We start from the raw sequence: 461,373 nt of genomic DNA on the forward strand, positions 1-461,373 counted from the left end.
ACTTAACGCCACTATGGTATCGAACTGTTTGATGCCGCCTAAAGCGCCAGAGATAGGCTTACTGAAGATCCAGCAACATACGGTTGCCAAAAAGATGATAAGAGTGAGTTTACCTTGGAAATTTAATTTCTGATTATCGCTTGGGATCTCACAGACCACATTGAGATTAGGTTTCAAATAAAGATACAGCGCGATAAGCATACTCGGTAACATTAAAGCGACGGTGATCAAACCGAACTCTAACCAGTCGGCAAAGCTTAAACTCACTTGAGCCGCGGCGATAGCATTCGGTGGGCTGCCCACTAAGGTACCTATGCCACCAATATTGGCAGAGTAAGCGATACCTAGCAGCATAAAGAGGTAGGTGTTGCGATGCTCTTTAATGTCTAGCTGCTGCAAGATCCCCAGAGCCAATGGCAGCATCATCGCCGCAGTGGCGGTATTACTGATCCACATCGATAGCAGGGCGGTGATGCCGAATAACATCATACAAGCAAGGCTCAGTTTACCCTTGGAAGCCGTAAGTACTTTTTGAGCGATACGGCGATCGATACCTTGATGGTTCAGGGCTGCAGCGAGGACGAAGCCACCAAAAAACAGGTAAATAATCGGATTCGCAAAATTGCTCATTGCCGTTTTGGTTTCAAACACGCCAAACACGACCCCAAGAATAGGGATAATGATTGCCGTCACACTAATATGGATAGCCTCCGTCAGCCACAATATTGCAGCAAAAACGAGAATGGCGAGTCCAATATTAATGCTCTGTTCAAAAGGCAGAAATTGATACATCAAAATAAATAAACAGATATCGGCAAACAATATAAGCATTTTTTTATATTGTGTTGGCTTTTCAGGGATCAGCGGCTGTGCCTGCGTGGTTTCGTGAGACATTGAAGAGTCCATATACTTGTTGTTAGTACTTGTTGTTAGGCGCACAACACTATCTCAGCGCAGGATCGGCACAAAGCTTTTTATTTGTAGTTAAATTACTTTGTGTTCGAGCTCTGCGTGTGATGTAGCGCAATAAAATGGTGGCTTATGTTACCCGAATCACGTTTTAAAGTAAGGGGTAGATCACAATTTTTTTCATAGTGCATCGGTTGAATCAGATTTAATCTCGTTATGAAATAAACTGAAAGTTGTTTGTGTGACCTTGGTCACCTTGGAGGTGGGGTTTTGGTTGGTGGGGGTCACGTATTTGCGCAAGGTTTGAGTTTGTTCTATGTTTTTAAGGTGGCCAAGGAGAAAGGAATGCTGGCCATCCCCTAATGGATAATCAAGGAGTAAGTTATGAAAGCAATATTATTGGGCAGTTTGATTGCTACGACATTAGCACTGTTTCCCGCTTATGCTGCTGAAAAGGTTGAGCCAGTTCCGGTGAATACAACCGTTGAGGCACAAGCCGTTAATATCAATACAGCGACAGCAGAGCAGTTAAGCCAGCTAAAAGGGATTGGTGCAAACAAGGCGATGGCGATTATTGAATACCGCAATACACATGGTAAATTTACCGATATTAATCAATTATCTGAAGTTAAAGGTATCGGTCCTAAACTGTTAGAACAAAACCGAGCCAATATTAAATTGTAAGTCATTGAAGCTTGTTCTTATAAAAAATACCCACGCTCGTGGGTATTTGTTTATAGATTCACCACTCAATCATAAAGAATGGCTCAAAGACCGATATTCCCTTGATCGCATCCCCTGCATGATAGATAATGCCCCCGTCTTGAAGATAACACGCTTCAAGAATCTATGGTGACCCTAGGGTCCCCCCGCAATGATAACTTGTGAACTCGGCCAGGCCCGGAAGGGAGCAACCGCAGCAGGCGACTCATGTGCCGGGGTGTGGCTCTAGGGAAACCTCCAAACTAAAGTCTAATCAAAGGCTTATCTCAGAAAGACCGCAAGTGGTACACTCGATGAGAAATCGGTTAGCAAAAAACTCCCCCCTATTTGTTTCTAAATTTTCCTATCTTGTTTTACATTCACCGTTTTAACTTTGTTTAGTTGCGTGCGGTTATCAATTGTGAAATACCCATCAGTGTGACTTTTTATGTCTGGGCTATGCTTGGGGTATGTCTGGAAAGTCGCGTGTGTGTGAATACCAAGGCGTCCTCATTAATTGAACGCCTAGGTTCGAGTTACAGGCTTTCTTGTTGGGGAAGCTTGGTTTTTAAAAAGGCGCGCGATTTTTCTAAGGCAGATTGGATCTCCGTTTTCATCTGCTTGAGTTCGTCATAATCTTCAAAAAAGTAAGTATCGACGAGGTGCCGAATGTAGCGCACGGGCAGCTGATTGAGTGTCACGCAGCATAAATCGGCCAGATAGTCTTCAGGGAGTTCATCCATCAATCCTTCATCCGACAGCATCTCAAGTAACAGTACTTCATAATAATTTCGAATTTCTAGTTGCATGCATCTATCTCCACGATGAGGGGCTTGGCTTATATCGTTTGTCTAGTTTGCAATCATATTGGCTTAGCCGCAATCACTATTTAATGTCGCGTAATGGTTCAGTGCGTAAGCGCAAGCTAGGGGAATGCTGACAATCTATAGCAGGTAAATGAGACTAAAAAATTAGATGGTATATGGTTCAAGGTAAAACGGGAGAGTCTATATGGGGGGAGAGGGTCACGCTAACCTTAGGTTAGCGTGACGTTGCTTGTGGGTTTTATCAAATGATCACAACTGTTTGATGGCCCAGCTCATGAATTCTTTGCGCGTTGTTTCATCGGCGTGTAACCACCAGTATTGCAGCATTTGCTGAGCATGTTCAGCTTCGCTCTTATTGGTGGGCGCTGCTGTCGCGGGTAATGTCGCAGCCTCGATGGCGCTAACAGGCTTTGCTGGTACGGAACTAGCTGCCATCGTACCGCCCGTTGCAACGGCTGCAGCGACTTCAACATCTTGACCGCTGTCATCACCTAAGAGTCGACCTACAAATGAAGTTTCTGCAATATCGGTTTGTGCTACTTGATAACTGACTTTACCACCATCTGCACGCGTGATGATGACCTCGGGTGATTTAGCAAACTCTTTCGGACGTTTAATCACTTTGCCTTCGGCGGGTTGTAACTGGTAGTCATAATCGCCATCGACATTAAGAGTAATAATAAAGGGGGATGATTTAATAAAGCTTTCGCTGTCACTGAAATCATCTTGCACCATATCGTGATAACGGATAGCAATCTTGTGCGTGCCGTTATCTAGGCTTAAATCGGCCTTATGGTTAAACAAGCTGCTTTCTACTTTTTGACCATTAAGGGCTAAGTATTCAAATGCCATGGGAATGGTGAGATTGGCAGCCATTGCCGATGAGGCACCAAGCAAAGCGATTAAAGCGGTGATTGGCATTACTGATTTCATTGTTGCTCCTTAACGATTATGACTTTTATATGGGCGTTCAAACGCCTGAATGCGGTCTTCAATATAGCTAATAGCTTGTCGGCACTTACCTAAGCGACGGTGAACTAAAAGTATCTCATTTTGCAGTGCAATTTTGTCAGCACTATGACAGTTTTCAAGTTTTGATTGTAAATCTGCAATCTTTTGCTCAAATGTTTGAACCCAGTTCAGATGTTTGTTTAATTCATCATATAGCTGGTGGCTATTATGCATTACGCCAGAAGCGATCCAACTAAAACCACTATCGGCGTGCGACTGCTGGCGACGTTGTTTGGCATTCGCAATACGTGATGATTTTTGTTGCTCAGCCGATTTCACATCTAATGTGGTGGTGTTCAGCGCGCGTCGCAGTGCGGTAAATCTATCTTGGATCCCTTCACAGCTTAACGCTATGGTCGATGTCGAGATATTCCCCTTTAGTAGTTTTTCGAGCTGCGCTATTTTATTGCTAATTTGGCTGATACACGGGGCAAGCTGGGCACCGGATTGGTTAAATAAGCCATGATTAAAACGTTCGGTATCATGCAGTAGCTTACGTTGCCCTTTTGCCAGCTGGCTATCATGTTGCAGCACTTCTTGTTCTAATTGCTTAAGTTGGACTCGTAAACGATAAATTAGTTCTGAGGTGTTCATGCCCATGCGCTCCACGCCAAATTGATGGCAATCAAAATAACCACGGTGATAAATAGCGGACGGATAAATGGTACGCCAAATTTGATTGCGGTGCGAGCGCCAACAAACGAACCTAACATCATGCATAAGCCCATAGATAAGCCGATAACAATATTGACTTGTCCCAAGGCTAAAAAGACCGTTAAAGAGGTTAGGTTACTGATAAAAGTCATGGCTCGTGCTAATCCACAACTGTTAAGTACTGGTAATTGGTATTGCGAAATACTGCTGATGGTCCAAAACGCGCCGACAGCGGGGCCAGCAAAACCATCATAAAAGCCCAATGGCAACCCTTGGCGCCATTGCTTAAAGGCCGAGGGTGCGCGAGTTGGTGGTAAGTGGCTGTTGCCCCCCATCACACTGGGTTTTACTAGGGTATAAATGGCAATGATGATGATAATGAGCGGCAGTAATTTTTCGAGCCATTGATTATCAATGAGATAGACTACGAAGGTGCCGATAACGGCGCCAATGAAGGTGGCTATTGCGGCATGGTACCAAAAGCGTGGCTCAAAAAAATGTTTGCGGTAATAGGTGAATGCCGCCATGGATGAACCAAAGCTGGCGGCCAATTTATTGGTTCCCAGCGCCGCGTGTGGCGGTATGCCTATGGTTAATAATGCAGGTATTGATAGCAAGCCTCCGCCGCCTGCGACAGCGTCAATAAAGCCGGCAATAAAACCTGTGGCGGCTAAAATAATCCAAACGCTGGGGTCTAAAAGTAACTCCAATGTGGTTCCTACTCTATGACTTGGCGAAACGGAGGTAAGGCATCAAGCAGCGACTTTCCATAACGTTTCGTGACTAAGCGACGATCTAAGATAGTGATACGGCCATAATCTTCTTCCTTACGCAGTAATCTACCACAACTTTGGATCAATTTACGTGATGCGTCAGGTATGGTCAGTTGTAAAAACGGATTACCGCCCTTTATCTTGATATATTCTGCATGGGCTTGCTCCACAGGGGAGGTCGGCACTGCAAAGGGTAATTTGGTGATAATCAAATTGGTGAGATAATCTCCTGGCAGATCGAGCCCTTCAGAGAAGCTGCCCGTGCCGAAAATAATACTTACCTCGCCAGCATCACAGCGCTGTTTATGTTGTGTCAGCAGTTGTTGACGCGAGTCTTCCCCCTGGATCAATAATGGGCTGTCAATCTTGGGGCGGACAATATCGGCCACTTTCTCCATCTGCCAGTATGAGGCAAACAGCACTAAGGTGGCGGTTTCACCTTCGATAAGGGTCAATATCTGCTCGGCAAGCTCATCGGTATAACGGTCGTCCGTCGGTTCGGTGCGCATTTTTGGCAGGTATAAGGTCGCATTTTGCTCAAAATCAAATGGGCTATCCATGGCCAGATAACGACTACCATCGTTTATCGACAGGCCCACCTGATGGGTAAAATGATTAAAATTATTCAATGCGCGTAAAGTGGCGCTACACAGCACCACACCAGCGGCTTTTTCCCATAATAAGGATTCGAGCATAAAGCCCACTTCAATCGGTGAGACGTTACACAAGTAGTCGTGTTGTTTACCCGGAAGTTGCTCTATCCATCTGGCCATCGGTGCCCCTTTAGGGCTGTCGGTCTTGGCCATCATCTTCCACAATTTTTGCAGATTTTCTAAACGCTGCAGCATAAAGCCAGTTTCGCTCAGCAGTTGCTCGGCTTGATGCTTGGGCAGCTCACCATCTTTTATGGCTTCGTTAAGCAAGGTCAACATCTTATTGAACTGCTTGAGGGCGTTATTAGCGGCACTGGCTAAGTTTTCTGCTTGGATAACTAAAGCTTGCGGCAGCTTGCCATGTTCAAAACGGATGCGGTTTTCAGGGTTATCAAATGCAGCGCCTTGGCCGTCGCAATACTGCGCTACGGCGTTGAGCAACCCGGTTAATTCGTTAATGTGGTCTAACATCGCCTGAGCAGGGGCAATAATATGATTACTCTTAAGCTGATTTTGCAGTTTAGCTGTGGTTTTGCCGATCTTTTCTAACCAATCCACCGCGCCTCTAAGGGTCGCCTGCGCGCTGGAAAAGTCTCTGGCGACAACGGGGAGGTGATGGGCCTCGTCAATCACATAGTAGAGATCTTCAGGATCGGGCAAGATCACCCCGCCGCCTAGTTCCAAGTCGGCAAAAAGCAGACTGTGGTTAGCGATTAACACATCCCAGTTATCAATATCTTCACGGGCCTTATGAAATGGGCAGTGACGATGACTGGCTAGTTGCCGATGACAGCTGTGTTTGTCGCAGGCGATTTGGCTCCAAAGATGATCGGGCAATTGTTGCGTTAGGGTATCGCGCTCGCCATTCCAACGACCTTCATGGAAATCTTTTAACAAACTTTGTAATAGGGCTATCTGGCTGTTATCGGGTTTAGTTTGCCACATGGCCATCTGGGTGCCGTCATCACTGCCAATGAGCATTTCAAGTTTGGCTAAGCAGATATAGCGTTGACGCCCCTTAACCAGACCAAAGGTAAAGTCGAGTCCAGATTGCCGTAAAAAGAAGGGTAAATCTTTATTGAGTAACTGCTCTTGCAGCGCCACCGTGGCGGTGGCGATACAGACTTTTTTCTTGCTGGCTAAGGCTAATGGAATGGTGCCTAGAATATAAGCCAACGACTTACCAATACCCGTGCCAGCTTCGACGACAATGATGCGCCTATGTTTGTCATATTCACCTGCTAATGTTTTTGAGATCTCTGCCACAATGTAGTTTTGCTCGCGCCGAGAGCGAAAGTTGGGCAAGGCGGCCGCAATGTCTTTATAGATGGTGCGGATCTGAGTTTTAACAGTGGCAGATAACATGAAGGCACATAGCAGAGAAATACAGCTGTACATAATAACAGTAAAACAGCACAAGCGGAATATGAATAAGTTCTGAAACAGTCGATACAAGCATAAGCGACTAGCGATGTTAACAATATGGATTTGACCAGTTGTCAGCTGTGCGCTTGGCAACATAAATGAGCTGATGAGTGAGCAAGCTCATATTGTGTCGTTCACCTCATTTATTTGGATAACGAAATTAATACTATAGTTGTTGGTCCTGTATCGTTTGAATAATGAAATTGATACCATAGTTGCTGATCCTGTATCGATTACAACTGCGTTTCCATTCAAAACGCTAGCAACTGTGATCGGCAGCGAACTCTTTTACGTACAGGGCCTGCCAGTCATAGTGCACTGCGCCGCACACAAACCAACCACAGCTCGGAAATAAGTCACCATAATATGGTAAATAAACATACTAACGCAGAACGTGAAATCGAATTTGAACTCGATGCTAATCTCATTTCAACCACAGATCCCTCCAGTATAGTCACCTATGCTAATGCCGGTTTTTGTGATATTGCCGGTTATCAAGCCGATGAATTAATTGGTAAACCACATAATATTGTGCGCCATGCCGATATGCCTAAGCCCGCCTTTAAGCAGTTATGGCAAACGGTGCAATCTGGCCGCAGTTGGATGGGACTGGTGAAGAACGCCCGTAAAGGAGGCGGATTTTATTGGGTATCAGCCTTTATCACCCCCATCACCGATGCTAAGGGCAAAATTATTGAATATCAGTCTGTGCGCACTAAGCCTAACCGAGAATGGGTTAAGCGTGCAGAGGCGCTCTATAGCGAAATGAGCCAAAAAGAGACGCCATCTAAGCTATCAAGGCCACGCTTTAGTTATCGTTGGGCGCGTTATCTTGCTGCGTTAACAGCGCTTGCCAGCACCCTAGCTATGATGAGCGGCGCATCGGTACACTTAGGTGGTACGGTATCGATATTGGCGATGGCCGGGCTGTTACTCAATGAGTTTTTTCATCAACGACGTTTAGGGCAGGTGGCAACACTTGCGACGCAAGCATATGATAACCCGTTGATGGAGCTCGTCTATACCGGGCGTTATGATGAATATTCCATGATAGAGCTCGCGCTGCAAAAGCGTAAAGCCGAGGTGCGTGCGATTGTTGCCAGAGCCAGCGAAACCGCAGAGGGGATCCACGTTAGTGCTGAGCACGAGTTAGTTAATCAGCAAGAGATTAAGCATAACTTGAATAAGCAAGGTGCCGATACCGACTCTGTAGCGACAGCGGTAACCGAAATGTCCAGCTCAATTCGCGATGTGGCTGATAATGCGATGGCGGCATCACAATTAGTGGAGCAAGTGAATCAGCTTGCTGATGACGGACTCAATAATGTGCAAACCACGATAGACTCGGTGGCAGAACTGCACTCAGAATTAGCGCGTGCAAACGGCATAATTAACGATCTATCGGTGAGTAGCCAAGAGATTGAAAAGATCCTCGAAGTCATCGGCACCATAGCCGATCAGACCAATCTGCTGGCACTCAATGCGGCGATTGAAGCGGCTCGAGCAGGAGAGAGTGGCCGTGGATTTGCGGTGGTAGCCGATGAGGTTAGAGCGTTAGCTTCAAAAACCCAAGCTTCCACCGAAGAAATTCGCTCCATGATTGCTCACCTGCAAGATACCGCTGGCCAAGCCGTGATAGCGACGCAACAAGGCAGCCATTTATCGGATGTGTGTCGAGACAATGCTGTTCGTACCGGCGATGTGCTGAAACATGCCAATAGTATGTTGAGTGAGGTGGCCAGCGCGAGTCATCAAATCGCTGCCGCGGTGCATCAGCAGGCGAGTGTGACTGAAGATATTAATAGCAACATCATCTCCATTCAGCAGTTGTCATTGGCCAATATTGAGCGCAGCGATCACTCGGTAAATCGTGGCTCTGAGTTGGTGAGTCAGCTCAGCGATCTACAACGTTTGATGCAGCAATTTCAAAAGCGATAACGCGATTGATTAATTACAATCGCTTATCTTCATTATCGCCACTTCTCTTTATCAGAGTCTCTTAAATTGCAGGCCTGGTGGATTGAGGCCCGTGAGCTGAAGTTTACATGAGTGCCACCATACGCCGCTGATACAGCGGCGTTTTTATCTCTATAGCGACTGGCAATAAAACCGTATCTATCGGTTATCGCCATGGTTCTGCTTCAAGCGCTTAATGCAGTACGGCTAATGTCACCTAGCTAATTCCACGAGATTAATTCTATTTGGCTAATGTTCCATCACGAGGGGATTGCTGGCTTGGCATCGACTAAATAGCATCAGTCAAAGGCATAAAAAAACGCCGTCATGTTGATCAGACGGCGTTGGTTGGGATCAATCCAGCGGCGTGCTTACACCTTATAAATCTTAGCGGGTATGGCTTGGCGAACGGCGGCGCCAACCACCCAGTCGAGCATCACGCCCTGGCCTTCACGAGTCGGGTCGATAAGGCCGATATCGTTAATATTGACTCCATCTCTGGATTTCATTTTAACGGGTTGCTGTTTATCACCAATCCAATGAGCCCGCTCACCTAGCTCGGTATGGCCAAACCCATGCTCAAAACCTAAAGTCCCGGGCATTATCCCCTCAACGACCATTGCTAAGGCTTGGGTTTTAGCGCTTGGGGTTTCAATCACAAACAGATCGCCTGTGCTTATTGCCGCATTTTCAGCATCAATGGGGTGAATATATACAGGGTTAACCCCTTTAATCGAGGCAAGGCGCGGTGACAAATTAGACACCGAGCTATGGATGTTTGACTTGAAGTTGGTCAAGCTAAACGGCCACTGTGTTTTAGGGTATTGCTGCTCAAATGGTGTGCCGTCAGCCAAGCGCTGCGGTGACCAAGTAGGACAACCTAGGTAGCGCTCGCCGGTCATGGTGTTGATTGACGTACCGACGGTTTCATTCCAAATGGCCAGTGGCTTAGCCCAGCGATGCTTCATTCTATCTTGCTGGTAAGCTTGGCTGGCGTCTTCAAAACGACCGCCACGGGCAAAGATGTAACCTACCTTTCGCATCTCTTCACCTGTTAGAGTGCGGGTCATCGCCGGCATGAGTCGCTCAAGCCCTGACCAGGCAATGTCTTCGGCTTCGACGCTCGGGACGCCGCCTTTGGCATAGGCAAGGTTTGCCGCTGCGCGCAGGTAAAAATCTTCAGCGCTATGAATGGGATGCCAGTTACCTTGGCTGTCCTGTATGGCATTGTCGCCAAAACCGCCTAGCTCCATACGCTTAGCTACATCTATGATGAAGTTTTCAAAGTTAATCGCTCGACCATCGGCCGTTTTTTCTGTGCGCGGTTCAACGATGGGCCAGCGTGCGGTGACCGCTTTGGTCGGCACGCCGTGCCAAGGGGTAGACATGCCCCAGCTTTCATAGGTCACAGTGTCGGGCACAATATAATCAGACAGTGCGGTAGTCTCATTGATAAAGGCATCGATAGAGATAATCAGGCCTAATTGCTGTGGATCTTTCAGCTTATCGCCCAGCAGGGTATTTAGCCCGGGGACCCCATAAAGTGGGTTAGCCATGTGGTTAATCCAGGCTTTGGCTTTATAAGGGTAACCGTCGATAGCCGCCGATAAGTGCTCGGTGAGCAGCGGGGCTGAGATCGGGTACCAAGGTGCGCGAGTAGGATAAGGTGATTCTCCTGCGGCGACGCGGCGTTTATATTCGCTGGTTTTTTGGTAGGGGAATTTACTGCGAGATAAGAAAACTCCTTTAGGCTTAGTCTTGCCGTTAAATTGGGTGAAATCGTAACGTGGGCCTGCGGCCGATGTGGGGTAGCCGCCAGCTTTAGCCATGGCACCACCTTTCATATTGATATTACCAATCAGCGCGTTAAGCATTAAAATAGTAAAAGAGTTATAAAAGCCATTGGTGTGCATATTGCCGCCATGGGTATCGACTACCGCTTTGGTACCGTGGCTGGTGAACTCACGTGCTAAGGCTTCGATTTGCGCTACAGCGATGCCACACTGTTGGCTATAAAACGCTAAATCATGCTTAAAGGCTTCCTCTTTCAAGCGTTGCAATGAGGATTTCACTCGTATGTTTTTGCCAAGGCTAATGACTTGCCTATCGACAAACAGTTGCGCGGCATCGTCTTGGGTGTTGACGTTGAGTTGCTCTGAGGCCGCATTAACCACCACAAAAGGATCGCTGTCAGATAACGGCTCGCCGCTGTAGCTCAGGCCGATATCGGAGGCGCGCAGGAAGCGACCATTATCGGCATGACTCTCGTCACTTATCACCAAGTGTGTCGCATTACACCAATGGGCAGTATTGGCTTTTGCCATAGCTGCGGCGCTAGGCTGGGCCAAAAAGGGTTGGTTGTAAGCGTGATTAGCGATGATCCACTGGATCATGCCGAGCACTAAAGCGGAGTCTGTTCCGGGGTTGATGGGCAGCCAATGGTTGTTATCACCGGCGGCTAAGCTCGATGAACCTGCCGGTAAACTCGGGGCGATGATGGTGTATTTGAGCCGACCGCTAGTGCGTCCTTCGGCCAATTGCCTTGCTTGGCGTTTAAACGGGTTGCCCGCTTGCGCTGGTGACATACCAATAAATAGCACGTATTCGGCGTGGTCTAAATCGGGTTTTAGATGAGCGAATTTATTCAAATCATTCATCATAGCCCCTGAGCCTGCCCGAAACGCGTAACCACAATAGGAACCATGGTGACCAAAGTTACGCGTGCCGTAACTGTTGAAGGCAAAGCGTTTTAAAATATCATCACGGCCTTCGTTACCCGCATTGGTGACCAATAGCTGATTGGCTTTGGGGCCATATTCGGGGTTTTGTGGATCCAGCGGGGTGTGAATGTCGCGTATTTCACGCAGCCCAGTTACTTGGCCTTCACCAAACAGATCGCCACCTTCGACCACTTCGCTGAGCAGCTGCTCATAGCTAATGGGTTGCCACTTGCCTTCGCCGCGTTTACCCACACGTTTAAGCGGTTGGGTGATACGATAAGGGCTGTTGCGTATCTCTAACATGCCATTGCCGCGGGCGCAGGCGGTGGAGCGTCCCGCGAGCCCAGCTTCGCCCATCAATGAGCGATAAGCCTCTTTAACTGGCGTAGCGTAAGGGATCTGCTCATGGTGTGATAGTGGGTGGTATGGATTGCCAGCGATGCGCAAAATATCATCGGTATTATTATCGATACGTACCCGCAGGCCACATAACGACCAACAGCCAAAACACATAGATGGCGCGACTCTTTGATCTGGATTAGGCAGTAGCTTGCCATTCGCATTGAGGTGATACTCTGGCGCTAACGAGTTGCCATGGTGAATATGTTGGGTCTTTTTACCCGCGCTGCCCTCTAAGGTTCCTTTGACCGCATGATGAATGGTGTCACTGTAACCGGCAGAGAATGCACCTAATCCACCAACAGCAAAACCTGATTTTAGTAGCAGACGACGTTTATTATCCATTTTAAAATCCTTAAATATGTTGGTTATTGCTGCAGAGCTTGAGATTGGTGAACCGCAGTGGCTTTAGCGTTGATAAGCTCTGAGCCGATAAGTGCCAGCGCCAGCCATAGGCCGAATATGCCAATGATCCCAAGCCAGCCAGCGCTCCCAGCGGGCAACTGATAGGCAAAATCTCCCACATCAAAGCGAGCAATGGTTTGTACTTCCAAAATGGTTACCCAACGTATTACCCACGCACACAGTAGGCTGCTAACTACCATAGCAATAACCCCAAATGTGCGCGTGGCAAAGACGTTGAATAATAGCGCTAGACCAATACAGACAGATAAGGTGGCGGCCATTAGCGTAAGGTTGATGACCCAAACTGGGTTGGCGAACAATGAAAAGCTGGGGTTGTTTGAGGCCCAAATCGGCACTAACACTAAGGCCAAGGTCGCGCCGATAATGCTGGTACGTTGGATGATATTGCGATCGGCGCCGCTTAACGCCGGTTTTGTCGCGTTAGGCAGCAGTGTCCATGTCAGCAGGGTAAAGCCGATGGCGCCAACAAATGCGCTGGTAAACCACAGTAGTGCTGAGGCGGGTTGATGCCATAAAGGACGACTGGCGATGACTGAAATTTCGGCGCCAGTATAGATAGCAATGCTCAGCCCAGACAGCGCGGTTAGGCTGGCGGCTACAAGTAACTGTGTGTGAGTTGTTTGCCATTGCCCCAAGGTTAACAGCGCTAACTTGCGCAGCAAGGGAGACTGGCTAAACTGCCATGCGGCAATATCGCGGCGCAGATAAAGCCAGGCGGTCAGCACGCTTAACCCAGAAAATAGTGGTAAGAAAAATGAGCCTAACGACATCCAAGACCATGGCGTGACATGAAAATAGAAATGCCAAGCACGGCCCGGTTGATGTAAATCGCCGGTGAGGGCCAGCGGGCCAACAATGGCGCCAATGGCCATGGTGAGCGCGAGTGCTACACGAAAATGGTGGGTGGTTTGACGGCTAAAAACCAAGGCGACGAGCAACAAGATGGCCGCGGCGTAAGAGGCGCCAATATAGAAAAAGTATTGCACTGCCCAGGGGAGCCAGGCCACTTCTTGTGCAGGAATCAAGATTTCGGTGATGTTCATGACTATTCTCCCACAGGTTCGTAGAGGGCGGCTTGACCGTCGACATGGCTGACGAAGCGCTCATCCATCCCGATGTAAAACACGTGCGGATGGGTATTATGTTCAGGTTTTAATACCTTGATATCGTCTTTGTTTGCGGTCAGTAATTGACTGATAACACTATTGGGGTCGTTGATGTCGCCAATCACGCGAGCACCGCCCACACAAGTTTCGACACAGGCAGGAAGTAAACCTTGTTCTAATCGATGGGCGCAGAAGGTGCACTTATCGGCGGTTAGGGTGTCGTGATTGATAAAACGGGCATCATAGGGGCAGGCCTGCACACAATAGGCGCAGGCGACGCAGCGCTCGTTGTCGACCATGACGATGCCATCTTCACGTTGAAAGGTGGCTTGCACTGGGCAGACTTTAACGCAAGGTGGGTTATCGCAATGGTTACATAAACGCGGTAACATAAACGCCTTCACTTGCTGGGGCTGTTCTTTACCGTCTAGCTTGACTTGGTATTGTTTGACCGTGGTTCTGAATTGGCCTATTGGCGCCTGATTTTCTATGCTGCAACCGACGGTGCACGCTTGGCAGCCGACGCATTGACGCAGATCGATAGCCATGGCATAGCGTTTGCCTATGTGACCTTTACGATCGGCCTGTTGGTTGTTGCGGATAACTGTGCTAGCAACCGCAGTATTGATCCCTGCAACGGGAATGAGCGCCGCACCGGCAGTAATACCCGCCATGCGATTGAGAAAATGTCGTTTATCAGTATCCATATAACGCCTACTTGGGTGGGTGATAAAATATACAATGGCATTGTTCGTTATTCACATCAGTGGCGATATTGTGGATTTCCACATACCCAGATCAATATTGATCTAGAACAAGTTATGTGACCGCTATAGGGTGATATATCTCTAATAATTAAGAAGATATAATACTTAAACAGGAGAGGATGACCTTGAGGCGATGCTTAATATCCCCATGTAAAAGAGCGCTATTTAATTGCACATTGTGGCTCGTCATGAGTGGGGTTATATGCGCTGGTCTTCATTTTTCGCTGGCGGCAATGCCGAGTGATAGGATAACGAGCCAAGTCGTAGTGCAGCGCAACATTGACATCGCTGAGGCTAGTCAGCCGGCTGCGGGGCAAGTGATCGATGTTGCGGTATTAGCCACTCGTGGTAAGGCGGCGGCGCGTAATCGCTGGCAGCCAACCATGGCTTGGTTAGAGTCGCATATTGCTGACACGCGTTTTATGTTGCATCCGCTAACGTTGGATGAAATGGCTCAAGCCGTTGAGCAGCTCAAGGTCGATTTTGTGGTCACTAACCCCGGGCAAGCGGTGCAACTTGGGCGGCAATTTGATCTCTCTTGGCTGGCAACCATGACCAGCCCCACCGATGAGAGTCAAACCAACAGCATTGGCTCGGCGCTGGTGGTGCGCGGTGACTCACCCTATTACAGTTTTGAGCAGCTTTATGGCAAGCCCGTCTCTGCCGTGGCCAGTAACGCCTTTGGTGGCTATTTAAGTTTGCGCCATCATTTAATTAGCCAGGGCTTTAATGCCAATGCGTTTTTTTCTCGTGTACGCTTTTTAGGCTTCCCCATCGATGCCAGTTTGTATCAGTTACGCGATAAGCATATTGAGGCCGCCGTGGTCCCAGCCTGTTTATTAGAAAGCATGGTGACAGATGGATTACTCGAGGCTAACTATCGGGTGATCCAGTCTCGCTCGCCGGCCCACTTTCCATGCCAAGTGACCAGTGAGCTTTATCCTAATTGGTCATTTGCCAAGACCCAGCGCGCTTCAAACGAATTAGCAAAACAGATGTCCCAAGCCCTATTGGCAATGCCCGCTGACAGCAAGGCGGCCATTGCCGCCAGAGCGTCAGGCTGGACATCGCCGGTGAGCCTGTTAACTATCGATAAGTTGTATCAAGAACTGAACATGCATCCCTTGCATCTGCCTTGGTGGCAAGAGGCGTTTATCTGGCTAGAGGATAATCAGCAGTGGGGCTGGTTGCTGTTGGTGACTTTAGTGCTGCTTAATGGCTACCACTTTTGGTTAGAGTACTGTTTTAACCGTAATAAAAAGCAGTTAGAGCAGGCGCTACACCGGCTTAAACACAATGGCGAGCTGCTCGAGCATGCCCAGCGAATAGCCATCGTGGGTGAGCTGGGCACCAGTGTCGCCCATGAAATTAATCAACCTTTGGCGGCGATAAGAAATTACACCGAAGCGGGGTTATTGCGTATCGCTAAGCAGCGTCCGCTTGAGGATCTGGTGCCTGTACTTGAAAAAATTCAACATCAGGTGGAGCGGGTCGACAGCATAGTGCGGCGGCTGCGAACCATGATAAAAAAGCATGCGGCAGAAAAGGCTTATACCGATATTAATCAACTGATTAGTGATACTATGGAGCTGCTTGATTTTCGGCTGACTAAGCTTGAGATCCCATACCGCTTGTCACTGCAGGCGTCATTGCCATTGTGTTATGTCGACCCGATAGGCTTGCAGCAAGTGTTAGTTAACCTCGTCACTAATGCCATTGATGCTTGCGTGAGTGCGCAGCACATTGATGTGACTTGGCAGCCAGAAATCGTTATTGAGAGCCATTATCAGGCTAACGTTTTAACTTTAACGGTTAGCGATAACGGCATTGGTATCTCACCAGAACACGCCGATGTGACCCAGGCTTTTGTGAGCACCAAAACACAAGGGTTAGGGTTAGGACTAGCAATTTGCCGTGATGTGATAGAAGATCATGCTGGGCAAATGAGTTTGAGCCCTATTGCGCCTCACGGCTGTAAAGTCACCATTGTTATCCCTGTGAGTGGTAAACCCCATGAATGATCGCCTGACTAACTTACCCGTGTATATTGTCGATGATGACCTGTCTGTCAGGGAGTCTTTGGCGTTTTTACTCGATGAGTATGAATTTAATGTTGCAGTGTTTACCGATGGTCAGCAATTTCTTGACAGTGTAACGGTGACGCAGCCAGGCTGCGTGATATTAGACAGTCGTATGCCTGTGCTGCGCGGTCAGCAAGTGCATCAATATTTACGCGATAATCAAAGTCCGCTGGCGGTGATCTATTTAACTGGTCATGGCGATGTGCCAATGGCCGTTGATGCGCTGCAAGCTGGGGCGGTCAACTTCTTTCAAAAACCTGTCAATGCCGATCAGCTGGTGGCAGCGATTAACCAAGCCTTGGAAACCTCAATGCAACAGCTGGATAAATTGGCCAGTATCGATGCATATCGCTCATTAACCGAGCGTGAGAAAGATATTTTGGGGTTAATTGTTGCCGGCAAACGCAATCAAAAAATTGCCGATGAGCTGTGTATTGCGATGCGAACCGTTGAAGTGCACCGCGCCAGTTTATTGAAAAAATTTGCCGCCAAAACCGTGGCAGAACTCGCCTATATTTATGGTGTGCTGCATTCGTGACAGCAGCATCGATTTACCGCTTTAATTTTGGCGCATTTAAACAATGACAGGCCACCTTACGTGACATCTCAATCTGTAACACCCAGCGCTGCCACACTTCAGCCTACCAGCTTAACCTCTGCTGCGATGCAATCGATTAAAGGCCGAATATTGACCCGCCATCATGTGGGCAACGCCCTGCATTATTACCTCAAAACCCTCGATGGCCCCATACGTGTGGTGATTAACGACAGTGAGCGAGTCTGCTTTTGTCGCACCCAAGATGTCGCTCAGCTGTTATCGCCTTTAGCGCACCTGTCTGTACGAACCGAAGCGCTGACACTAAAGACCTTTGACCATCAAGCGGTAACGGCGCTTTACTGTGGTAACAGCCAAAGCTTTCGCCAGTTAGTGAGAGAGGCGACCGACTTAGGAATAGTGCTGCACGAAGCTGATATTCGCCCTGAGCAACGCTATCTCATTGAGCGTTTTATCGCCCTAGATGTGGAGTTTATTGCTGAGTTGGTGCCAAATGAGAGTATCAAGACGGTTATCGGGCATCGAGCTCGCCGTACCGATATTGATGTCACACTTTCAATCGTGTCTTTGGACTTTGAATGCTCAATGAGTGGCGAGCTGTATAGCGTTGGCTTATATGGCAAGGATAATGATGGCGAGGCGATTGAGTTAGTTATTATGGTGGGCGATGGTGAGGGCGTTAATCCTCCATTGGATGCTAGCTACGTAACCAATATTGAATGGGTAGATAATGAAGCGGCGCTGATTATCGCGCTGATTAACTGGTTTGCTCGCTTTGATCCCGACATTATCATTGGATGGGCCGTGGTCACATTCGATTTAGCCTTACTGTATCGCAGGGCCGCTCATCATCAAATTCCGCTTAATCTGGGGCGACATCATCAGTTATTAACGTGGAAGGTGGAAGGTAAGTTTCGTCCTGAAACCTTGGTGCTTCCCGGGCGAGTGGTGCTCGATGGTATCGATTGGCTCAAGGCCGCATTTTATCAGTTTGAGAGTTATGCTTTAGACAATGTATCTCGTCAGCTGCTTGATGAAGGCAAAGCGATTGATAATGTGGCCAATCGGGGCGAGGAGATCACCGCCTTATTTGAAGAAGATAAGCTGGCGTTGGCCCATTACAACATCACAGATAGCCGCCTGGTGTGGGACATCTTTCAAAAAACATCGCTGACAGAGTTTGCCCTTGAGCGTTCAAGACTAACAGGTTTGGAGTTTGGTCGAGTAGGGGCCTCTGTCGCGGCGTTTAATCATCTCTATTTACCGCATCTGCATCGCGCCGGCTATGTAGCGCCAAGTGAGCCAGCCAGTGATGGCATAGAGAGCCCAGGCGGTTATGTGATGGATTCTATCCCCGGGCTTTATCAGCATATTTTAGTACTCGATTTTAAGAGCTTATATCCTTCTATCATCCGCACCTTTTTAATTGATCCTAAAGGGCTAATCGAAGGGCAGGCGATGAGCGATACCGATACCGTTGCAGGCTTTTTAGGCGCGCGTTTTAGCCGTAATGCGCCTATTTTACCTGACTTAGTGGCGGAGCTAGCCACTAAGCGTGAGCAGGCTAAGCTAGAGGCCAATGCCCCCTTGTCACAGGCGATAAAAATCATCATGAACTCCTTATACGGGGTATTGGGATCGCGGGGATGTGTGTTTCATGATGCAAAGTTGGCCAGCTCTATTACCCTGCGTGGGCATGAGATCATGAAACAAACCCGTCGGTGGCTCGAAGAGATGGGGTTAACGGTGATCTACGGTGACACCGACTCTACTTTTGTGCATGTAACCGATGTGAGTTCAATTGACCATATCGATGACTTTGCGCGCTCTCTGGTGACAAAAATCAATATAAAATGGCAGCAATTGCTAAAGCGTGACTATAATTTAGCCTGTTATCTCGAATTGGAGTATGAACGACACTTTGAGCAATTTTTTATGCCGACATTACGTGGTTCATCAGAAGGCTCAAAAAAACGTTATGTGGGGGCTTATACCCAGCAAAACGGTGAGCTAAAGCTGGTTTTTAAGGGCATGGAGCAGGTAAGGAGTGATTGGAGTCCATTAGCGCGGCAGATACAAGCTGAACTTTATCATCGGTTGTTTACTAAGCAAGATGTGGTCGAATACTTAAAAACTATGGTTATGGCACTGCAGAATGGCGAGTTAGACGAACTGTTAGTGTTTTCTAAGCGATTACGCCGCAACATAGAAGACTATACGGCAAAATCAGCGCCGCATGTTAAAGCGGCCACTTTGTGGTGTGAACGAAGTGGTGAATCTCGTTTTGGTAAGCGAGGGTGTAAGGTGGAGTATTTGATGACAACAAATGGGGCAGAACCAAGGCAATGTTACCAGGGTAATATTGATTACCAGTATTATCTGGATAAGCAAATCGCGCCTATTTCTGATCCCATCCTTACCATTGTTGATTCTAGTTTCACTGAGTTAACCTCAAAACAGTTAACGTTAATTTAGTTGGGTTGATTTTAATGGGGTTGACGCCTAGTGTTAATAGGGTGTTTTGGGCTTTGGTGGCTATGGTTTCATTTGCTGTTTGGGTGCAATAAAACTGCAATTTATGTGATATTCAGCTTTGAGCGACTAGCGATCTTTTGGTAGTCTAAATTTGAAAGTGGAGTGAAATAAAGCAACGGAATGTAGCATTAAAGTTAACATTAAAAGTTAGCACAGAAAAGTTAACAGCAAACTGAACATAATTAAAGGTTAAGCCAACACATGAAAAAGAGTTTAATAGCAACAGCATTAGCGGCTGTCATTTTTGTACCAGCAGCATCAGCTATCGAAATCTATAAAGACGATAAAAATGCTGTCGAAATTGGTGGTTATATTGACGCCCGAGTTATTAACACTCAAGGTGAAACAGAGGTTGTTAATGGCGCGTCACGTATTAACTTCGGTTTTACTCGTGATATGAGTGATGGCTGGAAAGCGTTCACTAAATTGGAATGGGGCGTAAATCCAGTTGGTAATAGCGATATTGTCTATAACAACCGTTTTGAATCTGTTCAGGATGAGTTTTTCTATAACCGTCTAGGTTATGTCGGCATCGCTCACGACACCTACGGTACCTTAACCATTGGTAAGCAATGGGGTGCTTGGTACGATGTGGTCTATAGCACAAACTATGGCTTTGTTTGGGATGGAAATACCGCAGGTGTATACACCTATAACAAAGATGATGGTGCTGTAAACGGTGTAGGCCGTGGTGATAAAACGGTTCAATACCGTAACGCATTTGGTGATGTCAGCTTTGCTGTACAAGCCCAGTTAAAAAATAGCAGTTTCTATACCTGTGATTCAGATAATATCTCTGAAGAAGCGTGTGAAGCACTTTGGGCAAGTGGTGACAGAGCGGCTCAGCAAGTGGAGTTTAACTACACTTATGGCGGTGCAATCACGTATGCAGCAACGGATAAATTAACTCTGACTGCCGGTGTAAACCGTGGTGAGTTTGACGTCCGTTTTGGTAATGGTGAACAAACGACGGCAGTTGATCTTATCTATGGTGCCGGTGTGACTTGGGGCAACTTCGATGATGCTGGTTTCTATGCGGCAGCCAACGTCAATAAGCAAGAAAACCATGATACCGACAATATCGGTCGCTTAATCAAAGATGCGTGGGGTGTAGAAAGTTTATTTTCTTACACCTTCGACAATGGTCTGCGTCCATTTGTATCGTACAACATCTTAGATGCTGGCGATGACTATGTTATCCAACCTAACTTCAATGCCGATCCTAACGATGTATTTAAGCGTCAGTTTGTGGTTGTTGGTTTGCATTATGTGTGGGATAACAATACTGTGCTTTATATCGAAGGTCGTAAAGATTACAGTGATTTCACCAGTGCAGATAAAGAGCAAGAAGCAAGAATGTCACTATCTGAAGATGATGGTATCGCGATCGGTATTCGCTACACACTATAAGTTGACGGTTTAACCTCGTCATCTAGATATAAAAAGCGCTTCATTATGAAGCGCTTTTTATTTGACTGCTCACTGCGTTTTTACATGACTTTTTTTGGTAGTTGTCTGGTTACTCGCTCAAAAATAGTCGTTTTGATAATGAGCAATCGCTTACCGTTTTGCTATCACTCGCATTAACGCTCTGTGCTCGATTTTTGGATCTTTTATTTTATCCGGCTATTTTACCCACTTCTTTTGTCAGTATTCCTTGCTCTAGCATTAAGGCGTTCTGAAGTAATGTTTTAGTTATTAATTCCCCAGCCCAAACTGTAACTTATTGTTTACACTTAGTCGCAAGTGATTAAGAGAAGCTTTGGTTGAAGGAGGGGGCGGAGCAATGAATAATGTAGCGTTACATAGCTTCTTCTAAACGTAAAAATATCCGCTTTATAACACACTCATGCTGACGATCGAGTGATATATTTTTTATATTTTTCAATCTGATTAAAAACAACAATGGCGTGGTTGGTCTGTACAGATATTTAATGATAATAGTCTACATGGCTTAGCTTTAAGTATGACAAAAATTACAAACCATATAATTAGTAAGGTTTTTATTCCATTTGCTTTTTGAGTCTTTTGTAACATTCAAGTTAGAGTGTTGCTTTAGTTTAATTATCTAATTTAGTGTTTACGTGTTACTGGAGAAAGATGAGTTGATAATGCCAATTTATACCCTTGATAAATTTAGTATTATTTTGTGGGCTGCACAGGAATAACAAAGATTTACGGGTTATGATAAGAAACAGGGTTATAAAATATTTCAGTTTAAATGTGCATAAATTCAGCTTTCAGCCTTTGGTTTGTAAAAATTGAGTTTAAATTGTTGCGCAAGTGTTTCTCTTGTGGTTTCATCTTACCTAGAAATTTAACCAGTAATGTAGTTTTGGGTTATTGGATTAGATATTCGTAATAAAAAAATGAAGTCCAGGGAGAAACAACATGTATAAAAATAGCCTATTGGCTAACTCTGTGCGTTTTGCACTAGTTAGTGGCGCTGCATTAACAGCTTTTACCGCACCGGTAGTTTTTGCTGCAGATGAGACTGCTGACGTAGAACGTATCGAAGTTACCGGCTCTCGCCTTAAGCGTAATGATCTCGAAACTCCGACTCCGATCACTGTCCTGTCACGTAACGATATTCTTCAAACAGGTGCTATTAATGTTGCTGATGTTCTAAATCAATCACCAGTTGCATTTGCGGGCTCAGATCAATCAAATAGCTCTTTCTCGACAACAAGTGTTGGTTTAAATACGACAGCATTAAGAAATTTAGGCGAAGAACGAACACTCGTTTTACTTAACGGTCGACGGTTTGTATCAGGCGTATCACCCTCTAGTGGTTATGCTGTTGATTTGAACTCCATTCCAACGTCGATGGTTGAGCGTATCGAAATTTTAAAGAGTGCAGCTTCTGCTACTTATGGTTCAGATGCCGTTGCAGGTGTTGTTAACATTATTACTCGTAAAGATTTTGAAGGCGTTGACATTAATGCGCAAGCTGGAGTTTCCGGTGAGGGCGACCGAAATACAAGTACTTTCAGTTTAACGACTGGTGGTAATTGGGATGGTGGCAATGCTTGGTTGTCACTTGGTTACGATGAAGATGACGGTTTAAAATCATCAGATCGTGACTTCTCAAATCAGGATCTTGCATGGATAACTGATGATGAAGGTAATGAGGTAATTGGTCCCGTTGAATCTTCATATCCTCCACAAGGCCGCATTCAGTTTAAAGATCAAGATGGGAAAACCATTCGATTGAATGCTGATGGCACTCCTTTTAGTGGAACATTTAATCGTGCTGCTTATCGTCAGCTTGTTACTCCCTTGGAGCGTAAATATGCGGCTGCAGGGTTGACCCATGAACTTAATGACAGTATCTCTCTTTTTAGTGAATTAAACTGGAACTCGAGTAAAACAATTGGTTCTACTATCGAACCAACTCCGTTAGATGTTGTAAATGACATTTGGCTTAAAGATCGTAATGGTGTAGGCGGTATGGATGTGAATAATCCATTAATCCCTGAAGCATTGCGTTCACAGTTGATCGCTGCAGGTGTTACTAACTTAAATCAAACCACATTTGTTCGCAGAATGGTTGAACTAGGTGCTCGCTCAACAGATGTTGAACGTAATACTATTCGAGTTGCAACAGGTTTTGATTGGGCTATAAATGATTCATGGGCTAATAATACCTATTTAAGCTGGGGTAAAACGGATCAGCTACAGGAAAATGGCGGTCAGGTAAACGTAGATAGAGCCAATATGGCATTAAACGTTATCGAAGATAGTGATGGAAACCTTGTATGTGCAGATCCTTATGCTGTGTTGCAAGGGTGTGTTCCACTTAATATGTTTGGTGAAGGCACAATTACTCCTGAAGCTGCAGATTTCGTGTTTGTTCCAGCGAAAGCGGCTGGTCAGGCTGAGCAGTTTGTTCTTTCAACAACCTTCACTGGTGAATTACCACTCGAACTTCCTGGTGGCTTAATGGGATTAGCTGTTGGTGCTGAATACCGTGAAGAAACTGGCAGTTACAGCCCTGGCGACATGGCACAGATCGGTGCATCTAGCACCAATAAGTCTGAACCAACGTATGGTAAGTTAATCACTAAAGATATCTATGCAGAGGCTGCTTTTCCAATTCTAGATACTTTAGAGCTTAACCTTGCTGGACGTTATGGTGAACATAATATCACTGGTGGCGATTTTACATGGAATGCGGGTGTTAAGTTTACACCGATTGAGTCGTTGAGCCTGCGCGCTTCTGCTGCAACAGCAGTACGTACTCCAAATATTGCCGACCTGTATTCTGGTCGCGGTGAAACATTTGCTGCGGTCTCTGACCCTTGTGCTGGTGTCACTGCGACAACGGCTGGTAATGTGGCTGAAAACTGTCGTTCAATCCAAGCGATTAGCGACCGAATTGCTGCTGATGGTGCTTTTGAACCAACACAAACAGAAATTCAAGGTACAGGCGGCACTATCGGTGGTAGTCCTAATGTAGAGCCTGAAACTGCAGAAACATACAGTGTCGGTGCTATTTGGCAGGTAATTGATAGCTTATCTATTACGTTAGATTATTATAACGTTGCTATTGATGATGCGATTTCTACTACTAGTCGCTCTACTGTGATGCGCCGTTGTTTTGATGTCGCACCAGGTCAGTTTGATCCTAATTGTGCTGGCAACGCTGTACGTAATGAAGATGGTGCTTTAACAGCAGTTAATTCAGGTACTGGCAATGAAAACCAAATTGATACATCTGGTTTAGATACAGAAGTTAACTTTGCTATGGATTTAGGCCCAGGTACATTCCGTACACAATTAGTTTGGAACTACACTTTTGAATACGTAATTACTGGTATTGAAAGCGGTGAGGCAACTGACTATGTGGGTGAAGTTTTAACTCCAGAACACAGAGCTAACTTGAACTTATCTTACGGTTTAGATGATTTAGATTTGTCATGGCGCATGCGTTACTGGGATAAAGTTGTCGATTCAGTCGATGGCAATAACGTAAACTTCTATACTGGTGAAGCTCTTAGTGTAGGTAATGAAATTGATGCTGTAGTTTATCACGACATCAATGCCCGTTATAACTTCAACAATGGTGTGGAAGCATTTGTTGGTATTCGAAATCTATTTGATAAGAAGCCTCCGATGCTACCGCAAGGCACTAACAATGGCGGTACTGGTATCAATACTGCGTCAGAAGCTTATGATGTCACTGGTCGTAACTTCTATGCTGGTGTGAGTGTGAAGTTTTAATATTTCACTTACGTAAATAATAGATAAAAAAGGGCAATGGAAACATTGCCCTTTTTATTACAATTTAACTGTAAGCCATGAATCATTCATGGTTGATGTCCTCAGACTTAGATAGTTTATAGTCAAAGACTCTTATTTTACTAAAAGTCTGTTTTGCGATACTCCTCTTCTTATTCAAACCGATTTTGGGTCATGGGGTATTATGAAAAATACGTCAAAATGAATCATGGCAGTTAACTAGCTGTAATGTCTGTGCAACAAATGGGCACTCAAAATCTTTTTTGCTCTCCATTTGTTACCTTTTTGTTTCGTGTTGAGCGTTGTGTCGCGCTTTAGTTAAAGTTGCTTATTTTCAATGGTTTATGTTTGAGGTTTTTATGTCTACTAGCCTGTAAATGTAATACCTACCAAAAGGAGTTAGTTGAAAAAGCTCATCTTATGTAAATTTAGCCCTGTAATCGCCTTTTCACACAGTTCTACCGCTTTCGAAATGTTGACATCGGTCAACATTTTGTGAAATGATGCCAGCGGGTCTGCACTCTGTATAGTGTAGAGAGGGAAGATAATAACTAACAATCACAAGAGAAATACACACTTATAGCAACGTCATTCTAGCAAGATAAGCAGAAACCCATGTTGCTACTAGGTTAAACTTTTTATTTTCACTTCAAATTGGTTGGGAACTATGTCCAAGGTAAGCAATAGAACTAAAATCGCTACAGCGCTCGTAGGCGCGCTGGCCTTAGCAGGCAGTAACTTAGTGGTTGCCGATCCACTTTCTGATGTACAGAAAGCGGATGCGAGAATTCATTCTGATGCAGCAGCATCTCAAAAGAAAGTTGATAAATTCTACGATCAGGCACAAGACATGGCATTTGAATATGGCCAAGTCGCTGATACGCGTGAATCAACAAAATCATATAATGATTACGTTGCTGGTTTGGTCGCAGACCAAGAAGCGACGATGAAACTTATTCAAGAAGACATCAATGGTGTTGATAAGTTACGTCAAGGTGTTGTGCCATTAATGTTTAAAATGGTTGATGCGCTGGAGCAGTTTGTTGCTTTAGATTTGCCTTTCAATCAAGAAGTTCGTCAGGCTCGTATCGAGCGTTTACGTGAGACGCTTAATACTGCAAACGTGACGCTTGCAGAAAAATATCGCCTTATTCTTGATGCATACAATATCGAACGCGAATACGGTTCAAAGTTGAATGTTGAAACGGGTAAGTTGCAGCTTGATAGCAAAGAGATTCTAGTTGATTTCATCAACTTTGGTCGTGTTGGCTATTACGCACAAAGCCTAGACCAAAAGTCTGCGTGGATGTTCAATCCAGAGACAAAAGCATGGGATAAGCTAGAAGATAGCTATCTGCGTAACATAACTAAAGCTATTCGCCAGGCACGTGGCCAAGGCGCTCCAGATATGTTCGCGTTACCAATCCCAGCTGCGGAGGCTGCACAATAATGAAAAAGTTAATCTCTACAGCAATCGTTGCTGCAACGCTATCTTTAACAGCGGGAATGGTCAGTGCAGCTGATGCACCTAAGACGATTGATCAACTGCTTAAGCAAGTTCAAAGTGATCGCGCTAATGCCGCTCAAGTTAACAAAAAGCGTGAAGCTGAGTTTCAAGCTGAACGTGGCGATAAAGCAGCACTACTTAAACGTGAAAAAGCCGCGTTAGCTGCTGAAGAACAACGTGGTAAAGATCTAGCACAAGCCTTTGCTGATAACGAGCGTAAAATTGCTCAGTTAGAAGAAGACCGCAAAATTGCTCAAGGTGACTTGGGTGAAATGTTCGGTGTCGTTAAAGGTGAGGCCGGTGATTTTGCGGGCAAACTAATATCTTCAAACGTTAGCGCTCAGTTTCCTGGTCGTGCAGCGTTTATCTCTGAATTAGGTGCTCGTAAAGAACTACCAAAAATTGAAGAGTTAGAGAAGTTCTGGGAAGCGCAGCTGTTCGAAATGGCTGAGTCAGGTAAAGTCGTTTCATTCAATGCTGATGTCACTGGTATAGACGGTAATGTAAGCAACACTAATGTGATCCGCGTCGGTGCCTATAACCTATTAGCCGATGGCCAATATGTTGTCTATAACCCTGATCTGCGTCTTATCCAGCAGTTATCTCAACAGCCTGGTGGTGAGCAAGTTGCAAGCGTTAAAAAATTCGAAGGTCAAACGTCAGGTGTGCACAAATTGTTTGTTGACCCTGCGCGCGGTGTACTACTCAATGTATTTACACAGAAAGCCACATTAGAAGAACGCATTGAAGCGGGCGGCACGATCGGTTACATCATTATCGCACTATTGGTACTTGGTGCGCTAATTTCTATCGAACGTTTAGTTACTCTTTATATTGTTGGTGCGAAAGTTAATGCACAGCGCAAAGATATTGAAAATCCAGGTAACAACCCACTTGGTCGAGTGTTAAAGGCTTACCATGACAATAAAGATGTCGATGTTGAGACCTTAGAGCTGAAACTTGACGAAGCGATCCTCAAAGAGACGCCAGCGCTTGAAACTCGCATCTCTATCATTAAGGTTCTTGCGGCTATCGCGCCTATGATGGGTCTACTTGGTACTGTGACCGGTATGATTGCGACGTTCCAGAGCATCCAGTTATTCGGTACTGGCGATCCTAAGCTTATGGCGGGTGGTATCTCTATGGCACTAATGACTACAGTACAAGGTCTAGTTGCGGCATTACCACTAATGCTGATGCACGCGATTGTTATTGCACGCAGCAAGTCTGTTGTTCAAGTGCTTGAAGAGCAAAGTGCAGGTATCGTTGCCGAGCACGCTGAGAAGAGGAACGCGTAATGATGCTATACCTGATGGACATCTGGGATTCCGTCAGGGGCTTCATGGCCTCCGGAGGCGACGTCCTCTGGTTGGTTGCGGCAGTGCTATTTCTAATGTGGGTGTTAATGCTTGAGCGTTTTTGGTATCTCAATTTGATTGCGCCAAAAGAGCATAGCAATATTATCACCGCATGGAATAACAGAGAGGACTCTACCTCTTGGCATGCACACCGTATCCGTGAAGCTTGGGTATCCCAAGCGAAACAAGATATGAATGCTCGTATGCTGATTATCAAAACCTTAGTAGCTATCTGTCCGATGATAGGTCTGCTAGGTACCGTAACCGGTATGATACAGGTATTCGATGTGATGGCAGTTCATGGGACGAGTAACGCTCGTATGATGGCAGCTGGTATTTCAATGGCAACCATGCCGACAATGGCGGGAATGGTCGCTGCATTATCGGGAGTATTTTTCAGTACTCGCCTTGATGCAAAAATGAAGATCAGTATGGAAAAGCTAAAAGACAGCCTGCCACACCACTAGAGAGAGATTGAACATGGCACGTAAAAAGCATTCAAGTATAGAAGAAGAAGCACAGATTGATATGACACCGATGCTCGACATCGTGTTTATCATGTTGATCTTCTTTATCGTAACAACATCGTTTATTAAGCCATCAGGTCTTGACTATAACAAGCCTGAAGCTTCTCAAGCGACTACTCAGAAGTCTGCAAACATCTTTATTGGTGTGAGCAAGACAGGCGTGATTAAGATGGAAAACCGTCAGGTCGACATCGAACGTGTAACAGCCAACGTAGAGCGTATGTTAGCTGAATCACCAGAAGCGGCTGTATTGATTGAAGCAGATAAAGAAGCTGAGCATGGCCTGGTTATTAAGGTGATGGACAACGTGAAGAAAGCCGGTATCGACAAAATTTCGGTATCAGCGGGGAAAGATTAATATGCTGAGAGCAATAGTATCATTATTAATTGGTGGTGCTGTTACTTTTGCCCTGTTTGTATTCATGGCCTTCTTGGTCGGTGGCGGCGCTAAACGCGCCGACACCGCAACTGAATCTCCAGTAATTGAGATCAGTATGGATAAACAGGATACAAAAGTGCAGGATAAGCCTAGGGTAAAACCTAAGCCACCTACGCCGCCTGAGCAACCACCTTTGCCCGACACTCCGCCACCAGATAGCTCATCTGATATTGACACTAATATGTCATTTAACATGAGCGGTGTAGTGGCAGGTTCAGCAAGTACGGGCTTTAAGCTAGGCAACATGATGACTCGTGATGGTGATGCCACGCCAATTGTACGTATTGAGCCACAATACCCAATTGCAGCAGCTCGTGATGGTAAAGAAGGTTGGGTACAACTTAGCTTTACGATTAACGAACTCGGTGGTGTTGACGATATCGAAGTGATTGATGCAGACCCAAAACGTATTTTCGACAGAGAAGCTAAACGCGCACTCAGGAAGTGGAAATACAAGCCAAAGATTGTTGACGGTAAAGCACTTAAACAGCCTGGCATGACGGTTCAATTAGACTTTAAACTCGATGGAGGCAAATAGAGATGCAAAAAGTAAATACGCTTGCAGCTGCCCTATTGTTTGCTATCGGTGGTAGTTTGGCTGTTTTGCCTGTGGCACATGCCGCAGAAAAATGTCCAATTGAAAAGCGCAAGTCTAAGGCTGTTGGTCAAAACTCTGCTAAAAAAGTGCAGAAGTCTTTTGAAGCTTATCAAGAAGGCAACATTGACGAAGCGATTGCGGTATTGCTGGAAGCCAACCCGCGTGATGATTTTGATAAGGCCTATATTGCCCGTATGCTGGGTAATTTTTACGCCGAAAAGAATCAGATGGGCACTGCGATTAAGTACCTTAAAACGGCCGTAGATGCTGACATTCTTGGTGGAACCGATCATGGTGCAACACTGCGTTTATATGCAGATTTGTTAATCCAAGAGAAGAAGTTCAAAGAGTCGATTCCACAGTATTATAAGTGGATGGAGTTTACCTGTAAGGAAGATGCACAAGTGTATCGCCGTATCGGTATTGCTTACTCTGAACTTAAAGAGTGGGATAAAGTACTTCAAGTCGTTGATAAAGGTCTTTCTATCAGTGATAAGCCAGATAAAGGCTTATATCAGATGAAGCTGACTGCTTACTTCAATAAGAAAGATTATAAAAATGCCGTTAAAGTGCTCGAGACCATGGTGCCATTGTTCCAACAAGATGGTCGTCTCTGGGTACAATTAGCGCAGTTTTATTTGATAACCGAAGACTACAGCAAGTCGTTGGCCACCTATGATCTGGCTTACAAGAATGGATTTTTAGAAACCGCAGGTAATATCACCCGTTTAGCGCAGCTTTTAGCGCAAAATGGGTCACCTTACAACGCGGCTAAAATCTATGAAAAGCATTTAAAAAGCGGTCTGATTGAGCAGGATGAAAAAACGCTCTCAATCTTGGCAGGCTTTTATCATAATGCCAAAGAACTTGATAAGGCAGCGACCTATTATGGTAAAGCCGCTGCCATCAATAATGATGGTAAGTTATACCTAAAACAGGCACGTTTATTGACATTGCAAGAAGAGTACAAGCAAGCGATTCCCGTACTCAAAAACGCGCTAGCAGCGGGTGATGTGAGTGAAGGTGAGGTTGAATTTGAGTTGGCATTAGCTTATCTCGGTACTAAGCAGTATAAAGCGGCATATAATGCGTGCTTAAAAGCGGCCAAAGACGAGAAAACTCAACGTACAGCTAACAGCTATCTTGCTTACATCAAAGAAAAGGCACGTATTTATAACGTTGCGCTTTAACTTTTCTAAGTCTAAAAAGCCCCTTCATGGGGCTTTTTTTATGGGGCAAATAAATTGTCGGCTGCTTGAGGTGGCTACCTCAGTGTTTATTTAATAAATCATTCCAGTAATTAAGGTTAGTTGCTGGTTTCATCAATATGCGGGCATAGATACAATAGGGCTAATGTTAACGCTGTAAAACTGGGCGACACTATCGTCGATGAACGATTTTCATAAGGTTAGCCTGGTCAAAGTAACTGTCTCGAGTTACCAAAATCAGAGGGGCTAATGAGTCGTGTGCTGCCAACCTCTTAGATTAATCTACTGAAAAATAACTAACTAGCAATTGCACAAAATATGAAGGAAAGCATAAAAATGAAGAAAACCATTCTCGCAATGGCTATCGCTGCGAGCACCATCCTTGTAGGTTGCTCAGAGGCACAGCAAGGCACGCAGGCCACTGTTGCAGCTAAGCAAACCACTATCAGTGGCAGCACGCAAACTGCCGAACAAGCGTATTTGGCTCTGGCTGATAACTATTTTAACGACAGCCTAAAGCTTGAGCCGATTTATGCGACTTTTGTGGGAGTTAATGATTATAACGACCAATTTGGCGGCGCATTGACTGAAACCTATTTAAAACAGCGCCATGAGTTAAACACTCGCTACTTAAAGCAGGTCAAAGTCATTGACCGAGATGCATTGTCGCCAGCGTTGCAACTGAGCTATGACATGTTTTCTTACGACAGAAATGTCGCACTTGTTTCTGAAACCTTTCCTGAGCATTTCATGCCCATGAATCAGTTTTACAGCACAGTGATCAGCATGGTGCAATTAGGCAGCGGTGAAAGTGCTCAACCGTTTAATACTGTGCAAGATTATACTAATTGGTTATCGCGTTTAGCTGGGTTCGTTGAGTGGACTAAATTGGCACAAACTCGTATGGATGAAGGCATTGCTAGTAAAGTGGTGTTGCCTCGAGTCTTAGTGGAGCGCATTATTCCGCAACTGCAAGCGCAGTTGGTCAGCCAGCCGCAGCAAAGCCTATTTTACGCGCCAATTGCGCAATTGCCGGCTTCATTTACAGCACAAGAAAAAGCACAGCTGACGCAGCAATATACCCACTTTATTGATGAGCAGTTACTACCTGCACTGAGCCAGCTCACAGACTACTTTCAGCACACTTATCTGCCGATGGCCCGCGGCAGTGACGGTTGGTGGGCGCTCCCTAATGGAAAAGTCTGGTATCAACACTTAGCCAACTCACATACCACCACTACCATGTCGGTTGATGAAATTCATCAGGTTGGTCTATCTGAAGTGGCCCGTATCTTGTCTGAAATGGATAAAGTACGTCAGCAAGTGGGTTTTGAAGGCGATTTAAACGCTTTTTTTGCGTCACTGTCATCTGAGCCACAATATTTTTTCACTGATCGTCAGGGGCTTATCGATGGTTATATGGTGTTGAAAGATAAAATCAATCTTGAGCTACCTAACTACTTCAATGTGATGCCAAAAGCAGATTACATTGTTAAACCAGTAGAGCGTTTCCGTGAGCAGTCTGCTGCTGGCGCCTCCTATGATGCTCCTGCCGTTGATGGCTCGCGTCCTGGGGTATTTTATATCAACACCTTTAATTTAAAAGCCCAGCCGAAGTGGGGCATGACCACTCTCTCGCTACATGAGGCTGCTCCTGGACATCACTTTCAAATTGCTATTAAACAGGAGCTTAGTGACATTCCTCAATTCCAGCGCTTTGGCGGCTACACCGCATTTGAAGAGGGCTGGGCACTCTATGCGGAGTACTTAGGCATCGAGATGGGCATGTTTAATGATCCTTACCAATATTTTGGTAAGTTATCAGACGAGATGCTACGCGCTATGCGTTTAGTGGTCGATACTGGCCTGCACGCCAAAGGGTGGAGCCGCGAGCAAGCGATTGAGTATATGAAAGATAATTCGCCAATGGCGGAGTCAGATATTATTGCTGAGGTCGAGCGCTACATGGCCATTCCAGGTCAGGCATTATCTTACAAAGTGGGCCAGTTGAAAATTTTGGCCTTGCGCGCAGAGGCTGAACAAGCCTTAGGTGATAAGTTTGATTTAAAAGCGTTTCATGATCAAATTTTGACCTCTGGTTCACTGCCAATGGCTGTGATGGAGCAAAAAATCCACCACTGGATCGCCGCGACCAAGGCATAATCCTCTCGGCTGAACATCATCGTTCATTAAGCCCAGCAAATGTTTTATACTTGCTGGGTTTTATTTTACTTACTTTTGACACATTTTTTAGGAGCGATACATGGTACAAGCAACTGCACGTCATTTATTAGTCAGCAGCGAAGAACAATGCGAGCAATTAAAGCAGCAAATTCTGGACGGCGCTGATTTTGCTGATGTCGCCAAAGCCCATTCATCTTGCCCATCTGGCGCTCAAGGTGGTGATTTAGGTTCGTTCGGCCCAGGCATGATGGTGCGTGAATTTGACGAAGTGGTATTTAGTGCGCCATTAAATGAAGTTCAAGGTCCAGTTAAAACCCAGTTTGGTTATCACTTACTTGAAGTGACCAGCCGCGGCTAAACTGAGGCAACACGATGCTTGAGCTATATACCGGCAGGTTAAAGATTAGGTCGTTGCAACGTGAGGATTGGCAAGTTTACTTGTCAATCCACCAAGATCCTAGTGTGAATCAATTTGTTCGCCGACCGGATAGTGTTGAGGTTATCGCCGATAAATTTGCATCGCGGCTAACACCTTGGGTATTTGAGTCGGGTGATTGGTTAACCTTGACTATTGAAGAGTTAACCACGGGGCAAATCGTGGGATTTACCGGTCTTTACGCCAGTAATGTCACGCTTGCCCACGCCGAAGTCGGTTATATGCTCAGCCCAGTGAGTCATGGTAAAGGTTATGCAACCGAAAGCCTCAATGCCGTGATTGACTGGGGTTGTTTACAGTATCAAATTCACAAGTTTGTCGGCGTCTGTGTTAAGGACAATCGTGCTTCTGCTCGGGTGTTAGAGAAATGTGCTTTTCAACTTGAAGGCATTTTGCGCCATAACTACAAGCTTGACGATCTTTGGGTGGATGACTGTTATTACGGTTTATTGGCTTCAGAGCGCCCACTGTAGCGTGTCATCATGCACAAGTGTTATAATCGCGCCGATTTTTTTCAAAAAGGTATACAGTGTGACCACAGTATCACAAACCCTAGCATTATTGCCAGGCGAAGAGTTTATAGAGCTCTATAAAGTATTAAAAGTACAGTCGATGACCGGCGGTGGTGGCGAAGCTAAATTCGTCATAAGCGAAGGCATGGTGACTGTCGATGGCGAAGTGGAAACTCGCAAGCGCAAGAAGGTTTCACCCGGGCAAGTGGTGAGCTTTAATGGCGAAAGCGTAATGATTGTCGCAGGCGAATAACGTCCTTAAGTAAGTGGAGTTAATAATGCAATTTCCAGATGATGATAATGGCAAAATGCTGGCCGCAATGGCGGAATCCGGTATCGATTTGAGCAAGGCGCTTGATGTTGATTTTTTCCTTGTGTTTGAAGATCAGCGTGATGCTGAGTCAGCCGCAGAAGAGTTAGCTCAATCTGAACTCGAGGGCGAAATGGAATTACACCTCAACGATGAACTCGGTAAGTGGGAGCTTATCGTGTGCATGAATATGGTGCCTGAGTACGATGCGATTGTTAGCCAAGAGCTCGAACTCAATACCTTTGCCGCCGAGTTCGGTGGTGCCACTGATGGCTGGGGCGTCATGCAGCATCAGGAAGGCGATGATGAATTTGCTGATGATGAACACCAATGCAGTGATGACTGTCAACATTAATGCTACCGACGATTAAAGCCACTGTATACAGTGGCTTTTTTATTGCCTATTTTACTGAGACAGGTTGTTTTTAGCTGGGTCTTACTAGCACTGATTTTAGGCTGGGTTACATAAAACAATGCTAAAAAAGATAAAACTTCTTTGCCTTGTCAATGCAAACCAAGTTTAATAGCCGCAATTCTACTCTATTGATTTATAAAGCAGTCACTATGTCTTTCGAATTAACTTATGAGCTCATCGCTATTCTATTTGCCGTCGCTATTGTGGCTGGCTTTATCGATGCAATCGCCGGTGGCGGCGGACTATTGACTATTCCAGCGCTGATGTGGGCCGGGCTGCCTCCAACTGCGGCGTTAGCGACCAATAAGTTGCAGGCGTGTGGTGGTAGTTTTTTTGCCAGCCTGTATTTTATCCGTAAAGGCATGGTTAATTTAACGCAAATGAAGCTGTCTATTAGTTGTGCGTTTATCGGTTCGGCGTTGGGCACTGTTGCCGTGCAGTTAATCGATGCCTCAGTATTGCAGTTGGTATTGCCATTTTTAATGTTAACCATTGGCGGCTATTTCCTCTTTTCGAAGAAGATAAGCGAAGAGGACAAACAACAATTGCTCACCCCCACGGTGTTTGGCTTTACTGCGGCCCTAGGTGTCGGCTTTTACGATGGTTTTTTTGGGCCGGGGACTGGTAGCTTCTTTGCACTTGCCTTTGTGTCATTAGCAGGATTTGGGCTGGCAAAAGCGACTGCCCACGCTAAGGTACTTAACTTCTCAACCAATATCGCCTCGCTGATTTTCTTTGCGCTCGGCGGCAAAGTAGTATGGTTACTCGGTGCATGTATGCTTGTTGGTCAAGCTCTGGGGGCCACGCTTGGTTCGCGGATGGTGATGAGTAAAGGCAGTAAAATTATTAAGCCGTTAGTGGTGACCATGTCGATCGCGATGAGCGTAAAATTATTGTCGGATCAGTACGATCTCACTGCATGGTTTTAGAATTTATTTGTATCGCAGTACATGACTGATTAATACATTAATCATTGCATCAGATAGATAAGATAAAAGTAGGCACTGTATGGCATCAAAACCCGATCGAGTAACGGCGATGTTGCAGCTTATCGAACAAGTTAAGCAGGAGCTTCCTTTAACTGAGCCGGCTCATTTTATCTGCGGCCCAGAAGGGAGTTGTATCGGTTGCCCTAAAAAATTACTCGAGTTGGTTGATAGTGAATTATCTTATTGGGAAACCGCCATTGCCAATGGTGATATGCCGCAGCTTGGTGACATCTCCCGTTTCGGTAAACTGTGTAAAAACGTCCGGCGCGGGTTAAAACGCAGCGGAGTGTTATAGCGTAAAAATCTCATTATCGATGAGATTGATTTAGTCCCCAATTGACGCCTTAGGGTGGCGCTTACAGAGATAAACTTGATGTAAGGTCGTTGCCATCTGTCGCTGCATTTCTTACTATAACAAGCATTAGATACGTTCGTATCCTCCTCATTTTTAAACGAGAACTGATGAAATTTATCCACACCTCGGACTGGCATATCGGTCGTCAGCTACATAATCAAAGTTTGCTCGACGATCAGCGCCATGTGTTAGCGCAAATCATCGAATTAGCCAAGGCGCACCAAGTCGATGCCATCGTGGTGGCGGGTGATATTTACGATCGCTCCGTGCCGCCCGCCAACGCTGTGGCGCTGCTCGATGATGTGCTTAATCAGGTGGTCAATGAACTGGGCATTCCGGCCATTTTAATTGCCGGCAACCATGATGGGCATGAGCGGTTAGCCTTTGCTTCGCGGCAGATGCTGAGCAGTGGTTTACATATTATTGGGCCGCTAAGTGACACAGTACGGCCGATTAAACTTACCAGTGCAAGTGGTGATGCACTCTTTTATCCGCTGCCCTATGTTGAGCCAGCAACGGTGCGCCATGTGCTCGATTGTGATGTGTCTAGCCATGAAGAGGCGATGGCAACATTGCTTGAGCAGGTCACAGAGCATGATAGTCAAGGATTGCCAAAGGTAGTGATTAGCCACTGCTTCTTAGATGGCGGCAGTGAGTCAGATTCAGAGCGCCCCTTGAGTATTGGCGGCGCCGATAAAATTGCCCCACAGCTGTTTAAGGATTTTAGCTATACCGCACTGGGGCATCTGCATGGCCCACAATACAAGGGCCAACCTTATATCCGTTATTCGGGCTCCATTTTGAAGTATTCCTTCAGCGAACAGCATCAACATAAATCGGTCACCTTGGTAGAACTCGATGAGGTAGGCGAGGTCAATATTGAGCTGTTGCCACTCACACCGCTTCGTGATGTACGTATTATCGAAGGTGAACTGGCGCAGTTATTAGCCGATGGTGTTAACGATCCCCAGCGAGACGATTATTTGATGGTGCGTTTATCCGATAAAAGCGCCATTTTAGATGCGATGGGCAAACTACGGGCGGTGTATCCCAATGTGCTGCATCTTGAGCGCACAGGGCTAATGGCCCAAACCGATCAGCTTGCCATTCGCAGTGACCATATCAAAAAGGGTGAGTTAGCCATGTTTACCGATTTCTTTAGTCAAGTGGCCGGCGAGCCGATGTCCGAAGAGCAGCAGCAATTAATGGCCGAGCTTCTCGACAGCTTGCATAAAGCGGAGGCTAGCCAATGAGACCGTTAAGTTTGACCATGGCAGCGTTTGGCCCTTTTGCTACTGAGCAAGTGATTGATTTTAAATTGCTGGGTAAAAACCCCTTATTTTTAATCAATGGCCCTACCGGCGCGGGCAAAACCACCATCTTAGATGCCATCTGTTTTGCGCTTTATGGTAAAACCACCGGTGATGAGCGCGAAGGATCACAGATGCGCTGTGATATGGCCGATGACGAGCGCCTCACAGAGGTGAGCTTTACCTTTGAACTCGGTGAGCGGCAATACCATATTCGCCGTGTACCAGAGCAACCTAGAGCCAAAAAAAGTGGCGATGGGTATACGGTACAAAAACCTGAAGCTCAGCTTACGTGTATCGAACGCGATGGCACTGAGGTGCTGTTGGTGGCTGCTAAAGTGTCGGAAGCAACAGCGCAGATAGAGCAATTAACCGGACTCGATGTGGATCAATTTCGTCAAGTGATGGTATTGCCACAAGGTAAGTTTCGCGAGCTGCTGATGGCCGATTCTAAGGCGCGCGAAAAAATCTTCAGCCAACTGTTTCAAACTCATATTTATCGCAAGATTGAAGACAAACTCAAGCAGCAAGCCTTAGGCATTAAAAAAGAGGTCGAGGCGATGCGCAATCGCCGCGACGGTGTTTTGCAAGGCGCTGACCTTGAAAGCGATGCGGCGCTCAATGATGAGCTTAAGGCGTTGGCTCCCGAGCTTGCCAGCGCGACTGAAAAAAAGGCTAAGATAGATAAACAAGTTCAACTGGTGAGTCAGCAACTGGAGCAGGCTAAGCAGTTAACTGCTGAGTTTTCCTCGCTAGAGCAGCTTAACTTATTAGCTAGGCAACTCGATGAGCAAAAAACGCAGATCGACCAGCAGCAACAGCAGTTACTCGCCGCGCGTAATGCCAAGCAGCTGCAACCTGTTTATCAGGCGGTTGAGGCTCGCAAGCTTGAGTTAACCCAGGCTACTGAGCAGCAATTGAAGTCGCAGGCGCATCAGCAGCAAAGTGAAGCTATGCTCAATCAAAGTCTTGCTGCGATAGAGACGCTCCCCGCACTAGAAACTCAGCAGCAACAGACATTAACCACTGCCGAGCAGCGTCGTACCTTATTACCGCAACTTAAACAGCTTGAGCAACTGAAGGCCCATGTGAGTGACAGCCAGCAGCAGATGACTTATGCCGAGCAGCAAGGTAAGCAGACAAAAGCAAAACTGGCGCAGTTAAATGATGAAAAGCTGGCAGCCCAGGCCCAAGTGCCAGAGCTAAAAGCCCATAGCCAGCAGTTGCTCACGTTGCAGCAACAGATAAGCGATACCAAACATCATTTGCAGTTTTATGCTCAGTGGCTGCGCGGCAGCGCTGAGATGGAGCAAATCAATGCTCGCTTAGTTAGTGCAAAAGAGCATGGGGTGCAACTACAAGCGCACCACAAACAGTGCGAAATCCACAATCAAGGGTTGATGTTACGTTGGCATCAGGGCCAAGCGGCCATCTTAGCGGCACAGCTATCTGCTGGCGAGGCGTGTCCCGTTTGCGGCAGTCTTGAGCATCCACAGCCCGCACAAAGTGAGCAGGTCGTGCCTACAGATGAGGAGCGCGAAGCGGCGCAAGCTAATGAGCAGAGCGCATTAACTGAGTTGACCAATGCTCGCTCAGACTATCGTCAGCTAATAGAAAAATTAAAGGATGTTGAGCAAAGAAATCGTGAGTTAGCTGAGCAGCTACCCGGTATCGACAGTCTTACGCAAGCTGGCCTTGAAACCACGCTGGGGCAGCTTGAACAACAATTTGCAGAGGCGACGAAAGCGCAGCAACAACTGGTTGATATTGACAGCCGCCTGACGGCCTTGCAGCAGCAAGAGCTGCTGCTTAATCAGCAGCTTGAGCAAGAGCGCGAACAATATCGTCAACTGGAAAAACAGTTTAATGAAAGCGCTGGTCAGCTTAAGCAGTTACAGGCCTCGATACCGCAAGAACTCGTTGACTTACCGGCACTCGAGCAAGAGATCGATAAGCTGGAGCAAACTGCAGCGCAGTTGAAGCTGCAGATTTCATCTTTGCGTGAGCAACATGCTAAAGCTGAGCGGCAATCCGCCAGCGCTGCGGCGCAACTGCAATCGGCGAATGAGACATTGGCAAGAGCGAATGAGCAGCATCTGCTTGCAGTAAGTGAGTTTGAGCGACAGTTACAAACCTCTAAGTTTGACTCCTTAGCCGCCTTTCAAGCTGCCATGTTAACGGACGAGAACATGGCTGTTTTAGAGCAGCAGATCAAGCAATATGAGCAGCGCTGTATCACCAACAAAGCCAATATCGCGCAATTAGAGACCAAACTAGCAGGCTACACACTACCTGATATTGCAGCAATCACAGACAGCAAGACACAGCTTGAGACGCAGCAGCAAAGTGTGCTTAATCAGTGGCAACAACTGAGCGGCCGTATGCGGCAACTAGAACAAACTGCGGAGCAGCTCAACAGCCTAGACACGCAATCGAAAACGCTTGAAGCCCAGTATGCCGTGGTCGGGACACTGTCTGATGTGGCCAATGGCAACACAGGTAATAAGATAAGCTTGCAGCGTTTTGTGCTCAGTGTGCTACTCGATGATGTATTACTTGAAGCCAGCCATCGACTGCAAATGATGAGTAAAGGGCGTTACCGTTTGCTGCGCAAGGAAGACAAGACTAAAGGTAACAAAGCCTCGGGACTCGAACTTGAGGTAGAAGATGCCTATACCGCAAAAGTACGCTCGGTGGCGACCTTAAGTGGCGGAGAAAGCTTTATGGCGGCACTATCGATGGCACTGGGATTATCGGATGTGGTGCAAGCCTATGCGGGCGGCATTAAACTCGATACCCTGTTTATTGATGAAGGTTTTGGCAGTTTGGACCAAGATTCACTCGAACTTGCCATAAGAACATTAATGGATCTGCAATCGGCAGGGCGTATGGTGGGGGTGATCTCCCATGTAAGCGAGATGAAAGAGCAGATTGGCAGCCGCCTCGATATCATTAAAACGGCGACGGGTAGCACAATTAAGGTTATTTTACCTTAATCTTAATTTGTGATTGATGAAGATAAACGTGCTGTAATAGCACGTTTTTTATATGAAAAATGCCACATTTATTGGTTTGAGTCGATAATATGGCGTTTTATTCGCTTAATTTGTGCTCTAGATCTATTTGTATCTGGCGAAAATTTTGATATAACTTGCCCTCGGCTTTCCCGTTCAGGGATAAATGCTGTCAATTGATAACAACCATAATAAAAGTAGAGGCATAGGTTGCGAACAAGTAAATTTTCTTTGGTCAATATGTCTCTATCCCGTTTGGCGGCGCTGCCGTCACCCCATAAGAAACTGTTAATGATCACGGGTGGGTTAGTCGGCATCGCACTGTTATGGCCGAGTCAGCAGCAGATGTTACCCCAGCGTATCCCTGTCGCGCTTGATATTGAGTCACTCGTGATGCCAGTAGAGCAGGCGATTAGCGATCCGGTCGATGCTCGTCCTGATTACGTCAAAACCATCGTCAGCGGCGATACCTTAAGCGGCTTGTTTTTAGATGCCAATGTCGATCAACAAACCATGTATAAGGTACTCGAAGCCGATCTCAATATTCTGGCTTTAGATACATTAAAACCGGGTAATATTATTCGTTTTTGGCTTGATGACAGTGGTCAATTAACGCAACTAGAACTGTATTTTAATGCCGCTCGTCAGGTGGTTTTTAGCCGTTATGAGGAAGGCGGCTTTAATGTTGAAGAGATCAATATCGATGGCATTTGGCAAAATCGCTCACTGGCTGGTGATATTCAAGGTTCATTTTACCTGTCGGCGCAGCGTGTGGGGCTTAATGCTGCTGACATTCAGCGTATCGAATCATTACTCAAAGAAAAACTCAATTTTGCCCGTGATTTGCGCGCCGGTGATACCTTTTCTGTATTAATGAGCGAGCAGTATATTGACGGCGAAGTCACGGGAAATCGTGACATTTTAGGGGTAAACATTCAGCGTGGTCGCAGCAGTATTAATGCTTATCAAAATAGTGATGGTAACTTTTATGATGAACAAGGCCGCAGCTTAGCCAGAGCATTTCAACGTATACCGCTAGAAAAAAATTATCGTATCAGCTCTCGATTTAACCGTCACCGCCACCATCCAGTTACGGGGCGCACTGCACCGCATAATGGTACCGATTTTGCCACACCAGTGGGCACTAAAATCGTGGCACCCGGTGATGGTATCGTGTCGTTGGTGACAGATCATCGCTATGCAGGTAAGTATGTGGTGATTGAGCATGGCAATAAATATCGCACCCGTTATCTGCATTTGTCCAAAGCATTAGTGCATAAAGGTCAGCGAGTTTCCCGGGGCCAGGTAATTGCGTTATCGGGTAAAACTGGACGGATAACCGGTCCACATCTGCATTATGAGTTTCACGTTAATGGTCGCCCAGTCGATCCGATGAAAGCGGATATCCCCATGGCGAGTAAATTGTCCAATAAACAGATGAATGAGTTTGCGCAGTTAGTGAAGGTGCGCAAAATGATCATGGGACAAAGCTAGTGTTCCCAAGCGCGTTAGTTGTTTAACCCAACACATCTCGTTATAAAAAAAGCCGCTAATATAGCGGCTTTTTTATGTCGTTACGTTGGACTCTAATTCGAGCATGGTGAGCCACAAACGTAAATCAAACTCTAGCTGGTGGTAATCATTTTCCATATGGCAGCAGAGTTGATAAAACGCTTTGTTATGATCTTTCTCCTTTAAGTGCGCCAATTCATGTACCACCACCATGCGTAGCAAGGGTTCGGGGACATAACGTAACTTAGAGGAGATGCGGATCTCATTTTTGGTCTTGGTTTTGCCGCCATGATTTTTAGCGATATAACTGTGTAAACCCAAGGCCTGCTTCTTTAAGGTGATCTTGTCATCGTAGAGCACCTTATTGAGTGGTTGCGACTTTTTGAGATAACGGTTTTTAAGCGCGATAGTGTAATCGTACAGGGCTTTGTCGCTGCGGATATCGTGAATGTCGGGATAACGCTGTTGCAGGACGTTCTTGAGTCGATTTTGTGCAATAAGTGCCTCGACTTGAGTAATTATCTCGGGGCGGTAACCTTGTAGGTAATGAAGATGGGTCATGTGATCTTAGTCGAACTCATATCGGCCGGGCTAGGGTGCCCGGCGTGCTTTGATGAATAAAGCTTGCGCTATGGCGGCAATTATTCAGGTTTGGCAAAGATACGTTGGTTATGATAGGCGTAAGCCACTTCAAAGGCATTCTTTTGGAAACGCTTAAGGTCGAGCCCATCAAAATCCACCATAGGCGGGTTGCGCTTGAGTTGCTCTTTGATGGTAACAGGTGAGATCAAGTGTACAGGTAGGCCGCACAACTGGATTGCCGCTTCCATCTTAAAACTGGTGGCACTGCCAGCAAGCTTACCTTTTTGCTCACGCTCGATTAAAACTACTTCATCGACTTTGTAGTCTTCCATCAATTTACAAAAGGCAAAATGAAACTCTTTAATCGATTCTGTTTTAGCCGAATTTGATACCGTTAATGAACGAGAACGGCATTCTGGCACGTTAAAGGTTTCACCTTCATAACTTAATAAACTGATGATGGCTTCGCCACCTTTTAACTCAACGCCACAAACTCTCATGATAAACCTAATAATAAAACTGTAATGGGGGTTATTGTAACCTTAATTGGCATAATGAGCAGCAGTTGCTAAAACAAATTACGCCATAAAAATCATCTTTTGCTGTAAATCCTAGCCGTTATGCAAGGGATCCCAAAGCGTTGAGCGGCTGGTTGGCCGCTCATTTTACAAAGTGCGGTTATTCTTCAGGGGTGTCTTGCAAGGTAGACTTTGGTTTGCGCAGCATAGGCGCATCGCCAATATCGACACCTGTGATAAAGCGTTTATCGCGGTTATCTTTAGTCTTAGTGGTCGATTTAGCCTTAGCGGGCCTAGTCTTGTTTTGCGCCGCTTTTTTAGCGGTGGCGGGCTTACCTTTAGATTTAGCTTTGAGGCCGCTAAACTTGGGTTTTAATCCTGCTATTTCGCTTAGCTCAAATGTGCGGCGTAAAAATAGCTGCACTTGTTTGAAGTTATCCCAATCTTTTGGACCCACGAGTGATATAGCATCACCTTTAGCACCTGCACGGGCAGTACGGCCAATGCGGTGAATGTACTCTTCGGCTAACTTGGGCATATCGAAGTTAATCACCAAAGAGACGTTGAGTAAGTCTAAGCCGCGTGAAGCCACATCTGTGGTGACCAAGATCTGTTGTTGACCTCGGCTAAATTGATCCATTATCTGATTACGGGCTGACTGCTTTAGCTCGCCGCTCAGTGAGGCGGTGGTATAGCCTTCATCGGCGAGTTTTGTGGCTAGACGGTCGGTATCACTGCGGGTGGCAGTAAAGATGATCACCTGCTTATGTTGTTCTTGCTTCAGTAGCGTCAGTAACAGCTTTTCTTTGTGGCCTAAGTTATCGCACAGATAGACTTTTTGGGTAATATCTTGGTTTTCAACGTTTGAAGCCCCAATCGACACATGCACGGGCTCTTTTAGCAGCTCAGCCGCTATCTCGTTAATTTCACCATGATCTAGCGTCGCAGAGAACATCAAGGTTTGACGACGTTTATGATCGGCCGCTTGGTTAATGGCGCGCAGCTGTTCGGCAAAGCCTAAGTCCAGCATTCGGTCGGCTTCGTCAAGGATAAGTAATTCGAGCCCGTTGAGGTGCAGATGACGCTGTTTAAGATGGTCGGCCAGGCGACCAGGCGTCGCCACTACAATATGTGGGTCTCTGGCGAGGGCTTTCGCTTGGTCATTAAAATTTTCGCCACCAAGAATTTTAAGCGCCTTGTATTGCGTATTGGCGACCAGCAGTCGTAACTGGCTGTATACCTGCGTTGCCAGCTCTCGGGTGGGCAATAAAATGAGTACGCGAGGATCGCGTTTACTCAATGCTTTGGTCGAGATAATACGCTGCATAGCGGGCAGTAAAAACGCCAAGGTCTTACCCGAGCCGGTTTTAGACGATGCCATTAGATCCTTTCCCGATAGGCCTACAGGTATCGATTGCTCTTGGATCTCGGTCGGCTTGTCGATGCCCATATGTTCTAGGCTGGTTAGTAGGCGTTTATCGAGTGAAAAATCTGAAAATTGCAAAGGTGTGCTCCAAAATATCAATAAGAGCGCATTATACATCGACTTGGGGCTTTCAGCCATTAGGATTAGTGCTTGTGGAGGACGGATATCGTAATCAAGGCAAATAAGCCATTTTCGCGCGTCATGCTTTAGCCTATGATGGCAGATAAGGGTTATGCCTTTAATTGATACGAGGCAGTGATGAGTAAGGGAGATAATAGATGGCGACTATCGGTATCGCGTTAGGCAGCGGCGCAGCTAAGGGCTGGGCCCATATTGGGGTGCTCAATGAATTAGCTAAAATGGGAATAAAGCCAGACAAAGTGGCAGGGTGCTCTATTGGTTCTGTGGTCGGTGCTGCCTATGCCCAAGATAACCTCAGTGAACTGCAGCAATGGGTGAGTGGCTTTTCTAGTTGGGATGTCCTTGGCTTAATGGATTTAAGCTGGCGTAAAGGAGGCTTAATTGGTGGTGAAAAGGTGTTTGATGTGATGCAACAGCACATTGGCGTGCTCGACATTGAACAGATGAAGCGTCCCTTTGCCGCCGTGGCAACCGACTTATATAGTGGTCAGGAGATCTGGTTTCAACGAGGGGATTTGCGTCATGCGGTGCGCGCCTCTTGCTCTATGCCTGGCATCTTGCCTCCGGCGCGCATTGGCGATCGTTGGCTGGTTGACGGCGCCGTCGTTAACCCTGTGCCAATATCGGTGAGCCGAGCCATGGGGGTCGATTTAGTGATTGCGGTCGATCTTTATGGTCATCGCAAGACACGCCTAGAACAACTGCCTGTGTCGCTGTCGTCTAGCGCGCAAGCGTCGGTGCCGACCGCAGAGGAAATCAAGGCTCAAGGGCAAGATGTTGGCTTTATGGATCTGCTGGCGCGAGGCCGAGAGTATGTGTCAGGGTTAACCGATAAGTTTTCTCTGGGCAATCGTAATCAGCCGGGGATGTTGGCTGTGATGTCACAATCGATGGATATTTTAGAGCAGCGCCATAAGCGAGTACGTTTAATGGGCGATCCTCCAGATCTATTGATCACCCCTAATGTGGCTGATATTGGCACTATGGAATTTCATCGTGCCAACGAAGCCATAGAAGCGGGTGAACAAGCGGTAAAGCAGGTAGCGCATATTATCACCACTGTGCTCGAAGAGTTTCCACGCAAGTCATTCATGTAATAAGGCTATCAGCTTACGATTTACCTATGCTATGGGGTTAAATGATTGAGCTTGGCTATAGCCGGTGGCTGGGACTATATGGATTCGATGATGTTAATGATGTAATACCTACGCTATTTATCATCGAATCTATTGAATGTTTTTAAAAGCGGCCTAGTTTTTGCTTTGACAAAGTATTCGTTTAGCAGTCGTCGACATTTTGACAATGAATCCAATCAGTCAGCTACCAACAACCTCTAATTCTCAACAGGTTACCGATGCCTATAGTGGTGCGCTTAATCATCAAACCCAAGGCGCGAATGCACCGGCTGACACGGTAAGCTTAGGCGAACGAACTCGCCCAGCGCAGGCAAACGGTGCGGCCATCCCCCAAGAAGAAGTGTCATTATCGCCTCGGGCGCAGCGAGCTCAAAAAATTGAGGCGATGGCGGATGACTTTTTTAGCGCGGGCGAATTTAGTATTAATGATATTCCTAAGCTTATTCAGCGGTTACATCAAGATGGTATCTTGTCAGATAGCCAGTTAAACCGCTTAAGCTCTGCAGGATTTGAGATCCCAGAGCCCAATGAGGCGTCGCAATCACTGCTGGACTTTATTGACAGTAAGCAAGAGGGATTAACGCAATCGGAGCCAGATAAGGCGCTGCATAAAATGCTCGATGATGCTAAAACCGTGCTTAATAACATGGACAGTATTGATGGCGCATTATACAGCCAAACCGCCGCTCGGGTATCGGCACAGTTAACTGTGTTGATCAACGCCGACACTAATATGCCCGCAATGGAAAAAGAGCAGTGGCAAGGATTGAAATCGACCATGCAATTAGCTGCATCGATGGGAAATTCACAACAATCGAGTGGCCAATTAAGCAGTTATTTAGCATTATCTAAGCGGCTTACGTAACTTAGCTACACTTATCCACAGTTTGTCCCGACTTTTTACATTATCTAGCCTTGTTTCGATGCTTGGTCAAGGCCACTTTTTAAGATAAGTGGCCTAGTTTGCAGTAATCTTTTGTCGCAAAATACCATCGGTAAAATCATGATCTGGATCAAGGTACTTCAAGTGACTTTGTAGCTTAATGCGCTACATATTGTGTCTTAATGTTTTGTTGGCACTATATATGGTGTCATTTTGAACGTTACTTGAGGAGATATTAAACAATGCCAGTAGTTATTAAGCGGGATGGTTACCGCACGCCTTTTGACGAAACAAGGATCAGAGATGCGGTAATTGCCGCTGCAAACTCAGCAGGTATTGATGATGTTGCCTATGCTACTCAAGTCGCGAGTCAAGTGAGCCGTGCCATGGCTGATGTGGCCGAAGTGGATATCCACGATCTGCAAGATGCGGTTGAAAATCAACTGATGGAAGGTCCCTATAAGGCTTTAGCGCGCGTGTATATCGAATATCGTCACGATAGAGATGTCCATCGAGAGCAGAGCAGTCGACTCAATCGCGATATTCGTGGTTTGGTTGAACAAAGCAATGCAGCCTTGCTTAACGAAAACGCCAATAAAGACTCAAAAGTGATCCCGACCCAGCGCGATCTGCTTGCTGGTATTGTGGCCAAGCATTATGCGACTCGCCATATTTTACCCAAAGATGTCGTGTCGGCCCATGAAGCGGGTGAGATCCATTATCACGATTTGGATTACGCGCCTTTTTTCCCGATGTTTAACTGCATGCTAATTGATTTAGCCGGCATGTTGACTCATGGTTTTAAGATGGGCAATGCCGAAATTGAAACCCCAAAATCGATCTCAACGGCCACAGCAGTTACGGCGCAAATTATTGCTCAGGTAGCAAGCCATATTTATGGTGGCACCACCATTAATCGTATCGATGAAGTGTTAGCGCCATTTGTGGCTAAAAGCTATGACAAACATTATCAAGTGGCCTTAAAGTGGGGCATTACAGATGCCAAAGCCTTTGCCACCGCGCAGACCGAAAAAGAGTGTCACGATGCGTTTCAGTCGTTGGAGTATGAGGTCAACACCTTACATACTGCTAATGGGCAAACACCGTTTGTGACCTTTGGTTTTGGTTTAGGCACCTCGTGGGAGTCGCGGTTAATCCAGGCCTCAATGATGAAAGTGCGAATGGCTGGGCTGGGTAAAAACCGCAAAACGGCAGTGTTCCCTAAACTGGTGTTTGCTATTCGAGATGGTATAAACCATAAGAGTGGCGATTGTAACTACGATATCAAACAGTTAGCGTTAAAATGCGCCACCATGCGCATGTATCCAGATATTTTAAATTATGAGCAAGTGGAAAAAGTCACCGGCTCATTTAAGACGCCAATGGGTTGTCGCAGCTTTTTAGGTACCTACGAAGAAGACGGCGAACTGGTGCATGATGGGCGTAATAACTTGGGCGTGGTAAGCTTAAACTTGCCGCGAGTCGCCTTAGAAGCCAATGGTGATGAAGCGCGTTTCTTTGCCATTTTAGATCAACGTTTAGCCATTGCCAGACGCGCATTAGATACACGTATCGAGCGTCTAGAAGGAGTGAAAGCGCGCGTTGCCCCGATTTTGTACATGGAAGGGGCGTGTGGTGTACGTTTGCGCGCCGATGATGATATTAGCCAGATTTTCAAAAATGGCCGCGCATCAATTTCGTTAGGTTATATAGGGCTACATGAAACCGTTAATGCGCTTTACGGCAATCAAATCCACCTGTTTGACAGTGAGCAGCTGCGCGCCAAAGCAATTGCCATTATTGAACACCTTAAAGCGGCAACAGTGCGCTGGCGTGACGAGTCCGGTTATGCCTTTAGTTTATACAGCACACCGAGTGAAAACCTTTGTAGCCGTTTTTGTAAACTTGACACTAAGGCTTTTGGGGTGATTGATGGCGTGACCGACAGAGGTTACTACACTAACAGTTTCCACTTAGATGTGGAAAAAAAGGTCAATCCTTACGATAAGCTGGATTTTGAGATGCCTTATCCAGCACTGACCAACGGTGGATTTATCTGCTACGGCGAATATCCCAATATGCAGCATAATATTGAAGCGCTCGAAAACGTGTGGGATTACAGTTATAGCCGCGTGCCTTATTACGGCACAAATACGCCGATTGACGAGTGTTATGACTGTGGTTTTACAGGTGAATTTAGCTGTACCAGTAAGGGCTTTACCTGTCCTAAATGCGGTAATCATGAGCCCAGTCGAGTCTCAGTGACGCGTCGAGTGTGCGGTTATTTAGGCAGCCCAGATGCGCGGCCATTTAACTATGGTAAGCAAGAAGAGGTTAAGCGCCGGGTAAAACACCTGTAGGCGTTAAGTGGTAACGGTTGGCGCGCTGATGCACGCCTAAGTGTTAATAAGCTTGAGGCTTAGATGAATTACCAGCAATACTTTCCAGTCGATGTGGTCAATGGCCCTGGTACGCGAGCGACCCTGTTTGTGTCTGGTTGCGAGCATCAATGCCGCGGCTGTTATAATCAGTCGACTTGGAGTCCGACAGCGGGTCATCTATTCGATGCCGCCATGGTTGAGCAGATCATCACGGATCTGCAAGATACACGTATCGTGCGCCGGGGTTTATCGTTATCAGGCGGCGATCCGCTTTACCCTCAAAATGTTGCCCAGATACTTGCGCTAGTAAAGCGTGTTAAGCATGAGTGTCCAGATAAAGATATTTGGCTGTGGAGCGGTTATCGGTTAGATGAATTATCGACAGCCCAGCGCCAGGTGCTGGATTATGTTGATGTGCTGGTGGATGGCAAATTTGAGCAATCGCTTGCCGATCCAAGCTTAAGATTTCGTGGCAGTAGCAATCAGGTGATCCACCATTTCCAGCAATAGTGATATAATGTCGGCCAAACAGATAGGCGCAGTCAGCAATCTTGCTTGATTGGCCGAGTATTATAGATTTATTTTAAGGCAAGTTAATGAATTTAAAGCAAGAGTTACAGCAACTTAATGACCGACTCGACAAATGTCGTCGTAAATTAGATGCGGCAGAAAAACGCGGTGATCAAGCGGTGATTTTGCAGTTTAAGCAAGAGATCAATGCTGTAACGAAACAGATTGCCCATGTTAAAAACCAACAGACTCGCTTGTTGAACAAAAAAGGCACCGATGTAAAGTCACTGCCTTTTAGTCGTGCACTGACTAAAGCTGAGCAAGCCGATATGGGTAAATTAAAAAAATCAGTCAAAGGATTAGTCGTTGTACATCCAATGACAGCATTAGGGCGTGAAATGGGCTTAACCCAAGTCACAGGCTTCGCCCCGAAAGCGTTTTAATCCTCAATTGCCGATATTTGATTAGCGTACGTGAGCGATATCATATTGCTTATCGTTCGCTCGGCGTATGCTTAGCGCTCTTTAATACGCTGCGGGTGAAGTAATAACCGATTCAATTACTCGGCTATTTCACTGTAAGGCAAAAACACATAAAATGCTCAGTCTGATAGTAAGGCCGCATCCTAGCCTTAGTTATTTTCTACCTCTTTTTTTGACTCGGACAGAGCGAGTAGTAAAGGTTATTTCATGTCAATTAAGTATGTCGCCACTTCAAAGTTACCTACGCCTTGGGGCGTATTCGCCATGCATGGTTTTGAAGACACAGACACTGGCAAAGAACATGTCGCACTCACTTTTGGTCAACTAGATGCCAATACCCCCATACTTGGGCGTATTCATTCAGAATGTTTAACTGGCGATGCGCTGTTTAGTTTGCGTTGCGATTGCGGTTTTCAACTACAAACGGCGATGCAAAATATTGCCGAGGCAGGACAAGGGTTTATTTTATACCTTCGCCAAGAAGGGCGAGGTATAGGCTTACTCAATAAAATCCGTGCCTATGAACTACAAGATCAAGGCGCTAACACGGTCGAAGCAAATGAGCGACTCGGTTTTGAAGCCGACATGCGCAAATATGACATGATCAAGCCGATGATGGAGAAAATTGGCGTACATCAAGTTAAATTGATGACCAATAACCCTCGTAAAGTTAAAGCAATGAAAGAGCTCGGTATTGATGTGGTTGAACGTGTTCCGCTGCAAGTAGGCAAAAATCGCTACAATGAAGCATATTTAAAAACCAAGTCAACAGAGCTGGGACATATGATGTCTGAGTATCATTTTACTGAAGAAGCAAACGTCGTTAAGCCCCCTAAGGCTGAGTAACGTTCGCGCTTTTTTTAGTGTATCAACGCTATCAAGACACTGCGGCGATTGCGGCAGTGTCCTTGTTTGCCGCGCTTAGCTTCTTTACTCTCTGCCTGCAAAACCTGCAACCTCAAAATGATAGTTGCGGTGTTGTGCTTTCATCGCACTTTTAGCTTTGGCGCCTATCTATGCGAATCGCAAACAGGCTATTTGAGCGGGTCATCTTATGCAATAAGCTGATGATGACGGCGGTAAAGCCCGTTAATATGCCAGCTTAACGCTTTCCCCAAATCTGTGCGTTAGTACTGTCGGTATCAGCACCTTTAGCTGTACTCTTGTTGCTGCTCGCAGGGCTTGCCACTCGAGTAGATGTGCGTACCTCACTGTCCGCTTTCGGCTTAGGTAGCGGTAGCTTATTCATTTTGAGGTAAAGGTATTCCACTTTTTCTCTGGCCCAAGGCGTTTTACGTAAAAACTTAAGGCTAGATTTAATACTAGGATCATGATTAAAACAACGAATGTCGATACGTGTGCCCAGTTCTTCCCACCCATAATGGTCAACTAAATCGGTGAGAATTGTTTCGAGTTTAATGCCGTGCAGAGGATTATTTGCTTGTGTCATATTGTGCGATTGTCCATGTAAATTAGGCTGATTATATCAGTTTATATGGAGGTGGGTTGATAAAAAACCACTCGCTCCAGCTTCCCGCTTTGGCGTTATTGGGTTTTATCGGTATTAGGTTGCCTTATTGCATGTTCGCATTGACGCATGGTTGGTGTTTTGTGCTGATAACCTATCAGTTCAGCTTAAAGGATGTGCTGTTAATGGATATGTAGCCAAGGGGAGGCGCCAAGTTATTCATAAAAAAGGCACCCATAGGTGCCTTTATCATTGATTTAAACAGGCCCTGCAGCTTATTTGGTTTGCTGCTGGCTTAGAGTCTGATAGCCACCACCATTATAAGTGTGGGTATAACCTTGCTCAATTAAACTCATTTGGGCAATATCACTGCGACGTCCACTACGGCAATACAGCACCACATCGGTCGCTTTATCTATATTACGTTTAGCAAATTCAGCGGCAATATTTTCAAATGGGATGTTAATCGCATTGGCTAAATGCCCCTGGGCAAACTCTTCAGGGGTGCGCACATCGACTATCATGGCGCCGTTATCTATCATCTTCCATGCGGTTTCAATGTCTTGTTCAGCCGCGATGCTAGGTGATGATAAGCCGATAGCGGTCACAAAAAGTAGCGCAATCAGTGCGCCGAATCGGCTAAGTAATGTAGTGGCTTGTCCCACGTAAACTCCTTGGTATTAACTGTGTGGTTTAGCGCGTTCAAGCTCGGCTTCACTCTTTACACCCAGTTTTTTCATTATCATGGCTGCAGGGCAAAACCCAGTAAAAGCGCTTTGTAATAGATTAGCGCCAACAAAGGCGGTAAGCCAGATAAAATTATGATGTACTAATGCAGTCAACGCGAGAGACAGTAACACCATAAAGCCAGCAAAAGCGAAAATACTACGTTCGATAGACATAATTAACTCCTTAATTAACCGGCAGTATTTGCCGTTTTTTGTGGTATGCGGTGGCGCATCACTGTGTAATAGAGCACAGGGATCACAACCAAGGTAAGCAAGGTTGAGACTAAGATACCGAAGATCAAACTGATGGCTAATCCATTAAAAATGGGATCATCCAGAATGAATAAGGCACCAATCATGGCCGCAAGGCCTGTCAACATAATGGGCTTTGCTCGGACGGCACCAGAGTGAATAACCGCCTGTTCAAAGGGTACGCCCGACTCTGTCTCCTGGTTAATAAAGTCGACCAGTAATATTGAGTTACGCACAATAATCCCGGCAAGGGCGATCATGCCGATCATTGAGGTGGCGGTAAATTGAGCTCCGAGCAGGGCATGACCCGGCATCACTCCTATGATGGTAAGCGGAATGGGAGCCATAATGATCAGCGGAACCGAGTAGGAGCGAAATTGACCCACTACTAGGAGGTAAATCGCAATCATGCCCACTGCATAGGCGATCCCCATGTCACGGAATGTTTCGTAAGTAATTTTCCACTCGCCATCCCACAATACAGCAATGGTGTCTAAGCCTGAGGGTTGGTTGACATAATGCTGATCAAAGCCCAAGCCTGTCTCGCTATCTATGTCGGCGGCCATCTCAAACATACCGTATAGCGGGCTGTCTAGCGGCCCAGCCATATCGGCAACCACCATGATCATGGGGATCATGTTTTTATGAATAATGGGCGCATCTATGCTGCCTTTATTAATGCGCACCAATTCAGACACCGGCACTGAGTCACCGCTTTGAGTGGTGAGTCTGAGGTTTAGTACCTGCTCAAGATCCATCTTGGCAGCCTCCTCAAGCTGCAATTTAATTGGCACAGGTGTGGTTTGATTGGGTTTATGTAAGTAGCTCACCTGCTTGCCGCCAATGGAGGTGGTCACCAGATCAACGATATTGCTGTAAGGCACGCCTAATAAACTGGTCTTAGCGCGATCGATGGACACCTGCCATTTTTGTTGCATCGCAGGCAGATAGATATCGATATCGACCACATCTGGAGTTTGATGAAATAACGCTTGCAGCTGCAGGGCGGCGGTTTCTCTGAGCGCTTCGTTTGGCCCATACACCTCGGCCAGAATGGGTGACCATACCGGTGGGCCAGGAGGGACTTCAACCACCTTCACATTGGCATTATAGTGCGCCGCAGTAGCTTGCAGTGATTCGCGCACCGCTACGGCGATGCTGTGACTGTCACGATCGCGCTCAGATTTATCGACTAAATTGACCTGAATATCGCCAAGCTCCTGTGTTTGGCGTAAAAAGTAATGGCGCACTAAGCCGTTAAAGTTCATCGGTGCATTGGTGCCTGCATATAGCTGGTAATTCTCGACCTCGGCCACTTGGTTAAGCTGCTGTCCTAAGGCTTTAAGTACGCGCTGAGTTTGTTCCACCGGCGTGCCTTCGGGCATATCAAGCATCACTTGAAATTCTGATTTATTATCAAAAGGCAGCATTTTGAGTACCACCAGTTGAGTCACAGGCAAAGAGATAGCAATGGCAATGAGCACCACAATCCCAGCAGCCAGACCCAGACGAGCTTTACCCGCTTGTTTACCGTGCACAAAGGGTGAGATGAGCGCCGTAAAGATCGCCACCATACGATTGCTGCTGGAGGTGTCGCTGCTCTCCTGATGTTTGTGAGATTTATTTAACAGTTTAGTGGCCAGCCACGGGGTAACAATAAAGGCGATCGCCAGTGAGATTAACATCCCCATACTGGCATTAATGGGGATTGGGCTCATGTAAGGACCCATGAGTCCAGACACAAAAGCCATCGGCATTAGGGCGGCAATGACGGTGAAGGTGGCCAATATCGTAGGGCCACCGACCTCATCCACGGCAATCGGAATTAATTGGGTAAATTCCCGTTGTCCCAGCGCCATATGGCGGTGGATGTTTTCTACCACGACTATGGCATCATCAACTAAAATCCCTATTGAAAAAATAAGTGCAAACAATGAGATTCGGTTTAAGGTGAAACCCCATGCCCAAGAGGCAAAGAGGGTGATGGCCAAGGTAATAATAATGGCAATACCGACCACGATGGCTTCGCGTAACCCCATGGCAAGAAATACCAATACCACCACAGCCGAGGTGGCAAACACCAATTTCAAGATTAAGGTGTTGGCTTTATCTCCGGCGGTCTTACCGTAGTTACGCGATACCGTCACCTCTACGTCGGCAGGAATTAACACGTTGTTGACCGCATCAACGCGAGCCAAGATCTCATTGGCAATATCAACCGCGTTCTCACCAGGTTGTTTGCCAATGGCGATAGTGACCGCAGGGTAGGTGCCTTGTTTGTCGCTGTGCCACGCGTTTTGGGTCGGGATATCGCTGCTAAGGCTAATATCGGCTATGTCGGCGAGATACACAGGTGCACTGCGGCCGGACTCATCTTGATAGACAGCGACAACCAGTTGCTCAACTTCTTGTTGGGATTGTAAAAACTGCCCGGTTTGAATCTTAATTTCTTGGTTATCTTGAATAAGTGATACCGGCATGGATACATGGTTATTGCTGGCAAGGCTATTGCTGATCGCGTCATAGGTTAAGCCGTAAAAGCTCATTTTTGCCGGATCGATACGTACATTAAGGCTCACATTATGGCTACCAACAGTGTAAATTTCGCGGGTACCCGGAATGCGTTTTAGCTCAGTTTCGAGCCCCTTAGCCACTTGAGTTAATTGTTCGGCAGAGGTTAAGGTCGACTTTGACCAGAGGGTCAGGCTGACAATGGGCACATCATCGATACCACGTGGCTTGATCTGGGGCTCGCCGACCCCGGCTTGAGTGGCCACTTTATCCATATTGGAGTAGACCTGATTGTACAGCTTTACAATCGCCTCGTTGCGGGGAATTCCCACTTCAAAAATGGCGATCAGTAAGGCGCCATCAGGTTGTGAAAACGAATACAGGGTATCTATCCCTTTTATCTGCGACAGTACCTGCTCCATTGGTAGGGTGACTAATTGTTCGACTTCACTCGGAGTTGCTCCAGGAAAAGGAATATAGACATCGGCAAAGGTAACATCTATCTGTGGCTCTTCCTCTTTAGGGGTGACGAGTACCGCGAATAGCCCCAGTAAAATGCCGAGCAATGCCAATAGCGGTGTGATGGCGCTGAGTTGAAATAGTGCGGCGACTCGCCCGGAAAAACCCAGTGAATAGGGCTTGTTTTGTTGCTTGTCGCTATCTTGATTATGTGACGGCTTCATCTTATTTACGATTCCTATTAAACGGCCAAGTCCATTACAGCGCTCATATTATTGGGCTAGGTTAAGTCGGACTTGATAAGCGTCAGTCGCGATGACATCGCCTGCGGTTAAGCCTGCAAGCACTTCAAATTGATCATCTCGTTGCGCGCCTAGGCGCACTTGGGTGAGTTGGAATGTCCCTTGTTGCTCAAGGTAGACTGCACTCATCTCATTTTGATAAATAATGGCCGATTGAGGAATGGTAATAGTGCTGCGCTGGCCTGCAATAAACTTGGCTTTAACCCACATGCCCGGCATTAAGTTACTCATGCCTTCAGGTAAATCAATGCGCGTTTTATAGCTATGACTCAAAGGATCGGCAAAGGAGAATATGGTTAACTGTTGTGATACCACTTTTTGGCCGTCGCTAAGCTGCAGTTCAACGCTAGATTGGTTACGTAGGGCGTCGATATAACGCAGTGGTACATGAGTCACAGCGCGCATGTGCTCGGTTGAAAACCCACTGAGTAAAGCTTGACCTGGGGCGACCGTTTCACCCTCTTCAACATAACGCTGAGTCAACACGCCAGCAAAAGGGGCGCTGACCACGGTATATTGCAATGACTCATTGGCTTGCACGATCCGCGCTTTGGCGGCGCTAACGGCTTGCGCGGCCGAGCGGGCGGTGGCAATGGCTTGATCCATCTGCCCCTGTGAAATCGCACCTTGTGGAAACAGCTCTTCAAAGCGGCGACGTTGTTTTTGCGCTTCTTCATTTTGTGCGCGGGCTCGGGCGTATTCGGCTTCTGCAGCGGCGAGCTCTGCACCTTGAGACTTACTGGTGATCTCGAGTAATGGCGCGCCTTGGGGCACAATATCATTCACATCATAATAAAGCTTAATGATCCTGCCTGAGGTTTGCGCCGATACGGTGGCAGATTTTACCGCTTCAAGCTGCGCATCTAAGGTGACCCAGTGGGGTTGCTCTTTTGCGGTGACGGTTAGCGTCGGCAAGGTATTAGCGGAGGCTGTAACATTAAGCAGTAATGGCAGCAATGTGATTGATAATAGATGTTGAATACGCATGAGACTAACGACCTCCAAAAACTTCATAAGAAAATTCTAATGAACTTTTCAAGCTTGTGCAATCTTTTATTAGAAAAATACGATGAAGTGATGCGATAGGTTTACGCTTCGACTTCATCTAATACATCTAACAACTTCATATAAGGTATTTAATGACTTATGGTATTTCAATTTGCGCTTGCACCAGTTAGATAAGTGGTACTGTTTAAGACTCTGTCTGCGCGATTAATCATTAAGGTAATAGGTCAATGTCGAGACAACTCTTATTTTTTTGATGCTGGGCGTATTACTGTCGCGATCGGAAATTGTGAACTGCCCTTGAGAAGCCTGTTTGATTTTGCCCAGTTTTGAGGCCGAATCGATGGCAAATTTTTCTGCTGTCTGGCGCGCATTCTCAGTGGCAGACTGCACCATTTGCGGTTTAATGTCGTTTAACTGAGTAAAAATAAATTCGGTTCGACTATCATAATCTTGGCTCGATATCGCAATACCTTCTTTGGCTAATTCCAATAGATTGCTTTGTATGCGCAGTAATAACTCAACGCGCTGAGTGTAAAGGGAGACAGTCACTTGTGCGGCGTAGCGATAACGCACATTAGGATCGACATAGCCTTGCGCTTGTCTGTCTTGGATAGAAGGCTGTGATATTGAAACTTCATCACGGCTAAAGCCCTGTTTTATCAAGAAAGCAACCACCTTATCGGTTTTGCTTTGCACATTGAGGTAGAGATTATTTAAGTCGTTATCCACCTCTGTGAAGCGGATGGGCCAAATGGCGGTATCCGCATTCACTTCCAATTCAGCCAGGCCTTTTACGGTGACGGTGCGCTCCATGGCGCGCATAGTGATGAGGCTATTGCCCACTTGGCTGCCCAGCAGATAGAGACCAATGCAGATAAACGCGCCGAGCAGGATCGTGGGGAGTGATTTTTGCATAAAAAAGCGTCCTAATTGCTTGTTGTGCTTTATAAAGCATATGCTTGTTAAGGCTTTTTATCTAGCCTATTTTTTGATCAAAATTGAGTTCGTTGCAGTTCTTGATGAGGAGGAGATATTTGACACAGTTTGTTGGTTGCGAGTAAGTATCAGCGGGGCCGTATTTTGCTCTAACGCCTTATTCCTTTTGATTAGCATGATTTTTACGCCAGAGCAGATAATACCAATCTAAGTAAAAATATGATCTAATTGTATTTATCATATTCTCTTCATTTGTTGTTATGGATAACTTTAAGAATACCGACTTTAATTCACTAGCTCGTAAGCAAACATCTATTCAAATGAAGATGCGGCTACTTGCACTTGCTCATTTTCAAGATGGAAAGTCCCGAACACAAATTGCACGTTTTTTGAAAGTGAGTAGAACGAGTGTTAATAAGTGGGTACATGTCTTTTTAGAGGAAGGCTTAGCTGGGTTGCAAGAGAAGCCACGTACAGGTAGGCCACCATTTCTTAGCAAGAAACAACAAGCCCAACTCGCTGACTATATAGAAAAAAGAGCAAATAGCGATCAAGGTGGTAGATTGACGGGGGCACATATTCATAGCTACATTTTATCTGAGTTTGGTAAAAGCTATCATCCTGACTCAATCTATTATTTGTTGAATCATATGGGGTTTTCGTGGATAACCTCACGCTCTAAGCACCCAAAACAATCAATTGAAGCCCAGGAGGAGTTTAAAAAAATTCCAAATTAAAACGATCCTTAAGATCCCCGGGCACCTTTCTTTAGATCGCATTGATATTTGGTTTCAAGATGAAGCAAGATTTGGCCAACAAAATACGACAACGAAGATTTGGGCCAGAACGGGTACCAGACCACGGGTTGTACGGCAGCAGCAATTCGAATATGCATACCTATTTGGTTCTGTATGTCCTAATAGGGGCATAGGTCAGGCAATAGTCGTTCCATGGACGAGCAAGGAAGCGATGCACCTCCACTTAAAACAGATCTCGGACGTCACTGATATAGATCGACATGCTGTCGTGATAATGGATGGAGCCGGTTGGCATACCGAAGGTATCGCAGATGAATTCAAAAATGTCAGCATCATCAAATTACCGCCTTATTCACCAGAGCTAAATTCAATCGAACAAGTATGGAGCTGGATGCGCCAGCATTGTCTCGCCAATAGAGTTTTTAGAAATTATGAAGACATTGTCGATAGCGTTTGTGATGCCTGGAATACCTTTACCGATAGTTCAGAACGAGTGACACAAATGTGTTCTAGGGACTGGGCAAATATGACCAGTTAGTTTTCCAGTTTGGTATAAAACGAGATTTTTATAACATAAAAAACCGCACAATTGTGCGGTTTTTAGGTTACCTATCAGTGATAGGTAATTACAATTTATGCTAATTACACCTTAAAACGTGTAGTTGTACTGCATTGAATAATAGGTTGCATTTGAGCGCGTCGTGGCATTGACCATACCAGTGTTTGGCCCAATAGGTAACTTGTCCGTGACTGAGCTGTTTTCAATTAAGTGGACATCTTCACCGCGCACCACGGCGATACCAAAATCGATGCTGGTGTTGGTCGATAAGGCGTAGGTCGCGCCTGCGGTATACCATTTGCGATCAGAATCTGGGATAGAGATTGAACTCAGCTCACCCACAACGCCCTCATCAGCCATAAAGCCGGCACGCAGAGTCCAAGTGTTGTTTAGACTATAAGTACCACCGACACTGAACAACCATGAGTCATCCCATGCGTAGGTCTTTAAGCTGCTTGAGCCAACAGATACTGGCCCTAACGTCCCATCTGTCACGGTTAGCTCGTGGAAATCACCCCAAGTGGTTAATTGCGCAGTATAGTGCAGCGCAAATTTATCGGTCAACTGATGAAAACCTGCCACTTGGAAAATATCGGGTAGGGGAATATTGATCTCATCAAAGGCCACAAATGCGTTGGCTTGTGGGTTGTAAATATTGATATCACCCGAGGCTTTAAAATCTGGGCTAAAGCGGTAGCTCATGCCAAAACGGTGATCGGCATTGATTTCATATACAGCGCCGATAATACCACCAAACGCCACACCATCGGCATCGACATCAACCAACTGCTGATCGATGGCACCCGTAGGAGTCGGCAGCTTACCACCACGAGTGAGCGTGCCTTTACCGTAGATCATATCAAGGCCTGCACCGACACTAAAATGGTCGTTGAAGCGATATGATGCACTTAGGTTGAAGTTAAGCGTGGTGACTTCAGTCTTGCCCAATAGATCGAGCGGCGCGGGTAGCTTACCACCCACGAGTTGGGTCGATAAGTCTGAGGTATCGGTACCTGTACCGAAGTTACTGAACAGCGCCACCCCGTAGGCGAATTTATCGTTTACCGGGCTAACGTAGTAAAAGTTAGGGATGATTTTGGCATCTGCTGCATCATCGACACCGCCGTAATGGATTTCGCCTAACTGAGAGTCGATATAAACATCGCTCACTGTCACTTCAACATCGGCGTAGTTCAATCCCATTGATAGTTGTTTTTTGTCAAACAGCGCCATTGCGGCTGGGTTACGCGCTAATACCGATGCATTATCGGCAATAACGGCATCACCGGCAAAGGCTCGGCCCACACCGGTTGCTGATTGTGCATTAAGTAAAAAACCAGCTGCTATAGCTTGCGAGCTCGCGAGCGTAACGGCAACGGCTAATATTGTCTTGTTAAAAGGCTTCATAAATCAATTCTCATTATTATCGGTCTCGTCTTAGTGAGTTGGCTTAGCAATCTCTCGAGATCCTTTTGTTAGTCGGGTGCATAGTAGGGGGGGCGCGATGCGCCAACAACTCCGACCAGATGAGGGTTGGATGTTATTTTTATGTGAAATTAATGGCTTAGGCGATAGTAAAAGTGGCGTAGTGACTGAATGTCGCTCGTGACATTAGATATAGCCTGTGTTGTGGGGTTCAGCTTGTTTAACTGTCAAGTTAATAGGTTGTTAATTTGGTTGTTTGTGTCAAAAGTGACAAGTATAAAAAAAGCGTACACGTGTACGCTTTTTAGTTTGGAACAGTCATTTGCCTGAAAGCTTGATATCGATAAACCGGTTTATCGTTAGCTCCGTTTACCGCCCCAGTCTAATGTGACAATGTAATCTGCAGTAGCATAGGATCAAAGCTTGGCGCTAAATTGCTCAAACTGCTGCGTGATGGCTTTAGCTGGTTTAAACAGCAGACTAAATACTATGCCCGCAAGAGTGGCGAACAAAAATCCAGGTAAAATCTCGTATAACTCAAATATGCCACCACTGGCTTGTTTCCATAGCACTACCGTTAGCGCACCGACTAAAATGGTGGCAACGGCACCATTACGGCTATAGTGCTTCCAAAATAGTGCGAGCAATACCACAGGGCCAAATGCGGCGCCAAATCCGGCCCAAGCGTAACTGACGAGGCCTAATACACTGCTTTCTGGGTTAAGTGCGATAACGCCGGAGACTAGTGCAATAGCCAGCACACCCACACGGCCAACGAGCATCAACTCTTTACTGCTCGCCTCTGGACGTAGCCATTTTTTATAGAAATCTTCTGTGACCACACTGGAACACACCAGTAGCTGCGAGTCGATAGTACTCATAATGGCCGACAGAATAGCGGCGATGAGCAATCCACCTATCCAAGGGTTAAAAGCGGCGTGCGCTAAATGAATGAAGACTGTTTCTGGGTTTGCTAGTGGTTCATCGGCAAAATAGAGCGAGCCAGCAAGTCCTGTAGCGAGGGCACCAATTAAGGCAACCACCATCCAACTCATGGCGATGCGGCGTGACACGACAATATCATCGGCAGTGCCGATAGCCATAAAGCGTGACAAAATATGTGGCTGGCCAAAATAACCCAGCCCCCAAGCCAGTAACGACACTAGGCCAATCACAGTAGTATCTTGATTAATCATCGACAACATGGCGGGATCAAGCTGATGTAAACCATTTTGCGTTTCGGGTTGATTGAAAATGGCCACAGGGACAAACAGTAAGGCGATAAGCATTAAACAGCCTTGGAAGAAGTCAGTCCAGCTTACGGCAAAGAAGCCCCCGACAAAGGTGTAAGCCACAATAATGGTTGAACCTATGATTAGGGCTAAGGTGTAATCTAACCCAAAGACTTTCTCAAACAGTATGGCGCCACCGACCATGCCCGATGAGGCATAAAAGGTGAAAAACACCAAAATAGTGACCGCGGAGACCAGTCTTAACATGCCATGTTTATCGTCGAAGCGCTTTTCAAAAAAGTCAGGCAGGGTTAGCGCGTTATCGGTAAATTGGGTATAGATACGCAGGCGCTTGGCAACAAACAGCCAGTTGAGCCACGCACCGAAGACTAAGCCGATGCCGATCCAGGCTTCTCCTAAACCACCAAGATAGACGGCGCCAGGTAAGCCTAATAGTAACCAACCTGACATGTCAGATGCGCCAACACTCAATGCCGTTACCGCGGGGCCCATAGATCGACCCCCTAAGATATAGTCGTCAACCGAATCGGTTGCTTTATAGGCCCATAGGCCTATGCCCATCATTAAGGCAAGATAGCCAAAAAAAGTGATTAATATGGGTAATTCAATAGTCATGCTTGTGCCACTTTATAGTTATGTTTTTTTAAGAGGTCGCTATGCTAGCAGATGTTGGCTCTGTAGCTCAATAAAGGGGGTGAATGTGATTAAGATCTAACCTATGGCAAGTAAAACTTGCCATAGGTTGTAATGATTTTAGATGAATGTTTGCTGAATTTCGCTTTTAATGTTGTCTATATCGGCGTGATGTTCTGCAACTAGCAACATGTAGGCATTGTCTGCCGTGAAGCCTTCACCCTGATAACGGTTGTTGGCAAAAGCTTGTTCTAGGATCATGCGCTCTTCAATGGGTACGATAAATAAGGTGACCTTGCCTTGCTTACCTTGCATGACTAAATGCAAACTTCTAACCCCTTGGAAGTCGCAGTAGGTACTGAAAAACACGCGTCCTGGCTGCTCAGTAAAACGAGCATTGGCAAAATTACCCAATGACGCTAACTGACTATTGATGGTGTTATAGCTGATATCCAGACTGCTTTGCATCGCTACGGTCTCATGAGCAACATGGGCTAGGGCATGTTCACCCAAATCGACCGGTCCCAGCCTAAACAGGCTAAAACTGATGCCTGCGACAAAAGCCACCGATGCCACCATCGCTAAAGTGAAGCCCATTTTGCGTCGTTGCACTTGGTGTCGATGCAACTGTTGATTCAATAGCAGTTTTGCTTCTAAACCGCTAGGGACGTCAATATTCAGCGCCGCTTCAATTTGATGGTCTAAGCGCTTTAAGTCATTGACAAACTGAGCGCGCTGACTCGATTCTCCCATAGCAGCAACAAAGTCGGCGTCACGACGCTGCGGATTTTCATAGGCCTCGCGGCGGAATTTTAGCTCATCCATTGGAGTGCCCCCTTGTTTGCGTATCATCGAGCATTTCTTTTAATTGATTGCGTGCCCTGAAGAGGCGCGTCATAACAGTATTGCGGTTAAGTTCTAATATGTTAGCAATTTCATCGCCAGTAAAACCACCGATAACCTGCAGCACCAGTGGTTCTCGGTATTCGACTTCAAGGCGAGCTATTTGCCGTCTGAGCAGATGTTGCTCCATATTGTCTTCAGTTGATAACGACACATTGTCGGCCAATTCAGATTGTTCAACATCAGAGTAGTCAAACTGTTTGCGTTCAAACCTTCGGGCATTTTCTCTGCGTAAAATAGTGATTAACCAAGCTTTAGCGGCTTTATCATCCTTAAGGGATTCGAGCGAACGCCAAGCCCTTAAAAAGGTCTCTTGGGTGATATCTTCTGCGATATGTTTGTCGCCGCAAAGCCAGTAGGCGTAGCGGTAGAGATCGCCATGGAGCGCCCTGACAAGGCTATCGTATCGTCGTTGTTTACTTAGCATGTCATTATTGACCGAGAGACTCGGTACTTTCTTTCGTTTAAAGCTAAACATTTTTACTCGCTATGTAGGCGTATGTGGTGCTTGTGTGATTAATTTTGTGGTGAACCAACTGCAATAAGGGTATTCCTGTTGTTGCGACTAACGCAAATAGCTTAGCTTGGATTTAACGATGATAAAGCACTGGAAGATGGTGTTTGCATCGTGTTTGTAACTTGTTTAATAGCATCAAGTAGGGCCGAAGTGTCGATCGCTTGTGGTACTTGGCTATAAGCTTGGCGTTGAATATTATCGATATTGTGTTTAAGAGCGGGGCTGAGCGCCGCTATCTCACTTAAGGACATAGGCTTGCCTTGTTGTAAGCTAAAGTAGTGTTGCAGCGCCAAGATGATGGTGCCCGCTTGACCCGTTTGACAGGCTTGGCGCAGTGCCGTTAACCCCGTGCTTTGCTGGGACCTCGATGACGCTGGCGAGGCGACTTTTGCTACCGATTTACCACGCTCTTTAGCCCACAGCAGCAGAGTCAGTAGCCACAGTAGTGCCAACAATGCGCTCAGATAAGGCCAAAAGCCAGCGCTGGGTTGCACTGTGGTGGCGCTTGGGTTGAGCGCTACCGGGTTGGCACTGGCGGCTATCACGTTGACCGTACGCGCCGGTAGGGTGGCAAACTCTTGGGTCTGCGTGATGTAATTAAACCAAGGCACGCGGATCTCGGGTAAGGTGTAGCTGCCCGCTTGAGTCGGTACTATCGCCGCCGTTTGTGTTAGCTGTGACACCACCTGTTTGTCGCGCACAAAGGTTTCTCGTTTGGGCTTTTCAGGATACATTTTAAAGCCATCGGGTAGCCCAATGGTTAATGCTGGCAGGCTGGTTTGCTCGGTATTAGAGGCCAGCAGGGTAATATTGCGGGTGATGGGCGTGCCGACCTCTATGGTATCGAGATCAGGCCAATCTTCTTTAAGTACCACCAGATCGCTCACCAACCATTGGCCGTGGTATTGGCTGGGAATCGGTAAAATCGTGATTTCACTCGGCGCCGCTTGCGCTTGCATGGGGCGGCTTTCATTAAATGAGAACATACCACCACGCCGCGAGGCTTCAATTAATACATCACCAGAAAAAGTAGCGCCCGATAAGTGTAAGGTGCCGGGTTTATCGGCCACAATGCTATAGCTGCGCTCGATGACACGATAGCGCCGCCCATCGACAATTTCGCTGCTATCACTGTCTTCGCCTAACTGCTTGAGTTGCGCCCCCTCCACATTGGGAGCGCTCAATACGCCGCGTTGCAGCTCAACGGCTAGATAGAGCTTTACCTTGTAGGTGACCAACTGACCGACATAAGCCTGCTCGGTGGAGAGCGAGCTGCGGATAAATAGGTTTTTCATCTGCGTAGGTTGACTGCCAGGCGCCGTGACCGTCAGCGTGATGGGCGAGGAGCTGACATTATCAATGGTGAGCGCGGGAATAATCAGCTGCCCTGTGCGTTTGGGGGCTAATAACACTTGCCAGCGCGTCTCTTTACGTGCATCGAAATTGACTATTTGGGTGCTGCGACTCACGCTGGTGCGTCCCACGATAAAGTCTTTTAATAGCGCCGAGGTGTCTAAGCTACCGTTGCTGATATCGTCGTCGGCCTTAATCGTCAGTACTAGGTATTCGCCCTCTATGGCAGGATTTCTGTCAACCGAGGTCTCAAGTTGAGTTAAGGCAAAAGCTGGCTGGATAAGAGTCAGAGCCAATAAGGCAAAAGTTAAAAAATATCGATTTACCACTGTTCACTTTCCTTTGATGTAATGCCCTGACGGCGGCGTTTTTCATACTCTAATAGCATCTTATTACGCAGCAGAACCTGCGGATCGTCTATGACGCCGCTTAGTGCGCGTTGCATGTCGGCTGGCAGCTCCTCGGGCGGAGCTGGCTGACTGACAGCTTGGGCCTGCGGATTATCATGAGGGGCTTTATCCGAGTCTTCATTTAGATCTGCTGCTGCATTGGAACTGTCGTTTTCGTTAGCGCTGGTATCGCTGCGCGCTTGTGCTTGTTCAGGCTGAGTCTGCTCATTATTCTCATCAGACTTGGGAGCTTGAGCGCTCATTGGTGCTTCGTTATTTGGCTCATCATCACCAGTGGCGGGAACATTATCCGGCTGTGATGACGGCTCGCTGGGCTGTTGATCAGGTTGCGGTTCACTTTGTTCACTTGCGCTCTGTTTATCGCCTGACTTGTCATCGCTTTGCTGCTGATTGCTGTCAGATCCTTCTTGCTGTTGCGTGTCTTGATTTTGTTCGCTCTGACTTTGCTGCTCACTATCAGCTTGTTGCTGCTCACTATCAGCTTGTTGCTGCGCCAGCAGTTGTTGGGCTAAGGCTAAATTATGCTGCGCATCGCTAAAGTCGTTATCTTGAGCTAGCGCCTGTTGATAGCGCTTAATAGCAGTCGCATAATCTTGCAGCTGCATTAAGCTATTGCCTTGGTTATAAAAGCCTGTTGCAGTTGTGTCTTGCTCAAACAGCTTAAGGGCTTGTTGGTAATCGCCTTCGCGATACCGAGCGGCCGCTTGCCAATTAGGATCGGAAAACAAGCTTGCCGCTTGCTGATAATTTTGGTTTTCATAGGCTTGCATTGCACGTTGGTTGTCTGTCTGCCAAGGGTGTAGCCAACTGTTGGCGTAGGCGGGCGTCGGTTGGCTGAACAACATGATGCAGCTAAGTGCTGCAATGGCGTGGCGAAAGCTTAATAGTGCTGGCAATAACAATAATAAAGCGATATATGGGCCAGCATCGAGCCACAGCTCACCTTCTAAATCGCTGGCTTTAGTTGCTGTGCTCTGGGCTAACCATAGGTTTAGCGCGCTGAGATCGCTGCCATCGGCGTGATAAGTAAATACCTTGCCGCCATTGGCGCTGGCTAATTCACTTAAATGTTGATAATCGGTTTTGGCTACCACTACTTGGTCGCTGCGATCGCGCATTAATTGTCCGTCAGGTAAACGAATTGCGGCGCCTTGTGGGCTGCCAAAGGCAAGCACTGAGAGCCGATATTGGCTGCCTTGTAAATGCGCTTTGGCTTGATTAATTTGCTCTACAGCTACCCCATCGGTGAGTAATATGATATCGCCGCGCAGATGTCCCCCTTGTTTAAGCAAAGTGGTTGCTTGGGTTAAAGCCGCAGGCAAATTAGAGCCCGGGACTGGCATGATCTCTGGCGATAGGGTGGGTAATAGATTCAACAGGGTCGCCCTGTCTCGGGTCAGTGGGCTAATGGTAAAGGCATCACCAGCATAGGCAATTAAGCCCGTTTCACCTTCGCTGAGACTGCTAATAAGATCGTTGGCTTTAAATTTAGCTTGAGTTAAGCGGTTAGGCACCAAGTCGGTGGCGTACATCGACAGTGACATATCCATCACTATCACGCGTCCTTGGTTGGTTTCAAATACCGGTAGGGTTTGCTTGGTAAAAGCAGGACCTGACAACGCGAGTACCGCGATACACCAGCTAAAACCAATCACATGTAGATGGCGTTTACCTGACTGTGTTTGGCTTGATACCAGTACCTTGGCCAAATGAGGCGCGATGTAGCGATTCCAGCTCGATATCTGGTATTGGCTACGACGGGTAAACCACAATAATAGTGCCAAGGGGAATAGGGCCAATAGCCATTCGGGGCGTAAAAAATGGATCATAAGGCTCCCCGTGATCTTAACCATGGCAGCGACTGAAATAACGGCAACTGCCACAATATCAGCAGAACACTGATAAGTAAGGCTGCGCTTAACGGATAATAAAACAACTCTGATTGAGGACGATAGGTGAGTTGATCGCTGTTGGTCGGCTCTAACTTATCGATCATTTGATAAATTTGTTCCAGTTCGGTGGCATTGCGGGCGCGAAAGTAACGTCCGTTTGTGGCGCTGGCCAGCGCCGTCAATTGCGCTTCATCAAGATCCATCGACGGGTTAACGCGCTCGTTACCAAATAGGGTACGCCGCTCCATTATCTCGGTTCCGACCCCAATGGTATAGATGGTCACGCCGCGTTTGGCGGCAATGGCAGCAGCTTGATCTGGACTAATATTGCCCGAGTTATTCGAGCCGTCGGTGAGGAGGATCAGCACCCGGTTACTTTGTTGCTGTTGGTCGAAGCGTTTAACCGCCAGGGCGATGGCTTCGCCAATGGCTGTTTGTTTTCCCACCAGGCCGATTTGGGCTTCGGCTAAAAACTGGGCTATAGAGCGGCGATCTTGTGTCAGCGGCGCTTGCAAATATGCGTGGTCGGCAAACAAAATGAGGCCCAATTTGTCACCTTTACGGCGCTGGATAAAATCACTCATAACCGCTTGCACTAAGGTAAAACGATCCACCGTTTTACCCTCGATGACCATATCTTCAATCTGCATACTGCCTGATAAATCAATGGCTAACATCAAGTCGCGCCCTTTGCTGGGCAGCTCGATAGCATCGCCAATCCACAATGGCCGCGCGGCGCTTAGCACCAACAGTGACCAAATAAGCCAATAGGGTAAGCGCCGACGCTGTGGCCGCTGCTGGCTAACCTGCGCACCGGCATCGGCAACACCGGGTAGGTGTAAATGGCCACCCGTTTGATGCTGTTGGGCGCCTGAGCCTTTAAACATCAAGGGTAATGGCAGTAACAGTAATAGCCAAGGCCAGGCTAATGTGAACATGCTGCCTCCTTAGTCGATGCGCGATGCTTGAGTGGCAGTGCCTGCTTAAGCCAGCCTATGGCAGCTAGGCGCAGTTGCTCAGCTTGAGTGGGAGTGAGTGCCTTGGACTGGTAGCGTTTAGCTAATAACAGCGGCAAGTTATCGTCTATGTGAGTGACCTGCTGCTGTAGCCACTGTAACCAGGCTTCACCTTCAAGTGATGCCACCTGTTCACGGGGCAGGTAGCTCATGGCGCTGCGTTTGAGTATGGTGTTAACTTCAATAGCAAATTGTGGGTGATTGAGCGCCAGATGGGCTAATTGCTTTAATGCTTCACGTTTCGCGGCGCGATGTCGATATTGCTTGATGAACCACCATAGGCAGACAGCCAAAATAGTAAGGCATGCGGCCAGTACCAGCCAATAACCGTAAGCGGGTGGCCAGGCATGGATAGGCTCGGGCAGTTGAATGTCTTTCATGGCAGCAAGGGCTGGATTGTTGGCCGTTTGCATCTATCTTAAGGCTCCAATCTGTTGATTCAATGGTTGTGCTGCGCTGATTGTACGTAAACGCGCGTTAAGTTGGCGCATCATATCGATAAAACCTTGTTGCTGGGCGTGTTGGCGGGTTAGCCAACCGTTATAACTGTCTCGGTTGAGCACTAATTCTTGCGCGCCGTCTTTGACTGGCAGCTGAAACTGAGCAGGTAAAGGCAGCTCTCCTTGTCTGAGGGGATCGGTGATCAGTAAGGCGCCTATATCGCAGTGGCGAGATAACTCAGTTAATGGCTGCAGGCACTGCGGCGTGAAATGGCTGCCATCACTGATGATCCAAATCAGTGAGCCGGGCTTGGCTATGCGGCGTAAACGCAGGCAGGCGCGGTAGATATGCTCAGGTTCGCTGACGTGAGCTCCCATACCGTCAAGCTGCGCTTGATGAACCGTTTGCATCGCCGAGATCAATGGCAGCATGGCACTTTGACGACTACGGGGTTTGAGCTCGATATCTTGTTGCTCACAGGCTATGAGCGCACCGAGTCGATCGCCATGGCCCACGGCGCGCCAGCCTAAAGTCGCAGCCACATGAGCGGCTTGCACTGCTTGTAGCATTAGGCTTGAGCCAAAATAGAGGCTATGGCTTAAATCCAGTAGCAGCAGCACTGGCCGCTCGCGTTCTTCAACAAACAATTTAGTATGGGCTTTGCCTGTGCGAGCGGTCACGCGCCAATCTATGGTGCGCACATCGTCACCACTTTGGTAGTGCCGTACTTCGGCAAACTCCATGCCTCGGCCTCTGATGTTGCTCGCGCGGTGGCCTGCGAGAGCCGCGCGAGCTTTGCTTGGCGTTTCAGGCAGAGCGCGGGCAATATTCTGGCATGCAAGTAGCTCTTTTTGATTGAGTGATACGCCATCGGCAAATAGCGGTAATTCACTGACTGACATTAAGGCACCGCGACTTGGCTAAGAATGTGGTTGATCACCTGATCGCTGCTGACGCCCTCGGCCTGAGCCTGATAACTGAGTAGCAATCGATGGCGTAATACGTTGGGCACCACGGCTTGTATATCTTCAGGAGAGACAAAGTCGCGCTCCATTAACCAGGCGCGGGCACGCGCACAGCGCTCGATAGCAATAGTGGCGCGTGGGCTCACGCCGTATTCTAGCCAGCTGGCGAGAGTGTCGCTGTATTGCTGCGGCTGCCTAGTTGCCATCACGATATTGACTATGTATTGCTCTAACGGCTCAGCAAGGTAGAGGCCAAGTGCGGCTTCACGGGCGGCAAAAATATCTGCTTGCGCAATTGGGCTGACACTAGGCGCATCGTGAGTTAGGGCTTCACTACGTGATAACCGCATGATTTTAAATTCAGTTTCGGCGCTCGGGTAATCTAAGTTAAGGTGCATTAGAAACCGGTCGAGTTGCGCTTCGGGCAGAGGATAAGTGCCTTCATTTTCGAGCGGATTTTGCGTGGCCATCACTAAAAATAATTTAGGTAAAGGATAACTGTGTTTGCCAACGGTCACTTGGCCTTCTGCCATGGCTTCGAGAAGTGCCGATTGAACTTTGGCGGGCGCGCGGTTGATCTCATCGGCCAAAATCAGGTTATGAAAGATGGGACCTGCTTCAAATTCAAAGGTGCCCGTTTGTGCGCGGTAGATATCGGTGCCGGTCAGATCGGCTGGTAAAAGATCGGGGGTAAATTGAATGCGATGGAAATCGCCTTCAACGCCATCACTGAGCGCTTTCACCGCGCGGGTTTTGGCTAAACCTGGTGGTCCTTCGACTAACAGGTGTCCATCGGCAATTAATGCGATCAGTAAATTTTCGGTAAGAACAGGCTGACCTAGAATGACATTGTCTAGGTATTCGCGTAATGCATGAAATCGACTTAAAGGCATGATGCTACTCAGTTATATTAATTTGTGTGAGCTATAGACAGCGCATATGGTAAAAAATTCAGACCGGTTTTGGCTAGTCTAAATGCGGGTCAAATTGAGCTTGTTGTGTCTATTGCAATGACATAGGCGTGAAATAAGTTAGCATGCTTAAGGGGTGAGTGACACTAATGACTAAGGGTAAACTTTTTATTAAACATTGTTAATACAGAAAATTTTTTAATTTCACTGTCTAGAAACCAAACAAGTGTTTAAAACTTTGGAATAAGAAGTTAGAATCAGATCACACTTTGATGGTCTGACCTGTTTGATTGCTTGGGTTAAAGAGCTGAATCTGTGGGTAAGGAAACAATAATAATTGCGCCATGAGAATCTATTCGAATAGGCGTGACACGAGGGCAAAAAATGAGTCATCTACAGCAAGTTAGGAATGCAAAAGGCGATCGTATTGCGATTGTGATGGGGCTTAGAACCCCGTTTGCTAAGCAAGCGAGCGCGTTTCATGGCGTATCGGCGTTGGATATGGGCAAGATGGTGGTTAACGAACTGCTTGCCCGTTCAGAGCTGGATCCCAAGGAGATTGAGCAACTGGTTTATGGGCAAGTGGTGCAGATGCCGGCAGCGCCCAATATAGCGCGTGAAATTGTGCTTGGCACAGGCATGAACGTAGCGACCGATGCTTACAGCGTGACGCGAGCATGTGCGACCAGTTTCCAGTCGACCGTTAATGTGGCTGAATCTATCATGACGGGCAATATCGACATCGGCATTGCTGGTGGCGCCGACTCCTCTTCAGTATTACCCATAGGTGTGTCAAAAAAACTGGCCCATGCGCTAGTGGATTTGAATAAAGCCCGTACTTTTAGCCAAAAGCTGACTATCTTCAGACGCCTTGGTTTAAAAGATTTATTACCCGTCCCGCCTGCGGTCGCCGAATACTCAACCGGCTTGTCAATGGGGCAAACGGCAGAGCAGATGGCTAAAACCTATAATATTAGCCGCGCCGATCAAGATGCGCTGGCCCATCGCTCGCACACCTTGGCGACAGAAACATGGGATTCAGGTAACTTACGCGATGAAGTGATGACAGCCCATGTGCCGCCTTATAAGTCCTTTATCGATCGGGATAATAATATTCGTCAAAATTCATCTCTAGAGTCTTATGCCAAACTGCGCCCCGCGTTTGATCGTAAACATGGCACAGTCACCGCTGCTAATAGTACGCCATTAACCGACGGCGCTTCGGCGGTGTTGTTGATGAGCGAAAGTCGTGCTAAAGCCTTAGGTTATCAACCTATTGGCTATATCAAGAGCTACGCTTTTACCGCCATTGATGTGTGGCAAGATATGCTGATGGGCCCATCATACGCTACGCCGTTAGCCCTTAAGCGAGCGGGAATGGAGCTGGAAGATTTAACCCTTATCGAGATGCACGAAGCATTTGCGGCGCAAACCCTGGCTAATATGCAGATGTTCGCGTCGAAGAAATTTGCCGCAGAAAAGCTCGGCCGCGATCGCGCCATCGGTGAAATTGATATGAGTAAATTTAATGTGCTGGGTGGTTCACTCGCTTATGGTCATCCTTTTGCGGCCACAGGTACACGTTTGATAACCCAAGTGTGTCGTGAATTGAAACGACGTGGTGGGGGCACGGGTCTTGCCACGGCCTGCGCCGCGGGTGGTCTTGGTGCAGCAATGATTGTAGAAGTGGAGTGATCTCATGGAAAAGAGTTTTAGTTTAAATCGCCTTGAAAATGGCATTGCCGTTCTGACAATGGATGTACCTGGCGAAACAATGAATACCCTGCGCGCCGAATTTGGCCCAGAGATCTGTGAAATGTTGGCCGAGATAAAAGCGGACTCACAGATCCGTGGCATAGTGTTGGTGTCGGGCAAAAAAGATTCATTTGTGGCTGGTGCTGATATTTCTATGCTGGCTGCGTGTCAAACCGCCGAAGATGCAAGACAGCTGTCTAAACAGGGTCATGAGGTGTTTCAGGCTCTTGAGTCGCTAAACATTCCTGTGGTTGCCGCCATTCACGGTGCCTGCCTAGGTGGCGGATTAGAGTTGGCATTAGCCTGTCATCAGCGAGTGTGCAGTGACAGTAATAAAACCATGATGGGACTGCCTGAAGTACAGTTAGGCTTATTACCCGGCGGCGGCGGTACCCAGCGATTACCGCGTTTGGTGGGGATCACCACTGCACTGGATATGATGTTGACGGGTAAGCAAGTTCGCCCTAAACAAGCCTTGAAAATGGGCTTAGTGAACGATGTGGTACCTGAATCGATTTTGTTGCAAACGGCCATAGAGATGGCGTTAGCAGGCAAAAAAATAGCGCCTAAACGTAAAGTGTCGCTGGTCAATCGTCTGCTAGAAGGCACGCCTGTTGGGCGCAATATTGTGTTCGATCAAGCGTTAAAGCAAGTAAACAAAAAGACTCAAGGCAACTATCCTGCGCCAGCTAAAATTATCGATTGCGTACGTCAAGGCATGACCAAAAGTATGGTCGTAGGTCTTGATGTCGAAGCGAGTCATTTTGGTGACTTAGTGGTGTCGGCCGAGTCGGCAGCGTTAAGAAGTATTTTTTTTGCCACCACAGAGATGAAAAAAGAGTCGGGTGCAGGTGATGTGCAACCTAAACCCGTTCATAAAGCGGTGATTTTGGGCGGCGGCTTAATGGGCGGTGGTATTGCGTCTGTGACCACCACTAAAGCTAAAATTCCGGTGCGGGTCAAAGATATCAATGAAACCGGATTAAGCAACGCATTATCCTATGCCTACAAGCTACTGGATAAAGGGGTTAAGCGTCGTCATATGACGCCGGCCGTGCGTGATAATTTAATGGCGCTGATGACTACGACCACTGAGTATACAGGCGTTAAAGATGCAGATATCGTTGTTGAAGCGGTATTTGAAGATTTAGCCTTAAAACATCAGATGGTTAAAGATATTGAGCGTGAATGTGGCGAAGAGACCATTTTTGCCTCAAATACCTCGTCATTGCCCATCTCACAAATTGCAGAGGCGGCAGAGCGCCCTGAAAATGTGATTGGTTTACATTATTTCTCGCCAGTCGAAAAGATGCCTCTTGTCGAGGTGATTGCCCATGAAAAAACCTCGGCGCAAACGATTGCGACGACAGTGGCGTTTGCGCGTAAGCAAGGCAAGACACCGATTGTTGTGCAAGATGGCGCTGGTTTTTATGTCAACCGTATTTTAGCCTTGTACATGAATGAAGCGGCCAACTTATTGCTGGAAGGGCAAAGCGTTGACCATCTAGATAAAGCCTTAGTCAAGTTTGGTTTTCCGGTTGGGCCAATGACATTGCTTGATGAAGTCGGTATTGATGTTGGGGCTAAGATTTCGCCTATTTTGGAGAAAGAACTTGGTGAGCGTTTTAAAGCCCCCGCAGCCTTTGATAAGTTGCTTGGTGACGATCGTAAGGGTCGTAAAAATGGCAAAGGCTTCTATCAATACGGGTCTAAATCGAAAAAGAAACAGGTTGATGAGACGGTATATACTTTGTTGGGGTTAACCCCATCTGCGAGTACCGATGCCTCTGAATTGGCACAGCGCTGTGTCGTGCAGATGCTTAATGAAGCGGTGCGCTGCTTAGAAGAGGGGATTATTGCCTCTGCACGTGATGGTGATATCGGTGCGATATTTGGGATAGGTTTCCCGCCGTTTTTAGGTGGCCCTTTCCGCTATATCGATACATTAGGGGCAGACAAATTAGTAGAGCAATTAAACCGTTATGCCAATGTCCATGGTGAACGATTTAAGCCGTGCGCGACACTATTGGAAATGGCGGCTTCAGGTGCACAATTTCATCAATAAGTGAGCTTGTTGAAAAATTGACAGTAACCATATAAACCCTAATGTAAAACGACTGGGTTTTAGTTAACAACGCGGCAACATTATGCCGCGTTTTTTTTTGGCTTAAGGAAAATCATTGCCTGTTTTTTGTTCGTTTGTTACCTTGGTTTCGTTATCATGGCTGCTTGCAAAACTATTGGCACAAACGTGCCAGTGTGTGATGACACAGGTGATTAGCGGTAACGGGTCAATAAGTTAACAGTTGAGGTTTTAAGTGATTGTATTGGTAAGTATTCTCACATTAAGCAGTGTGGTAATGGGAAATATGGCGTTTCGCGCAGGGCTTGGGGTTAAACGCTGGGCCTTATTGGGTTTGCTTATTGGTCCCGTTGGCTACCCCTTGTTAGCAACTCATAAGCGTTTAGCTATCAAACGTGCTCAAGGTAGAGGTGCTGCAATTATTCGCCTGTAATGTTTAGGGCTTTAGTCAGTAGGGAACTATCCAATAGCGAACATCACGAAAAAAGGAGCATATATGCTCCTTTTTTCGTGATTGTGCTTGGTAACCTGTTGCTTGAAGATAATAATTAATTCCACCATCCCTTAGCTGGGATCACTTCTAAACGATTCAGGCCTGCTGGCAGTTTTACTTTTTTACGTTCTGGTTTGTCATTAAGTCCAAGAGCTTTCTTTATTAATTTTAACATAACGATTCTCCTTTAAACTTAAGCCGTTGCTGAGTTGGTGTACTTTATATTAGGAATCCCGGCAACTTGGGTCTCGGCATACTTGATGTTCGGAATCCCGGCAACTTGGGTCTCGGTATACTTGATGTTCGGAATCCCGGCAACTTGGGTCTCGGCATACTTGATGTTCGGAATCCCGGCAACTTGGGTCTCGGTATACTTGATGTTCGGAATCCCGGCAACTTGGGTCTCGGTATACTTGATGTTTGGAATCGCGGCAACTTGGGTCTCGGTATACTTGATGTTCGGAATCCCGGCAACTTGGGTCTCGGTATACTTGATGTTCGGAATCCCGGCAACTTGGGTCTCGGCATACTTGATGTTCGGAATCCCGGCAACTTGGGTCTCGGTATACTTGATGTTCGGAATCCCGGCAACTTGGTTCTCGGTATACTTGATGTTCGGAATCCCAGCAACTTGGGTCTCGGTATACTTGATGTTCGGAATCCCAGCAACTTGGGTCTCGGTATACTTGATGTTCGGAATCCCGGCAACTTGGGTCTCGGTATACTTGATGTTTGGAATCCCAGCGATTTGAGCTTTAGTGTCTCTGCTTTTATGAGAATCTGCTAACTTGTGAGTTTCTATATCGATAACATTAGTTGAATAAGTAGTTAATGATAAAGCGATGGCAGTAACAATTGAGGTAATCATAGTGTTAGTTCTCTCAGAGTAATAATTTTATTATTGCCAACAAATAGTTGACGTCTGAAAGAAGTATTGCAGGTGTTATGCCATGTTTTTAATTTATTGCCAATCAATGCACCTTTGGTTGTTTTTTTGTTTATTTTATGCGCTGTAATTTAGGGCTAAGGTACAGCTTTAGCGATAACTGAAGCTATAAATGCTCCTATGCTTTTTTAATGTTATCGATTGACTGGGCTTGCAAGTTCTCTCGCTTTAAAAGTTCACTAAAGTCATGTTCAGTAACCGCCTTGCTGAATATAAACCCTTGAATTTCCTCACACTTAAGCGCTTTTAAAATACTTAGTTGTGATGCGTCCTCAACTCCTTCGCCAACGACTGATAAGCCCATGTTGTGGGCGATGGTAATGATTGAGTCTACCATCTTTAAGTCTCTATCCGATTTATCGATATCATCGACAAATGCTTTATCGATTTTTAATGTATTTATAGGGAAGCGTTTGAGGTAAGACAGTGATGAATAGCCGGTACCAAAGTCATCTAACGCTAGGCTCACCCCCATTTTGGACAGTTGCATCATGACCTTGATGGCTTTTTCCGGATGTTTAATGACAGTGCCTTCGGTAATTTCAAGTTCTAGATTACTTGCCGGCAGTTGAGTGAGTCGTAAAATTGACTCTATGCGCTGCTGTAAATCAGGAAGTGCAAATTGTAGTGACGATAAATTGACGGCAACACGTCCATTAAACAGACCTTGGTTGCGCCAGTTCTGCGCTGCGAAGCAAGCTTTTCGCATAACCACTTCACCAATTTCGACGATAAGGCCATTCTCTTCAGCTAATGGTATAAATTCATTAGGAGGAATTAACCCCAGAGTTGGATGGTTTAGACGAACGAGTGCTTCCATTCCCGCCATTTTACCCGATTTGAGATCGACTTTAGGTTGATAGTAAACTTCAAACAGATCCTCTTTTAGCCCTTGTCTGATCAGGTTTTCAACTTCCAACTGGCGAATAGCATTGCGGTTGAGTGATTCAGAATAAAATTGGTAACGATTACCGCCAGCAGATTTAGCATGATACATGGCGATATCGGCTTTTCGGAGCAGCGCTTGTTCATTTTGATCATCTTCAGGGTAGAGTACTATACCAATACTCACCCCAACGACGACTCTGTCCCTAGCAAGCTCAAAAGGATTTAAAAACGCATCGACTACTTTATTTGCAATAACTGCACTCGACCCAATATCAGGATTATTATCGACGAGGATAGCGAATTCATCTCCCCCTAATCGGTAGATACTAGTATGGCGTGGCACATTGGCTTCAATTCTTTGTGCTACTTGAATTAGGAGTTCATCGCCTACTTGATGTCCTAATGAATCATTGATTTTTTTGAAATTATCCAGATCGAGGATCATTAACGTATGATGTGTATCTTTTTTGACTAGATTTCCCAAAGTCACCATTAAACTAGATCGATTAGGAAGATTGGTTAATAAATCATTGTTGGTAAGTTTTCTTAGTTCTTCTTCTTGTTGTTTACGACGTGAAATATCTGAAAATACACCGACATAATGGGAGAGTACCCCTTGCTCATCGTAAATAGCATCGACAGTGAGCTCCATTAAGAAGCTACTACCATCTCCTTTTGGTGATTCTACTTCATTACTCCAGCTGCCTTGTTGTTGCAATATAGAGCGGATCTGTTGAGAGTAACTTTCTGGATATAGATCGAATTTAAATGTTGAACCGATAAAATCATTACGGCTTGTTTCACATAAGTCACAACAGGCCTCGTTTACCTCAACAAACTTAAATTCATTGTCTAAAATGAACATCCCTTCAGAGATATTTTCGATAGCACGTTCAAATAACCTTAATTGCTCTTCAGCCTGTTTGAAGTTACTGATATTTTTGATGGTGCCTGTCATCCGCAGGGCTTTATCATCTTCATCTCGCTCAACTATCTTTGCTCTATCTAAAATCCACACCCATTGTTCATCTTTACCTTTGACACGGTATGCCGCTTCAAAATGATCGGTTTCACCGTAAAAGTGTTTGTTTAATGCTGTATTCACTCGCTCCTGATCCATGGGGTGGATATTGCTTTCTTGGCCTTGTTCACCCGAACGCTGGCCATCGCGAGGGAACTCTAATGAACCCCAAATATTAGAGCGATAAATTTGTCCTGTTTCAATATCCCAGTCCCACATCTCATCACCACTTCCCCAGAGTGATAATTTTAAGCGCTCTTCTGATTTAGCGATTTGGCGTTGTATTTCGCGTTTTTTCAGTATCACCTTGGCGATAATACTACTAATGATTAAAAATATAGAAAAATAAATTAATTTAGCTTGAAGTGATAACCACCAAGGAGGGGTTATTTCTATTTCTAAACTTCTTACTTTTCCATTATCATTTGTTAAAGGGTTAATTGAATGTACATTAAAAACATAATTACCAGGCGATAGATTAGTATAAGTTGCTGTATTATTTCCTTGTGACTCTACCCAGGTATCAGACAGTCCAGACATTTGGTATGCATAGTTAATGTTTTCAGCGTTACTCCCTGGTGAATTAAATTTCAACGTAAATGGGTAGTCTGAGTATTTTATTTTTATTTTTTCAGTTAACTCCATCGGCTTATTTAATATGCTTCCATCAGTTGCTTGTGGAATGTTGAATATTAATAGTTCTTTAATTTTAGTTAGTGGTGCGAGTGTGTTTTTTAATGTTATTTCTAGATCATTTTTAGATATTTTGCTAATTCCGGAAACACCACCAATAAACAATTCTTCCCCTATGATTAGCGCGGATTGAGAATTATATTCATCTTGACTACCAAACTTATCGGTAAGTATGTACTTTTCTTTTTTGTTTCTATCTAATACTACAACTTCATTAATTGATGCCGCAAATATAAAATTATCAATAACTGATATTGAGAATATTGGCTTTTCATTTGAGAATATATTGCTAAGGGTTTGGCTTTTAAAATTAAATGACTTGATTGAATCATTTGTACCAAATAAAAGTTCGTTTTTATACTTTCCTAGGCTTACCACGAAACTACTGTTGTATATATTTCTTACATTACTTCCATCAATAGCAAATAAACCACTTTGTGTGGCAACATAAAAGAGGTTCTCTATTTCTATAATATCAAAGATAGGTTTTTCAATGTCGACGTAGATCTCTGTTATTTTATTCGATTTTAAATTAATTTTTAATAAACTTCCGTCAATTGTCCCTGCAAGTAAATTGTTTTTTACACCGTCAATTTTTAGAGAGAAAACATTCCGATTATTTATTTTTTTTATTTCATTTGTCTCTATGTCTACAGAAAGTAAACCTGTACTTGTACCTATATACAGTATTTCTTCATATATTAGCGTTGATTTTGGCCCTGCAACTTTAGTGTCAATATCAAAAACTTTTTTAAAACTACGGTTAAAAACACTTATGCTTGTATCGTCTGTACTAACGACTATATAGTTGTTTTTTTTATTGCTGGAGATTGACCATATGTTACTTTTTGATGTGTTAATATCTATTTTGGATATTGTGTTTGATAATTTTGGGATAATCATTAATCCGGAGTTTTTGATAGGGATGTAAAGTGTTTTATTCCCCTTAAATATTCCATTGCTTGTTTTTTCTGTCGTTTCCCCTAACTTCTCAAACACACCATCTACTAATTCAAATACCTTATTTTTGTTAATAGCTAGAGTTGTTCCGTTGGTGTTCTTTACAGAATCAAAAATATTTTCATTATACTTCTCTATTTCTAATGAATTATCTAAAGTGTAAGTGCCGTTTTTTTTGTAAATATATAGTTTAGAATTTATGGTTTCAATATCGTTTGTGTTTTTTGCTATTAATTTATTGTTTGAAGCTTTTAAAATATCACCATCATAGTTTCTTATGTAATAGTCACCATTAACCTTTATTGATTTTTTTACGCCATTATAAACCCCAGAGAATTCCTCTATTAAATTTAGTTTTTTGTCAATAATATAAAGGTTGTTTTCTGTACCAATTGTATAGTGTTCTCCTGATTTATTAAGAGACCAAATAGGTTTTTCGTCAATCTTCATTAATGAATCGATCTTTGAAAAACTATCTGTTTCTTTAATATACTTTACGATTCCCTTATCAGTTCCAATAAAAAGATCATTATTTATAATGATAGAACTTCGAATGAATGAGCTAGTCAGGCCAGTATTTTTGCTTGCAAAATAGTGTGTAAAGTTAATGCCATCGAAACGATTTAATCCATTTAATGTACCAATCCAAATATAACCGTCTTGATCTTCTACTACAGAAGTCACTGTAGTTTGAGATAAACCTTGTTTAACGCTATAAGTTTTACTTTTGAGTAAAATAGTGGGATTGATCGTCTCGCTGGCGATGGATAAACCAGAAAAAGAGAGGGTTAAAAAAAGAATTAGTATCAAATTTTTCAAAGAATTAGGCATAATTATTAGTTTGATTATTAGCCAGTAGTGCTTAGGCAGCATGTAGTTAACCTACTTTTCCAGAAAGTGAACGGTTTGTCAAAAGAACACTGAGTTTTTTGTATATTAATCATTGTTGTTTTTATTTGACTTTGACAGTCCTGTGTCATTGGATGGGCTCAATACGCGTCTGATGCACTCTTTTATTGTGTAAAGTCAGAGGTGGATGAATGGATTATTAGTGGGAGCATTGATGTTTCAACACATCTGGTCGACTGTAATAACTAGTTTTATCATAGACTTGCTTACGCCTTTTGTTAGAAGTGGAGATTCGGAAGTAAGTTGCGTGTATCTTATCGATTTGATCAGAAGGTTGGCAGCCTAAGATAACGATTAACCTCGATGTGTTGGCTAGTTTTAATAACTAAATTTGGGTGCTTGCTGTTTAAATGAGCGCAGGTCCGTGATCATATTGTCGGAGTTGAGTGGTTCCTGATTTCGATGTTGCTCGCCCGTGGTAAACAGTACAAGGCGATCACAATGTTTGGTGCGCATTGTTTGCATCATAAATTTGATTAAGTCAGCACGAGTCAGTTGTTTTAATTGCTCGACGACGAGCTCCCGTTGATTAAATTGATAATCTTTATTACCGATACTGGACCAGTAACGTTGGCCACGGGTTTTTAAGTTGGGATCGTGTTCCATTATTTGACTAATTAAGCCTTGTTTGGTGAGTTCCCACTGGGTATTTGTTATCTGCATCACCGCATAATTAAAATCAGCGATAAACTCATCAATGGCTTCCAGCAGTTGCAGCGGCCCTGTTGTTGGTGATTGAATATAGAAAATCATGCCAGGGTAGCGATTTAGTGGTAAGTAGCCGGTACCGACCATGTAACCCAATTGACGTTTAGTACGCAGTTCATGAAAGAAGGTTGATGACATCGTGTGGTTTAGCAAGCTAAATAGTGCCATGTTTAACGTCGATGCTTGTGTCGATTGATAGTAAACGATGATACTACTATCTTGATGAGCGACAGGGACCTCTCTGATGAGGGTACCGACATTTTCAAGGTTAATCAGTTCGCGCTCAGACTCGCCGCTAGGGGATGAGACGAGTGACAAAATATGGTCGAGTCGTTTACCTAGGGCTTTAGCTTCTTTCGTTAACCAATCACCATAGACTAATCCTTCTAAATGCATTTTCTCGTAGAAGCGACTGATATGCTCATGCAGATCACCTAAGGTGAGTTTTTCTAACTCTTCAGCCATGCGAAGTGGTTCATAGCTGCGTCGTTGGAGTGTAACCGTTAAGCTGGTAAATAATTGCGAGATAGGTTTGGCACGGCTTTGATTGTACCAGCTGCGTAATACTTGCTTCTTAATTTGCTTGAAGCGTTCTTGGGTAAAATTGCGCTCTCTGGCTTTGCTGATTAATAAGGCTAGCAGCGCCTCTTGTTTGCCGGTAAATCCGGTTAGATGCAGTGTTATACCGCCTTGGTGGGGGTAAATATGATAGCTTAGCCCCGCCACTTCGGCAGGGTAAGTGTATTCTGTTAAATAATCCAACAGCATTTCAACATATAAGCGTGTCAGCGCAGCATGACGGGGAGTGGCGGTCGCTTGTTGTGAGTCTAGTGATAGGTAGATATGTCCTTTGGGGACATTAAATTCATCGTCTTTTCGATGCCAAATTCGATAGCCATTTTCTTGGCAGACAATCACAGGCACACTGTGTGCGCTTTTTTCATCTCTGGCGACTGAGTCGGCAATAATAAAAGGATTGACTTCAGGAAGGCTAAGCTCCTGCCTGATCGTGGGGTTGTACCATGGCGTTAAACGGGCTTTATCAATGGGTTTGATTTGATAGGGGGAGTGATACCACGCCGCTTGCCTGTCTGTGTCTAGTTCTGGCGAGATAAGCTGAATGCGCAGGTTATCGGGTGTCATTAATGCCAGTAAGGCTTGGGTTTCTGCGATATTGAGGCCATCCATGCGGTAATCACCATAAACGATATCTTCCACATCATAATGGTGCATGTTAATACTGAGATGACTCGCTAAGTCGAGTGCTTTTATCTGTTCTTGGTACTTAAACGCCAGGGTTAAGAGATTAGCCCGTTCTTGGTAGCGCCACGAGGTTAAGCCACTATGTTTGATGAGGGTTAAGTATTCAAATGTCGCTTGAATGACATCATCGAGTTGCGCCAGCCCCTTATCGGTTAACTGAATACTGATGTTGTAATCTTTAAAGTTATAGCCACTAACACCGCCGCCGGCCGAGAGGTTTGCTGCCAAATCCTGACTTTTTAAATAACTGAGTAAACTGCCTTTACCCTCGTAACCCAATAAATGGCTGATAAACGTAAGGGGTTTGCTTTTATAAAAGCAGTCAATGGCGGGCAGCGCAAAAGTAATCGCGACTCGGCGCTGCTCCTTAAGTGGCACTATGTTTATCTGTTGGCCTAATTGTGATGCTTGATAGAGCGGTGTTTCAGGATAGTGTTTATGCAAATCATGATTAACAATGGATGAAAAGTAACACTTAGCTAATTGGGCTAATGTATCAATAGGTAAGGGCGCGACTAAGCAAAGGGTCATTAAATTTGCGCTGTAGTGCTGCTGATAAAATGCCACTAATTCGTCACGTAATGTTTGTTGGCTGCCTGATAAGGTTTGTAAATTACCCACGGAAAATTTACTAAATGGATGAGCTGGATTTACCGTTTCTTTTTGCACTTGATACACACGGCGAATATCGTCTTTCAGTTTTAGGCTAAATTCAGATTCAATAGCGTGTCGCTCACGGTCAACCAAGTCGAGATTAAAGCAAGGCGCGATAAAAAACTGGCTAAAGCGGTCGAGTGACTCTTCAAAAGCGTCGGCATCGATTGAATAAAAGAAGTTGGTTTGCTCGGTTCCTGTCCATGCATTGTTACTGCCACCATGCTGGTTAATAAAAGCATGATACTCGCCCGAATCTGGGTATTTTTCGGTGCCAAGAAAGAGCATGTGTTCTAAAAAGTGTGCCATACCCGGACGTGCACTAGGATCATCAAAGTGGCCCACATTCACCGCCATAGAGGCGGCACCTTGGTTGGTTTGCCAATCTTCAACTAAAAGTACCCTTAATCGATTGCTAAGTTGCACATAGCGATACTGGCGATGATCGTTGGGGCTTTGAGTGATACAAGTTGACGTTGGCAATTGAGCGGCTCCAACCTTATATGGCAACACGCTAAAAAGAGGTTGCTCGCAAAAGGGTAAATAAAACAGTAAGCCTACATAGTGGTCTCGAAAAACAACTTTGGCAAATACCTTATTGCCTATTCGACTAATTATTAACAGACTTTAGGTGTGTTACGGTTGACTTTAACGCTACAATTGCCGAGAAGAATAAAAAATATATTGTAGCGAGAAGTAGTATGCAGCTTTTTTTGATGCGTCATGGGGACGCTGGGTACAATGCACATTCCGATCGGGAACGGGTATTGACCGATGCTGGGCGCCACCAAACCGAATTAATGAGTAATTGGTTAGCCCGGCGTGTCACAGATGTTGATTTAGTCTTGGTTAGCCCCTATTTGCGCGCTCAGCAAACTTGGCAAGAAGTGAGTAAGCACTTTCCTGAACCAAGGCATTGGCAAGTACTCGATGATTTAACCCCATCAGCCGATCCACTGCGCGCGGTCGAGACTGTTTTGGCTTATGGTGAGTTGTATAAGGCCGATAATGTGCTAGTGATTGCTCACATGCCTTTGCTTGGTTATATGGTCAGTGAGTTAGTGCCCGGTATCGAGCCACCGTTATTTGCAACCTCAGGGATCACCTTAATAGACAAGCACGGTGAAAGGGCATCGCTCTCCTGGCAAAACACGCCTCACACTGTGAGTTAGTGACGTTAAAAATGGCGAGTTAGGATTTATCAGAGATATGTATTAAAAAGGACGCTTGAAGCGTCCTTTTTGCTGAGCTAATCCTATTCATGACGCTCGCCAACATCGACTAACACCAGTAGTGCGGCATCGCCGCCCCACTCTTTAGGGGCTTTATGGAATGCCTTTACATGTGGATGCTGTGCCAGCCACATGGGGATATTTTGTTTTAATACGCCTGTGCCATGTCCATGCATAACGCAGCAGCATGGGCAATGTTGTTTTATGCAAGCTTGCAGCAGGGCAGCGAGTTCTAATTTGGCCTCAGATTGGCGCATGCCATGGAGGTCTAATAACAGTTCGGGTTGATAGTCACCGCGGCGTAGTCGCTTGACTTCAAAGCTGTCGACATCATCGCGCGCCCACCGCATTGCACCTTCGGTAGGCAGGTATGGTTGGTAAGTATCTGAAAAATAGCTGTCGGCATGCAGTTCTGTGGTTTTGGCTTCCACTTCCCGCTTGGTTTTTTGTGGCGTCGAAAAATGACGCTTATCTTGTTTAAGCGGCGTTATGCCTTGGGTCAGGGCCGAAAATAGCGCCTGACCTTCATCTTTTTCTTTATTCATGGGGCTATTTTATTGAATCCGATGCCATATGAATAGAGTTCAGTTACAATGAGGTCGAACTATCTAGCTGGAGTATGTTTTGGATAAGATTTTTGTTGATGAAGCGGTAACCGAATTACGCACCATAGGTGACATGTTACGTTGGGCTGTGAGCCGTTTTAATGATGCTAACATCTATTATGGTCACGGAACCGACAACGCATGGGATGAAGCCATTGCATTAGTGTTTCATGCACTACACCTTCCTGAAGAGATAGGCCAACAGGTCATCCATTCTAATTTGACCAGCAGCGAAAAACATAAAATTGTTGAGCTGATCATACGTCGCGTACGTGAACGTTTACCTGTTCCTTACCTGACCAATAAAGCTCATTTCGCAGGGCTTGAGTTTTATGTCGATGAGCGGGTATTAGTCCCGCGCTCGCCAATTGCCGAAATGATAGCTAACCGCTTTAGCCCTTGGCTTTATAACAAACCAGTTAACCGTATTCTTGACCTATGTACCGGCAGTGCTTGTATTGCCATCGCCTGTGCTTATGAGTTTGAAGACGCCGAGGTCGATGCACTTGATATCAGCGCCGACGCACTAGAAGTGGCACAGATTAACATTGAAACCTTAGGTGTGATGGACAGGGTGTTTCCGATCGAGTCGGATCTCTTTAGTGCTATCCCTAAAGGGCCGCAATACGATCTGATTGTTTCTAATCCGCCTTATGTCGATGCTGAAGATATTGGTGATATGCCAGATGAATACCATCACGAACCAGAGCTAGGGTTAGCGTCGGGGCGCGATGGCCTAGATTTAACCAAGCGCATTCTAGCCAATGCTCTAGACTACCTCACCGAAGATGGCCTGTTAGTGGTTGAAGTAGGTAATTCTATGGTGCACCTTATCGAGCAATTCCCCGAAGTCCCGTTTACCTGGGTGAACTTTGAAAATGGCGGTGATGGGGTATTTGTTTTGACTCATGATCAGCTAGTTGAAAATGAATCACTGTTCGCCATCTACAAAGATAGTGAATAATAGCCATTTGTGGGTTTAGGGATAAGTCAGCCTATTGGGTAATTAACCATTAGGCTAGGCTTGAAAACGTCTAATAACATTGAGGTGAATAAAGCAGATGTCGGGAAACAGTATTGGTCAAAATTTTGTAGTGACTACATTTGGTGAAAGCCATGGTAAGGCATTGGGGTGTATTATTGACGGATGCCCTCCGGGATTGACGCTCAATGAAGCCGATATGCAACACGATCTTGACCGTCGCCGCCCCGGAACATCTCGCTATACCACTGCACGACGTGAAGCCGACGAAGTGCAAATTCTCTCAGGGGTGTTTGAAGGGAAAACCACAGGCACTTCGATTGGTTTAGTGATTCAAAATACCGATCAACGCAGTCAAGATTACTCCAACATTAAAGATCAGTTTCGTCCAGGACATGCTGATTATACCTATCAGCAAAAATATGGCCTGCGGGATTACCGCGGTGGGGGACGTTCATCGGCACGTGAAACGGCCATGCGTGTTGCTGCTGGCGCCGTTGCTAAAAAGTATTTAAAGCAAGTGCATGGTATCGACATTCACGGTTATCTCAGCGCGTTAGGACCGATTGTGGCTGACAAAGTCGATTTAGCTCAGGTCGAGCAAAATGCGTTTTTCTTTCCTGATGCCGATAAGTTAGTCGCCCTTGATGATTACATGCGTGATTTGAAAAAGAGCGGTGATTCGATTGGCGCTAAAGTTTCAGTCGTCGCAACCAATGTTCCCGTTGGTCTGGGTGAACCGGTATTTGATCGACTCGATGCCGACATTGCACATGCATTAATGGGGATCAACGCGGTAAAAGGCGTCGAGATTGGCGATGGTTTTGAGGTGGTTAATCAAAAAGGCTCCGAGCATCGTGACTTAATGTCACCTCAAGGTTTTGCATCTAATCATGCCGGTGGCATCTTGGGAGGGATCTCTTCGGGTCAGCCGATAGTGGCCCATATAGCCATGAAACCCACATCCAGCATCAGTGTGCCGGGCGAGAGCATGACGGTACAAGGTGAAGAGTCTGAGGTGGTGACCAAAGGGCGACACGACCCGTGTGTCGGGATCCGCGCCGTGCCCATTGCCGAAGCGATGTTGGCCATTGTACTTATGGATCACCTGTTACGTCACCGTGCACAAAATGCCGATGTACACAGCGAAACCCCGGTTATTGGGATGAGATAATCTCAATCAGTGACGTAAAAGAGGGCACATAGTATGTGCCTTCTTTTGTTGTACATCAGATAATTAATGAGTTGATTGAGCCTAACACATGCAACAAGCAGATACTTTTCACTCCTTGCGCTGGATCAGCGCTTGTTATTTTTTCTTCTTCGCTATTCTCGGGGTATTAGTCCCTTATCTTGGCGTGTTTTTTGAACATCGCGGCTTTGAGGCGCAAGAAATTGGCTTCTTATTGGCGATTTTAATGGCCACCCGTATTATCGCCCCCAATGTATGGGCCATGGTCGCCGATAAAACCGGCATGCGTGGTCAACTGGTTAAGCTTGGGGCGGGCTGCTCCGCGGTGGCGTTTTTAAGCTTTTTCTATCACGGTGGTTTTGTCTACCTTGCTATTAGTCTCAGTATTTACACCTTCTTCTGGAATGCTATTTTGGCGCAGTTAGAAGTGATCACGCTAGAAACCTTGGGCGAAAACACCAGTAAATACGGTAAAATCCGCAGTTTTGGCAGTGTTGGTTATCTGGTGTTCGTGGTCAGTGTGGGTTTTGGTATCAGCTATTTTGGCACCGAAATTCTTCCTTTTGTCGGGCTGGGCTTGTTTTTATGTCTGCTGGGTTGTTCATTGTCACTGCCTAACACTCGAGTAATGGTGGACAAACTGACCTCGGTTGAACCCCTTAAAATCGATAAGGGAATTTTTTGGTTTTTGGTGTCGGCACTGTTACTGCAAATGAGCGCCGGGCCTTTTTATGGCTTTTTTGTGCTGTATCTCAAGCAGGTCGGTTATAGCGAATCCACCGCTGGCGTGTATGTTGCGCTGGGAGTGCTGGCTGAAATTGTGATGTTTATGTTTGCGCCGCGACTCATGGGGCGTTACGGGGTGAAGACATTATTGGTGGTCAGTGTTGGCTTTAGTGCTGTGCGTTGGTTATTGATGGCTTTTTGTGTTGGCAATATGTTCTGGCTTGGCGTGAGCCAACTTTTGCATGCCTTTACCTTTGGCTTAGTGCACGCGGCGTCGATTCAGTTTGTGCACCAAAAATTTGATATTCGTCACCGCAGTAAGGGCCAAGCTCTGTATGCCAGCCTTAGCTTTGGCGTGGGCGGCGCATTGGGCACCTGGTTATGTGGCTTTATTTGGGGTGATGGTTCGCAAGCGTGGCTTAGTTGGGCGGTTGCCGCCGCGTGCGCTGGCTTATCTATGTTAGCGGTATTATGTATTCCTAATCTTAATTCGAGTAACCCGAAGACTGCGAACGCCTAAGGCGAAAGCCAATCAAATTAGTGCAAAGTATAAAACAGGGAGAACCGTTTGATGAGTAACACATTTCGCTTGGGGGTTATCATTAACCCTCTGGCTGGACTTGGGGGCAGTGTTGCCTTAAAGGGCAGTGATGGCGTGGCGGCTGAGGCGATGGCTCGCGGCGCTGAGCCTAAAGCGCATTTGCGTCTGGCTCAAGCATTAGAGGTGATTTTACCTTATCGAGATAAAGTGGAGCTGATCACCGCCTCTGGTGGTATGGGCGAAGAGGTCGCGCTGCAATTGGGCTTTAACCATCAAGTGGCATATCACAGCGCAGTAGAGACAGAGGCGCGAGATACCCAAGATGCGGTCAGAGCCATACAAGCCTCTGGGGTCGATCTGCTGCTGTTTGCGGGTGGCGATGGTACCGCTCGGGATATCTTTGCCGTGGTTGATGAGACCTTGCCAGTGCTCGGCGTACCTGCAGGGGTCAAAATACACTCGGGCGTTTATGGTATTACTCCCCACGCTTCTGGCATGGTGATCAAGTTGCTATTAGACGGCGAGTTGGTCAGCTTAATGACGGGTGATGTGATGGATATTGACGAAGTGGCTTTTCGGCAGGGGACGGTAAAGGCGCGCCGCTTTGGTGAAATGTTAGTCCCAGCGGAGCCACGCTATATCCAAGCCGTAAAAATGGGCGGTAAAGAGGTCGATGAGCTAGTGCTTAGCGATATTGCTGCACACGTAATAGAGCAGATGGAAGATGAGCTTTTTATCATGGGTTCTGGCAGTACTGTGGCTGCGGTTATGCAAGAGCTGGGCTTAGCGAATACGCTGCTTGGGGTCGATCTGATCGCGCACCGTCAGTTGGTTGGTAGCGATTTAACCGCCAGCGAGCTGCTTGAATTGACCCAAGATAGGCAATGTAAATTGGTGATCACCCTCATCGGCGGACAAGGCCATATTTTAGGCCGCGGTAACCAACAGCTGTCGAGTCGGCTTATCCGCGCCGTTGGTAAAGAGAATATTATTATCTTAGCCACAAAAACTAAACTAAAAGCACTTGAAGGACGCCCCTTAATTGTGGATAGTGGCGACCCAGAACTCGACGCCGAATTGTGCGGCTATTTTAAAGTCGTCACGGGATACCGCGATTATGTCATGTATCAGGTGGACAACCCTGATCTTGTCCCAAGATAAGTTAAGCGGCAATACACTGTTAATTGATTGGAGAAACCATGTTAGAGCAGTACGAACAAGCATTAGATCAATGGATTGCAACAAAAGTAGCGCAGGGCGATGACGATCAACTGTTTGCCAGTGGTTATTTGCAAGGCCATTTTGCCGTGGTGTTGTCGCAGTTAGAAGTTCAAGCAGAGCAAGACCATCAAGCACTAGATGACAAGATGCAGGTTTGTTTGGAAACCGCTAAAACGGAGCTCGCGCCAGCTGACTTTTTATTAGTGCAAGGTGCTTGGGATGAATTAAGCGCAAAAATTGCCAGCTTGGAAGCACAGTGATCATGCCATGCGATTCGTTTGTGACGATAGGGTTAGTTAATCCCAAAAGCCCCACTAATGTGGGTGGCGTTATGCGCGCCGCAGGCTGTTACCGCGCCGATGCCGTCACTTATACGGGTAAACGTTATGCACTCGCAGCCAAGCATCGTGGTGAGCAATACAATACCGATACCAAAGGTGCGGGATTAACGATCCCCTTAACGGGTGTCGAATGTCTACTGGAGGGGCTTGATGTCGATACGCAAGTGATCTGCGTTGATTTAGTCGAAGGGGCTATTCCGCTGCCTGAATTTAAGCACCCTAATAAAGCCATTTATCTGTTTGGCCCCGAAGATGGCACGATTGATCAGTATCTGATTGATCGCGCCGATGCGGTGGTTTATATGCCCACTGTGGGGTGCATGAACTTAGCATCGTCAGTCAATGTGCTGTTATACGACAGGTTAGCTAAAGGTGAGCCCACTGGCAGCGATGAGTTGATCCGTCAAAGTCGCGATACCAATAATCGCGTCAAAGTGAAACCCAACGCCACGTTATAAGCTAAGCTCATACTCAATCTTTGCCCTATGACGAACGTTAAACGTTAGTCATAGGGCAGCGTTCAGGTGATTTAACTTTTAGCACACGCTTAATCGTTCACCTTAATTGTTAACTTAGGCCCTATCTGTTTTATTGTAGCCATGTTGCATAGCAAGCTTATTTAGCCTTACGTAATCAATTACCATTAATATCCGTCCCACATATCTTTCAATAATATCCGCAGCTTCAGCAATCATCGTTCTTGCTTACTTACATATTTGCTTGCTTATAGCTTATATAAGTAACCTGATGTCACATCAGTGCTTTGCCTTTAATCAATTTTCTCATCCACATCCGGTTGGGATTCAACAAGCCTAGAATGGGTGTCGTGGTTGGGATCAATTCGCCGCACATTTGCGCTGCCAGCAACTCTGCCGCTAACGGGCCCGAGGTCAGACCGCGCGAGCCCAGTCCTCCTAATATAAAGAGTCCATCGTGGATCGGTGCCTGGGTATGTTGCCAATACTGCGCGCTCGATTTAGTGTGTTGCTGGGTTTGGTAGGCGTCGATGATGGCATCATAATCTGGCGCGCAGCCCATCATAGGGGCGTGATCTCGGGTCACCATACGCACTCCTACGCGGGCGCTATGGCCGCTAATATCGACATCTTTAGTCCAGTCAGTTTGGTAGCTGGTGCGTATTTTATCTAAGTTATCCAGCTGTTCGGTCACACTGTAATCAAGGTTATCGGGATCTTTAATATAGCTAGCCCCAGTGCAATGCAGTTCGTCATGGGCTGGCGTTAGGTAGCCGTGAGAGCACAGTACCGTAGTGAGCTTTTTAAGCGCAAAACGTGATGGAATATGGCTAACTTGTCCCCTAAAGCCGCTGATCGGAAGTTGTGCGGTTTGCGAAAAATCGGTTAAGTGGCGACCATTGGCCAGAACTAGGTTGGCAAATGGCCCAAACGCTTGTTGCTTATTACCCACTTGTGCATTGATGTACCACTGATTATCACGCCGTTCAATGGCGGTCACTTGGGTATTAAAGTGGCATGTCACATCACTCAGTGTTGTGGCTTTTTCTATGGCTGTGGTGGTTAGTTGCTGTGGGTTAACCCAGCCCCCCAAGGGGTAATAGATAGCGTCTATGCCTATCTCTATCCCTGCGATAGTGCTGGCTTGGGCGCCAGTAAGAGGCTTAGCTATGGTATCAGCCCAGGCTCTGGCGGTGATGATTTTATGCAAGCGCTTGGCACTGCGATCATCATGGCCTGTTTGCAAGACACCGCAAAAATCATGATTAATCTTGTATCCTTGCTTAACGAGGGCATTAATCCGCTGGCGACTAAACAGGTATCCTTGCAGAAAAAACTGGCTCAATGGCCCATCTTCTGGTGTCAGTAGCGGATAGATTGCCCCTTGTTTATTGCCTGAGGCCTGTTGGCCTGGGGCGTTATCCATGCAAAATAGCGTCAGTGCCTGGCCGCGCTCGGCAAGTGATAAGGCCAAGCAGCCACTGGCCACGCCGCCGCCGATAATGGCGGTATTACCGTCTGTGGCACTTTTTAGCGGATTATAGGCAAAGGTTTGTTGCTGCTGGTAACGTAATGCGGCGCGCTCTTTTTTAGCAATATCGAGACTGACCGGATCGGGATGGTTAAGCAGAGTCATTTCACTGAGCGGTTCTAACGGCCACTGTAATAAACGAAAGCCGCAAAGCTGGGTGACGTTACTCAGCTGTTGCTGCACCGAGGCACTGAGTGATTCATTGGGGGAAGCCGCCAGTATTACGCTTGCGTCATCATCGGATAATCTCGCGAGCTGCCATGCTAGCGGGTGATCTAATTGAGAAGCTTGAGCTTTGCTGAACATCCACGCACCAAAGGTTTGCTCAGCAGTAGCGAGTTGTTTTAATGCTTGTACGGTTTGGTCTATGTGCACATCTATCGATAAGGCACCATTGAAGCCAATAACCCGATGACAGCCAGCCACTGCCGACATGCTGATGTCATCAAGCTGCTGTACAATAGTATCAAATGGTTGGCATTGCTGTGCAAGGGAGCTTAAATCACTCGCCTGTGCAACAAAGTAGTGCAGTCTTAATGGGCTTTGTTGAGGTGAATGGCCGATATGGCTGAGCAACTGTTTGATGACAGATTCAAGGCCAGGACCTATGATACCCAACATCATAGGTCGGTGTGCTGCAGGATAAAGGTGTGCCAAAATAGAATCAATGACACTTTTGTTTACACAAATTGGGGTTTTATTTTCAGGTTCGTTAGCCAATGATTTTACTCTGACGATGATATTAGGCATTATTTTACCTGCCTTTATGGAAAGCTGACCACTTAATTGCGTTAAAAGCGCTACTATTGGCCCAGCAAAATTGGTACTAAACGTACGGAATGGACAGTAAATAATGAAAAGAGTCGTGATCACCGGACTTGGCATAGTTTCAAGTATTGGTAATAACAAGCAAGAAGTCACCGAGTCACTTAAAGCAGGTCGTAGTGGGATCACCCACTCAGATCAGTTTGAAGAAATGAAGCTTCGTAGCCATGTTTGGGGCGACATTAAGTTAGACCCTAAAGAACATATCGATCGTAAAGCATTACGTTTTATGGGCGATGCCGCAGCTTATGCGTACATTGCCATGGAGCAAGCGATTAATGATGCAGGGCTAACAGAAGAGCAATACTCACATCATCGAGTTGGTATTATCGCAGGTACGGGCGGCGCATCATCGGCCAACCAGGTACAAGCTGCCGATACCCTGCGTGAAAAAGGCGTTAAGCGCGTTGGTCCTTACATTGTGCCACGTATTATGTCGAGCACGGCTAGCGCTTGTCTTGCTACTCCATTCAAAATTAAAGGCATGAACTATTCGATTAGTTCTGCCTGTGCTACCAGTGCGCACTGTATTGGTCATGCGGTTGAGCTTATTCAGATGGGCAAACAAGATATGGTGTTTGCTGGTGGTGCAGAAGAGGTTGATTGGACTTTGACCATGGGCTTTGACGCCATGGGCGCTCTATCGACTAAGTATAACGATTGCCCAGAAAAAGCCTCTCGCACTTATGATGCTGACCGTGATGGTTTTGTTATCTCTGGCGGTGGCGGAATCGTGGTCGTTGAAGAACTTGAGCATGCACTAGCGCGCGGTGCAAAAATTTATGCCGAAGTGGTGGGTTACGGCGCATCATCAGATGGTTATGACATGGTTGCGCCATCAGGCGAAGGTGCAGTGCGTTGTATGCAAATGGCGCTTGCCGATGTCGATACCCCTATCGATTATATCAATACCCATGGTACGTCGACACCAGTAGGTGACATGCGTGAACTAGAAGCATTAGCCGAAACCTTTGGTGATAAGCTTCCACCGATAGCTTCTACTAAGTCACTGACGGGGCATGCTCTGGGTGCAGCAGGTGTTCATGAAGCGATCTATAGTCTTATCATGATGGAAAGCGGCTTTATTGCGCCGAGCATCAATATCGATAACGTCGATGAAAAAGCTAAAGGCATGCCGATTGTGACTGAATATCGTGAGGCGGAGCTTAATACTATTATGAGTAATAGCTTTGGCTTCGGTGGCACTAATGCCACTTTAGTGATGCGCAAATATGAATAGATAATTTTTATAGTTGATGCATAGAAAAGGGAAGCGCAAGCTTCCCTTTTTTTATAATTCAATCAGGCTATTGGGCGTTAAATTGCTGGCCTGTAATGTCACTAGAGTCATCACCCATTAGGTATAAGTAGGTTGGCATGAGCTCTTCTGGGGTTTTCAAGGTTTGTGGGTTTTCTGCTGGGTAGGCGTTGGCCCGCATACCTGTGCGAGTCGCCCCAGGGTTGATGCTATTGGCGCGCAGGGAAGTCCCTTGGTATTCATGGGCAATGGATTGCATCATGCCTTCAGTGGCGAATTTTGAAATAGCATATTCGCCCCAAAATGCGCGGCCCTGACGGCCAACACTGCTTGAGGTAAAAATGAGCGATGCCGATGGTGCTTTCTTCATCACGGGTAATAATGCCTTGGTCATCATGATCTCGGCAACCACGTTGACTTGCAATACATCTCTTACCGAATCGAGTGAGATATGCTCAAATGGCCCTAACACACCTAATAAGCTGGCATTGTGCAGTAAACCATCTAGGTGGCCAAATTGCTGTTCTATGGTTTCGGCCATATCGATATAGTTTTGCTCAGTAGCGCCTTTTAAATCTAATGGCACAATAGCAGGTGTTGGGTAACCGGCTTGTTCAATTTGATCATATACGGCTTCAAGCTTTTTGACCGTTTTGCCTAATAAGATCACCGTGGCGCCATGCTCAGCGTATGCCAGTGCAGCGGCGCGTCCAATGCCATCACCTGCACCAGTAACCAATATGGTTTTATCTTTAAGTAAATCTTTTGCTGCCTGATATTCCAACATGAGTTAATTTTTCCTATTAGCGGAATTACCCGCCATTTCTATGATTTATTACAGTCAAAAACAGTTGTTTAAAACAAACGATTAAGTTGCGACCTTTTCTAGCACCCCCTTGTTGTGACAAAAATGTAGCTAACTCAATAATTTTACGTTAACTTGAGCTGAGATAGGGGCTGAAAAAGTCCTACGGGTCACGCAAGGAAGACTATTGTGACCAATTTTTGGGGAAAACAAAATTATTACAACAAGATTTGGGGAAAAAAGATGAAAAGACTCTTTTTGGGTGTCGCAATAGCATCCGCGTTAGGAATGACAGGTTGTAGCGAGGATAGTGTTGAGCAATTAGCGGATAAGACCGAACCGTTGACTCCTCAATCAACAATAGTATTTGATCCGGCCAATGGGGCAGTGCCGTTACCTAACGATCTGCTCTTTAGTGGTACGCTCGATGGTACCATCACTATTCCTAAAAGTTCAGATCCCGATGCGCCAAGTGAGGCGAAAGGTGATTACACTGATCCCACAATAGCGCTAGGGGCATTGGATGGTTGGTCTACCACCTCGCCAATTTCGATTAATGTTGCTCTGGCGACTAACAGTGAAGGCGAAGCGCTGACATTAGATGCCGCCTCTGTTGCTCAGCCTGGCGCTGTGCGATTGTTTGAAGCGACGGTCGGCGGGCCACTTTCAACCGATCCCGAATGCCAAGCGGCAGCTTCAGCATCGGCCTGTAAAGTGGGCGATGAGCTGCAATTTGGTATTGATTTTGTCACAACCACATCGGGTAGCACCATTGCCGTTATTCCGCTTAAACCACTTAAAGCCAATCAATCTTATATTTATGCTACCACCAATCTGGTACACGATTCAGAGGGCCGTGCGCTTGCGCCATCTTCGACTTACGGCTTGTTAAAGCTTGATATTGAAACCAAGCCGTTAGAGACACCTGAGCAGTTAATGCTACAAGGTTTAGTTAATAGTTATGAAAAAGGCATTGCCGCTGCCCACGGTGTTGACTCTTCAAGCATCAGTTATTCTGCTTTGTTTACCACTCAAGCGATCAGTGATGTCTATGAGACCACTAAGTTATTGATGTTACAAGAAGGTTCTCCATTTGCTCCTTCGATGACAGTCCCCATGCCACATCCGTTAGGCCTTACCGTGGCAGAGGCTGCTGGTTTGACGGAAGCCGATGGTCCTGCTTATGTCGTATCGAACCTTGCCGATGTGTATGTCGCACAGCTGACGTTGCCAACTTATGGGCAGTGTAATTCTGTAAGGTGTGCTGGTAGTATCGATGATGAATGGAGCGCTGGCAGGAATGGCTATTGGAAAGCATTAGGCGATAGCCCTGTCTCGGTACTGCTAGCGCTTCAATCTGGCACAATGAGTCAGCAAAACTTTGGCGCACAAGCGGTGGCACACGGTATCGATCCGAGTCAAGGATTGGCTAACCCAGCGTTGCTGGCAGGTAAAACGTGGCTGCTCGATGATGGCACTGCCGCCGATAAAGCCAAGCATTTGACTAAATTTAATCCGATCCCAGCACCAACGGGGAGTGAAACTGTACCTGTACTTATCTCTATGCCAAATGCAGAGAGATTAGCCGCTTTTTATACCGCACAAGGTTTACCCTTTACTGCTCCTACTGCTGGTTGGCCGACAACAATTGCCATGCATGGCTTAGGCGGGGGTAAAGAGATGTCACTTGCCTATGCCGGAAGCTATGCCGCCATGGGCGTTGCGACTATTGCTATCGATATGCCGCTGCACGGTGCGCGTTCATTTGATGCTGATGGCGATGGTACCTATGAAGTATCGGCGACAGACCCGTCATATGGTGCCGTTGTCGGGACGCCAGATGCATTTACAAATGCAAGTCCACTAGTCTTTATCAACATCGGCAGTACCTTGTCGGTCAGAGATAATTTCAGACAAGCGACTGTCGATCATTTAGGTCTTCGTGCGGCATTGACCGGATTAGCGGGCGGCCTAGCCGCTGCGCAGATGCCACAGAAGTTCGACATTACTAAAATTAGCGCGCAAGGCTTGAGTCTTGGGGCGATAGTCGGTACTGACTTTGCCACCTATGCCAGCACAGGTTTAACGCACCCAGAAAATGGTGCCGATTTAAGCTATGTACATAAGCTCAATGCGGTATCGCTCGTTGCGCCAGCGGGTGGTGTTGCTGGTACCTTTATCGGTTCAGCGACTTTTGGTCCAGTACTGTTTAACAATGTTACTGCCACTGAAACGTTCCAAACTTTAGTGGATGAAGCCAATAAGAGCACCAACTATGAACCAGGTTCGCCTGAATATGCAGCGCTTGTTCAGGCGGTATACGCACAGTTCCTGCCGACGTTTGCGTTTGCTGTACAAACAGCGGTGGATGGCATGGATCCAATTAACCACGCCGCAGCGTTAAAGGCGACAGGTTTGCCGGTTCATTTAATTGAAATTGCAGGTGATGGTAGCAACTTACCGGATCAAGTATTACCCAATAGCGTTGAGAACTTCCCTGTTTCAGGTACAGAGCCGTTAATCGCAAGTCTCGGTCTTGAGTGTGTCGATACGACCACTGCTGGCTCGGGTGCGGTGCGCTTTAGTAAGGGTCATCATAGCTCTATCATCAGCCCAAGTGAGATCCCTGGTGTCACAGATGGTAAAGCGGGCGCTGCAACGGCAGAGATGCAGCAGCAAGTTGCCACTTTCGCCTTAACGGCCGGTAAGCAGCAGGCGTCTATCTTAATTCAAGATGCGTCGGTGATTCAACCGTGCCCAGTTGCCGCTCAGTAGCGATTTGAATAATTAGATAAAAAGCCCAGCATATGCTGGGTTTTTTTTATCACTGCATTTGTTATTCAAAGTAGTACTGATAGAATAACGGCCACATTTTTAGGGTAGTAATAGAGCCTCAAACGGAGTTTATTTTGGATTTTTTGTACGAGTATGGATTATTCCTTGCCAAGGCAGTCACTATCGTTATCGCCATTATCGCGGTAGTGGTGGTGATATTGGCGTCTGCGATTAAACAGAAAGCAGATAAAGGCGAATTAAAACTGACTAATTTGTCTGAAGAGTTACAGTCATTAAAGCACGATTTAAAAGAAGAGCTGCTGTCAAAGAAGCAGTTTAAGGCTTACGAAAAGCAATGTAAGGCGCAAGATAAAGCAAAAGAAAAGGCGGAAAAAAACCATGCTGATACACAGGTAGATCCTAGGGTATTTGTCATTGACTTTAAAGGCAGTCTTGACGCCAGTGAAGTGGCATCACTGCGTGAAGAGATCAGCGCTATTTTAACCATTGCCGAAGCTGGCGATGAGGTGGTAGTGAATGTGGAAAGCGGCGGTGGTATGGTCCACGGTTACGGTTTGGCATCCAGTCAGCTAGATCGATTGCGCAGTGCAAATATCCCGCTCACTATCTGTGTGGATAAAGTCGCTGCCAGTGGTGGTTACATGATGGCGTGCGTTGCCGATAAGATTTACGCAGCACCGTTTGCTATCGTAGGCTCTATTGGTGTGGTTGCTCAAATTCCTAATTTTAATCGCTTACTGAAAAAGCATGATATCGATTATGAGCAACATACAGCGGGTGACTTTAAACGAACCTTGACTCTTTTTGGGGAAAACACCGATGAGGGACGTGAAAAGTTTCAGCAAGAACTAGAAGAAACCCATGTATTATTTAAAGGGTTTATCGCGAAATACCGCCCTAAACTTGATCTTGATAAAGTGGCGACGGGTGAGCATTGGTATGGTCAGCAAGCCATAGCATTAGGATTAATCGATGCGTTATCTACTAGCGATGATGTGATTATGAATCTGGCTAAAGATAAAACCGTAATTAAAGTGCGCTATCGATTGAAGAAAAAGTTGGCAGATAAAATTGCCCATGGTGCATCGCTCTGTGTAAATGCCATTTTTAATCGTATGGCTGAAAAAAATCAACCAATGAGTTGATCACTTCTCGGCATATTTTAAGACCCGCTTAAGGCGGGTTTTTTATTGGTTCTCTGTCTTGATCGCAATAGCGTTAATGTTTAATTGTTAAGTTTTGGTTAATGGTGGTGTTCATTGCTGGTTTATTCTTATATAAATAATAAACACTAATTTAGTGCTCAGTTGATAAAGAGCCGGTAATGAATAAAAGTACGCTAACTCTATGAACTTTCCCCGACGCTTTGAAGCAACACTCATGGTTGGCGATCAACCTTACCCCGCATATGAACTTCGTAATTTACTGATGTTTGTCGCACAATATTATGGTGAAAGGCACCAGATGCGGTTATGCCAAGAGATTGGTATTGGTTTAAGTGAAGTGTCACAAATGCAATTTGTGTCGGTATGGCAGGTGGATTACGCCATGGCTTATTTAAGTCAGTTAGATGCCAATCTCGAGTTAGGAGCGAAATTAGGGGCAAGTTGTCGCTTACAGGATCTGGGCTATATCTTGCATCATTTATCGACGTGTGCGACCTTAGGTGATTGTTTAAATTTTGTGATTTCGTCTCCGCAGTTGGTGGGCAGTGTCTCTGATACCTTACTGGGTAATGGTAAGCAAGTATTGTCATTACGCTGGTTAAATACCGCTAAAATTGCTAGAGGACACTTTAGATTACAGTTTTTAAATAGTGTTTGTTCGATGCTCGCCATCGCACGGCAACTGACTTTACAGCCGATAGTGCTGGAGCAACTGTGTTTAGTCGATAAACAAGTTACTCATTCGAGCTGCGATTTTTTACCACACTATACTCAGGCCAATGTGCGATATAACAGCCCGTTTTATGAATGGTCTATTAATCGACAGCAACTCGCGCTGCCCATATGCTTTGATTTTCATGCTATCTCTTTTGAACGTAATTACGTGGCGACACCTTCTTTTATCGAGTCAATATTATGTGAGTTAAAGCGTGGCTTTCCGGATACCCCCAAACTGCAACAAATGGCCACAATACACAATGTTTCGGCACGAACCCTTAGGCGACGGTTAGCATTGGCGGGCACCAGTTATCAGAAATTGATTGACCAAGTACGTTGCCAAACCGCAATTGCGTTAATCGTGCAGGGAGATTGCAGTACGCAGGAAATAGCTGAATTGATGGGATTTGGAGAAGTCAGTCATTTTCGACAAAGCTTTAAGCATTGGTTGGGTTACCCTCCAGGGTATTTTAAGCGTCAGCTTTAGTTATCATTAGAACTGAATTGACCGAGTGTATTGCTGTAGTGAAGTAAGGCTGCCACAAGGCAGCCTTACGGTTTTAGCGTGTTACAGTGAGCAACTTGCACGAGGTAAACGATTAATCCACTGTGCAATCAAAGCACTACCTTCGGCATGAGATAGACTGCGGCCAATCTCTGGCATGCGATCGCCTGGTGTGGTGCTATGCATCCTAAAATGGAGGATTGAGGTTTCAGCGCTGCCCGGTACGATATCGTAGCTTAGCGTGCCGCCTCCATAAGCCACTGGTGATTTACAGGTACCGTGTGCATATCCACTGTCTTCGTCGTAAGCTCGCCAAAACTCAAGCTTTAGTCCGGTATTAGAGGCATTGCCTTCTGGGCGGTGACAATGAGCGCAGTTAATATCTAGGTAGCCCTTAGCTTTATGCATTAATTCGGCATCAGAGAGGCTGGTTAAATCCAACTCATCTCCGTCGTTAAATGATGGTACCTTAGCTATGCTATTTATCTCAGGTACACCTTGTAAAATGCCCGCTGACTGCCATTTTAACAACTGATTCATATTGCCATCACTATAAACATAATCTTTATTGAGGTGACGAGCTTTAGGACCTATAGGGACAAACACTGCCTGACTGGTATCATCGGCTTTAAATTGATGACATTGCTTACATTGATTCATGCTCGGCACCACATAGTCAAAGCTTAAGTTTTCGCCTTTGTGAATGAGCTGTTTGGCTTGAATGGCACCCGCTTTAGCTAAAATCGCATCATTTTGCTCGGCGTTATACACATATGGTAAGGCTGACCAACCTGACGCGCGTCTAATCAGTAAGCGGGTCTCAACTAAGCTCTCATTATCGACCCCACGTTGAGCGGTATCAGCTGGTAGGGCAAAGGTTTTGGCTATCACGGTTCCCACGGGGAAATCCATGCTTTCGTTGGCAGAATAGCTAGCAAATAACCCCTCTGGGACGAAAACAAAACGGTACTTACTGGAATAGTCAGTAAATAGCTCGGTATTAAGATCATATGGCAGGCCCTCAGAGTTTGCTCCTGTTGTTGGATCACTCGGATCGGCAAATAAGTTGTAGTCAGATAAATTAGGGCAGTTAGAGGCTAACAGCGCGCTCCAATTGACTCCGCTATCGTTCGACTGACATAAGCTTAAATCGCCATCGCCGATTAAGTCCGCTTCACCTTCACCTATGGAGCCCCCGCCGCCGATTAAGACTCCGCCATCACAACCTGCGACGCTATCGTCAACGCCGCAACCGAAGATTTGATCACCAAAAGTGACCGTGTGGACCGGAAGGCTCACTTGAGCACAGTTCATTAATGCCGCTTGTTTACTTTCGTATAAGACATCCACAATATTGATATCGGTATTACTGTTAGCGTACAGACGGCCGAAAGAGACATCCCCATTGTTACTCGCGCAGACATTATCGCTACCATCGTCAGCAAAGGGCATCTCTTTTAGGCCTAAATAAGCGGCGCTGCCATTATTGGCTAAGAGTTCACCAAGGCCATCATAAAGTACTCCTGGAAAGGCACCATGAGTGAACAAATAAGCTTTGATGATGTCATTAATCAAGTAACCGTTGGGTTTTCTCCCGTACTCGCTGATAAAGTTATCATGCAGATAAATATTGCGTGGGGTCGCGCGCCAACCATCTTCGATAGACTGACCCGGCTGACCATAATTACCAACAAAAGTGGCCATATCAGGCTCGGCAATGAAGAAACTGGATATGGTGACCCCCAGCGTGTCATGATCCGTTATTTGATTGTTGAAAATTTCAACATCACTCGTGGATAAAATGATTATCCCTGTCCCTGGGGGAACAATGTGAACACCTGCCGGATTAGCTGAGGCGTTGGCGAAATTGGGGGTGTTGTTATCGTATATTTTGTTATTAAATATTCTGACACTTGAGCCATATCTATGGTTATTAATGGGTAAATCAAATACCAGAATGCCGCCGGTATTGCCCATGGCCTCATTATCGTAAACGTCGGCGTATTTAGAGTTTTCGATTTCAATCCCCGCAACATTTTCTTTGGCAATATTACGTCGCACAACGATATATTGAGATTGACCAACATAAATACCAGCGTCAGCACTGCCTCGCACATAGGTATCTTCAATCAGAATATTTTCACATTCAACAGGGTATAGGCCATAAGCGCCATTATTTTCGTCTAGCGCACCTTCCCAGATAGTGGCGAGGCGCCGTAGTATGATGCCATTGGTATTTTTGAGTTTAATACCATTATTTTTGGCTTCGTTAACCGATAGATCTTGGATGATAATGTTGACAGCATTTTGCACAAAAATACCGTCACCACTTATTGATTCTGAAAAGTTAAGTACGGTTTCCTCCATACCGTAACCCATAATCGTAATGTTTTTAGCATAAGCCCCATCGCCATCAACATCACCATCAAATAGCAAAGTTGACTCAATATTAAAGGTGCCTTTTGGCAGTACAATCACATCATTACTTTGTGCATTAATCAGTGCTTCTTGAATTCGGGTTGTTAGGTTATCACCTGCAGCAATCATTATTGCACCATCCGGAAAGCCTGCACTAGGATCATCGGGAATGGTGGCAGTCGGTGGCGCAGTGACTGTAGGGGTATCATCATCTTGAGAGCAGGCTGCAAGTGACATTGCGACAGCACCTGCAATGAGAGTGGTGATTAACCACTTAGGGCGGTTGTTGAACATGGTTTCTCCTCATTATTTTTCTTATAGCTGTCCTAGCTTGCCCTGACATCGTAGATATTCAATATGAGATCTGGCCAACATTTTATTAACATTTGGTGTGGTAGGCAATTTGCCCCGCAAAGAAGTGGTAACTATTATTCAGTCATCGCATTTTTACATAATTAAAATAGATGGTTAGCGGTATTTATAATCCAGCGGATCGGCTCTATTTACGGCGAGGCGAATATCAGGAGGGGGATGTGCAATTTATCTCTTTAGAGGTAGGGAGGTTTAGTCTCCCTACGATTAACCATAGCGTCAACACACGCCATAGGGTTGATCCTAAAGCGACGCGGGCTGCGTATCTAACAGCCAAGGCTGCACAAAGTCGGCAATCTGCGGTTGAGCAGCTTGGTTAGGATGGATACCATCGGCCTGCATGAGGTGAGGGTGTATGGCAATATCTGTCATAAAAAAGGGCATTAAAGTCACTTGATGCTCCTTGGCTAAGTCTTGATAAACTTGAGTAAATATTTTGGCGTAACGCGGTCCATAGTTAGGTGGTACCATGACCTCACTTAATAGCACTTTAGCGCCTGCTTGTTTACTCAGGCTGATCATTTCGGCAAGATTAGTCTTTAGCTGCTTGGGTGAAAAACCGCGCAGACCGTCGTTACCACCGAGTTCGATAAGCACCAGTTTGGGCTTAACTGATTTCAGCAGCCCTGGTAACCGACGAAGGCCGCCTGCGGAGGTTTCTCCGCTGACAGAGCCATTGACTATGGTTTTATCGGGCATTTTTTGTTGCAACAGATGCACCCAACCTTGATCTTGCTCCATACCATAACTGGCACTTAGGCTATCACCTAGTATCAAGATTGGGCTAGCATGGACAGGGGTCATATTGAGCATTAGGCCGAGGCCGAGCAGTCGCAACACAACATTTAAGCGAAGGATGAATAGGGATTTTATGTCAGACAATAGCGCTATCACGGTAAATAATCTCATTAAGTCAGTGGCTACCCAAGAGGGAGAGCTTACTATCCTCAACGGCATCAAGATGGATGTCAAGTTAGGCGAGAGTGTGGCGATCCTCGGCCCCTCGGGATCGGGTAAATCGACCTTGCTTGGGTTACTGGCGGCATTGGACTCACCGACGTCTGGCGAGATATATCTCGATGGTGTCGCATTGCACGGTCTTGATGAAGAAGGTAAAGCGAGGTTGAGGAAGGAAAAGGTTAGCTTTATTTTTCAATCGTTTATGCTAGTAGATACCCTCAATGCATTAGAAAATGTGATGTTGCCGGCAGAGTTATCAGGGGTTGAGCGTGCCCGTGAAAAGGCCGAAGCTATGCTCGAGCGCGTTGGTTTAAGTCATCGTTTAACCCATTTTCCTAACCAGTTATCGGGGGGAGAGCAACAACGTGTCGCGATTGCGCGGGCGTTTATCTGCGAGCCTAAGGTGCTGTTTGCCGATGAGCCTACGGGTAATCTCGATGGTGCCAACAGCGACAAGGTCGCTGATATGTTATTTGAACTTAACCGTGATAGTGACACGACCTTGGTTTTAGTCACCCATGATCTGCAGCTGGCTAACCGCTGTGAGCGTCAATTTATTATGCAGGCAGGAGTGTTAACTGAGCCAGATGAAACGCTGCAAACCGCTTCCCATGAGTCAGATAAGTTGGCATCGATGGAGGCAAGTTAATGGAGATGCGCATTGCATGGAAGTTATTTAAGCGTGAGCTGTTTCAGGGCCAACTTCTGCTGATCATCTTAGCCATTACCCTAGCAGTATTATCAGTCACAGGGCTAGCACGGGTAAGCGAGCGATTACAAATTGCCATCAATGGGCAGGCGTCTAAATTTATTGCCGCCGACCGTATTATCAATTCGCCAACGCCCATCGACAGCGAGATTTTAGCTATAGCAGATACCCTAGGGCTCGCGCACGCTCAGAGCATGCAGTTTAATTCCATGGTGTTTGCTAACGATAATTTTCAGCTGGTTACCGTCCGTGCGGTAGATTCAAATTACCCGTTAAAAGGTCAAATCGAGTTAATTGATGGCGTGACCAATACCTTACCGCAAGCAGACACCTTATGGTATGAGACGCGTCTGGGTGGCATATTAAGTTACCCCAGCTCACTTGAGATTGGTAATGCCGAATTTCACCTGGGCGCCGAGATAGCGCGTCTACCCGATGCGGGTTTTAATCCTTTTGCTTCGTCACCTGTGGTATTGATGCGTCTCGAGGACGTGGGGAAAACGGGGGTGATTCAACCAGGCAGCCGAGTCAGTTATATTCATCAGTTTGCGGGCGATGCCGATAAGCTAACCTCATTTGAAGAGGCCGTTAAACCGCTGCTTAACAACAGCCAACGCTGGGTCGATGTGCAATCGGGGGATTCTCCCATTGCCAGTGCGGTTAAACGGGCGGAGCGTTTTTTACTCTTGGCCAGTTTACTGGGTATCGCACTTGCCTGCGCCGCTATTGGTATTGCGGCTCAGCGCTATTGTCAGCGCCATTTTGACGTCGTCGCTATGCTTAAAACCTTCGGCGCATCGAGCCAGCAAATTCGCGTGTTATTTGGCGTGCATCTCTTACTTGTCACCAGTTTAGGCATTATTTTAGGGCTACTTGGTGGGCTCGCGCTTGATGCAATGTTAACCGCTTATTTACCTCAAGCGATTGCCGACTATGACGCACCCTTGGCTCGGCCGCTTTTATTGGGCGTAGCAACCGGGCTTATTTCGGCGTTTATGTTTTCGGCTTATCCGCTGATGCGCTTGTTATCGATTCCGCCATTAAGGGTGCTGCAGCGGCAGCTTGAAGGCGTGCAGTTTGGCATGTGGTTACACCTAGTTTTGAGTGTCGGTGCCATGGCCTTGTTAGGTTATTTGTATTCGCAAAGCCTTGCGCTGACCATGACAGTTGTTGCTGGTGTATTGTTGTTAGGAATACTGCTGAGTCTCTTTGGTTTTGTGCTTATCAGGGCTGGTCACAGCGTAGGCATGAAAACTACCAATCCTATGCAATTGGCATTAGCAGGTCTGCGCCGTCGAGCAAAACAGAATGCGGTACAACTGGTGGGCTTTAGTAGTGCGTTAGTACTCTTGTTGACTATCATTGCGTTGCGTCAAGACCTGCTCAATGAGTGGCAACAGCAGCTGCCAGAGGGGTCACCTAATTACTTTTTAGTCAATATTGCTCCTGATGAGCAGCAAGCCCTTAATGAGTACTTTAGTCAAAATGCGATAAAGGCTACCGATATTTATCCGGTGATCCGTGGACGTTTGGTGCAGATCAATGGCGAAGACTTGATTTCATCGGCTCAAGCCGATGCGGGCGATCAAGGCCGGGTGGGAATATCCAGAGAGCTCAACCTGACCTGGCGTGATAATTTACCTCCTAATAACGATCTGTTATCGGGCACATTTAACCAAGACAGTGATGAGGTATCAATTGAGTCTGGCGTCGCAGAACGCTTGGGCGTTGATTTAGGTGATGCATTAACTTTTGAAATAGATAATCAAAGGTTCACGGTGAACATTGCCAGTATACGTGCGGTGCACTGGGAAACCTTACAGCCCAACTTTTTTATGATTTTCACCCAAGAGGCGTTAGCGCCTTTTGCGTATACCTCCATGGCTAGCTTTTATCTTGAAGACAGTCAAAAGCATCTGGTACTTGAGTTGATTAAACGCTTTCCAACCGTGTCGATTATTGATGTGGGCGCCATGGTTAAGCAGTTGCGTGAGATCATCGACCAAGTGTCGTTATCGCTCACCTTAGTGCTGGTTCTGGTATTGCTCGCCAGTAGTTTAGTGATGGTGGCGCAAACGGAAGCGGGCATGGCAACGCGCCAACGCGAACTTGCCGTGTTAAGGACGTTTGGCGCATCGGGCTGGTTATTGCGCATGGCGACCGCACTAGAATTTGCCTTATTGGGGCTGATAGCCGGGGTGATGGCTGTGGTTGTGGCCGAATTCACCTTGTATCTGTTAAAGACCCAAGTGTTTGAGCTTGTTGTGTATATGCATTGGGATTGGTGGATATTAGCGCCACTGTCTGGCGCCGTAATTGTGGCTTTGTTAGGCACCTGGCGTTGCCGTCAATTACTGCAAAAGTCGTGTGGTGAGTTACTCAAAGCTTGAGCATAAAAATAGAGGCCGGTGATTCCGTCAGGGATCGCTGGCCTCTTGTGTCAGCGCGGTAGCTTAGACACTGTCATCTATACCGTTAATCATGTTGTATTAATGCGGTTAGTGCCTCGGGTAGTTGTGGGTATGTAAACTGATAACCCGCTGCTAATGCACGATTAGGGTAGACATATTGCCCCTCGAGTAGCAATTGTGAAAGCTCACCTAAAGCAATATTCAGCGCCATAGCAGGCATAGGTAAAAAAGTGGGTCGATGCAGCACTTTGCCTAATGCTTTAGTAAAGTCTTTATTACTCACCGGATTGGGCGCCGTGCCGTTAAAAATGCCACTACACTTATCATTGCGGAGTAAGAAAAGGATGAGTTCCACTAAATCCGCTTGATGTATCCAGCTCATCCCTTGCTTGCCTGAGCCGATAATGCCTCCACCGCCCATTTTAAAGGGCAGTAACATCTTTTTCAGCGCGCCGCCGTCAAGGCCTAGCACTAAACCAATGCGTACAATACAAACCCGTGTGCAGTCAGCGGCTTCCAGTGCTAATTCCTCCCAGTGTGAACAGACTCGATGGGCAAAATCAGTAGAATGGCTAGCTTCATGCTGCTGAGTTAACTCAAAACTCTCATCAATTAAGGTGTGATCATCATGATTACCGTAGATCCCAATCGCCGAACCACTAATAAACACCGACGGCGGATGTTGACTGGCGTTAAACAGTTGGCTGAGCCGTGCGGTGATATCCCAACGGCTGTGACAAATTTTCTGTTTTTGCTCTAAGGTCCAACGCTTGTCGGCAATTGGCTCGCCCGCAAGGTTAATCACTGCATCGAATCCGTCTAGCGAGGATAACGCACTGAGGTTGCCAAGGAGCCGATGTTGATGGCCCAGCTCGAGATGTGCTTTACCCGCGGAGCGGGTCAATATGGTGATGTCATTATCGGCGCTTAATGCCTTAACGAGTTGCCGCCCGATAAAGCCCGTGCCTCCCGTGATGAGTATTTTCATGGTTGCTCCACTTTTTTGTGCGTTATCAAAAATATACACTAACTATTATCGTTAGGATCATATTATTGCTAATAATTTAATCGGCGCTAATATCTAGGCAATGACGCAAGGTTGTTAAGAACAAGGTATTGGTGCCCGTTTGAGCTGCACTGTCGGGATAACCTGAGTGTTTGGGTTAGAGTGTATGAGTGACTATGATATTTAATGGCTAATTAAGTCATTATGTTGTTTGCTAAAGCGGTGATCCACAGTTTCTGCTAAGGTGTTGGTTGCAATCAAAGTAATGATTTATTTAATCATAGTGCGATAATTTAATTCACTATGGTGAAACCAAGGTTGAATGATTTGGTTTGAAGTAAGTGGTGTTAGTCGATAAATGAAGATAGCGTTAGGTGACCATTTGCAGTGTGGTGGTATCTTAATACAATTCACACTTTATCATTTTATAGTTTATTTATAAGGATATTATGTAGATGGCTCGATTTGAAAACCAAGGCGTCGCATTTAAAGGTTTTGCCATTATGGCCTTTATAGTGGTGATTTTAGCTGGTATGAAGGCGGCTAGCCCGATAGTGGTACCATTTGTATTATCGGCTTTTATTGCGGCTATCTGTAATCCTGCAATTAATGGGATGACCCGACTTAAGATCCCTAGGGCGATTGCGATTTTCTTTATGATGGTATTTATCGTACTGATGGGACTTTGGATGGCTTCACTAGTAGGCAGTTCTATCAACGAGTTTTCACGTCAGTTACCGCAATATCGTGACCAGTTAGTCGAACAATTCGCCTGGATTTTGACGAAATTACAAACGTTAAATATTGAGTTATCACGTGAGCAGATCTTGGCTTATTTTGATCCAGGTGCCGCTCTGTCAATGACCAGCAATATGTTGTCTAGTGTGGGCGGGGTGATGGCTAATCTGTTTTTGATCATCCTAACCGTCGTCTTTATGTGGTCTGAAGCGGAAAGTTTACCTAAAAAATTACACTTCGCCTTGGATGATCCTGACATGCGCTTAAAGCAGATCGATAAATTTCTGCATTCAGTCAATCAATATATGGTGATTAAAACCCTAGTTAGCCTAGGGACAGGTATCATAGTTGGCATAGGCTTGACTGTGATTGGCGTGGATTACGCATTACTGTGGGCGGTGGTGGCGTTTCTGTTTAACTATATTCCCAATATTGGCTCGATTATCGCGGCTATTCCTGCTGTATTGCTAGCGTTTATTCAGGTTGGACCTGCCGCCGCTGGCGGAACAGCATTGCTCTATTTAGCAACCAATATGGTGATGGGCAATGTAGTGGAACCTAAATATATGGGTCGAGGGTTAGGCTTATCGACCTTGGTTGTTTTTTTATCATTAATTTTTTGGGGATGGCTATTAGGTTCGGTTGGCATGTTGTTATCTGTGCCGCTGACGATGATTGTCAAGATTGCCCTAGAGTCGAGTGAGAGTGGTGGCTGGTTAGCTGTATTATTGGCCGATAAGGTCGATGAGGTGGCTGATATCGCTGATATCGCTACCGATGAATCAGTGGCTGACAATGATAGTCAGGCTTAATTAATAGGTTATAAAATTTAATGCAATTATTTGTACAAGCATTGCAACACGCTACTTTTGGTGATGATGCAGAGCGCCTTTTTCATGGCCGTGGTGGTATGTTTACTGGGTGTGAGCACCTATGTTTAGATTGGTTTCCTCCGGTATTACTTTTAACCAGTTTTAAGGCCATCGATGATGAGGAAATTAAGGTATTAACAACGGCAATCTCTCAGCGCTGGCACCAACTTAAAGGGCAAGAGGCCCTTAACTTGGTATTTCAACACCGTTGTGGCGGTCAGACAGAAACCCAACTGCTTCAAGGTGAAGTCCCTGAACCCCATTATGTTACTGAGAATGAGGCACAGTTTCAGGTGCACCTGTTAAGAGGGCAGAATCACGGTTTATTTCTCGATATGCGAGCGGGTAGGGCCTGGGTGAAGCAACACGCTAAGCAGCGGAAAGTACTTAATCTATTCGCTTATACCTGTGGCTTTTCAGTGATGGCACTGCAAGGTGGTGCCGATGAAGTGGTTAATATCGACATGAGTAAGGGCGCGTTGAGTATTGGTAAGCAAAACCATCTGCGTAACGGTTTTGCTCATGGCGCCCGCTTTTTAGGCCATGACATTTTTAAATCATGGGGCAAACTAACTAAATTTGGGCCTTATGATCTGATTATTGCCGATCCGCCGAGTAATCAGCGTGGCAGTTTTGTTGCAACAAAAGACTACGCCAGATTATTAAGGCGTCTTCCCAGCCTCTTATCTGAAGAGGGAGATATTTTGCTGTGTCTAAATGCACCTGAACTGGATATCGATTTTTTGATGCAACAGGTGGCAGAACAGAGTCCTAGCTTAGCGTTTATTGAGCAGTTGGCTAACCCTGAAGTGTATTGCGATAAAGATCCCAATAAAGCCCTTAAAGTGCTGCGTTATCAGCATAAGAAGGATAGCGCCCTAACATAATTATTGAATAGGAGATTTTACTTATTCAAGACTATGGCGTAGCGTCATAGTCTTGCTCTCAATATCACTTATGCTTTTGACTAAAAATATAGTTATTATGTGGGCTAAAAACGTATGTCAATCTGAAAGTCTTTCAGGTTTTGTCGATATCCTCTGTGTGAAGTGGTTTTTTAACCTTTAAGTGGAAACGCTTTTGAAAGTTTTCTGTAAGTCGGCGTTTTTTGATGTTAGTATGCACGCCATAGTTTGCTGAGAGGCAGATTAATACCCAAGGCAAAATGCGTTCATAAAGCATGCCTGTATCCTACAATACTATCTGGAGTCGTTATGGAAGCACATGATTACGAAAGCGCATATTACCAAGTTCAAGATGAAGTGATGGAATCACTGCCTGTTGAAATGGATGAAGAAACGTTTTTGGATAAGGGATTATGTTAATTGCTAACGCCATAACTGAGTCAGCGTTATCCTATCCACAATGTGCATAAGGCCGATTTCAGATAAAAATAGCAATCATCAGGTTGCTATTTTTTTTGCTTTTTATCAATAACCTAATTTAAATTACCTTTCTCAGGTAATATCTCAACTATTACCCAGCGGTTATCTATTTTATGTAATCTAATAGTACGGTCATCTATCCATTGCTGCCCGTCTTTTTGGCCGAAGAGCTTCACTATGACCGTAATGTCTTTGGTGAATTTACGAAAAAAATCGATATCAATCTCTTCTATTTCTAGCGTGACATTTGTCATTGATAGATTGAGTACATGGCGTTGTACCGCTGAGGCGATATAGTAATGCTGCAGGACTTGCTGCATTGGCTCATCGACATATTGCAGCGCTTGTTCTACATTCCTATCGACATAGATGGCGTTGAAAAATCCCAATGACACCTGCTCCGGGGTTTGTATTCCCTTCATCGGATCGCTACCCTGACCACAACCAGCAAGTAAAACCATCACCAAAAAAAGTAAGTTTCTCATAAAGTTTATATAGGTAAGTTTGTTAAATAGTATCGCGACTCTGCATTGACTTGGCAAGGGGTAGAGCTACTCGCCGTTGCCTGTGTGTAGGTTAGATCTACGAACAGATTTGGATGTCGATAAATTAACCAGTCGTTTTCTCTACAAGGGAGCAAAGCTACCAAGGTTAAGTGTCATCATCAAGGTGTACAGTCGATAAGAATGCACGTTAACCTGCCGCGGTACCAATTTTAAGGTCTGTCGCCACAAATTGCTTGACTATGGCGCAGCAGTCAGGCATATCTTAATGAATAACTTATTGCGGTTATCCACAGAATCTGTGGACAACTATGTTGAAGACTAGATGCATAACTTTTAAGTCGTTGAACTTAATTGATAATAACTATTGGTTAAATTTTGACGCATTGTGATTTTGATTGAGTTATTTGTCCTTTTCTAATATTTTTTTATTTCCAATAATAAAAAAGCCTGTCGATTGACAGGCTTTTTTGTGGGTAACGACTTACCTTGGGATCATGGCTTAACTTTGTGAAGCTTGAATCGCGGTCAGTGCGATGGTGTAGACGATATCATCGACTAATGCACCACGTGAAAGGTCGTTAACCGGCTTGCGCATACCTTGCAGCATAGGACCGATACTAATCAAGTCAGCACTTCGCTGTACGGCTTTGTAAGTGGTGTTACCGGTATTTAGGTCTGGGAACACAAATACAGTCGCTTGACCAGCTACAGGGCTGTTTGGTGCTTTAGAGCGGGCCACATTAGGCATAACTGCTGCGTCATATTGCAGTGGTCCGTCGATGATCAGATCGGGACGCTTCTCTTTGGCGATACGTGTGGCTTCACGCACTTTGTCTACATCAGATCCTGTGCCCGAGCTACCCGTTGAGTAGCTGATCATTGCCACGCGAGGCTCAATACCGAATGCTGCTGCGCTTTCCGCTGACTGAATGGCGATATCGGCCAGTTGCTCTGCATTTGGATCTGGATTAATCGCACAGTCACCGTACACCAGCACTTGATCTGGCATCAACATAAAGAAGATAGAAGAGACTAAGCTTGAACCCGGCGCGGTTTTAATTAACTGCAGCGGTGGGCGAATAGTGTTTGCTGTGGTGTTAACGGCACCCGAAACGATACCGTCAACTTCACCTTGGGCTAACATCATAGTCCCAAGAACCATGTTGTCTTCAAGCTGTTCACGCGCGACGACTTCAGTCAGCCCCTTGTGACGACGAAGATCGAGCATAGGCTCAACATAACGCTCGCGCACGGATTCTGGCTCAACAATTTCAACGCCATCGCCCAGTGTAACGCCTTGTTGGTTGGCGATACGCAAGATCTCTTCGCGATTACCTAGTAGTACACAACGAGCGATACCGCGCTGTGCACAAATGGCAGCCGCTTCGATGGTTCTAGGTTCGTCGCCCTCGGGTAATACCACGGTTTTAGCCGCAGCACGCGCCATTTCAGTCAGCTTGTAACGGAAAGCCGGTGGTGAGAGTCTGTGTTCGCGAGGTGAGTTTTCGGTCACACTCTCTACCCAGTTTTGGTCGATATGGCTAGCCACATACTCTTGTACCTGTTCGATACGCACGGCGTCATCGACAGGCACTTCATGATCAAAACGTTGAATATTAAGTGATGTTTGCCATGTGTTAGTGTCGATAAGGAACACAGGCAAACCCGTTTCAAAGGCTTGCTCACACAATGCCATAATCTCAGGCTCTGGCTCATAGCTACCCGTGAGCAGCAGTGCGCCAACCTTGACCCCGTTCATTGCTGCTAGGCAAGCCGATACAATCACATCTGAGCGATCGCCCGAGGTGACTAACAATGAGTCGGTTTTAATGTGGGTGACCATGTTAGGAATACTGCGCGCGCAGAAGGTGACTTTGCGCAAGCGGCGGGTATGCATTTCGCCAGCGTTAATGATGCGCGCGCGTAAGTGCTTAGCCAGATCCGATGCCCGTGGCGCGACCAGATCTAAGTTGTAAGGTACGCTGCCTAGAATACGCAGTTTACTCTTACCTGGCAGTTGGAACATGCTTGCTGGATTGGGGCGCTGCACATCTTGATGGTCAAATACTTCAGACAGATCAGGGCGAGCACGACCTTCATCATCAACAGGTGCGCCGATCTTGTTGATAATCGCGCCGATAATGCGTTTGTTTTTAATGCCGCCCCAAGCGTTGAATGCAATTTCAAGGCGGTTCATCAGTGCCGTTGGGGTTTCATTTCCCGGCGCTGCGACGAAAATAATATCCGCATCAAGTGCTTTGGCAATCTGATAGTTGATGTCGTCAGAGAACGGATGGTTTCGGGTTTGCACTAAACCTTCGACAATCAATGTTTCACTGGCATCGGCACATTCAGTAGCACGCGCAATGATCTGTTCCATTAACACATCGGTTTGATCGTTGCGGATCAGGTTTTCAGCGTGAGCCATATCGAACGGCTCAAGCGGGTTTACTGTAGGCGACTTACTTAAAATAGTGGTCGAACGTTCAGGGCCTGTATCGGTTGGACGCTGCTGAGCGATAGGCTTAAAAAAACGCACCTTGACGCCGTGGCGCTCTAACGCACGAACCATACCGAGACTGATAGACGTTAAGCCTACACCAGTGCCGTTAGGTATGAGCATGATATTACGAGACATAAATACCTCTAGTTACCCTGCAAGTTAACACTTGCAGGTCAATTTACGCTTAGGCGAGACGGGTTAATCCCGACTCACTATTATTTATTGAGCAGTGATACCGCGTCTTCGGCGATAACCCACTCTTCATTGGTTGGAATAACCATGGCGATTGGGCTATTGTCAGTGGTTATCCGACCTTGGTTGCCAAAACGTGCTGCGGTGTTACGTTCTTTATCCACTTCGAAATTGAAGATAGAAAGTAAGTTAAGCACTTTTTCACGGATAAGATCGGAGTTTTCACCAATACCGCCGGTAAAGACCAATGCGTCTAGGCGGCCGAGTGGCACAGTATAAGAGGCGATATACTTGGCTAAACGATAGCAGAAAATTTCCAATGCCAGTGTCGCGCCTTTATGGCCATTTTGATAACCTTCTTCGATGCCACGGCAGTCATTGGTCAGTTCAGAAATGCCCAGTAGGCCACTTTGCTTGTTCATCAAGTTGTTGACTTCATCTGCAGTGTAGCCAAGTTGATGAATTAGGTGATATACGATAGAAGGGTCCATATCACCACAACGTGTGCCCATCACTAAGCCTTCAAGCGGTGTTAAGCCCATTGAGGTATCAACACTCTTACCGCCTTTAATCGCTGTAACAGATGCACCGTTGCCTAAGTGGGCGCAGATAACATTGGTGTCGCTCAGTTCTGTACCTAAGGCTTTCGCCGCTTCACGGCTAACGAATAGGTGACTGGTACCATGTGCGCCATAACGACGGATACCGTGCTCACGGTATAGTTTATATGGCAGTGCATAGATGTATGCATGTTCAGGCATGGTTTGGTGGAAAGCAGTATCAAATACAGCAACTTGTGGTAGCTCAGGGAAAGATGCTTGTGCAGCGCGAATACCGATCAGGTGAGCAGGGTTGTGCAGCGGTGCAAATACTGCGCTGTCCTCAACCCCCTTAAGCACGGTTTCATCAATAATGACTGACTGAGTGTATTTCTCGCCGCCATGAACGATACGGTGACCAATCGCTTGGATCTTTTCTGCAATTTGCGGATGTTCACCCAATATTTTGGTTACGATGAACTCAACTGCTTCACGGTGAGCGGTAAAAGCGCCTAATTTGGCTTCAGATTTAGCGCCGTTAACCTTCCACTTAATACGTGAGTCTTCAAGACCAAAGCACTCTGCTAAGCCAGAGATCTGGTCATCACCTGTGAGGGCATCAATAATAGCAAACTTCAATGAAGAACTGCCGCAGTTAAGTACCAATACCAGTTTATTTGACATGTTTAAAACCTTTTGCAAAGTAGATGAATCGGGTGCGTTCACCAAAATGTAATGGCTGCATTAATATGTAGTGCAAACCACGTGTTTTGCCCATTAATGGGGCTGATAAACTACCTTAAGCCAGTCGTGAGTACTTGGGACTCTTAAACCGATTGTGCTATGGTAAAGGCAGTGTCTCAAAGTTTAGGTGTCATCATTGACAGTAAAAGTGTTTAAGACCTTAGGGGACGGTCGTCGTTATATGAAAACGTGGCCCATGGTCAAACAACTTAGTTTTTATTTCCCAGAGTATCGCGTTGTCAGGGCGACTCAACTGGCGTTACGCTTGATGCCGTTGTTAGCCATTATTGCTGCTGGCAGTCAACTTTATCTCTATGGTTGGGCTTTTTTACCGCAAGCCATTACCATTGCGTTGTTTTTTATCAGTTTACCTATCCAAGGTTTATTTTGGCTCGGCTGGCGAGCCACGCATCCGTTACCGTTAAGCTTGCTCGATTGGTGTAATAATTTATCAATCAAACTGCAAAGCATGGGTGTTGCTTGTGCCCCTTTAGGGGCAAAAGCATGTTATCTCGATATGGCGGTGATTTTAAAAATGGCCTTTGAACGTCTCGATAACAGTTACTGGGAAAATCTATAGTGATTAATAAACTGCATTGATCCCAGCATCTAAAAAAATCTGTTTTATCTGTTCCATTGTGTCGCGACTCGGGGGCGAAATATGGCTCAGTTGATACTCTTCACCTAAGGCTTCCCATTTGTGTTTACCGAGTTCGTGATAGGGCAATAACTCAACCTTTTCAACGTTACTCATGGGTTTAATAAACTCAGCGAGGCTTTTAGCTGAGTCAATATCATCAGTAAATCCACCGACAACCACATAGCGTATCCATGTTTTTTGTTGGCGTTTTTGAAGGTACTGCGCAAATTGCAGGGTGCGATGATTACTGACTTGGGTTAATTCGATGTGCTTGGCATCATCAATATGTTTGATATCCAGTAGCACTAAATCTGTGTTATCGAGCAGCTCGTCAATAACAGGGGTGTATTTACGGACAAAGCCGTTTGTGTCCAAACAGGTGTGGATACCTTGGGTTTTACAGGCATGGAAGAGGGCGGCAACAAACTCGGCTTGCAGTATGGCTTCACCACCGCTGGCGGTTACCCCACCACCGCTCGATTCGAGAAACGGGCGATAGCTAATGATCTGTTCCATTAGCTCATCGACCTCGACTTCACGACCACCATGCAGATCCCACGTATCACGGTTATGGCAGTATTGGCAGCGCATTAAACAGCCCTGCATAAAGGCAATAAACCTTATGCCTGGACCATCAACTGTACCAAAGGATTCGAGCGAATGAATCCGGCCTTTTACTGTCATTACGACTCCTAAGTAAAGTAGGCTGTGCTAAATTAGCCGCACAGCCTATCTTAAATTCACCAAAAATCCACCGTTAATACTAGGGATTGCCTAGTTTTACATCCCTTTAGTGAAAGTACGTGTAATAACGTCCTGTTGCTGCTCTGGCGTTAGGGCATTAAAGCGCACAGCGTAACCAGAAACACGGATAGTTAGCTGTGGGTACTTATCAGGATTAACGATGGCATCTTCCAGCATTTCGCGGTTCATTACGTTCACGTTGAGGTGCTGACCACCTTCACGAGAATCGTTATGGGCAAAATAGCCATCCATCAGCGCAGCTAGGTTAGTGCGGCGACCATCATCATCTTTACCTAGTGCATTTGGCACGATAGAGAAGGTATAAGAGATACCGTCTTGAGCGTGAGCAAAGGGCAGTTTAGCCACCGAGGTTAATGAAGCGACAGCGCCTTTCTCGTCACGGCCATGCATTGGGTTTGCACCTGGTGCAAACGGCGCACCTGCTTGACGGCCATCGGGTGTCGTGCCTGTTTTCTTACCATAAACCACGTTTGAGGTGATGGTGAGAATTGACTGTGTTGGAATCGCATCGCGGTACATTTTCATGTCACGGATTTTCGCCATGAAGCGCTCAACCAGTTCAGTAGCTAAGTCATCAACGCGTGCATCATTGTTACCAAATTTAGGGTAATCGCCTTCAATGTCGAAATCGATTGCAATGCCGTGCTCGTCACGAATAGGCTTCACTTTGGCAAATTTGATAGCTGACAATGAATCGGCTGCGATAGAAAGGCCCGCGATACCACACGCCATAGTGCGACGAACATCTCTGTCATGTAGTGCCATTAGGGCCGCTTCATAAGAGTACTTATCGTGCATAAAGTGAATGGCATTAAGCGCTGATACATATTGCTTAGCCAACCAATCCATCATGACATCTAAACGTCCCATCACGTCATCAAACTCAAGCACTTCGTCAGTAATAGGCTCAAACTTAGGACCGATTTGGGTCTTGAGTTTTTCATCCATACCGCCGTTGATAGCGTAAAGCATGGTTTTAGCTAGGTTGGCACGTGCGCCGAAGAACTGCATGTGTTTACCCACAACCATAGGGCTAACACAACAAGCAATAGCGTAATCATCAGACTGGAAGTCTGGACGCATCAGATCATCGTTTTCATACTGAATAGAGCTAGTATCGATCGACACCTTAGCACAGTACTTTTTAAAGGTCAGAGGCAGTTTTTCTGACCAAAGCACAGTGATATTTGGCTCTGGGCTTGGGCCCATGTTGTATAACGTATGTAAGAAACGGAAGCTTGATTTGGTCACCAAAGTGCGGCCGTCTAGTCCCATACCAGCGATAGACTCGGTCGCCCAGATTGGATCGCCAGAGAATAGCTCATCGTATTCTGGGGTGCGTAAGAAGCGAACCATACGCAGTTTCATCACGAAATGGTCAACCATTTCTTGCGCTTGTTCTTCGGTGATCAGGCCATTTTTAAGGTCTCGCTCGATATAAATATCAAGGAAGGTCGAAGTACGACCCAGTGACATAGCAGCACCGTTTTGGCTTTTCACTGCCGCAAGGTAACCAAAGTATGTCCATTGAATCGCTTCTTTGGCGTTGGTTGCAGGGCGTGAAATATCAAAACCATAGCTAGCTGCCATCTGCTTCATCTGGCCAAGGGCTTTATGCTGCTCTGCAATCTCTTCGCGCAGTTGCATTGTGGCAGTCAAGTCTTCACCGGCTTCAAATTTTTCTTGTAGCGAGCTAAATTGGGCAAACTTGTCTTGCATCAGATAGTCGATACCGTAGAGCGCGATACGACGGTAGTCACCGATAATACGACCACGGCCATAGGCATCGGGTAATCCGGTAAGGATCCCAGACTTACGACAGCGCATGATCTCTGGGGTGTAGATGTCGAATACACCTTGGTTATGAGTTTTACGTAGCTCTGAATAGATATATTTGATGTTTGGATCTAATTCACGACCGTAGGCAGCGCAAGAGCTTTCTACCATACGGATACCGCCGTTTGGCAACATAGCGCGCTTAAGAGGCGCTTCAGTCTGTAGGCCAACGATGGTTTCTAATTCTTTAGTGATATAACCCGCTTCGTGAGAGGTGATAGTTGATACCTTATCGGTATCAAAATCAACAGGGGCATGGGTGCGGTTTTCTAGCTTAATGCCTTCCATGACCTTGTCCCATAATTTTAGGGTCGCCTCGGTTGGGCCAGCTAGGAATGACTCATCGCCTTCATATGGGGTGTAGTTCGCTTGAATAAAGTCACGTACATTTACTGCAGACTTCCAATCACCAGGAGTAAAACCTTCCCACGCTTTGGTGAACAGCTCAGTTTTTTCGGTCATCGTACTAATACCTTTTGTATTGAGATAAAGGTTATTGGGTAGCGGGTTAACTTTGATTACAAAGATTGCGATACACCAATAGCTAAGTCTTAACAGCTCCCCTCAATGTGTAGCCCTGATGATGGGAACTGATTATCGATTCGTGTTAACGAGTCGATTAAATTCTATACTTTAGATGGCCGATAAGATGACGCGATACAGTTTTATCGGCGATCATTAAATTGGTAAGACCAATTTACCTGATAGATATTAGCATATCCACCTACTAGCTGCATTAGATTCGCTAGAGATAAAGGCAAAACTGTTACCGACCTATCATTTTTACCTGCATTGTCTAATTGCATCTCATCTCAAAGTCGGTTATTTAGACTTAAATTAGCGTCACCATTAGCCAATAACAATCCCGCTAGCGTATGAGATTGCGGTTTTGACTGTGATAATGACGACCAGAAATGAGAGAGCGTTAAACCATCATAAGTATAGAAGAGAAGTCACAAAGAGGGCGTTATCACCCACTTTGTGACGCAGTCTTAAAGTAGGGCTGGGATCCCTTGGATCATGCCTACTGCCAGCATTGCCGCAAGGCAGATAACAAACGCCAGTCCTGGGATAATTAATCGGTCGGCAACGCTTAATGTTTTAGCGCGCTCTTTGTCACCAATCAGGCCATTGTTGTCTAAGAACATGGTCAATGCCCATGCAAGCACGGGGTTGGCCACAAACGATGCAAAAATACAGATCCCGGCCGCTTGGCTACTTTGGGTGTCTTTTACCATCTGCATACCCGCTTCGAGTAGTGGTAAAAATACGCCCACAAGTAACGCAATTGACATCACCGGGCGCCATACCGTTACATCCATTGGATAGCCCAGAACTGCCACTATGATACAAAGTGTGCCCAGTAAAATGGCTCCAGCAGGAATAGGGCGTTTAGCAATGGCTGCGGGGATCATGTAAGTGCCCCATGATGAGGTGATGTTACCGCCGCCCACAGCTGTCCCCACAATTTGACGTAAAGAGCAGGTGGTCATGGTGTCATCAACATCCATGAGTACCTTTTCAGTACCTTTAGGGTAATTAAGTTCTTGGAAAATACGGTGACCTAAGAAGTCTGGCGACCACATGGCAACAGCGAGAATCGCAAAGGGCAGTGAGGCGATAAAATGCGCCGCATTCGGCAAGCCTAGTTGCCAACCGTATTCGGTTGAACCCCACCAGTAAGCCGGGTTCAAGTTAGGGATGCCAGGTTCAGTGACAAACTGCAGATCTAGCCCTGCTCCCAGCCCGAATGCTAAAGCAATCGCGGCAATTGAGCACAGTGGAATAGCCAGCCATCGTTTACCTACTTTAGCGAGATAGGCATATAAGATCACATTCACCAGCAAAATAAAGAAGGCCACATAGCCTAAGCTGTAATCGAGCGCATGCTTGGATTGTAAACCGCCGGCCCAATCGAACAATGAGCTAATTTGACTCTTGGCGCCCATAAATCCGAGGAACACCAATAAGCCACCGGCCACCCCACTGGAGGTGAGGTTAACCAACCGTGATCCGCCCTTAAAGTAACTGAGGATAAGACCAAAGATCCCAAGCAAAATAGCCAGCGCAAGGGGATGAGCTCCTGCTAAGGCAATAGCGCCAATTAGTGGGATCATCGGACCATGGTTACCGCCAAGGTTGGCGCGAGGATTGATAAAACCGGAACTGATAATACAGAAGAGTAACGCGGGGATGAGCATTTCTACTCGAACAACTTGAATGGCAAACTCGGCACCTAAATTAACGTGTTCCCATTTTTCGGTCAGGCCAGCGGCCCAAGCTGCCATTACCGCAGAGTACATAACGGTAATGCCGATAGTACCAGCGATGGCGGGAACAAGGTCTTCCCATTCAAAGCGAAAATCTCGACCTGGTAAGTTAAGTCCCCAACGCCTTGGTTTCATGATTTGTAATTCATGATCTAAGTATTCTTCACGAGTATTAAACTCAGACGCGGGACGATGAAGCGCTTTGTAAGACTGCTCTGAGGCTTCCATTTCTTCGTGTTTGACGGTTTCTGACATAATTTCTCATTCTCCGAAAAGAACATAGTGATTCATCAAAATTGATGATGGCTGCAACTGAATCCCTAATAAGTTAGTCAAGTGGTGCAGGCATTTATGCCGTCTGTGATACTCGATTAACTTGGCCGCTACTGTAAATGAAATGAAAACGCTCCATTTTAGAGTGAGCAGATGCGTCCCTTACTTGCCTAAAATTGGTCTGACCAATTTACCTTAAAAATCTTAACACAGCCAAATAAGGCTGACATTAAGTATCAATAAAGTTGAAACTAAAGATTAGATGAATTGGGAGCAACTTAACAACTTACACCACGAAGTAGCCGATTTTTTCTAATTAGGCACGCATATTGCGCTGCTGCTTGGCTCTCATTAACCAAGAGTTTTGTGAAGCGCCTCGCTGGTTTTGAGTTTGCTTGACCTGCCTCTCTTTGCGGCGTGATTTGATGTGCTTGTATGGCGCAAAGATTGGTTTAGTGAGGGTCGGGTCACGCTTTATGCGGTTAGGACGAGCCAGCAATAGACAGAATTAAGCTTTGGTTATCTGTCTTTGAGCACTTCATCTTTCATTGGCGTCTTCTGCCTATTACCTCTGTTGTTTTTATGTAACTAATCTAATTAATACAGTAGGTTAACCACTATTTTGCGGCTTGTGTACCACTGAGTTATTTGTAGGGGATTTACATCATTTATATTGATACTAACGTTCATTATTATCAGATTTTCTTCTGCTTAATTTAAGGCTAGCTTATCCATATCTAATGAACCTCTTACTTAATTTATGATGGAGTACAGAATGTTATTAAGTAAATGCGCCAGATATCAGCCTCGATATTTTGGTATGAAGGAGGGGCAGTGATGTCACCTTCTTCGATGAATAGCCAACAAGAGCAGCCCCACTTGGCTCAACACTCCAGCGCAGAGGCACCCAGTGGCTCGATGAGTATGTATTTAGATGCCGAGCATTATGGGTTGTCAAAAGTCAATAAATCTCACGGCCAGTCCATCGGCTTAGCAGCCTTCGCTGGAGCTTTTATTGCATTAGCCTTTGTGTTTTATATCACGGTGACAACCGGGGCTAGCGGTTCGTGGGGCCTAGTTAGGCTTGCGGGCGGGTTAGCCTTCAGCTTGGGCTTAATGTTGGTGGTGATCTGTGGCGGTGAGCTGTTTACCAGTACCGTACTCAGCACCGTGGCGTGGGCACAAAAACTGGTAAGCACCAAAGCGCTACTTATCTGTTGGCTGCGAGTTTATGTTGGCAATGTATTGGGCGCCCTCTTGATGCTAGGGCTGGTATTTGCTGGTGGCATGCATCAACTCGATGGCGGCTTATGGGGCGTGAACGCACTCAATATTGCGCAGCACAAATTGCATTATGGTTGGGGGCAAGCCTTTGTGCTGGGGGTGTTGTGTAACATGTTGGTTTGCCTTGGTGTATGGATGACCTTCGCCAGCAAAGATGCACTGACTAAAGCCATTTTATTAATGTTGCCGGTGGCCATGTTTGTCAGCAGTGGCTTTGAACACAGCATCGCCAATCTGTTTATGGTGCCCCTTGGAATTGCTATTGCCCATTTTGCCGATGCGAGCTTTTTTGCTAGCGCCGGGATCAGTGCGACGCAGTATAGCGATTTAACCATTGCCCACTTTATCTTACATAACCTGATCCCCGTGACGCTTGGCAACATAGTCGGCGGCGGATTATTGGTGGGTTTAGGCTACTGGCTGATTGAGAAACAGCTTCAAGTTGCCACTGTACTGCATATTGCACCGCCACCACTGGCCGAGTGTATTACCCCTTTAGCCGCTCAAAAATCAGTTACGCAAGCGCCATCTTCCTTGACTGAATCAGTTCACCAATCGGCGAGCCATGATGCTTATATTCAAACAAATCCGTTATCAGTAGCTTCTTCTGGAGAGTTATCAATGCCTAAATCAATTCAAAAACTTAATATTAGCGATATTATGAACACCACGCCTTTTACCTTAACACCTGAGTTATCAGTCTATGAAGGCCTTAAGCGCTTATGTGATGCCAATGAACGGGGCGCACCGGTTATTGATGAGCAGCAAAGGTTACTGGGGTTTATTTCACAGCAAGATTTATTGCGTAGCCTATGGTCAGAAGAATATGTGCGCGGCATTCCCTATAAAGTGGCTGACTTGATGCAAACCCAAGTGCTAACCGTAGCCCCTAATGATGCCGTCGCTGATGTGATTGAACTTATGGTAGTCGACAGAAATAAATTATTCCCAGTCAGCCAAATGGGGGTACTCACCGGTAGTACGTTTGCCAGTTATGAGGAGCGTTTAAGGCATGCATACGCCAATAAACCCAGTTGTTTTCCTGTGGTGGAAGCGGGTCAACTGCTCGGCGTGATTAGTCGTGAAGCGCTGGCAGCGAAAGTATGTGCAGTCTATGCGTGAGCAATGAGCTGTCAATTAGGGTATCGCTAGTCAATCATCATTAATCGCTAAGCAATGGGGCTGAACGCCCCATTTGCTTATATCTGGGTATTATTTAAGTTTTCTTGCTGCGCTGGCGGTGTTTACTCAGTCGCCGCGCTTCGGTTATCACGCAGTCTCTTAATGGGTTGTCACCAGAGTCACTGCGCCATATAAAAGAGAGGTGGCGTTGCATATTGAGCTGCGGCGTTGAGAGGATCACCAACTCGCCAGCGGCAACCTCTTTCTCAACATCTAAAAAGGGTAAGCTACTTAAGTAAGTCCCATTTTTTACCAGTGCTTTAAGTAACGAGACATGCTCATACTCCTTCCATACATTTAATTTCTCAATTATTCCGTGTATCGCGCCTTCAAAAATACGCCGTGTACCAGCTCCTTGTTCACGCAACACCCACTTCGCCTGCTCTAATTGCGATAGGCTGGTGGTTTTATTACTGGCATAAGGGTGATGCGGAGACGCTACCACCACTAAATGATCGTCCAGCCATTGTTCTTGATATAACCGTGCATCGTCATTACGCCCTTCAATAATGCCGAAGTCATACTCATAATTGAGCAGACCATCGATCACATTGTCAGTATTTTCAACGGTAAGTTCGATCCTCAGCTCGGGGAAATCAGTATCGATTTTACTGATAAGCTCGGGTAAAAGATGCTCCGCCGCGGTCTGGCTAGAGCATAATCGGAAGCGCCCGCTAATAAGGTGTTGTTCATGAAGGCCTAATTCGATTTGCTGCGCATCTTGTAGCAGTCTTCTCGCTCTAGGGCGTAACCAGTTGCCCCAGTGACTAAGCGTGAGTCGGTTACCTTGTCGAATAAACAGTGGCCGACCCAAAAGATTTTCTAATTGTCCCAGTGACATACTGACGGCTGATTGAGTCATCGACAGTTTTCTTGCGGCGGCGCTGACACTTTCTAAGCTGGCAACGGCATCAAAAACCATGATTTGTTTGAGTGAATACTTCATCACGGCTAGCAGGTCTCCTAACGGAAAAAATAATGAATTTAAAGTATCAATTTTATTGATGGTTGCTTGCCTGTGATTGTAGGAGCGTCAGGCAAGGGATACAAGTAAGTTGTTGATCTATTTGAGCAGACCTAGATGCGCTTCACTTTTTTGGCGGGACTGTGCGTTAACGCACTTGTTAGCAGCACTTATAGCAGGTGAGCCCTGTCTCAATGGCTAAAAAGGCCACCTTACTCACCGCTTATCGAGAGGATAAAACATCAGACTAGGGCGCTCGCGGCTGATGTGAGTCCATTGTAGCGTGAAATTTTGCCATCCTCCCCGCGGCGTTGATGATTAGGGCTAGCCCATGTTATTGGTTTTGTCTAGAATCGGGCACTTGGTTTATTTCTCGTGTACTCCTTATGGTTTCATTGTCGAAAATGGCATTGGCATTAACCCTTGGCTATCTGCTGTTATGGTGCGCTGGCCCCTTATTATTAAAAGATGCTGGTACATGGGTAGGGTTACCCTTGTGGTTTTGGTTTTCCTGTATTGCTGCGCCTCTGCTGTTGATTTTGGTACTGGTGTTAGTGATGAGTGTGGTTGCTGATGATTAATCTACTGCCAGTATTAGGCTACTTATTACTGAGCCTAGTGATCACTCGTTGGTGGAGCCATAGGCAAAATCAAACCAATGGTGAGCTTTATCAAGATAAAGCAAAACGGTTTTTTATTGGTGGCGCCTTTTTGAATGGTCCCTTGCTGGCGCTCACACTCGTGGCAACCTACACCAGTGCCAGTTCATTTATTGGCGGCCCTGGGGCGGCTTACAAAATGGGCTTAGGCTGGGTATGGCTGGCATTAATTCAAGTGCCTGTCGCCATTTTAACCTTAGGGGTGTTGGGCCCTAAGTTTTTGCGCCAGCGCGCCGCGCAGCATGCTACCTTAATCGAATGGCTCGATAGCCGCTACCACAGTCCCTGGCTTAGCCGAATAGCGGTACTCAGTCTGGTGACGGGCTTTATTGCAATGATCGCGGTGCAATTTATTGGCGGCGCCCGCTTATTTGCAGGTGTTAGCGGCATCAGTTATGAGCTGGGCTTAGGGCTATTTGTGGTCACGGTGTTGGCCTATACCTTAACCGGCGGCTTTCGTGCCGTCGTCATGACCGATGCGCTGCAGGGCATGGTCATGTTAGCTGGATTGTTACTGCTGTTGGTGGTGATATTGTTACAGGCGCCATTGCCTGAGCTGATGCAGCGGGTTAGTGATTATTCGCCGGCCATGTTAACTCCGCACGGGGTCAATGATGCTCTTGGTTGGCCGATGATGTTGTCATTTTGGGTGTTGATCTGTTTTGGCACTATGGGATTACCTCATACCCTAGTCAGGTTATTGGCGGTTAAAGATCGCGCGTCATTGAAGCGAGGCATAATATGGGGTACGGTGATCTGTTTCTTGATGACCCTATTGCCCCATTTGTGCGGTGTACTCGGACGGGCGCTTTACCCTGATTTATCAGTACCCGATGACATTATGCCGACCTTGATTGCTGGGTTATTTCATCCGTTTTGGGCTGGGGTATTGCTGGCAGCCCCCATTGCGGCGGTAATGTCGTCGGTGGACTCTATGCTATTGCAATCGGCGGTGAGCCTGATTCGTGATGGTGCGCTTAAACGCTACCCCAGTTTAAGTTCAAGCGCGCAGGTGCGTTTGACGCGCATCGCCATAACCCTTATTACCTTGGTGGCCACCTATTGGGCGCTGTCGCCGCCCAAAATGATAGTGTGGATCAATTTAGCCGCCTTTGGTGCCCTGCAGGCAGTGTTTTTATGGCCGATTATTGCTGGCGTCTTTTGGCCAAGCATTAATGGCAGCAGCGCGCTGGTGGCTATGGTCTCGGGCTTAGGTTGTTATTTATTGCTGCAATGGAGCGCACCCTTTATGTGGCAGATCCACCCAATTGTACCGGCTTTGGTGGTCTCATTAGCAGCGATGTTGCTGAGCCATATGATCCAGCGGCGTCCATCGCGTCAGGCCGGTGCTCATCTGTAACCATCAACATCGTTCGTCGCTGATTTTTGACTTGAACATCCGCTTGATGCTTGTCATCAAGCGGCTTTTTGCTGTTTGTCGTACGTTTAAGTGAGCACAGTAATGCGCAGACGAGGTGAGGCTTGCAGCTAACTTAGTCGCAAAAATGCTGCGTCAGTGTAAATGATGGGTGAATTAGTTTATATTTGCGTGCAGATTGTCTCATCATAATAAGAATCATGGTCGTAACATGCACTCACAAACTACTCAAGAATCCTCTGTTGTCGCAACGTCGCTCACCCGCTGGCAGATGCCAGATACCTTAGTTATTATTTTCTTTGTCGCCCTAGCCGCCATGGCATTGACCTATTTAGTGCCAGTGGGCTCATTTGACACCCAAGAGATTGTTTATGTAAGCGATGGTGTTGAGAAAAGCCGCAGTGTGGTTGATCCAAGTTCATTTCAATATCAACGCGATGACAGTGGTCATGCGGTGATGCAACCCGTGGCGCTGTTTGAAGGCGGCGGTGGGGTGGGCTTTTTTAATTTCGCGTTTGAAGGCTTAGTCTCGGGGTCTAAGTGGGGCACGGCCATTGGCGTCATCATGTTTATGTTAGTCATTGGCGGTGCTTTTGGGGTCGTGATGGAAACCGGTACCATAGACAATGGTATCTTGCGCTTAATCGACAAAACTCAAGGTAATGAAAACCTGTTTATCCCCGCATTATTTACCCTATTCTCGCTGGGCGGCGCGGTCTTTGGCATGGGGGAGGAAGCCATTGCCTTTGCGATTATTATCTGCCCGTTAATGATCCGTTTAGGCTTTGATGGCATCACCACTGTTATGGTGACATATGTGGCGACCCAAATTGGTTTTGCCAGTTCGTGGATGAACCCGTTTAGTGTGGCCATCGCTCAAGGTATCGCCGGCGTGCCGGTGTTGTCGGGTGCTGGCATTCGTGGGCTGATGTGGGCCGGTTTTACGCTGATGGGGATCATCTTTACCATGCGTTATGGCGCTAAGATCCGCGCCACACCAAGTTTGTCATACAGTTATCAAAGCGATCAATATTTCCGTGATCATCAGTCTCATGCCAGCCTAGACTCGCGCTTTAATTGGGGCGATATCCTAGTGCTCAGCAGCATCTTAGTGACTGTGGTGTGGGTGATATGGGGCGTGGTGGCCAATGGGTGGTTTATTCCTGAAATCGCCAGTCAGTTTTTTACGATGGGGATCGCCGTGGGGGTGATTGCCGTGGTGTTTGGGCTCAATGACATGACCATTAACCGAGTTGCCAGCAGTTTTAAGCAGGGCGCGGCGACCATGTTAGAGCCGGCAATTTTGGTGGGCTGTGCCTCGGGGATCTTAATTTTACTGGGCGGCGGCGATCCGACCTCGCCCAGTGTGCTCAATACCTTGCTTAGTGGCGCGGGCAGTATTATTGGTCAGCTGCCCGCGGCGTTATCGGCGTGGTTCATGTTGTTATTCCAAGCGGTATTTAATTTCTTTGTTACCTCGGGTTCGGGTCAAGCGGCCTTGACTATGCCCTTGATGGCGCCATTAGCCGATATTGTGGGGGTGAGCAGGCAAGTGGCGGTACTGGCCTTTCAACTGGGCGATGGATTTACCAATGTGTTGGTGCCCACATCGGCGTCATTAATGGCGACATTAGGTGTGTGCCGAGTCGATTGGGGTATATGGCTTAAGTTTATTTGGCGTTTTATGTTGGGCTTGTTTGTCGTATCGAGTCTATTGGTTATCGCGGCGCATTATTTAGGTTTTGTTTAGCTTATCGTGTACATGATGAGTCAGAGGCTGGCGTATTAAACTTGTCTTGCGCGATAAAAAACGGCATCCAAGGATGCCGTTTTTAATAGGTGATATTGATGTTAGAACTTCACTTCACCTTCAACAAACCATTCGCGTCCACGTGCATTGTAAACCGAGCGGTCATAATGTGGCCAAGAGGTGGCCGTTGGATCGAAGTTAGGACCGGCATCAAATAGATTAACAACACCGGCTTTCACCTTAATCGCATCGCTAATGTTGTAACCTGCAGTCAGGTTCCACTTCGTTTGTGACGCCACTTCATATGCGCTTTCTTCAAACGCTTCGCCCTTATCGATAGCTGATTGCTTAAACGATTTGTAGTACATACCGTGCATACGCGCCGTGTGATAAGCACCCAGTGTCGCTTCGAAATCATCAACAAACCAACCTAAAACAAGGTTAGCGCGGTACTGGGGGAGGCCGCCATTTTCGATATCGTCTTCGATAGGATCGGTTGGTGAGATCTGACCTTCCGACAGCAGAATATAGCTACCGTTAAAGTTAAGTTTTAGTTCACCAAATTGCTCAAGATCCCAGCCATAGCCCGCAGTAACATCAATACCACGTACTTTTTGGAAGGCGAGGTTTTGGGCAACGGCGTTGATATGGGTGATTTTGCCGCTTTCATCACGGGTGATCATATCTGCATATTGCTCATATTCACGCGCCGCCTTGCTTGGGCTGATATCGCTGACCATGTCATCGAGTTTCCACTCCCATAGGTCGAAAGAAGCATTAAGCGTATCGCCGCCCCATACCGCACCAATGTTAGCGGTATAACCGGTTTCAGCTTCGAGATCTTTATTAGAGCCTGTGGTCATATCGATGTGCAGTTCTTTACACACTTCATTCAGTGCTGGGTCATTGTCATACGCTTGGCCAGGGGTGCCGCCCATCGCTTGACACTGCTTGAAGTCGATAACCGATGAGAAAGCCTCGGTAGGATCGCCATAAACACGGTGCATATCGGGAGCGCGGAACACACTAGAGACCGAACCACGCACTAAGAGTTCGCGTAGTGGACGATATTCAACGGCGATCTGTGGTGACAAGTTACTGCCAAAATCATCGTAATCATCGTAACGCAGCGCCGCGTTGATGGTGACCACATCAGATACAGGTAAGCTAAGCTCGGCGTAGGTTGCCCAGTATGAGCGCTCGCCCGCACCTGATGAGCCACCTTTGTTTAACACATTGCCTTTTTTCGACTCAGAGTCGGCATCGCTTTGATAATCTTGCTCTGAGTACTCAGCACCAAAGGCAAACATTGCATCACCAGCAGGCATTTCAAACGCCATGCCTGAGATATTGGCTTGAATGTTTTTCTGGGTCGACTGGGCTGTTTCAAATGGCGTATAAGATGCGTTAGCCACATCGCTACCACTCATTTTTTTAAATAATGAATTACCGTTATCTCCAGCAGTCAGATAGTTATACATGCCAAGCTCAGTCGCTAAACCTTGGCCAAGCACGTCGACATTAGTGCGGCCGTAGTTTATCGATGCATCCCAGTTATATTCGTCGGCTAACATGCCCTCAAGACCAGTAGTAAAGAAGTAGTTACGTGTCTTGGTTTCACCGCCGCGGCTACCAAATTCAGTCAGGCGGCGGGCGTAAAAGTATTCGCCGTTTTCTGCATTGGCAAAGTCGCCGCCAAGGGCTAATGTTTTGTCGGCAAATGTTTTACTTTGGCCAGCGCCTGTGACAGTGAGGCTATTACCATCGACTGTGATGCCATATTCATCACCAATGGCCATAGGTTCGATATTGGTTACCGATTTGGCTTCAGCAAAATCGAGACGGCCAACAAAAGAGATATCATCGGCTATCTCATAGTTAAAATTAGTCGAGCTGATAAAGCGCGTGCTTTCTGGTTGTAGATCGCGCCATTGTGAACGGTCAAAGCCACATAGGCTTCCAGCCATAGTAAAGCCGGCGTCAGTGCACTCTTGTGCCGTTAGTACCCGTTGTCCTGTTGGAACCGTCTTATCGTCACGAGCGATAGCGGCAATGCGTGCGCCGTACGAACTGTATGCCGAATAGGGACTGTAAGGGACCTTATCCGTGTGCAGGCCAAAATTATCACGGTCGGTTGCTTTAAGCTGCTGGTTATCGGTAAATTCAATAAAGCTTGATACGTTACCGCGATCAGAAGAGGCTCCTAACGACAAGGCAATACGGTCACTGCCGCCACCACCGTTACTGGTATCGCCGTGGCGATACTTGATGGCAACGCCTTCAAAGTCTTTCTTCAAGATGATGTTAATGACGCCACCGACGGCATCGGCACCGTAAATAGCCGAACCACCCGATTGTAAAATTTCGATACGTTGTACCGCTTCCATCGGCAGGTTAGCCGTGTCAACGAAGTTATCAGTACCGCCTGCAGGTTTCGGGTATTGGTTCAGGCGTTTACCATTGATAAGCGTTAAGGTCCGGTTTGCGCCAGCACCACGTAAACTGATTGATGACGCTGCAGGGGTAAAACCATGCACAGATTGTGTGGTCATCGCACCAGTTGTTGATGTTAGGCTTTCTAACGCATCTTGAATATTAGTGAAACCCTGTTTGGCCATTTCGTCGGCACTCATTACCGTAACCGGTGTGGCGGTTTCCATATCGGTACGCTTAATGCGTGAACCTGTTACTTCGATTCGTTCAACGCTACTATCTTCATTGGCCGCATAGGCTACAGATGTTCCAAGTGCGGCGGCAGTGGCACCACTTATTAATGCAAAACGCACAGCTTTAGCCAATATAGAATTAGGCTGCATTTTGATTCTCCCTGAGAATATTGTTATTGATTTGATTTTTTGTTAAGTAAAAGGTTTTTAATAGTTTTCTTATATAAATCGCTTCTACTTATGGGGATATAATCATAGCCAAATAACAACTGCAACATACGGGTTACAGCAATCGAAGAGAGTGTTGTTAACGTATTGAGCTCAGTTTATTAACTATTGGTTTTTTTAATATAAACATTTCAGCTTTTATTGTCTGATTAATGTCATATAATAATATTTTTTGTGAGCTTTGCTGATATAGATTACTTTGCTACTGCTCTGACGGGCATCTTTACCATGCTGTTTTATATAGATTTTGGTTGTGATTTTGTTGCAGTTGTTGCGGTAAAAAAGTTGTTTTACATATAATTTTTTTTGAATTAAATGCTTTCATAGCTAACACCTTAATATTAACTGTTCTTTAGATGAGTTCTGCGGGTAACAATTTAATGACATTGTGTTACTAAGTCATGGTTTTCAATATATTGATGCAAGATTTATTATATTGAATTATGGGTAAGGCTCATCTCTAGTAAGCCATTTTAACACTTTTTATATTATGGTTAGACCGTTTAATTATCGTAGCAGACGGTCATTACTTAACCGCCTGCATGCTGTAAAAACGTACATAGCGATAAATAACATAGCTGACGACGATGCTAGCAATCATTAATTCAACAATGGCTGTTGTTTTTATGCCCATGGCTAATTCAGTTTGACCAAATTCATTAATAATCCAGTGATACACTTTAAATAATGCGGTAGCACCAATCACAAGTGGAAAGGTAAATGCCGCATAACCTGGTGAAAATGGCAGGGTGAGGAGTTTCACCAGCGCCATGTACACTAGGCTGGTCATTAATAATGCGATACCTAGTAATAATGCCACTAATATGGTTGACGGATGCTCAGTGATGCTAAGGTAACCCGCCAAAGACAAGCTGGCAGGGGCTGCCATGATCGCCATCGTTGGCTTAGCCGCATCGTCAATTTCACCACAAAAAATCAGTCGGTATAACATCACGGGCAATAAAAATAAGTAACAACCAATCCCAAATTTAAGCAGTGCTTGGGCAAGCCATTGGTAGTCAGTGCCACTGTAGCTTACTGCCGCCACAATGATGCCAATAGGGGGGACAAACCAGCTCGGCACCATGTGATTGAGCTGAAATTCACGTGCGCGATGATAGAGAAACACGCATAAAAAGACTAAGTGTAATACGATAGCCGTTAGCCACAGTCCTTGACCAAGTTGAAGCTTAAACTGGCTAACACTGTTAGATACCACCATCAAAGCCATGGCGAAAGTGGGTAACACACTGCCGATAACGGGGTGTGCTAATTCCTCTTTCAATATTTGAGGGTGAAGCAAAAATTTAGCCACAAGCGCCAGTAAGAGCACGCTGGCTATCGCCGCGCCCACGGTTTGTCCTGTGCCATTAAGCTGAGGTAACAAGGTATCCCAAGCCCAACCTAGGCTGGCGATAGCGAGGGCTAAGCCACCCAAAGGGCTGGGTAAGCGGGATGCACCGTGATACACAGAATGAATTTTTTGTCTCATCTTATCCCCCTTACTTGTTGAGTAAATAGCTTGAGCAAATTGCTTGAGCATTTAGTTATCTGACTACTCTTCATGCGCTAACTATCATGGTATTCACGAGCAAAAATAGTGTCCGTTTTGTCAGTAACGTCATTGTAGGAAGATGAGTGGCATAAGAATAGTTGATTTATTTTAATTGTTGATTAAGTAATGCTTAACCTTATGAGCATACCTAATAAAAAACCAGTCCGAATGGACTGGTTTAATCAAAAGCAATTAAATAAGTAACTTGTTAATCAATGTTTTACACACATTAAACAGATCACTGCACGTTTTCAGCGTCACCAAATTGACCTTGGAACAAGACTGAAGATAAGTATCGCTCGGCTGCTGAAGGTAAAATCACCACGATGTTTTTGCCTTCAAATTCAGGCAGCGCCGCAATGCGATTAGCGGCAACTACGGCGGCACCCGATGAAATTCCCACTAAGATGCCTTCTTCTTTCATGAGTCGCTGCGCCATTTCAATCGCATCTTCATTGCTGACAGCTTCTACGCGGTCAACCACTTCTAAATCTAGGTTACCGGGAATGAAGCCCGCGCCAATACCCTGAATTTTGTGTGGCCCAGGTTGAATGGTTTGGCCTGCTAAGGTTTGGGCAATAACGGGTGAGTCGACTGGCTCAACCGCCACTGACGTGATCGCTTTACCTTGTACATTTTTGATGTACCGGCTGATACCTGTGATGGTCCCACCGGTGCCAACACCGGCCACGACAACATCGACTTCACCGTCGGTGTCGTTCCAGATCTCAGGTCCAGTGGTTTTCTCATGGATCTCTGGGTTAGCTGGGTTATCGAACTGGCCTAAAATAAGGTATTTTTCAGGTGCTGATTGACGAATTTCTTCGGCTTTGTCGATAGCGCCTTTCATTCCTTTAGCGCCTTCGGTTAATACCAGGTTGGCACCCAAGGCTTTTAATAATTTACGACGCTCAAGACTCATAGTATTGGGCATGGTCAATGTTAATTTGTAGCCGCGAGCAGCTGCAACGTAGGCTAATGCAATCCCAGTGTTACCTGAGGTGGGTTCTACCAGCTCGATATCCGAAGTCAGTAAGCCTTTTTTTTCTGCATCCCAAATCATGTTTGCGCCGATGCGACATTTAACACTGAAACTAGGGTTACGTGCTTCTATTTTTGCGAGGACATAGCCCTTGCTGACACGATTGAGACGAACAAGAGGGGTATGGCCAATAGTATGTGAATTATCTTCGAAAATGTGACTCATGGGTTGCTTGCTCCTTTATTTATACCGTTAAATCATAGTGTTCTTTTGCCAGTTTAGAAATGATAGTTTCGTCTTCTTTATTCTTTTTAGTTATTAATAGAGTCATATTTATCATTAATTACCCCAGTGTAACGCAGCCCATTAGTCGCTAGCAATATCAGAGGTGGAATGATGACGCCTCATGGCTCGTTTTCATTGGGTAATGGAAGGAAAGCCATTAATCATTGATCTTAGCTATTTTTTGTTCACTATAGATAACTTAATTTATCCCATGGAGCGGATGTGTGAACCCTGATAGAGCCCTTAAAAATCGAGACAAAGATCCAAAAACCATTGTCACGCCGCTGGCATTTACTATTGCCCCTAGTGTGCTGTATACGCCTTTGGCATCTCCATTAAAACGGGGATTGGCAATGATTATTGATGGACTATTAATCACAGTATTAGCCGAACAGGCCGGGGCAGTATTTATCTTGCTGGTGGGATTAACCTTATTGATCGAGCGCAAAAGCCATCAGCTAGGGCGCGCCCTGAAATGGCTGTTATATGCCGCCATGCTGCTGATGACCATTTGGGTGACCAGTGATAACCTGATTGAATTTAAACAAGATGCAAATAGCGATGTCCAGCAGCAAGATAGCACAGATGTGAGTACTGACAAGGTTGGGCTGGCATCACTTAAATTATTGCCCGACATCTTAAGCTTAACCCTGTGTGAAAGCCGACTTTGTGCCGATAAGCAGTTAGCTCAATTGAGTAGTAAGCTCGCCACGACAAGCCTTAGCGAGGCCGACAAGCAGCAGATGTTATTGGATATCCTCTCTGAGCTAGAGTTGCCGCCAGCGGACAAGGCTGATTTATCCCATATGGTCACAGAGATGTTTGCCTCGAATATTGAGATTGCCAGTGATAGCGCTACACCTGCCATTGTTAAAGGTGCTGCCGAGGCAACAACATCATCAATATCAGCCACACCAGAACCTAGCTTTACGCAGAGCAGTGGCGATAAAGGCGAGCCCATTATAGATGATACCGGCAGCATCGCTTTGCCTACTGACACCAACCGTAGCGAGTCCGATAGCACTGACCGCGCGCCTTACAGTCTGCTGGCGTGGGCTAAGGGGCTGCTTAACGATTTAGGTTTAGGTTTTGGCTGGGCCGCGTTTTATTTCACTGTGTTCACTGCCTGGTTCGATGGCCAAACCTTGGGCAAAAAGTTGCTCAATATTCGGGTGATCCAGCTCGATGGCACTGGCATTTCACTCTGGGATGCCTTTGGGCGATATGGCGGTTATGGCGCGGGATTTGCCACAGGGCTGTTAGGGTTTATACAAATTTTTTGGGATGCCAATCGCCAGGCGATCCAAGATAAAATATCGGCAACTGTGGTGATCGATCTATCTAAAAAAAGGCTAAATCCCACCGAGACTACCATGGTTAGTGCTGTGGCTGAGTCTACTTAATCGCTAAATCAGCTTTAATCTATGGTATAGGGCTTAATGGCAAAGGGCGCCGCGTTGTAGCAGCGCCCTTTATGCGTCAGGTAAAAGGCGGGCGGTTACTCGGGGGCGATAAGGTTATTTTTATAGGCAGCCCGATATTTGTCGACCCACATAGAGGTCGCGCCGCAGATGGCCACTGGCATCACGATAAAGTTAACAATGGGGATCATTGAAAACAAGGTGACCGATGCCCCAAAGCTGAAACTGCTGCCCTTAGTTTGATTGAGGGCAAATTTCATATCCTCAAACGGCACCTTGTGGTTATCAAACGGATAATCACAATATTGAATCGCCATCATCCACGCACTAAACATAAACCACAGAATGGGGGCGGCGGTTTGGCCAATAAATGGCACCCAAAACAAAATTAAAAACACCAATGCCCGCGGTAAATAATATTTCAACTTAATCCATTCTCGGCCCATGATGCGGGGCAAGTCTTTGATGAGATCAACCGTGGTGCCGGTATTCAGGTCTTTACCCGTTAAGTACTGCTCGACTTTTTCGGCCAATAACCCATTAAAAGGGGCGGCGAGCCAGTTCATCACCGAACTAAACACAAAAGAGAGCACCACCAGTAGGGTGAGTACCGCCAGTGGCCAGAGTAAGAAGTTAAGCCACGTTAAATAGTCGGGTAATTGGCTGGTGACCCAAGTAAACATCTGCTCCAGTTGCCCAATGGCAACATAGATCACCGCCGAAAATAATAGCAAGTTGATGGTCAGCGGGATAAAGACAAAACGTCTTAATCCAGGCTGCTTTATGAGCCGAAAACCATCGATAAAATAGTTGACGCCACTCTTGGGCGTTGAGCGGGTTTGTTGATTCATTGTGCTAAATACCACCGTTAACTGAATTAGCCACGATTGTGTGTCAGCAAAGCGCGAAAAACAAGAGCGAAATGAGCCGCTAAGCGATAAAAAACGTTACAAAATGCGCCGTGCTTTGCTAAAGTGGCAGCCAATATTCGCCGGAGTTTTTCAGGCTCCATCAATAAAGACGACCCGCTGGCTCAATGAGACTCAAACAGATAAAACTTGCTGGATTTAAGTCGTTTGTCGATGTTACTAAAATCCCTTTTAACCAACCGCTAAGTGCTATTATCGGCCCCAACGGCTGCGGTAAATCCAATGTCATTGACGCGGTGCGTTGGGTGTTAGGTGAGAGCTCGGCCAAACATCTGCGCGGCGACTCGATGGCCGATGTTATTTTTAATGGCTCCTCGGCCCGTAGGCCCGTTTCCGTCGCCAGCGTTGAGTTACTGTTTGACAATCAACAGGGGCGCTTAGCTGGGCAGTACGCCAGTTATCAAGAGGTCGCGGTTAAACGCCAAGTTAGCCGTGATGGTGATTCGGCGTATTTTCTCAACGGGCAAAAGTGTCGTCGTAAAGACATTACCGACCTGTTTATGGGCACCGGGCTTGGGCCGCGCAGCTACGCCATTATTGAGCAGGGGACTATCTCGCGGCTTATCGAATCTAAGCCGCAAGAGCTTAGAGTGTTTATTGAAGAGGCGGCGGGGATCTCGCGTTACAAAGAGCGCCGTCGTGAAACCGAAAATCGCATACGCCATACCCGTGAAAACCTAGAGCGCTTAGGTGATATTCGCCAAGAGCTAGGTCGTCAAATTGATAAATTGGCCGAGCAAGCCCAAGCGGCTAAACAATATCGTGCCCTAAAACAGACCGAGCGTACCCAAGATGCAGAGCTGAGCGTCTGTCGTTTTGTTGAGTTGCAAGCCCAGTTTGATAAGCTCAGCAGTGACATTGTTAGTCAAGAGCTGAAAAAAAGTGAGCTCGACGCCGCGAAAGAGGCCCTGCAAAGTGAGCATACTCAGCTTAAGGTGCAACTCGATGAACTCGATCAACAAGAGCATCGTCAGGTAGAAGATTTTTATCTAACCGGCACCCATATCGCCAAACTCGAACAATCTCTAAAACATCGTCAGCAGCAAGATGCCCACTTGCATCAACGGGTTGAAGATACCCAAGCTAAGCTGATGCAAACTCAGGGTCAGTTGAGTGAGTTAGATGATCGCCGCGAGCAACTAAGCCAACATCACCAAGCAGCAATCGATGCATACCAACAGTTGTCGATGCAACTTGAGGTGTTTGATGAGCAGCTCGTCGAAGCCGAACAAGCATTTGAGCAAGATAGCGAGGCACAAGTGCTCGCCACACAAGCGCAAAATCAGCACCAGTTAGCCTATAAAGTGGCGCAAACGGAACTGAGCCACAGTCAAAGTAACTTGGCACAAAAGAGAACTCAAAAAGCGGCTTTAGTCACTCAGCTTGCCAAACTCAATCAAGATAACGCCAAGATCCAGCTGCAGCAATTACAAGCTCAGCGCGATGATTTACAAGCGCAATCTAAACGGCTTAACCAGAGTAATCAGCAGTTAAATAGCCAATTAAATGAGCTAGAACAACAAGATAAACGTCTCACGCAGCAGATAGATGCGCTCTCAGAGTCCTTAGCCGAGGAGCGAGGTCGTTTCAATGTCGTCAATCGTTTACTGCCCAGTGAAGATACCTATGATGGCAGTGCCCTATGGCAAACCCTTAACGTGACTCCCGGATGGGAAGTGGCCATCGACTTGGCGCTCGAAGGGGTGCTGACCCAAAAAGTGGACGCCGCATCTGGTCATGGGTTTGTCACCACTGAATCCCATGACTGGGTGGGTGTTAGCGCCGCCGTTAACTTGACCCCTTGGTTGGCGCACTTGCGCTGGGCGAACGATTTAAGTAGCGCACAAGCCTTGCTGCCCAGTATCGAGCAACATGAACGTATCGTGACAGCCGATGGCTACCTAATCGGTCATGGGTTTATATTGCAAAAAAGCGAACAGGGCAGTGCTTTAATTCAGCTTAAAATGGAAAAAGAGGCATTAACGGCCAGTATTTCAAGCAGCGAAGCGACCTTAAACACCTTTCGCCAGCAGTCGCAGCTGTGTGCTAGCGAACTGCTAACCTGCCGCACTCGTTGCAAGGATGGCGCGGTTCAAATGCAGCAAATGCAATTGAGTCTTGAGCGATTACATAGCCAAATTGATGCTGCTGAGCAGCGCATAGCCCATGCCCGTGAGCAGCATAGTCAGCTTGAGATGCAGCTCAGTGAACTAGAACTGACTTTAGCGGCCGATGAGCAGCGCTGCCTAGGCTTAAGTGAGCGCTTAAGCTTCGATGAGTCCCGTGCTAGCGACCTGATTAAGCAAAGCGAACTGCGTGCTCGGGCGCAGCAAGAAAGTAGCGCCCAACTTAAACGATTAAAGCAGCAGCGCGCCGACTGCGCTCGCCAGTGCAGTCAGAGCCAAACCGCGCTGCAAACATTGCAAACTGATCTAGCGCTCAATCAACAACAAATACAACAGCTGCAACAACAGATCGGTGAACTGTCAGCTGCATCGGCCGCCCTAAGCCAGCAACTTGGGGGGAGCGACCAAGCAATAAGCGATCACAGCGTGCAGCAGATGCAGCAGCAACTGAACGCAGAGCTGGAAATACAACAAGCTAAGCAGCAAGCATTGACCGCATTACGTGCGCAGCAAGCGCAATTACAAACTCAGATCGATGAGATAGTAACTAAGCAAAAACAACTATTTGGTAATATCGAACACTTGACTCAGGCTATCAGCACGCTAAAGTTACGACGCGAAGGCATAAAGGGACAGGCCGATAGCCAACGGGCCTTGCTGACAGAACATGAGATTAATCTCGAGGCGGTTAAAGCCACACTCGATGCAGCAACCACTGTCGGACAGCGTCAAAAAGCCTTAGAGCAGGTTCGAGTCCGTATTACTCAGTTAGGCGCCATCAACTTGGCTGCAATTGAAGAGTATGAGCAACAAAGTGAGCGTAAACACTATTTAGACAGCCAAGATGCCGACTTAAATAAGGCGCTTAACAGTTTAGAAGAAGCGATCCGCAAGATTGATAAAGAAACCAAAACCCGCTTTAAAGAGACATTTGATAAGGTTAATCAAGATTTAGGGTTATTGTTTCCTAAGGTGTTTGGTGGTGGCAGTGCGCAGCTAGCATTGACCGATGACGATTTGCTTGAAACCGGAGTGACCATTATGGCGCGTCCACCAGGCAAAAAGAATAGTACAATTCACCTGCTTTCTGGTGGAGAAAAAGCGCTAACCGCTTTATCATTGGTATTTGCAATTTTTAGGCTCAATCCGGCGCCTTTTTGTATGTTGGATGAGGTCGATGCGCCACTCGATGACGCTAATGTCGACAGATTCTGTCGTTTAGTTAAAGAGATGTCTCAAAGCGTACAATTTGTTTATATTAGTCACAATAAGATCACCATGGAATTGGCGGATCAATTAATAGGTGTCACTATGCATGAACTAGGGGTATCACGCATAGTTGCCGTCGATATTGATGAAGCGGTGGCGTTAGCCGACGCAGGATAATTTTGGGAAAACAGGGTAATCAATGGAAAATTTGCAACTGGTATTGTCCGTGTTAGGAGCGATAGCCATTATCGCGGTACTTGTGCATGGTTTTTGGTCCATTAGACGGCAGCAGCCTAAGTCATTAAAGTCTGGAACCATGGCGGAAATGTACACAGATAAAAATCGTGATCGCGAAGGCTTTGACGCCGACGGTATTGGCGCCGTGCGTGTACGAAAACTGAGCCCTGAAGAAGTACCTGCGCGTGCTATGGGTGATGCTGCGGCGATAAACCCGGGTGTTCACAGTGTTGATGCGCCAACGGAGACCTCAAGTCGTGACAGTGAAGCTGACTTTACCTTGTCTGACGAGCCCCACGCCAAAGTGACTCGCCCTCGCCAAGAACCCGTCACGGCTGGACGCGATGCAGGCCATAAAGATGTAGGCCACAAAATTGAACCAAGTATCGGTAGCAACGAGCAACACAGTCCAGAGACAGTAGAACAAATGGAGTTAGGTTTAGGGCAAACACCGGCTCAAAGTTCATTTTTTGATGATGTTCAACCGCTCGATGAAACACCGCAAGTTGCCGAGCCTACAGAACCGCTAGCAGCGTCATCGGCGCAAGCTGAGATTAAGGATGAGCCACTGGGCGAACCACAAGATGTGCTGGTACTGCATGTTGTGGCCAACGAAGGCGAAACGTTACAGGGTGCCGAGTTACTGCCGAGCTTATTAACCCTCAACTTTAAATTTGGCGACATGGATATTTTCCATCGCCATGAGGATAACGCTGGAACAGGTAAGGTATTATTTTCGTTGGCTAATATGGTTAAGCCTGGTGTGTTTAACCCCGATGAAATGGAGCAGTTTACCACTCAAGGTATCGTGTTATTTATGACACTACCTTGTTATGGCGACCCACTGATGAACTTTTCAATTATGCTGAATTCGGCGCACCAATTGGCCGATGATTTAGGCGGCAAGGTACTCGACGGTGGCCGCAGCTTATGGAGTGAGCAAACTAAGCAGTCATACCTACAACGCATCCGTGCCCAAGCGTAAATTGAAGCATATATATTGAAAATAGAGGCCGCAGATGCGGCCTCTATTGCTTAATCTGGACGAGAAACCATGCAAGCCATACAAGACGAAATTCAACAACTCACCGCCGAACTTAATCTTCACAATTACCGTTATTATGTCGACGACGCGCCGTCTATTCCCGATGCCGAATATGACCGCCTTATGCGCCGCTTACAGAGTTTAGAAGCGCAATATCCTGAGTTTGCCTTAATGGATTCACCGACCCAACGTGTAGGCGGTGCCGCGCTAGCAAAGTTTGACCAAGTGACACATTTAAAGCCGATGCTTAGCCTAGACAATGTGTTTAGTGATACCGAATTTAATGCTTTTTATAAACGTGTGAGCGATAAAACCATCACGGCGCCCGCATTTTGCTGTGAGCCCAAACTCGATGGTTTGGCGGTCAGTATTTTATATCGCAATGGGCTATATGAACGCGCCGCCACCCGCGGCGATGGCACCGTGGGCGAAGACATTACCGAAAATGTGCGCACCATTAAATCGATACCATTGCGCCTGCGTGGTGATGATTTTCCGCCATTGTTAGAGGTACGCGGCGAAGTATTTATGCCTAAAGCCGCGTTTGAAGCGGTCAATAATAAGGCGCGCCAAAAGGGTGAAAAGCTGTTTGTTAATCCGCGTAACGCTGCAGCTGGCAGCTTGCGTCAACTCGACAGTAAAATTACCGCCAGCCGCGCATTAGCCTTTTATGCCTATGCGCTCGGAGTCGTCGAACCTGAATCTTGGCCCTTGGCAGACAATCATTATGAGCAGTTAATGCAGCTTAAAGCTTGGGGGCTGCCCGTAAGCGCCGAAGTGAAAGTGTGCAAGGATATCCCTGCTATTTTTGCCTATTATCAAGATATTATGGCGCGCCGAGCCGACTTAGCTTATGAAATTGATGGGGTAGTGCTTAAGGTCAACGATATCGCGCAGCAAAAGCAGCTTGGCTTTGTGGCCAAAGCGCCGCGCTGGGCAACCGCCTATAAATTCCCCGCCCAAGAGGAGTTAACGGTACTCGAAGGGGTTGACTTTCAGGTCGGGCGCACTGGCGCAGTGACCCCGGTAGCGCGGTTAAAACCTGTGTTTGTGGGTGGGGTGACGGTGTCGAACGCCACCTTGCATAATGCCGACGAGATCGCACGTCTTGGGGTGAAAATTGGCGACAGTGTCATTATTCGCCGTGCTGGCGATGTGATCCCGCAAATTGTGGCTGTAGTAAGTGATAAGCGTCCCGATGATGCACAAGACATTGTTTTTCCTATGGCTTGCCCTGTGTGTGGCAGTGATGTGGAGCGTATCGAAGGTGAAGCTGTGGCCCGTTGCAGTGGCGGCCTGTTTTGTGAAGCGCAGCGTAAAGAGGCGATTAAGCACTTTGCCTCACGCAAGGCATTAAACATCGATGGCATGGGCGATAAAGTGGTCGAGCAGATGATCGATAAAGAGCTTATCGAAAGCCCTGCGGACCTATTTAAGCTGAGCGCATCATCATTGACCATGCTAGATCGCATGGGGCTTAAGTCAGCCACCAAGTTAGTCGCAGCTATTGAAGCGGCGAAACAAACTACCTTTGCCCGTTTTCTCTATTCATTAGGGATCCGCGAGGTAGGTGAGGCCACCGCAGCTAATTTGGCCCATTATTTTAAAACCCTCGATAAGTTGATTCAGGCTGATGCCGAGACCTTTATGAAGGTCGATGATGTCGGAGTGATTGTGGCGCAGCATCTGGTGCACTTTTTTGCCCAGCCCCATAACCTTGAAGTGGTCGAGCGACTGCTAGAGGCGGGCGTGACTTGGCCTGCAATCGAAGAGGTCGCCGCCGATGAACAACCACTAAAAGGGCAAACTTGGGTGTTAACTGGCACCTTAAATCTGCTTAATCGTAACGATGCCAAGGCGCAATTACAGGCTCTTGGCGCCAAAGTGGCAGGCAGTGTGTCGAAAAATACCGACTGCTTAGTAGCTGGAGAAGCCGCTGGTTCAAAGCTAATTAAGGCGCAGGAGTTAGGGGTGAAGGTGATCGGTGAAGATGAGTTATTAGCCTTACTCAATGGGTAGCCCAAACACCTAAGTCACTCGGCTGGCAGATAATATTATCGGGTATCTGTCAGCTTATTATTGTCTACCGCTTATGCGTTAGCGCTGTCACTGCCAGTATCACACTTCTTGCAATGCCGCTAAGGGTTGGCTCATTACGGAGATGCACGTTTGAATTTTGGTCACATCAACTGGATTGATGACAATGGGCACTTTAAACCGCCTATCATGCTTTACCTGATCTTGGCGTTTATCGCTCGAGGTTGGTGTGTGTTTATCGCCTCGCTGACCCAAGCCAGTGACAGGGCGGCCTTGGTGGCGTTGATCTATCCGCAAAAGTCTGATTTTCTGTTGGCATTAGCCGCCGGTGCCGGGGCATTAATACTGTATGCATTGGTGATAGCCGAGCGTAAACGCGCTCCTTGCTGGGCTCGTCCTTTATTCAATCAATTGAAGTGGTTGTTGGTGTTGCTATTGATGATTGATGGTGGCTTGTTACTACAACGCTTAATACATAATCACTTTTTGTACACATGGCACTTTGGTCTGGACGCGCTCTTTTTGTTTTGGAGTCTGTTGTATATCGCCAGTTCCAAACATCTGCGTTATTACCTTAATGACTGGCGAGCTGACGCTAACGTGGCCCATATCGATAGCGGGAAGTGAACTGACTTTGCTGGCTTGAGGATTTAAGGTATTTTATGGTTACCATTATTTTTAATAAAGATACTTTATGATTCATTCAGTTGCCGTTGTCGGTTGTGGTTGGTTTGGCTTACCCTTAGCCCAAGCGTTGGTGGAAAAAGGTCTGTCTGTGCGTGGCTCTAAACGGGATGCAGCTCAAGCATTAGCATTAAAAGAGCAAGGCATTGATGGGTTTGCATTAGATCTTGACGCGCAGCAGCCTGTTGATGGTGGGCAGTTAGCTAAACTTCACGCCGATGCGATAGTCATTAATATCCCCCCAGGGCTTCGCCGTGGCGACACTGGTTATCTTGCGCGACTTGAACGTCTACTGACGCTGATGGGCGACCATGCCTATCAGCGCATTATCTTTATTAGCACCACAGGCGTGTATCCTGCTAATGGCAAGGTGCAACATGAAGCTGACGCCAAAGCATATAACGATACCAGTGAGATCCTGCTGCAGGCTGAAGCCATGTTTACAGGGGCGGTTGTTGTTCGATTTGCCGGATTGATGGGGCCTAAACGTCATCCGGGGCGTTTTCTAGTCGGTAAAACGGGCTTAACTGGGGCAATGTTATCGGTCAACATGACTCACCTTGATGATTGTGTCGGCGGCGTGATGGCCTTACTTACCCATCAAGGCCCACTGGCGCCAGCTTATAATATCTGCTCCCCCGATCATCCTAATAAGGTTGCATTCTATCAGCGCGCGGCGGCAATGCTCGGTTTAGCTGAGCCAGAGTTTGCCTCATCGGGAGATAAGGCCGAGGATAAAGTGGTCGACGGCTCGCTCATTTGTCAGCAGCTGGGTTATCAATATTGCCATCAGGATCTATTTAATACGCTTAACTTTTGTTAGCCCTTCAATTTAACAATAACTTGGTGTACTCACCAAGTTATTGTTAGCCAACATTGCCCGTTTTGCCAAGGTCAGAGTTTACTGCTTCATTTTATCCATATGTAACCAGTCATTAGGTATGGCAAGTAAGGGGATAAACCGAGAATAGATAAGATCTAATAGGATCTAATGGGAAAGCCTTTGGTGGTGGGCTTTGAGTGGATTGCTGTTCAGATTGAGTTTGGTTATTGCTGAATCGACTATTTTGGCAAACTTGGGCTGATGATTGTTTTAGGTCGGTTACTTTGGCAAATAGAAATAAGGGCCGCAATCTGGTGATTAACAGCCCTTTAAACCTGCTTTAATAGAGGTCTTTTCCGATCCAAACGACTTTACCAATGATGTGGAGCTTTTCTATTTCGTTGGCTTTCACTACCTGGTCTTCATATTCTTTATTATCGCTAATAAGCAGGATATCGCCGTCGAAACGCTTCTGTAAGCGTTTAGCGTACAGCTCATCACCAAAGCGCAATACGAAGATGCTGCCATCAGTTAGCTTGGTGTCAGCAGTATTCACAAGCAAAGTATTATTGCCGTGGATCGTTGGTTCCATCGAATCACCGGATGCAAAAACAACTGCCAGGCTATCCGCTTCAAAACCTCTGAACTTTAACCATTTGCGCCTAAATGCTAAGTGACGCTTAATTTGCTCATCAGGACAAAGTTTCCCATGCCCTGTGCTTACAGCCACGTGATAGCCAGGGATAAGAACAAACTCTTCATTAAACTCACTAATGGCAATGGCATTATCTCTGCCAGAGTCCATCACTGGGTGGTCTTCTTCGCCTGCAAGTAACCAATTTAAAGAAACGTTAGCTTGCTTAGCCATGAGTATGGCTTTATCAATTTGCGGCAGGGATACACCTTTCAAATACTTCCGTAATGCCCCTTCAGAGATATCAATAGCACTAGCAAAGGCGCGTACGCTTGTGCTGCCTATGGCTATTTCTAATCTTTCTGCAAACGTTTCCTTTCCCGTTGTTGGAAAAGCAACACTGTTGTCATTTTTCATTTGTCGTTTCTTTTTTGGTTATGCTGCTGAATTTAAATGTAAAAGCCTGTAATCCGCCACGCGTGTAAAACAAAAGGAAAAGAAACGTTATAAATGTGCTTGACCTGCGTACAAATGTGATCATATCATCACAATTGTACGCGGTGCGTATAAACGTTACTTTTCGTATATGCCAGCAACTTGCGCAATGCGAACAAATTAAATGTTATCACAAATTTGTGGAATAAGGAGCAATCAACATGGAGATTGAAAACGCAAATCAAATCCATGCGGCATTGATGATAAGGGGGCTTAGTTGTCGCTCGTGGGCATTAAGAGAGGGACATAACCCGCGCACAGTACAAAAATGCGTACAAATGTTTGCGCCAGACACCGGATTAAAACCTAAATGGGGCAAAGTATCGCAAACCATACTGCGTGATTTATCTGTTGAAATTGACTTTGACTTGATAGGTCGTCGCCATGGATAAGCAATATTTTACCCTTCAAGAGTTGGTTAACGTGCCTGGCATGTACACCACAGTGCAAGGCAACCGCAAGCTAGCTAATCGAGAAGGCTGGACAAAGCAAAAGTGCGAACAGGGCAAGGGGTTTGAATACCACATTGAAAGTCTTCCCATAGAAACACAAGCTTATCTTCGAGCCAAATCTTTTGCCGTTAGCAATAGTAAAGCAACGGTAGCAGCTAAATCGACGCTAAAGCAGCAGTCCGTAATGGCTCAGCAAACAAGGCATCAACGCATCGTCAGTAAAAGCCAAGGCTTAGCTCAATTCATGTGCCTGAGTGAAGCTAAGCAAGAAAAAGCCAAAGCGCGGGAAAGGGTTATAACGGCTTTTGAACAGTTTATTACTCCCTATACCGATGCTGGTAATAAAAGTGATGGAGTGAAAGCTTTTATCAGTGGTTTTAATTCATCACTAATATTACCTGATGCCGAGGTACGCATACACGTTAAGCAGCTTGCTGAACGAACCTTATATCGTTGGCACAAAGCCCATATTGAACAAGGGATCATAGGGCTAACCGCGCAATATAAAGCCGTCAAACAATCCAAAATAGACGAACAACCACGCTTAAGTGAGTTTCTATTAGCGCTGGTGACCAAAAAGCCGCACCTATTAAAGCAAGCTGCCAAAGTTCGCGATATGGCGGTTGTTAGAGCCGATGAATATGGTTGGCAATTGCCCTCTATTAGCTCGTTTAAACGCTGGTTAAATCAATATGCTGCCAAGTATGAACTAGAGCATGCCTTTACCACTAACCCCACGCAATACACAGATAAATACCGTCCGTTATTTGCCCGTATGTATCCGCATATCGATGGGCCAAATCAGGTATGGGAGTTTGACTCAACACCCACCGATGTTGAACTCAATGTAAACGGTAAGCTCAAGCGCCACAGTATCGTTGCGGTTATCGATGCGTTCACCCACCGAGTGCAATTGATTGTCGCGCCAACTTCTAACAGCGAAGCCATCTGCCTGTTACTGCGTAAAACACTATTAGAGTGGGGCTTACCGGAAGAGGGCGCGATCATGCGTACCGATAACGGTAGTGACTATGTTTCAAACCGTACTACTACCATCTTTAATCTACTCGATTTAAAGCTGTCAAAAGCCAACGCCTTTAGTGGTTGGGAAAAGCCCTTTATCGAGCGCTTCTTTGGCACCATGAGCCGTGTACTCATGGAAAAAATGCCATGTTACATCGGCCACAGCGTCAGTGATCGTCAACAAATTGAAGCCATGTATAACTTTGCCAAACGTATTGGTGAAGGCAAGAAACAAGCTGAAGCAGAACGCCTAAGCTTGGCGCTCACGCCAGAGCAGCTGCAGCAGGCACTTAACGATTATTTAGAGTTCGACTATAACCATGTGCCGCACGATAAAACGGGTAAAACACCGTTTGAACTCTATGCCAGCTCAGGTTATCGCAAGCGCGCGATCATCAATACTCATACCCTAGATTATCTGCTCAATTTCATCGGTACAGCCAAAGTTGTGCGCGGCAGTGTCAAGGCTGATGGCGTGCAATATACCGCACCCGAACTCATGGAAGCAGCATGGCAGCGCCAGACCGTCAGAGTATTTATCGACCCTTGTGATATCGGACGCGCAACGCTTTACCCCATTGATCAATGGGACACCTACGTCGATGCCGTCAACATGGATCTAGTTAATCGAGGCATTGCCCCAAGCGAATTTCGTGAGCGTCGTAAGCAAACACAAAAAGAGCTGGCCGCATTTCGTAAATCGGCCAAGCGTCTGCAAGAAGAGTTTGGTATCGACTCACTTTATGCCGACGAACTGGCACAAAAGAAACTACAGCGGGCCAGCCTCAGCTATATCGAGCGCACAACTGGGCACGATAACAGCGCCATTTCAGGCTTAAGCCAGGCTACCACTAACAAGCAACAGCAACTGAGTGACACCGAACTGGCCGCCATCGAACGTCAGCGAGAAGCCATTGCTAAACGCAAAGAGTCTATGGCAGTTCAAGAGTCACGCATCGTTCGTAGCGATCACGAAAAAGCCGTAATGCTTACCGAAAACTCATTAATCAAACCGCTTACTCAAACAGAACAGGATTGGCTGAAGAAGTACCGCCTAAACAATGTATTACAGCGTAATCGTTTAGACAGAATTTTGAAAAAAGCTGAGCAGCAACACCGCCAAGTGAAATAGCTGCTCAGCCTTTAAACCCAAGGCTCACAGCCTTACAAGCAAGTAAAACCAACGTAAACCAAAGGAATGCCATTATGAAACATAAAATCGTTGAAGTAAAAAATGTCCTACGCACCCAAGACATGTTCGCTAACCTGCAAAGCCGTAGCGATATCACCCCAGGTATCGGTTTAATCCACGGTGCCAGCGGGTTTGGTAAAACCACAACAGTAACCTACATGGTTAACCAACTGACTAGCATGGGCAGTCTGCCAGCGTTTGTTCGTTGTTGCGCTACCGATACCCCTAGCAGTTTTCTAGCCCGCGTGATGAAAGAGCTAGGTAGCGAGCCTATTTTCCCGCTACGTAAGTCGGTCGACTTCATCATTAACACCATGAACGAGCAGCAAATAGCCCTGTTTGTTGACGAAGCTGACCACATTGTCGGCCAGTCCAAAACCATGGAAACCATCCGCGATATCTACGACGCCACCGAGTTACCTGTAGTGCTTATCGGCATGGAAGAAATTGCCCGCCGCATTAGCCACCGCAAACAGTTATTTAACCGTATTTCTGAATGGGTGGAGTTTATGCCTGCCGACAATGAAGACGTTTCAATGTTTGCCTCCGAGCTGCTCGAAATTGATGTCGAAGTGGGCGAAGACCTACTTGATTACATCCGCCAACGCAGCGGTGGCGAGGTGCGTCGAACCCTAATCGCACTCGAAAAAATTGAGCGCTTCGCCTTGTCCAACGAACTTGATTTTGTAGACAAAGCGGTATGGGGCGATGGTCAGTTATTCCTTAATCACACTCGCCGTCAAGTCTAAACCAAGCATCTGTGCGCTAATAAAAAATAGATAAGGATAACCTATGAACAGCCCTACAAACCCCAGCTCAATAAGGCATCAAGCTTGGGGATTAATGTGCAGTCGGCAAACATTTAGCTGCAAAGAGATTGCACAAACTTTAAATATTAAAACCAATAAAGTTGTTGGCTTCACCCGCTCGTTAATCAGAAAGCGAGCGATTGAAGTGATCGACAAAAGAAACAAGTACCAAGGCACACTCTATCGCGTTTGTATCGAGCGTCAGGCATTGCAGCTGCAAATGCCTATGGCCCCCAAACGTAAAGAACGCCGCATTAAAAAAGGCACTCGGTCACAGCAAATATGGAACACCATCCGTATCCATCGCGCGTTCAGTGTAGAGCTGCTGCAAACCACCACTAATGCATCGTTGTCGCTGATTAACAACTACGTGTGGCACCTGGAGCAATCTGGCTTTATTCGCAAGCAAGGACGCTTTCTCAATCAAAGTGGCTATTCCTGCGTGAAGTACATGCTGATTAAGGATCTTGGGCGTCTATATCCAACCACGCAAAAGCAAGGTATGTGGGACCAAAACACCCAAACCTTCTACCCATTCAAGGAGCGCGGTGATGAGTAAATGGCTGCAAATATTAGCCTTGCAGGCTAATGAACACGGGCAAGAAGCCGTTGCAAAACTGCTTGGGGTATCAAAGACGGTTATCAGTCAGCTGATAAACAGCAAATATCCTGGCGATCTGGTTCGTATGCAAAAGCTAGTGGAGGGCGCTTACATGCACCGCACGGTTGTCTGTCCCATCATGGGAGAGATCCCCTTGCATCAGTGTGATAGGCACCAAAACAACACCGTCACTAGCAACCCCTTAAAGCTGCGGTTATACCGGGCCTGTCGTGGTGGCTGCCCACACTCAACCCTACCAGCACAGCAACAGTTTAAACGTATCGCCATACAGGCCGACTTTTCCGCTGGCAATGTGCCAAAACGCTATAGCGCTGATGCGGCCTATAACCGTCTAGAGCGTCAATCTCAAACCGATGGCGGTGGATTAAGGCAGCTTTGTGGCCTGTTAAAAGATGAGTTAAAGGCGCTAGAGCTTAGATACAACAAGTTGCTGCAACAACAAGCCACAGGGAGCCAACAACATGGCCAATAACATCAATGTCGTCAGCGCACTACGCCTACGAGGCATGAAAGTGCTCAGCCGTAAAAACAAAGTGATCCACATCGACCAACCGACCAAAGAGTTTAAGGCCATGGCAGTCGACATCATCGAAAACATTAAGGGCATTCGCCGCCGCAGCTGCGCGGTGCAATTTCATGGCGTCACAGTACGCTGGAACGAGGAGCAATAAATGACCAATCAAACCAATACCATCCCCGCTGGCTACAGGCAAAACGCCAAAGGCGATCTGGTACCAGAAGATCGCATTAAACCAGTAGATAAAATCCGCGATGAAGTGGTCAGTGATATCGCCGCCAAAGCCAAAGCACTGCGCCAAGCCATGTTCGACTTTAAGTTCGCCACCATGGGGCAAATACGTGACTTTGTCGACCTGTCGGCTAGTGAATATGGCGTTAGCTATGGCGGCAAAAAAGGCAACATCACCCTCACCAGCTTTGACGGCCAATTTAGGGTCATGCGCCCAGTAGGCGAGCACCGGGTATTCGACGAGCGCATTCAAACTGCCAAAGCCCTAATTGACCAGTGCATCCACTCCTGGTCAGGTGGCGCAGATACCCGCCTTATGGCCATGGTCGAACATGCCTTTAGGGTCGACCAGCAAGGCCGCATCAACGTTAACCAAGTGCTGAGTTTGCGCCAGCTCGATATCGAAGATGATGGCTGGAAAAAGGCCATGGACGCCATTGCCGACGCCATTCAAATCACCGGTACCAGTGAATATTTGCGCCTATACGAGCGCCAACCCAATGGTAAATACGTGCAGTTAGCTATGGATATCAGCTCACTGTGACCTCTGCGAAACCGCCCACTGTCTCAGTGGGTCGGTCTGCCTGGTGTAGTGGCCAGGCACTGATGAGCAGCTAAGGAGCAGCCATGAAACTAAATTCCTATGCCCAGTCTTTACTGCAATACGTCATGGACTGGGTAGCACCACCACGTACAAAACAGGCAGAAAAAGAACGCCTAGCCAAAGAGTGGCTAAACAAAAACTGCCCCCATTGGCAGCAAAAGGGAGGTAAGCATGCAAAATAATACCGCACAACCTACGCATAACAAGAAACGGCTGATCACCTTGATCAATATTGCCAAAGGCCAGCTGTGCCTTGATAACCAGTTATACCGCAGCATGCTTAACGCGGCCACTGGTAAAGACTCATTGCGGGCCATGAGCCTCAGCGAGCTTGAGCAAGCCCTAGAATGCTTTAAACAAAAAGGCTTTAAACCCCGCTCAACTAGTGGTCAAACAGGTGTTAAAGGTAAGCGATTAAGTCCTAAGTCGGGCAGCGCTAAAGTGGCGCAAATCGACAAAATCCGCGCTGTGTGGATCACCATGGGCCATCACAATGTCATACAAGACGCTAGCGAAACCGCGCTTGATGCCTATGTGCGCCGCATCACCAAATCACAACAGCAGATAGACAGCACGGCATGGCTTAACGAGCAACAAGCCTACCGCGTGCTCGAAAGCCTTAAAAACTGGCACCGCCGCGAACTGTTAGAGCGTATAGCACTGCGAACGGCGAGCAATACCACAAAATCAAACGATCAAATCCTTGGCTACAACCAAGTTGTTGACCTATATTTAAACGCAGCCTACGGAGGGGCATCACATGAGTAACCTATCTTGTAACGAATTGCGTAACGAACCACGTGAAGAACAAATGGAGCTGCTGCGCACCAGTCACCAAGAGCTTGAGCAAGCCCTTGAAACCCTGCAAAACCTTAAACCCGATGAGCGCGAAGACTTCATCAAGCGTTGGCCATCGACCCTGCAAAGCCTGTGTGAGCTTATGCGCGTCACCCTAGAGGGGCAGGCCATTAGCAACTCTGTGCAGATCAGTGAGGCGTTAGCTACCACCTTAAGCACTTACCTTGGTGGCCGCGACATCTATATCCCCAACGGCGAACGCCTCAAAGATGCCCTGCGTGATATCCGTATCTGGCGAGAGTTTAAGGGGAATAACCTAGAGCAGCTATCACGTGATTATGGGCTGACAGAACGCCGTGTGAGTCAGATCATCAAAGAGCAACGCGCGGCGTTTGTGGCGAGGAAACAGAGGAGATTGTTTTAGTTGTTGAAATCTGTTTGACCGAGGAGTAATTAGTTAGGTAAGGTTTATAACAACTTATTGATAAGGATATCTTTATGCGTAGTAAAGAGTATATTGAAAGCTTCAATGCCGTATCATACAGTGATAACCCCTATGATCCAGAGTCACATGAGTTTGATGAGTTCGAACGTGGTAGAACGCAAAAAATCAAACGGCAGCCTGAAAGTGCTTTTGGTAATGGATTTGGTAGTGGGGTTATCGATACTAGTTATTTTTCCTCTAGTCACTCACTACACATCCCAGTGGTTAAGCCGTACAAATATAAAGCAGATAAAGGTAAGTAGTTTTTACTGTACAAGCCATATAACCATGTTAAATTAGTGGAATAGGTCGTTTATCAGGGAACGTGAATGCCAAGCTCCACATCATCAGCTGAGTTTAAATCTAGTGAGACTCAGCACCAGCCTTTTAATGCCATCGGCATCTTTTCATTTTTAAGTACAGTGCTAGCCCTTTTGGGCTTAACTATCTCGGTATTTTCATTTTATCAGCTTGCTGTAGCGGGTGCACAGATGAACATTGCCACGTTAATCCAAACTATTGTGATATTGCTCGTCAGCTGCTGCTGGTGGGCGTTTGCTAGGGTGATTGTTGGTATGGCAAGGTTAGTTAAAAATCGCTGAATATTGTTTGTTAAGGGACTAGAGTGGCTAGAGAACAACATTTTAATAAAGGTACGGTTAGGCTGTTGGGAGAGCGTGTTGGCTATTTGTGCTCAAATCCAGACTGTAGAAAGGTAACTATTGGGCCAAAGATGGGTGAATTAAATACTATACGCATTGGTGAGGCCGCTCATATATGCGCGGAGTCACCAGGTGGCGCTAGATTTGATGTCAGCATGACTTCTGCAGAAAGAGTACATTATGACAATGGCATTTGGTTATGTCGAAATTGCCATACAATGGTGGATCGCGATGAATCTGTGTATCCAGTTGAAATGTTGCGAAACTGGAAGGTAGTAGCCGAAAATAAGTCAAACGAAGAGCTGGGTGCTAAGCATCTAACTAATGATGATACAATCAATCAACTTGCAACGGCTTTTACTGGGCAGACCCAGAAGTTCTACCCTGAAGCAATCGAAAATGTTCATTCTGCAAGCCACTTAGTTTTGGAAAATATTGATCCAAGATTTTCGGTTACTACAGAGTTTAAAGAAGGAACAACTTCTTTAACATTACACCCCAAAGAGAATGTAGATTTGGGGTTATCAATTAAGAGTGATGAGAAAAATAAGATAGCGTGGCAAAAACTTATTGAACATGGTGAAGACTTTGTCTCAAGTACTCAAGAAGTAAATGTCGTTGGTTCAGAATTGTTTGAGTTTTTATCTAAAGGTAGAGAAGGTCGTATCACTTTAAAAGGCCATAAAGTAGCCTCTACCGTTAGGTTGCAAGTAAAAAAAGATAATGGTGAGTTGCTCGATAGTTTCTATGATGTACATGGTTTTATAAGCTTTGGAACTCAAACATTTACTTTTACTGGTGATGCATGCAATGGTTTTTTTCTTCTTAAGTTAAGAAGGTCTAATTATTTAGAAGATACTACTGTATCGTTAAATTTGTCATTAAACATGGATGCTTGGGACGGTGTGGACCTTCAACGATTGCCATATTTTGATAATGTTTATACATTCTTTTCTAATTTACCTAGTGGTAATTTAGCCTTGTGGCTGGATTATGACGGTAACGTTTTGCTGGAGTCAAAGCTTACTGGAAGTAATCATTTAAAAGGTTCTTCTGAAATTTGTGATTTGTTGTCTTATATCGACAGATGTAGAAAAGTAGCAAAATATATGGGGTTAAGTATTTGTTACCCTTCGAGGTATGCCTATAGCCTTGACGATATAAGGAAAATGGATGAGGTTGTTGATATCTATGATAAAAAATATGTAGTGCAGTATCACCAATTTAAAGAACCACCTAGGATGACGTTAAGCATAGAAAAAGCTAAATTTACGAATGTGCTACAGTCATTTGAGAATAGTGAAGTCATGTTTAAGTTAAATACTGATGAACCTCAATCTATCGTTATTTTTGACCAAGAATATCAGTTACCTAAATTGAAGCAGTTTTTCAAAGGCTTTTATTTGAAAGTTATTAATCAAGTGGACGAAGGCGGTGGCTATATTTCTTGTGATGTTGAAGTTTTGCCTAGAGATGATTTCGAGTTTCGAATGGAATATGACGACTAGGAGTCGAGCTAATCCCGAAACCTTTCCAATCCTGCAACACCCTCTAAACCGAGACAATGAACCTATGTTCACTGTCTCGGTTTTTTTATGTCTGCACAACACCTTACCCTTTACCGCCGTTACTTTCAGCACGGCACCTTTGGCGAACTCAAAGACGCTGGTGGCAATACTATTGCCGTTACGGTCGAATGCCCTTGGTTAAATAACCAAAAGGGTAAGAGTTGCATCCCTGAGGGTACGTATCAAATACGCCGCCATCAAAGCCCGAGTAAGGGGATTTGCCTAGCCATTGAGGCCCCAACACTCGGCGTTACCCTATATGGCCCCAGCCAGCGCACCCACTGTCTAATCCATGTCGCTAATCGCGCCAGCGAGCTGCAGGGCTGTATCGCTCCTGGTGAGTCTTTTGGTGTTGCAGGCAAAGAGTGGGGCGTTTTGCAAAGCCGTGACTCACTTGAAAAGCTATTAGCTTTGGTCGGTGAGCAAACCTACACCTTAGTGGTTAGGGGGCAATGATGCGATACACCAACCATAGCCAAATCAAAAGCGCGGTCAATAGCTCACCCATAGCACCAACTCAACCAAGACGTATTAAAAATCGGGTGTATCGCCAGTGTGCCAAAGACGGCTTTAACGCACGTTTAAAAGCTGAGCTGGTTGGTGATGTTCCTCTAGCACCTCGGCTATATAGCCACCATAAAACCCGCCAAAGTTATTTTAACAAGGGCTGGCATGCGGTAACCGCCATGCACATTTTGCAAGCCAAGCAGCGCCAGCAAACACAATCAAAAAATATATTCGGAGGGCAGCCTCATGAGCTGGTTTGACGATTTCGACTTAGGCAAAACCGTATCGGCTATCGCGCCGCTGGCGGGCAAGATCATCGGTGGCCCTTATGCAGCCTTGGCTATCTCAGCGGTGCAGTTAGCACTGGGCAGCGATGAAACCGAGCCTGAGCAGCTCGCCAAGCAGATTAAAAACGCCACGCCAGAGCAGTTGATTGCCCTGCGTCAGGTCGATGCAAACCTTAAGGTAAAGCTCAAAGAACTCGACATCAAAGAGCAAGATCTTGAGTACCAAGATAGAGCCAATGCCAGAGATCTGTTTAAGCAAAATAGCTGGCCGCAAATCATCTTGTCGGGCTTATTCGTGATTGGGTACTTCGTGATCACCGGCTTACTGGCTTACTACGCGGTTAACTTTGCTGAGGGTGAGCAAATTAACCCGCTGTTGTTTGGCATGCTAGGTACCGTTATCGGGGTGCTGACCGCTGCTATCCCGCAGATCCTCAACTTCTGGTTTGGCTCGTCCAAAGGTAGCCAGGACAAAAACCAAATGATGAATCAATTTAAGCAAGGAGCCGCTAAGTGAGCGATTCGTTTGACCGTGCCAGTGACTTAGAGCAACGCTTTCGTGATGACGCCATAGCGAATGCGCGCAGCACTGAGATAGAGCAACCAGACGAACTAGGGGGCGTGCGGTACTGCTTAGCTTGTGGCGACGCTATTTCATTACAGCGCCTAGATGCCATTCCTTATGCGGTGCGTTGTGCCATTTGCCAAACAAGAAAGGAATGCACAGGAGGTCGTCGTGGTTAACGCGCTTGAATTTATCAACAACAACTTTAAATGGTTGTCGGCGCTGGCCTATCTGGCGTTTGTCGGCCTGTTTGCCTGGTTCCACATGCGCTTTACCCCACGAAAAGATCACGAACAACTTCACGACAGGGTGGGTAATTTAGATCAGCAGATGACCCAGGTGCAAGCCGACATGAAGCACTTGCCCACCAAAGAAGAGGTGCACCGTTTAGACAAAACCTTAAGCGGCCTCACTGAAACCATTAACGCCACGCAAGAAGGCATTAGTCGCCTTGAGCGTAAAACCGACATCTTATTGGAAAACGAATTAAGGAACGACTAATGGCATTACAAGACATTATGCAACAGCACCAACGGCTGGTGATTTTGCGCCTATTGGCCGAAGTGTCAGGCTTCGACTTAAACGAGTCCATCTTACAAGATGGGCTTAATGCCTATGGCCTCGATATTAGCCGTGACGGCCTGCGTACTCAGTTAGCTTGGCTGTCAGAGCAAGGCACCATCCGGCTTGAACAACTCGGCAGCACCCAAAAAGCCCTGCTCACAGCCAGAGGCGAAGACGTTGCCCTTGGCCGCGCAGTGGTACCTGGTATTAAACGCCCACGGGCTGGGGAATAGCCATGGCCAATGAGACTAACGCCCCCACTCGAGGTCGCCGCTCAAAAGTTGATCTGCTGCCCGATGACATTCGCAAAATCTTAGACGCTGGCTTGCGCGATGGCTCCATTACCCAAATGGAGTTGCTTGATGAGATCAATGCCCTCATTAAGGCGGCAGGCTTACCCGAAGACCAGCAGCTGTCGCGCGCAGGGATCAATCGTTACGCCACCAAGATGGAGGCCGTGGGTAAAAGCCTGCGTGAGATGCGTGAGATCACCCAAGTATGGACGGCAGAGCTAGGCGATAAGCCCACGGGCGAAGTGACCAAACTCATTTTAGAGATGGCCCGTTCACAGCTGTTTAAAGCCCTGTTAAACGAGGATGGGGAGGCGGCAGACGTTGGCATGATTAAAGACGCCATGTTAGCGGTGCAGCGTCTGGAGAGTGCGGCCATGGCCAGCCATAAGCGCGAGAAAGAGATCCGCAAGCTGTTTGCCGAAGAGGCGGCCACCGCTGCTGAGAAGGTGGCTAAGTCTGCAGGCTTAACCAAAGCAACTGTGGCTCAGCTTAAAAATGAAATCTTGGGGATCGCTTAATGTCTACTAAGGCCACGATTCAATCGGCAGCACTAGGAGTCGCGCTAGCCCTGGGGGCTAGTAGCGGGTTTGATCCTGAATACGAGGCAAGTTGCCTCCGCCGGTTTGACCCTAAAGAGGTGCTGCTGGGGTACCAGAAGCGCTGGATAGCCGATGAGTCACCGCTAAAGATCGCCGAAAAGTCACGCCGTACAGGTTTAACCTGGGCTGAAGCTGCAGATGCTTCGTTAACTGCTAGTACCGCCCGTGGTCAGGGTGGCACCAACCACTTCTATGTGGGCAGCAACAAGGAGATGGCGCGCGAGTTTATTGACGCTGCAGCCATGTGGGCCAAGGTATTCGACAAGGCTGCAGGTGATATCCAGGAAGAGGTGTTTGTCGATGATGGCCAAGACGGTAAAGAGATCCTTACCTTCGCCATTTACTTTGCCTCTGGCTTTAAGATCCAAGCGCTGTCATCAAACCCGTCCAACCTGCGGGGTATGCAAGGGAATGTGACCATCGATGAGGCGGCGTTCCATGATCGCTTAGCCGAAGTGCTCAAGGCGGCATTGGCGCTCACCATGTGGGGCGCAAAGGTGCGTTTAATCTCAACCCACAACGGCATCGACAACCTGTTTAACGAGCTGATTAATGATTCCCGTGCGGGTAAAAAAGATTACAGCATTCACCGCATAACCCTTGATGATGCCTGTGCAGAGGGCTTGTATAAACGCATCTGTCAGGTGCGGGGGATAGAGTGGAGCCAAGCGGCAGAAGATGGTTGGAAAGCGGCCTTGCTTAAAGCCACTGCGACCGAAGAGGACGCCTTTGAAGAATATGGCTGCGTGCCTAAATCGGGTGGCGGTGCTTACCTTAACCGCGCCTTGATTGAAGCGCGCATGGCCAGTATTGGCGACAGTGGCCCCGTTATTCGCCTAGCAAAAAAAGATGACTTCGGTCAGTGGCCAGAGAACCTGCGTGCCGCCGAGATTTTGCAGTGGTGCGAAGATGAGCTAAAGCCAATACTCGATAGCCTAGATCCCACACGCCCCCATGTGTTTGGCGAGGATTTTGCCCGCAGTGGCGACTTAACGGTGATCGATGTGGGCGAGATAGCCCAAGACCTGCACATCAAAGTAAAGCTGCAAGTGGAGTTAAAAAACATTCCGTTTCGGCAGCAAGAGCAGATCCTGTTTTATATCATCGACCGCTTGCCGCGTTTACGTGGCGGTGGTATGGATGCGCGCGGTAATGGCCAAGCCTTGGCTGAGTATGCTCAAGACCGTTACGGCACCGAGGTGATCGAGTGCGTCATGCTGTCAGAAGCCTTTTATCGTGAGCAGATGCCACGCTTTAAAAGTCATTTTGAAGACGGGTTAATCACCATCCCTAGGGATGATGATACCAGCACCGACCTGCGTGCCCTTGCCATTAACCGCCGAGGTACCCCATGTCTAGGTGATGTGCGTACTGGGCAGGAAAAAGATCGCCATGGTGATGCGGCCATTAGTCTGTTCTTGATGGTTTACGCCGCCACCCTCGACGGTGCCCCTATCGAATTTACGCCTATTCCTAAAAGTGATCATCGTAATCCCAATGCGCGTGCCAATGAAGATGACACTCAATCACAGCGAGGTTGCTGGTAATGCAAGAGAGAACAAGCAAGATTTTAGATGCCACAGGTCGCCCGTTTAAACAGCGTGATGCCAAGGCGCTGCAAACTGATGATGTGCGTATTACGGGGCTGCACCGTACCTTTAGTAGCCATCCGTCGAGCGGTTTAACACCTGCCTATGCTGCAGAAATACTGCAAGCAGCAGAGCAAGGCGATCTCATTGCCCAGTGCGAGTTAGCCGAAGATATCGAAGAGAAAGACGGCCATTTGTATGCCGAACTCGACAAGCGCAAACGCGCTTTACTTGGGGTGGATTATTACTTAACCCCACCACGTAACCCCAGCGCACAAGAGAAAGCCGACACCGAGTACCTGCAAGAGATGCTAGAGGAAGGCAACTGGATAAAGAGCCTGCTTAAGTCGATGGCTGATGCCATTTTAAAAGGCTTTAGCATGCACGAACTCGCCTGGACGCGAGAGCTGGGCGAATGGTTTATCGAGGTGCCAGAGTATCGCGATCCCTCCTGGTTTATGACTCACCCTGAAAACCGTAATGAGCTACGTCTGCGTGATGCCAGCCATCAAGGTGCAGAGTTATGGCCCTTTGGTTGGATAAAGCACACGCACCTGGCTAAATCTGGTTACTTAAGCCGTGGCGGTTTAGTGCGGCAATTGGTGTGGCCATTTATTTTTAAAAACTACAGCGTGCGCGACTTAGCCGAGTTTCTGGAGATCTACGGTCTGCCACTGCGCATTGGTCAGTATCCTAGCGGTGCCAGCGACGATGAAAAGCGCGCCTTGCTGCAGGCGGTAATGAGCATTGGCCATAACGCAGGTGGCATTATGCCTAAAGGCATGGTGATGGACTTTCATAGCGCGGCTCAGGGCCAAGCCGATCCATTTGACCTGATGATGAGCTGGGCTGAAAAGACCATGAGCAAGGTGATATTGGGCGGCACGCTCACCAGCCAAGCCGATGGCAAAAGCTCAACCAATGCCTTAGGTAATGTACACAACGAGGTGCGTCAAGAGCTGCGCGACTCAGACTTAGCCCAGCTGGCCGAAACCTTAACCCGTGATTTAGTTGCGCCGCTGTATGCCCTTAATTGCAAGAGCTATCAGAGCCATCGCCGCCACCCGCGTTTAGTGTTTGATACCACAGAGGCAGAAGATTTACGGGCACTGGCCTATCCGCTGCGGGCGTTCGTTAGCATGGGCATGCAGATCCCCCAAGATTGGCTCCATGATAAGACCCGTATTCCTAAGCCTGCCAATGGTGAAGCTGTACTGCAAATCCAGCAAGAAGATCCTAATGCTACCGCTGCAGGCCAAATAGCGTTAGCGGCTTTGGCGGCTCAATCGGATAAGGCATTGCCCCGCGACCCAAGCCAAGCTGTGCTCGATACAGCTCTCGATGCACTCACCCAAGGGCAGATGAGCGAAGCCTATATGGCGATGGTTGAGCCATTAATTGGTCAACTTAATAGCGAACCGGAGCAGCTGCGCGCGCGACTTGAACAAGACTATCCTGGCATGGACAGTGAGCAGCTTAGCGATATGCTGGCGCGCTTGATGTTTGTCGCCGAGTTATGGGGCATGGCTAATGCCTAAACAAAAAGTGCCTAAACAAGCTGCAATGGGCAAAGGTAAAATTGATTTAAGCATCGCTATTAATATGCCACCGAGTGATGCGGTGGCGTACTTTCGCGCCAAGGGTTATGCCATCAGCGACGATTGGCAAGATGTGTGGACTCGCGCCCATGCCCGGGCGTTTACTGTAGCCAAGGCTGCAGAGATGGATGTGCTGAGCGCGATAAGTAATGAGGTGGATGCAGCCCTAAGCCAAGGGTTAACCGCTAAGCAGTTTCAGGCCAACCTTAAGCCCCAGCTCGAAAAGCTGGGCTGGTGGGGTAAACAAGAGGTTGATGGCCGTGAGGTGCAGCTGGGTAGCCCGTACCGCTTAAACACCATCTATCGTCAAAACCTGCAAACCGCTTATATGGCTGGGCGCTATCGTCGCATGCTGTCACGCACCAAGACCCATCCCTATTGGCAGTATGTCGCCATCGATGACGGCCAAACACGGCCTGCTCATGCACGGCTTCGTGGCAAGGTATTTCGTTTTGACGATCCGATATGGGATGTTATCTACCCCCCTAACGGCTGGGGCTGTCGTTGCCGCGTTCGGGCACTCACAGAGGCACAGGTTAAGGCCATGGGCTTAACGGTAGACGCTGGTGAGGGCTACATCAACCGCTTTGATACCGAGACAATGGCAGCGAGTACGGGCGAATTAATCAATGTGGCTCACGCGCGTATCGATCTGCCCGACGGCAGTAGCATGAGTCCCGATTTAGGTTGGGCCTATAGCCCAGGTGAAGCCGCTTTTGGTACCGACGTGGCGGTGGCAAAAAAACTAGGGCAAGTTAAATCAATCGATACCCGCGCCCAGTTTATTCAAAGCCTCAATAATAGCCCTTTACGTCACGCACAGTTTGCCCAATGGGCCGATGAAGTGCTAGCCGTAAACAAAGATCTAAACCAAGAGCTAAAGCGTCCAGGACTCAGTGTGCAAGCGCTGGGGTTTATGACACCCTCGATACAAGCGGCGGTCACTAGCCGATTAGGCAAAGTGCCTGCTGCATTGCTGGCTATCACTGAAAAGTCACTTGTTAGCCAACCAAAGCGCGCCTTAACGCTGGCGCAGTATCGTATGTTGCCCGCGATGTTGGCCAAGCCCGAGGCGGTGCTATGGGACAACAAACGCCGCGCAGTACTGTATGTGTACCCAGATAGCAGTGATGAGTTTAAGGTGGTGATCAATACGGTCAAATACCACGATAGCAATGCATCGCCATCGGCACCGCATCAGGTTGATGCGTTTAAACTGCCATTAAGCCAGTTACAAAGCGGCGACTATGAGCTGCTTGAGGGTAGCCTCACTGCGAGTAACAAGCCATGAGTAAAATAGATATCGCTTTTGAATCAAGCTTAATGACTCAGGTACTTGGCGATCTGCTGGATAAGTTTGACGACTTAAGTGAGCCGATGAACGATATCGCCGCAATACTTGAGTCAGCCACCGAAGGCGCATTTGAGGCTGAGGCCGACCCCGTAAGCGGCGCGCCTTGGCCATCGTTAAGTGATAACTACCTCAAAGCCAATCCCAAACGCGTTGGCGGCAAGATGCTGCAAGCCAGTGCGGGGGGGTTAGCTGCCAGCATTAGCGCCGACAGTGGTGATTTTTGGGCGTCGATTGGCAGCAATAAGATCTATGCCGCTATCCACCAGTTTGGTGGCACCGACGATATGCCAGCTGGCCCTGCGGAGATACCTGATCGCCCCTACTTGGGATTATCACCAGAGGATGAACAGTTGGTGCTAGAGATCATTGGCGATTACTTGTTCGAAAGTTAAAGTGTACTTCTGCTTTGTTCGATTCTGGCATGCAGACAATCGATAGCCTTTTTGATATGTTCCTGTGGTTGAAAATGGTGGTATCGACGAAGCAGTGAGGCTGCATCTACTAAGTAAGGTAACGCATAAAGCTGTGAGTTAGATTGATTTGAATATTCCAGAGACAGCTGGGCAAACTGGAGGAGTTGAATTTCCAATGCCTTGCCTACATTTTGGACTGGATTTGAGTCGTCAGAATGGAAGAGTTCATTTAGCTGTATCCTACGATTCTTTGCTGTCTTTTCATTGTTTAATATGGCTTTATAGGTGATTTGGTTTTGATCAACTCTATAAACATGAGTTGCAAGATATTCATTGATAATGCCAAGTTGCACGCTTAACACGCCACGTAACTCATTCAGCTTTGCTTCTTGCTTTAAATGGGCTACCTGAGCTTCCATTGCTAGTCTACTTAGTGATGTCTCCTTTTTTTAGTCTCAGCCAGTTCTTGACGGGTCAGGGTTAGCTCATCACGCTGCATTTTGAGCGACCAGATAAGTAGGCCGACGGTAGCGAACCCGAGTACAGGATTCAGCACCCCGCCCACATAGTCACCGAAAGCACCAAAGTCTGCCTGGTTCCCCCAACTACCGTTGAAGTTGCTGAAATAGAGCGCAAGAATGCATGCACCTAGTAGGGAAAGCAGAATGATTAACCACTTAAATGATACGTCTTTGTTTACATCGGGTGTGGTCTGCTGGATAGCGTTTTGCTCTTGCTTTGAGTGATTGGTTGTCATGAGCCTTCCATGGGCAAAAAGTAGTAAAATTGATTTTACGTTGCTATCCAGCCTTAATCAAAGCTAAAACCTCTCTGAGGAGACTTTAGTTGTTTTTCAATGAGGAGCTATCTTAAGATAGAGATAATGACTAGTGCTAAAGTTTAAACAGGTTTTAAACAATGTTTGAGTTAGGCTTTGTTCTTATTTATCTCCATTTCAAAATAACGTAAGTTCAATGTATTCTTTTCAGAGCAACATAATGAACTTTAGAGCCACTTTTTACGGATTCATAACCACAAAATTCCTGATTTCGATTGCTTTCTGGTTGCGCGTGAAGACAAGAAACTGCTCTACGTTAGTTTATGCGGCCGTTCAGGTATTCTTATATTTTTTGTATTAAAAGAATGGGCTTTATTAGTAACTCAATGCTACTATAATGAGCTAACACACTAATTAATAAAGGTTACAGTAATTTATGGCAGTCCTAAAACAGCATGATATACACCAAAATTGTTGTTCATTTATATTAGAGACCACGATTAAGAAGTATCTGGAGCTTGTATCTAATGCATATGCCAACAAAGGCGGATTGCAGCAGCAGAGGCCCCCGCTTAAAACAGCTAGTGCAAGAGACATAAGAAAAAGAATGGTTTCTGATATTTGTGAAGGAGCTATTTTACCGCCTGTAGTTATAGGTGTGATTTCCCCTGAAGGGCTTTCGAATAACGATAGGCTAACTAGCCCAACATCTAAATGTTTAATGGATTATGTAGCAGGACTAGATAATGATTTAGTTACCATTATAGATGGGATGCAAAGAACCACAGCTATATTAGAAGCTGTTGAAGCTAATCAAGACACTCTATTGTCTCCAGTAAGGGTAGAGTTTTGGCTCGCAGATTCGGTTTCCCCACTTATTTACAGAATGCTTATTTTAAATACAGGGCAAATACCGTGGGATATAACTAGGCAACTAGATACAATTTATTCATCACTTCTAAAAGAAATTAAAAGTTCTGTAGATGATATGGAAGTTTTTACTAAGGACGATAACTCTAGGCGAAGTACCGCAGGGCAATATCAAAGTGGTCATATAATTGAGCTATATATGATTTTCTCTAGTAGGGAGGTCGACGTTGATGTGAAAAATAAGCTTCAATCTGATTTTTCAAGATTGAATATTATAGAGTCAGCGGAGCATAACGAGTTCATTGATTCATTTAAAAAAGTGTTGAAATTACTTGTTGACTTTGACAGGGCTTTTTCTCGAGCAACATCTCAAGGTGTTATGGCATTATTTGATGAAGCTGGGCAATTAACATCTGGATGGAAAGTTAAATCAGGTCTAGACATCTTCAAAAGTGCTCCTGCAAGAGCAGGTTTTATAGCTGCAGCAGCGGAACATATATTTGATGAATCAGGCTTTGACGTTGATTGGAGTTCTGTTCCTGAAAAAGTTAATGAATTGGAAGTTAGTCTTAGCAACTTTATCAATAAGATCAATTTGTTGACTGAACCTGAATTGATAAACTTTTTGAGTTTAGATATGCTGAATGAGAAGTTGGCAGTTAAATCAGGCAAGATTGGGGAGTATGAAAGAAGGTTATACCTAGCAGCATTTAGCTCCTTAATTAGAAATTCTCAACGTTTAAGTAATTTAAGACCGTGTTGGACTAAGAGATGAGCTTGTCTGGAATTCAGTGTGTTAAGAAATTTTTCCAGTTTTTCTCAAGTTGCTTAGATATAGGAGGGATGACGAACTGGCGACTTCAAACTAGTAAGTATCCGGATGATATAACTGCTTTAGCCTGTTTAAAAGTATTTAAATCAGAAGAGTTTTCCTTTGGTGTTAGAATATGTTGGGTTTACAATTCTAAAACAAATGAGCGATATATAGTTCTTTTGGGTAACGATTATCTTGACATGGATAGAATTAGGGAGGGAGTGTTAAATTATGGGCTTGAAGAGTCTTACCTATATCCTTCAATGATGCTTAGAATTGTTGGTGACGCTAACTTTTTGATTAGTTTAAAGGATGATCTGAATAAGGAAGATTTAAAGGTTTACATAGAAAATAATAGTTTGGATATAGACCCTGAACACCTTATTGAACAATTTGAAAGTGTTTGCGTTTTTAAATTGGTAAGCGAAAGCAGCTTATGGGATATAACTTCTTCAGCGCTATTTTGTTTAATTTTAACTTATAACGAAAAAAATCTTACTCTCGAACATTCAAATTATTTGTTAACCCTAAGTCGTAATTATTTTGTAGAAAACAAAGACTCAAAAGTATCTCTTGATACTTTTGAAATGGCAATGACGAGCCAATATTGGAAACACGCATTTTTGGAGTCATACAGAACATTGGAGTCATTGTACTCAATACCTAGAGCGCTTGATCTAAAAAGTAAAATATCTACTTTAAAGTCAGAGTCGGCATTATCAATAGCTAGGCAATGTAAAGAATCTCTAGGTTGGAGGAATCAAGAACTCGACTCATTAAAAAGGTTGCTTCAAATAGTGCTCATATCTAATGCTGATATTAATGACATAGAGTCATTTCCAGTAATTTTTGAGCAAATAGTCAAAAAATGTAAGTGGGATGAAAAGACACCTGAAGAAAAGGTAGAAAAAATAGCAATATTTATATATGGGATAAGGAATCAAAATGTTCACTTGGAATTGTCTCACGCGAGTAAAGCTATAGATTTATCAAGTCGTTATTATGAAAATTTAGTCACCATTTTATGGAAACTATCATTTGATTTGTATAAGAAATTGCATGAAGAGATTTAACCCCCGAAACCTTTCCAATCCGCTAGGCAAGCCACCTAAGCAAAAATGGGCACTCCAATGTTATTGAGAGTGCCTTTTTTATGTCAGCAACATCGACCGCTTTTGGTTTCGCCGCCCTAAGCAGCCAGCTAAACGCTAACACTGAAACCCCCTTTGTGGTGGCCGAAGACGGTTATATTCAGGCGCTGCCTGATGGCCAGTTTGCGTCGGTAGATGGTCGACCCGCCGATGTAAAAAGTGGCAAGTGGCTTATGGATGCCACCGCCTTTGCTGCGCTGCAAGCAAATACCCCGCATAAAGCCGGTGATCTGGTTATCGACTACGAACACCAAACCCTCAACAAAGAAAAAAACGGCCAACCCGCCCCCGCTGCAGGTTGGTTCGGTATCGATGATGTGCAGTATCGTGAGGGCGAAGGCTTGTTTATTAAGCCGCGCTTTACCGATAACGCCATCGCCTACCTTAATGCCAAAGAATACAAGTATTTCAGCTTGGTGTTTGGCTACGACACCACTACAGGTCGCCCTCAATATATCCACTCAGCCGCGCTAACGAATCGTCCTGGCGTAGACGGCATGTTGCCGTTAGCACAGCTGAGCGCCAATTGGCCCCAACCTAACAGCACCCATGCTAATCAAAGCAAAAACAAACCGGAGGAACGCAATGTGAACCCACTATTGAAAAAGTTATTGGAAGGACTAGGTATCGAGCTGGCATCAGATGCAGAAGCATTAACCGCTGAGCAAGAAACTGCCGCCTTAAGTGCACTTGATGAACTCAGCACCGCAGCGGCCAGCGTTGATGTTTTAAATCAGCGCATTGTTGCGTTGTCGGCTAACGCAAATGATGAAGTAAACCTTAGCGAGTACGTACCTGTTGCCACGGTGAACGCATTGCGCGACCAGCTGGCGCAGCTCAGTGCTCAAAACGGTCAGCTTACCATCGACCAAGCGGTGAAAGATGCGGTCGACGAAGGCCGGGTATTGGCCTGCGAGCAAGACTATTTGCTGGCACTGGGCAAGCAGCAAGGCATGGCAGCGTTAACCGCGCACCTTGATGGGCGTAAGCCGATTAATGCGCTGACCACCACCCAAACCACCACGGTGGCTAAGCCTGAAAAGAAAGACAACCTTGCCGCCTTGTCGGCAGATGAGAAGCAACTTGCCGATGCCTGGGGTATGTCACATGACGATTATGCCAAAGCAAAGGCCGCAGATAAGGAGCAAAACTAATGGCTGCAATTAATTCCGCCGTGCTGCAAGGGCTACGCACTATGGTGCGCAGCGAGTTTCAAAACGCACTCGCGAATGTTGAACCCTTGTACCTAAAGGTCGCCAGCGTGGTGCCCAGTAACACCAAGAGCAACACCTATGGCTGGCTGGGTTCTATGCCGTCGTTTCGTGAGTGGATTGGCGATCGCGTTATCAACTCGATTAAAGAGCATGGTTACTCAATCACTAACCGCACCTTCGAAAACACCATCGGCATTAGCCGTGATGATGTTGAAGATGACACAGTGGGTACCTACAAGCCTATGGTGCAGATGTTGGCGCAAGAGGGGCAAGAGTTCCCCGACGACTTGGTGTTTGAAATGCTCGCCGCAGGCTTTACCACTGCGTGCTATGACGGCCAAAACTTCTTTGATACCGACCACCCTGTTAACCCTAAGCATGACGGCACAGGTGTTGATGTTTCTGTGGCCAACATGGTCGATGAAACGGGCACGGGTTACACAGGTGAGCCGTGGTTCCTGCTCGATACCACGCGCCCATTGAAGCCGCTTATCTTCCAGGAACGCCGTAAGTTGGATTTAAACACCTTGTTTAACCCAACCGATCCTGCGGTGTGGACGGCAAACGAGTTTCAGTTTGGTGCTGATATGCGCTGTGAAGCGGGCTTTGGTTTTTGGCAGATGGCCTTTGCCAATAAGCGCGACTTGAATACCGACAACCTGTGGGATGCCATCGAGAAGATGAAAGCCTTCACCCGTGATGGCGGCAAGAAACTCAAGATCCGTCCAAGCCTGTTAGTTGTTCCAGCCAGCCTAGAGAAAACCGCGACTAAGTTGCTGACGCGTGAACTCGTTAACGAAGACGGCGCCACCGTCGAGAACGAACTGAAAGGCAAAGTCGAGCTGTTGGTCGTCCCTCAGCTGTAAGCACTGGTTAAACGGCACTGGGAGCAAGGATGCTCCCAACCTCTAACTGAACTAGGAGTAACAATGAAATGGCTAAAACGGTATCAACAATTCAAGTCCTTCTTGTGGTCTGTATGGCGCACACTGGCTACCGCCGTGCGGGCGTGGCGCTTACTAAAGGCGACAACCACTTACCGCTGGCCGATTTGTCGGATCAACAAATTGCGGCGTTTAAAGCTGACAAACGTTTGCGGGTATCGGTGGTTGATGTGGCACCAGCGCCGGGGAGTGTGGAGCTTTCAGACGGTGATAAGACATTAGGCGCCGATATTGCGGGTTACCTTGCTGGCGTGAAGGGGCTTGACGGCACGCCCAAAGCCATTGATGAGTTAACCGTAAAGGAACTCAAAGAGATGGCCGAGCAGATGGAGATTGCCGACTTTAAACCGATGAAGAAAGCCGAACTTGTGGCGGCAATTTCAGCGGTTCAAGTCACCGTCCCTAATCCTAATGAGGCAATCGTGCCCTCAAATGAGAGTGGTGAATAACCATGGCCCAAGTGATGTACGCCAGCTCAGCTAACATGCTCAGTCGCTTTGGCGAGCAAGATCTTATCTTGCTGACCGAACGCGAGGACAGCACGCCAGGCGAAATCAATCTTGAGGTGTTAACCCAAGCGCTCATCGATGCCAGCGCCGAGATTGATGGCTACATTGTGGGCCGCTACACCTTGCCTTTGGTGACGGTGCCAACCGTGCTTGAGCGTAACTGCTGTGATATCGCCCGTTACTTTTTGTACGGTGATCGTGCGCCCGAACAAGTAGAGAAGCGCTACCAAGCCGTGGTGAAGTATTTAACCTCGGTCAGTAAAGGCGACATTAGTTTGGGGCTGGCTGATACGGGCGAAAGCGCAGACCAAAGCGAGCTAACTGTCGTGGTTGAAAGCGCTGGCAGTGTATTTAGCCGCCAATCATCTAAGGGGTTTATCTGATGTTTGATATTAAAGATGACTACTTAGTGGCGGGCGATGCATTGACCGAACTACTGGCCCCATTGTTAGCCAATAAGACCTTAAAAAAGGTCTACCAGGCAAACGAGCTTAGCGAAGTGGATGAGCGCAGCCAGGTCACACCTGCCGCCCACCTGCTTTATATGGGGGATGTATTACCCGATACCGCCCAAGGCGGCGCGACAACTCAGATAAAGCAGACCTGGCTAGTCGTGCTGGCTTGCCGTTTATCGATACATGAGCGCAGTGCGGGTGAGTTACTCACTCACACATTAAGTGCCATCGCGGGCAAAACCGTGGTGATGGACGGCCAGACACTTGGCCCGTTCTTGCGTACTAACAGCCCTATAAAACCCCGTTTCAGTAAGAGCCATGGTTATTACCCGTTGGCCTTTACTGTGCAGTGTCGTTTTAACCCCAACCTAAAAGTTTATTGAGGAACTATCTATGAGTGGATTACTCGTTGCAGGCAACTTCTTTGTTGACCGCTTAAATGCCCTAGGGCAATCGACTGGGATCATCGGTCCCATTAACACCACTAAGTTGGCGGTGAAAACCGACGCCGATGAAAAAGTGCGTGGCAGTAAAAAGAAAGCCAACTATGGCCAGGCATTGAGCGTGGTGAAAATCGCCAAGCCTGTCGAAGTGGAATGGATGTTCGATGACCAACCCGCTGAGCTTATCGCGATGGCGCTGCTGGGTGACACCCAAGTGATTAATTCAGGCAGCGGCACCCTAACCGATGAAGCCTTAACCCTGCCTACGGGGCTGCGCTGGGCACAGCTGCCACAGTCCAACTTTGCGGCAGTGGGTTTTGATGTGAAAAAAGATGCCGCCACATTAGTGCTTGGCACCGATTACGAAGTGAACTACGCCCTAGGGCTAGTGCGTGCGGTTAAAGGCGGCGCGGTCGAAGCCGGTGGTGAGGTGTTGGTGACAGGTCAGCACAATGCCATTAGCGGCACGCTAGTCAAAGGCGGTATTAACGCCCAGGTGCGTGCGCGCATCTTTGGTGAAGGCACCAACTTAGAGACAGGTCAGCCGATTAAGCTCGATATCTTCGATGCCAGCTTGTCACCCACGGCTGCACTTGATTTTGCTGCCAGTGAGTTTGTGAGTGCCACGCTTGCGGGTAAGGCTCAATTAGTCGCAGGCAAAGATCATCCGTTTGAATATGCCGAGCTAGACGCCCCTGCGGGCTAACTTAACGACATAACCCTAGCTAAACAACGGATGTGGCTAAAGGGCAGTGATTAATATCTTGCCCTTTAGCGCCGCATTAACCCCTCTTTAAATCAGCGTTAAACCAGAGAAATAAACGAGAACAGCAATGGCCGATAAAACCTTAGAGTTAGCTCTGCGTATCGTGGCAGAAGCCACAGGTAAGCAACACATTGAAGCCTTGGTCGATGAGCTAAAGCGCATCGGTCAAGAGTCGGATGTGGCTAACCCTAAGACCCAAGCCCTTGCCGATGAACTCGATGGTGTCAGTGATGCCAGCCAAACCGGTGCTAACCAAGTTGATGAACTTAATCAGCGCCTTGCACCGCTTGATCAACAACTGGACCAGGTAGCCCAAAGCGCCAGCACCACAAGCAAACAAACCGAGCAGCTCACTAATGGCCTTAAGCCCTTAGTCACTGAGCTTAATGAGGTTGGCGACAGCAGCCAATCGACCAGCCAAAAAGCTAATACATTAGCCAATAAGCTCGATGAGCTGGCTAACCAGCAAGACCTGATCAACACCTTTAAGCGTTCACGCAACGAGCTGGAACAGCAAGAGCTAGCGCTCACCGCAGCAGCGCTTGGTTTGCAAGATCTTAAGCAACGCGCCAGTGAGACCGACCAACCTTTCGTGCAGCTTGCCCGCTCGATTGACACTGCCGAAAAAGAGCTTGAGCAGATGCAGGCTGAGCTAGCCAAGCAATCGGCTAGCCATACCAAGCTGCAAAATGCGTTGTCAAAATCGGGCATTGACTACAACAACCTCACTACCGCCCAACGTAAATTAGGCGCCGAGCTTGATGGCGCTGGCCGTAAAGTCGACAAGTTTGCCGGGCAGCTAGAGCTAGGTGACACCAAAGCCCGAGATAACGCGGCATCGCTGCGCGGTGTGGTTGGCCAAGTTACCGCACTGGCTGGGGCGTATGTGGGACTCGACCGCGTAGCCCAGGCGATTAAAGATGTGTTTGCCACAGGCGATCAGTTTGAGCGCCTAGGCGTGCAGATGAATGCAGTGATGGGCAGTTTTGAGTCTGGCCAACAGGCAACCGAGTGGGTAAAAACCTTTGCTCGCGATGTACCGCTGCAGCTCAATGAAGTTAACCAAGCGTTTGTGAAGGCCAAAGCCTTTGGCCTTGATCCCATGAACGGCACCATGAAGGCGATTGTCGACCAGGCATTTAAACTAGGCGGCGGTTTTCAAGAGGTCGAGGGCATCACCTTAGCCCTTGGACAAGCCTGGGCTAAACAGAAGCTACAAGGCGAAGAGATCTTACAGCTCATCGAGCGCGGCGTGCCCGTGTGGGACATGCTGGCTAAAGTCACAGGTAAGAACAGCCAAGAGCTACAAAAACTCAGTGAGCAAGGCAAGCTTGGTCGCGATGTGATGCAGGCGCTGATTGATGAGATGGGCCGAGCCAGTGAAGGCAGCGCCGCCGCGCAGATGGCTTTGCTCAGTGGCCAAGTGTCTAACCTAAAAGATAACCTCACCTCATTTTATAACGACATAGCACAGTCTGGTGCGCTGGATTGGCTCAAGGGGCAAATCAGCGATCTTAATGTTGAGTTTGCCGCCATGGCCGCCGATGGCCGTTTAAAGCAATGGGCGCAGCAAGTTAGCGACACCATAGTGACTATTGGCTCAGCAGTGCAAGATGGCGCTGCTATCTTGTATCACTTTAGAGATGAGATTGGTTTTGTCGCTAAGGCTTGGCTGGCGCTGAAAGTCGGCAGTTATTTTAGTGATGTGATCACCGGAGCCAACGCCGCCATTGGCGCGATGCGTCTTTATACTGGCGCTATCGCGGGCACCTCTGCGGCAGCTGAATCCGCCGCACTCGCCGCAGGAAAACTTAAAGCGGCCTTGGTCGCGGCTGCACGTGCAGGATTATACCTGGCATTAATCAGCGAGTTAGTCGAGCTAGCCCGCGTCTATCGAGACCTGTTGATTGCCGAGGAAGCCTTAGCGCGTTCACAGCGTGAAGCAGCTAGCAGTGCTAAACAGCTAGAGTACTCACTTAGAGACTTAAGTGAGCAAACTGGCGTGGCCTTTAGCAACATGGCCGAGTTCAATCAGGCCGTCGATGATGGCAAGTTGATCTATGACGATGCCACAGGTAAATGGATTAATGCCGCTAAGGCGATGGAGCAGGTTAAGCAAGCGGCGGTTGAAGTGGTTGAACCGATTAAATTAACAGTCGATGAAGCGCTTAAACTCACGCTTACCTTAAGCGAACAGACCAAAACCCTTGATGGTATCAAAGGCGGTATGGGGGGCTTTATCCGCCAAATCGATGCCGCTATTGCGCCACTGCAGGCGGCGGGTAGTGAGTATGCCGCCCACGTTAAATTGCTAACAGAGCTGCGCGGTAAATTTGAACAACAACAAGCCTATCTTGATGCCACGGCACAAGGCGCAGGTGCACTGCAGCAAGCCTATAAAGAGCTTGGCCTCACCAGTAGTGAGGCATTACAACAAACCAGCGATAAAGCTGAGGCGGCTTTTAATCTAATCAAAAACAGCCGCGAGCCTATTGAGCAACAAAAGGATGCCTTTAATGCTTGGGCTAAGGCTGCACTTGAAGCCGCCGAGGCAACAGGCAAAACGGTACCTGAAACCCTAAAAGCTGAAGCGGCAAACTTGGGGTTATCGCAAACCTTAGATAACTTAGTGGCTAAACAATATGGCTATCGTGATAGCGTCAAAAGCTTATCGCCAGAGCAAGTCAAGTTATCAAAAGAGCTAGAGCAAACAGAGAATCGGCTTAAGCAATGTCGTGATGTGATGAACAGCTCGACGGCATCGAGTAAAGATAAGGCTAAAGCCCAAAAAGAATTGGCACAGCTGCAAGGCCAATTGAGCGAGCAAACTAAGCAGCTCACCGAGGTGCAAGCGTTAGAGTCAGCTAATTACATTCAAATAAAAGCCAAGTATGAAGCAGTATCAAAAGAGCTGTTACGCCTCGATGATGCCTATAAAAATGGCGCGCTCACCGCTGAGGAATACCTTAAGCAGAAAGAGCGCATCATCGAAGTACTGCGTATTCTGCAACGGCTTATGGGTGGGCTTGAAGATGGTGAGCAAGATTTAGGTGAGCAAGCTGGCAAGACCACCAAAACCCTCGCCGAGCAAAAAGAAGAACTCGCAGCGTTAGAGAAAGCCACAGGCCGCGCGACTGAATATGTGAATATGTTTGCTGGCGCGTATCAACACCTCAATAAACAGTTCGACTTTTCTGCTGACTCGACCGAAAAACTTAAAGAGCGCCAAGACCAACTGACCACATCGATCATGCGTAATATGCAGGTGAATGGTGGTTTTTGGCGCGTGCTTGCTGAGATGAGCAACCAAGCCTTTATTCGTGAAAAGCGTATTATCAGCGAAAGCTTAGCGATACGAAATTGGACAAGCGAACTTGAAAGCTCAAGCATTACTCTTGAGCGGGTCAATGAGATCAGCCGTTATGCCACGCGGCAAATTCGTGAGCTAGGTGATGAAGAACTCAAACCACTGCAAGCGGCTATTGATGCCACCCGCAACCGTATCTTAGATCTGCGTGATGATATTAATGGCACAGTTAATAGCCTCAAAGATGAGCTAGACCAGCTCAACAACAACCAAACTGCGATTGAAAAACGCCGCTATGAGCAGCAACAAGCCGAGCTGCAAGCCCAGCTTGATGCCGCAAAAACCGCCCAGGATAAAACCTCGATTGACAGTGCCACGCAGGCGCTGCGCCTGAGTAAAGAGATCTATCAAACCAAGCTAAAACAGATTGATGCCGAGGCATCCGAGCGCCGCCAGCAAGAGCAAGCCCAGCCATCTCTGTCAAGTCGTGATACCAGCACGAGTCGTTCACCAACGCAGACTGTTAGCACGCGCAACACCATCACCACTGTGAGCTCTGGCCGCATCGATACGGTGCGCCTAGAGCTAGTGATGCCATCTGGCCAAGTGGTAAAAGCCGACGTGCTTGACGAGTTTAAGCAGTTGCTCTTTAGCGAGTTAGAACAGATTAAGGCCACCTCATGATCACCTTAGACACCATAAATCTGCCGCAATTTATTTGGCTTAACCGCTTTGGCTATTCGGCTTTTGTCAGCAATGCCGAATTTGCCCTCGATGGCTCGCAGCATGTTGAAGTGGCCAGTAAGCAAGCAGGGCGCTCCGTAGTGCTATACAGCGACGGTGAGCCTTTGAGCCTATTTAACACACTTGAGACTCACGCCAATGCAGCAGGTGCAACCGCTTTTAGCCTAGATATTAATGGCACTGTATTAAGCGTGATGTGGGACTACGGCGACCAGCCGATTAGCGGCGTGCCCGCCATCAATTACAGCGATGGTGATCCTGAGCAAATTGATGCCATCACCTTGAAATTAATCACCGTTTAACGCGCCATTTTTAACGAGAACGTCTATGACTATTACCCGCAACGATTTAGCCATTTTTAAACCCGAACTGCTCGGTGACAGCCCTGATGCGGGCGGTCAGCGCACTAAAAACCGCGTTGAATCTGGCGCACTTAACGAGCTGTTTCGCGCCATTTCTGATGTAGACCACTCTGAATCAGCTGTTGAGATTGTTAAGTGCTATCCATCGCTCGACACGCAAGGCACTGAAATTTTTCTCGATGGCCATATTTTTATCAGTCAAAAACCCGCTGATGATTTAGTCAGCATGCTGATAGCCGAGTCAGATGTGCTAGATGATGCCGATCGCATGACAGATATGGTCGAAATTCTCGAATCCTCAGTACGAGCAGGCCAGTTGATCCGTAATCGGTTGATCGGCCTGCTAGCAGGGCAAGACAGCTTTCCGCGCTCTTATTTGCAGTCTATCTACCAATTTAATGGCAAAGAATACTATGAAACCCTGAGACTGCAGCAAGGACAAACCATTGTTATCTCGGTGGAGTATGAGGGCAACGAGGACGCCAACTGGCCTCGGTTTGAGCACTTTTGTGAAGTGCAAGAAACCGTGTCCGGCGGCAAAGGGGGCTCGGTGCGATTTAAACCTGAGATCCCTTTTGACACCCCCAACTATGACGTGATAATCAACGGTGAATCTGGCTGCACTAAGTTGCGTTATACCAGCAATAACGACGGCATTAAATTCCACGGTGTCAGCGAGTTAACCGCCGCATCAGACTCAACCGAATTAAGTGTCGAAAAAACCGTGATTGAATTACTGCCAAAAGTGCGCACCACGGCGGTCAGCGGCGGCAATACACTGCCCGGTGTTGAAGATAACACCGGCAGTACTGGCAGCGCAGCACTATCAAATATGGTGTATAAAAACATATTTTTACCCGCCGTTGATGGTCAAACCAGCTATATATTTGAAGTGCCCGATCTATTAAAAAATGGCTGGCTCGATGAGAACGGCATTCAAAATGTCAAATATACCGGTGGCTATGCTCAAAACGCGACCGTCAATATTGTCGGTACCACAGTCACGGTTATTTTCAACGGCACTGCGCCCAGCGGCAACCAAAGCGTGGGCCTCAGTTATCTCAGCGTGCAAAAGTGGGACGTATGGCAAACCCCTGCGGCGTTCCCAGCCGATCGCATTCTGGTCAACGGTAAGACCTTTGGTGTCATCACATTTACAGACGGCGCTTACGGTACCAGCGAGATAAGAGCCCAAGATTTTCCTGTCCCGACCGATGTAACCGCGATTCCGCTTCTAGAAACCAACAACAACCGCATCGGAACCATTAATGCGGTAACCGGCGTGGTAACTAAGCAGCCCGACTTTCGCGGTGATTTTACTCTCTCAATTGGCGCACTATTGCAAAAAACAGCGCCAGGTGAAGTGGTCACCCCTGGCGACACCAGTGTCGATTTTCCACTCGATTCAGACGCCCCAATACTCGACACCCTCTATATTCAAGTGGCCACCACAAATGATGTGTTACTCAGTGGTAGCTCAGATGCCAACGGCACCATCACGGGCAGCGGTATCAATGGCACTGTGGTTAACAACATTGTCTCTCTGACATTTTCAGCGCCGGTGTGGTTATCCACGTTAACCTATGATCTCACCGAAACCGTGACGCTATCGCCGCCGCCAGAGCTGTATGGCCTTAACCCACTGCGGATAAAAAACGGCGGCGTAGTTAAGGCGTTTAACCCGTGGAATAGCGTTAACGTGCAGCATAGCCAAACGCAGCTGGTCAGTAACCCAGCGCCAGCACAAACCTATAACGTGCGCGCTAATGCCCGAGATGTTTATATTACCGATAAAAATGGCGCCAGCCTGTGGACCATAGATAACGCCCATTACAGCGTCGATAAGGCCGCAGGTGTGGTGACAATTAATAGCGATTTCACCGGCTTTACCGCGCCGTTTATCTTAACCGACACCATAGGAGAACTGGCCAGGGTGATTGATGTTAAGCAAGACTCGCTCGTGTTGGCCGCGCCGCTAAGCCAAACCTACCCGATAGGCTCAACTGTCGCGAGTATCCAAAAACTCGGCAACCTGCAAGCGCGAGTCGGTAGCGTGCGCGACATGAGTTCGTGGGATGACAATTGGGCCCAAGACGGCGCCCCAGCGACAGCATCACTTAACGTGGTCGATTTCCCGATTGAGGTGGTCAACAACACCGCGATTAACGAAGATTGGGTATTGATTTTTACCAGCCCAACGGCGTTTCGCTGCGTCGGCAAACGCCTCGGCCAAATCGCCACCGGCGACACCCTAAACGATTTCGCGCCGATTAATCCGCTAACCCTTGCGCCCTATTTTATTATCCGCCAAGGCGCGTTCGGCGGCGGTTGGGGCGCAGGCGAGGCGGTGCGCTTTGCCACTTACGCCAGTTCAAAACCCGCTATGCTGCTGCGCACAGTGCAAAGCGGCCACAGTCAAATCACCGAAGATCGCGCCACATTGGCGTTTCGCGGTAACGAATCATAACAGGGGATTAAAAATGGGATTACCAGTTACAATTTATCGCTCAACCGATGCCGGAGCACCAGTAATACACCCAACCAAACCGTCGGACTGGATTACGATTCTAAAAGCATGTTTAGTTGACGGTTACGGTAGTAAAATTCCGCTGGGGTGGACACTAGAATATGAAGATGTCGGAGCATTCAAGGCAGCATTTAGAAACTCACAGGTTGACGGATCAGGTGGCTACTTTCGAATAGCGTCAATCGACGGCAGTGACAATAATAGCGTCGACGTTGATTTAAAATGTGCGCTGGAAATGTCCGATATTGAATCGTTCGTAAAGCCGCTAGGTTCTCGACGTATGAACCTGTCATCTTCGACATTATATGTTGCGGGTTGGACTATTATAGGCACTAGTCGCGGTTTGTGGATAATACAAGAATCCCCACGCGCTGACGCAGACTTAAACTCAACCTATGCAGGTTATCAATCTCAGTATTTCATCGGCGATTTAGACTCATTTACACCAAATGACGCAGGCTGTTTCACAATTGTTAGTGGTGATACTAGCGATGGTGATAGCATTAATACATCATATTCGACAATCATTGGTGGCTCAAACAACCTACGAGCATGGTTGTATGACACTGATGGTGGGATCAATCTAAACCAGCATATTAGCAATCAGTTTAACTCATTCACTAGCTCAACGTATGACGGGGGGGATGCTGAAATATTAGGTATCCCGCTAGTCTTTCAACCTGTAGTAATGACTAATCTTGGTGGTTACTCACAAAGCGAATCCGTAAAACAACCACTCACTAGAGCCATCGTCCCAGGATTAAACTTACCAGGATTCACTGGCTATAGATTCGATTCGTTTCCTCTGTTTAAAACGATAAATGGTGTCGATTATTATGTGATGCGCAACTATTTCACGCCTTTTTTGTGGATCCAATGCAGTGGTGAGTGGTATGCCTAATTATGTAATCAAACCTAAAGTATCACGATACACAATTAACCAAGCATTGGTGGAGGTTGATGTAGACTCGGCCGCCGAACGTGTAGTTATTGTAAATCGCCAAACGATGGAATGTTATTACAACAGTAAATTACAAACTAACCCGTTCAAAGCTATTGTGCCGTTTCACCACTCAGTTAATAACAGTTTGCTAGTTGGTATTTTAGATGACAATGGTGAGTTTAACGCTGTATTTGCCGACGGATTGACGGCACAGTTGATAGATGGGACAACCACAGACATAAAAGCATGATAACCATCAAATTTGATGTGCCATGGCTTAATGCTGAGTCACCAATATCGTTAGCATTTCCGTTTGATGGCATTCGATTGCGCTTTGATGCGCCATGGCCCAATGCAGTTTCACCCATCTCACTCGCGTTTGATAAACCACCCTTCAATGGTGTTACGCTACGTTTTGAAAAGCCATGGCCTAACGCCCAATCACCACTCAAATTGCGGTTTGTTGATGACGGCGAGCCGCCAGTGGTGGTCGATACCACCATCGGCATCGAGTGCGCTGTGGTGTGGCGCAGACCAAAGCAGGTTGCCACCCAAGTGGTGCTGCGTGAGTCGGCCACTGCCATTGGCGCCGAGGTTGATGCACATTGGCAGGTGCTGGCCAATACTACGATTAATGTGGTGTCGCGCTGGTCGTCAAAGCCGTCTGTGGGTGTGGCCTATGCTGCGCCGTGGGCGCTTAAAGCGGCAACCCGCAATGAAGTGTCGATTAACTGGTCGTTGCCGCTGAGCCACCAAGCATCAGTTGATCTGTTGTGGCAAATGGGTGAGCCCATTAATCGCGATAGCGTACTGCGCTGGCTCGATGTGCCAGCAGTGCAGCACGAAACCCATGAGCACTGGACAGACGGCCACGCCGTAAAAACGCTACTGGTCATGCGTTATCGCGGCATCGTATGCGAGCAAAGCACATTTGTTAATTGGGGCTACCACGCCCCGCGCTGGATCTGCTCAACTGATTACCGCCCACCTGAACCTGGGCTAATCAAAATGCGCTTTAGCGAGCCGTGGGCCAACTCAGCCAGCCCCTTATCACTGCGCTTTACCGCATCAGAAAAATATTGCTATTGGGACAACGGCGGCGGCGCCATCGATGCCAACCCAGTGTTACCCCCTTTCGACTTTAATATACCGATTGAACCCCAAATCAGAAGGAGTTATTTAATGCAGCCTCAAGTCAGTTGTGTGCGTATAAGTGATGGCTTGGCTGTGGTGCTCAAGTCAGTATCGATTTCTCAGTCGCGTTCGCAGTGGACCAGCAGCGGCAATGTGGTGTTTTCGTCGCGTATCGATGCTGAGCGCGCAGCCAATGAGCTGCTTAAAATTACCATCAATGGTTACGATTTTTATCTATTGTGTGAAGTGCCAAGTGAGAGCAAAGCCTTTGGGAAATCGAGTTATAGCGCCTCTGGCCGAGGCCGCTTTGCAGAGCTGTCTGCGCCGTATGTTAAAGCGATTAATTACGTCAATACCGAAGCCCGCAGCTTCATGGGGTTGATGGGTGACATTATCGAAAATATGGGCTGGACATTAGTCAGTGAGATAACCGATTACAATGTGCCTGCCAATGCCTTTAGCTATGCAGGCAAGACCCCCGCAGAGGTGCTGAATATGATGGCTAGCGCCATTGGTGCCATGCTGGATATTGATAATGAGACTAAAACTATCACTGTATTGCCCCAATGGCCAACCGTGCCGTGGGATGTTGATAATGCGGTACCTGATGTGATTTTACATGATGCAGTGATCTTAGAGTTTAGCGAGAAACGAGAAATTAGACCCGATGCCAACGCAGTGTTTGTACGCGGTGAGCAGCAAGGTGTAGCGGTAAAAGTTAAGCGCACAGGCACAGCGGGTGACAACTTCGCAGCAGATATCGTCGACAAGCTGATCACCGATAATAAAGCCGCGAGAATGCGGGGCACTGCTGAGCTAGCCAATGCTGGTAATAAGGTACACAACAGCATCAGAACTAAAGTGATGGCGGATTTGCCCCCGATGCGACCTGGTATGTTGGTGGGCGTTCGTAAGGGCACAGAGGTGTTTAAGTCGGTATGTGATGGCTTTACGATTAATGCTAGCGTCAGCGAGTCAACAGGTGTGGTGACAGTTAACCAAACAGTGACGCTATTGCGCAATGAGGTGGCGGCATGAGCAACATCTATCAACGATTCGGCAGCTTGAACCCTAAGCAGCAACGCGCGGTGGCCACCGTCATTTCAGTAACCAATGGCACCACAACAGTACAGCATGCCGATGGCAGCTATCAGGTGGTGTTGGGTGATACCGTCGCAAGCGGTAAGGTCTACATCATCGATGGCCAAGTACAAGGCCAAGCAGCGGATTTACCGTTTTCAGAGATTGAGATTTAAAAAGAGAGCGACCCAAAGGTGCTACCAACACCAATGGGCCGTCAACACACAGGAATGCACCCTGTGAGCCAACCTATGGCCCTCTCACCGCGTCGACACGGCGGAGATGAGCCTACCATAATTAAATTCAAAAGAGGAGGCTCACATGCCCAAACCAGTTATCCCTTGGATGGGGGGTAAGCGTCGATTAATTAAGCATATTTTACCAATGTTTCCAGAGCATCAAACCTATGTAGAACCCTTTTGTGGAGGTGCGGCGCTATTCTTTGCGAAGGGTGAAGCCAAGGTGGAAGTGGTCAATGATATGAATGGTGATCTGGTCAATTTGTACCGAGTGATCAAATATCATTTAGAGGAGTTTTTAAGGCACTTTAAATGGGCGTTAATTAGTCGGGAAGAGTTTCTCTGGCAGAAGGACACAAACCCAGCAACATTGACTGATATCCAACGGGCTAGCCGTTTCTATTACCTGCAGAAGCTAGCATTTGGAGGTAAGGTATCCAGTCAACATTTCGGGTGCTCTCCCTCTCGACCAGCAGGATTGAACTTGCTTAGGATCGAAGAAGATCTTAGTGCTGCTCATCTAAGGTTAGCTCGTACTTATATAGAACATTTGGATTGGGCCGATTGCGTAACTCGTTATGATCGAGCTGAGACATTGTTCTATCTGGATCCACCTTATTGGAGCACAGCTGGATACGGGGTGGACTTTGACCTGTCCCAATATCAGCGCATGGCTGAGTTGGCTAAAACCATCGACGGTAAGATGATGATTAGCGTCAATGATGTGCCAGAGATGAGAGAAGCCTTCGATGGACTATCGATGAGGACGCTGGATATCAATTACACGGTTGGAGGCAATCACAAGGGGAGGGATCGGAAAGAACTTTTAATTTGCAATTGGTAGCTATAGAGAAGGCCCATTGAGGGCCTTCATCCTTTCTCATTTGGGGCAGCTATAAAGTTTAAAAGTAGTTTACGGAGGTTGCTTATAGTTCTATTTGCCAAAGTAATCGAACCGACTTTTGCCAAACCAACCGACTATTCCACTAATCATCAATTGCCAAACCAATCGAACCTGTTTGCCAAACCATGCGGCGCGCTACACCATACAAGTGTAACCATTTCTCAAGTCACCCGGCGCGCTAGTAATTAACGAATTAGTCACATTTCTGTTCGACATTAGTCTAATGTTGCCGTTTCATATTTTGCTTGCATTACGCTTACGTAAACCTGTATCTAATTGTTTTTAAATTGTTAATTTAGAGCCCGCTAAAAGGTTTACGCTGGCGTTAGACTAAGGTCGTGATTGTTGTTGCGCAGATGCTTGCTAGATTAAATTTTGATTTAATCATAATTAGCACAGGGGAGTCGTAATGGCTTTTGAAAATAACGAAAAGGCAGAAGGATACTGGCGTGAGAATTTACGCTTGGTACTTGGACTGCTGGCAATATGGGCTGCTGTTTCATTTGGCTGTGGCATTTTACTGGTCGATGTACTTAATGAAATCCATTTTATGGGCTTTAAGTTGGGCTTCTGGTTTGCTCAGCAAGGGGCTATCTATGTATTCGTTGCGCTTATTTTTGTCTACGTGGCGAAAGCCAACACGCTAGATAAAAAATACGGTGTTCATGAAGATTAAGGAGTAACGAATATGGATATACAAACATTAACTTATCTGATTGTTGGCGCAACCTTCGCGCTTTACATTGGTATTGCGATTTGGTCTCGTGCTGGTTCGACTAAAGAATTTTATGTCGCTGGCGGTGGTGTCCATCCTATTATGAACGGTATGGCAACAGCGGCTGACTGGATGTCTGCAGCGTCATTTATTTCGCTTGCTGGTATCGTCTCTTTTGTTGGTTATGACGGCTCTGTCTACCTGATGGGCTGGACCGGTGGCTACGTATTACTGGCGCTATGTATGGCACCTTATCTGCGTAAGTTTGGTAAGTTTACCGTACCTGACTTTATTGGCGACCGTTATTATTCTCAGACAGCGCGCACGGTGGCGGTTATCTGTGCCATCTTTATCTGTTTTACTTATATCGCAGGACAAATGCGTGGTGTAGGAGTAGTGTTCTCACGTTTCCTCGAGGTTGAGATTGAAACTGGAGTGTATATCGGTATGGGCGTGGTGTTCTTTTATGCCGTGCTCGGTGGCATGAAGGGGATCACTTACACCCAGGTTGCACAGTATTGCGTATTGATTTTCGCTTTTATGGTGCCAGCTATCTTTATCTCTATCATGATGACGGGACATATTTTGCCGCAAATTGGCTTTGGGGCCGAACTTATTGATGCCGCGGGCAATGGGACTGGGGTCTTTTTGCTTGAGAAACTCGATGGCCTCTCGGCGGAACTGGGTTTCTCCCAGTATACAGAGGGCTCTAAGAGCATGATTGATGTGTTCTTTATCACTGGAGCCTTGATGTTTGGGACGGCAGGTTTACCACACGTGATTGTTCGCTTCTTCACGGTACCAAAGGTGAAAGATGCTCGAGTGTCGGCTGGTTGGGCATTGGTGTTCATCGCCATTATGTATACCACGGTGCCTGCTTTGTCAGCGTTCTCTCGTGTAAATATGATTGAGACCATTAATGGTCCAGATGCTAGCGGTGTTGCTTATGAAACTGCGCCTGACTGGATTAAAAATTGGGAAAAAACCGGTTTGATTAGTTGGGATGATAAAAATGCCGATGGAAAGCTTTATTATGCCAATGGTGAGGCCAATGAAATGACGATTGACCGCGATATCATGGTACTCGCAACGCCTGAAATTGCTAATTTGCCTGCTTGGGTTATTGCATTGGTGGCTGCGGGAGGCATGGCTGCAGCGCTGTCGACAACAGCTGGTTTGCTATTGGTGATTTCAACGTCGGTTTCACATGATCTACTGAAGAAAAACTTGATGCCTGATATCTCTGATAAAAAAGAACTTATGTATGCCCGTGTAGCGGCTGGTTTAGGCATCGTTATGGCTGGCTACTTTGGTATTAATCCACCCGGTTTCGTGGCTGCGGTGGTCGCGATAGCCTTTGGTTTAGCAGCATCATCCTTGTTCCCTGCGATCATCATGGGGATCTTCTCTCGCACCATGAACAAAGAAGGTGCGGTCGCAGGTATGGTAACCGGTTTGCTGTTTAGTGCTGCGTATATTATTAACTTTAAGTTTATCAATCCTGCAGATAATAATCCTGAGCATTGGTTATTGGGTATTTCGCCAGAAGGGATTGGTATGCTTGGTATGATAGTAAACTTTACCGTGGCCTTTATTGTCAGCAGAGTGACGACAGCCGTACCCCAAGATGTGGTGGATATGGTTGAGTCGATTCGCTTCCCTAAAGGGTCTGGCGAGGCGCATGATCATTAATCAATCATGATCTTAAGTTAAGAAGGAGCGCTGAGCGCTCCTTTTTTATGACTCTGGTTGCGTAGCATGATGTGTGGAGGCATTAATCGATTAGCTACGGTGTCATTGGGAATAAACATGGATAAATGTATCGATTTGGCTGGCCATAAGTCGTATAGCAAGATGTGATGACTCAAGGTTATAGTGATATTTAGCGGTGGTTTTATGTTGAGCGAGTCAAGCACATACTGTATTTATATCCATCCAGTCATGATAATAAGCCGGTGTGCCTTACATCTATCATTCGCTCACTGCTTCATTTTATTATGATAACGCGTTAGAGGATCAATCGATCTTCACATTACTTGATGAGGTCGATTATGGATGCCAGTGAGTTACAACCCATCACCGATTTTTTGCGCCAGCTTCCGCCATTTGACACTTTGTCTGCCAGCACTTTAGCGCGCTGTTGTCGTACGTTGACCATAGGCTACTACAGTAAAGCCTCAACCTATGTGCCGTTAGATGAAAGCCATCCGCAGTTGTATATCGTCCGCAGTGGCGCATTTGAGGTGCACGGTGATGACGGTGACTTAATTGATAGGTTAGGTGATGGCGACTTTTTTGGTTTTCCCTCTTTACTCTCTGGCGAGAAAATAAGCAATAAAATTCAAATTCTTGAAGATGGTCTAGTCTATCATCTCGACCCCGATACTTTTAATCAACTACGCAGTGAAAGCCGTGAATTTGATCGCTTTTTTAATCGCGCCTTTGCTAAACGTTTACGTCACCAAAGCCGTTTCAAGGCTAAAGAATTAGGCTCCACCAGTCGGGTGAGTAGTTTGATGTCTAAACAGCCACTGACACTCGATATCAACGCCAGCGTGACCCAAGCGGCCTGCTTAATGCGCGATTCGCGGGTGTCGTCCTTGTTAGTTATCGACAATCATAAACTGGCCGGTATTTTAACCGACAGAGATTTACGTAATCGGGTTTTAGCGCTGGGGCATGATGGCCAATTGCCTGTGCATCAAGCCATGACCAGCCATCCCATAACCTTATCCTCAAGTGCCTTAGTGTTTGAGGCGATGTTACTGATGAGTCAGCATAATATTCATCATTTACCGATAGTGGATAACGAGTTACCCGTGGGCGTGGTCAGTAGCACAGATATTTTACGCGGACAAAGCTCGCAGCCTTTATTGTTGATTGGTGAAATTGAGCGACAAAACAGTTTGGATAGTCTCATCGCTGTCAGTAAACAGATCCCGCTGTTGTTGCAAAACCTCATCAGCGCCGATGCCAGAGCCGAAGAGATTGGTCGCGTACTCACGTCGGTAACCGATGCCCTTACTCGGCGACTGATCTTACTTAATCAGCAGATCTTGGGCCAAGCGCCTATGCCTTTTTGCTGGTTGGCCTTTGGCTCTCAGGGGCGGCAAGATCAGGTGGCGTGTTCAGATCAAGATAACGGTTTATTGTTAGCCCATGATATGGATGAACAGGCCAAGGGCTATTTTGATGCACTCACCAAAGCGGTATGTGCCGGCCTAGATAGCTGTGGTTATATCTATTGCCCTGGTGACATCATGGCGCAAAACCCTCAATGGCAAATGAGTTTAAAGCAGTGGCAAAATAAGTTTCATCATTGGGTCGATAGCCCAGAGCCTAAGGCGTTAATGCATGCCAGCATCTTTTTTGATATGCGCTGTGTTTATGGGCCACAGAGTTTATTTGACAGTCTGCAATCGCAGGTGCTGGCATCGACTAAAGACAATGACATTTTTTTAGCTGGGATGGCGGGTAACTCGCTACAAGTCTCTCCGCCGCTGGGTTTTTTTAAAAAATTTGTCTTAGAGCGTGATGGTCAAGAGGTTAAAGGAATCGATTTAAAGCATAAAGGCAGCGTCTTAATTAACGATATTGCCCGTGTTTATGCGCTCTCAGCGGGGATTAAAGAGGTTAATACTGCCAAGCGCATCCGCTTATTGATGGAGCAAAACATTATTAATCGTAAAGATGCGCTTAACCTTGCCGATGCTCATGAGTTTATCGCACATATTCGCTTATCAAACCAGGGTTATCAATTTACCCATAATCAGCAGCTTAGCAACTATTTGATGCCCCAAAACTTGTCATCACTGGTGCGCCATCAACTGCGTGATGCCTTTAAAGTGGTGCATGACGCGCAGGCAGGTTTGAAGCTTAAGTTTATGCGGAGTTTTTAAGGTGCTGCATCAGTCCATGCTTAAAAGTCGTTTATGTTGGCGCACGGCAACAACCAAGCATCCACAGTTTAAGGCCTATCAGCAGGTATTATTGGATAATTTAGGCAAAACTATCGATCAAGTGAGTCTAGTGGCCATCGATTTGGAAATGACTGGGCTGAACCCTGCTTGCGATCAAATCTTGAGTATTGGTGTCGTCCCGATTCAGCAGGGGCGGATTTTACTGCAACAGGCACAACATAAACTGGTGCAAATTGAGGGCAGTGTCGGTCAAAGCGCTACCATTCACGGCATATTAGATATGCATTTGCAGCAAGCCGTGCCGATAAAAACGGCGATGCAGTGGTTTTTAGATGCGACTCAAGGCAAGGTATTAGTGGCGCATCACTCGCCCTTGGATTTAGCCTTCTTACAGGTCGGGCTTGCTCAAGCTTTTGATGAACACATTAAGCTGATGGCAGTTGATACCTTGGCGCTGGAAAAAAAGCGCTTGCTGCGTCAGCATGAGGTATTACAAAAGGGGGCCTTGCGCTTGGGCGCTAGTCGAGCCCGTTATGGGTTACCCGTTTATGCGGCCCACAATGCGTTAATCGATGCGATTGCCTGTGGTGAATTATTATTAGCTCAGGTTGCGGCCATGGGCGGTCACAGGCTTAAAGTGAGTGAGCTGTTTTAGCGGCATTCTTGGTTACCGATGAGCGCTGTAATTACATTTTGCTAAATGCGGTCAGTATTGGGCGTGGGTTATAAAAGCGCTTTAATAAAAAACGTCGGTCAATGCCGACGTTTTATCTTTATCAAGGCGTGTGCGCCCTAGATTGTATGGCGATTAACCACAGAAATGCTTAACGGCTTTGGCGACCAGTTCGATGCCGGTTTTATCACAAGGCGGCAGTTCAGCATCAGATGGGTTAATTGGGGTGATACGATCGCCCCATTTAAACAACACGGCTGCCGAGGTTAGGCCAGCGCCAAAGGCACAAGATAAAATGGTTTGATTCGGTTTAATCATCCCTTTTTCCAGTGCGTCGCAGATAGCAATCGGAATGGTTGCCGCAGAGGTGTTACCGTAATTGGCAATGTTGACCACGGCTTTTTCTTTAGGGATCTTCATGCGGCTGATTAGGGTGTCAATAATGCGCTCATTGGCTTGGTGCGGAATGACCCAGTCGATATCATCTTTATCTACGCCACATTTTTCAAGCACTTGGGTACTGAGTTTGCCCATGCCAGCGATGGCACGCTTAAAAATTTCTTGGCCATTGAATTCGATATAGAAGTCCAATGACGATGCGCTAAAGCGATCCATGGCGGTGCCAAAACTAGTTTTAAGGATGTCGCGCGCTGCAGGATCGTTATTCAGCTCATAGCCTAAAATACCACCGGCTTGGTCGCTCGCTTCCACCACCACGGCGCCAGCGCCATCGCCAAACAATACCGCGGTATCACGGCGTGACCAATCAAGATAATAAGAGAGACGTTCGGCGCCAATCACCAGTACTCGCTTAGATTGACCACTCTTAATTTGTGAGCTGGCCAGACCAAGTCCATAGAGAAAACCACTGCAGGCGGCGTTGATATCAAAAGCGCCACAGCTTGCGCCAATATTGGCTTGTACCGTTGATGCAATATTAGGAATTAAGGTATCTGGACTCGCGGTTGCTAAGATAATTAAATCGATATTACTGCCTTCAAGCCCGGCTGCAGCCAATGCACGCTGGGCGGCAACCGATGCCAATTCCGATGTGTTGACATGGCTAATGTGTCGTTGGCTTATGCCAGTGCGAGGCTTAATCCATTCATCTGACGTATCGATAAAAGTCGCAAGATCATGGTTTGTAAGCGTGGCGGGGGGAACACATTTTCCCCAACCTGTAATGGTGGCGTACTGCATCTTATATTCTCTCAAAATAATAAAGGCAGAAGCACAGCTCTGCCTTATCGAACTAATCTAAATAAGCCTAGCAATAAGTTGATAAATCAACCGTGATCTAGTCGACTTGTTGTGCAAGCAAATGCTTAAATGTATCTGCTGCATCTAATATGTGTTCCCTAAAAGTACAGAAACGGATTTTTCTACATCTCTAGCGGCACTGCACGAGTAGGATGCTATGGGGCTGCTTTAGTGCTAGTGCCTGTCAATAACAACTGTAAATGAATATTGCGGTCGAGATTGGTGTTTACATCATAATAAAATCAAGCGTCCGGGCGATTATCGGCTTGATAGAAACAGGTATGAAACTGGCTATTGAGTTCACTCCTGCCGCCAGAGATACGGTGTATATTGCTTGCTTGATCCAACGCAGTTTTACAGACAGATTCCGCTTACTGCGATATCTCCTGACTGCATGTTCTCTCTTAAGGTTCTCACTACACTTAGTTTGTATACTTTGTGAACACATAAGGCCAGCTCGGCTCATACTTGTCGTAATGTATATGCATGATAGTCGCTGAGCCGGATAAGATTACCGTTTATAACGCTATAAATAAAGGGAAACTGTGGTTTCGCTTTACATAAAATGACGCTTGTAAGCCAGTGTAAGCCAGTGTAAGCCAGTGTAAGCCGAGGTGATGTGTGTATGATTGGCCTATAATGGCGCATTAGGTTAACGGTAGTGTTTGAATTTATCGTTATGGTTTAGATAAGCTCACGGCAAACCCGTGGATCAATAGCAAAATAAGGCAGGTACATCATTTCCAGCGACATCATTATCATCAATTCAAAGCGGCAGCTTTTAGCAGATCAAGGCTCGACGTTGAGTCGGTTAGTCAATGAGGTAGCGCAGTGCCAGTTGTGCCGAGCGTATTTACCGTTGGATGCTCGGCCGATCATTCAGGCGGCGGCGCAGGCTAAAATTTTGATCGCAGGACAAGCGCCCGGCAGGGCGGCAAATGAGACCGGTGTGCCTTTTCATGATGCCAGTGGTGAGCGCTTACGTAAGTGGCTGGGTGTTAGTCGTGAGCAGTTTTATGATCAGCAGTTGTTTGCCATTTTACCTATGGCGTTTTGTTATCCTGGCAAAGGCAAAAGTGGCGATCTGCCGCCTAGGCCAGAATGCGCCGTAATGTGGCGACATAAACTATTAAGTCAGCTGACAGAGGTTAAGCTGACCCTAGTGATTGGTCAATATGCCCAAGCCTACCATTGCCCAACGCCTAAAGGCAGTGTTGCCTTAACCTTGACTCAGCGAGTCAGAAATAGCTGTACCGATCAAGATGAAGTATTGCCGTTGCCTCATCCTAGCCCGCTCAATAACCGCTGGTTAAAGGCCAATCCATGGTTTGAAATTGAAGTCTTACCTTCGCTAAAACAGCGGGTTGCTGAAATTATTGCTGACTAATTTGAACTCAGGTTTACCAACAAGATAACTTTCACTGTGGAACATGAGTTTAAAACCCTAGTCAATAAGATAATTTTATTCATTTTGTATTCATTATAGAGATAGAGCGGTGCATTTTAGTGATTGTGGTGTGATAATAGTGTCCATTAAATTGTGTTGTTCTGATTTGGGGTATTTCCTGTGAATCCTGCTGTGTTCCTAGATAGAGATGGTGTCATCAATATTGACCATGGTTATGTACATCAAGTGGATGATTTTGAATATATTGACGGTGTATTCGAGGCGTGTGCCGAATTAAAGCAGATGGGCTATAAACTGGCTGTAGTCACCAATCAGTCAGGCATCGCCCGTGGACGCTATAGCGAAGAGCAATTTCACCGTTTAACCGAATGGATGGATTGGAACTTTGCCGATAAAGGCGTTGAGTTAGATGGCATCTATTACTGTCCGCATCATAGTGATAAAGGCATTGGTGAATACAAAATCGATTGTGACTGCCGTAAACCCAAGCCGGGAATGCTCAATAGTGCGGCGCAGTTTTTAGCGATCGACCTGTCAACATCGGTCATGGTTGGCGACAAGCGTGATGATATGTTAGCAGCTGAAGCAGCCGGTGTCCCAACACGTATCCTAGTTCGTACCGGTAAAGAGGTGACTGATGAGGCCATTGCCGCTGCGACCGTGGTTCTCGATTCAATCGCCGATGTGCCTAAGTACCTACGTACTTTGGCAGCGGGTTAACGGAGACGCTCATTCCAAAGTGAACTCTGCCACGCATTATTTAGCTTAATCGTGAACAATAGCGTTGACTGCCGCCTAAAGATTATGTGGTGGTTAGCGCGATAATGGAACATCTTGTCCCTTGACATACTGTGCGTGATCAGTGTTGACAGCCCTGTTTTTGCTTAGCTGTAGCTTAAATGAAGGGCTGCATGCGCTGCGTGGTGTACCAATAAAATCTGCTTGATAGTGCAAGCATAATGAATCGAGCATCGTTTCCCAAGGCGCATTCCCCGAATAATCGCTGAGGTTATGCCAGCGCTTGTTTGCCGTATCCACTAAGATAAGCCGTTCATCTTTAGGCAGCATAACCAGTTGCCAGTGCTCGGCATACACTGAGCGTTGCTTTAATTGGATATTATTGTAATAGGACTCAGGTTTCATTACCGCTCGTCCATCATCCCTTATCTCGTAATGGGATGCGGTTTCTGACATCACCTTTTTATTATCGATAAAGCTGGTATTAATTGAACGCACTGGCAGTGACGATTCGACAAATATATGTCTGTTATTACTAAAGCTCAGCTCCTGTGGCAGTTCTTCGCCATCGAATATCATGTCTTCATCTATCGATGCTCTAGAGGCGGTATGGGTGAGTTCTGACATTATTGTTGGTGCTAGGTCAATCAATGAAAATAAACCCTCTACTTTGCCAGCAGGGTTTATCGGTTTACCATCTCGATACCTTAATGAAGCGAGCACCACCTGCGATTGTTCCTGAGATAGAATGTTTGTGCCATGTCCCCATGCGGCGACATTGAGTGCTGTTGGAACAATAGCAGGGTCTGTTTGTACCAAACTATCAGCGGCAACGAGCTTATCTTGACTCAATAAAAAGCCTTCACCGTGATCCGATAACAGGTAGACCACAGCGTTGTCTAGTAGGCCGCCTTGGCGCAATTTGCCGATAAAGTCGGCAATCTGTACATCAACTTTTTTAATCATTTCGCTGTACATATAGTGATTGTAATTACCATCCCAACGTGATTTATCCAGCTCGATAAAATCCTTTGAGGTGAAAGGCCAATGTAATTGACAAAAATGTACCGCTAAAAAATTAGGTTTATCGACCGACAAACTCTGAAGAACCTCATGATTAAACAGCAAAGGATCGTAAGTTTTCCCATAGGCGCGATTGATATAGAGATAGGGAAATAACTTGCGCGATAGCGGAGCATTAATCATTAAGTTAACCAAGGGGAGATCAGCTACATTCGAGATAACTGCATCGGCAGCCCCTACTTTGGGGCCAACAACGCGATCGAAGCCATAACTAGCATCGATTTGATTGAAGCGGCGCTCATCGATGGCATAGGTGGTCTGATAGCCACTGGCAGAAAGCTGCTTTAATATGGGAAACGGTTTTTCGACGAATTCTGGCGGTGCAAGGTTAAACCTAGCGCCGTTATTAATGGGGTATAAGCCTGATAAAATCCCCATCCACGCTACATAAGTACGACCTTGTGGCGTATAGGTTTGATTATAAATCAATGATTGCGACAATAACTGATTCAGTGTTGGCGCAAGCGATCTATCGGCGCCGCGATAAGCAAGGTGATCTGGGCGTAAACCATCAATTCCGATAATAAAAATATTAGGCTGATCGTGACTCTTGGGGAGCGTCGGTGTGCTTGTGTTGCTGCTAAAAAGATAAACAGGCACCAAGCTAAACACCAATAGGCTAATGGTGAATAGAATGCTGAGTCCTCTTTTCTTACTAGCGATGGTGTCCATCAAAGCATAAACAAGATTCGCTAACAGTAATAGCGCTAAGGTCGCTACTGCTATACCGCTTGCCAGCGGCGTGCCACGAAAAAAACCCAGTAACGATGTCGGATAAAAATAGGCATTTGCTGACAGCACAAAAATGCAGTGCACTAGTAACAGCACCAACCAAATTTGTGTTTTGACATTATCATTAGAGCAGGTAGCAAACCATGGGCGGCAGGAAAGGGTGATCACCAAAGCCCAACCTATATGCAGTACCAAGACCATTAGCGCAAAATAGATCAGGTCTAACACCAAACCACTACTCACTAAGTGCTCATCTTCGATATGAGTCATAGCATTGGCAATTGAAAAGACAGAGTAATACTGGATTAGCTGTTTATAGTTAATCGCAATAACAATAAACAACACCAGCAAGGCAAACGTTCTGAAAAAGGTGCGCGCAAGTGTGACAGTGCTTGCTGGGGTAATGTTATGTTTTATTGTATTAGGCATAGTCTCTCAATCATATCTTGCTATGAGGGTTTAAATACCTCGGCTTTTACTTTAGTTTGTCGAGTTCAATAGCGCCATCGATAGGCTGCTGTGTATTTAGCTTTAGGTCCTGTGTCGAGTTCGATGCTGCGCGCGCAATCTTGCGACTCGTTGGTGGGGTCGCGCTGTCAGTGTCAAGCCTATCTACAGTTGACTCGTTTATCTGAGTGGCCATATTGACTTGAAAGTCATCGAAATTAGCCAATAAAGTATCTTCATTACCCGATGGCCAATCACCCAGTAATAGATAACGCTCTGCTAATGTCTTACCCGATTCAGTGTCGGACTTTAAGGCTAGATGCGTTTTTACCCCTCTCCAGGCTGGGTAGATAATGGTCAGTAATAATAGGCTTATTAGCACGATTAATATCACTTGCAGTCGCTGCGGCTGAGTTAATTTTATATTGTTCATGCTTAATAATTATCCTGCACTCTTTACATAGGTAACATAGGTAACATAGGTAACATAGGTAACATAGGTAACATAGGTAACATAGGTAACATAGGTAACATAGGTAACATAGGTAACATAGGTAACATAGGTAATAGCTGCATATAGGCAATCGCTACGGCACTGCATTTATGTCGCTGTGATTAATCTGATATTTCAAGTATAGATGACTCATTAATCTCTGATGTCAGTCGCGCTGTTTAGCATACGTAAGCTTGACAAAACTAGCGGCTTTATCCTATTCACTTATCTAAAAAAGGTCATACAACAAACAATAGTCCCTAATCATCTTGTTTAAAAGTGATGTATGAGCTAAACCTGAGCTAATGACTACACTTAAGTGGACCTTGGCATCATTTCATTAAGGTGGCTTATTATTAAACTTTGACCGTGATAAACGCCTCTATGATTCGATTTTATACTTTGAACTCTAATCGTGACTGGCAGCAGTACTCAATGTTGTTAGGTGGGTGCTAGGTATATATGAACTCAGATAAATGGATGATATCGACAACATGAAACCTTATTTACTCAGCGAACGATTACTCGCATTTACCTGTGTTTTGCTCTACCTCATCGGCCTGCCAGCGTTGGTGACGGCTGAACCAGTCTTACAGACAGCGCAGCTTAATCAGCCAGTGAAACATGAGCCGGCGTTTATTTGGCTCAATGAGCAAGGCCCGAAGCCAATTACGCTCGATATGCTCTCACTCGCGCAAGACCTAGGCTTTTGGCAGCCAACAAACGAGCCATTGGCTGGCGCTTATACTCCAGCTTCTAATGCGGTAGATGACCGCTATTCACAACTATTTATCGATATGATCCAAACCATAAGGCTAGGACAGGGCAATGCAGCGCTGTTGAGTGTTGAACAATTACGCCGCGCCGCACAAGCTCAGCGGTTACATAACCTGCTCGATAGCATGTTACCCGAACATAAACAGGTGCAATTGTTACGCGAGCAAATTAGGCACTATCAACAACTTGAACGATATGTATGGCCATCAATTTCGCCCATGTCATACCGTTTTGGACAAAGATCGCCCGAAATAGCCAAATTGCGCTGGATGCTGACTCAATTAGGTGACTTACCAGCTAAGGCGCCTAACAATTATCGTGATGCGATTTATGATCCTGTCCTCGTTAGCGCCATCAAGCATTTTCAACTAAGGCACGGATTAACTCAAAGCGGAGAACTCGATAACGCGACGCTGCAAGCCTTACATATATCACCATCGCAGCGAATTTTGCACCTGCGCCAAGCCTTATTTCGCTGGTTTGCGTTACCCACGCAACTGCCGCAACGCTACCTGTGGGTCAATATTCCGGCCTACCAATTACAGATCATGGAAAATGACACCAGCGTATTGAATATGCGAGTGATTGTCGGCAAACCCGCCACGCCGACGCCACAAATGGTGACCACACTGACGCTAGTGACATTGAACCCGACCTGGACCCCGCCCAGAAGTATTGTTTATGGAGAGTTATTGCCTAAAAATGGCCGCTCGCCAGGGTATCTGGCTGCCCATGGGTTTGAGCTGCGTAAAGTCAGTCAAGGTCATTCTTCAGTGATACCATTGGCAAACCAATCGTCTAAGCAAGTTGCCGCTCTACTGAGCGAGTATCAACTCGTGCAGCAACCCGGCGCTAATAATTCATTGGGGCGCTATCGATTTTCTATTCCAAATAATGAAGCGATTTATCTGCATGACACCCCGATTAAGTCGCTGTTTACCCATCAAGACCGCGCCTTGAGCCATGGTTGTGTGCGTTTGGAACAAGCGGATGCCTTAGTTAACTACCTATTAAATCAGCATATTAAGCAGTCGCCCGCGGTTATTAAAGATGCGTTAACACAACCATCGCCGCGTTATATTAAGTTAGCAGAACCGTTGCCCGTATTAATGACCTATTTAACCACTTGGATAGATACGAATGGAGTGGTGCAGTTTCGCCCCGATATTTACCAGTTGAATCCCCTTAAGGCGAATAGAGGACAGCCTAGCGATTAGGCGCTAGCTCGTCACTCCTAGTTTTTCACTTATAGCCCTCTCAAGCATTGCTTATGATTTTTTCTTATGACTCGGTTAATCTAGGTTAATAACGGCTAAAGGATAACGGCGCTGAAGTTGTTAGCTGTGTATTGCGTTATAGCATTAGCCTAGTCATTTTCGCTGTCTTGGAGGTGCCTTACTGTCACTTCATCCAGCCCAATAAAGCTGTCACATAACAATGCAACATCAAGCCTTATGCTTCCTTTTTCGAAAACATTCTTGCCATTAAGCGTCTCGCCTAAACTCATTGTATTGGAAATATAATGTTGCCCTAAAGCGCAATAGCCTTGCGGTAATTATTTATTTTTTATTTTTAAGCTGTGTATTGTAAAAACTTTGCTACCTTTAAATGTAACAGCAATGTGAAATGGTGCGATTTTACCTCCAATTGCTGCACAGCAGGCTAGGTCGCGAGCGTTAGGGCTTGTACCTACCATTATCAACGATTGGCAACAGTAACCAATGCTCGACAACAAATAATGGCACCGTTGAATACAAGGAAAACGAGATGGGTGAAGCAGAAAGTGAGTTATGAAAGTGAGCTAGATGAGCATACGCAAGTTTACGTATCGCGTCATGATATCACTCAGTATCTCAGCGCTCAGTATCTCAGCGCTCAGTATCTCGACAGTATGCCCTTTGGGTCGTTAGGAGAAAATTATGAACCTTACCAACATATTGAAAGATTTTATTGAAGATGAAAGTGGTTTAACGGCAGTAGAGTATGCCATCGCCGGTGGCTTGGTGGTCGGCGGTATGATTGCTGCGTTTAACCTATTAGGTGATAACGCAACGGGTAAAATTAATTGCCTCGCCTCTGCTGTGAATGGTGCTAGCACCGACTGTACTACAGCTACAGCTACTCCTTAAGGTACTGAGGTCTATAGAGATGCCTAGTTTGACCTGTAAGCTAGGCATCTATAAATACTTATTTTCATGCCAATTTAAAGAGCTCCTATCTCGATGACAGATACCCAGTTAGTGCTTCAAATTACGTTGGCAGCGCTGTTTTTTATCATCGCCATCGCTACCGACTTAAGATCGCAACGCATTCCTAATGCCTTGTCACTGGCAGCGATTTTCTGTGGTTTTGTCATCAACGGATATTATGCGCAGCTTAGTGGCTTGCTGTTAGCTAGCTTTGGTTTTGCCCTGGCATTTATCATATTGTTTCCGGTATTTGTGATTCGGGTTCTCGGCGCTGGCGACATTAAGTTAATGATGGGGATTGGCGCCTTAATGGGGCCAGAATTATTAGCCTGGAGCCTGTTATATGGCGTTGCAGCAGGCAGTATCACCAGCTTGATACTTGTGGTGTGGCGCACCGGTTTTAGTGGTGTAGTCAACACGCTTAAGCGTTATTGGGACTGCATTTACTGCAAAACCTATTTCAAACCTGAGCCTGGCGAAGCTGCGGGACAAAAAGTGCCCTATGCACCCGCATTGGCCATAGGCTGGTTGGTGGCTTGCAGCATCAACTATGATTTACCCAGTATTTATTTGCAGTTAAGCCATTCTTTAGCGGGGGCGTAATATGTTGCGAGCGGATGTGGACCATAATGCGACAGTTGAGCCATTGTCTAAGCCATTGTCGCAACATGCAGAGTCGCAACAGACTGAACCTCAAAATGTTGTAGACGTTAGTCAACTAGCGCCTAAGCCTATTACCTTAGACGCCACAGGGCTTTCAGAGTCCTTATTGTTAGATCTCTTGGTAAAACATATATTTAGCGCAGGAGTGCTCACCAAAGAGTTGATGGTTGCTAAAATGGGTATAACTGGGGGGATTTTACAATACCTGCTCGATACCGCCAAAAAGTTAGGTTGGGTTGAAAACCGTCAGACTACAGCAGATGGTCAGATGCGCTATGCCTTGAGTCATACGGGTGAGATACATGCTAAGTTGGTTTTTAGCCGCAGCGGTTATCTCGGTCTCGCTCCCGTGCCGCTTAAACAATATATTCCCATCTGTAAGCAGCAATCGAGCCGAGCTCGCCCCATCACCTATGAGATGCTCGAACAAGGCCTTAAGGAGCTCGTGTTACCCCAAGATCTGCTTTATAAAATCGGGCCTGCCATGAATTCCAGTCGGCCAGTATTGATCTATGGCCCACCGGGCACAGGTAAAAGTTACCTGTGTCGTCACCTTAATCTTACTTTGGGCGATGCAGTACTTATTCCCTATGCGATTGCCATAGGGAATGAAATCATACAAGTTTTTGACCCTGAGTTGCATCATCGCACAGAAGTGGAGGCAATAAACAACCCTTTAGACTTAGGTAGCGGTCACGATCCAAGATGGATCAAGTGTCAACGCCCTCTGAGGATCACCGGCGGTGAGCTTACTGCTGAAATGTTAGAAGTACAGTTTGATACTCACAGCCGCACCTATATGGCCCCGCTGCAGCTCAAAGCCAATAATGGCATTTTATTGCTCGATGATTTAGGTCGGCAACGTATCAGCGCCAAACAGCTTTTTAACCGTTGGATTATTCCGATGGAAGAGCATAGAGACTTTTTAAATTTACAGTCGGGCGAACATTTTGAGATCCCATTCGAGCTGATTCTACTCTTCTCTACTAACCTAGATCCTAAAGAATTAGTCGATGAAGCATTTCTTCGACGACTCGGGTACAAGATCCATTTTGAGGCATTAGATGCACAGCTTTACCGTAAAATTTGGTTTCGGGTGTGTGATGAGCTTGGGCTGAGTTGCAGTGAAGAGACGTTTTTGCATTTGATTAACCAATACCATCAAAAATTCGCTAAGCCACTGATCCCTTGTTATCCACGTGACTTACTCGGGATCATGTCTGATCAGATCTGTTTTATGAAACTTAAACCAGAGGTAACACCATCACTCATTGACTCTGCTTGGTCCATCTATTTTGTTGAATAATGAAAATAAAGATATGTTTTAGTTAACATTTTAGTTAACAACGGGAGTTCACTATGAATAACAAAACGATTCTTTTTGTCGTCTTGTCGCTGATATTTGGTGTGATGGCGGTTTTCCTCGCTCAAAATTGGCTCGAGTCTAACAGCAGTGTTGCTAATGTGGCTGATACCACCAGTGTTGTCACTGTCTCTAGCCTAGTGCCTATGGGCACCATTATCGATCGTAAACATTTAGTCTTAACGCCTGTGCCCGAAGGTATAGTACCTCAAGGCTCGGTGACAAAGTTTGAAGATGCCGAAGGTAAAGTCGTTAATCAAAAACTCTATCCTGGTGAAATATTACGCCAAGAAAAACTCACTAACAAAGGTGAAGGCAGCACACTAGCTAGCCTTATTCAACCTAACATGCGTGCGGTGACCATCAGGGTAAATGATGTGGTTGGCGTAGCGGGTTTCTTATTGCCCGGAAACCGAGTGGATGTGATTAACCTCTTTAAAGAGGGCGATTATAAAACCGATGTAGTGCTCTCTAACGTAAAAATTCTGGCTATCGATCAACGAGCGTCGAATGATGAAAATAAACCCATGCTGGTACGTGCGGTTACCTTAGAGCTGAGCATGGATCAAGCCGAGCAGTTGTTGGTTGCTAAAGGACGTGGCTCATTGCAGTTAGCTTTAAGAAACCCCAATGATGATGCACAGGTTGAAGTGGCTCTGCTTAATCAAGAGAAAGTCGTGCAGCTCGAGCCGATAAAACCACTTGTAGAGACACAGCCGTCAGCCACTGTTAAGCCTGCCATGCCAACGGAGAAAGTGGTTTATGCTCAGTCTAATGTTAAAGCGAAAGTCCTGATATTGAAGGGAATGAAAGAGCAAGAAGTTAAGGTGAATGACTAATATTTAATACAACCAAAAGGTTGAAAAGGAGTGGACTATGCTGCGTTCGACTGGCAAAACTTGGGAGGTAGGATGCGTGTTCTTGGTGTTCATTTCGGCCTTGATACATCTACCAGTCATGGCAGGTGGGCCATTTGAGGGGGCAAAAGAGCTAAAGCAGATCCCTATTTTTAAGTCTCGTGTTTTACAACTACCTAAATCAGTACATAGAGTCTCTGTCGGCAACCCTGATATCGCCGATATCAAGCTATTGCCCAAAAACAACCTATATATATTAGGCAAAAAGCTGGGTAGTACCAATGTGATGATTTGGGATGAAAATGAAATATTAACCAGTGTCATGGATATAGAAGTGACCCATGACTTAAATGGTTTAAAACTGCGTTTACATGAGTTTTTACCCACTGAAAATCTGGCGGTGCAAACCTCTCAGGGGCAACTATTGTTAAGTGGTCAAGCCTCTAATTTACAAAAAATGAATACCGCCGTTGAGTTAGCTCAGGCTTATGTGGATTCATCGCCTACAGTGGGCAAACCCAAAAGTACCGTGCTAAATATGATGACCATTGGAGGCGGGCATCAAGTCATGTTAGAGGTAGTAGTGGCAGAGGTTCAACGTGAAATTGCGCGTCAATTTGATTCTAAGTTTTTGATATTTAATCAAGGATCAAATCTTTCTGGCGGTGTCGTCGGTGGCGGTGGTGGGTTTGTCGACTCTGCTATCGGCGGGATTAGTAGTAAAGGTTTTTTTGCTCAGTATATTAATCAAGATTTATTAATGAACTTTGCCCTTGATGTGGCTAAACAAAATGGATTGGCCAAAGTGTTAGCCGAGCCAAATGTTACCGCCATGAGTGGTCAAACGGCTGAATTTTTATCTGGTGGTGAATTCCCCATTCCAGTTCCAGATACCAATGGCAGTACTACCATTCAATATCGTGATTTTGGTGTTGGGGTGAAATTTCTCCCTACAGTATTAGATTCTGGCCAGATAAACTTAAATTTAAACGTAGTCGTGAGCGAAGTGAGTAATGCCAATTCGGTGTCGTTATCTGGCAATAATACGAGTGCAGTATTGGTGGTCCCCTCTTTGGTTAAACGCAGTACCGCCACAACGGTTGAGTTAGCCGATGGCCAAACGATTGCGATAAGCGGCTTGATCAGTGATAACTTGCGAGAAAATATCGATAAGGTACCGGGTCTTGGCGATGTTCCAGTATTAGGGCAGCTCTTTTCCAGTAAGAGTTTTCGGAGTGGTCAAACCGAGTTAGTGATTTTAGTGACGCCTCGCCTTGTAAGACCTTTCAATAAAAAAGATATCACTCTACCTACTGATGGATTTGTTGCCCCCTCTGATGTTGAGTTTTATTTGCTGGGTAAGAGCTCGACCAAAGAGCGCCCTGAGGATAAAACCCAGACGCCATACGAGCCCGTGATGTCTAATGTCAACATTGAAAATAGTGGTACCCAACAAAAATATGGGCATTCACTGTAGATTGGAGTGTTAAGTATGAGTCATTTTAATATCAGAGCCAGTGTGGTGCACAAGTGGGCCGTGGTCTTACTCAGTTTGTTTTTATCTGCTTGTGCCAATGAACATAATTTCGAGATGGGAGAGAGCTATCAACAGGTTAAAAATGTTCAAATTCTCGATCCTGAGGCATCAGTGCGTAACGATGGCTTAGTCTTAAGTCTCGAGGGTAACTATGGCCGTAAAGTGATCTTGAAGTACCGAGATAGTAATGAAGCTCCCATTAAGGCGAAAGAGCTTAGCTCGTCGACTATATTGGAACAATGATGATGAAAAGCTTGAAAATATGTATCACCACAAGTCGCGATTCAATATCGAATCTCGACTCAGGCCGTCAACGCGGTGCAATTTTAGTGATGTTTACCATAGGATTATTTTCGTTACTTGCAGTGGCGGCTTTGGCGCTTGATGGTGGTCATATGTTACTCAGTAAAAGTCGCTTGCAAAATGCTGTTGATGCATCAGCCTTGCATGCGGCTAAAGTGCTCGATAATGGAGCCACATTAGCCGAAGCTAGGCAGGCTGCAGTGAGTATGTTGACTCAAAATCTTGCATTTAAAGAAAATAATGAACTCGAAACTAACATCAGTTTTACGCCTGCTGATTACAGCGCCAATTCTGTAACCAGTCACATATCAGTTGAATTTTCCGCCTTACCCGATCCATTTATTCCTGTCGCAATTGAGGGCAGTGAGTATGTTCGAGTAAAAGTTGAAAATGTCGGTTTAGATAATTTTCTTGCCCAGCTGTTGAACTTTAACAAACGTGTTAGGGCTTCAGCCGTTGCCGGGCGCAGTACCGATATCACCTGTAATAATAAACTTGTGCCGTTACTGGTATGTGCAGTCAATGATGATCCTGACTATACGGTAACCGACGCCAGTGGTCAGCAGGTCGCAGCCCCCTTTGGCATAGTGACTAACAGCCTGTACGCCATGAAGTCGGGATCGGGACAAGCTAATGCGCCCGCAATAGGCCCGGGGAATTTTCAGTTGCTGGCACTAGAGGGCACGGGGGCGGAGATTTTACGAACGGCATTGGCAGGGGGGTATTCAACTGATACTTGTGTTGGAGCGGGGGATTTGGTGCCAACTAAGACAGGTAATAATGTTGGTCCCGTTGCTCAAGGGCTTAACACCCGTTTTGGTCAGTGGCAAGGCGGTGGGTTGGATCCTGCTGACCATCCAAGGGATCGCAATATATGCCAAGGAGAGCGCATCACGATTGATAATGATGGCAATATAGAAAACCCCAATGCGAACTACTATAGCCATGCCGATTATTTAGCCGATAGTAATACGGGGAATTGTATTGACGATACTATCGAGCCCAATAGTCGTAGAGAGATGCCTGTGGTTATTGGTATGTGTGATGGGATTAGCAACGGACAGACAGATATCGAGGTAAAAACCACAGGCTGTTTTTTCTTAGTGCAAGATGTTGACCAAGGTGGACAAGAGTCTTTTGTGGTAGGGGAGTTTGTTTCCGAGTGTCCCGGCACTGGGAGTGCATCGGTTGATCCTGATTTTGTCAGTAACAACCACACCATAGTGCTGTATAAAGATCCTGATAGTCCAGACTCTTAGGAGAACGCTATGAACTATTCGTTACAAAAGGGCATCGCGGCAGTAGAGATGACCATTCTATTGCCCTTTATGTTACTGCTGGTGTTTGCAACGGGTGAGTTGGGCCGTTTTATATTTCAATATAATACCCTGACGAAATTAGTTCGCGATGCTGGTGTCTATTTAGGCGCTCATGCCGATACCCGACAAACCACATTACTGCCTTCACCGTTTATTGATGAGGAGTGTGGTTATTGTATTTCAGAAACCAAAAACTTACTTATTTATGGCAATGTGAGTGGAGGGCAAAGCCCATTATTAAAAGGATTAAGCCCGGCTGATATTACTATTAGTGAGTCACCAGTAGGCAGTCGTCGGTTAGTTATTTCTGTGTCCTACAATTGGCAACCTTTATTTGGCGAAAAACTAACCACATTTGGTTTGGGCGATGAGATTGATCTTAGTTTTAACTTGAATACTCACTACGCGGTAACCGCATTATGAAGCCGCAAAAGGGAGTCTATACGGTTGAGTTCGCTATTGTTGCTGGCGTTTTTTTTATTTTGTTATTTAGTGCAATAGAAGTTGGCAGACTCATATACACCTATAATGTATTGCAAGAAGCATCTCGCCGTGCGGCCAGATTAGCTATCGTCTGTCAAACGAGCACCAATATCGACAGCTTAGCCCTGTTTAATGGCGCAAATTTAGTGCCTAACTTGACGGCAGACAACCTAGACATTAGCTATCTTGATCGTGGTGGTTTAGCGGCAACAGGAGCCGATATCGAACTTGTCAAAGCAGAAATTAAAAATTATCAGCATGAATTTTGGGTACCAGGTTTACACATGACGTTAAACTCGCCTGTCTTTACAACTACCCTACCGAGGGAGAGTTTAGGGGTTTTCCCCGGAGGAGCAACTGTCTGTCAATAATAAACGGTCTGTCAATAATAATAGTTTATTGTTTAACATTAACGACTATAGTAATGATAGGGTCAGTTGTTGTCATTCAAGGTTGATTATATGGAAAAACCATTAAAATTGTTTACTACAGCATCGAGTGATGCGTTAAATTTGGAGGAGAAAATGGATTTTTATATGCCTTCTCCACTCAATGTCTTGTTGATCGATGTGAAAAAAGAGTTTTTACCCCAAATTGAGGCTAATTTAACGCAATGTGTCAATTTACATTGGGAAAAGACGGCAGATTTAACTGGAAGTAAAAATACCGATGTTTCAGGTAAGTCGTTTAACTTAATTTTATTGGTGATCCCAAATGAAGAGGTATTAGCTCAACAAGCCTTAGCATGCGCTGCTAGTTATAAATCAGAGGTGATTATTCTTGGGAGAGATACGCCACAAAAAGTATTACGGCATGCATTTCAATATGGAGTAAGTGATTTTATTCCTCTGGATGCCCCCGATATTGAATTGATCACCGCGCTTAAAAATATTGCACAGCAGTTAAACACTAAGGCTGATCTTGCGCCTGTATTAGCCGTGGTTAACGGTAAGGGGGGGTCTGGTGCAAGTTTTATTGCATCAAGTCTGGCCGCCATCGCCGCTGAGCGTGGTGATATGGATGTGGCTTTGTTAGATACCGATTTACATCATGGTGCGTTGGCCCATATTTTAGGGGTTGAACCCAATTATTACCTTGTTGATGCTTTACAGGCGTTAGATGAGCTAGATGAGGTGGCATTGCGTAGTGCAATGATATCGAAAGGCAAGTTACATTTGCTAGCGGCGGCTCCTTTTTCATTATTGAACTTACACCATGATATTAAGTTGGAAAATATATACGACTTATTATGGAAATGTCGTCAATATAATGATCAGGTTATTTTGGATTACTCTCGTGGTCCAGAGTATTGGAATATAGAATTACTTCGTAATGCCGATATTTTAGTGGTGGCACAACAAAATTTAATCATCATTCGAGAGGTGAAGGCGCTTATTCAACAATTGATTAATCATTTGGGCATTACCAAAGATAGGATCCATATATTAGTTAATCGATATGATAAGTCAGATACTCAAATAAAATTAAATGATATTAAGCAGGCAGTCGGTATCGACTCTGTGTTTGTTGTAGAGAATGATTATAATTTAGCGAGCCAGTGTGAGGATTTAGGTAAGCCCATTACTGAAATAGCTAAAAAACAACGAATGTATCTTGACTTACTAGAGTTAACACAACAATTAATTCCTGCTAAAGGCAGTGAAGCAAAGCAAGCGAAAGGTTTTTGGGCGCGTTTATTGGGGCATTAGTTGAGGCATCAGATTATGGATAATATGAGTTTGGCTGGTAAAGATAGTTATCAACCCCTGAGTGTTGAAGAGCAACAGCTCAAGATCAAACTGTATGATAAATTACTCAGCGTGATGGATCTTTCATTGATTGAAACTGTTTCAGCAGACCAAGCTCGTGGTCAAATAAGTGAAATATGCGAACGGCTTATTAATGAACTGCATGTTCCAATTAATCTAGCCTCTAGAAAAAGATTAATAAAACTCATAATAGATGAAGTGTTAGGCTTAGGGCCATTAGAGACCTTATTGGCGGATCCGACGATCTCTGACATTTTGGTCAACTCTTTTGATAGGGTTTATGTCGAGCGTCGAGGTAAATTAGAACCTGTAAATATTAAGTTTCATAGCAATGCCCACCTGCTCAATATAATTGACCGTATTGTTTCTAGTGTCGGGCGCCGTATTGATGAGTCCTCTCCTATGGTTGATGCTCGATTAGCTGATGGCTCTAGGGTCAATGCGATTATTCCTCCTTTAGCCTTAGATGGCCCTTCGCTCTCTATTCGACGCTTCTCTGTCGATAAATTGACCGCAAAAGAGTTGATCGAATATGGCTCGATCACTGCAGAAATGGTTGAACTGCTCCAAGGCGCGGTTAAAGGCAAGTTAAATGTATTGGTATCAGGCGGAACCGGTAGTGGTAAAACAACCTTACTTAATATGCTGTCTGGCTATATTCCCTCTAATGAGCGTATTGTGACGATTGAAGATTCAGCTGAACTCCAATTACAACAGCCCCATACCGTTAGGTTAGAGACACGTCCACAAAATATTGAAGGTCGTGGTGAGGTGACTCAGCGAGATCTCGTCAAAAACTGTTTGCGAATGCGACCAGATAGAATCGTTGTGGGAGAGGTCCGTGGTGGTGAAGCATTAGATATGCTTACAGCGATGAATACTGGTCATGAAGGATCGCTCACAACATTGCACGCCAACAGCCCTCGAGATGCGCTCGGAAGATTAGAATACATGGTCTGTATGGCTGGATTTGATATGCCAGTGAGTAATATTAGAACTCAAATTGCTTCAGCGATAGATTTGGTGGTTCAGCTTGAACGCCAAGAAGATGGACGCAGGCGCGTAATTAGTATTCAGGAAATTAACGGTATGGAAGGGGATATCATTACCATGTCGGAGATATTCCGTTTTACCCGCGAAGGTATCGATGAACAAGGTCAAATTAAGGGGCGTTTTGAGGCAACTGGCGTAATACCAGGTTTTCATTCTAAACTCAAACAACATGGCATCAATTTACCATATCAATTATTTAATTGTGGTGATCCTTTCGCTAAGTTCTAGGAGCTTTATCTATGCCTTCCAATGAAATGATATTTTTAGGGTTAATATTCATCGCTGTTATTTTTCTTTCTCAAGCCCTGTTTTTACCGGTATACAGTCCACAGCGCGCTAACACAGCACAGGTTCGTAAACGCTTACAGAAATTATCGCAAGAATCGGGTGATGGTGTACTTGAAACATCGTTACTGAGAAAAAACCGATTAAGTAAAGTGGGCGCAATAGGTCGAGCATTAGAGCATATAGGTTTTATAGAAGATTTAAGTTATCGACTTGAACTGGCTGATTACCGTTTGTTAGGTCACCAATTCTTGCTGTTGACACTAACCATAGCCAGTTTGGTAGGGGTAGCGAGCTGGTGGTATATGCGCGAACCATTAATGACTCTGTTTGCTATTTTGATGGTTTTCATGTTGTTCTTTTTTAAGCTCAATAGGGATACAGCTAAAAGGATGGATGCAATTGAAGCCAGCTTTCCCGATGCGCTTGATGTGTTAAGACGAGCCTTACAAGCTGGTTATTCTTTTTCTGATGCCATTAAGTTAGTGACTGAAGAGATGGATGGTCCATTGGCTAAAGAATTCAGCCTAATGTTCGCAAATATCAATTACAGTAAAGATACTAAAAGAGCTATTCTCGGATTTATTGAACGTGTACCAAGTGTGTCTGCAATGGCATTTTCAAGCGCGATTATGGTACAGAAAGAAACGGGTGGTAATTTAGCGGAAAATATCGATAACTTGTCACAAGTTATCCGTAAACGTTTTATGTTTCGACGTCGAGTGAGAACTCTATCAGCAGAGGGACGGCTTTCTGCTTGGATCTTAATTTTATTGCCATTCGTACTCTTTGCGGTGATTTACTTACAAACCCCTAGCTATGTTGGCGAACTGACAGGAACTGAAGATGGGCGACGCTTATTAGTATGGGGCGCGATTGGCATGACACTGGGTGGGCTTTGGATCAGTAAACTGATTAGGATTGATATGTGATATGGACTACTTAATAGGACTTATAAATCAGGCTTTTGACGATCCCCAACATGTTAAATGGGCTATTTACATTGTTGCTGCGATAGCGGGGATAACATTAGCACTCTCTGTTTCATTTCTCATTAGCGGTGTCTACTCTCCCGTAAGGAAGCGTTTGCAGCATATTACAGGCGATAAGAGTCAATCAGTTGTTGATGAGCAGAGTGAAGTCAATAAAACCTTAGAGCATGGTATTGGTAAGCTAGGTAAACTCTCTTTTTTGAATCTATCGAATGATGAAACCCGTCGACTACTGATCCATGCTGGCTTGCATTCAGATAATGCATTAGCGGTATTTAGTGCCATTCGGCTCTTGTTGCTCTTGATTGGTGCAGTGATTTCTATTGTGCTGCTGCAATATTTTAATGAGTTGTCAGCCATGATCAGTATCTATTTAGTTTGTTTGATCATGGGCGTTTTCTTTTTGGCTCCATCAATGATTTTGACCTATATGGCGAATAAACGTATGCGTGCATTGCGGATTGGATTTCCCGATGCACTTGATCTACTCGTTGTTTGTTGTGAGGCTGGATTAGGACTTTTAGCAGCTTTACAGCGTGTAGCCAGAGAGCTGTCATTAAGTCATCCCGATTTATCCAGTGAACTCGAATTAGTGTGTAATAAAGTTAGAGCAGGTCTGACAATAAAAGTGGCCTTGAATGAGTTTACAGAGCGCACAGGTCTAGAAGATATTAAGGGACTCAATTCGGCTATTTCACAGAGTATGAGATTAGGTACTGGGATTGCTGCTACATTAAGGGTATTTTCGGAAGAGTATCGAGATAAACGCTTACAACAAGCTGAAGAACAAGCAGCCAAGATGGCTGTAAAAATGATATTTCCGATGATGTTTTGTATATGGCCCTCTTTCTTTATTGTTGCCGTGGGTCCAGCTGTACTGAAAGTGATGAAAGTCTGGGGGCAAGCTTTCTAAACATAGAATGTGGCCATATGCGAGTAATGAAATAAATCAGGGAGCGAGTTTATGTTTATAAGGTATTGGGGAGAGCAGCGCTTGGCTGTTATGGCATTGGTATTTACTCTCATGCTGAGTGGCTGCGCGTCTACCAATGAGGAAGTTCAAATTTCAACAAAACCGCAGCGCCAAGATCTATATCAGGGACAATCACAAGTTGCTTTAGGTGTAAGTGCGCCTTTGTCTGAGGAGGATGCACTTGATCGAGCCATCAATGCTGAGCGAGCGGGTGATCTCGATAAGGCACTATATGCTTATATTCAAGCGCTAGATTTTAATCAGAACAATGCCGATACCTTTTATCAAATTGCTCGAATACATTTGGCTAAAGGGAATAAAGAGATTGCGTTTAAAGCGTATAACGAAGCCTTAGTTATCGCCCCTGATCATATATTGGTCAATGCTGAATTAGGGATACTTGAGATTGACCGACGTCAATATGCATTGGCTCGCAAACATCTTGAAAAAACGGTCATGCTCGATCAACAAAGATTAGCTGAGCGGAAGACTAATACAGCTAAAGCAAGCAACCTTGCTTTAGATGAGTTGTCTCCTTTACGAGTGTACAACGCGCTGGGGATTTTAGAAGATCTGGAGAATCATCATCAGGCGGCTAGAACTTATTTTTTGTTGATATTAGCTTTTCAACCACAATCGTCGGTAATCGCGACTAATATAGGTTACTCATTTTATCTCGTTGGTGACTACGAACAAGCGGAAGCCTATCTCAAGCAGGCATTAAGAGCAGATCCTAGTTTTAGTCGAGCCTGGTCAAATTTAGGTTTGGTATACATACGTAAAGGATCCTATCGAAAAGCTTTAGCTAGTTTCGAGCAGACGATGTCCACAGCCGATGCATTAAATGATCTTGGATACTTTTTAATGTTAGAAGGAAAGTATGAGCAAGCGATCACTCTGTTTAAGCAAGCGATAGACACTTCGCCAACCTATTTTGAGCGAGCACAGAAAAACCTTAAGATAGCATTAGCCTCTAAAATTAATTAACAAAATAGTGTATTAACCTGACTTGGCAGTTGCTAGGTCTTTTTTTGAGGCATCTTGGCTTGGGCAATATGGTTTTCACAGGGATTATTCTAAAACTATTAAAGGAAAAACGAACTGCAGTCATAAGCACTAACTCAAAACATCTTCCTACGTATCGCCCTACAAGAGTACCTAGGCATAGGATTAACAGGGTAAACAGTGTACTAATATTGTGCTAGAAAGCCTCGGTGGGTGGATTTTTAAGCGAACGCTCCAGTGTGGTAAAAATAAGGGTTGCGCTATCATTAGCAATCCCTATAATGCGCAACCACTGACACGGCGAAGCTCGCAGAGACAAGTCGTAAAGCACTAAGTAACTTGGTTAAACACCTAGCTTACAGCGTGGTCAGGCACTGAAAAGTACCGCGTCAAAAAGTTTTCAAAAACTGCTTGACGCGAACCACGGATTGCGTAGAATACGCAGCCCTAGCCACTTGGAACTACCGAGATGTGCTAACGCTCTTTAACAATTTATCAAGTAATCTGTGTGGACACTCACAGGTGTTGAGTTAATCGAAATTGCCTAACCTTAGGGTTGGCAATCAAAGAATTAAATCAACCAATTCTTTCACTTTCTCTCACGAGAGGTGATGAGTGTTCATAGCAATATGTACAAAGAATTAATCGCAAGATTAGTTCGAACAGAATTCGTTGAGCCGTTTGACGTAAGTCAAACAACAAAACTTTAATTGAAGAGTTTGATCATGGCTCAGATTGAACGCTGGCGGCAGGCCTAACACATGCAAGTCGAGCGGTAACAGGAAGAAAGCTTGCTTTCTTTGCTGACGAGCGGCGGACGGGTGAGTAATGCCTAGGGAACTGCCCAGTCGAGGGGGATAACAGTTGGAAACGACTGCTAATACCGCATACGCCCTACGGGGGAAAAGAGGGGACCTTCGGGCCTTCTGCGATTGGATGTACCTAGGTGGGATTAGCTAGTTGGTGAGGTAATGGCTCACCAAGGCGACGATCCCTAGCTGTTCTGAGAGGATGATCAGCCACACTGGGACTGAGACACGGCCCAGACTCCTACGGGAGGCAGCAGTGGGGAATATTGCACAATGGGCGCAAGCCTGATGCAGCCATGCCGCGTGTGTGAAGAAGGCCTTCGGGTTGTAAAGCACTTTCAGCGAGGAGGAAAGCTTAAGCGTTAATAGCGTTTAGGTGTGACGTTACTCGCAGAAGAAGGACCGGCTAACTTCGTGCCAGCAGCCGCGGTAATACGAGGGGTCCAAGCGTTAATCGGAATTACTGGGCGTAAAGCGTACGCAGGCGGTTTGTTAAGCGAGATGTGAAAGCCCCGGGCTCAACCTGGGAATAGCATTTCGAACTGGCAGACTAGAGTCTTGTAGAGGGGGGTAGAATTTCAGGTGTAGCGGTGAAATGCGTAGAGATCTGAAGGAATACCGGTGGCGAAGGCGGCCCCCTGGACAAAGACTGACGCTCAGGTACGAAAGCGTGGGGAGCAAACAGGATTAGATACCCTGGTAGTCCACGCCGTAAACGATGTCTACTCGGAGTTTGGTGCCTTGAGCACTGGGCTCCCAAGCTAACGCATTAAGTAGACCGCCTGGGGAGTACGGCCGCAAGGTTAAAACTCAAATGAATTGACGGGGGCCCGCACAAGCGGTGGAGCATGTGGTTTAATTCGATGCAACGCGAAGAACCTTACCTACTCTTGACATCCAGAGAATTCGCTAGAGATAGCTTAGTGCCTTCGGGAACTCTGAGACAGGTGCTGCATGGCTGTCGTCAGCTCGTGTTGTGAAATGTTGGGTTAAGTCCCGCAACGAGCGCAACCCTTATCCTTATTTGCCAGCACGTAATGGTGGGAACTTTAGGGAGACTGCCGGTGATAAACCGGAGGAAGGTGGGGACGACGTCAAGTCATCATGGCCCTTACGAGTAGGGCTACACACGTGCTACAATGGCAAGTACAGAGGGTTGCAAAGCCGCGAGGTGGAGCTAATCTCACAAAGCTTGTCGTAGTCCGGATTGGAGTCTGCAACTCGACTCCATGAAGTCGGAATCGCTAGTAATCGTGGATCAGAATGCCACGGTGAATACGTTCCCGGGCCTTGTACACACCGCCCGTCACACCATGGGAGTGGGCTGCACCAGAAGTAGATAGCTTAACCTTTCGAGGAGGGCGTTTACCACGGTGTGGTTCATGACTGGGGTGAAGTCGTAACAAGGTAGCCCTAGGGGAACCTGGGGCTGGATCACCTCCTTACCTATACGACTAACTTAATGTTTGTTGAGTGTTCACACAGATTACTTGATAGAAAGAAAGAGCAAAATATCGAAAGATAATTTTTGAGGGATTTGATTCAGTTAGAATTAAATAACCAAAAAGAATGGGTCTGTAGCTCAGCTGGTTAGAGCGCACCCCTGATAAGGGTGAGGTCGGTGGTTCAAGTCCACTCTGACCCACCAAATCTTCGTTTATTCTATGTTAACTTATTACTCGTTTAGTGAACTAAACGTCGCAACAAGTTACCTTGACTAAACTCGATTTGGCTTCGCCAAAATTATTTGGCATTCGATATATTTGTTTGACTGCATGTAAATGGGGCTATAGCTCAGCTGGGAGAGCGCCTGCCTTGCACGCAGGAGGTCTGCGGTTCGATCCCGCATAGCTCCACCATTTACTTGCACATGGATAGAGATGCCAAAGATAAATGCAAAATTTATCTTTGGCTTTTTTAAGCCCGCTCTTTAAAAATTTGGAAAGCTGATAGTGTTAATGTGAAAGGGATAGTGACGTACTTGTACGTGATTATTTGTAGCATTGGCGCGAAAATTAAAATTGAGTTCTCAAACACTTAAATCAAGTGCCGAGTCATTGTAATGATGATTCATGAGTATTCTTTTGGCGAAAGTAAACACCATTAGTTGCGATACAACGTCAAGCTTACCCGCTTGATAAAGTTTGTTTCCTTGTGAAACTCATTTGGGTTGTATGGTTAAGTGACTAAGCGTATACGGTGGATGCCTTGGCAGTCAGAGGCGATGAAGGACGTAGTAACTTGCGAAAAGCGTTGGCGAGCTAGTAACAAGCATTTGAGCTAACGATGTCCGAATGGGGAAACCCACATGCATAAGCATGTATCACAACATGAATACATAGTGTTGTGAGGCGAACCCGGGGAACTGAAACATCTAAGTACCCGGAGGAAAAGAAATCAACCGAGATTCCCCTAGTAGCGGCGAGCGAACGGGGATTAGCCCTTAAGCGTAGAGGGTGTTAGTGGAATGTGTTGGAAAGCACAGCGGCACAGGGTGATAGCCCCGTACATGAAAACTAACTTTACGTGAAAACGAGTAGGACGGGACACGTGACATCTTGTCTGAACATGGGGGGACCATCCTCCAAGGCTAAATACTCCTGACTGACCGATAGTGAACCAGTACCGTGAGGGAAAGGCGAAAAGAACCCCTGTGAGGGGAGTGAAATAGAACCTGAAACCGTATACGTACAAGCAGTGGGAGCGGTTCTTGAGACCGTGACTGCGTACCTTTTGTATAATGGGTCAGCGACTTACATTTTGTAGCGAGGTTAAGCGAATAGCGGAGCCGTAGGGAAACCGAGTGTTAACTGCGCGTTTAGTTGCAAGGTGTAGACCCGAAACCCGGTGATCTAGCCATGGGCAGGTTGAAGGTTGAGTAACATCAACTGGAGGACCGAACACACGTATGTTGAAAAATGCGGTGATGACTTGTGGCTGGGGGTGAAAGGCCAATCAAACCGGGAGATATCTGGTTCTCCTCGAAAGCTATTTAGGTAGCGCCTCGAGCGAATACCATTGGGGGTAGAGCACTGTTAAGGCTAGGGGGTCATCCCGACTTACCAACCCTTTGCAAACTCCGAATACCAATGAGTACTACTCGGGAGACACACGGCGGGTGCTAACGTCCGTCGTGAAAAGGGAAACAACCCAGACCATCAGCTAAGGTCCCAAAGTTATTGCTAAGTGGGAAACGATGTGGGAAGGCTTAGACAGCTAGGATGTTGGCTTAGAAGCAGCCATCATTTAAAGAAAGCGTAATAGCTCACTAGTCGAGTCGGCCTGCGCGGAAGATTTAACGGGGCTAAGCAATACACCGAAGCTATGGGTACTAGCGCTTGCGCTAGTGCGGTAGAGGAGCGTTCTGTAAGCCGTTGAAGGTGAAGGGGTAACCCACGCTGGAGGTATCAGAAGTGCGAATGCTGACATGAGTAACGATAAAGGGGGTGAAAAACCCCCTCGCCGAAAGACCAAGGGTTCCTGTCCAATGTTAATCAGGGCAGGGTGAGTCGACCCCTAAGGCGAGGCCGAAAGGCGTAGTCGATGGGAAACAGGTTAATATTCCTGTACTTCTGCTAACTGCGATGGAGAGACGGAGAAGGCTAGGCTAGCGCGGCGTTGGTTGTCCGCGTTTAAGGCTGTAGGTGGTGCACTTAGGCAAATCCGGGTGCACATACACTGAGAGTTGATGACGAGGTTCTACGGAACTGAAGTAGTTGATGCCATGCTTCCAGGAAAATCTTCTAAGCTTCAGGTTAGCAGGAATCGTACCCCAAACCGACACAGGTGGTTGGGTAGAGAATACCAAGGCGCTTGAGAGAACTCGGCTGAAGGAACTAGGCAAAATGGTACCGTAACTTCGGGAGAAGGTACGCTCCTGTTGGTGATGAGACTTGCTCTCTAAGCTGACGGGAGTCGCAGATACCAGGTGGCTGCAACTGTTTATCAAAAACACAGCACTGTGCAAACTCGCAAGAGGAAGTATACGGTGTGACGCCTGCCCGGTGCCGGAAGGTTAATTGATTGGGTTATCTTCGGAGAAGCTCATGATCGAAGCCCCGGTAAACGGCGGCCGTAACTATAACGGTCCTAAGGTAGCGAAATTCCTTGTCGGGTAAGTTCCGACCTGCACGAATGGCGTAATGATGGCCACGCTGTCTCCAGCCGAGACTCAGTGAAGTTGAAATTGCGGTGAAGATGCCGTATACCCGCGGCTAGACGGAAAGACCCCGTGAACCTTTACTATAGCTTGGCACTGAACATTGACCCTACATGTGTAGGATAGGTGGGAGACTTTGAAGCTGGAACGCCAGTTCTTGTGGAGTCAACCTTGAAATACCACCCTTGTAGTGTTGATGTTCTAACTCTGGCCCCTGAATCGGGGTTGAGGACAGTGCCTGGTGGGTAGTTTGACTGGGGCGGTCTCCTCCCAAAGAGTAACGGAGGAGCACGAAGGTTGGCTAAGTACGGTCGGACATCGTACGGTTAGTGCAATGGCATAAGCCAGCTTAACTGCGAGACATACACGTCGAGCAGGTGCGAAAGCAGGTCATAGTGATCCGGTGGTTCTGAATGGAAGGGCCATCGCTCAACGGATAAAAGGTACTCCGGGGATAACAGGCTGATACCGCCCAAGAGTTCATATCGACGGCGGTGTTTGGCACCTCGATGTCGGCTCATCACATCCTGGGGCTGAAGTCGGTCCCAAGGGTATGGCTGTTCGCCATTTAAAGTGGTACGCGAGCTGGGTTCAGAACGTCGTGAGACAGTTCGGTCCCTATCTGCCGTGGGCGTTGGATGATTGAAGGGAGCTGCTCCTAGTACGAGAGGACCGGAGTGGACGAACCGCTGGTGTTCGGGTTGTCATGCCAATGGCATTGCCCGGTAGCTACGTTCGGAATCGATAACCGCTGAAAGCATCTAAGCGGGAAGCGAGCCCTAAGATGAGTCATCCCTAGGACTTTAAGTCCTCTAAAGGGCCGTAGGAGACTACTACGTTGATAGGCAAGGTGTGTAAGCGTTGTGAGGCGTTGAGCTAACTTGTACTAATGACCCGTGAGGCTTAACCATACAACCCAAAAGGGTTTCTAACTAAGTGAATACTTAGCGAAAGAATACCGACACTTGATTTAGTGTACTCAAATTTAAAACAGCTTTCTAAATTTCCAAATTTGTCTGGAAACCATAGCATTGTGGTACCACCTGATCCCATCCCGAACTCAGAAGTGAAACGCAATCGCGCCGATGGTAGTGTGGGGTCTCCCCATGTGAGAGTAGGTCATTTCCAGACGCCTAATACTTCTCGAAAGAGAATCGATAAATCCCCAGCACTTCGTGTTGGGGATTTTTTCGTTTAACCGCTGTTGAAATTAACGTTGTGAGCTCCAATATTCATGTTGGGGTCACACATCTTCAACATTCACCACATCCTTGTGGCAACTAGATTTGGCTCACTATCTTGTGTTAAGAAGCCGAATAACGTGCAGTGGGTTATACCAATCTAATACCAATCTAAGTAAAAATATGATCTAATTGTATTTATCATATTCTCTTCATTTGTTGTTATGGATAACTTTAAGAATACCGACTTTAATTCACTAGCTCGTAAGCAAACATCTATTCAAATGAAGATGCGGCTACTTGCACTTGCTCATTTTCAAGATGGAAAGTCCCGAACACAAATTGCACGTTTTTTGAAAGTGAGTAGAACGAGTGTTAATAAGTGGGTACATGTCTTTTTAGAGGAAGGCTTAGCTGGGTTGCAAGAGAAGCCACGTACAGGTAGGCCACCATTTCTTAGCAAGAAACAACAAGCCCAACTCGCTGACTATATAGAAAAAAGAGCAAATAGCGATCAAGGTGGTAGATTGACGGGGGCACATATTCATAGCTACATTTTATCTGAGTTTGGTAAAAGCTATCATCCTGACTCAATCTATTATTTGTTGAATCATATGGGGTTTTCGTGGATAACCTCACGCTCTAAGCACCCAAAACAATCAATTGAAGCCCAGGAGGAGTTTAAAAAAATTCCAAATTAAAACGATCCTTAAGATCCCCGGGCACCTTTCTTTAGATCGCATTGATATTTGGTTTCAAGATGAAGCAAGATTTGGCCAACAAAATACGACAACGAAGATTTGGGCCAGAACGGGTACCAGACCACGGGTTGTACGGCAGCAGCAATTCGAATATGCATACCTATTTGGTTCTGTATGTCCTAATAGGGGCATAGGTCAGGCAATAGTCGTTCCATGGACGAGCAAGGAAGCGATGCACCTCCACTTAAAACAGATCTCGGACGTCACTGATATAGATCGACATGCTGTCGTGATAATGGATGGAGCCGGTTGGCATACCGAAGGTATCGCAGATGAATTCAAAAATGTCAGCATCATCAAATTACCGCCTTATTCACCAGAGCTAAATTCAATCGAACAAGTATGGAGCTGGATGCGCCAGCATTGTCTCGCCAATAGAGTTTTTAGAAATTATGAAGACATTGTCGATAGCGTTTGTGATGCCTGGAATACCTTTACCGATAGTTCAGAACGAGTGACACAAATGTGTTCTAGGGACTGGGCAAATATGACCAGTTAGTTTTCCAGTTTGGTATAAGTAAAAATATGATCTAATTGTATTTATCATATTCTCTTCATTTGTTGTTATGGATAACTTTAAGAATACCGACTTTAATTCACTAGCTCGTAAGCAAACATCTATTCAAATGAAGATGCGGCTACTTGCACTTGCTCATTTTCAAGATGGAAAGTCCCGAACACAAATTGCACGTTTTTTGAAAGTGAGTAGAACGAGTGTTAATAAGTGGGTACATGTCTTTTTAGAGGAAGGCTTAGCTGGGTTGCAAGAGAAGCCACGTACAGGTAGGCCACCATTTCTTAGCAAGAAACAACAAGCCCAACTCGCTGACTATATAGAAAAAAGAGCAAATAGCGATCAAGGTGGTAGATTGACGGGGGCACATATTCATAGCTACATTTTATCTGAGTTTGGTAAAAGCTATCATCCTGACTCAATCTATTATTTGTTGAATCATATGGGGTTTTCGTGGATAACCTCACGCTCTAAGCACCCAAAACAATCAATTGAAGCCCAGGAGGAGTTTAAAAAAATTCCAAATTAAAACGATCCTTAAGATCCCCGGGCACCTTTCTTTAGATCGCATTGATATTTGGTTTCAAGATGAAGCAAGATTTGGCCAACAAAATACGACAACGAAGATTTGGGCCAGAACGGGTACCAGACCACGGGTTGTACGGCAGCAGCAATTCGAATATGCATACCTATTTGGTTCTGTATGTCCTAATAGGGGCATAGGTCAGGCAATAGTCGTTCCATGGACGAGCAAGGAAGCGATGCACCTCCACTTAAAACAGATCTCGGACGTCACTGATATAGATCGACATGCTGTCGTGATAATGGATGGAGCCGGTTGGCATACCGAAGGTATCGCAGATGAATTCAAAAATGTCAGCATCATCAAATTACCGCCTTATTCACCAGAGCTAAATTCAATCGAACAAGTATGGAGCTGGATGCGCCAGCATTGTCTCGCCAATAGAGTTTTTAGAAATTATGAAGACATTGTCGATAGCGTTTGTGATGCCTGGAATACCTTTACCGATAGTTCAGAACGAGTGACACAAATGTGTTCTAGGGACTGGGCAAATATGACCAGTTAGTTTTCCAGTTTGGTATTACTTGGATTTGGCTGGTTCAATGGCATTTATTTTGGCTTTAAATGCTTGGCGAGTTTGTTCATTGGCTTGTTGATACCAAAAATCGAGCATCTGACTAATATTAATCTGAGTTGTATTATCAGGGCTGTCAGTTACTGAAACCTGTGTTGCAGTCAAAGATGTTGCTATAACTTGTGGTTGCATCTTGATGGCTGCAGCTGCTGCGCTGAGGTTATATTGATTGATCTCCTCTCGGTAATTACGACCTATCTGGATACCATCTTTAGTTAGGGTATCAATACGATAGTCGATTTGTTGGCCATTGTCGTCGATGATGCTGACCTTGGGGTGTTGGTTAAATTTATCTGCATCGCTAGTAGAGTTAATTTTGGGCAAACTTATTTTGTATTTTGCATTTTGCCCGGTGAAAGTCACAATGACAGCTTCAGATATAAAGCGTTGATTTTGCCCTTGATGGCGAAAGTTAGCTAGGTATTTGAATACTATCTGCTGCTCGCCATCCTCTGCGGTTAAGTTGGTTGTGTCAGTTTCTTGTGCATTGAATAGTAATGGCTTAGTGTTAGCCGGTAAGCTGACACTGATAGCTGCTAAGGTTGTTGGCGCTATGAGCATCGCACTGAGAAGCCCTAATTTAGAAAGTAATGGATACGGTATTTTCATATAAAACTCAGATAATGATCAGCTCACAATTATATAGCACTTAAGTCAGATGTTGAAAATGACAGTTAAAAATCATGGACAACAATTTGTCCAGTGTGAGGTATTAATAACAGTAATTTAAATGCGCTAGGGTTATAATTTATCTCGGTTTATTGATGGAGAGTGCCGTGCTAACCAAATTGTTGGTAACCTTGTTAATTATTGCTGGTGCATTATTTTATGTTCGTAAACCGGCGCGTTATGAGCAGACTGAAACCGCCACTCAATTTGGCCAGCGACTGCTATTTCGTTATGTTGCCATGGGCTTTGTCGTGTTTGCGTTGCTCGGTAGCGCGCTGTATTGGTATTGGACTTGGCAAGATGGGGAGCAGGTTGTTAGCGTTAGCATTGTTTCACCTTTAGAGGATAAAGTTAATATCTATCAAGTGCATAAGCGGGATATAAAAGATAATGAGCTCACTACAGTCGATGGTATTAAGATCCGCTTGTCGACTCAAGAACGGATAATTATTGCGCCAGTCGATGTCAAATAACACAATTTCTGTCGCGTAAGTCGGTATCAAACAACATCACATGTAATTGCTGATAATTAAGTTATCGCAGATGCCACTAGTTTTATCTTAACTGCTAGCCAATTGTGCTTGATTCGGTACAATAAAGATTCATTCACCCTGCGCTTCGATGGCACCCCTTTTTCATCAGAGTGTTTTTTCAGGAGGCCATATGATCACAGCTTATGTCTATGAAGAGAATAAGTTATCTATTATCGAATTGAACGTCCAAGACAGCGTTCCTGATGGGACATTATGGCTAGACCTGTTCAAACCCGAAGATGATGAACGTGAGTGGTTACGAGGCTATTCATCAGAAGAATTGCCTGAAGAGGAAGATATTAACGAGATTGAGGCTTCGGCGCGTTTTTATCAAAATAAAGATGGTTTACACATCAACTCTTTGTTTCCCCAGCGTGTTGGACAAGACGTAAAAGGCGTCAACATATCATTTAACCTTCGTAGTCATTTTTTGGTGACGTTACGTGAAGACGATGTCGGCCTCATTCGTTTACTGCGTAATTACCTGCGTTTGGGCAGGTTGGATGTGAAAACCCCGCAAGCGTTATTTTTAGAGTTGTTTAATCTAAAAGTGGACTACCTATCTGATTTAATTGAGGATGTTTATTCTGTTCTCGAAAATGTCGGCGATCGAGTATTTGAAAGTGATGAACTTGACGATGTGTTTAAGTTAATTACTTTACAGGAAGATTCTAACGGTAAAATTCGCCTTAGTTTGCTCGATACCCAGCGCTCGCTGCGTTATATGCAGCGCTATTATCGTGGCAAGCTAACAGATGATGATTTAAAAGATCTACGTGAGATGTTGTCTGATATTGAATCCCTGATGCCACACAGTCAGTTTATTTTCGACAAGCTAAACTTTTTGCTCGATGCTGCTATGGGCTTTAGTGGTTTGCAGCAAAATAAGATTATTAAAATCTTCTCGGTTGCAGCGGTCATTTTCCTGCCACCGACCGTGATAGCGAGTGCCTATGGAATGAACTTTGCTAATATGCCAGAACTGAGTTGGCAGTGGGGCTATCCGATGGCGATTTTGATGATGTTTGGTAGCGCTGCATCAACTTACTTTTTCTTTAAGCGTAAGGGCTGGCTATAGCGAGTGGCACTTAATGGTTAACCCTGTAGTTAAGAGTTGATTTTACTCTCTTTAATTACCTTAAGTTGAACTACTTGGGCTTTATTATCTCGAAATCTTTGTGGCTCCGTTATGACCTGATTCAGCGAAGTGAATTTGTCATTCATTAACTTTAATGTCAAAAAGCATTTTGCATATGGATTACTACAGCGCGACATCTGTAAGCTGAGATTATGCTGCAATGATTCTAGCTGCGCACGTGTATTGGGCGCAGCTTCATCAATAAGTGCTTGATTTAGATTTTTTTGCAGCGCAGCCAACTGTTCAGGCGCATGTTGTGCAAGCCAGTGCAAACTATCAAAGTCTGGAAGTTCAACCATATTCCCCAACCTGTCTTTAGTGCTTATCGCTCGACTAATCTGCTTTATTCTAGTCGCAGATAGTCAATAACGGTAAGCTGTTCCTTGAGGTTTGGATATATCTCAAGGGCGCTGACGGTCGGTTACCTTATGATTTAGCTGAGTTACCAAAGTAATAACTTACCCTTTCTCTAGGGCTCAGATAATTGTGGATTTTTTCTGGCAAGGCTGATGGGGCAATACAGCGAACAATGGTTAAGCCTTCGGTCTCTAAATCGACGATAGGGGCTTGATCTTTCGGGACCTGCGCATCATAAACCAAAATTCTTGGAAATAATATTTTTTCTAAATTAACCGCCATCACTATGGCAAATTGTCCGCTAGACAGTTCGACAATACTGCCGGGTGGATAGATGCCGAGCATTTTGATCAACTTACCAATGGCGTCTTGATTAAGCTTTTGTTTATAGTTTTTATATATATAAGCCAACGCTGCATAAGGGGTTCGAGCCTTTATTTGACCATCGGGATGGCAGAGCTGATCATAAAGATTGATCGCCGCGACCAATTGCGTCGGTAGGCCTATGCCTTCTTGTTTTAGCCCACGTGGATAGCCTGAGCCATCTAAAAATTCATGGTGGTCACGTACGATGTCCATTGCGTTAGCAGGGAAGTTATCTGCTAACCTTAATAGTGCCACCCCCATAGTAGGATGCTGTTTAATAAAATTAATTTCAGGTTGAGTCAGCGGAGTTTTCTTGCGCATTAATTGTGCAGGTACTTTCAGTTTGCCTATATCATGAAATAAGGCGCCGAGTCCGACCGCTTCAATATCTGCTCGTGACCATTGCAACTCTTTTGCGACCATCATAGAAAGTACTGCCACATTGAGCGAATGATGATAGATGCCGTCATCGTCTTTGGCATCGGCCATAAGGTGCAAGACTAAGTTATCTGAATTAAGTAGTTGCTCTGCTATATCACTCACTAGCTCTTGTGCATCATTAATGGCGTTGAGTGGGCGCAGTTGTAATTTGGTGATCAGGCTGCGCATCATGGCAACCGAGCGACCGAACTGTTGTTCAGTTTTTTGTAGATCGCGCCTGAGCCGTTGCAGGTATTCTATTCTGTTTAATTTATTTTGGTTCATCTGGGCACTTAGCACATCAAGCTTTTTGTTGGTTTTAGTGTCGTCGATTTTCTCCGTGACGACTTTGCTCAATGGCGGTACGCTGCTTTTATCTAAGTCGACAAATACAAATTCGATGCCTAAGTTTTTAATTAATTCTATCTGTGTGTTCTGTTTGAGTTTGAATGAGTTAAATAGAAAGGGATGCTCTTTCCATGAGACAGGTAATCGCACGAAATTGCCTGTTTGTAGTTGATTAACATTGACTTTACAGCTTTTGCTCATGTGATGATTAGTTTGCCTGAATGTGACCGGGTATTTTATATGAAGCGGATGACTTTACAATTCATTAGGCTATGTTGCAGTAAAGATGTAGGCAAAATATATTGAAACAGAGAATGTTATCACAGGAATGCGATAACAATGCTTCATCGTGCAATTCGGTAGTGATGCTTAGTTAGGCAAGAGGAAGCATGATAGTGATAACATTCCCTGAGTGACAATTTGGATTGTTACTCAGGGAATGTTTAATTACACCAGTGAATTTGTTGATTAGCGATTAAAGAGGGATGGTGATAATAAACTTGGCACCTTCAAGAGCTGATGTTTCAATTGCCATATGGCCATTATAGCTGATGACGATTTCATGACAGACAGCGAGGCCGATCCCTTGACCCGGTTTTTGCGTATCGGCGCGCACACCTCGCTCGATGATACGTTGGCGGATACTGTCAATAACGCCGGGGCCATCATCTTCAACGATCAACACAAACTCACCGTTGTCGCTGTAATAGGCACTCACCGTTACTTGGCTGATACACATCTTAAAGGCATTTTCCATTAAGTTGCCACATAACTCCATTAAGTCGCCTTTATCGCCAGGGAAAACCTGCTCTTTAGGGATGTTAGCGCTAAAGCTAATCTGTTTATCACGATAGACTTTAAACAGCATTTGCGCGAGTTGATCAACTAAAGGGGCGACGGGAGTTTGTTGCCGCTTAAGCCCTTTACGTCCAAGCATGGCACGCTTTAATTGATATTTTACTAGCTGATCCATTTGGCTAACTTGTTGCATGATCTTTTCGCTAGCGCTGTTTTTATCCAGGCTGGCATCATCGGTAATAGCATGTACTGCGGCCAAACGTGTTTTAAGGCTGTGGGCTAAGTCATTCATGGCATTTTGGTAACGTTCTTGCTGGGCGCTCGATTGCTGTAACAGTTGGTTGAGTGCTTGTGTCACGCCCTCAAGTTCGACCGGATAATCGTTCGATAATGCCTTGGCCTTACCACTGCTGACTTGTTGTAACTCGTTACGCAGGCGTACTAATGGCCGCATTCCCCAATAAGCAGCACTGATTAATAATACGAATGCTAAACCCAGTACCATGGCGAGGCGCCAATAGGTGCGTCGGCTGAACTTATCTAGTTCTTGCTCTAATTTTTGTGCATCTTTCATCACCAATAAGTTGTATTTATTTTTGGCGATTTCGACCGACAGTAAATAGACAAAGTAATTTTTATTATCAGCTAGGGTCAGGTAGTAAGGCGGGGCATCATGTCTAATATGGTTAAAGCGCTCGCAGGTATCGAATAAACCACGATCGGCAGCTAATGATGAGGTCCAAACTTGCGCGAATGCTTCATTACAACTAGCGATAATATAACGCTCGGGGGTGTTATTTTCTGTCAGCCATTGGCTGTCATCTGGGATCAGGTTGTTTTCTTTTAATTCTGCGGCGACTTTGGGGATCTCTGCGATCAACTGCGCCGTCTCTTCATTATAATTATTTTGAGCATAGAGAATATTAACCAGCCAAGCTAAGCCAAAGCCCACTAAAGCAATAATGGAGAGTGAGGTCAGGAATAACCGCGTCAGCAGGCGGCGTTTGAATTTGAACTTTAACTGCATACGAGATTAAACTTATAGCCTTGACCACGGATGGTGGCTATGGGGTTGTCTAAATCACTCTTAGCGAGTTTTTTTCGTAGGCGGCTGACCATCACTTCAATGGTATTTGGGTCGCCCTCTTTATCGCCATAAATCACATCCAAAAGGCGCTGCTTGGCGACAACCTCGTGACAATGGCGCATGAGGTATTCTAATATTTGATATTCAAATGCGGTCACCTCCATTGGCTCTCCATCGAGAGTGACTTGTTTAGCGGCTAAGTCTAATTGCAGTGGACCACTGGTAATTTGTGGTTTAACAAACCCAGCACTGCGGCGCACGAGTGCATCTAAGCGTGCGACCAACTCCTCTTTTTGAAACGGTTTAACCAGGTAGTCATCGGCGCCTGCATTTAAGCCCTCGACTTTATCTTGCCAGTTGACCCGTGCGGTCAAAATAAGGATAGGGGCTTTAAGCCCGGCCTGTCTTAAGGTGTGAATAAGGCTAATGCCATCTTGGTCGGGTAAGCCTAAATCGACAATGGCCACATCGATTGGATAATTGGTTGCTTGATAAAATCCCTCTTTGGCGGTGAGGGCCACTTGAACCTTATTGCCTAAATCACTCAGTTGTACATTGAGGTGATGGGATAAGATGGGATCATCTTCAACAATCAAAATTCTCATTCGCGTGGGCCTTAATGTTATGGGTGAGTTTATTTTAGTGTAACCACTTCTATTGCTCATGCTAATTGAGCTAAGCCGTTAAAGCCATTAGTTTATAACCGTTTAACTTAACCGTTGCTGACTTACCTTGCAGCGACTAACTTAATATTATCAATTGCCTTGGAGACTAAGCGTTTTATCACCTATGAATTTAGGCCACTAATGGTTAGAATCGCGTCAATATTGAATAATAGGACTATTCTATGCCTTGGCTTAACGCTGTTGTTATACTATTTGTGTGTTTATATTTACCGACAACATGGGCGACGGGCTTCACGTTTACCGCGATCCCTGATGAAGATGAAAGCCAATTACAGACCCGTTTCGATAAGGTTGCGCGCTACCTAGAAGCAGAGCTTGGGGTCGAGGTTAACTATATTCCGGTTAAGTCTTATGCCGCAGCCGTTACAGCCTTTCGAAATAATCAAGTGCAGTTAGCCTGGTTCGGTGGCTTGTCGGGTGTGCAAGCTAGGCGTTTAGTGCCTGGCTCGAAGGCTATTGCCCAAGGTTTTGAAGATCAATCGTTTAAAAGTTATTTTATTGCCCATCATTCAGTGCAGTTAATGCCATCGAACCATTTTCCTAATTTAAACGGTTACACTTTTACCTTTGGTTCTAAAGGTTCGACGTCGGGTCGATTGATGCCGCAATTTTATATTGAGCGCAATATGGGCAAAAAGGTCGCCGATATCTTTACTCGGGTAGGCTTTTCTGGCGATCACAGTCGGACTATTGTCCAGGTTGAAGCGGGGGCTTATCAGGTGGGCGCGGTCAATTATAAGGTGTGGCAAAGTGCGGTTGCGAATGGGCAAGTAGACACAGGTAAAGTGCGAGTCATCTGGGAAAGTCCCAGTTATCCCGATTATCAGTGGACGTTACGCGCAGGGGTTGATGAAACTTATGGTGCAGGTTTTGGCGACAAAGTAAAAATGGCACTGCTGAACATGGATCAACCTGACTTATTAGCGAGTTTTCCTCGGCAAGCTTTTGTCGCAGCCGATAATGAAGATTATGAGCCCATTGCCACAGTGGCGGTTGCCATTGGTTTATTAGATTAGGCTATGCTAACAATCAAAGATCTGTCGATAAGTTACGGCAATAAACGGGTGCTCGATAAGTTATCATTGACGCTTCACCCTAGCGAGAAACTGGCGATAGTCGGCGAGTCTGGTGCAGGAAAATCAACGCTACTTAACTATATTTATCAGCAGCTTAAAGATAAATCGGCTTTGTGTGCTCAATCACAAGGCCTAGTGGATGCCCTCAGTGTCTATCACAATGTTTATATGGGTGGGCTCGCGCGCCATCACTGGGTGTATAACATCGCCAACTTAGTGTGGCCGATGGCGACGCGGCAGGTTGAAGTGGACAAGCTTTGTCAGGCGTTATCGCTTGATGTGGCGTTAACGACTAAGGTATCTGCGTTATCTGGAGGCCAGCGTCAACGTGTCGGGTTAGCACGCGCCTTGTATCAGCAACAAGCGGTGTTTATAGGGGATGAAGCGTTTTCTGCGCTCGATCCTATGATGGCCAATCGATTGGTGGAGCAGGTGATAGCCCAGCACGATGCTGTCGTGATGGTGCTACATGATCGTTATCTGGCACTGAATCACTTCGACCGTATTATTGGCCTGCGTGATGGAAAAATTGCCTTGGATAGGCCGGCTAAACACTTGAACGAGCATGATCTGGCCGTTTTTTTTGATAATAGCTTAGACAGCGCCGCCACGGCGCGTTCACATGCCTAACCCGTTAAGCTTTATTGGCCCTTGGCAAGGTTTAACCTTAGCACTTTGGGCAATGGCTTTGGGCTGTAGCTATTTTGCCGATATTACCATTATCTCTCTCGATCCTTGGCATGAGCTATCTCGTATGCTGCTCGCCATGCTTACCCCAGATTTTTTCGCTACAGAATCAATTATTAACGCCTTATGGTTAACCGTTAGTTTTGCGCTGCTTGGTGTCAGCGTGGGGTTACTCTTAGGTTCGCCCTTGGTGTTGATCTATCATTTGCCTTGGGTGTCCGGTGTTTGCGCCATGGTGCGAGGCATTCATGAGATATTTTGGGCGTTACTGTTTTTACAACTGTTTGGCTTATCACCACTGACCGGAATACTGGCCATCGCCTTGCCCTATGGCGCGACTTTCGCCCGAGTGTTTCATGATATTTTACAACAATCACCTAGCACGACGCTCGAGAGCCTGCCTGCTAAGGTCGATAATATTAGCCGCTATTGTTACGGCAAAGTGGGACATGTTTATCCATTAATGCTGGCTTATATCCGCTATCGATTTGAGTGTGCACTGCGCAGCAGCGCAGTACTGGGTTTTATTGGCATGCCGACGCTAGGGTTTTATCTTGAAACTGCATTTAGTCAGGGAAATTATCAAGAAGGGGCGGCGCTGCTGATCTTATTTGTGCTGTTGATCGGTACCATTTCATGGTGGGCTCGTAGCCTGCTGTTGCCTTGGTACTTATTGGCGGCGCTGTTAACACTGCCGACAATAACCGTGTTAGATAGCCAATTAATTTGGCAATTTATTAGTTATGATCTACTACCCCCCGGGCTGCGCGGTATCGTTCATCACCAGATTGAGCTTAGCCAAGGGTGGTGGCAATTTAGCCGCTGGTGGCAGCAGCTAACCTTTGAGCAGGTGTTACCAGGGGTTGGTGCCACATTGGTGTTAGCCTTATGTGCATTAGGCGCAACCCAATTATTGGCGCTGGTTGGATTTTATATCGCTAGCGGTTATCGCGGCAGTCGTTGGAGTGCTGCGCTGGGGAGAGCTGTGCTATTGGTGCTGCGCTCGTTGCCTGAGTATTTATTGGCGTTCATTTTTATGTTGCTGCTTGGTCCCTCTATGTTGCCAGCCATCGCTGCACTGGCGCTGCATAATGGGGCCTTGATTGCCTACTTAGTGGTAAGGCAAGAGGAGATACTTAAGCCCAGCGGTACCTACCAGTGGCGAGCCGATCATTTTGCTTTTGAGATCTTACCGCGCATCTATCCTAACTTGATGTCGTTGCTGTTTTATCGCTTTGAAGTGATATTAAGAGAAACGGCCATTTTTGGTGTATTAGGCGTCGCCACTTTGGGGTTTTATATCGATAGCGCCTTTGCCGAAATTCGCTACAGTAATGCGCTGTATTTACTTATTATTACGGCATTAATGAATGTGATTGTTGATCATATCGCGCGGCGATTATTAGCCAATAGGCTACCCCAAGGGGTTAACCTAGGGGCACCATCTTGTGTGGCTTAGCGTTAAGGTTTCAGTAAAGGCTGGTGCTTTGCTAAAGCTTACGCTAAAACGCCGCGAGCCTTTTATGATGCTTTTAATTGTGATATATCCGGTGTTGTAGATAGTAGTGGTGGTTCAGATGTCATATCACATTGATGTTTTACTTCCAGAAACCGTCAATCGGCTGAATCTGGCACAGGGCTAGTCGTTTGTGAGCTAGCCACCTGTGGATGAAGTGGTTATGTCGCCTAAAGGATATGCCCAGATTTATTGAGGATAACACCAAGCGAGTTAGAGGAAGTCGCTCGGTGTCTGTCTGCTCCAAATACGGCTATAGGCCATCAGCTGTGGATAGAAAGTCCGAAATGCAATTTCGATCTCGATATCCATTTTGATGACAGTGTCTACCGCGCCGTTAAAAATATCAGGTTTTGATACGCGCTTGGCAACCGAGGTTATCGCTCGATGTAATCCCTCTTGAGCTTGGTAGGCCACAAGCCAATTTTGCTGGCGCATGGCGGGAATAATATCAAGCAGCGTTTGGGGCAGGTGGGGCGTGCTTTCTAATGTTGTATAGGCGTGCTCTGCAAACTGGCTTAATGATTGGTTATGGTATTCATCCCAATATTTGGCCAGCATATGATCAAAGGCTAAATCGATTAATATCGGCGCAGCCCGTTGCAATTGCGCCGGGAACGCGGCGCGGAGCTCTTTGGTCAGCTCGTGACTGTCGGTAAGAGAATCAATCTGTCTGTGTAACCAAATACCTTGTTGTAATGGTTTTGGATGGTCAATGATATTGCCTTTAGCAAAGTCACCTGCCAAGTTGGCGCCCAGAGAAGTGTTACTGTTGTCTGCGAGATGAAGATGAGCCAAAAAGTTCATTAGATATGATGTATTTTCTTTGTTAAAGCAGGTTTTTCACGTTATCATGACCGCTGGTGCTAAGGAACCTTTATTTTATGCAGAGTGAGCGTACGATGCAATCATAGGCAACTTAAGGATGTGCACCCAGTGAGTTTCCCTTCATATTAACTATTATCGGTTTTAAGGATCATGGATGATGTTTAACTGGTTTTCGAAGCTATTAGGTAAAAAGGAACAATCGCAACGTAAACGTGTGCAGGTTGATATTCCGATAGAACAACACAGTTATCGTAAAGCTTTTTTTGACGTCAAACCTCACCAAGTTAGCGTCAAAGAGGATGAAAGCACTAACTAGTGGGTTTGCCTTGATCTTCTCTGTTTCTGCCAATAGACTAGCGGCCGATTTATGTTAAACAGAGACTAACTATGCGTGTTGCCGATTTTTGTTTTGACCTTCCTGATGAACTGATCGCTAGGTATCCTATGCCCGATCGCAGTAGTTCACGTTTATTGACTCTTGATGGCAGCAGTGGCGAGCTTGCCGATAAACAGTTTACCGATATTTTACAGATGGTGAATCCAGGCGATCTAATGGTGTTTAACAACACCCGGGTGATCCCCGCACGCCTATTTGGTCAAAAGCAAACTGGCGGAAAATTAGAGATATTGGTTGAGCGTATGCTCGACGATAAACGCATCTTAGCCCATGTTCGCAGCTCAAAATCGCCCAAGCCCGGTAGCATAGTGTGCCTCGACGGCGGTTATGAAATGACCATGCTTGAACGTCACGATACGCTGTTTGAACTTGCGCTTAACAGTGACAAGACCATTTTAGAGGTGCTCGAAGAAGTAGGGCACATGCCATTACCGCCTTATATCGATCGCCCAGACGAAGATGCCGACAAAGAGCGCTACCAAACGGTTTACAATCAAAATCCAGGCGCGGTAGCAGCGCCCACCGCGGGATTGCATTTTGATGATGCCTTGCTTGCGGCTTTAAAAGATAAAGGCGTCAATATCGCCTTTGTGACTTTACATGTCGGCGCTGGAACCTTCCAACCTGTGCGGGTGGATAATATCCTCGAACATAAAATGCACTCAGAGTGGGCTGAGGTTTCGCAGCAAGTGGTTGATCAAATCACGGCCACCAAAGCGGCGGGTAAACGCGTGATAGCTGTGGGCACCACGTCAGTACGTTCACTGGAAAGTGCAGCGAAAGCCAGCCAAGGTGAACTGCAACCTTTTAGTAGTGATACCGATATCTTTATTTATCCAGGTTATGAGTTTCAAATTGTTGATGCCATTGTCACCAATTTTCATCTGCCAGAGTCGACCTTGATTATGTTGATTAGCGCATTTGCCGGTTTCGACGAGGTCAAAAACGCCTATCAGCACGCGATCGCTCAAAAATACCGCTTTTTTAGCTATGGCGATGCCATGTTTGTGACTAAAAAACCGAACTCATAAGTGATTTTGCTTTAAAATACCTACCCACTATTTAAAGTGGGTATTTTTTTATGTTTTTTCAGGTTAAGGGTTGATACTCAATTGTTTGCCCTTATCTCTATTGTTCATTCGTGTCTAAAACCATAGGCACAATATTGGTGTCAGACTGTTTCTCTGGCGAGGTAAATTATGAAATTTGAATTAGATACAACCGATGGTCGTGCACGTCGCGGTCGTTTAGTGTTCGAACGTGGTACTGTCGAAACGCCTGCGTTTATGCCTGTTGGTACCTACGGTACTGTGAAAGGGATGACACCTGAAGAAGTGCGTGCTACTGGCGCCGATATTCTGCTGGGAAATACCTTTCACCTTTGGTTACGACCAGGCGAAGAGATCATGCGCAAGCATGGTGACTTACATGATTTTATGAACTGGCAACGTCCAATCCTGACCGACTCTGGCGGGTTCCAAGTCTTTAGTTTGGGTGATATTCGTAAGATCACCGAAGAGGGGGTGCATTTCCGTTCGCCAATCAATGGTGAGAAGATTTTCCTCGATCCTGAAAAGTCGATGCAAATTCAAGACTCGCTTGGCAGTGATGTGGTGATGATTTTTGACGAATGTACGCCATATCCTGCAACTGAAGATGAAGCGCGTAAGTCAATGCAGATGTCTTTGCGTTGGGCTCAGCGTTCGCGCGATGAGTTCGATAGACTGGAAAACCCCAATTCCCTCTTTGGTATTATCCAAGGCGGTGTATACGAAGATTTACGTGATGAAAGCCTAGATGGGCTAGTTAATATTGGTTTTGATGGTTATGCCATCGGTGGTTTAGCGGTTGGCGAGCCAAAGGAAGATATGCACCGTATTTTGGAGCATGTGTGCCCTAAAATTCCAACCGATAAGCCACGTTACTTGATGGGGGTCGGTAAGCCAGAAGATTTAGTTGAGGGCGTACGTCGCGGCGTAGATATGTTTGACTGTGTTATGCCAACACGTAATGCTCGCAATGGTCATCTGTTTACCAGTGAAGGCGTTATCAAGATCCGCAATGCGCGTCATCGTGATGACACTTCACCACTTGATGCTAAATGTGATTGTTATACCTGTAAGAATTACTCACGGGCGTACCTGTATCATTTAGATCGTTGCAATGAAATTTTAGGAGCACGTTTAAATACCATCCACAACTTACGTTACTACCAAATGTTGATGGAAGGTTTGCGTGGCGCAATTGAGACAGGTACATTAGACGCCTTTGTTGAGGAGTTCTATACCAGTCAAGGTCGTGAAGTTCCTAAGTTATCCGATTAACACTTACAGCTAATAAGAAGAGAGAACTATGTTCATTTCAAATGCATATGCAAACGCAGCAGGCGCACCAGCAGGTGGTGGCACCATGGAACTGATTTTCATGTTGGTCATTTTTGGCTTGATTTTTTACTTTATGATTTTCCGCCCACAATCAAAGCGCGTTAAAGAACATAAGAACCTAATGAGCTCATTGAGCAAAGGTGACGAAGTGTTAACCAGCGGTGGGATCTTAGGTAAGATCGCGAAAATCAGTGATGAAAATGATTACGTGTTACTTACCATCAATGAAACCAGCGAAATCACAATTAAAAAGGATTACATTGCGGCTGTTTTGCCTAAAGGGTCGATTAAGTCACTTTAAGTTGTAAATAAGTCACTTTAAGCCAAGAGGGCGATGGTGTGTTAAATAAATACCCAATGTGGAAAAACCTAATGGTGATGTTCATCATCGCCATAGGTGCTTTCTACGCAATACCAAATTTATTTGGTGAAGACCATGCAGTGCAAGTGGTCGCGACACGTGGTGCCGAAGTTAGCGTATCGACTCAGACACAAGTCAATGAGTTATTGTCGACAAAAGGCATCGAAGTTAAGCGCTCTGAGCTGGAAAATGGTCAACTGTTAGTGCGTGTGGCTAATGCGGATCAACAATTACTCGCTAAAGAGGCCATTGCGGACTCACTCGGTGATAAGTATGTTGTCGCGCTCAACTTAGCCCCGGCAACGCCAAAGTGGTTAGAGTCACTGGGCGGTAGTCCAATGAAGCTAGGTCTTGATTTACGTGGTGGTGTGCACTTCTTAATGGAAGTGGACATGAGCGAAGCGATTCGTAAGATGACCGAGGCTAAAATCGCCGATTTTAGAACCGATCTTCGCAGCGAAAAAATTCGTTATGCCGGTATCCGTAATAGCGCTAAAGGCATTGAGATTAAATTCCGTGATGCCGATAGCCTTGCTAAAGCTGAACGTTTTCTCAAGACGCGCAGTAACGACATGGTGTTCAGCGATATCTCATCGAATGACAACTATTTGTTACTAGCGAACATGAGTGAAACTTACCTTAAGCAAATTAAGGAAGAAGCACTGCAGCAAAACATCACTACATTGCGTAATCGTGTTAACGAGTTGGGTGTGGCAGAACCTGTGGTTCAGCGCCAAGGGGCTGAACGCATCATCGTCGAATTGCCTGGTGTTCAAGATACCGCACGTGCCAAAGATATTTTAGGTGCAACGGCGTCAATTGAGTTCCATATGGTTGACGAAAAAGCCGATGCGGCTGCGATTGCCAGTGGGCGTATCTCTGCAGGATCGCAAGTCTACAATCGTCGCCAAGGCGGTCAAGTGGTGCTGCAAAAAGCGGTCATGCTAACCGGTGATCATATTCAAGGTGCTCAACCTAGTTTTGATGAGTACAGCCGTCCACAAGTGTCGATTAACCTCGATGCTAAAGGTGGAACTATCTTCTCAAATGTGACCAAAGACAACATCGGCAAGCCGATGGCGACCTTGTTCATTGAGTATAAAGATAACGGCGAGAAAAACCCTGACGGCAGCGTAAAGATGGATAAAATTGAGGAAGTGATCTCAGTGGCGACCATTCAAGCGCGTTTGGGGCGTAACTTCGTCATCACAGGCCTAGATCATGCCGAAGCGCAAAACCTAGCCTTGCTGCTACGTGCTGGTGCGTTAATTGCTCCTGTATCGATTGTTGAAGAGCGTACGATTGGTCCAAGCCTTGGTGCTGAAAACATCGAAAACGGTGTTCAGGCAATGGTATGGGGTATGGCGGTTGTGCTTATCTTCATGCTGGTCTATTACCGTGGCTTTGGCTTGATAGCCAACCTTGCGTTAACGGCTAACCTAGTGATGGTGGTGGGCGTGATGTCGATGATCCCTGGCGCGGTGTTAACCCTGCCTGGTATTGCTGGTATGGTGTTAACCGTGGGTATGGCTGTTGACGGTAACGTGCTTATTTATGAGCGTATTCGTGAAGAACTTCGCGCGGGGCGCAGTGTGCAACAAGCGATACACGAAGGCTATGGTAATGCGTTTTCAACCATTGCTGATGCGAACATCACCACCTTTATGACAGCGTTAATTCTATTTGCTGTGGGTACCGGTGCCGTTAAAGGCTTCGCGGTGACACTGATGATAGGTATTGCCACGTCGATGTTTACCGCAATTGTCGGCACTCGCTCTATTGTGAATGCGATATGGGGTGGTAAGCGCGTGAAGAAACTGTCTATTTAAGGGGAAGTTGACTATGTTCCAGATTTTATCAATAAAAGGCACGATCAACTTCTTACGCCATGCGTTGCCGATCAGTATCTTGTCAATGATCTTAGTGGTAGGTTCATTGGCCTCGTTAACGTTTAAAGGCATTAACTGGGGGTTAGATTTTACTGGTGGTACAGTGGTTGAGATGGAGTTTTCTCAACCGGTTGATCTTAACCAGTTACGCAGTGTGTTGACGTCAGATGCGACCGATGGTGCCGTGGTGCAGAACTTTGGTTCGAGCCGCGATGTGTTGGTACGTTTACCTGTGAAAGCGGATATCAAGAGTGATACGCAAGTGGAGCACGTGATGGAAGCCGCCAGTGCTATCGATCCTAGTGTGGTCCAAAAGCGCGTCGAGTTTGTCGGTCCGCAAGTGGGTAAGGAACTTGCTGAGCAAGGTGGGTTAGCGGTATTAGTGGCGCTGATCTGTATCCTTATTTATGTGTCATTTCGTTTCGAATGGCGTTTAGCCATGGGCTCGGTGGCCGCGCTGGCTCACGATGTGATTGTTACCTTAGGGGTATTTTCGTTATTGCAACTGGAATTCGACTTAACGGTGCTGGCGGGTTTACTCACAGTTGTCGGCTACTCACTTAACGATACCATTGTTGTGTTTGACCGTATTCGTGAGAATTTCCTCAAGATGCGTAAAGGTACCCCTGAAGAGATTGTCAATACCTCAATCACTCAAACTATGAGTCGTACCATTATTACTACTGGTACCACCTTGGTGGTTGTTGTGGCACTATTCCTTAAGGGGGGCACCATGATCCATGGCTTCGCGACAGCCTTGCTGATGGGGATTTTCGTGGGTACTTTTTCATCAATTTACGTGGCGAGTTTCCTTGCTGTGAAATTGGGGATCAACCGCGAACACATGATGCCTGTTGAGATTGAAAAAGAGGGTGCCGATCAAGATGCATTAATGCCTTAAACAAACAGAAGCATCAACGATAAACGTAATTTATCGTTCTGTTTTTAACAGTTTAATGTCATCAATCATGTTGTTGATGTAAAAAGCCACATTCTGTGGCTTTTTTTGCATCAAGATGTTGGTTTTTTGATCGCGTTTTTCTCGACAACCAGCCCTGATTGACGTTAGGATGTTGGCGGTTAATTGATTCGCCTAACCATTCGCTGTCTGAATTGTTGCAGTAGGAGAAAACACATGGAAGAACGTACTAGGTTAGTCGCCGGTGGCAACTTGTTACAAGCCCATAGTTGGAAAGGGATGCTCGAAGCTTGTGGTATAGAGGTTGAGCTGCGTGGTGAAGCGCTGCTAGGTGGCATTGGCGAACTGCCAACCGATCTGCAAGATGTTGAGCTTTGGGTTACCGAGTCACAATATGAGGCGGCCAGAGCACAGCTTGAAACTCTCAACACTGAGAGTCCACAATGGCAGTGCCTTAAGTGTCATGAGATGAATGAAGGCAGTTTTGAATTGTGTTGGCATTGCAGTGCCGAACGAAGTGAACGTTTGAGTTAATAAACTATCTTGCTGACTTGTGAATAAGCGATTTTAAGTGTTATCACTTATCTTGATTCACCTAAGTCATATTGGCTCTTTGCTTGCCGAGTAGAACTTACGTAGTTGCCATTGCAATAGGGCGTATGTTCTGCGTTTGTCACATCAGCTAAATGCTGGATGCTCTATTGTGCCAGTCGCCTTACTTGAGCGCTAATGCTATTATTTACTTACAATTATTCCCTCCGCTTTAGCTAAAGAGAGCGCTTCCTTATGCAGTATTTCCCTTTATTTGTTGATACTCAATCCCTGCGAGTTTTAATTATTGGCGCTGGCGAAGTGGCCAGTCGCAAATTGGATCTACTCAGTCGAACCTTAGCCGAAATTGAGGTGATTGCACCTGATATTTGTGATGAGGTGCGATCTTATGCCAGACAAGGTCGGATAAGACTACATCAGCGAGCGGCCAACACAGATGATATTGCCAATGTCGATCTGTTATATTTGGCAACTGCCAATGATGCGTTTAACCGTGATATGGCACTGCACGCGACCGTGAAGGGAATATGGGTCAATGTGGTTGATTCTCCCGGCTTATGCCGTTTTATTACCCCATCAATTGTCGATAGAGGTCGCCTGCTGGTGGCCATAAGCACAGCGGGTGCTGCGCCGGTGTTTGCCCGCGAGCTACGTTCACGTTTAGAAACTTGGTTGCCTAACTCCCTCAGTGAACTGTTTGATTTTATTGCCGAGAGGCGAGTTGAGGTGCAGCAACGTTTGCCTGATTTTAGTCAGCGTAAGCTATTTTGGGAGCAGTTTTTTATCAGCAACGGCGATAAGTTTGATGCTGATACGCTTAGGCGCTATGACAATGCGTTTAGGCAGCTATCGAATGAGGGGGAGATTTTATTGATTGACGATCAAACCAAAGTTGAGCTGCTACCGATAGCCGCCATGCCTTTATTACAGCGAATAGACACACTTTGTAGCGATATTGCGCTGCCTAGCGATTTAGTTGAATTAGTCCGCCGTGATGCGTCGCGAGCGAGTATGCCTTCTCTGAGCGTTATCAATGCCCAGTATGCTAAAGGTGAGCGAGTGTTGCTGTTTGCGGAGGTGGCGACGATTTCAAGGCTGGTTGCTCATTTTCCCATGGCGAAGTGGCTGCGCGGTGGGTCGCTATAGCGCGATTGCAGCCATTTGCGCAGTATCGGCTGTGTGTTGCTTGGCGTAATTAAGGTAAACTAGCCGTATCATTCATAATTTTGATTAATATGGCCCCTAAAGCAACGGTTTATAAAGCCAATCTACAGATAGCTGATATGGATCGTGGATATTACCACGATCATAACCTTACCCTCGCGCAGCACCCGTCAGAAACCGATGCTCGTATGATGTTGCGCCTGCTGGCCTTTGCCCTTAATGCCAGCGATAGCTTGCAGTTTAGCAAAGGTTTATGTGTTGAAGATGAGCCGGAGTTGTGGCAAAAATCATTGAGCGACGAAATAGAGCTCTGGGTTGAGTTTGGTCAAAGTGATGAGAAATGGGTTCGAAAAGCCTGTGGCCGTTCAAAACAGGTGCAGTTGTTTGCTTACGGCGGACGCAGCGTACCGATATGGTGGCAACAAAATCAACAAGCGTTTGCACGTTATCAGAATTTAAAAGTGTGGAATATTCCCGAAGATGCGGTAAAAGCCATGGGTGAGCTGGTGAGTCGCAGCATGATAGTGCAATTTAATATTAGCGAAGGCGAAATTTGGATGTCTAATGATCGCGGTAGTGTGCAGATTATTCCCGAGGTGCTAAAAGACCAGGTGCTAAAAGAGTAGTGCTTGCTTATATTTGAGTGTTAAAAAAGCCAGTCTCCAGACTGGCTTTTTTACAGGTGTGCAAGGCGACTTATGCGTGGTTAAGCTTTTTCTACCAAAGATGTTTCATCCTCATCCTCGCCTTTACCTTTGGTGTTAACCATGATGAGCGCGGTGATGACGAGCGTTGACACTACACCAGCAATCGTAGATAGCATCATCGGTAGGCCTGCGCCTAAGGTTGCCGAGTTGAGCAGGAAGCTTATCACCACTGTGGTCATAAACATCGCTGGGACGGTACAGATCCAATGGAACTTATTGTGACGCAGTAAGTATGCCGATGCCGTCCATAACATCATCACTGCGGTTGTTTGGTTAGCCACACCAAAGTAGCGCCAAATCACCCCAAAATCGACTTGAGTTAAAATCGCGCCCATGATGAACAGTGGGATAGCCAACAATAGACGTTTAGGTAGCGCAGTTTGTGGTAGCTTAAAGAACTCGGCTAAAATCAAGCGGGCCGAACGAAACGCCGTATCGCCAGATGTGATAGGCAAAATAATGACACCTAAGATAGCCATAAAGCCACCCACAGCGCCCAACAAGCCAGTTGATGCTTCATATACTACGTTAGCGGGGTTACCTGCCATACCGGCATTGAGCCCTTCAACACCGCCGAAGAAAGATAAGGCGATAGCACACCAGATAAGTGCAATGATCCCTTCGCCTATCATGGCGCCGAAGAACACAAAGCGGCCGTTAGATTCATTTTCTACACAACGAGCCATTAGCGGTGACTGAGTCGCGTGGAAACCTGATATCGCACCGCAGGCAATAGTGATAAACAGGGCAGGCCACAGTGGCATGTCATTGGGATTAAGGTTGGTTAAAAAATCGCTTGCTTCAAAGCCAGGTAACAGAGAGTGTTCGCTCGACACGACTAGCGCTATGGTTAACCCTACAGACATGAACAGCAATAAGGCGCCGAAGAAAGGATATAGGCGACCGATAATTTTATCTACTGGGACAATGGTTGCGATTAAATAGTAAGTAAAAATAATCCCTACGAAGATGCTAATATCCCAGCCGGTTAACTTGCCGAGCAAACCAGCAGGCGCAGAAATAAACACCACACCGACCAGCAAGAGTAGGATGATGGCAAAAATATTCATAAAATGTTTGGCACTTTTGCCCAGGTATTTACCGGCAAGATTAGGTACCGACTGGCCATTATTTCTTACCGAGAGCATGCCTGAAAAATAATCGTGGACTGCACCAGCAAAAATACAGCCGAGCACAATCCATAACATGGCGGCAGGGCCATAAAGTGCACCTAAGATAGGGCCAAAGATAGGCCCAACACCGGCAATATTAAGCAGTTGGATAAGGTAGACCTTACCTTTAGACATGGGGACAAAATCTACCCCGTCGGTTTGGGTAAAGGCGGGCGTTTGACGCGCCTCATTTATGCCGAAGACTTTTTCAACAAATTTACCGTAGATGAAGTATCCGCCAATTAGCAGGCCGACACACATTAGAAACCACATCATAATCTATACCCCCAGTGAAAAACACGCAGAGTGTATCGCCTGTGAGAGAGAATAAAATCGACATTTAGGTGAGTGGTCGTATCAAGCGATTAAGCGGTTATTTAAGGCGGTTAACGGTTTGGCTACTGGGCGAGCACAAGCCCCTGCGCGTCGAGTCATTCGTGTAAATGGGAGCCTAGGAGCTAATCAATGAAAGCCAAATAGCTGTTTTAGTGGTTTTAAAAATCGCCGTGATACAGGTATCGTTTTGCCTGAATGGGTAATAACATCAGCGCCATTTTCCTGCATCACAATTTCACTGATAGCGTGGGGCGCAACAAGATACTGCTTGTGACAACGTATTAGCGCTGTCTTCTCTTCGAGTACTTTAAGGGTGAGATGCGTATGCACCTGCTCATTGGCGGTGGTAACATGGATGCCGCTTAAATCGCTGAACGCGTATTCGACATCTCTGATGTTAATCACTTTGAGGCGATTGCCGCAATAACAGGGCACATGTTCCAGTGTTGTGGGTAAAATGGCGCTCAGTGAGGGTTGGGGCAAATCTTTACGTAGACGATGAATGCTGGTCTGCAAGCGAGCTGCATCAATGGGCTTAAGCAGATAGTCAAAAGCATGATTGTCAAAAGCTTGAATTGCATATTCATCATAGGCGGTGACAAATACTACTCGGGGCATAGTATCAGGATCCAGCATGGCAACCATTTCAAGGCCAGTAATTTTGGGTATCTGAATGTCTAAAAAAATCAAATCAGGCTTTAATTTGCTAATCGATTGTATCGCCTCAATGGCATTAGCACATTGGCCGATCACCTCAATATCGTCATAGACGTTGAGTAACTCTTGTAATGCATCGCGGGCAAAGGGCTCATCGTCAATAATTAAACAGCGGATCACTTTGACTGTCCTATTGGGCTGGTGGTTAACGGTAAGGTAATGGTTATTTGCGTATATTCATCGCGGCTCGATGTTATCGTGACGCCAAAGCTATTGCCAAACAGATTTTGAATGCGTTTATGCACAATCGACATGCCCAGGCCTGAGTTATCTGTCTGCTGCGTTGTGTCATATAATCCTGCGTTATCGGTGACTTGCAAAATTAATTGGTCGTTGTCGGCTCGTCCACTTACCCTTATCTCACCAGGCTCAATAAGGTGAGATGTACCATGTTTAACGGCATTTTCGATAATGGGCTGTAGGGTAAATGCGGGCAATTTATGATGATGCAACGAGGCTGGAATATCGATCTCGACACTTAATTTATCGAAAAAGCGCGCTTTTTCTATCATAAGGTAGGCGTCGATATGTTCGAGTTCATCCGTTAGGGTGACCAGGTCTGTGGTGCGTTTTAAGTTGATGCGTAAAAATTGGGCTAAGTGTTGGATCAGTTGGCGCGCCATTACTGGATCACGGCCAATAATGGCAGCGATGGTGTTTAAGGCGTTAAACAAAAAGTGAGGATTGACCTGAGCTTGCAGTAGTTTTAGTTCTGATTGTGTTAATAAATTCTGCTGTTGTTCGTAGCGGCCATATAGGATTTGATTAGACATTAATCGTGCAATACCTTCGCCCAATGTCTTGTTAATATTTAAAAATAGTTTGTTTTTGGGTTCATATAACTTAATCGTGCCGATCACTTCTGACTCACATCGCAGCGGGATCACTAGGCTTGAACCTAAGCGGCATTGATTAGAGATTGAACAGGCATAACGCGTTTCCACTCCATCGGCAAACATGACACAATTTTGCTCGATTGCATCTTGGGTGATTTTCGATGAAATGGGGGTGCCAGGAATGTGATGATCATCGCCGATGCCGATAAAGGCCAGCAGTTTTTCTCGGTCGGTAATGGCTACGGCGCCAACATGGGTTTCTTCAATAATGATCTGCGCGACTTTGGTACTGCTCTCTTGATCGAAGCCTCTGGATAACACCCCAACGCTGCGCTCGGCAATTCTGAGTGCTTTAGTCGAAAACGCCGATGATAGCTTATCGAACATGGTTTTTTGGTCGCGCACCATACTCATAAACAGCGCGGCGCCGATTGAATTAACCAGCAGCATGGGAAGTGCAATCTGTTTGACCAGTTCAACCGCATCATCAAAGGGCTGTGCTACGGCGAGAATAATCCCCATCTGCATCATTTCGGCTGAAAAGGTCACTAAGCAAACGAGCAGGGGAGTATAAACCAATTCACTCCTGTCTAATTTACGTAGATATAAACCGACGAGCCCGGCTGAAAAGCCTTCTAATGTGGTTGAGATTGCACAGGCCAGATCGGTAAAGCCGCCCAAGCTGTAACGATGCAAACCCCCCGTTAAACCAATCAAAAAACCAGTAACCGGGCCGCCGAGTAAGCCGCCTAATACCGCGCCCATGGCACGGGTGTTGGCAATGGCATCGTTTGTCTGCTCACCAAAGTAGGTGGCCAAAATACAAAAGCCTGAAAAGATACAGTAGATGTAGATTTTATGGGGTAAGCGGGTCGCGGTTTCGGCAAACAGCTTAAATAGCGGTGTTTTACTCAGTAAGTAAACGATCACTAGATATAAACACATCTGTTGGGTTAACAATAAAATGAGCGGCATAAAAACAGATGTTCCTATAACGGCATGAGCCAAGCCATTGTCAGAGTGGTGTAATGGGTCTCTTGAGCATAGCACTAGCCCTTAAGAGACCACAACTGTTCACTTTGCGCTATAGCGCATGGTTTTAATATCAATAATAAGTTATAACATGCGTATTAATTAAGTCTTTATTGAGGTTAAGATGTCAGATTCGATTCATGGTCATCAAGTGATGCAACTTATGCTGTCTTTAGGCGGCGCTATATCGAAAACAGAACTTATTAAATTAATGGCGACTCAGTTTGGTGAACAGGCAAAATATCATACGTGCTCGGCGACAGAGATGTCGGCTGAGCAATTGATTGCTTTTTTAGAACGTAAAGGTAAGTTTATTGAGTCAGCAATGGGAATTGAGACCGCAGTCGATAAAATTTGTCATCATTAGCCTTTAAAGTGTTTGGGCCGCGACAGTATTCGCGGCCCTATCACATCACTAACGCTTCGCTAGTTAATCTTGGTTTTCATCAATAAGCAGCTCTATGGCTTGTGGTGACTTGTCGGCAAAATCTTTAATCATCATCCGGATAAGTCGAGACTTGGCTATTTTATTGTCTCTGGCCAATTGATTAAGCTGTGCAATACAACTTTCGGTGAGCGTGAAAGTGGCGTGGCGAAAAATTTTACTCGATTGCTTCTTAAGGCTAACCGTCTGCTTGGCTTTATGTTTCTTCTTGGTACGCTGGGATAGGCTGGGTTGGCCAAATGCATAATTGTTGGCATCTTCGATAAACTCTTCAATCGAGAGTGATTTTCGCGGCTTAGGCTTACGCCGCTTCAGATCAGTTAAGCTCATAAGAATTTTCAGGTGGTATGGCGAGTAGTTCATCGCTAATAGCACGTATTTCGATGGCGGCTTTACCGCCGGGCTCTATTTCGAGTACCGATGAGCCTTGCTCTTCGCTATCGTCGTAGATATTGCGGCTGAAAGTGACAGCGTTTAATGCCCTTAGTCCGAAGGATTCGACCACCTCTTTGGCTTCTAAGATGCGCTTATACTGATTAGGCAGTGAAGGGCATTGAGTTATGACTACCGCAGCGACCATTTTGGGGTTAACCATTTTACAGGTACTGAGCATATCTTCCATGTGGGGTAGGGTTTTGAGGTCGCGGCGTTTCGGTCGCAGTGGCAATAACACATAGTTGGCTACCGACATGGCGGCGCGCATGGCGAGGTTGTCTTGGCCGCCACAATCGACAATGACATAATCGAAGCGTTGGTCTAGTCCGAGTAAGTCATTACGGATCTTACCGTATAATTGAATACAGTTAATGGGTGGAAGACTAGGGTCTTCATTACGAGCTTGGATCCAATCTGAAGTGGTGCGCTGTGGGTCACAATCGACCATTAACACATTCGCGTTATGTTTTTGAGTGATATGAACAGCAATGTTTTGCGCCATACAGCTTTTACCCGCGCCTCCCTTCTCACCGCCTACAAGCAAAATCATGTCTGTGTCTCCCTCAAATAGAGCATTGCGTGACTTAACCATTAAGTCAGTGTGTTAGTATAAATTAGCGTTATCTGTTTTTTTTGAAAATATATAATTAGCTATTGAGATACCTAAATAATTTGTAGTGCAATACGAAATTTCTCGCCATCTTGTTGCTGGCAGCGGCACACTTGTGCCTTAATTTGGTTTTGTTTATCGGTATTGGCATTAAACGTGATATAGAGTAATTCACCTAAGGTAAAAGATTGATGATACTCGATGAGTACACCTCGACGGGAAAGATCCACACATAAAGCATCGTCGCACCTAATCTCGCCATTGGTGTCTGTCCAGGTAATCTTAATTCGCTCAGACTCCATATCAACTCGAAGTGACTTACGACGTTCATCAAGCTCTTGCTGCAGGTTCATTGATTTTCCTTGTTGTGTTTGAATAGTCCTAATGGCTTAAAGCTAGCATAATTTTGATGTCAGCACATAGTTAAACAAACGGCGCTAGAAAGCGCCGTTATAGTTTGATAAGCAAGAATATTAAAGGTCATCACTATTACGTGGATAAGGCAATTTGAGTTGTCCCCAACGGATCACTATTACCGTGCCAGCCAGAACGAAAGTCGAAACAGCAATCGCAATAATACGCCAGTCATCCATGCTTTTCATATCCAAGATCAAGTAGCGAGCTAATGCCACAATGGCAATATACAGTGGCATTCGTACCGGTAGTTTTCCCGACTCAGCATAATTAGCCACCATGGCGAGTACTTCGAGATAGATAAACAGCAGTAGCAGATCTTCTAGTGCGACTTTGCGCATAATTATGATGTGCACCACTTCTTGACCTATCGCGACCATAGTGGCAATAGCGATTATGATTAAGACGAAGTATTCAACCGCCTTGATACTTTTTGAACCATAGCGAACATAAAGCTTTCCCATAAACAACTCTCATTAGTGTTTTTATAGATGGTATCAACAATTGTGTATTGCGCTAGCAGATGTTTGTGATTTTATTCACAAATTGATCTATTGGTATAGTCATGCTGTGTTGTATTTTAGAATTTAGCCAATGTATTAAGCGATAAAACAGTGTGTTAAATGGCGGTATGTAGCTTTTACTTGCTTAAACGGATATGTGCGTAGCAAAGGAGCATGCATCAATCATGTATCTGGTATGTGAGCCTGTCTCGCGTGGGAAGGTGTTATCTTGGAAATGTAAAAAAAACCGCCCTTATTGGGCTAATGCCAGTCAGTTAAGCTGATTGGCATTTTTCTTTTTATGGGGATATTTGCTTGGTTTTGACTTTATAGCCCTTGGGTACACCCTATCTTCTCGTTTCGTTGGTAGCTCGAAGTTACCTAGCATTTCTATCAGTTGCTCGTAATGTTTGGGTAAATTTCCTGGGCTCATCAGTGGTAATCTTGCTAGGTAACTTAGTATCGTACTCGCGCAGTTACTGAAGCTGAGGCGATTGGCCCATATTCCTTTTCTTGACGCGGCCTCAGTCATTGCTTGACGCATCAGGTTGTAGCCAAGTAGTAAGCCCCAAAGTTCCTGTTCTACCATCTCTGATTTTTTACTTCTTAGCGTATACTCGCTGTTTAGTAGGGTTTGTTTCATCTCTCTGTAGCCAAGCTCTATTTCCCATCGATGATTATATAACTCAACGATGTCAGCACTTGGAAAGCGTAATGGGTCGACCATTGAGGTTAATACCTGATGCGTCTTACCTTTTATTGATTTTGTCACCAGCCTCGCTTCTATATGCGTCGGTAGCGCTGGATTTTGTTGTCTGGCTTGGGCGGTTATTGCCAATTTCACCTGTTTATCTAACCGGCCATTTGAGTGTAAAACCTCGTACTGAAGCCCCTTTCTCGCAGGGATTAACCAGTGCCGCTCTTCACCACCTAGTTGCCATTGATGTAGCAAGTTTAAGGAGTAAAAACCTTTATCGAACATCGTGAGACTATGGTCTGGAGTTGACTGTATGAGCGCTTCTGCTAGCTTCATTTCACTCGTTTTATAACCATCAAACGCGCTATTTATCAGTTGATGGCTAGTGAGCTCCATATGACACACCATACGAACCTGAGGAAATGAGGTGTCACCATGTTGATTTGATGGTGAGCCAAAAGCATTACGATTATCAGCGGTGTCCTGAGTGCGCCAGACTACACCATCAACGGCTAATAAATTCAGTCCACACCACGTCTCAAATTGAGTGTTGCTATAGTAATGTTTTGCCATCATTTGAAAGGCATTTTTCATACTCTGCACACCTAACCTCTGGCGCCCTTGAACAAGAGCACTGGGGGCAATGAGCTTCTTTTTACCTGGTAGCATCAACTCCATATGAGTCGCAAGCTCCCATACAGACTGTTGTCGGTAAAAACTCATACCAATGACAGACCACATAACTGCATCAAGGGGTAAGCGACGTTTTCTTACTGTGGCGACCCCAGCAGTTTCAAAGGCTTGCTGGATGATGTTTTCATCCAATAAGTGATTAAGATTGGTAAAGGCTGTGGCTTCTTGGTGGTATTCAAAAGCGGTGCAGAAAGCTTGTTCTAAAGACATAAAAAAATCCAATATCATTTCTGATATTGGATTTTGAAGCCTTTTAAAGATCGGTCAACTGATCGTTTATATATTTAACTGATCGGCATTACCCTTATTGGGGCGGTTTAGTATTTAAGCTATCACACATTATTAAGCTGAAATATGCAGGCGATTAACGCTTGAGTGCTTCACTAAGTAATGGGCGGAAACTTTTAACCAGTAATCCGGTCGCTTTAGGCGTACCAGCAATGATGTTGCCTGAATTCATATATCCATGGTTACCGGTGAAGTCAGTAACGGTACCACCGGCTTCACGCACGATAAGATCGCCAGCAGCGATATCCCATGGTTTAAGACCGATCTCAAAAAACGCATCCATACGGCCAGCAGCTACATACGCTAGATCTAAAGCCGCTGAGCCCGCACGGCGCAAATCGGCGCACATGCTGAAGGTTTCAGCAAATAGCTTCATGTAAGTTTCAGAGTGTTGTTTGGCTTTGAATGGGAAACCAGTAGCAATAATTGTTTCATTCAAGTCGTTAGTTTTACTTACGCGTAAACGGAAATCGTTTAACTTTGCGCCTTTACCACGCACTGCGGTAAATAGCTCGTCACGTACAGGATCGTAAACTACGGCGACTTCGGTTTTACCTTTGTATTGTACGGCAATCGATACCGAGAAATGAGGGATGCCTCTAACAAAGTTGTTAGTGCCATCCAAGGGATCAACAATCCACATATAGTCTTTATTGTCGCCCTTATTCTCGCCACCTTCTTCGGCAACGATAGTATGGTCTGGGTATGACTTGCGAATCTGATATGTAATGGCCGCTTCTGCTTCTTTATCCACGTTAGTTACGTAGTCATTGATACCTTTTGCGCTAATTTCTACACGGTCAAGTTCGGTGTAGGCGCGCATAATCGTTTGGCCGGCAGCGCGAGCGGCGCGCACAGCAATAGTCTGCATCGGATGCATTACAATCCCCTGGATGTTAAAGAACAGATATAAATAATCGGCGCACATTATACGAGATTTTACGGTTATATCAAATAGAGATTTTTATATAAAGGATCTGACTTCGCTGTGATACCATCAATGACACTGTTCTATAGATAGAAATTAAGAGTTTCATGCTTAGCAATATTCGTGTAGTTCTCGTAGGAACCTCCCATCCTGGTAATATTGGCTCTACCGCTCGTGCGATGAAGACCATGGGATTATCTACCCTATATTTAGCCGAACCTAAAGTGGCGCCAGACGGTCACTCGGTTGCTTTGGCCGCCGGTGCGTCTGATATCTTAAAGCATGCAGTGACGGTTGATTCGCTTGCCGATGCAATTGCCGATTGTAGCTTAGTGATCGCCACAAGTGCCCGTAGTCGCACCCTTGATTGGCCAATGCTTGATCCTCGTCAGGCGGGGGAAAAATTAGTCGCCTCAGCAGTTAATGGGCCTGTAGCGATTGTATTTGGTCGTGAAAATAATGGCCTCTCTAACGAAGAACTGCAAAAGTGTAACTATCATGTGGCGATCCCAGCCAATCCTGAATACACCTCATTGAACTTAGCGCAAGCGGTGCAAATCATCTGTTATGAAGCGCGTGTTGCTTTTCTTAATCAGTCGCCAGAGGCAGTTGAGCACGTTGAATATCCGCTGGCAAAAGAGCAAGAGAACTTTTTTAATCATTTAGAAAACACGTTACTGTCGACGGGTTTTATTGTTAAACAGCACCCAGGGCAGGTGATGACTAAACTGCGTCGTCTGTTTAGCCGTGCCCGCATTGAAAGCCAAGAGATGAATATCTTGCGTGGTATTTTAACCTCTGTTGATAAAAAAGTGTCTTTGGCCGATAACGCGCAACTGTCGCAACAAGACTCAGCAGTTAAAAAGGAAGATTAAGTCCATGGGCGTCATATCCAGAATTAAAGACGATATCGAGTCTATTTATCACAGAGACCCTGCGGCAAATAGCACCTTAGAGATATTAATGAACTACCCAGGTATGCAAGCAATTTGGATACATCGGCTGAGTCATAAATTATGGAAACGCAAATGGCGCCTAACGGCTCGAGCGATATCGACGTTTTCTCGCTGGTTAACGGGAGTCGAGATCCATCCTGGCGCGACCATTGGGGATCGGTTTTTTATCGACCATGGTATGGGGGTTGTGATTGGTGAAACGGCTGAAATTGGCAATGATTGTACCCTTTATCATGGCGTGACCTTGGGGGGCACAACATGGCAAGCGGGTAAACGTCACCCAACCTTGGGTGACAATGTGGTGATTGGGGCTGGTGCCAAGATTCTGGGGCCGATCACTATGCACGATGGTGCTCGCGTGGGGTCAAATTCTGTGGTGGTTAAGGAAGTGGCTAAAGACACGACTGTGGTGGGCATCCCCGCAAGAGTGGTGGCTAAACCAACGGAGAAATCCAAAGAACATGCCCTGCGCCGCACCGAAATGGCCAAAAAGTACGGTTTCGATGCTTATGCTGTGTCACCTGATAACCCCGATCCGGTTGCCAATGCTATCGGCCAGATGCTCGATCACATGCACCTAATGGACTCTAAAGTTCAAGAGGTGTGTCAAGCAGTACAAAGCATGGGCGGCAGTGTCTGCACCGAGCGTCTGCCTGAGCTTGATGTCGATGAGTTTAGCGATGTAGAACAAGCCGCTGCAGAAAAGCGCCAACATGCGATTGATGAGTTTGATCCCATAATTTAAGAAAAATCAGATTAATTGTCTCGTGACATTGAATCTTGCGGGCGAAACAGGTTAAATACCCCACTAAAGAATCAGGGTATTTTATCTGTTTCGTTATCATCTTAAATACCTGACTAAACTGCTAGGCTTTATACTTGACTGAATTACTCAAGTATGGTTGAATTGACCTAAGCATTTTAGAGAGCAGTGGTAGCTATGAAACTTACTTCAAAAGGGCGCTATGCAGTAACGGCAATGTTAGACGTTGCTATGCATTCTACATCTGGCCCAGTGCCGTTAGCTGACATCTCCGAACGTCAGGGAATCTCCCTATCCTATCTTGAGCAACTCTTCGCTAAATTACGTAAACATGGATTAGTCTCGAGCGTAAGAGGTCCTGGCGGTGGTTATCGTCTAGGATTTGACGCCGGTGAAATATCGGTTGGTATGGTCGTCAGAGCGGTGGATGAGTCTGTTGATGCCACCCGTTGCCAAGGTCTGGGAAATTGCCAAAGTGGAACTCGCTGTCTAACCCATTCACTTTGGGGTGATTTAAGCAAACAGATTTCAGATTTTTTAAATGGCATTAGTCTTGCCGGATTGATGAACAAGCGAGATGTTCAATTTATCTCAATTAAACAGGACAAAATACAACAGGAACAAAGAGTAACTGCCTAAGTTAACTTTGTTATTTAACTAATATTTATTTTTGTACGTGGTAAGCGGTCTGTGTTAGTCCGCTAAGTACGGAGTGTGAGATGAAGCTTCCTATTTATTTAGATTATGCTGCAACAACGCCAGTCGATCCTCGTGTTGCAGAAAAAATGATGCAATGCCTGACGATGGATGGCATTTTTGGTAACCCAGCATCACGTTCGCATCGCTATGGTTGGCAAGCCGAAGAAGCGGTTGATATTGCTCGTAACCAGATTGCTGAGCTAATTAATGCCGATCCGCGCGAGATTGTATTTACCTCTGGCGCGACAGAATCTGACAACCTAGCCATTAAAGGTGTTGCCCATTTTTATCATAAAAAGGGTAAGCACATCATCACCAGCAAGACCGAACACAAAGCCGTACTCGATACCTGCCGTCAGCTAGAGCGTGAAGGGTATGAAGTGACTTACCTAGAGCCAGGTGCTAACGGCATTATCCCGCTAGAAAAAATTGAAGCGGCGATGCGTGAAGACACTATCTTACTTAGCCTGATGCACGTTAACAATGAACTTGGTGTCATTCATGATATCGATGCGATTGGCGAATTGTGCCGTGCAAAGAAAGTGATTTTCCATGTCGATGCTGCGCAGAGTGCGGGTAAATTGCCTATCGATTTACAGAAAAGCAAAGTCGATTTGATGTCGATTTCAGGCCATAAAATGTACGGTCCTAAAGGCATTGGTGCGCTTTATGTGCGTCGTAAACCACGTATCCGTTTAGAAGCGATTATGCATGGCGGTGGTCATGAACGCGGTATGCGCAGTGGTACATTGGCGACACACCAAATTGTCGGTTTGGGTGAAGCGGCTGCCGTAGCCAAAGCTGACATGGAAGCGGATAACGCGCGCATTCGCCGCTTACGCGACAGATTATGGGACGGTATCAAAGATATCGAAGAAACCTATATTAATGGCGATGTAGAACAGGGATACTGCGGCATCTTTAATGTCAGCTTTAACTTTGTTGAAGGTGAGTCGTTGATGATGGCATTGAAAGATTTGGCTGTTTCGTCAGGTTCGGCCTGTACATCAGCAAGCTTGGAGCCAAGCTATGTGCTTCGAGCGTTAGGACTAAACGATGAAATGGCGCATAGCTCAATCCGTTTCTCAATTGGTCGTTTCACTACAGAAGAAGAGATTGACCACGCGATAGAGACCATTAACAAGTCTATTGGTCACTTAAGGGAGATGTCTCCATTGTGGGAGATGTTTAAAGATGGCGTTGACCTGTCTCAGGTTGAATGGGCACATCATTAATCCGGCTAATAAACGAATAGAGCGATTGGAGCAGAATCATGGCTTACAGTGAAAAAGTAATAGATCATTATGAGAACCCACGTAACGTAGGTTCATTCGACAAAAACGACCCAACAGTGGTTACTGGTATGGTCGGTGCACCTGCCTGTGGTGACGTGATGAAGTTACAACTTAAAATCGACGATAACGGTATTATCGAAGATGCAAAGTTTAAAACGTATGGTTGTGGCAGTGCGATTGCGTCAAGTTCATTAGTAACCGAGTGGGTAAAAGGTAAAACTATTGAACAAGCGCAAGCGATTAAAAATACGGATATTGCTGAAGAGCTTGCATTACCGCCTGTTAAAATCCACTGCTCAATTTTGGCAGAAGATGCGATTAAAGCGGCGTTAGAAGACTACAAGTCTAAGCATCAGAAGTAATATTCGGAGTTAACATGGCAATAACGATGACTCCAGCGGCTGCCGAAAGGGTGAAAAGCTTTTTGGCCAGTCGCGGGAAAGGTATTGGATTACGTTTGGGGCTAAAAACCTCAGGATGTTCAGGTATGGCTTACATACTTGAGTTTGTTGATGATCTGAATGCCGATGATGAAGTCTTTGATATCGATGGGGTAAAAATCATCATTGATGCCAAAAGCTTTATCTACCTTCAAGGTATCGAGTTAGACTTCATTAAAGAAGGACTCAATGAAGGATTTCAGTTTAATAACCCTAACGCTAAAGGGGAGTGTGGCTGTGGCGAAAGCTTTACAGTCTAACTACCGAATCTAAATACATGAACTACTTTGAGTTGTTTAGTTTATCGCCTGTATATGACCTCGACACTGTCTTGCTTGCAGAACGCTATCGCGATCTGCAGCGGACGGTGCATCCTGACAAGTTTGCTAATGCCAGCGAGCAAGACAAACGTATTGCCGTACAGCGCACTGCGCAGGTGAATGATGGGTATAACACGTTAAAGCATCCTATTTTACGTGCCGAACATATGCTGAGCTTGAAAGGAATCGATCTGAGTCACGAGTCCACTACGGTTAAAGACACCCAGTTTTTAATGCAGCAGATGGAATGGCGTGAATCGCTTGAAGCGATCAAGCATTGTGATGATCCCGATGCGCTAATCGATCAATTACATCACTCGTTTGCTAGCTATCGAGAGCAGATAACAGTGCAAATGAGTCAGCTTATCGGTAGTGATGATCAACAAGACTTGGTTAATGCGGCGGATCTGATCCGCAAACTCAAGTTCATGGCGAAATTGCAAGATGAACTCGCTAGAGCTGAAGATGCTCTTTTTTAGAGGCGAATAATTGTTGATTGGCTCAATATCTATTGAGCCTTTATTTTTTAAGTTGGATAGATATGGCACTTTTGCAGATAGCTGAACCCGGACTAAGCGCAGCACCCCATCAACATAGACTGGCAGTCGGGATCGATTTAGGCACCACCAATTCTTTAGTCGCTGCTGTTCGCAGTGGCGTGGCAGATACCCTTGCCGATGAAACCGGACGTCATGCACTTGCCTCTGTAGTGCGTTTTACACCAGAGGGCGTACAGGTCGGTGTAGAAGCCGAGCGATATTCAGCTCAAGATCCGCTCAATACGGTTGTTTCTGTTAAGCGTTTCATGGGCCGCAGCTTGGATGATATTCAAGCACAAGATCAATCGTTACCTTATCAATTTTCTGCCAGTACTAATGGTCTGCCATTATTTAATACGGCTGGTGGTCAATATAATCCGATTCAAATTTCTGCCGAAATTTTAAAGCCTTTAGTTGAACGCGCTGAAAAAACCTTAGGCGGATCGCTTGAGGGTGTAGTGATCACTGTGCCTGCGTATTTTGATGATGCACAGCGTCAAGGTACTAAAGATGCAGCGGGTCTGCTTGGTATTAAAGTATTACGTTTACTTAACGAGCCAACCGCAGCAGCTATTGCCTACGGCTTAGATTCTGGCCAAGAGGGAATGATTGCCATTTATGATTTAGGTGGTGGCACCTTTGACATCTCTATTTTACGTCTCAATAGAGGGGTGTTTGAAGTGATGGCCACCGGCGGTGACTCGGCGCTGGGGGGCGATGATTTCGACCACGCATTAGCACAGCACCTGCAAGATCATTGGCAATTAAGCAGCTTAACAGCGCAAGAACGCCGTGGGTTATTAATTGAAAGCCGCCGTGTCAAAGAGGCATTGACTGAAGACGATAGTACGCTAGCGCATTTGCAGCTTGCTGACGGACGTCAATTACAACAAACGGTGACCAAAGCGCAGTTTGATGCGATCATTGAGTCATTGGTTAAGAAGACCATCGCCAGTTGCCGTCGCGCTTTGCGCGATGCCGGCATTAAAGCCGAAGAAGTGTTAGAAACGGTGATGGTGGGTGGCTCGACACGCGTGCCGCTTGTGCGTCAACGTGTGGCTGAGTTTTTTGGTCGTCAGCCTTTAACATCAATCGATCCCGATCGCGTCGTGGCTATTGGCGCCGCAATACAAGCCGATATTTTGGTGGGCAATAAACCTGACTCCGATCTATTATTGCTTGATGTATTACCCCTGTCGTTAGGGATTGAAACCATGGGCGGGCTGGTTGAAAAGGTTGTTTCACGTAATACCACTATTCCTGTCGCCAGAGCGCAAGAGTTTACCACCTTTAAAGATGGTCAAACGGCGATGGCATTTCATGTGGTGCAGGGGGAACGTGAATTAGTGGCTGATTGCCGCTCGCTTGCGCGTTTCACCTTAAAAGGTATCCCGCCGATGGCCGCCGGGGCGGCGCATATTCGGGTTACTTTCCAAGTGGATGCCGACGGGTTGCTCAGCGTTACAGCAATGGAAAAATCATCAGGGGTTCAGGCAACGATCCAAGTTAAACCTTCATTTGGATTGACCGATGAAGAAATTGGTTCGATGCTCAAAGATTCAATGGCGCATGCGAAGGAAGATATTGAACGTCGCATGGCGGCAGAGCAGCAAGTGGAGGCCGCGCGAGTGCTAGAGTCTCTTTCGGCAGCTTTGGCCAAAGACAGTGAGCTGTTATCTGCCGAGGAAGCCGCAGCCATCGAACAAGGTATGGCTCATTTGGCACAAACTGCGGCGCAGGGCGATGCAGATGCGATCGAAAAAGCGATTGAAGCGTTAGATAATGCAAGTCAAACTTTCGCCGCAAAACGTATGGACAATTCTATTCGGTTGGCACTTAAGGGCCAGTCGGTTGACAATATATAGGTAAGAGTATGCCGCAAATAGTTTTTTTACCCCATGAAGAGTTATGTCCTGATGGGGCGGTAGTTGAAGCACAGCAAGGTGAAACCGTTCTGGATGTTGCATTACGTAACGGTATTCATATTGAACATGCATGTGAGAAGTCTTGTGCTTGCACAACTTGTCACGTGATCATTCGTGAAGGCTTTGATCAACTTGAAGAAAGCGATGAGCTGGAAGATGATATGTTAGATAAAGCCTGGGGACTAGAACCAGAGAGTCGCCTCTCTTGTCAGTCTCGCGTGCCTGATTGCGATCTGGTGGTGGATATACCTAAGTACACCATTAACATGGTCAGCGAAGGTTAGTGTTTATTACGACCTTATTTATCCGCTAGTCAACCTGAAGCCAGTCAATAGACTGGCTTTTTTATGCGCCGAAAATAGGATAACGACTATGCTTTTAGCATGATCATTTGATAGGAACAAACCGATGAAATGGATCGATTCTCTCGATATTGCCTTGTCACTTTTAGAAGCCCACCCTAATGTCGACCCACAGCAGATCCGATTCACCGATTTACGCCAGTGGGTACTCGAGCTTGATGATTTTGATGATGACCCGGAGCATTGTAATGAGCGTATTTTAGAGGCGATACAGAGCTGCTGGATTAACGAATACGATTAAGCGCGTTTAATTAGCTGTGATTACTCGAGTGGCTTACGCCTAGAGGCTAGAACCGCTGTTTTCAAAGCGGCTTGCTGATGGGGCCATCTGATATTTATAGAGCGATAATCTCGCCGCAGTATGCTTATTGCTTGAGTAATCTTGTTATTTAAAGGTAGGTTTTTGTCGATTAATTTCGTATAATCCGCGCGAATTTTTTAAAACCTGTTTATTAAAGGAAGCTAGACATGGCTATCGAACGTACTTTTTCTATCATTAAGCCTGATGCAGTTGCTAAAAACCACATTGGTGCTATCTATAACCGTTTTGAAACAGCTGGCCTTAAAATCATCGCTTCTAAAATGGTTCACCTAAGCAAAGAACAAGCAGAAGGTTTTTACGCTGAGCATAGCGAGCGTCCTTTCTTTGGTGCCCTTGTTGAATTCATGACTTCTGGTCCAATCGTTGTTCAAGTACTAGAAGGCGAAAACGCAGTACTAGCTCACCGTGAAATCTTAGGTGCGACCAACCCAGCTGAAGCTGCTCCTGGTACTATCCGCGCTGATTTCGCAGAAAGCATCGACGAGAATGCAGCTCACGGTTCAGATTCAGTTGCATCTGCCGAACGTGAAATTGCATACTTCTTCAGCACTGAAGAACTTTGCCCACGTACTCGTTAATTTGAGCGTGTGCATTAATGCTATAAAAGGAGCCTAAGTGGCTCCTTTTTTGTCTCTGGTTTTTAAGGCAAAATAAGCTCGATGTGATTGGTTGTTATGACAATCCATCTGGCCATCTAGGCGAGAGTTTAATGGCAGCAATATACTTTACCCATGTTTAACAAGTAGATGAGATATCGATGAAGATCCTAGCCGATGAAAACATGCCTTATGTTGAAGCCTTGTTTGCCGATATAGGTGAGGTGGTGTGTGTTGATGGACGTAAACTCACGCCTGAGCAGGTGCGTGATGCCGATGTGCTGCTAGTGCGCTCCGTTACCCAAGTTAATCGCCAATTGTTAGCCTTGAATACGCAACTCCAATTTGTTGGTAGCGCAACCATTGGCATGGACCATCTCGATCAAGCTTATTTATCTGAGCGTGATATCTGCTATACCAATGCCCCAGGATGTAATGCCACTGCGGTGGGTGAGTATGCTTTTATTGCCATGCTTGAGCTAGCACGGCGTTTTGAACAGCCGTTAAAACACAAGACGGTTGGCATTATTGGCGCAGGTAATACTGGCTCGGCGCTGCAAAAGTGCTTGCAGGCGTATGGTGTTAAGGTACTACTACATGATCCATTGTTGGCCGAATCAGATGATCCGCGTACCTTTGTGACCCTAGAGGAACTTATTAACCGTTGTGATGTGATCTCTTTACATGTGCCGTTAACAAAAAGCGGTTCGTATCCCACTTGGTACCTGTTCGATGAGGCGCGATTAGCCAGTCTCCGCCCCGATTGCTGGTTGCTGAACTGCTGCCGGGGTGAGGTGATTGATAATCGCGCATTGATAAGGATTAAACAGCAGCGTGATGACCTCAAAGTGGTACTCGATGTCTGGGAGGGCGAGCCCCACCCAATGGCCGAGCTGGTACCTTATGTTGAGATTGCTACCCCGCATATTGCAGGTTACAGCCTCGAAGGTAAGGCCCGCGGTACTTTTATGCTGTATGAAGCGTTGATGGCACATTTAGGGTTAACTGCCCATAAGTCGATGGATGCGCTGCTGCCCCCCTTGTGGAGTCAGCAATTAACTCCAGCGTCAGTTCCCAATGAAAACGCATTATTGAGCCTAGTTAGACTGGTTTATGACCTACGTGATGACGACTTGGTTTTTCGCAACCGCTTCCTTAATCATAATGGCTTTGACCTAATGAGAAAAAATCATAAACATAGGCGCGAATTTAGTGCGTTAAGGCTAGCCAATCATGCTGGTTCTGATGTAGATTGGGTGCTCAAATTAGGTTTTTCAGGAGTCGGTCTGTAATTATGTCGCAGGAATATAACGTAGTCGTATTAGGTGCATCGGGTGCCGTGGGTCAAACAATGATTGAGATCCTCGAAGAGCGCAACTTTCCCGTCGCGAATTTGTACCCATTAGCCAGCAGTCGCAGCGCTGGTGATACGGTAACATTCCACGGTAAACAGGTCGAAATTTTAGATGTTGACACTTTCGACTGGTCGCAAGCGCAAATAGGCTTTTTCTCTGCCGGTGGTGATGTCTCTGCTAAATGGGCGCCTATTGCGGCCGAGCAAGGGTGTGTTGTTATCGATAACACTTCACATTTTCGCTATGACATTGATGTGCCGTTAGTGGTTCCTGAAGTGAATCCGCAGGCGATTGCTGATTTCCGTAATCGCAATATCATCGCTAACCCCAATTGCTCTACTATCCAGATGTTAGTGGCACTTAAGCCCATTTACGATGCCTTTGGCATTTCACGTATTAACGTGGCGACTTATCAGTCGGTGTCGGGTTCTGGTAAGCAAGCCATTGAAGAGTTAGCGAATCAATGTGCTAAGTTACTGCAAGGCTTGCCTGTTGAACCACAGGCGTATTCTAAACAGATCGCCTTTAACGTATTACCGCAAATTGATGTGTTTATGGATAATGGCTACACCAAAGAAGAGATGAAAATGGTGTGGGAGACCCAAAAAATATTTGGTGATAGCCAAATTGAAGTAAACCCCACCGCAGTGCGGGTACCGGTATTTTATGGTCACTCAGAAGCTGTGCATTTGGAAACGGTGCAAGCGGTTGATGCTGAAGAGGTTAAAGCGGTATTACGCGATGCTCCAGGTGTTGAGTTGTTTGAGTCTGATGATGACTACCCAACGGCAGTAACCGACTCGGCTGGTAGCGATCCTGTGTATGTTGGCCGAGTACGCAAAGATATTTCGCATCCTAACGGCATTAATTTGTGGATCGTCTCTGACAATATCAGAAAAGGCGCGGCACTCAATAGTGTGCAGATCGCCGAGGTGTTGATCAGGGATTATTATTAATTTATGGACCTTTTATAAGGTTTACTTTAAAAAGCCTGCATATTGCAGGCTTTTTTGCTGTTGTTACTTGATTTTAAATCGTGAACAGTAGCAGGGCATGAAATTCTGGTTTATAGTAATCTCAATAAATACAATTGCCTAAAGCATGCTGCCAACTTGCAGTATTACTCCGCTTGAAAGGGAAGAATGGATGAACCTTCGCACATCGCACCTCGCTGGCTTCATTGCCAGTGTTCTTGTTATTCTCACTGCTACATCGGGTCTTTTATCGGCGGCTGAGCCTCTCAAAATTACTGGACCCGACGGCGAGCAGCGTCAGATGATCCGGCAGTATGGCCCAACAACGTTCGCTGATACTTTTTGGAGCATCGCACAAAAAACGCGTCCCGATGACAGTGTCACCGTATATCAAGTGATGGCGGCAATTTACGAGGCAAACCCCCATGCGTTTGCCAGTAATAATTACAACAGCCTTGAAAAAGGCATGATTTTATTGATCCCATCCAAAGCCGTGATGGCAGCAATTCCTAAGAGTTTAGCAAAGCAACTGGCACAGACTAACGATGCTGGTTGGCAACAGGCTAAGTCTCAAACCGCGAAACCCCTACCTGTATCGCCTCAGCCTACAAGCCCGAGGCCACCAAAAGTTGAGCCAGCGAAGCCAACACTCATGCCTGTTTCGCCAGCAACTAGCACAGCAGCTAAGAGTACAGCGAGCGTTGTCGAAGTCAATCAAGCTGAAGTACCGCACCCGCAGTTGACAGCGATTAGTGCCAAATTAGAGGCTCAACAAGCAAAAAATTTATCATTAACCGATGAATTGGCACGTGCCGAAGACAAGCTCAATCTGGCCGCCAATGATAACCAAGTTCTGCAAGATAGAATTGATCAGCTCGATGCCAGAGTCGCCGAATTAGAAGAAGCCTTACTGATCCAAAAAGAGCAAAAGGCGGAGCTGAGTAATCAAGTTGCATTACTTAATCAGGAGTTAACAGCTGTTGAGCCAGTAGAGCAAGTTGCACAAACGGGTGACAGCTGGCGTACCATAATGAGTAATCCATTGTATATCGGCCTTGCTGCCGCTGTTCCTGCATTATTGCTATTACTGATTGTGGCGCTCATGTTAAAGCGTCGTAACGCGAGCACGGAAGAGACTCAAGCAAATACTGATGTGTCAGCTCAAAATGCACCAGAGATGGCCGCAACTCAGGCTATTGCTCCTAGCAATGATGCTGATGAGTCAGTTGCGGTACACCTTGATGATGAAGCCGATACGTTAGCATCCTTAATGAGTGTCGATAATGACACGCTAAAATCTGAGAGCGATTTAAGCGATGACTCAGAACAACTCGATATGGCTCAAGAGATGTTTATCGACACCGATAGCGTGTCAAGCGATCCCCAAGAGGAAGAAGGCCAATCATTAGATGATCTTTGGGCAGAAGCTATGGGCGAACAAGAAGAAGAGACCTTTAATGGTGTTATAGAGCAAGATGATCTCGATTCGTTATTAGCCAATATGGATAACTCTGAACCTGCTGCCAGCGAAGCTGCGTCATCTGCTGACGAAACGGATCTTGATGCCATGCTTGCGAGCTTCGATAGTTCGGCGGCAGAGTCAGGCAATACATCAGAAACAAGCGCTACAGTGGATGCCAAAGCCGATCTTGATGCATTATTAGCGGAATTTGATGCCCCTGAACAGGGGAATGTGCAAGAAGATAACGAAGACCTATCACAGCAGATAGCCCATGAACTTGAACAAGATAACGACGATTCGAGCTTTGATGATGCCGATTTAGACAGCCTGTTGGCCGAGTTTGATACGTCAATAAATGCACCAGCTAACGAAGAATCATTAATCGAAGAGATGGGGGGGGACGCGATTGCGCCAACCGCCACAACGTTAGCCAATGATAGCTTAATCGAAGAGGTGCCTTTTGATGCAGATGATAACGAAAGTGTACCATCACAAGAGATAGCACCTACCTCGGATAATAATGAGCAAGTAGAAGAGTTTGTGGTAGAAGAAGTCGCTAGCGAAGCGTTAACCACGGACGCCTTAATTGAAGAGGTGGATTTTGACTCGGATAAGCAAGATGTTGCCGAGCAAATTGCTGCCGAGTTAGCCGAAGATGAGCCTATAGCATCGCAGGAAGCCGATCTAGATACTTTACTTGCTGACTTTGGCAGTGTTGACAATAGCGATGCTACAGCGGCCGATGACACAGAGGCTAGCAACACCGAGCTCGATACACCACTTAAGCGTGGCAGTACGGCTGAGCCGTTGGAGTTTGAATCATTTCCAATAGATCACACGCCGAGTTCTACAGACGAAGATGATGCCATAGAGCTTGCCCTCCCGAGTGATGATGTGTCGCTCGATGATCTGTTGGCAGACCTTGAGTCGGTTGATACTAAAGAGGGCAAAACCAAAAATGATTCGGGATTTTTTGATGATTTAAAAGGTAATAAGCGCGTCGCCGATAACATCCTCGAATGGGATAATGCTATTGCTCTTCAAGGCGCAGAGACTACAACGGATATTAACTCGCTCGATGATCCATTAGACGATGAACTGTCATTAACACTTGACGACGATGATAACTTGACTGTTGATGAGGCATTAGCTGCGCTAGATGCGCAACAAGGTGACGCGAAACCTACGCAAGCGGTTGCCGAGCACGATCTGACTGCGTTTCAACAAGATAATGGCTTTATCGATATCGATAGATTATTAAATGAAGCTAATGAAGATTTGAGTGATGTTGACCAATATAAAGAGCTCAATGTCGATATGGGCGAGCTCGATGATTTGATGGGCAGTACCACCATGGTCGATGTTGATGATGAGGAAAACTCGGTTAATGCCAAACTTGACTTAGCCCGTGCTTATATCGAGATAGACGATATGGACAGCGCAAAGGCGTTACTCAAAGAAGTGCAACTTGACGGTAATGAGCGTCAGCAAAGTGAAGCTAAGCATTTGCTCAGTGATCTATAACGCATAAGTCTATACCTCGCGTGTGGCAATGATGCTAACACGCTGACAAAAAAACGGCGCTCGCGCCGTTTTTTTATGGCGCAAGGTGAGCGTTAATCCTGAGGGAAATGGATTAATATCGTGTTTTGAATTAATGCTGTTGCGCTAGCCCTGTTTGGCTAGAGTTATTTGTCCAGTTCGTTAGCACGTTATGCTAGAATCGCGCGCCTAGCACAATTTTAATTGATATAAGGATTGGTATTTTATGCGCGTAGCATTAGGTATCGAATATGATGGCAGTCGCTATTTTGGCTGGCAGCGTCAAGCCGAAGTTGATTCGGTTCAGGCGCAACTTGAACGAGCACTCTCAATCGTTGCCAATGAGCCAATAGCGATTCAATGCGCGGGGCGCACCGATGCCGGCGTGCATGCTACTGGGCAAGTGGTGCACTTTGACACCAATGCTAGCCGTAAACTCAGTGCTTGGACCTTGGGCGTTAACGTTAACTTGCCCGATGATATTGCCGTGCGCTGGGCCCAAGAGGTTAATGATGAGTTTCATGCCCGTTTCAGCGCAACCGCACGCCGCTATCGTTATATGATTTATAATCATCAGCTTCGTCCTGGGATCTTACGCGCAGGCGTGAGTCATTATCCGGGCGATATCGATGAAAATAAGATGCATCAGGCGGCACAGTTCTTGTTGGGCGAGCAAGATTTTACCAGTTTCAGGGCGATACAATGCCAATCAAATACCCCATTTCGTTGCGTGCATGAAGTCAATGTTACGCGCCAAGGTATGTATATTTGTGTCGACATTAAAGCCAATGCATTTTTGCATCATATGGTGCGCAATATTGTCGGATCGTTGCTTGAAGTGGGATACGGACGCCAGCCCATAAGTTGGATTGAACGTTTATTAGCACTTAAGGATCGAACACAAGCTGCCGCCACCGCTAAGCCCAATGGTTTGTATTTAGTCGATGTGACGTACCCTGACGCTTATCAGTTGCCAAAATTAGCGCTTGGGCCACTGTTTATGCTCGATTAAGTTTTTTTGCTGCGCGTGGTGTTCACCACGGTAGTTCATCACCGTGACCTGCGGCGCGAACAATATTACGTCGCTTTATCTTTTCATTACTAGTACGAGTCTTGTATGTCATCTATCCTGTTACCCAATCAGCAATCGAGCCTTGAGTCTTGGCTAGCGCACTTATTGTCTATTCATCCGACAGAGATCGACATGGGTTTAGGGCGCGTGTCGCAAGTGGCTAAAGCTATGGGCTTAACCCAGTTAGGCAATACTAAAATCGTCACAGTTGCCGGTACTAATGGCAAAGGCACTACATGCGTGATGATAGAGCAGATGATGGCGGCGGCAGGATGGCAAGTGGGTGTGTATAGCTCGCCCCACATGCTGAAATATAACGAGCGAGTGCGCATTGCTGGGGTCGACGTTAGCGATCGTGATTTGATTGATGCCTTTTGCGCTATCGATAGTGCTAGAGGCGATATTTCGCTGACCTTTTTTGAATATGCCACGCTAGCAGGTTTATCTCTTTTTAAACAATCGGCCCTGGATCTGGTGCTGCTTGAAGTGGGGCTCGGCGGGCGCTTAGATGCAACCAACATGATCGATGCCGATATTAGCGTGATCACCTCAATCGATATCGATCATCAAGAGTATCTCGGTGATACCCGTGAGCTGGTCGGGCGAGAAAAAGCGGGCATTTGCCGAGCGGGGCGGCCATTGGTGGTCGGTGATGCAGATTTACCCACATCGGTTATTGAAGTCGCAAACCAAGTGGGCGCCCAGCTTATTCGTGTCGGTGAGGATTTTAATTATCATCAAGACGATAAGGGTTGGCATTTCAGCGGCGTGCAATGGCAACTTAATAACTTACCACCGGTACAACTGCCATTACCCAATGCCGCGACCGCGCTGGCAGTGGTTGAGCAGCTATTACCAACGATAGATAAATCGCATCTGTTTACAGGATTACAACAAGCGCGCTTGAGCGGGCGCTTAGAGTTATTTCATGATGCTCCCATCACATTACTCGATGTGGCCCACAACCCCCATGCAGCGCGGTATTTAGCACAAAGACTTGAGGTTTATCGCGATAAGCGCATTGTGGCTCTGTGTGGCATGCTGAAAGATAAAGATTGCCAGGCGGTCATTGCAAGCCTCAGTGAGGTGATTGATGTGTGGTATTTTACTGATTTAGATTGTCCACGCAGTGCTAAGGCGACGCAGTTAATGGCCTGTCTACCGCCAGACAGTAAAGGCTATCCATTTGAATCAATTGAGCAAGCATATAAAGCACTCAGTGTTAATATCTGCGATGATGATGTGGTAATTGTGTTTGGCTCCTTTTACACTGTGGCAGAGTTTAAACATTTACACCTTGGGTGAATCAACGTGGACGAAGAAATAGAAGTTAAACAAAAAATCTTATCCAGTCAGTTTCAAAATCGTCTGGTTGGGGTGATTGTGTTGGTGGCGCTAGGGGTCATTTTTCTGCCTGATATCCTCGACGGTAAGAAACAGCAGCAAGAAGAGCAGTTTAGTGAGATACCACTTCGCCCAGCCGTTGAGATGAACCTCGACACATCGCCGGAGTACAAGGCTATCGATTTAACCGATGAAGTTGCGCAATTTTCCGCGGCAGAACCAGAGGTTCTTTCCAGTGACGCCGATAAGCCCAGTGTGACGTCAATCGCGTCTAAGCCAAAGCCTGCCAAGGTCGAGCAGAGCCTGACTAGCAGCGCCTATACCTTGCAATTAGGCAGCTTTAAAAATGCCGCTAATGTGAATGCATTGGTTAAACGCTTAAGATCCAAAGGATTTAGAGCTTATACCTTGCCGCAAACCCCTGTGGACGGTGAGTTAACTAAGGTGTTTGTCGGTCCTGATATCTCTAAAGCTAAGTTGCAACGATTACAAAAAGAGCTGGATAAGCTGACTGAACTTAAATCTGCTGTGGTCAGTTATAATCCAGTTGAGTAGTGTGCTCAACGTATCGCGAAGTTAGGGGGGGGTAACCTTAAGTCCTTTTGTGATCATACTTAAACAACGCCGAGACCTTAATATCTCGGCGTTTTAGTTATGCAAAATAATTCGCTTTAGGGTTAATGTGTTGTCAATTTTTATGAATTCAGTGTCTTTTATTCAGGATAAACTTAATTGCTTTTAAGTGGGCCTAGGGGGTGAGAATGTCTTCAGTCTCTGGTAAGATCGCGCCGTCTTAATGCTATTGCTGGATCACCTAATTCAATGGTTTGGATCGATTACGCCATTATCGCTGTTATCGGATTATCGACTGTCATCAGTCTGCTCCGTGGCTTTGTCAAAGAAGCTATGTCACTTGTGGTATGGTTTGCAGCTTTTTTCGTTGCGAGTCAGTTTTATGCTGATCTCGCGGTCTACCTCACTCAGATGCAAGATGAAATGGTTCGCAACGGGATTGCCATTGCTATTTTATTCATTTCTACCTTAATTCTAGGCGCGCTCGTTAACTATCTTATTGGCCAATTAGTGGCTAAAACAGGCTTATCTGGTACCGATAGGGTATTAGGTCTCTGTTTTGGTGCATTAAGAGGTGCTTTGATTGTCAGCGCGATGTTGTTTTTTATGGATGCTTTTACCGGAGCACCCAATACCGATTGGTGGCGCAGTTCACAATTGGTTCCCGAATTTGGCGTGGTTATCCAATGGTTTTTTGACTATGTGGAAAACACCTCAAGCTTTGTACCCAAAATATAATAATGCTTACAGCCTATGTGACCTGATGCAGTGATTCTTTCTGATCAGGGCTCGACAATAATAATGATTAGAACATCTTACAATGAGGAAACCTACCCATGTGTGGTATCGTCGGAATAGTTGGCCGAACACCGGTTAATCAGACAATCTATGATGCGTTAACTGTATTACAACACCGTGGCCAAGATGCGGCTGGCATTGTAACCGTGGACGGGCATGCATTTAGGTTGCGTAAAGCAAATGGTCTGGTAAAAGACGTTTTTGAGCCAAAGCATATGCAACGTCTGCAAGGTAATGCGGGGATTGGGCATGTGCGTTACCCTACCGCAGGTAGTTCGAGTGCCTCTGAAGCGCAGCCGTTTTATGTTAACTCGCCATTTGGTATCTCGCTCGCCCACAACGGTAATTTAACCAATACATTAGAGTTACAAGAACGCTTACTTAAACAGCGTCGCCATGTTAATACCACTTCTGATTCTGAAGTCCTACTCAATCTACTTGCCGATGAATTACAAACTACGCAAAGCCAATTTCTTACCGCGGACGAAGTGTTTCAAGCGATCACTAATGTTCATCATCTGACGCGCGGTGCTTACGCGGTTGCAGCGATGATCATAGGCCAAGGCCTAGTCGCTTTTAGAGATCCTTTCGGCATAAGACCATTAGTACTGGGTAAGCATGAAACGGAGCAGGGCACTGAATATATGGTTGCCTCTGAGAGTGTGGCACTCGATGCGGTTGGTTTTGAAACGGTGCGAGATGTTGCCCCTGGTGAAGCGATTTATATCTCGCTCGATGGTCAGCTCTATACCCGCCAATGCGCACCTTCACCGAGTTATTCGCCTTGTATTTTTGAATATGTTTACTTTGCTCGCCCAGATTCGACTATAGATAAAGTGTCAGTCTATGGCAGCCGTGTAAATATGGGCACCATGCTTGGCGAAAAAATTAAGAAGCAGTGGGAAGACCATGATATTGATGTGGTGATCCCCATTCCTGAAACCTCATGTGATATCGCACTTGAAATCGCGCGTAATTTAGACTTGCCTTATCGTCAAGGCTTCGTCAAAAACCGTTATATCGGCCGCACCTTTATTATGCCGGGTCAGCAGGAGCGCAAGAAATCGGTGCGTCGTAAGCTCAATGCCATTAATGCTGAGTTTCAAGGTAAAAACGTACTGCTGGTGGACGATTCTATTGTGCGTGGTACGACTTCTGAACAGATCATCGAAATGGCCCGTGAAGCTGGCGCCCAAAAAGTGTATTTTGCGTCAGCGGCACCCGAAATTCGTTTTCCAAACGTGTATGGTATCGATATGCCAACCACCAGTGAGCTGATTGCCCATGGTCGCGATGTGGAGGAAATCACCAAGCTGATTGGTGCCGATGGTATGATTTTCCAAGATCTCGATGATTTAGTTGAAGCCGTACGTCAACAAAACCCCGATATTAAACGTTTCGAAACCTCAGTCTTTGATGGGCATTATATTACTAATGATGTCGACCAAGCTTATTTAGATCATCTGACTCAACTGCGAAATGATGATGCAAAAGCAAATCGTATCAAAGATATAGGAACAAATCTCGAGCTGCATAATGTATGTCACCCTTAATATGAGCCTGTAATATATTGCTCTTTGGCTGTGTCATCAAAAACCGATTTCTTTGTAAGTCGGTTTTTTCTCATTGGATGAGAAATTACTGATCTTTATGATCGTTTATCGCTGCAGTGCTATTTTTAATCAATAGCCTAATGCCTCTTATTTAATGAAATATCTGCTTTGCCTAGGAGCACTGAATGAAGCAATTATCCATAAGTACTAAATTGTTGTGGATCACCTCAGCCCTGTTTTTAATTATTGTGGCGATACTATCACTGAGTCTTTGGTGGTCGTTAAGTGATAAAAATGCCGTGTTAGCGGAGCAAGTTCAAGAGTCGATTAAGAAAGAAACTCGCTATAAACTGACGGCAAGAGCCGGTGAGTATGGTGAGCGAGTGGCCGCTTTTATTAACGAGGCTTATCGTGTGCCTTATGCTTTGTCAGGCTTGCTTGAACAAACATCAGTACAAAGCCCATTAAGCCGTGACAGTGTCGAAATGACTATCATGGGCTCTTTACAAAAAAATAGTCAATTGTCCTCTTTGTATGCCCAGTTTGAACCCAATGGTTACGATACTAAAGACAGCGAATTTTTTTATGGTGCCAGTCATAGTGTACCTAACGCGGGTAGCATGGAGATCTATTATACTCGCACCGATAATGGCAGTATCGAACACTCAGCAGTGACTGACGCCGAAGAAAAGTATGTTGAGACATTAAATGAATTTGGTCTCAGAGAGGCTGAATGGTATCTGTGTGCCCGTGATACCAAAAAGCCATGTCTAATGGAGCCATATCTCTATGAGATCAGCCCAGGTAAAAATGAGTTAATGACATCGCTTATCTCACCAGTCGTAGTGGCGGGGCAGTTTAAAGGGGTGGTAGGTGCCGATGTAAACTTACCTATCTTCCAAACGATGATCGATGAACTATCGCAAAAGTTATATAACGGCAACGCCAAGGTCACTCTAGTTAGTGCTAAGGGCCTAGTGGTTGCAGCGAGTCATTACAGTAAAAAAGCGCGTCCATTAGCAGAATCTATCGATAGCGCGTTAGCTAAGCAATATCTGTCTTTACACCGTAATGGTGGCTATTTAGATGTGGGTGATAATATTGTTGTTGCCTACCCCATTAGTATTCCGTTGGCCGATGTACAATGGGAGCTATTGATTGAAGTAGCAAAACAAGATGTGTTTAAAGAAGCCATCGCAATGGATAAGGCGATGACCGAAATGGCTTCATCGCTTGGTAGTTTGTTGTTGATCATTGGCAGTATTGTGTCTGTGATTGCGGTGGTAACCATTAGCCTTGTTATTCGCAACATTATCGCGCCTCTTAAAGTGATCCAAACTCGAGTCGAGAACTTAGCCAGTGCTGAAGGTGATTTAACCCAAACCATCAATGTGGAATCTCACGCCGAATTGATTGCGCTAGGGGGCGGCATTAACAGTTTTATCACTAAATTGCGCTTACTCATTGGCGAGATGAAAGTACTGGCTGAACGCTCACAAGATGAGAGCCAAACTACTGCCAATATTGCCCAGCAAACCCGTGAGAGTGTTAATCGTCAATATAGCGAAATTGAAAGTGTTGTCACCGCGGTCAATGAAATGAGCGCAACCGCCCTTGAGGTGGCTAAAGCCTCAGAGCAAACCGCGATGGAAACTGAGGCGATGAATGCCAATGCTAAAGCGGGTGAAGACAGCCTTAGTCAAGCGATGAATTATGTGACGACCATGTCTCATGAGTCCTTATTAGCGAAGGAAGCAGTGAGTAAAGTGGCAGAGAGTAGTACCAATATCAGTAAGATCTTGGAGGTGATTAGCGCGATTGCTGAACAGACAAATTTACTGGCATTAAATGCGGCGATTGAAGCGGCGCGAGCGGGTGAACAAGGTCGAGGTTTTGCTGTGGTGGCTGATGAAGTGCGAGCACTGGCGTCAAAAACCCAGACCTCAACCGATGAAATTGGTAAATTGATCGATTCGCTGCAGCAAGAAGTTAAAAGTGCTTCGCATATTATCGATCAAGGTGTGGAGGGGGCGCAGCGCGCCGTTGAGCAAACTGAGTCCGCTTTAACCTCGCTCAATACCATCGTTGGTCAAATTGAGGAGGTGTCGAGCCAAGTGACTCATATTGCAACAGCAGCAGAGGAGCAAAGCGCGGTGACGGAAGAGGTTAATCGCAACATTACAGGTATTTCTGATTCCGCAGCAGAATTGGCACGGCTTGCCGATGAGGCGCAGCAAAGTAGTGTTAGCTTAGCCGAACTGGTGACGCAGCAGCATCAACAATTAGGTAAGCTCAAAACCTAATCACCACATAAGGTTCACGCTGTATACCTGCCTAACCGTGAGCATTGTGCTTACGGTTAGGCCATTAAGGCTAATGACACTTACATCACGCTACAGCACTATATTTGTTAGTTTGTCATGGCTCTTTTACCCGACAAAGCCAGTCAGCTGCATTGGCACTAGCTTCTTCTCCTCTATTGTACTTGATCTTAAATCGCCCTACACCTTATCGCCATATCCGCTGAACTTAATTCGTATCTTTGGGTCATAGGCTGACTCCTCAGTGCAACTTTATCCTGTTTTACATTTGCAGCCTGATCTGACTTAGGTTAAAGTTACTGTTAATTTATACAGTTGTTTATCCTGGCTAACTGAGTGCTATGATTTTATATATCGCCGAGAAACCCAGCCTTGGCAGAGCCATTGCTGATGTATTACCAAAACCGCTAAAAAAAGGCGACGGTTTCATTACCGCGGCTAACGGGGATTGTGTCTCTTGGTGTATCGGCCACTTGCTTGAACAAGCGGAGCCCGATACCTATGACAGTGCATATAAATCATGGAAGTTTGAACACTTACCTATTATTCCTAGCCAATGGAAAATGAAACCTAAGCCGAAAACGCGCAGCCAATTAACCGTGCTGCGTGGCCTGGTAAAACAAGCATCTCAGTTAGTCAACGCAGGGGATCCAGACCGTGAAGGGCAGTTGCTGGTGGATGAGGTGATTGCGCATCTTGGAGTCAAAGGCGATAAGCTTAATCAGACCATGCGATTATTAGTGAGCGATCTTAATCCACAAGCGGTTAAACGCGCTTTAGGTCAGTTGCGCAGTAATCGCGAGTTTATTCCGCTGTCTACCTCAGCCTTAGCGCGTTCACGCGCCGACTGGCTCTATGGCATGAACATGACCCGAGCTTATACCCTTCAAGGGCGCAAAGTGGGCTATCAAGGCGTGTTGTCGGTTGGCCGAGTACAAACCCCACTGCTTGGGTTAGTGGTTCGCCGCGATGCCGAGATAGCGCAATTTGTCAGTAAACCGTTTTATGAGGTATTGGCTCATTTAACCACAGACAAAGATCAAAGCTTTAAAGCCAAATGGCAACCCAGTGAAGCCTGCTTGCCCTACATGGATGATGAAGGGCGTGTGCTATCTAAAGGCTTAGCCCAAAATGTGATCAGCCGTATCAGCCATCAAACTGCCGTGGTTACTGGGCTTAACAGTAAAGATAAACAACAACATCAGCCGCTACCTTATAGCTTGTCATCACTGCAAATTGATGCGGCTAAACGCTTTGGTATGAGTGCAAAGACGGTGCTCGATACTTGCCAGTCGCTGTATGAACGCCATAAGCTGATCACTTATCCGCGCTCAGACAGTCGCTATTTACCTAAAGAGCAGTTGGCGTTGGCGCCCAGTGTGATTAAAGCCATCATTGGCGGCGCACCTGAGTTAGTCCAAGGCATTGAATCGCCTGATCCAAAGATAAAATCGAAGGCGTGGAATGACAGCAAGGTTGATGCGCACCACGCGATTGTGCCAACAGAAAAATGCGCTAACTTAGGCAGTTTGAATCAGGCTGAGCAACAAATTTATCTGCATGTGGCGAGGCAATATTTAGCCCAGTTTTATCCACCTTATCGGTATCATGAAACTCAGGTTGAAGTGGAGATTGTTAAGGGACGCTTCACCACTAAAGCCAAGCAAGACCGTGCACTTGGCTGGAAACAACTGTTTCCCGCAGCATCGTCAAGCAAAGCGGCACCGCAGGATGAGGCCGATACGTTGCAGCAGTTGCCACCTTTGATTAAGGGGCAAACGCTACGTTCGGGGCTGGCGGAGTTAGTCGAGAAAAACACCCAAGCGCCGAAAGCGTTTTCGGATGCAACCCTGCTGGCGGCGATGACCGGCATTAATCGCTATGTGACCGACCCTGAGATCCGTAAAATCTTAAAAGATACCGATGGCTTAGGCACAGAGGCGACCCGCGCAGGCATTATTGAGTTGCTGTTTAAACGTGGATTTTTACAACGCCAAGGTAAATCGATTGTCGCGACCGAGGTCGGTAAAGGGCTGATAAACAGTTTGCCAGACTCAGCCACTACGCCCGATATGACGGCCTTATGGGAAAGTCACCTCGATGCCATTTGTCGTAAAGAGGCAAAGTATCAGAGTTTTATGACGCCATTAGTCGACTCGCTCAAGCAGTTAATTGCCCAAGCCGGTGCTCAATTACCCGCATCATTGCAAGGGGTTAAAGCCCCGAGTGGCCAGTTTAACAAGCGCCGTGGTAAGGCAAGTTCAGCTAAAGCCAGCACCTTGGCCGGTAAAAAATCAAGTGGGCGCAGCAGTCGTACCAAGGTGAAGCCACAAGGTAAAAGTTAACATTGAGTTTGAGGTAATAACCCGCTCTACAGCCCACTTTGTCTTTGTGGCTGTGTTGTCTTAACCTAGTGGCTCAGCTGAATTTATGTATATAAAAGACTACATGCAAACAAGATAATAAAACGCCAGCTGGAGATTGCTGGCGTTGTTTTGTGAGAGATCTTACTTAGCCTTTCGACAGAAGCTGTTTAGGCTCGCATCGACTTTTCGCCGCGGCACAAACCAACGACCCCAGAGCGAGAGACTTCAATCACTTTGGTGACTTCACCGATAGCACTGATAAAGGCGTCAAGTTTTTCTGTGGTGCCGGTCATCTGTATGGTGTAAAGCTCGGCGGTGACATCGACTATCTGACCCCGAAAAATATCGGCAGTGCGCTTCACCTCGGCGCGTCCAGCGCCTTTGGCTTTAACTTTCACTAACGCCAGTTCGCGTTCGATATGGCTGGACTCGGTGATATTAGCGACCTTTAAGATGTCGATAAGTTTATGCAGCTGCTTTTCTATCTGTTCTAACACCGCGGCGTCGGCCACCACTGTGATGTTTAAACGCGATAGGGTCACATCATCAGTCGGTGCAACGGTTAAACTCTCAATATTGTAGCCACGCTGGGAGAACAAGCCGACTACACGAGATAATGCGCCGGGTTGGTTTTCAAGTAACACAGAAATAATACGACGCATTAGCTTTTCTCCGTTTTGCTTAACCACATTTCATTCATCGCCCCGCCGCGAATAAGCATAGGGTAAACATGCTCAGTTTCATCGACACTAATATCAACGAAGACCAGTTTATCTTTCATCGCCAGTGCTTTTTCTAGACCAGCCTCTAACTCTGCTGGATCGCTAATGGTCATGCCCACATGACCGTAGGCTTCGGCAATTTTGGCAAAATTGGGTACCGAATCCATATAGGAGTGAGAGTGACGTCCTGAGTAGATCATATCTTGCCATTGCTTAACCATGCCAAGAAAACGATTGTTTAAGTTGATAATTTTAACTGGCGTATCGTATTGCAAAGCGGTGGATAGCTCTTGAATGTTCATCTGTATCGACCCATCGCCTGTCACGCAGATCACTGTCTCATCAGGCATTGCCATTTTTACGCCCATCGCCGCCGGCAAACCAAATCCCATGGTGCCTAAGCCGCCAGAGTTTATCCAACGACGGGGTTTATTAAAGGGATAATAAAGCGCAGCAAACATCTGATGTTGACCTACATCAGAGGTTACATAGGCATCGCCATTGGTTAACTTATGCAGAGTTTCAATCACTTGTTGAGGCTTAATTCGGCCACTGGTTTTGTCATACGCTAAGCTGTCCTGTGAGCGCCATTGATTGATTTGGCTCCACCACTGGTCAATCGCCGTTTTATCGTTATCCAGCTGACTGTCTTCTGCCAGGCGCGCTAGCATATTATCCAGTACACTGTCTGCCGAGCCGACGATGGGGATGTCCACATGTACTGTCTTAGAAATCGAGGACGGATCGATGTCGATGTGTAAAATCGTGGCATTTGGGCAATATTTTTCAACGGCGTTAGTGGTGCGATCATCAAATCGCACCCCAATGCCAAAGATTAAATCTGAGTGGTGCATGGTCATATTCGCTTCGTAGCAGCCATGCATACCGAGCATGCCAACGCTGTTATCGTGGGTGCCAGGAAAGGCACCCAGCCCCATTAGCGTGCTCACCACTGGGATCCCCAGTTTTTCAGATAGGGTAAGAATTTGCTGATCGCAGCCAGCGATAACCGCCCCGCCGCCCACATAAAGCACAGGTTTTTTTGCCGAGAGCAGTGCTTGTAAACCGCGACGAATTTGGCCTTTGTGGCCCGAGGTCGTCGGATTGTAGGAGCGCATATTGATCTCTTGCGGATATTGATAGTCATGCAATATCTGTGGGTTCAAGCAATCTTTGGGGATATCGACGACGACGGGGCCTGGACGGCCTGTCGCGGCAATGTAAAAGGCTTTTTTGATGATCTCTGGAATATCTTTAGCATCGGTCACTAAGAAACTGTGCTTTACCACAGGCCGTGAAATACCAATCATGTCGCACTCTTGAAAGGCATCATTACCGATAAGGTTGCTGGGCACTTGTCCTGATAACACTACTAATGGAATAGAGTCCATGTAGGCTGTGGCTATTCCGGTAATCGCATTGGTCGCACCTGGGCCAGAGGTCACCAGCACCACTCCCACATCGCCCGTTGCACGTGCGTAACCATCGGCCATATGCACGGCGGCTTGTTCGTGCCTAACAAGGATATGTTCGATACCAGATTGTTGATGCAAGGCATCATAGATGTCGAGAACAGAGCCACCAGGGTAGCCGAAAATGTGTTTAACGCCTTCGTCGATAAGTGAACGGACGATCATGCTGGCGCCGGATAACTTCTCCATTGTTGATCCCTCAATAGTTACCGCTACGGTATGCAGTATCTTGCAACAGCGACGGTAATCGCTTGAAATGATAAGCTTGAAGGGTACTTCAAACTCGTTAATCACTCGTACATCAATGTGTTAGCCTGTTAGCTTGAGTGACTGCCGTTATCGAGCAGAATTTCATCATATAAAATAGTGCTGTTAAATCAAGCGTTTTATTTAAATATTTTAAGTATATGAAAATAAATCGGGTGGGTTGTTGCCATTTAGTTGCGGGCGGCGCAGCAGTTAATACTGCCGTTGACCTTAAATAGGAGCAAGGTTTTGGGTCTATGGTTTTTTAGGGGCAAGGTTTGAGATGATGGTTTGGGATCTATGATTTGAGTCTATAGTTTGAGGCCTATGATGCACCAGGCTCATAGGCAGAATCCCCCCAGCTTGAGGGGGATTAAGTTATTCAGCTTGTTCTGGTTCGTTATCGGAAGCCGAGTTTATGTGATTGGCTAAAAACTGGCATAGGCCCACCAATATCACCGCGGCTAACATCAGCGCGGCAAAGGGCACCGCAGTGCCTGTATAAAACAGCGCCAGCAAGGGACCGGCTAATGCGCCGCAACCAAAGCGTAAGGTGCCGATAACTGCAGTTGCCGTGCCTGTTTCTTGCTGAAACTTCATCAGCACTATGGCATCGGCATTAACCGACATTATGCCTAAGCAGCCCATTAACGGGATCAACATGGCGACGGTGTAGTGATAACTTAAATCGGCTAAGTTAACGCTAAGCAGTGCAACTCCAGCGACACTTGCCAGCAGGGTGGCGACTTTGAGCATGCGTCGTGAGCCATATTTCACCACAATTTTGCTATTGACCACATTCGCTAACATCAGTGCGCCGACATTAGTGCTAAATAGTATTGCAAACAGTGACTTATCTAAACCAAATACCTCCATGTAGACAAAGGGCGAGGCGGTTAAATAACAGAAAAAAGCAAACGAGGTGAGTACGCCACTGGCCAAATTGAGTTTAACCCCGGGCTTAGTAAACACCACAGCATAGGCGCCAAAGAAGCTTTTTTGACTGCGCTGCGCACCGCGCTCATCACTGGGCATCTTGAGTTTGGTTATGACTAATAGCAACAATAAGAGTGCATAACCGCTCAGCGTAAAAAAGATTAAATGCCAGTCTCCGAGCTCTAAAATAATACTGCCTATCGTGGGGGCGATAAGCGGGGCTAGCATCATGATCAAGCTGACATACGACATCCCTTTAGCAGTATTTTTGCCATATACCTCTTTAATATAACCGGGTACCACAACCGTTGCTGCAGCGCCGATAAAGGCTTGTAAAAAGCGTAAGCTTAAAAACAGCTCGACATTCGTCACAAAGGCTAAGCCAAGACTCACCAACATAAAGCCACTGAGTCCAATAATCACCAATGGCTTGCGACCTACTTTGTCGGCGATTGGGCCGAAAGTGAGCATGCCAAGGGCATAACCCGCCAGATAGAGGCTTAGTGATTGCTGTACTGTGGTAATGCTTGAATTAAAGCTCAATGCAAGGGTTGCCATCGCCGGCAAATACATGTCGATAGCCAGTGGCGTAATCGCAACAATCGCCGCTAGCATGGGGATCAATAGCGTTAAATTTAAATGAGTCACGCAAGCCTTGTCGTGCGATGGTGGGACAGACGCTGTGTTCACTGATACCTCTTGTGATACGAAATTAATTAACATTGCAGCGGATAACGCTTGGTTAAGCGTTATCGAGGAAGATGAATGATTGTACGAGATCGCGCCCCCATTTGGCTAACGGTTTGTGAGCGATATAACCTTATTAGCAGGGGACGTCTATGTGAATAATTGTCAGCGAGGGAGCGCGGATGAATGGATGCTTTATTTGGGCTTTTTTATTGCGTCTTACTTTTTAAGAACAAGGGGTCACCTGTAAAAATAACCGCCTCACCACTGTCGAGCCAGGTGGGGTATTTGACCATGATAGCGTTAAACATTTCGCTATTAAGCAGCGTTTGCAACCAAGTTTGCACCTTGGGGTAGGGCGCTTGCTGCCACCAAGGCAAGTCGACATGGGCAAATTGACGAATAAACGGAAAAATAGCGATGTCAGCGAGGCTCAACCGTTCGCCAAGTAAATAGGGACCGATTTGCAGTTGCTGCTCGAGCCTGGCAATAAAATGCTCCCCTTGCTCTCGATAATCCTCTGCTTGTTGCTCTGGGTGACGATCGGCGTATTTGTATTTATCTAAGTAAGGCTTAAAGTCATGATCGTTTTGCTGGATAAGCGCTTCAGTTAACGCCTGTTGTGTTGGTTGGTCCAAGCGGCGTAAATCTAAAGGATCGTTATGCTGTAATGCCCAATTGATAATATCGAGACTTTCATCGATAACAGTGTCATCTTGCAGGATTAACACGGGTACAGTGCCTTTCGGGCTGGCTTCAAGCATGGCCTGAGGTTTATGTTTTAAGATGATTTCACGTAACTCGACCGTGCGTTGCGCAAGCCATAATCCGAGTCTAGCGCGCATAGCGTAAGGGCATCGACGAAATGAATATAAGGTGACGCGGGGCATAACTCTCTCCTTTCTTAAGTGACTATTTTCACTGTTTTGAGCCAGATCGCAAATAAAATCCCAATTGTTTATGGCTGAGGTTGTCATTGCGTGTCGGCCCTGGCGATAGACCAATAGGGGCGGGGCGTTTATAACGGTGGAATACTTTTGGGGTAAGGTGAGGGCGTGCACTTTGTCGTTAACCTGCGGATTTGATCTGGTTGTTTGCAATAACCTTACTCTTTGTGCCTGTTTATTCGAGTGTGATTTAGGTAGAATCACGCTCCAATTTTGCGCCTGAAATCACATTTTTAGGCGGTTTACATGCACTGGGGATTACGCCTCAGCCAGCATATAGAGGAAAGTATGTCTCAAGTCGTTGTTTGTGCGCTATATAAATTTGTATCTCTGCCTCATTTTGCCGAAGTTCAACAGCCGTTATTGGCTCAAATGGAATCAGTGGGCATCAAAGGCACCTTGTTATTAGCCAGCGAAGGCATCAACGGAACCGTTGCCGGTACACAAGCGGCTATCGATTCACTCTTGGCGTGGTTAGAGCAGCAGCTAGGGCTCGACCATATTGTCTACAAGTTATCATTTGATGCTGAAATGCCTTTTTATCGCACCAAAGTGAAGCTTAAAAAAGAGATTGTCACTATGGGCGTTGAGGGGATCGATCCGCGTAAAGTGGTCGGTACCTATGTTAAGCCAAAAGATTGGAACCAACTGATTTCAGATCCGGATGTCCTCCTTATCGACACCCGTAATGACTACGAAGTAAGCATTGGTACGTTTAAGCATGCGGTTGACCCAAAGACACAAACCTTTAGAGAGTTTCCTGATTATGTGAAGGAAAATCTTGATCCGACTAAACATAAAAAAGTCGCCATGTTCTGCACTGGCGGTATTCGCTGTGAAAAGTCGACCGCTTACTTAAAAGAGCAGGGATTTGATGAGGTCTACCACCTTGAAGGCGGCGTGCTGAAATACTTAGAAGAGGTACAGCCTGAAGAAAGCCTATGGCAGGGTGAATGTTTTGTCTTCGACAACCGTGTGTCAGTCAATCATCGACTCGAAAAGGGTGAATACGATCAATGTAATGCCTGTCGCTTACCGATCACCGAGGCTGATAAAGCCAGTGAGCATTATGTCAAAGGGATCAGCTGCCCACATTGTGTCGATAAAGTAACGGACAAACAGCGTGAGCGTTTTGCGGAGCGCGAGCGCCAAGTTCAGTTGGCTAATGCTCGCGGTGAGTCTCATATTGGTAGTGACGTTAACTCTGTGATTGAGCAGCGCCGTTTACATAAATTGGCCTTGAAGCAGGGCCAACAGGATGAACGCCAAGGCGATAAAGGCTGATCTCTCTAGCTTTGCCCGCTGTGAATAGGCCGTGGTATTAGCGAACGGTATAAAACTGTGCTTATTTAGATTTTTTTGTAATGAGCATTGGCGTTTTGTCTACAGTGGCTATACTGAATTTACTGCTACAGATAAGTTGCATCGGGCGACAACTCTGTATCTCCAGCAGGGTTAATAGTGGTTTATGGGTTGGTGTTGATAGGCTGCCACTATTAGCATTTTTAGTAAGAAACTAAGGCGGGTATTGTATTAAGCAATGCTCGCTTTTTCTTTGTATGGCAACATAAACGTGAGCCATCACCTTGTTTCAGTGTACCTACCGTTCCCATTAACGATTGTGTATTAAGTCTGCTCTCACATCAAATTACTGCTTACCATTTAATTAAATAGGCAGCTCACACCGTTTAAGTTCAATCACACTACTGTTGGCTAACTAGATGAAGCCGCGTGTTTTATTTGCTAGTGACTCTTATGATGACTGCATTTTTTTTGCTGCACCTATTTACTTAGCCTGCTAAGTAAATATAATGCTTAGCAGGCTAAGTATTATTCCTGATGATTTAATCCATTCTTTGGCCTATCGGTATCAACAAGCGTTGCATATGAAGTTAACCGGTGGCTGCATAAGCTATCTGCGTTAGTTATTAGGCTCGACATAACATTGGCGCCAGACTAAATACTGCTAGGCAACATAATAGAGGTAGTGGATGAGTTGTTATCCGCTAATACAAGGATGAGTACTATGAATAAGAAAAAGATCAAGCAGTTAAACCATACCCAGTCAACGACCGAGCATTCTCAATTGTCGTTAGGTGAGCATTTAGGCCGATTACATCGGTTGTGGCGCATGGTTGCAGACGCCGAGTTGGCACCACTTGGCTTAACACATTCACGCTGGACTGCGTTGTGGAAGCTATATCGTCTTGGGCAAGATATAAGCCAAAAGCACCTTGCGGAGGCATTAGAAATCGAGTTGGCCTCACTGATGCGAACGTTGGGCCAGTTAGAGCAGCAGGGCTTGGTGATGCGCCATTGCTGTGAGCACGACAAACGTGTCAGACGTGTAGCCTTGACTGAGGCGGGACTAGCAGTATTACATCAAATGGAAGCTAAAATCATTCGGGTACGCGCCGAGTTGCTAGCTGGGATCAGCCCAGAAATGCAAGCACAGTTTGAACACACACTTAATCAAATTAGTCATAATGCGGCGGCAAAGTTACAGGCTACCGCATCTAAAGCTCAGGAGTAGTATAAAGTATATGACGCCAGATCAACAATTTACGCGGTTAGTCAAATTTGCCATGGTGGGCTTTTTGCTCCTTTTTAGTTATTTTTTAGTCGCCGATATCAACATGCCGCTAACGACTCAGGCCATGGCGACCCGCACGATCACACAAGTGGCGCCGCAGATCAGCGGTAGAGTGGTGCAGGTCTATGTGAAAAATAATCAACAAGTGACTCAAGGCGAGCCGCTGTTTAAGCTCGATCCTAGCGAGTATCAACTCGCACTAGAGCAGGCCGAATTAGCCCTTGAACAAGCAAAGCAAGATAACGCCGAACTTGATGCCTCCATGGCGGTGGCAGAGGCTGACGTGGCAGCCAGTGAGATTAATGTTGCCTTAAAGCAGCGTGAAGCTAGGCGCATACAATCGCTTTATTCCCAGCACAGCGTGTCGCAACAGATGGTAGATCAAGCACGTACCCAAGTGAAATCTAGCTTATCTCAGCTTCATGCCGCTAAGGCACAATTAGCTAAGATCAGCACGCTTCGTGGTGCTTCGGGTGACAATAACCTTAAGTTACGCCAAGCACACAATAACCTTAAAAAAGCACGTTTAGCTTTGAGTTATACCCAAATACATGCCGATCATGATGGGGTTGTTACCAATGTGCAGCTCGCGTCTGGCTATATGGTGAGTCATGGCTCACCTGTGATGGCCTTGGTGCTTGATGATGTTGATGTTATAGCCGATTTTCGAGAGAAAAGCCTGCGTCATGTCAGTCGCGATGCCAACGCATGGGTGGCGTTTGATGGTCGTCCAGGCCAGATCTATCACGCTAAGGTCAGTAGCGTTGATGCGGGTGTCAGTGCAGCGCAATTTGCCGCCGATGGTCGCTTGGCGACACCAGAAGAATCTAATCGCTGGGTACGTGATGCGCAGCGTTTTAGATTGCATCTTGAACTCGATCAACCCTTGATGACTCGTTTACCCGCCGGGGCTAAGGCCACAGTACAGTTACAACCTGATAATTGGCTGTTTAGCCAGTTAGCAAAGCTACAAATCAAGTTTATTAGCTTGCTGCATTTCATTTACTGAGACGGCTATGCAATTAATACGTCACCACCCAATGAGCCACAATGATTTGAGGCAATGTCTGCGTATTGCCACTGGTGGAACATTGGGTTTTTTGATCAGTAAACTGATGGGATTTAATTACGCCGTCTTTTTTACTGTGACTCCCATGTTATTGCTTGGACTCGTACCCGTTATCTCGGCTGCTGTCACGAGACAAGTTCTTGCCTCATCGGTACTGTCGATTGTTGAAGTGGGTCTGTTAGCTGGCTTTTTTGGGGGACAGCCGATTGTGATGAGCTTAATCGCATTCGTGCTGTTTCTGTATCGTTTTGCGTGCATGTCAAAAGGCAGTTTATTTCTATTTGGTGCCAACGGTGTGATCAGTTTAAGTATCATGCTGCACTTTGCCAGTTACCCGGCTACTAATGTAAACGATCTGATATTTTGTAATTTTTGGGGGCATATTAGCTCGATCTGTATCGCTTTTTTAATGATGGCTCTCTTCCCAGATGTAACGCCGCGAACGGCGCACTCTGGGGAGAGCAAAGCGCCTCACCGCATGCGGCATGAAGCCTTACTTGGGGCATCTGTCGCGACGATCTCCTTTTGTGCCTTTCAGGTATTAGATCTACAAGACTCATTATCGGCCCAGGTAACGACTTTAATTTTGCTGTTTCCTATGCATTGGAATGGCGCGCTCGACTATGCTCGGCGGCGTGCTCTGGGTACCATTTTAGGGGTAAGTTGTGGTTTAATCATCCAGCTGTTGCTGTATAACTGGTCGCACGAACTCTTGTTGTTATTGCCCCTGTTTTGGCTATTCACTTTGCTGTTTAGTCAGGCGCATATTACTGAGGCGATGGGGTCGGGTGTAGGCTTTGCTGGATTGACCACGTTTGGGATTTTATATGGGCAGAATTTAACCCCTAATAATGACCTTATCTTTAGCGGTCTTTACCGTACTAGCAGTATTTTAGTGGCTATCATCGCGACGCTGATTGCTTGCTATCTTGTGCATAGAATATTAAATCGCTTCGAAGCCACTCGCTTTGGTCATTAATACCGGTGTGAATTCTGCACTCTCGTGTATTTAGGCTTAGGCGGTGTTTGCACCGCCTTTATCGGACTCAGGCTAACGTTCAGCCTGATCATTATCATGCGCAAAATCGTCATCGGCCGTGCTACTTGTATCGCGATTGTCACTCGCCGCGGTTTCACTTGCAGCCATTGGTAAGTCGTTAGGCAGGGTTTTATTCATCACACCATTGAGTAATTCCATCGGCAGAGGGAATAAAATCGTTGAATTTTTCTCGCCAGCGATCTCCGTTAATGTTTGCAGGTAGCGCAGTAAAATGGCATTAGGCTCTTTAGCCAGGGTTTGCGCGGCGGTGACCAGTTTAGCCGAGGCTTCCATCTCACCCGAGGCATGGATCACCTTGGCTCGACGAGTTCGCTCAGCTTCCGCTTGCCTTGCAATAGCCCTTACCATGGTTTCATTCAGATCCACATGTTTAATCTCGACATTCGATACCTTAATGCCCCAACCGTCGGTGCGACTATCTAATATGGCTTGAATGTCGGTATTGAGCATCTCTCTGTTGGCGAGCATCTCATCCAGTTCATGCTGCCCTAGTACCGAACGCAGAGTGGTTTGTGCTAGCTGCGAGGTGGCTTGTAAGTAGTCCTCTACATTAATAATCGCCTTTTGAGCATCGATCACTCTAAAGTAGATGACCGCATTGACCTTAACAGACACATTATCGCGGCTGATCACATCCTGGGTGGGCACGTCCATCACCACGGTACGCAGATCCACCCGTACCATTTGTTGGATCAACGGAATGACGATAATCAGTCCTGGCCCCTTTACTTGGTAAAAACGTCCCAGCATAAAGATCACGCCACGCTCATATTCTCGTAAGATTTTGAATGCACTAAACAGTAACGCCAGTAGCAAAAAGCCTAGCGCGATAAAAAACACCGAGGGGTTATAACTAATTGCGTCCATTGACTATCTCCTTAGAGGACTGGGCTGGAGTCGGGGTGACTGTTAGGGTTAGGTGGTCTCGAGCAACCACCAAAACCCGTTGATCCGTATGGGTCGGTTTATCGCTCACCGCGGCCCAATGTTCGCCATCAAGGCTGACAAATCCTTTTTCAATAAATCCTTCTACCACTATGGCTTGTGCACCGACAATGGCATCATCACCACTCACGGTTTTATGTTGGCGTTGCCGCCACAGGGTGGTTAATACCCACAGTGAAAAAAGCAGCGCTGTGACGGTGACTGCGCCAATGAGCGGTAGCGAAATTGCAAAATGCTCTACATCACTGTCGATAAGGAAGATAGAGCCTAGGGCAAATGCAATCGCACCGCCAACACCAAAAATGCCAAAGCTTGGCACCATAGATTCGGCAATCAACAGGGTGATACCTAATAGCATTAAGCCTAGTCCGACATAATTGATCGGCAGTAGCTGAAAAGCATATAACGCGATAAGCAGTGAAATTGCGCCAGTCACTCCTGCAACCCCGACACCTGGGCTATAAAACTCGAGCAATAAGCCGTAAATACCAATTAACATTAAAATGTAGGCGATATTGGGGTCGGTAATGGTGGCAATAAAGTGATTACGCCAACTGCGTTGATGCTCAACTAGCTGAGTATTGCTTAATTTTAATGTGATTCGCTGCTCTCCCATATCGACTTGGGTGCCATTGAGTTGAGTCAGAAGATTGGGCGCGTCATCAGCGATAAAGTTGATCACGTTTTGATCTAAAGCTTCTTTAGCCGTAAGGGTGGCAGCCTCGGTCACTGCGCGCTCAGCAAAGTCGATGTTGCGATTGCGCAGGGTCGCTAAGGCGCGAATGCTTGCAATGGCATCATTTAACACCTTACGCTCCATTGCACTGCTGTTATCTGTAGTGGTTTGTTTATCATTATTATCGCCGCCATTTTGGTCACCTTGATCGCCGGGGCTAGACTCTTTAGGAGCAGGGTCATTGGGTGAGGGTGTATTAGGGGGAGGTGACATAGGGCCCCCCATTTTAACTGGGGTTGCAGCACCTAAGGTTGTGGCTGGCGCCATTGCCGCAACATGGCAGGCGTACAAAATATAGGTCCCTGCGCTCATGGCTCTGGCACCGGAGGGTGACACTAAACACGCGATAGGAATTGTTGATGCCAAAATGGCTTGGTTGATGGTGCGTAAACTACTGACAAGGCCACCGGGCGTATCCATAGTGATCATCACAAGTGGCGGCCGCTGCGATAAAGGAAGCTGATTTGCTTGAGTGATCTCGCTGACTAAGTATTCGCTGACAGCAGGGCCAATGGCCCCTTCAAAGCGTAATAATGGCACACTCTGCGGGGGGCCTGCTTGCTGCTGACTAAGTTGCTGATCAGCAGGTTGCTCAGTTGGCGTAATGGGGCTTTTGGTCTGCGCCATAGCCATACTTGAAACACTCATCATCACACTCAGTAAAAGCAGTACGAACACCCCTTGGATAATCGTGATTATCTTATTGGCCTGAAGGGGCGTAATCCATCGCCAATTTAGCCGTGTAGGGGGGAGTCGCCCACGCTTGTGTTTCCATCTTGCTGATTTTAGTCGTGCAGTCATAACGGCATCCTAATTTTAGCTAATCTTAAGTTTAGTCTATTTGGTCTTTTAGGGGGCGGCGTAATATTGAGGGGCGTAATGAACAAGGCCGTTAATAAACAGTGTTGGTACTTGTATGAGTCTGGCTAGTGCAGGCTATTTCAGAATTAACGACAAGATTAATTGGTGGTGCTAGTTGTCTTTTAGTGCGAGTGTGCTATTTTGCACGGCTTTTTACTCGTTGGAGCCTTAAGCATGTTTGTTGGATTCGATTACGGTAGCGCCAATTGCGCCGTGGGGATAATGGATCAAGACACTGTGACGTTATTACCCCTGTCAACTGATTCAAATTATCTGGTTTCAACCTTATATGCCCTCGACCGGGACCTTATTTGTGAGGCGGTACTTAAAGCGCTGCCATCTGAGCAGCAAAGCGCTTATGCCACTGTACGTTCAGCACAGTTAAGTCGTGCCCGCCAAGCTCGCCGAGAGTTAGATTTAGATACAGATGAGCAGGCCGTTTTTGTGGGTGAGGCTGCGGTGCAGCATTACCTTGAGATGCCCGAAGAGGGCTTTTATGTCCGTTCACCTAAATCGTTTTTAGGTGCGACAGGGTTACGAGCCGATCAAGTGGCCTTGTTCGAAGATATCGTCACCATGATGATGCTGCATATCAAACAACTCGCCGATGCCAAGCTGGCGAGCCGCGGCCAAAAAGTGACTCACGCGGTGATTGGCCGTCCGGTTAACTTTCAAGGTATTGGCGGCGAAGAGAGTAATACTCAAGCAGAAGGGATCTTGCGTTTAGCCGCCAGCCGTGCTGGATTTGAGGCCGTGGCCTTTTTGTTTGAGCCGCTAGCGGCAGGCATGGATTTTGAAGCCAGCCTAACCGATGATAAAACGGTGTTGGTGGTTGACGTTGGTGGCGGCACCACAGACTGCTCTGTGGTCAAAATGGGCCCGTCGCATATCGACAAAGCCGATCGCAGTGACGATTTCTTAGGTCATAGTGGTCAGCGGATCGGGGGTAACGATCTTGATATCGCCTTATCGATGAAAGCTTTTATGCAGCACATGGGGCTTGGCAGCCATATGGTTAATGGCCTACCTGTGCCAAGTAAACCGTTTTGGAATGCGGTGGCTGTCAACGACATCAGCGCTCAGCGTGATTTTGCTAGCCTGAGTTCGCGCAATATGATTAAAGAGCTTATTACCGATGCCGAGCGCGCCTACTTGCTACAACGTTTGTTAAAAGTGCAGCAAGATCAGTTAGGTTACCGTATTGTCAGAAGTGCCGAAGCGGCGAAAATTGTCTTGTCAGAGACAAGCGAAACCACTGTGACGCTGGATTACATTTGCCAGCAATTGGATGCTAATGTCGACGAGCGGATGTTTATCGACGCCATTAGTCAACCTGTGGCACAAATTCAGTCCTTGATGGCTGCTGCGTTAGCCGAATCTGGTGTCACGCCCGATATTATCTATGTGACGGGCGGGACAGCCAAAAGCCCGGCCATCTATAACAGTATCGCGGCCATCTATCCTGCAATCGATATTGTCGTTGGCGATCATTTTGGTAGCGTCACGGCAGGATTAACCCGCTGGTCGCAACGTATTTTTAATTAGAGCCTGTGTCACAAGCCTTTAACGGTAAATCTGATTAATTTAGGTATTTACCGTTAAAAGGCATTATTATCCAGTGACTGATATTCAAGTAGGTATTTTAGGTGCGTACTCAAGTGGCTTATATTTGAGTCATTCAGATCCAAGTCGCTCAAGTTAAGCTACTAAAGTTCAAGCAACTCACATTTAAGTCATCCAAGTTCAAATTACTCAGGTTCAAGTCATCCAGGTTTAAGTTACAGGGAAGCTACTATGTCATTTTTTTCATCATTTTTATCGCAAGCGCCAACAGCCCAATCCTATTCATCTAAGGGGTTAACCTCCTTGTTACTTGCTAGCGTGATGTTAATGGCCACAGGTTGCGGCGATGATGTCGGCAAGGTGAGCCTTGGCCTGTTTACCACTAAAGATGTACTTATCGATGCTTTGGACGACCCTAAAGTGCCGGGTGTCACCTGTCATATTAGCCGTATTGAAGCCAACCTAGATTTTGCCGATCCCTCTGATATGGGTATCGCCTGTCGCCAAACTGGGCCAATAACCACCGCGGATATTGCCACCATCGATAAGAGCAAAAATGGCGAAGTAGTGTTTAAGGCTTCACTGAGCATTTTATTTAAAGTGCTTAAGGTGCGCCGTATCTATGATGCTGAAAATCAAACCTTAATTTACCTGTCGTACTCAACTAAAGAAACTAATGGTAGCCATAAACACGCTATCTCAACTGTACCTTTATACGGCACACAAGCCTGGCAAGATCCATTCACCAAGGCTGATCACTCCGTGCGTTAAAAGGGTATCACCCGATTTAACTTGTACACTCTAAGCCCAAGCTGAAGTGACAAGGATAATTTAGCCTTGGGCTTGATTGAATCGCTCAAAAGCGCGGGCTAAATCGTCAATGAGATCATCTGAGTTTTCCAGTCCTATGTGTAACCTGATTAAGGGTTTACTGCTGTCCCAGTGGGTTGCTGTGCGTAGTTTATCGATCCCAAATACGCCCAAGATCAGGCTTTCATACCCCCCCCATGAAAAGCCCATCTTAAAGTGTTCCATATTTTCGACCAGTGCGGTAACCGATTTGAGGTTGCCTTGCTTTAACACAAATGAAAATAAACCATTGGATGCGCTGAAATCGCGTTTGAAAAACTTATGACCTGGACAGCTTACAAATGCGGGATGACGAATATGATCCACCTCGGGTCTGCTAGCTAACCAATTAGCGACTTTAAGCGCATTTTGTTCATGCTGCTCCATACGCACGCCTAAGGTCCGCAGCCCGCGGCTGGCGAGGTACACATCGTCGGCAGAGGTGCACTGACCCATTAAATAACTGTTTTCTCTCAGTTGATCCCAGTGCTCGCTATTTGCCGTGGCCGTGCCCAGCATCACGTCTGAGTGACCAACAATATATTTGGTGGCCGCCTGAATCGAGATATCGACGCCCATCTCAAACGGACGCGAGTTGATAGGCGATGCCCAGGTATTATCTAACATGACCACCATATTATGCTGGTGGGCAATACGGCTGAGGGTGGGCACATCCTGCACTTCCATGGTGATAGAACCGGGGGATTCGAGAAATAACACTTTGGTATTGGGCTGGATAAGCGTGGCTATGTCGGCGCCGATCATGGGGTCGTAATAGGTGGTATCAATGCCGAAGCCTTTGAGCAGCTTGTCGCACAGATCGCGGGTGGGCTCGTAGGCGCTATCGACCATCAAGAGATGATCGCCTGCTTTTAAAAACGATAATAATGCACCTGAGATAGCAGCAGAGCCTGAAGGATATAACGCGGTACCGACGCCGCCTTCTAGTTCGGCGATGGCGGCTTGAAACGCAAAGTGGGTAGGGGTGCCGCGTCGGCCATAAAACATCTCGCCATTGGCGCGGTTTTTGGTGGCAAAGCGCATCTCTTCCATAGTGTCAAAGATCACGGTTGATGCGCGAAATACAGGGGGGTTAATCACCCCTTTAGTCCACTTTTTGTCTCTGCCTAGGCTAACGATTTGCGTCTCTTTTTTCATTGTAGCGACTCCCACCCTTATTTTATTTTTAGCCATCTTAACATCTAAATGGCCAAATGAAAGGGGCGGATGGGCAATGAACACAGATATTTTATACCGCGCTGATCGGCAGTTTGATGCTGATCATCACGCCTTGGTGTTGGCCGCCCAGCTGGATGTTTTTAGCTTCAATGCTGCCCTGATGGAAATCGGTGATCAGCCGCGCTATGTATAACCCTAAGCCTAAGTGGGGTTTATCTTGATTAGGCTGGGGCCGTACCGAGACCATAGATTCAAAAATTTGCTCACTCATATTTTCAGGTAGTGCGGGCCCTTGGTTGTAAACGCTCAGCATGGCAATACGGCCTTTAGCGTGCAGTTTCACCTCAATTGGCGTTGCGGGCAGGCTAAACTCAATGGCGTTAGCGACTAGCTTATCCATCAGCTGGGCAATGTATTCAGGTACGCCCTGCATGTTAAGCGGATCGGGGCAAATATCGACCTCGAACGTCTGCTTAGGGTAAGTGATTTGATAACCCTGCATGCAACCCGAAATCACTTTTGCCAGAGGAAAAGTATCCACTTCGGCGTGGGTGAGCGCCTCTTCTAGCCGCGTCGCCTCACTCATGTTGTTGAGGATCATATTAAGGCGGCTGACGCCCTCTTGGGCACGATCGACATATTTTTGATGCTCAGGTGGCAGCGCTTGAGCGTTGAGATGTTCAAGCGATGAGCGCACTACGGCCACAGGGGTGCGCAGTTCATGGGATAATCGTGATGACATGTTTTCAAGGTAATGGGTATATTGGCCTAACCTGCTGACAATACTGGCAAAGCTGCGTGATAAGTCACCAATTTCATCGCGCACTTTTGAGCCCACAATGGCCCGTTTAATTCGGCCTTGGCTGTCGATGGCTTGTTCGGCTTCATCCCTGAGTTTGCGGATACGACTGGAAATGCTCGAGGCGAAAAAGAACAGCGCTAGAGTGCCCATACTCATCACGGTAATGATCACGTTAAACAGTTTTTCGAGTGCCTTGTTGCGCAGGGTGCGAATACCATGCGTGGTTTCTTCTGCAATCACCACACCCATGACGGTATCGTCAATCCAAATCGGGCTGGCAGCAGCCAAGACCACCGCTTTTCCGTCGGGGGTTAAGCGCCACGTTGAGCCAAACTTGCCCGATAAGGCGCGCTTAATATGGCTACCTTCGAGTACAGCTGAGTCTTGCAATGAGTCGACAAAGTCTTTTGCTGGCGTGGTCAGCACGCGATAGTAGAGTGGGTGTAAATATTCTTGTTTAAAATGCTCCCATGCACTTTCATCGCTGCGCTCGGTGGCCGCCTGAGCCCAAACGTTATTGTTACTGTGAATATCACCCGATTTAGCCAAGACTCGCCCATGTTTGTCTACCACCCAAATGCGTGAGCTGTTATGGCTCATACCTTTAATAATACTTTCAATTTCAGGTGACGGAACCAATACAGTCCCCAGTTCATTTACATCGTCAGTGGCCGAGGTGCCGACAATGGCTTCTACCTGTCGGCGGCGTTTATCGTTGACATCGGCGATGGCAAATCCCAATTTACTGCCCACCATGTCCAGCGGGATCCGCAGCTCAATATTATAACCTTGTTCGGTCTTACGCCATTTGCCTTGAATTTTAAGCTCTGGGGTGACAGGGGTTTTTCGCTTAGGGTTCTCAGGCAGTTGGAACGCGCTGATCCAACCATCACGGATGGTGGCGACAATATAACGCTTAAATTTTCCGTCGGGAGCCTGAGTTGCAATGGCTAAGTAGTCATTAGTTTCAATGCTTAAGCTATTGGTGCCGCGGTATACCACATTCGGATCTGTGACTTCAAAAAAGGCATACAGGTAGCCCGCATACTTGCCGACCATGTGGTTAAAGTGGATCGCGGGTGGATGATTATCGTCAAGGTTAAACAGTTGATGCTCTTGGCCGTAATGCAGGCTGCGGTGGCGATAATTACCCCAATCGCTGAGTTTGCCATCGAGCTGGATAGGGCTTGCCAGTGGATAGGCGTACAAGTCTCGTCCTTGCTCCACTCGTGACAAAAAACTGGCCTGTTTGTCGAACAGTTTTGGTCGCTCATGCAGCGCCGTGGCTAATGCTTGGGTCGTGCCTTCGAGGGTTTTTTCTTGCCCGTGGCGTAGGTATTTTTCCATCTCCCACACATATTGATAGCCCAGCCAGGGGAGGCAGAGCAAAAATAGTGACAATATGGCGACTTTGGTGCGCAGCCCAATAGGCAAAGGAAACATAACTAGCCTTGGTTATCCCAGCGGTAACCCATGCCATAGACGGTATCGATACAGTCAAAGGTGTCGTCTTGGGCGATAAACTTTTTGCGGATCCGTTTGACATGCGATGTGATGGTGCTGTCGTCAACATAGATTTTAGCGTCTTGCATCAAGGCTTGGCGGCTGCGCACATGCCCCGGATGTTTGGCTAAGGCATGCACCATCCAAAATTCAGTAACGGTGAGCTCAATGGGTTGATTCTTCCAGTACACCTGAATGCGGTTAACGTCGATAGACAGATGACCATGCTCAATGAGCTGGGCATGTTGCGTGCTGTTTTCTTGTATTTCTGAGCGGCGAAATAGCGCGGCTAAACGCGCGATAAGATGAGGGAAACTCACATCTTTACTCAGGTAATCATCGGCGCCTAAGCGCAGGCCGCAGACGGTATCAAAATCGCTATCTCGAGCAGTTAAAAAAATAATTGGCAGCTGGCTCGACATGGCTCGTAGAGATTGGCACAGGGTAAAGCCGCCATCAATCTCATTTTCAAGGCCAATATCGATAATCGCTAAGTCGGGCAGACGAGTGGTGAAAGCTTGCATTGCACTGGGGCGATTGGCATAAGCTTGAACGCTGTAACCTTGTTGCTGCAACACCTCTTTATAGTTTTCGCGGATAGCCGCTTCATCTTCCACTATTGCAATACGCTTCATTGCTTTCTCACTACAACATCACTACTGAATGGATGGTGACTATACAGCAAATTTTTATCGATAAAAGTGACTTAAGGTAATTGCCATTTTGTTGCCACAATTGGTCGCTGTAATGCCACTTTTGTTCCCTGCGTGCGCCACTTAACTGCGTTTTAATGAACTCATCGACACCACGTATCCGGTTTTGCTTCACCATCATTTTTGCCGGGACATCACATTAAGGATAACAAGATGAAAAAGCAGATTATTGCCGCACTGATCGCCAGCGCGCTATTGACCTCTTCTTTTGCTCACAGTGCTCAAGATAACAGCAATTCAGATAACAGTAATTTAGACAGCGGTACTCCAGCAAGTGTGGAAGCCTCCTCTGATACCGAAGCGTTAATTGGTGTCGGTTCTGGCATGGTACTGGGCGCCGTAGTGGGTGGGCCTGTAGGGGCGATCATTGGCGCTTTTACTGGCGGTATGATAGGTCAATCGGTGGCTGATGACAGTGAAATAAAAAACCAGCATGCGTTACTCGCTGAACAAGAGCAGCAGATCGCCATGCTTAACCAACAAAAGCGTGAATTTGAGCAGGTCAGTGAGCAATACAACCATACGCAGCGTGAGTTAGCTCAGTTAAAGCAGCGTCAGCAAACGGGTCTTGATGAGTTGGCTTTAGGCTTAAATGTGCAGTTTAAAACCGGTTCATCGGAAATCGAACCTCATTTTCAAAGCCAGCTTAATGATGTGGCGGATCTGATGTCACTGTCGCCAGAATTAACACTCGATTTAACCGGTTACGCCGATCGCCGTGGCGATTCAAGTTATAACCAAGCGCTTTCTGAGCAGCGGGTGGCTGAAGTTCGTCGCTACCTTGTTAAGCAAGGTTTGGATGAGATGCGCCTTGACGCCAAAGCCTATGGTGCCAGTGCACCGGTTAACGATGAGCAGAGTTTTGAAAATGATTTCTTTGACCGCCGCGTGACCATCCAACTGTTAAATGCTGATACTGCTATTGCAGCCAACTAGGCTATAGCGCAAGTTAAAAGGAACACAGACATGGATATCGACTATCTCAGCTCAACCACCCTTTGCCCCCCGAGGGGGGCTTTTTTATCTCAGGGGGCTGCGAGACTCAATCTTGTTGCGCTTTTATTATGGCTTAATCATCACAAATGGCAGCGCTGGTTAGCCCTGACGATGTGCACAACCTTAACCCTTAGCGCCTTATTGCCCCGTAGTGTGTTGGCGCAGCCTGATGATAAAACCTTTTTGGGGAGTCGTCAGCTTATCTATTTATTATCTAGCCTCTCACCCGAGCCATTATCACAGCCGTTAACTAAGTCAGCTAAGGCTTTATTCACCGGGTCTTTGCTCCCCAATGCCTTCGCGTTGAGTGCATTACCGAATGATAAAGTTGCTATGCAGATATCGGGCTGGGCAAACCGAGTGCAAGTGAAGCCGTTTTTTCAAAACGATACCGTCCAGTGGTTTAACGGCATGTATCTATTTTCGTTACCTCACGATGTCGCCATTGACAGTGTGACATTGCATATTGCTGAGCCGCACTTACAAGGTGAAATACTCCCTGTTGAAATGACTTATCAGCAATTGGTCAGTTACCAAGCGGAGGCGTTTAGTGTGCGTTTTCCGCTGGCAAATACGCCTCGCTACGCCGGTGAGCCCGCTGTGACATCATCCTCGCCTAATGATAATGGAACATATGCTCAGATGAGTAAAACTGTGCGCTGGGCGACGGCTCAAGATACAAAGCTTGCCGATAAGCAAGGCGTCGAAAATGATTATGCCATTGTTATGATGATGCCGCTGCAAGCATCCATCGGGCAATGGCCGCAAGCGGCCAGTGAGCGTCGACTCATCTTAGCCATTAGTGCCATGTTGCTGCTACTACTTGGTGCGTATTGGTTAAGTTATGCCAGCGTAATGCAGCGCATCCTGTTGATATGCTTGCGACGTATGCGTGGGCAAAGGTGCGAGCACGGATAAGCGTTCATCGTCATTGCATTATGCTATTAATCGGTATCGTTCTGATTTTACAAATTGTACTAAGGAGGCTATATGCAGGCGAAAGCACGTTTTGCCCAATTTTTGATCGAACAGGCGTGGCGTGAAACCTTAAGCGATGGTAAGCGGCATAAGCCATGGAGCTGGGCCAACACATATCCAGTGGCTAAGCTGCAGTTTGTTTCTGTGCAGGGGCAATTGCAGGGACAAGCCTTATATGTATTAGCGGGCGCGTCTGGCAGAAATATAGCGTTTGGCCCTGCTTCCCTAATGGGAGTAAATCAACTTAATGGGTGGGGCAATGCTGTGATTGCCGGCCATAGAGATACTCATTTTGCCCATTTAAAAGGGGTCAAAGCTGGGCAGCGACTACGGGTACAAGATAGCGCGGCAAACGTTATTGATTATCAAGTGGTGTCGATTCAAATTGTAGCCGAAACAGATATTCGTCAGCTTAATGGACAAGATGATGTACAGCTGACTTTAGTGACCAGTTATCCATTTGACAGCTTAGGTGCACAAAGTCGCTGGCGTTTTGTGGTGATAGCTGAGCCCGTGGCGGCAAAACCACAGGTCCAACGAGCCTTCGTTGCGGCTTAAATAATGGTGGTGGCTTAAGTGATGTTGATTGCATGGTGTTCGCCGCGGCCTGTTTTATCTTCGTAACGCTGTGCTAGTAGATTAGATAGGCATCACGCGGTTACGCCCGAGGCGTTTAGCGTCGTAAAGATAACTATCGCTACGTTCAATCAGCTGAGCTGGACTATCTTGCTTATGCCATTCACTGACCCCAAAAGAGGCGGTAATACTCTCGATTCGTTGGTCTTTACGGCGATCTTTGACACTGACTTTTTCAAGTGAGCGGCGCATCGCTTCGGCAATGTGTCGTGCCTTACGCTGGTGGCTTTTGGGGACTAAAATGGCGAACTCTTCTCCGCCAAAGCGATATATTTTGCTGCCATCGCGGCAAGCATCACTTAAGCGTTTCGCGACCGCTTTAAGGACGTTGTCGCCCAGTAGATGGCCGTAAGTGTCGTTAAAGCCTTTAAAGTGGTCAATATCGACCAAAATAAGGCAGGTGCCCTCAGGGGCTTGAGTGAGAATGCCAGCCAAATCTTGATCGAATGCTCGGCGATTGAGTACGCCGGTCAGTGCATCATAATAGACATCTTTTTCTGAGCGTTGCAGTTGGCCACGCAGAGCATCTATCTCTTGTTGTGCCTGCTGTAATTTGGCAGTAAAAAATTCGGTACTAGTGCGTATATCGTCAGACTCTTTTACCAAATTACGTACGAGTCCAAGCACTTTCTCTAGGCTGACCCCTTCCTCTTCAATACGATTAAGTTGCTCGAAGTTTTGAGCTATCCGCTTTTGGAAGCCTTTGGCATCATGCTTGGTATCTTTAAGCGATTGCGATAACTCCAGTGTCATGGCCTCTAGATTTTGTCGCATCTCCAGCACATCGATTTCAACCGGATCAGACAGGTGTTCACGGTACAGCAATTGGGCATTGACAGGTGGGCAGGTTTGATACTGGGCTACGAGGTTATCCATTTTTTCAACCAATACCGGATCTTGTTCACCCACATAGGCATACCACAATGCGTAATTAGTCGGAGTGGTGGGGATCTGATGCTTTAGCATCAGAGGTACTGCTTTTTTGAGGTTGATGGCAGCGGTGCGCAGCAGATCGTTGGACATGGTGATAGATTCCTCACAGTATTGCTCATCAATATGGCAACTCAGTCGTTGCTCAACATTGTTTTACTTAATATGGGTTGGCATAGTCGCGCTATGATGTGCGTTCATCCCCCCCGCCATTGTAGGGGGGCATGATAGCGCATATCGGTTAACGTGAGTCGTTAAAGGGCATTATCGATTAGGTCGTTGATTGGGTGCCCAATTAAGCCAGTCAGTTTGTGGCTTTTCATGCAAGGTAAAGGCCTGATTGCTATTTAATTGATTGGCAGGGGTGGTGACCACTTGCGTGGCGACCCCTATGCCGCCAGTGAGTATGGTCTCAAGTGAGCCAGTTTCAATTTGCGCGCCAGAAAATAGACCCACATCCACCTTAATGCCAGACATATCCCAAAATTGACTGCTTTGATTGACTAGATGTTGATAGCGCGCATCTATTTGTACCAGCATCTGCACCTGAGTGCCATTTACCGATAATTGGTAATGGGCTATCTCGCCTATCTTAATGCCGCGAAAGATGATGGGACTGCCTACTTTAATTGAGCCTAAATCGCTGTCAATGAGGGTTAATTGCAACGAGCCATCATCTACATGCACCGGGTTTTCAGTCAGGCCGGTAAAGTGTTTGCTTAACTGCTGGCTATTACCCGGAAGTACGGCCACATAGGGGCCAGTGAGTAGGGTTTCGGCCGCCTGAATGCCAGATAACGAAATTTGTGCATCGATTAAAAAATATTGCGCATCTTGGCGAGTAAATGCCTTGGCATAATCCCCATAAAGGTACGCATCAACACTGACTGTACCGAGGTCATCATTGAGTTTAAGTTGTTCGATCTCACCCACCTGATGACCTAAATAGCGAATAGGCGCTTTAGCCGCTAACTTCGTTGTGGCGGGAAAGCTTAGTGTAATGGGGGTTGCCTTGGCTAGGGCAAGCGCCTTAGACCCGTATAAGTGCTGGCTATTAACGGCATCATCGCCCTCGAGTAAGCCTAAGCTAACGCTGCCTTTGATGGCGCCACTCAAGGGCGCGATCTCAACATTGACTCCGCGTAAGCTAGCATCGACTGTCAAAGCGTTGTTACGCCAAAACACGGTTTTAGGGGTTAACAGTGAATCAAATTGCTTATCAACCCCAAGGGTGATGGCAAAATTATTACTTTTTGCTTGCCAAGCGACATCGAGCACTTGGCCAATTTGCATCTTTTTAAAGTAGAGTGGTGATGTCGCACTTAAATCGGCGCCATCAGGGCTCATCAGGGTGATGCGTCGCTGATCCCTTTGGCTGATGATCTGCTGGGCCTGCTTCTGTGAGCTAAATAACATTAAGGTGCTGTGCTGTTTTACTGGAGTAGTAGATTTGCCTTGAATTAAGCTGATCGCCCCTTGGGTGAGTGTGGCTAAGTCGCGGGTATTTACCGTTACACCCTCGATAGAGGCATCAATAGCTAATGCTGACTCAGGAATGAAGTAGCTACCAGATGAAATAAGCTTTTGATATTCTGGCCATATGTCTATTGAATACTCGACGCCGCTATAATCTGGCTTAAAGCGAACGTCGCTAACACTGCCAATGGGTAACTGTTTAAAGCGTACCTGCGCGCCGACGTCTATGCCGGGGTTCTCACTGGCCGTTAATGTCAACGTAAAAGGTTGATTATGTAAGGGCGGAGCACTATCTAGCAGCGGGTACTGTGCTAAAGGCTCTCCGGTGCCGGGCATGAAATTGATCACGCTACCTGTGAGTAGGCGCGTAGCATGCTTGATACCTGCCGTGGAGATATCGGCGCCTTCGACCCAAAATTGCGCCGTGCCACTCAACAGATGAGCATAATCGCTATCGAAAGTCGCATCGAAAATGACTCCAGAGTCACTTAAATGCGTGTGGGTCACACGGCCTATCTCTATGCCTCGAAATACGATGCTTGCACCCGATTGAATAGTATCTGCATCGCTGGCTTGCAGTGAGAAGCCTACGCCGCGAATGGCAGCATCTTTATCATCAAAAATGGTATAGTGTTGATTTGGTTCGGCTTGCAGACCGTTGGGATCGGAGGAAAAGCTAACGCCACCGGCTAAAATGGCTGACAGACTCTCTGTTTTTACTTTGATTCCCGCCAGTGACGCATCGACTGCTAAGCCTGAGACATTCCAAAATTGCGAGTTTTGTTTTACTAAATGTGTGTACTGTTTCTGTATGTATGCATTAAATAAAATGCGGTTATCATTGACTAAACGGTAACTGAAAATTTTACCGACAGGGATTTGACGATAAAAGATTAGCGAGCCGATATCGAGTGAGCCTAAGGTTGGGCTGCTTAATTGCACCATTAACCCGTCGGAGCCTGGGGCAACTGGTGGAGCCTGATCTTCGGCGATAAACTTTCGGCGTTCATTACCATTTCCAGGTTGAATGGCAATATAGTTACCGGAAAAAAGCGCATCGAGTCCTTCAACACCGGTAATTGAGGCTTTAGGCGTGACTAGCCAAAATTTGGTGTTGTCTTTTAAAAATGGAGTGGAGCGATAATCCATTAATAGATCGACATTCACCCCTTGCAGAGCATCATCGATACTAATGTCGACCACTTTACCGACGGTCAAACCTTGATAACGCACTAAGGTTTTACCGACATCGATACCAGTGGCACTTGGAAAATGGATACGCACATCGATACCCGATTCTCGGATACTCTTAACGCCCAGCCAAGCGCCCAGCGCTAGTGCGATGATAGGTAACAGCCAAATCGGCGAAAATAACTTCTTCTTTACCACTTTAGGTGTTTCAATTTTTGTCATCTTTCGCTTCCAATCGGTCCCAGAGTAAACGGGTGTCTAATACTTTTGCTGCCAGCTGTGTCAATAAGACGACTAAGGCAAACGCCGTAGCAGCCGGTGCAGGTTTGGCATCAAATATTTGCCCCATATTAACCAAAGCCGCCGTTATTGATATGACAAACAGATCTAACATCGACCAGCGACCAATCCATTCAATGATATGAAAGCCTGCCATTAATCTTTTTTTTGAAATTGGTAAACGATGACTTATGGCGAGCAGATAGGTCGCTAAACCGATAATTTTCAGCATAGGTACGAGAATACTGGCGGTAAATAAAATGATGGCAATAGGCCATAAGTCTAAATGGATTAAATGATTAATACCGCTAAAGATGGTGTCACGCCTGACTTGGCCTTGGCTAGTCATAATGGTGATTGGGTATAAGTTGGCTGGCACTAACAAAATGGCGGCGGTGAGCAACAGCGCCCAGCTTTTTTGGATGCTGGCGTAGTCTCGACTCTGTACGTACTGACCACAGCGTTGGCAATAGGTATCTTCAATTCGGCAAAGTTTTGCACAAGTAGGACAACTGGTGATCCCTGCAGCTTGTCCTTGCGAGTTGCGATGAGAGTTAGTCATTGAGCTGGTTCCACATATGCTCGATATCATATTCACGCTGCAAGAAAATAACCACAATGAATAAAATACTGAAGCAGAATGTCCCTATACCAAAATAGAGGTCGGTGTAGTCGGAGAGTTGAAACACGGAAACAAAGATACTGATCATGTATATCTCTAGCATTGTTAGCTCTGTCAACAGGCTATGCCAGCGCAGTAGTTGTTTATAAATATTACGAAAAAATGACTTTTTTATTTGATATTTAACGATTAAAATTTGTGCCAACACTGATAGGATAAGTAAACCAGGAGCGATAACCGCGGCGATCATAACCGCGATCCCCACTACCCAGTAGCCTTGAGATATCACCGACATCGCTCCTTCTACCACTGTCGTGGTACGCACGCTGCCCAAAAAATGCAGCTCTAATACAGGGAATATATTGGCGGGGAAATACAGTACCAAGGCGGTAATACATAAGGCGAGCATACCGTTGATAGAGCAATAGGGGGTGTCGTACAAATTACTATGGCAACGAGGGCAAAGGGCTCTTACCCCAATAGGAAGCGCCCGCTTGCTGACGATGAGGTCACAGGAGCGGCATAGGATAATGCTCTTATCTAACACGTTTCTATCGGAAGTAATGATGGGTATTCCTATCGTTTGGGAGCAAATAACATGGTGGTTGCCCCTAATTTCTTCAGATCCAAAAAGCTGTTGTACGCTGCAAGCGTTTAGCAATTGTGATAAGACAACATCACTATTGCTAACGAAATAATAGAACAAGATTCTATCAGATAAATTTGAACACTTGCATAACAACTTGTATTTATGAGATTCTACAACTGTATATAAAAACAGTGTGAGGACAGGCATGGCAGTTATAACGAAATTTGTCGTAGTCAGAGAAGGGGTTGAGAAGATGACATTCACATCTAAAAAGGAGGCTGACGCCTTTGATAAGATGCTCGATATCGCAGATAATCTACTTCCTTTTATCGAACAGGCTCAGCTAGGACTCGATGATGATGCGATTGAGAAGCTCAGTTTCTATTTAGCCGAAAACAAAGATCAACTGATGGGCTTATTAAAGGGCGGTGCGGTGACGAAACCTGCAGCAGTAAAAAAAGCCAGTAAAAAAACCGAAGCAACAGCATAATTTATTAGGAAACCCTATGACATCCGTGTGTTATGACACTTTAGCTCGCCAAACCGAAGCATTATTCAGTGGCGAAGATAACCTTATCGCAGCCATGGCTAACTTTTCCGCATTGATCAATGACAACCTTGACGATATCAATTGGGCGGGATTTTATCTTGTTGAAGGCGAACAACTGATTTTAGGCCCGTTTCAAGGCAAGGTTGCCTGTACCCGCATTCCTATGGGGAGGGGGGTTTGTGGCACAGCAGCGCAAAGCAATACCACACAACGCGTGGCTGATGTTCACCAGTTTGCGGGCCATATCGCCTGTGATTCGGCGAGTAATTCTGAAATCGTCATTCCATTAAGGCGCGATGGTCAAGTGATTGCTGTGCTTGATATCGATAGCCCATCAATATCTAGATTTGATCAAGCCGACGAAAACGGCCTTGAATTAGTAGTAAAAAGTCTGGAAAAAGCTTTATTTGCTTAAACTAACACCAATTTTGCACAATTGATGGTCGCATTCATAGCTAGCAAGCTTATAATAGGCGGCTTAACGAATATCAAAATGCTGGGTGACATTTCATTACTTGAAATGAATACTTGGCGTTTGTTAAGTGTAATTGATAAGGTATGTTGGACGTAACGCTAACGGGTGTAGCTACACTAGGTGAGATAATGCCCGTTAACCGCCCCTAACAAATATGAACGACACGCCCGCCAACATTAAGTTGGGTGAGGTGATAGTCCCCTTTTTAAACTGTGGAAGTAATGATGGAATCAACAGAAAAGTTGACCGACACCAACGCTATTCTGGCGTATTTATATGAAACATTTCCTTTGTGCTTTATTGCTGAAGGTGAAACTAAACCGCTTAAAATTGGATTGTTTCAGGACTTGGCTGAAAGGTTAGCTGATGATTCTAAAGTCAGTAAAACTCAATTGAGAATTGCCTTACGTCGCTATACTAGTAGCTGGCGCTATCTTAAAGGCATCAAAGTTGGGGCACAGCGTGTCGACCTTGACGGCAATGAATGTGGTGAGCTAGAGCAAGAGCATATCGATCATGCACAAGCTACACTGAAAGAAAGTCAGGAAAAAGCCAAGGCTAAACGTCTAGCCAAAGCCGCAGCGAGTAAGGGCGACAATAATCAGCCTAAGGCTGAAAAGAAGCCATTTAAAAAGCCTGCGCCTAAGCGTAAACCCACTGCGGTTAAAGTCGCTAAACCAGAAGTTGCAGTACAAAATTTAACACCTGCGGTATTAGGCGAGTTGAAACCAAATCAACGTGTCAATGTCAAACTAGGTAAATCGCCAGTATCAGGTGTCGTACTTGACATCAAAAAAGAAGATATACAAGTGCAGTTAGATTCAGGATTAACCATCAAAGTGAAGGTTGAACATATCCTGCTATAACTGTTTCATTGTAAAAGGAGTAACTTGTTGATGCGAAAACTAACTCTGGTAGCTTCAATTGCCAGCATTTTTGTAGGATTCTCGGCTTGGGCATTGACGCCTACAATTCCATCAAGCGAGTTGCCCTCTCTGAATCAAGAGCCACAACATAAAGTGGCGAGTAAGCGAGTGGCGGACACCTATGCGCGTAATCACTATCATCGTTTCGATTTTGATGATGCGTTTGCTGCGCAGGTGTTCGACCGCTATTTAAAGCAACTCGACTACCGTCGTAATGTGTTATTACAAAGTGATGTCGATAGCTTTAAGGTCTACGCTACAGAATTTGACGACATGCTCAAAAGTGGTGACTTGACTGCCGCCTATAAGATGTTTGATCTGGTGCAGCAACGTCGTTATGACCGTTTTGCCTATGCGTTAGCCCTGCTTGATACCGAAATTGACTTTAATGTTCCTGGTGACAACTATCAGTATGATAGAGAAGAAGCTGCTTGGCCCAAAGATGAAGCAGAGCTTAATGAGCTTTGGCGTCAACGGGTAAAATATGATGCCCTCAATCTTAAACTTACTGGTAAAACGTGGGATGAAATTGTTGACGTGTTAGAAAAGCGTTACAACAACGCCATCAAACGTCTGAGTCAGACCAAAAGCGAAGATGTCTTTCAAGGTGTGATGAATGCCTTTTCTCGCTCGGTAGAACCACATACTAGCTACCTTTCTCCGCGTAACGCAGAACGTTTCCAAATGGAAATGAACCTGAGCCTTGAAGGCATAGGCGCGGTGCTGCAGATGGATGAAGATTACACTGTGATTAAAAGTTTGGTCGCTGGTGGTCCTGCGGCCAACAGTGAAAAACTCTCCCCTGAAGATCGCATTGTAGGTGTTGGCCAAGAAGGAAAAGAGATAGTCGATGTGATTGGTTGGCGTCTCGATGATGTTGTTGAACTCATTAAAGGGCCAAAAGGCAGTAAAGTGGTACTGCAAGTCTTACCTAAGAAAGGCGGTTCTTCAGCTAAACCTACTTATGTGACTATTGTTCGGGATAAAATTCGCCTAGAAGATCGCGCAGCGACCTCCGAGGTGATTGAGCCTTCAAGCGGAGATTACGCTGGTCGTAAAGTTGGTGTCATTAAGATCCCTGGCTTTTACATGAACCTGTCACAAGACGTGCTTAAAGAGCTGACTAAACTTAAACAAGAAAACGTTGAAGGGGTTGTCATAGATCTGCGTGGCAACGGTGGCGGCGCGTTAACTGAAGCCACCTTGTTAACAGGCTTGTTTATTGAGCAAGGTCCTGTGGTGCAAATTCGTGATGCGAATGGCCGAGTTTCACAAAATCGTGATAATGATGGCCGCGTTGCTTATTCTGGTCCATTGACTGTGATGGTCGATCGTTACAGCGCATCGGCATCTGAAATTTTTGCCGCCGCGTTGCAAGATTATGATCGTGCACTTATCGTCGGTGAGTCGACTTTTGGTAAAGGCACAGTACAGCAGCATAAAAGCCTTGGGCGTATCTATGATATGTACGATAAACCGATTGGCCATGTGCAATACACCATCGCTAAGTTTTATCGTATCGATGGTGGCAGCACCCAAATTAAAGGGGTCACGCCCGATATTCCTTTCCCTAGCGCCTTAGAGCCAGGTGAATATGGTGAAGCGGAAGAAGATAATGCATTACCGTGGGATAAGGTGCCAATGGCGCAATACAGCACCCTAGGTGACATTAATCCGAATTTGGTGGTTAATTTAGATGGCCGCCATCAACAGCGCATTAAGCAAGATGTCGAATTTAGTTATATTTATCAGGATATTGCTGAATTCAAGAAAAGCCATAAAGAAACCAGTGTCTCTTTGGTGGAAAAAGAACGTATTGCCGAACGTGAGGCTAATGATAGTAAGCAGTTAGCACGTTTAAACGAACGCCGCGCTGCAAAAGGCTTAGCACCACTGACATCGCTTGACGATGCCGATGATGAGATGACATTACCCGATGCATTCTTAGACGAAACCGTGTATATCACTCTTGATATGGTCGACATGGAACAGATGGCTAAAAATCAGTCTAAGTAATCGACTTAGCAAAATGAAAAACGCGCTATTGGCGCGTTTTTTTTATCAAATTTTAAGTGATAAGAGGAACTGTGATGACGCAAGTTCGAGCGAAATACCTAAAAGATTACCGTGCGCCAGACTTTACTATCACCCATGTAGCGCTTGACTTTGTGTTGGCTGGTAGCGAGACCAGAGTGACGGCAACTAGCCAAGTACGGCGTCTAAATGACAACGCGACTTCCTTACGACTCGATGGTGAAGCGCTGTCGATTGAAACCTTGACCGTCAATGGTAAGCCGTATCCTTATCAAGTCGAAGAGGGTCTGTTGTGGCTGGAAAATGTCGGCGCCGAATTTGAACTGCAAGTGATCACCCGCCTTGACCCGGGCACAAATTCAGCCCTCGAAGGCCTTTATATGTCAGATGGCGCCTACTGTACTCAATGTGAGGCGCAGGGGTTTAGACGCATCACTTACTTTCTCGATCGCCCCGATGTGTTAGCGATTTACACTGTGCGGATCGAAGCCGACAAGCAAGCGTTTCCTTATTTGCTCAGTAACGGTAATAAAGTAGAAACTGGTGAGCTTGATGGTGGTCGTCATTTTGTCCGCTGGCAGGATCCGTTTCCAAAACCTGCTTATTTATTTGCTCTGGTAGCAGGCGATTTCGATGTATTACAAGATAGTTTTGTGACCCAAAGCGGTCGCGAAGTTGCACTGCAAGTCTTTGTGGATAAAGGTAACTTACATAAATCCCATCATGCGATGGCATCACTTAAAAAGTCCATGGCTTGGGATGAGCAGCGTTTTGATTTGGAATACGATCTCGATATCTACATGATTGTTGCTGTCGATTTTTTCAATATGGGCGCAATGGAAAATAAAGGCCTAAACGTGTTTAACACCAAGTACGTGTTGGCCGACACCGCATCGGCAACGGATGATGATTATCATGGCATTGAGTCTGTGGTTGCCCATGAGTATTTTCATAACTGGACCGGCAATCGCATCACCTGTCGTGATTGGTTTCAATTAAGCTTGAAAGAGGGGTTAACCGTTTTTCGAGATCAAGAATTTAGCTCAGACGTTGGTTCACGGGCAGTTAATCGTATTCATGCTATTAAGGTCATTAAAAATCAACAGTTTGCCGAAGATAGCGGCCCGATGGCTCATGCCATTCGTCCCGAATCGGTCATTGAGATGAATAATTTTTATACCGTGACGGTATATAACAAGGGGGCTGAAGTGATCCGCATGATGCACACCTTGTTAGGTGAAACCGGCTTTCAGGCTGGGATGAAATGTTATGTTGAACGTCATGATGGTCAGGCGGTCACCTGTGACGATTTTGTGGCAGCGATGGAGCATGCCAGCGGCGTCGATTTAAACCAGTTTAGACGTTGGTACAGTCAATCGGGAACGCCCTTGGTCACAGTCAAAGAGGAATATGATTCTGGGGCGAAGCAATATCGCTTACATATTTCGCAGCGTACATTGCCTACCGCAGAGCAAGCAGAAAAATGGCCGTTACATATTCCGTTTGATCTCGAACTGCTGAGCGTAGAGGGTGAATCGATACTCAATCGGGTACTCGATGTCACCCAAGTAGAGCAGACTTTTGTGTTTGATGATCTGCCAAGTGCCCCTGTGCCGTCGTTATTACAAAATTTCTCGGCGCCAGTAAAATTGCTGTTTGACTACAGTATTGAGCAGTTGCTCCACTTAATCCGCTTTGCCTCGAGTGAAGTGGCTAAATGGGAAGCATCGGTGGCGTTATTTAGCCAGTCAGTGTGGCACAATGTCGCTAGCCTTCAAGCTGGCCAAAGCATGCATACCGATAGCCGTTTAATCGATGCGATAAAAGGCTTATTGCTGGAGCCCAATCTTGATCAGGCTTTATTGGCCGAAATATTACATTTTCCCAATCTGTCGACCCTGATTGAGCAAGCTAATGAGGTCGATATCGATGCCTTGTCAATGGCGCGCACATTTGTGATTGAAGAGATCGCCAGTGGCTGTGAAGATGAGTTGTTGGCTCGTTACCGAGAACTGGCGGCGATTGATGCACCTGCGGCGCGTTCGCTGAAGAATGCGGCCTTGCTATTATTGCTTAAAATGTCTGATGAACATCAAGCCTTAGCCGAAAATCAATACCGTCATTCCATGAATATGACTGACAGTTTAGGTGCATTAACGGCGCTCAATAGCGAAGACAGTGAGCTTAGACAAACGCTGCTAGATGATTTTCAGCAGCGCTGGTCTCAAACGCCTCTAGTGATGGATAAATGGCTGACGTTACAGGCCACTTGCGCAGGTGATGAGCGCATCAACGCGATTAAAACCTTGTTGCAACATCCCGCGTTTAGTCTGTCAAATCCTAACCGTGTTCGCTCGTTAATTGGAGCGTTTGCGGCGGCAAACTTGGCGGTATTCCACCGTCAAGATGGTGCGGGTTATCAATTATTAACTGAGGTCATTATTGAGTTGAACACGCTTAATCCGCAGGTTGCGGCGCGCATTATTACGCCGTTAATACAGTTTAAGAAGTTTGATGAGAGTCGGCAGGTATTGATGAGGCAGTCATTGCAGCAAATACTCGCCTTACCGCAACTATCTAACGATCTGTTTGAAAAAGTGACCAAGGCGCTAGCCTAAACCTTAAGCGACGGGGCAGTGCCTGCCCCGTCATTTCTGTTCTTATTATTGTTGATGATATTATGGTCTTTTTCTTTTCAATTTATGTCAGTTACCGTGATTTTCTAAATTATTATCAAGGATATGTAGATAAAGTCGAAGTGAAGGAAACCGGGGGGAAAACCCTGTGGATCAATGCGCGTCACTTTCGACCTTTCTTAACACCTGGTGGCCTTTCTGGTTACTTTAGATTAGAGCTTGATGATACAGGCCAGTTTCGTTCTTTGACTCGCTTATAATAATTAGAGTTATTACTTCAAACGATTGATTATAAAACTCCCCCCCATTTAAGCTCACTTTATAAATATAATTACCTGTTTATTATTGTTTTTTTGATACGCCTTCCTCACCGTTAATCTTTTGTATCTGCTTATTTAAATCGTGCGTTTGAAAAGCAGGATTTTATTTGGCTTAAGTATCCAAATATCAAGGTTATTTTCTCTTTTTACACCTTGCTCATCGATCGTAAATGCTGTAACAATAGTGTTACCTGTACGCTAACAAGATGTTGGCCACCATTCCTATAACAAAGAATCCAACAGGTTACGGAGAAGAGCTAAAATGAAAAATCTTAAAAATGGCTTTAATAAGTCAACGCTTGCTTTGGGGATTATCGCAGCGTTGAGCATTGCCACTGCACCTGTCGTTCAAGCGGTGTCCTTTGATTGGGGCGAAGTACAAGGTTCGTTTGATTCAACTTGGAGTGCTGGCGCAAGTTGGCGAGTTGAAGAGCGCAACTGGGATGATCACATTGGCAAAGTGAATCATCCACGTTTCGATTGGTCCAATTATTCCGCTTTTAACAATACCAAATATTCCTCTGCAGAGATCTGGGCTCAACCCGGTTCATATTCTAGTAACGGCGACTTGAGTAACATGCTGTATTCTCAAGGCGACGTCACTTCAATGGTGTTCAAAGGCTTACATGAGCTGTCGTTACAATATAAAAACTATGGTCTGTTTGCTCGTGGTATGTATTTCTACGATCAAAAGGCAAATGACGGCAGTTATGGTTACACCGACCCATTAACAGGTAAAGAGTACGACCCTTGTGCCGACTCCGAAGCCTCTAAGGTGCAATGTAAAGATGTGCGTCTGCTTGATGCGTTTATTTACGGTAACTTTGATTTTAATGATGGTGCAAACCCGCTAACGGTTAGAGTGGGTAACCAGGTGGTATCGTGGGGCGAAAGTACCCTTATTGCCCACGGGATTGGGGTGATAAACCCGGTGGATCTGAATATTCTTAATGCTCCAGGGGCTGAATTAAAAGAAGCATTTAGGCCGCAAGGCATGGTGTGGGCATCTTTGGGGGTCACCGACTCTCTGTCTGTAGAAGCTTTCTATCAATATGACTGGGAGCCTGTTTGGGTGCCGACACCTGGGTCGTTTTTTTCCACCAATGATTTTGCCGGTTATGGTGGTTATGCTCAAAACGCCCAGCTTGGTTTTAATGCTAACCCAGACATGAATCTCGATTTTATTGTCTCAGAATACAATAACTTGTTACAGATGATGGCCTCGGGGCAATATGATGCTGAGACTTTAGGGAAATTGGCTTTAGCCTATCCAACCAAAGCGACCTTAGTGAAAGATCAAGCCAGTGCCAGTGATTCAGGACAGTACGGTGTTAAGTTTGGTTACTATGCGCCAGAACTTGGCGAAACCGAATTTGGTTTGTATTACATGAACTATCATAGCCGCCGTCCTTTGATCAGTGGCACCGCAGCTAATTTTACTGCCGAGGCCATTGGGCGAGATTTAGCTAAGCTGGGCGCAGTTGCTGCTGCCGGAGGCACGGTCGATCGTAACACCTTATTAGGGCTAGAAACGTTTTCTAAAGCCCAAATTGAATATCCTGAAGATATTCAGCTTTACGGTTTTAGTTTTAATACTTTGGTTGGTGATACATCTGTTGCTGGTGAAATAGCCCATCGTCAAGATGAGCCGCTGCAAATTGATGACGTTGAACTGTTATTTGCCGCCATGCCTCAGCAACTCGCCAATGCCGGATTGCGCCCTGATTTAGACGGCATATCGCAAATTGAAGGTATAGGCTCTGGCGAGTCAGCCAAAGGGTATATTCTGCGTGATACTACTCAAGCACAGGTCACCTTTACGCATTTATTTGGTCCTACTTTAGGCACCAGTAACTTAACCATGTTAGCCGAAGTCGGTGGTGTGTGGATCCACGATATGCCTGGCTTTGATGAGCTGCGTTTAAATGGCCCTGGCACGGCTCGTTCTGGGGGCAACCCAGATATGCCAGGCATTATCGAAGCCCTGCATAACGGCCCAGAAACCAATCCGTTCCCTACTGACTTTTCATGGGGCTATCGAATTGTAGCCAAGGCGGATTACAACAACTTGTTTGCCGGTGTGAATATGGCACCGCGCATTATCTTCTCTCATGATGTTAAAGGGATAACTCCAGATCCTATGTTCCTATTTACCGAAGGTAAGAAAGCGGTCGCTATCGGGGTGAACTTCGATTATCAAAGCCGTTGGGGAGCCGATTTCTCCTATAACTCTTTCTTTGGTGGTGTAGGGACGACTAATCAGATGTCTGATCGTGATTACGTGTCATTTAACATCAAGTATTCAATCTAATTCACAAGGACGATAACGATGAATAAACTAGCTATATTGTCGACAGCTGTGATCGTTGCATTGAGCGCTCCTGTTGCATTTGCCAAAGTATCAGAGGCCGACGCGGCCAAATTAGGCACATCATTAACGCCACTTGGCGGCGAAAAAGCGGCTAACGCAGATGGGACTATTCCTGCATGGGATGGCGGTATCACGAAAGTGGTCGCAGGTTATGAAAAAGGGATGCATCATCCCGATCCTTTTGCTGCTGATAAAATTGAATTTACCATCACTAATGCTAACAAAGATAAGTACAAGGCAAATCTCACAGAGGGGCAGTTAAAACTGTTTGAGCTGTATCCAGACACATACAAGATGAATGTGTATCAGACTCGCAGGACGGCTTCGGTACCACAATTTGTCTACGATGCCACCAAGGCCAACGCGACTCGCGCCGAGTTAATTGCTGATGGTAATGGTATTTCAGGTGCCGCCATTGGGATCCCATTTCCAATTCCGCAAAATGGGTTAGAAGCTATCTGGAACCATGTATTGCGTTTTCGTGGTGTTGACCTTGAAACCTCGCGCAGTCAAGCGGCACCGACAGCCAGTGGCAGTTATACCTTGGTTGAAACGGCTGAAGAGCTGCGCTTTGAATATTCACGTCCAGAAATGACCTTAGATCAATTAAAGGACTCTAACACACTGTTTTATTTCAAGCAGGTCGTGACTCAGCCTGCCCGTTTAGCCGGTACCGCGTTATTGGTTAAAGAAACAATGGATCAAGAAGCCTTACCGCGTCAGGCATGGACCTACAACACGGGGCAGCGTCGAGTGCGTAAAGCGCCAAACGTGGCATTTGATACGCCTGGCACAGTATCAGACGGGCTGCGCACCACCGATGACTTTGACATGTTTAACGGCTCGCCTGTGCGTTATAACTGGGAGTTAATGGGTAAGAAAGAGATCTATATTCCTTACAATGACTATAAGTTGCATTCAGATAAGCTCAAATATGATCAAATCTTGCAGGCCGGTCATATCAACCCTGAGCACGTACGCTGGGAAAAACACCGTGTATGGGTAGTAAAAGCGCAGCTTAAAGAGGGGATGCGCCATATCTATAAAACACGCATGTTCTACATCGATGAAGACTCTTGGCAGGTTTCGTTAACCGATATGTACGATAACCGCGATGAGTTGTATCGCGTCGGCGTAGCTCATGCGATTAACTATTATGAAGTGCCTACCTTGTGGACCACCTTAGAAGTTATTCACGATCTGCAATCGCGTCGTTATCTGGCTATGGGATTAGATAACGAAGGTCGCATGTACAATTTTGATGCGCAGTTGAGTGAGGCTAACTTCACCCCAGCAGCATTACGACGTGCGGGTATTCGTTAATCACCACTTTGGGAGGGGCCGCAAGGCCTCTTCATTATAAAAGGAAGTTTGTATGTCGTTTAGCATGCTTCGATTGGTCTTGCTAACTGTGTTGCTCACCTCGAACATAAACACAGTGAGCGCCGATACAGATATGAGCTCATCCATTCAGCCATTAGCCGTGCACTCTTTAGTATTAGACTCGACCCTCAAGGCTGACACTGCCGTGGCGGTTGGCGAGCGCGGGCATCTGTTTGTATTTGATGACAACTGGCAGCAACGCCCATCACCGACTCAAGCGCATCTAACGAAAGTCTTTCTGCTTGATGACAAGCTTGGCTGGGCTGTGGGTCACGATGCCACGGTATTACACACCCAAGATAGCGGACTTAGTTGGCAGGTGCAGATGAGTTCGCCTGAAATTGAAAAACCCCTCATGGATGTGCTGTTTTTCGATGAGTTAAACGGTATCGCCATTGGGGCTTATGGCATGTTTTATCGCAGTAAAGATGGCGGTAATACGTGGGAGCCGGAGTTTCATGGTGAGCTGTTATTTGAAGAAGATATTGCCTACCTTGAAGACTTAAAAGCCGAAGATGAAGCCTTATACCTCAGTGAACGTAGTACCTTGTTGCCCCATTTTAATCGCGTGGTGCCGCTAGATGATTCGCGTTTATTAATGGTGGGTGAGTTAGGGTTAGCTGCGGTCTCAGAAGATAAAGGCATCAGTTGGCAGCGGCTCGATTTTCCTTATGACGGCTCCTTATTTAATGCTTTGGTGACAAGCAAAGGTGTCTACGTTATGGGGCTGCGTGGTCATCTGTTTAAGAGCGAGGATGGGGCAAATAGTTGGCAAGAGATAGCACTGCCGATCCAGTCGACCTTAAACGGTGGACTTATCATCGATGATAACAAAATAAGGCTCGTGGGTAATGCGGGCGTAATTATCGATGTTTATCATGATGGCGCTGTTGCAATGGTCGCGCAACGCCAAGGTGAAAACCTGGTCACTATTAGTCGGGATACTAATGGTAAACAATGGGTTGCGGGTACAAAAGGTTTCTTCGAATTAAAACAAGAATAATAAGGCCCTGATATGTTAGATAAAGTAGTTAATGGATTAGAGTCGTTCCTTTTTAGGCAACGGGGATTGGTCATTTTTGCCTTTGTAGTGGTGACACTCTTTTTGGGCTTTCAAGCCAGTCATTTACGCATGGATGCGGCGTTTATTAAAAATATTCCGCTTAATCACAGCTACATGCAAACCTATTTAAAGCATCAAAAGCAATTTGGTGGCGCCAACAGCATCATGGTGGCGGTCGAGGACACCAGCGGGAATATTTTTAATGCCAATTTTTTTGATTCGCTAAAGCAAGTACATGATCAATTGTTTTTTATCCCTGGGGTTGATAGGGCCCAAGTGAAGTCGTTGTTCTCTCCTTCGACGCGTTTTACCGAAGTGGTGGAGGATGGTTTTGCCGGCGGGCCGGTGATCCCGGCGACTTTTTCTACCACGCCAGCAGGACTGGAAGTGGTACGTAGCAACATTGAAAAAGCCGGTATCGTTGGTCGCCTTATTGCGGAAGATTATTCAGCGGCGATGGTCACTGCTCAGTTAATGGACTTTGACCCTCAAACGGGCGAGCCGTTAGACACCTTAGCCTTTGCCACTCAGTTAGAAAAAGAGCTGCGCGGGCAGTATGAAAATGAACAGATTAAAATCCATATCATCGGCTTTGCCAAAATGGCCGGTGATGTCGCCGAAGGCGCTAAAGGGGTTGTGCTGTTCTTTTTAATTGCCATTTTAGTGACGGCAATCATGGTTTACCTGTTTTCAAAATCAGTCAAATTGACCCTACTGCCATTAGCGTGCAGCTTGGTGGCGGTGGTGTGGCAATTAGGTTTATTAACTGTCATGGGCTTTGGTCTGGATCCCATGTCGATACTGATCCCGTTTTTGGTGTTCGCTATCGGGGTTAGCCATAGCGTGCAGATGATCAACGCCGTGCGCCGTCGAGTGGGTGAGGGGGAATCGACCAAAGCCGCCGCTGCGCTGGCCTTTAGAAGCTTGCTGGTGCCCGGTGGCATAGCGCTGTTGTCTGATACTGTGGGCTTTATGACTCTGCTAGCCATCGACATTGGTATTATTCGCGAACTGGCGATATCGGCATCACTGGGTGTAGCGGTCATCATTTTAACCAACCTCATTTTGCTGCCGCTATTGATCTCTTATACCAAGGTAAATCCGTTAGCGGTTAAGTCTCATGCCGGCATAGATAAACTCTGGTTACGTTTATCCTATTTTGCCACGCCTAAGTATGCTGCAGTGGTACTCGTGTTAACTGTGATGCTGTTTGGTGTTGGCTGGCAACAAGCTAATAAGATGAAAATTGGCGATTTACAAGGCGGCGCACCAGCGCTGCATTTTGATAGTCGTTATAATCAAGACACTTTTTATATTACCGACAAATTCTCGGTCACTACAGATGTGATGACGGTCATTGTCGAGGCGTTCCCTGAAGCTTGTACTTATCATGATGTATTGATACAAATCGATCAGTTTGAATGGTTAGCGGCCAATACTCCAGGGGTTGAGTCGACAGCAAGTTTGGCGTCGATTGCTAAGCGGGTTAACGCCGGCTTTAACGAGGGAAATCCCAAATGGCAGGTATTACCGCGCACCACTGCGAGTCTGGTGCAAGCGGTAGGGCAAATCCCCACCACATCGGGGCTGCTGAATGGTAATTGCTCGGTAATGCCGGTTTACCTGTTTTTAACCGACCATAAAGCCGAAACCATAGAAGTGGTGATCGACAAGGTCAAAGCGTTATCGGCGCAAATGGATAACGATAAAATCAGCTTCAAATTGGCATCTGGCCCTGTTGGCGTGATGGCTGCCACCAATGAAGCAGTTGCCGAGGCACAGCTACCTATGATGCTGTATGTTTACGGCGCCGTATTTGTGCTGTGTTTGATCAGTTTCCGCTCGTTAAGGGCAACGGTTGCGGTGATTTTACCTTTGTATGTGGTATCGACCTTAGCGCAAGCCTTAATGACTCAGCTTGATATTGGCCTCGCGGTCAGTACGCTACCCGTGATTGCATTGGGGGTGGGCATCGGTGTCGATTATGGCATTTATATCTTATCGACCATGGCTGTTAAGCTTCGTGATGGGATGCCAGTGCAAAAAGCATATCATCAAGCGTTAATCGAACGTGGTAGTGCCGTGATGTTTACTGGCTTAACGCTGGCGATTGGGGTGAGCACTTGGTTCTTTTCGGCGTTAAAATTCCAAATGGACATGGGGATCTTGCTGACATTTATGTTTTTGGTAAATATGTTAGGCGCCATAATTATTTTACCGGCGATAGGAGCGGTATTCTGGCGAAACCCAAAGCAGTAATACATTAGGAGAGCAGATGCTCTCCTTTTTTTTGCCTGTTTTTTGAATAGTTACGCTAAGTTTCCGATTGTTTTTTCATCTATTGACCTTAAACCTGCTCCACTGCGGAGTTAAGCAGGATCTACCACTGAAATAATCCTCGAAATATGGCACATTTAGTAATAGACTTCGCGCTATGACCTAGGTCACATTATTTGGCCCGTCATATGCTCTAGCATCCAGATAATTAAGAAAAGCGCTGCCATAGACCCTAAAGGAAACAGTAACATGGCCTTGAAAGATGCAATGCCTTCAGTATTACTTGAAAATGTAGTTAACCTCATTCACTCAAAAGTCCCTAATTCACAAGCTAAGCAGGTCGAACAGTTCGCCACCTGCATTTATGCGCATATGTCAAAAGATGATTTACATGCGCGTAATGACAGCGATCTTTACGGTGCGGTGCTCAGTCTTTGGAATGTCGCCAATAAAACCCCCGTAGGTGAAACCCATATCCGCGTATTTAATCCAAGCCAATCTAAGCATGGCTGGAAATCATCTCACTCAATTATTGAGGTGATCCACCCAGATATGCCGTTCTTAGTCGATTCGGTCGGCATGGCCCTTAATCGTATGGGCATTACTACCCATATGATGCTGCATACGCCGCTCACGGTGCAGCGAGATAAAGAGGCGATTATTAATGTTACCTATGGCGATGATAAAAACCAAAAATCAGAAAAAGTCGCTGTATTTCTTATCGAAATTGATCGCCTTAGCAGTGATGAAGATATCAAGAATTTAGAGAAAGAGATTGCTTCTGTGCTGGTCGATGTGTCGGCATCGGTTAATGACTGGCAGAAGATGTCAAACAAGTTAACCAGTACCATTAAAGAGTTAGCTACGCGTCCTTTCCCTGGAGAAAAACGCGATCTCGATGAAGCAATTAACTTTTTAACCTATTTAAACAACCACCATTTCACCTTGCTTGGTTATCGCCGTTATAGCCTCAATAAAGTCGAAGGTGATTTAGAGTTGGTGCCTGATAATGACACCAGTTTAGGACTAATGAATGTACCCGGTAAGCCTAAGCATAATAAGGGCTTGTTGCTGTCGAGTCTGTCTGATACTGCTCGTAAAGAAGCCCTCGATAAGAGCTTGCTTATTTTAACCAAAAGCAGTGAAAAGAGCCGTGTACATCGTCCAGCCTATATCGATTATATCGGTATTAAACGCTTCGACAAAAAAGGTAATGTGATTGGTGAAGATCGCTTTATCGGTCTGTACGCCTCTAACTTGTATAATCGTAGCCCACGTGAGATCCCTTTATTAGCAGAAAAAATCCAACGGGTGCTTGATGCCTCAGGCTTAACAGCCGGTTCGCACGATTACAAAGCCTTAATGCATATCCTTGAGACGCTGCCACGTGATGAGATTATTCAAGCGCGTGAATCAGAACTAGCCAGCATGGCGCGTGGCGTACTTGAGATGCAAGATCGTGACAGGCTTAAACTGTTTGTGCGTAAAGATGGCTATGGCCGTTTCTTATCTTGTTTGGTCTATGTTTCCAAAGACCGCTACAACACTAAATTACGCGAAGATACTCAGCGTATTTTGGCGCAACATTTCAATACTAATGAAGACGTTGAATTCACGACTTATTTCTCCGAGTCAACGCTGGCACGTACTCATTACATTGTTAAAGTCGATAATAATAATACGGATGTAGATGTGGCTGCTATTGAAAATAATCTGATTGAAGCGGCGCGTTCTTGGGAAGATAAACTCAGTAGCGCGTTAATCTCGGCACAAGGTGAAGAGTCGGGCAATCGTTTGCTTAAGCGTTATATCGATGCATTCCCACGCAGTTATAAAGAAGATGCTTTACCGAGTTCTGCCGTGGTCGATATTGAGCACCTAGAAGCGCTTGATGATGAGCATAAATTAGGCATGCTGTTTTATCAGCCGCAAGAAACCGCATTAAACGACAATAAAGTTAGGCTTAAGCTGTTCCATAAAGATGAGCCTATCCATCTGTCAGATGTACTGCCTATGCTTGAAAACTTCGGACTTCGAGTAATTAACGAACGTCCATATGAAGTTAAAACAGCCGATGGGGCCACTTTCTGGATTTTGGACTTCTTGATGACAGTTCAAGGGGCTGCAGTCGATAATTTAGCTGACAGTCAAGACCGGTTCCAGACTGCGTTATCGCAAGTGTGGAATAAAGAATTAGAAGATGACGGCTTTAACCGTTTAGTGTTGGCAACGGGCCTATCGGGTCGCGAAGTCTCAATTCTGCGCGCTTATGCTAAATATATGCGTCAAATCGATGCTACATTTAGCCAAGCCTACATTGAGCAAACCTTTAGTGGTTATCCACAAATCGCTGATTTGTTGGTTAAAATGTTCATTCGTAAGTTTAACCCTAAACTGAAAACACGCACATTGGCCAAGTTTGTCGAACAGATCAATCTGCGCCTAGATGATGTGTCTAGCCTTGATGATGACCGTATTATTCGTCGTTACCTCGACTTAATTAATGCGACAATGCGGACTAACTTCTATCAAACCTTGGCCGATGGCAGCAATAAGCCATACGTTTCGTTTAAGTTCTCTCCAGAGCTTATTCCTGAAATGCCACGTCCGTTGCCTAAGTTTGAAATTTTTGTGTATTCGCCGCGCGTGGAAGGGGTTCATCTACGTGGTGGTAAAGTGGCTCGTGGCGGTTTGCGTTGGTCCGATCGCCGCGAAGATTTTCGCACCGAAGTACTGGGTTTGGTCAAAGCACAACAAGTTAAGAACACCGTGATTGTGCCGGTTGGGGCTAAAGGTGGTTTTGTATGTAAGCAACTGCCAACCGAAGGTGGTCGTGATGCCTTGTTTGCCGAGGGGCAAGAGTGTTATCGCTTGTTTATCCGTGGTTTGTTGGATATCTCTGACAATATCATCGAAGGTGAAGTCGTGCCGCCAATCAATGTGGTGCGCCATGATGAAGATGATCCATATTTAGTGGTGGCGGCTGATAAAGGCACCGCGACGTTCTCTGATATCGCTAACGCTATTTCACAGGAGTATAACTTCTGGTTAGGCGATGCATTTGCATCCGGTGGCAGTAATGGTTACGACCATAAGAAGATGGGGATCACCGCGCGCGGTGCATGGGAGTCGGTTAAACGTCACTTCCGTGAGATTGGTATCGATTGCCAAACCACCGATTTTACCTGTTTAGGTATAGGTGACATGGCCGGTGATGTCTTTGGTAACGGCATGCTGTTGTCTGAGCATACATGCTTAGTCGCGGCATTTAACCATATGCATATCTTTATCGACCCAACACCAGATGCAGCCTCTAGCTACAAAGAACGTACCCGTTTGTTTAGCTTGCCGCGTTCGAGCTGGGAAGATTACAACCCAGAGTTGATTTCAAAAGGCGGTGGCATCTTCCTGCGCAGTGCTAAGTCAATCACCTTGACCCCAGAGATCAAGGCGATGTTGGACACCAAAAAAGCATCGATGACTCCTAACGAGCTGCTAAAAGAACTGCTCAAGATGCGCGTTGACCTGATTTGGAACGGTGGTATTGGTACTTATATTAAAGCGTCTAGCGAAACACATGCTGAAGTCGGCGACAGAGCCAACGACGCACTGCGCGTGAATGGCAGCGAAGTGAAGGCGCGTATTGTCGGCGAAGGTGGCAACTTAGGTTGTACCCAATTAGGCCGTATTGAATACGCTGCCACGGGTGGCCGCATTAATACCGACTTCGTTGATAACGTGGGTGGGGTTGATTGCTCAGATAACGAAGTGAATATCAAAATCTTGCTTAATGCGTTAGTGGCAGAAGGTGAGATGACATTGAAGCAGCGTAATCGTTTATTAGTCGAGATGACTGACGAAGTCAGCCGTATCGTATTGCAAGATTGTAAAGATCAAACACGTACTATCTCAGTGACACAGGTACGTGGCGTCGAGCAACTGAAAGAGCAAATTCGTTTCATTCATTATCTTGAGAAAGAAAATAAGCTCGATAGAGCATTAGAGTTCTTACCTTCAGATGATGAGTTGGCCGAACGTCTTGCTAATGGCAAAGCCATGACGCGTCCAGAGCTATCGGTATTAGTGGCTTACGCCAAAATGGTGCTCAAAGAGCAGTTATTGACCCCTGAAATCACCGAAGATAGCTTCTTGAGTCAGTTGCTGGTGGAGTACTTCCCTAAACAGCTGCAACAAAATTACAGCGATCGTATGGTAAACCATCCATTACGTGCTGAAATTATTGCGACGTCATTAGCCAATGAATTGGTTAACGATATGGGACTTAATTTTGTACAACGTATGCAAGATGAGACTGGTGCCTCAGTAGCCGAAGCTGCGATTTGTTACACTATGGCGCGTGAAGTATTTGGTTTAGCTGAATTAACTAAATCTATTACGGCACTTAATGGTATGGTTCCAGCGGCCGTTCAAGGTGAAATGCTACATCAACTACGCCGTAATTTACGCCGAGCGTGTCGTTGGTTCTTGCGTCATCGCAGCCGTAATCAAAGCATTGAACAAACCGTTGCTTTCTATAGACCCGTCTTTGAAGCACTGCGTGAAAATGTTCATCAGTATATGGTCGAAGATGAAGTCAACGAGATTGGTACTGAGATTACAGCCTTGGTTAAAGAAGGTGTGCCAGAGAAAGTCGCTACCAATGTTGTGAATATGAGTACTTTGTTCTCTGCTCTTGATATTTCACAAATTGCGCAACTTGAAGATAAGCCAGTCGCATTAGTGGCCGAAACATACTTTAAGTTAGGCGCTAAAGTGGAGTTGCATTGGTTCTTAGAACAGATCAGTGCTCAGCCTGTGGCTAACCATTGGCAAGCATTAGCTAGAGCCGCATTTAGAGAAGAGCTTGATTGGCAACAACGTGCACTGAGTTCGGTTGTACTGCGCACCTGTACCGATAGTTGTCATTCTGACACCATTATTGAGCAATGGATCGAATCCAATCAGGGCTTATTGGAGAGATGGTTCCATATGCTTGCAGACTTTAAGACATCGCAAACTCATGAGTTTGCTAAGTTTTCGGTCGCATTACGTGAGCTGAATTTGCTGATCCTCCATTGTGATGGTCAATCGTAAAATTTATAATAATAATAAGCCCTGGCAATAGCCGGGGCTTTTTTCGGTCTAGGAGAATGCATGTTTTACAAAATTGCACAAAAAGTCATGTTTCAGATGGATCCAGAGAAAGCACATAATCTGGCGATTCACAGTCTGAAATCCACGGCTAATTCACCGCTTAATTGCTTCTATGCACAGCAGATTGAGCCTACGCCTGTTGAGTTTATGGGGCTAAGCTTTCCTAATCCTGTTGGTTTAGCCGCAGGAATGGATAAAGATGGTGAATGCATCGATGCTTTTCATGCAATGGGTTTTGGTCATATTGAAGTCGGTACCGTGACTCCAAGACCGCAACCAGGAAATGAACTGCCTCGTCTTTTTAGATTAAAACCTGCTAAAGCTATCATCAATCGTATGGGCTTTAATAATAAAGGCGTCGACAACTTGGTCGCCAATTTAAAAGCGGTAAAATCGGGCGCTATGGTTGGGGTCAATATTGGTAAAAATAAAGATACGCCAGTAGAGCAGGGTAAAGATGATTACCTTATCTGTATGGAAAAGGTGTACCAGTACGCAGCCTATATTGCGGTAAATATCTCATCACCCAACACCCCCGGCTTACGTTCATTGCAATATGGTGATTTACTTGATGATCTATTGGGATCGCTCAAAGCTAAGCAGAATGATCTTGCTCAGCAGCATGGTAAATACGTACCGATCGCACTTAAAATCGCACCCGATCTGTCATTAGAGGAGATCGAGAAAATAGCGGATTCGTTAATTCGTAATGAATTCGATGGCGCGATAGCGACCAATACCACGTTAACTCGCGATGGTGTTAGTGGTTTAGTTAACTCAAATGAAGCTGGTGGCTTAAGTGGTAAGCCATTGAATTCACTATCAACAAAGGTTATTAAACAGCTTGCTACCTGTCTTAAAGGACAGATCCCCATTTTAGGGGTTGGTGGTATTAACTGTGCTGCAGATGCGCTAGATAAACTCGATGCGGGTGCCACCATGGTACAAATTTATTCTGGATTTATTTATCGTGGTCCAGAATTAATTAAAGAAATTGTTGACGCGTATCGAATTCAGCATAAATAACGATCTTGTGTCGATCTAAGATCAGGCGCGATCGGTGCAGCGATCGCGCCTGATCTACATAACATACTGTTATCTATATCATAATTATAATATTTTTTTTGATATTGGATGAAATATCAACTATTATCCGACTGTATTGACAGTAATAGGTACACGTTATGTTATTAATGCCGCAAAGGGATTGGCAATGGATATATAACGACGCGTATGGAGTATTAAGCGTTTCGTTAGGTTCGGATATGGAATTTCTGACTCCCTACAAAGCAAAATTGCTCATTCCTGATGCATTAACTGCGCTGGAATTTAACGTCGAGCACGCAAAATTCTATATTGAGTTTGTCGAACGTCTGGCAAAAACGATAAATATTGCCGATGCGATTAAGGTTCAATTGGCATTAAATGCCACCGCAGCGCACTATTTATTAAAACCACAAATGCCAAAGTCATGGTTTTTTGATACGTCAGTAATATGCGTTTACAGTGAATTGGCGAAAATATTTCAGCTCAGATCGCAGGGCGTAAATGCCGATGTTATGGTTGTTGAAAGTAACATTCAAGCATCACTGGTGATGTTGCTGTCTCCAAAATTGTTACTAAGCGAGACTAAACAACTGAATCAATTCGAATGTATTAAAGTGATGAATGATAGGCTGCATCCAATAAAAGCGAGTAGACAAATCGCTGCAGCTTAAGTTATCGCTTATTCGCCTTGTAGTTCACTTTGGGCTTTGTTTTACGTTTTAAATATCATGATAGGGGCCTTAGGCCCCTTTTTTGATTTCGCATCTTAATGAATCAACTATTATCTGCAGTTATGTAATTAACGCCTTTAGCCGTTACAGCTCGCTTTCATTTTTAGCCAACAATAAATTTAGATTATCGCGGCAGGTGGTAGAAAGTAGGGCTGATTAAAATGCAAGCAGTATAAAGGAGGAGGGGAGTTAATAGAGGTTCGAAATGGGCATTTAAACAAAGAAGACAATAAAGGTTTCAAATGGCTGGTTAAGTAGGCGTATGGAAAGTTAACGTTAATGTTGAAGTATAATTATTGAAAGCTTGAATCGGTATATGTTTGCTTTTTGACTTGAATATGGCTTGCTGGAGGCAGATTGCTTATTTTTGATATTATCAACGACTTTTGTCGTTTATATAAAGTGAGCTGTTTATATAAAGTGGGCTGCTTATATGAAGTGTAGAGTCGGTTAGGGGGTGGGCTGTTTCATTCGCATCAGTAAGTACCAAACACTGTAGTGTTTTGATTCTGCTACTAAAGAATTGGTTGCGGGAGCCGGATTTGAACCGACGACCTTCGGGTTATGAGCCCGACGAGCTACCATACTGCTCCATCCCGCGTCCGTATGTATCAAACGCTGTAGTGTTTTAATTCTGCTACTAAAGAATTGGTTGCGGGAGCCGGATTTGAACCGACGACCTTCGGGTTATGAGCCCGACGAGCTACCATACTGCTCCATCCCGCGTCCGTATGTATCAAATGCTGTAGTGTTTTGATTCTGCTACTAAAGAATTGGTTGCGGGAGCCGGATTTGAACCGACGACCTTCGGGTTATGAGCCCGACGAGCTACCATACTGCTCCATCCCGCGTCCGTATGTATCAAACGCTGTAGTGTTTTAATTCTGCTACTAAAGAATTGGTTGCGGGAGCCGGATTTGAACCGACGACCTTCGGGTTATGAGCCCGACGAGCTACCATACTGCTCCATCCCGCGTCCGTATGTATCAAACGCTGTAGCCTTTTAATTCCGCTACTACAGAATTGCTTAGTCAACATGCTTAATCACTGAGTAACTAGGTGTGCTTCAAAGCGGGGCGAACTATATCGATACCAAGATGGCATTGCAAGCGGCAATCGGTTTTATCTTGTTAGACGTTCATTAAAGCGGCACTCTGCAGGCTTATTAAACGTATCGCGGAATTTATGTCTAGCTATAGCTAGAACTTTTTATCTTTTAATGGTTGGACAAGGTATAATGTCGGATTGATTTTTGAAGTGTGTCTATTTATCCATGTTGAATTTTTTTGCTGCAGCCCCACGAGGCTATGAATACGCATTATCGCTCGAATTAATCGAGCTTGGTGCCAATGACGTTAAAGAAAGTGTTGCGGGGGTGTATTTTTCGGCACCACTGGAATTGGCTTACCGTATTACCTTATGGTCTCGTCTTGCCAGCCGTATTATTTTAGTCATTTATAAAGGCCCGTGTGAAACGCCCGAGCAGCTTTATAATGCAGCATATTGTGTCGATTGGCAGACGCACTTTTCGAATAAAAGTAGCTTTAGCATCGATTTCCATGGTGTGGGTGGCTTTATCAAAAACTCCCAATTTGGTGCCTTAAAGGTTAAAGATGCGGTAGTGGATCGCTTTCGCGACGATGGTTGCGAACGTCCGAACGTCTCTCGCGTCGATGCTGACTTTAAGATTGATGCTCATTATCGCCGTGGTCAGGTGACGCTGGGGATCAATTTCTCTGGTCCAGCACTGCATCAGCGCGGCTACCGTGCCACCACGGGTGAAGCGCCATTAAAAGAAAACCTCGCGGCCAATATGCTCGTGCGCAGTGGTTGGAAAGAGGCACCGCAAGATGTGCTCGATCCTTTCTGTGGTAGCGGTACGATTTTGATTGAAGCGGCGATGATGGCCTGTGACGTAGCGCCTGCGCTTTATCGCGCTAAATTTGGTTTTCAAAAATGGTTACGTCATCAAGACGGTGTGTGGCAAGGTTTGATGGATGAAGCCAAAGCGCGTGCATCGCTGGGTATCAGCCGTTGTCAAATCAAGTTCTTTGGTTCAGACATCGACTCGCGCCTGGTGGCACTGGCAAAACGTAATGCTGAAAATGCAGGCGTTGCTGGGTTAATTGAGTTCTCCGTTTCTAATGCGCTTGATGTGACGCCTCCTGTTGCCACAGGTTTTATTATCACCAACCCACCTTATGGTGAGCGTTTGGGCACAGTCACTTCACTGCTGCAGCTGTATTATCAATTAGGTGACAAATTTAAGAGTGAGTTCGGTGGCTGGAAAATCGCCGTACTCAACAGCGATATTGAGTTACTCTCGGCGCTTAAACTTAAAGCCGATAAACAGATGAAAATGTTCAATGGCGCGTTAGAGTGTGCATTTAACTTATATACACTGCACGCCGAAAGCACGCGTCGTATCGAACCGAGTCAAGTGTTGGCCCAAGGCGGTGAGATTAGCGAAGTGGCTACCTCGTTTGCTAACCGAATCAAAAAGAACTTTAAGCAATTAAGTAAGTGGGCTCAGCGCGAAGGTATCGATAGCTATCGTTTATATGATGCCGATATTCCTGAATACAATGTGGCAGTGGATAAATACCTAGATTACGTGGTTATCCAAGAATACTCAGCGCCTAAAGATATACCAGAATCAGTTACTAAGCGCCGTTTGACCGATATATTATTAGTACTGCCTAATGCCATTGGGGTCGATCCAGATAAGATTATTCTTAAGACGCGTGAGCGTCAAAAAGGCACCAATCAGTATCAAAAGCTTGATGCCAAGAAATTGGAACTGGTTACCACAGAGTATGGGGCTAAGTTTAAGTTAAACCTGAAGGATTATTTAGATACAGGTTTGTTCCTCGATCACCGTTTAACCCGTAAACTAGTGGGCGAAAAGTCAAAAGGGCGTTCGGTATTGAATTTATTTGCCTACACAGGATCGGCATCGGTACATGCCGCACTTGGTGGGGCTAAGTCGGTCACGACCGTGGATATGTCAAATACCTATTTAAGCTGGGCTCAAGATAACTTTGCTTTAAATGGACTATCTGGGCGTCAATATCAGTTTATTCAAAGCGATTGCTTACAGTGGATTGCTGATTGCCAAGAGAAGTACGATCTGATTTTTATCGATCCACCGACGTTTTCTAACTCTAAACGCATGGAAGATTCATTCGATGTGCAGCGTGACCACGTGAGTTTGCTCAGTGGATTAGTGAAGCTGCTCAATCCAAAGGGTGAGATCATCTTCTCTAATAATAAGCGTAAGTTTAAGATGGAAAGTGAGGCGCTTGCTGAGCTCGGCTTAGTGGTGACTAATATCGATAACCAGACCTTACCTATGGATTACAAACGCAATCCTCAGATCCACAATACCTGGCTTATTACCCATGCCTAATCGTATTTTATTTACCCTGTTTCACACCGATGCTTGCCATCTGTGTGAACAGGCACAAGCATTAATTGATACCTTAGGGATCGATTATGTTAAGCAAGATATCTGTGATACCGACGAATTAGCCCAGGAATACGGCACCCGTATACCTGTTTTCTTGCGTGCCGATACGCAAGCCCAATTAAATTGGCCGTTCGATATCTCACAATTAAAACAGTTTATAGGAGCGTAAATTGAGTCTGGTTCGTATTAACAATGGCTCATTAGCCTACGGTTACACGCCGTTACTGCAACACGCCGACTTTACCATAGAGCCGGGAGAACGGGTCTGTATTGTTGGTCGTAACGGTGCGGGTAAATCGAGTTTGATGAAAGTGCTGTGTGGTGATGTGTTGCTCGATGAAGGCGAATTTAACATCGCCACCGATATTAAAGTCAGCCGCTTACAACAAGATCCTCCCAAAGCAGAGCAGGGAACTGTGTATGCTTATATTGCCGCAGGTTTACAAGAAGTTGGTGAAAAATTAGAACGTTATCATCAGCTCTCCCATGATGTTGCAAGTGCCTCTGTCGATGAGATGGATCGCATGTTGAAACAGATGGAGCGTTTGCAAGAGGATATCGACCACCTTAATGGCTGGCAGTTAGACTCAAGAATTAACCAAACGTGCGAACTCTTAGGTCTTGATGCCGATGCGAGCCTGATGAGTTTATCTGGTGGTTGGCAGCGCAAAGTAGCGCTAGCGCGAGCTCTGGTCAGTGAGCCCGATCTGTTATTACTCGATGAGCCGACCAACCATTTAGATATCGATACCATTGAGTGGTTAGAAGCCTTTTTACTCAACTATCGCGGCGCTATCGTGTTTATCAGTCATGACCGTGGCTTTATTCAACGCATGGCAACCCGAATTGTCGATTTAGATCGTGGTGTGGTCACATCATGGCCGGGTAATTATCAGGCGTATCTTGACGGCAAAGCCGAATGGTTGCGCGTCGAAAGCGAAAAAAATGCCCAGTTTGATAAAAAGTTAGCCGATGAAGAAACCTGGATCCGTCAAGGCGTTAAAGCACGTCGAACCCGCAACGAAGGCCGAGTTCGGGCGTTAAAAGCGTTACGTATGGAGCGAATGGAACGGATTAATCGCCAAGGTGGCGCTAAGATGGCCGTCGCCGATACCGAACGCTCAGGCAAGTTGGTATTTGAGGTTAATGACTTAAATTACAACTTACCCGATAAAAATTTGGTTAAGAACTTCTCTACTAGTGTGATGCGTGGCGATCGTATTGCGTTAATTGGTCCTAATGGCTGTGGTAAGTCGACGTTAATTAAGCTATTGATTGGCCAATTAACCCCTCAGTCTGGCGAGATTAAAGTGGGTACCAAGCTTGAGGTGGCGTATTTTGACCAGTACCGCGAAGCGCTAGACCCAGAGAAAACAGTTGAAGAAAACGTCGGTGAAGGCAAGAAAACCGTCACCATTAATGGCCAAGATAGGCATATTTTAAGCTATCTACAAGATTTCCTGTTTTCGCCCATGCGCGCCCGTACGCCAGTTAAAGCACTGTCGGGCGGCGAAAAAAATCGTCTGCTGTTAGCGCGACTATTGCTGCGGCCTGCAAACTTAATTATTCTCGATGAGCCAACGAACGATCTTGATATTGAGACGCTTGAATTGTTAGAGTCTTTGCTAACTGATTATCAAGGTACCTTGTTGTTGGTCAGCCACGACCGTGCATTTATCGATAACACTGTGACCAGTTCATGGTGGTTCACCGGTAATGGCGGTTGGAGCGAATACGTTGGTGGTTATCAAGATGCGGTGTCGCAAGGCGCAAAATTTTATTCTGAGGAACAAGTGACGCCAGTCGCTGTCCAACCCAAAGTTGCTCAAGCCCCAGAAGCTAAGCCTGTGGTTAAACCTGAGAAAAAGTTATCCTATAAGCTACAACGAGAACTTGAAGGTTTACCGGCCAAAATGGAGCAATTAGAGGCTGAGATTGAAGCCTTACAATCGCAAATTAGTGAACCGGATTTTTATGCTCAAGCACAAGATGTCGTGAGCAGTCGTTTAAGTGAACTGGCACAGCGAGAGCAGCAGTTAGAAGTTTGTTTCGAGCGTTGGGAAGAGCTAGAAGCGCTAAAATAAACGATAAAAATAATAGGAAATTAGTGAATGAAGTTGAAGTTTAATAGCGCCTTATCATTAGTGGCGGTTGGTGTTGTCAGTGCATTACAGACAGTGTCTGCCGCACCCGTTTATGAAATTCAAAATATTGAAGATTATGATCTTAATGGTACCTTAGCCTCGACGATTAATGGTTATGGCATGTTTGTTAACCAACAAAACCAGTTGGTGGGTATCTCGCAGGGTAAGAAAAAGCTTGAAGTTAATGACGACGATAACAGCATCATCGATATTGAAGATGGAATTTCTCCTGAGCAGCTCGTCACTTACTCAATAAATGCGCCTATTGAAGCCAATAACTTCACCTTCATCGCAGAGGGAAATGGCGCATCTGGTAGCTGGCTACCCACCTTTGATTCGGTATTTGGTACTACGCCACCAAAAGATACCAACGAAGATATCCCAGAGACCATCAATTCAATTAACGCTTCTTATTATGGTATCAATAACGCTGGACTACGTGTAGGCAGCTACACTGGTCCAGAGCAAAAAGTGGCTTATACCGGCGAGACTGCCGGGCAAGAATATTGGTATTACCGCGAGTTTGAAGAGCGCGCTTTCGTTAAAAAAGCCGACGGTACCGATATCGCAATTGCGCCGCCTTATACCACTTACACAAAAGACGATACCGATGTCATTGTTGGTGGTGTGTCTGTGGCCGCAGCGATTAATGATAATAATCAGATAACTGGCTATGGCACTACAGCTCTCGCTGCAAGTAGTGCAGAACGGCTTAACGATTGTATCGCTGGCGATGTTTATCCAGTCGATGTTTGCGTGCAGCTAAATCAATATCCAGACAGTGGTGGCTTTCGCCGTATTTTGTATCAAACTCGCGCCATGGTATGGCAGCTTGATGATAGTGGCGTAGTGGCTACGGAGTTGCCACTGGGATTAACCTCGACTTCAGATGTGGTGTTTACCGCTCAAGGTTTAGGGATTAACAAGAACGGCACCGTCGCGGGGCGCTCACATGTTTATCGTAATAACGACACCGATAAACTGGCATTCGATGCTGCTTACTGGAAAAAAGACAGTAACGGCGCCTATCAATATCATTGGGTTAAGATGACGGACGATCAGCTCTCTTCTATTGCCTATGATATTAACGATAGTGGCATCCTTGTCGGTAGCTATAAGCAATACTTAGAAGGCTATGCTCGCGATAAATTTTTCTATTTAGATACCAATCAAGCGTCACCTAGCTTCGTAACACCAAATGATTTTTATCAAGGGATCTCGGATCGCAGTTCGCGCCCAAGAGATATTAATAATAAAAATCAAGTGGTGGGTTATATTGAAGCCACTAGTGAGAAAGAGAAACCAAGATTAAAGTCAGGTTTCTTGTTCGATAAAAATAGTGATGAGTTTTACGATCTTAACGAACTATTGGTGTGTGAATCAAAAGGCTATACCCAAGACGACAGTGGCGATTGGACACGTAATAAAGTTGAAGTAACGGATGGCAATGGTGATTTACTCTCTTATGAAAGTGAGATCCGTATCGTTGAAGCCAACAGTATCAACGAAGACGGTACCATAGTGGGTACGGCATTTATTCGTAAACCTTCTTACCTGTTCGACAGCAATGGTAATTTGGTGATTGGTGATAATGGTAAACCGTTATTTTTACTCAATGCCGATGGCCAACCTGTGACCGCCTTTATTCCTCGAATGGTTGTTCTGCAGCCATCTAATTCAGGTGCCGCCTGTACTGTAAAAGAGAGCGATAATTCGGGTAATGGTGACTATGAGCGTAAAGGCGCAGCCAGTTTTATATGGCTTCTGACTTTACCTTTACTCTGGTTTAGACGCCGTAAAGGCTAATCATAGTTCTTAGAACAAATTGAAATAAAAATCGAGGCATATGCCTCGATTTTTTTTAAACAACGAACTCATAAGCTTAAAAAATAACCGTTTAAAAAGCGCTTTTTTTGATTGATCTCAGCTGCAAAACGTTCTATTTGTATCCATGAGGCTTTGGCTTCGCTTCTAGGATTTTCGAACAGAGGATGCTTGCATGAAAAGACAAAAACGAGATCGTCTAGATAGAGCTTTTTCAAAAGGATTTAAGGCCGGAATAGGAGGGCGCTCTAAAGAGAATTGTCCTTATTCTACATTAGACTCAAAGTCGCATTGGTTAGGAGGATGGCGCGAAGGCGTCGATGGACGGCTAAGTGGACTGTTTAATAAATAATTAGCAGTGTGATTGAGAGTTGCCCTCTAGGTTGTAGAGGGCATTTTTATATCAAGCTCTTGCTGATAAGGAGATGATTCGATTAAAAAGTTGACGTATCAGAGAAAATACCCACTTTTAGATCTTTAGCCGAATAGATTTCTCGGCCATCCACTTCCATTACAGCATCGGCGATACCCATAACAAGCTTACGATAAACTTTACGCTTAATGGTTAACTTATAAGTGACCTTTTTGGCATCAGGCAAGACTTGACCAGTAAATTTAACTTCACCCACGCCTAATGCGCGTCCTTTGCCTTCAGCGCCTTCCCAACCAAGGAAAAAGCCGACTAATTGCCACATAGCATCAAGGCCTAAACAACCAGGCATCACGGGATCGGTTTGAAAGTGACAGTCAAAAAACCAAAGAGATGGATCAATATCCAGCTCGGCAACAATCTCACCTTTGCCAAATTCACCACCATCGGCATTAATCTTGGTAATGCGGTCAATCATCAACATATTGTCGATAGGGAGGCGAGGAGAGTTGGCGCCAAATAACGTACCGTGACCGCAAGCCACTAATTCTTCTTTGTTAAAACTGTTTGCTCTATTCATTATTAACTTCACTCCGCAATTTGAGCTGCCAAGGTTAGCGAACACGTGTAAGCTAAACAACTCCGATCAGCTAGAAAGTTTGAGTTTCGCGAGCCACTTAGTAAAAAATGAGACATCTTCGTCTGGATAACCCGCTAAGCCCTCTAAACGGTCTTGTACTAAGCGATACAAGGTGTCTTCTGGGAACTGGCCATTTTCATCAGGAATCCCCGCAGGCATCTTCATCAGTATGGTCACGGCTTCATCGATGTGTTCAACCTGGTACAAGTGAAACTGTTTACTATGGACTGCATCAATCACATCTTGGTGTAAATTCAGTTGTTGCACATTAGATTTCGGTAGAATAACGCCTTGGTTGCCAGTGAGTCCACGGCGTTGACACAGGGCAAAAAAGCCTTCAATTTTTTCATTAACACCACCGATGGCTTGCACTTGACCAAATTGGTCTATCGCGCCAGTGGCTGCAATGCCTTGCTCAATAGGATGCTCAGCAATGGCAGACATTAAGGCGCAGTATTCGGCCAATGAAGCGCTGTCACCATCAATTTCTTGATAAGACTGTTCGAACACAATATTAGCATTTAAATGCAGTGGCGCATCTTTACCGAAAATACGGTACAGGCAAGATGAGAGGATCATTAAGCCTTTTGCGTGAATATTACCGCCCAGCTCAGATTTACGTTCAATATCGGCTACCTCACCGTCACCATAATGTACCGAAGCGGTAATGCGTGCTGGCTCGCCGTAGCAATACTCGGCGGCATCCAATACGGTGAGGCCGTTTATTTGACCAATCATGGTGCCGCTGGTCGGCAGGTTAATAAAGTTATCATCAAAACTTTGTGCTGACAGGGTTTGAGAAGCGTTATGGCGCTGGGTTTGTTGTGCCAGCGCATGAGCTATTGCTGCATCAGTTAACTCTCGGCTCTGGCGATATGCGCAGGCTTGCTCCATTAACTGCACCATAGGAATGGTCATCAAGCTTAGGTGTTGCTGATGGTCTGCCAGTCGTGAACTGACGTTAAATAGCGGTGCCAATGCCGATTGCGTTAGGGTTATCCCTTTGTCACTCGCCAGCGTGACTAACCATTGGAGGTAATCTTGCTCAGAAAATTCAGGTAGGGTGAGTTCATTGACTAATTCCCCTAATAGGGAAAAGTTGCTAGCAAATAGGCGTTCTTCAATATAAGAGACACTATAAAGTGCGCTACTGCCGACTAAAATAATTTTGCAGTTAAGTGCAATCGCAGGCCAATTAGAGTGAATATGATACTCAGCGCGATCTATAGTCTGTAACACTAACTCCCATAATCCCTCGCGTTTCCATAATGATTCAGCGCAGATAAACAGGTAACGGCAATCAGCAAAGGCGCCAGGGTGATAATGCTGCGAATTGAGACTACTGATGTGCCCAATCAAGTCGCGGCGTTTAATATTGCCACTAAGGTAGCGATAACGACGTGTGTTATCACAGAGGTTATCGTCACCGGGCTCGGCTTGCCATACAAGGTTACTATTGATTTGAGTGTTTTGAGTCGCTTGTTGATCATCTTGGATTATGCGGTTTAAATATTGCACCGTGTGAAGCGGCTGACTTTCAACCAAGGCTTGAATAAAGCGTTTTCTATCAATCCCACTTTGATCGGCTAAATACATATGCTGATCGCTGGTGCTGGCTAACAGGGAGAAAGCGTCGAGCGTTCGAGACTGGCCCAGCAGCCTTGCTTGTTGAGTGGGTACGATATTAGCAATAGATGGGATAGCAAAACAGGGTGAAAGAGAAGCTGGAGCAATTGGATTCGCGTTCATATTGGAGAGTATTATTTAAACATGCTCAGATGTTAGCACAATTTTGATGTCGCCCTATTAAGTTTCGCTATTTTGCCAATGACAGACCGATTTTTATCAATCGATGCTGGTTGAAAAATGTAGGTTGGTATATTTCTTCGACAAGTGGCACGAATTTTACGAATTTGGGTTTACATCTTAACGTTATGCTTATAGTATTGCCGGCGTTCGGAGAGATGGCAGAGTGGTCGAATGCACCGGTCTTGAAAACCGGCATGGGTTTATAGCCCATCTAGGGTTCAAATCCCTATCTCTCCGCCACATTAAACACGAGAAAAGCCGTTGATTATCAACGGCTTTTTTTGTTTTTGGCGTTTGAGGGGCTCTCCTTAAGGATTAACTCAGACAATGTACCTTTATAGAGCCCCCAATAACGTGTACTTCACACGTATCTGTTTAGCCAAGTCGTTACGCGATAAAGGCTTCCCTTTTGATATTAAAGTGTCTTTGTTGACTCGTGATAGGTCAGAAGCTGTCATGCGCAATACTGATGTCGCTGGCACACTCGAGAGAATCATTAAGTCTATTGACCATCAAACATGAATTAATGATTTTATTCGGTATGTTGATGAAATGATTAACAGTCTGCAGATAAGGCGAATTGTAAAGTTAGCTTTTATCTCTTGGGTGCAAAATGATTAAGCTCATTATCCCGAGCAAGACTGCAGCAAAAACGGAACTAAATCGAACCAAATCATCAGTAATAGCGTTAATACTGGTTGAGGTGATGCCATAAAACACCAGTACCACGTAACTGGAATAAAGTAGCTGAATTGAATTATAACTGGCTTGTTTCGCTACCGCATGAATCCCCATAAATAATGAACTTACGAGTGCAACGCCAAGGGTACCCACCAAATTGACCTGTAAAAGGCTCATTATTAGCGGTGGTATCGCATAAAGCACACTCGCGTAGGTCGTTAATAATCTTCTCAGGCCATAGTCTTTACCAATGAGGGGATCGGGATCTTTTATAACCAACGCCACTATGATGGTGATAATTGTGCTTTGCTCTAGATCTAAACCGATAGAAGAAACCATGACTATCATTATGATCAACGTCTTAACCATGGTTTGCCAATCAAAATGATATTTCATCGCAGATGATGGAGGTGTTACATTTTTAGCAAGAGGCTCCCCAGCGGGAAAAATGAAGTAAGCCAAATAAGCGGTAAACCCAGCAATAAATATATTTTTTAACAACGCCAGCGGAATTTGCTCAACACTAATCCCTTTTTGTTGGGTAAACACTGCAATCATGACGGTGGATACGATGAGCAGTATTGCCAATACGTCTTGGGCATCTTTTCTCGTCCGTTCCATACACCAATAGAAAACACCAAACAAAAACAAGTAATAAACATGAGGGTAATCGACTAATAAACTATTCATCAATGCTTGAAACCAAGCGGTGATAAAGAGTATTCCCCCCATGATAAACACCATGGCGAGAGGTGGCGGCTCATGAGTTGTTGTTAAAAATACTGCGCACATTGCGGGTGCTAACAATGGCAAGTCAGTACCGAATATATATTGCCAAAAGAGCAATAGAACAGGAAATAACGCAACTCTAATGAGGGGGTTAGCGGCACTACGATACATAACTAATATAGCTCCATGCCCAAATCCATAAATCTTGTAGTTTTTCTCCAATATAGCTTTCATTTGGGTAAAAACCGACGACCGCACGTCCACTGTATCTTAGCTTGATATTATCAGGTAAGTCTGAAAACTCGATATTGACGGGAAAACGTTGTGCCTTTGGACTGCTTGTTGGTGAGGTAATAAGACCACTGCTCGCATTTTCCTCAAGGCTGCCGTTGCCACTACTCCCTCAACCAATTGAAGATATTTGACCTTTAAATACTTCTCCTGGGTAAGCATCAAAAACAATTTTGACCTTATCTCCAGCTTTTAAGTGTGTTAAAGAGTTCTCTCTGACCATTGCGGTGAGCCAAAGGTGATGGTTGTTGATGAAGGTAAGTAACGGTTGTCCAGTGGCTGCATAATCTCCGACTGCGACATTCATATTGGTCATCACGCCATTACCTGGTGCGACTAGCTTAGTATGATTAAGATTGAGCAGCGACTGCTCTAGTTTATTTAGCACCGTTTGTATCACTGGGTTTTCTTCGCCTCTGGGGCCAAACTCTTGTTTGGCTTTTTCGAGTGCTGATGAGGCTTGAGCGAGGTTGGCCTCTGCGGTTTGGAGTTCGGCAATAAGATCATCCATGGTGGCTTGGCTAATGGTGCCTCTTTGCGCTAATACACGGTTGCGTTCCACATTTTTTTTCGCATTGTTGACCTTAACACGCGCAGCTACCTCGTTAGCTTTCGCCACGTTAATTGCAGCTGAGTCAGCTTCATAAGATTGTGCTGCTTGCTGTAAATCTAACCTTGCTGCTTTAACGGCTAATTCAAAAGGGCGAGGGTCTATAGTCACTAACACATCGCCTGTTTGCACAGGACTATTATCAACAACGTGGACCTTGGCGATAGACCCTGACACTTCAGGACTAATGCGGATCACTTGGCCATTAATTCTCGCCTGTTCGGTCATCGGGGTCATTCGATCGGCCCACAGGGTGTAGAGCCAAATACTGACCACAATTGCAAAAATGTAATAGGTGAATGAGCGAGCTTGATTGAGCTTTTTATTATCTTCTGCTGCAGGGCCCGTTGCGTCGTTATTTTCTGACATTGTGTCTTCCTCAACTCATTTTTGTTTTGCTAAAGTAAATTAACCATTTTCGATAACGCTTTTATGGCTCTGACCTCCATAAGGCGAATCACAAAAGTAAACAGACAAAACAAACCAACTAATACTATAGCGGTGGAATTAGAGAGCGTTATTAAGTTTGCGTATTTAGTTCAAATAACTGCTAAAGCCACACATAAGCCAAATAATGTTTTGTAAATAATGCTCGTGAGTGCAGGCGTTAATGAGCAAGCAGCGCTTTTTAAATTGCCCTTTTAAACTAATTTAACATTAGCAGGTTATTTTTTGTTTTTGAATGCATAAATTGGAGGTGATTAACGGCAAGGTGACACCTACCCCAAATGTGAGCGAGAGGGCTTATTACATGGCCTTATTTCGAATTGATTAGCATGTTTATTGCTATATGCACATTCTCTATCGGTAATAGAGTGATGGCCTGCAATTGAGCCATGTATTGCACAGTTTATCACTCCTGAGGCTGACAAAGCTTTCACTTGGTATTGACCTTTGACCCTATCGTGAATTTATTGCGATTGAGCTTTGATTCGCTATTAAGGCGTAGCTTAGCTGGAGCAGATCATCTTTTTTGTCACGATTTAATTACAACTTTAGTCTAACTATTAACGTCTTTGTCGACAATATGGTCGCTTTGGGTTGAATACTTAATCCTTCAAAGCTATATTGTCGACAACGTAATAATTCAGCAGGCTAACCTTAGAGATGACATTTCAACCCCTACCACCCGTTACCTCGGCAGATAAAACCTTTTATCAATTAAGGCAAGATATTGTCGAAGGGGTGATCGCTGCGGGCGCTAAGCTGAGTGAAACTGAATTGTCGACAACCTACGGCGTCAGCCGCGCGGTGATCCGTGAGGCGATAAATCGTTTGGAGTCGAGCCATATTGTCGAGCGTAAGGCAAATGTAGGGGCGCGAGTGGTAGCGTTATCCGCTGCGGGACTATCTGAATTGTACCAGATTAGAGAGTCACTCGAGGGGATGGCGGCGCGGTTGGCGGCCAAGCATATGACTGATGCTGAAATTGGTGAACTTGAAGCCTTGCTACAAAGCCATTTTAAAGATGTTAAAGAGGGAGAGTCTTATTATCAGGAAGCGGGTGATGTGGACTTTCACTATCGCATTATCTTGGGCAGTAAGAATAAACACCTTATCTCTATGCTGTTCGATGGCATTTATCATCTGGTGCGCATGTATCGGGTACAACTGGGCATGGCGGGGCCGCGAGTCACAACGGCATTTGATGAGCATAAGCATATTGTTAAGGCTATCGCTAACCGTGATGAAGAGCTGGCCGAGATATTAATGCGGCGCCACATCATGTATTCAAAAAACAATATTCAAAACAAACTTGCATAGAGTAAACATAAGAGGAATTAAGCATGAGCGCAGGAAAGAAGTTCCGTGAGGCACTGGCAAAAAATAAGCCACTGCAAATTGTAGGCACAATAAACGCCTATTCCGCGATGATGGCAGAGCAAATTGGCCATCAAGCCATTTACCTCTCTGGTGGTGGCGTGGCTAACGCCTCTTATGGTTTGCCAGATTTAGGCATGACATCGCTCAATGATGTACTGGTTGATGTGCAGCGCATCACCTCAGCTTGCGCCTTGCCCTTACTGGTGGATATCGATACTGGCTGGGGCGGGGCATTTAATATTGCTAAAACGATTCGCGATATGGAAAAGGCCGGTGCAGCAGCGGTACATATGGAAGATCAAGTGGCGCAAAAGCGCTGTGGTCATCGCCCCAACAAAGAGATTGTCTCGACCGAAGAGATGGTTGACCGCATTAAGGCTGCAGTCGATGCGCGCACCGATCCCGACTTTTTTATCATGGCTCGCACCGATGCGTTTGCTCAAGAAGGGTTAGAGGCGGCGATTGAACGTGCTAGGGCCTATATTGCCGCTGGCGCCGACGGTATTTTTGCCGAAGCGGTGCAAACCGAAGCCCATTATCGCGCATTTGCCAGTGCCATCGATGCGCCATTATTAGCGAACATTACCGAGTTTGGTCAAACCGAATTATGGAACAAAGCCCAGCTTAGTGAGTGGGGTGTGGACATGGTGCTCTACCCGTTAAGTGCCTTTAGAGCAATGAACAAAGCGGCAGAAAATGTCTACACCGCGATTTTACGCGATGGCGATCAAAAGGCGGTACTCGATACGATGCAAACGCGTATGGCGCTTTATGATTATCTGGGTTATCACGATTACGAACAAAAGTTAGATAGCTTATTTGCCGAAGGTAAAAATAAATAGTGTGGCTTGAGCTGCACAGCTAATCGCTGAGAGGTAGCTCAATTAAGGACAGTATAAAACCCTACGCGCCAAGCGTGCTGCTTGGCGAATAAATAATTTAGATTCCAAAAAGGAACACATTATGGTTGATAAAAAGTTAAGTGGTGCAGGTCTGCGTGGCCAAAGTGCTGGTGAAACAGCGTTATGTACAGTGGGTAAATCTGGCTCTGGCTTGACCTACTGTGGTTATGATGTGGCAGATCTGGCTGAGAATGCCACGTTTGAAGAGGTGGCTTACCTGCTATTTAATGGCGAACTGCCCACTGCCGCACAGCTCGATGGTTATAAAAATGAGCTAATGTCACTGCGTGATCTTCCGCAGGCGCTAAAAGAGGTATTGCAGCGAATTCCTCGTGACGCACACCCGATGGATGTGATGCGCACTGGGTGCTCATTTTTGGGGAATCTTGAACCAGAAGTCGATTTTACCCAGCAATATAATGCAGCCAATCGTTTACTGGCGGCGTTTCCTGCGATTATGTGTTACTGGTATCGCTACAGTCATGATGGCGCCGATATTGAGTGCACAACCGATGAAGACTCACTCGCGGGCCATTTTCTTAAGCTGCTTAATGGTAAGGCACCATCGGATCAGCATCGCCGCGTGATGGATGTATCGCTGATTTTGTATGCAGAGCATGAGTTTAATGCATCGACCTTTACCGCCCGCGTTTGCGCCTCAACCTTGTCTGACATGTTCTCCTGTATTACTGGCGCTATTGGCTCGCTGCGCGGTCCACTGCATGGCGGGGCTAATGAAGCGGCGATGGAGATGATCCAACAATTTAGCTCACCAGAAGATGCGAAAATTAAGATGGCTGGCATGCTAGAGCGCAAAGAGAAAATCATGGGGTTTGGCCATGCGATTTATCGCACTTCTGATCCTCGCAACGTGATCATCAAAGCGTGGTCTGAAAAGTTAGCCCATGAGTTTGGCGATACTTCGCTGTACGACATTTCGGTGGCATGTGAAGAGTTTATGTGGGACACCAAGAAGCTATTTTGTAATGCCGATTTTTTCCATGCATCGGCGTATCACTTTATGGGGATCCCGACCAAGTTATTCACCCCAATATTTGTCTGTTCACGCTTAACTGGCTGGGCGGCGCACGTGATGGAGCAGCGCGCTAATAATCGCATTATTCGCCCAAGCGCCGACTATGTCGGTGCCGAGCCGCGTAAAGTGGTGCCTATCGGCGAGCGATAATCTAAGCAATTAAGGTTAAACATTATGGCGATAAGTGGCTCTGTGAGCTTGGCTTATCGCCGCTTGCTACTTCATTTTGAGCGCAGTATTTCGGTCGTTATGCTGCGCTGTATGCCAATAGACGACATCGCCTTAACCTATGTCATTGGGCCATCAAGGTGAGTATCGACATGGCGTGCACGTAAAATCTGTGGATGACGTTATGAATACAACACACCGTAAACCCTTTCCCGGAACATCGTTTGACTATTTTGACACTCGTAGCGCCGTCGAGGCGTTAAGCCCTGGCGCCTACGATAAACTGCCGTATACCGCTAAAGTGCTTGCCGAAAACTTGGTGAGGCGATGTGAGCCCGCCATGCTTAACGATGCGCTATCTCAACTGATTGAGCGCAAACGCGATCTTGATTTTCCTTGGTATCCTGCTCGGGTTGTGTGTCACGACATTCTGGGGCAAACCGCATTGGTTGATTTGGCAGGGCTTCGCGATGCCATCGCCGAAAAAGGCGGCGATCCTGCCGAGGTCAACCCTGTGGTGCCGACACAATTAATTGTCGACCACTCGCTTGCCGTCGAGCATGCCGGTTTCGATAAAGATGCGTTTGCCAAAAACCGCGCCATTGAAGATCGCCGGAATGAAGATAGATTTCACTTTATAAACTGGACCAAAAAAGCCTTTAAAAACGTGGATGTCATTCAGCCCGGTAACGGCATCATGCATCAAATCAACCTCGAAAAAATGTCGCCGGTTATCCAAACGCGCGACGGCGTTGTCTTTCCTGACACCTTAGTGGGCACCGATAGTCACACTCCACATGTCGATGCACTAGGGGTTATCGCCATCGGTGTGGGCGGACTGGAAGCTGAAAACGTGATGCTTGGCCGTCCATCTTATATGCGCCTACCCGATATTATTGGTGTCGAGTTAACCGGTAAGCACCAAAGTGGCATTACCGCAACCGATATAGTACTGGCATTAACCGAGTTTTTACGTGAGCAAAAGGTGGTTTCCGCCTATTTAGAGTTCTTCGGTGAAGGCGCGGCCAATTTAACCTTAGGCGATCGCGCGACCATCTCTAACATGACGCCAGAATTTGGCGCCTCTGCCGGCATGTTTTATATCGATGAGCAGACCATCGACTATCTGACGATCACCGGCCGTGATAGTGAGCAAGTGAAGCTGGTCGAAAATTACGCCAAGCACACGGGACTTTGGGCCGATGGTATGCAAGGCGCCGAGTATGAACGTGTGCTGAGCTTCGATCTCTCCAGTGTGGTGCGAAATATCGCCGGGCCATCAAACCCGCATCGGCGCGTGGCAACCAGTGACCTTGCCGCAAAAGGGATCGCAGGTACCGTCGAAAATGAAGCAGGCTTGATGCCTGATGGCGCGGTGATCATTGCCGCCATCACCAGTTGTACCAACACCAGTAATCCACGTAACGTAATTGCGGCAGGGTTATTAGCGAAAAAAGCCAATGAATTGGGCTTAACACGCAAACCTTGGGTGAAATCCTCCTTTGCACCTGGCTCAAAAGTGGCTGAGCTTTATCTTAAAGATGCCAACTTATTGCCAGAACTTGAGCAATTGGGTTTTGGCATCGTCGGCTTTGCCTGCACCACTTGTAATGGCATGAGCGGGGCATTAGACCCAGTTATTGAGCAAGAAGTGATCGACAGAGACTTATATGCCACCGCGGTATTGTCGGGCAACCGTAACTTCGATGGCCGCATCCACCCCTATGCTAAGCAGGCCTTTTTGGCTTCGCCGCCGCTGGTGGTGGCATATGCGATTGCAGGCACAATTCGATTCGATATTGAACAAGATATCCTTGGTGTCGATAAATCGGGTGAGCCCGTGTGCCTTAAAGATATCTGGCCAACTGATGAAGAGATCGATGCCATTGTGAAAGCCAGCGTCAAACCCGAGCAGTTTAGAGAGATCTATACGCCAATGTTTGATATTGCCGTGGATTATGGTGAGCAAGTTAGCCCACTGTATGATTGGCGTGCGCAAAGCACCTATATTCGTCGTCCTCCATACTGGGAAGGAGCGTTAGCAGGGGAGCGTAGCCTCAAAGGTATGCGTCCACTGGCAGTGCTGGGCGACAACATCACAACCGATCATCTATCGCCATCCAACGCCATTTTAGCCAGCAGTGCCGCCGGGGAGTACTTAACCAAAATGGGGTTACCAGAAGTTGACTTTAACTCCTACGCCACCCACCGCGGCGATCACCTTACAGCCCAGCGAGCCACGTTTGCTAATCCCAAACTCATCAATGAGATGGCCGTGGTCAACGGTGAAGTACAGCAAGGCTCACTGACTCGTATCGAACCCGAGGGCAAAGTGACGCGTATGTGGGAAGCGATTGAAACCTACATGGAGCGCAAGCAGCCCTTGATTATTGTGGCGGGCGGCGATTATGGTCAAGGTTCATCACGAGACTGGGCCGCCAAAGGTGTTCGACTGGCTGGCGTTGAAGCGATTGTGGCCGAAGGTTTTGAGCGGATCCACCGTACTAACCTCGTGGGTATGGGCGTATTACCGCTCGAATTCAAGCCCGGCGAGAGCCGTAAAACCTATGGTATTGATGGCAGTGAAACCTTCGATGTTGTCGGTGAGCCGACCCCCAGAGCCCAGTTGACCTTAGTGATTCATCGTCAAAATGGCGAGCGCATCGAGGTGCCTGTGACATGTCGATTAGACACTGCCGATGAGGTGTTGGTTTATCAAGCCGGTGGCGTATTACAGCGTTTTGCTCAAGATTTTCTCGAGGCTAAAAAGGCCTAAATGACGTCAGTTGGCGATGACATACTAGCGTTTGATGTCGTCGCTAACGCGACTACAGGAATGTCCATGAAACAGATGAAAATTGCCGCGACCTATATGCGTGGCGGCACCAGTAAAGGGGTGTTTTTTGCCTTAAACGATCTGCCTGTTGCGGCGCAAGTGCCTGGCGCGGCGCGCGATGCGCTATTATTGCGGGTGATCGGCAGTCCAGATCCTTATGGTAAACATACCGATGGGATGGGTGGAGCCACTTCGAGTACCAGTAAAACCGTGATTTTGGCTAAAAGCGGTCAACCGGATCATGACGTTGACTATCTTTTTGGCCAAGTGGCAATCGATAAACCCTTTATCGATTGGAGCGGTAATTGCGGTAACTTAACGGCGGCGGTAGGGGCTTTTGCGATCTCCCAAGGTTTAGTTGACCCCGCAAAAGTTCCTGCAAATGGCATTGCTGTGGTGCGTATTTGGCAGGCCAATATCCATAAAACCATTATTGCGCATGTGCCTATGCTCGATGGTGAAGTACTTGAGTTGGGCGATTTTGAACTCGACGGCGTGACTTTTCCAGCTGCTGAGGTGTTAGTTGAGTTTGTCGATCCCGCCGATAAAGCGGGCGCCATGTTGCCCACGGGTAATGTGGTCGATGAGCTTGATGTGCCGGGCATCGGGCATTTTGCCGTGACCCTCATTAATGCCGGGATTCCTACTATTTTCTTAAATGCACAGGAGCTGGGTTACGATGGCACCGAGTTGCAAGAGGCGATTAATGGTGATGCTGCGACTTTGGCTAAATTTGAATTAATTCGGGCATATGGCGCCCTTAAAATGGGGCTTATTCAATCGATTGATGAGGCTAAGATTCGTCAGCACACGCCTAAAATTGCCTTTGTCGCGCCGCCAAAACCCCATAGCGTATCAAGTGGTAAAACGGTGACGATAAATGATGTGGATCTGCTCGTTCGCGCCTTGTCTATGGGCAAATTACACCATGCTATGATGGGCACAGCTGCTGTGGCCATTGGCACCGCTGCGGCGATCCCTGGTACTTTAGTCAATTTGGCAGCGGGTGCTCAGGCGCGCACCAGTGTGCGTTTTGGGCATCCCTCAGGCACGTTAAAAGTGGGCGCGAGTGCCACGCAACAAGCGGGTGAGTGGCAGGTGGAAAAAGTGAGTATGAGCCGTAGTGCCCGGGTATTAATGCAAGGTTGGGTGTATATTCCGACCGATACCATCGAGTAACACAGCCTCATTATGCAGACCATACTTTGAAATGGAGTGTGCGAGCATATTAATTGTCATGGTGTGGCTTAAGCGATTCACTTGCGTAGCAATAGGCTTGTACAGGCACTGATAGTGTCGTTATGAGTCTGGTTCGATGTAGTGTTTTAGTTAGTAAACCGTTAGCTTGTAACTGGCGGTTTGCTAATTTTTTGAATGGTAAATAACTGAAATAGATTACTTATAATTCATTGGCTTAGATGAGTTCACTTTATTCTTTCTTATTAACGTGAATTGGGATAAATTACATTGTGTTATCGTATATAAACCAATGTCGGTTTAGTGTTAGCTATCAAGGTAGATTTTAAGTTGATATCTGTATATTTGGTTGATGATCATGAACTGGTAAGAACGGGCATTCGACGTATTCTTGAAGATGAGCGTGGGATTAAGGTTGTAGGTGAAGCTGGAGATGGCGAGTCTGCAGTACAGTGGAGCCGTAATAACGAAGCCGATGTGATCTTGATGGACATGAACATGCCGGGGATTGGCGGGCTCGAAGCGACCCGGAAGATCTTACGCTATCAATCTCATGCCAAAATTATTGTGCTGACCATTCATACCGAGGATCCGTTTCCAACCAAAGTGATGCAAGCAGGGGCTTCTGGTTACTTAACCAAAGGCGCTACGCCGCCTGAGGTGATTCAAGCGATTCGTCAAGTAGCCCACGGTCAGCGTTATCTATCGCCTGAAATTGCGCAGCAGATGGCATTGAGTCAATTTAATCAAGCAGATGATAATCCGTTTAATAGCCTGTCGGAGCGCGAACTGCAGATCATGATGATGATCACCAATGGTGAGAAGGTCAGTGATATCTCAGAACAACTCAATTTAAGCCCTAAAACGGTCAACAGCTATCGTTACCGGCTGTTTGATAAGTTGGGGATCAATGGCGATGTTGAACTGACCCGCTTAGCCATTCGTTATAAGATGTTGGATACAGGCCAGTTTTAACTGTTTCAATAGCCCCAACAAGCATTTAGGTATGACTATCTCTACATTTGATTCGTCCCGCTTTCTCAAAAGCGTCTCCTCATCCCCTGGTGTATATCGTATGTATGATGCCCAGGGGACCGTTATTTATGTGGGCAAGGCTAAAGATCTTAAGAAACGACTTAGCTCCTATTTTCGTAAAAATTTAAACAATGTTAAAACCGAAGCCTTAGTTTCGCATATTCATGATATTGACGTTACGCTGACCCACAGCGAAACCGATGCGCTTATTCTTGAAAATGATTACATCAAGCAGTACATGCCAAAATACAATGTGCTGCTGCGAGATGATAAATCTTACCCCTATATTTTGCTCAGTCAGCATCAGCATCCTCGTTTAGCCTACCATCGTGGACCTCAACGTGAGAGGGGCCAATACTTTGGCCCATACCCTAATGGCGGCGCCGTTAGAGAAAGCTTACATTTGATGCAAAAATTATTTCCTATCCGTCAATGTGACGATATCTACTATAAGGCGCGGTCCCGCCCCTGTTTGCAGTATCAAATTGGCCGTTGCAGCGCCCCTTGTGTCGGTAAAGTCTCCGATGAGGAGTACCAAGAGCAGGTTAAACTCGCCACGCTATTTTTACGCGGGCGAGATCAGCAGGTAATGGGAACGCTGGTAGGCAAGATGGAACAAGCGGCACAAGCACTTAATTATGAGGCTGCTGCGCGTTTTCGCGATCAGATAAGTGCACTGCGCCGGGTTGTCGAGCAACAAGAGGTGTCGGGCGGCAGCGGTGATATGGATGTGATAGGGGTGTACTTTGCCTCTGGCGTTGCTTGTTTTCATTTATTGTTTATTCGCGGCGGTAAAATTTTTGGGAGCCGCAGTTACTATCCCGCCGTACCGGATAAGACCGAACTCGATGAGGTGCTGCGCGCCTTTATGCTGCAGTTTTATCTTAATTTCGACAGCCAACGTACGTTGCCAAAAGAGATCATCGTTAGCCATGACTTTGATGATATCCATGAGTTGGAACAAGCGATTGAAAAGGCACTTAAAAAAAATGTGGTCATTAAGACTAAGGTACGTAGCGAACGAGCTAGTTTCTTGCGCATTGCCGATACCAACGCAAAAAATGCCGTTGAAACGCGATTATCACAGCAAAATACTATCGAGCAGCGATTCCTGTTACTCGAAGAGGCATTAGAGCTATCGACTCCGATCCGCCGTATGGAGTGCTTCGATATTAGCCATACTATGGGAGAGAGCACGGTCGCCTCTTGTGTGGTGTTTAATCGTGAAGGGCCCAATAAGTCAGAGTATCGCCGCTATAATATCAAGGGGATCACCCCTGGTGATGATTATGCGGCAATGAAGCAAGCAATTAGTCGACGGTTCGATAAAATTGATGTTAATGGCAAAATTCCTGATATTTTATTTATTGATGGTGGTATTGGGCAGCTCAGAATCGCACAGCAGGTTGTCGATGAGAAATTTGCCCATTTAGATATTGCCCCGACATTAATCGGCATAGCAAAAGGGGAAGGGCGTAAGCCTGGTTTAGAAACCCTTATTTATGGTGAAAATGAGGTTACGTTTCACTTGCCGACTGACTCGGGAGCACTGCATTTGATCCAGCATATTCGTGATGAATCACATAGGTTTGCAATTACAGGTCACAGAAACAAACGCCAAAAAACACGTAACACCTCAACACTCGAGTCCATTACTGGAGTGGGGCCAAAACGGCGTAAGGCCTTGTTACAATATTTAGGGGGACTTCAGCAAGTTAAAGGCGCAAGTGTCGCTGAATTGGCAAAAGTCCCAGGTATTAGCTTAGAAATGGCACAAACAATACATGATGCATTGCGAGGGTAACAAAATTAAGGCAAGATTGGCGCTGCTTTTAGATAATTGGTTTCGTCATGCCGTTTAATGTACCGATAGCGCTTACGCTATTCAGGCTAGTTTTACTGCCTGTTTTTGTAGTTCTTTTTTATGTTCCTTATAGCTGGTCGCCTTTTGCAGCCGCTTTTGTGTTCTGGTTAGCAGCCGTCACAGATGCTCTGGATGGTTACGCCGCCAGAAAATTGCAACAGTCGACCCGCTTTGGTGCTTTTCTCGATCCCGTTGCCGATAAGATCATGGTGACCACAGCGTTAGTGATGCTGGTGGCTGAATATGACCATATTTGGCTAACCTTGCCTGCACTATTTATGATCGGTCGTGAAATTGTGATTTCTGCGCTGCGAGAATGGATGGCCGAAATTGGTAAGCGGGGCTCGGTTGCCGTGTCCTGGATTGGTAAGTACAAAACCGCGGCCCAGATGGTGGCGATTGTTGGTTTGATCTGGCGTCCGAATGACTTTTTGACTTATACCGCCATTGCGCTGTTTTATGTCGCGGCGATTCTGACATTTTGGTCCATGGTTAGCTATATTATGGCAGCATGGGGTGATTTAACTGACGAATCGAACAATTAGAATACAATGCGATCACTTAGTGTGCAAACGGCGTTAAATTGTAAAATAGTGCGTTGACACTGGAACTAAAATCGGTAGAATTCGATTCCGAAGTCAAGGGGAAGCAACTTAAGCTTAACCAAGATAACAACGCAACATTGTTGATTAACCTTAAGTTAAACAAGATTTGAATTAAGTTTGAAAATCAATGTAGCAAAGAGTGATGCGACATTAGCTCAGTTGGTAGAGCGATACCTTGCCAAGGTATAGGTCATCGGTTCGAACCCGATATGTCGCTCCAATTTACAATGGTAAGTTGGACATTGAATTTGGCGCGATGGCAGAATGGCTATGCTGCGGATTGCAAATCCGTCGATCTCGGTTCGACTCCGGGTCGCGCCTCCACTTTAAGTTTTAGCGCAACAGCGATAAAACGCACACATTGCCCGTGTGGTGGAATCGGTAGACACAAGGGATTTAAAATCCCTCGCTGAATAAGCGTGCCAGTTCAAGTCTGGCCACGGGTACCATCTTAAGATGACAAAAAAGCCTCAACAGTTGTTGGGGCTTTTTTGTATCTGCTGTTTATCTGTATATCCCAGATTTTTCATTGCCAGTTTGTTGTCGTCGGTTTGGGAGATCATTATGGCCACTGTCGTTAAATGAGCTCTAGCATCGGCTCTACACTATAAAGTGTTACAACATCAAAAACGTACGGTACAACTCAGAGCAAAATATTGATATTGGTAGCTACAAGGCATGTAGGAACACAGTAGCTGAAGCGTACTTCAGTGTTTCGTTATTTAGCTATTTAGTTTGGATAAACGGCTAACTTATTCAAAATCTGTCTTTAGGCACCTCTTTGCTGTTGCGTATTTACGCCATAATTACTCAAGGAGGGATTATGATGCGAAGTATAGTTACGCTTATAGTGTTGTTGTGGGTGATGTCTACAGTCGCTGCAGTACCAAGAATGGAAGCCGCCACCACTGCGCTATTACAGCAAGTACAGCTAATATCTCTAATTGAATCTAGCGAACGTTTTTTGCGATACGAACGGATGTTAACGGCAAATAAACCTTTATCTAATGATGATTTTAATCAGATCAAATCCTCTATTGCGCAATTCTGGCAGTATCACAACATTAGCGTGATCGCGCCACATTTAATCAACGATGACGATCCCTATACTGGCGTGTTGGCGCTTGAACCTAATATTGATGGCTTTTTACCTATTAATAATCGTATTCGTTATCTTGCATGGTTGGCCAAAGTGCAACCTTGGCCACGGATCGAAATTAATGGCTGGTTAAAGCCTGGAGATAGTCATCCTTATGTTAGTAATATTATCCAGCGGCTAAAATGGTTAGGTGACTATGACGAGCAAGACAATAATGACCAGAGCGCAGGTAATGATTATCAAGATAGTCAGACAGATAGGGTGGGTTCTGAATACCGTGGTCTGTTAAATACGCCACCAACACCAAGTGCTGTAGAGGGCGTTGAGGCTTATAAATTTACCGATGTTTACGATGAGAAATTACGTCGTGCAATATTAACCTTTCAGCAGCGTCATGGACTTAAGCCTGATGCTATTATTGGACCGGCGACACTTCGCTGGCTCAACGTATCTCCTACTCAGCGTGCAAAACTGCTGGCAATCAATTTTGTAAATCGCGCTAAATACATGAGCAAGATAGGTAAACGTTATTTATTGATCAATATTCCGGCTTACGATTTGGTATTGGTCGATGATGATCGCACCGTGTTACAGTCGAAAGTTATTGTCGGAAAGCCATTTCGACCAACCCCCGTTATACAGGGAGAGATCAGCAACTTAGTCATTAATCCGAGCTGGCGCGTACCAAGACGCTTACTTAAATACGACCTACTGCCTAAAGTGCGCCAAGATGGTGGTTTTATTAGTCAGCATAACTTTGAAGTGTTTAACTATTCTGAAGAACGAGTGGTAAAAAGTAATGAGGAGTGGAGTGATCTTGCTAGAGGCCATTTTCCATATCGGTTAGTGCAGAAGCCCGGGGTTAATAACACCTTAGGTCGATATAAGTTGTATTTTCCAAATCAATATAGTGTTTACCTGCATGATACCAAAGATAAAGCGCTTTTTGCACGAAGCGATAGGGCGTTATCTTCAGGCTGTATTCGCGTTGAAAAAGTCGAGCAATTGGCTAACTGGATAGCATCGAATCTTGTGCGTGATAAACAGACTTGGGTCGACATGCAAATAGAGCGTACAAAAACCCAGTGGTTTGCCTTCGATGATAAATTACCAGTACATCTGGTTTATTGGACATCTTGGCTCGATGAACACAATATTGCCCAGTTTAGGGATGATATATATAAGAAAAATCAAAATATTATTTCTGATTTACAGGCTTACACCCACTCAACCCTTGATGAATAAAGGGCTACAGTCAAAACATTAGCTTGATCTTACCTTTAATACCGTTTAATTTACGCGCTGTTTTTGTGTGAATAATGAACGGTGGTATTAATGTCAATAGTGTGTCCTTCACGTAGGCAGTTGTTGTTAGGCCTAGGTGGTGTAGCAATGTTTTCGATGTTGTCTCCTAAAGTGAAAGCGAGTCGGTCAACCAAAGGTGTACGTAGCTTGAGCTTTTATAACAGACATACAGGGGAAAAGGGGCAAGGAAGCTATTGGATTGATGGGAGTTATCAGGATAATACCCTTATAGATTTTAATCATATTTTACGAGATCATAGGCAAAATGAAGTGGCTCCAATGGATAAGCGATTATTCGATCTACTTTATTTACTCAAACAGACGTTAAATATTGATGATCAACATGAATATCATGTGATTTCTGGTTATCGGTCACCGAAGACGAATCACATGCTAGCGCAAAAGAGTAATGGGGTTGCAAAGAAAAGCTACCATATGAAAGGGATGGCAATGGATATTGCGATTCCCGATGTTAATTTAAAAGATTTGCGTGATGCGGCGGTCTCTTTAAAGTTGGGGGGAGTGGGTTTTTACCCTAATTCTGGCTTTGTACACGTAGATACTGGGCCGGTAAGAACTTGGTAATGCCAAGAGCTTAACAAGTGTTTGTACCTAAGCCATGTGTATGCTAGTATTCGCTCGCTTTAAATGAGGTCATCGTTGGTCGAAAACGATGGTCACCTAAAACTTTATTATATTAAGTGAGTAAATTATGTCTTACGCAATTACCGCACAAGCCCGTACTGAAATAGGGAAAGGTTCGAGCCGCCGCCTACGTCATGCTGGTAAAGTTCCTGCTGTTATCTATGGTGCGGGTAAAGAACCTGTTTCTATTGAATTCGAACACAAAGATATTATCAACATTCAAGCGAATGCTGATTTCTATACTTCAGATATCACTATCGTTTTAGATGGTAAAGAAGTTAAAGTTCGTGTTCAAGCTATGCAACGCCACGCATTTAAGCCTCTTATCGAGCACGTGGATTTCACTTTCGCTTAATGCGGAATTGAAATAGAAAAAGCGCCTTTATGGCGCTTTTTTATTGGCTAAAAATGAATAAGCCATCTACTACTACATATTATCCAGTTCTGATTGCTTGTCTGGACATGTTGCGATGATTTTTGTCTCTCCTTGTTCATTCAACTCTTCCAATGTGACGGCAAATCCCCATAAACGGTGCAGGTGTTTAACGACTTCTTTGCAGCTATCATCTAAGGGGATACGATTGATGGGGATGTATCTTAATATCAACGAACGGTCACCCGTTATCGCTACGTTTTGCACTTGAATATTGGGTTCAATATTGGATAGGTTGTATTGCTGTGACAACATTTGGCGGATGTCTTGATAACCTTGATCGTCATGAATGGCAGAGACATTCAGGTAGTTTTTTTGGTCATTATCAAGAATGCTAAACAACTTAAATTGGCGAATAATATTGGGTGATAGATACTGGCTAATAAAACTTTCATCTTTAAAATTTTCCATGGCAAAGTGCAAGGTATCTAACCAGTTACTCCCCGCTATCTCCGGAAACCAACGTTTGTCCTCTTCAGTGGGAGACTCACAAATACGCCGTATATCAACAAACATATTAAAACCCAATGCATAAGGGTTAATACCGCTGTAATAAGGGCTGTTGTAACTGGGCTGTGCGATAACGTTAGTGTGATTTTTTAAAAACTCTATCATAAAGCGGTCGCTGACTAAGCCATCGTCATAGAGGTGATTCAAAATGGTGTAATGCCAAAAGGTCGCCCAGCCTTCATTCATGACTTGAGTTTGTTTCTGTGGATAAAAATACTGGCTCATTTTTCTGACAATACGCACAATTTCTCGCTGCCATGATTCCAATAGTGGTGCATTTTTTTCAATAAAATAGAGAATATTTTCTTGCGGCTCGGCAGGAAAACTTGTAATTGACTGTGTCTTTTCAGTGATGGGCATTAATGGTAGTGTGCGCCATAAGTCATTTACTTGGCTTTGGAGGTATTCTTCGCGCTCCTGTTGGCGCACTTTCTCCTCTTTTAAAGATATTTCACTGGGCCTTTTATAGCGGTCGACCCCATAGTTCATTAATGCATGGCAAGAGTCGATGATCAGTTCTACTTGTTCGGTGCCATAACGCTCTTCACATTCACGAATATAGTTTTTTGCAAATACTAAGTAATCGATGATCGAGCTGGCATCGGTCCAAGTTTTAAATAAGTAGTTACCTTTAAAGAAACTATTGTGGCCAAAATTGGCGTGGGCCATCACTAAGGCTTGCATGGTGATGGTGTTCTCTTCCATTAGGTAAGCAATACAAGGATCTGAATTGATGACAATTTCGTAGGCCAGTCCCATTTGACCGCGTTTATAGCCCTGTTCAGTTTCGATAAACTTTTTGCCAAAGGACCAGTGAGTGTAGCCGATAGGCATACCGATACCCGCATAGGCGTCCATCATCTGCTCTGCAGTGATCACTTCAATTTGGTTAGGATAGGTATCGAGGCGATAGTGAGCCGCGACTCTCTCTATTTCGGTTAGATAAGATTGCAATAAGTCAAACGTCCAATCTGGACCATCATCTAATCTTTTCGCGTTAGTTAAACCCATAAGGCCCCCTTAAACAGCGTGTTTCTTAAACAGTTCTCTAAATACAGGGTAAATATCTTCTGCTCGTTTAATGTGTTGAACTGCAATATTATCGTGAGTAGCTTGAAGTCCTTCATACTCACGCCATAAGGTTTGATGGGCGCGATTGGTTATCTCGATATAGCTAAAATAGCGCACTACGGGGAGTAATTTTTTTTCTAAAATTTGGCGGCAGGCTGGCGAGTCATCAGCCCAATTATCACCATCTGATGCTTGAGCTGCGTAAATGTTCCATTCATTTTCTGGATAACGTTGTTGTTGAATCTCATGCATTAATTTAAGTGCACTCGATACTATGGTGCCACCAGTTTCTTGTGAATAGAAAAACTCATGTTCGTCGACTTCTTTAGCTTGTGTGTGGTGACGAATATAGACAACTTCGAGGTTTTTATAGGTCCGAGTGAGGAATAGGTAGAGCAAAATATAGAAACGTTTTGCCATATCTTTGGTTGCTTGATCCATCGAACCTGAAACGTCCATCAAACAAAACATCACCGCCTGGCTGGAGGGGACTTCACGTTTAGCATAGTTGTTGTAACGTAAATCGAAGGTATCGATAAATGGTACTCTGGCAATTTTTCCTTCTAACTCGGCTATCTGCTGTTGTAAGTTCATGATCTTTTCAGCTTCAGATCCCGGTGTTTGCTCCAAGTCTTCCAACTCTGCTCGTAGCTCGCTTAACAGGGCCTTTTTCGATGATGCCATGGCAATGCGCCGCGCTAACGAGGAGCGCAATGAACGCACAATATTGATATTGGCGGGTACACCATCATTGGTGAATCCTGCACGATACGTTTGGTATTCAACCAGTTTATTAAGACGATTATTTTGTAAGTTGGGGAGTTCTAGATCTTCAAACAACAACTCTAAATACTCATCTTTAGATATTTGAAAGACAAAGTCATCTTGGCCTTCACCAGTGTCAGATGCATCGCCTTGTCCGCTACCTTGCCCCTGTCCTTTGGGTGGCCGCTCAATTTTATCTCCTCGTGCAAATTGATCATTACCAGGATGTACACGTTCCTTGACGCCGCCGCGACCTTGCTGAAAAGTGGGCTCGCTAATATCTCGAGTCGGAATACCAATTTTTTCGCCTTTGTCGACATCGGTAACACTGCGCCTAGTCACCGCATCACTGACGGCTTTTTTTATTTGTTGTTTATATCGGTTGATAAAGCGTTGGCGATTGACTGTGCTTTTTCCTTTAGCATTCAAACGTCTGTCTATAAAGTTAGCCATGCGCACCTCCAAAAGACTCGTGGGGAGAGTACTCCCCATCTAATATTATCAAGATGATTTACGCACGCGTAGATACCATTCTGATAACAGTCTTACTTGTTTCTTGGTATAGCCTTTCTCCATCATTCGATTGACAAAATCATCATGTTTACGCTGATCGTCGGTCGAGGTTTTGGCATTAAATGAGATAACGGGTAACAGATCTTCAGTATTGGAGAACATTTTCTTTTCAATGACGGTGCGCAGCTTTTCGTAGCTGGTCCATAGTGGGTTTGAACCTTCATTGTTGGCTCTAGCCCGTAATACAAAGTTAACAATCTCATTGCGAAAATCTTTGGGATTACTTATTCCTGCTGGTTTTTCTATCTTTTCAAGCTCCGCATTTAGGGCGGCACGGTCAAATAGTTGGCCAGTTTCGGGATCTCTATACTCCTGATCCTGAATCCAAAAGTCAGCGTAGGTGACATAACGGTCGAAAATGTTTTGGCCATATTCTGAATAGGATTCTAAATAGGCCGTTTGAATTTCCTTACCAATAAACTCAACATACTTGGGGGTTAAGTAGCCTTTTAAAAATTCTAAATATCGTTCGGCTGTGTCATTAGGAAATTGTTCTTGTTCGATTTGTCGCTCGAGCACATAAAAAAGGTGCACTGGGTTAGCGGCAATTTCACTATGATCGAAGTTAAATACCTTGGAGAGAATTTTAAAGGCAAATCGGGTCGACAATCCTTGCATTCCCTCGTCGACACCAGCGTAATCACGATATTCTTGATAGGATTTAGCCTTGGGATCTGTGTCTTTTAAGCTTTCACCATCATAGACTCGCATCTTCGAGTATACCGATGAATTGTCAGGCGTTTTAATACGAGACAACACACTAAATTGGGCCAATAATTCTAAGGTATAAGGGGCACAAGGTGCTTGTGATAATTCAGAGTTGAATAACAGTTTTTTATAGATTTGGATCTCTTCAGACACACGTAAACAGTAGGGGACCTTGACAATATAGACACGGTCTAAAAACGCTTCGTTGGTTTTATTATTTCTAAAGGTGGTCCATTCAGATTCGTTTGAGTGGGCCAAAATGATGCCGTTGAAGGGCAGGGCTGAAAGGCCTTCAGTGCCGTTGTAGTTACCTTCTTGAGTGGCGGTAAGTAGTGGATGTAGTACCTTTATAGGCGCTTTAAACATCTCTACAAACTCCATTAACCCTTGATTGGCACGACACAGTGCTCCCGAATAGGAGTAAGCATCGGCATCATGTTGGGCAAAATGTTCCAGTTGACGAATATCGACTTTACCTACGAGTGAGGAGATATCTTGATTGTTTTCATCGCCAGGCTCTGTTTTGGCAATGGCTAATTGATCTAAGATATTAGGGTAGACTTTTACAACTTTGAATTGAGAAATATCACCACCAAATTCATGCAACCGCTTGACTGCCCAAGGGGACATGATGGTTTTGAGGTAGCGTCCAGGAATCGCATATTCACTCTTGAGAAGTTCAGCATCTTCATCAGGGTTGAATAAACAAAATGGATGGTCATTTACTGGGCTACGAACCCCATTGGCACTGAGTACATAAATAGGAACATGCTGCATAAGTGACTTGAGTTTTTCAGCTAGGGATGATTTACCACCACCGACAGGTCCTAAGAGATAGAGGATCTGCTTTGATTCTTCCAATCCTTGAGCAGAATGTTTCAGATAGGCCACTATCTGTTCTATTGCTTCCTCCATGCCATAAAAATCTTTAAAAGCTGGGTATCTTGAGATTAAACGATTGGAAAAGATTCGGCTTAACACCGAATCTTTTGAGGTGTCGATAACCTCAGGATCACCGATTGCAATCAACAGACGTTCGGCTGCCGATGCATATGCGATGCGGTCTTCTTTGCAAATGGCTAAAAATTCTTGTAGTGAATACTCTTCATCTAACTTTTTTTCATAGCGTTGTTGGTAATGCTCGAATATACCCATTTTCCACCCCCTGAAACAACTATCAATCTGAAGCGGTAACTGAAGTTTTAGTTACCTACTCCTAATGATAGACGGGAAATGTGAGTTGGCTAACAAAAAAGTATAATGAAAACAATAACAAAAATTGCAAATGCAATTGTTGCATATGTGGCGAGTGGCGATTTGACTCAAAAGCCTTAGATTAAAAACAAAAAAGGAGCCATTAAGGCTCCCTTTAATCAGTAGGCGATTTGTTAGCCAGCAAAGTTACTGTTAACAAATTCCCAATTAACAAGTTCCCAGAAATGAGCAAGGTAATCAGGGCGAACATTGCGGTAATCAATATAGTAAGCGTGTTCCCATACATCAACAGTCAGTAGTGGTGTTACACCATCTTCTGTTAATGGGGTGGCAGCATTACTCGTGTTGACGATGGCTAAAGAGCCATCTGCTTTTTTAACTAACCAAGTCCACGCACTACCGAAGTTGTTCACTGCTGAATCAGTAAACTGAGCTTTGAACGCATCGAAAGAACCGAAGGCTGCATCAATTGCAGCGGCGATATCGCCAGTCGCAGCACCACCGCCATTTGGCGACAGGCAGTTCCAATAAAAGGTATGGTTCCAAACTTGAGCCGCATTATTGAAAATACCACCAGTAGAGGTCTTGATGATCTCTTCTAGGCTTTTCTCGGCAAGCTCTGTACCTTCAATCAGGCCGTTTAACTTCACAACATATGTATTGTGATGCTTACCATAATGGTATTCAATCGTTTCTTGGGAAATATGGGGCTCTAATGCGTCTTTTGCATAAGGAAGTGCTGGTAATTCAAAAGCCATGTTTTTTCTCCATTGACAGTCAATTGTCTTTTCTGTTTGCTCACTGTCGCCATTCTACCTGATAAAATTGTGATGTGAATCATTGTTTGGCTGATTTTGTCGATTAATTCAATCGGTAAATTATTCTATTTGATAACCATGATAAAAGTAGGTTTTTGTTCTTCGCCATACTGACGTACAATAGGCAAAATTGTTTAAGTAGCTTTGCTGCAATATTTAGGAAAGAAGATGCAAACAAATGAAACTGTAGAAAAAATTAAACAGCAGATTGCTGAAAACCCAATCATCGTTTATATGAAAGGTTCACCAAAGTTACCAAGCTGTGGATTTTCATCTCAAGTAGCGCAGCTTATGATTAATTGTGGTGCACAATTTGCCTATGTTGATATTTTACAGCATCCAGATATTCGCTCAGAACTGCCGAAGTACGCTAACTGGCCTACATTCCCGCAGTTATGGGTAGAAGGTGAGCTTATCGGTGGCTGTGATATTTTGACTGAAATGTATCAAAAGGGTGAGCTACAAACCTTGATCAATGAAACTGCTGCAAAATATCCAGTACAAGATGCTGATGCTTAGTCATTTGTCATGACAAGTCGAAGTGCCGCGAATTAGGCATGCAGTTAATAAAAAAGCCCTTCAATTGAAGGGCTTTTTTATTAACTTAAGCTTGAGATGAATTATTCGCCGTGCGCTGCTGGCTTAGTTGCCGGAAGTAATAAGTTCATGGTAATGGCAACAATACCACATAGGCTAATTCCTGTTAGGCTGAATGACCCGATACCAAAGGCCATGCCACCGATACCGAACACTAAGGTAACGCCGACGATACACAGGTTTCTTGGCTCACCCATGTCGACCTGATTTTTGATGAGCGAGTTAAGCCCAACCGCCGCAATAGAACCAAACAGTAAACACATGATGCCGCCCATCACAGGAATAGGGATGGTTTGCATCAATGCACCGAGTTTACCCACAAAAGCTAAGGTTATTGCTGTGATGGCTGTCCATGTCATGATGCGTGGATCAAAACTTTTGGTGAGCGTTACCGCTCCAGTGACTTCTGAATATGTCGTATTTGGAGGCCCGCCAAGTGCCGATGCTGCAATGGTGGCAATGCCGTCACCGCTTAGCGTGCGATGTAGGCCTGGCTTTTTCATGTAATCTTTACCGGTCACGTTTGAAATTGCTAAAATATCACCGATATGTTCAACTGCGGGCGCTATGGCTACAGGGATCATAAAGGCGATGGCGTGCCAGTTAAACTCAGGGGCAACAAAGCTTGGAATCGCAAACCAACTGGCGTTATGTACGGGAGTGAAATCAACAATACCCATGGCTAAACTGATGCTATAGCCCACAATGATCCCGGCTAAAATCGGCATCAATTTGGCAACGCCTTTGGCAAATATGGCCACTGCGATGGTAGATAACAATGATGCGATAGAAATTATCAATGCGGAGCTGCCATCAATCAACACCATACTGCCATCACCGCTTTTACCTAAAGCCATGTTGACGGCCACGGGCGCCAACCCTAAGCCAATGACAATAATCACAGGCCCAACGACAACAGGCGGCAATAACCGTTTAATAAACCCGTCACCACGAACTTTAACCACACTCGCTAAAATCAAATAGACACAACCTGCAGCCATGAGCCCGCCCATGGTGGATGGGATCCCCCAAGTTTGTACGCCATATAGGATAGGGGCAATAAACGCGAAAGAGGAGGCGAGGAAAATAGGGATTTGACGCTGGGTGATCAGTTGAAACAACAGAGTACCCATCCCTGCGGTAAATAAGGCAACATTGGTATCAAGGCCAGTCAATAGCGGCATTAATACCAGTGCACCAAAGGCGACAAATAACATTTGCGCACCTTGTAATGGAATTGCTAAACGATTCATTTTTTCTCTCTTTTTTAGGTAAACCGGACAATTCTAACGGTTAACTATTTATTTTGCATTATCTTGATTCACATTCTTTTGTGCTCGATTAAAAAATATAATAAAAATACTTAAGAAGCCTGATACAGGCAGGTCAGGTGACGACAAACTGTGTTACACTGCAGCCATTGTATTTAGTTAAAGTATTGATACAGATGTTTAAGCGTCTTACTTATGGTTTGTTTTCTGCGGTTATTTTATTGGTTGCGCACACCGTTGCCGCTGCTGAAGTGACTGAACTTGATATGAGTATTGTCAAAGTTGCAGATCGAACAACAAAAACGAAAAATGCGGCATTGGCGCAAGCATTACAGAATGTGATACTCAAAAACTCAGGTAGGCAAAGTGCCTTAACTGTGCCAAGTATCGTATCTGCGCTTAACAATCCTACCGCGCTTATCCGTCAATTTGGTTATCAAGAAACCGACGGACAGCAATATTTACGTGCCACTTTCGATCATCAAAAAATCATCCAACTTCTTCGTGATGCTAGGCTGCCAGTATGGGGCACCCAGCGTCCGCTAACGCTTATTTGGTTAAGTTTTCAGCAAGATGGTCAACGCATAATTTTGAATGATTCATCAACCTCTGAGAGTCGAGCGTATATCGATGAGTTAGCCCAGGCTCGTGGGTTACCAGTTTTGTTGCCTATGATGGACCTTGATGATGCCATGAATGTTAACGTAAGTGATGTACGTGGCTTCTTTGTCGATGCTATAGCTCACGCCTCGGCCCGTTACAATACCGATTACTTTGTTACGGCTTCAATTGAGCTAAATGTCGACAATCAATTACATTATTCGATGGTGTTGTATCCAAGAACCTCAAGCGAGGCTTTGTTTAATCCATTGGTGCAAGATACCGGTGTGGTCGCCGATGTGGATAGTGCACTTAATCAGATGTTTTTAACGATAAGCGAATACTACGTTAGTCAGTATGCGGTGGCAGATAGTGGAGTGGCGCTCAGCACTCAGTTAAGCTTTATCGACATCACAGAGCGTAAACAACTGGTTGATATTGAAAACTACCTTAGCCAACTCAGTGCGGTTAAACAAGTAACGTTAACACGATTACAGGGGCGATCAGCTCAGTTTACTTTACAGTTATTTGGTTCTGAAGAGGATCTTAAGCGCCTACTCAGTTTGGAATCGAGAATTAAACCGCAGTCTGTGTTAATGCCTACGCCAATAGGCGGTGTTGATCCGTTAGCACCATCACAGAGTGAGACCATTAACTATATTTGGCTTGGTCATTAATGTAAGCTGGGCTCCATTATGTTTGGAACCCTTCTTTTACCGAACAAATGTTATCGAGATTTAATTAGTGGCATCCCATTCACCATTACAGTTGTCGTTACCCGTTTATCTGCCTGATGATGAAACGTTTAATAGTTATTATCCTGCAGCCGGTAACGATCAATTAATTCAAAGTTTACAAGACTGTGCCGATGGCAGTGCGGATAAAGCCGTTTATCTATGGGGGCCGGTTAAATCGGGTCGTACCCATTTAATGCATGCGACTTGTGCGCGCGCTAATGAACTTAATCGCAACAGTTTCTACTTGCCACTGGGTATCCATGCCAGTATCTCAACTGAATTGCTCGAAGGCCTAGAGCAGGTAGATCTCGTCTGTATTGATGATATCGATGCCATCGCCGGTCACCCTTTATGGGAAGAGAGTCTATTTGATCTGTATAACCGCGTCGCGGAGCAGAGAAATTGTAAATTGGTGGTCAGTGCCAGCGGCTCTGCAGTTGAAAGTGGCTTTGTGTTACCCGATTTAATCTCTAGAATGCAGTGGGGGTTAACTTATCAAGTTCAACCTATGGCCGATGATGAAAAGCTTGCGGCATTACAACGTAGGGCTGCGATGCGAGGTCTTCAGTTACCGGAGGATGTTGGTCGTTTTTTGCTGAATCGCCTAGCCCGTGATTTACGTACCTTATTTGATGTACTTGATAAATTAGATAAAGCGTCACTAGTCCACCAACGTAAATTGACCATCCCCTTCGTCAAAGAGATGCTGAGGCTGTAAGCCATACGCCTACCGTCACTAGGCTCTATATGGTTGTTATATAATGGTTTGTTGGTAACAATGCACTAAAAAAGCCCAAGCTGATGTTTGGGCTTTTTTATGACAACCGCTTACAGGGTTAGCTTATGCCGCTTGATGTTGCTCGGCAGATGCAAGGATCTGGGCTTTTAACTCGGCAGGATCAAAATCATCGACATTAATTGATTTCATCCGGCCAATTTCAGCACGTTCCAGTAAAGCAACCTCATCGTCACAGAGAATACCTAAGGCTTTTCCTTCGGCGGCTAGCTTATCTAACCACATGAAAGGATGACGCTTACCCGATGCCTTACAAATTTTATCGTGTAGCGGCTCACAAGCTAGGATATCTTTAAAGGTCTGCTCTTGAATACCGACAGCATTGAACTCAGATGGCGTCCAAAATTGACCTTTACCTAAACGATCACGACTGGCACAAGGTGTTTGCATGATCTTCGCCACTTTATGGTCCAGCACATCACTTGGACGCTTAAGTGGGCGGCCAAATGGGAATATGATGGCACGTAATACTGCGCCTAATCCCATAGGGAAGTTGTCTAACAGATCGTCAAGCGAGTCTTGTAGCTTATACAATGAATCTTCAACGGCCCATTGCACTAGGACTAAATCTTCGCTCTGGCGACCTTCATCTTGATAACGCTTTAGTGTTGCCGAGGCTAAATAAAGCTGACTCAACAAATCACCTAGGCGAGCTGAAATACGCTCTTTACGCTTAAGGCCACCGCCTAATGTCGCCATGGCTAAGTCAGACAATAAAGCTAGGTTTGCACTGAAGCGGTTCATCTGTTGGTAGTAACGTTTGGTTTTATCGTTATACGGACTGTTCGAGAAACGGCTTGAGGTTAGGCCCAACCAGAAGCTTCGAACCAAGTTGCTGATAGTAAAGCCAATATGGCCAAATAGCGCAGAATCAAAATCGTTAAGTGCTTTATTAGCATCTGGATCAAATGCCGATTCCATTTCAGCCAACACATAAGGATGGCAACGAATAGCTCCTTGACCATAGATGATCATCGAGCGAGTTAAGATATTTGCCCCTTCAACCGTAATGGCGATAGGTGCGGCTTGATAGCCGCGACCTAGGTAGTTACCTTCACCTAAACACACGCCTTTACCACCGTGGATATCCATGGCATCGATAACACATTTTTGCATTCTGTCGGTCAAGTGGTACTTAACGATAGCCGAAATCACCGAAGGTTTTTCACCTAAGTCGATAGCGGTTGTGGTTAAGGTTGTTACCGCGTCCATTAAGTAAGCATTACCGCCGATGCGAGCCATTGGCTCTTCAATACCTTCAAGTTTACCAATAGGTAGCTTAAATTGACGACGAATACGTGCATAAGCCCCCGTCGCTACCGCCGCGGTTTTCACACCACCAGCCGAGTTCGACGGCAGGGTGATCCCACGGCCAACTGACAAACATTCCACCAGCATACGCCAACCTTGTCCTGCCATTTCTGGCCCGCCGATAATAAAGCTTAAGGGGACGAACACCTCGTTGCCTCGGGTTGGACCGTTTTGGAACATGCAGTTGAGTGGGAAATGTCGACGTCCTGTTTCAACTCCTGGCACATCGGTAGGGATCAGGGCGCAGGTGATACCTAAATTTTCTTTATTGCCGAGTAATTTATCGGGATCTTGCAGCTTAAAGGCAAGACCTAACACTGTCGCAACTGGGGCAAGGGTAATATAACGCTTGTTCCAAGTGAGCTTCATACCGAGTACTTCTTCGCCTTGCCATTGGCCTTTACAGACCACGCCAAAATCAGGAATTGCGCCAGCATCACTGCCCGCTTCTGGGCTAGTTAATGCAAAGCAGGGCACTTCTAACCCTTTTGCTAAGCGAGGTAAATAGTGGTTTTGCTGCTCGGCAGTACCGTAGTGTTGTAATAATTCCCCCGGGCCTAGTGAGTTAGGCACGCCAACAGTAGAAGCCAGTTCGCTGGATACGCCAGCCAGCTTTTGCAATACGCGTGATTGTGCATAGGCTGAGTATTCGAGACCGCCGTACTTTTTCTTGATGATCATGGCAAAAAAACCGTGATCTTTTAAGTATTGCCAGATCTCAGCTGGAAGGTCTGCTAATTGATGAGACACTTGATGTTGATTAAGCATCTTACAGACTTCTTCAACGGGACCATCAAGAAAGGCTTGCTCTTCTGCGGTTAGGCGGGCAATAGGGTAGTTGTGTAATTTTTTCCAATTAGGCTTACCGGCAAATAGGTCGGCTTCCCACCAGGTGGTACCGGCTTCGATGGCTTCTTTCTCTGTTGAAGACATTTCAGGCATGATGCCTTTGTACATCTTAAGCAGTGGGCGCGTAATAACGTTTTTTCGAAAAGCACTGATATTAAGAGGAAGTACAATCGCAAAAAAGACTAGCCAAGCCAGCATGGCGATAGCATCTGTAGCGGTACCAACCACCATGATGATGGCGGCAATGATGCTTGAGGTGAGCAGAGAAACTCTTAGGTAGGCTAATGCGCCTAACGTAAAGAGCATCACGAAAATCCAAAGTAAGGTTGTCACGGTTATTCTCCTTCAATTGCGACTGTTAACTGCACTAATGTCAGCTCTTTTTATATGACTGTTATCACAATTATAGATTGTGGTCAGACCTGTGTCGCATAAAATCTAACCCTCTCGTGACATTTATACAAGCAATTTTCAAACAATTGTTTAATTTTTTTGTTGATCTTAGCATTCCACAAACAGAGTCAACTAGTTAGAATGATTTTAATGACTTGTTTGAGAGTGAAGGTGCCATTTTTATGTGTGAGTTACTGGCCATGAGTGCTAACGTGCCAACGGATATTGTTTTTAGTTTTACTGGCTTAGCCGAACGTGGTGGGGTGACGGGGCCGCATGTCGATGGGTGGGGAATAACCTTCTATGAGGGTAAAGGCAGTCGCACGTTTAAAGATGCTAAACCCAGTAGCCAGTCCCACGTGGCTAAATTAATCAAGTCGTACCCGATTAAGAGTGAGGTGGTGATAAGCCATATTCGACAAGCCAATCGCGGTTGTGTGGCGTTAGAAAACACTCATCCGTTTACGCGTGAACTCTGGGGACGATACTGGACCTACGCCCATAACGGTCAATTGAGTGATTATCAAGCCAAGTTCAACGTGGCTCGTTATCAGCCGGTAGGGGATACCGATAGTGAGCTCGCCTTTTGCTGGATCTTAGAAAAAATCGTTGCACGTTTTGGTAATACGCCCCCAAAGAATAGGTTAGATGTGTATAGTTATGTCGCCACGTTAGCCGATGAAATTCGCCAACTTGGGGTGTTTAATATGATCTTAAGTGATGGTGAACATTTAATGAGTTATTGTACTAACAACTTATGTCATATCACTAGGCGTGCGCCATTTGGTAAAGCTAAGTTAATTGATACCGATGTGGTGATCGATTTTAATCAGGAAACTACAGCTAATGATATCGTCACCGTGATAGCCACGCGTCCATTAACTGATAATGAACAATGGCAAATTTTACAACCAGGAGATTGGAAAGTGTTTGGCCGCGGTGAAATTGTTCTTGGTAGTTGAGCGTTGCAATTTTTTCAATAAGTGTTGTGGGCAATGAGTCCCTCCACTTCGGCCATTGGTGGCGTTATTCGCCGCCAACGCCTAATAGATTAGGGAGTGGCCGCCTGCTGCTCATCATGCGCGACTGGTTGATGATAAAATTGATAACTAAGTAATTTGATATCCAATTGCTTACTGCCCTTTTCAAAGTGGGTCAGTCTAACCGGTAGATAACCGAGTTGGGGGGCCATCCAAAAAAAGGTTTGTCTTTTACTGCTATCTCTAATGACCTCTATTTTCACCGTATCGTATTGGCCGCTCTCGATAACCATCCGCTCTTTGCCAATCACCTTAAAATCATACTCATCAATTTCGCCACTTTTTAGCATGGCGTAATGTAAGTTAGACACTCCGGCCATCATATCGAGCCTAAATTGTAACTGTACCATGAGGGGATCAAAGAGATTGCTATTGTAAGTAAATTTAGCCCGCTCCTCTTTATATCGACTATGGACGATGTTCTGGTCGATAACATAGGCCGATTGTTCTTGATAATGCGGGCCTGTGCCACTGCGGTCATGGGTATAACGCATAGGCACTAATCGCTCACCGTCTAAGGTAAAGGTGCTTTGCACTGTTCGCTTATCTGACAGCATAAGCAGGCTTACATCGCTGTCGAAACGGTACTGATATAAATTATTGTGTGGTGGTGGCAGTTGATAACGTGCCTTGCCGAGTTCAATACTGCCATAATTGACTTGATATTCAGCATCATGGGGGGTGAGCGGATATTGATCCGCAAGCCCATTAAAGCTTAATACCAGTAGGCTAGCGATGATGATAGGCTTCATGATTAACAAGAATATCTCCAGTATTAAGATAGCGTTAAAAAGGTAATTCAAGTATTAAGGTTGGCAGATCTGGCTGCCACTGGTATTTCGACAGCATTATCTTGCCGCGGTTCACTTCAACTTGCTCGCTTCTTAATCGTTGTACCTGCGCTATAAAGGCTGGCGTGTGTTCGGGGAAGGCAATTCTCCCTTGGCTATTAATCACTCTATGCCATGGGAGGTTAAGCTCTGCCGGTGCCAGTTTTAGTGCTCGAGAAACATACCTAGCTCTACCGGGTAATCCAGCTAAATCGGCGACTTTGCCGTAAGAGCTTATCCTACCTTCGGGAATTAAGCTGACAATGTGCCAAATACGAGCCATGGGGGGAAGGGATAACATAAGCAAGCCATATCTCCGGATGTGAACAATGTATCTGCTAATATGACACAACAAGTTATCCTAGCCTTCTTACTTGACGGCAATAGGTCAGTATGGCGTATAACAAATCAGCTAACTATGGGTATAGCCTAGTGTTTCGACTAGATCAATTCAATATACAACCAACAGCAATAAGGGGGTTAGAGTCTTGCCCAGTAAAAAAACACCAGCCAACGTTGCCTTTAGTGTCAGTTCGGTCATAATGGCGCCAAATTTTATGATTAAAATAAGCTAACATTATGCCAGTATTGGATATTCTGACTATTCCAGATGAGCGCTTAAAGCGTAAGGCCCAGCCCGTTGAAGATACCGCCACGGTGCAGTCATTTATTGATGATTTACTCGAAACCATGTATCACACCGATGATGGTATTGGCTTAGCTGCCACACAAGTCGGTAGCTTAGATGCTATTATCGTTATTGATTTGTCTGATAATAAAGATGAACCATTAGTGCTCATTAACCCTGAGTTTATTGAACGCAGTGGCGAGTTTGTTGGTGAAGAGGGCTGCTTATCGGTACCGGGTTACCGTGCTAAGGTGACTCGTTATGAGAAAGTAAAAGTTAAAGCTCTTGACCGTCAAGGCCAGAGTATTGAAATTGAAACCGATGATTTTCTCGCTATCGTTTTACAACATGAGATGGATCATCTTGATGGCAAAATTTTTATTGAGCATCTATCAACACTCAAACAGCAAATAGCCTTAAAGAAAGCCAGTAAATACCGTTAATCGAGAACGGGTCGTCAACTTAGTGTTCATCGGGGCATAGGGGGGAATGTCACCCCGATAAAAAACCGCTACAGGCTATGGTGTGCTCTGATGTTCGATAAACAGAAAAAGTGATCAGCTATTCGCATACGATAGTCGATGGATATAAACTCTTTGTGATGTTGATAAATAGATGAACATAGTGCTACTCACTCATGAGCGAGAATTGACGCGTCCAACCAATACCGGTCAGTTGGCGTTGGCACATTTCCCTCAGTATTGTACGCAGCTGGTTTGGTCTCGGGTTAACCCCGATAAGAGTCTGCAACAAGCCTGTCAAACGGGCCAAGCCTTACTGTTGTTTCCTGCTACCGATAAGCCTGCCACCTCGAATATTGACTCATCTCCTGCCTTAATTGGAGCCGATGACACAGTACTTGGTGACGCAAAAACAGTGACACAAAAGTCGATCATCATTTTGGATGCGACGTGGCAAGAAGCGCGCAAAATGGTGCGCCAAAGCCCCTATTTACAACAGGCAAATCGTCTGGAATTACAAGCGACACAAGATTCAACATATCAGTTACGACGCAATCAAGTCGAAGGCGGATTATGTACGCTCGAATGTGTGCAATTACTGTTTAGCCAAGCGGGTTTATCAGCCCAAGCGGCGCAGCTTAACGCCGCATTTGCTGAGTTTAATCGTCGTGGGTTGTCAGTTGTCCCAATAGATTAACGTTAGATAACAGTGAGGTAGACACACAGAAAGTGACTCACTGCACCGGCCAACACAAATAAATGCCAGATAGCGTGGTTATAAGGGATGCGCTTAACGACGTAAAACACCACACCACCACTGTAAAATAAGCCACCCGCGAGCAATAAGCTAAAACCTAGAGGCGTCATGGCGGCAATCAAATCGTCTAACACCACCATGCATAACCAACCCATCACTAAGTAAAGCAGTACACTAAACACTTTAAAACGATGAATAAAGATGGTTTTAAATAACACTCCACCTAAGGCAATTCCCCAGATAGCAATGAGCATAAACAGTGCCTGCTCCCCGCCCAGTTCAATCAGCAGCAGTGGTGTATAGGTTCCGGCAATCAGCAGATAAATAGCACAATGATCGGCAATCTTCAGCTTATGTTTAAGCTCAGGATCCTTAACGCTATGATAGAGTGTTGAGCAGAGGAATAACAGTATAATGCTCGCGCAGTAGATGGTTACACCTGTAAGCTGTATCGGTGTGAGATGCCCCCAGCCTTTATTGAGCGATAGGATTAATGCCACTATGCCAGCCACAATGCCTAGGCCGTGGCTAATGGTATTTGCCCGTTCCTCCTGTGGGGAATATGGCAATTTAGCTAATGAACTATCAGCAGTTATAGTTAATTCTTGGCTTGTCATAGATTTTAGCGTCATCTGGTTAAATCTCATCCATCGCAGTGTAACAGCTCATGCTCACAAATATCAATAAGCTTACACGTGTTCGCTAACTTGTGTCGCGGTTTGAATGGTAGTTGTGTTCTATTGTGTGGCATTATGACGATTATATATAGTGTAAAGTTACCTTGGAAGAGCGGTATATTGCGGTAGATATGAAGACTAGATAGGGCTCACATTAGGGCTTGCAATACTGATTATGGCTGTACTTTTTATACCATTTGACTAATAATCCAAGGTTATTTTTATAGTTAGGCTGGAGACACAATTATAATGCAGATCCCATCGAGTTTTGCCTCTGGATTGTCGGGGTTACAGAGTGCTCAATCTGGCTTGACCCAAGCAACGGTGGATGTGGCTAAACCATCTGCTCTTAACGCAAACGCGATAGCAACAGACACCTATCCCCCTGTTGAACAAACGGACCATACTGCCTTGGTATCGGCGCTGGAGTCACTTCATCAAGCACAGGCGACCACAGAGGTGATCGCGGTATCATCTGAAACACTAGGAACCGTTATCGATATTAAGGTATAACCTTGTCAATAACCCAATTATAATGCTTCTAGTTTAATAGTTTTAATCTAAAGCGTCTAAGGGTGATGAGCAATGTAAACCGGGCTATCTCATCGACAGTCGTGGAGATCAAATCCGCTTCTCATCAACTGCGCGTTTGGTGCTGGGCCAATATCAACCTTTCTAACAGTTGTGATGCAGGGCCTTGATTATCTCGATTAGGAATGACCAAGCTCAATGCCGCTTGTCTATGACTACTGCCTTGCAGCGCTAGGCGGCAAAGCTGCCCCTTATCTAATAACCCTTGCACCAGATGAGCTGGGATCCAGCAAAAACCGATACCCTTTTGTAAAATAACCAAGGCTTCATGGAAGTTGGTCACTGTCCAGCGCTGTTCGGCTTTAAGCCAGCCTGAATCGGCACGAGCGATTTGAGCCGTGTCTTTAATCACAATTTGTAAATGTTCGGCTAAAACTTGGTCATATAGAGGCTCATCGCGGTGCGCCAATGGATGATTTGGATGACAGACCAATAAAAAGTCGATATGGCACAGTGGTTCGGCGACAAACCCTTTGGGCGGTGAGCCTGCAATGGCAATATCGACCTGCTCAGATTCCACTAACTCAGTGGTACCATTGATCACCGAATCGAGAATGGTAATGCGGGTACCGCGCCCTTGGGCTTCAAATTGGCTTAGGGCGTCGATGAGTGTCTCCATCGGATAGATGATCTCGCGAGCAATGATCAATGAAGGTTCCCAGCCTTTTTCTAATTTATTGGCCAACATCTCCAACTCGGTGACAGAACGGGTTATATGGCGAGAGCGCCTGAGTAGCACTTCACCTGTTTCGGTAAGGTAGGCCTTACGGCCCTTAACTTCGAGTAGGGCGACGCCAAGCTGCAATTGTAATTTTGCGACCGCATGATTTAACGATGACTGACTTTTATTCAGTTGTTTAGCCGCTTGCGCATAGCCGCCATAATCGACTACTGCCTGCAGGATCCGCCACTGTTCTAAAGTTGATTTTGCTTGGCTCATGAATATTCAATCTCGTTACTCAAGCCGCAGCGCGGCTCGATATTAGGCTAAGGTTTAACGCTGACCTGTTTAGGCAGATATTTTTGGGTGCGCTTGAGTTCATGAAAATAAGGACCTTTATGCAAGGTCGCTGGCCAGTTCAGTAGCATCATAGCCAATACATTTCGGTGTTCACCCAGGGCGAGATCGGGATTGCCTTTAGGTGAGGGGATGATATGAAGCGTCTCATCATAGGCGTTGATAATATGCCGCTGGGTTTGTTTTACCACAGGGTGTTGCGACAAACCGGCTAAATGAAAACTGATACCAACTTCAGCAATAATATCGTCGGTAGCATCAGCTAAAATTCGCTCAATGTTGGCAGCGAAATAATCTAAAATCCAAGCAAATTCCTTTGCATCAACAGGGTGTTGGTAATATTGGCTGGCGGCAAAAATAAAGTGGGTCATACCATAGATTTTGTTTCTAAATTGTTTTTTGTTGAGCTTGCGATCGCGACTTATGGGGTAGACGTCATTAAAAGCTTGTTTGTAGTCGGCAATATAATCACCGACTTCAAGTTGTCTGGCCCAGTAGGCATAATTGATCAACTGCGCTGCCCAAGCTTCGATCATGGCTTTGTCGGTTAATCCCGTTTTGAGATCGGTGGATTTTAATGCTTTGACAAGTTTGTCATGGCAAGGGCCCTGTAAGCCAAATTCATCGATGCGGCTGGAAAAGCGTAACAGTACATCGGTATAAAACAGAAATTCAGGAAAAGGTTGTAAAGCTTTTTTGCGTGCTTTGGCACGCGGCCCATTGCCCAGTAACGCGATAGCCTCTTTAGCTTCGGTGTCGATAAACCCAGCTTTATCTAACTGGCAAGCATAAAAACTTTGTGATTCGGTTACGGCATACAGATCGACCAGTGCGGCGTTGGCATATTTAGCATCGCCTGTCATGCGGTAGAGGCGAATACCATAATGACCTTGCACTCTCGGAGGCAGTTGGTAAAGGTTTTGCTCTAAATGGGTCTGGATACTTTGGCGCACCTCCTTAGCGTTAAGCGTGTTGCTCTGTTCAACCTGCTTAGCGATACCGATGTTAGGCAGTAGCAATGCTGCACTTAGGCCAAGCACTGCGATGAAATATTTAGAGGGATGTGTGCTTAGCATGTTGGATCCTTTTAATTAAAGAGGAAGTCGACACCGGTTCGCCAAAAATAAGCGTTAATTGTTGTGTAAACGGCAGCTGCGCTTCATTAATCAGTAACAGGCTAAACAGCTCTTGCTTATCGATTGTGGCTTGTTGGTCAATTAGCCGCGCCAGGCTGCGCTGCCAAAGACGTTGATAATAGCGTGGCCCTTGGCTAACGATACCCCTGAAACTATAAATAGCCTCATTGGCTTGTGGCCAAGGCTGCGTAAAGCTCAATTCAAATTCGCGCGCGAGATCGGGGTAGGCGTGAGACCTTGTTTGATAGAGATTTAATGCCAGTTTGCTGCGAAAAACACTCAGTTGTTCGGCAAACATGGCTAAGCGTGCTTCACGGCTCTCTTTTCGTGCTGGGGCTATTAACTGTTGCTGCAAGTACAATGACAACCAATATTGACCGACTAAGCCACTGTCTTGAGTGTCTGCCAAGGTATTGATGAGATAGAAGCGTCCCCCTTTGAACAGCGGTGCAATGGCGCTGCTAAATGCCTCAATCAGTTGTGTTTGCGCGCGATGAGACTCGAGTACGTCTGGAAAGTTAAGTGATACTTGGCCAAATTGTTGTCCCACAACGCTGTGGCGGATCGGGGTGACTCGAATGCTTGTATCTTGGTTAGACTCGCCTTGGCTGAGAAATAGATCCCCGAGCAGACGCTGTCCATGCCATAGACGGATCATAGCGTCATTGACGGTTTCAACCCGAATACCAAAAGGCTTTAGCGTCTGGTAAATGCCACTTAACAACACTTGAGCAAACACTGGCTGAATAGGGGTTTTATCTGCTTGGGATAACGCAATCCCTAATTCCCAAGGAGCAAGGGTTGGCTGAGTCATTGCGTCGAGATATTGTTTCAGAAGTTGTGGCGTCGCGATATGCTGCGACGCCAAACTGAAACTGGCATAGTCGCTAAATCCCGCCTGTTCAGCCTGCTGTTGCTTAGCGGCAATTACATGGGCAAGAGCGGCTTCACTCTTACTTTTGGCCCGCAGTTGATAGGCTTGCCAGACTTGCTGACGGCAATGGGGATCACGTTGCTCAATCAAGTAACTGGCTATCGACTCACTAAAGCGCGGCACAGATGTGCTGGTGGTTTCGCTAAATTGGGTGTCATTAACGGGTTTAAGTAGGCAGCGCTCGTCACTTAGTACCAATGACAGTGCCTGTTGCCTTAGGGCGAAAGTGATACTGGCTTCGCTGGTGTGTAACGCCGCTTTATCGACAATGGCCATTTCACCTTGTAAGAGTTGTGTCAGTCGTTTTGCGACTGCTTGTTCATCGGCGCGAACACTGCTTTTTAAAGCCAGACTTAAACTGACAATGTTAGGGTCGCGATATAATTGGTCTATTTGATCCCCAAGGTGTAATTGGCATCGCAATAGGGCTTCTTGGCTCACCGAGTTGAGCGCATATTGTTGATAATAGCGTAGGCTGTCTTTAAGATTAAACAGGCCAATAAGCTCGCGTTCAAGGCTAACCACCTGCACCGATGGCGCGTTTGGTGGGTTATCCATCCATGGAGCTATCTCATAGCGAAGGCATTGCTCGGATAACAAGGTAATGGGCGAGGCGGCTTGCGCCGCCGATACCACATTAAATGTTAGGGCGATTGCTAAAATGCGTTTTAGCATAGGCGACGCGTTCTTCCACTGACATGAATTTATTTTTCATCTGCTCGACATGTTTCAAGCGAGGTAGAATGCCTTGACTGTTGGCGATTTGAATCGCTAAGCCGGGTCGAGCATTAAGCTCAAGTAGAAGTGGACCGAGCTCTTGATCCAGTACCATATCTGTGCCTAAGTAACCTAACTCACTCATTTCATAAGCTTTAGAAGCGGTGTGTAGTAAGGTGTCCCAATGGGGCACGACAATCTCGGTCAGCTTTTTATCGGTATCGGGATGGCGCTCAATAGGGCGGTCAAATTGCACCGCATGCAAGCCTTGTCCTGTCGCAATATCGAGCCCAACGCCTACCGCACCTTGGTGTAAGTTAGCCTTACCGTCAGAGGCGGCTGTCGATAAACGCAGCATTCCCATGACCGGGAAGCCTTTAAAGACAATGAGCCGAATATCGGGCACACCCTCAAAGGAGTAACCATCGAAGATGGGATCAAATTTAATCAGCCCTTCAACGATCGCCACATCGGGTTTACCCCCCAATGAAAACAACCCACTAAGAATGTTGGATATATGACGGTCGATTTCACTTGGCGTGACTTCATGACCGCTGGCTTTAAAATAGTGACCATTAGCCACTTTAGTGATAACTAAAATCCCTTTACCGCCAGAGCCTTGTGATGGCTTAATCACAAAACCACTCTGGTTATTAACCATCTCAGGTATATGTACAATCTCGTGCTGCTGCGAAACGGTGCCAATTAAGGCGGGCACCGCAATGTCATTGGCTAGGGCGAGTTGCTTAGTGGTTAGTTTGTCATCGACCCGTTTATAATATTTGCGCGGATTATAACGACCTATGTAGTCGATATTACGCTTATTCATGCCAAGGACACCATTGTCCCTTAGCGTCTTAGGACGCGCAAATAGCATGATTATTCTCCCGCCAACGGTCTAAAACGTCTGAGCTCTAATAGCTTATAACCTGTGTATTGGCCCATGAGCAACACCACGGCTAAAATCGCTAAGTGGATGCCTAAGAAGTTAAAGACCCAATGCTGCACCCAGGTAGCGCTCATGGCTAAATAGGCTAGCGTTGCAACAAATAAGCTGCCGCCACCTTGTACTAATACTTCTTTGGCGCCTTCCTCTTCCCATAAAATGGACATTCTCTCGATGGTCCAAGCCAAAATGATCATCGGGAAGAAGGTGATCGTCAGCCCTTCGCTGAGACCAAATTTATAAGAGATTAAGGTAAACAGTCCAATGATGCCTATCACCACAATGATCACCGCCGATATGCGCGAGATCAGCAGTAAGTTGAGTTCTGACAGGTAAGAGCGGATCATTAAACCAAACGCCACAATCAGCAAAAATCCGATAAGCCCGGTCAACAGGGTGGTTTGAATAAAGGCTAAGGCGATCAATACCGGCATAAAGGTGCCCGAGGTTTTAATGCCAATAATGACGCGCAAAAACACCACCATCAACACACCAATGGGGATCAGCAAGATCCCTTTAAACAGGCTCTGTTCCTCAAGCGGTAATTGATACAGTGAGAAATCCAGTGCATCTTTATTTTTGAGCATATCGATTGAGGTCGCCAGCGCCGAGCGGGTGTCCTGCAACATGGAAAAGTTGACCTGTGAATTAACGCCACCAATGACATCAAGGGTCGATTTACCTTTGCGATCCCAGATAAGCAGGTTATTTGGGCGACCTTGAGTGCCATTGGCAGGATTAAACAATAGCCATTCGCCTTGATGGTAAACCTCAACGAAGGTGGTTAACTGCTGGCGACGACGCTGATCTTCTAAAAATAGTGCGTTGACTTTTTGTGCAGGGATCCCTTTGCTATTGAGCATCTGAATAAATAGATCTGCAGGTGAATTATCCGACAGTAAAAGTTCGATGTTTTGGCTGCGATCGGTGGCGTTAAAGCTTTTGTTCAGTTGCTGAGCAAAGGAGAGGTTCGTGGCACTACGAGACCAGATCTCCTGCATAATTTGCTCTGCAGCGGCTTGCTCGGTTGCAGGCCAGCTGTATGGGATTGGTGGTTGCGGCTCCTGTTGGGCGGCGACTTGATGATTACCCGTAGGCACTAGGGTCACTTTGTAATATAAGTCTTGTTGACCTATGGCATTGCGGATAGACCACGTCGCATGACGTCCCATTTCATCTTCCGCTATAGTGAGTCCATAACCTGGAGATGTGGCATTTTCGACCAGTATTTCAAAGGCGGGATCACTTGGCAGCGAAAAGGTCACCTCTGCAGGTTCGCCTATACCTTGAAAACTCACTTTGGCGTCAACAGCCCAGCTTTGCACCTGTTCGCCGGGCAGGAAAGGCACATTGTGTTCAATGCCACGATAAACACTGGCAGCAACACCCGCTAAAAAGAGCAGCGCGACGACAATATAAAACGGTTTTCTAGAATGCATCAGCCCATTATCCTCTATTATTTTTCGTTCTGTTCAGGCAGGGTTTTACCATGAATAAAACTTTGTGCGACATCGACAACGGCGATATCTTGCATAAATTTGCGTCCCAGCAATAACTGATACTCTAAGTGGCTGCGATCGACCAGATTAAGGTCGGTTTCTGCCTTATATTGACCAATTTGTAGATGAGCGTGGATCACCGGGCGGCGATCACTTTTTTCATCTGACTCTTGTTTGATGCGTACGAAGCGTTCAACTTTAGACTCGAAGGTTTGTGATGGTTTATCGTAGCCTTGGGTAAATACATCAAAACGCACCCATTGTTTGCCATCGCGCTCGAACAAAATAATATTGTGTGCATCTAGTGAAGATGATTCGGCGCCCGTATCGATACGAGTCTCAAATCCCGCTTTGACTTCGTCCATGTAGACATTTTCTACGGCACCCAAAATAAACTTATCACCGATAGGAGAAGGATCGCACTGGGTGGGCACTGCGATGACCTGCTTTTCTGGCTGCTGTAGATTGATTTTTGCCACAGACTGATTCAAAGCATCGAGTTGCTTAGATAGACTGCTAATCGCACTGAGCGTTTGCACTTGACTGGCATGATTATTCTGTATCAAGTTGGCTAATTCGCTCTGCTGTTGGCTTAGACTGTTGTTGAGTGTGGCGGCATCAACCGGTACAGGCCTATTGGCAGTGTTCGTCGTGCACCCGATTAAGAATAGGGTTGCAACGCTAATGGCGGTTATCTGTTTTAACATAGTCGATCCCATATACTATTTTAGTTAAACCAAATCTTTATTCGGTTGATTCTTGGTGGCGATAAATGTTGCGCGTTTAGGGGCTGGGTAGCCTTCGACTGTTAAATTGATATCATTGGGATCAAGATAATCCACCAATGACTCATTCGGCATCCAGTCGGTACTGCGCTGCTCTGCTAATGAAGTGACATCAATGTCGACACAGCGTACATCGACAAAGTCGGCTTTTTTGAGCCAAGCTGCTAAGGCTTTAGCTGAAGGTAAGAACCACACATTATTCATTTTACCGTAGCGATCACTAGGGACTAATACGGTATTTTCATCACCATCGACCACTAATGTCTCTAATATTAATTCGCCACCTGCACGCAGTTGGTCCCGCAGTTGCAATAGATGATCGATAGGTGAGCGTCGATGATACAACACCCCCATAGAAAATACAGTGTCAAAGGCATCCAGTGGGGGTAACTCTTCTATGCCTAACGGGAGGAAGTGCACCGGATGATGCTCGCCAGCGATACGTTTGATGGCTTCAAACTGGCATAAAAACAAAGGTGAAGGATCAATCCCTACCACATGTTTCGCGCCTTCACCTAACATACGCCACATATGATACCCACTGCCACATCCCACATCGAGTACGGTGCGGTTGGTCAGCGGCGAAATATGCGGTTTAACTCGATCCCATTTCCAGTCTGAGCGCCATTCGGTATCAATATGGATACCGTGTAGGTGATAAGGGCCTTTGCGCCAAGGTTTGAAAATTTTCAATAAGTTTTGTAGTTTTTCACGTTCGCCATCACTGAGCTGCTTGCCGCTGCCTATGGTGACACTAGTGGTAAAGTTAATCTCGTCTGGCTCAGGGTAATGCAACTTATTAAGGACCTTTTCCCACTTGGGTAAATCCCCATGTTTATTATTGCGTTGCCATTGCCCCAAAATAGCGGGCAAGGTTTCGAGCCAATGTTGTAGGCTAGAGTCGGCAATCTGTTTGTAAAACGAGCTAAAACTTATCACTTTATCGCCACCATAGAAGCAAAGTTAAAACATTGGAACCACACACTAAAATGACTAAAGCCTTGGGCTTTTAATCGCTGCTCATGCTGTGGTAACGAGTCGGGTTTCATGACATTTTCAAGTGAACTGCGTTTTTGGCTGATCTCCAGTTCGCTGTAGCCATTGGCCCGTTTGAAATCTAAATGAAGCTCATCCAGTAGTGCTTGTACAGGTGCATCTTCGAAGGTGAGCTTTTCTGATAACACCAAGATCCCGCCGGGTTGCAGACCACGATATATCTTATTGAGTAAAGTCTCTCGGTCGCTTGGGGCTAAAAACTGCATGGTGAAATTTAAAATGACCATGGAGGCATTATCAATTTCGATGTCGCGAATATCGCCGCAAATCAGGTCGACAGGCGTATCGCTAACATAGGCATTTAAGTTTTGTTGGCAGCGTTCAATCATAGATTGGCTGTTATCGACCGCAATAATACGGCAATCGCGTCCATCAAGACGACGACGTACACTAAGAGTCGCCGCGCCTAGCGAGCAGCCTAAATCATACACTCGGGTATTAGGTGAGACACATTTGTCGGCAAAATCGCCTAATGTACTGATAATTTGAGCATATCCAGGCACGGAACGTTTTATCATATCATTGAATACACCAGCAACTCTGTCATCGAATTGAAAGTCACTGATATTTTCACATGCTTGGGCGAATATTGTATCTTGAGATGAGTTCATGAGTATTGACTAGGTAAGTTCGATTTTTCATTCTAGCGAAACATCAGCGCTAGCAGCAAGTCTAGCACTGGAAATTCTAGAGAAAATTCGGTCTAATACCTTAATATCAACATATATTTCACAACGCCTTGACGTTCTAGGGAAGATCATTGGAATTACTTTATCGTTTCATCCTCGCCATGGTGTTATGTATGTCGATATCGGTGTACGCCGATACGGCAAAGCCGCAGCCGTTAGTCTTAGTCATGGGCATTGACAGTTTTCCCTATCAGTTTGTTGATGATAATGGTGAACCTAAAGGCGTTTTGGTCGATTTGTGGCGTGAATGGGCGGCGCAGACGGGCAGGGCAATTGAATTTAAACCTTTAGATTGGCACGCTTCACTCGAACAATTGACCCAAGGCCATGCCGATATTCATATTGGCATGGGGTATACCGAGTCACGTGATAATACCTATGATTTTGCCGATGCCATTTCGTCGGTTAACACTTACCTTTATCTGCGTAAATCACTTAAGGATAAAACCCGTTTGCACGACTTACTGCCATACCGTATTGGCGTTGTGAGTGGCTCGTCCCATGAAGCAAATTTAATCAGCCAGTTAAGTGGTCTTAATTTTCGCTACTATGATACGCGCGATGCCTTGCTCAATGGCGTGATTAACGGCGAAGTTGATGTGTTTGCGGGAATGGAAGGGTATCTACGCGATAAGGCGGTGAGCCGAGCGGTGATGGAAGCCTTTCCATTAAGCCATCGATTATTGATTAAAACCATTCCTATTCTGCCTGCCGTTAAACAAAGTGATCAAGCATTACAGACTCGCATTAATCAAGGTTTTCAACTGATCACGCCAACTAGACGTGCTGAGATAGAAAAGCATTGGTTGGGCTTTAGCCGCGATACTAACCGTTTGATTATTGCCGCACCTGTGGGATTTGAACCTTATGTCGATATCGGTGGAGATGGTGAGCCCCATGGGTTGTATATCGATATCTGGAAGTTGTGGTCACAAAAAACGGGCATTGCCGTCGATTTTCGGGCTAAGCCTCTTAATGAAACCTTAGAAGATGTGACCTATCGCCGCGCAGATATCCACATTGGTTACCCACTTAATAAAGGGTGGCCTTCTTCAGAGGGAGCTAACCGCGACATTGAGGCCATCACTTCCGTTGCTTTGGCCGATAGCGCTTACGCTAATTTACGTCCAGTGTGGCGGACCTATCAAGTTGATCATCATCTGTTTAGTTATAAGCAGAGGTTAACCAGTCTCGACAGCTTGTTGGGCCAAGGGATTGGGGCGATTAGGTCAGAGCCTTATTTAAGCCAATTGGCTCAAGCGTTACCCAACAGTGAACTGCGCTTATATGATAATGTTCAACAGATGATTGCTGCAGTAGAGCATGGTGATATCAAAGCGTTTGTCGCGGCTGCGGCTTGGACACAACACTATTTACTTAAGGCTGACGTTTGGCAAGACTTTTACCCTTATCGGCAGCTCACATTCACCAGCGATATATTTGCTTTAACACGCAGTGAAGATGAGGGGCTAATTAAACGTATTCACGCCGGATTTAACCTCATCTCGGCGACCGAACTGGCTAATCTCGAAAGTAAATGGATATTAGACAGTCACGACAGGACGGTAAAGGCCAGCCCCACTGAGTTGCCACTCAGCCCTTTGCAGCAACACTATTTGGCCAATCTTAGGCCACTTAACCTCGGTTATCTGCAAGATTGGCCACCGATGGAATTTCAAGGTGAAGAGGGGCTGTTTCAGGGGATCAACCACGACATTAGCGAGCGTTTGGCCGCGCAATTGAATTTGAGGTTTATTCCCGTGATGTTCGGTGACTGGAGTAGCATGTTGGCAGCGCTCAAGCGAGGCGATATCGATATTGTCGGCAGTGTCGCCTTAACCGCTGAACGTGAAAAAGATCTGGTGTTTTCGGCCCCTTATTGGCCATCCCCCTGGGGCTTGGTCACTAATCTCAATAACGCTTTGGTATTTAGTTTGGCGCAGATGAGCGGGAAACGATTGGCTATCGTTGAAGGTTATCATTTGATCCCGCAGTTGATGAATAACACCTTAGGGATAGAGCTGATTTTAGTGCCCAATACGCGTGCAGGGATCGACGCTGTCTTGCAAGGCACCGCCGATGGTTTTATTGAAAAAGTGCTTAACATGGGGCTTGAGCTCAGCGACAGCGACCACAAGCAATTGAAAATGTCGGTGCTAGCCGATTACTCCGATCAGCAGAGCCATTTTGCCTTAACGCCAGAGTTGCACCCTTTAGTGCCACTGCTCGATAAAGCGATTGCGCAATTGTCTACCGCGCAGCAACAACAAATTTATCAGCGTTGGATTGAACAAGAGTCCCCCAGCACCGTTATGGCCATTGGTTGGCAACAAGCTTTTTATCTGTTGCTGGTGGTCACATTGATCTTGATGGTGGGCTTATTGTGGTTCTATGTGACAAGGCGCCCTTATGCTAGAGAGGTATTTCCCTCTTCATTGCCTTTGCAGCTCGATCCGTTAACTGGCCTGCCAAACCGCAGTTTATTAGACGACAGATTAACGCAAGCGATATTAACCCATCGCCGTGAAATGCAACCTTTTGCCGTGCTGTTTATCGGCTTTAGCAACCTAACACAGCTCCAGCAGCGCCTCGGTGCCGCTAAAACTCAGCAACTGATGGCCATAGCGCGAGATAAGGTCACCGCCTTAGTGAGAAAATCTGATACTTTGGCCAAATTTAACGATGAGCAGTGGGTGGCTATCCTGAATCACAGCAAAGAGATGACTCAGGTCTGCCAAGTGGCCGAGGCGATTATTGATAGTTGCTCGGCACCTTTTGCTATCGATGCTGAAGATGTGGCACTATCGGTCAATATTGGGGTGGCCATGTTCCCACGCGATGGCGACAGTGCGGTTGAAATACTCAAAAAAGCCGATGAGCGATTATCGCGAGCCGCTGCACAAGGTGCTAGTGGCTATCGTAGTGCGTGATCATATCGACGGTTAATCGTCAATTGCTGGATATTTGCCCACCCCACAGGTTTACTTCATGTTAAGACGATGAAGTTGTTTTGAAATCGGCAATATTTCACTATAATGCCGCTTTTGTCATGTATTGAATATTCCTCAAGCACCGCTTTGTGGATGAAAGGAAAGGGTTAGATGCGCAGTCATTATTGTGGAGACGTCAACGGGTCTCATGTTGGAGAAGAAGTCACTCTTGTCGGTTGGGTTAATCGTAGCCGTGATTTAGGTGGTGTTGTTTTTCTAGATCTCCGCGATCGTGAGGGTATTGTTCAGGTTGTGTATGATCCAGACTTGCCTGAAGTGTTTGATATTGCCAGTACTTTGCGCGGTGAGTTCTGTGTACAAGTTAAAGGGCTTGTGCGTGCTCGTCCTACAAGCCAAGTCAATGACCAGATGCGTACTGGCGAAATTGAAATTTTGGGTAAAGAGTTGCGTATTCTTAACAGCGCTGCGCCACTGCCCATCAACATGGACAAAAACCAGCATAACACCGAAGAGCAGCGTCTTAAGTATCGCTACTTAGATTTACGTCGCCCAGAAATGGCGGAGCGTATTGTATTTCGCTCAAAGGTAACCAGTGCCGTGCGTCGTTTCCTCGATGGCAATGGTTTCCTTGACATTGAAACGCCTATTTTGACCAAGGCGACACCGGAAGGCGCGCGCGATTATTTAGTGCCAAGCCGCACTTATAAAGGCCAATTCTTTGCCTTGCCACAGTCGCCACAACTGTTTAAACAGTTGTTGATGATGTCAGGTTTCGATCGATACTATCAAATTGTTAAGTGTTTCCGTGACGAAGACTTACGCGCCGACCGTCAACCTGAATTCACCCAAATCGATATCGAAACCTCGTTTATGTCATCAGCACAGGTGATGGACAAGACTGAAGAGATGGTTCGCGGTCTGTTTAAAGAGTTACTGAATGTCGACTTAGGCGAATTCCCTAAGATGACCTTTGCAGAAGCGATGCGTCGTTTCGGATCTGATAAGCCAGATCTGCGTAACCCGCTTGAATTAATTGACGTAGCAGACTTAGTTAAAGACGTCGACTTTAAGGTATTCCAAGAACCTGCTAACGATGTTGATGGTCGCGTCGCCGTATTGTGCGTGCCTGGTGGCGCTTCGCTGTCGCGTAAGCAACTTGATGAATATGGCAAATATGTCAACATCTATGGTGCCAAAGGGCTAGCCTGGATGAAGGTCAATGAGCTAGAAAAAGGGCTTGAAGGGATTCAATCTCCCGTGCTTAAGTTCCTTAGCGAAGAGGTGGTTAACGCTATTTTAAGTCGCACCAATGCAGCTAATGGCGACTTAATCTTATTTGGTGCCGATAAAGCGAATATCGTTGCCGAGGCAATGGGGGCACTACGTCTGAAAGTGGGTGAAGATTTCAACTTGCTGCAAGGTGAGTGGAAACCGCTGTGGGTTGTGGACTTCCCAATGTTTGAGCGCACATCGGATGGCGGTTTACATGCCATGCATCACCCATTCACTGCGCCAAGTGGCATCAGCCCCGCAGAGCTTGAAGCTAATCCAACGGCAGCTATCTCTGATGCATACGATATGGTGCTCAACGGTTGTGAGCTCGGTGGTGGTTCAGTGCGTATTCACAACAGTGAAATGCAGTCAGCGGTATTCCGCATTTTGGGCATTAATGATGAGGAAGCCCAAGAGAAATTTGGCTTCTTACTCGAGGCGTTAAAGTACGGCACGCCACCACATGCAGGCTTAGCCTTCGGCCTTGACCGTATCGTGATGTTGATGACTGGCGCCACGTCGATTCGTGATGTCATGGCGTTCCCTAAAACCACCACGGCGGCCTGTCCGCTAACTAATGCCCCAGGCTTTGCCAACCCGGTTCAGCTCGATGAGCTAGGCATCTCAGTGGTTGAAGCTAAACCTGAAGCCAAGCAAGACGCAGAATAACAAGATAAACATAGCCGAGCGAAAGCTCGGCTTTTTCGAGAACGTTTCGAAATAAGGAGTCAGTTATGGCCGGTCACAGTAAATGGGCCAACATCAAGCACCGTAAAGCAGCGCAAGATGCCAAACGCGGTAAATTATTCACTAAATTCATTCGCGAATTGACCGTCGCCGCCCGCGAAGGGGGCTCAGATCCCGATTCTAACCCACGTTTGCGCGCCGCTATCGATAAAGCCTTATCCAACAACATGACCCGTGACACAGTAGAGCGTGCTATTAAGCGCGGCGCTGGTGAACTCGATGGTCAAGTATTAGAAACCATTATGTACGAAGGCTATGGGCCAGGCGGCACTGCGGTGATGGTTGAGACCATGACCGACAATCGCAACCGCACCGTATCAGGCGTACGTAATGCCTTTAGTAAATCGGGTGGTAACTTAGGCACCGACGGTTCTGTCGCTTATCTGTTTGAAAAGCGCGGCGTGATCTCCTTTGATGAAGGCTGTGATGAAGACACCATTATGGACGCGGCGCTCGATGCCGGCGCCGATGATGTGGTGACCCATGATGATGGCTCAATTGACGTTTACACCACCCCCGAAGATTTTGGCGCGGTTAAAGATGCGTTAGACGCAGCAGGCCTTGAAGCTGTGAATGCTGAAGTGACCATGGTACCGTCGACCAAAGCGGAATTGGATGCCGATACCGCACCTAAGTTTCTACGACTTATTGATAATCTTGAAGATCATGATGATGTACAAGAGGTGTATCATAACGCAGAGATTGCCGATGATATATTACAGGCCTTAGAGTAATGCCATGCCCATCATTTTAGGTGTTGACCCAGGATCGCGGATCACAGGTTATGGCGTTATCCAGTGTCAGGGAAGACACCAAATTTACCTTGGCAGTGGTTGCATTCGCACCCAAGCCGATGATTTACCCTCTCGTTTAAAAATTATTTTTGATGGCATTAGCGAAATTATTCGTCAATATCAACCCGACGAATTCGCCATTGAACGGGTTTTTATGGCAAAGAATGCCGACTCAGCCTTAAAGCTGGGACAGGCGCGCGGCGCGGCGATAGTGGCCGCCACCAATGCCAATTTACCGGTAGCTGAATATTCAGCCACCCAGATAAAAAATGCCGTGGTGGGGACTGGACGGGCGCAAAAGTCTCAAGTACAACACATGATCCAGCAAATATTAACCTTACCAGCAGCGCCCCAAGCCGATGCGGCTGATGCTTTAGGCGTTGCAGTATGCCATTTTCATACCTATCAGAGCCTGATCGCCATGGGCGGTAAAGCCAGTAGCAGAACATACGGAAGATACAGATGATTGGTCGTTTACGGGGTTTATTAGTAGAGAAACAAGCGCCGGAAGTCTTGCTCGATGTTAGCGGTGTGGGCTATGAATTACAGCTACCACTGACCAGTTTTTATGAGTTACCCGACTTAAACCAAGAAGCGGTGATTTACACCCATTTTGTGGTGCGTGAGGATGCGCAGCTCTTGTACGGTTTTGTCACCAAACAAGAACGTGCATTATTTCGTTTATTGATTAAAACCAATGGGGTGGGGCCGAAATTAGCATTAACGATTCTCTCAGGTATGACTGCCAGTGAGTTTGTTAAATGCGTTGAACACGATGATATTGCGACCTTAGTTAAGTTGCCGGGCGTCGGCAAGAAAACCGCCGAACGTTTATTAGTCGAGATGCGCGATAAACTGAAGAGCCTAATGGAAGCTTCACAAGGCTCTGAGCGTGAATTTGTCTTGCAATCAAACTACTCAGCTAAGCCACAGGTCAATTCAGCCGAAGAAGATGCCATCGCGGCATTATTGTCGTTAGGTTATAAACCCGCACAAGCGAGTAAGGCTGTCTCTGGGGTGTATCAAGAAGATATGGACTCAGAAACCTTGATCAAAGCCGCGTTAAAGTCGATGTTATAGCCTGTTAAGTGAGAAAAAAATGATAGAAGCCGATCGATTAATTCAGGCGCAACCTCAAGGTATTGAGGAACGTGATGAGCAGATAGACAGAGCGATGCGACCTAAGTTACTCGATGAGTATACAGGTCAAGATGATACCCGCGCGCAGCTTAAAGTGTTTATTGAAGCCGCGCAGAAACGCGGCGAAGCGCTGGATCACATGTTGATTTATGGCCCGCCAGGTCTGGGTAAAACCACCTTAGCCATGATTGTGGCTAATGAGATGGGGGTCAATATTAAGTCCACTTCAGGCCCAGTACTGGAAAAAGCAGGCGATTTAGCCGCGTTGTTAACCAACCTTGAAGAGGGCGATGTGCTGTTTATCGACGAGATCCATCGCCTCAGTCCTGTGGTGGAAGAGATCTTGTATCCGGCAATGGAAGATTATCAGCTCGATATCATGATAGGTGAGGGACCTGCGGCGCGATCGATTAAACTGGAGTTACCGCCCTTTACCTTGATCGGCGCAACCACACGAGCGGGCGCATTAACCTCGCCACTGCGCGCGCGTTTTGGTATCCCACTGCGTTTAGAGTTCTATAATGTTGCCGATCTCAGTAGCATTGTGACCCGCTCAGCTAAGGTACTCGGCTTACCAATTGAGGATGATGGCGCTCTTGAAGTGGCGCGTCGCGCTCGCGGTACACCGCGTATCGCCAACCGTTTATTGCGCCGGGTAAGGGATTACGCCGAGGTAAAACACGATGGCGAGATCACTAAATATGTAGCCGAAAGTGCACTGGATATGCTCGATGTCGATGTTGAAGGGTTCGATTATATGGATCGTAAACTGTTACTGGCGATCATCGATAAATTTATGGGGGGCCCCGTTGGCTTAGACAATTTAGCCGCTGCGATTGGTGAGGAGCGAGAGACTATCGAAGATGTACTCGAACCGTTTTTAATCCAACAAGGCTTTATACAACGCACCCCAAGAGGGCGTATTGCTACGCCACGTGCCTATCAACATTTCAATTTGATTAAGCCTGATTAACCGAATCTCAGACTTATCAGCTTTACTTAACGACAGCGCGATTCGTTTATATTAAATGGGCCGCGCTGCGTTGTTATGTGCGTTTGCTTGTGCTTTATCTAGCGCGAGTTGACAGCGTTATCATGCTTAGGTTGTAGCATTACTCGCTAATCTTGATCTACTGGCTATTCACTATTTGTGCATGAATGATCCCCACCACTTGGATTGTTAATTAATTAACAATCGATCGAAATTTCAGTCTGCAAAGCAATAATCCAACCTTCCCCCTCTAATTGTATCGCCTTTGTTAAATGCGATGCTTTTAGTTTGTAAATTAGACGAGTGCTTCTCGGCGTCAACATTAAATAGGGCAACAAATAGAGTAAATAGGTAAATAATGACAGTATTCTCTAACTAAAGGCTATTGATTAATGCGTTAACCGCCATGGTATTTGGCGCTCAATTTAAACATATACGCGATGGTAAGCATCACATTATTAATACCAAACCTGCTAATTGTTAATTAATTAACACTGTCTTTTTTAACGTCAGTTTAGGCGGGAAGCGTCATAATAACCGGTAAAGCGTGATTCGCGTCACATTTTTTGGTATTTACGTTGTTGCTTGTATGTATGTGATTCTTGGCTTTAAAAACGTGATCGGTAGCTATTTTATAAACAAAAAACCTCAAATCACGACATTAATCTATAGTTGCGCTTAATTAACGCGCTTAATTGTTATCGCTACTACTATGTTTATTAACTTTTTATTATCAATAGTTAAAAATTGTGGTTGTTGACGTGTGTTAAGTGACGAGACAGTATCAGGCCCAACGCTGAATAAATATTAATAGTTAACAGCGTGCAATAATAATGAAGGCAAGGGAGTTATCGTTACATGATAAGAACAAAATTAGCATCTGCAATTAAGTTGGGATTAATTGCTTCAGTCTCTACCAGTGGTTTTATTGCCTCAAGCAATGCCATTGCTGCAGAAGAAAGCGCATCGTTTGAGCGTATTGCCGTTACTGGTTCACGTATTCAACGTAAAGACATGGAAACGGCTTCTCCTGTTACCGTTATCGACGCGGCCTCAATTAAAGCAGAAGGTTTTACTTCGGTAGATCAGATGCTACAAGCACAAACGTCTATGGCGGGCGCCGCAGTGGGCTCTAGCACCAATAACGGTGCTGACGGTATCGCTCAGGTTGATCTTCGTGGTATGGGTTCACAGCGTACGCTAGTACTGCTAAATGGCCGCCGCATGGTTAACTCGGGTTCTGGTGCCGATAGTGCAGTGGATTTGAACTCTATCCCTGTTGCTATGATCGCCCGTGTTGAAATATTAAAAGATGGTGCTTCAGCAGTTTATGGCTCTGATGCTATTGCTGGTGTGGTGAACATCATCACTAAGAAAGATTTCGAAGGTTTCCAAATCGACCTAAACGGTGGTGCTACCGATAAAGGTGATGGTGAAAACGGCGATATCAGTGCGCTATACGGTTTCAACACAGATAAAGGTAATTACACCATTGGTGCTGCTTATTCTGACCGTCGTGGTGTGATCCAGTCTGATCGTGATTGGACTACGCCTGGCGCGAGTTCATTTTTGCCAAATGGTTCATTAGGCGGTTTGATCAAAGATGAAAATGGTAACTGGGTAGAGCGTGATTGGGGTTATGATTATACCCAAGATAGCTACTATCAAACGCCGAGTGAACGTTACAGCTTGTTTGCCAACATGACACAAGAGTTGAGCGACGATATTATCTTTAACGCTGACGTGTTATACACCAAGCGTAAGTCCAGCCAACAGTTGGCGCCGCAACCAGCCAATCTAATGCTAGATGTCTGTGTGCCGGGTCAAAACACGCTCGAGTGTATCGATATCGATGCCGATATGGCCAGTGCTGGTATTGTGGCCGATGATAAAGGCCTTGTTAATTATAGAAAACGTATGAATGACGTCGGTCCACGTATCTATAAGCAAGATACTGATACTTTGCGTGCGTCAATTGGTGTTGAAGGTGCACTGGATGTGCATACTGGCATGAACTGGGACTTGTCCTACACCTATGGTAAGAACAAGGCTAGCACATCGGTTGAAAACTCAATCAATGGCGCCTTGATGACTAATGCCATCTACGCCAATCAAGATGCATGGTTCACAGGGCAGCCTGTTACCGATGCCGATTTGCTTAATAGCGTAAGCTACAGCGAACAAGCAGATGGTGGTAACGAGCAACATGTATTATCTGCAGGTCTAAACGGTGAACTGTTTGAGCTTGATGCAGGTGCTGTTGGCTTTGCCATCGGCGCAGAATATCGCAGCGAAAGTGGTTACTATAATCCAGACCCAATCGTAGTTGCGGGTGAAAGTACCTCAGCGCAGCAAGATCCTACCGATGGCGATTATAACGTTATCTCTGTCTATCAAGAGGTGAGCGTACCTTTCACTGAGAAGTTAACTGGTGAATTTGCACTGCGTTTTGACGAGTATTCGACTTTTGGTAATGCATCAACGTGGAAAATAGGCCTGACCTATGAAGCAACTGATGATTTAATGCTGCGCGCAGTGGCTGCAACCGGTTTCCGTGCACCAAGTGTAAGCGAGTTATACGGCGGTAACTCAGGTTCGTACGATTATCTTGATGATCCTTGGGGCAATGCACTAGATCCTCAGATTTTGGTTAACCGTACATCAGATGAAAACTTACAGCCAGAAGAGTCTGACTCTTATACTGCCGGTTTAGTATATTCACCAAGCTATGTTGAAGGCATGTCGTTAACGCTTGATTACTGGCGCTTTAAAGTGGATAACGCGATTGCGCGTTTAGACACACAAGCTGGCCTTAAAGACTGTTTTGCTGGCGATCAGAGCGCATGCGAAACCTTTAACATCGGTCCGAATGGCGATCTAGATAACTTAACTAACTCGCTAACTAACGTGGGTACTCAAGACACTAGCGGTATCGACTTTAACCTAGCCTACAACTTTGAAGGTTTAGGATTAGATTGGGCGATTGTTAACGATACCACTTACTTGCTTAACTTCGAGCAAGACGGTATTGACTATACCGACACTATCGACGGTAACTTCGGTGCCTATGCAGAAGTGCGTAATAACTTCAGTATTAAGGCTGGTCAAGATAGTTGGAACCTAATGTACTTCAACCGTTATATCGGTGAAATGGAAGATTTAGCCGAAGGCAATAAAGTGGATGCGATTCTGTATCACAACTTGTCGGCAACTTACTTCCTAAACGACGCGTGGACCATGAGCGCTGGTGTGAAGAACTTGACCGATGAAGAGCCATCACGTGTGTCTAACGGCAGTGACGGCGGTACGGTACCTGAAGTCTATGACACGGTAGGTCGTCAGTACTTTGCTGGTGTGACGTTCAAGTTTTAATCGATAATTAGCTTGAGGTATTCAGCGATGCATTGCTGAGTATCAAGAGCTAAAATAAAAAAGCGCCTTAGGGCGCTTTTTTTATGCTTAACTTGCTGCTTTAACATAGCTGACTTGGCGATAGCCGTTAGCGTCAGAAAACGTTATTTAAGTCAGCTAACGTTTTAACCTAGGCCTTGTTGCGCCGAGTTAAGTTGAATAAATTCAATTTTATAGCCGTCTGGATCTTCAACGAAGGCAATTTCAGTACTACCACCGGCAACAGGGCCGGGTTGACGGGTCACTTTACCTCCGGCGGCTTCAATTGCAGCACAGCGACTGTAGATATCGGCTTCGCCAATGGCAAGGTGGCCAAACCCTGTGCCTAGATCATAGCTATCGGTATCCCAGTTATAGGTCAACTCTACCACTGCGGCACCTGTGCTTTCGTCGTCAAATCCGACAAAGGCGAGGGTATAACGGTATTCTGGGTTTTCAGATTGTCTAAGCAGTTTCATGCCAAGGATTTCAGTATAAAAATGGATGCTGCGTTCGAGATTGCCAACTCTAAGCATAGTGTGAAGAAGTTGTGCCATGAAGACCTCTTATTCTGGTTTAAGATGGCGGCCATTATACCCCTAATTAAGGTCAGTGGTCATCTCTGCCTAAAAGGTCGCTAAAGTCTGTTTAAACATAGGATTAGGCTCAATAATAGTAGCCTACTACTCACCACCTGAATCAGTAGCCAATCACTTTAATAGTAACTGTGGCATTACTAAAGCATGACTAGAAAGGTGCACAGGCCTCCTGTCATATTGCCACTATAGCGCCTATGACTGAGGTCACAGAATTCAGTAAATACTTTGGTGCAAATCTGCTTTAGCCGCATAATGACTTAACGTACTTAAAGGAGTTTAATCATGTCTAGCGAATTAAAAATGGCCTTAGGCTTAGCTGTCACCATCGCTCTGGTGCTATCAATATTCTTTGTATCAATGTTCTAAACCGCTGTTGATATTGATAACTGGTGTGTTGTTTCAATGAAAGGGGTTAATGAGCAGCTTTTACGTCAAGGCCCAAGCGCTCATGCTGAATAAGCTAAGCGACATGGATGACGCCGCTGAACAAGCCAAAGAGCCACTGTGTGGTAAAAATGCACTGTCTCTTAATTTGATGAGGTTATCGATATCTAAAAAAAAGCCGCATTAGCGGCTTTTTTGTTGGCAGATAACTTGAGTCTGCTTGGGCATAAAAGCCGCTTGCGATAGGGCTAGCCTCAGTCTTCGTCAGGATAGACTTTGTCTTTAAACTCGCACAACTCTTCAATAATACAGCTGCCACAGCGAGGCTTACGGGCCAAGCAGGTATAGCGACCTTGTAAGATGAACCAATGATGTACATCGACCTTAAATTCAGCTGGTACGACTTTTAACATCTTCTGCTCAACCTGATCGACATTTTTCCCCATGGCAAATTTAGTGCGATTGGCAACGCGAAAGATGTGAGTATCCACCGCAATGGTCGGCCAGCCAAAAGCGGTATTAAGCACCACATTAGCGGTTTTTCTGCCCACACCAGGTAAGGCTTCGAGGGCTTCTCTGTTCTCGGGCACTTCCCCTGCATATTGCTCGACTAATATTTGGCAGGCTTTGATGACGTTAATGGCCTTATTGTTATATAGGCCTATGGTTTTAATGTACTGTTTTAAGCCATCAACCCCTAAGTCTAAAATGGCTTGGGCAGTATTTGCCACAGGAAACAGTTTATCAGTGGCCTTGTTAACACTCACATCAGTTGCTTGGGCCGACAAGGTGACGGCAACCAAGAGTTCAAACGGTGATGCAAAGTTAAGTTCTGTCTCCGGCTTAGGATTATTGCTACGCAGGATCTCTAATATTTGGCGGCGTTTTTCGTTATTCATCGATTAACTTACCTTGGTAATTCTAACTCGGGTCACGGCTTGCTCTGGCTCTGGGGCAGGGCGATGCGCGGCAATCTTGTCATCGATGATATTTTTGGCGGCGATTAAAAAGCCCATGGCGATAAATGCCCCCGGTGGGAGCATGGCAAGCAAGAAATTGGTGTCTACTTGCCAGAAATGGATGGTCAGATCGGCCGCCCAGTCGCCAAGCAGTAGATTAGCGCCATCGAAAAGGGTGCCTTGACCTAAAATTTCACGGCACGCCCCTAACACCATCAAGACAAAGGTAAAGCCGAGGCCCATCATTAAACCATCGAAAGCGGCTTTGCTGACGGTATTACGCGAGGCAAAGGCTTCGGCGCGACCGATGATCACGCAGTTAGTGACAATCAGCGGCAAAAAGATCCCCAGTGACAGATATAAACCGTAGGCGTAAGCGTTGATCAGCAGTTGTACGCAGGTCACGAGCGCCGCGATAATCATCACAAATACCGGAATACGGATCTCTTTAGGGACGAAGTCTCTCACTAGCGATACTAAGATGTTGGAGCCAACCAATACGACTAAGGTCGCTAAACCCAACCCGATGGCGTTTGTTAGGGTAGCGGTTACGGCCAGCAATGGGCATAAGCCCAATAATTGCACCAGTCCTGGATTGTTTTTCCATAAGCCTTGCCAGGCAATATCGCGATAATTACTCATAGGAAACCTCACAATTAGCTGGGCGGTTAAGCAGTTGTGCTTGGTTAGCATTAAAATACTGCAGGGTACGTTTTACCGCGCCGACATAGGCTCTGGGGGTGATTGTTGCGCCAGTAAATTGGTCAAATTGTCCGCCGTCTTTTTTAACGGCCCACAGCTTATCATTGTCATCGTTCAGCTGCTGCTGATTAAACAGGTAGACCCAATCTGATTTACGCAACTCAATTTTATCACCCAGCCCAGGAGTTTCATTATGGGCTAGGGTGCGCACGCCGAGCACCTTACCTTGCACATCTATGGCGACAATCAATTTGATTTGGCCATTATAACCATCCGGTGCGACGGTCTCGATGGCGATGGCCACAGGTGTACCTTGTTGGCTGGCGATATAAGCGGGTAAAGGTTCATCCACGCCAAGCGCGGCAGCGTCATGGATTAAAATACAATGTTCAATTAAGGCGTTGTCATGTATCTCATCGGGAATGATCTGATGCAGAGTACGCATTAATTGCAGATCTTGTTGCTGCTTAATACGATCGGCAGTAAACAGATTAACCATGGCAACTAAGGCGGTGCACAGCAGTGCAAATAACCCCAATAAACTGCCATTTTTAACAATAGAACGTTTCAATTTACTCTCCTGAGCATGACTTAACGGCTTGCTCGATGGCCATAGGCGCGAGGCTTCACATAATAGTCGATAAACGGCGCACACAGATTGGCTAACAATACAGCAAAGGCGAATGCATCAGGATACCCCCCAAAGCTGCGAATGCTGTAAACCAATACCCCGATTAATGCACCAAATAGTAAGCGCCCTTTAACGCTGGTTGCCGCAGTAACCGGATCGGTGGCGATAAAAAAGGCTGCAATCATGGTCGCGCCAGAAAATAGATGCAGTAATGGGCCCGTATGAGTGTCGGGGCTTAATAGATAGCCGATACTGGCGCAGACAAATAAGCTGCCGATAATAGCGCCGCTAATATGCCAGCGGATCAGCTTAAGTTTAAGCATACATAAACCGCCAAACAGATAGGCGACATTAATCCATACCCAGCCAATGCCAAAGCCGTTTTCAAAGGTAGGCTTTTCCAGTGCCTCATTGATGGTCAGTCCCGTTGAAAGCGAGGTTTTAATCGCATCGAGCGGGGTCGCCATACTCATGCCGTCAAAACCGGCGCGATAGGCTAATACTTCTGCAGGGCTTATCCCTTGAAAAATAATCTGCAAGCTTGCCAATAAGCTGACATCGTTGAGCGCTGCGCCTGCTGGCGCCACCCAGGTAGTCATCTGTAAGGGAAAGGAGATCAGCAGCATGACATAAGCTGCCATCGCCGGATTAAAGATATTGTTACCTAAGCCACCATAGAGGTGTTTAACCACTAAAATGGCAAATATCACACCAATGACACTAATCCACCAAGGGGCAAGCGCAGGAATGGCCACGCCGACCAATAACCCCGTAAGTGCGGCGCTATTATCACTTAATGTTGGCCAAACTGGGCGCTTACGTAACGATAAAACCGCCGCTTCAGTGGCCATCGCAACGGCGATAGACAGTAGCACTTGGATAATCGCGCCCCAGCCGAAGAAGTAACATTGAGCCAGCACACCGGGTAGTGCACAGGCCATGACCTTGAGCATTAATGTGCTGGTTTGTGCACTCGTATTTATATGGGGCGAAGATGCCATCTTAAAAGCCATGATTAATCCTCGTGCTCATCATCTTGAGCTGCACTAGCGGCCTTGACCAGTTTTTTGGCCTTTGCTTTTGCCACTGCGGCGGCAATACGTTGTTGCTTAATCTCTGCTGCCGATAGCTCAATACTATTAGCATCAATACTATCAGCGGCTTTATCTTGCTGGTCAGCTTCACTTGTACCACTTACTGGCGTTGATGATGGGGCCTCGCTGCTTTGCGCCAGCTGGGCAACTTTTTTTGCCTTGGCTTTAGCGACCGCGGCAGCGATTTTGGCCTTTTTGGCCTCAGCCTCACTTACTGGCGCCGCTGATGGAGCGACGCTGGTGTCTGCATCATTGGTGTTAGCTTGCTCATTTTTATCGCTGCTTTGCGCCAGCTGGGCAGCTTTTTTTGCCTTGGCTTTAGCGACCGCCGCAGCGATTTTGGCCTTCTTGGCCTCGGCCTCACTCAATGGCGCCGCTGATGGAGCGTTGTTGACATTTACATCGTTTGGCTCAGCTTGTTGATGCGCATCGCTGCTTTGCGCCAGTTGAGCGGCCTTTTTTGCTTTGGCGCGGGCAATAGCGGCGGCTACTTTATCTTGGGTCGCCGTGTTGCTTGCATTTGCACTGCCCTCAGTGTTGGATGTGGGCGCAGCTGTAGTGGCAGTTTCAGCCGCCTTTTTGGCTTTTATCCGTGCCATTGCCGCGGCGACGGCATCTTTATCTGTGCCAGACATGGCGGCTTTACGTTTTTGTGCCGCTTGTTTGGCTTTTTCTTCACGGGCGCGTTTTTCTTGTTCTAAGCGCAGCATACGCGAATCGAAACGCTGTTTGGCCAGCTCTGCTTGTTTCTTCTCTTCGGCTTCAACTCGCAGTGCCGATTTAGCGACCCGGTAATATTCCACCAAGGGAATGTCACTTGGGCAGACATAACTGCAGCAACCACATTCGATGCAATCTCTAAGGTTATAGCTGGCCGCTTTATCGTATTCTTCGGCTTTGGCATGCCAAAACAGCTGCTGGGGTAACAAACCCGCAGGGCAGGCTTGGGCACACTCGCCGCAGCGAATGCATGGCATCTCTGGAGCCGGCGGAGCGATTTCATTGCTATCGGGGGCCAGTATACAGTTTGTGCCTTTAAGCAGTGGCGCTTGTCGATTGGGCAACATGTAACCCATCATCGGGCCGCCAATAATAATCGGGGAGTGATCATCCCCCTTAAATTGAGCGCAATGTAATAGGTGTTCGATGGGCGTGCCAATTGGCACCCAATAATTACCCGGTTGGCCGATATTATTACCCGTTAAGGTAACCACTCGCTCTATCAGCGGCGCGTTACAATAGACGGCTTGCTCAATGCTAAAGGCGGTGCCGACATTTTGCACCAAAATCCCTAAGTTGGCTGGAATGGCACCCGATGGCACCTCTTGACCGGTAATGATTTGGATCAGTTGTTTTTCACCGCCAGAAGGATATACCGTGGGTATGGCGGTGACCCGCGCGCACTGGGCTGGTAAGTCGCTGTTGTTGAGGGCATGTGTCATCTGCTCAATGGCTTGAGGTTTGTTGTCCTCGATGGCGATGACGATACGTTTGGGGCTTAGTAACTGATGAATAATCTCGATGCCGCGGACAATCTCGGTGCTATGTTCGCGCATCAAACGATCATCGGAGGTGATGTAGGGTTCACATTCGACACCATTGATGATCAATAGCTCAATATCACTGACCGGTTTTAATTTGATGTGGGTTGGAAACGCCGCGCCGCCAAGTCCGGCAACGCCTGCCCGTTGGACTCTGGTGAGAATCTCATCACTGGCCATCGCTTTAACGTCATCTTGGCTTAATGGCGCATGGATAGCAGGAAAAAGCCGCTGCTGATGATCGTTATCTATGATACAGCACAACACAGGCAAGCCCGAGGCGTGGTTGCTTGGGCGCGTTTCGATAGCCGCAATCTGGCCCGATACTGGTGCGTGTACAGGCAGATGACGAAAGCTGTCTCCCTGGGTGAGCCGTTGCCCTTGGGCCACCGTATCGCCGACGCCAACCGCCAAGGTGCAGCTTTCGCCCACCTGAGGGATCGGGATGATATATTGCTCAGCCAAAGGTAAACTGGCGATATTAGCTTGATTTGATAAGGTTTTAAACTCAGGCGGGTGAATTCCTCCCGCCACGCGCCACAGTGTTCCTTTATCAATTTGTTCAAATAAAGTTAACACTTGGCTTCCTCGCTAATGGTGGTGACGGGAATGGCGTTAAGTTTCCAATTCCAATTTTGAATGCTTGGGGTCACGGGCAACATGTCGATGCAGTCGACGGGGCAAGGTTCAACGCACAGATCGCAGCCAGTGCAGTAATCTGCAATGACTGTGTGCATCTGCTTGCCGGTACCTAAAATGGCATCGACAGGACAGGCCTGAATACATTTAGTGCAACCAATACACTCTTCTTCGCGAATGTAGGCCACTTTTTTGATTTGGGTTTCGGCGGTGGCGGTCAAGGGTTCAGGTTCTACGCCCATTAACTCGGCGAGCTTTTCCATGGTGGCAGTACCACCAGGTGGGCATTTGTTAATTTTTTCGCCATTGGCAATGGCTTCGGCGTAGGGGCGACAACCAGGGTAGCCACATTGGCCACATTGAGTTTGTGGTAATAAGGCTTCGGCTTGCTCGACCACGGGGTTGCCTTCGACCTTAAACTTTTCGGCGGCAAATCCTAGTAGTGCGCCAAAAAATAGCGCGAGTAATCCTAATAATATAATGGCGATGACGATCTCAAACATGGTTAATTTACCAAACCTGTAAAGCCCATAAAGGCCAGCGACATTAAACCGGCGGTGATCATGGCGATTGCGCCACCTCTAAAGGGGGATGGCACATCTGCAGCGGCAAGGCGCTCACGCATGGCGGAGAAGAGAATAAGTACCAGGGAGAAGCCTGCAGCGGCGCCAAAGCCGTAAATTGCAGACTCGATGAAATCATGGTGTTCATTAACGTTGAGCAGTGCCACCCCTAAAACGGCGCAGTTAGTGGTGATCAGCGGCAGGTAGATCCCCAGTGCGCGATGCAGAGATGCACTGGTTTTTTGGATTAACATTTCGGTGAACTGCACCACGACGGCAATCACCAAAATGAAGGCCATGGTCCGCAGGTAGCCTAATTCAAAAGGCTGTAATAAGTAGTTGTCGACCAGATAACTCAAAATGGAGGCAAGCGTAAGCACAAAGGTGGTCGCCATCGACATACCTATTGCGGACTCTAGTTTGCTGGAGACGCCCATAAAGGGACATAATCCGAGAAATTTAACTAAAACAAAGTTGTTGACCAGCACAGTGCCGACCAAAAGCAGGAGATATTCGCTCATCTCAATCGGTTATCTATATCTAATTTAACGGCTATTATCGACCTTTCGGCATCGATAAACAACACATAGAATGCAGGGATTATTTCATTTACGGTTTAACTGGCTGAGGATTGTTCATCTCGCAGTGTAATGGGATGGGGCTTAGCGATGTAATAGCCTTGCAATCCATCAACAAGTAAGTGTTCTAATAGCAGCTTTTGTTCTTGGCGTTCGATGCTTGAAGCAATAACGCTAATGGACTGTTTACGCGCCACATCGACGATCATTTTAACAAAGAAGCGATTATGGTCAGATTCAATATCTTGGGTGTAGCTACCGTCGAGCTTAATAAAATCTGGGCGTACTTCTTTAAAAAATTTAAAGGAGGTGAATCCCATACCAAAATGTTCTACTGAGACGCGAGCCCCGACACCGTGCATCTCTCTAACAAATTTGTGTGCCAGATTGATATTGGCTTGCATTCCCGCTTCATTGACCTCTAATACGATTCGACTGGCAATTTGACGCTGATGCACAAAAAGCGCTTTAAGCCAGGCAATAAAGGCGGGTTGTGTTATTGAGTTTGAACTGATGTTGATCCCAAAGGCGCCTTCTAAGTTAGGGTTGTCGATAAGTACTTTGAAGGTGCTGAGAATAATCATTTTATCTAAATCAACATTGAGCCCATGGCGCTCAGCCATAGCAATCACAGTGCCTGTGGGTAAAAACTTACCTTGGCTGCTGTAAAATCGGGCTAAAAGTTCTCGATAAATTTTATCGGCGCCGCGGCAAGGCTGAATATCTTGTGCATGAAATTTAAGGGCACGACGTTTGATGATATCGTTAATGGCCACTTTCCATTTTGAATCCCCAAATAACTCATCTCCGTTGAGTTTTTCGTGAATATGGACACTATTGGGGCCCATGGTTTGGGCAATGCTAACTGCGGCATCGCCAAGGTAAATAAGTGACAAGGCTTGATTGCCTTGCTGGTAAGGGATTAAGCCGGTATAAGCGACAGATTCAGCATCGATAGTCTGTTGAAATAGGTCAAAATTAGCCTTTAAATTATGCAGTAAAGGCTGGGCATCTTTAAGTGTCATATCGGGGATAAATAGCGCAAAGTCAGCGCTCGAAATGCGAAAACATTCTGCATAAGCAAAGTCTTGTATACTTTTTCGTATACAGGCAGCCACTCCTGCTAAATAATTATCACCGGCTTCGCGACCTTGTGATTGATTTATTTGGCCAAGCTCAGTGGCTTTAATTATTGCCATGGCTCCGAATTGCTTTCCAGGTTGGGCCAAACCGTCGAGCTTTTGGGTGAATTTAGCCCGGGTGCTAAATAATGTTATTGGATCTTGATAGGCTTCTTTGTTGAGTTTGTCATTATGTTGTTGCATCTCATCAAATGCGCGGTTAAGTGAAGTACGGCATCTCTCTAATGCTTGTCCCAGTGGGGCTAGTTCGCCGCGAAAGTAAGAGTGGGCTAATGCGTCAAATTTAAGTTCAGACAAGTTTGCAATATAGGCACTGGCATAACGGATCGCTCGACTGAGGCGCATCATCAACATACTAAACAGCAAACTAATAACTAGATAAGTTAGCCAAATGACAGTTAACGCCTGAAGAAAACGCTGTTTTGCTGAGTTGGTGATATGACGGTTATCTAACTTGACTTGCAATCTGCCCTGGGACAAGGATCGTGTGTCGTTAAGTTCTTGGTTAAAGAGCGCACCAATAATGTCATTATTTACAGGATGTAACTGACCGCTGGTGTAGCTAAGGGCTCCATCTAATTGGTGAATATATTGAAAAAATTGAAAATGATGCTCGGGACTTAAGAGAGCATAGAGGGCATGACCGTCACGAGGCAGTGAGGTCTGCCATAGTGGATTTTGCACATAGTCTTGTAATGATTGAGCGGCCATAGCCGATGCGCGTTGCTGTTCATGCTGATAACTAAAAAAGGAGATAATGCCGAATACTGTCAGCAAAATAAGGTGAAATGTTTTAGTAACGCCCATAAACAGTGAGTCCAGAATCTCTAGCGAATTAAATTGATCCCAATTGATTGACTGCTAGTCTAACTGATTATTTATTAAAGCGGAATGTTATTGTAGAAGGAGGGTATAACTAAAGAAATGGCTCCCCAGACTGGACTCGAACCAGTGACATACGGATTAACAGTCCGCCGTTCTACCAACTGAACTACAGGGGAATCGATATTTCATATTACTACGTTAATTAAGTGGCTCCCCAGACTGGACTCGAACCAGTGACATACGGATTAACAGTCCGCCGTTCTACCAACTGAACTACAGGGGAATCGATACTTAATTTTTAGTGTTTGATTTAAAAGTTTGGCTCCCCAGACTGGACTCGAACCAGTGACATACGGATTAACAGTCCGCCGTTCTACCAACTGAACTACAGGGGAAACGCTTTAACTTTTTCAATGCTAATTTACACTAACATTGTATCTTACACTGTTTGTACTGCGTTGGCTCCCCAGACTGGACTCGAACCAGTGACATACGGATTAACAGTCCGCCGTTCTACCAACTGAACTACAGGGGAAACGCATTATACTTATCTACTACATCTTATTGCTTTGGCTCCCCAGACTGGACTCGAACCAGTGACATACGGATTAACAGTCCGCCGTTCTACCAACTGAACTACAGGGGAAACGTATAAAGCAACTCGTCGTTGAAGACGGAGCGCATATTAAATCGCTCTTAGACATGAGTCAACTCATGGTGAGAAAAAAAAGAGTAATTATGTGGTTAAGTGCTCATCTAATGCCCATCATGCTGGCTTAGTGTGCACTTTGGTTATCTTGTCGACATTATTATTGGCACTACGCTTAAAGTAATAAGGTAAGCAGTTGTTCGATATCACAATAGCCTTAATAGTGATTGGGCTATTTGGGTTAACTTCGTCAAATGTAGTAAAATTACATAGATTTACCTCTCAACTTATAATCAGTCCATCTAAGGCAAAGCCGCGATGGCACTGAGGTTGTAAGAGTTATCCACTAAATCTGTGGATAAACCTGTGGGTTAGCCAAAAAATAGGCCTTCAAACCCTTGTAGATTGCGGATTGTACTTAAAATGACTAAATTTAATTGTTTTTTTATTATTTGTTTAATATCAAATGTTTAATAAAATCAATAGCCATAATCTAGATCTTTTCTGGCCGTTGTAAATATGTAATAAATTTGATGGAGTCTCTTGTGTATTAATGTCGCTACAGTGTTGGGCTTGACGCGAGTTAATGGCACTAATGCCATATTATTAACCTTGTATTAAAGTTTCATCTAGCTCGCGGGTGTGGCAATTTATCACTTAACCCCATCGGACTGTTCTATCTATATCGTTTGGCTAAATCCTCCTAACGCGATTGGCTAAAGTCACTCGGTCGATTAAGATGGTCTGCTGAACTAGTTAGGAGTGTCCCATTGAGTGAATCATCGTTTCAACTTGTCTCCCATTACCAGCCCGCCGGCGATCAACCTACCGCAATAAAGAAGTTGGTTGACGGCATTGAGTCAGGCCTAGCGTGCCAGACATTGCTTGGGGTGACAGGATCTGGCAAAACCTTCACCGTTGCTAATGTCATACAGCAGTTACAGCGTCCGACCATTATCATGGCACCCAATAAGACCTTGGCGGCGCAACTGTATGGCGAGATGAAAGAGTTTTTTCCTCATAATGCCGTTGAATACTTTGTTTCTTACTACGATTACTACCAACCTGAAGCCTATGTACCATCGACCAATACCTTTATCGAAAAGGATGCGTCGGTGAATGCCCATATTGAACAGATGCGCTTATCGGCAACCAAAGCACTGTTGGAGCGTAAAGATGTGGTATTGATCGCCTCGGTATCGGCTATTTATGGTCTGGGGGATCCTGATTCTTACCTGAAAATGTTGTTGCATCTGCGTCAGGGCGACTTAATGGGGCAGCGCGAGATATTGCAGCGCTTAAGTGAATTACAATATACCCGTAATGACATAGAGTTGCAGCGCGGCACGTTTAGGGTCAGAGGAGAGGTGATCGATATTTTCCCGGCTGATTCGGAGCGAGATGCGATCCGCGTTGAACTGTTTGACGATGAAATCGACAGACTTAGCCTATTTGACCCATTAACGGGGCATATCTTACAGCGTATAGCTAGAACCACGGTTTATCCCAAGACCCACTATGTGACGCCACGGGAGAAAATTATTGCCGCGACCGAAGAGATCAAGGCTGAGCTTCGTCTGCGTAAACAGTACCTATTGGATAATAATAAGCTTATTGAAGCTCAGCGGATCTCCGAGCGCGTGCAGTATGATATCGAAATGATGACCGAACTGGGCTATTGCTCGGGGATCGAGAACTACTCGCGTTACTTATCAGGTCGCCGCCCAGGAGAGGGGCCACCGACCTTGCTGGATTATCTGCCCGCTGACGGTTTACTGATCATCGATGAATCTCATGTGACCATACCGCAAATTGGCGCCATGTATAAAGGTGACCGCTCGCGTAAAATGAATCTAGTGGAATACGGTTTCCGCTTGCCGTCGGCGTTAGATAATCGCCCGCTCAAATTTGAAGAGTTTGAAGCCTTAATGCCTCAAAGCGTGTTTGTTTCAGCCACGCCTGCGCAATATGAGATCGACAAGAGTGATGGCGAAATCGCCGAGCAGGTTGTGCGCCCAACAGGGCTACTGGATCCCGAGATTGAAGTGCGTCCGGTTGGAATACAGGTCGATGACCTATTATCAGAGATTGGTAAACGGGTTGCGGTGAACGAGCGGGTATTGGTGACCACGCTGACTAAGCGCATGTCAGAAGATCTTACCGAGTACTTAGATGAACATGGAGTGAAGGTGCGCTACTTACACTCAGATATTGATACGGTAGAGCGGGTGGAGATCATTCGCGATCTACGTAAAGGGGTGTTCGATGTGCTTGTTGGGATTAACCTGCTACGTGAAGGACTCGATATGCCAGAAGTCTCCTTAGTCTGTATTTTAGATGCAGACAAAGAAGGCTTCTTACGTTCTGAGCGCTCGCTGATTCAGACCATAGGCCGCGCAGCGCGTAACGTAAACGGCAAGGTGATCCTTTATGGTGATAAGATCACTAAATCGATGGCTAAGGCGATTGATGAGACCGAAAGGCGGCGAGAAAAACAGCGTCAATATAACTTGGAACATGGCATTACCCCTAAAGGGTTGTCAAAGCGGATCACCGATGTGATGGATATCGGCGGCAACGAGCATACCGCAAGGGTGCTACCTTCCTATCATAAAGTGGCCGAACCTAAAGGGGATTATGTTGCTGCAGATGCCGCGACCCTGAGCCATCAAATTGATGAGTTGGAAAAACGCATGCATCAACATGCGCGCGATCTTGAGTTTGAACAAGCCGCGGCGCTACGTGATCAAGTCCATGCGTTAAGAGAGGCTTTAATAAAAGCCTAAATCTAATGAGCGTTGAGTCGTTAATGAGATAAAAGTAGAGTGGATAAATCCCCCCACATCCGTTAGCGGAAGGATGTAGGGGTGATGACTTATTTATTTGTCAGTTTATTTGGACCAGCGCCGAATAAGCTTATAGCCAATAAACACTAATATGCCCGTGAACACTCCGATTAAATGCGATTCGGTGGCAACGCGGGCATCGATCAGTTGGGTGATCTGCTTACTCGCCCCATAGATTTGTTCGTAAGCGACTTTAGCGCACACACCGACTAACAAGAGATAACCTGAGCGTATACCGCGTTGGATATCTTTTAGGGCACCATAGGTCACTAAGCCATGTAACATACCGCTAAGCCCTACATAACCGAGTAAAGTGGGAAACCCCCAGTAAAGCCCTACCCCCTGTAATAAGCACAACAGGACAAACAGCAGGCTAAAGTTTGCTGCGCGGTAATGCATCTCATGTAAAAACGCCAATACCCATAATCCGCCGAGATTCATCGCCAAATGCCAAGCATTGGTATGCAGCAAGTTGCCTGTCAATAAGCGCCACCATTCACCTTGGGTAATGGCCGCTTTACGATAGGCGAGGCTACTATCGAACGGGGCAAAATAGAGCGCGATACAGACAATGCTTATGAGTAGCACTAGCCCATAGGGTTTCGAACTTGATTTTAATGAACTTAGCATTGGCGGTTAAGCTCAGCCATGACTCTTGTCTTATTGTCTAAATAGTCTTGTAGCCCTTGGCTACGCAATAGACAGGCAGGGCAAGTACCACAACCATCACCTATGATGCCGTTGTAGCAGGTGAGGGTGCTATCGCGAATAAGCGCTAGGCTGTGGTATTTATCGGCCAGCGCCCAAGTTTGTGCCTTATTAAGCCACATTAATGGCGTTTCAATGGTCAAGTTGCGATCCATGCCTTGCTCTAAGGCCGATTGCATCGCCTTAACAAATTGATCTCGGCAGTCAGGATAGCCCGAAAAGTCAGTTTCACACACCCCAGTGATCACTGTATCAGCCCCCAGTTGGTAGGCATAAATCCCCGCCAAAGTGAGGAATAAAATATTTCTGCCCGGCACAAAGGTATTGGGTAATCCATTGGCCATTAGCTCGTTAGATACTTCAATGGCATCACGAGTTAATGCTGAAATTGCCAGCTCATTCAATACCGTTACATCGAGAACTTTATGGCTGATAACGCCAAGCTGCTCACCGAGTTGCTTGGCAACGTCGATCTCTTGTCGATGTCGTTGTCCATAATCAAAGGTGATAGCGTGAACTTCATCGTATTGGTTTAACGCCTGTATTAGACAGGTTGTGGAGTCTTGGCCACCACTGAACACTACAACTGCTTTAGACATGAAGGTTTATCGTTAACAAAATTTGGCGTTAGTTTAACTGACGCTGCAACGCTTGCAAAATGTCTTGTTGAGCGCAAAGCCGTTTGGAAGAGGATTTAAGCCACTTGCGAGATAAATAATCGCGTTATACTTGCCAGTGGGCGCTAAATCTTCTATAAAAGCGGCCCCATAGCGATGAGGTTAACCATGAAGTACCCGGTCAACGAAGTATTTGAAACTATTCAGGGGGAAGGTGTTTATACCGGCGTTCCCGCGATTTTTGTTCGCTTACAAGGCTGCCCAGTAGGCTGCGCCTGGTGTGATACCAAACACACATGGGAGACACTGGCTGAAAACCGCGTCGCCCCTGAGCTAGTCATCCAAGTCGATGGTGAAATTGGCCGCTGGGCAGAGCTAGATGCAGCGCAACTTTTGGTGCAATGGCAACGCAAAGGTTTTACTGCTAAACATGTGGTGATCACGGGCGGTGAGCCTTGTATTTACGATTTACGTCCATTGACACAAGCGTTATCGGAGCAAGGGTATCAATGCCAGATTGAAACCAGTGGTACCTTTGACGTGCAGTGCGATCCACGTAGCTGGGTTACCGTGTCGCCGAAAGTCAATATGAAGGGCGGTTATAAGGTGCTGGAGCAGGCATTACAACGCGCCGATGAGATAAAGCATCCGGTCGCCAAACAGAGCCATATTGATGAACTCGATGAGCTATTGACGAATATCGATACCTTGGGCAAAACCATCTGCTTACAGCCGATAAGTCAAAAGCCAAGGGCAACGCAGTTAGCCATGCAAGTCTGTATCGCGCGTAATTGGCGTTTATCGATACAGACTCATAAGTATCTCAATATCGACTAATCAAGCTTACCGGTTTGATTAAATTGTTCCAGTAGGGTCTGGTAGTGAGTGATATCACCTATGTTCTCACTCACCCACAGCCTATCGTAATAGGTATCTAAGTACCGCTCGCCTGAATCACACAACAAGGTGACGATAGAGCCCTGCTGGCCTTGACTATGCATATCACAAGCCAGTTGCAGTGCGCCAAACAGATTGGTACCCGTCGAGGGCCCGGCTTTTCTGCCAATGAGCTGTTCTAGCCAATAAATCGTAGCGATAGAGGCGGCGTCTGCAACTTTAACCATCTTATCCACCACGCCAGGAATAAATGACGGCTCTGCGCGTGGGCGACCTATACCTTCAATTTTGCTGCCCTGTGTGCAGGTGACACTGGCGTCGCCACTGATAAAATAATCATAAAATACGGAGTGTTCCGGGTCGACCACACACAGTTGTGTTTGTTCTCTTTGGTAACGAATATAGCGGCCGATCGTCGCCGAGGTGCCACCCGTGCCTGGGCTCATGACAATCCAACGAGGAACCGGGTGGGGCTCACATTTCATCTGCTCAAATATGGAATTGGCGATATTATTATTGCCACGCCAATCGGTAGCCCGTTCTGCATAGGTAAATTGATCCATATAATGGCCCGATAACTCATCGGCCAAATGTTGAGATTCGGCGTAGATCTCGCTGGAGTGTTCGACAAAATGACATTGGCCGCCATAGGCTGTGATCTGTTGGATCTTTCTTTTGGCGGTACTCTTAGGCATGACGGCAATAAAGGGTAAGCCGAGTAATCGTGCAAAATAGGCTTCAGAAACCGCAGTACTGCCTGATGACGACTCTATGATGGGCGTATTTTGCTTGATCCAGCCATTACATAAAGCATAGAGAAAGAGCGAACGCGCCAGGCGATGTTTAAGGCTGCCTGTGGGATGAGTACTTTCATCTTTTAAATAGATATCGACCCCTTGAAGCGAGGGAATATCTAAATGAATGAGATGCGTGTCTGCACTACGCTGATAATCGGCTTCAATTTTTGCGATTGCTTGGTTAACCCACGAGCGTTCCATTCGTTCTCCAATATGATTGACCTCTCTAGAAGAGGGATTGCATGCCATTCTTATATAGCTTTTGGTTATAAATTATAACGATGTTTCGTGAGCCGATACAGAGACAAGATTATCCATTTCGATTTATATCGTAACTTAAGCGTAGTGAAAAACTGACAGTTATAAATCACAGGCCGATATTATTCGAGGGTATCACCATCTTAGCGCTTTAATGGCTAGTGATAATTAATGTGTATAGTTTTTATCAGTCAGGTTTTAAGAAGGTGCTTAGTAACTGCTCAATTGCTGTTGAGTGGGATAATACCTGAGCGGCCTAAGATAGCTGGACTATCCAATTACTGATGTTCTTAACATCAATGTTAAAATTAGATTGGAGTTTAATAATCGTGAGGAGTAAATAAAGCTGATTTTAAATTGGATGAGATTGTATATCGCTTAAAACAGGATGGGCAAACATAAACATTATCACAATAGATAAACAGAAAAAGTGGTGGAGGGAGAAGGATTCGAACCTTCGAAGGCTGAGCCGTCAGATTTACAGTCTGATCCCTTTGGCCACTCGGGAACCCCTCCACATATTACCTTTCTGTTACCACAACATAATACAATGAACTTAGTATACGTTGTAAAGCCAACTACAACTAATTTAAGCATCAGAGATAAAGATGGTGGAGGGAGAAGGATTCGAACCTTCGAAGGCTGAGCCGTCAGATTTACAGTCTGATCCCTTTGGCCACTCGGGAACCCCTCCACGAATATCTCTTTATATCATATTGTACGCAAATGGTGGAGGGAGAAGGATTCGAACCTTCGAAGGCTGAGCCGTCAGATTTACAGTCTGATCCCTTTGGCCACTCGGGAACCCCTCCTCAATTGCGGCGGCAATAGTAGTCACAAACTCATCCTCTGTAAACCCCCTAATTAAAATAATTACTAAAGTTAGTGTTTAAGCGGTCGATAAAATACCAACGACTTGTTTTAGTGATGTTTTTTTATGCAAACCAATCGGTTATTAATCAATGAGGTCAATTTAGGCACCCGGCTTAATCATGCTGTTTCAGATGATAGGCGTGGGGAGTTTGCCTTATTACTTGCCATGCTTTCAGATGATGCGCGTGATATGGCTCAGTTTCATCTGCCGCACTCATTGGAAGACACCGATAGCCGCTTACGTCAGCGGTTTGAGTTACCGCGATCACAACCCTTGTTAGTTAATATTACAGAGCAAGCTGTAATCGATAATAGTGCGGTATTTCACCAACAGGGAATGAGTGCTTTTCATCTGCAGCAAAGCCTAACGCCTGAAGCTCTGGTGATCCGCGGGCACGAAAGTATAGCGATGAATGCGGTGTTAAATAATTGCGACCGTGTGACTCAGTCGCGCTATCGTGGTCAACTTAATAACCAAATTGGCATGGATGATATTGTACATTTTGCCGATCAGGTGGTGGCGCAACGTACGATGGCTGACATCATGGTATAAGCCCTATTAGACTGGGTCTGTTTTTCAAATTTAAGTTGAGATTTGACCCGTGTCTCGTATCTAACGCCAGATATTACTATAATGATGGTCTTAGTTTACTTATTAGCGTTGTGAATATGAAAAACATTCAAGAAAGACAATCAGATCTGGTTAATGATACTTGTAATGACTGCGGCAGCTATGCCGATATCGGTGCTGTGATAGATGAGCATGATAGGGTATTAACCATAGCGATTACAGGTGATGACGCCCAGGCGCAAATTGAACGCTTGGTGAATGCAGCCACAGCGCGTTTCGATAATGTAGCAGTGGAAGTGATAGACGATGAGACAGGGAAAACCCTGTCATTGACTTTCGCGTTTAGCGCCGAAAAAATGATTTATCAATTACACAACAACTTATAAATTTGTCTACTGCAGATATAGGTTTAAGTGTTGGTTAGGTTTTAATATTATTACACTTTATTTGCTTGCCCAATTAAAGCTTATTTATATCACAAAGCCTCAGCAGGCTTATCAGGCCTGTTGGTTTTAGGATGCTATGATAAAACGTAAATACCAATATCTGCTCGAGTCCATTGTCAATTCGTTAGAGAAAGAGCAAGGACTGTTTAACGAAACTGCCTTGCTAGCTGCACAACAGTTAAGCGAGCACTTAGCTATTGATTATGTTGGTGTTTGCCTGTTTTCGCTCGAACGTGATTCAACGTGTCTTGTCGCCCATTACGATAACTTATCCGTTATTGCTCTCCCACGTCCCGCTCCCTCGTTATGTCGCCATTATTTATCAGAGCTTAAGCAACATCGAATTATTGATGCCATTGCTGTGCATAATGATGAGAGGGTGCAAGAGCTTCACGACGGGTATCTGCAACCCAAAGGCATTGCCAGTACCTTAGATGTGGCTATTCGGATTAATGGTCACCTCGAAGGCGTACTGTTTTTAGAGCAGACGAAATCATATACCTGGACTGAAAGTGAACTGCATATTGCCGCCCAAGTCGCTGACCAATTGGCACTCACCTTAGCGACGGCCCGCGCTTATGAAACCGATGAACGCTTAAGCTTGTTTCTCAAGGCGATTGAACACTCAGAGCAGGTCAGTATGGTGGTTAATCTACAAACCGACATCATTGAGTATGTTAACGGTGCGCACTATGCGATGTCAGGGATCCCCAAGAAAAAGGTGATTGGAGCAGATGTTAACCGCCTCGACTTTTTTAAACAGTCACCTTGTGAGGCCAGAATGGCGCTTGCTGAGGTTAAACGAGGCGAAACCGCCAAAGGTGAAGTGCAAATTACCCGCTTAGATGGTACTCGTTATTGGATGCGGTATTCGGTTAAGCCATTTACCACCCAAAGGGGTAATGATTATGCATTGGTGACTGCAGAAGATTGTTCTGAAGCACATCAGCATCAAACAGAACTCGAACGTTTAGCATGGCGCTGCCCACTCACAGGTTTATATAACCGACGTCACTTTAGCCAACAATTAGAGAGTGTCGTTCAAGGCCATCTTATTTTGCTCGATCTTAAAGGCTTTAAACGTTTTAACGATACCTATGGGCATGCGAAAGGGGACCTGTTGCTGATAGAAATTGCCCGGCGGTTAAAGCACTTTGCCAGTGTTAGCAAAACAGATCTGCTAGCACGCGTTGGCAGTGATGAGTTTGCCTTAGTGATTGATACGCTCGACAATCAATACCGAATGGATCTACTCATTAATCGGTTATATCAGCATCTGTGTGTGCCTGTATTGATTAAGCATGAGTTGTTTGATGTTAAACCGGCCTTATCTGTGGTTTGTATCGAAACATTAGAGCAAATGTTTGCCCCGTTAACCTGTGCTGACATTGCGTTGCAGTATGCTAAAAATAAGCAAGGCGATGCCATTCAAGTGTTTAATCATGCTTTACTGAGTGCGTTTAAAGAGACCGCGATAATAGAGCGCGATCTGCAATTGGCGCTCAAAGGGCGAGAGTTTGAATTGTATTATCAACCCCTTAAAGATTTAAAACGCAATCGTTATATTGGTGCTGAAGCTTTGATCCGCTGGAATCATCCCAAGCGAGGCGTGTTATACCCAGGTGCATTTATCGATGTGGCCGAAAAGTCTGGCATGATCAATCTTATTGGTGAGTGGGTGTTAGAGGCCGCTTGCCGTCAATTGAATTTATGGCAGCGAGACAACATTAATATTTCGATGCATGTTAATGTCGCCGCCCAGCAGTTTTTTAACTCAAACCTTTATGATCAAATTTGGCAACTGGTGACCCGTTATCGCATTAAGCCAAATACGCTGATTTTAGAGATCACCGAAACTGAACTAATGGAAGATATTGTCTACGTTACTCATCTGTGCAAAGAGTTGGCTGAGCTGGGTGTTGGATTAGCCATCGATGATTTTGGTACCGGTTATAGCTCGATGCGTTACCTAAAACAGTTCCCCATTTCAAAATTAAAAATTGACCGCTCTTTCATTTCTGACATTGGTGTCAGTCATGAAAGCCGTGAAATTGTCAGTGCAATAGTCGCGATGGCCTATGCGCTTAATATTTCATTGACTGCTGAAGGGGTGGAAACCCTGGAGCAAGAAGACTTCTTATCTGAACTGTGTTGTCATCAGGCCCAAGGGTTTTTATACAGCCCAGCGTTACGAGAAGCCGAGTTTAGTCAATTTTTACGAGCCAGTATTGGTGTGTTAAATGGCATTGACACTATTAAGGCGCATTGACCGCTCGGGCTTAACGAGGAGTTAGTAGTAAATTTTGTCGCTTATAAAAAGTCATTGTGTGGCTGATTGTCGAGCTCTCCAAGCTAAGGCGCCTCTTGCACGAACACAAGCATAGTTTGGATTATCAATTCGCTAGATTTAAGCAGCACTGTTTAAATTTACGCCCGCTATAACAGATACAAGTGTCGTTACGCTTGGGGAGCTGCGGATTAAGCTGCTCACCACTGGTATACCACCATACGCCTTGCTGCCTAATGAACTGCGATACTTCGTGTATGGCATCTAGGTGATTGTCTTCTTGATACCAGGCATGAAATTCAACCAGGCCGTTATCGCCAGTGGTTGCGCTACGCTGAATACTTAAACCCAACCATAGGGTCTGATTATCGCTATTTAATATCGATTGGGTTAAGCCATTTAAGGTATCGGGATGATGAGTAGCGATCAGGTAGTCATGTAGGCGCATGACAAAGGCACTGTAGCGGCTGCGCATCAAGGTTTCTGGAGTCAGTGCTAATGCGCCTTGATGGTAAGTTTGGCAGCACGTTTGGTAGGCTAAGCGCTGTCCTTTTGCATGCTGACCGCACGGACAAAGCGGAGAGGTGTTGTCGTGGTTGAATGCTTGTTCACCTTCAGATGAATTACTTTTCATGGGTCGATTTATTACTGGCTGTGGAAAATTGGCTGCCATAATACAGGTTTGGCTGTGGTTTGGCATCGTAATAGAATGCTGGTTCCCCGCGGTTATTAGTGTCCACCGTTAAGTACCAACGTCCATCGGCTAATTTTTTTGAAACAGTGACAAATTTGCCTGCAAATTCACTCATGGGTTCCTCGCTCTCTTTTGGCGGATAAAAGCGGATAAGATAATAACCAATGTCTGTGGCACTTTGAGATGATATTTGCCTATCGATAACGCGAAAATCGACCTCAATTTGGGCATTTTTATGTTTGATCTTGCCGAAAAATTTTTGATATAGGTTAATGATATTTTCCCGCCCCATGGTGATTGCCTTGCTTTGTTGCTCAGGGATATAACAGGCATCTTCAGCATACAGATCTGCAATGACAGTGGCGTCGAGCTGGGTAAATGCACTGCTAAATTGGCTATAAAACAGGTTTAAGGCCTCATTATCGGTATGTTGTGCAATGGCTGTAGTGCAACATAGCGTGCTGCAGATAAGGACTAAGGATGTCAAAAATTTCATTAAGATATTCATTTTTACTAATACTAGCGTCACTATAATCTAAGGCCTTTTGCTGGGAAAGAGTTAGATATTAACAAAGTGTGTCACGCAGTCCTTGGCTAAAGTTGCTTCACATAATGTTCATCGATGGGGTCAAGGTTGCTTGTCCATGAGTGTTGCGGCATAAATAATCTGTATGCTTGGTGGATATTTTTTCTTGCTACAGTCAAAATAGTGCCGCTAATCGATATGTTTTAATGCTGTAGCGATAGTTATTTTATCGCCATTAATATAAGAGGAAACAACACCATGACTGAAGAAGAGCGCGCGATGTTTCTTGCCTCAATGGCGGATGTGGTTCCTCTTAATGTCGATAAAACAGCAGTCAGCTCACAGATTGCCTTATCGCATTCACAGCAACATAAATACTTCGAAACTAAACGCAGAGAAGCACTTTCTCGTTTAAGTGATGACTTGAGCGTGATTGAGCCTGTTGCGCCCGATGCTGTGATCAGCATGAAAAGCGAAGGAGTACAGCAACAAGTGTTTAAATTATTCCATCAAGGTCACTATGGCATGCAAGCTGATATTGATCTTAAAGCTCATAATGTTAAGCGTGCCAAAGCCTTGCTGTTCGATTTTATTCAACGTAGTGTGGACTGTGATTATCGCAATGTCATCGTGATCCATGGTACTGGCGTTAATAACAAACCGTTTCCCGCGTTAATTAAATCTTGCTTAGTTCATTGGTTACCTTCGATTGACGGTGTGATTGGCTATCATAGCGCGCCAAGAGAGTGGGGCGGAACGGGGGCATTAATGGTGATGCTGTCCAAGTCGGATAAGGCTAGAGTCAACACGCGAGAGTTGACCAGAAAAGGGGCGCATCTTCGTTAATTACTTGGGTGGCATTTTGTGTTTAATTTGACTTGTTGCTTTGCTAATACTTGATCCACTTATCGTTAGGCTATTTAACGGCTTGATGCGTTAAGTGTGATAGCGCAATGGAATTTCATTTGACAAAAAGTATACTAGTGTTTAATTTAAACGCATGTTTAAATCAGAGTTAAGGTCACGGGATGGCAAGTCGATCCGACACTAAAACAAGAATACTGGATGCCGCCGAAAAGCTATTTGCTGAGCGTGGTTTTTCAGAAACCTCATTAAGATTGATCACCAGTAAAGCCGAGGTTAATCTTGCCTCGGTTAATTATCATTTTGGTTCAAAAAAAGAGCTGATCAGGGCGGTGCTAGCACGCTACTTAGACCGTTTTATGCCTGAAGCCTCTGATGAATTGGTGCTCATTAAGGCCAGCGGATCACCATCGTTAAATGATATCTTTTCCTCTTTAGTTAAACCGTTACTTGAATTGAACAAGTTTAAAGCGGATGGCACCAGCACTTTTTTACAATTACTTGGCCGGGGTTATATCGAAAGTCAGGGGCATCTACGCTGGTTTATCACGACTCATTACGGTGAGCACCTTAACAAGTTTGTGGAGGCGGTAGCAGAAAGTGCACCACATATTCCCCCCGCAGAGATGTTTTGGCGATTACACTTTACCTTAGGTACCGTAGTCTTCACTATGGCATCCGCCGATGCACTAACTGAAATTGCTCAGGCCGATTTTAACGAGCACTATGATATAGAGGCCGTTATTCGCAAAGTTATTCCATATCTCGCTGCCGGCGTGGCAGTGCCAGTAAGTACCCAATAGGGAGCGTTATGACTCTTTTTATTTTGGCACTATTGCTCATCATAGTGCTGTTTGGTGTTAAAAGTATTCGCATGCAGTTTATCACGCGGCCAGTGTTTGCCTTTTTCAAAAAGGTGCTACCGCCGCTGTCTGATACTGAAAAGGAAGCGATGGAAGCCGGTGATGTATGGTGGGAGGGGGAGCTATTTCGCGGTAAGCCCAATTGGGACACCTTACACAGTTACGGTAAGCCAGCCCTTAGTGAAGAAGAGAAGTCGTTTATTGATAATCAAGTGATGACGGCGCTGACGATGATCGACGATTTTGACATAGTACAAAATCGTAAGGATCTTCCGCCAGAATTGTGGCAATACTTTAAAGATGAAGGATTTTTCGCGCTTATTATTCCTAAAGAATATGGTGGTAAAGCATTTTCCGCTTACGCTAATTCAACTATTGTGAGTAAATTGGCCAGTCGCAGTGTGAGCGCCGCCGTGACCGTTATGGTGCCTAACTCATTAGGCCCTGGTGAATTACTGACCCATTATGGTACCAAAGAGCAGCGTGAACATTGGTTACCTTTGTTAGCCAGTGGTGAAGCGGTGCCTTGTTTTGCCCTGACTGGCCCCGAGGCCGGCTCTGATGCGGGTGCCATTCCTGATGAAGGGATCGTTTGTCGTAAAATCATTGATGGTGAAGAAGTATTGGGGCTAAGTCTCACGTGGGATAAACGTTATATTACCTTAGCGCCAGTCGCGACAGTTTTGGGGCTCGCGTTTCAAATGCGTGATCCCGATGGGCTACTAGGCGATAACCCTGATTTTGGGATCACCTGTGCGCTTATTCCGACCGATCATCCAGGTGTTGAAATCGGTCGTCGCCATAATCCTCTGAATATGGCCTTTATGAACGGTACCACTCAGGGCAAAGAGGTGTTTATTCCGCTCGATTGGATTATCGGTGGCCCTCAATACGCTGGGCGCGGTTGGCGCATGCTGGTGGAATGCCTATCGGCAGGCCGAGGGATCTCACTGCCTGCATTGGCGACAGCATCGGGACACCTAGCCACTAAAACCACAACAGCCTATAGCTACGTTAGGCATCAGTTTGGTTTAGCTATTGGGCAATTTGAAGGCGTTCAAGAGGCGATGGCGCGGATCATTGCCAATACTTATCAGCTAGAGGCGGCGCGCCGATTAACCACCACGGGGATCGATCTTAAAGTGAAACCATCGGTGGTTACTGCAATTGCTAAATACCATATGACCGAGATGGGCCGTGATGTGTTTAACGACGCCATGGACATTCAGTCGGGTAAGGGGATCCAGCTGGGACCGAAAAACTATTTAGGTCATGGTTATATAGCAAACCCGATTTCGATCACGGTTGAAGGGGCTAATATTCTCACCCGCAGTTTAATGATCTTTGGCCAAGGCGCGACCCGTTGTCACCCTTATGTGTTAGCCGAAATGGAAGCGGCGGCAATGGACGATGACAGTGCGGCCTTAGCACGTTTTGATAACTTACTGTTAGGCCATATGGGTTATGCCTGTCGTAATGCCTTTAGTTCGTTGTTTAGTGCGCTTAGCGGTAGCCGTTTTAATACCGCGCCAGTCAGTGGCAGTACAGCACAGTATTATAAGCACATGACTCGCATCTCGGCTGCGTTGGCGTTTGTGACCGACCTTTCAATGTTGATTATGGGTGGTGATTTAAAGCGTAAAGAGATGTTATCAGCACGTTTGGGCGATGTACTCAGTGAGCTTTACTTAGGCTCTGCTACGTTAAAATTGTTTGAAGACAATGGTCGCCAGCAAGATGATTTACCCGCGGTGCACTATGTCATGCAAACTCGCTTGCATAAGGCGGCCAATGCATTGCAAGGGGCGCTGCGTAATTTCCCTAATCGCCCCGTCGCTTGGTTAATGCGCTTGCTGGTTTTTCCACTGGGGAATCATTTCAACGGCCCTGATGATAAGTTAGCGATTAATGTGTGCCAAGGCATGCTTAAACCTGGACCGGCTAGAGACAGGCTGACCTTCTTGTGTCCTAACTTTGATGGCGATGCAGGCGGTATGGCAGAAGTCGAGCAGGCATTTATGGCGCTGCATGCCTGCGGTGGATTGGTGAAAAAAATCAAACGCGCGCAAAAAGAGGGCAAGCTTGCCAAAAAGCTCGCGCCTGCGCTGCTTTATCAACAGGCCCTAGACGCTAGCATCATTAGCGATAACGAGTTTAAGCAATTGATTGAGGCCGACACGCTGCGCCAAGCGGCTATTGCGGTGGATGATTTCGAGCGTTTATAACTAAACCTTTATCAGATTAATCAATTATCCACACTGAATCGGCTGGATAAGGCTATAAGGATTCTTTGTGAGTGAGTTAAGTATGCCATAACCTGTAAGCTTAGTTTGAAATGATTGATTTAACTTGCAGGCAACATACAACAGATTGAAAAAAAGGTACGCAATGCGTACCTTTTTTATATCTAGTTGTTTTAGCTTGATGACTCTATCTCGATAAGAGTGTCATCATTACGCCACGATAAGTACTTTACAGGTATTGGTGCCACCAATGGTTTCCATCGCATCACCTTTGGTCATCAATACCATATCGCCACTGTTGAGGTAACCCGCTGCTTGTAGTGCCTCTAACGCTTTCTTGGCCAGTTCATCGGCAGCATGCGCGGTAGAGTCAAAGTAAAAAGGTTGTACCCCGCGATACAATGCCATTTTGGCCAGTGTCACATCGTGACGTGATAAGGCAAAAATAGGCAGTGCAGAACTAATGCGTGACATCAGTTGTGGTGTAGCTCCCGATTCAGTTAAAGCGACAATAGCTTTAACGCCCTCTAGATGATTGGCCGCATACATTGTTGACAGCGCGATGGTCTCTTCTACTGACGTAAAGCGCTCATCTAAACGATGTTTCGATACTTGTACGCTTGGGTGAGCTTCAGCGCCAAGACAAACATTGGCCATGGCCAATACCGTTTCTTCAGGGAAGTCACCTGCCGCCGTTTCGGCTGAAAGCATCACGGCATCAGTGCCGTCAAGCACGGCGTTAGCCACATCCATTACTTCGGCGCGAGTAGGCATTGGGCTGGTTATCATCGACTCCATCATCTGAGTCGCGGTGATCACGCTCTTATTGAGCTGACGAGAGCGGCTAATGAGTTTCTTTTGTACGGCAACCAGCGCCGCATCACCAATTTCAACCCCTAAGTCACCACGAGCAACCATTACGGCATCAGATGCTAAAATCACATCGTCCATCGCTTCGTCGGTCGCAACCGCTTCAGCGCGTTCAACTTTAGAGACGATTAATGCATTGCTCCCCGCCTTACGCGCCAATTCGCGGGCATAATTTAAGTCAGCGCCGCAGCGTGGGAATGATACTGCAAGGTAATCAACCTTAATCGCTGCTGCGGTAATAATATCTCGTTTATCTTTTTCTGTTAACGCCGCTGCAGAAAGCCCGCCGCCTTTTTTGTTGATGCCTTTATTGTTAGACAAGGGGCCAGCAACTGTCACAGTGGTGTGCACCTTGTTGCCGTCAACTTTTTCAACTCTAAGTTGTACTCGGCCATCGTCGAGCATCAAGATATCGCCAATGGTGACATCGTTTGGAAGCTCTTTATAGTCAATGCCGACTTGATGCTCGTCACCTTCACCTTTGGCTAAATCAGCATCTAGGATAAAAGGTTTGCCAAGGTCAAGTTGTACCTTCTTGTTATCTTTAAAGGTGGATACACGGATTTTGGGCCCCTGTAAATCACCTAATATAGCCACATGAACACCCAGTTCTTTGGCAATATTGCGCACATCGGTAGCGCGTTTAAGGTGATCTTCGGGTGAGCCGTGGGAGAAGTTGAGGCGGACAACGTTGGCACCAGCTTTGATAATACGACGTAAGTTGTCATCGCGATCGGTTGCGGGACCGAGTGTCGTTACAATTTTGGTTCTGCGGAACATGAGATACTCCGTTAAAGTTAAAAAATCTTACCCTATATTAACAGACAAACTTCAGTTTTGTAGGAAAATTACAAACAAAATGATCTACCTCAAGTTATTAATTTTGTGAGCCGTAGCGGCAAAAAGGTAAAAAAAAGGCGATTTGGATAAACCAACTCGCCTTTAATGCTGCTCAAGCGTACTTAGAGTATAGGATCTTTCTCTATACGTGACTCTTTAAGTACCTCTTTAACTCGTTTTAAACTCTCTCTAAAGCGGGGGCCGCGGCGCAAGGTAAAGCCTGTGGCTAACACATCTATAATGACTAACTGGGCTAAGCGAGAGGCCATGGGCAAGTACATGTCTGTGTCTTCTGGTACTTCCATTGTCACCGGTAAGGTACATTCGCTTGAGAGGGGGGAGTTACGCGAGGTGATCGCAATCACTGCCGCACCATTTTCACGCGCTAAACGGGCAATGTCGATTAAGGATTTAGTGCGTCCGGTGTGTGAAATAAGCACAACCACGTCACCTTCGGTACTATTAATACAGCTCATGCGTTGCATTAACACATCATCAAAACTGATTACGGGCACATTGAAACGAAAGAACTTATTTTGTGCATCATGAGCTACAGAAGCAGATGCCCCTAGACCAAAAAATGAGATCTTCTTTGCCTGAGTGAGAATATCCACGGCTTTATTGATGGCGGCGGTATCCATACTCTGCCTCGCCGTATCGAGCGCTGCCATTGATGATTCAAAAATCTTGGTGGTGTAAGAGTCTGGGCTATCGTCCTCTTCTACGTGGCGGCTAACATAAGGTGTACCATTAGCTAAACTTTGAGCTAGGTGCAGTTTAAAATCTGGAAATCCCTTGGTGTCTAAGCGTCTACAGAATCGGTTAACCGTTGGCTCACTCACGTCGGCCATTTTTGCCAATGTCGCAATGCTGGAGTGGATAGCGGTTTGTGGTGAGGCTAAAATGACCTCAGCGACTTTACGTTCCGATTTACTGAAATGAGTTAGGCTTTTCTGAACCTTTTCTAGGGTATTCATATGCGTACATCCACTCGATAGTAATGTAATTATATTTATTCTTTTATGTCATTCATAGAAACAAACAAAAAGTGCTAAAGTCTGGCTTTATATATCGAACTATAATCTGACTACACAGCAAACTTGCTACTATATAGAGACAGTTAATCGAGAAAAGCATATCAGATTTTGTCGTCTTGTTACTAGTTTACTGATAGGTCATTTTTTGTAAAATTTAGATGCATTTAACGAATTCTGTTGTTATATTACAACAAATATGTGAATTACTCATCGATGCGATGGGCCATTGTGGTATAGGAGACTTTTAAGCTATGGGCATGACATCAGCAGAAGCCAAAGCTTGTGATTTTGTATTGTTTGGAACCAAAGGCGATTTAGCACGGCGTAAGTTATTGCCCTCTTTATACCAGCTCGATAAGGCCGGTCTACTTAATAAAGAGACAAAAATACTTGGGGTGGCCAAAGATGAGTTTACCCAAGATGAATACCAAGACTTAGTGCACACTGCGTTAACGAGTTTTGTTAAAGAAGCATTGTGCGAACAAACCTTGGCGCGCTTCCTTAAACGCTGCATTTACATCGCTACCAATTTTACTGAGCCAGAAGGTTACGCGGCTTTTCATGATGTATTAGAGCCAGAAAAGCGCGTCATGGTTAATTATTTTGCCACTCCTCCTGCTATTTTTGGCGACATCTGTCGTTGCCTGCACCAACAAAACCTGATTTTTCCAGATACCCGAGTAGTTCTGGAAAAGCCGATTGGTTCGGATCTCGAATCATCCAAGGTGATCAACGATCAGGTCAGTGCTTATTTCAATGAAAATCAAGTGTATCGCATCGACCATTACCTAGGTAAAGAGACTGTACAAAACCTGATCGCCCTGCGATTTGCTAACTCGTTATTTGCTTCTAAATGGGATAATCGCACCATAGATCATGTGCAAATCACGGTTGCGGAAGAGGTGGGGATTGAAGGTCGTTGGGGCTATTTCGATAAAGCTGGCCAAATGCGCGATATGATCCAAAACCATTTGTTACAGGTATTGACCTTGGTGGCGATGGACCCTCCTGTAAACTTAGATGCCGACAGTATCCGTGATGAAAAAGTGAAGGTGCTTAAGTCGTTAAGAAAAATAGATGCCGACAACATTTATGAAAATACCGTCCGCGGTCAATATTCGGCCGGATTTTTAAAAGGTACACCCGTGCCAGGGTATTTAGAAGAAGAGGGCGCTAATACGCAGTCTAAAGCTGAAACCTTTGTGGCGCTCAGAGTCGATATCGATAATTGGCGTTGGGCTGGCGTACCATTTTATCTGCGCAGTGGTAAGCGTATGCCCACTAAGAGTTCTGAGATTGTTGTTTATTTCAAGAATCCACCTCATAACCTCTATCGTTCCAGCTATCGTAATCTACCAGCCAATAAATTAACTATTCGCTTACAGCCCCATGAAGGGGTCGAAATTCAGATGATGAATAAAGTGCCTGGTCTTGAGCAGAAACAGCGATTGCAAACCACCAAGCTGGATTTAAGCTTTTCAGATACCTTTAAAAACGATCGCATTGCCGATGCCTATGAACGTTTATTACTCGAGGCTATGCTGGGTAATCAGGCGCTATTTGTGCGCCGCGATGAAGTGGAACAAGCGTGGAAGTGGGTTGATGGCATTATTCAAGCGTGGGAAGAGAGTAATGAAAGACCTAAGCCCTATCCAGCAGGAAGTTGGGGCCCTGTAGCGTCAGTGGCGTTAATCGCCAAAGACGGTCGTTCGTGGGACGAATAGCAAGGAGTTGTCATGATTAAAGAATCAGTGTTTAAGTCGTTTGATAATAAAGCCGCGCTGGAACATCAGCTTGCCGAACGTATAGCCAATCAATTACAAGCGGCTATTGATGCCCGTGGTAAGGCAAGCCTCGTGGTTTCTGGTGGTTCGACACCCATAGCATTATTTGAGTTATTGAGCCATAAGGCTATTGAATGGGGTGATGTTTACATCACCTTGGCCGATGAGCGTTGGGTCGATACTGAATCAGATGACTCTAATGAACAGCTAGTTAGGCTGCATCTGTTACAGCACCGCGCAGCAGCGGCTAAATTTCGTGGACTAAAAAATATGTTCGCGACCCCAGAAGCCGGCGTTGATATGACGATTGAACATCTGGCTAATTTCCCCAAGCCGTTTGATGTCGTGGTATTGGGCATGGGTAATGATGGTCATACTTGTTCATGGTTTCCTTGCGCCGCTGAAATCGAGCTGGCATTAACCACTCAAGCCCTCTGTTTAGCGGTCAATCCTGGTGCTGCGCCTCATGGACGCATGACCTTGTCTAAAAAAGCGGTGTTAGCTAGCCGTCAAATTTATTTACATATTGTCGGTGAACAAAAGTTAGCAGTTTACCGTCAAGCGCTCGAAAATGAAGACGAAAAAGCGATGCCTATCCGCGCCGTATTAGGCCAGCATAGCACGCCAGTCGATGTCTATTGGAGCGCCTAAGGAGTTATTATGCATGCAGTAGTCCAGTCAGTTACCGATAGAATTATCGCTCGAAGCCAGCATTCTCGTGCTCAGTATTTAGCCGCCCTTAATGAGGCTAAAATTAATGGGGTGCATCGCAGCAGTTTAAGTTGTGGCAATTTAGCCCACGGTTTTGCAGCCTGTAGCCCCACCGATAAGAGTGCCATTAAGGCATTGACCAAAGCAAACATCGGCATTGTCACGGCCTTTAATGACATGCTGTCGGCGCATCAGCCTTATGAGCATTATCCTCAGTTGCTAAAAGCGGCCTGCCAAGAAGTGGGCAGCGTTGCGCAAGTTGCAGGTGGCGTACCAGCCATGTGTGACGGGGTTACCCAAGGTCAACCAGGTATGGAGCTAAGTTTACTGAGCCGTGAAGTGATCGCGATGGCCACTGCCGTGGGTTTGTCACATAACATGTTTGATGGGGCATTATTGCTGGGTATTTGTGACAAAATCGTACCAGGGTTGCTCATCGGCGCCTTGAGTTTTGGTCACTTGCCAATGCTGTTTGTGCCAGCCGGGCCGATGAAGTCGGGGATCCCAAATAAAGAGAAAGCGCGTATTCGTCAGCAGTTTGCCCAAGGTCAAGTCGACAGAGCGGCGCTACTCGAAGCCGAGTCAAAGTCTTATCACAGCGCCGGCACTTGTACCTTTTACGGTACGGCTAACAGTAATCAGTTGATGCTTGAGGTGATGGGGCTGCAATTACCGGGGTCTTCGTTTGTTAATCCAGACGATCCACTGCGTGAAGCCTTAAACAAGATGGCGGCTAAGCAGGTTTGTCGTCTCACTGAGATGGGCACACAGTACACGCCTATCGGTGAAGTGGTGAACGAAAAATCGGTAGTTAACGGTATTGTTGCCTTACTTGCTACAGGTGGCTCAACCAATTTAACCATGCATATTGTGGCCGCTGCCCGCGCGGCCGGTATTATTGTTAATTGGGATGATTTTTCTGAGCTGTCCGATGCCGTACCGTTATTAGCACGTGTCTATCCTAATGGTCATGCTGATATTAACCATTTCCACGCCGCAGGCGGTATGGCGTTCTTGATCAAAGAGCTACTCGATGCAGGTTTACTGCACGAAGAGGTTAATACGGTAGCCGGTTTTGGTCTGCGTCGTTACACCCAAGAGCCTAAACTGATTGATAATGAACTGGTTTGGGTCGAGGGACCAAGTGAGTCGTTAGATCCTGAGGTGCTGACGAAAGTGGCACAGCCTTTCCAAGCCAATGGCGGCTTAAAACTGCTTAAGGGCAATCTAGGTCGTGCGGTGATAAAAGTCTCGGCGGTATCGCCCTCACATCGTGTGGTAGAAGCCCCAGCTATCGTCATAGACGATCAAAATAAGTTAGAAGCCTTATTTAAAGCCGGTGAGCTGGACAAAGATTGCGTTGTCGTCGTTAAGGGCCAAGGTCCTAAGGCGATAGGCATGCCTGAGTTACATAAGCTGACGCCCATTTTAGGCACATTGCAAGATAAAGGCTTTAAGGTTGCTTTGCTAACCGATGGGCGCATGTCTGGCGCATCGGGTAAAGTGCCCGCAGCTATTCACTTGACGCCAGAAGCCTTAGATGGTGGCATGATCGCTAAAGTCGAAAACGGCGATTTAATTCGCGTCGATGCCAATAGTGGTGAACTCACCTTGCTAGTAGATGAAACCGTGTTGTCGACCCGTGAGGCTGAGCGAGTTAACTTACGCAGCAGTAGTTACGGTATGGGGCGAGAACTGTTCTCGGCACTGCGATCTAACTTAAGTAGTCCTGAGACGGGTGCTCGTTGCACCACGACGATCGACGAAAATTATTAATCACTTAGGAAGACTAAAGCAATGGCTGAGAATAACTGGTCAATACAACCGCAAGATATTTTTAAACGTAGCCCAATCGTCCCTGTAATGGTGATTAATAAAATTGAAGATGCTGTGCCCTTAGCGCGGGCGCTGGTGGCGGGGGGGATCAGCGTATTAGAAGTGACACTGCGCACCCCTTGTGCATTAGAAGCGATCACTAAAATAGCCCAAGAAGTCCCTGAAGCACTGGTTGGTGCAGGCACTATTTTAAATAAAGAGCAGTTAAAGCAGGCTGTAGATGCAGGGGCTCAGTTTGTTATCACTCCAGGAGCCACCACTGAGTTGCTTAAAGCGGCGATGGAAGGGACTGTGCCCTTGATCCCAGGTGTTGCCAGTATCTCTGAAGTGATGGAAGGAATGGCGCTGGGATACACCAATTTTAAGTTTTTTCCGGCAGAAGCTTCTGGTGGGGTTAATGCGTTGAAAGCTTTTTCTGGCCCATTAAGTAATATTCGTTTTTGCCCTACGGGTGGTATTACTCCCAGTAGCTATAAAGATTATTTGGCATTGGATAATGTGGATTGTATCGGTGGCAGCTGGATTGCACCAACAGATGCGATGGAGCAGGGCGACTGGGAGCGCATTACTCAATTGTGTAAAGAAGCTATCAGCGGCATTTAATTAACCGAGAATAGTTTGACGCTGATTGTTAAGCCACATAAAAAAACCTCTGCCATAGCAGAGGTTTTTTATGTGGGATTCCCCAACAACAGCACCGATAGTACTCAGATAGTCAATCACAATGGCCTGCACTTTACTTAACGCATGACTTTACCTAAGTCCAAGTATCTCCATGTGATAATTTACTTTGGTTGCTAATGTAAATTTAAGTAATAGGCTTGTTTTGCTGTTATTTTAGTTTGATAATCAAAGTATTCGAAAGACATACTATTTGTCAGCAATCTTACCGAGAAACTTACTTATGGCGAACCACAATGCCAAGCCTTGGCAACATAACCATCAATTTGCTCGTTTAAACACTGAGGGGGAGCGCAATACCCGTTATGTCTTGTATTTAACGCTAGTGACCATGGTGGCTGAAATTGTTGCTGGCACACTATATGGTTCGATGGCGTTATTGGCTGATGGTTGGCACATGGGTACCCATGCGGCAGCGTTTATGATCACCTTATTTGCTTATTACTACGCCAGAAAATACGCAGACGATCCTAAGTATGCTTTTGGTACAGGCAAGGTTGGTGTTCTCGGTGGATTCACCAGTGCCATTGCGCTAGGCCTAGTGGCATTACTTATGGTCGTAGAATCGGTTAGCCGCTTCTTGAATCCGGAGCAGATCCACTTTAATGAAGCCATATTGGTGGCTTTGCTGGGTCTAACCGTTAATGTGATATCGGCGTTGTTACTAAAAGATCATCACAGTCACGACCATCATCACAGTCATAGTCACGATCATGTGCACAGTCATAAACATACCCATAATCTTGATGAACATGAGCAAAGCGAACATCATCACAGTGATGGGCCAAGTACAGCGCATGATCATAACTTACGTGCAGCTTATTTTCATGTGATGGCCGATGCGCTTACTTCACTCTTGGCTATCGGCGCGCTTTTATTCGCTAAGTACCTAGGATGGCAGTGGTTAGATCCTGCTATGGGCATTGTCGGTGCGGTCATTATTAGTCTCTGGGCTTGGGGTTTAGTTAAGCAAACTGCGCCGATTTTACTCGATGCCAGTATCGACGAAGCGTATTTACAGCAAATGGTTGATGCCGTAGAACAAGATGAGCAACATAGAGTGAGCGATATTCATGTTTGGCCTGTGAGTGCCAACCATCACGCTGCTATGGTCTCAATCGTTAGTCCACATCCCAAAGAGGTGGAGTATTTTAGGCAAAAACTAGCCTCATTTAAACGGATCGATCACCTCACCATTGAGGTGTTTACCTTAGCGGATGTGCAATCTTTCTCTGGAAGGACGGATGGTTATGGAGATTAATTATTGTAAATTAAGTCACGAGATTATTGAATTTTATGACAAGCTATCAGCGTGGGAACAGGGGGTCGTAAAAGACACTGGACATTCATTACAACAAATTCATGCCGTTGAAATTTTAGGAGTTAACGGAGTAATGCGCATGAAGGAGTTGGCTGAAAAAATGGGGGTCTCCACTGGTACGTTAACAGTACAGATAGATAAGATGGTGCATAGTGGCTTAGTTATGCGGCAAGTGCCTCAAAGTGATCGACGCGCTGTATTGGTTACACTAACGGCGGCTGGTGAAGCAATTTATAAACAACATGATGAATTACATCATCAATTGACCCAACAGTTAACGATAAAAATGAGTGACGATGAACGTCGTTGCTTATTAGGCTTGTTTAAGCGAATGAACCTTGAGTTTTAAGCTATATCAGTTCAGGTTTGCCATGTTGAGTTAGCGTGGACCTTGTTGCGCCTTGGCTCGCATCACACGACATTTTGTAGCGCTATCGACGTATTAACGCTTGCGTGGATAATGCCACAGCTTCTTCTTGTGTATAGCTTAAGTTATACATAAGTCGCGCGGTTTAAAGTTAATTTCAGCAATAAATGTTGCGTGTATTTTATTCGGCATTTGGTCATTCAATTTATGTGCTTGGCGTAATATTTATCCTTGTTTGGAGGGCTAAATTAACTTTGCACCGTAAGTTAGCAGTCGAGATAGAGAAAGCGCATGTGAGCGCAACAAGTTAGTAACAAAGTTGCTGCGTAACTACAGATAATTGTTTATGGTGGTGGTCAGGTTAATCGCAGGCTAAGACTGGCTTCTATAACAGTGGGTTTCCCCTGTGATCTCGCAACTAATCAATGGCAATAGTGAATGAATTTAGCGCAACACCTTTCTGAAACGGAACTTTCAGCGAAAATTTTACGGCATGCAGTCCCCCGCATGTCTGAACTTAGTATTCCCGTAACACCCGATAACTACGCTGTATGGTATGAGTATTTTCGTGGTGTAAACCTTGATTTAAAGCGTGCTATAGATGGATTGCTATCAAGTAAAATAGCTTTTACCCGAGATATTAATAGCAATTTACATAGCCGATTTATTCAAGAACAATCACCCAAAGTGATGCAAACGGTACAGGTTGAAACCCAGTTATTGATCAATACATTGATGACTAAGTTGTCTTTGCTCACCGAAGGTACAGCGAAGTTTGGCCAGAGCCTGAACGATTTTAGTCATGATCTACAATTGTCACCGGATCAAAAAAGCTTGGGCACACTCATCGATGCACTAGCCGAAGAAGTCAGTACTGTTGTACAGAGCAATCAGCAGATGGAGCAGAGTTTATCTATGATGAGTCAAGAGATTGTTGACCTCAAGTCTGAGATGCAAAACTTAAACTTGGTGGCAATGACTGATCAACTGACCTCTTTATATAATCGCCGTGCCTTCGATGAAGAGTTACTGACTCATATTCAATATTTTAAACAACATAATACTCATAGCAGTTTATTGATTATCGATATCGATAATTTTAAACAATTTAATGATCTCCACGGTCATCTGGTTGGCGATAAAGTGCTGGTTTATATAGCGCTGGCCCTGAAACAAGGTGTTCGAGGTGAAGATTTTGTGGCGCGTTATGGTGGTGAGGAGTTTGTGGTGTTGCTGCCAGATACTGATCAAGCAGGTGCCATGGTGGTGGCCGAGTTACTGCGAACTCGCATTGCCGAGCGGCGTTTGAGTATAGGTAAAGATAATAAGTTGTCCCTTGGCGCCATTACGGTATCTGTTGGGGTGGCTAGTTTACGCAGTGGTGATGATAGAGATAGCTATTTTATCCGTGCCGATGAATCACTGTATCGAGCCAAGTCTGCGGGACGTAACTGTGTTAAAGGTTAAGGTTGGGAGAAAGGGCTAGGTTTGTAAGGGTGCTGTTATTTGTATTGTCATCTACAGCAACCCTCATGTTATGTAATTTGCTATGTCACTAATTAGCTATTCACTTGGCTTTAATTGCATATCCATCTTGATTAAGCGTTCATCCATATCAAAGGTCACTGTAAAGCCAAGGTTCTTGGCTAGACTTGCCATATTACGATTTTCAAACATGGTAAACCCGGTTAATACTTGGGTATCATTGGCCTTGTAATAGGCTATCAACTTTTCGAGGAGCAGTTTACCCAAACCAATTCCTTGATGGTCGCTGCGAACCGCCATGGCGAACTCAGCTTCGGTATTATCAGGATCGATAGAGGCTCGTACGGCACCTAAAGTGATATCTTCCCCGTCAGGCCCTTTAGTCGTGGCAATAAACGCCATCTCTCTGGCGTAATCAATCTGAGTTAATACAGCCATCTCCTCATGGGTCATCTTAGATCGCACCCCAAAATAACGCTTATATCTGTCTTCGTCAGAGAGGGAGTTATCAAAGGCTAAATGTTTGGGTTCATCTTCAGGCAATATGGGCCGCAGCATGATCTCTAGGCCATTTTTTAATCTAGCGCGTTGCTCTAACTCTTTAGGGTATGGGCAGATCGCCAGACGATTACTGTTATCCACAACCCCCTCTTGCAGCTGGATGTTCACATCAAGCAGGGTGATTTGTTCTCCGGCGCACAGTACCGGATTGAGATCTAAGCCCGCTATTTCGGGGCAATCGATGATCAAGTGAGATATTTGCGTCAACATCACGCACAGGGCGTTCATGTCGAGCCCTAGGGGTAAGTGTCTGTCTTTGAGTTTGTGGGTCTTTAATGCTTGGATCACCATATAACGTGCCAAGGTCATGTTCAGCGGGGGCAGTGCCACCACAGCATCGGTGCTGGGTTGCCATTCTGAGCCACCTTCACCAAGTAAAATGGCCGGACCGAAAACAGCATCGTTGATCACCGCCACCCGGATCTCCTGAGCTCCAGCGGTAAGCGCCATCTTTTGCACTATCATACCTTCAATAATGGCATCGGGATTTAAGCTATGCACACGGCCGATGATGGCATCGGCTGCTTGCATCAACTCATTACGAGTCGTTAAGTTGAGTATGACACCGTGCACGTCTGATTTATGATGAATATCAGGCGATTGCACTTTTAATGCGACAGGGTAGCCTATTTGATCAGCAAGTTCAGCAGCCTGCTGCGCCGAAGTGGCGAAATGGGTTTCGATGGTATTAAGGCCATAGGCGCTCATTATCGCTGTCGCTTCGTGGGTCTCGAGCACTTGTTTATGTTTAGCTAAGGCTTGACCTAAGAGTTGCCGCGCCAGCTCGGCATCGGTGGGAATATTATCGGGGATAGACTGAGGGACTTCTTGTAATAACTTTTGGTTGCGGCGGTATTCCACCATGTGCATAAAGGCCCCCACGGCACCTTCTGATGTTCTATAGGTTGGGATCCCCGCACGGTTAAAGCATCTGCGCCCCGCATAAGCTGAATCTTCGCCACTCCAATTGGTAAGCACATTGATGCGATTACGATTAGGGTGAGAGGCGATTAACGTCGCTATACGCTCGGCAATTTCCACGCTATCACCCAGCGCCGACGGCGAGTGCAATACTAAAATCGCATCGGCAATATCGGCATTCATTAAGATGTTTAAACATTGAGTGTAGCGCTCTGCATCGGCATCACCGCCAATATCAACCGGATTTTGTCCAGACCATGTGCTCGGCAGCACAGCGTTAAGGGCTTCAGTGGTGACTTGATCCAGCTGCGCAGCTTTACCGCCGCTTAACATCAGTTGATCGAGTGCAAGTACCGCAGGGCCACCGCCGTTAGTCATAATGGCGAGACGTTCGCCTTCTAAAGCTGAAGAGTGGGCTAGGGTTTCAACGGCGGCAAATAACTCAATTAGGTCGTTAACCCTCAACATACCCGCACGTCTAAAAGCGGCCTCATAGACGGCATCATTACCACCAATCCCACCCGTATGTAATTTGGCGGCAGTGGTGCCTTCTAAGCTCCGTCCCGACTTAATCACTAAAATCGGTTTATTACGTGCGGCGGCTCTAGCAGCAGATAAAAAATGGCGCTTCTCATTGATAGAGTCGACATAGAGCAAAATGGCTGTGGTGCGAGAGTCTCGGCCGAGAAAATCCAGTAATTCGTCAAAGTCGATATCGGTAGCATCACCTAAGGAGATAAAAGAGGAAAATCCGATCCCCTTGTTATTAGCCCAGTCCAATACCGTCGTACATATGGCGGCCGATTGTGACACAAAGGCGATTTTTCCTGGCAGGGCGCTAGTGTGGGCTAAACTGGCATTGAGCCCTAAATTGGGCAGTATCATGCCCAAACTATTTGGGCCCAATAAACGCATACCATAGCGCTTTGCGTATTGGCGGGTTAACGCCAATAAATTATTGCCTTCATCATCGCTTTGCATCGCCATACCAGAGGCATTAATAATGGCCACTTTACATCCAAATTGAGCCAGTCGCTCAACAATGGCGGGCACGCGGGCGGCGGCGGTGCAGATAATCGCGAGATCGGGCTTTAAGGGTAATGATTCGATATTGGGGTAAGCTAACACACCGAGCACGGCTTCATACTTTGGGGTGACGGGCATGATTGGCCCTGAGAAGCCCCCTGACAAAAGGTTGCGCATTACGACATTACCAGCTCGTTTTTTTCCATTAGATGCACCAATAATGGCCACCGATTTGGGCTTAAATAAAGAGTGTAATGTACGCTGACTCATGCTGAGCTCCAATTGCTATTTATCCCTTAGCAGTGTAACTCAATTGATTATTTTTTCTCTAAGATTTTAGTAGGATAAGTATTAGTTATAGTGAGCGAGTAGGGGGGGCTGGTGATTTTTAGGTACAAAAAAACCAGCTTGCGCTGGCTTATCACTTTAAAATTGGTTGCGGGAGCCGGATTTGAACCGACGACCTTCGGGTTATGAGCCCGACGAGCTACCATACTGCTCCATCCCGCGTCCGTATTTTAAGTATTACAGTTGTTTTATTTCTACTGTAAAAGAAATGGTACAACCGAGTGGATTCGAACCACCGACCCCTACCATGTCAAGGTAGTGCTCTAACCAACTGAGCTACGGTTGTATCGCAATTTAAAATTGGTTGCGGGAGCCGGATTTGAACCGACGACCTTCGGGTTATGAGCCCGACGAGCTACCATACTGCTCCATCCCGCGTCCGTATTTTCAGTGCTTATCGCTCTTTTACTTCTGCCATAAAAAGAAGTGGTACAACCGAGTGGATTCGAACCACCGACCCCTACCATGTCAAGGTAGTGCTCTAACCAACTGAGCTACGGTTGTATTGTTGTTTGGCTGTTGCCATCGAACGAGCGCTATATTAAGGGGGATCTCACTGTTGTTGCAAGTAAAAAAAACAATTTTTTGCTTAAGCGGCGATTTGCTGTGCAACTTGTGGTTTTATCCTCCAAGATGGTGACCTTATCGTCACCATCTTGGCATTCTAGGGGTTATAGCTGACTGACGGCAGCGCGATGTGTTTGAATATACTTAAGGCGTAATGCGAATAGTAGCGCTGCCGAAGTCAGACCTGCAATCAGGCCAATCCAAAAACCATGTGCGCCCATTGCGGGCACAATAAGGTTCGTTTGGGCCAACAAGTAACCCAATACCATGCCGATAGCCCAGTACGACACTAACGTAATGTAAAACGCACTGCGCGTATCTTTATATCCCCTTAATGCTCCTGCAGCGACCACTTGCACCGAGTCTGATAGCTGATATAAAGCGGCTAAAAACATCAGGCTGCCTGCAAGTGTGACCACTTCAGGGTTGTTGTTATAAAGGAGTGCAATTTGAGTTCTAAAGGCGACCGTGATTATGGCGGTGACTACGGCCAATGAAAAAGCAATGATCAATCCTACTTTAGTTACCAGTTTGGCAACGACCTCTTTTTCTTGCCCTAGGTAATAACCCACCCGAATCGATACGGCAATACCAATTGACAGTGGCAACATAAATACGATCGATGAGAAGTTAAGGGCGATCTGATGACCTGCAACGACGTTAGCGCCCATAGGGGCGAGTAATAGCGCGATAATAGCAAACAGGCTGACCTCGAAGAACAACGCCATCGCAATCGGCATACCATGTTTGGTCATGGTCCAAATGGTTGACCAATTGGGGCGATGAAATGCGCTGAAGGGCGCCAGCTGTTTGAAGTGTGAATGCAGCTGCATATAAATAGTCATCGCAATTAACATGGCCCAGAAGACCAGTGCCGTCGCGATACCACAGCCAGCGCCGCCCATGGCGGGAACACCAAAGTGGCCATAGATAAAGATATAGTTGGCTGGAATATTGACCGCGAGCCCAACAAATCCGATGATCATCGTTGGTAAGGTGTAAGAGATCCCTTCACTGCATCCTCGTAGGACTTGATACAATACAAAGGCGGGCACACCCCATGCAAATCCATAGAGATATTCCACACTTAAGGCGGCAAGCTCTGGCTCTAAGCCCATCCATTTAAAGATCTGTGGCGCAAAAAACAGGAAGGAGATAACCACAAGGCTGCCAATTATGGCAATATAGGCGGCCTGAAACGCAATTGGTTGAATCGCTTTTTGATCGTTCGCACCATGATGATGGGCAAATACCGGGGTAAAGGCCATCAGTAGGCCTTGCACGAATAACAGGGCGGGTAACCAGAGACTCCCCCCGATAGCGACTGCGGCCATATCGACTGCACTGACCCGACCTGCCATCACAGTATCGATAAAGCCCATCATGGTTTGAGTGACTTGAGCGATAAGCACTGGTAGCGCTAAATGAACGAGTTTTTTGGCTTGAAAGCCGAATTGATTCATGGATAAAACCTTAATACAGCGAGTAAAATATGTTTACAGGTATTGTTCAAGCCACATGCAATGTTGTGGCGATTACTAAAAAAAATGGACTCAATACGATCGAAATCGCTTTCCCTTCACATCTTATACAGGGATTAGTGACTGGGGCGAGCGTCGCCACCAATGGCGTTTGCCTCACGGTGACTAAGGTTGCTGATGATAGGGTGTTTTTTGATGTAATGGAAGAGACATTAAAGGTCACTAATTTGACAAGCTTAAACGCAGGTTCGCAGGTGAATATCGAACGTTCACTCACCTTTGGCAGTGAGATTGGTGGGCATATACTATCGGGTCATGTCCATACACAGGCGTTGATCACTGACGTTAGCCATACCGAGCAACATTTTGACCTCACGTTAGAGGTTGATCCTAAGTGGATGAATTATATTCTTTACAAAGGCTTTGTCGGTGTAAACGGCTGTAGTCTAACGGTAGGGGAAGTGACAGAGAACAGCTTTAAGTTGCACCTGATTCCTGAAACCTTGGCATTAACCAACCTCAGTGAATGCAAGCAAGGTGACCGACTTAATATTGAAATAGACAGTCAAACCCAAGCGATTGTTGATACCGTTGAGCGGGTACTAGCCAAACGTTTTGCTGAGCAGACCAACTAGGGCATAATCGGTAGCATCGCAGTGGCCAGCCTGTTGCTAGCCACTGCGCTTACATTCTGGCGGTTAACACGTTGCGTTATAAGTCATTCATATGTCGTCATTGAGATAATCTTACCGAGCTTAACGCGAGTTTCGCATTATTTCGTCACCTAGCTACAAATTTACTATCCTCGTTACATACCCTGCTCACTATGCTAATGACTCTGGCGCAAGCCCTATTATCAAGCTGCGAGGATTAACTTGAACCGTGCAAGTATTCAAGGACTTAGTAGACTTGCTCATCATCTGAGTCAATATATAGCTCCACCCTATGTTGAGCAGCATCAACGTGGGTACGCATATGGATGGGGTTGCAGCAGACACGGCAGTCATCGTAATAGTCCTGATCGCCACAGCTAATGTCGATATTAATATGTTGATGATGGCCGCAATGGGGGCAGCTGATCACTTTGTCTATAATTCTCATCCGTCGGCTCCTTGGTAACCTGTTGCGCTGCGACCACCATCTACTGCGATCACTTGACCTGTAATATAGTGCGCATCAATTAAAAAGTTTACTGCGTGGGCAATATCTTCAACGCTGCCACAGCGTCGTAGTGGGATCTGCGTTAATACTTGCGCTTGAGCAGCATCATTAGCCTGCTCTGGCCATAGTATCGCACCGGGAGAGACCCCATTTACGCGCACTTTTGCGCCAAGTTCTTGTGCTAATGAATAGGTCGCCATCTTTAACGCAGCTTTCGACATTGAGTATAGTCCATGGCCTAATAATGGCCTGTCTGCGTGGATATCTATTAAGTTAATCACACAGCCCTGATTGTCAGCCAAAAGGCGCTTTACCCCTTGTACGATAAGGTAGGGTGCCATTAGGTTTACCGATAATAGGCTGGTTAAAGCCTGGTGATCGATAACTGACTTATCGGTAGTAAATAACGATGCGTTATTGATAACGACTTTTAAGGTGGGACATTGCTGTGAGACTTGTTCGATAAGTTGTGCTATCTCTTGAGCTTGGCTCAAATCGGCTTGGAATAATCGACAGGAATTTGCTCTACTGCCATTGAGTTGATCGCAAACCGCTTCAGCATTGGACTTTGAGCGTGAATAGTGCAGCGCTATGTTGTAGCCTAATTGGTGTAGATGTAACGCAACGGCCCGACCTATTCGCTGTGCACCGCCTGTAATTAGCACCCAATGATTCATGTTTAATGACGTCCTACGTTATTCCAATATCCAATGACAAAGCATAACAGGCTGGGTGGCTTAGTCGTTAGCTATTACCGAGTTGATGTTACCACTAAGTAGATTATCGATAAGCACGAGCAATGGTCAGCCGCCTTCTAGGTTGCAACTGTTTATTATAGGCCTATCTATATTAGGTCTAGCTAGAGACCAAGCGCTCAATTTATCGTGTTGCATCAATTGTGGTTAAAGTAAGGTCACTTGCCATGTCTTTGGTAGGCCTATGGTTGATGATGTAAAAAACTAAAATGATACATTCAAAAGTGGAAGGCATGCGATAGGTCGTGATGATTTTACACCTGTAAACAGCTTCTAGAATAAGGGTTATCTGAGTAAAGTAATGGCATGACAGCTAAATGTCACCTACGGAAGCTAACGGATAGCAATTACAGGTACAGTTTTTTAGGACGTTGAGTCGAGTCAGACCTGCTTTGCTCTTGCGGTTTGTAGCTCAGCCCCCTAAAATAACCGCCTTGCATTGAAGAACCCCAAAACTTTAGTAATGTTTTGCTCTTCAGATGCTTGTTTCTTTTGACTTACTAACCAAGTGGCCCTACGTGGGGGTCACCACTGGATAAGGAATTTTCATGCCTGTTATTACACTTCCTGATGGAAGCAAACGTGAGTTTGCCCATGCCGTATCTACACTTGATGTCGCCGCTGATATCGGTCCAGGTCTTGCCAAAGCCTGTATCGCAGGACGCGTTAATGGTGAGCTCAAAGATGCTTGTGACCTGATTGAATCAGATGCGGAACTTGCGATCATCACAGCCAAAGATGAAGAGGGCGTTGAGATATTACGTCACTCGTGTGCGCATCTATTAGGTCATGCCATTAAGCAGATGTGGCCAGAGACCAAGATGGCAATTGGACCTGTGATCGACAACGGTTTTTACTATGATATCGATCTTGATCATAAGTTGACCGACGATGATGTCGCCGAGCTAGAAAAACGCATGTTGGCGCTAGCAAAAACCGATTATAAAGTGATTAAGCGCGTAGTGAGCTGGCAAGAGGCACGCGACACGTTTGAGTCGCGCGGTGAAGTGTATAAGATGGCAATTTTGGATGAGAACATCAGCAAAGATGATTCGCCAGCACTTTATCATCACGAAGAATATATCGACATGTGTCGCGGACCTCATGTACCGAACATGAAGTTTTGTCATCACTTTAAGTTAATGAGTGTGGCCGGTGCTTACTGGCGCGGTAACTCTGACAATAAAATGTTACAACGTGTCTACGGTACAGCATGGGCCGATAAAAAAGCATTAAAGACCCACCTGACTCGCCTAGAAGAAGCGGCTAAACGCGACCATCGTAAAATTGGTAAGCAACTTGATTTGTACCATATGCAAGAAGAAGCACCGGGAATGGTGTTTTGGCACAATGATGGTTGGAGTCTATTCTTAGAATTAGAAAAGTTCATTCGCCAAAAGTTAGGCCAATATACTTATCAAGAAGTGAAAGGTCCATTAATGATGGATCGCGTACTTTGGGAACGCAGTGGTCATTGGGATAAATATTCTGAGGCAATGTTTACGACGCAATCAGAAAATCGTGAATATGCGGTTAAACCGATGAACTGTCCAGGTCATGTGCAGATTTTTAACCAAGGTTTAAAATCATACCGTGATCTCCCTTTACGTATGGCTGAGTTTGGCTGCTGTCATCGTAACGAGCCATCCGGCTCTTTACATGGCTTGATGCGCGTACGTGGTTTTACTCAAGATGATGCGCATATCTTCTGTACCGAAGAACAAGTGCAGCAAGAAGTTAGCGCCTGTATCAAGATGGTTTACGATACCTATGAAACATTCGGTTTCAAAGATATCGTGGTCAAGTTGTCGACGCGCCCAGAGAAACGTATTGGCGATGACGAGATGTGGGATCGTGCCGAACAAGCATTAATGGACGCATTGCAGGCAAATGAGATTGAATATGAGATTTTGCCAGGCGAAGGTGCCTTCTATGGCCCTAAAATTGAATTTACATTGCATGATTGCTTAGACAGAGCGTGGCAATGTGGTACAGTGCAGCTCGATTACGCACTGCCGGGCCGTTTAGGGGCAACTTATGTTGCCGAAGACAATAGTCGTCAAACGCCAGTGATGATCCATCGTGCTATTTTAGGCTCCTTAGAGCGCTTCCTTGGCATTTTGATTGAGGAATATGCGGGTAAATTCCCAACATGGCTTGCACCTGTGCAGGCTGTTGTAATGAATATTACCGATAAACAATCGAATTATGTGGATGAAGTTGTCAATTTATTCAAAGATCAGGGAATTCGAGCTTCGAAAGACTTGAGGAATGAGAAGATAGGCTTTAAAATACGCGAACACACACTAAGGCGTGTCCCCTATCTATTGGTCGTTGGTGACCAAGAAATGGAAAATAGGGAAGTAGCGGTGCGAACCAGAGATGGTGTTGACTTGGGTAAAATGCGAATCGAAGATTTTGCTGCCAAAGTCAAACAACAAATTTCGCTCCGTAGTCTAAAAATGTTGGAGGAATAGGTCATAAAGATCAAAAAAACAGATGCGCGCAAAGCAGCGGCAAATAGAATTAACGAACTCATTGTAGGCGTATCAGAGGTACGTTTAAGTGGGTTAGATGGTGAAGTTATCGGTATTGTCAGCCTCAAGGAAGCTCAAGAGCTTGCAGACGAAGCTGGTGCTGATCTGGTAGAGATTAGCCCTAATGCTGAGCCGCCTGTATGTCGTATTATGGACTACGGGAAGTTCATTTTTGAGAAAGGGAAAGCTCAAAAAGAACAAAAGAAGAAGCAAAAACAGATACAGGTGAAGGAAATTAAATTCCGTCCCGGTACTGATGAAAACGACTATCAGGTAAAACTACGCAACCTGACGCGTTTTCTAAATGACGGCGACAAAGCGAAAGTTACGCTGCGTTTCCGTGGTCGCGAGATGGCTCACCAGAGTCTTGGTATGAATCTTTTGAATCGTATTAAAGATGACTTGGCTGAGATAGCAGTTGTTGAGTCCTTTCCAAAAATGGAAGGACGTCAGGCTGTGATGGTACTTGCGCCGAAAAAGAAATAGTAAGGCAACCATAAAAAGTAGCAGAGACCTTTTTAGGGACTCTGCTCGCCTTGCGTTTTATTAATGTCCCAATGCGGAGTTTTAGCAATGCCTAAAATGAAAACAGACAAGGGTGTACAAAAGCGTTTTAAGAAAACCGCTAACGGTTTTAAGCGCAAACAAGCCCATTTACGTCATATTTTGACAAAGAAGAGCACTAAGCGTAAACGTCACTTACGTGCAAAATGTTTAGTTGCAAAGTCTGATGTGCCAGCAATCGCACGTCAACTACCATACGCTTAATTAAAGGAGTAAAGAACAATGCCTAGAGTTAAGCGTGGTGTAACCGCTCGTGCTCGTCACAAGAAAGTACTTAAACTAGCCAAAGGTTATTACGGAGCTCGCTCACGTACTTACCGTGTTGCAAAGCAAGCCGTAACTAAAGCTGGTCAATATGCTTACCGTGACCGTCGTCAAAAGAAACGTCAATTCCGTCAACTATGGATTGCACGTATCAATGCGGCTTCTCGTCAAAATGGTCTGTCTTATAGCCGTTTCATCAACGGTCTTAAGAAAGCGTCTATCGAAATCGATCGTAAGATTTTGGCTGACATCGCTGTATTCGACAAAGTTGTATTTGCAACTTTAGTTGAAAAAGCAAAAGAAGCATTAGCTAAGTAATTAGTATGTATTGCTTAGAAAAGGGGCCTTAGGGCCCCTTTTTTTATTTTAGATCTGTATTGATATTAGTCTCTGAATTTTAGAGACAAAAAAAGCAGACTATGTCTGCTTTTTTTCATTATGGTTGTCGGTTATTTCAATGCATCTAAATATCTTTCGGCATCGAGTGCAGCCATACAACCCGTACCGGCAGAAGTGATCGCTTGACGATAATGTTGATCCATTACATCGCCTGCGGCAAATACACCCTCAATACTGGTTTGAGTCGCATTGCCATCTAAACCACTTTGTACTTTGATGTAACCGTTGTTCATCTCGAGTTGCCCTGCAAACATCTCAGTGTTTGGCTTGTGACCAATGGCAACAAAAACGCCCATCACTTCCAGATCTGTGATTGAACCATCTTTGGTGCTCTTCATCTTGAGGCCAGTAACACCCATATTATCACCAACGACTTCCTCTAAGGTATTGTCCAGATGAAGGATGATGTTGCCGTTCTCAACTTTATCCATTAAGCGTTTGGTTAGGATCTTTTCCGAGCGGAAGCTGTCACGACGATGGATAAGATGAACTTCAGAAGCAATATTACTCAGGTAAAGCGCTTCTTCAACAGCTGTATTACCGCCGCCAATCACAGCCACTTTTTGGTTACGATAGAAGAAACCATCACACGTTGCACAGGCAGAAACCCCTTTACCTTTAAATGCTTCTTCTGATTCAAGTCCCAAGTACATAGCTGATGCACCGGTTGAGATGATTAAAGCATCACAGGTGTACTCACCACTGTCACCTTTCAATTGGAAAGGGCGCACCTGTAGATTTACTTCATTGATATGATCGAATACGATTTCAGTGTCGAACTTCTCTGCATGCTTTTGCATCCGATCCATTAATGCTGGACCAGTAAGATCATCAGCATCACCAGGCCAGTTTTCAACTTCAGTCGTGGTGGTCAACTGACCACCTTGTTGCATCCCGGTGATCATTACAGGCTTCAAGTTGGCTCTAGCTGCATATACGGCTGCAGTATATCCGGCGGGTCCAGAACCCAAAATTAGTAAGTTACAGTGTCTAGCTTGGCTCATCTTTCTCTCCGTGCCTTTAGCGAATTGCAGCGATTGTAGGGAATTTAATGGTGAGGGTAAAGGCAATCTTTTAGATTGACCTAATCGAAAAAGGGAGCCCAAAGGCTCCCTCAACGGTGTTTTACCTAGAAATTAAGCTAACAAAATGTTTGGATCGACAAATTCCAGTGCTAAGGCGTCAGCCACTTCTTTACAGGTGATCTTACCATGCATTACGTTAAGCCCGTTAAGCAAGTGTTTATCTTGTAATAAGGCATTACGATAACCTAAGTCTGCCAGTTTTATGATATAGGGCAGGGTTGCATTATTTAATGCAACCGTCGATGTCCGTGCAACTGCACCAGGCATGTTAGCCACGCAGTAGTGAACCACGTCATCCACAATATAGGTAGGATCTTGATGAGTGGTTGCGTGAGAGGTTTCAACACAACCACCTTGGTCAATAGCAACGTCGACAATCGCGCTACCAGGCTTCATCTGCTTGATGTGCTCTTTAGTGACCAGTTTCGGCGCTGCAGCGCCAGGCACTAACACTCCGCCAATCACTAAATCTGCCTCTAATACATGTTTTTCAATAGCAGCAGCTGTTGAATAGATGGCTTTAACTCGATTATCAAACTGGGCATTTAACCGGCGTAGGGCATCGATGCTGCGATCTAGAACAACCACATCAGCACCGAGACCTACCGCCATTTGCGCAGCGTTGGTACCAACCATACCGCCACCGATAATGACCACTTTTGCTGGCTCAACCCCTGGCACACCGCCAAGTAACATGCCGCGGCCACCTTTAGATTTTTCAAGTGCCATGGCACCAGCTTGAATCGACATACGACCGGCAACTTCAGACATAGGGGCCAATAGCGGTAAACCACCACGATTATCGGTGACCGTTTCGTAAGCGATACAAACGGCGCCGCTGTTAACAAGATCGTTGGTCTGTGGCAAATCTGGCGCAAGGTGAAGGTAGGTAAATAGCAGTTGGTCTTGACGCAGCATCGCGCGCTCAACGGCTTGTGGTTCTTTAACTTTGACAATCATCTCTGCTTTTTCAAACACTTCTTCTGCAGTGTTTAAAATAGATGCGCCTGCATCAATATAGTCTTGGTCATTAAAGTCAATGCCTAAACCAGCATTGGTTTCCACGTAAACAACATGACCTTTATTGGTCAATTCGCGGACACTAGACGGTACCATACCGACACGATACTCGTGGTTTTTGATTTCTTTAGGTACACCAATTATCATCTTCGAGCCTCAAAATGTAGAAAAACCCATTTTTGTGGGTTGTATTGTTATTTTATATGACCTGAACGTGATTGTTTCAGGGAAATCTAGTATAGTATCACTTCGGTAGTGAATACTGCCGTATTTCGGGTGTATGCAGAACTAAATATTGTTTTAGTGATAAAGCAAGGTCAAAAATATGCTTAATAATAAAAAGAGTCCTATAAAAGACTTAGATCGGATCGATCGTAATATTCTTAATGAGTTACAAATGGATGGCCGCATTTCTAATGTTGAGTTGTCTAAGCGTGTAGGCTTAAGCCCTACGCCTTGTTTGGAGAGAGTTAAAAGACTCGAAAAGCAGGGATATATCAATGGTTATACAGCGTTAGTAAATCCTCATTTTCTTGGGGCGTCTTTATTAGTGTTTGTTGAGATAACGCTTAATCGTGATACTGCTGAAGTATTTGATAAATTTAATCGGGCGGTTCAGTTATTAGATGATATTCAAGAATGCCATTTAGTTTCTGGAGACTTCGACTATTTGTTAAAAACCCGCGTATCAGATATGTCCGCATATCGTCGCTTGTTAGGTGAAACCTTATTGAAGTTGCCTGCCGTTTCAGATACCCGTACATACGTGGTGATGGAAGAAGTAAAGCAAACCAATAGAGTGGCAATTAACGTCACGCTCGAATCGTAGATCTTTTTAAGTCGTAAAAAGGAGCTTTTAAAGCTCCTTTTTTTTTATGCCGCATATAATTTCATCAACAACCCGATTATCGTCTTCTATTACGCTGTATCAACAGGGAAAACGCTGCACCTTGCAGATTATTTTGATATCTTAGCGCTACCTATTATTTTTTCATCATGGGTTTTCGTTTGTCTAAGGGAAATAGTGTAAAAACACTCAGCGGCATACAGCGTCTACTAGAAGGTGGACTGATTTTTTGCTGTATGGTGGCAACATTTGTGCTACTGGCGTTAAGCAGTTTTGATTCTTCCGATCCGGGATGGAGTCAATCACATTTCGACGGTGAAATAAAAAATCTGACTGGCGCGGTAGGTGCTTGGCTGGCTGATGTTTTATTCTATTTTTTTGGCTATACAGCCTATATTATACCGGTGATCGTCGCCTTAACAGGCTGGTTGCTTTTTAAACGTATCCATAAGTTACTCGAAATCGATTACTTCTCTGTTGGCCTACGGCTTATCGGTTTTCTGTTGATCATGTTTAGCCTTGCGGCACTTGCTAGCATGAATGCTAATGATATTTATGAGTTTTCAGCTGGTGGCGTATCGGGGGATGTGATCAGCAGCGCCATGTTGCCCTATTTTAATCAACTCGGTACGACCTTACTGTTACTGTGCTTTGTCGGCGCAGGCTTTACCTTACTCACTGGGGTGAGTTGGTTAACCGTTATTGATGCTATCGGCTATGCCACTATTTGGTGCTTTAGGCAATTAAAAACAATTCCTGAAAAGTTCTCTAGCGCACCCGAAACCGATGACACTAAAGGCTTTATGTCTGTGGTTAATCGCTTTAAAGAACAGCGCCGCCAACACCATGAAAACACGTTTGATGCAGATGACCAAGATGATGACTTAACAGGTGATAGGCTTGTGAGCGATAACGACAGCATCATCGATATGGCTCATATTAACTCAGATGTGGATGATGCACGGCCATTGCTGAGTAAAGAAGAGAAACAAAGTAAAGCTCAATCAAGCCAAATAGCCCACTCAATCGACGCAGAAGTTGATGATGCTGAGATCGACTTTGAGAATAGACATTCGACAGGGGCGGTGGTTGCAGCTAAGCGATTGAAAGAGAAAGCTAAGATTGTCGACGGTGTTGTCGTCCTTCCCGGTGGCGACAGTGCACAACCCACTAAGCCCACCACGCCATTACCCGATATTTCATTGCTTGATGTCCCGAATCGCAAAGCCAATCCAATTAGTCCTGAAGAGTTGGACCAAGTGGCTAGGCTGGTTGAAGTAAAACTGGCTGACTTTAATATTGTCGCCAAAGTTGTTGGGGTTTTCCCAGGACCTGTGGTAACCCGCTTTGAATTAGAGCTCGCTCCAGGGGTTAAAGCATCTAAAATTACCAATTTATCTAAAGACTTAGCTCGCTCACTACTTGCTGAAAGTGTGCGTGTTGTCGAGGTGATCCCAGGTAAAGCTTACGTAGGTATTGAATTGCCTAATAAGTTCCGCGAAACGGTATTTATGCGTGATGTTTTGGATAGCAAAGCCTTTGCCGACAGTCAATCGCATCTGAGTATGGTACTTGGGCAAGATATTGCGGGTGAACCTGTTGTCGTTGACTTGAGTAAAATGCCTCATTTATTAGTGGCGGGTACCACTGGGTCGGGTAAGTCGGTCGGGGTCAATGTGATGATCACCAGCTTGCTATATAAGTCTGGCCCTGATGATGTGCGTTTTATTATGATTGACCCTAAAATGCTCGAATTATCTGTCTATGAAGGCATTCCGCATTTACTGTGTGAAGTGGTGACAGACATGAAAGAGGCGGCCAATGCACTGCGCTGGTGTGTCGGTGAGATGGAGCGTCGCTATAAGTTGATGTCCGCATTAGGGGTGCGTAATCTCAAGGGCTATAACGCTAAAATTAAAGAGGCCAAGGCACAAGGCGAGGTGATAACCGACCCGCTATGGCGCTCGCAAGATAGCATGGAGGAGCAAGCCCCCGAACTGGATAAACTGCCTTCCATTGTGGTGGTTGTGGACGAATTTGCCGATATGATGATGATTGTCGGTAAAAAAGTGGAAGAACTTATCGCCCGTATCGCTCAAAAAGCGCGGGCAGCAGGCATCCACTTGATTTTAGCGACTCAGCGTCCTTCGGTCGATGTGATAACTGGCTTAATTAAAGCCAATATTCCAACACGTATGGCGTTTCAGGTGTCATCACGCATCGACTCACGTACCATTTTAGATCAGCAAGGGGCCGAAGCTTTGCTCGGTATGGGTGACATGCTTTACTTGCCACCAGGTACGAGTGTGCCTAATCGAGTACATGGTGCATTTATTGACGACCATGAAGTCCATGCGGTTGTTGCTGATTGGCACCGCCGCGGTAAGCCACAATATATTGATGAAATTTTACAGGGCTCAGCGGAAGGTGAACAAGTCTTGTTGCCAGGTGAAGCGGCGGAAAGCGATGAAGATACCGATGCACTTTACGATGATGCCGTTGCCTTTGTTACCGAAACACGCCGCGGCTCAATCTCCAGTGTTCAACGTAAATTTAAGATTGGTTATAACCGCGCTGCGCGTATTATCGAACAGATGGAGGCGCAAGGTGTGGTGAGCTCTCAAGGACATAATGGTAATCGAGAGGTATTAGCGCCCCCGCCACCTAAAGTGTATTAAGTGATCTTGGGTGATATAAATAGGAACAGAAAAATCATGATGTTGAATCGAATTTCGTTACTCGCTTTAAGCTTGCCTTTGCTGTTTACCGCGCAGTCCAGTGCCGATAATGCGGCCTCTTTAAAGCAAAGACTAAGCGATTTAAATAGTTTAAAAGCCCAATTTAGCCAAACCGTTACCGACATTAACGGTAAGGTTATCCAGCAGGGCGAGGGAACATTTGCCCTTGCCGTGCCCAATCAATTTTATTGGCATTTAACCTCACCAGATGAGTCACTCATTGTGGCTGATGGTCAAGATGTGTGGATTTACAATCCGTTTGCCGAAGAGGTGTCTGTACTTGATTTAAATCAGGCTATTGAGGCATCTCCCATCGCTTTATTGGTTCATCGTGATGACTATACTTGGCAACAATATCAGGTCATCCAAGCTGACAACTGTTATTCCATCGCGCCTAAAGATGTCGATGCTGGGGTCGCCAAGGTTGAGGTGTGTTTTAACAGTACTAGTTTACACACTATGAAACTTGAAGATCAGCAAGGTAATCTCAGTGAGTTTAACTTGTCTGAACAAGCGACATTGACCGATGCCGATAAGACCCTGTTTGAATTTACGGTACCCGAAGGCGTTGATATTGACGATCAACGCTTAAAAGCAATTAAGTAGGCTAGCTTGTGTCAACGTTAACCTTTGATTTTGCCCCCGACTTTAGGCCTCTTGCGGCCAGAATGCGCCCAGAAACCATAGAGCAATATATTGGTCAAGGCCATCTGCTTGAGGCTGGAAAGCCGCTGCGCAAAGCCCTTGAGGCGGGGCGAGCCCACTCTATGATGCTGTGGGGGCCACCCGGTACAGGCAAAACCACCTTAGCTGAGTTAATTGCCAAGTACACTAACGCCCATGTTGAGCGGATTTCGGCGGTCACCTCAGGGGTTAAAGAGATCCGCACCGCCATCGAGCATGCTAAAAATGTCGCCCAATCTCGCGGGCAGCGCACCTTATTATTTGTTGATGAGGTACATCGCTTTAATAAGAGCCAGCAAGATGCATTTTTACCATTTATTGAAGATGGTACGGTGATTTTCATCGGCGCCACCACCGAAAATCCCTCATTTGAAATTAATAACGCGCTTTTGTCCCGGGCGAGGGTTTATTTAATTAAACGCTTATCTGATGATGAGATCAAAGCCATAGTGCAGCAGGCGCTGCATGATGAGCAGCGCGGCCTGGGTAAACGTCAGTTACAGATGCCCGATACGGTGGCGACAAAGTTAGCCACTATTTGCGAAGGGGATGCGCGTAAAGCCCTTAATCTTATTGAGCTAATGAGCGACATGATTGCCGATGGCGAATCCTTTAGTGAATCGCTGTTAATTGATGTGGCAGGTCAGCAATTGGCTGGGTTCGACAAAAATGGCGATCAATATTATGACCTTATTTCAGCGGTGCATAAATCGATTCGCGGCTCTGCGCCCGATGCGGCGCTGTATTGGTTTTGCCGTATGCTAGAAGGCGGCTGCGATCCGCTTTATATCGCCAGACGATTACTGGCCATCGCCTCTGAAGATATCGGTAATGCCGATCCGGTGGCAATGACGGTGGCACTCAATGCTTGGGACTGTTTTCACCGTGTGGGTCCCTCTGAAGGTGAGCGTGCTATAGCTCAAGCCATAGTGTATTTAGCCAGTGCGCCCAAAAGTAATGCGGTTTATACTGCCTTTAAAGCCGCGCGAACCTTAGCGCGTGAAACCGGTCAAGCTCCAGTGCCTAACCATCTGCGTAACGCGCCAACACAATTGATGGCCGATATTGGTTTAGGCGAGGGTTACCGTTATGCCCATGACGAGCCGCAATCCTACGCCAGTGGTGAATGTTATTTCCCTGCAGAGTTAGCTCAGAGTCGTTTTTATTATCCAACCGAGCATGGGTTTGAAAAACGGATTAAGGCTAAACTCGAATTACTAGCCCAGCTCGATAGCCAAAGTGAGTTGAAACGCTATGAGTAATCTACTGTTTGTGGCAATAGGTGGCTCAATTGGGGCTGTTTTTCGTTATCTGATCTCAATATTGATGATTCAGGTATTTGGCTCAGCATTTCCTTTTGGTACACTGGTCGTCAATATGATTGGCTCATTCTTGATGGGCGTGATTTATGCGCTAGGTCAAGTCAGTCATGTCAGTCCGGAAATGAAAGCACTCGTGGCTGTAGGTTTATTAGGGGCGCTGACAACATTTTCAACCTTTTCCAATGAAACCTTGCTATTAATTCAACAAGGGCAGTGGTTGAAAGCTTTTATTAATATCGCTCTGAACCTTTGTCTATGCCTTTTCATGGTTTACATAGGGCAGCAGTTGGTTTTTTCTCGCATTTAACTATTAAGAAACTAAAAACATGTTAGATCCCAAATTTTTAAGAACAGAATTAGAAGCAACGGCCGAGCGTCTCGCAACCCGTGGGTTTATTCTTGACGTTGGTCGTTTAAGCCAGTTAGAGGAAAAGCGTAAGTCGCTGCAAGTGGCGACCGAGGAGTTGCAAGCCTCGCGTAACGCCATCTCAAAGTCTATTGGTCAAGCCAAAGCTAAGGGTGAAGATGTAGCACCTATCATGGCGCAAGTAGGCGATTTAGGCGCAGAGCTTGATAGTAAAAAAGCAGAGTTAGCAGTCTTACTTGACGAACTTAACGCGATTGCGATGAGCGTGCCAAATCTACCTGACGAGTCGGCTCCGATTGGCGCGGACGAAAATGATAATGTGGAGATCCGTCGCTGGGGTGAAGCAACACAATTTGATTTTGAAGTTAAAGATCATGTTGATTTAGGTGAATTGCACAGTGGTCTTGATTTCAAAAACGCGGTTAAGATCACCGGTTCACGCTTTATCGTGATGAAGGGACAAATTGCCCGTATGCACCGTGCATTGGCGCAGTTCATGCTTGACCTGCACACCAATGAACATGGCTATACCGAAGCTTATGTTCCCTTATTGGTCAACGAAGACAGTCTGTTAGGCACTGGTCAATTGCCTAAGTTTGGTGAAGATCTGTTTCATACCAAGCCGGCTACTGAAGAGGGGCAGGGCTTAAGCTTGATCCCAACGGCAGAAGTACCGTTGACTAACCTTGCACGCGATACCATTATCGACGAAGATGAGTTGCCCGTTAAGCTTACTGCGCACACCGCGTGTTTTAGAAGTGAAGCTGGCTCATACGGTCGTGACACGCGAGGACTTATTCGTCAGCATCAATTCGATAAAGTTGAATTAGTGCAACTGGTTAAGCCTGAAGATTCGATGGCGGCGCTAGAAAGCCTAACCCAACATGCCGAAACCGTATTACAAAAGCTGGTGCTGCCTTATCGCACTGTGGTGTTATGTACTGGTGATATGGGCTTTGGCGCAGCTAAGACTTACGACATTGAAGTGTGGTTGCCTGCACAAAATACCTATCGTGAGATTTCATCTTGCAGCAATATGCAAGATTTCCAGGCTCGCCGCATGCAAGCACGTTATAAAGCCAAGTCAGCCAAAAAACCTGCATTATTGCACACACTCAATGGCTCAGGTTTAGCTGTTGGCCGTACTTTGGTCGCCGTGTTAGAGAACTATCAAAACGCCGACGGAACTATTACGGTACCCGAGGTGTTACGTCCTTATATGGGCGGCATGACCCAAATAGGCTAACGCTTAGAGAACATAGGCTTAATGGATAACGGTAGGCACTTTTTTCAGTGGCTGACCTATGTAGTCATTATCTGTATTTTCGTTGGCGTTATGCTAGCTACATTTGGTAAAGCAGTCTTGGTGATATTAAAAAACCTATAATAAAAAAGCCTAGCGATGCTAGGCTTTTTTGTATTGAATCAAGGTGCTATTGCTTATTGGTGAGTAGTCGACTCGCTACTCAATTTAAATACATTTTGCCGGTTTTGGCAGGCCTGCTACTTTCGTCGCTTGCTTGGCTGGCCCAGCAGGAAATAGCGTGTAAAGGTATTTTGAATTGCCTTTTTCGGCGCCGAGCGCCTGACCAATAGCTTTAACTAATACACGTATCGCTGGGCTGGTGTTGTATTCTAAATAAAAATTACGCACAAAATGTATCACCTCCCAATGGGCTGGCGTGAGTTCGATATTCTCACCCGCGGCGATCACCTTAGCCAACTCCTCATGCCAATCGTTGACATTTTTAAGATAGCCTTGAGCATCTGTTTCAATTTTTTCAGCTTGATATTGTATGTAGTTCACCAGCTTATCACCTTTGAATGAAGCAATGTTTGTTGCACAAACGCTTGTTGAGCAATACCTGAATAATTGACCAGCAGGTCGCCAAGTCCGCGAGCTTCAACATCGTCTTGCAACAGCAGTACGTTACGTTGTGCTACCGCTTGCTGCCATTGAGTCTGCAGTAACAGGTTGACGGCATCGCCACGCAGCAGCAGGGTATCTTGCTCAGCCATATAGCGCAAACAAGAGATTAGCGCGGTATCCGCGGTTTGAATAATATGTAATATCATTAGTATACAAACACCTCATCGGCTAGCTGTAATTGCGCGGTTATCGCCTTGGGCTCTAGTGGTTCGACCGTTATCGCACAGTGCTCAAGGTTGAGTGCTCTATCCTGTAAAGATTGATGGCAAATAAACACTTGCTCAATATCATAGAGAGGCAGAGCCTTAAAGGTTGCAATAAAATCACGGCATCCAATCTGCGCTGGCTGTTGATTAGGCAGCAGATTGAGCACACCATCATCGACAAATATTAAGGTTACTTGTTGTTCAAAACTGGCGCTAAGCAGCGCAAAATCAAGCCCTTCACGGCTACTGGCACTGCCATGAGGTGCATGGCGAAACACAACGGTGATTTTTTTCATCTTGTTCCTAAAAGAGACGCAGAAATCGAAACGTTAGCATCGAGCTAATCGCACCAAGACTAAAAGCAGACCACTCTATCAGCCTGCTCTATACCGGTCACCAACTCACCTAAACCGCCCATAACAAAAGGGCTATCACAGTTCCAATGGGCAAGTTGTTGTTCGCTGGCTTCTGTTTGCGATAACACGCCGCGTCTTAATGCGGCAGAAACGCAATTAATTAATGGGACATTATGCTGTTGGCCAAATGCTATCCAAGCCTTAGTGAGGTCGAATTCGTCAGATGCGGGACTATTTAAACCATTGGTTGATAATACGCCATCTTGATAAAAGAATACCCGCACTATTTCATGACCTTCAGCGATAGCCGCTTTGGCAAAGCACAATGCTTGAAAACTGGTATTTTGACCGTAGGCGGGTTGATTGACTTGAATTAACATTTTACTCATGAAGATCAATATTCCCAATAATAGAGCAAAAAAAGCTCCCATAATTGGGAGCTATTCTATCGTAATTTATCCCTATACCCCAAACAGACGCTGCAGTCCTTCAAGGGGGAGGTGATTAAGCGGTAAATTAATCGTCGTTACCGATCCCCATTAAGTGCAGAATAGAGATAAATAGGTTTAAGAAATCCAAGTATAGCGAGATAGTCGCACGGATATAATTGGTTTCACCGCCGTTAACGATGCGGCTGGTGTCATATAAAATGAACCCTGTCATCAGTAATGCGACACCCGCGTTAAGCGCCATAAATACGGTACCGCTGCCAATAAAGATATTGGCGATACCCGCAACGATGGCAATCACCAAACCGGCAATTAAAAAGCCACGCATGAATGAAAAATCTTTTTTAGTGGTTAGTGCATAACCAGACAGAGCGATAAACACTACTGAGGTTAAGCCTAAAGCCTGCATGATCAACTGAGGTCCGTTCGCCATGCCCGCATAGTGGTTAAGCATATAACCTAAAGACGCACCTTCCATGCCTGTAAAAGCAAACACCCAAAAAAGCCCTGCAGCAGATTCAGCTTTTCTTAATGTGACAAATAGCAGTACCAATCCGCCAAGGGATAATCCCAAAGACATCATAGGCCCAATCTGCATCGCCATGGCGAGGCCTGCACATAATGCAGAGAATGCGAGTGTCATCGACAATAGCATATAGGTATTTTTAAGCAGTTTATTAACAACTTCTGTCGAAGCATGTCCTGCGTACAGTGTTTCTTGTGTCATCTTTTTCTCCAGTGACCCGAAATAACTTTTGCTTAGCGTTATTGCTTAATCAGTGTGACTCAATGGTAAAAGTGTCCAATGATTATTTGAGTTCATTCATATTCAACAGTTCCATTAGGTGAATAGAATTTTACGCTAGTCAATGTCCATGGGTAAATCATACCTGAGCCAGCGCTGAGGTAAAAGCGCTAGTCGCTGATTAATACTAATTGGTTGATGCTAAATGATTAATGAAACCAATCTCGTTGCAATTTTTCACTGTCGCCTAAGTAATCCAATACCCACGCCATGGCCGGAGACATATTGGCATCGTTCCAGGCTAAGCAGCAAGGACTAGGGGCTTTGGGCCTCTCTAACTGTTTTTCGATAAGCGCGCCCGCCTGAATAAAAGGTGCTGCAAAATGTTTGGGCATATAACCTATACCTAAACCTTCACGGAAGCAGTTAATTGCACGTATCCAATCGGGAACGACTAAGCGGCGCTGATTTTCAAGCAACCAAGTCATGCGTTTGGGGATCTCTCGTGAGGTATCTTCAAGGCAAATGGCAGGGTAGGCCTTGAGTTCATCGTCAAGTAAAGGGCGGTCTATTGCAGCTAATGGATGATGTTTACTGACCAAGAAGGTCCAATCGATATGGCCCATATCTTTAAAACGATAATCGCCCCCAACAGGGATGGCAGTCGTTGCGCCAATGGCAATGTCGCTGCGACCTGTGGCGATAGACTCCCAAACACCATTAAACACTTCGATGCGAATGATCAGCTCGACATTGTCGAAATGGCGATAAAAATCGGCAATCAACACACTGATCTTATCCGCCCTGACAATATTATCTAGCGCGATAGATAATGTCGGCTGCCAACCATTAGCCACGCGTTTAGTATTGTCTTTTAGGTCTTCGATTTTGGTGAGCACTTGGCGAGCCTGTTTAACAAAGTGCTCGCCGGCCGGCGTTAAGCTAACACTGCGATGGTGACGTTCAAACAGCACCACGCCTAACTCATCTTCTACTTGCTTAACGGCGTAACTCACAGCAGAAGGCACTTTATGCAGCTTATTGGCTGCGGCGGTAAAGCTACCCGCGCGGGCCACCATGTCGATCAGTTTCATAGATTGTTCTGAAAGCATACTCTTGGGTCCTTGCTGTGAGAATTTTTCAAACCTGTAAGCAAAAATAAACGCTTCACAACCAATAAGCAAGTATCTACACTCCGCGACTCGTTATTTTGTTACTAGTGTGAATGTATGAATTTTATGAATAAATGCGGAAAATTGCTGTTTTTTATCTATCTTGCGTTGCTGAGTATGTTGGGTTTTGTTGCAACTGATATGTATTTACCTGCTTTCAAAGCAATTGAAGCAACATTTGGAGCGCCCCCCAGCCATGTGGCAAGTTCATTGACCTTTTTCTTAGCTGGTTTGGCTATCGGTCAATTATTATATGGGCCATTGGTGCAGCGTTTTGGTAAGCGTAACAGCTTGCTATTTGGCTTAATGGTGTTTGGTTGTGCCAGTTATATGGTTGCGGTGAGTGATACTATGTGGCTGTTCAATCTTGGCCGCTTCTTCCAGGCCATTGGTGCCTGCAGCGCTGCCGTGATTTGGCAAGCCATCGTTATCGATAAATATGAAGCGACTGAAGCACAAAAAATGTTCAGTAATATTATGCCTTTGGTGGCACTCTCACCTGCGTTAGCGCCAATACTAGGTGCGTATGTATTAGAGCATAGTGAATGGCGCAGTATATTTATGCTATTGACTGGCCTCACAGTGCTGTTGATGTTGGCAACCATTATGTGGGTTAAATCGGAGCGAGTTGAAAGTAACGCTGCAGCACCTACAAAGGTGGGGGTGAGTTATCTTGATATGCTTAAGAGCCCACAATACCTGGGTAACGTATTAATATTTGGGGCTTGCTCTGCGGCGTTTTTCTCGTATCTGACGCTGTGGCCAATCACCATGGAACAACACGGTTACCAAGCCACTGAAATTGGCCTGAGCTTTATACCTCAAACAGTCATGTTTATTGTGGGAGGTTACATGAGCAAAGTGCTTATTCGCAAAATCGGTACTGAGCAGACCTTAACTATTTTATTGTTACTGTTTGGCATGTGTGTTGCTGGGATCGCCTTTAGCACCTTAGTGATGCAGGCCGACACCATTTGGCCTTTGTTGAGCATCTTTTCGGTATTAGCGGCGGCTAATGGTGCTTGTTATCCTATTGTGGTTAATTGTGCGCTGCAGGTCTTTAAGCAAGCTTCAGCGAAGGCGGCAGGTTTACAGAACTTTTTGCAGATAAGCTTAGCGTTTGGTGCATCATCAATTGTTGCGATATGGGCAATACATGCCGAAGTGACCATAGCTATTGCGATTGTGGTATCGTCGCTAGGTGTGCTGGTTGGATATAAAATGCGCCGTTTAAATAGCTGGGGCGAATTAAGAAAAAAGTTGAGTAAAGAACTGGCAACACCCGATAACTCTCGCGTTGGTATTAACAGCGACGAAAGTTAATCGCATTGATCATTCAGGGCCATCATGTTCTTTAAACATAGTTGAAAGTCAGTGATGCCCCTTAGTTGATGGTTAGTTAAGCAGTTGATGCCGCGAATACCATTTTTACTTTACATCGATTAAAGCGCGCTATATTATTCGCGGCGTTCGGAGAGATGGCAGAGTGGTCGAATGCACCGGTCTTGAAAACCGGCATGGGTTTATAGCCCATCTAGGGTTCAAATCCCTATCTCTCCGCCACATTAAAACAAAAAGCCCGTTATCGAAAGATAACGGGCTTTTTGCTGTTTGTACGACCACTACTTGTACTCGCTTATGATAGTGACTTGAACCCTAGGGTTCCTATTGTTTAAAGTCAGCTATCTCTTCGCCACATTAAAACAAAAGGCCTTATCGAAAGGTAACGGGCTTTTGCTGTTTGTACTATCACTATTTGTACTTCCGCTATTATTACTAGTTAAAGATAGCGACTTGAACCCTCGGGTTCCTATTGTTTAAAGTCAGCTATCTCTTTACCACATTAAAACAAAAGGCCTTATCGAAAGATAACGGGTTTTTTGCTATTTGTACGACCACTACTTGTACTCGCTTATGATAGCGACTTGACCCTAGGGTTAACTTTAAATTTTAAACAAGGCAAAATTTCAGTTCGATCCTAATGACAAGATTTAGGTTTTATCTGTCCAGTGGGCTGACGATGCCGGTTTGGTTGATACCCGCTGCATGAGTATAAATCTGGATGGTTTTAAGATCTTTATGTCCAAGCTGTTCTTGTATGGTTCTTATATCTGTTCCATGTTGTAGAAGTTGAGTCGCGAACGAATGCCTGAAAGCATGGGCTGTGACTCGCTTACCCACCTGAGCCTGTTTTGTGGCGACTCTTAATGCTCGTTGAACTTGGCTATAGCTGATGAGATAGCGCACCCAGTAAAGATAAGACTTTTCCGTTTGCAAACTGTGAATCGCCACTGGTTTCCTAGATACCTTTTTGCTTAGGTAAAATTATCTAAAATCAACTAAAATCAATTTAAACTTATCGATAACGCCGTAGTAACCTAACACCCTAGTTAATAATGCCACCTAAAATGAGTCTTATTATGAAACCATCAGGATTTACCCTTATTGAGCTTGTTGTTGTGATCATTGTTCTTGGCATTTTAGCCGTGGTCGCTGTTCCTAAATTTATTGGCGTGACAAGTGAGGTCTTAATCGTAGAGATTCAAGATATGGAGGGCGAATTGAAAACCGCTAATAAATTGGTATTTTCTAAAGCCGCACTCGAAGGTAAGGAAGAGCTGGCTTTCAACGATATCCATAATCAAGTGGATTCATCACTGATCATCAATGGCAAAAAGGTCAGCCTGCATTATGGTCGTATCCAGGCAACCAAGTGGAATATCTATCAAGTCATGAACATTGATGAAGCTGACTGGACAGTGTTAGCTTCTTCTGGCGTTTATGCTCAAGCCTATTTCACCCCAAGAGGTGCGCCGGCGTTTGGCGCAACTAGCATACAAGAGATGGTCGATTCTAAATGTTATCTCAAGTATGGTTTCAGCCAAGAGCATTATAAAACGCCAAATTATGAGCAAGTCACCTCAGGTTGTTAGGCCTATTTAGCTAGCGCTAGTCAGTGTTAATCTATTATGACGGCCACTCAGCTCGGATTTTACTCTTTACTTTAATCATTTTTAAGCTTCGTTTTAAATAGTGGCGTGGGATCCCATTCCACATAAAAAACCGATATCCATAGTTAATGACATAGACATTAGCCTCCGACTAAGCTTTGATTGAGCATGAAATCAGGAGGTTTTATGCCGCTCTCTGGCTAAACTCAAACGTGTACCTAAGACCCTTTATTATTGTTGTAGCAGTGCCGTTTGGCGTACCTTTGTGGGGATCTTACACTTTAATGCGGCGTTATACGGTTTAGGATTAAGGCGTCTCCCATCCAATTTGAAGATGCACCAAAAGATATGGCTGTTTGTTATTTTAGTGGTGAAGCCGATGTGATTACTGGGCCTTGTGTTCGTAGCTTAAGGTGTATAGCATGGCTCGTTTTTAAATTAACTAATTCTAAATTAACTGAGGGTTTACGATGAGTCTGATAGTCTATGGTGTGCCGCTATCGCCTTTTGTGCGTAAAGTATGTTTGTGCTTGGCCGAAAAGGCGCTGGATTATCAATTAGAGATAATTTCGCCGTTTGATCAGCCGTCTTGGTATAAAGAGATAAGCCCGCTTAACCGTATTCCTGCTATTAAAGATGGTGATTTCACCTTGGCAGATTCGAGTGTGATCTGCCAATACCTTGAAGAGCAATATCCGCAAGCAACAAGCTTGCTCGGCGACAATGCCGAGCAAAATGCGCGAGTGCGCTGGTTAGCTAAATATGCCGATGATGAGCTGGCACCATTAACCACCTTTAGCGTTTTTTCACAACGCATTATCCAAAAAAGCATGGGTAAAGAGTGTGACGAAGCCGCTGTGCAATTAACGCTGACAGAAAAATTACCGAGCCATTTCGATTACCTCGAACAGCAGTTAGCGGGTAATGATTATTTTGTCGCGGGAAAGCTCACCTTAGCCGATCTGGCTTTCAGTTGTCAGATGGTGAATATGGAGCACGCTGGTGAGACGATAGATGCGGCGCGCTGGCCATATTTGAGTGCCTTATATTTACGGGTTAAGGCGCGTGCATCGATGCAAGCCTTGTTACCGGCAGAGCAAACCATCATTGCCAAAATAACGGCCTAGTGATAACTCTCCTCTAGCTTTTGCTGGTGCAGGGCGCAACTAAGGCTTAGTTAGCCTGCGTGATCCTAACATTAGGTAGGCTGCAGTATAGGTTAGGCCGTTACATAAATGGCCATGATGGATAACTGATTGAATTGCCTTACAGGTGAGACCAAAAAGCGGCTAATAACCTAATAGGTTAGCAGCCGCTTTTTTTGGATAAAACAAACGTATTATCTCGCTGCTCCGATCAAGAGTAACTTACTGAAAGTGGCTCTAAGAACAGCAGAGCAGGCTAAATACTGCGATTAACGGCTGCTTAATAGGTCAAGTGACAACTGGGTAGATTATTCTTTTCTAAGTAGTTTTGGTGATACTCTTCGGCGCGGTGAAACGGCATCGCTGGCACGATTTCTGTGACAATTTGGCGCTCCCCCCATTTTCCGCTTCGCGCTAAGGCAAGTTTCGATTGCTCAGCGGCCGCTTTTTGCTGCTGATCGTAAAAAAAGATCGCGCTGCGATATTGATGGCCTACGTCACCGCCTTGCATGTTGAGCATGGTCGGGTTGTGATTAGACCAAAATACGGCTAACAGTTGTTGGTAACTAACTTGGTGTTCGTCATATTCAACTTGAACCACTTCAGCGTGACCGCTATTACCTTGTTTGACTTGCTCGTAAGTGGTGCGCTTATCGTCACCGCCCATATAACCACAGCTTGCTGCTGTCACCCCTTCAATTTGTCTGAAAAAGTACTCAACACCCCAAAAACAACCAGCACCAAATGTGGCTATAGCCATCTGTACACCTCATGACTTTTAATTGATATGCCTATTCACCGGTAGAGGATGAAGCGCTTAGCATCACCTTACAACTAAAATAGACGTCTAGATGGCTTTATTGTGTGGTGGCTTGAATGAGAATGCAAGCTTAATTTATCGGTTACTGAGTTATTGTGTGGTGACAAATGGCTGTCTGATCCGTTAAATGGTACTATCAGCCCTTGATAAACATAATACTAATAAATCCAAGGAGTCATGCCTATTACAGCAGATCAACATGATCTGTAAGGTATGAATAATGTAAGGAGTTTTGTGTGCCACAAGCACTAAATCTGTCGAATGACTTTTTGCAATTTACCCTCGCAAATCCAAAATCTATCCCAGAGCCGTTGACCTTTACCATAGGTGAACATACCCGCGTACATGTTTGGGATACCGGCGTGATTGCATTTGAGCCTTTATCTTGCGGCGATGCACCAGTCAAAAATATTGTATTGTCCAGTGCCATACACGGTAATGAAACCGCGCCCATTGAACTGTGTAACACGCTGATCACTCAGTTGCTCAGCGGTCAAATCATCACGCAGCAAAGGTTACTCTTTTTAATTGGTAACCCTGCGGCTATTTTAAATGGCACCCGTTTTGTCGAAGAAAACCTTAACCGGCTTTTTAGTGGGGCGCACTCCAGTGGGCAAGGACTCATCAACGCCGAGCGTGTGAGAGCCAAGAAGCTTGAACGTTATGTCGATCGCTTCTTTACTGGCGGTCAGCCTAACTCGCCGCGATATCACTACGACCTACACACCGCTATTCGCGGCTCCAAGCATGAAAAATTTGCCATTTATCCCTACCGTCAAGGTGCGCCTTATAGTGGTGAACAACTGATGTTTTTAGCCGCTTGTGGTATTAAAACAGTGTTATTTCACCATGAGCCAACCACCACCTTTAGTTATTTTTCTGCTCATAATTATCAAGCCCATGCGTTTACTATCGAACTTGGCAAGGTTATGCCGATGGGCCAAAATGATATGACACGCTTTATTGCGCTCAAAACAATGCTAATTCAATTAATTAAAGGTGAGCCTTTGGCATTACCTGCATTCGATCCTAGCCAGCTAAACCTCTATCAAGTTAATCGCTCTATCAATAAGGGTTATGATGATTTTGAGTTTACGTTTGCCAATGACGTGGAGAACTTTACCGCGTTTCCTAAAGGTTATGTGTTAGCTAAAGAGGGGGGGGCAGAGGTTAAGGTCGATGCTGCATTCGAGTCTATCGTGTTTCCTAATGCCAATGTGCCCGTTGGGCAAAGAACGGTGCTCTGTTTGGTGCCCGCAGCGGATTATCGGGTTGACTAAAGCCTTAGCGCGCTAAGGATTGTAAAGCTATATATACATCAATGTTAGATGCTAGTTATCCCCTTTAAACATGTTGGGCTTGATAGGCAGTTTACGTTAACGTAATTTAAACCTCACGTGTGAAGCATAATAATGGCCAGTGATTAAGTGTTACGCTTAATCGCTGGCAAATAAATAACAAGAAAACTCAGCTGATAAGAGAATAGTATGAGCAACACTAAGAGCACGACAGAAACTGTCCATAGGGTCAGCTTTCTTGATAAGGATTCGCTGTCAATCCCGATGTTAAAGATCCTTCAAGCAGACGGCACCACGTTTGAAGAAGCGGTATTACCTGTGATTGACCAAGCCTTAGCTGAAAAAATTCATGACACGTGCGTATTCACCCGAGTACTCGACGAACGTATGTTAGGTGCACAGCGTCAGGGCCGCATCAGCTTCTACATGACTTGCACCGGTGAAGAAGCCTCTATCGTTGGCAGCGTCGCGGCGCTCGATGATGAAGATGTTATCTTAGCGCAATACCGTGAGCATGCCGCGCTGCGTTACCGTGGATTTACCACCGAGCAGTTTATGAACCAGATGTTCAGTAATGAAAAAGATCTGGGCAAAGGCCGTCAAATGCCGATTCACTATGGTAGCAGTGCCTTACATTATCAAACCATTTCATCGCCACTGGCGACGCAAATACCACAAGCCACTGGGGTCGGTTATAGCCTTAAAATGCAGGGTAAACGTAATGTTGCTATCTGTTATTTCGGTGAAGGTGCCGCCTCTGAAGGAGATTTTCACGCCGGATTGAATATGGCCGCCGTGCTCAAGTCGCCGACGATTTTTTTCTGTCGTAACAACGGCTATGCCATCTCAACGCCGACCAGTGAGCAGTTTGCCGGCAATGGTATTGCTAGCCGAGGGGTGGGCTATGGTATGCACACCATACGCGTAGATGGTAACGACATGTTAGCTGTGCTTGCCGCTACCCAGCAAGCCAGAGCCTATGCGCTAGAGCATAATGCGCCAGTACTCATTGAAGCGATGACCTATCGCTTAGGCGCACATTCATCGTCTGATGATCCCTCTGGCTATCGCTCCAAAGAGGAAGAGGCGAAGTGGCAACAGCATGATCCCGTGCAGCGTTTTAAATTGTGGATGATCAATAAAGGTTGGCTAACCGAAAGCGATGACAGCGCACTGTATGACAAATATCGTCAAGAGGTGTTAGCCTCGGTTAAAGTGGCTGAAAAGCTGCCTGTCGTGACCATAGATGAACTGATAACCGATGTGTATGACACGCCAACGCCGCGTCTCGAACAGCAACTCAAAAATCTTAAACAACATATTAAAAAATATCCAGAGTCCTATCCAAATAGCGCAGGGAGAGTCTAAATCGTGGCAAAGATCAATATGTTACAAGCCATCAATGATGCCTTAACCATTGCAATGGAAACCGACGAAAAAACGGTATTGTTTGGTGAAGATGTAGGCCACTTTGGTGGCGTATTTCGTGCCACCTCAGGCTTACAGGAAAAATTTGGCCGCGATCGCTGTTTTAACACCCCACTGACCGAGCAAGGCATTGCCGGTTTTGCTAACGGTTTAGCCTCAAACGGCATGACCGCGATTGCCGAAATTCAGTTTGCCGATTATATCTTTCCTGCCATTGACCAAATCGTCAACGAGTCGGCCAAGTTTAGGTATCGCAGTGGTAACGAATTCAACGTCGGTGGCATCACTTACCGCACTCCTTATGGCGGAGGTATCGCTGGTGGTCATTATCATTCGCAATCACCTGAAGCTTATTTCACTCAAACCGCAGGCTTAAAAGTGGTTGTGCCACGAAATGCCTATCAGGCTAAAGGGTTATTATTAGCGTCTATTCGCGACAACAACCCTGTGGTGTTTTTCGAGCCTAAACGCTTGTACCGCGCCAGTGTCGGTGAAGTCCCTGAAGGCGCCTATGAGATAGAGCTAGGTAAAGCTGAAGTGGTTAAAGAGGGCACCGATATCACCTTACTGGCTTGGGGGGCGCAGATGGAGATCATCGAAAATGCAGCTTCGATGGCAGCCAAAAAGGGCATTTCATGCGAAATCATCGATTTACGTACACTTGCCCCATGGGATGTTGAGACCGTCGCGGCGTCAGTTAAGAAAACCGGTCGCTTGCTCATCAATCACGAAGCGCCATTAACCGGTGGTTTCGCTGGTGAAATTGCTGCCACGATTCAAGAAGAGTGTTTCTTGTATCTTGAATCTCCTATTAGCCGAGTGTGTGGCCTAGATACGCCTTACCCCTTGGTGCACGAAAAAGAATATATGCCAGATGCGCTCAAAACGTTTGAAGCGATCAAAGCATCGATGAAATATTAGGAGCGCAGGCATGATTAAAGAATTTATTTTACCCGATATAGGTGAAGGGGTCGTTGAGTGCGAACTGGTCGAATGGTTGGTAAGCGAAGGCGACATGGTGGTTGAAGACCAACCCATTGCCGATGTCATGACCGACAAAGCCTTAGTGCAAATTCCCGCACCCCATGCAGGTATTATCAAAAAACTTCATTACAAAAAAGGCGATGTCGCGAAAGTGCATGCACCACTCTACTCGGTGGAGCTGGATGATATTGCTGAGACTGAATCATCGGAGGAAGCGGCCGTTAACTCAGCTAGCGTTCAAAATAATTCATCGCAAGATAATGCCAGCACAAGCGCAGTGGGCACCGCCATTGAAGAGTTTTTACTGCCTGATATTGGCGAGGGGATTGTCGAATGTGAATTAGTGGATTGGTTAGTCAAAGAAGGCGACATGGTGGTTGAAGACCAACCCATTGCCGATGTCATGACCGACAAAGCACTGGTGCAAATTCCAGCCATAAAAAGTGGCAAGGTTGTCAAACTGCATTATCGCAAAGGCCAACTGGCTCAAGTGCATTCACCGCTATTTGCTATCGAAGTGGAGGTGGAGTCGGCGCCTGCAGTTCAAGCTATGTCGCCATCGCATGCCGCTAGTGCTCATAATGCGGCGACAGATAATGACACCTTAGACGTCGAGGGGACATTACCAAGCAATGGTAAAGCACTCGCCAGCCCAGCGGTAAGACGTTTGGCGCGCAGTTATGATATTGATTTAGCCAAAGTGCCTGGTACAGGCAAACATGGCCGCGTCTATAAAGAAGATGTCGAGCGTTATCGTGGTGGCGAAGCGGTTAAAGCCAAAGCGGCTAAAGCTGCCAGCAGCGCCGAGCAGATCGCCACACCTGTGAGCCATCTACCTGAGCGAGTCGAACCTATTCGTGGCGTTCGCGCCGTGATGGCGAAGATGATGATGGAGTCGGTATCGACCATACCGCATTTCACCTATTGTGAAGAGTTAGACTTAACTGAGTTAGTTGCCCTGCGCGAATCGTTGAAGCAGCGTTATTCTAGCGATGAGTTAAAACTCACTATGATGCCGTTTTTTATGAAAGCGATGTCGCTGGCCTTAAGTCAATTCCCCGATATTAATAGCCGCGTGAATGACGACTGCACCGAGCAGACTTTCTTTGCTTCGCACAATATAGGCATGGCGGTCGACTCGAAAGTGGGTTTATTGGTGCCTAATGTGAAAGATGTGCAGCTTAAATCGATTCTTGACGTGGCCAGTGAGATCACTCGGTTAACTAAAGATGCGAGAAGTGGCAGGGTGAGCCCGCAGGATCTTAAAGGTGGCACCATTTCTATCTCTAATATTGGTGCATTAGGCGGCACCGTCGCAACGCCTATTATTAATAAACCTGAGGTAGCGATTGTGGCGCTGGGTAAACTGCAAACGTTGCCGCGCTTTAATGCGCAGGGCGAGGTGGAGGCCCGTAGGATCATGCAAGTCAGTTGGTCGGGTGATCATCGCGTTATCGATGGCGGTACGATTGCGCGCTTCTGTAACTTGTGGAAACAGTATCTTGAGCAGCCTCAAGAGATGCTGCTGGCCATGCATTAACAAAAGGTTTTTTTGAAAAAGAGCGCCTAGCGCTCTTTTTTTTTAATGCTATTAATCTTTGGCCCGAATTAAGTATAATAACGCAAATTAATCCACTACTTTTGGTTTAAGCATGAGTCAGTTAGCTCCAAGTATTGCAAACATTCAATATCCATTTCCCGCTAAACCTATTCCGCTAAATGATGAGCAAAAACAGCATCATAAGGCGCGTATTAAGCAGCTTTTAAAAGAAAAGGACGCGGTATTAGTGGCCCACTATTATACCGATCCAGAGATCCAGGCATTAGCTGAGGAGACTGGCGGTTGTGTATCTGACTCACTTGAAATGGCGCGTTTTGGGCGTGATCATCCGGCTAAGACATTGATTGTAGCTGGGGTTAAATTTATGGGCGAAACCTCAAAAATCTTGAGCCCAGAAAAAACCGTGTTAATGCCTACCCTAGATGCAACTTGCTCATTGGATGTCGGTTGTCCTATCGAAACCTTCAGTGCTTTTTGCGATGCTCATCCTGATCATACTGTCGTGGTTTATGCCAATACGTCTGCAGCGGTCAAAGCCCGCGCCGATTGGGTGGTCACATCTAGCATTGCACTGGAAATTGTCGAGCATCTAGATAGCGAAGGTAAAAAAATCATCTGGGGTCCAGACAGACACTTAGGCAGTTACATTGCCAAGCAAACTGGCGCCGAGATGTTGATGTGGCAAGGTGAGTGTATTGTCCATGATGAATTTAAGGCCAAGGCCTTGCGCGAGCTTAAAGCACTGCACCCAAATGCAGCCGTGTTAGTTCATCCAGAGTCACCCGCCAGTGTGGTCGAGTTAGCCGATGCGGTGGGCTCAACCAGCCAGCTGATTAAAGCTGCACAATCAATGGATAACGACACTTTTATTGTGGCAACCGATAAAGGCATTTTCTATAAGATGCAGCAAGCTGCACCTAACAAGACATTAATTGAGGCGCCCACTGGTGGTAACGGAGCAACGTGCCGAAGCTGTGCTCATTGTCCTTGGATGGCGATGAACGGCCTACAAGCCATTGAGGCAGCGTTAAGTGACAGTGACAGCGCACAACATGAGATATTTGTCGATGAGTCATTGCGTCAAAGGGCGCTGTTGCCCTTGGACAGGATGCTCGACTTTGCCAAAACGTTAAATATGCAAATTAAGGGTAATGCTTAACGGCATAAGTTGCCGTTTAAAAATGGTCGATAAGGCAGTTAATTATCCAACCGCTGAGCAAACTTGATTATTAAGCAAATAAAGCGCCATTAAAGGCGCTTTTTTTATGTTTAAATTTGCTCTAATTCGGCGCAGTACTAGACCAGAGACTAATTGTGCTTGCTTGATTGAAGTGCTAAAAACAGTCCCATTTGGTGCGCCTGTCGCTGATGTTTTACTGACATTTAAATGTCATGCTAGTGTTTACAAACCCAGGCGCTATGCAGTGATTGACGAGATAATATTACGGAGCGTCTTACTCAAATGACAATACAATGGCTTAAAAAATGCGGTGTTATGGGTAACCAATCATGAATATGCAATGGATAAGTAATCTTTCAATTAAAAACAAGCTATTACTGGTGATAGTGCCACCTATTCTTGGGGCATTATTTTTTGGCTTATACGTTGTTTATGGCCAATACCAAATGCAACAAGGACTGAGTCAAATAGAAACTCTGGCTGAGTTTTCACAAGTGAACAGTAATTTAGTCCATGAATTGCAAAAAGAGCGCGGCATGAGCGCCGGATTTCTTGGATCAAAAGGTCAAGCATTTGCCGATAAGTTGCCTAGTCAACGTCAGCTAAGCGATCAACAAGTTGATACATTTAGATCCTTTACCTTAAACCATGCGATCCCACCTGATTTTGCAACTCAGATGAACAGCGTTAACAGTATGCTGAGTCAACTCGATGAGGTGCGCCGCCGTATCGATCAACAGACCATTAGTGTGGCAGAGGAGGTGCAGTATTATAGCGACCTCAATACGGCATTATTAGCGATTGTCGACCACGCCAGTCAGCAGGGGGATAGCCGCGCTATTGCCATTCAATCTGCTAGTTTCGCTGCCTATTTGCAGATGAAGGAGCGTGCTGGTATCGAACGAGCCGTATTGAGTGCCACGTTTGGTAACCCCAGTTTTAAGCCCAATATGTTTCTTAAATTTGCGACACTAGTATCAGAGCAAAATACTTATAAAGAGCGCTTTTTGGCATTGGCGACACCTAAAGTTAAAATGGCGTATCAACAACTTGCTAACTCTTCAGTATTTACCGAGGTTAACCAGTTACGTAGCATTGCATTTAGCCAAGACCCACAGCAATTACAAGCCAACAGCTCACCTCAATGGTTTGCCAAGTCGACCGCGAGAATAGAAGCCCTTCGGCAATTTGAACAGCGTTTATCTAGCGATCTGCTTGCCGATACTCGTAGTGCTTTGACTCAAGCCACCACCTTGATGATCAGCGCCATCGTGTTGATGCTGACCTCTGGTTTAATCGTGATTTTGTTGTCATTGCTTATTGGCCGTTATCTACATGGCTCACTACGCAGCCTATATAATAAAGTGACCGAATCGCAGCAACATTTTGACTTGAGCGTAAGGGTCGATATTGTTGGACGTGATGAGATTGCGCAGTTGGGGCAAGCGTTTAACCATATGATGGCTGATTTTGATACGGTTATCGGTTCGGTGCGCACTAATACCAAAGGCTTGCTCGATGCTTGTCAAGAGATGGAGGGCTACGCGCGTAATATGCGCGAAGATGTCACTCAAGGTCATAGTGAAGTGGATCAAGTTGCTTCTGCAATGACGCAGATGAGTGCCACGGTGCAAGAGATTGCTCAAAATGCGGTGCAAGCATCAGAAGCGTCTGCAAAAGCCAATAAAGAAGCCCAAGAGGGTAGTCAGGAGGTGGAACGTACGGCTCAGTCTATCAATCAGTTGGCGATTGAAATTGATGAAGCGGCGCTCGCCATTAATCACCTTGATAAAGATATTAAAGGGATTGTCGATGTGCTTAGCGTGATCAGTGGCATCGCCGAGCAAACCAATTTATTGGCACTTAATGCCGCTATTGAAGCGGCTCGTGCTGGTGAGATGGGCCGTGGGTTTGCTGTGGTGGCCGATGAAGTCAGAAGTCTGGCTCAACGGGCACAGAGTTCGACAGAAGATATTCGCAGCATGACAGAGCGCCTAGAGCGAGGCGCTCGCCTAGCGGTAAAAACGATGGAAGCGGGCAAGGCGCGAGCTGAAACCAGTGTTGTGGAGTCTCGCCGCGCAGGTGAAGAATTAGTGCGTATTGTGCGTGAGGTCAGTGTCATCGATAGCATGAACGAACAGATCGCCGCGGCAACACATCAACAGTCGGCAGTCTCTGAAGAGGTGAATCAAAATGCGATGAAGATAAGTGAGATTTATCGTAACACCCATGATGTATCCGATAAGCTCAGTCAACTTAATGAAGCCTTACTTAACGATGTCAGTGCGATGTCACAACTCGTAAGTAAATTTAAGTAACTCACTTGCTAGTGAGTAGGGCGGGCGATTTAGGTTTTCATCTGATGATTTGCATATGCATCATTTTGTGCCCTACAGAACAGATCTTAGATATTTTAACCAGAGCCTGACCAGAATAGGACAGGGAAATAGGGGAACTGGTGAACTATTATGCAAATGCTTGACGCTGTTGTTTTATTGCTTGACCCTGTTTAGTGATTTGCGTAAAGTGTCGCTCCGTTAGCCGCATCGAATCCTAAGGATCCGATAAAGTTGATGATACGGTGAGATGTCCGAGTGGCCGAAGGAGCACGCCTGGAAAGTGTGTATACGGTAACGTATCGAGGGTTCGACTCCCTCTCTCACCGCCAAATTAAAAGAACGGGAATCAGTAACTTACTGGTTCCCGTTTTTGTTTGGTGCCTTTTCGTAATTTTCACCACTTTCTCTTTACCTTTTCTTGTTCGAATATCTTCCTGTTCTGCTCGCTATCGACCTATTGGCTCCCTAGCCACACCTAGCTCTTTTAGTGCCTCCGATCTATCTGAATCGGTCATTCAAGCTTGTAGACGCGATGTCAATATACATTACTGATTAACTCGTCTGAATAGTTGTCTTTTTAGAGTCAACTTATTGCAATGGTAGGCATTCAAGGGGGGATTGATTATAATCAGATGATAATGTTTAGGTGTAGGTCTACTCTCAATGGAAAATAAAACAGCGCGATTTACCGTATTACTCGATCCCGCCAAGAAACAAGCTTTTGAGCAGCTTTGCGCGTCTCAAGATTTAACCCCATCGCAAGTGGTGCGCCAGCTTATTCGTGGCTACCTTGAGCAGTATGATGTGAGCTATGGTCAACAAAAGCCGATTCATAATCCCAAAGTGAGAAGCTAATTTAGTTTTACAGCATTGTCACCAAAGTTGGCTAGCTGAAACATGATAATTTTATTATAATACTATTATCATTTTTGGTCAGAGCGAACGTCAAAGGCATCATGTATGCGAGGCGATTATTGCTATAGATAAAGCTTTGACTGTTATATTTTGTAAATTAAAGAGAATTAGTGATGAGCGATATAATCCCACCATGCCCAAAATGTGAGTCTCCTTATGCGTATTCAGATGGCACGCTATTGATCTGCCCTGAGTGTGCGAATGAATGGAATCCCAACGAAGAGATCGTTGATCCAGATGCCATCATCTTAAAAGATGCTGTGGGTAACCTATTGGCCGAAGGTGATAAGGTCACGTTGATCAAAGATCTTAAAGTGAAAGGCTCTTCACTGGTACTTAAAGTCGGTACTAAAGCTGTCATTAATCGTTTCGTCGATGGTGATCACGATATCGACTGTAAAGTTGATGGCAATGGTCAAATGATGTTGAAATCGCAGTTTGTCAGAAAACAAAACTAAATTCTTATTAGTTTTACTGTTAAAAATACCTGCAATGAGCAGGTATTTTTTTGCCTGAAATTAACTAATGAAAGTGCAGATATGAGCATTTTTAAAGGTTCTTAGCTAGGCTATTCATCGGATAATGGATGTAACGCCCCCATATCATAACAAGGGACTAAACAGATAAAATAGGTGTTCAATAAAGCGTTTATAAAGCGCTCTATTTTGCCAGCGAGTTAAATTGAGCTGCTCAGCATTATCAATATATTGCTGTTGTAATTGGGCTAATTTAGCGGCAAAAACGACATCATCAACAGCAAGCGTGAGTTCAAAATTAAGCCATAAACTGCGCATATCCATGTTAACTGTGCCGATAAGGCAGTGTTCATCATCGATCATTACCGATTTGGTGTGTAGTAGACCGCCATGAAATCGATGAATTTTAACCCCCGCTTTAAGCAACTCACCAAAGAAAGAGCGACTGGCCCATTTCACCATGGTGGAGTCGTTTTTACGTGGAATGATAATATTCACATCGACGCCGCGGTGAGCGGCGGTAGCCAATGCGTCGAGTAAGTTTTCACTGGGCACAAAGTAGGGGGTGGTGATAACAATTTTGCGTCGAGCTTCATAAAGACTTTGCAGCAACACTTGATGGATCACCTCTTCTGGCATCCCCGGCCCCGATGGGATCACTTGTACCAGAGAGGTTGAACAGGGCAATAAATGCCCATCAATAGGTTGCTGAGGCAACTCGCGCTGGTTGGTTTCCACTTCCCAGTCCCACGCGCTCACTGCGCTGACAACTGGCACCACGGGCCCTGTGATACGTACCATGACATCAATCCATTGGCCCACACCTTGAGTTTGCTTAAAGTATTGCGGATCGATGAGGTTCATTGAGCCGGTATAAGCAATGGTATTATCGATAACCACAATTTTTCGATGCAGACGTAAATCCAGACGCCGAAAGAACATTCTCAGTGGACTCACAGCTAATGCGCCGACGACTTGAATGCCATGACTGCGTAGTTGACTTGGCCATTTGGATTTGAAAAATTGGCGGCTACCGGCAGCATCAAGCAGCAGCTTTATCTTCACTCCTCTAAGGGCTGCGCTGATCAGGGCTTGGGCCACATTGTCGGCTTTACCACCTGGATGCCAAATATAAAACTCCATGATGACGCTCTGTTGGGCGGCATCGATATCGGCAATGATTGAGTTTAAGATCTGCTCTGGCGTATGTTGTAGCAACAGGTTGTTGCCGCTTAGAGAGGGAATAGCCAGTTGGCTGTCACACAATTTACTAATCGAAACACCGTAGTGACTTTGACAGTGTGGTTGGTGTTGAGGATGCTGGTACAGTTTGGCAAACCACTGGCCGTAGGGCCTAAACATCGCCTTAGACCGGCTGGCCCTTGATTTCCCTAAGTGCAACTCGCCAAACAGCATGTAAGCAACAATACCGATAAAGGGAAGAAAGTAGATAACCAGTAACCAAGAAAATGACACCCCAATGGTGCGGCGTTTAATCACTACACGTACAGCCACCGCTCCCAGTGTTAACCAATAGAGCAGTACACCCGCAATGGTCAGTATTTGATAAAAATTTTCCATAATTGTGTGGCACTTAGCCTTGGTTGTTGTAATGGAGCACGCTATGCTTGATTGTACTGATTAATCATAATAAAACGTAGCTATACACACAAATTCGAGTGAATTATAGGCTTAAGTAAGGAAAGTGATTGGTTTCAACACGAGTAAAAGTAGGCTTAGGGGCCATAATGCTTCTATTGCCATTGTGTTATGTTGTTGTCGTGCAGCAGCTTAATGGAAGTGCCGAGGTGATGATGAGCCAAGTTGAGCCGATGTTTGTGTCACAATGCCAGCATGCCGCTTCGTCAGAGGCATTAGACAGAGAGGGCTTACTCAATATTGCGGTATGGAATATTTATAAACAACAAAAACCGCAATGGCAGGCTGTGTTGCAACAACTGACGTCTCAAAGCGAGTTAGTACTATTACAAGAGGCGCGTTTAACGCGGCGTTTTGCCGGCTATTTACAACAACAGCAACAACATGTAGTGATGGCAAAAGGGTTTAAGTGGTTGAATGTGCCCATGGGAGTGATGAACCTCTCTTGGCAATCGGCCTATGAAGCCTGTGCTTTTCAAGCCCGAGAACCGCTTATCCGCTTTGCTAAATCGACCTTAATTGCTCAATATCGGCTGTCGAATGATCAATCTTTATTGGTGATTAATTTACATGGGGTGAATTTTGATTGGCGCCTTGATACTTACCAAGCTCAGTGGGAGCAGATCATTAAAAAAGTAGCGCTACACCAAGGGCCGGTGGTGCTTGCCGGTGACTTTAATACTTGGCGAGAGGGGCGGTTACGCGTTGTCGCTCAGCTTACTGAGCGGCTTAAATTGAAAGAAGCTAAGTATCATATTGATCATAGGCACAGAGTCTTTGGCTTACCGTTGGATCACCTTTATTACCGCGGCTTAACGTTACTTGAAGCCGAGTCATTTAAGACTAAGGCGTCAGATCACAACCCCATAGTGGCTAAGTTTGCACTGACCCCTTAGCGGGTTCTTATTGATATACGCAGCGATACTTGCCAATTCAAGATAGGCTAGGCAGACTGGCCTCCTTTAGGGCTTCTCAGTCATAGGCTTTTATTGTGCAGCAACTTTTACAACAGTATTTTGGTTTCGCTACGTTTCGCCCAGGTCAGCAGCAAGTGGTTGAAACCATTATGGCTGGTCGCAGTGCAGCGGCTATTTTCCCCACAGGCTCGGGTAAGTCTTTATGCTATCAATTACCCGCGTTAGCGTTACCGCATTTAACCATTGTGGTGTCACCTTTATTGGCCTTGATCCAAGATCAACTGGCTTTTTTGCATCAAAAAGGCATCGCGGCTGCAAGTATTGACTCCACCCAAACCCATGAACAAACCCAAGCGGTTATGGCAGGGATCCGCCAAGGGCAGATTAAGATTTTAATGATCTCTGTTGAGCGGTTTAACAATGAACGCTTTCGGCAATTTATCGCTAATGTGCCCATCTCATTTCTGGTGGTCGATGAAGCCCACTGTATTTCAGAGTGGGGGCACAATTTTAGGCCCGATTATTTAAAACTACCTCAATACCAACATGATCTTGGCATTCCTCAAACCTTGTTGTTAACGGCAACAGCCACACCACAAGTGATTGAGGATATGGGGGCTAAATTTAACATTCCCCGTGGTGATATTGCGCTAACCGGATTTTATCGTGCTAATTTACACCTTAATGTGAAAGGGGTGAGCGGCAAAGATAAGCTAGCGACATTGATTGACTGGCTACGACCTCGTCAGGCTCAGCACGGCATTGTCTATGTCACCTTACAGCAAAGTGCTGAGCAGGTGGCCAGTGCACTTAATCGCGCCAATATAGCGGCTAAGGCTTATCATGCGGGTATGGAGAGCGATGTTCGTCAAGCCATACAACGTGATTTTATGGCCGGAAATTGCCCGATCATTGTGGCGACCATCGCCTTTGGTATGGGGGTCGATAAACAAGATATACGATTTGTAGTGCATTATGATCTGCCTAAATCGATAGAAAACTATGCTCAAGAGATAGGACGAGCCGGACGCGATGGCTTACCATCTGACTGCTTAGTCCTTGCCAACACCGATAACCTTAATGTGTTACAAAACTTTGTGTATGGGGATACGCCCGATAAACAAGGTATCGCTTCTGTGTTACATGAAATCGTACAAGCCAAACAACAGTCGTCACAATGGGAAGTGATGCTCAATACTCTCTCAATGCAATCTAATGTGCGCCTGTTAAGCTTAAAAACCTTATTGGTGTATTTAGAGATGCTTGAGGTGATCAAACCCGCTTTTAGCTATTACGCCGAATACCGTTTTAAGTTGTTGTGCAGTGAAGACGAGCTTATTGCACGCTTTAGCGGTGAGCGTCAGGCATTTGTGCACGCATTGCTCTCTAGTGCTAATAAAGCCAGAATTTGGTATACCATCGATTTTAATGCGCTGAATCGGCATTATCCGAGTGACCGAAGCCGGGCAGTATCTGCTATCAATTATTTTGAAGAGAAAGGCTTGATAGAATTGCAAACTAAGCAAATGACCGAGGTTTATCAACTGCTTGAGTTTGATCAAAATATTGATGCTTTAGTTGAGAAATTACATCTGCAGTTTTTACGTAAAGAGCAAAGTGAGATTACGCGGATCCAAGCCATGGTTGATATGCTAGGCAGTGACCATTGCTTAACCCGCAGATTGTCAGCCTATTTTGCCGATGAACAGTTGACGCAAGACTGTGGTCATTGCTCGGTATGTATACAAGGTGCGGCCGTGTTACCCCATAACACCAGATTGACGCCACTTGCGAGCAAACCTTTTGCAGCGCTGTGTGACGGATTGCTGCGCCTATTAGGCGATCGAGCCGATGCCAATATGTTAGCCCGTGCCTTATGTGGTTTACCCACGCCTTTATTTACCAAACTTAAATTACGCCGCGATCCTAATTTTGCCGTGCTAGAGTCTTATCCGTTTGCCGACGTGAAAGCCTGGTGCCAGCAACATTTAGGCTAGTGCGCTTGGCTACTGCAGTCATCATGTATCGCACTGCAAGTGCTTTATCAATAGGGTTTTTATTGCAATAAGCTTGATTGAATCGCTTTTGATTAAATAGTATTTAATCAAAAGCATTTAATTGAATAGCTCTTTATTACAATTGGGCTTTGGGTCAGCTAGAGCCTTAAATAAAGCTGAGCCTGATTCTGACCTGACACTCAAGTGTACTGGCAGAATCAATTTTGCGATCTATAGCAATAATGTGGCCATATCAACAAAGGGCTGTATCGACAAAGGGGGTAGGCCTGATAGCCACTGTAAGGCATTGATTATAGGCTGTAGATTGAGTAGGTTTTTTGTAACAATCTTTGTCAATATTAACCCTTTAGCTGCAATTTATCCGCTAACGTGATTAACTCTGGCGGCGTTTGACCTAAATTAAGCTGTATAGAACACATGGGTAATTGGCTATTAATACGTTTAGCACGTTATATCACGCGGGCTTTAGGCAAAGGTTGAAGTCCTGCTGTTATCTCTTTAATGCCAACCACTAGCAATGCCGCTTATGATTTATCTTTGACGCGAGTCATGGTGATAAAAGTGTGGGTCAGTAACGCTTACAGATAAGCATCAGTTTGGAGCTAAAGACAAATACAGCGCCAAATGATTAAAAACTCAAAATAAACTAGAACAATAAACTAAAACCTATTAGGGAAGCCAAGATGAAAAAATCCTTTCTCGCTGCGGCCGTTGTGCTCGCATTAGGCGGTTTAACCGCCTGCCAACATCAGGCCGTTACACCGAGCTCGCCTGCCATGACGCAAGCGGCACAATATCAATTTGAGCAGTTTTCACAGCAATTTATCGATGCACTTTGGCAGGAGTC

At 45.9% G+C, this 461,373-nt stretch carries 386 protein-coding genes, 24 tRNA genes, 3 rRNA genes and 2 other RNA genes (2 of these 415 cut by a window edge); 265 read left to right on the forward strand and 150 right to left on the reverse strand.

From position 1 onward, the window contains the following. On the reverse strand, nucleotides 1-894 hold the 5' portion of the coding sequence (locus AC5YB1_RS08140) for an SLC13 family permease (protein ID WP_494521419.1). The gene continues 498 nt to the left of window position 1, outside the view; 894 of the gene's 1,392 nt are visible here — the first part of the coding sequence; its start codon is at nucleotides 892-894; the stop codon falls past the left edge of the window. 399 nt (nucleotides 895-1,293) lie between these two features. Between AC5YB1_RS08140 and AC5YB1_RS08145 the strand changes: the two genes are divergently transcribed. Next, a complete protein-coding gene (locus AC5YB1_RS08145) occupies nucleotides 1,294-1,593 on the forward strand; it encodes a ComEA family DNA-binding protein (RefSeq protein WP_494521420.1) in 300 nt (99 codons plus the stop codon). A 174-nt stretch (nucleotides 1,594-1,767) separates the two neighbouring features. Then, nucleotides 1,768-1,864: signal recognition particle sRNA small type (gene ffs / locus AC5YB1_RS08150), an RNA gene on the forward strand. Between the two features lie 283 nt (nucleotides 1,865-2,147). On the opposite strand, the gene AC5YB1_RS08155 is transcribed toward ffs, so the two are convergent. The 5 genes from AC5YB1_RS08155 to dinG all read right to left on the reverse strand — a co-directional run bounded on the left by AC5YB1_RS08155 (nucleotide 2,148) and on the right by dinG (nucleotide 6,894). Further along, nucleotides 2,148-2,420, reverse strand: coding sequence for a late competence development ComFB family protein (locus AC5YB1_RS08155; protein WP_494521421.1), 273 nt, complete (start codon nucleotides 2,418-2,420; stop codon nucleotides 2,148-2,150). A 267-nt stretch (nucleotides 2,421-2,687) separates the two neighbouring features. Further along, the gene (locus tag AC5YB1_RS08160; protein WP_494521422.1) at nucleotides 2,688-3,371 is read right to left on the reverse strand and encodes a DUF2057 domain-containing protein; all 684 of its coding nucleotides are present in this window, start codon (nucleotides 3,369-3,371) and stop codon (nucleotides 2,688-2,690) included. Nucleotides 3,372-3,380: 9 nt separating this feature from the next. Beyond that, nucleotides 3,381-4,043: a primosomal replication protein gene (locus AC5YB1_RS08165; protein WP_494521423.1), complete on the reverse strand. Its 663-nt coding sequence runs from the start codon at nucleotides 4,041-4,043 to the stop codon at nucleotides 3,381-3,383. Beyond that, entirely contained in the window at nucleotides 4,040-4,813 is a 774-nt protein-coding gene (locus AC5YB1_RS08170) for a sulfite exporter TauE/SafE family protein (protein WP_494521424.1), read from the reverse strand. The genes AC5YB1_RS08165 and AC5YB1_RS08170 overlap by 4 nt, the downstream gene beginning before the upstream one ends. 8 nt (nucleotides 4,814-4,821) lie before the next feature. After that, the gene (gene dinG, locus AC5YB1_RS08175; RefSeq protein WP_494521425.1) at nucleotides 4,822-6,894 is read right to left on the reverse strand and encodes an ATP-dependent DNA helicase DinG; all 2,073 of its coding nucleotides are present in this window, start codon (nucleotides 6,892-6,894) and stop codon (nucleotides 4,822-4,824) included. Nucleotides 6,895-7,320: 426 nt separating this feature from the next. On the opposite strand from dinG, the gene AC5YB1_RS08180 reads away from it, so the two are divergent. Continuing rightward, complete coding sequence (locus tag AC5YB1_RS08180) at nucleotides 7,321-8,892, forward strand: methyl-accepting chemotaxis protein (protein ID WP_494521426.1); 1,572 nt, start codon at nucleotides 7,321-7,323, stop codon at nucleotides 8,890-8,892. Between the two features lie 389 nt (nucleotides 8,893-9,281). Here AC5YB1_RS08180 and AC5YB1_RS08185 read toward each other — a convergent pair whose 3' ends face one another. The 3 genes from AC5YB1_RS08185 to dsrO are packed head-to-tail and all read right to left on the reverse strand — an operon-like array spanning nucleotide 9,282 to nucleotide 14,268. Next, nucleotides 9,282-12,374, reverse strand: coding sequence for a tetrathionate reductase subunit A (locus AC5YB1_RS08185; RefSeq protein ID WP_494521427.1), 3,093 nt, complete (start codon nucleotides 12,372-12,374; stop codon nucleotides 9,282-9,284). A gap of 23 nt (nucleotides 12,375-12,397) precedes the next feature. Then, entirely contained in the window at nucleotides 12,398-13,498 is a 1,101-nt protein-coding gene (gene nrfD, locus AC5YB1_RS08190; protein ID WP_494521428.1) for an NrfD/PsrC family molybdoenzyme membrane anchor subunit, read from the reverse strand. Between the two features lie 2 nt (nucleotides 13,499-13,500). Then, nucleotides 13,501-14,268 carry a sulfate reduction electron transfer complex DsrMKJOP subunit DsrO gene (gene dsrO, locus AC5YB1_RS08195; protein ID WP_494521429.1) on the reverse strand — a complete coding sequence of 256 codons (768 nt, stop codon included), beginning with the start codon at nucleotides 14,266-14,268 and terminating at the stop codon, nucleotides 13,501-13,503. A gap of 248 nt (nucleotides 14,269-14,516) precedes the next feature. Between dsrO and AC5YB1_RS08200 the strand changes: the two genes are divergently transcribed. The 21 genes from AC5YB1_RS08200 (at nucleotide 14,517) to AC5YB1_RS08300 (ending at nucleotide 41,397) form a co-directional block, all read left to right on the forward strand. Then, a complete protein-coding gene (locus AC5YB1_RS08200) occupies nucleotides 14,517-16,349 on the forward strand; it encodes a sensor histidine kinase (protein WP_494521430.1) in 1,833 nt (610 codons plus the stop codon). Beyond that, complete coding sequence (locus tag AC5YB1_RS08205; RefSeq protein WP_494521431.1) at nucleotides 16,342-16,947, forward strand: response regulator transcription factor; 606 nt, start codon at nucleotides 16,342-16,344, stop codon at nucleotides 16,945-16,947. Before AC5YB1_RS08200 ends, AC5YB1_RS08205 begins: the two co-directional genes overlap by 8 nt. Before the next feature lie 126 nt (nucleotides 16,948-17,073). Further along, entirely contained in the window at nucleotides 17,074-19,440 is a 2,367-nt protein-coding gene (locus AC5YB1_RS08210) for a DNA polymerase II (RefSeq protein WP_494521612.1), read from the forward strand. Nucleotides 19,441-19,701: 261 nt separating this feature from the next. After that, nucleotides 19,702-20,910, forward strand: coding sequence for a porin (locus AC5YB1_RS08215; protein WP_494521432.1), 1,209 nt, complete (start codon nucleotides 19,702-19,704; stop codon nucleotides 20,908-20,910). 981 nt (nucleotides 20,911-21,891) lie between these two features. Next, nucleotides 21,892-24,723, forward strand: coding sequence for a TonB-dependent receptor (locus AC5YB1_RS08220; protein ID WP_475514279.1), 2,832 nt, complete (start codon nucleotides 21,892-21,894; stop codon nucleotides 24,721-24,723). Between the two features lie 685 nt (nucleotides 24,724-25,408). Next, nucleotides 25,409-26,191 carry a DUF3450 domain-containing protein gene (locus AC5YB1_RS08225; protein WP_494521433.1) on the forward strand — a complete coding sequence of 261 codons (783 nt, stop codon included), beginning with the start codon at nucleotides 25,409-25,411 and terminating at the stop codon, nucleotides 26,189-26,191. After that, the gene (locus AC5YB1_RS08230; RefSeq protein WP_494521434.1) at nucleotides 26,191-27,546 is read left to right on the forward strand and encodes a MotA/TolQ/ExbB proton channel family protein; all 1,356 of its coding nucleotides are present in this window, start codon (nucleotides 26,191-26,193) and stop codon (nucleotides 27,544-27,546) included. The genes AC5YB1_RS08225 and AC5YB1_RS08230 overlap by 1 nt, the downstream gene beginning before the upstream one ends. Then, nucleotides 27,546-28,073 (forward strand): MotA/TolQ/ExbB proton channel family protein, encoded by a 528-nt coding sequence (locus AC5YB1_RS08235; protein ID WP_475514276.1) that lies wholly within the window; start codon nucleotides 27,546-27,548, stop codon nucleotides 28,071-28,073. The genes AC5YB1_RS08230 and AC5YB1_RS08235 overlap by 1 nt, the downstream gene beginning before the upstream one ends. Before the next feature lie 13 nt (nucleotides 28,074-28,086). Then, nucleotides 28,087-28,491 (forward strand): ExbD/TolR family protein, encoded by a 405-nt coding sequence (locus AC5YB1_RS08240; RefSeq protein WP_110456699.1) that lies wholly within the window; start codon nucleotides 28,087-28,089, stop codon nucleotides 28,489-28,491. A gap of 1 nt (nucleotide 28,492) precedes the next feature. After that, nucleotides 28,493-29,110, forward strand: coding sequence for an energy transducer TonB (locus AC5YB1_RS08245; RefSeq protein WP_110456698.1), 618 nt, complete (start codon nucleotides 28,493-28,495; stop codon nucleotides 29,108-29,110). 2 nt (nucleotides 29,111-29,112) lie between these two features. Beyond that, nucleotides 29,113-30,360, forward strand: coding sequence for a tetratricopeptide repeat protein (locus AC5YB1_RS08250; protein WP_475514275.1), 1,248 nt, complete (start codon nucleotides 29,113-29,115; stop codon nucleotides 30,358-30,360). 354 nt (nucleotides 30,361-30,714) lie between these two features. Continuing rightward, the gene (locus AC5YB1_RS08255; protein ID WP_494521435.1) at nucleotides 30,715-32,541 is read left to right on the forward strand and encodes a DUF885 domain-containing protein; all 1,827 of its coding nucleotides are present in this window, start codon (nucleotides 30,715-30,717) and stop codon (nucleotides 32,539-32,541) included. A 100-nt stretch (nucleotides 32,542-32,641) separates the two neighbouring features. Then, nucleotides 32,642-32,920: a peptidylprolyl isomerase gene (locus AC5YB1_RS08260; RefSeq protein ID WP_475514273.1), complete on the forward strand. Its 279-nt coding sequence runs from the start codon at nucleotides 32,642-32,644 to the stop codon at nucleotides 32,918-32,920. Nucleotides 32,921-32,934: 14 nt separating this feature from the next. Continuing rightward, entirely contained in the window at nucleotides 32,935-33,471 is a 537-nt protein-coding gene (locus AC5YB1_RS08265; RefSeq protein ID WP_494521436.1) for a GNAT family N-acetyltransferase, read from the forward strand. A gap of 58 nt (nucleotides 33,472-33,529) precedes the next feature. Next, nucleotides 33,530-33,763 carry an RNA-binding S4 domain-containing protein gene (locus AC5YB1_RS08270; protein ID WP_494521437.1) on the forward strand — a complete coding sequence of 78 codons (234 nt, stop codon included), beginning with the start codon at nucleotides 33,530-33,532 and terminating at the stop codon, nucleotides 33,761-33,763. A 25-nt stretch (nucleotides 33,764-33,788) separates the two neighbouring features. Continuing rightward, the gene (locus AC5YB1_RS08275) at nucleotides 33,789-34,175 is read left to right on the forward strand and encodes a ribonuclease E inhibitor RraB (protein ID WP_494521438.1); all 387 of its coding nucleotides are present in this window, start codon (nucleotides 33,789-33,791) and stop codon (nucleotides 34,173-34,175) included. A 209-nt stretch (nucleotides 34,176-34,384) separates the two neighbouring features. After that, nucleotides 34,385-35,164, forward strand: a complete 780-nt coding sequence (locus tag AC5YB1_RS08280; RefSeq protein WP_494521439.1) for a TSUP family transporter — start codon at nucleotides 34,385-34,387, stop codon at nucleotides 35,162-35,164. 79 nt (nucleotides 35,165-35,243) lie between these two features. Next, nucleotides 35,244-35,519 (forward strand): hypothetical protein, encoded by a 276-nt coding sequence (locus tag AC5YB1_RS08285; RefSeq protein WP_494521440.1) that lies wholly within the window; start codon nucleotides 35,244-35,246, stop codon nucleotides 35,517-35,519. A gap of 167 nt (nucleotides 35,520-35,686) precedes the next feature. Beyond that, on the forward strand, nucleotides 35,687-36,832 hold the full coding sequence (locus tag AC5YB1_RS08290; protein ID WP_494521441.1) for an exonuclease SbcCD subunit D: 1,146 nt from the start codon (nucleotides 35,687-35,689) through the stop codon (nucleotides 36,830-36,832). Continuing rightward, a complete protein-coding gene (locus tag AC5YB1_RS08295) occupies nucleotides 36,829-39,885 on the forward strand; it encodes an AAA family ATPase (RefSeq protein ID WP_494521442.1) in 3,057 nt (1,018 codons plus the stop codon). Before AC5YB1_RS08290 ends, AC5YB1_RS08295 begins: the two co-directional genes overlap by 4 nt. Nucleotides 39,886-40,113: 228 nt before the next feature. Then, the gene (locus tag AC5YB1_RS08300) at nucleotides 40,114-41,397 is read left to right on the forward strand and encodes a peptidoglycan DD-metalloendopeptidase family protein (protein ID WP_494521443.1); all 1,284 of its coding nucleotides are present in this window, start codon (nucleotides 40,114-40,116) and stop codon (nucleotides 41,395-41,397) included. 72 nt (nucleotides 41,398-41,469) lie between these two features. Here AC5YB1_RS08300 and AC5YB1_RS08305 read toward each other — a convergent pair whose 3' ends face one another. The 3 genes from AC5YB1_RS08305 to AC5YB1_RS08315 form a co-directional block, all read right to left on the reverse strand. Further along, nucleotides 41,470-41,976 carry a M48 metallopeptidase family protein gene (locus tag AC5YB1_RS08305; RefSeq protein WP_110456137.1) on the reverse strand — a complete coding sequence of 169 codons (507 nt, stop codon included), beginning with the start codon at nucleotides 41,974-41,976 and terminating at the stop codon, nucleotides 41,470-41,472. Between the two features lie 80 nt (nucleotides 41,977-42,056). Continuing rightward, a complete protein-coding gene (locus tag AC5YB1_RS08310) occupies nucleotides 42,057-42,497 on the reverse strand; it encodes a DUF3010 family protein (protein ID WP_110456136.1) in 441 nt (146 codons plus the stop codon). Nucleotides 42,498-42,675: 178 nt separating this feature from the next. Continuing rightward, nucleotides 42,676-44,019, reverse strand: a complete 1,344-nt coding sequence (locus AC5YB1_RS08315) for a DEAD/DEAH box helicase (RefSeq protein ID WP_494521444.1) — start codon at nucleotides 44,017-44,019, stop codon at nucleotides 42,676-42,678. 200 nt (nucleotides 44,020-44,219) lie between these two features. Between AC5YB1_RS08315 and rssA the strand changes: the two genes are divergently transcribed. From rssA to ribA, 6 genes are all read left to right on the forward strand, one after another. Then, entirely contained in the window at nucleotides 44,220-45,179 is a 960-nt protein-coding gene (gene rssA / locus AC5YB1_RS08320; protein ID WP_494521445.1) for a patatin-like phospholipase RssA, read from the forward strand. 205 nt (nucleotides 45,180-45,384) lie between these two features. Beyond that, nucleotides 45,385-46,083 (forward strand): hypothetical protein, encoded by a 699-nt coding sequence (locus AC5YB1_RS08325; RefSeq protein WP_494521446.1) that lies wholly within the window; start codon nucleotides 45,385-45,387, stop codon nucleotides 46,081-46,083. 260 nt (nucleotides 46,084-46,343) lie between these two features. Beyond that, nucleotides 46,344-48,461: an anaerobic ribonucleoside-triphosphate reductase gene (gene nrdD / locus AC5YB1_RS08330; protein ID WP_494521447.1), complete on the forward strand. Its 2,118-nt coding sequence runs from the start codon at nucleotides 46,344-46,346 to the stop codon at nucleotides 48,459-48,461. A gap of 63 nt (nucleotides 48,462-48,524) precedes the next feature. After that, a complete protein-coding gene (gene nrdG, locus AC5YB1_RS08335) occupies nucleotides 48,525-48,992 on the forward strand; it encodes an anaerobic ribonucleoside-triphosphate reductase-activating protein (RefSeq protein ID WP_494521448.1) in 468 nt (155 codons plus the stop codon). 86 nt (nucleotides 48,993-49,078) lie between these two features. Beyond that, nucleotides 49,079-49,435 carry a YibL family ribosome-associated protein gene (locus tag AC5YB1_RS08340; protein ID WP_475514258.1) on the forward strand — a complete coding sequence of 119 codons (357 nt, stop codon included), beginning with the start codon at nucleotides 49,079-49,081 and terminating at the stop codon, nucleotides 49,433-49,435. A 246-nt stretch (nucleotides 49,436-49,681) separates the two neighbouring features. Next, entirely contained in the window at nucleotides 49,682-50,320 is a 639-nt protein-coding gene (ribA, locus tag AC5YB1_RS08345) for a GTP cyclohydrolase II (protein ID WP_475514257.1), read from the forward strand. A 256-nt stretch (nucleotides 50,321-50,576) separates the two neighbouring features. Here ribA and AC5YB1_RS08350 read toward each other — a convergent pair whose 3' ends face one another. The 6 genes from AC5YB1_RS08350 to AC5YB1_RS08375 form a co-directional block, all read right to left on the reverse strand. Beyond that, complete coding sequence (locus AC5YB1_RS08350) at nucleotides 50,577-50,924, reverse strand: VF530 family protein (protein ID WP_494521449.1); 348 nt, start codon at nucleotides 50,922-50,924, stop codon at nucleotides 50,577-50,579. Between the two features lie 293 nt (nucleotides 50,925-51,217). After that, nucleotides 51,218-51,607 (reverse strand): rhodanese-like domain-containing protein, encoded by a 390-nt coding sequence (locus tag AC5YB1_RS08355; protein ID WP_475514255.1) that lies wholly within the window; start codon nucleotides 51,605-51,607, stop codon nucleotides 51,218-51,220. Nucleotides 51,608-51,622: 15 nt separating this feature from the next. After that, on the reverse strand, nucleotides 51,623-51,844 hold the full coding sequence (locus AC5YB1_RS08360) for a YgaP family membrane protein (protein WP_494521450.1): 222 nt from the start codon (nucleotides 51,842-51,844) through the stop codon (nucleotides 51,623-51,625). Nucleotides 51,845-51,858: 14 nt separating this feature from the next. Beyond that, nucleotides 51,859-55,116 carry an efflux RND transporter permease subunit gene (locus AC5YB1_RS08365; protein ID WP_494521451.1) on the reverse strand — a complete coding sequence of 1,086 codons (3,258 nt, stop codon included), beginning with the start codon at nucleotides 55,114-55,116 and terminating at the stop codon, nucleotides 51,859-51,861. 48 nt (nucleotides 55,117-55,164) lie between these two features. Then, entirely contained in the window at nucleotides 55,165-56,181 is a 1,017-nt protein-coding gene (locus AC5YB1_RS08370; protein ID WP_494521452.1) for an efflux RND transporter periplasmic adaptor subunit, read from the reverse strand. Nucleotides 56,182-56,406: 225 nt separating this feature from the next. Further along, on the reverse strand, nucleotides 56,407-57,117 hold the full coding sequence (locus AC5YB1_RS08375; protein WP_494521453.1) for an SIMPL domain-containing protein: 711 nt from the start codon (nucleotides 57,115-57,117) through the stop codon (nucleotides 56,407-56,409). Nucleotides 57,118-57,398: 281 nt separating this feature from the next. On the opposite strand from AC5YB1_RS08375, the gene AC5YB1_RS08380 reads away from it, so the two are divergent. Beyond that, a protein-coding gene (locus AC5YB1_RS08380) for an IS630 family transposase (protein ID WP_494518896.1) occupies nucleotides 57,399-58,434 on the forward strand; the annotation gives its coding sequence in 2 pieces (ribosomal slippage) (nucleotides 57,399-57,857 and nucleotides 57,859-58,434; 1,035 coding nt in all). A 111-nt stretch (nucleotides 58,435-58,545) separates the two neighbouring features. Here AC5YB1_RS08380 and AC5YB1_RS08385 read toward each other — a convergent pair. The 10 genes from AC5YB1_RS08385 to AC5YB1_RS08430 all read right to left on the reverse strand — a co-directional run bounded on the left by AC5YB1_RS08385 (nucleotide 58,546) and on the right by AC5YB1_RS08430 (nucleotide 70,156). Further along, the gene (locus tag AC5YB1_RS08385) at nucleotides 58,546-59,862 is read right to left on the reverse strand and encodes an OmpP1/FadL family transporter (RefSeq protein WP_494521454.1); all 1,317 of its coding nucleotides are present in this window, start codon (nucleotides 59,860-59,862) and stop codon (nucleotides 58,546-58,548) included. Nucleotides 59,863-60,296: 434 nt separating this feature from the next. Then, nucleotides 60,297-61,748 carry a sodium/proline symporter PutP gene (gene putP, locus AC5YB1_RS08390; RefSeq protein WP_494521455.1) on the reverse strand — a complete coding sequence of 484 codons (1,452 nt, stop codon included), beginning with the start codon at nucleotides 61,746-61,748 and terminating at the stop codon, nucleotides 60,297-60,299. Nucleotides 61,749-61,886: 138 nt separating this feature from the next. After that, a complete protein-coding gene (locus tag AC5YB1_RS08395; RefSeq protein WP_494521456.1) occupies nucleotides 61,887-62,591 on the reverse strand; it encodes a DUF3379 domain-containing protein in 705 nt (234 codons plus the stop codon). Then, nucleotides 62,584-63,147: a sigma-70 family RNA polymerase sigma factor gene (locus AC5YB1_RS08400; protein ID WP_494521457.1), complete on the reverse strand. Its 564-nt coding sequence runs from the start codon at nucleotides 63,145-63,147 to the stop codon at nucleotides 62,584-62,586. Before AC5YB1_RS08400 ends, AC5YB1_RS08395 begins: the two co-directional genes overlap by 8 nt. A gap of 101 nt (nucleotides 63,148-63,248) precedes the next feature. Next, nucleotides 63,249-64,868, reverse strand: coding sequence for a BatD family protein (locus AC5YB1_RS08405; protein ID WP_494521458.1), 1,620 nt, complete (start codon nucleotides 64,866-64,868; stop codon nucleotides 63,249-63,251). Then, nucleotides 64,862-66,778, reverse strand: coding sequence for a vWA domain-containing protein (locus AC5YB1_RS08410; RefSeq protein WP_494521459.1), 1,917 nt, complete (start codon nucleotides 66,776-66,778; stop codon nucleotides 64,862-64,864). Before AC5YB1_RS08410 ends, AC5YB1_RS08405 begins: the two co-directional genes overlap by 7 nt. Then, on the reverse strand, nucleotides 66,775-67,779 hold the full coding sequence (locus AC5YB1_RS08415; protein WP_494521460.1) for a vWA domain-containing protein: 1,005 nt from the start codon (nucleotides 67,777-67,779) through the stop codon (nucleotides 66,775-66,777). Before AC5YB1_RS08415 ends, AC5YB1_RS08410 begins: the two co-directional genes overlap by 4 nt. Continuing rightward, nucleotides 67,767-68,270, reverse strand: coding sequence for a DUF4381 domain-containing protein (locus AC5YB1_RS08420; RefSeq protein WP_494521461.1), 504 nt, complete (start codon nucleotides 68,268-68,270; stop codon nucleotides 67,767-67,769). The genes AC5YB1_RS08415 and AC5YB1_RS08420 overlap by 13 nt, the downstream gene beginning before the upstream one ends. After that, nucleotides 68,271-69,200 carry a DUF58 domain-containing protein gene (locus tag AC5YB1_RS08425; RefSeq protein WP_494521462.1) on the reverse strand — a complete coding sequence of 310 codons (930 nt, stop codon included), beginning with the start codon at nucleotides 69,198-69,200 and terminating at the stop codon, nucleotides 68,271-68,273. Then, nucleotides 69,200-70,156, reverse strand: a complete 957-nt coding sequence (locus AC5YB1_RS08430) for an AAA family ATPase (RefSeq protein WP_110456115.1) — start codon at nucleotides 70,154-70,156, stop codon at nucleotides 69,200-69,202. Before AC5YB1_RS08430 ends, AC5YB1_RS08425 begins: the two co-directional genes overlap by 1 nt. Before the next feature lie 402 nt (nucleotides 70,157-70,558). On the opposite strand from AC5YB1_RS08430, the gene fadI reads away from it, so the two are divergent. The 3 genes from fadI (at nucleotide 70,559) to AC5YB1_RS08445 (ending at nucleotide 74,445) form a co-directional block, all read left to right on the forward strand. Further along, nucleotides 70,559-71,869, forward strand: a complete 1,311-nt coding sequence (gene fadI, locus AC5YB1_RS08435; RefSeq protein WP_494521463.1) for an acetyl-CoA C-acyltransferase FadI — start codon at nucleotides 70,559-70,561, stop codon at nucleotides 71,867-71,869. 4 nt (nucleotides 71,870-71,873) lie between these two features. Then, nucleotides 71,874-73,994, forward strand: a complete 2,121-nt coding sequence (gene fadJ, locus AC5YB1_RS08440) for a fatty acid oxidation complex subunit alpha FadJ (RefSeq protein WP_494521464.1) — start codon at nucleotides 71,874-71,876, stop codon at nucleotides 73,992-73,994. A 295-nt stretch (nucleotides 73,995-74,289) separates the two neighbouring features. Beyond that, nucleotides 74,290-74,445 (forward strand): hypothetical protein, encoded by a 156-nt coding sequence (locus AC5YB1_RS08445; RefSeq protein WP_494521465.1) that lies wholly within the window; start codon nucleotides 74,290-74,292, stop codon nucleotides 74,443-74,445. Between the two features lie 253 nt (nucleotides 74,446-74,698). On the opposite strand, the gene AC5YB1_RS08450 is transcribed toward AC5YB1_RS08445, so the two are convergent. From AC5YB1_RS08450 to AC5YB1_RS08460, 3 genes are all read right to left on the reverse strand, one after another. Beyond that, nucleotides 74,699-75,373, reverse strand: a complete 675-nt coding sequence (locus tag AC5YB1_RS08450; protein WP_494521466.1) for a hypothetical protein — start codon at nucleotides 75,371-75,373, stop codon at nucleotides 74,699-74,701. A gap of 196 nt (nucleotides 75,374-75,569) precedes the next feature. Next, the gene (locus AC5YB1_RS08455; protein ID WP_494521467.1) at nucleotides 75,570-79,886 is read right to left on the reverse strand and encodes an EAL domain-containing protein; all 4,317 of its coding nucleotides are present in this window, start codon (nucleotides 79,884-79,886) and stop codon (nucleotides 75,570-75,572) included. A 354-nt stretch (nucleotides 79,887-80,240) separates the two neighbouring features. After that, nucleotides 80,241-83,030 carry an insulinase family protein gene (locus AC5YB1_RS08460; protein WP_494521468.1) on the reverse strand — a complete coding sequence of 930 codons (2,790 nt, stop codon included), beginning with the start codon at nucleotides 83,028-83,030 and terminating at the stop codon, nucleotides 80,241-80,243. A gap of 218 nt (nucleotides 83,031-83,248) precedes the next feature. Between AC5YB1_RS08460 and sixA the strand changes: the two genes are divergently transcribed. Then, entirely contained in the window at nucleotides 83,249-83,719 is a 471-nt protein-coding gene (gene sixA / locus AC5YB1_RS08465) for a phosphohistidine phosphatase SixA (RefSeq protein ID WP_494521469.1), read from the forward strand. An 83-nt stretch (nucleotides 83,720-83,802) separates the two neighbouring features. Here the strand turns inward: sixA and smrB are convergent, their stop codons facing one another. Continuing rightward, nucleotides 83,803-84,324: an endonuclease SmrB gene (gene smrB / locus AC5YB1_RS08470; protein WP_494521470.1), complete on the reverse strand. Its 522-nt coding sequence runs from the start codon at nucleotides 84,322-84,324 to the stop codon at nucleotides 83,803-83,805. Nucleotides 84,325-84,403: 79 nt separating this feature from the next. On the opposite strand from smrB, the gene prmB reads away from it, so the two are divergent. The 6 genes from prmB to AC5YB1_RS08500 all read left to right on the forward strand — a co-directional run bounded on the left by prmB (nucleotide 84,404) and on the right by AC5YB1_RS08500 (nucleotide 89,845). Continuing rightward, nucleotides 84,404-85,348: a 50S ribosomal protein L3 N(5)-glutamine methyltransferase gene (gene prmB / locus AC5YB1_RS08475; RefSeq protein WP_494521471.1), complete on the forward strand. Its 945-nt coding sequence runs from the start codon at nucleotides 84,404-84,406 to the stop codon at nucleotides 85,346-85,348. A gap of 97 nt (nucleotides 85,349-85,445) precedes the next feature. Continuing rightward, nucleotides 85,446-86,540, forward strand: coding sequence for a chorismate synthase (aroC, locus tag AC5YB1_RS08480; RefSeq protein ID WP_475514236.1), 1,095 nt, complete (start codon nucleotides 85,446-85,448; stop codon nucleotides 86,538-86,540). An 88-nt stretch (nucleotides 86,541-86,628) separates the two neighbouring features. After that, nucleotides 86,629-87,804 carry an MFS transporter gene (locus AC5YB1_RS08485; RefSeq protein WP_119979106.1) on the forward strand — a complete coding sequence of 392 codons (1,176 nt, stop codon included), beginning with the start codon at nucleotides 86,629-86,631 and terminating at the stop codon, nucleotides 87,802-87,804. Between the two features lie 51 nt (nucleotides 87,805-87,855). Further along, a complete protein-coding gene (locus AC5YB1_RS08490) occupies nucleotides 87,856-88,986 on the forward strand; it encodes an ATP-NAD kinase family protein (RefSeq protein WP_494521472.1) in 1,131 nt (376 codons plus the stop codon). 38 nt (nucleotides 88,987-89,024) lie between these two features. Then, nucleotides 89,025-89,306: a YfcL family protein gene (locus tag AC5YB1_RS08495; RefSeq protein WP_475514233.1), complete on the forward strand. Its 282-nt coding sequence runs from the start codon at nucleotides 89,025-89,027 to the stop codon at nucleotides 89,304-89,306. A 2-nt stretch (nucleotides 89,307-89,308) separates the two neighbouring features. Continuing rightward, nucleotides 89,309-89,845, forward strand: a complete 537-nt coding sequence (locus tag AC5YB1_RS08500) for an RNA methyltransferase (protein ID WP_475516997.1) — start codon at nucleotides 89,309-89,311, stop codon at nucleotides 89,843-89,845. 292 nt (nucleotides 89,846-90,137) lie between these two features. On the opposite strand, the gene mnmC1 is transcribed toward AC5YB1_RS08500, so the two are convergent. Next, nucleotides 90,138-92,144 carry an FAD-dependent 5-carboxymethylaminomethyl-2-thiouridine(34) oxidoreductase MnmC1 gene (gene mnmC1, locus AC5YB1_RS08505; protein WP_494521473.1) on the reverse strand — a complete coding sequence of 669 codons (2,007 nt, stop codon included), beginning with the start codon at nucleotides 92,142-92,144 and terminating at the stop codon, nucleotides 90,138-90,140. A 103-nt stretch (nucleotides 92,145-92,247) separates the two neighbouring features. On the opposite strand from mnmC1, the gene fabB reads away from it, so the two are divergent. Further along, complete coding sequence (gene fabB / locus AC5YB1_RS08510) at nucleotides 92,248-93,459, forward strand: beta-ketoacyl-ACP synthase I (protein ID WP_494521474.1); 1,212 nt, start codon at nucleotides 92,248-92,250, stop codon at nucleotides 93,457-93,459. 67 nt (nucleotides 93,460-93,526) lie between these two features. Here fabB and AC5YB1_RS08515 read toward each other — a convergent pair whose 3' ends face one another. After that, the gene (locus AC5YB1_RS08515; RefSeq protein WP_494521475.1) at nucleotides 93,527-94,264 is read right to left on the reverse strand and encodes a YciK family oxidoreductase; all 738 of its coding nucleotides are present in this window, start codon (nucleotides 94,262-94,264) and stop codon (nucleotides 93,527-93,529) included. 261 nt (nucleotides 94,265-94,525) lie between these two features. On the opposite strand from AC5YB1_RS08515, the gene AC5YB1_RS08520 reads away from it, so the two are divergent. The 3 genes from AC5YB1_RS08520 to AC5YB1_RS08530 all read left to right on the forward strand — a co-directional run bounded on the left by AC5YB1_RS08520 (nucleotide 94,526) and on the right by AC5YB1_RS08530 (nucleotide 99,448). Then, the gene (locus AC5YB1_RS08520) at nucleotides 94,526-97,057 is read left to right on the forward strand and encodes a VolA/Pla-1 family phospholipase (RefSeq protein ID WP_494521476.1); all 2,532 of its coding nucleotides are present in this window, start codon (nucleotides 94,526-94,528) and stop codon (nucleotides 97,055-97,057) included. Nucleotides 97,058-97,191: 134 nt separating this feature from the next. After that, nucleotides 97,192-98,223, forward strand: coding sequence for a protease SohB (sohB, locus tag AC5YB1_RS08525; RefSeq protein ID WP_494521477.1), 1,032 nt, complete (start codon nucleotides 97,192-97,194; stop codon nucleotides 98,221-98,223). Nucleotides 98,224-98,425: 202 nt separating this feature from the next. Continuing rightward, entirely contained in the window at nucleotides 98,426-99,448 is a 1,023-nt protein-coding gene (locus tag AC5YB1_RS08530) for an AraC family transcriptional regulator (protein ID WP_494521478.1), read from the forward strand. 81 nt (nucleotides 99,449-99,529) lie between these two features. On the opposite strand, the gene AC5YB1_RS08535 is transcribed toward AC5YB1_RS08530, so the two are convergent. Together AC5YB1_RS08535 and AC5YB1_RS08540 are read right to left on the reverse strand one after the other, a co-directional pair. Then, nucleotides 99,530-102,178: a parallel beta-helix domain-containing protein gene (locus AC5YB1_RS08535; protein WP_494521479.1), complete on the reverse strand. Its 2,649-nt coding sequence runs from the start codon at nucleotides 102,176-102,178 to the stop codon at nucleotides 99,530-99,532. Between the two features lie 321 nt (nucleotides 102,179-102,499). Next, nucleotides 102,500-103,069, reverse strand: a complete 570-nt coding sequence (locus AC5YB1_RS08540; protein ID WP_494521480.1) for an arylesterase — start codon at nucleotides 103,067-103,069, stop codon at nucleotides 102,500-102,502. 58 nt (nucleotides 103,070-103,127) lie between these two features. Between AC5YB1_RS08540 and AC5YB1_RS08545 the strand changes: the two genes are divergently transcribed. Beyond that, nucleotides 103,128-103,865, forward strand: coding sequence for an ABC transporter ATP-binding protein (locus AC5YB1_RS08545; protein WP_494521481.1), 738 nt, complete (start codon nucleotides 103,128-103,130; stop codon nucleotides 103,863-103,865). Continuing rightward, on the forward strand, nucleotides 103,865-106,315 hold the full coding sequence (locus AC5YB1_RS08550) for an ABC transporter permease (RefSeq protein WP_494521482.1): 2,451 nt from the start codon (nucleotides 103,865-103,867) through the stop codon (nucleotides 106,313-106,315). Before AC5YB1_RS08545 ends, AC5YB1_RS08550 begins: the two co-directional genes overlap by 1 nt. Before the next feature lie 85 nt (nucleotides 106,316-106,400). Here AC5YB1_RS08550 and AC5YB1_RS08555 read toward each other — a convergent pair whose 3' ends face one another. Next, the gene (locus AC5YB1_RS08555) at nucleotides 106,401-107,324 is read right to left on the reverse strand and encodes a TIGR01777 family oxidoreductase (protein WP_494521483.1); all 924 of its coding nucleotides are present in this window, start codon (nucleotides 107,322-107,324) and stop codon (nucleotides 106,401-106,403) included. 473 nt (nucleotides 107,325-107,797) lie between these two features. Here AC5YB1_RS08555 and AC5YB1_RS08560 point away from each other — a divergent pair, with 473 nt between their 5' ends. Together AC5YB1_RS08560 and AC5YB1_RS08565 are read left to right on the forward strand one after the other, a co-directional pair. Beyond that, nucleotides 107,798-108,892, forward strand: coding sequence for an AI-2E family transporter (locus tag AC5YB1_RS08560; RefSeq protein ID WP_494521484.1), 1,095 nt, complete (start codon nucleotides 107,798-107,800; stop codon nucleotides 108,890-108,892). Between the two features lie 20 nt (nucleotides 108,893-108,912). After that, nucleotides 108,913-109,839: a class I SAM-dependent methyltransferase gene (locus AC5YB1_RS08565; protein ID WP_494521485.1), complete on the forward strand. Its 927-nt coding sequence runs from the start codon at nucleotides 108,913-108,915 to the stop codon at nucleotides 109,837-109,839. 551 nt (nucleotides 109,840-110,390) lie between these two features. Here AC5YB1_RS08565 and AC5YB1_RS08570 read toward each other — a convergent pair. The 3 genes from AC5YB1_RS08570 to ackA form a co-directional block, all read right to left on the reverse strand. Next, nucleotides 110,391-110,822, reverse strand: coding sequence for a nuclear transport factor 2 family protein (locus AC5YB1_RS08570; RefSeq protein WP_494521486.1), 432 nt, complete (start codon nucleotides 110,820-110,822; stop codon nucleotides 110,391-110,393). Between the two features lie 520 nt (nucleotides 110,823-111,342). Further along, complete coding sequence (gene pta, locus AC5YB1_RS08575; protein ID WP_494521487.1) at nucleotides 111,343-113,481, reverse strand: phosphate acetyltransferase; 2,139 nt, start codon at nucleotides 113,479-113,481, stop codon at nucleotides 111,343-111,345. An 80-nt stretch (nucleotides 113,482-113,561) separates the two neighbouring features. Then, complete coding sequence (gene ackA, locus AC5YB1_RS08580) at nucleotides 113,562-114,761, reverse strand: acetate kinase (protein WP_494521488.1); 1,200 nt, start codon at nucleotides 114,759-114,761, stop codon at nucleotides 113,562-113,564. Between the two features lie 196 nt (nucleotides 114,762-114,957). On the opposite strand from ackA, the gene yfbV reads away from it, so the two are divergent. Then, nucleotides 114,958-115,401 carry a terminus macrodomain insulation protein YfbV gene (yfbV, locus tag AC5YB1_RS08585; RefSeq protein ID WP_494521489.1) on the forward strand — a complete coding sequence of 148 codons (444 nt, stop codon included), beginning with the start codon at nucleotides 114,958-114,960 and terminating at the stop codon, nucleotides 115,399-115,401. A gap of 3 nt (nucleotides 115,402-115,404) precedes the next feature. Here the strand turns inward: yfbV and pflA are convergent, their stop codons facing one another. From pflA to AC5YB1_RS08600, 3 genes are all read right to left on the reverse strand, one after another. Next, complete coding sequence (gene pflA, locus AC5YB1_RS08590; protein ID WP_494521490.1) at nucleotides 115,405-116,145, reverse strand: pyruvate formate lyase 1-activating protein; 741 nt, start codon at nucleotides 116,143-116,145, stop codon at nucleotides 115,405-115,407. Nucleotides 116,146-116,241: 96 nt separating this feature from the next. Further along, entirely contained in the window at nucleotides 116,242-118,524 is a 2,283-nt protein-coding gene (gene pflB, locus AC5YB1_RS08595; protein WP_494521491.1) for a formate C-acetyltransferase, read from the reverse strand. Nucleotides 118,525-119,054: 530 nt separating this feature from the next. Next, nucleotides 119,055-120,587: a DUF3360 family protein gene (locus tag AC5YB1_RS08600; RefSeq protein ID WP_494521492.1), complete on the reverse strand. Its 1,533-nt coding sequence runs from the start codon at nucleotides 120,585-120,587 to the stop codon at nucleotides 119,055-119,057. Nucleotides 120,588-121,442: 855 nt separating this feature from the next. Between AC5YB1_RS08600 and focA the strand changes: the two genes are divergently transcribed. Beyond that, nucleotides 121,443-123,011 (forward strand): formate transporter FocA, encoded by a 1,569-nt coding sequence (gene focA / locus AC5YB1_RS08605; RefSeq protein WP_494521493.1) that lies wholly within the window; start codon nucleotides 121,443-121,445, stop codon nucleotides 123,009-123,011. A gap of 94 nt (nucleotides 123,012-123,105) precedes the next feature. Here the strand turns inward: focA and AC5YB1_RS08610 are convergent, their stop codons facing one another. Beyond that, nucleotides 123,106-124,017 (reverse strand): LysR family transcriptional regulator, encoded by a 912-nt coding sequence (locus AC5YB1_RS08610; RefSeq protein ID WP_494521613.1) that lies wholly within the window; start codon nucleotides 124,015-124,017, stop codon nucleotides 123,106-123,108. A 422-nt stretch (nucleotides 124,018-124,439) separates the two neighbouring features. Between AC5YB1_RS08610 and AC5YB1_RS08615 the strand changes: the two genes are divergently transcribed. The 3 genes from AC5YB1_RS08615 to yfcC all read left to right on the forward strand — a co-directional run bounded on the left by AC5YB1_RS08615 (nucleotide 124,440) and on the right by yfcC (nucleotide 127,822). Continuing rightward, nucleotides 124,440-124,616 (forward strand): DUF997 family protein, encoded by a 177-nt coding sequence (locus tag AC5YB1_RS08615; protein WP_494521494.1) that lies wholly within the window; start codon nucleotides 124,440-124,442, stop codon nucleotides 124,614-124,616. Then, nucleotides 124,609-126,054, forward strand: coding sequence for a sodium/pantothenate symporter (gene panF / locus AC5YB1_RS08620; protein ID WP_494521495.1), 1,446 nt, complete (start codon nucleotides 124,609-124,611; stop codon nucleotides 126,052-126,054). Before AC5YB1_RS08615 ends, panF begins: the two co-directional genes overlap by 8 nt. Before the next feature lie 229 nt (nucleotides 126,055-126,283). Further along, a complete protein-coding gene (yfcC, locus tag AC5YB1_RS08625) occupies nucleotides 126,284-127,822 on the forward strand; it encodes a putative basic amino acid antiporter YfcC (protein ID WP_494521496.1) in 1,539 nt (512 codons plus the stop codon). A gap of 101 nt (nucleotides 127,823-127,923) precedes the next feature. Here the strand turns inward: yfcC and AC5YB1_RS08630 are convergent, their stop codons facing one another. From AC5YB1_RS08630 to cysK, 3 genes are all read right to left on the reverse strand, one after another. Further along, nucleotides 127,924-130,638, reverse strand: a complete 2,715-nt coding sequence (locus AC5YB1_RS08630; RefSeq protein WP_494521497.1) for a TonB-dependent receptor plug domain-containing protein — start codon at nucleotides 130,636-130,638, stop codon at nucleotides 127,924-127,926. Nucleotides 130,639-131,242: 604 nt separating this feature from the next. After that, nucleotides 131,243-132,208, reverse strand: coding sequence for a TDT family transporter (locus tag AC5YB1_RS08635; RefSeq protein ID WP_494521498.1), 966 nt, complete (start codon nucleotides 132,206-132,208; stop codon nucleotides 131,243-131,245). 301 nt (nucleotides 132,209-132,509) lie between these two features. Next, nucleotides 132,510-133,478: a cysteine synthase A gene (gene cysK, locus AC5YB1_RS08640; RefSeq protein ID WP_494521499.1), complete on the reverse strand. Its 969-nt coding sequence runs from the start codon at nucleotides 133,476-133,478 to the stop codon at nucleotides 132,510-132,512. A gap of 284 nt (nucleotides 133,479-133,762) precedes the next feature. On the opposite strand from cysK, the gene AC5YB1_RS08645 reads away from it, so the two are divergent. Continuing rightward, nucleotides 133,763-134,941: an RDD family protein gene (locus AC5YB1_RS08645; protein ID WP_494521500.1), complete on the forward strand. Its 1,179-nt coding sequence runs from the start codon at nucleotides 133,763-133,765 to the stop codon at nucleotides 134,939-134,941. 95 nt (nucleotides 134,942-135,036) lie between these two features. Here AC5YB1_RS08645 and cysZ read toward each other — a convergent pair whose 3' ends face one another. After that, a complete protein-coding gene (gene cysZ / locus AC5YB1_RS08650; protein WP_494521501.1) occupies nucleotides 135,037-135,810 on the reverse strand; it encodes a sulfate transporter CysZ in 774 nt (257 codons plus the stop codon). Between the two features lie 185 nt (nucleotides 135,811-135,995). Between cysZ and AC5YB1_RS08655 the strand changes: the two genes are divergently transcribed. The 5 genes from AC5YB1_RS08655 to AC5YB1_RS08675 all read left to right on the forward strand — a co-directional run bounded on the left by AC5YB1_RS08655 (nucleotide 135,996) and on the right by AC5YB1_RS08675 (nucleotide 144,049). Continuing rightward, a complete protein-coding gene (locus AC5YB1_RS08655) occupies nucleotides 135,996-139,400 on the forward strand; it encodes a chromosome segregation protein SMC (protein WP_494521502.1) in 3,405 nt (1,134 codons plus the stop codon). A 22-nt stretch (nucleotides 139,401-139,422) separates the two neighbouring features. Then, nucleotides 139,423-140,445 carry a cell division protein ZipA gene (gene zipA, locus AC5YB1_RS08660; RefSeq protein WP_494521503.1) on the forward strand — a complete coding sequence of 341 codons (1,023 nt, stop codon included), beginning with the start codon at nucleotides 139,423-139,425 and terminating at the stop codon, nucleotides 140,443-140,445. A 69-nt stretch (nucleotides 140,446-140,514) separates the two neighbouring features. Continuing rightward, a complete protein-coding gene (gene ligA / locus AC5YB1_RS08665; protein ID WP_475514208.1) occupies nucleotides 140,515-142,524 on the forward strand; it encodes an NAD-dependent DNA ligase LigA in 2,010 nt (669 codons plus the stop codon). A gap of 150 nt (nucleotides 142,525-142,674) precedes the next feature. Continuing rightward, nucleotides 142,675-143,169, forward strand: coding sequence for a DUF2919 domain-containing protein (locus tag AC5YB1_RS08670; protein WP_475514207.1), 495 nt, complete (start codon nucleotides 142,675-142,677; stop codon nucleotides 143,167-143,169). A gap of 67 nt (nucleotides 143,170-143,236) precedes the next feature. After that, complete coding sequence (locus AC5YB1_RS08675) at nucleotides 143,237-144,049, forward strand: Rossmann-fold NAD(P)-binding domain-containing protein (protein WP_475514206.1); 813 nt, start codon at nucleotides 143,237-143,239, stop codon at nucleotides 144,047-144,049. 340 nt (nucleotides 144,050-144,389) lie between these two features. On the opposite strand, the gene AC5YB1_RS08680 is transcribed toward AC5YB1_RS08675, so the two are convergent. Then, complete coding sequence (locus tag AC5YB1_RS08680; RefSeq protein ID WP_494521504.1) at nucleotides 144,390-145,100, reverse strand: XRE family transcriptional regulator; 711 nt, start codon at nucleotides 145,098-145,100, stop codon at nucleotides 144,390-144,392. 239 nt (nucleotides 145,101-145,339) lie between these two features. Here AC5YB1_RS08680 and AC5YB1_RS08685 point away from each other — a divergent pair, with 239 nt between their 5' ends. The 25 genes from AC5YB1_RS08685 to AC5YB1_RS08805 all read left to right on the forward strand — a co-directional run bounded on the left by AC5YB1_RS08685 (nucleotide 145,340) and on the right by AC5YB1_RS08805 (nucleotide 161,888). Further along, entirely contained in the window at nucleotides 145,340-145,570 is a 231-nt protein-coding gene (locus AC5YB1_RS08685) for a hypothetical protein (RefSeq protein WP_494521505.1), read from the forward strand. Then, nucleotides 145,563-147,785 (forward strand): DNA-binding protein, encoded by a 2,223-nt coding sequence (locus AC5YB1_RS08690; protein ID WP_494521506.1) that lies wholly within the window; start codon nucleotides 145,563-145,565, stop codon nucleotides 147,783-147,785. The genes AC5YB1_RS08685 and AC5YB1_RS08690 overlap by 8 nt, the downstream gene beginning before the upstream one ends. A gap of 74 nt (nucleotides 147,786-147,859) precedes the next feature. After that, nucleotides 147,860-148,594 carry an AAA family ATPase gene (locus AC5YB1_RS08695; protein ID WP_220070841.1) on the forward strand — a complete coding sequence of 245 codons (735 nt, stop codon included), beginning with the start codon at nucleotides 147,860-147,862 and terminating at the stop codon, nucleotides 148,592-148,594. Between the two features lie 43 nt (nucleotides 148,595-148,637). Beyond that, a complete protein-coding gene (locus AC5YB1_RS08700; protein WP_494521507.1) occupies nucleotides 148,638-149,213 on the forward strand; it encodes a hypothetical protein in 576 nt (191 codons plus the stop codon). Further along, complete coding sequence (locus tag AC5YB1_RS08705; protein WP_494521508.1) at nucleotides 149,206-149,748, forward strand: helix-turn-helix domain-containing protein; 543 nt, start codon at nucleotides 149,206-149,208, stop codon at nucleotides 149,746-149,748. Before AC5YB1_RS08700 ends, AC5YB1_RS08705 begins: the two co-directional genes overlap by 8 nt. After that, the gene (locus tag AC5YB1_RS08710; RefSeq protein ID WP_494521509.1) at nucleotides 149,738-149,947 is read left to right on the forward strand and encodes a Kil protein family; all 210 of its coding nucleotides are present in this window, start codon (nucleotides 149,738-149,740) and stop codon (nucleotides 149,945-149,947) included. Before AC5YB1_RS08705 ends, AC5YB1_RS08710 begins: the two co-directional genes overlap by 11 nt. Next, the gene (locus AC5YB1_RS08715) at nucleotides 149,948-150,568 is read left to right on the forward strand and encodes a DUF3164 family protein (RefSeq protein WP_494521510.1); all 621 of its coding nucleotides are present in this window, start codon (nucleotides 149,948-149,950) and stop codon (nucleotides 150,566-150,568) included. 3 nt (nucleotides 150,569-150,571) lie between these two features. Then, an RNA gene (locus tag AC5YB1_RS08720) (hammerhead ribozyme type II) lies at nucleotides 150,572-150,644 on the forward strand. A gap of 7 nt (nucleotides 150,645-150,651) precedes the next feature. After that, nucleotides 150,652-150,810: a hypothetical protein gene (locus AC5YB1_RS08725; RefSeq protein WP_494521511.1), complete on the forward strand. Its 159-nt coding sequence runs from the start codon at nucleotides 150,652-150,654 to the stop codon at nucleotides 150,808-150,810. Further along, complete coding sequence (locus AC5YB1_RS08730; protein WP_494521512.1) at nucleotides 150,800-151,396, forward strand: gp16 family protein; 597 nt, start codon at nucleotides 150,800-150,802, stop codon at nucleotides 151,394-151,396. The genes AC5YB1_RS08725 and AC5YB1_RS08730 overlap by 11 nt, the downstream gene beginning before the upstream one ends. Further along, a complete protein-coding gene (locus AC5YB1_RS08735; RefSeq protein ID WP_494521513.1) occupies nucleotides 151,389-151,850 on the forward strand; it encodes a Mor transcription activator family protein in 462 nt (153 codons plus the stop codon). The genes AC5YB1_RS08730 and AC5YB1_RS08735 overlap by 8 nt, the downstream gene beginning before the upstream one ends. 74 nt (nucleotides 151,851-151,924) lie before the next feature. Beyond that, a complete protein-coding gene (locus AC5YB1_RS08740; RefSeq protein WP_494521514.1) occupies nucleotides 151,925-152,173 on the forward strand; it encodes a hypothetical protein in 249 nt (82 codons plus the stop codon). A gap of 66 nt (nucleotides 152,174-152,239) precedes the next feature. Next, nucleotides 152,240-152,512 carry a hypothetical protein gene (locus AC5YB1_RS08745; protein ID WP_494521515.1) on the forward strand — a complete coding sequence of 91 codons (273 nt, stop codon included), beginning with the start codon at nucleotides 152,240-152,242 and terminating at the stop codon, nucleotides 152,510-152,512. A gap of 23 nt (nucleotides 152,513-152,535) precedes the next feature. Next, on the forward strand, nucleotides 152,536-154,080 hold the full coding sequence (locus AC5YB1_RS08750; protein WP_494521516.1) for a hypothetical protein: 1,545 nt from the start codon (nucleotides 152,536-152,538) through the stop codon (nucleotides 154,078-154,080). An 87-nt stretch (nucleotides 154,081-154,167) separates the two neighbouring features. Then, complete coding sequence (locus tag AC5YB1_RS08755) at nucleotides 154,168-154,596, forward strand: DUF5675 family protein (protein ID WP_494521517.1); 429 nt, start codon at nucleotides 154,168-154,170, stop codon at nucleotides 154,594-154,596. Further along, on the forward strand, nucleotides 154,593-154,907 hold the full coding sequence (locus AC5YB1_RS08760) for a hypothetical protein (protein ID WP_494521518.1): 315 nt from the start codon (nucleotides 154,593-154,595) through the stop codon (nucleotides 154,905-154,907). Before AC5YB1_RS08755 ends, AC5YB1_RS08760 begins: the two co-directional genes overlap by 4 nt. Continuing rightward, a complete protein-coding gene (locus AC5YB1_RS08765; RefSeq protein ID WP_494521519.1) occupies nucleotides 154,894-155,451 on the forward strand; it encodes a hypothetical protein in 558 nt (185 codons plus the stop codon). Before AC5YB1_RS08760 ends, AC5YB1_RS08765 begins: the two co-directional genes overlap by 14 nt. Then, nucleotides 155,448-155,678 carry a TraR/DksA C4-type zinc finger protein gene (locus tag AC5YB1_RS08770; protein ID WP_494521520.1) on the forward strand — a complete coding sequence of 77 codons (231 nt, stop codon included), beginning with the start codon at nucleotides 155,448-155,450 and terminating at the stop codon, nucleotides 155,676-155,678. Before AC5YB1_RS08765 ends, AC5YB1_RS08770 begins: the two co-directional genes overlap by 4 nt. Continuing rightward, nucleotides 155,671-156,000: a DUF2730 family protein gene (locus AC5YB1_RS08775; protein ID WP_494521521.1), complete on the forward strand. Its 330-nt coding sequence runs from the start codon at nucleotides 155,671-155,673 to the stop codon at nucleotides 155,998-156,000. Before AC5YB1_RS08770 ends, AC5YB1_RS08775 begins: the two co-directional genes overlap by 8 nt. After that, the gene (locus AC5YB1_RS08780) at nucleotides 156,000-156,296 is read left to right on the forward strand and encodes a VpaChn25_0724 family phage protein (RefSeq protein ID WP_494521522.1); all 297 of its coding nucleotides are present in this window, start codon (nucleotides 156,000-156,002) and stop codon (nucleotides 156,294-156,296) included. Before AC5YB1_RS08775 ends, AC5YB1_RS08780 begins: the two co-directional genes overlap by 1 nt. Nucleotides 156,297-156,298: 2 nt before the next feature. After that, nucleotides 156,299-156,874 carry a DUF3486 family protein gene (locus AC5YB1_RS08785; protein WP_494521523.1) on the forward strand — a complete coding sequence of 192 codons (576 nt, stop codon included), beginning with the start codon at nucleotides 156,299-156,301 and terminating at the stop codon, nucleotides 156,872-156,874. Beyond that, a complete protein-coding gene (locus tag AC5YB1_RS08790) occupies nucleotides 156,874-158,502 on the forward strand; it encodes a hypothetical protein (protein ID WP_494521524.1) in 1,629 nt (542 codons plus the stop codon). The genes AC5YB1_RS08785 and AC5YB1_RS08790 overlap by 1 nt, the downstream gene beginning before the upstream one ends. Then, complete coding sequence (locus AC5YB1_RS08795) at nucleotides 158,502-160,082, forward strand: DUF935 domain-containing protein (RefSeq protein ID WP_494521525.1); 1,581 nt, start codon at nucleotides 158,502-158,504, stop codon at nucleotides 160,080-160,082. The genes AC5YB1_RS08790 and AC5YB1_RS08795 overlap by 1 nt, the downstream gene beginning before the upstream one ends. Beyond that, a complete protein-coding gene (locus tag AC5YB1_RS08800; protein WP_494521526.1) occupies nucleotides 160,075-161,433 on the forward strand; it encodes a phage head morphogenesis protein in 1,359 nt (452 codons plus the stop codon). The genes AC5YB1_RS08795 and AC5YB1_RS08800 overlap by 8 nt, the downstream gene beginning before the upstream one ends. Continuing rightward, complete coding sequence (locus tag AC5YB1_RS08805) at nucleotides 161,430-161,888, forward strand: phage virion morphogenesis protein (protein WP_494521527.1); 459 nt, start codon at nucleotides 161,430-161,432, stop codon at nucleotides 161,886-161,888. The genes AC5YB1_RS08800 and AC5YB1_RS08805 overlap by 4 nt, the downstream gene beginning before the upstream one ends. On the opposite strand, the gene AC5YB1_RS08810 is transcribed toward AC5YB1_RS08805, so the two are convergent. Together AC5YB1_RS08810 and AC5YB1_RS08815 are read right to left on the reverse strand one after the other, a co-directional pair. Further along, the gene (locus AC5YB1_RS08810; RefSeq protein ID WP_494521528.1) at nucleotides 161,885-162,328 is read right to left on the reverse strand and encodes a hypothetical protein; all 444 of its coding nucleotides are present in this window, start codon (nucleotides 162,326-162,328) and stop codon (nucleotides 161,885-161,887) included. The genes AC5YB1_RS08805 and AC5YB1_RS08810 overlap by 4 nt on opposite strands. Nucleotides 162,329-162,339: 11 nt before the next feature. Beyond that, entirely contained in the window at nucleotides 162,340-162,666 is a 327-nt protein-coding gene (locus AC5YB1_RS08815; protein ID WP_494521529.1) for a hypothetical protein, read from the reverse strand. Nucleotides 162,667-163,123: 457 nt separating this feature from the next. Between AC5YB1_RS08815 and AC5YB1_RS08820 the strand changes: the two genes are divergently transcribed. From AC5YB1_RS08820 to AC5YB1_RS08915, 20 genes are all read left to right on the forward strand, one after another. Next, on the forward strand, nucleotides 163,124-164,332 hold the full coding sequence (locus AC5YB1_RS08820; protein WP_494521530.1) for a hypothetical protein: 1,209 nt from the start codon (nucleotides 163,124-163,126) through the stop codon (nucleotides 164,330-164,332). 2 nt (nucleotides 164,333-164,334) lie between these two features. Further along, on the forward strand, nucleotides 164,335-165,444 hold the full coding sequence (locus tag AC5YB1_RS08825; RefSeq protein WP_494521531.1) for a hypothetical protein: 1,110 nt from the start codon (nucleotides 164,335-164,337) through the stop codon (nucleotides 165,442-165,444). Between the two features lie 80 nt (nucleotides 165,445-165,524). Next, complete coding sequence (locus tag AC5YB1_RS08830) at nucleotides 165,525-166,676, forward strand: phage protease (protein WP_494521532.1); 1,152 nt, start codon at nucleotides 165,525-165,527, stop codon at nucleotides 166,674-166,676. Next, nucleotides 166,676-167,602, forward strand: a complete 927-nt coding sequence (locus AC5YB1_RS08835; protein ID WP_494521533.1) for a Mu-like prophage major head subunit gpT family protein — start codon at nucleotides 166,676-166,678, stop codon at nucleotides 167,600-167,602. The genes AC5YB1_RS08830 and AC5YB1_RS08835 overlap by 1 nt, the downstream gene beginning before the upstream one ends. A gap of 68 nt (nucleotides 167,603-167,670) precedes the next feature. After that, the gene (locus tag AC5YB1_RS08840; protein ID WP_494521534.1) at nucleotides 167,671-168,129 is read left to right on the forward strand and encodes an HI1506-related protein; all 459 of its coding nucleotides are present in this window, start codon (nucleotides 167,671-167,673) and stop codon (nucleotides 168,127-168,129) included. Nucleotides 168,130-168,131: 2 nt separating this feature from the next. Continuing rightward, nucleotides 168,132-168,572: a gp436 family protein gene (locus AC5YB1_RS08845; protein WP_494521535.1), complete on the forward strand. Its 441-nt coding sequence runs from the start codon at nucleotides 168,132-168,134 to the stop codon at nucleotides 168,570-168,572. Next, entirely contained in the window at nucleotides 168,572-169,027 is a 456-nt protein-coding gene (locus AC5YB1_RS08850; RefSeq protein ID WP_494521536.1) for a phage tail terminator protein, read from the forward strand. Before AC5YB1_RS08845 ends, AC5YB1_RS08850 begins: the two co-directional genes overlap by 1 nt. Nucleotides 169,028-169,037: 10 nt before the next feature. Then, a complete protein-coding gene (locus AC5YB1_RS08855) occupies nucleotides 169,038-169,793 on the forward strand; it encodes a phage tail tube protein (RefSeq protein WP_494521537.1) in 756 nt (251 codons plus the stop codon). Nucleotides 169,794-169,920: 127 nt separating this feature from the next. Then, entirely contained in the window at nucleotides 169,921-173,844 is a 3,924-nt protein-coding gene (locus tag AC5YB1_RS08860; RefSeq protein ID WP_494521538.1) for a tape measure protein, read from the forward strand. After that, nucleotides 173,841-174,206 (forward strand): hypothetical protein, encoded by a 366-nt coding sequence (locus AC5YB1_RS08865; RefSeq protein WP_494521539.1) that lies wholly within the window; start codon nucleotides 173,841-173,843, stop codon nucleotides 174,204-174,206. The genes AC5YB1_RS08860 and AC5YB1_RS08865 overlap by 4 nt, the downstream gene beginning before the upstream one ends. 25 nt (nucleotides 174,207-174,231) lie before the next feature. Then, nucleotides 174,232-176,733, forward strand: coding sequence for a hypothetical protein (locus AC5YB1_RS08870; RefSeq protein WP_494521540.1), 2,502 nt, complete (start codon nucleotides 174,232-174,234; stop codon nucleotides 176,731-176,733). 13 nt (nucleotides 176,734-176,746) lie between these two features. Further along, nucleotides 176,747-177,694, forward strand: coding sequence for a hypothetical protein (locus AC5YB1_RS08875; protein ID WP_494521541.1), 948 nt, complete (start codon nucleotides 176,747-176,749; stop codon nucleotides 177,692-177,694). Continuing rightward, entirely contained in the window at nucleotides 177,687-177,986 is a 300-nt protein-coding gene (locus AC5YB1_RS08880) for a hypothetical protein (protein ID WP_494521542.1), read from the forward strand. The genes AC5YB1_RS08875 and AC5YB1_RS08880 overlap by 8 nt, the downstream gene beginning before the upstream one ends. After that, nucleotides 177,983-179,908 (forward strand): hypothetical protein, encoded by a 1,926-nt coding sequence (locus AC5YB1_RS08885; protein ID WP_494521543.1) that lies wholly within the window; start codon nucleotides 177,983-177,985, stop codon nucleotides 179,906-179,908. The genes AC5YB1_RS08880 and AC5YB1_RS08885 overlap by 4 nt, the downstream gene beginning before the upstream one ends. Beyond that, nucleotides 179,905-180,126, forward strand: a complete 222-nt coding sequence (locus tag AC5YB1_RS08890; protein WP_494521544.1) for a hypothetical protein — start codon at nucleotides 179,905-179,907, stop codon at nucleotides 180,124-180,126. Before AC5YB1_RS08885 ends, AC5YB1_RS08890 begins: the two co-directional genes overlap by 4 nt. A gap of 145 nt (nucleotides 180,127-180,271) precedes the next feature. Beyond that, a complete protein-coding gene (locus AC5YB1_RS08895) occupies nucleotides 180,272-181,033 on the forward strand; it encodes a DNA adenine methylase (RefSeq protein WP_494521545.1) in 762 nt (253 codons plus the stop codon). 469 nt (nucleotides 181,034-181,502) lie between these two features. Next, entirely contained in the window at nucleotides 181,503-181,769 is a 267-nt protein-coding gene (locus AC5YB1_RS08900; protein WP_110456929.1) for a DUF4212 domain-containing protein, read from the forward strand. Between the two features lie 12 nt (nucleotides 181,770-181,781). Continuing rightward, the gene (locus tag AC5YB1_RS08905; RefSeq protein ID WP_494521546.1) at nucleotides 181,782-183,500 is read left to right on the forward strand and encodes a sodium:solute symporter family protein; all 1,719 of its coding nucleotides are present in this window, start codon (nucleotides 181,782-181,784) and stop codon (nucleotides 183,498-183,500) included. A gap of 359 nt (nucleotides 183,501-183,859) precedes the next feature. After that, nucleotides 183,860-185,707, forward strand: a complete 1,848-nt coding sequence (locus AC5YB1_RS08910) for a DUF294 nucleotidyltransferase-like domain-containing protein (RefSeq protein ID WP_494521547.1) — start codon at nucleotides 183,860-183,862, stop codon at nucleotides 185,705-185,707. A gap of 16 nt (nucleotides 185,708-185,723) precedes the next feature. After that, on the forward strand, nucleotides 185,724-186,383 hold the full coding sequence (locus AC5YB1_RS08915) for an exonuclease domain-containing protein (protein WP_494521548.1): 660 nt from the start codon (nucleotides 185,724-185,726) through the stop codon (nucleotides 186,381-186,383). 153 nt (nucleotides 186,384-186,536) lie between these two features. Here the strand turns inward: AC5YB1_RS08915 and AC5YB1_RS08920 are convergent, their stop codons facing one another. Further along, nucleotides 186,537-187,601 carry a ketoacyl-ACP synthase III gene (locus AC5YB1_RS08920; RefSeq protein ID WP_494521549.1) on the reverse strand — a complete coding sequence of 355 codons (1,065 nt, stop codon included), beginning with the start codon at nucleotides 187,599-187,601 and terminating at the stop codon, nucleotides 186,537-186,539. 862 nt (nucleotides 187,602-188,463) lie between these two features. Here AC5YB1_RS08920 and AC5YB1_RS08925 point away from each other — a divergent pair. Both AC5YB1_RS08925 and gmhB read left to right on the forward strand, forming a co-directional pair. Further along, entirely contained in the window at nucleotides 188,464-189,048 is a 585-nt protein-coding gene (locus AC5YB1_RS08925; protein WP_494521550.1) for a uracil-DNA glycosylase family protein, read from the forward strand. 180 nt (nucleotides 189,049-189,228) lie between these two features. Further along, a complete protein-coding gene (gene gmhB, locus AC5YB1_RS08930) occupies nucleotides 189,229-189,789 on the forward strand; it encodes a D-glycero-beta-D-manno-heptose 1,7-bisphosphate 7-phosphatase (RefSeq protein WP_494521551.1) in 561 nt (186 codons plus the stop codon). A gap of 93 nt (nucleotides 189,790-189,882) precedes the next feature. Here the strand turns inward: gmhB and AC5YB1_RS08935 are convergent, their stop codons facing one another. Both AC5YB1_RS08935 and AC5YB1_RS08940 read right to left on the reverse strand, forming a co-directional pair. Beyond that, entirely contained in the window at nucleotides 189,883-192,051 is a 2,169-nt protein-coding gene (locus AC5YB1_RS08935) for a sulfatase-like hydrolase/transferase (RefSeq protein ID WP_494521552.1), read from the reverse strand. A 46-nt stretch (nucleotides 192,052-192,097) separates the two neighbouring features. After that, nucleotides 192,098-192,502: a hypothetical protein gene (locus tag AC5YB1_RS08940; protein ID WP_494518880.1), complete on the reverse strand. Its 405-nt coding sequence runs from the start codon at nucleotides 192,500-192,502 to the stop codon at nucleotides 192,098-192,100. Between the two features lie 554 nt (nucleotides 192,503-193,056). Between AC5YB1_RS08940 and AC5YB1_RS08945 the strand changes: the two genes are divergently transcribed. The 22 genes from AC5YB1_RS08945 to AC5YB1_RS09050 all read left to right on the forward strand — a co-directional run bounded on the left by AC5YB1_RS08945 (nucleotide 193,057) and on the right by AC5YB1_RS09050 (nucleotide 216,642). Then, a complete protein-coding gene (locus AC5YB1_RS08945; RefSeq protein ID WP_494518881.1) occupies nucleotides 193,057-194,556 on the forward strand; it encodes a L,D-transpeptidase family protein in 1,500 nt (499 codons plus the stop codon). A gap of 702 nt (nucleotides 194,557-195,258) precedes the next feature. Next, complete coding sequence (locus AC5YB1_RS08950) at nucleotides 195,259-195,468, forward strand: Flp family type IVb pilin (RefSeq protein ID WP_494518882.1); 210 nt, start codon at nucleotides 195,259-195,261, stop codon at nucleotides 195,466-195,468. A 93-nt stretch (nucleotides 195,469-195,561) separates the two neighbouring features. After that, nucleotides 195,562-196,131 carry an A24 family peptidase gene (locus AC5YB1_RS08955; RefSeq protein ID WP_494518883.1) on the forward strand — a complete coding sequence of 190 codons (570 nt, stop codon included), beginning with the start codon at nucleotides 195,562-195,564 and terminating at the stop codon, nucleotides 196,129-196,131. Between the two features lies 1 nt (nucleotide 196,132). After that, complete coding sequence (locus AC5YB1_RS08960) at nucleotides 196,133-197,497, forward strand: DUF8689 domain-containing protein (RefSeq protein WP_494518884.1); 1,365 nt, start codon at nucleotides 196,133-196,135, stop codon at nucleotides 197,495-197,497. Between the two features lie 53 nt (nucleotides 197,498-197,550). Next, a complete protein-coding gene (gene cpaB / locus AC5YB1_RS08965) occupies nucleotides 197,551-198,393 on the forward strand; it encodes a Flp pilus assembly protein CpaB (protein ID WP_494518885.1) in 843 nt (280 codons plus the stop codon). A gap of 37 nt (nucleotides 198,394-198,430) precedes the next feature. Then, on the forward strand, nucleotides 198,431-199,888 hold the full coding sequence (locus AC5YB1_RS08970; protein WP_494518886.1) for a type II and III secretion system protein family protein: 1,458 nt from the start codon (nucleotides 198,431-198,433) through the stop codon (nucleotides 199,886-199,888). A gap of 15 nt (nucleotides 199,889-199,903) precedes the next feature. Next, nucleotides 199,904-200,191 carry a hypothetical protein gene (locus tag AC5YB1_RS08975; RefSeq protein WP_494518887.1) on the forward strand — a complete coding sequence of 96 codons (288 nt, stop codon included), beginning with the start codon at nucleotides 199,904-199,906 and terminating at the stop codon, nucleotides 200,189-200,191. An 11-nt stretch (nucleotides 200,192-200,202) separates the two neighbouring features. Continuing rightward, nucleotides 200,203-201,510: a pilus assembly protein TadG-related protein gene (locus AC5YB1_RS08980; protein WP_494518888.1), complete on the forward strand. Its 1,308-nt coding sequence runs from the start codon at nucleotides 200,203-200,205 to the stop codon at nucleotides 201,508-201,510. A 9-nt stretch (nucleotides 201,511-201,519) separates the two neighbouring features. Beyond that, the gene (locus tag AC5YB1_RS08985) at nucleotides 201,520-201,993 is read left to right on the forward strand and encodes a TadE family protein (protein ID WP_494518889.1); all 474 of its coding nucleotides are present in this window, start codon (nucleotides 201,520-201,522) and stop codon (nucleotides 201,991-201,993) included. Then, nucleotides 201,990-202,424, forward strand: coding sequence for a TadE/TadG family type IV pilus assembly protein (locus AC5YB1_RS08990; protein WP_494518890.1), 435 nt, complete (start codon nucleotides 201,990-201,992; stop codon nucleotides 202,422-202,424). The genes AC5YB1_RS08985 and AC5YB1_RS08990 overlap by 4 nt, the downstream gene beginning before the upstream one ends. A gap of 90 nt (nucleotides 202,425-202,514) precedes the next feature. Next, a complete protein-coding gene (locus tag AC5YB1_RS08995; RefSeq protein ID WP_494518891.1) occupies nucleotides 202,515-203,762 on the forward strand; it encodes a CpaE/TadZ family protein in 1,248 nt (415 codons plus the stop codon). A gap of 15 nt (nucleotides 203,763-203,777) precedes the next feature. Beyond that, nucleotides 203,778-205,103, forward strand: a complete 1,326-nt coding sequence (locus AC5YB1_RS09000; RefSeq protein WP_494518892.1) for a TadA family conjugal transfer-associated ATPase — start codon at nucleotides 203,778-203,780, stop codon at nucleotides 205,101-205,103. A gap of 11 nt (nucleotides 205,104-205,114) precedes the next feature. Beyond that, nucleotides 205,115-206,092, forward strand: coding sequence for a type II secretion system F family protein (locus tag AC5YB1_RS09005; protein WP_494518893.1), 978 nt, complete (start codon nucleotides 205,115-205,117; stop codon nucleotides 206,090-206,092). Nucleotide 206,093: 1 nt separating this feature from the next. Beyond that, nucleotides 206,094-207,065: a type II secretion system F family protein gene (locus AC5YB1_RS09010; RefSeq protein ID WP_494518894.1), complete on the forward strand. Its 972-nt coding sequence runs from the start codon at nucleotides 206,094-206,096 to the stop codon at nucleotides 207,063-207,065. 51 nt (nucleotides 207,066-207,116) lie between these two features. Next, on the forward strand, nucleotides 207,117-208,112 hold the full coding sequence (locus AC5YB1_RS09015; RefSeq protein ID WP_494518895.1) for a tetratricopeptide repeat protein: 996 nt from the start codon (nucleotides 207,117-207,119) through the stop codon (nucleotides 208,110-208,112). Between the two features lie 725 nt (nucleotides 208,113-208,837). After that, nucleotides 208,838-210,384 (forward strand): 16S ribosomal RNA (locus AC5YB1_RS09020). Between the two features lie 126 nt (nucleotides 210,385-210,510). After that, nucleotides 210,511-210,587 (forward strand) — tRNA-Ile (locus tag AC5YB1_RS09025). A gap of 135 nt (nucleotides 210,588-210,722) precedes the next feature. Continuing rightward, nucleotides 210,723-210,798: transfer RNA gene (locus AC5YB1_RS09030), tRNA-Ala, on the forward strand. 317 nt (nucleotides 210,799-211,115) lie between these two features. Beyond that, a 23S ribosomal RNA gene (locus tag AC5YB1_RS09035) occupies nucleotides 211,116-214,009 on the forward strand. Between the two features lie 104 nt (nucleotides 214,010-214,113). Then, nucleotides 214,114-214,229 (forward strand): 5S ribosomal RNA (rrf, locus tag AC5YB1_RS09040). Together the 16S, 23S and 5S rRNA genes with 2 tRNA genes alongside form the textbook arrangement of a ribosomal RNA operon. A gap of 274 nt (nucleotides 214,230-214,503) precedes the next feature. Further along, nucleotides 214,504-215,539, forward strand: a protein-coding gene (locus AC5YB1_RS09045; protein WP_494518896.1) for an IS630 family transposase whose coding sequence is annotated in 2 segments (ribosomal slippage) — nucleotides 214,504-214,962 and nucleotides 214,964-215,539 — 1,035 coding nt in all. Because the reading frame shifts where the segments join, the coding sequence is not laid out codon by codon here. Between the two features lie 67 nt (nucleotides 215,540-215,606). After that, nucleotides 215,607-216,642, forward strand: a protein-coding gene (locus AC5YB1_RS09050; RefSeq protein WP_494518896.1) for an IS630 family transposase whose coding sequence is annotated in 2 segments (ribosomal slippage) — nucleotides 215,607-216,065 and nucleotides 216,067-216,642 — 1,035 coding nt in all. Because the reading frame shifts where the segments join, the coding sequence is not laid out codon by codon here. A gap of 15 nt (nucleotides 216,643-216,657) precedes the next feature. On the opposite strand, the gene AC5YB1_RS09055 is transcribed toward AC5YB1_RS09050, so the two are convergent. Further along, on the reverse strand, nucleotides 216,658-217,320 hold the full coding sequence (locus AC5YB1_RS09055; RefSeq protein WP_494518897.1) for a YccT family protein: 663 nt from the start codon (nucleotides 217,318-217,320) through the stop codon (nucleotides 216,658-216,660). Between the two features lie 167 nt (nucleotides 217,321-217,487). Here AC5YB1_RS09055 and AC5YB1_RS09060 point away from each other — a divergent pair, with 167 nt between their 5' ends. Both AC5YB1_RS09060 and corA read left to right on the forward strand, forming a co-directional pair. Further along, nucleotides 217,488-217,853 (forward strand): hypothetical protein, encoded by a 366-nt coding sequence (locus AC5YB1_RS09060; protein ID WP_494518898.1) that lies wholly within the window; start codon nucleotides 217,488-217,490, stop codon nucleotides 217,851-217,853. 190 nt (nucleotides 217,854-218,043) lie between these two features. Then, nucleotides 218,044-218,991 (forward strand): magnesium/cobalt transporter CorA, encoded by a 948-nt coding sequence (corA, locus tag AC5YB1_RS09065; protein WP_494518899.1) that lies wholly within the window; start codon nucleotides 218,044-218,046, stop codon nucleotides 218,989-218,991. Nucleotides 218,992-219,020: 29 nt separating this feature from the next. Here the strand turns inward: corA and AC5YB1_RS09070 are convergent, their stop codons facing one another. The 4 genes from AC5YB1_RS09070 to AC5YB1_RS09085 form a co-directional block, all read right to left on the reverse strand. Continuing rightward, nucleotides 219,021-219,350: a DUF3135 domain-containing protein gene (locus AC5YB1_RS09070; protein WP_494518900.1), complete on the reverse strand. Its 330-nt coding sequence runs from the start codon at nucleotides 219,348-219,350 to the stop codon at nucleotides 219,021-219,023. Nucleotides 219,351-219,477: 127 nt separating this feature from the next. Further along, a complete protein-coding gene (locus AC5YB1_RS09075; RefSeq protein ID WP_494518901.1) occupies nucleotides 219,478-220,743 on the reverse strand; it encodes a cyclic di-GMP phosphodiesterase in 1,266 nt (421 codons plus the stop codon). Nucleotides 220,744-221,017: 274 nt separating this feature from the next. Next, entirely contained in the window at nucleotides 221,018-222,367 is a 1,350-nt protein-coding gene (locus AC5YB1_RS09080) for an ATP-binding protein (RefSeq protein WP_494518902.1), read from the reverse strand. After that, a complete protein-coding gene (locus tag AC5YB1_RS09085) occupies nucleotides 222,358-223,032 on the reverse strand; it encodes a response regulator (protein ID WP_494518903.1) in 675 nt (224 codons plus the stop codon). Before AC5YB1_RS09085 ends, AC5YB1_RS09080 begins: the two co-directional genes overlap by 10 nt. A 242-nt stretch (nucleotides 223,033-223,274) precedes the next feature. On the opposite strand from AC5YB1_RS09085, the gene AC5YB1_RS09090 reads away from it, so the two are divergent. From AC5YB1_RS09090 to AC5YB1_RS09100, 3 genes are read left to right on the forward strand one after another with little or no spacing between them, the layout of a single operon-like run. Then, a complete protein-coding gene (locus tag AC5YB1_RS09090) occupies nucleotides 223,275-224,129 on the forward strand; it encodes a putative selenate ABC transporter substrate-binding protein (RefSeq protein ID WP_494518904.1) in 855 nt (284 codons plus the stop codon). A gap of 3 nt (nucleotides 224,130-224,132) precedes the next feature. Next, on the forward strand, nucleotides 224,133-224,819 hold the full coding sequence (locus AC5YB1_RS09095) for an ATP-binding cassette domain-containing protein (protein WP_494518905.1): 687 nt from the start codon (nucleotides 224,133-224,135) through the stop codon (nucleotides 224,817-224,819). Further along, nucleotides 224,812-226,335 (forward strand): PhnE/PtxC family ABC transporter permease, encoded by a 1,524-nt coding sequence (locus AC5YB1_RS09100; protein WP_494518906.1) that lies wholly within the window; start codon nucleotides 224,812-224,814, stop codon nucleotides 226,333-226,335. The genes AC5YB1_RS09095 and AC5YB1_RS09100 overlap by 8 nt, the downstream gene beginning before the upstream one ends. 270 nt (nucleotides 226,336-226,605) lie before the next feature. Here the strand turns inward: AC5YB1_RS09100 and AC5YB1_RS09105 are convergent, their stop codons facing one another. Beyond that, nucleotides 226,606-227,199, reverse strand: coding sequence for an acyl carrier protein phosphodiesterase (locus AC5YB1_RS09105; protein WP_494518907.1), 594 nt, complete (start codon nucleotides 227,197-227,199; stop codon nucleotides 226,606-226,608). A gap of 175 nt (nucleotides 227,200-227,374) precedes the next feature. Between AC5YB1_RS09105 and AC5YB1_RS09110 the strand changes: the two genes are divergently transcribed. The 9 genes from AC5YB1_RS09110 to AC5YB1_RS09150 all read left to right on the forward strand — a co-directional run bounded on the left by AC5YB1_RS09110 (nucleotide 227,375) and on the right by AC5YB1_RS09150 (nucleotide 235,512). After that, nucleotides 227,375-227,536, forward strand: a complete 162-nt coding sequence (locus tag AC5YB1_RS09110) for a hypothetical protein (protein ID WP_162924207.1) — start codon at nucleotides 227,375-227,377, stop codon at nucleotides 227,534-227,536. 71 nt (nucleotides 227,537-227,607) lie between these two features. Continuing rightward, on the forward strand, nucleotides 227,608-228,648 hold the full coding sequence (queA, locus tag AC5YB1_RS09115; protein ID WP_494518908.1) for a tRNA preQ1(34) S-adenosylmethionine ribosyltransferase-isomerase QueA: 1,041 nt from the start codon (nucleotides 227,608-227,610) through the stop codon (nucleotides 228,646-228,648). Between the two features lie 168 nt (nucleotides 228,649-228,816). Then, nucleotides 228,817-229,941, forward strand: coding sequence for a tRNA guanosine(34) transglycosylase Tgt (gene tgt / locus AC5YB1_RS09120; RefSeq protein ID WP_494518909.1), 1,125 nt, complete (start codon nucleotides 228,817-228,819; stop codon nucleotides 229,939-229,941). Nucleotides 229,942-229,969: 28 nt separating this feature from the next. After that, on the forward strand, nucleotides 229,970-230,302 hold the full coding sequence (gene yajC, locus AC5YB1_RS09125; protein ID WP_028773077.1) for a preprotein translocase subunit YajC: 333 nt from the start codon (nucleotides 229,970-229,972) through the stop codon (nucleotides 230,300-230,302). Between the two features lie 38 nt (nucleotides 230,303-230,340). Beyond that, nucleotides 230,341-232,191, forward strand: coding sequence for a protein translocase subunit SecD (secD, locus tag AC5YB1_RS09130; RefSeq protein WP_110458858.1), 1,851 nt, complete (start codon nucleotides 230,341-230,343; stop codon nucleotides 232,189-232,191). Nucleotides 232,192-232,204: 13 nt separating this feature from the next. Beyond that, entirely contained in the window at nucleotides 232,205-233,152 is a 948-nt protein-coding gene (gene secF / locus AC5YB1_RS09135; RefSeq protein ID WP_494518910.1) for a protein translocase subunit SecF, read from the forward strand. 234 nt (nucleotides 233,153-233,386) lie between these two features. Continuing rightward, nucleotides 233,387-233,704, forward strand: coding sequence for a putative signal transducing protein (locus AC5YB1_RS09140; protein ID WP_494518911.1), 318 nt, complete (start codon nucleotides 233,387-233,389; stop codon nucleotides 233,702-233,704). Nucleotides 233,705-233,956: 252 nt separating this feature from the next. Then, nucleotides 233,957-234,868 carry a precorrin-2 dehydrogenase/sirohydrochlorin ferrochelatase family protein gene (locus AC5YB1_RS09145; protein WP_494518912.1) on the forward strand — a complete coding sequence of 304 codons (912 nt, stop codon included), beginning with the start codon at nucleotides 233,957-233,959 and terminating at the stop codon, nucleotides 234,866-234,868. Nucleotides 234,869-234,957: 89 nt separating this feature from the next. After that, entirely contained in the window at nucleotides 234,958-235,512 is a 555-nt protein-coding gene (locus AC5YB1_RS09150; RefSeq protein ID WP_494518913.1) for a YaeQ family protein, read from the forward strand. Between the two features lie 80 nt (nucleotides 235,513-235,592). On the opposite strand, the gene AC5YB1_RS09155 is transcribed toward AC5YB1_RS09150, so the two are convergent. The 3 genes from AC5YB1_RS09155 to AC5YB1_RS09165 all read right to left on the reverse strand — a co-directional run bounded on the left by AC5YB1_RS09155 (nucleotide 235,593) and on the right by AC5YB1_RS09165 (nucleotide 239,629). Next, the gene (locus tag AC5YB1_RS09155; RefSeq protein ID WP_494518914.1) at nucleotides 235,593-237,041 is read right to left on the reverse strand and encodes a carbon starvation CstA family protein; all 1,449 of its coding nucleotides are present in this window, start codon (nucleotides 237,039-237,041) and stop codon (nucleotides 235,593-235,595) included. Between the two features lie 186 nt (nucleotides 237,042-237,227). Further along, complete coding sequence (gene btsR / locus AC5YB1_RS09160) at nucleotides 237,228-237,938, reverse strand: two-component system response regulator BtsR (RefSeq protein ID WP_494518915.1); 711 nt, start codon at nucleotides 237,936-237,938, stop codon at nucleotides 237,228-237,230. Continuing rightward, nucleotides 237,935-239,629 (reverse strand): LytS/YhcK type 5TM receptor domain-containing protein, encoded by a 1,695-nt coding sequence (locus AC5YB1_RS09165; protein ID WP_494518916.1) that lies wholly within the window; start codon nucleotides 239,627-239,629, stop codon nucleotides 237,935-237,937. Before AC5YB1_RS09165 ends, btsR begins: the two co-directional genes overlap by 4 nt. 181 nt (nucleotides 239,630-239,810) lie before the next feature. Here AC5YB1_RS09165 and AC5YB1_RS09170 point away from each other — a divergent pair, with 181 nt between their 5' ends. Continuing rightward, nucleotides 239,811-240,053, forward strand: a complete 243-nt coding sequence (locus AC5YB1_RS09170) for a YecH family metal-binding protein (RefSeq protein ID WP_494518917.1) — start codon at nucleotides 239,811-239,813, stop codon at nucleotides 240,051-240,053. 63 nt (nucleotides 240,054-240,116) lie between these two features. Here AC5YB1_RS09170 and AC5YB1_RS09175 read toward each other — a convergent pair whose 3' ends face one another. From AC5YB1_RS09175 to suhB, 6 genes are all read right to left on the reverse strand, one after another. Then, complete coding sequence (locus AC5YB1_RS09175; RefSeq protein WP_494518918.1) at nucleotides 240,117-240,461, reverse strand: replication protein RepA; 345 nt, start codon at nucleotides 240,459-240,461, stop codon at nucleotides 240,117-240,119. After that, nucleotides 240,448-241,116, reverse strand: coding sequence for an AAA family ATPase (locus AC5YB1_RS09180; protein ID WP_494518919.1), 669 nt, complete (start codon nucleotides 241,114-241,116; stop codon nucleotides 240,448-240,450). Before AC5YB1_RS09180 ends, AC5YB1_RS09175 begins: the two co-directional genes overlap by 14 nt. 113 nt (nucleotides 241,117-241,229) lie before the next feature. After that, entirely contained in the window at nucleotides 241,230-241,529 is a 300-nt protein-coding gene (locus AC5YB1_RS09185) for a PilZ domain-containing protein (protein ID WP_494518920.1), read from the reverse strand. Between the two features lie 120 nt (nucleotides 241,530-241,649). Then, complete coding sequence (locus AC5YB1_RS09190) at nucleotides 241,650-242,054, reverse strand: phosphate-starvation-inducible protein PsiE (RefSeq protein WP_494518921.1); 405 nt, start codon at nucleotides 242,052-242,054, stop codon at nucleotides 241,650-241,652. Nucleotides 242,055-242,364: 310 nt separating this feature from the next. Further along, nucleotides 242,365-243,693, reverse strand: a complete 1,329-nt coding sequence (locus AC5YB1_RS09195; protein WP_494518922.1) for an IS4 family transposase — start codon at nucleotides 243,691-243,693, stop codon at nucleotides 242,365-242,367. Between the two features lie 154 nt (nucleotides 243,694-243,847). Beyond that, nucleotides 243,848-244,651 (reverse strand): inositol-1-monophosphatase, encoded by an 804-nt coding sequence (gene suhB, locus AC5YB1_RS09200; protein ID WP_475514177.1) that lies wholly within the window; start codon nucleotides 244,649-244,651, stop codon nucleotides 243,848-243,850. Between the two features lie 155 nt (nucleotides 244,652-244,806). Between suhB and trmJ the strand changes: the two genes are divergently transcribed. The 21 genes from trmJ to AC5YB1_RS09305 all read left to right on the forward strand — a co-directional run bounded on the left by trmJ (nucleotide 244,807) and on the right by AC5YB1_RS09305 (nucleotide 268,255). Further along, nucleotides 244,807-245,574 (forward strand): tRNA (cytosine(32)/uridine(32)-2'-O)-methyltransferase TrmJ, encoded by a 768-nt coding sequence (gene trmJ, locus AC5YB1_RS09205; RefSeq protein ID WP_494518923.1) that lies wholly within the window; start codon nucleotides 244,807-244,809, stop codon nucleotides 245,572-245,574. Between the two features lie 4 nt (nucleotides 245,575-245,578). After that, complete coding sequence (gene cysE, locus AC5YB1_RS09210) at nucleotides 245,579-246,400, forward strand: serine O-acetyltransferase (protein WP_494518924.1); 822 nt, start codon at nucleotides 245,579-245,581, stop codon at nucleotides 246,398-246,400. Between the two features lie 195 nt (nucleotides 246,401-246,595). Next, a complete protein-coding gene (gene iscR, locus AC5YB1_RS09215) occupies nucleotides 246,596-247,057 on the forward strand; it encodes a Fe-S cluster assembly transcriptional regulator IscR (RefSeq protein ID WP_110458872.1) in 462 nt (153 codons plus the stop codon). An 80-nt stretch (nucleotides 247,058-247,137) separates the two neighbouring features. After that, nucleotides 247,138-248,352, forward strand: a complete 1,215-nt coding sequence (locus AC5YB1_RS09220; protein ID WP_475514174.1) for an IscS subfamily cysteine desulfurase — start codon at nucleotides 247,138-247,140, stop codon at nucleotides 248,350-248,352. A 38-nt stretch (nucleotides 248,353-248,390) separates the two neighbouring features. After that, nucleotides 248,391-248,774 (forward strand): Fe-S cluster assembly scaffold IscU, encoded by a 384-nt coding sequence (gene iscU / locus AC5YB1_RS09225; RefSeq protein WP_494518925.1) that lies wholly within the window; start codon nucleotides 248,391-248,393, stop codon nucleotides 248,772-248,774. Between the two features lie 14 nt (nucleotides 248,775-248,788). Continuing rightward, a complete protein-coding gene (gene iscA / locus AC5YB1_RS09230) occupies nucleotides 248,789-249,112 on the forward strand; it encodes an iron-sulfur cluster assembly protein IscA (protein ID WP_475514173.1) in 324 nt (107 codons plus the stop codon). A gap of 17 nt (nucleotides 249,113-249,129) precedes the next feature. Continuing rightward, nucleotides 249,130-249,651 carry a co-chaperone HscB gene (gene hscB / locus AC5YB1_RS09235; RefSeq protein WP_494518926.1) on the forward strand — a complete coding sequence of 174 codons (522 nt, stop codon included), beginning with the start codon at nucleotides 249,130-249,132 and terminating at the stop codon, nucleotides 249,649-249,651. 62 nt (nucleotides 249,652-249,713) lie between these two features. Next, a complete protein-coding gene (gene hscA, locus AC5YB1_RS09240) occupies nucleotides 249,714-251,576 on the forward strand; it encodes a Fe-S protein assembly chaperone HscA (RefSeq protein ID WP_494518927.1) in 1,863 nt (620 codons plus the stop codon). Nucleotides 251,577-251,584: 8 nt separating this feature from the next. Further along, nucleotides 251,585-251,920: an ISC system 2Fe-2S type ferredoxin gene (gene fdx / locus AC5YB1_RS09245; protein WP_110458878.1), complete on the forward strand. Its 336-nt coding sequence runs from the start codon at nucleotides 251,585-251,587 to the stop codon at nucleotides 251,918-251,920. A gap of 124 nt (nucleotides 251,921-252,044) precedes the next feature. Next, nucleotides 252,045-252,239, forward strand: a complete 195-nt coding sequence (gene iscX, locus AC5YB1_RS09250; protein WP_494518928.1) for a Fe-S cluster assembly protein IscX — start codon at nucleotides 252,045-252,047, stop codon at nucleotides 252,237-252,239. 227 nt (nucleotides 252,240-252,466) lie between these two features. Next, nucleotides 252,467-252,898: a nucleoside-diphosphate kinase gene (gene ndk / locus AC5YB1_RS09255; protein ID WP_110458879.1), complete on the forward strand. Its 432-nt coding sequence runs from the start codon at nucleotides 252,467-252,469 to the stop codon at nucleotides 252,896-252,898. Between the two features lie 179 nt (nucleotides 252,899-253,077). Further along, nucleotides 253,078-254,208, forward strand: a complete 1,131-nt coding sequence (locus tag AC5YB1_RS09260) for a 4-phosphoerythronate dehydrogenase (RefSeq protein WP_494518929.1) — start codon at nucleotides 253,078-253,080, stop codon at nucleotides 254,206-254,208. Between the two features lie 2 nt (nucleotides 254,209-254,210). Continuing rightward, nucleotides 254,211-255,227 carry an aspartate-semialdehyde dehydrogenase gene (locus AC5YB1_RS09265; protein ID WP_494518930.1) on the forward strand — a complete coding sequence of 339 codons (1,017 nt, stop codon included), beginning with the start codon at nucleotides 254,211-254,213 and terminating at the stop codon, nucleotides 255,225-255,227. 190 nt (nucleotides 255,228-255,417) lie between these two features. After that, entirely contained in the window at nucleotides 255,418-258,231 is a 2,814-nt protein-coding gene (locus tag AC5YB1_RS09270) for a FimV/HubP family polar landmark protein (RefSeq protein WP_494518931.1), read from the forward strand. A gap of 244 nt (nucleotides 258,232-258,475) precedes the next feature. After that, nucleotides 258,476-259,261: a tRNA pseudouridine(38-40) synthase TruA gene (gene truA, locus AC5YB1_RS09275; protein WP_494518932.1), complete on the forward strand. Its 786-nt coding sequence runs from the start codon at nucleotides 258,476-258,478 to the stop codon at nucleotides 259,259-259,261. 105 nt (nucleotides 259,262-259,366) lie between these two features. After that, on the forward strand, nucleotides 259,367-260,626 hold the full coding sequence (gene folC, locus AC5YB1_RS09280; protein WP_494518933.1) for a bifunctional tetrahydrofolate synthase/dihydrofolate synthase: 1,260 nt from the start codon (nucleotides 259,367-259,369) through the stop codon (nucleotides 260,624-260,626). Between the two features lie 6 nt (nucleotides 260,627-260,632). Continuing rightward, nucleotides 260,633-261,220, forward strand: a complete 588-nt coding sequence (locus AC5YB1_RS09285; protein ID WP_494518934.1) for an SPOR domain-containing protein — start codon at nucleotides 260,633-260,635, stop codon at nucleotides 261,218-261,220. A 267-nt stretch (nucleotides 261,221-261,487) separates the two neighbouring features. Then, entirely contained in the window at nucleotides 261,488-261,976 is a 489-nt protein-coding gene (locus AC5YB1_RS09290) for a CvpA family protein (RefSeq protein ID WP_494518935.1), read from the forward strand. Between the two features lie 98 nt (nucleotides 261,977-262,074). Next, complete coding sequence (purF, locus tag AC5YB1_RS09295; protein WP_494518936.1) at nucleotides 262,075-263,589, forward strand: amidophosphoribosyltransferase; 1,515 nt, start codon at nucleotides 262,075-262,077, stop codon at nucleotides 263,587-263,589. A 185-nt stretch (nucleotides 263,590-263,774) separates the two neighbouring features. Next, complete coding sequence (locus AC5YB1_RS09300) at nucleotides 263,775-265,892, forward strand: methyl-accepting chemotaxis protein (protein ID WP_494518937.1); 2,118 nt, start codon at nucleotides 263,775-263,777, stop codon at nucleotides 265,890-265,892. Between the two features lie 359 nt (nucleotides 265,893-266,251). Continuing rightward, nucleotides 266,252-268,255 carry a DNA topoisomerase III gene (locus tag AC5YB1_RS09305; protein WP_494518938.1) on the forward strand — a complete coding sequence of 668 codons (2,004 nt, stop codon included), beginning with the start codon at nucleotides 266,252-266,254 and terminating at the stop codon, nucleotides 268,253-268,255. A 188-nt stretch (nucleotides 268,256-268,443) separates the two neighbouring features. Here the strand turns inward: AC5YB1_RS09305 and ilvN are convergent, their stop codons facing one another. The 4 genes from ilvN to AC5YB1_RS09325 form a co-directional block, all read right to left on the reverse strand. After that, complete coding sequence (gene ilvN, locus AC5YB1_RS09310) at nucleotides 268,444-268,938, reverse strand: acetolactate synthase small subunit (protein WP_475514157.1); 495 nt, start codon at nucleotides 268,936-268,938, stop codon at nucleotides 268,444-268,446. After that, on the reverse strand, nucleotides 268,938-270,659 hold the full coding sequence (locus AC5YB1_RS09315; RefSeq protein WP_494518939.1) for an acetolactate synthase 3 large subunit: 1,722 nt from the start codon (nucleotides 270,657-270,659) through the stop codon (nucleotides 268,938-268,940). Before AC5YB1_RS09315 ends, ilvN begins: the two co-directional genes overlap by 1 nt. Before the next feature lie 435 nt (nucleotides 270,660-271,094). Then, nucleotides 271,095-272,342 (reverse strand): multidrug effflux MFS transporter, encoded by a 1,248-nt coding sequence (locus tag AC5YB1_RS09320; protein WP_494518940.1) that lies wholly within the window; start codon nucleotides 272,340-272,342, stop codon nucleotides 271,095-271,097. Between the two features lie 206 nt (nucleotides 272,343-272,548). Beyond that, nucleotides 272,549-273,229: a glutathione S-transferase gene (locus AC5YB1_RS09325; protein ID WP_494518941.1), complete on the reverse strand. Its 681-nt coding sequence runs from the start codon at nucleotides 273,227-273,229 to the stop codon at nucleotides 272,549-272,551. Between the two features lie 345 nt (nucleotides 273,230-273,574). Here AC5YB1_RS09325 and trhO point away from each other — a divergent pair, with 345 nt between their 5' ends. The 4 genes from trhO (at nucleotide 273,575) to AC5YB1_RS09345 (ending at nucleotide 277,927) form a co-directional block, all read left to right on the forward strand. Next, entirely contained in the window at nucleotides 273,575-274,570 is a 996-nt protein-coding gene (gene trhO, locus AC5YB1_RS09330; protein ID WP_494521614.1) for an oxygen-dependent tRNA uridine(34) hydroxylase TrhO, read from the forward strand. 742 nt (nucleotides 274,571-275,312) lie between these two features. Next, complete coding sequence (gene slyA, locus AC5YB1_RS09335) at nucleotides 275,313-275,819, forward strand: transcriptional regulator SlyA (RefSeq protein ID WP_494518942.1); 507 nt, start codon at nucleotides 275,313-275,315, stop codon at nucleotides 275,817-275,819. A 10-nt stretch (nucleotides 275,820-275,829) separates the two neighbouring features. Further along, complete coding sequence (locus tag AC5YB1_RS09340) at nucleotides 275,830-276,888, forward strand: HlyD family secretion protein (protein WP_494518943.1); 1,059 nt, start codon at nucleotides 275,830-275,832, stop codon at nucleotides 276,886-276,888. A 7-nt stretch (nucleotides 276,889-276,895) separates the two neighbouring features. After that, nucleotides 276,896-277,927, forward strand: coding sequence for a DUF2955 domain-containing protein (locus tag AC5YB1_RS09345; RefSeq protein ID WP_494518944.1), 1,032 nt, complete (start codon nucleotides 276,896-276,898; stop codon nucleotides 277,925-277,927). Nucleotides 277,928-277,999: 72 nt separating this feature from the next. Here the strand turns inward: AC5YB1_RS09345 and AC5YB1_RS09350 are convergent, their stop codons facing one another. Then, entirely contained in the window at nucleotides 278,000-278,875 is an 876-nt protein-coding gene (locus AC5YB1_RS09350; protein WP_494518945.1) for a slipin family protein, read from the reverse strand. Further along, nucleotides 278,862-280,316, reverse strand: coding sequence for an NfeD family protein (locus tag AC5YB1_RS09355; RefSeq protein ID WP_494518946.1), 1,455 nt, complete (start codon nucleotides 280,314-280,316; stop codon nucleotides 278,862-278,864). Before AC5YB1_RS09355 ends, AC5YB1_RS09350 begins: the two co-directional genes overlap by 14 nt. A 408-nt stretch (nucleotides 280,317-280,724) precedes the next feature. Between AC5YB1_RS09355 and yegD the strand changes: the two genes are divergently transcribed. Together yegD and AC5YB1_RS09365 are read left to right on the forward strand one after the other, a co-directional pair. Continuing rightward, entirely contained in the window at nucleotides 280,725-282,095 is a 1,371-nt protein-coding gene (gene yegD, locus AC5YB1_RS09360) for a molecular chaperone (protein WP_494518947.1), read from the forward strand. A gap of 339 nt (nucleotides 282,096-282,434) precedes the next feature. Then, on the forward strand, nucleotides 282,435-282,884 hold the full coding sequence (locus AC5YB1_RS09365) for a CreA family protein (RefSeq protein WP_494521615.1): 450 nt from the start codon (nucleotides 282,435-282,437) through the stop codon (nucleotides 282,882-282,884). A gap of 60 nt (nucleotides 282,885-282,944) precedes the next feature. Here the strand turns inward: AC5YB1_RS09365 and AC5YB1_RS09370 are convergent, their stop codons facing one another. From AC5YB1_RS09370 to pdsR, 3 genes are all read right to left on the reverse strand, one after another. Then, nucleotides 282,945-284,120 carry a cystathionine beta-lyase gene (locus AC5YB1_RS09370; protein WP_494518948.1) on the reverse strand — a complete coding sequence of 392 codons (1,176 nt, stop codon included), beginning with the start codon at nucleotides 284,118-284,120 and terminating at the stop codon, nucleotides 282,945-282,947. Nucleotides 284,121-284,211: 91 nt separating this feature from the next. Beyond that, entirely contained in the window at nucleotides 284,212-286,386 is a 2,175-nt protein-coding gene (gene pdsS / locus AC5YB1_RS09375; protein WP_494518949.1) for a proteobacterial dedicated sortase system histidine kinase, read from the reverse strand. Nucleotides 286,387-286,388: 2 nt separating this feature from the next. Continuing rightward, on the reverse strand, nucleotides 286,389-287,081 hold the full coding sequence (gene pdsR, locus AC5YB1_RS09380; protein ID WP_494518950.1) for a proteobacterial dedicated sortase system response regulator: 693 nt from the start codon (nucleotides 287,079-287,081) through the stop codon (nucleotides 286,389-286,391). Nucleotides 287,082-287,312: 231 nt separating this feature from the next. On the opposite strand from pdsR, the gene pdsO reads away from it, so the two are divergent. The 3 genes from pdsO to AC5YB1_RS09395 all read left to right on the forward strand — a co-directional run bounded on the left by pdsO (nucleotide 287,313) and on the right by AC5YB1_RS09395 (nucleotide 289,691). Then, entirely contained in the window at nucleotides 287,313-288,095 is a 783-nt protein-coding gene (gene pdsO / locus AC5YB1_RS09385; RefSeq protein ID WP_494518951.1) for a sortase-associated OmpA-like protein PdsO, read from the forward strand. Between the two features lie 30 nt (nucleotides 288,096-288,125). Continuing rightward, nucleotides 288,126-289,073: a hypothetical protein gene (locus tag AC5YB1_RS09390; protein WP_494518952.1), complete on the forward strand. Its 948-nt coding sequence runs from the start codon at nucleotides 288,126-288,128 to the stop codon at nucleotides 289,071-289,073. Between the two features lie 72 nt (nucleotides 289,074-289,145). Beyond that, nucleotides 289,146-289,691 (forward strand): class GN sortase, encoded by a 546-nt coding sequence (locus AC5YB1_RS09395; RefSeq protein ID WP_494518953.1) that lies wholly within the window; start codon nucleotides 289,146-289,148, stop codon nucleotides 289,689-289,691. An 81-nt stretch (nucleotides 289,692-289,772) separates the two neighbouring features. Here the strand turns inward: AC5YB1_RS09395 and AC5YB1_RS09400 are convergent, their stop codons facing one another. The 4 genes from AC5YB1_RS09400 to AC5YB1_RS09415 form a co-directional block, all read right to left on the reverse strand. Beyond that, nucleotides 289,773-290,792 carry a GGDEF domain-containing protein gene (locus AC5YB1_RS09400; protein WP_494518954.1) on the reverse strand — a complete coding sequence of 340 codons (1,020 nt, stop codon included), beginning with the start codon at nucleotides 290,790-290,792 and terminating at the stop codon, nucleotides 289,773-289,775. Between the two features lie 171 nt (nucleotides 290,793-290,963). Next, nucleotides 290,964-293,588, reverse strand: a complete 2,625-nt coding sequence (locus tag AC5YB1_RS09405; protein ID WP_494518955.1) for a PqiB family protein — start codon at nucleotides 293,586-293,588, stop codon at nucleotides 290,964-290,966. Continuing rightward, on the reverse strand, nucleotides 293,575-294,207 hold the full coding sequence (locus AC5YB1_RS09410) for a paraquat-inducible protein A (RefSeq protein WP_494518956.1): 633 nt from the start codon (nucleotides 294,205-294,207) through the stop codon (nucleotides 293,575-293,577). The genes AC5YB1_RS09405 and AC5YB1_RS09410 overlap by 14 nt, the downstream gene beginning before the upstream one ends. Continuing rightward, complete coding sequence (locus AC5YB1_RS09415; protein WP_494518957.1) at nucleotides 294,200-294,814, reverse strand: paraquat-inducible protein A; 615 nt, start codon at nucleotides 294,812-294,814, stop codon at nucleotides 294,200-294,202. Before AC5YB1_RS09415 ends, AC5YB1_RS09410 begins: the two co-directional genes overlap by 8 nt. 247 nt (nucleotides 294,815-295,061) lie before the next feature. On the opposite strand from AC5YB1_RS09415, the gene AC5YB1_RS09420 reads away from it, so the two are divergent. From AC5YB1_RS09420 to AC5YB1_RS09480, 13 genes are all read left to right on the forward strand, one after another. Further along, complete coding sequence (locus AC5YB1_RS09420; protein WP_494518958.1) at nucleotides 295,062-295,346, forward strand: YebG family protein; 285 nt, start codon at nucleotides 295,062-295,064, stop codon at nucleotides 295,344-295,346. Nucleotides 295,347-295,362: 16 nt separating this feature from the next. After that, the gene (locus AC5YB1_RS09425) at nucleotides 295,363-295,821 is read left to right on the forward strand and encodes a GAF domain-containing protein (protein WP_494518959.1); all 459 of its coding nucleotides are present in this window, start codon (nucleotides 295,363-295,365) and stop codon (nucleotides 295,819-295,821) included. 284 nt (nucleotides 295,822-296,105) lie between these two features. After that, nucleotides 296,106-296,747: an RNA chaperone ProQ gene (proQ, locus tag AC5YB1_RS09430; RefSeq protein WP_494521616.1), complete on the forward strand. Its 642-nt coding sequence runs from the start codon at nucleotides 296,106-296,108 to the stop codon at nucleotides 296,745-296,747. A gap of 30 nt (nucleotides 296,748-296,777) precedes the next feature. Next, the gene (gene prc / locus AC5YB1_RS09435; RefSeq protein WP_494518960.1) at nucleotides 296,778-298,823 is read left to right on the forward strand and encodes a carboxy terminal-processing peptidase; all 2,046 of its coding nucleotides are present in this window, start codon (nucleotides 296,778-296,780) and stop codon (nucleotides 298,821-298,823) included. A gap of 74 nt (nucleotides 298,824-298,897) precedes the next feature. Continuing rightward, on the forward strand, nucleotides 298,898-301,459 hold the full coding sequence (pepN, locus tag AC5YB1_RS09440) for an aminopeptidase N (RefSeq protein WP_494518961.1): 2,562 nt from the start codon (nucleotides 298,898-298,900) through the stop codon (nucleotides 301,457-301,459). A gap of 62 nt (nucleotides 301,460-301,521) precedes the next feature. Next, nucleotides 301,522-301,737 (forward strand): DUF2835 domain-containing protein, encoded by a 216-nt coding sequence (locus AC5YB1_RS09445; RefSeq protein WP_494518962.1) that lies wholly within the window; start codon nucleotides 301,522-301,524, stop codon nucleotides 301,735-301,737. Nucleotides 301,738-302,059: 322 nt separating this feature from the next. Then, nucleotides 302,060-304,108, forward strand: coding sequence for a DUF1302 domain-containing protein (locus AC5YB1_RS09450; RefSeq protein WP_494518963.1), 2,049 nt, complete (start codon nucleotides 302,060-302,062; stop codon nucleotides 304,106-304,108). Between the two features lie 18 nt (nucleotides 304,109-304,126). Then, entirely contained in the window at nucleotides 304,127-305,491 is a 1,365-nt protein-coding gene (locus tag AC5YB1_RS09455) for a DUF1329 domain-containing protein (protein WP_494518964.1), read from the forward strand. A 52-nt stretch (nucleotides 305,492-305,543) separates the two neighbouring features. After that, nucleotides 305,544-306,554, forward strand: a complete 1,011-nt coding sequence (locus AC5YB1_RS09460; protein ID WP_494518965.1) for a WD40/YVTN/BNR-like repeat-containing protein — start codon at nucleotides 305,544-305,546, stop codon at nucleotides 306,552-306,554. Between the two features lie 12 nt (nucleotides 306,555-306,566). Beyond that, nucleotides 306,567-308,873, forward strand: a complete 2,307-nt coding sequence (locus tag AC5YB1_RS09465; protein ID WP_494518966.1) for an efflux RND transporter permease subunit — start codon at nucleotides 306,567-306,569, stop codon at nucleotides 308,871-308,873. A 267-nt stretch (nucleotides 308,874-309,140) separates the two neighbouring features. Next, on the forward strand, nucleotides 309,141-313,985 hold the full coding sequence (locus tag AC5YB1_RS09470; RefSeq protein ID WP_494518967.1) for an NAD-glutamate dehydrogenase: 4,845 nt from the start codon (nucleotides 309,141-309,143) through the stop codon (nucleotides 313,983-313,985). Between the two features lie 60 nt (nucleotides 313,986-314,045). Further along, complete coding sequence (gene pyrD, locus AC5YB1_RS09475) at nucleotides 314,046-315,071, forward strand: quinone-dependent dihydroorotate dehydrogenase (RefSeq protein ID WP_494518968.1); 1,026 nt, start codon at nucleotides 314,046-314,048, stop codon at nucleotides 315,069-315,071. Between the two features lie 158 nt (nucleotides 315,072-315,229). Then, nucleotides 315,230-315,763, forward strand: coding sequence for a cell division protein ZapC (locus tag AC5YB1_RS09480; protein ID WP_494518969.1), 534 nt, complete (start codon nucleotides 315,230-315,232; stop codon nucleotides 315,761-315,763). Nucleotides 315,764-316,347: 584 nt separating this feature from the next. Here AC5YB1_RS09480 and AC5YB1_RS09485 read toward each other — a convergent pair. From AC5YB1_RS09485 to AC5YB1_RS09500, 4 genes are all read right to left on the reverse strand, one after another. Then, nucleotides 316,348-316,424: transfer RNA gene (locus AC5YB1_RS09485), tRNA-Met, on the reverse strand. Nucleotides 316,425-316,472: 48 nt separating this feature from the next. Continuing rightward, nucleotides 316,473-316,549: transfer RNA gene (locus AC5YB1_RS09490), tRNA-Met, on the reverse strand. A gap of 48 nt (nucleotides 316,550-316,597) precedes the next feature. After that, a tRNA-Met gene (locus AC5YB1_RS09495) sits at nucleotides 316,598-316,674 on the reverse strand. 48 nt (nucleotides 316,675-316,722) lie between these two features. Then, nucleotides 316,723-316,799 (reverse strand) — tRNA-Met (locus AC5YB1_RS09500). Nucleotides 316,800-317,096: 297 nt separating this feature from the next. On the opposite strand from AC5YB1_RS09500, the gene rlmKL reads away from it, so the two are divergent. From rlmKL to rmf, 5 genes are all read left to right on the forward strand, one after another. After that, a complete protein-coding gene (gene rlmKL, locus AC5YB1_RS09505) occupies nucleotides 317,097-319,232 on the forward strand; it encodes a bifunctional 23S rRNA (guanine(2069)-N(7))-methyltransferase RlmK/23S rRNA (guanine(2445)-N(2))-methyltransferase RlmL (protein ID WP_494518970.1) in 2,136 nt (711 codons plus the stop codon). Continuing rightward, nucleotides 319,225-319,461, forward strand: a complete 237-nt coding sequence (locus tag AC5YB1_RS09510) for a glutaredoxin family protein (protein WP_475514125.1) — start codon at nucleotides 319,225-319,227, stop codon at nucleotides 319,459-319,461. Before rlmKL ends, AC5YB1_RS09510 begins: the two co-directional genes overlap by 8 nt. Nucleotide 319,462: 1 nt before the next feature. Then, nucleotides 319,463-321,376 carry an ABC transporter ATP-binding protein gene (locus AC5YB1_RS09515; protein WP_494518971.1) on the forward strand — a complete coding sequence of 638 codons (1,914 nt, stop codon included), beginning with the start codon at nucleotides 319,463-319,465 and terminating at the stop codon, nucleotides 321,374-321,376. Between the two features lie 27 nt (nucleotides 321,377-321,403). Further along, nucleotides 321,404-323,242, forward strand: coding sequence for a DUF3466 family protein (locus AC5YB1_RS09520; RefSeq protein ID WP_494518972.1), 1,839 nt, complete (start codon nucleotides 321,404-321,406; stop codon nucleotides 323,240-323,242). A gap of 193 nt (nucleotides 323,243-323,435) precedes the next feature. Then, nucleotides 323,436-323,612 (forward strand): ribosome modulation factor, encoded by a 177-nt coding sequence (gene rmf, locus AC5YB1_RS09525; RefSeq protein ID WP_110458926.1) that lies wholly within the window; start codon nucleotides 323,436-323,438, stop codon nucleotides 323,610-323,612. A gap of 82 nt (nucleotides 323,613-323,694) precedes the next feature. On the opposite strand, the gene fabA is transcribed toward rmf, so the two are convergent. Next, a complete protein-coding gene (fabA, locus tag AC5YB1_RS09530) occupies nucleotides 323,695-324,210 on the reverse strand; it encodes a bifunctional 3-hydroxydecanoyl-ACP dehydratase/trans-2-decenoyl-ACP isomerase (protein ID WP_475514122.1) in 516 nt (171 codons plus the stop codon). A 66-nt stretch (nucleotides 324,211-324,276) separates the two neighbouring features. After that, entirely contained in the window at nucleotides 324,277-326,019 is a 1,743-nt protein-coding gene (locus tag AC5YB1_RS09535; protein WP_494518973.1) for a S16 family serine protease, read from the reverse strand. 209 nt (nucleotides 326,020-326,228) lie between these two features. Between AC5YB1_RS09535 and AC5YB1_RS09540 the strand changes: the two genes are divergently transcribed. Continuing rightward, a tRNA-Ser gene (locus AC5YB1_RS09540) sits at nucleotides 326,229-326,319 on the forward strand. A gap of 348 nt (nucleotides 326,320-326,667) precedes the next feature. On the opposite strand, the gene AC5YB1_RS09545 is transcribed toward AC5YB1_RS09540, so the two are convergent. After that, nucleotides 326,668-327,660, reverse strand: a complete 993-nt coding sequence (locus AC5YB1_RS09545; protein ID WP_494518974.1) for a DUF2955 domain-containing protein — start codon at nucleotides 327,658-327,660, stop codon at nucleotides 326,668-326,670. Between the two features lie 232 nt (nucleotides 327,661-327,892). Then, nucleotides 327,893-328,759, reverse strand: a complete 867-nt coding sequence (locus AC5YB1_RS09550) for an HlyD family secretion protein (protein ID WP_494518975.1) — start codon at nucleotides 328,757-328,759, stop codon at nucleotides 327,893-327,895. Between the two features lie 738 nt (nucleotides 328,760-329,497). On the opposite strand from AC5YB1_RS09550, the gene AC5YB1_RS09555 reads away from it, so the two are divergent. From AC5YB1_RS09555 to rplY, 15 genes are all read left to right on the forward strand, one after another. Further along, nucleotides 329,498-330,154 (forward strand): GntR family transcriptional regulator, encoded by a 657-nt coding sequence (locus AC5YB1_RS09555; RefSeq protein ID WP_494518976.1) that lies wholly within the window; start codon nucleotides 329,498-329,500, stop codon nucleotides 330,152-330,154. Nucleotides 330,155-330,177: 23 nt separating this feature from the next. Further along, nucleotides 330,178-331,056, forward strand: a complete 879-nt coding sequence (prpB, locus tag AC5YB1_RS09560; RefSeq protein ID WP_494518977.1) for a methylisocitrate lyase — start codon at nucleotides 330,178-330,180, stop codon at nucleotides 331,054-331,056. Nucleotides 331,057-331,177: 121 nt separating this feature from the next. Further along, on the forward strand, nucleotides 331,178-332,302 hold the full coding sequence (gene prpC, locus AC5YB1_RS09565) for a bifunctional 2-methylcitrate synthase/citrate synthase (RefSeq protein ID WP_494518978.1): 1,125 nt from the start codon (nucleotides 331,178-331,180) through the stop codon (nucleotides 332,300-332,302). A 24-nt stretch (nucleotides 332,303-332,326) separates the two neighbouring features. Continuing rightward, nucleotides 332,327-332,464, forward strand: a complete 138-nt coding sequence (locus AC5YB1_RS09570; protein WP_494518979.1) for a hypothetical protein — start codon at nucleotides 332,327-332,329, stop codon at nucleotides 332,462-332,464. 40 nt (nucleotides 332,465-332,504) lie between these two features. After that, the gene (gene acnD / locus AC5YB1_RS09575; protein WP_494518980.1) at nucleotides 332,505-335,096 is read left to right on the forward strand and encodes a Fe/S-dependent 2-methylisocitrate dehydratase AcnD; all 2,592 of its coding nucleotides are present in this window, start codon (nucleotides 332,505-332,507) and stop codon (nucleotides 335,094-335,096) included. 60 nt (nucleotides 335,097-335,156) lie between these two features. Beyond that, nucleotides 335,157-336,335, forward strand: coding sequence for a 2-methylaconitate cis-trans isomerase PrpF (gene prpF / locus AC5YB1_RS09580; protein WP_494521617.1), 1,179 nt, complete (start codon nucleotides 335,157-335,159; stop codon nucleotides 336,333-336,335). Between the two features lie 348 nt (nucleotides 336,336-336,683). Next, nucleotides 336,684-337,328 (forward strand): UvrY/SirA/GacA family response regulator transcription factor, encoded by a 645-nt coding sequence (uvrY, locus tag AC5YB1_RS09585; protein WP_494518981.1) that lies wholly within the window; start codon nucleotides 336,684-336,686, stop codon nucleotides 337,326-337,328. A gap of 31 nt (nucleotides 337,329-337,359) precedes the next feature. Further along, on the forward strand, nucleotides 337,360-339,192 hold the full coding sequence (gene uvrC, locus AC5YB1_RS09590; RefSeq protein ID WP_494518982.1) for an excinuclease ABC subunit UvrC: 1,833 nt from the start codon (nucleotides 337,360-337,362) through the stop codon (nucleotides 339,190-339,192). A gap of 47 nt (nucleotides 339,193-339,239) precedes the next feature. Further along, nucleotides 339,240-339,797: a CDP-diacylglycerol--glycerol-3-phosphate 3-phosphatidyltransferase gene (pgsA, locus tag AC5YB1_RS09595; protein WP_494518983.1), complete on the forward strand. Its 558-nt coding sequence runs from the start codon at nucleotides 339,240-339,242 to the stop codon at nucleotides 339,795-339,797. Between the two features lie 204 nt (nucleotides 339,798-340,001). Then, nucleotides 340,002-340,077 (forward strand) — tRNA-Gly (locus AC5YB1_RS09600). A gap of 30 nt (nucleotides 340,078-340,107) precedes the next feature. Beyond that, nucleotides 340,108-340,181, forward strand: a tRNA-Cys gene (locus AC5YB1_RS09605). A 39-nt stretch (nucleotides 340,182-340,220) separates the two neighbouring features. Continuing rightward, nucleotides 340,221-340,306: transfer RNA gene (locus AC5YB1_RS09610), tRNA-Leu, on the forward strand. Between the two features lie 374 nt (nucleotides 340,307-340,680). Continuing rightward, nucleotides 340,681-342,201, forward strand: a complete 1,521-nt coding sequence (locus AC5YB1_RS09615) for a L,D-transpeptidase family protein (RefSeq protein ID WP_494518984.1) — start codon at nucleotides 340,681-340,683, stop codon at nucleotides 342,199-342,201. 90 nt (nucleotides 342,202-342,291) lie between these two features. Beyond that, nucleotides 342,292-342,846: a peptidoglycan L,D-endopeptidase MepK gene (gene mepK, locus AC5YB1_RS09620; protein ID WP_494518985.1), complete on the forward strand. Its 555-nt coding sequence runs from the start codon at nucleotides 342,292-342,294 to the stop codon at nucleotides 342,844-342,846. A 127-nt stretch (nucleotides 342,847-342,973) separates the two neighbouring features. After that, entirely contained in the window at nucleotides 342,974-343,261 is a 288-nt protein-coding gene (gene rplY / locus AC5YB1_RS09625; RefSeq protein WP_110458937.1) for a 50S ribosomal protein L25, read from the forward strand. A 72-nt stretch (nucleotides 343,262-343,333) separates the two neighbouring features. Here rplY and AC5YB1_RS09630 read toward each other — a convergent pair whose 3' ends face one another. The 4 genes from AC5YB1_RS09630 to sodB form a co-directional block, all read right to left on the reverse strand. After that, nucleotides 343,334-344,860 (reverse strand): SpoVR family protein, encoded by a 1,527-nt coding sequence (locus tag AC5YB1_RS09630; protein WP_494518986.1) that lies wholly within the window; start codon nucleotides 344,858-344,860, stop codon nucleotides 343,334-343,336. Nucleotides 344,861-344,869: 9 nt separating this feature from the next. Then, on the reverse strand, nucleotides 344,870-346,138 hold the full coding sequence (locus tag AC5YB1_RS09635; RefSeq protein ID WP_494518987.1) for a YeaH/YhbH family protein: 1,269 nt from the start codon (nucleotides 346,136-346,138) through the stop codon (nucleotides 344,870-344,872). A gap of 48 nt (nucleotides 346,139-346,186) precedes the next feature. Next, complete coding sequence (locus AC5YB1_RS09640) at nucleotides 346,187-348,121, reverse strand: PrkA family serine protein kinase (protein WP_494518988.1); 1,935 nt, start codon at nucleotides 348,119-348,121, stop codon at nucleotides 346,187-346,189. 233 nt (nucleotides 348,122-348,354) lie between these two features. Then, nucleotides 348,355-348,939, reverse strand: coding sequence for a superoxide dismutase [Fe] (gene sodB / locus AC5YB1_RS09645; RefSeq protein ID WP_494518989.1), 585 nt, complete (start codon nucleotides 348,937-348,939; stop codon nucleotides 348,355-348,357). 228 nt (nucleotides 348,940-349,167) lie between these two features. Here sodB and AC5YB1_RS09650 point away from each other — a divergent pair, with 228 nt between their 5' ends. Beyond that, nucleotides 349,168-349,518, forward strand: coding sequence for a Grx4 family monothiol glutaredoxin (locus AC5YB1_RS09650; protein WP_494518990.1), 351 nt, complete (start codon nucleotides 349,168-349,170; stop codon nucleotides 349,516-349,518). A gap of 101 nt (nucleotides 349,519-349,619) precedes the next feature. Here the strand turns inward: AC5YB1_RS09650 and AC5YB1_RS09655 are convergent, their stop codons facing one another. Continuing rightward, nucleotides 349,620-350,849 carry a uracil-xanthine permease family protein gene (locus AC5YB1_RS09655; protein ID WP_494518991.1) on the reverse strand — a complete coding sequence of 410 codons (1,230 nt, stop codon included), beginning with the start codon at nucleotides 350,847-350,849 and terminating at the stop codon, nucleotides 349,620-349,622. A 194-nt stretch (nucleotides 350,850-351,043) separates the two neighbouring features. Here AC5YB1_RS09655 and AC5YB1_RS09660 point away from each other — a divergent pair, with 194 nt between their 5' ends. After that, nucleotides 351,044-352,144: a DUF2066 domain-containing protein gene (locus AC5YB1_RS09660; RefSeq protein ID WP_494518992.1), complete on the forward strand. Its 1,101-nt coding sequence runs from the start codon at nucleotides 351,044-351,046 to the stop codon at nucleotides 352,142-352,144. Nucleotides 352,145-352,211: 67 nt separating this feature from the next. Beyond that, the gene (hda, locus tag AC5YB1_RS09665) at nucleotides 352,212-352,922 is read left to right on the forward strand and encodes a DnaA inactivator Hda (protein WP_494518993.1); all 711 of its coding nucleotides are present in this window, start codon (nucleotides 352,212-352,214) and stop codon (nucleotides 352,920-352,922) included. A 123-nt stretch (nucleotides 352,923-353,045) separates the two neighbouring features. On the opposite strand, the gene fadE is transcribed toward hda, so the two are convergent. Next, on the reverse strand, nucleotides 353,046-355,493 hold the full coding sequence (gene fadE, locus AC5YB1_RS09670) for an acyl-CoA dehydrogenase FadE (protein WP_494518994.1): 2,448 nt from the start codon (nucleotides 355,491-355,493) through the stop codon (nucleotides 353,046-353,048). Between the two features lie 242 nt (nucleotides 355,494-355,735). Between fadE and AC5YB1_RS09675 the strand changes: the two genes are divergently transcribed. Further along, on the forward strand, nucleotides 355,736-356,515 hold the full coding sequence (locus AC5YB1_RS09675) for a class II glutamine amidotransferase (RefSeq protein WP_494518995.1): 780 nt from the start codon (nucleotides 355,736-355,738) through the stop codon (nucleotides 356,513-356,515). An 89-nt stretch (nucleotides 356,516-356,604) separates the two neighbouring features. Here AC5YB1_RS09675 and AC5YB1_RS09680 read toward each other — a convergent pair whose 3' ends face one another. Beyond that, nucleotides 356,605-357,345: a DUF3108 domain-containing protein gene (locus tag AC5YB1_RS09680; RefSeq protein ID WP_494521618.1), complete on the reverse strand. Its 741-nt coding sequence runs from the start codon at nucleotides 357,343-357,345 to the stop codon at nucleotides 356,605-356,607. 34 nt (nucleotides 357,346-357,379) lie between these two features. Beyond that, nucleotides 357,380-357,724: an MGMT family protein gene (locus AC5YB1_RS09685; protein ID WP_494518996.1), complete on the reverse strand. Its 345-nt coding sequence runs from the start codon at nucleotides 357,722-357,724 to the stop codon at nucleotides 357,380-357,382. Nucleotides 357,725-358,002: 278 nt separating this feature from the next. Here AC5YB1_RS09685 and def point away from each other — a divergent pair, with 278 nt between their 5' ends. Both def and AC5YB1_RS09695 read left to right on the forward strand, forming a co-directional pair. Continuing rightward, nucleotides 358,003-358,494, forward strand: coding sequence for a peptide deformylase (gene def / locus AC5YB1_RS09690; RefSeq protein ID WP_494518997.1), 492 nt, complete (start codon nucleotides 358,003-358,005; stop codon nucleotides 358,492-358,494). Between the two features lie 172 nt (nucleotides 358,495-358,666). Beyond that, a complete protein-coding gene (locus tag AC5YB1_RS09695; protein WP_494518998.1) occupies nucleotides 358,667-359,209 on the forward strand; it encodes a DTW domain-containing protein in 543 nt (180 codons plus the stop codon). Between the two features lie 2 nt (nucleotides 359,210-359,211). On the opposite strand, the gene trhA is transcribed toward AC5YB1_RS09695, so the two are convergent. Further along, a complete protein-coding gene (gene trhA, locus AC5YB1_RS09700) occupies nucleotides 359,212-359,886 on the reverse strand; it encodes a PAQR family membrane homeostasis protein TrhA (RefSeq protein WP_494521619.1) in 675 nt (224 codons plus the stop codon). 309 nt (nucleotides 359,887-360,195) lie between these two features. Between trhA and AC5YB1_RS09705 the strand changes: the two genes are divergently transcribed. Further along, complete coding sequence (locus tag AC5YB1_RS09705) at nucleotides 360,196-360,459, forward strand: chemotaxis protein (RefSeq protein WP_494518999.1); 264 nt, start codon at nucleotides 360,196-360,198, stop codon at nucleotides 360,457-360,459. A 124-nt stretch (nucleotides 360,460-360,583) separates the two neighbouring features. Here the strand turns inward: AC5YB1_RS09705 and AC5YB1_RS09710 are convergent, their stop codons facing one another. The 8 genes from AC5YB1_RS09710 to cmoA are packed head-to-tail and all read right to left on the reverse strand — an operon-like array spanning nucleotide 360,584 to nucleotide 369,239. Further along, complete coding sequence (locus AC5YB1_RS09710; protein ID WP_494519000.1) at nucleotides 360,584-361,477, reverse strand: LysR family transcriptional regulator; 894 nt, start codon at nucleotides 361,475-361,477, stop codon at nucleotides 360,584-360,586. 47 nt (nucleotides 361,478-361,524) lie between these two features. After that, entirely contained in the window at nucleotides 361,525-362,631 is a 1,107-nt protein-coding gene (locus AC5YB1_RS09715) for a DUF3541 domain-containing protein (protein WP_494519001.1), read from the reverse strand. Continuing rightward, on the reverse strand, nucleotides 362,609-364,300 hold the full coding sequence (locus AC5YB1_RS09720) for a peptidase M3 (protein ID WP_494519002.1): 1,692 nt from the start codon (nucleotides 364,298-364,300) through the stop codon (nucleotides 362,609-362,611). The genes AC5YB1_RS09715 and AC5YB1_RS09720 overlap by 23 nt, the downstream gene beginning before the upstream one ends. Further along, a complete protein-coding gene (locus AC5YB1_RS09725; protein ID WP_494519003.1) occupies nucleotides 364,263-365,219 on the reverse strand; it encodes an alpha-L-glutamate ligase-like protein in 957 nt (318 codons plus the stop codon). Before AC5YB1_RS09725 ends, AC5YB1_RS09720 begins: the two co-directional genes overlap by 38 nt. A 2-nt stretch (nucleotides 365,220-365,221) precedes the next feature. Further along, nucleotides 365,222-366,727 carry an inactive transglutaminase family protein gene (locus tag AC5YB1_RS09730; protein WP_494519004.1) on the reverse strand — a complete coding sequence of 502 codons (1,506 nt, stop codon included), beginning with the start codon at nucleotides 366,725-366,727 and terminating at the stop codon, nucleotides 365,222-365,224. A 17-nt stretch (nucleotides 366,728-366,744) separates the two neighbouring features. Beyond that, nucleotides 366,745-367,494 carry an ATP-dependent zinc protease family protein gene (locus AC5YB1_RS09735; RefSeq protein ID WP_494519005.1) on the reverse strand — a complete coding sequence of 250 codons (750 nt, stop codon included), beginning with the start codon at nucleotides 367,492-367,494 and terminating at the stop codon, nucleotides 366,745-366,747. 24 nt (nucleotides 367,495-367,518) lie between these two features. Further along, on the reverse strand, nucleotides 367,519-368,511 hold the full coding sequence (gene cmoB, locus AC5YB1_RS09740) for a tRNA 5-methoxyuridine(34)/uridine 5-oxyacetic acid(34) synthase CmoB (RefSeq protein ID WP_494519006.1): 993 nt from the start codon (nucleotides 368,509-368,511) through the stop codon (nucleotides 367,519-367,521). Continuing rightward, nucleotides 368,508-369,239: a carboxy-S-adenosyl-L-methionine synthase CmoA gene (cmoA, locus tag AC5YB1_RS09745; protein ID WP_494519007.1), complete on the reverse strand. Its 732-nt coding sequence runs from the start codon at nucleotides 369,237-369,239 to the stop codon at nucleotides 368,508-368,510. Before cmoA ends, cmoB begins: the two co-directional genes overlap by 4 nt. A 149-nt stretch (nucleotides 369,240-369,388) precedes the next feature. Here cmoA and AC5YB1_RS09750 point away from each other — a divergent pair, with 149 nt between their 5' ends. From AC5YB1_RS09750 to AC5YB1_RS09780, 7 genes are all read left to right on the forward strand, one after another. Next, nucleotides 369,389-372,247, forward strand: coding sequence for a transporter substrate-binding domain-containing protein (locus AC5YB1_RS09750; protein WP_494519008.1), 2,859 nt, complete (start codon nucleotides 369,389-369,391; stop codon nucleotides 372,245-372,247). 171 nt (nucleotides 372,248-372,418) lie between these two features. Beyond that, on the forward strand, nucleotides 372,419-374,209 hold the full coding sequence (aspS, locus tag AC5YB1_RS09755; protein ID WP_494519009.1) for an aspartate--tRNA ligase: 1,791 nt from the start codon (nucleotides 372,419-372,421) through the stop codon (nucleotides 374,207-374,209). A 65-nt stretch (nucleotides 374,210-374,274) separates the two neighbouring features. Beyond that, the gene (locus AC5YB1_RS09760) at nucleotides 374,275-375,021 is read left to right on the forward strand and encodes a YebC/PmpR family DNA-binding transcriptional regulator (RefSeq protein ID WP_110457741.1); all 747 of its coding nucleotides are present in this window, start codon (nucleotides 374,275-374,277) and stop codon (nucleotides 375,019-375,021) included. A 4-nt stretch (nucleotides 375,022-375,025) separates the two neighbouring features. After that, nucleotides 375,026-375,547, forward strand: coding sequence for a crossover junction endodeoxyribonuclease RuvC (gene ruvC, locus AC5YB1_RS09765; protein ID WP_110457740.1), 522 nt, complete (start codon nucleotides 375,026-375,028; stop codon nucleotides 375,545-375,547). After that, nucleotides 375,544-376,161: a Holliday junction branch migration protein RuvA gene (ruvA, locus tag AC5YB1_RS09770; RefSeq protein ID WP_494519010.1), complete on the forward strand. Its 618-nt coding sequence runs from the start codon at nucleotides 375,544-375,546 to the stop codon at nucleotides 376,159-376,161. The genes ruvC and ruvA overlap by 4 nt, the downstream gene beginning before the upstream one ends. A 19-nt stretch (nucleotides 376,162-376,180) precedes the next feature. Continuing rightward, entirely contained in the window at nucleotides 376,181-377,194 is a 1,014-nt protein-coding gene (gene ruvB, locus AC5YB1_RS09775; RefSeq protein WP_475514086.1) for a Holliday junction branch migration DNA helicase RuvB, read from the forward strand. A gap of 876 nt (nucleotides 377,195-378,070) precedes the next feature. Then, nucleotides 378,071-380,584 (forward strand): TonB-dependent receptor plug domain-containing protein, encoded by a 2,514-nt coding sequence (locus AC5YB1_RS09780; RefSeq protein ID WP_494519011.1) that lies wholly within the window; start codon nucleotides 378,071-378,073, stop codon nucleotides 380,582-380,584. Nucleotides 380,585-380,748: 164 nt separating this feature from the next. Here the strand turns inward: AC5YB1_RS09780 and gloA are convergent, their stop codons facing one another. Beyond that, nucleotides 380,749-381,159 carry a lactoylglutathione lyase gene (gene gloA, locus AC5YB1_RS09785; protein WP_475514085.1) on the reverse strand — a complete coding sequence of 137 codons (411 nt, stop codon included), beginning with the start codon at nucleotides 381,157-381,159 and terminating at the stop codon, nucleotides 380,749-380,751. Nucleotides 381,160-381,616: 457 nt separating this feature from the next. On the opposite strand from gloA, the gene AC5YB1_RS09790 reads away from it, so the two are divergent. After that, nucleotides 381,617-381,772, forward strand: coding sequence for a hypothetical protein (locus AC5YB1_RS09790; protein WP_494519012.1), 156 nt, complete (start codon nucleotides 381,617-381,619; stop codon nucleotides 381,770-381,772). A gap of 67 nt (nucleotides 381,773-381,839) precedes the next feature. Here AC5YB1_RS09790 and nth read toward each other — a convergent pair whose 3' ends face one another. From nth to AC5YB1_RS09855, 13 genes are all read right to left on the reverse strand, one after another. Beyond that, the gene (gene nth / locus AC5YB1_RS09795) at nucleotides 381,840-382,484 is read right to left on the reverse strand and encodes an endonuclease III (RefSeq protein WP_494519013.1); all 645 of its coding nucleotides are present in this window, start codon (nucleotides 382,482-382,484) and stop codon (nucleotides 381,840-381,842) included. Between the two features lie 3 nt (nucleotides 382,485-382,487). Then, a complete protein-coding gene (locus AC5YB1_RS09800; RefSeq protein ID WP_494519014.1) occupies nucleotides 382,488-383,186 on the reverse strand; it encodes an electron transport complex subunit E in 699 nt (232 codons plus the stop codon). After that, a complete protein-coding gene (gene rsxG, locus AC5YB1_RS09805) occupies nucleotides 383,179-383,817 on the reverse strand; it encodes an electron transport complex subunit RsxG (RefSeq protein ID WP_475514082.1) in 639 nt (212 codons plus the stop codon). The genes AC5YB1_RS09800 and rsxG overlap by 8 nt, the downstream gene beginning before the upstream one ends. Before the next feature lie 20 nt (nucleotides 383,818-383,837). After that, a complete protein-coding gene (rsxD, locus tag AC5YB1_RS09810) occupies nucleotides 383,838-384,890 on the reverse strand; it encodes an electron transport complex subunit RsxD (protein WP_475514081.1) in 1,053 nt (350 codons plus the stop codon). 2 nt (nucleotides 384,891-384,892) lie between these two features. Further along, nucleotides 384,893-387,091 (reverse strand): electron transport complex subunit RsxC, encoded by a 2,199-nt coding sequence (gene rsxC, locus AC5YB1_RS09815; protein ID WP_494519015.1) that lies wholly within the window; start codon nucleotides 387,089-387,091, stop codon nucleotides 384,893-384,895. Then, nucleotides 387,085-387,654 (reverse strand): electron transport complex subunit RsxB, encoded by a 570-nt coding sequence (gene rsxB, locus AC5YB1_RS09820; RefSeq protein WP_494519016.1) that lies wholly within the window; start codon nucleotides 387,652-387,654, stop codon nucleotides 387,085-387,087. Before rsxB ends, rsxC begins: the two co-directional genes overlap by 7 nt. A 2-nt stretch (nucleotides 387,655-387,656) precedes the next feature. Beyond that, nucleotides 387,657-388,235 (reverse strand): electron transport complex subunit RsxA, encoded by a 579-nt coding sequence (rsxA, locus tag AC5YB1_RS09825; protein ID WP_494519017.1) that lies wholly within the window; start codon nucleotides 388,233-388,235, stop codon nucleotides 387,657-387,659. 95 nt (nucleotides 388,236-388,330) lie between these two features. Next, entirely contained in the window at nucleotides 388,331-390,241 is a 1,911-nt protein-coding gene (locus tag AC5YB1_RS09830) for an EAL domain-containing protein (RefSeq protein ID WP_494519018.1), read from the reverse strand. A 118-nt stretch (nucleotides 390,242-390,359) separates the two neighbouring features. Then, nucleotides 390,360-390,435: transfer RNA gene (locus tag AC5YB1_RS09835), tRNA-Asn, on the reverse strand. A 31-nt stretch (nucleotides 390,436-390,466) separates the two neighbouring features. After that, nucleotides 390,467-390,542 (reverse strand) — tRNA-Asn (locus AC5YB1_RS09840). A gap of 36 nt (nucleotides 390,543-390,578) precedes the next feature. After that, nucleotides 390,579-390,654: transfer RNA gene (locus AC5YB1_RS09845), tRNA-Asn, on the reverse strand. A gap of 64 nt (nucleotides 390,655-390,718) precedes the next feature. Beyond that, nucleotides 390,719-390,794: transfer RNA gene (locus AC5YB1_RS09850), tRNA-Asn, on the reverse strand. 35 nt (nucleotides 390,795-390,829) lie between these two features. Next, nucleotides 390,830-390,905, reverse strand: a tRNA-Asn gene (locus AC5YB1_RS09855). 773 nt (nucleotides 390,906-391,678) lie between these two features. Here AC5YB1_RS09855 and uvrB point away from each other — a divergent pair. Next, nucleotides 391,679-393,694, forward strand: a complete 2,016-nt coding sequence (uvrB, locus tag AC5YB1_RS09860) for an excinuclease ABC subunit UvrB (protein WP_494519019.1) — start codon at nucleotides 391,679-391,681, stop codon at nucleotides 393,692-393,694. A 105-nt stretch (nucleotides 393,695-393,799) separates the two neighbouring features. Here the strand turns inward: uvrB and rrtA are convergent, their stop codons facing one another. Continuing rightward, nucleotides 393,800-394,384, reverse strand: coding sequence for a rhombosortase (gene rrtA / locus AC5YB1_RS09865; RefSeq protein WP_475514075.1), 585 nt, complete (start codon nucleotides 394,382-394,384; stop codon nucleotides 393,800-393,802). Further along, complete coding sequence (gene queC / locus AC5YB1_RS09870) at nucleotides 394,378-395,061, reverse strand: 7-cyano-7-deazaguanine synthase QueC (RefSeq protein WP_475514074.1); 684 nt, start codon at nucleotides 395,059-395,061, stop codon at nucleotides 394,378-394,380. Before queC ends, rrtA begins: the two co-directional genes overlap by 7 nt. Before the next feature lie 186 nt (nucleotides 395,062-395,247). Here queC and queE point away from each other — a divergent pair, with 186 nt between their 5' ends. After that, a complete protein-coding gene (gene queE, locus AC5YB1_RS09875) occupies nucleotides 395,248-395,916 on the forward strand; it encodes a 7-carboxy-7-deazaguanine synthase QueE (protein WP_494519020.1) in 669 nt (222 codons plus the stop codon). Here queE and AC5YB1_RS09880 read toward each other — a convergent pair. The 4 genes from AC5YB1_RS09880 to AC5YB1_RS09895 form a co-directional block, all read right to left on the reverse strand. Then, nucleotides 395,913-396,974, reverse strand: coding sequence for a PLP-dependent cysteine synthase family protein (locus tag AC5YB1_RS09880; protein ID WP_494519021.1), 1,062 nt, complete (start codon nucleotides 396,972-396,974; stop codon nucleotides 395,913-395,915). The two genes, queE and AC5YB1_RS09880, sit on opposite strands and share 4 nt — an antisense overlap. Nucleotides 396,975-397,462: 488 nt before the next feature. Next, a tRNA-Tyr gene (locus tag AC5YB1_RS09885) sits at nucleotides 397,463-397,547 on the reverse strand. A gap of 93 nt (nucleotides 397,548-397,640) precedes the next feature. Further along, nucleotides 397,641-397,725, reverse strand: a tRNA-Tyr gene (locus AC5YB1_RS09890). A 33-nt stretch (nucleotides 397,726-397,758) separates the two neighbouring features. Beyond that, nucleotides 397,759-397,843 (reverse strand) — tRNA-Tyr (locus tag AC5YB1_RS09895). A gap of 125 nt (nucleotides 397,844-397,968) precedes the next feature. Between AC5YB1_RS09895 and AC5YB1_RS09900 the strand changes: the two genes are divergently transcribed. The 3 genes from AC5YB1_RS09900 (at nucleotide 397,969) to AC5YB1_RS09910 (ending at nucleotide 401,190) form a co-directional block, all read left to right on the forward strand. Beyond that, entirely contained in the window at nucleotides 397,969-398,457 is a 489-nt protein-coding gene (locus tag AC5YB1_RS09900) for a VC2046/SO_2500 family protein (RefSeq protein WP_475514071.1), read from the forward strand. 116 nt (nucleotides 398,458-398,573) lie between these two features. Further along, nucleotides 398,574-398,861, forward strand: coding sequence for a DUF406 family protein (locus AC5YB1_RS09905; protein WP_475514070.1), 288 nt, complete (start codon nucleotides 398,574-398,576; stop codon nucleotides 398,859-398,861). 136 nt (nucleotides 398,862-398,997) lie between these two features. Further along, nucleotides 398,998-401,190, forward strand: coding sequence for a putative bifunctional diguanylate cyclase/phosphodiesterase (locus AC5YB1_RS09910; RefSeq protein WP_494519022.1), 2,193 nt, complete (start codon nucleotides 398,998-399,000; stop codon nucleotides 401,188-401,190). Between the two features lie 124 nt (nucleotides 401,191-401,314). Here the strand turns inward: AC5YB1_RS09910 and AC5YB1_RS09915 are convergent, their stop codons facing one another. Then, the gene (locus tag AC5YB1_RS09915; RefSeq protein ID WP_494519023.1) at nucleotides 401,315-401,842 is read right to left on the reverse strand and encodes a YchJ family protein; all 528 of its coding nucleotides are present in this window, start codon (nucleotides 401,840-401,842) and stop codon (nucleotides 401,315-401,317) included. Further along, nucleotides 401,832-402,398, reverse strand: coding sequence for a YybH family protein (locus tag AC5YB1_RS09920; RefSeq protein ID WP_494519024.1), 567 nt, complete (start codon nucleotides 402,396-402,398; stop codon nucleotides 401,832-401,834). The genes AC5YB1_RS09915 and AC5YB1_RS09920 overlap by 11 nt, the downstream gene beginning before the upstream one ends. A 288-nt stretch (nucleotides 402,399-402,686) precedes the next feature. Between AC5YB1_RS09920 and AC5YB1_RS09925 the strand changes: the two genes are divergently transcribed. From AC5YB1_RS09925 to AC5YB1_RS09935, 3 genes are all read left to right on the forward strand, one after another. Next, nucleotides 402,687-403,274, forward strand: a complete 588-nt coding sequence (locus AC5YB1_RS09925) for a Smr/MutS family protein (RefSeq protein WP_494519025.1) — start codon at nucleotides 402,687-402,689, stop codon at nucleotides 403,272-403,274. A 182-nt stretch (nucleotides 403,275-403,456) separates the two neighbouring features. Next, entirely contained in the window at nucleotides 403,457-404,095 is a 639-nt protein-coding gene (gene psrA / locus AC5YB1_RS09930; protein WP_494519026.1) for a TetR family transcriptional repressor PsrA, read from the forward strand. Nucleotides 404,096-404,103: 8 nt separating this feature from the next. Next, nucleotides 404,104-406,380: an acyl-CoA dehydrogenase gene (locus AC5YB1_RS09935; RefSeq protein WP_494519027.1), complete on the forward strand. Its 2,277-nt coding sequence runs from the start codon at nucleotides 404,104-404,106 to the stop codon at nucleotides 406,378-406,380. Between the two features lie 228 nt (nucleotides 406,381-406,608). On the opposite strand, the gene pyk is transcribed toward AC5YB1_RS09935, so the two are convergent. Then, a complete protein-coding gene (gene pyk, locus AC5YB1_RS09940) occupies nucleotides 406,609-408,048 on the reverse strand; it encodes a pyruvate kinase (RefSeq protein ID WP_494519028.1) in 1,440 nt (479 codons plus the stop codon). Nucleotides 408,049-408,230: 182 nt separating this feature from the next. Further along, nucleotides 408,231-409,085 (reverse strand): MurR/RpiR family transcriptional regulator, encoded by an 855-nt coding sequence (locus AC5YB1_RS09945; protein WP_110457715.1) that lies wholly within the window; start codon nucleotides 409,083-409,085, stop codon nucleotides 408,231-408,233. A 311-nt stretch (nucleotides 409,086-409,396) separates the two neighbouring features. On the opposite strand from AC5YB1_RS09945, the gene zwf reads away from it, so the two are divergent. The 7 genes from zwf (at nucleotide 409,397) to AC5YB1_RS09980 (ending at nucleotide 417,312) form a co-directional block, all read left to right on the forward strand. After that, nucleotides 409,397-410,869, forward strand: a complete 1,473-nt coding sequence (gene zwf, locus AC5YB1_RS09950) for a glucose-6-phosphate dehydrogenase (RefSeq protein ID WP_494519029.1) — start codon at nucleotides 409,397-409,399, stop codon at nucleotides 410,867-410,869. 12 nt (nucleotides 410,870-410,881) lie between these two features. Further along, nucleotides 410,882-411,580 (forward strand): 6-phosphogluconolactonase, encoded by a 699-nt coding sequence (pgl, locus tag AC5YB1_RS09955; RefSeq protein ID WP_494519030.1) that lies wholly within the window; start codon nucleotides 410,882-410,884, stop codon nucleotides 411,578-411,580. 9 nt (nucleotides 411,581-411,589) lie between these two features. After that, a complete protein-coding gene (edd, locus tag AC5YB1_RS09960; protein WP_494519031.1) occupies nucleotides 411,590-413,416 on the forward strand; it encodes a phosphogluconate dehydratase in 1,827 nt (608 codons plus the stop codon). A 21-nt stretch (nucleotides 413,417-413,437) separates the two neighbouring features. Further along, entirely contained in the window at nucleotides 413,438-414,079 is a 642-nt protein-coding gene (locus AC5YB1_RS09965) for a bifunctional 4-hydroxy-2-oxoglutarate aldolase/2-dehydro-3-deoxy-phosphogluconate aldolase (protein ID WP_494519032.1), read from the forward strand. Nucleotides 414,080-414,380: 301 nt separating this feature from the next. Then, nucleotides 414,381-415,418 (forward strand): CDF family Co(II)/Ni(II) efflux transporter DmeF, encoded by a 1,038-nt coding sequence (dmeF, locus tag AC5YB1_RS09970; protein ID WP_494519033.1) that lies wholly within the window; start codon nucleotides 414,381-414,383, stop codon nucleotides 415,416-415,418. Beyond that, a complete protein-coding gene (locus AC5YB1_RS09975; protein ID WP_494519034.1) occupies nucleotides 415,408-415,827 on the forward strand; it encodes a MarR family winged helix-turn-helix transcriptional regulator in 420 nt (139 codons plus the stop codon). Before dmeF ends, AC5YB1_RS09975 begins: the two co-directional genes overlap by 11 nt. Before the next feature lie 456 nt (nucleotides 415,828-416,283). After that, nucleotides 416,284-417,312, forward strand: coding sequence for a GGDEF domain-containing protein (locus AC5YB1_RS09980; RefSeq protein WP_494519035.1), 1,029 nt, complete (start codon nucleotides 416,284-416,286; stop codon nucleotides 417,310-417,312). 96 nt (nucleotides 417,313-417,408) lie between these two features. On the opposite strand, the gene AC5YB1_RS09985 is transcribed toward AC5YB1_RS09980, so the two are convergent. From AC5YB1_RS09985 to AC5YB1_RS10010, 6 genes are all read right to left on the reverse strand, one after another. Next, entirely contained in the window at nucleotides 417,409-420,108 is a 2,700-nt protein-coding gene (locus AC5YB1_RS09985) for a bifunctional acetate--CoA ligase family protein/GNAT family N-acetyltransferase (RefSeq protein ID WP_494519036.1), read from the reverse strand. Nucleotides 420,109-420,271: 163 nt separating this feature from the next. Beyond that, nucleotides 420,272-420,348: transfer RNA gene (locus AC5YB1_RS09990), tRNA-Met, on the reverse strand. Between the two features lie 47 nt (nucleotides 420,349-420,395). After that, nucleotides 420,396-420,472, reverse strand: a tRNA-Val gene (locus tag AC5YB1_RS09995). 15 nt (nucleotides 420,473-420,487) lie between these two features. Then, nucleotides 420,488-420,564, reverse strand: a tRNA-Met gene (locus AC5YB1_RS10000). 49 nt (nucleotides 420,565-420,613) lie between these two features. Next, nucleotides 420,614-420,690 (reverse strand) — tRNA-Val (locus AC5YB1_RS10005). Between the two features lie 167 nt (nucleotides 420,691-420,857). Next, nucleotides 420,858-422,216: an MATE family efflux transporter gene (locus AC5YB1_RS10010; RefSeq protein ID WP_494519037.1), complete on the reverse strand. Its 1,359-nt coding sequence runs from the start codon at nucleotides 422,214-422,216 to the stop codon at nucleotides 420,858-420,860. A gap of 29 nt (nucleotides 422,217-422,245) precedes the next feature. On the opposite strand from AC5YB1_RS10010, the gene AC5YB1_RS10015 reads away from it, so the two are divergent. Then, entirely contained in the window at nucleotides 422,246-422,869 is a 624-nt protein-coding gene (locus AC5YB1_RS10015) for a riboflavin synthase subunit alpha (protein WP_494519038.1), read from the forward strand. A 265-nt stretch (nucleotides 422,870-423,134) separates the two neighbouring features. Here AC5YB1_RS10015 and AC5YB1_RS10020 read toward each other — a convergent pair whose 3' ends face one another. Together AC5YB1_RS10020 and AC5YB1_RS10025 are read right to left on the reverse strand one after the other, a co-directional pair. Beyond that, nucleotides 423,135-423,335, reverse strand: coding sequence for a CPXCG motif-containing cysteine-rich protein (locus tag AC5YB1_RS10020; protein ID WP_110457704.1), 201 nt, complete (start codon nucleotides 423,333-423,335; stop codon nucleotides 423,135-423,137). Then, nucleotides 423,332-424,072, reverse strand: a complete 741-nt coding sequence (locus tag AC5YB1_RS10025) for an SDR family oxidoreductase (protein WP_494519039.1) — start codon at nucleotides 424,070-424,072, stop codon at nucleotides 423,332-423,334. Before AC5YB1_RS10025 ends, AC5YB1_RS10020 begins: the two co-directional genes overlap by 4 nt. 626 nt (nucleotides 424,073-424,698) lie before the next feature. On the opposite strand from AC5YB1_RS10025, the gene thrS reads away from it, so the two are divergent. The 4 genes from thrS to rplT all read left to right on the forward strand — a co-directional run bounded on the left by thrS (nucleotide 424,699) and on the right by rplT (nucleotide 427,833). Continuing rightward, entirely contained in the window at nucleotides 424,699-426,627 is a 1,929-nt protein-coding gene (thrS, locus tag AC5YB1_RS10030; protein ID WP_494519040.1) for a threonine--tRNA ligase, read from the forward strand. Between the two features lie 3 nt (nucleotides 426,628-426,630). Then, a complete protein-coding gene (gene infC, locus AC5YB1_RS10035) occupies nucleotides 426,631-427,173 on the forward strand; it encodes a translation initiation factor IF-3 (protein ID WP_475516985.1) in 543 nt (180 codons plus the stop codon). 87 nt (nucleotides 427,174-427,260) lie between these two features. Then, complete coding sequence (gene rpmI / locus AC5YB1_RS10040) at nucleotides 427,261-427,455, forward strand: 50S ribosomal protein L35 (RefSeq protein ID WP_011865828.1); 195 nt, start codon at nucleotides 427,261-427,263, stop codon at nucleotides 427,453-427,455. Nucleotides 427,456-427,473: 18 nt separating this feature from the next. After that, entirely contained in the window at nucleotides 427,474-427,833 is a 360-nt protein-coding gene (gene rplT / locus AC5YB1_RS10045; RefSeq protein ID WP_011865827.1) for a 50S ribosomal protein L20, read from the forward strand. 131 nt (nucleotides 427,834-427,964) lie between these two features. Here rplT and trxB read toward each other — a convergent pair whose 3' ends face one another. Then, the gene (gene trxB, locus AC5YB1_RS10050; RefSeq protein WP_494519041.1) at nucleotides 427,965-428,918 is read right to left on the reverse strand and encodes a thioredoxin-disulfide reductase; all 954 of its coding nucleotides are present in this window, start codon (nucleotides 428,916-428,918) and stop codon (nucleotides 427,965-427,967) included. 132 nt (nucleotides 428,919-429,050) lie between these two features. After that, nucleotides 429,051-430,166, reverse strand: coding sequence for an alanine dehydrogenase (gene ald / locus AC5YB1_RS10055; protein WP_494519042.1), 1,116 nt, complete (start codon nucleotides 430,164-430,166; stop codon nucleotides 429,051-429,053). Nucleotides 430,167-430,344: 178 nt separating this feature from the next. Between ald and lrp the strand changes: the two genes are divergently transcribed. The 6 genes from lrp to serS all read left to right on the forward strand — a co-directional run bounded on the left by lrp (nucleotide 430,345) and on the right by serS (nucleotide 437,223). After that, nucleotides 430,345-430,848, forward strand: a complete 504-nt coding sequence (gene lrp / locus AC5YB1_RS10060; protein WP_110457698.1) for a leucine-responsive transcriptional regulator Lrp — start codon at nucleotides 430,345-430,347, stop codon at nucleotides 430,846-430,848. Between the two features lie 179 nt (nucleotides 430,849-431,027). Then, nucleotides 431,028-433,544 carry a DNA translocase FtsK gene (locus AC5YB1_RS10065; RefSeq protein WP_494519043.1) on the forward strand — a complete coding sequence of 839 codons (2,517 nt, stop codon included), beginning with the start codon at nucleotides 431,028-431,030 and terminating at the stop codon, nucleotides 433,542-433,544. A 39-nt stretch (nucleotides 433,545-433,583) separates the two neighbouring features. After that, the gene (gene lolA, locus AC5YB1_RS10070; RefSeq protein WP_494521620.1) at nucleotides 433,584-434,210 is read left to right on the forward strand and encodes an outer membrane lipoprotein periplasmic chaperone LolA; all 627 of its coding nucleotides are present in this window, start codon (nucleotides 433,584-433,586) and stop codon (nucleotides 434,208-434,210) included. 8 nt (nucleotides 434,211-434,218) lie between these two features. After that, nucleotides 434,219-435,550 (forward strand): replication-associated recombination protein A, encoded by a 1,332-nt coding sequence (locus AC5YB1_RS10075; protein ID WP_494519044.1) that lies wholly within the window; start codon nucleotides 434,219-434,221, stop codon nucleotides 435,548-435,550. Continuing rightward, nucleotides 435,543-435,917, forward strand: coding sequence for a fluoride efflux transporter CrcB (gene crcB, locus AC5YB1_RS10080; RefSeq protein WP_494519045.1), 375 nt, complete (start codon nucleotides 435,543-435,545; stop codon nucleotides 435,915-435,917). The genes AC5YB1_RS10075 and crcB overlap by 8 nt, the downstream gene beginning before the upstream one ends. 19 nt (nucleotides 435,918-435,936) lie before the next feature. Beyond that, nucleotides 435,937-437,223 (forward strand): serine--tRNA ligase, encoded by a 1,287-nt coding sequence (serS, locus tag AC5YB1_RS10085; protein WP_494519046.1) that lies wholly within the window; start codon nucleotides 435,937-435,939, stop codon nucleotides 437,221-437,223. Nucleotides 437,224-437,448: 225 nt separating this feature from the next. On the opposite strand, the gene AC5YB1_RS10090 is transcribed toward serS, so the two are convergent. The 6 genes from AC5YB1_RS10090 to punR form a co-directional block, all read right to left on the reverse strand. Continuing rightward, on the reverse strand, nucleotides 437,449-437,784 hold the full coding sequence (locus AC5YB1_RS10090; protein WP_494519047.1) for a TusE/DsrC/DsvC family sulfur relay protein: 336 nt from the start codon (nucleotides 437,782-437,784) through the stop codon (nucleotides 437,449-437,451). Beyond that, nucleotides 437,781-438,053 carry a sulfurtransferase complex subunit TusB gene (gene tusB, locus AC5YB1_RS10095; RefSeq protein ID WP_494519048.1) on the reverse strand — a complete coding sequence of 91 codons (273 nt, stop codon included), beginning with the start codon at nucleotides 438,051-438,053 and terminating at the stop codon, nucleotides 437,781-437,783. Before tusB ends, AC5YB1_RS10090 begins: the two co-directional genes overlap by 4 nt. After that, nucleotides 438,053-438,409, reverse strand: coding sequence for a sulfurtransferase complex subunit TusC (tusC, locus tag AC5YB1_RS10100; protein ID WP_494519049.1), 357 nt, complete (start codon nucleotides 438,407-438,409; stop codon nucleotides 438,053-438,055). Before tusC ends, tusB begins: the two co-directional genes overlap by 1 nt. Nucleotides 438,410-438,468: 59 nt before the next feature. Next, nucleotides 438,469-438,858 (reverse strand): sulfurtransferase complex subunit TusD, encoded by a 390-nt coding sequence (gene tusD / locus AC5YB1_RS10105; protein ID WP_494519050.1) that lies wholly within the window; start codon nucleotides 438,856-438,858, stop codon nucleotides 438,469-438,471. Between the two features lie 127 nt (nucleotides 438,859-438,985). After that, on the reverse strand, nucleotides 438,986-439,645 hold the full coding sequence (locus AC5YB1_RS10110; RefSeq protein WP_494519051.1) for a Bax inhibitor-1/YccA family protein: 660 nt from the start codon (nucleotides 439,643-439,645) through the stop codon (nucleotides 438,986-438,988). A gap of 227 nt (nucleotides 439,646-439,872) precedes the next feature. After that, on the reverse strand, nucleotides 439,873-440,775 hold the full coding sequence (gene punR, locus AC5YB1_RS10115) for a DNA-binding transcriptional activator PunR (protein ID WP_494519052.1): 903 nt from the start codon (nucleotides 440,773-440,775) through the stop codon (nucleotides 439,873-439,875). A gap of 117 nt (nucleotides 440,776-440,892) precedes the next feature. Between punR and punC the strand changes: the two genes are divergently transcribed. After that, a complete protein-coding gene (gene punC / locus AC5YB1_RS10120; RefSeq protein ID WP_494519053.1) occupies nucleotides 440,893-442,158 on the forward strand; it encodes a purine nucleoside transporter PunC in 1,266 nt (421 codons plus the stop codon). 149 nt (nucleotides 442,159-442,307) lie between these two features. Continuing rightward, a tRNA-Ser gene (locus AC5YB1_RS10125) sits at nucleotides 442,308-442,398 on the forward strand. 435 nt (nucleotides 442,399-442,833) lie between these two features. Here AC5YB1_RS10125 and AC5YB1_RS10130 read toward each other — a convergent pair. Then, nucleotides 442,834-443,127 (reverse strand): tyrosine-type recombinase/integrase, encoded by a 294-nt coding sequence (locus AC5YB1_RS10130; protein ID WP_494519054.1) that lies wholly within the window; start codon nucleotides 443,125-443,127, stop codon nucleotides 442,834-442,836. Nucleotides 443,128-443,255: 128 nt separating this feature from the next. Between AC5YB1_RS10130 and AC5YB1_RS10135 the strand changes: the two genes are divergently transcribed. Further along, nucleotides 443,256-443,768, forward strand: coding sequence for a type II secretion system protein (locus tag AC5YB1_RS10135; protein WP_494519055.1), 513 nt, complete (start codon nucleotides 443,256-443,258; stop codon nucleotides 443,766-443,768). Nucleotides 443,769-444,256: 488 nt separating this feature from the next. Then, on the forward strand, nucleotides 444,257-444,913 hold the full coding sequence (locus AC5YB1_RS10140) for a glutathione S-transferase family protein (RefSeq protein ID WP_494519056.1): 657 nt from the start codon (nucleotides 444,257-444,259) through the stop codon (nucleotides 444,911-444,913). A 298-nt stretch (nucleotides 444,914-445,211) separates the two neighbouring features. Here AC5YB1_RS10140 and msrA read toward each other — a convergent pair whose 3' ends face one another. After that, entirely contained in the window at nucleotides 445,212-445,691 is a 480-nt protein-coding gene (gene msrA, locus AC5YB1_RS10145) for a peptide-methionine (S)-S-oxide reductase MsrA (RefSeq protein WP_494519057.1), read from the reverse strand. Nucleotides 445,692-445,987: 296 nt separating this feature from the next. Here msrA and astE point away from each other — a divergent pair, with 296 nt between their 5' ends. From astE to AC5YB1_RS10190, 9 genes are all read left to right on the forward strand, one after another. After that, nucleotides 445,988-447,031: a succinylglutamate desuccinylase gene (gene astE / locus AC5YB1_RS10150; protein WP_494519058.1), complete on the forward strand. Its 1,044-nt coding sequence runs from the start codon at nucleotides 445,988-445,990 to the stop codon at nucleotides 447,029-447,031. A 207-nt stretch (nucleotides 447,032-447,238) separates the two neighbouring features. Continuing rightward, nucleotides 447,239-448,417 (forward strand): thiamine pyrophosphate-dependent dehydrogenase E1 component subunit alpha, encoded by a 1,179-nt coding sequence (locus AC5YB1_RS10155; RefSeq protein WP_494519059.1) that lies wholly within the window; start codon nucleotides 447,239-447,241, stop codon nucleotides 448,415-448,417. A gap of 3 nt (nucleotides 448,418-448,420) precedes the next feature. Beyond that, nucleotides 448,421-449,398 (forward strand): alpha-ketoacid dehydrogenase subunit beta, encoded by a 978-nt coding sequence (locus AC5YB1_RS10160; RefSeq protein ID WP_494519060.1) that lies wholly within the window; start codon nucleotides 448,421-448,423, stop codon nucleotides 449,396-449,398. A gap of 10 nt (nucleotides 449,399-449,408) precedes the next feature. After that, nucleotides 449,409-451,001, forward strand: a complete 1,593-nt coding sequence (locus AC5YB1_RS10165) for a dihydrolipoyllysine-residue acetyltransferase (protein ID WP_494519061.1) — start codon at nucleotides 449,409-449,411, stop codon at nucleotides 450,999-451,001. Between the two features lie 112 nt (nucleotides 451,002-451,113). After that, nucleotides 451,114-452,181, forward strand: a complete 1,068-nt coding sequence (gene nadA / locus AC5YB1_RS10170; RefSeq protein WP_494519062.1) for a quinolinate synthase NadA — start codon at nucleotides 451,114-451,116, stop codon at nucleotides 452,179-452,181. A 350-nt stretch (nucleotides 452,182-452,531) separates the two neighbouring features. Beyond that, entirely contained in the window at nucleotides 452,532-454,520 is a 1,989-nt protein-coding gene (locus AC5YB1_RS10175; protein WP_494519063.1) for a methyl-accepting chemotaxis protein, read from the forward strand. Between the two features lie 262 nt (nucleotides 454,521-454,782). Beyond that, nucleotides 454,783-454,870, forward strand: a tRNA-Ser gene (locus tag AC5YB1_RS10180). A gap of 334 nt (nucleotides 454,871-455,204) precedes the next feature. Next, entirely contained in the window at nucleotides 455,205-455,396 is a 192-nt protein-coding gene (locus tag AC5YB1_RS10185) for a CopG family transcriptional regulator (protein WP_494519064.1), read from the forward strand. 173 nt (nucleotides 455,397-455,569) lie between these two features. After that, the gene (locus AC5YB1_RS10190) at nucleotides 455,570-455,914 is read left to right on the forward strand and encodes a zinc ribbon domain-containing protein YjdM (RefSeq protein WP_110457673.1); all 345 of its coding nucleotides are present in this window, start codon (nucleotides 455,570-455,572) and stop codon (nucleotides 455,912-455,914) included. 144 nt (nucleotides 455,915-456,058) lie between these two features. Here the strand turns inward: AC5YB1_RS10190 and cls are convergent, their stop codons facing one another. Then, nucleotides 456,059-457,513, reverse strand: a complete 1,455-nt coding sequence (gene cls / locus AC5YB1_RS10195; protein WP_494519065.1) for a cardiolipin synthase — start codon at nucleotides 457,511-457,513, stop codon at nucleotides 456,059-456,061. Nucleotides 457,514-457,680: 167 nt separating this feature from the next. Between cls and AC5YB1_RS10200 the strand changes: the two genes are divergently transcribed. The 3 genes from AC5YB1_RS10200 to AC5YB1_RS10210 all read left to right on the forward strand — a co-directional run. Then, a complete protein-coding gene (locus tag AC5YB1_RS10200; RefSeq protein WP_494519066.1) occupies nucleotides 457,681-458,487 on the forward strand; it encodes an endonuclease/exonuclease/phosphatase family protein in 807 nt (268 codons plus the stop codon). Nucleotides 458,488-458,582: 95 nt separating this feature from the next. Further along, nucleotides 458,583-460,505 carry a RecQ family ATP-dependent DNA helicase gene (locus tag AC5YB1_RS10205; protein ID WP_494519067.1) on the forward strand — a complete coding sequence of 641 codons (1,923 nt, stop codon included), beginning with the start codon at nucleotides 458,583-458,585 and terminating at the stop codon, nucleotides 460,503-460,505. A gap of 704 nt (nucleotides 460,506-461,209) precedes the next feature. Further along, nucleotides 461,210-461,373, forward strand: the start of a protein-coding gene (locus AC5YB1_RS10210; RefSeq protein ID WP_494519068.1) for a DUF885 domain-containing protein. It continues 1,612 nt past the right edge of the window; the window shows 164 of its 1,776 coding nt (coding positions 1-164); the start codon lies at nucleotides 461,210-461,212; the stop codon falls past the right edge of the window.

This window comes from Shewanella sp. 433 (genome assembly GCF_059338565.1).

Coding starts and splice junctions, on each gene's coding strand:
- gloA (WP_475514085.1), bottom strand. CDS start 381,159: ATGGCACAACTTCTTCACACTATGCTTAGAGTTGGCAATCTCGAACGC.
- AC5YB1_RS08210 (WP_494521612.1), top strand. CDS start 17,074: ATGCAATCGATTAAAGGCCGAATATTGACCCGCCATCATGTGGGCAAC.
- tgt (WP_494518909.1), top strand. CDS start 228,817: ATGAAATTTGAATTAGATACAACCGATGGTCGTGCACGTCGCGGTCGT.
- AC5YB1_RS09070 (WP_494518900.1), bottom strand. CDS start 219,350: ATGGTTGAACTTCCAGACTTTGATAGTTTGCACTGGCTTGCACAACAT.
- tusC (WP_494519049.1), bottom strand. CDS start 438,409: ATGAAAAAAATCACCGTTGTGTTTCGCCATGCACCTCATGGCAGTGCC.
- AC5YB1_RS09395 (WP_494518953.1), top strand. CDS start 289,146: ATGCAGGCGAAAGCACGTTTTGCCCAATTTTTGATCGAACAGGCGTGG.
- AC5YB1_RS08600 (WP_494521492.1), bottom strand. CDS start 120,587: ATGTCAGAAACCGTCAAACACGAAGAAATGGAAGCCTCAGAGCAGTCT.
- AC5YB1_RS09925 (WP_494519025.1), top strand. CDS start 402,687: ATGACTGAAGAAGAGCGCGCGATGTTTCTTGCCTCAATGGCGGATGTG.
- AC5YB1_RS08780 (WP_494521522.1), top strand. CDS start 156,000: ATGGCATTACAAGACATTATGCAACAGCACCAACGGCTGGTGATTTTG.
- rsxB (WP_494519016.1), bottom strand. CDS start 387,654: ATGTTTGAGATCGTCATCGCCATTATATTATTAGGATTACTCGCGCTA.
- AC5YB1_RS08225 (WP_494521433.1), top strand. CDS start 25,409: ATGTCCAAGGTAAGCAATAGAACTAAAATCGCTACAGCGCTCGTAGGC.
- AC5YB1_RS10165 (WP_494519061.1), top strand. CDS start 449,409: ATGATTAAAGAATTTATTTTACCCGATATAGGTGAAGGGGTCGTTGAG.
- AC5YB1_RS09110 (WP_162924207.1), top strand. CDS start 227,375: ATGATGTTTAACTGGTTTTCGAAGCTATTAGGTAAAAAGGAACAATCG.
- AC5YB1_RS09550 (WP_494518975.1), bottom strand. CDS start 328,759: ATGTCAGAAAATAACGACGCAACGGGCCCTGCAGCAGAAGATAATAAA.
- AC5YB1_RS09535 (WP_494518973.1), bottom strand. CDS start 326,019: ATGAACGCGAATCCAATTGCTCCAGCTTCTCTTTCACCCTGTTTTGCT.
- AC5YB1_RS08870 (WP_494521540.1), top strand. CDS start 174,232: ATGACTATTACCCGCAACGATTTAGCCATTTTTAAACCCGAACTGCTC.
- AC5YB1_RS08395 (WP_494521456.1), bottom strand. CDS start 62,591: ATGGATGAGCTAAAATTCCGCCGCGAGGCCTATGAAAATCCGCAGCGT.
- AC5YB1_RS09630 (WP_494518986.1), bottom strand. CDS start 344,860: ATGGGTTTAACTAACGCGAAAAGATTAGATGATGGTCCAGATTGGACG.
- purF (WP_494518936.1), top strand. CDS start 262,075: ATGTGTGGTATCGTCGGAATAGTTGGCCGAACACCGGTTAATCAGACA.
- AC5YB1_RS08365 (WP_494521451.1), bottom strand. CDS start 55,116: ATGAAGCCGTCACATAATCAAGATAGCGACAAGCAACAAAACAAGCCC.
- AC5YB1_RS08815 (WP_494521529.1), bottom strand. CDS start 162,666: ATGACAACCAATCACTCAAAGCAAGAGCAAAACGCTATCCAGCAGACC.
- AC5YB1_RS09900 (WP_475514071.1), top strand. CDS start 397,969: ATGCAAACCAATCGGTTATTAATCAATGAGGTCAATTTAGGCACCCGG.
- AC5YB1_RS10155 (WP_494519059.1), top strand. CDS start 447,239: ATGAGCAACACTAAGAGCACGACAGAAACTGTCCATAGGGTCAGCTTT.
- AC5YB1_RS09095 (WP_494518905.1), top strand. CDS start 224,133: ATGCTAACAATCAAAGATCTGTCGATAAGTTACGGCAATAAACGGGTG.
- AC5YB1_RS09640 (WP_494518988.1), bottom strand. CDS start 348,121: ATGGGTATATTCGAGCATTACCAACAACGCTATGAAAAAAAGTTAGAT.
- punC (WP_494519053.1), top strand. CDS start 440,893: ATGAATTTTATGAATAAATGCGGAAAATTGCTGTTTTTTATCTATCTT.
- AC5YB1_RS08735 (WP_494521513.1), top strand. CDS start 151,389: ATGAGTAACCTATCTTGTAACGAATTGCGTAACGAACCACGTGAAGAA.
- AC5YB1_RS09655 (WP_494518991.1), bottom strand. CDS start 350,849: ATGAATCGTTTAGCAATTCCATTACAAGGTGCGCAAATGTTATTTGTC.
- AC5YB1_RS08290 (WP_494521441.1), top strand. CDS start 35,687: ATGAAATTTATCCACACCTCGGACTGGCATATCGGTCGTCAGCTACAT.
- AC5YB1_RS08855 (WP_494521537.1), top strand. CDS start 169,038: ATGAGTGGATTACTCGTTGCAGGCAACTTCTTTGTTGACCGCTTAAAT.
- AC5YB1_RS08275 (WP_494521438.1), top strand. CDS start 33,789: ATGCAATTTCCAGATGATGATAATGGCAAAATGCTGGCCGCAATGGCG.
- cls (WP_494519065.1), bottom strand. CDS start 457,513: ATGGAAAATTTTTATCAAATACTGACCATTGCGGGTGTACTGCTCTAT.
- prpC (WP_494518978.1), top strand. CDS start 331,178: ATGGTTGATAAAAAGTTAAGTGGTGCAGGTCTGCGTGGCCAAAGTGCT.
- AC5YB1_RS08205 (WP_494521431.1), top strand. CDS start 16,342: ATGAATGATCGCCTGACTAACTTACCCGTGTATATTGTCGATGATGAC.
- AC5YB1_RS08705 (WP_494521508.1), top strand. CDS start 149,206: ATGAGTAAATGGCTGCAAATATTAGCCTTGCAGGCTAATGAACACGGG.
- AC5YB1_RS09615 (WP_494518984.1), top strand. CDS start 340,681: ATGATGCGAAGTATAGTTACGCTTATAGTGTTGTTGTGGGTGATGTCT.
- AC5YB1_RS10015 (WP_494519038.1), top strand. CDS start 422,246: ATGTTTACAGGTATTGTTCAAGCCACATGCAATGTTGTGGCGATTACT.
- AC5YB1_RS09660 (WP_494518992.1), top strand. CDS start 351,044: ATGTTTAAGCGTCTTACTTATGGTTTGTTTTCTGCGGTTATTTTATTG.
- lolA (WP_494521620.1), top strand. CDS start 433,584: ATGTTGAATCGAATTTCGTTACTCGCTTTAAGCTTGCCTTTGCTGTTT.
- fadJ (WP_494521464.1), top strand. CDS start 71,874: ATGGAAAAGAGTTTTAGTTTAAATCGCCTTGAAAATGGCATTGCCGTT.
- AC5YB1_RS09965 (WP_494519032.1), top strand. CDS start 413,438: ATGGCTGAGAATAACTGGTCAATACAACCGCAAGATATTTTTAAACGT.
- AC5YB1_RS08410 (WP_494521459.1), bottom strand. CDS start 66,778: ATGATCCATTTTTTACGCCCCGAATGGCTATTGGCCCTATTCCCCTTG.
- AC5YB1_RS08790 (WP_494521524.1), top strand. CDS start 156,874: ATGTCTACTAAGGCCACGATTCAATCGGCAGCACTAGGAGTCGCGCTA.
- AC5YB1_RS09325 (WP_494518941.1), bottom strand. CDS start 273,229: ATGCCCCGCGTCACCTTATATTCATTTCGTCGATGCCCTTACGCTATG.
- AC5YB1_RS08295 (WP_494521442.1), top strand. CDS start 36,829: ATGAGACCGTTAAGTTTGACCATGGCAGCGTTTGGCCCTTTTGCTACT.
- cmoA (WP_494519007.1), bottom strand. CDS start 369,239: ATGAACTCATCTCAAGATACAATATTCGCCCAAGCATGTGAAAATATC.
- AC5YB1_RS08695 (WP_220070841.1), top strand. CDS start 147,860: ATGAAACATAAAATCGTTGAAGTAAAAAATGTCCTACGCACCCAAGAC.
- pta (WP_494521487.1), bottom strand. CDS start 113,481: ATGTCTCGTAATATCATGCTCATACCTAACGGCACTGGTGTAGGCTTA.
- AC5YB1_RS09555 (WP_494518976.1), top strand. CDS start 329,498: ATGACATTTCAACCCCTACCACCCGTTACCTCGGCAGATAAAACCTTT.
- tusD (WP_494519050.1), bottom strand. CDS start 438,858: ATGAGTAAAATGTTAATTCAAGTCAATCAACCCGCCTACGGTCAAAAT.
- fdx (WP_110458878.1), top strand. CDS start 251,585: ATGCCGCAAATAGTTTTTTTACCCCATGAAGAGTTATGTCCTGATGGG.
- AC5YB1_RS09220 (WP_475514174.1), top strand. CDS start 247,138: ATGAAGCTTCCTATTTATTTAGATTATGCTGCAACAACGCCAGTCGAT.
- truA (WP_494518932.1), top strand. CDS start 258,476: ATGCGCGTAGCATTAGGTATCGAATATGATGGCAGTCGCTATTTTGGC.
- ilvN (WP_475514157.1), bottom strand. CDS start 268,938: ATGCGTCGTATTATTTCTGTGTTACTTGAAAACCAACCCGGCGCATTA.
- AC5YB1_RS09180 (WP_494518919.1), bottom strand. CDS start 241,116: ATGATTTTGCTTGTAGGCGGTGAGAAGGGAGGCGCGGGTAAAAGCTGT.
- AC5YB1_RS08830 (WP_494521532.1), top strand. CDS start 165,525: ATGTCAGCAACATCGACCGCTTTTGGTTTCGCCGCCCTAAGCAGCCAG.
- AC5YB1_RS08230 (WP_494521434.1), top strand. CDS start 26,191: ATGAAAAAGTTAATCTCTACAGCAATCGTTGCTGCAACGCTATCTTTA.
- rplY (WP_110458937.1), top strand. CDS start 342,974: ATGTCTTACGCAATTACCGCACAAGCCCGTACTGAAATAGGGAAAGGT.
- AC5YB1_RS08500 (WP_475516997.1), top strand. CDS start 89,309: ATGCCATGCGATTCGTTTGTGACGATAGGGTTAGTTAATCCCAAAAGC.
- AC5YB1_RS08875 (WP_494521541.1), top strand. CDS start 176,747: ATGGGATTACCAGTTACAATTTATCGCTCAACCGATGCCGGAGCACCA.
- prpF (WP_494521617.1), top strand. CDS start 335,157: ATGTCCATGAAACAGATGAAAATTGCCGCGACCTATATGCGTGGCGGC.
- AC5YB1_RS08145 (WP_494521420.1), top strand. CDS start 1,294: ATGAAAGCAATATTATTGGGCAGTTTGATTGCTACGACATTAGCACTG.
- AC5YB1_RS08765 (WP_494521519.1), top strand. CDS start 154,894: ATGAGCTGGTTTGACGATTTCGACTTAGGCAAAACCGTATCGGCTATC.
- AC5YB1_RS08160 (WP_494521422.1), bottom strand. CDS start 3,371: ATGAAATCAGTAATGCCAATCACCGCTTTAATCGCTTTGCTTGGTGCC.
- focA (WP_494521493.1), top strand. CDS start 121,443: ATGTCACCTTCTTCGATGAATAGCCAACAAGAGCAGCCCCACTTGGCT.
- rsxA (WP_494519017.1), bottom strand. CDS start 388,235: ATGAGCGAATATCTCCTGCTTTTGGTCGGCACTGTGCTGGTCAACAAC.
- AC5YB1_RS08250 (WP_475514275.1), top strand. CDS start 29,113: ATGCAAAAAGTAAATACGCTTGCAGCTGCCCTATTGTTTGCTATCGGT.
- AC5YB1_RS08940 (WP_494518880.1), bottom strand. CDS start 192,502: ATGAACAATATAAAATTAACTCAGCCGCAGCGACTGCAAGTGATATTA.
- AC5YB1_RS08740 (WP_494521514.1), top strand. CDS start 151,925: ATGCGTAGTAAAGAGTATATTGAAAGCTTCAATGCCGTATCATACAGT.
- AC5YB1_RS08540 (WP_494521480.1), bottom strand. CDS start 103,069: ATGCTCAATATGACCCCTGTCCATGCTAGCCCAATCTTGATACTAGGT.
- AC5YB1_RS09910 (WP_494519022.1), top strand. CDS start 398,998: ATGATAAAACGTAAATACCAATATCTGCTCGAGTCCATTGTCAATTCG.
- AC5YB1_RS08635 (WP_494521498.1), bottom strand. CDS start 132,208: ATGAGACAAAAAATTCATTCTGTGTATCACGGTGCATCCCGCTTACCC.
- AC5YB1_RS08910 (WP_494521547.1), top strand. CDS start 183,860: ATGGATGCCAGTGAGTTACAACCCATCACCGATTTTTTGCGCCAGCTT.
- AC5YB1_RS08995 (WP_494518891.1), top strand. CDS start 202,515: ATGGAAAAACCATTAAAATTGTTTACTACAGCATCGAGTGATGCGTTA.
- AC5YB1_RS08920 (WP_494521549.1), bottom strand. CDS start 187,601: ATGCAGTACGCCACCATTACAGGTTGGGGAAAATGTGTTCCCCCCGCC.
- AC5YB1_RS08755 (WP_494521517.1), top strand. CDS start 154,168: ATGTCTGCACAACACCTTACCCTTTACCGCCGTTACTTTCAGCACGGC.
- ribA (WP_475514257.1), top strand. CDS start 49,682: ATGTCAATTAAGTATGTCGCCACTTCAAAGTTACCTACGCCTTGGGGC.
- AC5YB1_RS08630 (WP_494521497.1), bottom strand. CDS start 130,638: ATGCAGCCTAATTCTATATTGGCTAAAGCTGTGCGTTTTGCATTAATA.
- AC5YB1_RS10010 (WP_494519037.1), bottom strand. CDS start 422,216: ATGAATCAATTCGGCTTTCAAGCCAAAAAACTCGTTCATTTAGCGCTA.
- AC5YB1_RS08220 (WP_475514279.1), top strand. CDS start 21,892: ATGTATAAAAATAGCCTATTGGCTAACTCTGTGCGTTTTGCACTAGTT.
- AC5YB1_RS08305 (WP_110456137.1), bottom strand. CDS start 41,976: ATGACCCATCTTCATTACCTACAAGGTTACCGCCCCGAGATAATTACT.
- AC5YB1_RS08385 (WP_494521454.1), bottom strand. CDS start 59,862: ATGAAGCCTTTTAACAAGACAATATTAGCCGTTGCCGTTACGCTCGCG.
- AC5YB1_RS09075 (WP_494518901.1), bottom strand. CDS start 220,743: ATGAGCAAAAGCTGTAAAGTCAATGTTAATCAACTACAAACAGGCAAT.
- panF (WP_494521495.1), top strand. CDS start 124,609: ATGATTAATCTACTGCCAGTATTAGGCTACTTATTACTGAGCCTAGTG.
- AC5YB1_RS09150 (WP_494518913.1), top strand. CDS start 234,958: ATGGCCCCTAAAGCAACGGTTTATAAAGCCAATCTACAGATAGCTGAT.
- AC5YB1_RS08215 (WP_494521432.1), top strand. CDS start 19,702: ATGAAAAAGAGTTTAATAGCAACAGCATTAGCGGCTGTCATTTTTGTA.
- queC (WP_475514074.1), bottom strand. CDS start 395,061: ATGTCTAAAGCAGTTGTAGTGTTCAGTGGTGGCCAAGACTCCACAACC.
- AC5YB1_RS09650 (WP_494518990.1), top strand. CDS start 349,168: ATGCAAACAAATGAAACTGTAGAAAAAATTAAACAGCAGATTGCTGAA.
- AC5YB1_RS08550 (WP_494521482.1), top strand. CDS start 103,865: ATGGAGATGCGCATTGCATGGAAGTTATTTAAGCGTGAGCTGTTTCAG.
- thrS (WP_494519040.1), top strand. CDS start 424,699: ATGCCTGTTATTACACTTCCTGATGGAAGCAAACGTGAGTTTGCCCAT.
- AC5YB1_RS09290 (WP_494518935.1), top strand. CDS start 261,488: ATGGTTTGGATCGATTACGCCATTATCGCTGTTATCGGATTATCGACT.
- AC5YB1_RS09175 (WP_494518918.1), bottom strand. CDS start 240,461: ATGAGCTTAACTGATCTGAAGCGGCGTAAGCCTAAGCCGCGAAAATCA.
- AC5YB1_RS08960 (WP_494518884.1), top strand. CDS start 196,133: ATGTTGCGAGCGGATGTGGACCATAATGCGACAGTTGAGCCATTGTCT.
- AC5YB1_RS10175 (WP_494519063.1), top strand. CDS start 452,532: ATGAATATGCAATGGATAAGTAATCTTTCAATTAAAAACAAGCTATTA.
- pyrD (WP_494518968.1), top strand. CDS start 314,046: ATGTTTTACAAAATTGCACAAAAAGTCATGTTTCAGATGGATCCAGAG.
- secF (WP_494518910.1), top strand. CDS start 232,205: ATGTTCCAGATTTTATCAATAAAAGGCACGATCAACTTCTTACGCCAT.
- AC5YB1_RS08255 (WP_494521435.1), top strand. CDS start 30,715: ATGAAGAAAACCATTCTCGCAATGGCTATCGCTGCGAGCACCATCCTT.
- AC5YB1_RS08285 (WP_494521440.1), top strand. CDS start 35,244: ATGGCATCAAAACCCGATCGAGTAACGGCGATGTTGCAGCTTATCGAA.
- AC5YB1_RS08430 (WP_110456115.1), bottom strand. CDS start 70,156: ATGCCTTTAAGTCGATTTCATGCATTACGCGAATACCTAGACAATGTC.
- AC5YB1_RS09675 (WP_494518995.1), top strand. CDS start 355,736: ATGTGTGAGTTACTGGCCATGAGTGCTAACGTGCCAACGGATATTGTT.
- AC5YB1_RS09170 (WP_494518917.1), top strand. CDS start 239,811: ATGTCAGATTCGATTCATGGTCATCAAGTGATGCAACTTATGCTGTCT.
- AC5YB1_RS09080 (WP_494518902.1), bottom strand. CDS start 222,367: ATGCAGTTAAAGTTCAAATTCAAACGCCGCCTGCTGACGCGGTTATTC.
- AC5YB1_RS09155 (WP_494518914.1), bottom strand. CDS start 237,041: ATGATGTGGTTTCTAATGTGTGTCGGCCTGCTAATTGGCGGATACTTC.
- AC5YB1_RS08900 (WP_110456929.1), top strand. CDS start 181,503: ATGGCTTTTGAAAATAACGAAAAGGCAGAAGGATACTGGCGTGAGAAT.
- AC5YB1_RS09760 (WP_110457741.1), top strand. CDS start 374,275: ATGGCCGGTCACAGTAAATGGGCCAACATCAAGCACCGTAAAGCAGCG.
- crcB (WP_494519045.1), top strand. CDS start 435,543: ATGAGTAATCTACTGTTTGTGGCAATAGGTGGCTCAATTGGGGCTGTT.
- fabA (WP_475514122.1), bottom strand. CDS start 324,210: ATGAATAGAGCAAACAGTTTTAACAAAGAAGAATTAGTGGCTTGCGGT.
- AC5YB1_RS09165 (WP_494518916.1), bottom strand. CDS start 239,629: ATGCCGCTCATTTTATTGTTAACCCAACAGATGTGTTTATATCTAGTG.
- rpmI (WP_011865828.1), top strand. CDS start 427,261: ATGCCTAAAATGAAAACAGACAAGGGTGTACAAAAGCGTTTTAAGAAA.
- edd (WP_494519031.1), top strand. CDS start 411,590: ATGCATGCAGTAGTCCAGTCAGTTACCGATAGAATTATCGCTCGAAGC.
- AC5YB1_RS10025 (WP_494519039.1), bottom strand. CDS start 424,072: ATGAATCATTGGGTGCTAATTACAGGCGGTGCACAGCGAATAGGTCGG.
- AC5YB1_RS08950 (WP_494518882.1), top strand. CDS start 195,259: ATGAACCTTACCAACATATTGAAAGATTTTATTGAAGATGAAAGTGGT.
- AC5YB1_RS08415 (WP_494521460.1), bottom strand. CDS start 67,779: ATGTTCACATTAGCCTGGCCTTGGCTATTACTGTTACTGCCATTACCC.
- AC5YB1_RS08975 (WP_494518887.1), top strand. CDS start 199,904: ATGAGTCATTTTAATATCAGAGCCAGTGTGGTGCACAAGTGGGCCGTG.
- putP (WP_494521455.1), bottom strand. CDS start 61,748: ATGACTATTGAATTACCCATATTAATCACTTTTTTTGGCTATCTTGCC.
- AC5YB1_RS09980 (WP_494519035.1), top strand. CDS start 416,284: ATGAATTTAGCGCAACACCTTTCTGAAACGGAACTTTCAGCGAAAATT.
- prpB (WP_494518977.1), top strand. CDS start 330,178: ATGAGCGCAGGAAAGAAGTTCCGTGAGGCACTGGCAAAAAATAAGCCA.
- AC5YB1_RS09730 (WP_494519004.1), bottom strand. CDS start 366,727: ATGCATTCTAGAAAACCGTTTTATATTGTCGTCGCGCTGCTCTTTTTA.
- AC5YB1_RS08240 (WP_110456699.1), top strand. CDS start 28,087: ATGGCACGTAAAAAGCATTCAAGTATAGAAGAAGAAGCACAGATTGAT.
- AC5YB1_RS08760 (WP_494521518.1), top strand. CDS start 154,593: ATGATGCGATACACCAACCATAGCCAAATCAAAAGCGCGGTCAATAGC.
- AC5YB1_RS08530 (WP_494521478.1), top strand. CDS start 98,426: ATGAACTTTCCCCGACGCTTTGAAGCAACACTCATGGTTGGCGATCAA.
- hscA (WP_494518927.1), top strand. CDS start 249,714: ATGGCACTTTTGCAGATAGCTGAACCCGGACTAAGCGCAGCACCCCAT.
- AC5YB1_RS09790 (WP_494519012.1), top strand. CDS start 381,617: ATGAGCAGCTTTTACGTCAAGGCCCAAGCGCTCATGCTGAATAAGCTA.
- AC5YB1_RS08850 (WP_494521536.1), top strand. CDS start 168,572: ATGTTTGATATTAAAGATGACTACTTAGTGGCGGGCGATGCATTGACC.
- proQ (WP_494521616.1), top strand. CDS start 296,106: ATGGAATCAACAGAAAAGTTGACCGACACCAACGCTATTCTGGCGTAT.
- AC5YB1_RS08820 (WP_494521530.1), top strand. CDS start 163,124: ATGGCAGTCCTAAAACAGCATGATATACACCAAAATTGTTGTTCATTT.
- ruvB (WP_475514086.1), top strand. CDS start 376,181: ATGATAGAAGCCGATCGATTAATTCAGGCGCAACCTCAAGGTATTGAG.
- AC5YB1_RS08400 (WP_494521457.1), bottom strand. CDS start 63,147: ATGTTTAGCTTTAAACGAAAGAAAGTACCGAGTCTCTCGGTCAATAAT.
- AC5YB1_RS09470 (WP_494518967.1), top strand. CDS start 309,141: ATGGCCTTGAAAGATGCAATGCCTTCAGTATTACTTGAAAATGTAGTT.
- AC5YB1_RS08450 (WP_494521466.1), bottom strand. CDS start 75,373: ATGATTACCTCAATTGTTACTGCCATCGCTTTATCATTAACTACTTAT.
- AC5YB1_RS08895 (WP_494521545.1), top strand. CDS start 180,272: ATGCCCAAACCAGTTATCCCTTGGATGGGGGGTAAGCGTCGATTAATT.
- AC5YB1_RS08235 (WP_475514276.1), top strand. CDS start 27,546: ATGATGCTATACCTGATGGACATCTGGGATTCCGTCAGGGGCTTCATG.
- AC5YB1_RS09445 (WP_494518962.1), top strand. CDS start 301,522: ATGGTCTTTTTCTTTTCAATTTATGTCAGTTACCGTGATTTTCTAAAT.
- ligA (WP_475514208.1), top strand. CDS start 140,515: ATGCAAGCCATACAAGACGAAATTCAACAACTCACCGCCGAACTTAAT.
- AC5YB1_RS08490 (WP_494521472.1), top strand. CDS start 87,856: ATGAGTAACACATTTCGCTTGGGGGTTATCATTAACCCTCTGGCTGGA.
- pgl (WP_494519030.1), top strand. CDS start 410,882: ATGATTAAAGAATCAGTGTTTAAGTCGTTTGATAATAAAGCCGCGCTG.
- acnD (WP_494518980.1), top strand. CDS start 332,505: ATGAATACAACACACCGTAAACCCTTTCCCGGAACATCGTTTGACTAT.
- ruvA (WP_494519010.1), top strand. CDS start 375,544: ATGATTGGTCGTTTACGGGGTTTATTAGTAGAGAAACAAGCGCCGGAA.
- rrtA (WP_475514075.1), bottom strand. CDS start 394,384: ATGCTAAGTTCATTAAAATCAAGTTCGAAACCCTATGGGCTAGTGCTA.
- AC5YB1_RS08675 (WP_475514206.1), top strand. CDS start 143,237: ATGATTCATTCAGTTGCCGTTGTCGGTTGTGGTTGGTTTGGCTTACCC.
- cysE (WP_494518924.1), top strand. CDS start 245,579: ATGGGCGTCATATCCAGAATTAAAGACGATATCGAGTCTATTTATCAC.
- trhO (WP_494521614.1), top strand. CDS start 273,575: ATGTCTCAAGTCGTTGTTTGTGCGCTATATAAATTTGTATCTCTGCCT.
- prc (WP_494518960.1), top strand. CDS start 296,778: ATGCGAAAACTAACTCTGGTAGCTTCAATTGCCAGCATTTTTGTAGGA.
- dmeF (WP_494519033.1), top strand. CDS start 414,381: ATGGCGAACCACAATGCCAAGCCTTGGCAACATAACCATCAATTTGCT.
- AC5YB1_RS08945 (WP_494518881.1), top strand. CDS start 193,057: ATGAAACCTTATTTACTCAGCGAACGATTACTCGCATTTACCTGTGTT.
- AC5YB1_RS08880 (WP_494521542.1), top strand. CDS start 177,687: ATGCCTAATTATGTAATCAAACCTAAAGTATCACGATACACAATTAAC.
- smrB (WP_494521470.1), bottom strand. CDS start 84,324: ATGAATAAAGAAAAAGATGAAGGTCAGGCGCTATTTTCGGCCCTGACC.
- AC5YB1_RS08425 (WP_494521462.1), bottom strand. CDS start 69,200: ATGTCAGTCAGTGAATTACCGCTATTTGCCGATGGCGTATCACTCAAT.
- serS (WP_494519046.1), top strand. CDS start 435,937: ATGTTAGATCCCAAATTTTTAAGAACAGAATTAGAAGCAACGGCCGAG.
- dinG (WP_494521425.1), bottom strand. CDS start 6,894: ATGTTATCTGCCACTGTTAAAACTCAGATCCGCACCATCTATAAAGAC.
- AC5YB1_RS09520 (WP_494518972.1), top strand. CDS start 321,404: ATGAAGTTGAAGTTTAATAGCGCCTTATCATTAGTGGCGGTTGGTGTT.
- AC5YB1_RS08845 (WP_494521535.1), top strand. CDS start 168,132: ATGGCCCAAGTGATGTACGCCAGCTCAGCTAACATGCTCAGTCGCTTT.
- AC5YB1_RS09880 (WP_494519021.1), bottom strand. CDS start 396,974: ATGGAACGCTCGTGGGTTAACCAAGCAATCGCAAAAATTGAAGCCGAT.
- AC5YB1_RS08915 (WP_494521548.1), top strand. CDS start 185,724: ATGCTTAAAAGTCGTTTATGTTGGCGCACGGCAACAACCAAGCATCCA.
- slyA (WP_494518942.1), top strand. CDS start 275,313: ATGAATAAGAAAAAGATCAAGCAGTTAAACCATACCCAGTCAACGACC.
- AC5YB1_RS08555 (WP_494521483.1), bottom strand. CDS start 107,324: ATGAAAATACTCATCACGGGAGGCACGGGCTTTATCGGGCGGCAACTC.
- AC5YB1_RS09705 (WP_494518999.1), top strand. CDS start 360,196: ATGCAGATCCCATCGAGTTTTGCCTCTGGATTGTCGGGGTTACAGAGT.
- msrA (WP_494519057.1), bottom strand. CDS start 445,691: ATGGCTATAGCCACATTTGGTGCTGGTTGTTTTTGGGGTGTTGAGTAC.
- AC5YB1_RS09975 (WP_494519034.1), top strand. CDS start 415,408: ATGGAGATTAATTATTGTAAATTAAGTCACGAGATTATTGAATTTTAT.
- iscR (WP_110458872.1), top strand. CDS start 246,596: ATGAAACTTACTTCAAAAGGGCGCTATGCAGTAACGGCAATGTTAGAC.
- AC5YB1_RS10200 (WP_494519066.1), top strand. CDS start 457,681: ATGCTTCTATTGCCATTGTGTTATGTTGTTGTCGTGCAGCAGCTTAAT.
- AC5YB1_RS08165 (WP_494521423.1), bottom strand. CDS start 4,043: ATGAACACCTCAGAACTAATTTATCGTTTACGAGTCCAACTTAAGCAA.
- AC5YB1_RS08890 (WP_494521544.1), top strand. CDS start 179,905: ATGAGCAACATCTATCAACGATTCGGCAGCTTGAACCCTAAGCAGCAA.
- AC5YB1_RS09405 (WP_494518955.1), bottom strand. CDS start 293,588: ATGACAAAAATTGAAACACCTAAAGTGGTAAAGAAGAAGTTATTTTCG.
- rssA (WP_494521445.1), top strand. CDS start 44,220: ATGGCGACTATCGGTATCGCGTTAGGCAGCGGCGCAGCTAAGGGCTGG.
- rlmKL (WP_494518970.1), top strand. CDS start 317,097: ATGTTGAATTTTTTTGCTGCAGCCCCACGAGGCTATGAATACGCATTA.
- nrfD (WP_494521428.1), bottom strand. CDS start 13,498: ATGAACATCACCGAAATCTTGATTCCTGCACAAGAAGTGGCCTGGCTC.
- AC5YB1_RS09710 (WP_494519000.1), bottom strand. CDS start 361,477: ATGAGCCAAGCAAAATCAACTTTAGAACAGTGGCGGATCCTGCAGGCA.
- AC5YB1_RS09480 (WP_494518969.1), top strand. CDS start 315,230: ATGTTATTAATGCCGCAAAGGGATTGGCAATGGATATATAACGACGCG.
- nrdD (WP_494521447.1), top strand. CDS start 46,344: ATGCCAGTAGTTATTAAGCGGGATGGTTACCGCACGCCTTTTGACGAA.
- AC5YB1_RS09720 (WP_494519002.1), bottom strand. CDS start 364,300: ATGCTAAAACGCATTTTAGCAATCGCCCTAACATTTAATGTGGTATCG.
- cysK (WP_494521499.1), bottom strand. CDS start 133,478: ATGAGTCACATTTTCGAAGATAATTCACATACTATTGGCCATACCCCT.
- AC5YB1_RS08420 (WP_494521461.1), bottom strand. CDS start 68,270: ATGCAAACGGCCAACAATCCAGCCCTTGCTGCCATGAAAGACATTCAA.
- AC5YB1_RS09920 (WP_494519024.1), bottom strand. CDS start 402,398: ATGAAATTTTTGACATCCTTAGTCCTTATCTGCAGCACGCTATGTTGC.
- AC5YB1_RS09735 (WP_494519005.1), bottom strand. CDS start 367,494: ATGTTAAAACAGATAACCGCCATTAGCGTTGCAACCCTATTCTTAATC.
- AC5YB1_RS08560 (WP_494521484.1), top strand. CDS start 107,798: ATGGCTCGATTTGAAAACCAAGGCGTCGCATTTAAAGGTTTTGCCATT.
- AC5YB1_RS08860 (WP_494521538.1), top strand. CDS start 169,921: ATGGCCGATAAAACCTTAGAGTTAGCTCTGCGTATCGTGGCAGAAGCC.
- ackA (WP_494521488.1), bottom strand. CDS start 114,761: ATGTCAAATAAACTGGTATTGGTACTTAACTGCGGCAGTTCTTCATTG.
- AC5YB1_RS08680 (WP_494521504.1), bottom strand. CDS start 145,100: ATGAAAAATGACAACAGTGTTGCTTTTCCAACAACGGGAAAGGAAACG.
- mepK (WP_494518985.1), top strand. CDS start 342,292: ATGTCAATAGTGTGTCCTTCACGTAGGCAGTTGTTGTTAGGCCTAGGT.
- mnmC1 (WP_494521473.1), bottom strand. CDS start 92,144: ATGCCTAATATCATCGTCAGAGTAAAATCATTGGCTAACGAACCTGAA.
- AC5YB1_RS08885 (WP_494521543.1), top strand. CDS start 177,983: ATGATAACCATCAAATTTGATGTGCCATGGCTTAATGCTGAGTCACCA.
- AC5YB1_RS08280 (WP_494521439.1), top strand. CDS start 34,385: ATGTCTTTCGAATTAACTTATGAGCTCATCGCTATTCTATTTGCCGTC.
- AC5YB1_RS09570 (WP_494518979.1), top strand. CDS start 332,327: ATGGCGATAAGTGGCTCTGTGAGCTTGGCTTATCGCCGCTTGCTACTT.
- iscU (WP_494518925.1), top strand. CDS start 248,391: ATGGCTTACAGTGAAAAAGTAATAGATCATTATGAGAACCCACGTAAC.
- AC5YB1_RS08685 (WP_494521505.1), top strand. CDS start 145,340: ATGGAGATTGAAAACGCAAATCAAATCCATGCGGCATTGATGATAAGG.
- AC5YB1_RS08375 (WP_494521453.1), bottom strand. CDS start 57,117: ATGCAAAAATCACTCCCCACGATCCTGCTCGGCGCGTTTATCTGCATT.
- AC5YB1_RS09695 (WP_494518998.1), top strand. CDS start 358,667: ATGAACATAGTGCTACTCACTCATGAGCGAGAATTGACGCGTCCAACC.
- AC5YB1_RS08200 (WP_494521430.1), top strand. CDS start 14,517: ATGAGTGGGGTTATATGCGCTGGTCTTCATTTTTCGCTGGCGGCAATG.
- aspS (WP_494519009.1), top strand. CDS start 372,419: ATGCGCAGTCATTATTGTGGAGACGTCAACGGGTCTCATGTTGGAGAA.
- ndk (WP_110458879.1), top strand. CDS start 252,467: ATGGCTATCGAACGTACTTTTTCTATCATTAAGCCTGATGCAGTTGCT.
- AC5YB1_RS08690 (WP_494521506.1), top strand. CDS start 145,563: ATGGATAAGCAATATTTTACCCTTCAAGAGTTGGTTAACGTGCCTGGC.
- AC5YB1_RS08265 (WP_494521436.1), top strand. CDS start 32,935: ATGCTTGAGCTATATACCGGCAGGTTAAAGATTAGGTCGTTGCAACGT.
- AC5YB1_RS09370 (WP_494518948.1), bottom strand. CDS start 284,120: ATGAAAAAAGAGACGCAAATCGTTAGCCTAGGCAGAGACAAAAAGTGG.
- AC5YB1_RS09085 (WP_494518903.1), bottom strand. CDS start 223,032: ATGAGAATTTTGATTGTTGAAGATGATCCCATCTTATCCCATCACCTC.
- AC5YB1_RS09985 (WP_494519036.1), bottom strand. CDS start 420,108: ATGAGTCAGCGTACATTACACTCTTTATTTAAGCCCAAATCGGTGGCC.
- AC5YB1_RS09270 (WP_494518931.1), top strand. CDS start 255,418: ATGAACCTTCGCACATCGCACCTCGCTGGCTTCATTGCCAGTGTTCTT.
- AC5YB1_RS08800 (WP_494521526.1), top strand. CDS start 160,075: ATGCCTAAACAAAAAGTGCCTAAACAAGCTGCAATGGGCAAAGGTAAA.
- pepN (WP_494518961.1), top strand. CDS start 298,898: ATGACGCAAGTTCGAGCGAAATACCTAAAAGATTACCGTGCGCCAGAC.
- AC5YB1_RS08905 (WP_494521546.1), top strand. CDS start 181,782: ATGGATATACAAACATTAACTTATCTGATTGTTGGCGCAACCTTCGCG.
- AC5YB1_RS08565 (WP_494521485.1), top strand. CDS start 108,913: ATGCAATTATTTGTACAAGCATTGCAACACGCTACTTTTGGTGATGAT.
- AC5YB1_RS09355 (WP_494518946.1), bottom strand. CDS start 280,316: ATGGCGCAGACCAAAAGCCCCATTACGCCAACTGAGCAACCTGCTGAT.
- AC5YB1_RS08840 (WP_494521534.1), top strand. CDS start 167,671: ATGGCTAAAACGGTATCAACAATTCAAGTCCTTCTTGTGGTCTGTATG.
- AC5YB1_RS09090 (WP_494518904.1), top strand. CDS start 223,275: ATGCCTTGGCTTAACGCTGTTGTTATACTATTTGTGTGTTTATATTTA.
- AC5YB1_RS09015 (WP_494518895.1), top strand. CDS start 207,117: ATGTTTATAAGGTATTGGGGAGAGCAGCGCTTGGCTGTTATGGCATTG.
- AC5YB1_RS09005 (WP_494518893.1), top strand. CDS start 205,115: ATGCCTTCCAATGAAATGATATTTTTAGGGTTAATATTCATCGCTGTT.
- AC5YB1_RS10140 (WP_494519056.1), top strand. CDS start 444,257: ATGAGTCTGATAGTCTATGGTGTGCCGCTATCGCCTTTTGTGCGTAAA.
- AC5YB1_RS10185 (WP_494519064.1), top strand. CDS start 455,205: ATGGAAAATAAAACAGCGCGATTTACCGTATTACTCGATCCCGCCAAG.
- AC5YB1_RS08245 (WP_110456698.1), top strand. CDS start 28,493: ATGCTGAGAGCAATAGTATCATTATTAATTGGTGGTGCTGTTACTTTT.
- queE (WP_494519020.1), top strand. CDS start 395,248: ATGAAGTACCCGGTCAACGAAGTATTTGAAACTATTCAGGGGGAAGGT.
- ruvC (WP_110457740.1), top strand. CDS start 375,026: ATGCCCATCATTTTAGGTGTTGACCCAGGATCGCGGATCACAGGTTAT.
- AC5YB1_RS09685 (WP_494518996.1), bottom strand. CDS start 357,724: ATGTTATCCCTTCCCCCCATGGCTCGTATTTGGCACATTGTCAGCTTA.
- zipA (WP_494521503.1), top strand. CDS start 139,423: ATGGAAAATTTGCAACTGGTATTGTCCGTGTTAGGAGCGATAGCCATT.
- punR (WP_494519052.1), bottom strand. CDS start 440,775: ATGCTTTCAGAACAATCTATGAAACTGATCGACATGGTGGCCCGCGCG.
- zwf (WP_494519029.1), top strand. CDS start 409,397: ATGGGCATGACATCAGCAGAAGCCAAAGCTTGTGATTTTGTATTGTTT.
- AC5YB1_RS09140 (WP_494518911.1), top strand. CDS start 233,387: ATGGAAGAACGTACTAGGTTAGTCGCCGGTGGCAACTTGTTACAAGCC.
- AC5YB1_RS08570 (WP_494521486.1), bottom strand. CDS start 110,822: ATGAGAAACTTACTTTTTTTGGTGATGGTTTTACTTGCTGGTTGTGGT.
- pdsR (WP_494518950.1), bottom strand. CDS start 287,081: ATGAAGCGTATTGCAATAGTGGAAGATGAAGCGGCTATCCGCGAAAAC.
- AC5YB1_RS08990 (WP_494518890.1), top strand. CDS start 201,990: ATGAAGCCGCAAAAGGGAGTCTATACGGTTGAGTTCGCTATTGTTGCT.
- pflA (WP_494521490.1), bottom strand. CDS start 116,145: ATGACAGTAAAAGGCCGGATTCATTCGCTCGAATCCTTTGGTACAGTT.
- corA (WP_494518899.1), top strand. CDS start 218,044: ATGATCACAGCTTATGTCTATGAAGAGAATAAGTTATCTATTATCGAA.
- AC5YB1_RS09460 (WP_494518965.1), top strand. CDS start 305,544: ATGTCGTTTAGCATGCTTCGATTGGTCTTGCTAACTGTGTTGCTCACC.
- pdsS (WP_494518949.1), bottom strand. CDS start 286,386: ATGTTTCCTTTGCCTATTGGGCTGCGCACCAAAGTCGCCATATTGTCA.
- AC5YB1_RS09725 (WP_494519003.1), bottom strand. CDS start 365,219: ATGCTATTTGCGCGTCCTAAGACGCTAAGGGACAATGGTGTCCTTGGC.
- AC5YB1_RS09305 (WP_494518938.1), top strand. CDS start 266,252: ATGATTTTATATATCGCCGAGAAACCCAGCCTTGGCAGAGCCATTGCT.
- def (WP_494518997.1), top strand. CDS start 358,003: ATGCCAGTATTGGATATTCTGACTATTCCAGATGAGCGCTTAAAGCGT.
- AC5YB1_RS09510 (WP_475514125.1), top strand. CDS start 319,225: ATGCCTAATCGTATTTTATTTACCCTGTTTCACACCGATGCTTGCCAT.
- AC5YB1_RS08935 (WP_494521552.1), bottom strand. CDS start 192,051: ATGCCTAATACAATAAAACATAACATTACCCCAGCAAGCACTGTCACA.
- rplT (WP_011865827.1), top strand. CDS start 427,474: ATGCCTAGAGTTAAGCGTGGTGTAACCGCTCGTGCTCGTCACAAGAAA.
- suhB (WP_475514177.1), bottom strand. CDS start 244,651: ATGCATCCGATGCAGACTATTGCTGTGCGCGCCGCTCGCGCTGCCGGC.
- pgsA (WP_494518983.1), top strand. CDS start 339,240: ATGCCGTTTAATGTACCGATAGCGCTTACGCTATTCAGGCTAGTTTTA.
- lrp (WP_110457698.1), top strand. CDS start 430,345: ATGCTTAATAATAAAAAGAGTCCTATAAAAGACTTAGATCGGATCGAT.
- AC5YB1_RS09400 (WP_494518954.1), bottom strand. CDS start 290,792: ATGTCCAACGATCTGCTGCGCACCGCTGCCATCAACCTCAAAAAAGCA.
- cysZ (WP_494521501.1), bottom strand. CDS start 135,810: ATGAATCAACAAACCCGCTCAACGCCCAAGAGTGGCGTCAACTATTTT.
- AC5YB1_RS08955 (WP_494518883.1), top strand. CDS start 195,562: ATGACAGATACCCAGTTAGTGCTTCAAATTACGTTGGCAGCGCTGTTT.
- AC5YB1_RS08185 (WP_494521427.1), bottom strand. CDS start 12,374: ATGGATAATAAACGTCGTCTGCTACTAAAATCAGGTTTTGCTGTTGGT.
- AC5YB1_RS09345 (WP_494518944.1), top strand. CDS start 276,896: ATGCAATTAATACGTCACCACCCAATGAGCCACAATGATTTGAGGCAA.
- AC5YB1_RS08715 (WP_494521510.1), top strand. CDS start 149,948: ATGACCAATCAAACCAATACCATCCCCGCTGGCTACAGGCAAAACGCC.
- AC5YB1_RS08700 (WP_494521507.1), top strand. CDS start 148,638: ATGAACAGCCCTACAAACCCCAGCTCAATAAGGCATCAAGCTTGGGGA.
- trmJ (WP_494518923.1), top strand. CDS start 244,807: ATGCTTAGCAATATTCGTGTAGTTCTCGTAGGAACCTCCCATCCTGGT.
- AC5YB1_RS10190 (WP_110457673.1), top strand. CDS start 455,570: ATGAGCGATATAATCCCACCATGCCCAAAATGTGAGTCTCCTTATGCG.
- AC5YB1_RS08655 (WP_494521502.1), top strand. CDS start 135,996: ATGAGACTCAAACAGATAAAACTTGCTGGATTTAAGTCGTTTGTCGAT.
- AC5YB1_RS08350 (WP_494521449.1), bottom strand. CDS start 50,924: ATGACACAAGCAAATAATCCTCTGCACGGCATTAAACTCGAAACAATT.
- AC5YB1_RS08785 (WP_494521523.1), top strand. CDS start 156,299: ATGGCCAATGAGACTAACGCCCCCACTCGAGGTCGCCGCTCAAAAGTT.
- cpaB (WP_494518885.1), top strand. CDS start 197,551: ATGAATAACAAAACGATTCTTTTTGTCGTCTTGTCGCTGATATTTGGT.
- AC5YB1_RS10020 (WP_110457704.1), bottom strand. CDS start 423,335: ATGAGAATTATAGACAAAGTGATCAGCTGCCCCCATTGCGGCCATCAT.
- AC5YB1_RS09915 (WP_494519023.1), bottom strand. CDS start 401,842: ATGAAAAGTAATTCATCTGAAGGTGAACAAGCATTCAACCACGACAAC.
- AC5YB1_RS08370 (WP_494521452.1), bottom strand. CDS start 56,181: ATGCGTATTCAACATCTATTATCAATCACATTGCTGCCATTACTGCTT.
- AC5YB1_RS09055 (WP_494518897.1), bottom strand. CDS start 217,320: ATGAAAATACCGTATCCATTACTTTCTAAATTAGGGCTTCTCAGTGCG.
- psrA (WP_494519026.1), top strand. CDS start 403,457: ATGGCAAGTCGATCCGACACTAAAACAAGAATACTGGATGCCGCCGAA.
- nrdG (WP_494521448.1), top strand. CDS start 48,525: ATGAATTACCAGCAATACTTTCCAGTCGATGTGGTCAATGGCCCTGGT.
- rmf (WP_110458926.1), top strand. CDS start 323,436: ATGAAAAGACAAAAACGAGATCGTCTAGATAGAGCTTTTTCAAAAGGA.
- AC5YB1_RS08155 (WP_494521421.1), bottom strand. CDS start 2,420: ATGCAACTAGAAATTCGAAATTATTATGAAGTACTGTTACTTGAGATG.
- folC (WP_494518933.1), top strand. CDS start 259,367: ATGTCATCTATCCTGTTACCCAATCAGCAATCGAGCCTTGAGTCTTGG.
- fadI (WP_494521463.1), top strand. CDS start 70,559: ATGAGTCATCTACAGCAAGTTAGGAATGCAAAAGGCGATCGTATTGCG.
- sixA (WP_494521469.1), top strand. CDS start 83,249: ATGCAGCTTTTTTTGATGCGTCATGGGGACGCTGGGTACAATGCACAT.
- AC5YB1_RS08515 (WP_494521475.1), bottom strand. CDS start 94,264: ATGTTGGAATATCAGGCAGCAAAAGATTTACTTAAAGATAAAACCATA.
- AC5YB1_RS09350 (WP_494518945.1), bottom strand. CDS start 278,875: ATGGACGCAATTAGTTATAACCCCTCGGTGTTTTTTATCGCGCTAGGC.
- AC5YB1_RS08710 (WP_494521509.1), top strand. CDS start 149,738: ATGGCCAATAACATCAATGTCGTCAGCGCACTACGCCTACGAGGCATG.
- AC5YB1_RS08520 (WP_494521476.1), top strand. CDS start 94,526: ATGAAAAGACTCTTTTTGGGTGTCGCAATAGCATCCGCGTTAGGAATG.
- AC5YB1_RS09425 (WP_494518959.1), top strand. CDS start 295,363: ATGACATCCGTGTGTTATGACACTTTAGCTCGCCAAACCGAAGCATTA.
- dsrO (WP_494521429.1), bottom strand. CDS start 14,268: ATGGATACTGATAAACGACATTTTCTCAATCGCATGGCGGGTATTACT.
- AC5YB1_RS09945 (WP_110457715.1), bottom strand. CDS start 409,085: ATGAATACCCTAGAAAAGGTTCAGAAAAGCCTAACTCATTTCAGTAAA.
- AC5YB1_RS09905 (WP_475514070.1), top strand. CDS start 398,574: ATGAAAAACATTCAAGAAAGACAATCAGATCTGGTTAATGATACTTGT.
- rsxD (WP_475514081.1), bottom strand. CDS start 384,890: ATGGCTTTTAAGATGGCATCTTCGCCCCATATAAATACGAGTGCACAA.
- AC5YB1_RS09195 (WP_494518922.1), bottom strand. CDS start 243,693: ATGTCTTTAGAACAAGCTTTCTGCACCGCTTTTGAATACCACCAAGAA.
- AC5YB1_RS09450 (WP_494518963.1), top strand. CDS start 302,060: ATGAAAAATCTTAAAAATGGCTTTAATAAGTCAACGCTTGCTTTGGGG.
- nadA (WP_494519062.1), top strand. CDS start 451,114: ATGAGTCAGTTAGCTCCAAGTATTGCAAACATTCAATATCCATTTCCC.
- AC5YB1_RS10110 (WP_494519051.1), bottom strand. CDS start 439,645: ATGACACAAGAAACACTGTACGCAGGACATGCTTCGACAGAAGTTGTT.
- AC5YB1_RS08810 (WP_494521528.1), bottom strand. CDS start 162,328: ATGGAAGCTCAGGTAGCCCATTTAAAGCAAGAAGCAAAGCTGAATGAG.
- AC5YB1_RS08985 (WP_494518889.1), top strand. CDS start 201,520: ATGAACTATTCGTTACAAAAGGGCATCGCGGCAGTAGAGATGACCATT.
- AC5YB1_RS08615 (WP_494521494.1), top strand. CDS start 124,440: ATGGCATTGGCATTAACCCTTGGCTATCTGCTGTTATGGTGCGCTGGC.
- queA (WP_494518908.1), top strand. CDS start 227,608: ATGCGTGTTGCCGATTTTTGTTTTGACCTTCCTGATGAACTGATCGCT.
- AC5YB1_RS08610 (WP_494521613.1), bottom strand. CDS start 124,017: ATGAAGTATTCACTCAAACAAATCATGGTTTTTGATGCCGTTGCCAGC.
- AC5YB1_RS09455 (WP_494518964.1), top strand. CDS start 304,127: ATGAATAAACTAGCTATATTGTCGACAGCTGTGATCGTTGCATTGAGC.
- AC5YB1_RS08795 (WP_494521525.1), top strand. CDS start 158,502: ATGCAAGAGAGAACAAGCAAGATTTTAGATGCCACAGGTCGCCCGTTT.
- pdsO (WP_494518951.1), top strand. CDS start 287,313: ATGAAAAAGCAGATTATTGCCGCACTGATCGCCAGCGCGCTATTGACC.
- AC5YB1_RS09010 (WP_494518894.1), top strand. CDS start 206,094: ATGGACTACTTAATAGGACTTATAAATCAGGCTTTTGACGATCCCCAA.
- AC5YB1_RS09390 (WP_494518952.1), top strand. CDS start 288,126: ATGGATATCGACTATCTCAGCTCAACCACCCTTTGCCCCCCGAGGGGG.
- iscA (WP_475514173.1), top strand. CDS start 248,789: ATGGCAATAACGATGACTCCAGCGGCTGCCGAAAGGGTGAAAAGCTTT.
- pflB (WP_494521491.1), bottom strand. CDS start 118,524: ATGACCGAAAAAACTGAGCTGTTCACCAAAGCGTGGGAAGGTTTTACT.
- AC5YB1_RS09340 (WP_494518943.1), top strand. CDS start 275,830: ATGACGCCAGATCAACAATTTACGCGGTTAGTCAAATTTGCCATGGTG.
- uvrC (WP_494518982.1), top strand. CDS start 337,360: ATGACTATCTCTACATTTGATTCGTCCCGCTTTCTCAAAAGCGTCTCC.
- AC5YB1_RS09145 (WP_494518912.1), top strand. CDS start 233,957: ATGCAGTATTTCCCTTTATTTGTTGATACTCAATCCCTGCGAGTTTTA.
- AC5YB1_RS09830 (WP_494519018.1), bottom strand. CDS start 390,241: ATGGGCGTTACTAAAACATTTCACCTTATTTTGCTGACAGTATTCGGC.
- yfcC (WP_494521496.1), top strand. CDS start 126,284: ATGCACTCACAAACTACTCAAGAATCCTCTGTTGTCGCAACGTCGCTC.
- AC5YB1_RS08325 (WP_494521446.1), top strand. CDS start 45,385: ATGAATCCAATCAGTCAGCTACCAACAACCTCTAATTCTCAACAGGTT.
- AC5YB1_RS08360 (WP_494521450.1), bottom strand. CDS start 51,844: ATGTCTATCGAACGTAGTATTTTCGCTTTTGCTGGCTTTATGGTGTTA.
- AC5YB1_RS09100 (WP_494518906.1), top strand. CDS start 224,812: ATGCCTAACCCGTTAAGCTTTATTGGCCCTTGGCAAGGTTTAACCTTA.
- AC5YB1_RS08730 (WP_494521512.1), top strand. CDS start 150,800: ATGCAAAATAATACCGCACAACCTACGCATAACAAGAAACGGCTGATC.
- AC5YB1_RS09680 (WP_494521618.1), bottom strand. CDS start 357,345: ATGAAGCCTATCATCATCGCTAGCCTACTGGTATTAAGCTTTAATGGG.
- aroC (WP_475514236.1), top strand. CDS start 85,446: ATGTCGGGAAACAGTATTGGTCAAAATTTTGTAGTGACTACATTTGGT.
- AC5YB1_RS08310 (WP_110456136.1), bottom strand. CDS start 42,497: ATGAGAGTTTGTGGCGTTGAGTTAAAAGGTGGCGAAGCCATCATCAGT.
- AC5YB1_RS08495 (WP_475514233.1), top strand. CDS start 89,025: ATGTTAGAGCAGTACGAACAAGCATTAGATCAATGGATTGCAACAAAA.
- AC5YB1_RS08835 (WP_494521533.1), top strand. CDS start 166,676: ATGGCTGCAATTAATTCCGCCGTGCTGCAAGGGCTACGCACTATGGTG.
- AC5YB1_RS09465 (WP_494518966.1), top strand. CDS start 306,567: ATGTTAGATAAAGTAGTTAATGGATTAGAGTCGTTCCTTTTTAGGCAA.
- AC5YB1_RS08445 (WP_494521465.1), top strand. CDS start 74,290: ATGGGAAATATGGCGTTTCGCGCAGGGCTTGGGGTTAAACGCTGGGCC.
- sodB (WP_494518989.1), bottom strand. CDS start 348,939: ATGGCTTTTGAATTACCAGCACTTCCTTATGCAAAAGACGCATTAGAG.
- AC5YB1_RS08865 (WP_494521539.1), top strand. CDS start 173,841: ATGATCACCTTAGACACCATAAATCTGCCGCAATTTATTTGGCTTAAC.
- pyk (WP_494519028.1), bottom strand. CDS start 408,048: ATGTTCCGCAGAACCAAAATTGTAACGACACTCGGTCCCGCAACCGAT.
- AC5YB1_RS08455 (WP_494521467.1), bottom strand. CDS start 79,886: ATGCTGCCTAAGCACTACTGGCTAATAATCAAACTAATAATTATGCCT.
- AC5YB1_RS08725 (WP_494521511.1), top strand. CDS start 150,652: ATGAAACTAAATTCCTATGCCCAGTCTTTACTGCAATACGTCATGGAC.
- AC5YB1_RS08340 (WP_475514258.1), top strand. CDS start 49,079: ATGAATTTAAAGCAAGAGTTACAGCAACTTAATGACCGACTCGACAAA.
- AC5YB1_RS09780 (WP_494519011.1), top strand. CDS start 378,071: ATGATAAGAACAAAATTAGCATCTGCAATTAAGTTGGGATTAATTGCT.
- AC5YB1_RS08485 (WP_119979106.1), top strand. CDS start 86,629: ATGCAACAAGCAGATACTTTTCACTCCTTGCGCTGGATCAGCGCTTGT.
- AC5YB1_RS08805 (WP_494521527.1), top strand. CDS start 161,430: ATGAGTAAAATAGATATCGCTTTTGAATCAAGCTTAATGACTCAGGTA.
- AC5YB1_RS09410 (WP_494518956.1), bottom strand. CDS start 294,207: ATGACTAACTCTCATCGCAACTCGCAAGGACAAGCTGCAGGGATCACC.
- AC5YB1_RS08970 (WP_494518886.1), top strand. CDS start 198,431: ATGCTGCGTTCGACTGGCAAAACTTGGGAGGTAGGATGCGTGTTCTTG.
- AC5YB1_RS08260 (WP_475514273.1), top strand. CDS start 32,642: ATGGTACAAGCAACTGCACGTCATTTATTAGTCAGCAGCGAAGAACAA.
- AC5YB1_RS09935 (WP_494519027.1), top strand. CDS start 404,104: ATGACTCTTTTTATTTTGGCACTATTGCTCATCATAGTGCTGTTTGGT.
- AC5YB1_RS09000 (WP_494518892.1), top strand. CDS start 203,778: ATGGATAATATGAGTTTGGCTGGTAAAGATAGTTATCAACCCCTGAGT.
- AC5YB1_RS09635 (WP_494518987.1), bottom strand. CDS start 346,138: ATGGCTAACTTTATAGACAGACGTTTGAATGCTAAAGGAAAAAGCACA.
- trhA (WP_494521619.1), bottom strand. CDS start 359,886: ATGACAAGCCAAGAATTAACTATAACTGCTGATAGTTCATTAGCTAAA.
- AC5YB1_RS09105 (WP_494518907.1), bottom strand. CDS start 227,199: ATGAACTTTTTGGCTCATCTTCATCTCGCAGACAACAGTAACACTTCT.
- yajC (WP_028773077.1), top strand. CDS start 229,970: ATGTTCATTTCAAATGCATATGCAAACGCAGCAGGCGCACCAGCAGGT.
- ald (WP_494519042.1), bottom strand. CDS start 430,166: ATGATAATTGGTGTACCTAAAGAAATCAAAAACCACGAGTATCGTGTC.
- fabB (WP_494521474.1), top strand. CDS start 92,248: ATGAAAAGAGTCGTGATCACCGGACTTGGCATAGTTTCAAGTATTGGT.
- nth (WP_494519013.1), bottom strand. CDS start 382,484: ATGAATAACGAAAAACGCCGCCAAATATTAGAGATCCTGCGTAGCAAT.
- AC5YB1_RS09260 (WP_494518929.1), top strand. CDS start 253,078: ATGAAGATCCTAGCCGATGAAAACATGCCTTATGTTGAAGCCTTGTTT.
- AC5YB1_RS09190 (WP_494518921.1), bottom strand. CDS start 242,054: ATGGGAAAGCTTTATGTTCGCTATGGTTCAAAAAGTATCAAGGCGGTT.
- yegD (WP_494518947.1), top strand. CDS start 280,725: ATGTTTGTTGGATTCGATTACGGTAGCGCCAATTGCGCCGTGGGGATA.
- iscX (WP_494518928.1), top strand. CDS start 252,045: ATGAAATGGATCGATTCTCTCGATATTGCCTTGTCACTTTTAGAAGCC.
- AC5YB1_RS09265 (WP_494518930.1), top strand. CDS start 254,211: ATGTCGCAGGAATATAACGTAGTCGTATTAGGTGCATCGGGTGCCGTG.
- tusB (WP_494519048.1), bottom strand. CDS start 438,053: ATGATATTACATATTATTCAAACCGCGGATACCGCGCTAATCTCTTGT.
- AC5YB1_RS09800 (WP_494519014.1), bottom strand. CDS start 383,186: ATGAGTAATTATCGCGATATTGCCTGGCAAGGCTTATGGAAAAACAAT.
- AC5YB1_RS09300 (WP_494518937.1), top strand. CDS start 263,775: ATGAAGCAATTATCCATAAGTACTAAATTGTTGTGGATCACCTCAGCC.
- AC5YB1_RS09185 (WP_494518920.1), bottom strand. CDS start 241,529: ATGAACCTGCAGCAAGAGCTTGATGAACGTCGTAAGTCACTTCGAGTT.
- AC5YB1_RS09365 (WP_494521615.1), top strand. CDS start 282,435: ATGTTAATGGCCACAGGTTGCGGCGATGATGTCGGCAAGGTGAGCCTT.
- AC5YB1_RS08745 (WP_494521515.1), top strand. CDS start 152,240: ATGCCAAGCTCCACATCATCAGCTGAGTTTAAATCTAGTGAGACTCAG.
- AC5YB1_RS10135 (WP_494519055.1), top strand. CDS start 443,256: ATGAAACCATCAGGATTTACCCTTATTGAGCTTGTTGTTGTGATCATT.
- AC5YB1_RS09715 (WP_494519001.1), bottom strand. CDS start 362,631: ATGCTAAGCACACATCCCTCTAAATATTTCATCGCAGTGCTTGGCCTA.
- trxB (WP_494519041.1), bottom strand. CDS start 428,918: ATGAGCCAAGCTAGACACTGTAACTTACTAATTTTGGGTTCTGGACCC.
- AC5YB1_RS09315 (WP_494518939.1), bottom strand. CDS start 270,659: ATGGAGAAGTTATCCGGCGCCAGCATGATCGTCCGTTCACTTATCGAC.
- AC5YB1_RS08535 (WP_494521479.1), bottom strand. CDS start 102,178: ATGTTCAACAACCGCCCTAAGTGGTTAATCACCACTCTCATTGCAGGT.
- AC5YB1_RS08545 (WP_494521481.1), top strand. CDS start 103,128: ATGTCAGACAATAGCGCTATCACGGTAAATAATCTCATTAAGTCAGTG.
- hscB (WP_494518926.1), top strand. CDS start 249,130: ATGAACTACTTTGAGTTGTTTAGTTTATCGCCTGTATATGACCTCGAC.
- AC5YB1_RS08180 (WP_494521426.1), top strand. CDS start 7,321: ATGGTAAATAAACATACTAACGCAGAACGTGAAATCGAATTTGAACTC.
- AC5YB1_RS09420 (WP_494518958.1), top strand. CDS start 295,062: ATGGCAGTTATAACGAAATTTGTCGTAGTCAGAGAAGGGGTTGAGAAG.
- AC5YB1_RS09545 (WP_494518974.1), bottom strand. CDS start 327,660: ATGTATCGTAGTGCCGCTAACCCCCTCATTAGAGTTGCGTTATTTCCT.